The organism is Pseudomonas sp. CFBP 8772 (genome assembly GCF_014841665.1).
GTDB classification, from domain to species: Bacteria; Pseudomonadota; Gammaproteobacteria; order Pseudomonadales; family Pseudomonadaceae; genus Aquipseudomonas; species Aquipseudomonas graminis_B.
Map to the genome: position 1 here is coordinate 461374 of NZ_JACYUI010000001.1, position 399220 is coordinate 860593.

The 399220-nt window shown below is 61.4% G+C and carries 320 protein-coding genes, 2 tRNA genes, 16 pseudogenes and 1 riboswitch (1 of these 339 cut by a window edge); of the genes and pseudogenes, 146 read left to right on the plus strand and 192 right to left on the minus strand.

The window, feature by feature from the left end; genetic code table 11:
- Both IFT99_RS02025 and IFT99_RS02030 read left to right on the plus strand, forming a co-directional pair.
- A protein-coding gene (locus IFT99_RS02025) for an EAL domain-containing protein (RefSeq protein WP_192130247.1) crosses the window boundary here: on the plus strand, window positions 1–189 show its 3' portion. The gene continues 1356 nt to the left of window position 1, outside the view; only the last 189 of its 1545 coding nucleotides appear in the window; its start codon lies beyond the left edge, outside the window; the stop codon is at window positions 187–189.
- A 142-nt stretch (window positions 190–331) separates the two neighbouring features.
- Window positions 332–1093: a carbon-nitrogen hydrolase family protein gene (locus tag IFT99_RS02030; RefSeq protein WP_192130248.1), complete on the plus strand. Its 762-nt coding sequence runs from the start codon at window positions 332–334 to the stop codon at window positions 1091–1093.
- A 91-nt stretch (window positions 1094–1184) separates the two neighbouring features.
- On the opposite strand, the gene IFT99_RS02035 is transcribed toward IFT99_RS02030, so the two are convergent.
- The 7 genes from IFT99_RS02035 to IFT99_RS02065 form a co-directional block, all read right to left on the minus strand.
- On the minus strand, window positions 1185–1451 hold the full coding sequence (locus tag IFT99_RS02035; RefSeq protein ID WP_065988488.1) for a hypothetical protein: 267 nt from the start codon (window positions 1449–1451) through the stop codon (window positions 1185–1187).
- Between the two features lie 361 nt (window positions 1452–1812).
- On the minus strand, window positions 1813–2127 hold the full coding sequence (locus IFT99_RS02040; RefSeq protein WP_065988487.1) for a hypothetical protein: 315 nt from the start codon (window positions 2125–2127) through the stop codon (window positions 1813–1815).
- A 78-nt stretch (window positions 2128–2205) separates the two neighbouring features.
- Window positions 2206–3690, minus strand: coding sequence for a DUF2723 domain-containing protein (locus IFT99_RS02045; protein WP_192130249.1), 1485 nt, complete (start codon window positions 3688–3690; stop codon window positions 2206–2208).
- Between the two features lie 38 nt (window positions 3691–3728).
- Window positions 3729–4715, minus strand: coding sequence for a lysylphosphatidylglycerol synthase transmembrane domain-containing protein (locus IFT99_RS02050; protein WP_192130250.1), 987 nt, complete (start codon window positions 4713–4715; stop codon window positions 3729–3731).
- Window positions 4712–5452 (minus strand): SDR family oxidoreductase, encoded by a 741-nt coding sequence (locus tag IFT99_RS02055; RefSeq protein WP_192130511.1) that lies wholly within the window; start codon window positions 5450–5452, stop codon window positions 4712–4714. Before IFT99_RS02055 ends, IFT99_RS02050 begins: the two co-directional genes overlap by 4 nt.
- A gap of 8 nt (window positions 5453–5460) precedes the next feature.
- Window positions 5461–6777, minus strand: a complete 1317-nt coding sequence (locus IFT99_RS02060) for an FAD-binding oxidoreductase (RefSeq protein WP_192130251.1) — start codon at window positions 6775–6777, stop codon at window positions 5461–5463.
- A complete protein-coding gene (locus IFT99_RS02065; RefSeq protein ID WP_192130252.1) occupies window positions 6774–8225 on the minus strand; it encodes a UbiA family prenyltransferase in 1452 nt (483 codons plus the stop codon). Before IFT99_RS02065 ends, IFT99_RS02060 begins: the two co-directional genes overlap by 4 nt.
- Before the next feature lie 352 nt (window positions 8226–8577).
- On the opposite strand from IFT99_RS02065, the gene norR reads away from it, so the two are divergent.
- Window positions 8578–10155, plus strand: coding sequence for a nitric oxide reductase transcriptional regulator NorR (norR, locus tag IFT99_RS02070; protein WP_446731112.1), 1578 nt, complete (start codon window positions 8578–8580; stop codon window positions 10153–10155).
- A gap of 1021 nt (window positions 10156–11176) precedes the next feature.
- On the opposite strand, the gene IFT99_RS02075 is transcribed toward norR, so the two are convergent.
- The gene (locus IFT99_RS02075; RefSeq protein WP_192130254.1) at window positions 11177–12610 is read right to left on the minus strand and encodes an MFS transporter; all 1434 of its coding nucleotides are present in this window, start codon (window positions 12608–12610) and stop codon (window positions 11177–11179) included.
- A 114-nt stretch (window positions 12611–12724) separates the two neighbouring features.
- Here IFT99_RS02075 and IFT99_RS02080 point away from each other — a divergent pair, with 114 nt between their 5' ends.
- Complete coding sequence (locus IFT99_RS02080) at window positions 12725–14044, plus strand: Nramp family divalent metal transporter (protein WP_065988766.1); 1320 nt, start codon at window positions 12725–12727, stop codon at window positions 14042–14044.
- Window positions 14045–14073: 29 nt separating this feature from the next.
- Here the strand turns inward: IFT99_RS02080 and IFT99_RS02085 are convergent, their stop codons facing one another.
- The 3 genes from IFT99_RS02085 to IFT99_RS02090 form a co-directional block, all read right to left on the minus strand.
- Window positions 14074–14532 carry a DUF2214 family protein gene (locus IFT99_RS02085; RefSeq protein ID WP_192130255.1) on the minus strand — a complete coding sequence of 153 codons (459 nt, stop codon included), beginning with the start codon at window positions 14530–14532 and terminating at the stop codon, window positions 14074–14076.
- Between the two features lie 123 nt (window positions 14533–14655).
- Window positions 14656–14787 carry a hypothetical protein gene (locus tag IFT99_RS26430; RefSeq protein ID WP_274605101.1) on the minus strand — a complete coding sequence of 44 codons (132 nt, stop codon included), beginning with the start codon at window positions 14785–14787 and terminating at the stop codon, window positions 14656–14658.
- Window positions 14788–14901: 114 nt separating this feature from the next.
- The gene (locus tag IFT99_RS02090; RefSeq protein ID WP_192130256.1) at window positions 14902–16020 is read right to left on the minus strand and encodes a GNAT family N-acetyltransferase/peptidase C39 family protein; all 1119 of its coding nucleotides are present in this window, start codon (window positions 16018–16020) and stop codon (window positions 14902–14904) included.
- An 89-nt stretch (window positions 16021–16109) separates the two neighbouring features.
- On the opposite strand from IFT99_RS02090, the gene IFT99_RS02095 reads away from it, so the two are divergent.
- Entirely contained in the window at window positions 16110–17693 is a 1584-nt protein-coding gene (locus IFT99_RS02095; RefSeq protein WP_192130257.1) for a RimK family protein, read from the plus strand.
- A 4-nt stretch (window positions 17694–17697) separates the two neighbouring features.
- Window positions 17698–18630 carry a magnesium transporter CorA family protein gene (locus IFT99_RS02100; protein ID WP_192130258.1) on the plus strand — a complete coding sequence of 311 codons (933 nt, stop codon included), beginning with the start codon at window positions 17698–17700 and terminating at the stop codon, window positions 18628–18630.
- Between the two features lie 44 nt (window positions 18631–18674).
- Here IFT99_RS02100 and pbpG read toward each other — a convergent pair whose 3' ends face one another.
- From pbpG to IFT99_RS02115, 3 genes are all read right to left on the minus strand, one after another.
- The gene (gene pbpG, locus IFT99_RS02105) at window positions 18675–19610 is read right to left on the minus strand and encodes a D-alanyl-D-alanine endopeptidase (protein WP_065988771.1); all 936 of its coding nucleotides are present in this window, start codon (window positions 19608–19610) and stop codon (window positions 18675–18677) included.
- A 337-nt stretch (window positions 19611–19947) separates the two neighbouring features.
- Window positions 19948–20130 (minus strand): hypothetical protein, encoded by a 183-nt coding sequence (locus tag IFT99_RS02110; protein ID WP_065988772.1) that lies wholly within the window; start codon window positions 20128–20130, stop codon window positions 19948–19950.
- A gap of 238 nt (window positions 20131–20368) precedes the next feature.
- Window positions 20369–20719: a hypothetical protein gene (locus IFT99_RS02115; protein WP_065988773.1), complete on the minus strand. Its 351-nt coding sequence runs from the start codon at window positions 20717–20719 to the stop codon at window positions 20369–20371.
- 227 nt (window positions 20720–20946) lie between these two features.
- On the opposite strand from IFT99_RS02115, the gene IFT99_RS02120 reads away from it, so the two are divergent.
- Window positions 20947–21759 carry a shikimate 5-dehydrogenase gene (locus IFT99_RS02120; protein ID WP_192130259.1) on the plus strand — a complete coding sequence of 271 codons (813 nt, stop codon included), beginning with the start codon at window positions 20947–20949 and terminating at the stop codon, window positions 21757–21759.
- Window positions 21760–21764: 5 nt separating this feature from the next.
- Here IFT99_RS02120 and IFT99_RS02125 read toward each other — a convergent pair whose 3' ends face one another.
- Window positions 21765–22442, minus strand: a complete 678-nt coding sequence (locus IFT99_RS02125; RefSeq protein ID WP_192130260.1) for a YceH family protein — start codon at window positions 22440–22442, stop codon at window positions 21765–21767.
- A 108-nt stretch (window positions 22443–22550) separates the two neighbouring features.
- Here IFT99_RS02125 and IFT99_RS02130 point away from each other — a divergent pair, with 108 nt between their 5' ends.
- Together IFT99_RS02130 and IFT99_RS02135 are read left to right on the plus strand one after the other, a co-directional pair.
- Window positions 22551–23060, plus strand: a complete 510-nt coding sequence (locus IFT99_RS02130) for a DUF1993 domain-containing protein (RefSeq protein ID WP_192130261.1) — start codon at window positions 22551–22553, stop codon at window positions 23058–23060.
- 189 nt (window positions 23061–23249) lie between these two features.
- Complete coding sequence (locus IFT99_RS02135; RefSeq protein WP_192130262.1) at window positions 23250–24407, plus strand: MFS transporter; 1158 nt, start codon at window positions 23250–23252, stop codon at window positions 24405–24407.
- Here IFT99_RS02135 and nhaR read toward each other — a convergent pair.
- Window positions 24404–25300, minus strand: coding sequence for a transcriptional activator NhaR (nhaR, locus tag IFT99_RS02140; protein ID WP_192130263.1), 897 nt, complete (start codon window positions 25298–25300; stop codon window positions 24404–24406). The two genes, IFT99_RS02135 and nhaR, sit on opposite strands and share 4 nt — an antisense overlap.
- 117 nt (window positions 25301–25417) lie before the next feature.
- On the opposite strand from nhaR, the gene IFT99_RS02145 reads away from it, so the two are divergent.
- Window positions 25418–26182, plus strand: coding sequence for a TerC family protein (locus IFT99_RS02145; protein WP_065988779.1), 765 nt, complete (start codon window positions 25418–25420; stop codon window positions 26180–26182).
- A 105-nt stretch (window positions 26183–26287) separates the two neighbouring features.
- Here IFT99_RS02145 and IFT99_RS02150 read toward each other — a convergent pair whose 3' ends face one another.
- Window positions 26288–26464, minus strand: a complete 177-nt coding sequence (locus tag IFT99_RS02150; protein ID WP_167355791.1) for a hypothetical protein — start codon at window positions 26462–26464, stop codon at window positions 26288–26290.
- A 226-nt stretch (window positions 26465–26690) separates the two neighbouring features.
- On the opposite strand from IFT99_RS02150, the gene IFT99_RS02155 reads away from it, so the two are divergent.
- Window positions 26691–27392 (plus strand): peptidase C39 family protein, encoded by a 702-nt coding sequence (locus IFT99_RS02155; protein WP_197985818.1) that lies wholly within the window; start codon window positions 26691–26693, stop codon window positions 27390–27392.
- A 25-nt stretch (window positions 27393–27417) separates the two neighbouring features.
- On the opposite strand, the gene IFT99_RS02160 is transcribed toward IFT99_RS02155, so the two are convergent.
- A complete protein-coding gene (locus tag IFT99_RS02160; RefSeq protein WP_192130265.1) occupies window positions 27418–28701 on the minus strand; it encodes an NAD(P)/FAD-dependent oxidoreductase in 1284 nt (427 codons plus the stop codon).
- A 247-nt stretch (window positions 28702–28948) separates the two neighbouring features.
- Here IFT99_RS02160 and IFT99_RS02165 point away from each other — a divergent pair.
- Window positions 28949–29025 (plus strand) — tRNA-Val (locus tag IFT99_RS02165).
- 112 nt (window positions 29026–29137) lie between these two features.
- Here the strand turns inward: IFT99_RS02165 and IFT99_RS02170 are convergent.
- Together IFT99_RS02170 and IFT99_RS02175 are read right to left on the minus strand one after the other, a co-directional pair.
- A complete protein-coding gene (locus IFT99_RS02170) occupies window positions 29138–29359 on the minus strand; it encodes a hypothetical protein (RefSeq protein ID WP_197985819.1) in 222 nt (73 codons plus the stop codon).
- Between the two features lie 175 nt (window positions 29360–29534).
- On the minus strand, window positions 29535–29858 hold the full coding sequence (locus IFT99_RS02175; protein WP_192130267.1) for a hypothetical protein: 324 nt from the start codon (window positions 29856–29858) through the stop codon (window positions 29535–29537).
- 312 nt (window positions 29859–30170) lie between these two features.
- Here IFT99_RS02175 and IFT99_RS02180 point away from each other — a divergent pair.
- From IFT99_RS02180 to IFT99_RS02190, 3 genes are all read left to right on the plus strand, one after another.
- Window positions 30171–30247: transfer RNA gene (locus tag IFT99_RS02180), tRNA-Val, on the plus strand.
- 253 nt (window positions 30248–30500) lie between these two features.
- On the plus strand, window positions 30501–31058 hold the full coding sequence (locus tag IFT99_RS02185; RefSeq protein ID WP_192130268.1) for a DUF4174 domain-containing protein: 558 nt from the start codon (window positions 30501–30503) through the stop codon (window positions 31056–31058).
- A gap of 93 nt (window positions 31059–31151) precedes the next feature.
- Window positions 31152–31496 carry a hypothetical protein gene (locus tag IFT99_RS02190; protein ID WP_065988783.1) on the plus strand — a complete coding sequence of 115 codons (345 nt, stop codon included), beginning with the start codon at window positions 31152–31154 and terminating at the stop codon, window positions 31494–31496.
- A gap of 126 nt (window positions 31497–31622) precedes the next feature.
- Here IFT99_RS02190 and IFT99_RS02195 read toward each other — a convergent pair whose 3' ends face one another.
- From IFT99_RS02195 to IFT99_RS02205, 3 genes are all read right to left on the minus strand, one after another.
- Window positions 31623–32255: a DUF5666 domain-containing protein gene (locus IFT99_RS02195; RefSeq protein WP_192130269.1), complete on the minus strand. Its 633-nt coding sequence runs from the start codon at window positions 32253–32255 to the stop codon at window positions 31623–31625.
- 227 nt (window positions 32256–32482) lie between these two features.
- Window positions 32483–33949 (minus strand): D-alanyl-D-alanine carboxypeptidase/D-alanyl-D-alanine endopeptidase, encoded by a 1467-nt coding sequence (gene dacB / locus IFT99_RS02200; protein ID WP_065988786.1) that lies wholly within the window; start codon window positions 33947–33949, stop codon window positions 32483–32485.
- A 377-nt stretch (window positions 33950–34326) separates the two neighbouring features.
- Window positions 34327–34671 carry a YggL family protein gene (locus IFT99_RS02205; RefSeq protein WP_065988787.1) on the minus strand — a complete coding sequence of 115 codons (345 nt, stop codon included), beginning with the start codon at window positions 34669–34671 and terminating at the stop codon, window positions 34327–34329.
- 444 nt (window positions 34672–35115) lie between these two features.
- Here IFT99_RS02205 and IFT99_RS02210 point away from each other — a divergent pair, with 444 nt between their 5' ends.
- Complete coding sequence (locus IFT99_RS02210; protein WP_244656861.1) at window positions 35116–39792, plus strand: RHS repeat-associated core domain-containing protein; 4677 nt, start codon at window positions 35116–35118, stop codon at window positions 39790–39792.
- On the plus strand, window positions 39789–40208 hold the full coding sequence (locus IFT99_RS02215) for a hypothetical protein (protein WP_244656862.1): 420 nt from the start codon (window positions 39789–39791) through the stop codon (window positions 40206–40208). Before IFT99_RS02210 ends, IFT99_RS02215 begins: the two co-directional genes overlap by 4 nt.
- Window positions 40209–40666: 458 nt before the next feature.
- Here IFT99_RS02215 and IFT99_RS02220 read toward each other — a convergent pair whose 3' ends face one another.
- Window positions 40667–41827: a cysteine desulfurase family protein gene (locus IFT99_RS02220; RefSeq protein ID WP_192130270.1), complete on the minus strand. Its 1161-nt coding sequence runs from the start codon at window positions 41825–41827 to the stop codon at window positions 40667–40669.
- A 206-nt stretch (window positions 41828–42033) separates the two neighbouring features.
- On the opposite strand from IFT99_RS02220, the gene IFT99_RS02225 reads away from it, so the two are divergent.
- Window positions 42034–42495, plus strand: coding sequence for an Lrp/AsnC family transcriptional regulator (locus tag IFT99_RS02225; RefSeq protein ID WP_192130271.1), 462 nt, complete (start codon window positions 42034–42036; stop codon window positions 42493–42495).
- A gap of 96 nt (window positions 42496–42591) precedes the next feature.
- On the opposite strand, the gene pcsA is transcribed toward IFT99_RS02225, so the two are convergent.
- The gene (pcsA, locus tag IFT99_RS02230) at window positions 42592–43311 is read right to left on the minus strand and encodes a phosphatidylcholine synthase (RefSeq protein WP_065988791.1); all 720 of its coding nucleotides are present in this window, start codon (window positions 43309–43311) and stop codon (window positions 42592–42594) included.
- Between the two features lie 285 nt (window positions 43312–43596).
- Here pcsA and IFT99_RS02235 point away from each other — a divergent pair, with 285 nt between their 5' ends.
- The gene (locus IFT99_RS02235; protein ID WP_192130272.1) at window positions 43597–43926 is read left to right on the plus strand and encodes a hypothetical protein; all 330 of its coding nucleotides are present in this window, start codon (window positions 43597–43599) and stop codon (window positions 43924–43926) included.
- A 54-nt stretch (window positions 43927–43980) separates the two neighbouring features.
- On the opposite strand, the gene IFT99_RS02240 is transcribed toward IFT99_RS02235, so the two are convergent.
- Complete coding sequence (locus IFT99_RS02240; RefSeq protein ID WP_192130273.1) at window positions 43981–45975, minus strand: peptidase U32 family protein; 1995 nt, start codon at window positions 45973–45975, stop codon at window positions 43981–43983.
- Between the two features lie 122 nt (window positions 45976–46097).
- Window positions 46098–46478 carry a RidA family protein gene (locus IFT99_RS02245; protein WP_192130274.1) on the minus strand — a complete coding sequence of 127 codons (381 nt, stop codon included), beginning with the start codon at window positions 46476–46478 and terminating at the stop codon, window positions 46098–46100.
- Window positions 46479–46922: 444 nt separating this feature from the next.
- On the opposite strand from IFT99_RS02245, the gene IFT99_RS02250 reads away from it, so the two are divergent.
- Window positions 46923–47780, plus strand: a complete 858-nt coding sequence (locus IFT99_RS02250) for an SDR family oxidoreductase (protein WP_192130275.1) — start codon at window positions 46923–46925, stop codon at window positions 47778–47780.
- 82 nt (window positions 47781–47862) lie between these two features.
- Here IFT99_RS02250 and IFT99_RS02255 read toward each other — a convergent pair whose 3' ends face one another.
- The 13 genes and pseudogenes from IFT99_RS02255 to IFT99_RS02310 all read right to left on the minus strand — a co-directional run bounded on the left by IFT99_RS02255 (window position 47863) and on the right by IFT99_RS02310 (window position 67384).
- On the minus strand, window positions 47863–48081 hold the full coding sequence (locus tag IFT99_RS02255) for a PLD nuclease N-terminal domain-containing protein (RefSeq protein ID WP_192130276.1): 219 nt from the start codon (window positions 48079–48081) through the stop codon (window positions 47863–47865).
- Window positions 48082–48106: 25 nt separating this feature from the next.
- On the minus strand, window positions 48107–49354 hold the full coding sequence (locus IFT99_RS02260) for a zinc-dependent alcohol dehydrogenase (protein ID WP_192130277.1): 1248 nt from the start codon (window positions 49352–49354) through the stop codon (window positions 48107–48109).
- Window positions 49355–49599: 245 nt separating this feature from the next.
- Window positions 49600–52284, minus strand: coding sequence for a DNA ligase D (gene ligD / locus IFT99_RS02265; RefSeq protein ID WP_192130278.1), 2685 nt, complete (start codon window positions 52282–52284; stop codon window positions 49600–49602).
- 458 nt (window positions 52285–52742) lie between these two features.
- A complete protein-coding gene (locus IFT99_RS02270; RefSeq protein WP_065988799.1) occupies window positions 52743–52985 on the minus strand; it encodes a hypothetical protein in 243 nt (80 codons plus the stop codon).
- Between the two features lie 135 nt (window positions 52986–53120).
- A complete protein-coding gene (locus IFT99_RS02275; protein ID WP_192130279.1) occupies window positions 53121–53636 on the minus strand; it encodes a DUF4142 domain-containing protein in 516 nt (171 codons plus the stop codon).
- A 144-nt stretch (window positions 53637–53780) separates the two neighbouring features.
- On the minus strand, window positions 53781–54092 hold the full coding sequence (locus tag IFT99_RS02280) for a hypothetical protein (RefSeq protein WP_192130280.1): 312 nt from the start codon (window positions 54090–54092) through the stop codon (window positions 53781–53783).
- A complete protein-coding gene (locus IFT99_RS02285; protein WP_192130513.1) occupies window positions 54089–55039 on the minus strand; it encodes a methyltransferase in 951 nt (316 codons plus the stop codon). Before IFT99_RS02285 ends, IFT99_RS02280 begins: the two co-directional genes overlap by 4 nt.
- Before the next feature lie 47 nt (window positions 55040–55086).
- Window positions 55087–56442 (minus strand): iron-containing redox enzyme family protein, encoded by a 1356-nt coding sequence (locus tag IFT99_RS02290; RefSeq protein WP_192130281.1) that lies wholly within the window; start codon window positions 56440–56442, stop codon window positions 55087–55089.
- Between the two features lie 826 nt (window positions 56443–57268).
- The gene (locus tag IFT99_RS02295; RefSeq protein WP_192130282.1) at window positions 57269–62884 is read right to left on the minus strand and encodes a putative Ig domain-containing protein; all 5616 of its coding nucleotides are present in this window, start codon (window positions 62882–62884) and stop codon (window positions 57269–57271) included.
- Window positions 62885–63299: 415 nt separating this feature from the next.
- Window positions 63300–64511, minus strand: a complete 1212-nt coding sequence (locus tag IFT99_RS02300; RefSeq protein ID WP_192130283.1) for a GGDEF domain-containing protein — start codon at window positions 64509–64511, stop codon at window positions 63300–63302.
- A gap of 137 nt (window positions 64512–64648) precedes the next feature.
- Window positions 64649–65488: a methyl-accepting chemotaxis protein gene (locus tag IFT99_RS26615; protein WP_410929048.1), complete on the minus strand. Its 840-nt coding sequence runs from the start codon at window positions 65486–65488 to the stop codon at window positions 64649–64651.
- Window positions 65489–65503: 15 nt separating this feature from the next.
- Window positions 65504–66538 (minus strand): annotated as a pseudogene (locus IFT99_RS26620) (HAMP domain-containing protein); the annotation flags it as partial.
- Between the two features lie 333 nt (window positions 66539–66871).
- Window positions 66872–67384 carry an acyloxyacyl hydrolase gene (locus IFT99_RS02310; protein ID WP_065989064.1) on the minus strand — a complete coding sequence of 171 codons (513 nt, stop codon included), beginning with the start codon at window positions 67382–67384 and terminating at the stop codon, window positions 66872–66874.
- A 300-nt stretch (window positions 67385–67684) separates the two neighbouring features.
- Between IFT99_RS02310 and IFT99_RS02315 the strand changes: the two genes are divergently transcribed.
- Window positions 67685–68110: a VOC family protein gene (locus IFT99_RS02315; protein ID WP_192130285.1), complete on the plus strand. Its 426-nt coding sequence runs from the start codon at window positions 67685–67687 to the stop codon at window positions 68108–68110.
- 17 nt (window positions 68111–68127) lie between these two features.
- On the opposite strand, the gene IFT99_RS02320 is transcribed toward IFT99_RS02315, so the two are convergent.
- Together IFT99_RS02320 and IFT99_RS02325 are read right to left on the minus strand one after the other, a co-directional pair.
- The gene (locus tag IFT99_RS02320) at window positions 68128–69006 is read right to left on the minus strand and encodes a LysR family transcriptional regulator (protein ID WP_192130286.1); all 879 of its coding nucleotides are present in this window, start codon (window positions 69004–69006) and stop codon (window positions 68128–68130) included.
- A gap of 130 nt (window positions 69007–69136) precedes the next feature.
- Complete coding sequence (locus IFT99_RS02325; protein ID WP_065988808.1) at window positions 69137–70228, minus strand: NADH:flavin oxidoreductase/NADH oxidase; 1092 nt, start codon at window positions 70226–70228, stop codon at window positions 69137–69139.
- Window positions 70229–70313: 85 nt separating this feature from the next.
- On the opposite strand from IFT99_RS02325, the gene IFT99_RS02330 reads away from it, so the two are divergent.
- Window positions 70314–70613 carry an ArsR/SmtB family transcription factor gene (locus IFT99_RS02330; protein ID WP_065989065.1) on the plus strand — a complete coding sequence of 100 codons (300 nt, stop codon included), beginning with the start codon at window positions 70314–70316 and terminating at the stop codon, window positions 70611–70613.
- A gap of 99 nt (window positions 70614–70712) precedes the next feature.
- Here IFT99_RS02330 and IFT99_RS02335 read toward each other — a convergent pair whose 3' ends face one another.
- Window positions 70713–71738, minus strand: coding sequence for a YrzE family protein (locus IFT99_RS02335; protein WP_065988809.1), 1026 nt, complete (start codon window positions 71736–71738; stop codon window positions 70713–70715).
- 263 nt (window positions 71739–72001) lie between these two features.
- Here IFT99_RS02335 and IFT99_RS02340 point away from each other — a divergent pair, with 263 nt between their 5' ends.
- Window positions 72002–73054 (plus strand): GGDEF domain-containing protein, encoded by a 1053-nt coding sequence (locus IFT99_RS02340; protein ID WP_192130287.1) that lies wholly within the window; start codon window positions 72002–72004, stop codon window positions 73052–73054.
- Window positions 73055–73376: 322 nt separating this feature from the next.
- Here the strand turns inward: IFT99_RS02340 and IFT99_RS02345 are convergent, their stop codons facing one another.
- Window positions 73377–74369, minus strand: coding sequence for a GntR family transcriptional regulator (locus IFT99_RS02345; protein ID WP_432213748.1), 993 nt, complete (start codon window positions 74367–74369; stop codon window positions 73377–73379).
- Window positions 74370–74710: 341 nt separating this feature from the next.
- Here IFT99_RS02345 and IFT99_RS02350 point away from each other — a divergent pair, with 341 nt between their 5' ends.
- From IFT99_RS02350 to IFT99_RS02390, 9 genes are all read left to right on the plus strand, one after another.
- Window positions 74711–76123, plus strand: a complete 1413-nt coding sequence (locus tag IFT99_RS02350; protein WP_192130288.1) for an amidase — start codon at window positions 74711–74713, stop codon at window positions 76121–76123.
- Window positions 76123–77004: a polysaccharide deacetylase family protein gene (locus IFT99_RS02355; protein WP_065988813.1), complete on the plus strand. Its 882-nt coding sequence runs from the start codon at window positions 76123–76125 to the stop codon at window positions 77002–77004. The genes IFT99_RS02350 and IFT99_RS02355 overlap by 1 nt, the downstream gene beginning before the upstream one ends.
- A 27-nt stretch (window positions 77005–77031) precedes the next feature.
- Window positions 77032–78372, plus strand: a complete 1341-nt coding sequence (locus IFT99_RS02360; protein WP_065988814.1) for an MFS transporter — start codon at window positions 77032–77034, stop codon at window positions 78370–78372.
- 38 nt (window positions 78373–78410) lie between these two features.
- Window positions 78411–79172, plus strand: a complete 762-nt coding sequence (locus IFT99_RS02365; RefSeq protein ID WP_192130289.1) for an SDR family NAD(P)-dependent oxidoreductase — start codon at window positions 78411–78413, stop codon at window positions 79170–79172.
- 60 nt (window positions 79173–79232) lie between these two features.
- The gene (locus tag IFT99_RS02370) at window positions 79233–79979 is read left to right on the plus strand and encodes an SDR family NAD(P)-dependent oxidoreductase (protein WP_192130290.1); all 747 of its coding nucleotides are present in this window, start codon (window positions 79233–79235) and stop codon (window positions 79977–79979) included.
- A 67-nt stretch (window positions 79980–80046) separates the two neighbouring features.
- Window positions 80047–80346 carry a hypothetical protein gene (locus IFT99_RS02375; protein WP_065989066.1) on the plus strand — a complete coding sequence of 100 codons (300 nt, stop codon included), beginning with the start codon at window positions 80047–80049 and terminating at the stop codon, window positions 80344–80346.
- Entirely contained in the window at window positions 80343–81347 is a 1005-nt protein-coding gene (locus IFT99_RS02380) for a CobW family GTP-binding protein (RefSeq protein WP_192130291.1), read from the plus strand. The genes IFT99_RS02375 and IFT99_RS02380 overlap by 4 nt, the downstream gene beginning before the upstream one ends.
- Entirely contained in the window at window positions 81344–82537 is a 1194-nt protein-coding gene (locus tag IFT99_RS02385) for an ABC transporter substrate-binding protein (RefSeq protein ID WP_192130292.1), read from the plus strand. The genes IFT99_RS02380 and IFT99_RS02385 overlap by 4 nt, the downstream gene beginning before the upstream one ends.
- A 179-nt stretch (window positions 82538–82716) precedes the next feature.
- On the plus strand, window positions 82717–87942 hold the full coding sequence (locus IFT99_RS02390) for a DUF4011 domain-containing protein (RefSeq protein ID WP_192130293.1): 5226 nt from the start codon (window positions 82717–82719) through the stop codon (window positions 87940–87942).
- Window positions 87943–87972: 30 nt separating this feature from the next.
- Here IFT99_RS02390 and IFT99_RS02395 read toward each other — a convergent pair whose 3' ends face one another.
- On the minus strand, window positions 87973–90459 hold the full coding sequence (locus IFT99_RS02395) for a hybrid sensor histidine kinase/response regulator (protein WP_192130514.1): 2487 nt from the start codon (window positions 90457–90459) through the stop codon (window positions 87973–87975).
- A gap of 452 nt (window positions 90460–90911) precedes the next feature.
- On the opposite strand from IFT99_RS02395, the gene copM reads away from it, so the two are divergent.
- Window positions 90912–91253 carry a CopM family metallochaperone gene (gene copM, locus IFT99_RS02400; RefSeq protein WP_065988821.1) on the plus strand — a complete coding sequence of 114 codons (342 nt, stop codon included), beginning with the start codon at window positions 90912–90914 and terminating at the stop codon, window positions 91251–91253.
- An 87-nt stretch (window positions 91254–91340) separates the two neighbouring features.
- Here copM and IFT99_RS02405 read toward each other — a convergent pair whose 3' ends face one another.
- The 3 genes from IFT99_RS02405 to IFT99_RS02415 all read right to left on the minus strand — a co-directional run bounded on the left by IFT99_RS02405 (window position 91341) and on the right by IFT99_RS02415 (window position 93223).
- Complete coding sequence (locus IFT99_RS02405; RefSeq protein WP_192130294.1) at window positions 91341–91775, minus strand: GNAT family acetyltransferase; 435 nt, start codon at window positions 91773–91775, stop codon at window positions 91341–91343.
- A 60-nt stretch (window positions 91776–91835) separates the two neighbouring features.
- A complete protein-coding gene (locus IFT99_RS02410; RefSeq protein ID WP_192130295.1) occupies window positions 91836–92465 on the minus strand; it encodes a LysE family translocator in 630 nt (209 codons plus the stop codon).
- A gap of 95 nt (window positions 92466–92560) precedes the next feature.
- Window positions 92561–93223 carry an NADPH-dependent F420 reductase gene (locus IFT99_RS02415; protein WP_192130296.1) on the minus strand — a complete coding sequence of 221 codons (663 nt, stop codon included), beginning with the start codon at window positions 93221–93223 and terminating at the stop codon, window positions 92561–92563.
- A 103-nt stretch (window positions 93224–93326) separates the two neighbouring features.
- On the opposite strand from IFT99_RS02415, the gene IFT99_RS02420 reads away from it, so the two are divergent.
- Window positions 93327–94214, plus strand: a complete 888-nt coding sequence (locus IFT99_RS02420) for a LysR family transcriptional regulator (RefSeq protein ID WP_065988825.1) — start codon at window positions 93327–93329, stop codon at window positions 94212–94214.
- A 52-nt stretch (window positions 94215–94266) separates the two neighbouring features.
- On the opposite strand, the gene IFT99_RS02425 is transcribed toward IFT99_RS02420, so the two are convergent.
- Window positions 94267–94641 carry a hypothetical protein gene (locus tag IFT99_RS02425; protein ID WP_244656863.1) on the minus strand — a complete coding sequence of 125 codons (375 nt, stop codon included), beginning with the start codon at window positions 94639–94641 and terminating at the stop codon, window positions 94267–94269.
- Between the two features lie 149 nt (window positions 94642–94790).
- On the opposite strand from IFT99_RS02425, the gene IFT99_RS02430 reads away from it, so the two are divergent.
- Complete coding sequence (locus tag IFT99_RS02430; RefSeq protein ID WP_192130297.1) at window positions 94791–95201, plus strand: MerR family transcriptional regulator; 411 nt, start codon at window positions 94791–94793, stop codon at window positions 95199–95201.
- Between the two features lie 8 nt (window positions 95202–95209).
- Here the strand turns inward: IFT99_RS02430 and IFT99_RS02435 are convergent, their stop codons facing one another.
- Window positions 95210–96388, minus strand: coding sequence for an MFS transporter (locus tag IFT99_RS02435; RefSeq protein WP_192130298.1), 1179 nt, complete (start codon window positions 96386–96388; stop codon window positions 95210–95212).
- 398 nt (window positions 96389–96786) lie between these two features.
- On the opposite strand from IFT99_RS02435, the gene IFT99_RS02440 reads away from it, so the two are divergent.
- Window positions 96787–97101: an RcnB family protein gene (locus IFT99_RS02440; RefSeq protein WP_192130299.1), complete on the plus strand. Its 315-nt coding sequence runs from the start codon at window positions 96787–96789 to the stop codon at window positions 97099–97101.
- Between the two features lie 133 nt (window positions 97102–97234).
- Here the strand turns inward: IFT99_RS02440 and IFT99_RS02445 are convergent, their stop codons facing one another.
- Window positions 97235–97714 carry a DinB family protein gene (locus tag IFT99_RS02445; protein ID WP_244656864.1) on the minus strand — a complete coding sequence of 160 codons (480 nt, stop codon included), beginning with the start codon at window positions 97712–97714 and terminating at the stop codon, window positions 97235–97237.
- A gap of 93 nt (window positions 97715–97807) precedes the next feature.
- A complete protein-coding gene (locus IFT99_RS02450) occupies window positions 97808–98713 on the minus strand; it encodes an AraC family transcriptional regulator (RefSeq protein WP_065988830.1) in 906 nt (301 codons plus the stop codon).
- A 100-nt stretch (window positions 98714–98813) separates the two neighbouring features.
- On the opposite strand from IFT99_RS02450, the gene IFT99_RS02455 reads away from it, so the two are divergent.
- From IFT99_RS02455 to IFT99_RS02495, 9 genes are all read left to right on the plus strand, one after another.
- Window positions 98814–99560 carry an SDR family oxidoreductase gene (locus IFT99_RS02455; RefSeq protein WP_065988831.1) on the plus strand — a complete coding sequence of 249 codons (747 nt, stop codon included), beginning with the start codon at window positions 98814–98816 and terminating at the stop codon, window positions 99558–99560.
- 151 nt (window positions 99561–99711) lie between these two features.
- On the plus strand, window positions 99712–102294 hold the full coding sequence (locus IFT99_RS26435; protein WP_192130300.1) for a M10 family metallopeptidase C-terminal domain-containing protein: 2583 nt from the start codon (window positions 99712–99714) through the stop codon (window positions 102292–102294).
- Between the two features lie 280 nt (window positions 102295–102574).
- Window positions 102575–103606, plus strand: a complete 1032-nt coding sequence (locus tag IFT99_RS02465) for a LacI family DNA-binding transcriptional regulator (RefSeq protein ID WP_192130301.1) — start codon at window positions 102575–102577, stop codon at window positions 103604–103606.
- Window positions 103590–104594 carry an ABC transporter substrate-binding protein gene (locus tag IFT99_RS02470; RefSeq protein WP_192130302.1) on the plus strand — a complete coding sequence of 335 codons (1005 nt, stop codon included), beginning with the start codon at window positions 103590–103592 and terminating at the stop codon, window positions 104592–104594. The genes IFT99_RS02465 and IFT99_RS02470 overlap by 17 nt, the downstream gene beginning before the upstream one ends.
- 48 nt (window positions 104595–104642) lie before the next feature.
- Window positions 104643–105464, plus strand: coding sequence for an ABC transporter permease (locus tag IFT99_RS02475; RefSeq protein WP_197985849.1), 822 nt, complete (start codon window positions 104643–104645; stop codon window positions 105462–105464).
- The gene (locus IFT99_RS02480; protein ID WP_065988836.1) at window positions 105461–106255 is read left to right on the plus strand and encodes an ABC transporter permease; all 795 of its coding nucleotides are present in this window, start codon (window positions 105461–105463) and stop codon (window positions 106253–106255) included. Before IFT99_RS02475 ends, IFT99_RS02480 begins: the two co-directional genes overlap by 4 nt.
- Window positions 106252–107283: an ABC transporter ATP-binding protein gene (locus IFT99_RS02485; RefSeq protein WP_192130304.1), complete on the plus strand. Its 1032-nt coding sequence runs from the start codon at window positions 106252–106254 to the stop codon at window positions 107281–107283. The genes IFT99_RS02480 and IFT99_RS02485 overlap by 4 nt, the downstream gene beginning before the upstream one ends.
- A gap of 22 nt (window positions 107284–107305) precedes the next feature.
- Entirely contained in the window at window positions 107306–108139 is an 834-nt protein-coding gene (locus IFT99_RS02490) for a phosphodiesterase (RefSeq protein WP_192130305.1), read from the plus strand.
- 213 nt (window positions 108140–108352) lie between these two features.
- Window positions 108353–109507, plus strand: a complete 1155-nt coding sequence (locus IFT99_RS02495) for an ATP-binding protein (protein WP_192130306.1) — start codon at window positions 108353–108355, stop codon at window positions 109505–109507.
- Window positions 109508–109528: 21 nt separating this feature from the next.
- On the opposite strand, the gene IFT99_RS02500 is transcribed toward IFT99_RS02495, so the two are convergent.
- The 27 genes from IFT99_RS02500 to IFT99_RS02630 all read right to left on the minus strand — a co-directional run bounded on the left by IFT99_RS02500 (window position 109529) and on the right by IFT99_RS02630 (window position 143778).
- Window positions 109529–109768 carry a hypothetical protein gene (locus tag IFT99_RS02500; RefSeq protein WP_065988840.1) on the minus strand — a complete coding sequence of 80 codons (240 nt, stop codon included), beginning with the start codon at window positions 109766–109768 and terminating at the stop codon, window positions 109529–109531.
- 94 nt (window positions 109769–109862) lie between these two features.
- On the minus strand, window positions 109863–112781 hold the full coding sequence (locus tag IFT99_RS02505; RefSeq protein WP_192130307.1) for a GGDEF and EAL domain-containing protein: 2919 nt from the start codon (window positions 112779–112781) through the stop codon (window positions 109863–109865).
- A gap of 31 nt (window positions 112782–112812) precedes the next feature.
- Window positions 112813–113664 carry a phosphate/phosphite/phosphonate ABC transporter substrate-binding protein gene (locus IFT99_RS02510; protein ID WP_065988842.1) on the minus strand — a complete coding sequence of 284 codons (852 nt, stop codon included), beginning with the start codon at window positions 113662–113664 and terminating at the stop codon, window positions 112813–112815.
- A 335-nt stretch (window positions 113665–113999) separates the two neighbouring features.
- On the minus strand, window positions 114000–114833 hold the full coding sequence (locus tag IFT99_RS02515; protein ID WP_192130308.1) for a Brp/Blh family beta-carotene 15,15'-dioxygenase: 834 nt from the start codon (window positions 114831–114833) through the stop codon (window positions 114000–114002).
- A gap of 26 nt (window positions 114834–114859) precedes the next feature.
- Window positions 114860–115552, minus strand: coding sequence for a bacteriorhodopsin (locus IFT99_RS02520; RefSeq protein WP_192130309.1), 693 nt, complete (start codon window positions 115550–115552; stop codon window positions 114860–114862).
- A gap of 158 nt (window positions 115553–115710) precedes the next feature.
- On the minus strand, window positions 115711–115914 hold the full coding sequence (locus IFT99_RS02525) for a DUF1289 domain-containing protein (protein WP_192130310.1): 204 nt from the start codon (window positions 115912–115914) through the stop codon (window positions 115711–115713).
- 6 nt (window positions 115915–115920) lie between these two features.
- Window positions 115921–116274: a hypothetical protein gene (locus IFT99_RS02530; RefSeq protein WP_192130311.1), complete on the minus strand. Its 354-nt coding sequence runs from the start codon at window positions 116272–116274 to the stop codon at window positions 115921–115923.
- Window positions 116275–116309: 35 nt separating this feature from the next.
- Window positions 116310–117251, minus strand: coding sequence for a CDF family Co(II)/Ni(II) efflux transporter DmeF (gene dmeF / locus IFT99_RS02535; RefSeq protein WP_192130312.1), 942 nt, complete (start codon window positions 117249–117251; stop codon window positions 116310–116312).
- Between the two features lie 20 nt (window positions 117252–117271).
- Window positions 117272–117547 (minus strand): metal/formaldehyde-sensitive transcriptional repressor, encoded by a 276-nt coding sequence (locus tag IFT99_RS02540; protein ID WP_192130313.1) that lies wholly within the window; start codon window positions 117545–117547, stop codon window positions 117272–117274.
- Window positions 117548–117635: 88 nt separating this feature from the next.
- Window positions 117636–118397, minus strand: a complete 762-nt coding sequence (locus tag IFT99_RS02545; RefSeq protein ID WP_192130314.1) for a YoaK family protein — start codon at window positions 118395–118397, stop codon at window positions 117636–117638.
- A 95-nt stretch (window positions 118398–118492) separates the two neighbouring features.
- Window positions 118493–119215, minus strand: coding sequence for a Crp/Fnr family transcriptional regulator (locus IFT99_RS02550; RefSeq protein ID WP_192130315.1), 723 nt, complete (start codon window positions 119213–119215; stop codon window positions 118493–118495).
- Window positions 119216–119279: 64 nt separating this feature from the next.
- The gene (locus tag IFT99_RS02555) at window positions 119280–127925 is read right to left on the minus strand and encodes a GH36-type glycosyl hydrolase domain-containing protein (RefSeq protein ID WP_192130316.1); all 8646 of its coding nucleotides are present in this window, start codon (window positions 127923–127925) and stop codon (window positions 119280–119282) included.
- A 127-nt stretch (window positions 127926–128052) separates the two neighbouring features.
- Entirely contained in the window at window positions 128053–129429 is a 1377-nt protein-coding gene (locus IFT99_RS02560; RefSeq protein ID WP_192130317.1) for an ATP-binding protein, read from the minus strand.
- The gene (locus tag IFT99_RS02565) at window positions 129426–130088 is read right to left on the minus strand and encodes a response regulator (RefSeq protein ID WP_192130318.1); all 663 of its coding nucleotides are present in this window, start codon (window positions 130086–130088) and stop codon (window positions 129426–129428) included. The genes IFT99_RS02560 and IFT99_RS02565 overlap by 4 nt, the downstream gene beginning before the upstream one ends.
- Window positions 130089–130098: 10 nt before the next feature.
- Window positions 130099–130740: a tetratricopeptide repeat protein gene (locus IFT99_RS02570; RefSeq protein WP_192130319.1), complete on the minus strand. Its 642-nt coding sequence runs from the start codon at window positions 130738–130740 to the stop codon at window positions 130099–130101.
- A complete protein-coding gene (locus IFT99_RS02575) occupies window positions 130737–131546 on the minus strand; it encodes an SDR family oxidoreductase (protein WP_192130320.1) in 810 nt (269 codons plus the stop codon). Before IFT99_RS02575 ends, IFT99_RS02570 begins: the two co-directional genes overlap by 4 nt.
- Window positions 131533–132222 (minus strand): TenA family transcriptional regulator, encoded by a 690-nt coding sequence (locus IFT99_RS02580; RefSeq protein WP_192130321.1) that lies wholly within the window; start codon window positions 132220–132222, stop codon window positions 131533–131535. Before IFT99_RS02580 ends, IFT99_RS02575 begins: the two co-directional genes overlap by 14 nt.
- Complete coding sequence (locus IFT99_RS02585; RefSeq protein WP_192130322.1) at window positions 132219–133700, minus strand: AMP-binding protein; 1482 nt, start codon at window positions 133698–133700, stop codon at window positions 132219–132221. The genes IFT99_RS02580 and IFT99_RS02585 overlap by 4 nt, the downstream gene beginning before the upstream one ends.
- Window positions 133690–134412, minus strand: a complete 723-nt coding sequence (locus IFT99_RS02590) for a thermostable hemolysin (RefSeq protein WP_192130323.1) — start codon at window positions 134410–134412, stop codon at window positions 133690–133692. The genes IFT99_RS02585 and IFT99_RS02590 overlap by 11 nt, the downstream gene beginning before the upstream one ends.
- 263 nt (window positions 134413–134675) lie before the next feature.
- On the minus strand, window positions 134676–136418 hold the full coding sequence (locus IFT99_RS02595) for a dipeptide ABC transporter ATP-binding protein (RefSeq protein WP_192130324.1): 1743 nt from the start codon (window positions 136416–136418) through the stop codon (window positions 134676–134678).
- A complete protein-coding gene (locus IFT99_RS02600) occupies window positions 136415–137362 on the minus strand; it encodes an acetamidase/formamidase family protein (RefSeq protein WP_192130325.1) in 948 nt (315 codons plus the stop codon). Before IFT99_RS02600 ends, IFT99_RS02595 begins: the two co-directional genes overlap by 4 nt.
- Window positions 137363–137440: 78 nt before the next feature.
- Window positions 137441–139048, minus strand: coding sequence for an ABC transporter substrate-binding protein (locus tag IFT99_RS02605; RefSeq protein ID WP_192130326.1), 1608 nt, complete (start codon window positions 139046–139048; stop codon window positions 137441–137443).
- 26 nt (window positions 139049–139074) lie between these two features.
- Window positions 139075–140001, minus strand: a complete 927-nt coding sequence (locus IFT99_RS02610; protein ID WP_065988863.1) for an ABC transporter permease — start codon at window positions 139999–140001, stop codon at window positions 139075–139077.
- Window positions 140001–140849 carry an ABC transporter permease gene (locus IFT99_RS02615; protein WP_192130327.1) on the minus strand — a complete coding sequence of 283 codons (849 nt, stop codon included), beginning with the start codon at window positions 140847–140849 and terminating at the stop codon, window positions 140001–140003. The genes IFT99_RS02610 and IFT99_RS02615 overlap by 1 nt, the downstream gene beginning before the upstream one ends.
- Window positions 140846–141430, minus strand: a complete 585-nt coding sequence (locus tag IFT99_RS02620) for an ANTAR domain-containing response regulator (protein WP_065988865.1) — start codon at window positions 141428–141430, stop codon at window positions 140846–140848. Before IFT99_RS02620 ends, IFT99_RS02615 begins: the two co-directional genes overlap by 4 nt.
- Entirely contained in the window at window positions 141427–142587 is a 1161-nt protein-coding gene (locus IFT99_RS02625) for a transporter substrate-binding protein (RefSeq protein WP_192130328.1), read from the minus strand. Before IFT99_RS02625 ends, IFT99_RS02620 begins: the two co-directional genes overlap by 4 nt.
- A gap of 294 nt (window positions 142588–142881) precedes the next feature.
- Window positions 142882–143778, minus strand: coding sequence for a LysR family transcriptional regulator (locus tag IFT99_RS02630; protein ID WP_192130515.1), 897 nt, complete (start codon window positions 143776–143778; stop codon window positions 142882–142884).
- Window positions 143779–143895: 117 nt separating this feature from the next.
- On the opposite strand from IFT99_RS02630, the gene IFT99_RS02635 reads away from it, so the two are divergent.
- Window positions 143896–145386, plus strand: a complete 1491-nt coding sequence (locus IFT99_RS02635; RefSeq protein ID WP_192130329.1) for an MmgE/PrpD family protein — start codon at window positions 143896–143898, stop codon at window positions 145384–145386.
- A gap of 84 nt (window positions 145387–145470) precedes the next feature.
- On the opposite strand, the gene tcuC (IFT99_RS02640) is transcribed toward IFT99_RS02635, so the two are convergent.
- From tcuC (IFT99_RS02640) to tcuA, 3 genes are all read right to left on the minus strand, one after another.
- Window positions 145471–146775 carry an MFS transporter gene (gene tcuC, locus IFT99_RS02640; RefSeq protein ID WP_065988868.1) on the minus strand — a complete coding sequence of 435 codons (1305 nt, stop codon included), beginning with the start codon at window positions 146773–146775 and terminating at the stop codon, window positions 145471–145473.
- 62 nt (window positions 146776–146837) lie between these two features.
- The gene (gene tcuB, locus IFT99_RS02645; protein WP_192130330.1) at window positions 146838–147995 is read right to left on the minus strand and encodes a tricarballylate utilization 4Fe-4S protein TcuB; all 1158 of its coding nucleotides are present in this window, start codon (window positions 147993–147995) and stop codon (window positions 146838–146840) included.
- Window positions 147982–149436 (minus strand): FAD-dependent tricarballylate dehydrogenase TcuA, encoded by a 1455-nt coding sequence (tcuA, locus tag IFT99_RS02650; RefSeq protein ID WP_192130516.1) that lies wholly within the window; start codon window positions 149434–149436, stop codon window positions 147982–147984. Before tcuA ends, tcuB begins: the two co-directional genes overlap by 14 nt.
- Window positions 149437–149630: 194 nt before the next feature.
- Here tcuA and IFT99_RS02655 point away from each other — a divergent pair, with 194 nt between their 5' ends.
- Window positions 149631–150551, plus strand: coding sequence for a LysR substrate-binding domain-containing protein (locus IFT99_RS02655; protein WP_192130331.1), 921 nt, complete (start codon window positions 149631–149633; stop codon window positions 150549–150551).
- A 146-nt stretch (window positions 150552–150697) separates the two neighbouring features.
- On the opposite strand, the gene IFT99_RS02660 is transcribed toward IFT99_RS02655, so the two are convergent.
- Window positions 150698–150853: a hypothetical protein gene (locus tag IFT99_RS02660; RefSeq protein ID WP_167355792.1), complete on the minus strand. Its 156-nt coding sequence runs from the start codon at window positions 150851–150853 to the stop codon at window positions 150698–150700.
- A 97-nt stretch (window positions 150854–150950) separates the two neighbouring features.
- On the opposite strand from IFT99_RS02660, the gene gcvA reads away from it, so the two are divergent.
- Together gcvA and IFT99_RS02670 are read left to right on the plus strand one after the other, a co-directional pair.
- A complete protein-coding gene (gene gcvA / locus IFT99_RS02665) occupies window positions 150951–151856 on the plus strand; it encodes a transcriptional regulator GcvA (protein WP_192130332.1) in 906 nt (301 codons plus the stop codon).
- 77 nt (window positions 151857–151933) lie between these two features.
- The gene (locus IFT99_RS02670) at window positions 151934–152761 is read left to right on the plus strand and encodes a DMT family transporter (RefSeq protein ID WP_192130333.1); all 828 of its coding nucleotides are present in this window, start codon (window positions 151934–151936) and stop codon (window positions 152759–152761) included.
- Window positions 152762–152772: 11 nt separating this feature from the next.
- Here IFT99_RS02670 and IFT99_RS02675 read toward each other — a convergent pair whose 3' ends face one another.
- Window positions 152773–153054, minus strand: a complete 282-nt coding sequence (locus IFT99_RS02675) for a hypothetical protein (protein ID WP_192130334.1) — start codon at window positions 153052–153054, stop codon at window positions 152773–152775.
- 177 nt (window positions 153055–153231) lie between these two features.
- Complete coding sequence (locus IFT99_RS02680) at window positions 153232–153750, minus strand: Hcp family type VI secretion system effector (RefSeq protein ID WP_192130335.1); 519 nt, start codon at window positions 153748–153750, stop codon at window positions 153232–153234.
- Between the two features lie 680 nt (window positions 153751–154430).
- Between IFT99_RS02680 and tssA (IFT99_RS02685) the strand changes: the two genes are divergently transcribed.
- The 17 genes from tssA (IFT99_RS02685) to IFT99_RS02765 all read left to right on the plus strand — a co-directional run bounded on the left by tssA (IFT99_RS02685) (window position 154431) and on the right by IFT99_RS02765 (window position 176832).
- Window positions 154431–155987 carry a type VI secretion system protein TssA gene (gene tssA / locus IFT99_RS02685; RefSeq protein ID WP_192130336.1) on the plus strand — a complete coding sequence of 519 codons (1557 nt, stop codon included), beginning with the start codon at window positions 154431–154433 and terminating at the stop codon, window positions 155985–155987.
- Between the two features lie 32 nt (window positions 155988–156019).
- Entirely contained in the window at window positions 156020–156523 is a 504-nt protein-coding gene (gene tssB, locus IFT99_RS02690; RefSeq protein WP_192130337.1) for a type VI secretion system contractile sheath small subunit, read from the plus strand.
- 25 nt (window positions 156524–156548) lie between these two features.
- Window positions 156549–158024 carry a type VI secretion system contractile sheath large subunit gene (gene tssC, locus IFT99_RS02695; RefSeq protein ID WP_065988878.1) on the plus strand — a complete coding sequence of 492 codons (1476 nt, stop codon included), beginning with the start codon at window positions 156549–156551 and terminating at the stop codon, window positions 158022–158024.
- Between the two features lie 13 nt (window positions 158025–158037).
- Window positions 158038–158457, plus strand: coding sequence for a type VI secretion system baseplate subunit TssE (tssE, locus tag IFT99_RS02700; protein WP_065988879.1), 420 nt, complete (start codon window positions 158038–158040; stop codon window positions 158455–158457).
- Between the two features lie 107 nt (window positions 158458–158564).
- A complete protein-coding gene (tssF, locus tag IFT99_RS02705) occupies window positions 158565–160352 on the plus strand; it encodes a type VI secretion system baseplate subunit TssF (protein WP_192130338.1) in 1788 nt (595 codons plus the stop codon).
- A complete protein-coding gene (tssG, locus tag IFT99_RS02710) occupies window positions 160316–161338 on the plus strand; it encodes a type VI secretion system baseplate subunit TssG (RefSeq protein ID WP_065988881.1) in 1023 nt (340 codons plus the stop codon). Before tssF (IFT99_RS02705) ends, tssG (IFT99_RS02710) begins: the two co-directional genes overlap by 37 nt.
- Window positions 161335–163914, plus strand: a complete 2580-nt coding sequence (tssH, locus tag IFT99_RS02715; protein WP_192130339.1) for a type VI secretion system ATPase TssH — start codon at window positions 161335–161337, stop codon at window positions 163912–163914. Before tssG (IFT99_RS02710) ends, tssH (IFT99_RS02715) begins: the two co-directional genes overlap by 4 nt.
- A gap of 10 nt (window positions 163915–163924) precedes the next feature.
- Window positions 163925–165442, plus strand: coding sequence for a sigma-54 interaction domain-containing protein (locus tag IFT99_RS02720; RefSeq protein ID WP_192130340.1), 1518 nt, complete (start codon window positions 163925–163927; stop codon window positions 165440–165442).
- Between the two features lie 78 nt (window positions 165443–165520).
- Complete coding sequence (locus IFT99_RS02725) at window positions 165521–165661, plus strand: type VI secretion protein (protein WP_065988884.1); 141 nt, start codon at window positions 165521–165523, stop codon at window positions 165659–165661.
- A gap of 17 nt (window positions 165662–165678) precedes the next feature.
- The gene (gene tagH, locus IFT99_RS02730) at window positions 165679–166878 is read left to right on the plus strand and encodes a type VI secretion system-associated FHA domain protein TagH (RefSeq protein ID WP_192130341.1); all 1200 of its coding nucleotides are present in this window, start codon (window positions 165679–165681) and stop codon (window positions 166876–166878) included.
- Window positions 166879–166883: 5 nt separating this feature from the next.
- Window positions 166884–167390 (plus strand): type VI secretion system lipoprotein TssJ, encoded by a 507-nt coding sequence (gene tssJ, locus IFT99_RS02735; RefSeq protein WP_192130342.1) that lies wholly within the window; start codon window positions 166884–166886, stop codon window positions 167388–167390.
- Window positions 167387–168718 carry a type VI secretion system baseplate subunit TssK gene (gene tssK / locus IFT99_RS02740; RefSeq protein WP_192130343.1) on the plus strand — a complete coding sequence of 444 codons (1332 nt, stop codon included), beginning with the start codon at window positions 167387–167389 and terminating at the stop codon, window positions 168716–168718. The genes tssJ (IFT99_RS02735) and tssK (IFT99_RS02740) overlap by 4 nt, the downstream gene beginning before the upstream one ends.
- A gap of 5 nt (window positions 168719–168723) precedes the next feature.
- On the plus strand, window positions 168724–169605 hold the full coding sequence (gene icmH / locus IFT99_RS02745; protein ID WP_192130344.1) for a type IVB secretion system protein IcmH/DotU: 882 nt from the start codon (window positions 168724–168726) through the stop codon (window positions 169603–169605).
- A 13-nt stretch (window positions 169606–169618) separates the two neighbouring features.
- Window positions 169619–173146 carry a type VI secretion system membrane subunit TssM gene (tssM, locus tag IFT99_RS02750; protein WP_192130345.1) on the plus strand — a complete coding sequence of 1176 codons (3528 nt, stop codon included), beginning with the start codon at window positions 169619–169621 and terminating at the stop codon, window positions 173144–173146.
- Window positions 173146–173874, plus strand: a complete 729-nt coding sequence (locus IFT99_RS02755; protein ID WP_192130346.1) for a PP2C family protein-serine/threonine phosphatase — start codon at window positions 173146–173148, stop codon at window positions 173872–173874. Before tssM (IFT99_RS02750) ends, IFT99_RS02755 begins: the two co-directional genes overlap by 1 nt.
- Window positions 173871–174893 (plus strand): serine/threonine-protein kinase, encoded by a 1023-nt coding sequence (locus tag IFT99_RS02760; RefSeq protein WP_192130347.1) that lies wholly within the window; start codon window positions 173871–173873, stop codon window positions 174891–174893. Before IFT99_RS02755 ends, IFT99_RS02760 begins: the two co-directional genes overlap by 4 nt.
- Window positions 174894–175473: 580 nt before the next feature.
- Complete coding sequence (locus IFT99_RS02765; RefSeq protein WP_213016663.1) at window positions 175474–176832, plus strand: MFS transporter; 1359 nt, start codon at window positions 175474–175476, stop codon at window positions 176830–176832.
- 74 nt (window positions 176833–176906) lie between these two features.
- Here IFT99_RS02765 and IFT99_RS02770 read toward each other — a convergent pair whose 3' ends face one another.
- Window positions 176907–179336: a DUF3772 domain-containing protein gene (locus IFT99_RS02770; RefSeq protein ID WP_192130348.1), complete on the minus strand. Its 2430-nt coding sequence runs from the start codon at window positions 179334–179336 to the stop codon at window positions 176907–176909.
- Between the two features lie 454 nt (window positions 179337–179790).
- Here IFT99_RS02770 and IFT99_RS02775 point away from each other — a divergent pair, with 454 nt between their 5' ends.
- Window positions 179791–180735, plus strand: a complete 945-nt coding sequence (locus tag IFT99_RS02775) for a DNA/RNA non-specific endonuclease (RefSeq protein WP_192130349.1) — start codon at window positions 179791–179793, stop codon at window positions 180733–180735.
- Window positions 180736–180834: 99 nt separating this feature from the next.
- Here IFT99_RS02775 and IFT99_RS02780 read toward each other — a convergent pair whose 3' ends face one another.
- Both IFT99_RS02780 and IFT99_RS02785 read right to left on the minus strand, forming a co-directional pair.
- On the minus strand, window positions 180835–182433 hold the full coding sequence (locus IFT99_RS02780; RefSeq protein WP_192130350.1) for a J domain-containing protein: 1599 nt from the start codon (window positions 182431–182433) through the stop codon (window positions 180835–180837).
- A 3-nt stretch (window positions 182434–182436) separates the two neighbouring features.
- The gene (locus IFT99_RS02785) at window positions 182437–184134 is read right to left on the minus strand and encodes a molecular chaperone HscC (protein WP_192130351.1); all 1698 of its coding nucleotides are present in this window, start codon (window positions 184132–184134) and stop codon (window positions 182437–182439) included.
- 329 nt (window positions 184135–184463) lie between these two features.
- Between IFT99_RS02785 and IFT99_RS02790 the strand changes: the two genes are divergently transcribed.
- The 5 genes from IFT99_RS02790 to IFT99_RS02810 all read left to right on the plus strand — a co-directional run bounded on the left by IFT99_RS02790 (window position 184464) and on the right by IFT99_RS02810 (window position 192135).
- Window positions 184464–185372, plus strand: coding sequence for a hypothetical protein (locus IFT99_RS02790; protein WP_192130352.1), 909 nt, complete (start codon window positions 184464–184466; stop codon window positions 185370–185372).
- A gap of 130 nt (window positions 185373–185502) precedes the next feature.
- Entirely contained in the window at window positions 185503–186204 is a 702-nt protein-coding gene (locus IFT99_RS02795; RefSeq protein ID WP_192130353.1) for a DUF3053 domain-containing protein, read from the plus strand.
- Between the two features lie 157 nt (window positions 186205–186361).
- Window positions 186362–188548 (plus strand): M48 family metalloprotease, encoded by a 2187-nt coding sequence (locus tag IFT99_RS02800; protein WP_192130518.1) that lies wholly within the window; start codon window positions 186362–186364, stop codon window positions 188546–188548.
- 321 nt (window positions 188549–188869) lie between these two features.
- Window positions 188870–190618, plus strand: a complete 1749-nt coding sequence (locus IFT99_RS02805; protein ID WP_244656867.1) for a right-handed parallel beta-helix repeat-containing protein — start codon at window positions 188870–188872, stop codon at window positions 190616–190618.
- 275 nt (window positions 190619–190893) lie between these two features.
- Entirely contained in the window at window positions 190894–192135 is a 1242-nt protein-coding gene (locus tag IFT99_RS02810; RefSeq protein WP_192130354.1) for a DUF1835 domain-containing protein, read from the plus strand.
- On the opposite strand, the gene IFT99_RS02815 is transcribed toward IFT99_RS02810, so the two are convergent.
- The 3 genes and pseudogenes from IFT99_RS02815 to IFT99_RS02825 form a co-directional block, all read right to left on the minus strand.
- Window positions 192136–192597, minus strand: a complete 462-nt coding sequence (locus tag IFT99_RS02815) for a GNAT family N-acetyltransferase (RefSeq protein WP_192130355.1) — start codon at window positions 192595–192597, stop codon at window positions 192136–192138. It abuts the gene before it with no gap.
- A gap of 76 nt (window positions 192598–192673) precedes the next feature.
- Window positions 192674–193225 (minus strand): annotated as a pseudogene (locus IFT99_RS02820) (Fic family protein); the annotation flags it as partial.
- A gap of 125 nt (window positions 193226–193350) precedes the next feature.
- Window positions 193351–194247, minus strand: a complete 897-nt coding sequence (locus tag IFT99_RS02825) for an AraC family transcriptional regulator (RefSeq protein WP_192130356.1) — start codon at window positions 194245–194247, stop codon at window positions 193351–193353.
- 138 nt (window positions 194248–194385) lie between these two features.
- On the opposite strand from IFT99_RS02825, the gene IFT99_RS02830 reads away from it, so the two are divergent.
- The 3 genes from IFT99_RS02830 to IFT99_RS02840 are packed head-to-tail and all read left to right on the plus strand — an operon-like array spanning window position 194386 to window position 196533.
- Window positions 194386–195129: an SDR family NAD(P)-dependent oxidoreductase gene (locus IFT99_RS02830; protein ID WP_192130357.1), complete on the plus strand. Its 744-nt coding sequence runs from the start codon at window positions 194386–194388 to the stop codon at window positions 195127–195129.
- A gap of 19 nt (window positions 195130–195148) precedes the next feature.
- Window positions 195149–195550 carry a VOC family protein gene (locus IFT99_RS02835; protein ID WP_192130358.1) on the plus strand — a complete coding sequence of 134 codons (402 nt, stop codon included), beginning with the start codon at window positions 195149–195151 and terminating at the stop codon, window positions 195548–195550.
- Entirely contained in the window at window positions 195547–196533 is a 987-nt protein-coding gene (locus tag IFT99_RS02840; protein WP_192130359.1) for a saccharopine dehydrogenase family protein, read from the plus strand. Before IFT99_RS02835 ends, IFT99_RS02840 begins: the two co-directional genes overlap by 4 nt.
- A gap of 6 nt (window positions 196534–196539) precedes the next feature.
- Here the strand turns inward: IFT99_RS02840 and IFT99_RS02845 are convergent, their stop codons facing one another.
- Window positions 196540–197445, minus strand: coding sequence for an AraC family transcriptional regulator (locus IFT99_RS02845; RefSeq protein WP_192130360.1), 906 nt, complete (start codon window positions 197443–197445; stop codon window positions 196540–196542).
- Between the two features lie 215 nt (window positions 197446–197660).
- On the opposite strand from IFT99_RS02845, the gene IFT99_RS02850 reads away from it, so the two are divergent.
- Entirely contained in the window at window positions 197661–198410 is a 750-nt protein-coding gene (locus IFT99_RS02850; RefSeq protein WP_192130361.1) for a glucose 1-dehydrogenase, read from the plus strand.
- A 52-nt stretch (window positions 198411–198462) separates the two neighbouring features.
- Here the strand turns inward: IFT99_RS02850 and mntP are convergent, their stop codons facing one another.
- Both mntP and IFT99_RS02860 read right to left on the minus strand, forming a co-directional pair.
- Window positions 198463–199029 (minus strand): manganese efflux pump MntP, encoded by a 567-nt coding sequence (mntP, locus tag IFT99_RS02855; protein WP_065988908.1) that lies wholly within the window; start codon window positions 199027–199029, stop codon window positions 198463–198465.
- 12 nt (window positions 199030–199041) lie between these two features.
- A riboswitch (yybP-ykoY riboswitch) is annotated at window positions 199042–199203 on the minus strand.
- 64 nt (window positions 199204–199267) lie between these two features.
- The gene (locus IFT99_RS02860; RefSeq protein ID WP_192130362.1) at window positions 199268–200587 is read right to left on the minus strand and encodes an ATP-binding protein; all 1320 of its coding nucleotides are present in this window, start codon (window positions 200585–200587) and stop codon (window positions 199268–199270) included.
- Window positions 200588–200597: 10 nt separating this feature from the next.
- Here IFT99_RS02860 and IFT99_RS02865 point away from each other — a divergent pair, with 10 nt between their 5' ends.
- Entirely contained in the window at window positions 200598–200831 is a 234-nt protein-coding gene (locus IFT99_RS02865; RefSeq protein WP_192130363.1) for a hypothetical protein, read from the plus strand.
- 53 nt (window positions 200832–200884) lie between these two features.
- On the opposite strand, the gene IFT99_RS02870 is transcribed toward IFT99_RS02865, so the two are convergent.
- Window positions 200885–202957 (minus strand): calcium-binding protein, encoded by a 2073-nt coding sequence (locus IFT99_RS02870; RefSeq protein ID WP_192130364.1) that lies wholly within the window; start codon window positions 202955–202957, stop codon window positions 200885–200887.
- A 390-nt stretch (window positions 202958–203347) separates the two neighbouring features.
- Here IFT99_RS02870 and IFT99_RS02875 point away from each other — a divergent pair, with 390 nt between their 5' ends.
- From IFT99_RS02875 to IFT99_RS02890, 4 genes are read left to right on the plus strand one after another with little or no spacing between them, the layout of a single operon-like run.
- Window positions 203348–204388 (plus strand): NAD-dependent epimerase/dehydratase family protein, encoded by a 1041-nt coding sequence (locus IFT99_RS02875; protein ID WP_192130365.1) that lies wholly within the window; start codon window positions 203348–203350, stop codon window positions 204386–204388.
- Window positions 204388–205146, plus strand: coding sequence for a glycosyltransferase family 2 protein (locus IFT99_RS02880; protein ID WP_192130366.1), 759 nt, complete (start codon window positions 204388–204390; stop codon window positions 205144–205146). Before IFT99_RS02875 ends, IFT99_RS02880 begins: the two co-directional genes overlap by 1 nt.
- Window positions 205143–205421, plus strand: a complete 279-nt coding sequence (locus IFT99_RS02885; RefSeq protein ID WP_065988912.1) for a lipid-A-disaccharide synthase N-terminal domain-containing protein — start codon at window positions 205143–205145, stop codon at window positions 205419–205421. Before IFT99_RS02880 ends, IFT99_RS02885 begins: the two co-directional genes overlap by 4 nt.
- A gap of 3 nt (window positions 205422–205424) precedes the next feature.
- Window positions 205425–206945 (plus strand): glycosyltransferase family 39 protein, encoded by a 1521-nt coding sequence (locus IFT99_RS02890; protein ID WP_192130367.1) that lies wholly within the window; start codon window positions 205425–205427, stop codon window positions 206943–206945.
- 57 nt (window positions 206946–207002) lie between these two features.
- Here the strand turns inward: IFT99_RS02890 and IFT99_RS02895 are convergent, their stop codons facing one another.
- Window positions 207003–207893 carry an SDR family oxidoreductase gene (locus tag IFT99_RS02895; RefSeq protein WP_192130368.1) on the minus strand — a complete coding sequence of 297 codons (891 nt, stop codon included), beginning with the start codon at window positions 207891–207893 and terminating at the stop codon, window positions 207003–207005.
- Window positions 207894–207992: 99 nt separating this feature from the next.
- Between IFT99_RS02895 and IFT99_RS02900 the strand changes: the two genes are divergently transcribed.
- Window positions 207993–208886, plus strand: coding sequence for a helix-turn-helix transcriptional regulator (locus tag IFT99_RS02900; RefSeq protein WP_192130369.1), 894 nt, complete (start codon window positions 207993–207995; stop codon window positions 208884–208886).
- 639 nt (window positions 208887–209525) lie between these two features.
- On the opposite strand, the gene IFT99_RS02905 is transcribed toward IFT99_RS02900, so the two are convergent.
- A complete protein-coding gene (locus IFT99_RS02905) occupies window positions 209526–209726 on the minus strand; it encodes a DUF2986 domain-containing protein (RefSeq protein ID WP_065988916.1) in 201 nt (66 codons plus the stop codon).
- A 163-nt stretch (window positions 209727–209889) separates the two neighbouring features.
- Here IFT99_RS02905 and IFT99_RS02910 point away from each other — a divergent pair, with 163 nt between their 5' ends.
- Together IFT99_RS02910 and IFT99_RS02915 are read left to right on the plus strand one after the other, a co-directional pair.
- The gene (locus IFT99_RS02910) at window positions 209890–210516 is read left to right on the plus strand and encodes a pyridoxamine 5'-phosphate oxidase family protein (RefSeq protein ID WP_192130370.1); all 627 of its coding nucleotides are present in this window, start codon (window positions 209890–209892) and stop codon (window positions 210514–210516) included.
- A gap of 108 nt (window positions 210517–210624) precedes the next feature.
- A pseudogene (locus tag IFT99_RS02915) lies at window positions 210625–211149 on the plus strand (LysR family transcriptional regulator); the annotation flags it as partial.
- 2 nt (window positions 211150–211151) lie between these two features.
- Here the strand turns inward: IFT99_RS02915 and IFT99_RS02920 are convergent.
- The 10 genes and pseudogenes from IFT99_RS02920 to IFT99_RS02965 form a co-directional block, all read right to left on the minus strand.
- Window positions 211152–211682 (minus strand): annotated as a pseudogene (locus tag IFT99_RS02920) (substrate-binding domain-containing protein); the annotation flags it as partial.
- A gap of 41 nt (window positions 211683–211723) precedes the next feature.
- Window positions 211724–213022, minus strand: coding sequence for an MFS transporter (gene tcuC / locus IFT99_RS02925; RefSeq protein WP_192130372.1), 1299 nt, complete (start codon window positions 213020–213022; stop codon window positions 211724–211726).
- Window positions 213023–213213: 191 nt separating this feature from the next.
- Complete coding sequence (locus IFT99_RS02930; RefSeq protein ID WP_192130373.1) at window positions 213214–214089, minus strand: EthD domain-containing protein; 876 nt, start codon at window positions 214087–214089, stop codon at window positions 213214–213216.
- A 73-nt stretch (window positions 214090–214162) separates the two neighbouring features.
- A complete protein-coding gene (locus IFT99_RS02935; RefSeq protein ID WP_192130374.1) occupies window positions 214163–214411 on the minus strand; it encodes a hypothetical protein in 249 nt (82 codons plus the stop codon).
- A 32-nt stretch (window positions 214412–214443) separates the two neighbouring features.
- Window positions 214444–215238, minus strand: coding sequence for an NYN domain-containing protein (locus IFT99_RS02940; protein WP_065988923.1), 795 nt, complete (start codon window positions 215236–215238; stop codon window positions 214444–214446).
- Window positions 215239–215357: 119 nt separating this feature from the next.
- Window positions 215358–216287, minus strand: coding sequence for a 2-hydroxyacid dehydrogenase (locus IFT99_RS02945; protein WP_192130375.1), 930 nt, complete (start codon window positions 216285–216287; stop codon window positions 215358–215360).
- Window positions 216268–217920 (minus strand): annotated as a pseudogene (locus IFT99_RS26535) (MFS transporter). Before IFT99_RS26535 ends, IFT99_RS02945 begins: the two are co-directional and overlap by 20 nt.
- Window positions 217921–217967: 47 nt before the next feature.
- Window positions 217968–218417, minus strand: a complete 450-nt coding sequence (locus IFT99_RS02955; protein WP_192130376.1) for a DCC1-like thiol-disulfide oxidoreductase family protein — start codon at window positions 218415–218417, stop codon at window positions 217968–217970.
- Entirely contained in the window at window positions 218414–219409 is a 996-nt protein-coding gene (locus tag IFT99_RS02960; RefSeq protein WP_192130377.1) for an aldo/keto reductase, read from the minus strand. The genes IFT99_RS02955 and IFT99_RS02960 overlap by 4 nt, the downstream gene beginning before the upstream one ends.
- 66 nt (window positions 219410–219475) lie before the next feature.
- Window positions 219476–221122 (minus strand): methyl-accepting chemotaxis protein, encoded by a 1647-nt coding sequence (locus IFT99_RS02965; protein WP_410933785.1) that lies wholly within the window; start codon window positions 221120–221122, stop codon window positions 219476–219478.
- A 944-nt stretch (window positions 221123–222066) separates the two neighbouring features.
- Here IFT99_RS02965 and IFT99_RS02970 point away from each other — a divergent pair.
- From IFT99_RS02970 to IFT99_RS02990, 5 genes are all read left to right on the plus strand, one after another.
- Window positions 222067–222978, plus strand: a complete 912-nt coding sequence (locus IFT99_RS02970) for a LysR family transcriptional regulator (RefSeq protein WP_192130379.1) — start codon at window positions 222067–222069, stop codon at window positions 222976–222978.
- A gap of 106 nt (window positions 222979–223084) precedes the next feature.
- Entirely contained in the window at window positions 223085–224278 is a 1194-nt protein-coding gene (locus IFT99_RS02975; RefSeq protein ID WP_065988930.1) for a CaiB/BaiF CoA transferase family protein, read from the plus strand.
- The gene (locus tag IFT99_RS02980; RefSeq protein ID WP_192130380.1) at window positions 224275–225213 is read left to right on the plus strand and encodes a hydroxymethylglutaryl-CoA lyase; all 939 of its coding nucleotides are present in this window, start codon (window positions 224275–224277) and stop codon (window positions 225211–225213) included. The genes IFT99_RS02975 and IFT99_RS02980 overlap by 4 nt, the downstream gene beginning before the upstream one ends.
- 108 nt (window positions 225214–225321) lie before the next feature.
- Window positions 225322–226659, plus strand: coding sequence for an MFS transporter (locus IFT99_RS02985; protein WP_192130381.1), 1338 nt, complete (start codon window positions 225322–225324; stop codon window positions 226657–226659).
- 57 nt (window positions 226660–226716) lie between these two features.
- Entirely contained in the window at window positions 226717–227097 is a 381-nt protein-coding gene (locus IFT99_RS02990) for a VOC family protein (RefSeq protein ID WP_192130382.1), read from the plus strand.
- Window positions 227098–227192: 95 nt separating this feature from the next.
- Here IFT99_RS02990 and tssA (IFT99_RS02995) read toward each other — a convergent pair whose 3' ends face one another.
- From tssA (IFT99_RS02995) to IFT99_RS03065, 15 genes are all read right to left on the minus strand, one after another.
- Window positions 227193–228293 carry a type VI secretion system protein TssA gene (gene tssA / locus IFT99_RS02995; protein WP_065988934.1) on the minus strand — a complete coding sequence of 367 codons (1101 nt, stop codon included), beginning with the start codon at window positions 228291–228293 and terminating at the stop codon, window positions 227193–227195.
- A gap of 101 nt (window positions 228294–228394) precedes the next feature.
- On the minus strand, window positions 228395–228913 hold the full coding sequence (locus IFT99_RS03000) for an Hcp family type VI secretion system effector (protein WP_065988935.1): 519 nt from the start codon (window positions 228911–228913) through the stop codon (window positions 228395–228397).
- Between the two features lie 159 nt (window positions 228914–229072).
- Window positions 229073–231568 carry a type VI secretion system membrane subunit TssM gene (tssM, locus tag IFT99_RS03005; RefSeq protein ID WP_192130383.1) on the minus strand — a complete coding sequence of 832 codons (2496 nt, stop codon included), beginning with the start codon at window positions 231566–231568 and terminating at the stop codon, window positions 229073–229075.
- Complete coding sequence (gene tagF / locus IFT99_RS03010; RefSeq protein ID WP_065988937.1) at window positions 231565–232491, minus strand: type VI secretion system-associated protein TagF; 927 nt, start codon at window positions 232489–232491, stop codon at window positions 231565–231567. The genes tssM (IFT99_RS03005) and tagF overlap by 4 nt, the downstream gene beginning before the upstream one ends.
- A 79-nt stretch (window positions 232492–232570) precedes the next feature.
- Window positions 232571–236509, minus strand: a complete 3939-nt coding sequence (locus tag IFT99_RS03015) for a type VI secretion protein IcmF/TssM N-terminal domain-containing protein (RefSeq protein ID WP_192130384.1) — start codon at window positions 236507–236509, stop codon at window positions 232571–232573.
- A 30-nt stretch (window positions 236510–236539) separates the two neighbouring features.
- A complete protein-coding gene (gene icmH, locus IFT99_RS03020; protein WP_192130385.1) occupies window positions 236540–237337 on the minus strand; it encodes a type IVB secretion system protein IcmH/DotU in 798 nt (265 codons plus the stop codon).
- A complete protein-coding gene (gene tssK, locus IFT99_RS03025) occupies window positions 237334–238677 on the minus strand; it encodes a type VI secretion system baseplate subunit TssK (protein ID WP_192130386.1) in 1344 nt (447 codons plus the stop codon). The genes icmH (IFT99_RS03020) and tssK (IFT99_RS03025) overlap by 4 nt, the downstream gene beginning before the upstream one ends.
- Complete coding sequence (gene tssJ / locus IFT99_RS03030) at window positions 238670–239368, minus strand: type VI secretion system lipoprotein TssJ (protein ID WP_446731113.1); 699 nt, start codon at window positions 239366–239368, stop codon at window positions 238670–238672. Before tssJ (IFT99_RS03030) ends, tssK (IFT99_RS03025) begins: the two co-directional genes overlap by 8 nt.
- A gap of 128 nt (window positions 239369–239496) precedes the next feature.
- On the minus strand, window positions 239497–242094 hold the full coding sequence (gene tssH, locus IFT99_RS03035; protein WP_192130387.1) for a type VI secretion system ATPase TssH: 2598 nt from the start codon (window positions 242092–242094) through the stop codon (window positions 239497–239499).
- Window positions 242091–243161 carry a type VI secretion system baseplate subunit TssG gene (tssG, locus tag IFT99_RS03040; protein ID WP_192130388.1) on the minus strand — a complete coding sequence of 357 codons (1071 nt, stop codon included), beginning with the start codon at window positions 243159–243161 and terminating at the stop codon, window positions 242091–242093. Before tssG (IFT99_RS03040) ends, tssH (IFT99_RS03035) begins: the two co-directional genes overlap by 4 nt.
- A complete protein-coding gene (tssF, locus tag IFT99_RS03045; RefSeq protein WP_065988944.1) occupies window positions 243125–244957 on the minus strand; it encodes a type VI secretion system baseplate subunit TssF in 1833 nt (610 codons plus the stop codon). Before tssF (IFT99_RS03045) ends, tssG (IFT99_RS03040) begins: the two co-directional genes overlap by 37 nt.
- Window positions 244957–245439, minus strand: coding sequence for a type VI secretion system baseplate subunit TssE (gene tssE / locus IFT99_RS03050; RefSeq protein WP_065988945.1), 483 nt, complete (start codon window positions 245437–245439; stop codon window positions 244957–244959). The genes tssF (IFT99_RS03045) and tssE (IFT99_RS03050) overlap by 1 nt, the downstream gene beginning before the upstream one ends.
- Before the next feature lie 27 nt (window positions 245440–245466).
- Window positions 245467–246969 carry a type VI secretion system contractile sheath large subunit gene (gene tssC / locus IFT99_RS03055; RefSeq protein ID WP_065988946.1) on the minus strand — a complete coding sequence of 501 codons (1503 nt, stop codon included), beginning with the start codon at window positions 246967–246969 and terminating at the stop codon, window positions 245467–245469.
- A gap of 14 nt (window positions 246970–246983) precedes the next feature.
- A complete protein-coding gene (gene tssB / locus IFT99_RS03060; RefSeq protein WP_062387737.1) occupies window positions 246984–247517 on the minus strand; it encodes a type VI secretion system contractile sheath small subunit in 534 nt (177 codons plus the stop codon).
- A gap of 69 nt (window positions 247518–247586) precedes the next feature.
- On the minus strand, window positions 247587–248336 hold the full coding sequence (locus IFT99_RS03065) for a hypothetical protein (protein ID WP_065988947.1): 750 nt from the start codon (window positions 248334–248336) through the stop codon (window positions 247587–247589).
- A 645-nt stretch (window positions 248337–248981) separates the two neighbouring features.
- Between IFT99_RS03065 and IFT99_RS03070 the strand changes: the two genes are divergently transcribed.
- Window positions 248982–249518, plus strand: a complete 537-nt coding sequence (locus tag IFT99_RS03070; protein ID WP_206758793.1) for a hypothetical protein — start codon at window positions 248982–248984, stop codon at window positions 249516–249518.
- Between the two features lie 55 nt (window positions 249519–249573).
- Here IFT99_RS03070 and IFT99_RS03075 read toward each other — a convergent pair whose 3' ends face one another.
- From IFT99_RS03075 to IFT99_RS03085, 3 genes and pseudogenes are all read right to left on the minus strand, one after another.
- Window positions 249574–250134 (minus strand): HD domain-containing protein, encoded by a 561-nt coding sequence (locus IFT99_RS03075; protein WP_192130390.1) that lies wholly within the window; start codon window positions 250132–250134, stop codon window positions 249574–249576.
- A 5-nt stretch (window positions 250135–250139) separates the two neighbouring features.
- Window positions 250140–250477: pseudogene (locus IFT99_RS03080) on the minus strand (immunity protein Tsi6 family protein).
- Between the two features lie 32 nt (window positions 250478–250509).
- Window positions 250510–250773, minus strand: coding sequence for a hypothetical protein (locus IFT99_RS03085; RefSeq protein ID WP_192130391.1), 264 nt, complete (start codon window positions 250771–250773; stop codon window positions 250510–250512).
- 199 nt (window positions 250774–250972) lie between these two features.
- On the opposite strand from IFT99_RS03085, the gene IFT99_RS03090 reads away from it, so the two are divergent.
- The 3 genes from IFT99_RS03090 to IFT99_RS03100 all read left to right on the plus strand — a co-directional run bounded on the left by IFT99_RS03090 (window position 250973) and on the right by IFT99_RS03100 (window position 254027).
- Window positions 250973–251701: a hypothetical protein gene (locus tag IFT99_RS03090; protein ID WP_192130392.1), complete on the plus strand. Its 729-nt coding sequence runs from the start codon at window positions 250973–250975 to the stop codon at window positions 251699–251701.
- Window positions 251702–252319: 618 nt separating this feature from the next.
- Entirely contained in the window at window positions 252320–252988 is a 669-nt protein-coding gene (locus tag IFT99_RS03095) for a hypothetical protein (RefSeq protein WP_192130393.1), read from the plus strand.
- A gap of 307 nt (window positions 252989–253295) precedes the next feature.
- Window positions 253296–254027, plus strand: a complete 732-nt coding sequence (locus tag IFT99_RS03100) for a hypothetical protein (RefSeq protein ID WP_197985823.1) — start codon at window positions 253296–253298, stop codon at window positions 254025–254027.
- Between the two features lie 311 nt (window positions 254028–254338).
- Here IFT99_RS03100 and IFT99_RS03105 read toward each other — a convergent pair whose 3' ends face one another.
- The 6 genes and pseudogenes from IFT99_RS03105 to IFT99_RS26215 form a co-directional block, all read right to left on the minus strand.
- Complete coding sequence (locus tag IFT99_RS03105) at window positions 254339–254512, minus strand: hypothetical protein (protein ID WP_206758794.1); 174 nt, start codon at window positions 254510–254512, stop codon at window positions 254339–254341.
- A 91-nt stretch (window positions 254513–254603) separates the two neighbouring features.
- Window positions 254604–255527 carry a hypothetical protein gene (locus IFT99_RS03110; protein WP_192130394.1) on the minus strand — a complete coding sequence of 308 codons (924 nt, stop codon included), beginning with the start codon at window positions 255525–255527 and terminating at the stop codon, window positions 254604–254606.
- Between the two features lie 214 nt (window positions 255528–255741).
- A complete protein-coding gene (locus IFT99_RS26625; protein ID WP_446731111.1) occupies window positions 255742–256017 on the minus strand; it encodes a DUF6966 domain-containing protein in 276 nt (91 codons plus the stop codon).
- 55 nt (window positions 256018–256072) lie between these two features.
- Entirely contained in the window at window positions 256073–256474 is a 402-nt protein-coding gene (locus tag IFT99_RS03115; RefSeq protein WP_197985825.1) for a hypothetical protein, read from the minus strand.
- Window positions 256475–256671: 197 nt separating this feature from the next.
- Window positions 256672–256767: pseudogene (locus IFT99_RS26630) on the minus strand (hypothetical protein); the annotation flags it as partial.
- 76 nt (window positions 256768–256843) lie between these two features.
- Window positions 256844–257106, minus strand: a pseudogene (locus IFT99_RS26215) (hypothetical protein); the annotation flags it as partial.
- A 911-nt stretch (window positions 257107–258017) separates the two neighbouring features.
- Between IFT99_RS26215 and IFT99_RS03130 the strand changes: the two are divergent.
- The 21 genes and pseudogenes from IFT99_RS03130 to IFT99_RS26635 all read left to right on the plus strand — a co-directional run.
- Entirely contained in the window at window positions 258018–259028 is a 1011-nt protein-coding gene (locus IFT99_RS03130) for a hypothetical protein (protein WP_192130396.1), read from the plus strand.
- Window positions 259025–259756, plus strand: a complete 732-nt coding sequence (locus IFT99_RS03135) for a hypothetical protein (protein ID WP_192130397.1) — start codon at window positions 259025–259027, stop codon at window positions 259754–259756. Before IFT99_RS03130 ends, IFT99_RS03135 begins: the two co-directional genes overlap by 4 nt.
- A gap of 70 nt (window positions 259757–259826) precedes the next feature.
- Window positions 259827–261674 (plus strand): type VI secretion system tip protein TssI/VgrG, encoded by a 1848-nt coding sequence (tssI, locus tag IFT99_RS03140; RefSeq protein WP_192130398.1) that lies wholly within the window; start codon window positions 259827–259829, stop codon window positions 261672–261674.
- A gap of 32 nt (window positions 261675–261706) precedes the next feature.
- Window positions 261707–262276, plus strand: a complete 570-nt coding sequence (locus IFT99_RS03145) for a hypothetical protein (RefSeq protein WP_244656871.1) — start codon at window positions 261707–261709, stop codon at window positions 262274–262276.
- A 35-nt stretch (window positions 262277–262311) separates the two neighbouring features.
- Window positions 262312–262779 (plus strand): DcrB-related protein, encoded by a 468-nt coding sequence (locus IFT99_RS03150; RefSeq protein WP_133770207.1) that lies wholly within the window; start codon window positions 262312–262314, stop codon window positions 262777–262779.
- 2 nt (window positions 262780–262781) lie between these two features.
- A complete protein-coding gene (locus IFT99_RS03155) occupies window positions 262782–267017 on the plus strand; it encodes an RHS repeat-associated core domain-containing protein (protein ID WP_192130400.1) in 4236 nt (1411 codons plus the stop codon).
- Window positions 267018–267031: 14 nt separating this feature from the next.
- Window positions 267032–267439: an NTF2 fold immunity protein gene (locus tag IFT99_RS03160; protein WP_192130401.1), complete on the plus strand. Its 408-nt coding sequence runs from the start codon at window positions 267032–267034 to the stop codon at window positions 267437–267439.
- Window positions 267440–267575: 136 nt separating this feature from the next.
- Window positions 267576–270283 (plus strand): annotated as a pseudogene (locus IFT99_RS03165) (RHS repeat-associated core domain-containing protein); the annotation flags it as partial.
- A 419-nt stretch (window positions 270284–270702) separates the two neighbouring features.
- Window positions 270703–271146 carry an Imm26 family immunity protein gene (locus IFT99_RS03170; protein ID WP_141695175.1) on the plus strand — a complete coding sequence of 148 codons (444 nt, stop codon included), beginning with the start codon at window positions 270703–270705 and terminating at the stop codon, window positions 271144–271146.
- A 112-nt stretch (window positions 271147–271258) separates the two neighbouring features.
- Window positions 271259–275074, plus strand: a pseudogene (locus IFT99_RS03175) (RHS repeat-associated core domain-containing protein); the annotation flags it as partial.
- A gap of 16 nt (window positions 275075–275090) precedes the next feature.
- Entirely contained in the window at window positions 275091–275435 is a 345-nt protein-coding gene (locus IFT99_RS03180; protein ID WP_192130404.1) for a hypothetical protein, read from the plus strand.
- A gap of 117 nt (window positions 275436–275552) precedes the next feature.
- A pseudogene (locus IFT99_RS03185) lies at window positions 275553–276072 on the plus strand (type IV secretion protein Rhs); the annotation flags it as partial.
- Window positions 276073–276097: 25 nt separating this feature from the next.
- The gene (locus IFT99_RS03190) at window positions 276098–276697 is read left to right on the plus strand and encodes a hypothetical protein (protein WP_192130405.1); all 600 of its coding nucleotides are present in this window, start codon (window positions 276098–276100) and stop codon (window positions 276695–276697) included.
- A 300-nt stretch (window positions 276698–276997) separates the two neighbouring features.
- Window positions 276998–279299, plus strand: a pseudogene (locus IFT99_RS26220) (RHS repeat-associated core domain-containing protein); the annotation flags it as partial.
- Window positions 279300–279718: 419 nt separating this feature from the next.
- On the plus strand, window positions 279719–279991 hold the full coding sequence (locus tag IFT99_RS03205; protein WP_192130407.1) for a hypothetical protein: 273 nt from the start codon (window positions 279719–279721) through the stop codon (window positions 279989–279991).
- A gap of 274 nt (window positions 279992–280265) precedes the next feature.
- Window positions 280266–281365: pseudogene (locus tag IFT99_RS03210) on the plus strand (DUF6531 domain-containing protein); the annotation flags it as partial.
- Window positions 281366–281479: 114 nt separating this feature from the next.
- Window positions 281480–281833, plus strand: coding sequence for an SMI1/KNR4 family protein (locus IFT99_RS03215; RefSeq protein ID WP_192130408.1), 354 nt, complete (start codon window positions 281480–281482; stop codon window positions 281831–281833).
- Window positions 281834–281903: 70 nt separating this feature from the next.
- Window positions 281904–282206, plus strand: a complete 303-nt coding sequence (locus tag IFT99_RS03220; RefSeq protein ID WP_192130409.1) for a hypothetical protein — start codon at window positions 281904–281906, stop codon at window positions 282204–282206.
- An 89-nt stretch (window positions 282207–282295) separates the two neighbouring features.
- A complete protein-coding gene (locus IFT99_RS03225; protein WP_192130410.1) occupies window positions 282296–282982 on the plus strand; it encodes a hypothetical protein in 687 nt (228 codons plus the stop codon).
- A 563-nt stretch (window positions 282983–283545) separates the two neighbouring features.
- Entirely contained in the window at window positions 283546–283821 is a 276-nt protein-coding gene (locus IFT99_RS26225; protein WP_244656872.1) for a hypothetical protein, read from the plus strand.
- A 53-nt stretch (window positions 283822–283874) separates the two neighbouring features.
- Window positions 283875–284126 (plus strand): annotated as a pseudogene (locus tag IFT99_RS26635) (hypothetical protein); the annotation flags it as partial.
- 1 nt (window position 284127) lies between these two features.
- On the opposite strand, the gene IFT99_RS03240 reads toward IFT99_RS26635, so the two are convergent.
- Together IFT99_RS03240 and IFT99_RS03245 are read right to left on the minus strand one after the other, a co-directional pair.
- Window positions 284128–284613 (minus strand): GNAT family N-acetyltransferase, encoded by a 486-nt coding sequence (locus tag IFT99_RS03240; protein ID WP_192130412.1) that lies wholly within the window; start codon window positions 284611–284613, stop codon window positions 284128–284130.
- Between the two features lie 17 nt (window positions 284614–284630).
- Complete coding sequence (locus IFT99_RS03245; protein ID WP_192130413.1) at window positions 284631–285551, minus strand: LysR substrate-binding domain-containing protein; 921 nt, start codon at window positions 285549–285551, stop codon at window positions 284631–284633.
- A gap of 130 nt (window positions 285552–285681) precedes the next feature.
- Between IFT99_RS03245 and IFT99_RS03250 the strand changes: the two genes are divergently transcribed.
- Window positions 285682–286071 (plus strand): RidA family protein, encoded by a 390-nt coding sequence (locus IFT99_RS03250; RefSeq protein ID WP_192130414.1) that lies wholly within the window; start codon window positions 285682–285684, stop codon window positions 286069–286071.
- 120 nt (window positions 286072–286191) lie between these two features.
- Window positions 286192–286887 carry a tRNA (adenine(22)-N(1))-methyltransferase gene (locus IFT99_RS03255; protein ID WP_192130415.1) on the plus strand — a complete coding sequence of 232 codons (696 nt, stop codon included), beginning with the start codon at window positions 286192–286194 and terminating at the stop codon, window positions 286885–286887.
- Between the two features lie 67 nt (window positions 286888–286954).
- On the opposite strand, the gene IFT99_RS03260 is transcribed toward IFT99_RS03255, so the two are convergent.
- On the minus strand, window positions 286955–288376 hold the full coding sequence (locus IFT99_RS03260; RefSeq protein ID WP_065988991.1) for a sugar porter family MFS transporter: 1422 nt from the start codon (window positions 288374–288376) through the stop codon (window positions 286955–286957).
- A 109-nt stretch (window positions 288377–288485) separates the two neighbouring features.
- Entirely contained in the window at window positions 288486–291179 is a 2694-nt protein-coding gene (locus IFT99_RS03265; protein ID WP_192130416.1) for an ATP-binding protein, read from the minus strand.
- Between the two features lie 293 nt (window positions 291180–291472).
- Between IFT99_RS03265 and IFT99_RS03270 the strand changes: the two genes are divergently transcribed.
- On the plus strand, window positions 291473–294376 hold the full coding sequence (locus tag IFT99_RS03270; RefSeq protein WP_342214596.1) for a chemotaxis protein CheB: 2904 nt from the start codon (window positions 291473–291475) through the stop codon (window positions 294374–294376).
- A gap of 14 nt (window positions 294377–294390) precedes the next feature.
- A complete protein-coding gene (locus IFT99_RS03275) occupies window positions 294391–296646 on the plus strand; it encodes a putative bifunctional diguanylate cyclase/phosphodiesterase (protein ID WP_192130418.1) in 2256 nt (751 codons plus the stop codon).
- Here IFT99_RS03275 and IFT99_RS03280 read toward each other — a convergent pair.
- Complete coding sequence (locus tag IFT99_RS03280) at window positions 296599–297441, minus strand: phosphatase PAP2 family protein (protein WP_192130419.1); 843 nt, start codon at window positions 297439–297441, stop codon at window positions 296599–296601. The two genes, IFT99_RS03275 and IFT99_RS03280, sit on opposite strands and share 48 nt — an antisense overlap.
- A gap of 301 nt (window positions 297442–297742) precedes the next feature.
- On the opposite strand from IFT99_RS03280, the gene pmrG reads away from it, so the two are divergent.
- Window positions 297743–298486, plus strand: a complete 744-nt coding sequence (gene pmrG / locus IFT99_RS03285; protein ID WP_244656873.1) for a lipopolysaccharide core heptose(II)-phosphate phosphatase PmrG — start codon at window positions 297743–297745, stop codon at window positions 298484–298486.
- A gap of 13 nt (window positions 298487–298499) precedes the next feature.
- Here pmrG and IFT99_RS03290 read toward each other — a convergent pair whose 3' ends face one another.
- The 9 genes and pseudogenes from IFT99_RS03290 to arnB form a co-directional block, all read right to left on the minus strand.
- Window positions 298500–298793 carry a winged helix-turn-helix domain-containing protein gene (locus tag IFT99_RS03290; RefSeq protein ID WP_192130420.1) on the minus strand — a complete coding sequence of 98 codons (294 nt, stop codon included), beginning with the start codon at window positions 298791–298793 and terminating at the stop codon, window positions 298500–298502.
- 738 nt (window positions 298794–299531) lie between these two features.
- Window positions 299532–300926 carry a UDP-glucose dehydrogenase family protein gene (locus tag IFT99_RS03295; RefSeq protein WP_192130421.1) on the minus strand — a complete coding sequence of 465 codons (1395 nt, stop codon included), beginning with the start codon at window positions 300924–300926 and terminating at the stop codon, window positions 299532–299534.
- Window positions 300904–301309, minus strand: a pseudogene (arnF, locus tag IFT99_RS03300) (4-amino-4-deoxy-L-arabinose-phosphoundecaprenol flippase subunit ArnF). The gene IFT99_RS03295 and the pseudogene arnF overlap by 23 nt, the downstream one beginning before the upstream one ends.
- A gap of 53 nt (window positions 301310–301362) precedes the next feature.
- The gene (locus tag IFT99_RS03305) at window positions 301363–301707 is read right to left on the minus strand and encodes an EamA family transporter (RefSeq protein ID WP_065989001.1); all 345 of its coding nucleotides are present in this window, start codon (window positions 301705–301707) and stop codon (window positions 301363–301365) included.
- Window positions 301704–303356, minus strand: a complete 1653-nt coding sequence (arnT, locus tag IFT99_RS03310) for a lipid IV(A) 4-amino-4-deoxy-L-arabinosyltransferase (RefSeq protein ID WP_192130422.1) — start codon at window positions 303354–303356, stop codon at window positions 301704–301706. The genes IFT99_RS03305 and arnT overlap by 4 nt, the downstream gene beginning before the upstream one ends.
- Window positions 303353–304234: a 4-deoxy-4-formamido-L-arabinose-phosphoundecaprenol deformylase gene (gene arnD, locus IFT99_RS03315; protein ID WP_192130423.1), complete on the minus strand. Its 882-nt coding sequence runs from the start codon at window positions 304232–304234 to the stop codon at window positions 303353–303355. The genes arnT and arnD overlap by 4 nt, the downstream gene beginning before the upstream one ends.
- Window positions 304234–306246, minus strand: coding sequence for a bifunctional UDP-4-amino-4-deoxy-L-arabinose formyltransferase/UDP-glucuronic acid oxidase ArnA (gene arnA / locus IFT99_RS03320; protein WP_192130424.1), 2013 nt, complete (start codon window positions 306244–306246; stop codon window positions 304234–304236). The genes arnD and arnA overlap by 1 nt, the downstream gene beginning before the upstream one ends.
- On the minus strand, window positions 306243–307256 hold the full coding sequence (gene arnC / locus IFT99_RS03325) for an undecaprenyl-phosphate 4-deoxy-4-formamido-L-arabinose transferase (protein ID WP_192130425.1): 1014 nt from the start codon (window positions 307254–307256) through the stop codon (window positions 306243–306245). The genes arnA and arnC overlap by 4 nt, the downstream gene beginning before the upstream one ends.
- The gene (gene arnB / locus IFT99_RS03330; protein ID WP_192130426.1) at window positions 307253–308401 is read right to left on the minus strand and encodes a UDP-4-amino-4-deoxy-L-arabinose aminotransferase; all 1149 of its coding nucleotides are present in this window, start codon (window positions 308399–308401) and stop codon (window positions 307253–307255) included. Before arnB ends, arnC begins: the two co-directional genes overlap by 4 nt.
- A gap of 513 nt (window positions 308402–308914) precedes the next feature.
- Here arnB and IFT99_RS26440 point away from each other — a divergent pair.
- Together IFT99_RS26440 and IFT99_RS03335 are read left to right on the plus strand one after the other, a co-directional pair.
- On the plus strand, window positions 308915–309037 hold the full coding sequence (locus tag IFT99_RS26440; RefSeq protein ID WP_274605102.1) for a hypothetical protein: 123 nt from the start codon (window positions 308915–308917) through the stop codon (window positions 309035–309037).
- Window positions 309038–309876: 839 nt separating this feature from the next.
- Window positions 309877–310764: a LysR family transcriptional regulator gene (locus IFT99_RS03335; RefSeq protein ID WP_192130524.1), complete on the plus strand. Its 888-nt coding sequence runs from the start codon at window positions 309877–309879 to the stop codon at window positions 310762–310764.
- Here IFT99_RS03335 and IFT99_RS03340 read toward each other — a convergent pair.
- The 15 genes and pseudogenes from IFT99_RS03340 to IFT99_RS03410 form a co-directional block, all read right to left on the minus strand.
- Window positions 310754–311986, minus strand: a complete 1233-nt coding sequence (locus IFT99_RS03340; protein ID WP_192130427.1) for an MFS transporter — start codon at window positions 311984–311986, stop codon at window positions 310754–310756. The genes IFT99_RS03335 and IFT99_RS03340 overlap by 11 nt on opposite strands.
- Window positions 311987–312131: 145 nt before the next feature.
- A complete protein-coding gene (locus IFT99_RS03345; protein ID WP_192130428.1) occupies window positions 312132–312947 on the minus strand; it encodes a DUF1206 domain-containing protein in 816 nt (271 codons plus the stop codon).
- 243 nt (window positions 312948–313190) lie between these two features.
- On the minus strand, window positions 313191–314165 hold the full coding sequence (locus IFT99_RS03350) for an alpha/beta hydrolase (protein ID WP_192130429.1): 975 nt from the start codon (window positions 314163–314165) through the stop codon (window positions 313191–313193).
- A 186-nt stretch (window positions 314166–314351) separates the two neighbouring features.
- Window positions 314352–316688 (minus strand): type II secretion system secretin GspD, encoded by a 2337-nt coding sequence (gene gspD / locus IFT99_RS03355; RefSeq protein WP_192130430.1) that lies wholly within the window; start codon window positions 316686–316688, stop codon window positions 314352–314354.
- Window positions 316685–317200 (minus strand): general secretion pathway protein GspN, encoded by a 516-nt coding sequence (locus IFT99_RS03360; protein ID WP_192130431.1) that lies wholly within the window; start codon window positions 317198–317200, stop codon window positions 316685–316687. The genes gspD and IFT99_RS03360 overlap by 4 nt, the downstream gene beginning before the upstream one ends.
- Before the next feature lie 134 nt (window positions 317201–317334).
- Window positions 317335–317925: pseudogene (gene gspM, locus IFT99_RS03365) on the minus strand (type II secretion system protein GspM); the annotation flags it as partial.
- Entirely contained in the window at window positions 317915–318946 is a 1032-nt protein-coding gene (locus IFT99_RS03370; protein ID WP_192130433.1) for a PilN domain-containing protein, read from the minus strand. The pseudogene gspM and the gene IFT99_RS03370, both read right to left, overlap by 11 nt.
- A complete protein-coding gene (locus IFT99_RS03375) occupies window positions 318943–319671 on the minus strand; it encodes a type II secretion system protein GspK (RefSeq protein ID WP_065989014.1) in 729 nt (242 codons plus the stop codon). The genes IFT99_RS03370 and IFT99_RS03375 overlap by 4 nt, the downstream gene beginning before the upstream one ends.
- Window positions 319668–320279, minus strand: coding sequence for a prepilin-type N-terminal cleavage/methylation domain-containing protein (locus tag IFT99_RS03380; RefSeq protein WP_192130434.1), 612 nt, complete (start codon window positions 320277–320279; stop codon window positions 319668–319670). Before IFT99_RS03380 ends, IFT99_RS03375 begins: the two co-directional genes overlap by 4 nt.
- 11 nt (window positions 320280–320290) lie before the next feature.
- The gene (locus tag IFT99_RS03385) at window positions 320291–320659 is read right to left on the minus strand and encodes a type II secretion system protein (RefSeq protein WP_192130435.1); all 369 of its coding nucleotides are present in this window, start codon (window positions 320657–320659) and stop codon (window positions 320291–320293) included.
- Complete coding sequence (locus tag IFT99_RS03390) at window positions 320656–321093, minus strand: GspH/FimT family pseudopilin (protein ID WP_192130436.1); 438 nt, start codon at window positions 321091–321093, stop codon at window positions 320656–320658. The genes IFT99_RS03385 and IFT99_RS03390 overlap by 4 nt, the downstream gene beginning before the upstream one ends.
- 1 nt (window position 321094) lies before the next feature.
- On the minus strand, window positions 321095–321520 hold the full coding sequence (gene gspG / locus IFT99_RS03395) for a type II secretion system major pseudopilin GspG (protein WP_065989019.1): 426 nt from the start codon (window positions 321518–321520) through the stop codon (window positions 321095–321097).
- 10 nt (window positions 321521–321530) lie between these two features.
- Window positions 321531–322733 (minus strand): type II secretion system inner membrane protein GspF, encoded by a 1203-nt coding sequence (gene gspF, locus IFT99_RS03400; protein ID WP_192130437.1) that lies wholly within the window; start codon window positions 322731–322733, stop codon window positions 321531–321533.
- A gap of 2 nt (window positions 322734–322735) precedes the next feature.
- Entirely contained in the window at window positions 322736–324454 is a 1719-nt protein-coding gene (gspE, locus tag IFT99_RS03405) for a type II secretion system ATPase GspE (protein WP_192130525.1), read from the minus strand.
- A 110-nt stretch (window positions 324455–324564) separates the two neighbouring features.
- Window positions 324565–324792: a hypothetical protein gene (locus tag IFT99_RS03410; RefSeq protein ID WP_192130438.1), complete on the minus strand. Its 228-nt coding sequence runs from the start codon at window positions 324790–324792 to the stop codon at window positions 324565–324567.
- A gap of 470 nt (window positions 324793–325262) precedes the next feature.
- Here IFT99_RS03410 and IFT99_RS03415 point away from each other — a divergent pair, with 470 nt between their 5' ends.
- On the plus strand, window positions 325263–328004 hold the full coding sequence (locus IFT99_RS03415) for a beta-glucosidase (protein WP_192130439.1): 2742 nt from the start codon (window positions 325263–325265) through the stop codon (window positions 328002–328004).
- Window positions 328005–328148: 144 nt separating this feature from the next.
- Here the strand turns inward: IFT99_RS03415 and IFT99_RS03420 are convergent, their stop codons facing one another.
- The gene (locus tag IFT99_RS03420) at window positions 328149–328775 is read right to left on the minus strand and encodes a TetR/AcrR family transcriptional regulator (protein ID WP_192130440.1); all 627 of its coding nucleotides are present in this window, start codon (window positions 328773–328775) and stop codon (window positions 328149–328151) included.
- Window positions 328776–329064: 289 nt separating this feature from the next.
- Between IFT99_RS03420 and IFT99_RS03425 the strand changes: the two genes are divergently transcribed.
- On the plus strand, window positions 329065–329286 hold the full coding sequence (locus tag IFT99_RS03425) for a hypothetical protein (protein WP_192130441.1): 222 nt from the start codon (window positions 329065–329067) through the stop codon (window positions 329284–329286).
- A 47-nt stretch (window positions 329287–329333) separates the two neighbouring features.
- On the opposite strand, the gene IFT99_RS03430 is transcribed toward IFT99_RS03425, so the two are convergent.
- The 6 genes from IFT99_RS03430 to IFT99_RS03455 form a co-directional block, all read right to left on the minus strand.
- Window positions 329334–329474 (minus strand): DUF2256 domain-containing protein, encoded by a 141-nt coding sequence (locus IFT99_RS03430; protein ID WP_065989039.1) that lies wholly within the window; start codon window positions 329472–329474, stop codon window positions 329334–329336.
- Window positions 329471–331009 carry a cryptochrome/photolyase family protein gene (locus IFT99_RS03435; protein WP_192130442.1) on the minus strand — a complete coding sequence of 513 codons (1539 nt, stop codon included), beginning with the start codon at window positions 331007–331009 and terminating at the stop codon, window positions 329471–329473. The genes IFT99_RS03430 and IFT99_RS03435 overlap by 4 nt, the downstream gene beginning before the upstream one ends.
- A 186-nt stretch (window positions 331010–331195) precedes the next feature.
- Complete coding sequence (locus IFT99_RS03440; RefSeq protein WP_065989052.1) at window positions 331196–331501, minus strand: protealysin inhibitor emfourin; 306 nt, start codon at window positions 331499–331501, stop codon at window positions 331196–331198.
- Between the two features lie 25 nt (window positions 331502–331526).
- Window positions 331527–332591, minus strand: a complete 1065-nt coding sequence (locus IFT99_RS03445; protein ID WP_192130443.1) for a M4 family metallopeptidase — start codon at window positions 332589–332591, stop codon at window positions 331527–331529.
- 973 nt (window positions 332592–333564) lie between these two features.
- Window positions 333565–334311, minus strand: a complete 747-nt coding sequence (locus IFT99_RS03450) for a response regulator transcription factor (protein ID WP_192130444.1) — start codon at window positions 334309–334311, stop codon at window positions 333565–333567.
- Entirely contained in the window at window positions 334296–335594 is a 1299-nt protein-coding gene (locus IFT99_RS03455) for a GAF domain-containing sensor histidine kinase (protein ID WP_192130445.1), read from the minus strand. Before IFT99_RS03455 ends, IFT99_RS03450 begins: the two co-directional genes overlap by 16 nt.
- A gap of 327 nt (window positions 335595–335921) precedes the next feature.
- On the opposite strand from IFT99_RS03455, the gene IFT99_RS03460 reads away from it, so the two are divergent.
- The 5 genes from IFT99_RS03460 to IFT99_RS03480 all read left to right on the plus strand — a co-directional run bounded on the left by IFT99_RS03460 (window position 335922) and on the right by IFT99_RS03480 (window position 341294).
- Window positions 335922–336896, plus strand: a complete 975-nt coding sequence (locus tag IFT99_RS03460; RefSeq protein WP_244656875.1) for an ABC transporter substrate-binding protein — start codon at window positions 335922–335924, stop codon at window positions 336894–336896.
- 73 nt (window positions 336897–336969) lie between these two features.
- Window positions 336970–338427: a sugar ABC transporter ATP-binding protein gene (locus IFT99_RS03465; RefSeq protein WP_192130447.1), complete on the plus strand. Its 1458-nt coding sequence runs from the start codon at window positions 336970–336972 to the stop codon at window positions 338425–338427.
- The gene (locus IFT99_RS03470) at window positions 338424–339413 is read left to right on the plus strand and encodes an ABC transporter permease (protein ID WP_192130448.1); all 990 of its coding nucleotides are present in this window, start codon (window positions 338424–338426) and stop codon (window positions 339411–339413) included. Before IFT99_RS03465 ends, IFT99_RS03470 begins: the two co-directional genes overlap by 4 nt.
- Window positions 339410–340366 carry an ABC transporter permease gene (locus IFT99_RS03475; RefSeq protein WP_192130449.1) on the plus strand — a complete coding sequence of 319 codons (957 nt, stop codon included), beginning with the start codon at window positions 339410–339412 and terminating at the stop codon, window positions 340364–340366. The genes IFT99_RS03470 and IFT99_RS03475 overlap by 4 nt, the downstream gene beginning before the upstream one ends.
- Window positions 340367–340382: 16 nt before the next feature.
- The gene (locus tag IFT99_RS03480) at window positions 340383–341294 is read left to right on the plus strand and encodes an SMP-30/gluconolactonase/LRE family protein (protein ID WP_342214599.1); all 912 of its coding nucleotides are present in this window, start codon (window positions 340383–340385) and stop codon (window positions 341292–341294) included.
- Window positions 341295–341341: 47 nt separating this feature from the next.
- Here the strand turns inward: IFT99_RS03480 and IFT99_RS03485 are convergent, their stop codons facing one another.
- On the minus strand, window positions 341342–343366 hold the full coding sequence (locus IFT99_RS03485; protein ID WP_192130451.1) for a methyl-accepting chemotaxis protein: 2025 nt from the start codon (window positions 343364–343366) through the stop codon (window positions 341342–341344).
- A 370-nt stretch (window positions 343367–343736) separates the two neighbouring features.
- Between IFT99_RS03485 and IFT99_RS03490 the strand changes: the two genes are divergently transcribed.
- The gene (locus IFT99_RS03490; RefSeq protein WP_192130452.1) at window positions 343737–345545 is read left to right on the plus strand and encodes a sensor domain-containing diguanylate cyclase; all 1809 of its coding nucleotides are present in this window, start codon (window positions 343737–343739) and stop codon (window positions 345543–345545) included.
- Between the two features lie 308 nt (window positions 345546–345853).
- Here the strand turns inward: IFT99_RS03490 and gloA are convergent, their stop codons facing one another.
- On the minus strand, window positions 345854–346384 hold the full coding sequence (gene gloA, locus IFT99_RS03495) for a lactoylglutathione lyase (protein WP_065990298.1): 531 nt from the start codon (window positions 346382–346384) through the stop codon (window positions 345854–345856).
- A 200-nt stretch (window positions 346385–346584) separates the two neighbouring features.
- On the opposite strand from gloA, the gene IFT99_RS03500 reads away from it, so the two are divergent.
- Window positions 346585–347088: a DUF4946 domain-containing protein gene (locus IFT99_RS03500; protein WP_244656890.1), complete on the plus strand. Its 504-nt coding sequence runs from the start codon at window positions 346585–346587 to the stop codon at window positions 347086–347088.
- Window positions 347089–347594: 506 nt separating this feature from the next.
- On the opposite strand, the gene IFT99_RS03505 is transcribed toward IFT99_RS03500, so the two are convergent.
- The 6 genes from IFT99_RS03505 to mexE all read right to left on the minus strand — a co-directional run bounded on the left by IFT99_RS03505 (window position 347595) and on the right by mexE (window position 356427).
- A complete protein-coding gene (locus IFT99_RS03505) occupies window positions 347595–347960 on the minus strand; it encodes a histone-like nucleoid-structuring protein, MvaT/MvaU family (protein WP_065990300.1) in 366 nt (121 codons plus the stop codon).
- A 422-nt stretch (window positions 347961–348382) separates the two neighbouring features.
- Window positions 348383–349084, minus strand: coding sequence for a haloacid dehalogenase type II (locus IFT99_RS03510; protein WP_192130454.1), 702 nt, complete (start codon window positions 349082–349084; stop codon window positions 348383–348385).
- Window positions 349085–349271: 187 nt separating this feature from the next.
- Entirely contained in the window at window positions 349272–350369 is a 1098-nt protein-coding gene (locus tag IFT99_RS03515) for a tetratricopeptide repeat protein (RefSeq protein ID WP_192130455.1), read from the minus strand.
- A gap of 215 nt (window positions 350370–350584) precedes the next feature.
- Window positions 350585–351982, minus strand: a complete 1398-nt coding sequence (locus IFT99_RS03520) for an efflux transporter outer membrane subunit (RefSeq protein WP_192130456.1) — start codon at window positions 351980–351982, stop codon at window positions 350585–350587.
- Entirely contained in the window at window positions 351982–355173 is a 3192-nt protein-coding gene (locus IFT99_RS03525) for an efflux RND transporter permease subunit (RefSeq protein ID WP_065990308.1), read from the minus strand. The genes IFT99_RS03520 and IFT99_RS03525 overlap by 1 nt, the downstream gene beginning before the upstream one ends.
- A gap of 12 nt (window positions 355174–355185) precedes the next feature.
- On the minus strand, window positions 355186–356427 hold the full coding sequence (gene mexE / locus IFT99_RS03530; protein ID WP_192130457.1) for a multidrug efflux RND transporter periplasmic adaptor subunit MexE: 1242 nt from the start codon (window positions 356425–356427) through the stop codon (window positions 355186–355188).
- 661 nt (window positions 356428–357088) lie between these two features.
- On the opposite strand from mexE, the gene IFT99_RS03535 reads away from it, so the two are divergent.
- The 4 genes from IFT99_RS03535 (at window position 357089) to IFT99_RS03550 (ending at window position 362054) form a co-directional block, all read left to right on the plus strand.
- A complete protein-coding gene (locus IFT99_RS03535; protein ID WP_192130526.1) occupies window positions 357089–357970 on the plus strand; it encodes an alpha/beta fold hydrolase in 882 nt (293 codons plus the stop codon).
- Between the two features lie 141 nt (window positions 357971–358111).
- Window positions 358112–358621, plus strand: coding sequence for a sigma-70 family RNA polymerase sigma factor (locus IFT99_RS03540; protein WP_192130458.1), 510 nt, complete (start codon window positions 358112–358114; stop codon window positions 358619–358621).
- Window positions 358618–359583, plus strand: coding sequence for a FecR domain-containing protein (locus IFT99_RS03545; protein WP_192130459.1), 966 nt, complete (start codon window positions 358618–358620; stop codon window positions 359581–359583). The genes IFT99_RS03540 and IFT99_RS03545 overlap by 4 nt, the downstream gene beginning before the upstream one ends.
- 68 nt (window positions 359584–359651) lie before the next feature.
- Window positions 359652–362054, plus strand: coding sequence for a TonB-dependent receptor (locus tag IFT99_RS03550; protein WP_192130460.1), 2403 nt, complete (start codon window positions 359652–359654; stop codon window positions 362052–362054).
- Between the two features lie 201 nt (window positions 362055–362255).
- On the opposite strand, the gene IFT99_RS03555 is transcribed toward IFT99_RS03550, so the two are convergent.
- From IFT99_RS03555 to IFT99_RS03590, 8 genes are all read right to left on the minus strand, one after another.
- Window positions 362256–362891, minus strand: a complete 636-nt coding sequence (locus tag IFT99_RS03555) for a TetR/AcrR family transcriptional regulator (protein WP_192130461.1) — start codon at window positions 362889–362891, stop codon at window positions 362256–362258.
- A 46-nt stretch (window positions 362892–362937) separates the two neighbouring features.
- Window positions 362938–363648, minus strand: a complete 711-nt coding sequence (locus tag IFT99_RS03560) for an SDR family oxidoreductase (protein ID WP_192130462.1) — start codon at window positions 363646–363648, stop codon at window positions 362938–362940.
- Window positions 363635–363955, minus strand: coding sequence for a Dabb family protein (locus tag IFT99_RS03565; RefSeq protein ID WP_192130463.1), 321 nt, complete (start codon window positions 363953–363955; stop codon window positions 363635–363637). Before IFT99_RS03565 ends, IFT99_RS03560 begins: the two co-directional genes overlap by 14 nt.
- Window positions 363948–364820: a sugar transporter gene (locus IFT99_RS03570; RefSeq protein ID WP_192130464.1), complete on the minus strand. Its 873-nt coding sequence runs from the start codon at window positions 364818–364820 to the stop codon at window positions 363948–363950. The genes IFT99_RS03565 and IFT99_RS03570 overlap by 8 nt, the downstream gene beginning before the upstream one ends.
- Window positions 364821–364829: 9 nt before the next feature.
- Complete coding sequence (locus tag IFT99_RS03575; protein ID WP_192130465.1) at window positions 364830–366533, minus strand: thiamine pyrophosphate-binding protein; 1704 nt, start codon at window positions 366531–366533, stop codon at window positions 364830–364832.
- The gene (locus IFT99_RS03580; protein WP_342214600.1) at window positions 366530–367573 is read right to left on the minus strand and encodes an enolase C-terminal domain-like protein; all 1044 of its coding nucleotides are present in this window, start codon (window positions 367571–367573) and stop codon (window positions 366530–366532) included. The genes IFT99_RS03575 and IFT99_RS03580 overlap by 4 nt, the downstream gene beginning before the upstream one ends.
- 136 nt (window positions 367574–367709) lie before the next feature.
- Window positions 367710–368588: an alpha/beta hydrolase gene (locus tag IFT99_RS03585; RefSeq protein ID WP_192130467.1), complete on the minus strand. Its 879-nt coding sequence runs from the start codon at window positions 368586–368588 to the stop codon at window positions 367710–367712.
- Window positions 368589–368603: 15 nt separating this feature from the next.
- A complete protein-coding gene (locus tag IFT99_RS03590; protein WP_192130468.1) occupies window positions 368604–370259 on the minus strand; it encodes a GH3 family domain-containing protein in 1656 nt (551 codons plus the stop codon).
- A 314-nt stretch (window positions 370260–370573) separates the two neighbouring features.
- Between IFT99_RS03590 and IFT99_RS03595 the strand changes: the two genes are divergently transcribed.
- The 5 genes from IFT99_RS03595 to IFT99_RS03615 are packed head-to-tail and all read left to right on the plus strand — an operon-like array spanning window position 370574 to window position 375461.
- On the plus strand, window positions 370574–371560 hold the full coding sequence (locus IFT99_RS03595) for an aldo/keto reductase (RefSeq protein WP_192130469.1): 987 nt from the start codon (window positions 370574–370576) through the stop codon (window positions 371558–371560).
- Between the two features lie 21 nt (window positions 371561–371581).
- Window positions 371582–372757, plus strand: a complete 1176-nt coding sequence (locus IFT99_RS03600) for a hypothetical protein (protein WP_192130470.1) — start codon at window positions 371582–371584, stop codon at window positions 372755–372757.
- A gap of 9 nt (window positions 372758–372766) precedes the next feature.
- A complete protein-coding gene (locus tag IFT99_RS03605) occupies window positions 372767–374146 on the plus strand; it encodes an MFS transporter (RefSeq protein WP_192130471.1) in 1380 nt (459 codons plus the stop codon).
- Between the two features lie 40 nt (window positions 374147–374186).
- On the plus strand, window positions 374187–375017 hold the full coding sequence (locus tag IFT99_RS03610; RefSeq protein WP_192130472.1) for a phytanoyl-CoA dioxygenase family protein: 831 nt from the start codon (window positions 374187–374189) through the stop codon (window positions 375015–375017).
- Between the two features lie 60 nt (window positions 375018–375077).
- A complete protein-coding gene (locus IFT99_RS03615; RefSeq protein ID WP_192130473.1) occupies window positions 375078–375461 on the plus strand; it encodes a 5-carboxymethyl-2-hydroxymuconate Delta-isomerase in 384 nt (127 codons plus the stop codon).
- A gap of 107 nt (window positions 375462–375568) precedes the next feature.
- Here the strand turns inward: IFT99_RS03615 and IFT99_RS03620 are convergent, their stop codons facing one another.
- Both IFT99_RS03620 and IFT99_RS03625 read right to left on the minus strand, forming a co-directional pair.
- Window positions 375569–375808 (minus strand): hypothetical protein, encoded by a 240-nt coding sequence (locus IFT99_RS03620; protein WP_192130474.1) that lies wholly within the window; start codon window positions 375806–375808, stop codon window positions 375569–375571.
- A gap of 317 nt (window positions 375809–376125) precedes the next feature.
- Entirely contained in the window at window positions 376126–377040 is a 915-nt protein-coding gene (locus tag IFT99_RS03625; protein WP_065990323.1) for a LysR family transcriptional regulator, read from the minus strand.
- Window positions 377041–377514: 474 nt separating this feature from the next.
- On the opposite strand from IFT99_RS03625, the gene IFT99_RS03630 reads away from it, so the two are divergent.
- The 5 genes from IFT99_RS03630 (at window position 377515) to pgm (ending at window position 386854) form a co-directional block, all read left to right on the plus strand.
- Window positions 377515–378537, plus strand: a complete 1023-nt coding sequence (locus IFT99_RS03630; protein WP_192130475.1) for a zinc-dependent alcohol dehydrogenase family protein — start codon at window positions 377515–377517, stop codon at window positions 378535–378537.
- 528 nt (window positions 378538–379065) lie between these two features.
- The gene (locus IFT99_RS03635; protein WP_192130476.1) at window positions 379066–380568 is read left to right on the plus strand and encodes a hypothetical protein; all 1503 of its coding nucleotides are present in this window, start codon (window positions 379066–379068) and stop codon (window positions 380566–380568) included.
- Window positions 380569–380670: 102 nt separating this feature from the next.
- A complete protein-coding gene (locus IFT99_RS03640; RefSeq protein WP_192130477.1) occupies window positions 380671–382068 on the plus strand; it encodes an aminotransferase class I/II-fold pyridoxal phosphate-dependent enzyme in 1398 nt (465 codons plus the stop codon).
- 697 nt (window positions 382069–382765) lie between these two features.
- Window positions 382766–385036, plus strand: a complete 2271-nt coding sequence (locus IFT99_RS03645; protein WP_446731114.1) for an ATP-dependent DNA helicase — start codon at window positions 382766–382768, stop codon at window positions 385034–385036.
- Window positions 385037–385210: 174 nt separating this feature from the next.
- Window positions 385211–386854 (plus strand): phosphoglucomutase (alpha-D-glucose-1,6-bisphosphate-dependent), encoded by a 1644-nt coding sequence (pgm, locus tag IFT99_RS03650; RefSeq protein WP_192130478.1) that lies wholly within the window; start codon window positions 385211–385213, stop codon window positions 386852–386854.
- A gap of 903 nt (window positions 386855–387757) precedes the next feature.
- On the opposite strand, the gene IFT99_RS03655 is transcribed toward pgm, so the two are convergent.
- On the minus strand, window positions 387758–388453 hold the full coding sequence (locus IFT99_RS03655; protein ID WP_065990336.1) for a pirin family protein: 696 nt from the start codon (window positions 388451–388453) through the stop codon (window positions 387758–387760).
- A gap of 372 nt (window positions 388454–388825) precedes the next feature.
- Here IFT99_RS03655 and IFT99_RS03660 point away from each other — a divergent pair, with 372 nt between their 5' ends.
- Window positions 388826–391267: a UvrD-helicase domain-containing protein gene (locus IFT99_RS03660; protein WP_244656891.1), complete on the plus strand. Its 2442-nt coding sequence runs from the start codon at window positions 388826–388828 to the stop codon at window positions 391265–391267.
- A gap of 18 nt (window positions 391268–391285) precedes the next feature.
- On the opposite strand, the gene IFT99_RS03665 is transcribed toward IFT99_RS03660, so the two are convergent.
- The gene (locus IFT99_RS03665; protein ID WP_197985828.1) at window positions 391286–391549 is read right to left on the minus strand and encodes a DUF1652 domain-containing protein; all 264 of its coding nucleotides are present in this window, start codon (window positions 391547–391549) and stop codon (window positions 391286–391288) included.
- Window positions 391550–391957: 408 nt separating this feature from the next.
- On the opposite strand from IFT99_RS03665, the gene IFT99_RS03670 reads away from it, so the two are divergent.
- The gene (locus IFT99_RS03670) at window positions 391958–393583 is read left to right on the plus strand and encodes a methyl-accepting chemotaxis protein (RefSeq protein WP_192130480.1); all 1626 of its coding nucleotides are present in this window, start codon (window positions 391958–391960) and stop codon (window positions 393581–393583) included.
- Between the two features lie 111 nt (window positions 393584–393694).
- Here the strand turns inward: IFT99_RS03670 and IFT99_RS03675 are convergent, their stop codons facing one another.
- From IFT99_RS03675 to IFT99_RS03695, 5 genes are all read right to left on the minus strand, one after another.
- Entirely contained in the window at window positions 393695–394675 is a 981-nt protein-coding gene (locus tag IFT99_RS03675; RefSeq protein ID WP_192130481.1) for a 2-hydroxyacid dehydrogenase, read from the minus strand.
- Window positions 394676–394689: 14 nt separating this feature from the next.
- Window positions 394690–396006 (minus strand): MFS transporter, encoded by a 1317-nt coding sequence (locus tag IFT99_RS03680; protein WP_192130482.1) that lies wholly within the window; start codon window positions 396004–396006, stop codon window positions 394690–394692.
- A gap of 70 nt (window positions 396007–396076) precedes the next feature.
- On the minus strand, window positions 396077–397042 hold the full coding sequence (locus IFT99_RS03685; protein WP_192130483.1) for a sugar kinase: 966 nt from the start codon (window positions 397040–397042) through the stop codon (window positions 396077–396079).
- A complete protein-coding gene (locus tag IFT99_RS03690; RefSeq protein ID WP_192130484.1) occupies window positions 397035–397856 on the minus strand; it encodes a sugar phosphate isomerase/epimerase family protein in 822 nt (273 codons plus the stop codon). The genes IFT99_RS03685 and IFT99_RS03690 overlap by 8 nt, the downstream gene beginning before the upstream one ends.
- A gap of 105 nt (window positions 397857–397961) precedes the next feature.
- A complete protein-coding gene (locus IFT99_RS03695) occupies window positions 397962–398945 on the minus strand; it encodes a LacI family DNA-binding transcriptional regulator (protein ID WP_192130529.1) in 984 nt (327 codons plus the stop codon).
- Between the last annotated feature and the right edge of the window lie 275 nt (window positions 398946–399220).

The following is a 399220-nucleotide window of genomic DNA, read 5'->3' on the forward strand; positions in this document are numbered from 1 at the left end:
GTGGTGACGCATATTATTGCCATGGCTAAAACGCTGGGTCTGGAAATTGTTGCCGAGGGCATCGAGAGCCCCCATCAGGCAGATTACCTGCGACTGTATAAGGTGGATTACGCCCAGGGCTGGTTATATTCGAAAGCATTGCCCTCTCAGGATTTTCTAAACTTTGTTAATACCCAGAAAAACCGCTAGGAGGTCTCCGCGATGTCAGACGGGTCGAGGAGCTGTGCAGCGTGAAGAATACGCGGCGCGTGCCTGACCGCTTGCCGCCGCCGCAACCTCAGTTGATCGAAGCATTCGTCACTCCCTCGCTGTCTGAAAAAAACGAGTTCCTATGACAAACCTCGTGATATGTGCTGCTCAATACTGCTCGGTCGCCGGTGACATCAACGTCAACATCGACCGGCATCTTCACACCATGCGCCGCGCGGTCGAACATGGCGTTCAGTTTCTGCTGTTCCCCGAGTTGTCCTTGACCGGCTACGAGCCGTTCCTCGCGCGCGAACTCGCTCAGACACCTGACGCCGAGTGTTTGCAACCGCTGCGTGAGCTCGCGTCGCAGTCAGGGATGACCACCGTGGTGGGGCTGCCACTGCGTCAACCCGGCAGCGAAATCATCCTGATTGGCGCACTGGTGATGGCCGCCGATGGATCGCAGTCGGTCTACACCAAGCAGCATCTTCATCCGGGAGAAGAGGCGGTTTTCAGTGGCGGGGAGGGCGGTGCGCTGGTGGATATCGGCGCCGAGCGCATTGCGCTGTCGGTCTGTGCGGATTTTACCCACGCCGGCCACGCCCAGGCAGCGGCGCAAGTTGGCGCCAGTCTGTACGCCAGCAGCGTCTTGATCAGCGAAGAAGGCTATGCGCGAGACGCTGAATTGCTGCAGAGCTACGCCTGTGCGCATTCGATGGGCGTGTTGATGGCCAACCATGGCGGACCGTCGGGAGGCTGGGCCTGCGCGGGACGCAGCGCATTTTGGTCACCCGCAGGTGAGCGGGTGGTAAGCGCGACGGGTACGGGCGACTGCCTGGTGATTGCCCGTCGGCATGAAGGCGTGTGGGAGGGCGAGGTTGTCGAGCGACCGACTCTGTCTTGAATCAGTTCTGCTGACGAGCCAGCGTCGGGCAATTACAAGTAGCAGGGCACCTTGGCGGTGCCCGCTGCGCTGAGTTTCTGCTCAACAGGGATCAATGCACCGCCCACGAACGGGGCGCCGGGGTGTGGCTGAATTTGGAGATGCCTTTGACCCAGAACCGTCGATGGGCCGTCTGGTCCGGCGGCAGCAACGGCTGGCTCGACCATTGATGATGACGTTTGGCTTCGTCGCGATACGCTTTCCACTCCATGGCCTCGGCGGTGTCCTGCGCGGCGCGTTCGTCATCGAACCAGCCCAAAACAGATACTTCACCTTGATCGCGGCCATGCTCTACCAGCAGAAAAATGTTTGTGTACATGCTTTTGCCTTTCACTGATCGGGTCCAACCCGCTATTGGGGCTCTACAAATAGCGTATCGACAGCGACGGCGGAAAATTTAGGCCCGTGTTTCTCCTCGGGTTTTGCAATGAAAAGTCATACGCTTTCCCGGCTAAAGCAGTCCTGCGGAATGCCGCAATTCCATCGGATGACCGGCTTCAGCCGGGAAGAGGCCGGGAGGTCCACCCTTGATAACACTTGGGCAGTGGCGTGAGAAGGTCGGCCTTTCCCGGGAATGAAACCAGAAACGAAAAAAGGGCCGAATCATATTCGGCCCTTCATCGTATTCAGTGCTGCCTCGGCGCTACGTTCGCTCAGAGGCACACGGTCAGCACAGCGATTTACTTGCTGCCGCTGGAACCGCTCGCGCCACCACCGGTACCGCCGCCGCTGCCGCCCATGCCGCTGCCATTGGTCATGCCGCCGCCGTCAGCGTCACCACGGTTGGTGCCGTTGGTGCTGCCCATGCCTTTGGTCCCTGGGGTCGACGTGCCTGGGGAGCTGCCGTCGTTGTTTTGACCGCTGGTAGAGGTGCTTGGCTTCGGACCGTTCTTGTCGATCGGATCGGTTGGGCCGGTGGAACCAGCGAACGCGGAGCCAGTAGCAACAGCCATCAGGCCAGCGAGTGTCAGGGCAGTCAATTTAGTCTTGATCATGATGTGAATCCCTTTGTTGTCATGGATACCTATTGGTCAACCCGCCAACGCAAGAGGTGCATTCGATCCGACGGACGGTCATCCGCCTCTCAGTGGATTCACTAGCACGCTTGGGCTGCTTTGCCCCTCCGCTTTTTTCGCGCGCAATTCGTACCCCACCGCCAACGTCTGCAGATCAAAGCGATCCGAGATGCTCGAGCAGTAACTGGTCCGCGCCAGGAAGGCACCGGGGCCGTTCAAGTAAGACTCGATGTTTTTTGCGCCTTCGCACAGCGCCACGGTTCGCCCTTTGAGCAGGCCGCTGGCTTGCGCCGAACGCAATGCGCCGTTGGGCGTCCAGTCCGCAACAATCAGCGCGCCTAGGGGAGCTGATTGTTCGTAACTGTCCACGAACGCCTCCGCCGAACGATCGCGCAGGTACGGCGCCATGAAGTAATGGATATCGTCACGGAAAGGCAGCGCTTCCTTGTGGGTGGGCAGCGCAACGACACCGCTGGCGTAAATCGCGTACACCGTCAGAAGGGTCACCGGGCCGCTGAGGGGCAGGGCATAGGCGACAACGGCGGCATTGTGCCGCGCCAGCCACGCCTGCACATGGATCACGCCGATGATGCTCAACAACACCGCGCCCGGCAGAAAAAACGTAAAGCGGTCGGTGACGTTGTACGACACTGCGAAGAGGAAGTTCAGCACCGCCGCGCACCACAGCAGCCGCAGCCGCCGGCTTTTCGGGAACAGCACCAGCGCCACCAGTTGCGGGCCGAGCAGGGACAGCATCAGCAGCACCACCGAGTTCTTCTCGTGCCACATGTCGTCGAAGCGAAACAGCGAACCCTGCCAGCTCTGTTCCGTGGTCTTGTCGGGGATGCCAATCAGGTAACGGTGGCCGATGTCGATCAGGCTCAAGCCGTTTTGCAGCTCCTGCAAAATACCGGGGATCGCCACCGCAAAGCCCAGCACAAACCCCGGGATCGTCAACAGCACCCGCGCCCGGTGCTGCCAGACCAGTTGCACGTAGAGCGGGAACAGCACGATGAACGTCAGTTGGTGAATGGCGGCGGCGAGGCCGGTGAGGATGCCGATGACGAACAGCGCGGTGAGCAGGCCCAAGCGCGATTTATCGCGAAAATGCACCATGTAGGCCAGGGTTACCAGCAGCGTGTGCAGCAGATAAACCTCGGCTTTGGTCGAGACCCAGAACACGCAATGGCACAACACCGCCGCGGCAATCGCCAGCAAGGCCTGCTGCGATGTCGCGCCGACGCCTTTGGCCAGACGAAAGATCGCCCAGCCCAGCGGGATCAACAGCATCGAGTTCATGAAACTCAGCACCAGCGGGCCGAAGTGAGCGAACAGCGCCGTGGTCACGAACAGGTACAATGGGTGATCCAGCGGGCCGAGGGTGTCGCTGAAATAGCGACCCTCCGAGGCGTCTGCGATGAAGATGCCGTTGTCCATCCATTGAATCGGGCCGCTGGAGGCCAGAAAGCTCCAGACCACGGCGGCCACCGCCAACAACAGGGGAATGCCGAATAACGCTCGATAACGTACTGCTGCCACCATGACTTGCACTCCTGTCCCTTTAATCCCGTCGAAAAGCGTTATTGAACCGGTTGAGCCTGAGGCGTTGCAGCCTCGCTTTTGAGCCTGATCAGCATCACCGCGCCGATGGCCACGGCGAACCACAGCGTGGCCAGACGAATCAGCACGGTGGCGGCCACGGCGTCGGCGCTGTCCATGCCTTTCCAGACCAGCAGGCCGACCATCACCGCCTCCGCGCCGCCCAGTCCACCAGGCATGAAACTCACTGCGCCGGCCAGCATTGCCAGGGCGTAGACAAACACCGCGAACGTCAGCGGGATATCCGCGCCCATCCATTTCAGAATCCAGTCGAACGCCAGGGCTTCGGCGCTCCAGGCGACCACGCTCAATGCGGTCAGCCCGAGCATCAGACGCAGGCGATGGCATTGCTGCGCATGCACCAGCACTTGCAGCAGATGGCGCAGCAGCCCGAGCACCTTGCCGCCACCTACAGGCACCTTGTCGGTGATCCGCTCAAGCAGGCGACGTTGCGACAGCACCACCAGCCCGACCGCCACCAGCGCCACGCCGACCACGATCATCGGCCATGCCTGGGGGTACAGCGACAGGCCGAACAGGGTCAGCAAGACCACCGCGAACAGGTCCGACAGCCGCTCGCTGAAAAACGCCGCGAAACTCTGCGGGTAGGGCACGCCCCAGCGTTTCAGCAGCACGCCGCGCAACGCTTCTCCGGCCTTGCCTGGCGTGGTGGTCAGGGCAAAGCCAGCCAGATAAATGTTCAGGCTCGGCCGCCACGGCATGGGATGGCCGAGCACTTTCAGGTAGGTCTGCCAACGCACAAAACGCAGGCCGTAGTTGACCGATGACATGAGCAGCGCGATGACAATGCCCACCAGCCCGACCTCGCTCACCGCAGCGCCCACTGCCTGCCAGCCGCCCCACAGCGAAAAGCCGAGATAGCCCAACGCCGAGCCGACCACCGACAGCACCACCGCGCGGTAGCGCCAGCCGGACAGGTGCGAAGTCTCGGGCACCGCTTCGCTCATAGATTCAGCCTCTTGAACACCGGCTGCGGGATCGAACGAATGACCAGCATGATCAGCGCCCAGAAACCCGGTGCGTAGAGCGTCGGCACCTTGTTGGCGATGCCTTTGACGATGCGCTGGGCGACCTGCGCCGGTTGTGCCAGCAGGGCCGCCGGCAACGACAGCCCCTGGGTCATCGGCGTGTCGACAAAGCCCGGTTTGATGGTGGTGACGTGCACGCCGACTTTGAACAGCCGCGCCTGCAAGCCTTCGCAGTAGGTCGACACCGCCGCCTTGGCGCTGCCGTAGAGGTAATTGGAAGGGCGACCCCGGTCAGCCGCTACCGAAGAAATGATCGCCAGACTGCCGCAGCGCTGGGTTTCGAACTGCATCGCCAGCACCGTGAGCAGGGCGATCACCGAGGTGCAGTTGTTGGCGAATTCCTTCAGCGCCAGGTGCACGTCGCGCTCACAGGCCTTCTGATCGGGCAGCGTGCCGTGGGCGATCAGGGCGATGTCGATCTGTCCCAGCGCAGTCAGACAGCGGCCCATCATCAGCGGATGCGCCTCGATGTCGTTGGCGTCCATCTCGTGCAGCGTGACTTGGGTCGCTCCGCGCGCCTTGAGGTCGGCGGCGGTCTGCTGCAGCTTCTCGACGTTGCGCGCCACCAGGAAAAAATCGCTGCCTTCCGTGGCCCACAACCGTGCGCACGCGCTGGCGATGGCGGAGGTGGCGCCGATGATCAGGACTTTCTTCACTGCAGTTTTCATAGGATCACACGGCTCCAGAAACGGGACATCAAAGAGGGATCGCGCAGCGCTTCCAACTGCTCCCAGGCGGGGTAGGCCCGCCGGAAATCGGCACCGCTCATGTGGGCGTCCTTGGCCGGGTACAAGCGCCCGCCAGCGGCGCGAACAATGTCGTCCAGACGCGGGAACAACACGTTCTCCAGCGCCTCGCTCTGGGCAAAATCCAGCGCCAGGGAGGTGCCTTCCAGGGGGAACGACAGCAGCCCCGGCGAGGCTATATCGCCACAGCGCTTGAGCACGGCAAGGAACGACCCCTGGCCGGCGTCGGCAATGGTGCGCAGCAGTTCGCCCATGGCCGCTTCGGCATTCGCCGCAGGCACGACGCACTGGTATTGCTGAAACCCCCGGCGGCCATAAATCCGGTTCCAGTGCAGGATCCGGTCGAGGGGGTAGAAGAACGGTTCGTAGGCGCTGCGGCCCTGCTTGCGCTGGCTGGGGTGCAGACGCCAGTAGAGGTTGTTGAAGGCGCTGAGGGACACTTTGTTGATCAGCGACACCGGCGGCGTCAGCGGCACGCTGAGCTTTTTGCGCTGACCGGCGTCGAGGGAGCCGTACTGCGCGTGATCGCCGACGATGAACACCCCGCGTCCGGTCTCGGCGCCCTTGGCCAGGCAGTCGACCCAGGCAACGCTGTACTCATGACGCGCGTCCAGCTCGGCCGACAGCGCAAAAAACTCGGCCAGATTGGCGAAGCGCACCGTGGTGGTGTCGATCTGGCTGGCGCGGATCGGCATCAACTGGATCTGCGCCCAGTGAATGACCCCGGTCAGGCCGAGCCCGCCGATGCTCGCGGCGAACAGGGCTGAATGATCTTCAGGCGAGCAGATCACCTCCGGCTCGCCGTGGCGCAACAGGCCGAAGCTCAGCAGGTGGCGGCCAAAGGTGCCGCGCACATGATGGTTTTTGCCGTGAACGTCATTGGCGATGGCGCCGCCGAGGGTGGCGAACTGAGTCCCGGGCGTCACTGGCAAAAACCAGCCTTGGGGGATGGCCACGGCCAGCACTTCGGCCAGGGTGATGCCAGCCTCGGCCTTGATCACGCCGGTGCTCCAATCGGCTTCGATCAGCCGGTCCAGCGAGCGCATGTGCAGCACCTCATCGCTGGCCGCCAGGCAACTGTCGCCGTAACTGCGGCCGTTGCCGTAGGGCAGGCTGCTGCGGTGGGCGCCGATCACGCGGTCCATCTGCGCAGGCAATTCGTCGAGCCACACACAGCCATGACCGCGTTGCGGACGACGGGGGAAACGTCCCCAGGAATACAACGGCGTGCTCATGCGGCGATCCAGAACATCATCAGAAACGCCGCGCCGATCAGCTGACTGGTGCGGTCGCGGATGGCGAACACCACCGGGTCTTCGTTCATCTGCCCGCGATGGGTCAGCATCCACACCCGCGTCACCCAGAACAGCAGCAGCGGGCAGGCCAGCCAGATGATGTGCGGGGTGACGTACAGCTCAGTGGTTTTCGCGTCCTGGATGTACAACGCCAGGACCATCACCGCGAGGTAACCCGACGAGGCTCCCAGTGAGGCGATCATGTCCAGGTCGCCGGGGTGGTAACCGCGACCCCTCGCCAACGTGTTGATCTCCCGGGCGCGGGCATCGCGCAGCTCGGCGTAACGCTTGACCATGGCCAGGCTGAGGAAAATGAACATCGAGAACGCGAGGATCCAGAACGTCAGAGTGAGGCTGAACGCCGCGACGCCGGCGATGATTCGCGCGGTGTAGAGCATCGCCAGGGCGATCACGTCCCAGGCCATCAGGCGTTTGAGTCTCAGCGAGTAGGTCAGGGTCAGGCCGTAGTAGGCGGCCATCACCGCTGAAAACTGCCACGGCAACAGCAGCATCGCGGCGCCGAAGGCCATCGCCAGCAGCGCCGGCACCATCACCAGGCCGGTCTTGATCGACAGGCGGCCACTGGCGAACGGTCGGTTGCATTTGCTTTTGTGATGGCGGTCGTCGCACAGGTCCAGCAGGTCATTGAGGATGTAGACGCTGGAGGCGCACAGGCCGAAACAAAGGAACGCGATGACGCCGTCGCGCATCAACTCGAACTGCGCCAAGCGATGGGACGCCAACAGCGGCACGAAGATCAGCGCGTTTTTCAACCACTGGTGCAAGCGCAGGGCCTTGCGCCAGTCCCGCAGGCCCGGCGAGTTGCTGCGGATAGTCGGCTCGACGCTGACTTGTGCTTTTACTTGGGCTTCCACGCCTCTGTCGGGATTGACCACATAGGCCTGGCGGGACACATCCCATATGGGCAAGTCATCTTTCGAGTTGCCGATGTAATCGAATCCGCCCTCGCCGAAGTGCGCAACTAACAGGTCACGTTTGTTGTGGCCGGACAAGTTGCGGTGGGTATTGGACGCCAGCACCAGATCGAATAATTGCAAGTGTTCGGCGACTCGCTCGGCGAGGCTTACATGACTCGCCGTGGCCAGTACCACCATGCGGCCGGTGTCTCGTTCGCGCTGGATCATTTCGATGATCTGCGGATCGTAAGGCAGCACGGAGACGTCTATTTCGGTGCTCAGCGCCAGGCCTTCTTTCAGCGCGGCTTTGCCTTTGAACAGCCAGCCCAGCATTTTCAGGGTTTTCAGCGGCTGGCCGCGAATGAACGCCATGGCCGTCTCCATGAGCAAATCCGAGCGCAATAACGTGCCGTCGAGATCAACTACCAAGGGAGGGTAAGTTTCAAGAACTCGTCCCTGAATTCTGGCCATAGTGAGTGCTCCTGTGGGGTCGGCTGACTATAAACAAAATCGGATGTTCACAACTTCATTTAAATTAAAGGGCCCCGGGCGTGACGTCGGCGAGGTGGCGTCAGAATTAAGTAGCGAGTTTTTGAGAAAAGTGAGCGCGGCAGTTTTTCATTTATTACACAAGCGCTGCCGGAGAATTGGCGACCAACTAATGACTTCTCGGCAATGACGGTTTAGTGCCGTGTTTAATACGGCGATTCACGGCTATGTGTGTGTAGCGTGCTTCCTGCAGACCGGCGGGAGCTGCGTTGGCGACGGCGCTGTCGTTTCGACTGGCATCGCAGTCATAATGACTCGCCACTGCCCCCTTCCCATGCCGTTGCCGGGAGTTCTCATGACCCATCCTTTGCTGCTGGCGCTCACTCCGCTGGTCGCCGACCTGTCCCGGGACCTGCCGGACGATGAGCGCTACCGACGCCTGCTGCGGTCACTGCGCCAGCTGTTCCCGTGTGACGCCGTGGCGTTGCTCAAGCTGGAGGATGAGGCGCTGGTGCCTTTGTCGGTCGAGGGACTGAGTCCGGATACCCTGGGGCGACGGTTCCGACTGGGGGAGCACCCGCGGCTGGACATCATTCTGCAAAACCGCGAACCGACCCGCTTCTCCACCGACTGCGATCTGCCGGACCCTTACGACGGGCTGGTTGAAGGCGTGCACGGCGACCTGGAAGTGCACGATTGCCTCGGTTGTCCACTGTACGTGCAGAACACGCTGTGGGGGGTGATGACCCTGGATTCCCTGGATCCTGCACGCTTTGGCCAGGCCGATCTGGGCAATCTCCAGGCGTTTGCCAGCCTGGCGGCGGCAACGGTGATGGCCAGCGAACGGATCAGCCAACTGGCCCGTGGCTTTGAGGATCAGCGCCAGTTGGCCGAGGTGTACAAACGCGCCGCAGGCGGACGCGGGCCTCGGGAGCTGATCGGTCAAAGCCCGGTGCACAAGCGTTTGCAGCAGGAAATCCAGCTGGTGGGCAACAGCCCGCTGACGGTGTTGATCACGGGCGAAACCGGCGTCGGCAAGGAGTTGGTCGCGGAGGCCATTCACCTTCAGTCGCCGCGGGCGGCGAAGCCACTGATCAGCCTTAACTGCGCCGCGCTGCCCGAACTGTTGGTGGAGAGCGAGCTGTTCGGCCATGTGAAAGGCGCGTTCTCCGGAGCGGTCAGCGGACGCAGCGGCAAGTTCGAGCTGGCCCATGGCGGTTCGTTGTTCCTCGACGAGGTCGGCGAGCTGCCGCTGCCGGTGCAGTCGAAGTTGCTGCGGGTGTTGCAGAGCGGCCAGTTGCAGCGCGTCGGGTCCGATCAGGAGCATCGCGTGGACGTGCGCATCATCGCCGCGACCAACCGTGATCTGGCAGAAGAAGTGCGCGCCGGGCGCTTCCGCGCGGATCTCTATCACCGCCTGAGCGTTTACCCGTTGGTGGTGCCGCCGTTGCGCGAACGGGGGCGCGATGTGTTGTTGCTGGCGGGGTATTTCCTCGAGGAGAACCGGGCGCGGATGGGGCTGCGCAGTCTGCGCATGAGCCCGGAAGCGCAGGCGGCGCTGTTGGCGTATGCATGGCCGGGGAACGTGCGGGAGCTGGAGCATCTGATCAGCCGCGCGGTGCTCAAGGCGCTGTCGGTGCAGAGTGAGCGGCCGCGGATTTTGACGATCGAGGCGGATGTGTTGGGGCTTGAGGAGGTGCGGGTGGTTGCGCCTGCTTCGTTGGACGTATCCGTCGGCACGGCGGTGATTCGGCCGGGGGAGGGGTTGAAGGGGGCGGTGGACGGGTTTCAGAAGCGGTTGATCGGCGAGGCGCTGGAGCGGCATCAGGGCAAATGGGCGGATGTGGCGCGGGAGCTGGACGTTGATCGGGCGAATTTGAGTCGGCTGGCCAGGCGATTGGGGATTCGGTAGGTTTTTTCAGATCAAGATACTTCAGGTCAAGAGCGTCTGCCTGGGGGCAGACTGTTTCGCCTTCGGCGAGTTACTTGGAAAAGCACCCCCCTCTCGGTTTTAAAGAGCAGCCAAGGGTGCTTGCTCCTGGTTGGGCCCTTCCTTCGTCAGGGTTCCCTCACTCCGGTCCCGCTCCGTGGGCCCGCGCCGAACGGACATCCATGTCCTGACGGCGCTCTCGCCGCATCCATGCGGCTCGGCCCACTGCGCAAGACCTGCGTTCAGCCTGCACCCAAGTCGCGATTGGCGGTGACTGAACTTCTTGTGTTTGAAGATCAAGATCAAGATCAAGATCAAAGGCAGAGGCAGAGGCAGATCAAAAGCTTCCCGGCTAAAGCCGGTCCCACTGACTGTACCCAGCTCACACTGTAGGAGCCGGCTTGCTGGCGAATGTATTCTGTCAGTCGATGTCTTCATACCTGACCCACCGCGCTCGCCAGCAAGCCGGCTCCTACAGAAAAAATGCGTTCTATTTCTGATCGTTCCCACGCTCCGCGTGGTAACGCCGCCCCGGACGCTCTGCGTCCCGCAGACGACGCACATTTAGGCCGGACAAGTGACGCAGAGCGTCACGGGATGCATTCCCACGCGGAGCGGGGGAACGATCGGCTGACACACCGCGCGCTGTTAGTAGGACCGGCTTCAGCCGGGAAGCCTTTGATCTGCTTGTGATCTGCTTTTGATCTTCATACGCAAAAAGTCCGGTCACCGCCAATCGCGACTTGGGTGCAGGCTGAACGCAGGTCTCGCGGAGTGGGCCGAGCCGCATGGATGCGGCGAGAGCTGCCCCCCGCCATGGATGGCGGATGGCAGCGGGCCCACGGAGCGGGACCGGAGTGAAGGAACCCGACGAAGTCGGGCCCAACCAGGAGCAAGCACCCTTGGTTACTTGGGGTGCTTTTCCAAGTAACTCGCCGAAGGCGAAACGTCTGCCCTTAGGCAGACGCTCTTGATCTTGGCTGCTGTAAAAAGGACTCCGCTACTAATGAGCAATATCTTCGAGCGCCAGATTCCGCGTCTTCGGCCCAAACCCCCCGATCGTGATGATCACAATCAACATACTCATCACAATGAACGTCAGCACCCCCGGCGTGCCGAAATGGTCCAGAAACAACCCGATCAACAAACTGCTGAACACCGTCGACAGACGACTGAACGAATAACAAAACCCCACCGCCCGGGCGCGGATATTGGTCGGGAACAACTCGCTCTGGTACGAGTGATAACTGAAACTCAACCACGCATTGCAAAACGTAATCATCACCCCGCAAAAAATCAGCCCCACGGCCGTCGTCTGCTGCGCGAACAGCGTGCCGAAAATCATCGAGCCCAGCGCCGAGCCGACAATCTGCCACTTATTCTCGAAACGATTGGCGAACTTCACAAACAACAACGGCCCGAGGGGATAGGCGAGGGTGATCACGAAGGCATACGCCAGACTGTGGGTCACGCTCACGCCCTGACCCGACAGCAACGCAGGCAGCCAGTTACCGAAACCGAAAAAGCCGATCGCCTGGAACACATGAAAGACAATCAGCATCAGCGCACGGCGGCGATACGGCGGTTGCCAGATGTCAGCGAAACGGCCTTTGCCTTCGACCGCTACATTGTGGGTTTCCGGTTCGTCCAGCGCCTGACCTTGATCCTTCACGCAGCGGGCTTCGAGGTCATCCATGATCTTTTCGGCTTCGCTGAAACGGCCGTGTTGCGCCAGCCAGCGCGGCGATTCCGGCAGGCGCGAGCGCAGCCACCAGATGAACAGCGCAAACACTGCACTGGCCAACACCACCCAGCGCCAGCCGGCGATACCGAACGGGTCTTGCGGCACCAGCCACCAGGACATCAATGCCACCGACGGCACCGACAGGAACTGCACGAAAAACGCGAAGGCAAACGCCGAGCTGCGCATGCGCTTGGGCACCAGTTCCGACAGGTACGCGTCGATGGTCACCAGCTCGATGCCCAGGCCGATGCCCACCAGAAAGCGCATGCAGATGATGCCCAGTGCCGAGGTCTGAATGCCCATCAGCACCGTGGCGACGGTGTACCAGATCAGCGCGAAGGTGAAGATTGCGCGGCGGCCGTAGCGGTCGGCGATCGGGCTCAGCAGGCTGGCACCGAGGAACAGTCCCAGAAAGGTGGCCGAGGCAAACGCCGCCTGATCGGAAAAGCCAAACACGCCCTGGGCCCCGGTGGCGAACAGCCCGTCGCGAATCAGACCCGGGCTGATATAGGCGGTCTGAAACAAATCGTAGAGCTCGAAGAAACCGCCAATGGACAACAGCGCCACCAGCTTCCAGATCGTGGCGACGGCGGGCAGTCGGTCGATGCGCGCGGAAATCCGCGCAGCACGTATCGGGTCGACGCCGTCACGGGTCGAATGGGTGTTGTCAGGGCTATCGGGCACGGCATGCATTATTGTTTTTTCCGGATCGGTGAGACGCAGCATGTTAGTGCCCCAGAGATTCAAGACAAAACATTTCTGCACGTTTAAGCTCCGGGACTGACTGCCACCACGTTTCGGATTCCTGTGAAGTACAAACTCCCGACCACGGCCACCGCGCCATTCTGCCCGTCGGCGACCACCGACAGCGTCGCCATACCCGCCAATGCGTCTTTCCTGCGCAAGCTGATGCTGTTCGTCGGCCCCGGCCTGTTGATTTCCATCGGCTACATGGACCCCGGCAACTGGGCCACCGCCATCGAAGCCGGCTCGCGCTTCGGTTATTCGCTGTTGTTCGTGGTGGTGCTGGCCAGTCTGTCGGGCATGGTGCTGCAGAACCTGTGTTCGCGACTGGGCATCGCCACCGGCCGCGATCTGGCGCAGCTGTCGTCCGAGCACTACAGCCGCCGGGTCGGCATGGGCCAGTGGGTTCTCGCCGAGCTGTCGATCCTTGCGACCGATCTGGCGGAAGTGCTGGGTGCTGCGCTGGCGTTTCACTTGCTGCTGGGGGTGTCGATCACCACGGGCGTGGCGCTGACGGCGTTTGATACGGTCATCGTGCTGGCCTTGCAGGGCGCCAATTTCCGGCGTCTCGAAGCCATCGTGCTGGGGCTGATCGCGACCATCGCAACGTGTTTCTTTATCGAACTGGTGCTGATCAAGCCGTTCTGGCCGGACGTCGTCGCAGGGCTCAAGCCGTCGTGGGAGATGCTGAGTAATCAGGAACCGCTGTACATCGCCATCGGCATTCTCGGTGCGACCGTGATGCCCCATAACCTGTACCTGCATTCATCGGTGGTGCAGACCCGGGTCAACGGCACGTCGGTGGAAAGCAAGGCCAGCGCCATTCGTTACGCCCGGGTCGACACCATCGCCTCCCTGAGCCTGGCGCTGGTGATCAACGCGGCCATTCTGATTCTGGCGGCTGCCGCGTTCCACGGCACCGGCCACACCGACATTGTGGAAATCCAGGACGCCTACCACTTGCTTGATCCGCTGGTGGGCGGCGCGGTCGCCAGCGTGCTGTTCGGCGTCGCGCTGCTGGCGGCAGGGCAGAGCTCAACGTTCACCGGCACCATCGCCGGCCAAGTGGTGCTGGAAGGGTTTCTCAAAGCGAAGATCCCGTGCTGGCAACGCCGTCTGGCCACCCGTGGCCTGGCGCTGATTCCGGCGTTCATTGGGGTGATCTGGTTCGGCGACGGCGCGGTGGGCAAGATGCTGGTGCTCAGCCAGGTCGTCCTCAGCCTGCAATTGCCCTTCGCGCTGTGGCCGCTGATCCGCTTCACCAGCGACAAACAATTGATGGGCCCGTTCGCCAACAGTCGCCTGACCAAAACCCTGGCCTGGGGCCTGTTCGGATTGATTTCGGGCGCGAACCTGACCCTCATGTATTTCTGGGTGGTCTGACAGACAGAGGTCAGGGGATCGCCCCGGCCTCAACTCAGCAATATCCCCCGCGCCATGCCCGTGGCGGCGATGACGATGATGACCATCAGCAACGCCTCCATGTGGCTGATCCGGGCGAAACGGCGCGACAGGGACGTATCAATGGGCTGGTTCTTTTTGAATGCGATGCGCCATTTGATCAACGCGAACATCGGCACCACTTCTAGCGCGAGCATGGCCACGAACGCCGCCATTTTCAGGTGAAACAGTGGCTGATGCAGGTAATAGTACGAGCCTTTTTCCAGCCCGCCGAACGCCCGAAATGCCCCGCTGACCAGCAGAACCCCTGCTGAGACGCCCCAGATATTGTCGACCACGAACACATCCCTGAACGATCTCGGATCGTCCGTGCGCAGCCGCCGCAACGCCCGTCCCCTCGCCAGCACCGCCGCTATCGCAAAACCGAACGCCAGCAGGTGCAACGCAGCCAGTACCCATTTGATGAGCATGTTTGAACTCCCCCGAGCGATGTGCGAAGCAAGCGTCACCTGCACAAGCGTAGCGGGTCGTTGGCGTTACGCCTTGACCGATCAAGTGGGGCAAGAAAAATAATCCGTCGGGGGCGCCGTCGCTCATTTCTGCAGATGGCGTCGTTTTTCCAGGCGTGGCTTGCGACGCGGATGAACGAAATCAAAGTAAAACGCCGAAAGTCCAAATACCGCTATCACCGAAACAATCACCAGACCGATCACCGAGTTATCCATCACGCCTATTCCACCCATCGCCTAAAGGCCGAACGCCTATTCATTCCGTTTGCCGGTGCTACTGCAATCAATACGACGGGATCTTTACGCGAACGACGTCTTGACTGACGCCGTTTATATAGGCGCGTACCGCTGGGAATAAAGAACAACCGCCGCGCGAAGTTTGTCGGCACCAAAACAACACATGCCGGCGAACTCTTTATGACTGACCGGCATGTATTGGCAGTCCATGGCCTGACGCTGTTGGCTGTGATCAATGTCGGGGTCGTGCAAGTAAACGAAATCGTCATCGCACCCCGTGACCAGCACCCAGTGCGGCGCCTTGGAACGGGTCAACCGATAGCTGCTGATCAGCACCAGCGCCAGACCGTGGTCCTGTTGCAGTTGCCAGAGATTGAGCGGCGCACTGCCCAGTTGACGAACTGCGCTTTCAGCCAGCTCGCGGCTGAATTCCTCATGCACCAGGCGCATGACTTCGCGCTTTTCTTCGCTGCGCACACCGGCGAGAAACAACGGCCCGCGCACCGACACCTGCAGGCCGACCTCGAATCCACGGCGCAACGCCGCCAGCGCCAGACCCTGGGGGCTGCAACCGCCATGGCCGGAGGTCATGAACACCGTGGTCGCCTCGCGCCAGATCTGCAGTTCCTCGTGACGCTGCATGGCGCGCGGCGGTTGCAGGGCTTTCATGGCCATCAGCAGGCACGCCGGACCGCAGCTGAAGTCCAGCGTTTGCGGGTAGTAGGGCACGTGGCGAGTGACGCCGGTGGCGTGTTCGCGGATGCGTTTTTCGTAGCGCAATGCCGGGGCGTGGTCTTCGTAGTAGTCGTCGATGCGGTCGAACAGCCGATAGCCGTTGCGCTCGTAAAGACGAACCGCCGGGGCGTTGTCCGGCCGGACTTCGAGCCGCAAATAGGCACACTCACGCTCAAGGGCATGCTGTTCAGCCTGGGCCAACAGGTGCTTCCCGAGGCCCTGCCCCCGGGCATCGTCGCTGATCGCCAGGGAGTAAAGCCGGCCCAGAGACGTGCCGCGATGAAACAGCACCAGCGCATAACCGGCCAGCCGTTGTTCGGGGTGATCACCCAGCGCCACGATCAATCGCGCGTTGGCCCGCGTGACCATCCAGTGAAAGCTGCGCGCATTCAGGCGGTCGGATTCAAAGCACTGGTTTTCCAGCACCAGCAGTTCGTCCACATCGGCCGGCTGGGCGAGGCGATATATAAAGTTCATGTCAGGCACCGTAAAGAGTGAGTAACGAAACGGGACATTTCTACAAAGCCATGTTTTATAGAAAGGACTGTTTCCCGAAGGATCAACTCATGAATGCGGTGCCGGTGAAGACCGACGAAGTATCAGCACAACCTCAGCGTTCGGCAACTTTAAATGTCAATCCGCTGAAACCTGTTTCAACCCGAAGCCAACTGTTGATTGTGGTGGAGCGGCTCGAAGACTGGTCGTCTTACTTGCCCAGCGAACACTTGATCAGCGCCCAGGACTATCTTGAAAACCCGCCTCAGAACAATGCCGGCCAGCGGGTGCAGGTGATTAACCTGTGCCGCAGCTATCGCTACCTCGGCCACGGTTATTACTGCTCGCTGCTGGCCGAAGCCCGGGGTCACCACGTGATTCCATCGGTGAAAACCATCAGCGAGCTGACCCGCAAATCCCTCTACGGCCTGGCGCTGGATGACCTCGACAAGCGCCTCGAACACGCGCTGCGTGACCATCCGTACGACGAAACCGAAGGCTTCACCCTGAGCCTGTATTTCGGTCAGACCGATCTCGCGCCGTTGCAGGATCTCGCCCGTCAGCTGTTCGAGGCGTTTCCGGCGCCGATCCTGCTGGTGGAGTTTCGCAAGCGCGACAACTGGCACATCGTCGGCATCAAGACCGGCGCCTTGACCCGCCTGCGCGATCATCAGCAGGACCAGTTCGCCCAGTCCCTGAACAGTTTCAGCCGCAAGATCTGGCGCCAGCCGCGGTCACGTCGCACCTACCGCTACGACCTGGCGATTCTGCATGACCCGCAGGAAGCGCTGCCGCCGTCGAACCGCAAGGCGCTGGACAACTTCATCCGCGTCGGCCAGCAACTGGGCGTGGACGTCGAGCTGATCGAGAAGAAGGACTACTCACGGCTGGCCGAATACGACGCGCTGCTGATCCGCGAGACCACCAGCGTCGACAACCACACCTACCGCTTCGCCAAGAAGGCCGAGAGCGAAGGGCTGGTGGTGATGGATGACCCGGCGTCAATCCTGCGCTGCACCAACAAGGTCTACCTGACCGACCTGCTCAAGAGCCACAAGCTGGGCATGCCGGCCACGGAAATCCTCTACAAGGAGCGACCGGATGATTTGGAGCACGTCGCGGCACGACTGGGCTTTCCCTTGGTGCTGAAAATACCCGACGGCTGCTTTTCCAAGGGCGTGATCAAAGTGCAGGACGCGAAGCAGTTGCAGGATGCGGCGCGGGAGCTGTTCGAGCACTCGGTGCTGCTGCTGGCCCAGGAATACCTCTACACCGAATACGACTGGCGCATTGGCGTGCTCAATCGCAAGCCAGTGTTCGCCTGCCAGTACTTCATGTCCAAGGGCCACTGGCAGATTTACAACCACAAGGCCATCGACGCGGAGATCAACGGCGAGTGCCGCACCCTGGCCGTTCATGATGCGCCGCGCGCCGTGGTGGACCTCGCGGTAAAGACTGCCAACCTGATCGGCGATGGGCTGTATGGCGTCGACTTGAAGCAATCCGGCGACCGCGTGGTGGTGATCGAAGTCAACGACAACCCCAACCTCGACGCCGGCATCGAAGACGCCTGGCTGCAGGACGATCTGTACGCGCTGGTGCTGGAGGAGTTCATTCGCCGGCTCGACATCAAACGTCGCGGTCTGGCGGGTTAGGGCGGTGGTCAAGGGTCACCGCCTTGAGGCGGGCCGGTTACGGGAATGCGCCGAAGCCGATGCGAGTGTGCTGTGGTTCAGCGATCCGGACGCAGCGGAAAAGACCCTGCTGCTGGAGCGCTTCAATCTGGACGACCACGCCCTGGCCTCGGCGCTCGACCCCGACGAGGTGTCGCGCATCGAATTTCACCCGGACGCGCTGTTCATGATCTGGAAGCGGCCGGAGAACTACTCGGGCAAGGACACCTTTTCCTTCGACGTGTCGTCGTTCGGGGTGCTGCTCAGCCCCCATCACATGGTCCTGATCTGCGCAGACAACAAGCAGATCAGCGACCTGGGACTGCACCGGCCCATGCACACGTTGCTCGACGTGCTGCTGGAGGTGCTGTTCCACAACATCCATCATTATCTGGGTCACCTCAAAGTGATCAAGATGATCGCCCGGGAACTGCAACAGCAGTTCAATGCCTCGATGGACAGCCGCCATCTGGTGCAGATGTTCAACCTGAGCGAAAGCCTGGTCTATTACATCAACGCCATCGACAGCAACGGCTCGGTGCTGACGCGCCTGCGCAATCATGCGCACAAACATCAGTTTTCCGGCGACAGCCTGGCGCTGATCGAAGACATGATCATCGAGAACGAGCAGTGCCATAAACAGGCGAACATCTATTCCACGGTATTCGCCAGCCTGATGGACGCGCGGGGCAATCTGGTCAACAACAACACCAACAATCTGTTGCGCAAGCTGACGTTGATCAACGTGGTGTTCTTGCCGTTGAATCTGGTGGCGGGGATTGGCGGGATGTCGGAATTCAGCATGATGACCACGCCCGTCCCGTGGTGGGTCAGTTACCCGGCATTGCTGGTCGGCATGGCCGGACTGGGCGTGGGGATGGTGGTGATACTCAAGCGCATGGCGCGGGCGAGTCAGTGATCAGTGGGAGCCCGGCGGGTTCCCACTGAACGTGGCGGGAGGTGTTATTCCGACGCCTGCAAACCTTTCTGCCTCAGCACCTGATTCTTTTCTTTCTTGTACTGCAGGGCGACTTCCGGCGCCGGACCGCTTTTGCCGGTCTCCATCCACAAGCGCATGCGGCTGGCATCGGCGAAGTGGGTGTATTTGCCGAAGGCATCGAGAATCACCACCGACACCGGACGATTGGCCATGCTGGTCAACAGCACCAGGCAGTGGCCGGCCTGGTTGGTGAAGCCGGTCTTGGTCAGCTTGATGTCCCAGTTGGATTTACGCACCAGGTGGTCGGTGTTGCTGAAGCCGAGGATGTAATTCGGCTTGCGGAAGGTCACTGTTTTCTCAGGCGTGGTGCTCAGCTCGCGCAGCATCGGGTAGTTGCGTGCGGCGAGGGCCAGCTTGGTCAGATCCCGCGCGGTGGAAACGTTGTAGACCGACAGGCCGGTGGGCTCCATGTACACGGTGTGGTTCATGCCGAGCGCCTTGGCCTTGGCATTCATCGCCCGGATGAAGGCCGGGTAGCCGCCCGGGTAGCTGTGGGCCAGGCTCGCCGCGGCGCGGTTTTCCGACGACATCAGGGTGATCAGCATCATGTCGTGGCGGTTCAGCTCACTGCCCAGCTTGACCCGGGAGAACACGCCTTTCATTTCGGCGGTCTGGGAGATGTCGACCTTGATCATCTCGTCCATGGGCAGCTTGGCGTCGAGGGTGACCATCGCGGTCATCAGCTTGGTCACCGAGGCGATCGGCACGACGATGTCGGGGTTGCTCGCGTACAGCACCTGACCCGTTTGCAGGTCGGTAATCATGGCGCTGCCGGAAGCCAGATGCAGATTGGCCGGATCGCGATTGAAGGTCGGTGATTCTTTGGCCAGTGTGACGGTGGAAAGTGCGCAGCCTGTAAGTGCAAATAATAGGCCGATGACGGTTGGGCGGATTTTCAAGAGCAACGCTCACTTAATGATGGAAATAGCGTGGAACGTCGGACTTTCTTCAAGGACGACAACACGTTCGGCGCATTTTAGGAGCAAGTTTCTGAAGTTGTCGATGGGCTGGCGCGGGGTTTCGTTAATAAACCGCTGTTGTATAGCTCAGGTTCAGGTGGCGGATCCAAAAAGCCTGTATTTAAAAGGGTCGAATTGCTGTTTATGGCACGCCTGACGGTCATGGCCGCGCATCAAAACCGGATTGGCGCGCAAAAAAAAGCCCGCGTCATTAAAGAGGCAGGCTAAAGGGGTGTGCGGAGCAACGCACGATTCGCAGGGATAAGGGAACAGGGTTTCAGCTGTTGAGCGGGGGGTGTTCAAGCTGCTGCGACAGCGCTTGCGCGGCCGGCAGTGAAGGTAAAGGGCCGCTGACGGGTTCGCCGTCGTGCATCAAGTACCAGCACGCCAGCAGACCGCGCTCACGAAGCTGGGCGGGTACTGCGCTGCCGACAACCGACATGATTTGTACCTTGGTCATAGGGGCCTCCATCAATCTATGGCGCCACTGTACGGCGCGACCGGTTGATCCAGAAATCAACGCGCTCGATAGTCGTCATTGATGAGCGGGTAGGGGCGGTGATGGAACAGGTCTCTAGACCGCACTTGCATCCGGTATAAGCGCCCGGACACAAAAACCCCGCCGGAGGGGCGGGGTCAGTGTTACGTGAGGCTGGGGCTGCTAACACCACAGCCCTCAGGCCAGGAGCAAACCGCTGTTACCAGCGACCGCCACCGTGGTAGTAGCCCGGCGGAGGGCCGTAATAACGTGGCGGGCCGTAGTAACGCGGGGCGTAGACGACCGGGCGTTCAACGACATAAGCCGGCTGGTAGTAAACCGGCGGCGGTGGCGGTGGCGCGTAATAAACCGGCGCCGGGGCCGAGTAGTACACAGGAGCGGGCGACGCATAAACCGGACCGGACGCCACTGCCGCGCCGACGACACCGCCGACGACCGCGCCGATCACGGCTGCTCCACCCCAGCCCGGGCCGCCGCCATGGGCTTCAGCCTGGCCTGCCAGGGCGAGGGCGCCTAACAACAGGGCAACTTTGGGGATCTGACGAATCATGACTGTTCCTCGGTGTTCAGTCCCGTTGTCGCGAGCCTGCGTTACGCTCAGGCACTGCCACGGGATAACTTCTCAGACAACGGTTCAGGAAATATCTGCGAGGCCGTTGCGTAAATTTTGTGTAAGGTATTCGACAACTTTAATAACAACAGCTGTGCCCATTCCGGCTAAGCGTTGCGATTCTACGCCTTTCCCCAGGCGTCTTCTAATACCACTCGGGAGATTTCATGTTGGTCACTGCCAGTAAGGAAACGCGGTTGTGCATGTCCCTGGCCGGACGTCCGGGCAACTTCGGCGTGCGCTTCCATAACCACCTCTATCAACAGTTGGGCTTGAACTTCTATTACAAGGCTTTCTCGCCGACCGACCTGTCCGCCGCCATCGCCGGCATGCGTTCACTGGGCATTCGCGGGTGCGGCGTGTCGATGCCTTTTAAAGAAGCGTCTCTTGAGCTGGTCGATGAACTGGACGCGTCCGCCGCCGCCATTCAATCCATCAACACCATCGTTAATACCGATGGCCACTTGAAAGCGTACAACACCGATTACATTGCCATCGCCCAACTGGTGGACACCCATGAAGTGCCGCGCACGCGATTTGCGCTGCGTGGCAGTGGCGGCATGGCCAAGGCCGTCGCCTGTGCCCTGCGCGACGCCGGTTTCACCGACGGGCTGATCGTGGCGCGCAACGAGCAGGCGGGCAGGGCGCTCGCGCAGACGTGCGGCTTTGCGTGGCAAGCCGAACTGGGCAGTGAACGCCCGCCGCTGCTGGTCAACGTCACCCCGCTGGGTATGGCCGGTGATCAGGCCGAGGCGCTGGCTTTTGAGGTGTCCGCCCTCGAACACGCCGACACAGCGTTTGATGTCGTCGCCACGCCGGCGCGTACGCCGTTCATCGTCGAGGCCGAGCGGCTCGGCAAACGCCTGATCACCGGCGACCAGGTCGCGGCAATCCAGGCCCTGGAGCAGTTCATTCTTTACACCGGTGTGACGCCAACCCAGGAGCAGTATCAGGCAGCCGCCGCTTTCGCGCGGGGCTAGCGCGCCTACCCCTCCAGCAACGCCAGCCGTTCTTCCAGCGCAGCGATACGGGCTTCGAGGGTTTCGACGCGCTCGGCCAGCGCCGAACTGCCCGGGCTGCCTGAACTGCTGCGCTCGGTCGGGTGTGCCCGGGCGGCGAGGACTGTCTCCCTGTCAGCCGGATCGCCCAGTGCGTGCAGGTAGCGGTCTTCGCGCTGGCCTGCCTGTTTCGGGATCAACACCGCCAGCCCACGGCCTATGAGCCGGTCAAGCTGATGCACCACCGCGTCGGCGTCTTCGAAGTCGTGCATGCGGTTGCTGCGGGTCAGCAGCTCGTTGACGGTTTGCGGGCCACGCAGCAACAGCAGGCCGGTGAGGATGAGTTGCGCCGGCACCAGCTCCAGCGTCTTGTCGACGCGCTGTTCCCAGCGGTCCGCCCGGCTGCCCATGACCAGGCGCGTCAGTTGCAGGCTTTCCAGCGCGCGCAGGCTTTGGCCGACCTGGCCGGGCGTCAGGTTCATCACCGGCTCGCGACTGGTCTTCTGGTTACAGGCCAGCACCAGGGCGTTGAGGGTCAGGGGGTAAGTCTCGGGATGGCTGGCCTGCTTCTCGATCAGACAGCCCAGAATGCGCACTTCGGTGCTGCTCAGCTGCAGCGCATCCGCGGCTTCAACGGTGTTTTCGGAATCCAGCTCGTCAGACATGACCCATTCCCCAAGCGTTGAAAAGGCTATGAGGGTAGGGGCTGGATGAGGTAAAAGACAAGCCGCGTTCGCGTCCGCCTCCGTGCGACTCATTTCCCAGGAACTGCCATGACCCTTTCTCTTTACGCCGCTTCGATTCCTGTCTTCAAGCAAATGCTGACTGCCCTCAGTGCCGTTCTGGCCAAAGGCGAAGCCCACGCCGCCGCCAAGAACATCCAGCCGGATGCCCTGCTGCAGGCCCGTCTGTTCCCCGACATGTTCCCGCTGGTGCGTCAGGTGCAGATCGCCGTTGATTTCGCCAAAGGCGCCGGCGCACGGCTGGCAGGCCTTGAGCCGCCGAAGTACGAAGACACCGAAACCACCTTTGCCGACCTGCAAGCGCTGCTGACCAAAGTGCTGGCGTTCCTCGACACGATCAAGGCCGAACAGGTCGATGGCAACGAAGCGCGCGAAATCGTGCTGCGCCCGGGCACCGAAAAAGAAAAGCGTCTGGACACCCAGACCTACCTGCTGCATTACTCGCTGCCGCAGTTCTTCTTCCACGTCACCACCGCTTATGACCTGCTGCGCCACAACGGCGTGGAAGTCGGCAAGCGCGACTACATGGGCGCTTACTGATCGGTCAGATTGCCTGACGCGATCACAGCCTGATTGCATCGCTGCCCGGCGCTAACCGGGCAGCGACACTTGTTTCGTCCGGCGTCTGCCGGCCAGACGCACGGCTCTGATACCCTCCGCATCCTGATTCACGCCACATCCGATCGACCGCTCCGCAAGGACTGGTCGTTTTGTCGTTCTGGAGATTTCATGTTTTTCCCCATCTACCTGCTGTCGGCCGCCGGCTTTACCGTGCTGACCACAGAGTTCGTCATCGTCGGTCTGCTGCCCGCGATCGCCCGCGACCTGGCCGTCACCATCCCCCAGGCCGGCTTGCTGGTCACGCTGTTCGCCTTCACGGTGGCCTGCTTCGGGCCGTTCCTGACCGCGTATTTCTCGCGCTTCGAGCGCAAGCGCCTGTTCATTTCGGTGCTGATCATGTTTGGCGTCTCAAACGTTGTTGCAGCGCTGGCCCCCAACATCTGGGTGATGGCCGCCGCGCGGCTGATCCCGGCCCTCGGGCTGCCGGTGTTCTGGGCCCTGGCCAGCGAAACCGCCGTGGACATCGTCGGACCAAAGCATGCCGGGCGCGCGATTGCCAAGATCGGCTTCGGCATCGTCTGCGCCACGGTGTTCGGCATCCCCGTCGGCACCTTGATCTCGGACGCCATCGGCTGGCGCAGCGCCTTCGCCGTCCTCGCGGTGATGGCGTTCGCCAAGGCGTTGCTGCTGTTCATTTACCTGCCCCGCAGCGTGCACAAGGATCAGGCCTCCTTCCGCAGCCAGTTCCGGATTCTGCGCAGTCCTTTGATGCAAGGCCACGTGCTGCTGTCGGTGCTGGTTTTCAGCGGCATGTTCACCGCGTACACCTACCTCGCGGACATGCTCGAGCGACTCGCCGGGTTCAACGGCACCGTGGTCGGCTGGTGCCTGATGGGCTTCGGCGCGGTGGGCTTGCTGGGTAATTCCCTGGGCGGGCGCCTGGTGGACCGCCATCCGCTGATCGCCAGCCTGACCTTCTGCACCTTCATGATCGGCGGCATGGTCATGGTGGTGCCGAGCATGCATTCGCTGCCTGCGCTGGCCCTGGCGCTGGCCGTGTGGGGCGCGACCCAGGCGGCGCTGTTTCTGGTCAGCCATGTGCGGCTGATGAAAGCCGCCCCACAGGCCCCGGCCTTCGCCGCCTCGTTGAACATCGCGGGGGCCAACCTGGGCATCGGCATTGGCGCGATCATCGGCGGACGGGTGATCGATCACCTGGGCCTCGGCAGCCTGGGCTTCGCGGCGGCCGGCATCATCCTGCTGTCGATTCTGCTGGCCTTGCTGCTGATGACAGTCCGCCCAAACCCGGCGACCTGCGACGCCTAGTCCGGGAACAACTGGCGGCGTGCGCCTTCAGTGATCGCCACAATGCCGGGATGCTTGACCTTGCGCTCCACCGAGATCGCGTAGAACGACTCGGTCACGGCGTCGGTGTCACCGATCAGCTCGACGTCATATTGCTCGATCACCTCACCGGCGATCACGCTCGGCGCAATGAAAATCCCGCTGCCGGACTTGCCGAAGGCCTTCATCAGGGCGCTGTCGTCGAACTCGCCGACGATCTTCGGCTGGATATTCTGCTCGGCGAACCAGCGCATCAGCCGGCTGCGTACCACCGTTTGCTGGCCCGGAACCAGCAGCGGCGCGCCTTGCATGCCGTGGGGGAAGTGCTTGCCGTACAGGGCGGCGAGGGCGCGGGTGGCGAAAAAACTCACGCCGCATTCGCCGAGCTTCTGGCTATAGCCTTTAATGTCCAGATGAGAAGGCATGGGGCTGTCGGAAATGACCAGGTCCAGGCGCTGAATCGCGAGGTCCGCCAGCAAGCGTTCGAGCTGGTCTTCCCGGCAACTGATGCGCACGAGTTCGTTGAGCGCCATGCTCGGCGCGATGAGACGATAGACGATGGACTTGGGCACGACATCGGCGACGCCGACGCGAAAGAGGATTTGCTGCTCGTCGGGCTGGGCGCTCAGAACGGCTTCGAGTTCCCCACCCAGCTGGAACATCTGTTCGGCATAGGGCAGGGCAACGCGACCGGTTTCGGTCAGCTCCAGTTGACGGCCCACGCGCTTGAACAGCTCGACGCCGTAGGTCTGCTCCAGCAGGCTGATCTGCCCGCTGATGGTCTGGGGCGTGAGGTTCAATTGCTCGCAGGCGCGGACAATACTGCCGGTCTTGGCCACGACCCAGAAATAGTGCAGCTGTCGGTAATTGAGCATGGGCGCTGTCACTTCGGAAAAACCGAAGTATACGCCTGAAAAATACGAATTTTGCTGAAGTGTTTCCGTCCCTAGAATGCTGCCCTATCCCCTGAACTGATCCTGGACACTCGCTATATGGAATATCTTCTGGAACTGGCTGCAAGCCCAACGGCATGGATCGCTCTGGCGACACTGGTCGTCATGGAAATCGTGCTCGGTATCGACAACCTCATTTTTATCTCGATTCTCACCAACAAGCTGCCGGTTCATCAGCGTACCAAGGCGCGCCGGATCGGTATCAGCATGGCGTTGATCCTGCGCCTGGGCCTGCTGACCACCGTGGCCTGGATTGTCCAGCTGACCGCGCCTGTGGTCGAAGTGTTCGGGCAGACCTTCTCCTGGAAGGACATGATCCTGATCGCCGGTGGCCTCTTCCTGGTCTGGAAGGCAACCACCGAGATCCACCACAGCGTCGACATAAAGAGCGAAGCCGAAAAAGCCGCTTCCAGCGCCGTCACGCTGGGCATGGCTGCCGCGATCGGTCAGATCCTGATGCTCGACCTGGTGTTTTCCATCGACAGTATCGTCACCGCCGTTGGCATGACCGAGCACTTGCCGATCATGGTGATCGCCGTGATCGCCGCCGTGGTTGTGATGCTGGTGGCGTCGGAGCCCCTCGCCAAGTTCATCAACGACAACCCGACCGTGGTCATGCTGGCGCTGGGCTTCCTGATCATGATCGGCATGACGCTGATCGCCGAAGGCTTCGGCGCCCACGTTCCGAAAGGCTACGTGTACACCGCGATGGCGTTCTCGGCCCTGATTGAAGTGCTGAACATGCTGGTTCGTCGGTCCCGCCAGCGCCGACTGGACGCCGAAGCCCAAGCTCAGAAGGTCTGACGCCTGGACGGCTCCGCCTGGCTATCGAGGGCGGGGCCGTAAAAAAGTAGGCCAATAAAACCGACCGTTTTCGTCTGTCCTTTCCGCGTTCACGTCGTCACATCGTCAGTGCGCCGTGACAGGACGGATTTTGCGTTGTGCACGCTCTACGGATTTCGCGGCTTCGGTTTCCCGATAATGCGGATGATGGCGACGCGAGATGCGCATCACCCCCCACAACATGGCAGCCGCAACGGCCAGCCAGGCAGCGATCAACATCACAATGGTCATTCCGAGGCTCATGGCTTCCTCCGGCTCTTCTCTTCGTCTCTTAGTTACCGACAGTCTAGTCTCGCTGTTGTTGCCAAAAATTGACCGGTGGTAGGAATTGCATGACCGATTCGTTCTATCCACTCGCGTTGACAGCGCTTCGGGCTATACCACAATCGGTGGCGGCTCTATCATCCGCGTTCCGGCCGGATCTCGGGATCCGTTGCCATCAGTCAAGTGAGTGAAGAACGTGCGGGCATTGACGCGATTGGATAGCGTTGCAAGTCGACGCAAATGGCTGGCGCTTGCCGCCGTGCTGGTCTTGGCAGGCTGCTCGAACGCCCACAACTGGAAGCCCGGCTACCCGCCGATGTACAAGGCACTGCCCGACCGAGTGGAAATCAACGCGGTGCCGTCGTTCCGGGGCAAGGATTACCAGAGCGGACCGTTCGCGCTGGCCAGCATGCTGACCGTGCATGGCGTCCAGACCACGCCGGGCCTGCTGGAAAAGCCGCTGCAGCTGCCGGGCGCCGAAGACAAGCTCGACCGCAGCATGCTGAATCTGGCCCGCGAATACGGCTTTGTGGTGTATCCCGTCGACCATGGTCTCCCGGACCTGCTGGCCCAGGTGTCGGCGGGGTATCCAGTCATGGTGCGGTTTTCGGACGGCTCCCTGTTGTGGAAAGAGCAGCGCTACGGGGTGCTGGTCGGGTTCGATCAGAACAAGCGCACGGTGCTGATCTATACCGGGCCGGGGCGCGTGACGACGAGCTTCGATTCGTTTACCTCGGACTGGAACGACGCCGGCAACTGGGCCGTGCTGATCCAGAGCCCGCGTCAGGTGCCAGTGCCGGTCGACCGTGAACGCTGGCTGAAAGCCGCCAATGATCTGGCCCAGGCCGGGCAAGAACAGGCGGCGGGCGAGGCGGTCAAGGCGCTGAACAATCCGGCCGCCCGTTAACGGTTGGCCGTTCATCACCTCTGGTTCAGAACCCCAGCTTGTCCCGCAGGCTGTAATACCAGGCACCCAATGCCGTCAGCGGCGTGCGCAAGAGTTGCCCGCCCGGGAACGGGTAGTGGGGCAGGCCGGCGAAGGCGTCGAATCGTTCCGCCTGTCCGCGCAGGGCTTCGGCCAGCACTTTGCCGGCCAGATGGGTGTAGGTCACGCCGTGGCCGCTGCATCCCTGGGAGTAATAGATGTTGTCCCCCAGCCGGCCCACCTGGGGCAACCGCGACAAGGTCAGCAGGAAGTTTCCGGTCCAGGCGTAATCGATCTTCACGTCCTTCAGTTGCGGAAAGGCTTTGAGCATCTTCGGCCGGATGATGGCTTCGATGTTGGCCGGATCGCGCGCGCCGTACACCACGCCGCCGCCGAAGATCAGACGCTTGTCGCCAGACAGCCGGTAGTAATCGAGCAGGTAGTTGCAGTCCTCGACGCAGTAATCCTGAGGCAGCAACGTGCTTGCCAGTTGCTCGCTCAGCGGCTCGGTGGTGATGACCTGTGTGCCGCAGGGCATCGACTTGGCGGCCAGTTCCGGGACCAGATTGCCCAGATAGGCATTGCCCGCGACGATGACGAACTTCGCCCGAACCTTGCCCTCGGCGGTGTGCACCACCGGGCTGGCGCCGCGATCGATGCGCGTTGCCGCCGACTGTTCGTAAATGACCCCGCCCAGGGACTCGACCGCCGCCGCTTCGCCCAGCGCCAGGTTCAGCGGGTGGATGTGACCGCCGCTCAGGTCGAGCATGCCGCCGATGTACTGGTCGCACGCCACCACTTCACGGATGCGGCGCTGGTCCATCAGCTCCAGCTGCGTATGGCCGTAGCGTTCCCAGAGGCGTTTTTGTGATTCCAGATGGCCCATCTGCTTGGGCGTGATCGCCGCGAAGACACCGCCGTCTTTGAGGTCGCACTGGATCTGGTATTTGGCGATGCGGTCGCGGATGATCTGCGCGCCCTCGAAGGCCATGTGGCCGAGCAGTTGCGCTTCCTTCGGTCCGACAGACTTTTCGATGGTGTCGATGTCACGGCTGTAACTGTTGACGATTTGCCCGCCATTACGCCCCGAGGCGCCGAAGCCGACCTTGGCGGCTTCCAGCACAGTGACGTTGAAGCCGTGTTCCAGGAGAAATAGCGCGCTCGAAAGGCCGGTGTAGCCTGCGCCGATGATGACCACGTCGGTTTCGACGTCCCCTTGCAGCCGTGGCCGCACCGGAACGGGGTTGGCGGAAGCGGCGTAGTAGGAATGTGGGTATGGCGTGTTCGTCATCCTGTAACCCCTGTTTTATATTTTTTACGAATGGGCGGATCGTACCTGAGATGAAATTGGGCGGCCAGCCACCGCCGCAGCTTTGCGGTGTTGACGAGACGCTGGCAAGGCAATAGCCATTGAGGCACAGGCGCACCCACTCGGACCTATTGGAGTGTGCCGGCGCAAATAGCTCGGACATTCATAGGCTTAGGGCTGAATCGAAGTTGACAGCGATGCGAATCTCGGTAGAATGCCGCCCCACAGCAGGCACGTAGCTCAGTTGGTTAGAGCACCACCTTGACATGGTGGGGGTCGTTGGTTCGAGTCCAATCGCGCCTACCAAACAAATCCGCTCTGCTGGGCGGTGAAAAAAAAGGGTGGCCCGAGAGGGTCACCCTTTTTTTGTGCTCGAATCCGAATGACGTCAGGCGTGCGGTCCTTTATGGCTGACCGGTCACTCGTCCTTGGCGCGGGTAATGCGGCCCGCCCTGATCTCGTCCACATAGGCGCGCAGCCGGTCAGCATCCTTGTACTGCTGATTCATCAAGTGCAGCACGGCGACTACGTCCACATCGTTGACACGTTCGGCCAACCGGCTGATTTCGCCAGCGGTGCTTTCCAGATTGGCCGCGATGCCGCTCAGGTCACGCTTGAGTTCCAGCGCTGATTTTTTCATGCCCACGGTGCCGCTCTCCACTGTTGATGACCGCCGGGCCCGCGCCTCTGATTCAGGCGCGGCGGCGACGCACTATATCAAAGCACGATGGCCTTCCACGACCACCAGGCACGAAAAGGGCGCTGTTCAAGCGCCCTTGGATGCCTCGTGTCACGGCTCATGCGTGGGTGATGCTTCAGCCGCCTGCGCCGCCCGCGCTCGACGAACCCGAGCCCTTGCTGCCGCCGCCCGTCGTGGTATCGCCACCGGGCAAATCCGCATCGTCTTTGTTGCTGGTGCCATTGCTCATTGACGTGCCGCCACCAATGCTGATGCCCTTTTTGTTTTGCGCGTCCACATCAGCACCCTGGCGAGCCGGGTCGCTGCCTTGTACGCGCGGATCGATGCCCGTCTGCGAAGGCGGCGGACCCATGTCCGGCGATGTCGCGCCAGCCAGCGCGGCAAGGGAGGTGCAGGACAGCGCGCAGCCCAGCGTAAATGCAGCAAGTGATCTGTTCATCAGGTGATCTCCGTGTCTTGGTTCCTTGTGCTCATTTGGCATCTGAACCTTGTCCGAAGTGCCATCACGGCGACAGGCGGCATGTTGGTGGGGGCGTCATTGGCGGGATGCGCTCATTCGATCTAGCCGGGTGGCGAAGATCAGCCTGTGTGTCAGGGGATTGACCTCCGGGTCTGGCTGATCGACAGGGGCCGTGTCAGTTCAATCCGTCCGTGTCGATGTGCCGGGGAAATAATTTGCATATTCATAGGCTTACTGGGCGAAAAAGACGTTGACAGCTATTTGAATATCCGTAGAATGCCGACCCACAGCAGGCACGTAGCTCAGTTGGTTAGAGCACCACCTTGACATGGTGGGGGTCGTTGGTTCGAGTCCAATCGCGCCTACCAAACAAATCCGCTCTGCTGGGCGGTAACAGAAAAGGGCGAATCGAAAGATTCGCCCTTTTTTATTGCCTGAAACTTTTATGTCATGCCTGCCTTGCCTGATTCAGCCATAGCCCCTATGGCCGGACGCTTCAGCCCGATTTGACGCTTACGTACATGCCGATCCGCGAAAAAATCCGTTTTTTTTCCCGCTACCGTCTGGACCTTTTCCCATGATGCGCGATCATCAGTGCATGGAAATCCAGAGGAGGTGTGTATGTTTAGCCGGTCGTTGACCCTTGCCGTTTTGTTCGCCCTGTCGAGCCCCTTGCTGGCTGCCGACGGTGATGGCCCACTGTCTCAGGAGCGCGGCAAGAACCGTCCATTGATCGTCATCGCATCGAGTTCGGTTGATCCGACGCTGGTGAGTCTGAAGAAAAGTCTGGATGAGAGCGCCAACAAGGAGGGTTTCGCCAAGCGTGACATGGTCCTTTACACCATCATTAACATGGTCGGTCAGCGTGGCGGCAAAGAGCTCGATGCCCAGACCACCATGGCGCTGGTTCGCGAGCTCAAGCTTGGCGCTCAGACAGACAAGCAGGCTCAGGTGATCCTGGTGGGCAAGGACGGTGAGAAGAAAATGATCCACAACGGCCCCATCGATCCCAAGGAGATTTTCAGCACCATCGACCAGATGCCGATGGCTGAGAAAGAGGCGGCCGCCGCTGCGGCTCCTGCGCCGGTCGCCGAGCCGAAGGCCGCAACGCCGTCGGGCAAGCCGGCCAAGCCTGGCAAGGCCGCGCCCGCTGCACCGCCTGCCGGGCTGGATGATTAACCGCTCAGACGCCATACCCATGGGGCTCGCTTGGCGTTGCTGGTAACATCGCTCCTTTTTCACCGAAAGGGACGTTTGATGAGTGGGACTGGCATGAAACATTGGGCGGGCGCTGTGGCATTGATCATGCTGTCTGGCTGCATGAGCTTGAATCAGACGCGCTCGGCAGGGCCGGCGCAGGTTTACACCAGTCAGAAGCCTGCGGTTGCCGTTGCCGAGTGCATCAAGGTCACCTGGGCCAATGTCCAGCTGTTCGGTGATGTAGCGGACGTGTTCATGGCCAAAGGGGATCCTGGCGCGTTCACGGTCTACACCACCGAAGGCGAGTATTTCGCTGATGTGGCGGGCAAGGCGGGCATGACCAACGTCAACTTCTACGCCAAGCCGGGCGCCAAAGTGGTTGAGCAGCGTGGCGCGGTGCTCGCAACCTGCCTCTGAATCGAGCCTGCATTCACTGACCTGCGCGTGCTGACCGGTTCTATCATGTCCCGTCGTCGCGCAGGCTTTGAGCAACACAGACGATTCACCCTGGCCGCTTTACCTCGGCTTTTGACATCGCCTGCTTCACATCGGCGGAGTCACGCCATTTTCCCCGGCAGAAATCGACAGCGCGGTCAGCGTGTTGGCCGCGCCTTTCTGCGCTTGCAGCACCACCTTCACGCCGGGCTTGAGCAAGCTGCGATCGCCGGGCACCAGGTTGACGATCGGCACGTCGTCAGGGATGACGATCTTCTTTTGCCCGCCCTTGTAGTTCACCGTGATGGTGCGTCCGGTGCTGGCGACCAGATCGCCAACCGATCCGTTGGTCATGGTGCTGTCCGGCGTCAGGTCAAAAGCCCGATGGCCATCTCCCGTGCCCGCCATGGCTGGCGGAAACACATGCACCTCGAGCGCCTTTAGCGAACCGTCCGGCAACGGCACCGCCGCGGAGCCGATGTAGCTGCCCGGTTTGATTTCCGACACTTGCGCCAGGGTCACGCCACGAATCTGTGTATCAGGGGTCAACGCAACCTGCAGGTCCTCTCCGCGATTGCTGTGGATTTTCAGCGAATCGCCTTCGATCGCAGTGATGGCGCCGCGCACGCGGGTGGGTTTGCCGTCTTCGGCGTGGGCGGGCAGCGCTGCCGACAGCAGTGCGCCGAGCAATCCGGACAGGAGAAGGGCGTGGCGGAGGGGCTGGGTTCTGGACGTCTTCATTGGCAGCGCGAATCCTGTGATGGGCTGAGCACTGAGCATAGCGGTAGTGCCCGTCCAAGTGCATGACATCGGCGTCAGCAAGCGGGGCCTGGCAACGGCGCATCCGGTGGACCTGCGAAAGCAGATGCTCGGTTTGCCGGAGTTGGCGTAGGGCGGGGGGGGCAGGAAGGTTGCGGCCAGGCTGTGCGTCGGTCGTCGAACGACTTCGCACAGCCCGGCGCGGGAGATTACTGCTGAAGGGAAATCGACGTGCTCGCGAGTTTCGGCTGGTTGTACAGGCTGACCAGCACTTCATCCAGTACCGAAGACGCACCCCACGGACGCGGATCGTTCAGGATTGCCACGACGACCCAGGTGTTGCCGTTGCTGTCGCGGCTGAATCCGGAGATCGCTCTAACGGTATTTAATGTCCCTGTTTTGATATGGGCTTCACCGCGCAGGGCCGTGCGTTTCAGGCGTTTACGCATGGTGCCGTCCATCCCTGCCAGCGGCAGCGAGCTCATGAATTCGGCTTGAAACGGGCTGTTCCACGCTGCCTGGAGCATCTGCGCCATTTCCCGCGCGCTGACCCGTTCGGCGCGGGACAGGCCTGAACCGTTCTCCATCACCAGGTGCGTTGCGATGATGCCTTTCTTGGCCAGCCACTGGCGCACCACACGCTGCGCGGCCTTGGCATCGTCACCGTCGGCTTCATTGCGGAACTCAGCGCCCAGACTGAGGAACAGCTGCTGGGCCATGGTGTTGTTACTGAATTTATTGATATCGCGGATGATCTCCGCCAGATCTGGCGAGAACGCCCTGGCCAGCAGCTTGGCGCTGCCTGGCGTCACGTCCAGACGGTCCTTGCCGAGAATGGTCCCGCCCAGTTCCTGCCAGATGGCACGCACGGCGCCCGCGGTATAGGTCGGGTGGTCGAGCAGCGACAGATACGTCTGGGAATTGCAGCCGTCGCCCAATTGGCCGGATACGGTTACGGTGATCCCGCCATCGGCTTCCGGCACCGGGTTGTACAGCACGTCGCCGGTGCATTTGCTGGAGGACAGCGCCTTGACCTGATTGTTGATGTGGATGGCGGCGATGGGCGGCTCCACCGAGACCAGAATCTTGCCCCCGTCGTTGCGGGTGACGAAACGCAGGGCCTTGAGGTTGACCATCAAGGAGTCGGGACGCACCAGGAACGGCTTGTTCTTGTCGTTGCCATCGTCGTCGAACACTGGCAGCTGCGGTTGCACGAAATGGCTGCGATCCAGGACCAGATCACCGGTCACTTGCTGCACGCCGTTGGCCCGCAAATCGCGCATCAGCAGCCACAGGCGTTCCATGTTCAGCTTGGGATCTCCGCCGCCCTTGAGGTACAGGTTGCCGCGCAGAACGCCATTGCTGAGGGTGCCGTCGGTGTAGAACTCGGTTTTCCACTGATGGGTCGGGCCGAGCATTTCCAGCGCGGCGTAAGTGGTCACCAGCTTCATGGTCGAGGCCGGATTGACCGACACATCGGCGTTGAAAACAGTCGGGGTGCCGGGGCCGCTGACCGGGAGCATCACCAGCGACAGCGCATCGTTCTGCAGCTTGCTGGCTTTGAGTGCTTCTTGAACCTTGGGGGGCAGGGCGGTGTTGATGGGAGCGGCGGCGATGGAGAATGAGAGGGGCAAAAGCAGGGTGGCGATAAACAGCGGACGCAAAGACTTGATCATTCAATAAACCCTACTGCAGCAAACACGGAGATGAAGAGGGGGTGAATTCCCTCGCACTGTGAACGAACCGCCAGAAAATGCCCGATGGCAGGGCGTGACACTGGCCTTTCGGTAAAGCGGCATTATGCCCCAAGCTTTCGTGACTTGCGCCGGGGTACAGCCGTCAAACCGCGCTATTTTTTGCGCTTGCCCATTTAAAGTCACGTTAAACCGTGAATTTCTCTGCCTGTGTCTGGTTGGGCTTTGCACCTGGCAGTGCGATGGGCGATAGCTGGACACGTTTTCTGGCTCGTGAATGCTTGAATCCCGGACACAAAAAAGCCATCCCGAGGGATGGCTTTTTCGGTAACAGCTCGGCGGGAAGGCCCGCCCGCTGATCAGACAGCCGCGTTGATCGGCTTTTCCGGGTACCAGGCGTCCTGCAGAGGGCTGACTTCAACTTCAGTCAGCTCGCTGCGGCCTTTGAGCCAGGCTTCGACAGCTGCGCGCTGTTCTTCGCTGACCGAACCACGGTTGGCCAGGCAGACCAGGCCAAAGTCGTCGCCGCCGACATAGTCCAGACCGTTAGCGTCCATGGCTTCTGTCAGGAAAGCGTCGAGGAAAGCATCAATGGCCTCGTCATCCAGGTCCTCTTTGAAGCCCAGCTTCAGTTCGAAGCCCAATTCCTGGAACTCGTCGACACAGAGTTTTTTGCGCAGACGACGGGAGCGGTTAGTGGCCATGAAGCGTTCCTCTTAAGTAATTTCGGGGCGCAGTCTATCAGCTTCGTCCTGATGGCGCCTGCTTGATGCTGATCAGGGATTTTCGGATTTCTGACCGTGCCTGGGGTTGGGGAGGGGCTCGCGCCGAGAGCTTTGGGATGACTCTTAGCCATGATGCGCAAAAAGTTGCGCACTCGTTTGTTGGAAATGGGGTGATTGGTGGGTTGGAGGCCACGTCGTTCGTGGTGTACAGACGAGTGCGCAAGAAGTTGCACAGGGGTGCGCAACTTCTTGCGCACTTGTTCTTTGTTTTCGGGTTGAGCGTTCACTTAAACCTACCGTTATTTCTCTTAAACTGTTGATTTTGTTTGGCTAATTTATAGCTGGCATAGCCCTTGATATCTCCGTCGCCCCCGGATTGGCATTCACGCCTTTTCGGATGGTTTTTGAGCACGGAGAGCATCCTTGGCGACCCCCTTAAATCTGCCCGTTGGTGGTGAGAAACGCGAACCTGAAGTGGCGGTTGTGCCGCTTGATCTGATTCAGCTTGAGGACGTTGGGGCTGGCGCGGCCAATGTCGATGCCTGGCTGCAGGACATCAGCGGCGGGGTTGTTTCGCTTGAGCGGATCAAGAGCGCTGCCGGTTTTCTACCGGTGGTGGGCAACATCATGGCGCTGGTTGATGCGCTGAATGACATCGTTCGGCTGGCGACGAGTGAGACGCGCGATCCGCTGGATTGGGTGAGTCTGGGCATCAATCTGATTGGCGTCTTGCCGACGCCGCCGACCATGGCGGCAGCGCGAATGAGCCTGCGGCCGACGCTGTTTCTGGTGCGTCAGGAGATGCTTCAGGCGGGCAAGTTGGTGCTTGGGGATTCGCTGATTGAGGTGCTGATTGGGCATCTCAATGCGGACATCGTTGGGACGCTTGATGACTTCGTGACTCAGGCGCAGGGCAAGCTTCCCGGGATTCTCGACGCTGCGGGGAAACTGGGCGAAGGCGTGTTGAACGAGATCGCCAAGGGCCTGGAGAGCGTGATCAACGGCGATCTCGATGCCGAGGGCAATCTGCTTGAGGCGGTGGAGCTGATCAGCGAGGGGCGCCAGCAGTGGGACTACGATCCCAAAGGCGCGATTTCCAATATCTTCATCGCGGTTGCCGACGTTTACATCGCTGCCGGCCAACACATCGTCAACGGCACCGTCGAACATCTTGTGCCTGAGGTGCTGAAAGACCCGGTACGCAGGCAGGCCAAAGCGCTGCGTGCCATGGGCTCGGAGCTTCGGACCCAGATTAATGGTCTGGCGGATCCTGGGGTCCAGAACTCGATTGGGGCGTTGCTGCAGACTTTGGCGGGTGCAGTGGTCTCCTGGCGGGCGCGCAACGGGCATGGGCAGTCTTTCAACATCAAGCCGGGGATGGTTAATCAGGCCAAGCGCCGGGCCGGCGAAGGCAAGCTCGAAGTTGTTCAGCACGAGAGGCCTGCCAAGGGTCGGCCCAACGAACAGAAGAATTGCGCCTGTGCGTCGACGATCAAGAGCATCAGCTTTGCGATGGGTTCGGAGTCGGTCAGTCATACCGATTTCAGCCTGCCAGGGCCGTTTCCGATTGAGTGGACGCGGACCTATTGCTCCAGTCTGGATGCCTACGATGAGGGCGTTATCGGCGCACGCTGGATCACGCCGTTTACCACGCGGTTTGATTGTGTGGGTGATGGTTTGGTTTTCCATGACTTCGACGGTCGCAGCCATGAATTTCCTCTTCCCAAGGTCAAGCTGTTTCACTTCAACGCCATTGAAAACCTGACCGTCGTTCGCCTCAGCAAGGACCGGTTGGTGCTGATGCGTGGCCTGGAACACAGGGAAACCTATGTTCGACGGGGTGGTCGTTTTGTTCTGATCAACAAGGTTTTGCCCAACGACGCTGGGGTGATGCTGCATTACGAGCATCGGCACGGTGGGGGATTGGTGCTTTCCGAGTTGGTGGCTTACTCGGAGAAAGATGTAAACAAAGTCCATCTTCGCCTTGGCACTTTGATTGATGATCAAGGGCGTCTGACGGGCCTTTGGGAAATACGTGATGGCGAAGTCAAACGTCAACTGTGCGCGTATCAATACGACGTTTCTGGCGATCTCACTTTAGCGCAGGACGAAAACGGTTCGGCCTGGCACTACCAGTATCAAAACCACCTGATTACTCGTTATACCGACCGCACCAATCGCGGTTTGAACTTGCAATGGCAAGGCACGGGGGCCGACGCCAAGGCCATTCGTGAATGGGCCGATGACGGCAGCTTTGATACTCGGCTGACGTGGGATGAAAACATCCGTCTGACCTACGTCACGGATGCTTTGGGCCACGAAACCCGGCACTACTACGACAGCCTTGGCTACACCTATCGCATTTGCCATGCGGACGGGCGTTCGGAATGGTTCTTCCGTGATGCTGCAAAAAACATCATTCGCCACGTCCATACCGATGGCAGTACAGACCGCTATCGCTACGACAAGCTGAGTAATCTGACCGAGCACACCCGCGCTGATCACAGCGTCATGAATTACGCGTACGACGATAAAAGCCACCTGATCAAGATCAGCGATGGCGAGGGCGGTTTGTGGACACGGGACTACGACTTTCGCGGGAATCTGGTTGAGGCGATCGACCCGCTAGAGAACACAACCGAATACACCTACAACTCGTTTGGTCTTCCTACTGCGATCAAGGACGCCAACGGCAATACAAAAGCGTTGGCCTATAACGACGCCGGACAACTCGTTAAGTACACCGACTGCTCGGGCAAGGTCAGTGTTTGGGAGTACGACGAACGCGGCCAAATGGTTCGCTTCACTGACCCGGCCGGGCACAGGACCACGTACGAATACAAAGCGGGTCAGCTTGTCCTGATCAAGCACCCGGACAAAACCGAAGAACGCTTTAGCCGCGACGCCGAAGGTCGGCTGCTCGCCCACTCCGACGGCCTGGAACGCTGCACCACCTGGCGTTACACCGCTGCAGGATTTATCGCCGAACGCGTCGACGCAGCCGAGCAAACCTTGCGTTACCGCTGGGACAAACTGGGGCGCCTCGTGGCGCTGGAAAACGAAAACGAACGCCGCGCTCACTTTCACTACGATCCAGTGGGCAGGCTGCTGGAAGAGAGCGGTTTCGACGGTCGCTCGACCCGCTATCAGTACGATCCCCAAACGGGGCGTCTGGCCGAAACCATCAATGGCCAGCGCTCGATCGCACTGACCTTCGACCCCATGGGCCGTTTGACAGAGCGCTGCGCCACGCTGGGAGAGCAATCCCAAAGCGAAACCTTCGCCTATGACGGCAATGGCCATCTGGTCATGGCGACCAACGCCATCAGCAAACTGCAATGGTTTCACGACCCGGCTGGCAACCTGCTGCGCGAGCATCAGCATTACTCGAATCTGGAAAAACCACTGGTTGCCGTCTGGCAGCACGAGTACGACGCGCTCAACAACCGCGTTGCCACCATTCGCCCGGACGGCAACCGCGTCAGTTGGCTCACCTATGGCAGCGGCCATCTGCTCGGCCTCAAGCTCGACGAGCACGAACTGCTCAGTTACGAGCGTGACGACCTGCATCGCGAAGTCGCCCGCCACCAGGACAACCAACTCCTGCAAACCCAAAGCTGGGGCCCGGCGGGACGCCTACAAGAACAATTACTGGGCCGAGCAGACGACAAATCCACCGTCATCAAACGCACCTACAGCTACGACGCTGCCGGGCAGCTCACCGACATCAACGACAGCCGCCGTGGCCCGCTTTCGTATCGTTACGACCCCGTCAATCGGCTGCTCAGCGCAACCAGCCGCTTGGGCGTGGAAACCTTCGCCTTCGACCCCGCGAGCAACCTGCTCGACGACAGCGCAGCACCCGTCCGCCGCCCGTTAGATCCGGAGCCTGTCCGCTACAAGCTGATCGACAACCTGCTGCGCGACTACGCCGGCAACCACTACGAATACGACGAACGTGGCAACCAGACCGAGCGCTGGACCAACGGCTTGCGCAGCGAACTGCACTGGGACCTCTTCGATCGCCTGGTGCACTTCTGCGATCCGCGCCTCACCGTAGACTTCGGCTACGACCCTCTCGGACGTCGCCTCTACAAATTCTCCAAAGCCCACTACCGACCGCGCCCCGAAGCCGGCACCGGCTGGAACGAAAACGAACACGCCAGTAAAGAGCGCGAGCTCGGCTGCGGCTTCACCCTGTACGGCTGGGACGGCGACACCCTCGCCTGGGAAAGCAGCCCGCCGCCATACGCCGGCGCCCTCGGCCGCACCGTCCACTACATCCATGAACCGGGCACTTTCGTCCCGGTGGCCCAGGCCATCCGCCACGAAACCATCCGCCTCGTAAGCCAACCCACTTACGAAGGGCGCTACAACTTCAAAGAAGACCCGCTCTGGAACTACAAACCGGTGGCGCTGCCGATTGATGCGTTGGCCTGGTACCAATGCGACCACCTCGGCACGCCCCAGGAAATCACCGACCAAAACGGCAATACCGCCTGGAGCGCCCAATACAAAGCGTGGGGCGAAGCACAGGAAAACCGTTCGGAGTTCGCCCAACAAGTCGGCCTGACCAACCCGATCCGCTTCCAAGGCCAATACCACGACCACGAAACCGGCCTGCACTACAACCGGCATCGATACTATGATCCAAGGGTCGGGCGGTTCATTAGCGAGGACCCGATTGGGTATCTAGGTGGACTGAACATCTACCAATACGGGCCGAACTCAATCAGCTGGGTCGATCCGTTAGGGCTGGCAAGTTCGGCCGTTGGACCGGGGCGAAAGCCTAAGTCTGATAAGCCTAACCAAAACTGTAAACGCGCATGCAGAAAAAAATGGGAGGTAAATCGGTACGACAGGGTTTGCGAGGGTAATGTCCCTGGCGTGGGTTATGCGAAATACTACCTAGATCCTAAAAAACAGCAGTGGTGGTCAGTAGATAAGACAGGCCATGGTGAAAGTGCTTGGAAAGTCTACGACGAATCTGGCGAGTGGCTCGCGGACACTGACATTTACGGAGACCATATGAACAAGCATAAAAGTGGGGTCGGAAAGAATATTAGTTTTAAATCTTTGAAGTGTAAGGATGAAAAATGATTACATCTGCTGAGGAGTTTATTGCTTTACGGAGTAGCTCCATCAAAAGTGAATACGATAGAGCTGCAACTGAGGAGGCCCCGATTTCGGTATGGCGAGATGTAATAAAAAGATACCCGAATTACAGAAGATGGGTTTCGCATAATAAAAATGTACCATTAGAGATCCTAGAAGAGCTATGCCAGTTTGATAGCACCGTCCGGCAGTTCGTTGCAGCAAAAAGAAAGCTGTCACCGGCGCTCTTCGAAGTTCTATCTAGGGATGAGAGCTACGTTGTACGCATCGCAGTGGCCGCCAACAAAAAAGCACCAATTACAATATTGGAAAGACTACTTAATGATCAAAACAAGCATGTTGCTCGCGCAGCAGAATACAACCTTGAAGAGACTAAAAATAAAAATAGACGTAGGGAGTAATGCTCTTTGGGTTCTTTCGTATTAAGGCGGGCTGCCTACGATAGCTTATTGGGACGGACCCCTTGAACTAGTGAAAGTCATATTGACATCCGTAACCCCATCGATTTACCCACAGTTCGAGGGAGGCCGCACGGCTCATGAGTCACGAATATAGATTGGTTTTTCCTAATGTTCTTACCGCCCGCTGCCTTATGAGCGATCTGAGGGCGAGTGAGTATTGCGTCCGAGCAGATCAAGAGTTTGTTTACTTGAAAGATTGCATCTCCGAGACCGAGGCGAATTACGATGCACGCTTAAGCTATTATGACCAAAATTCACTGTGGCTTGAGGGGTTAAAGGGGACGGAGACCTTTTGAACCTTTAACCCCTTCCGCTATCGGGGACAGATTAATTTACGGTGAAGCGCTGTAAATAAATCAGTCCCCTTATAATCGTCCCCTTACGATCAACCCACTTTCCTACCAAAACGTCTTAGCCGGCGCAGTCAACTTCCCGGCAATCACTGCAATCGCCTTCTCCACATCACCCACCTTGGTATACCGCCCCAGGCTTAACCGCAAGCTGCTCCCGGCCTGGGCTTTACTCAGCCCCAACGCCAGCAACACGTGAGAAACGCTGCTGCTCGCGGAGTTACACGCCGAGGTCGAAGAAACGGCCAGTTCGCTGGCAAGACTGGCAACGTTAAACCCCGGGCTGTCGATGCAGACGTTGAGCGTATGGGGAACGCGTTGTTGGGGATCGCCGTTCAGGCTCACGCCGTCCAAGCCGAGCAGGCCTTCGCGCAGTTGCGCGGACAACGCAGCGATGCGCGCGACTTCTTCGTCCATTTCGGCGCTGGCCAGTGCGTACGCCGCGCCCATGCCGACGATCTGGTGGGTGGCGAGGGTGCCGGAGCGGTAACCCTGTTCGTGGCCGCCGCCGTGCATCTGTGCTTCGAGCAGCGATCGCGCGCGGTCGCCGACGTAGAGTGCGCCGATGCCTTTCGGGCCGTAGGTTTTGTGCGCGGAGAAGGACATCAGGTCCACCGGCAATGCGCTCAGGTCGATCGCCAGTTTGCCAGCGCCCTGGGCGGCGTCGACGTGGAAGAGGGCGCCGTGTTCACGCACGATTTGGCCGATGGCCGAGATATCGGTGACGGTGCCCAGTTCGTTGTTGACCAGCATCAGCGACACCAACAGCGTGTCATCTCGCAGTGCGTGGCGCACGGCGTCGGGGTGAATCAGGCCGCGGCTGTCGGGTTCGAGCCAGGTCACCGGGCAACCGGCTTGCTCAAGCTGGCGAACGGTGTCGATGACGGCTTTGTGTTCGATGGTGCTGGTGATGAGGTGACGGCGGGCGCCATTGTTGAGGTTGAGCGCGATGCCCTTGATCGCCAGGTTGTTGGACTCTGTCGCGCCTGAGGTCCAGACCAGGTCATCGGCACTGCAACCCACCAGTTCTGCAACCTGACGGCGCGCCAACTCCACGGACTGCCGGGCCTGATTGCCGTAGGCGTGGGAGCTGGAGGCCGGGTTGCCGAAGGTACCTTCGCGGCCGAGGCAGGTGACCATGGCCTGGATGACGCGGTCATCGACCGGGGTGGTGGCGGCGTAATCGAAATAACAAGGGAGTGTTTTCATGGGGTGTTCTGCGCTGTCCGTCGTGCCGAAAATACTACTAGCGTCAGGGTGAAAAAAAATTGATTCCTCAACGGAGATTTGCCCTCGGATTAGAATGAATTTCCATCAAAGGCTCATTAAAGGGAATATCATTTTATCAGCTGGCCTTTCTGGCCTATCCTTATCGCTTCCCGGCATATGAATTTACCGAGGCCACCGCGCGTTCCATGGACAAATTCGACCAGGCCATCCTGAGCATTCTGCAGAACGACTGCACCCGCCCGATTGCAGAAATCGCCGACAGCGTCGGCCTCGGCAGCACCGCATGCTGGCGTCGCGTACAAAAGCTCGAAGAGCAGGGCATGATTCGCGGGCGAGTCGCGCTGCTTGACCCGGCGCAGTTGAACGTCGCGGTAACGGTGTTCGCCGCCATTCGAACCAATCAGCACAACGCCCAGTGGCTGGGTCGTTTCCATGATCTGATCGCCACGCTGCCCGAAGTGGTGGAGTGCTATCGCATGGCGGGCGATACAGACTACATGCTGCGGATCGTGGTGCCGGACATCGCTGGCTACGATGCCGTTTACAAAAAGCTGATCCAGTTGTCGGGCATCACTGACATGAGTTCCAGCTTCGCCATGGAGCAGATCAAGTCCACGACACAGCTGCCGTTGAGCTACACCCTGTAAACCCGCATCAGCACGCTTCATCCAAATCCTGCGCAAAAAAAACAGCCCTCCGAAGAGGGCTGCTTTTTTATGCGTCGAAGAAAGTCGTCTGTTGAATCAGACGCGGGCTTTGTCGATCCATTCCATGGACGTGCGCCAGATGCAGATCCCCAGGAAGTACGCTGACATGGCCAACCACACGAACAGGGCCACCGATCCGTTGTACGGATGATTCATCACCAGCAGGAAGCTGCAGAAGAACCACACGGCAGTGACTGCGATGTTCAGGGGCATGAAGCGGCGGACGCGGAACGGGTGCAGGAACTTCATGCGCGTCACCGTCAGCAGCGCCAGGCAGATCACCGTGATGAAAGTCAGCCATGGCGCCGGAGAAAGGATGTAGACGCACAGGGCGACGACGTTCCAGGCGGCGGGGAAGCCCTGAAAGTAGTTGTCCTTGCTTTTCATTTCGACGTTGCAGAAACAGAACAGCGACGACACCAGGATGATCGAGGTGGTCAGCAGCAGAGTGTATTCCGGCAGCGGGATGTAGCGGTAGATGAACAGGGCGGGAATGAACACGTAGGTCAGGTAATCGATCACCAGGTCGAGCACCGAGCCGTCGAAGTGCGGCAGGACCGACTGCACGTTCAGCTTGCGCGCCAGGGAGCCGTCTACGCCATCGACGATCAGGGCGAAGCCCAGCCAGAGCAGGCACGCCTTGGGTTGGTTGTCGAACAGAGCAATGGTCGCGAGAAAGGCGAGCACCACGCCCGTGGCGGTAAAACCATGGGCGCCCCAGGCCTTGAGCCAGGCGATGCGTTGAATCGGAATCATGGACGGTCCTTCTGGAAATAAGCGGGTTCGGTCGGGGACAACAACGGTGACGGAACCAGAGGTGCATCTATCGACCGGGGATCGGTCGATAAGGTTCATACGTAACCCCTACACGGTAGCAGGCGGCGCAGGCTTTCGTTACTCAAATGTGACGCCGTGCCGTGGAGCGCAGGGGTGCAGGTGTCATTGGTCGGCTGACAAACAAAAAAGGCAATATGCTGGCCCCGATGGGCGCCGTACCTCGTCAGAATCCACGCCTGATCAGTCACTTAGGCAAGGAATGGCATGTCATTTCTCAAGACTCTACTGACCTTCTGCGTGCTCATAACGGTGACTTCCCAGGCCTTCGCGCGCAGTCCAAACAAGAACGAACGCGACCTCTGCACCTGGGGCGCGGGGATGGCCGGTACCGCTCAACAATACAAACTGTCCGGCCTGACGCTGTACGGCGCCCGCAAGAAGATGCAGGCCCAGCATTTCGCCCAGCAATGGATGCGCATGAGTGCCCTGGGCATTACCGAGCAGACTTACGACAGCCCTTCGAGGCTGCGGCCGGAAAGCGTCAAACAGGTGTATTACGAAGGCTGCATCAAGCACGAAGTCGCACGGCGCTGACTGACCGCGCTGCAGCCCCGAGGTGCAGCGCGAGCAATCAACGCGATAGCAGGATCAGTGCGCCCCGCGCGGGATGGTCTTCAGCAGATCAGCCGGGCTGATATGCCCCACCACCTGCACGCCGCTGCCCGGCTGGGGCAGGCCCAGAATATGGCCTTTGATCTTGCCGATCACGTGCATCTCGCACGGCTTGCAATCGAACTTCAACGTCAGCACCTCATCGCCATGGACCAGTTGCATCGGCGCGACCTTGGTGCGCACGCCGGTCACACCCTTGGCCTGCTTGGGGCACAGGTTGAAGGAGAAGCGCAGGCAGTGTTTGGTAATCATCACCGGCACTTCGCCTTTCTCTTCATGGGCCTCGTACGCGGCGTCGATCAACTGCACGCCGTGACGGTGATAGAAGTGCCGCGCCTTCTCGTTGTAAACGTTGGCCAGGAACGACAGGTGCGCCTCGGGGTAAACCGGCGGCGGCGACGTTTCCGGCTTGCGGGCACCGCGCGGGTGCGCCTGGATGCGAGCGGCGGTCAAGGTCTCGATGACTTCACGGCGCAACGCTTTGAGTTGCGAGTTCGGAATGAAGAACGCTTGCGGCGCGTCCAGCTCAATGGCAGTCGCGTGGTATTCGGTGGTGCCGAGCTGGCCGAGCAGATCGTGGAGCTGCTCCAGCGCCTGCTCCGGTTTATTGGCGACGCCAAACGGGCCGTTCAGCTCGACGCGAGCGCTGATGCCTTCCTCGCTGGTGGCGACCAGTTCCAGACGCTCTTCACGCAGGCGCGCCACCCATGACAGGCCGATGCGGCGTTCGGCCGAGGTCTTCTGCAAAGCCTGTTGCCAGTTGTGATCGAGGTTGCGACTGAGCGGATGGTTGGGCCGCAGTTGCAGGCCTTTCGGCATCTCGTTCGGCTCGACGCGGTAGCGGTAGCGCTTCTCGCCGTCTTCTTCGAACTCACCTTTTGGCTCGGCGATGTTGGCGCGGAAACCCACCACTTCGCGCTTGACCAGCACATTGAGGCCGTCACCGTTGGACAGCGGCTCATGGGTCACCACCTGCAAGTCACGCTTGCCGACTTTCTCGACCACGCCGACCAGCAGGCCGGTGAAGGTCGGCGAATCGAACGCGCCGATGTCGACCTTGCGGTCGGTGACGAAATAGTCGGTGCTGCCCCGGTGGAAAGTCTTGTCCGGGTCCGGCAGGAAGAAGTGCGCGGTGCGGCCGCTGGAGGCGCGGGCCAGGTCCGGACGGTCTTCGAGGATCTCGTCCATACGCTGACGGTAGTAGGCCGTGATGTTCTTCACATAGCCCATGTCCTTGTAGCGCCCTTCGATCTTGAACGAACGCACGCCGGCATCCACCAGTGCGCGCAGGTTGGCGCTCTGGTTGTTGTCTTTCATCGACAGCAGGTGCTTCTCGTAGGCAACCACGCGGCCCTGATCGTCTTTCAGCGTGTAGGGCAGACGGCAGGCCTGGGAGCAGTCGCCACGGTTGGCACTGCGCCCGGTGTGTGCGTGGGAAATATTGCACTGACCGGAGAAAGCTACGCACAGCGCGCCGTGAATGAAGAATTCGATGGCGGCATCGGTTTCGTCGGCGATGGCGCGGATTTCCTGGAGGTTCAGCTCACGGGCCAGCACCAGCTGCGAGAAACCGGCCTGATCGAGAAAGCGTGCCCGCTCCATGGTGCGGATGTCGGTCTGGGTGCTGGCGTGCAGCTCGATGGGCGGAATGTCCAGCTCCATCACGCCGAGGTCCTGCACGATCAGCGCGTCGACGCCAGCGTCGTAGAGCTGATGGATCAGCTTGCGCGCCGGCTCCAGCTCGTTGTCGTGAAGGATGGTGTTGATGGTGGTGAAGACGCGGGCGTGGTAGCGGCGGGCGAATTCGACCAGTTGGGCGATTTCGCTGACGTCGTTGGCCGCGTTGTGGCGCGCGCCGAAGCTCGGGCCGCCAATGTAGATCGCGTCAGCGCCATGCAGAATGGCCTCGCGGGCAATGGCCACGTCGCGGGCAGGGCTGAGCAATTCCAGGTGATGTTTGGGCAGAGACATATTTTTTTAGTCGGCACGGTCACGGTCAAGGCGCGCATTGTAGCGGCGAAACGCCTGACCGGCACCCGTCTGCTGCCCGATGGCGCCCGCCCGTGGGCTGGGGGCGCCGGAAACCCGCGTGATCAGGCCTTGGCGGCCATCGCCGTGACTTCCACGCGCATGCCTTCGACGGCCAACGCGGCGACGCCCACTGCGGCGCGCACAGGCCAGGGTTTGGCGAAAAAGCGTGTGTAGACTTCGTTGAATGCGGCCCGATCGGCCATGTCGGTGAGGTAGATGGTCAGGTGGAGCACGCGGTCCATGGAACTGCCGGCCCGCTCCAGTGCCCCTTTCAACGCCTGCAACGTGCATTCGCTCTGCTCGACGATACCGCCCAGTTCCAGGCTGCCGTCGGCCCGGGTGGGGATCTGCGTGGAAACCAGCAGACCGCCGAAACCGGCGACGTCCGAGGAGATGGAATCGGCGTCAGGATCCGGCGTGAAGGTGATGTCGTGGTTGGCCATGGGCGTTCTCTTCTACGAGTGTGTGGATGACCGGCCAGGAACGGCCGACGGCCATGATGTCCGACTCGGAAGGGAAAAGGGAGGCTTGACAGCGCGGTGGCCGGCCGAGTGAGCAGGGGTCCGATCAGAAAATTCGTGCCAATGCGCCTGGGGCTGTCCACAAAAAGCGAGCCGCCGTCACGTTATCTCTGACGTGAAGGCGGCTCCGGGGGGGTTGTCAAATCGGCGGATTCAACGTCATTGAAACTAGCAGTGAGGTTAACCGTTAGCTAGCTATCATTTCGCAATACAGTGTTTCCGTTGCGGGAACAATCAACCCCGGCGCTGGAGCATCTGGCGAATCGTCGAGCAGGGCCGCTGCAAAAAAACTCCGAACTCGTCCCCGGTCGTTCAGTCCACTTTTAACGCTGACCGTTTGGGTTGGAACATTTCAAGGAGAGCCCCATGACTGATTACCCGAAACCGCCGTTCAAGCCTCAACAGCAGCCTGTTCCTGGCGATCAGAGCCGAATGGACCCCTACCCGGACTGCGGCGAGACCCGCTACAAGGGCTCGGGCCGCATGAGCAACAAGATTGCGCTGATCACCGGCGGCGACAGCGGCATTGGCCGTGCAGTCGCTATCGCCTACGCCCGTGAAGGCGCTGACGTGGCGATTTCGTACCTCGATGAACACGAAGATGCCAAGGAAACCGCACGCTGGGTGGAGGAGGCGGGCCGTCAGTGCCTGCTGCTGCCGGGCGATCTGGCCGAGAAGGCGCAGTGCCTGGCCATCGTCGATGAAACGGTGAGGAAGTTCGGCCGCATCGACGTGCTGGTCAATAACGCCGCGTTCCAGATGTCCCACGCATCTCTTGAGGAAATCTCCGACGAGGAATGGGTGAAAACCTTCGATATCAACGTCACCGCGATGTTTCGCATCTGCAAGGCGGCGGTGCCCCACATGGCTGCGGGCAGTTCGATCATCAACACCAGTTCGGTCAATTCCGATTCGCCTAAGCCAACGCTGCTGCCGTACGCGGCCACCAAGGGCGCCATCGCCAACTTCACCGCTGGCCTGGCGCAGTTGCTCGGTGAGCGCGGCATTCGCGTGAACAGCGTCGCGCCCGGCCCGATCTGGACGCCGCTGATTGTGTCGACCATGACCGACGAAGACGTGAAAAGCTTCGGCGAGGAAACGCCACTTGGCCGTCCGGGTCAGCCGGTGGAGGTCGCACCGATCTACGTACTGCTGGGCTCCGACGAAGGCAGTTACATTTCGGGCACACGTTATGGGGTGACCGGCGGCAAGCCGATCCTGTAACTGATCATGGATGGACTGCTGCGTCGCGCCCAGGACTCGCGCCTGCTCGCCGCGCAGCAAAAGAGGCAGCCCTCACAGCGCTTCAGCCCCTGCGGCGTACCCTGGACGTGGGGGATTTGGCGATGCCTCGTGGCCCGGCGATGCCCCAGATAGCAACGCCGACCACTGGGAAGATGAAGATCAGCACCACCCAGCCAATTTTGGTCCAGGGCGATTCGGGGCCGCGCCAGACACTGGCGATGGCCCACACGTCGATCAGAAGGATGAAGACCACCAGGGCGGCCGAGAACACCGTGTCCATTTCATTGTCCTCGGTCCGCGCGGGATCACATGGCGGGGATGCCGGTAACCGTTGCAGTACCCGTTTCAGTTTCGGTCACGGATGCAGCCAAAGGGATTTCCGGGCTGCCGGGGGTCAGGATGACCTTGCGGCAGTCTTCCTGTTTCTTGTCGAAAATCTTGTAGCCTTCAGCGGCCTGCTCCAGAGACATGCGGTGGCTGATGATCGCTTCGGGCGCGAGACGGCCGGCTTCAATGTGTTCCAGCAATTCCGGCAGGTAGCGCTGCACGTGGGTCTGGCCCATTTTGAAGGTCAGGCCCTTGTCGAACGCATCGCCGAACAGGAAGCCGTGGATGAAACCGGCGTACACACCCGGCACGCTGACCACGCCGCCACGGCGCACGGCAGCAATGCACTGGCGCAGCGCCTTACCGCTGCTGCCTTCGATTTTCAGGTTGGTCAGAATGGTTTCGGTGGTGCTGCCCTTGGCTTCGAAACCCACCGCATCGACCACGCCGTCCACACCGCGCATGCCCTTGGTCTGACGAATGATGGTATCGGCCGGGTCGTCGTCTTCATCGAAGTTGATCGGGATCACGCCGTAGGTGGCCTGGGCGTACGCCAGTCGGTAAGCGTGATGGTCCACCATGAAGATCTGATCGGCGCCGAGCATCCGGGCCACGGCCGCAGCCATCAGCCCCACAGGACCCGCGCCGTAGATGGCGATACTCGAACCCTGACCGATGCCGGTGTTCAGGACCGCCTGGTAACCGGTGGGCAGGATGTCGGAGAGGAACAGCACCTTTTCGTCCGACAGCGTGCCAGGGACCTTGAACGGCCCGGTGTTGGCTTTCGGCACGCGCACGTATTCGGCCTGGCCGCCAGGGATGCCGCCGTACAAGTGGCTGAAGCCGAACAGCGCAGCCCCCGGTGGAATGGCCTTCTTGTTGATGATCGCGCCGCGACCGGTGTTGGTGGTTTCGCAGGCGGCGTACAGGTCCATGTTGCAGAAGAAGCATTCGCCGCAGGCAATGACGAAGGGGATCACCACTCGGTCGCCGCGCTGCACGGCGGTCACGGCTGAACCGGTGTCTTCGACGATGCCCATGAATTCGTGGCCGAAGATATCGCCGTGTTCGACGGTGGGGATTTTGCCGCGGTAGAGGTGCAGGTCGGAGCCGCAGATTGCGGTGGCGGTCACGCGCAGGATGATGTCGTCAGCCTGTTCGATGACCGGATCGGGGACGGTGTCGACTTTCACGTCATGGGCGCCGTGGTAGGTGAGTGCTCTCATTGTGGTTTTTCTCCGCGATTTATTAGGGGCAACTAAGTAGCGGAGCAGACAGCGAGGGGTTTAGTTCAGGACTTTGCAGCGGTGGGGGATTAGCGGTGCGTTTGGTGCCGGTTGGACCGGCTTCAGCCGGGAAGGGGCCTGTGTAGACACCATCATCTTTGCAGTGTGGCTGCCGACCCTTTCCCGGCTGAAGCCGGTCCTACTACGTCATCGCGGTCCTACAGGAAGCCCGCGTCGCAGATGGGTTATTTAAGCCCGACCCGCTTGCGCATGTCGGGGGTGATGGTCTGGCGTGTTTTGCCCAGGTCCGCCCACGGGTCGCTGTCCAGTTCGGCGAGACGTTCGTGGACGGTGTTAATGTCCCAGGCGTTGGCGCCTTTGATCTCCAGCAGTTCTTCGCGATAGATCGGCACCGACACCGGCAGGCCCTCCCGGGTGCGCACCGAGTACGCGCAAATCGTGGTGGCGCCGAGCCCGTTGCGCAGGTAGTCGATGAAGATCTTGCCAATGCGGTTCTTCGGCCCGGCCACCGCCGAAAACCGCTCCGGCAGCAGCCTGGCGATGTGCTTGACGATGGCATGACTGAAATCCTTCACGGCGTCCCAGTCCGCTTTCGGTGTCAACGGCACGACCACATGAATCCCCTTGCCGCCGCTGGTTTTCAGGAACGATTTGAGCCCCAGTTCATCCAGCACAGCGAGGGTCAGTTGCGTGGCTTCCACCATGGTTTTCCAGGGCAGCGCCGGATCGGGGTCGAGGTCAAGTATGAAGCGGTCCGGCCGCTCAAGGTTCTTGGCGACGGCGTTCCACGTGTGCAGCTCCATGGCACTCATCTGCACCGCACCGATCAGTGCTTCGATGTTGTTGATCAGCATCACCGGATGGCCGGTGTATTCCTTGCCCATGGTCTCGATGCCGGGGATGGCGAGGCGGTCGGCGTTTTTCTGAAAGAACAGCTCGCCGCCGATGCCCTCCGGTGCCCGCACCAGCGCCACCGGGCGTTGGGACAGTTGCGGCAGCAGCCATTCGGAAATGCGGATGTAGTAATCGGCGAGGTCGCGCTTGGTCGCGCCGCTGGTGGGATCGATCACCCGCTCGGGGTGGGTCAGGCGAATCTTGCCTGTTCGGGTGTCGGCGGCGTCGGACTCACGCGGACCTTCTTCGGCGTTGACAGGTTTGGATGCCTTCGCACGCTTACGCGGGGTCGCAGGTTTTGGCGTGTCTTCTGATCGCGCTTCTGGCACGTCTGACGCCTGCCCGGGCTTCGACGTTTGATCGGTTGATGGCGCCGGCGCCGGTAGCTCCTCGGTGATCGACTCCGCAGGCTTGTCGGTGCGCAGGCCATGGAAAACAGCGTGCCGGACCGATCCGTCTTTGGTGATCTCGGCAAACGCCACTTCGGCCAGCAGCACTGGTTTGAGCCAGTGCACGCCCTTGGCTTCAAAGCCGGTGGGCGGATTGACCACCGCAGCCTTCTTGCCGTGGAGCGGCGTGAGTTGGTCGTAGATCGTGCCCAATGTCGCTTCATTGAAACCGGTCCCGACCTTGCCTGCGTACCTCAACTCGCCACTGTCGGCATCGTGCAAACCCAAGAGCAATGCGCCGAATTTGCTGCGCGCGCCCTTGGGATCGGTGTAGCCCACGACGACGAATTCCTGGCGACGCTTGCACTTGAGCTTGATCCAATCACCGCTGCGGCGTGACAGGTAAGGGCTGCCGGCGCGCTTGCCGATCAGGCCTTCCATTTTCATCTGGCAGGCGCTGTTGAGCAGGACTTCCGGCACTTCGGCGAAGTCTTCGGAGTACCTGAGCACCTCGTCGTCGGTCCGTTCGAGCACCTTGGACAGCGCGGCGCGACGCTGTTCCAGCGGCACTTCGCGCAGGTCCATGCCGTTGAGAAAGGGCATGTCGAACAGGTAATAAATAATCTTGCCGCTGCGACCGGCCTCGAAGGCGTTCTGCAAGGCCTGGAAGTCGGGCACGCCTTCGTCGTTGGCGACGACCATCTCGCCGTCGAGCCAGGCCGATTCAAGGCCCAGTCCGGCGATGGCGTCGGCCTGGTGCGGCAGTTTGTGCGTCCAGTCATGGCCATTGCGGGTGAACAGCTGCACGTTGCCCTCGGCGACTCGCGCCATGACCCGGTAGCCATCGAACTTGATCTCGTAGCGCCAGTCGCCCTCAGGCGCGGACTCCACCAGCGTGGCCAGTTCGGGCTTGATGAGATCCGGGATATCACCAGGTTCGGCGCCGACCAGTTGCGCCTTGGCGGATTTCTTCCGGGGGGCGGGGACTTTCTCTACCGCTTTGGGCTTGTCAGGCTTTGACGTTGCCGCCGTTTTGCTCCCGCGTTTTTTAGGGATCAGGGTGCGCTCGCTGAGCACGCTGTCGGGCAGTTCCCTGACGACGTCGTAATCGCTTTCCGGGCGGGCAAATTCGTCCAGGTGCTTGATCAGGAACCACTGCTCCTGCTTGCCGGGAATGTGCGTCTTTACCAGATTCCACACGCCGCCGAGCTTCTCGCCCTGCAGTTCAAATTTGAGTTTGCCCTTGGCGTAGGCCTCGGCAGGGTCGGTGAGGGGTGTCCACACGCCGCGGTCCCAGACGATGACGTCGCCGGCACCGTAATGCCCTTCGGGGATGCTGCCCTCGAAGGTGGCGTATTCGACCGGGTGATCTTCAACGTGCACCGCCAGGCGCTTGGCTGCCGGGTCCAGCGAGGGGCCCTTGGGCACGGCCCAGCTTTTCAGCGTGCCATCGATTTCGAGGCGGAAGTCGTAATGCAGGCGGGAGGCGTCATGCTTCTGGATGCAGAACTGCAGGGCATGGGCTGCTTTTTTGCTCGAAGCGCGTTTTTTCTTGGCGCTGCCTGACGGCTCGGGCGTCGCGTCGAAATCGCGCTTGCGGTTGTATTCGTCCAGTCCGGCACTCATGGAAATCCCTCACCCTGCAGCCTGTGTCTGTTAACGCAGAGTTCGCGGCGGGGGCGGAGTTCCGGTATCGGTTCGATCCTCTCCTGACACCCGCAACAATGGGGGGGCCTGAACGGGCCCATTCCCGGCTGAAGCCGGTCCTACGCGTGCAGCGCGGTCTGATAGTAGGACCGGCTTTAGCCGGGAAGGCGTCAAGTGGCACTGCAAATATCGGCGCCTGAACGGGCCAGTTCCCGGCTGAAGCCGGTCCTACGTGTGCAGCGCGGTCTGATAGTAGGACCGGCTTTAGCCGGGAAGGCGTCAAGTGGCCCGTACAATATCCGCGCCTGAACGGGCCAATTCCCGGCTGAAGCCGGTCCTACGGGTGCAGCGCGGCCTGATAGTGGGACCGGCTTTAGCCGGGAAGGCGTCGGCCAAGACACTGCAAAATCGACGGCCTGGCATAGAGCGTAGACGCGCTATACAGCCCCACGCTGCTCAGTCGCTTCCGCCAGCATCGCCAGGGTCTGTTCCATGTCCACGATAGACGCTTCCAGCGTAGCAAAGCATTGAGCGATGCTCTGTTTATCGTCCACCGTCTGGTGGCCGGTCAGCTCGGTGACTTCGGCCAGTTCAAGCCGGAACAGTTCGTTAACGCTGCCGCGAAGTTCGTCCAGTTGATTGAGGACAACAGCCATTTGATTGCGGGTCGCATTGCTCATGTCGGGCCTCACGTTATAGGGGGGCAGGCGCGGATTGCTTGATCACACACTGACAGACATGAAAAAGGCAGGGTGTCTAAACCCTGCCTCCTTCAACTAAAGGTTCGAATCAGCCCGTGACAGGCGTCCTCCGAATTATTTAGCCGCGTCACCGCCGTGTGCTTTGGCCAAGGCCTTGGCGTGGGTCAGGTGCTCTTCCAGCTTCGGCAACGTAGCGGTCGCGAACGCTTTCAGATCAGCGTCTTTGCCTTCAGCGGCTTCTTTCTTGAACAGCTCGATGGTTTGTTCATGGGCGACAACCTGGTTGTTCGCATACGCCTGATCAAACGACTTCGAACTGCGCAGCTCAAGAATCATCGCCTTGGCTTTGTCCAAGAGCATGGCGTCATTAGACACTTCCAGCTTCTTGGTGTCCGCAATGCCTTTCAGTTTGGTGTTGGCGGCCGTGTGATCTTTGACCATCATTTCCGCGAAGGCTTTCACATCAGCGGAAGTGCCTTTCTCCAGCGCGAGTTTACCGGCTTCAACTTCTGCCACACCTTTGGCGGATGCATCTTCCACGAAGTCGTCGTTGTCTTGGGCTGCAAAAGCGCCTTGGCTACCGATAGCCATCAACAATGCGAGTGCGGAAGTCTGAATAAGATTTGCCATAGTGAAGTTCCTCTTCTGTCCTTGACGTGGCTTGAGTGCCAGCAACTAATCCGACGCACTGATCACATTAATCGTTCAGAGCATTTCATAACCAGCTGCTGTCAGGTCGCCTGTGGAACGCCTCAAACCGTCCGCAACTCTGTGTCAGAACGATTCAAACCATTCCCGATAAGGCGTATTCACAGCCTTGAAGCGATTGAAGTCCGCCGCACCGTCCGACCACCAGACCGGACCGCGCTCGCCCAGTGCAATCTTCGCCGCATTGACCGAAGCGCGAGCCCCCTGGAGCGCGGCAGCGTCATCGGCGCGTTTGGCGGCTTTGACGGCCTGCCGCGCCTTCATCAGCGCATTGACCCACCGCTGGCGCTCTTCTTCGCCGAGGGCCGGGTTGCTGCAGCGCCACAGTTGGCCCTTAACGACGAAATAGCGACCGTCCGGCGTCGTTGGGTATTTCACTGAATCCGCGTCACCGTCAGCACCACGGCAGCGATGCGGTCAGCTTCCTGGTACGTGTCGGTTTCCAGCTCTTCACCGAACACGTCAGGGTCCATCTCGCGATAGGACCAGGCGAGATCAGGACGATCAACGAGTGCGCGCGCCTGTTCGAGTAACAGATCAACGCCGTCGACCGAGGGCGCGCCGGTGTACAGCAATACGCTGCCGTCCGGCGCCAGTCGCTCAATGGCTTGCGCCAGGATGCGCACGGACAGCTCGGAGCCCAGTTGTTCGCCACCGTGGCGGTAAGCGCGTTCCTGGATGTCCTTCATGTACGGCGGGTTGGCGACGATCAAGTCGAACTCCCCGGTAGTGCCCGCCAGGATGTCGCTGTGGTAGGCGACCACGTTATCCGCCTTGGCCAGCGACGCGTTGACGGCAGTGAACCGCAGGGCAGTGGGGTTAATGTCAACCGCCAGCACACTCGCATCCCGTCGGGCACGGCCGATGAGGATCGCGCCGACGCCACTGCCACAGCCGATGTCGACGGCGGTACGAATCGGGTGGGTCGAGGTGCGCAGGTGTTCTTCAATGGCCTGGGCAAAGCGATAGGTGTCGGGGCCGAAGAACACCGAGTCGTGAGCCACGGTGGGGAAGGCGGAGTGGACGAGCAGCAAGTCATCAAGGCTCGACCAACGCACTTCACTGACCCACATGCCGGCATGGGCCCGCAGCACACCCGCGGCAAGCAGCGCTTCGACTTCGGCTTCGTCCAGCAACCCGCCTTCGAACGGGCGGCTCCAGCCGAAGACGTCGCGCAGGCTGCGGGCCTCGCGGTTCTGTTCACGGGCGTTGACCCGTTGATGGGTCAGCGGCGTGACCGTGGTGAAACGATAGCCGCCGTCCTGCAGACGCTGTCCCAGTTGGAGCAGCGCGAGGTCGTGGCTTGCGTCGGTCATTTCCGGCATGTCCGGCGCGGGCTGATCAAGGTTCGGTTCAAGCAGTGTCTGCTGGTTCATTGCGTCAGGCTTCCTTGCGCCAACTGGCGAGCATAGATTCGAGTGGCCGCCAGACCTTCAGGCGTTGAATGGGAATCGGGGGCGATCAGCTGGACCAGTCGCTCGAGCGGCAGAGACGGGGTATTGCGCGGCTGGCTGATGTCGGCCGCGGACACCGGGCGACGGCGAAAGCGCGCGCGAAACGGATTGCTCTGCTCGGAGGCCTGCCAGTCACCGGCGATCCAGTCTTTCAGTAGCTGCATTTCATAGCCGCTGAACACACCGAACATCACGGCGCCGGGACCGTCGATCAGTTGCCAGAAGCGGCTGTCCTGCGGGTCTTGATTGCGCTTGATCCAGCCACGGTCCTCCAGCGCACCCAACAGCTGGCGACTCTGGCCAGGGGTGGCGAGCCAGTCGTTGATGGTCCGGCCTTCAAGGCGGCAGTAATCGGAATGCATATGCTGGCCGAAGGTGCTTTTGGTCTCCAGCATCAAGACCACTTCTTCTTCCAGATCGAACGCGCGGACGATGTCGGTCGAACCAATGCCCAGATCGTTGAGCAGGTAACCTGCGCGCAGACGCTGGAGGAACTCATCCTTGCTGGCGTCGTTCGGCAACAGATCCAGCACGGCCTGCACCGCCTTATGGGCGTGGCCGGAGCTGGCGTTGTCGATGGTCACGTGCAAGGTGAAGTAATACGGGTCGATACCCAGTTCACTCAGCTCGAAGGCAGTAATCAGCAGGTGCAGCGGCAGTTGTTCGTAGCCCAGGTTATAGCCCAACACTTCCGGCAGGAATTCGTCGCTCAAATGGCCGAGCCCCAGTTGAATGGCGCCTTGCAGATAGAGCGCATCGTCCAGTGGCGCGATGGGCGCGCAATCGTGTTCGGTGAGCAAATTGCGGTACAGCACGACGTGATTCAGCGCAGGCTCGCCGTCGCCCAGCTCTTCAAGGTAGGTGCGGATCAAGCCGTGATAGCGCCAGTCGTTGGCGTGCTTCACCGTGCCGTACAGCCAGGCGCCATCTACCAGCTTGCTCGGCGCAACACTTTGCAGAAAGAACAGCGCGTGAGCTCTGTTGGTGAAGAACTTCCTGGGCCCGCCGGCGCGGCGTTCCTCGAGATAGACGCCATACTGCTCGGCCACGGAATGGCTGTTACTGGCCACCCATGCCGACAGATCGTTGAGGTCAGCAGGCAGGTTTGACGGCAGCGTAGTTGCCTTCTCCAGTTGCTCCTGGAGGAAGTCGCGAACGTTGTCCCGCTCGCTGTCCACCTGTCCGCGCAGCAGGCGGGCGTACAGCGAATGGTGGGCGCCGTTGGATAGGTGCGCCGTGGCAGAACGCTCGGACAGTAGCTGTAAAGAGGTCATGGGTAGCCTGCTGACTTTTCTTGATATGTAGGTCAGAGGGAGGCAGTTCGCGAAAATTCCATCGAGTTGCAGGGCAGTCGATGATCGACAGCTGTCGGGGATGAACGGCGCGTAGTTCGATTCAATCGACGCCGCGTGGCCTGAAAATCGTACAGCGTGACCCGACCGCCGGGAGGGCAGCGGCCACAACAAGCCGGCTCCAACGGGGTTTGCGTCTGCCGCTGATGTCTACAATGGATCGTTGTAATCGTCTGCTTTTGGTGGGAGCGGCTTCAGCCGGGAAGAGGCCATTGAGTACGCACCGGATCTTGCGGTGAGGCATCTGACGTCTTCCCGGCTAAAGCCGGTCCTAAGAGGGATATGCGGTCGCGCCGTCCGGGTTTCAGTCGGTCACATTGGAGGTACGCGATGCTTTTAGTGGGACCGGCTTCAGCCGGGAAGAGGCCATTGAGTACGCAGCGGATCTTGCGTTGAGGCACTTGACGCCTTCCCGGCTGAAGCCAGTCCTACGGGGGGTATGCGGTCGCGCCGTCCGAGGTTCAGTCAGTCACATCGCATGCACGCGATGCTTTCAGTGGGACCGGCTTCAGCCGGGAATAGGCCATTGAGTACGCAGCGGATCTTGCGTTGAGGCACCTGACGCCTTCCCGGCTAAAGCCGGTCCTACGAGGGATATGCGGTCGCGCTGTCCGGGGCTCAGTCGGTCACATTGGAGGCACGCGATGCTTTTAGTGGGACCGGCTTCAGCCGGGAAGGAGCCGGTAGGTGAGCGATCCATAAAAAAACGGCCTCCATTGCGGAGGCCGTTTTTGTGTTACGCGATCAATCAGGCAACGAGGTCAGTGACGTGCAGCTCCTTGACGCCGACCAACTGGATTTCGAAATCCGGGGTCGCGTCGGCGTTGATGCTGCCGTAGAGAATCCCGTCAGCGAAGCGGATTTGCCCGGTCGCGTCGTTGCTGTCAAAGGCGTTGCTGCCGATGAAAGTAAACGCGTCGATACCCGGGGTCTGCGGGTTGGCGTCCAGGGCGCTGAAATCGAGCAGGTCGCCTTCGGCGCTCTTGAAGCCGTTGATCACGTCGCGCAACGCCCCGACGCCCATGTCGGCGATGGAGTCGAACACGTAGGTGTCCGACCCGGTGCCGCCGGTGAGCGTGTCAGTGCCAGCGCCGCCGATCAAACGGTCATTGCCCGAACCGCCGATCAGCGTGTCGTTGCCGGCACCGCCGTTGAGCACGTTGGCGCCGCTGTTGCCGGTCAGGCTGTCGTCGAAGGCGCTGCCGATCAGGTTTTCGACGCTCTTCAGCGTGTCGAGGCCTGAGCCGCCGGTGTTCTGCTGGGCCGAGGTCGACAGGGTGGCGGTGATGCCGGCCTGCGCGCCGTAGTAGGACACCGTGTCGTTGCCGCCGCGCCCGTCCAGCACATTATCGCCGCTGCCGGCGAACAGCACGTTGTCCAGGGCGTTACCGATGCCGTTGGCCGCGTCAATTCTGTCGATGTACAGGTTTTCGACGTTATTGCCCAAGGTGAACGTCGCCAGGGTGCTGTGCACACTGTCGACGCCGCCGGAGATGCGATCGGCGTTGCTTTCGATCACGCTGTCGCCGCTGTCGTCGACGTAGTACGTGTCGTTGCCGTTGCCGCCGCTCATGCTGTCGGCACCGCCTGCGCCGTCGATCACGTTGGCTGCCGCGTTGCCGGTGATGAAGTTGCGAAGCTCGTTGCCGTTGCCGTCGATGGCCGAAACGCCGGTGAGCACCAGGTTTTCCAGATTCGCGCCGAGGGTCCAGCTGACCGACGCCTGCACGGTGTCGATCTGCGACGGCGAGTCGCTGCTTTCGGTGATGCTGTCGAAGGCGTTGTCGACGATGTAAATGTCATTGCCGTCGCCGCCCGTCATGCTGTCGGCGCCAAGGTCGCCGTCCAGCGTGTCATTGCCGGCCGAGCCCACCAGGGTGTCGTCCTGGTCGGTGCCGAAGATCAGGCCGCCTTCGTTCTGCGCGCCGTCGAAGATGGCCTGCACGCTGTTGTTGTCGCTCGGGTCGCCTTTGAAGCCCAGGTCGTCGGCGATGTAGTCGGCCAGACGCTGACCGACGATCTCGGCAGACTCTTCGTGCAAGTGCCAGACGTCATCGGGATAGACCAGCGGGTCGACCTCGTGGCGCAGGGGCAGATCGGTGTAGTCCACCGCAATCTTCACGTCGTCACGCTGGGCGGCAATCGCTTCCTGGGTGGCACGGACATAGCCGACGCCTTCGACGATGCCGGCGATCTTCTCTTCCGAGAAACCGCGGGCGCGGGCCGCGTCCTGGTCGTAGTGGCCGGTTTCCATCATGTAGACGTTGAAGTTGCCGAACTGTGCGTGCAGGTAATCGAACACCGACAAAGTCGCGGCCTTGTACGCCGCCGCGGCGGCCTCTTTGTCCGAGGCGCGGGCGATTTCCTGCGCTGCTTCTTCGCCCTGGCCCCAGATGATGCCCATGGTCACGTTGTCGACCGCTTTCAGCTCGGTGAGCTGGTCGTTCAACAGGGCCACGGCGCGCAACAAGGCAGGGCCCGGCTGGTCGGTGTCGGTCAGCCACCAGCACAGTTTCAGTTCGTCGGCGCTGAGGGTCGACATGCCGTTGACGGTGCTGCCGCCCACCGCGATGTCGATGCCATTGCCGTCGGCGTCGTTGAACTGGCTGCGCACGTCGTAGGTGGTGTACTTGCTCAGGCCGTCGACCAGCATGGTGGTGCCGGACTGGCTGTCGTCTTCGGTCATGCGCAGCAGACGTGCGTTGGACTGGCCCAGGGTCGGCAGGAACAGGATGTCCTGGTCGGCCCGGGAGCCGAACACGAAATCGTCCGCCGTGAGGGTGTTCACGTAGTTGCCGCTCAAGGCGATCTCGAAGCGGTGACCGTCGGCGTCAGGGACGCTGGACTTGATGTAGGTCTTGTCGCCGGCAGCGTTCAGGCTCAGGTACAGGGTGCCGTTGCTGCCGTCGCCCAGGCCGAGGAAGCCCAGGGCGGAGACGTCGATCTTGTCCACGCCGTGGGTGAAATCGTAAACCGTGTCGGTGGCGGTGACGCCGCCGGTGTTGTAGTCGCGGTAGCTGTCCTGGACGCTGGTGTAGCGGAAGGTGTCGGCACCGTCGCCGCCGTACAGCGAGTCGCGACCTGCACCGCCGTCGATGATGTCCGGTCCTGCGCCGGCGCGAATGGTGTCGTTGCCGCCCAGCCCGAGGATCAGGTCGGCGCCTGCGGTGCCGGCGATCGCTTCGCCATTGTCGGTGCCGGTGATGGTGCTGGCCGGCGCATCGGCCACGGCGAGGGCAAAGCTGTCACTGACGGACGCGCCCGACGGATCAGTCGCCTTGATCAGCAGGGTGTAGTTGCCTGAGGCAGTGCTGGTGGGCGTGCCGCTGAAGGTCAGGCGGGTGCTGTCGAAGCTGAGCCAGTCCGGGAGGGCGTTGCCATCGGCCAGGGTCGCGGTGTAGGTCAGCGTGTCGTTGTTGCCGTCGGAGAAGCTGTTACTGGTGACCGCGTAGGTGAACGGCGAGTTTTCCGTCGCGTTCTGGTCCAGCAACGGAATCACCACCACCGGCGCCACGTTGACGGGCACGTTCTGGCTGGCGAAGACAAAGTGACTGGCGTTGAGGCTGCCGGCCAGATTACCCGCCAGGGACAGTTCGAAACGGTTGCCGCTGGCGTCCGCCACGTTGTCCTTGACGTACGTGCGGTTGGTGCTGGCGTTGTAGGTCACTTGCAGCGTGCCGTTGAGGCCGTTGCCCAGGCCGCTGTAGCCAAGGGCCGAGACGTCGATCTTATCGGCGGCGGCATCGAAATCGAGGATCTGGTCACTGGCGCTGGTGGTCGCCGTGCGGTAGCTGTCCTGGGTCGACGTGAAGCGGAACACGTCCGCGCCCGCGCCGCCGGTGAGTTTGTCGGCACCGGCGCCACCGATGAGCACGTCGTTGCCGTCGCCACCATTCAGGGTGTCGTTGCCCGCGCCGCCGAAGAGCTGATCGTTGCCGGTGGTGCCGGTCAGGGTGTCGTTGCCCGGCGTGCCGTTGATCTCGCCCGGCGTGACTGGCACGTCCTGCACGGCGAGGGTGAAGCTGTCGCTGACCGTGGCGTTGCTGGTGTCGCTCGCGGTGATCTTGATCGCGTAGGTGCCCGACGCGGTGTTGCCCGGCGTGCCGCTGAAGGTGCGGGTCACGGCGTCGAAGGTCAGCCAGGCGGGCAGGGCGGTGCCGTCGGCCAGGGTGGCGGTGTAGCTGAGGTTGTCGTTGTCCGGATCGGTGAAGCTGGTGCCCGGCACGACGTAACTGAACGGCGTGTTCTCGGTGGCGTTCTGATCCAGCAGCGGGTTGGCCACCACGGGGGCCTGATTCACGGTAGGTGCGGTGGCGAACACGAAGTTGGCGCTGGTCAGTTTGTCGAGGTAGTTGCCCACGAGCGCGACTTCGAAGCGGTTGCCTTCGGCGTCGGCGTTCAGCGATTTGATGTAGGTCTTGTCGCCGGCGTCGTTGAGCACCGCGTAGACGGTGTTGTTCATGCCGTCGGCAAGGCCCGTAAAGCCCAGCTTGGAGAGGTCGATCTTGTCGGCGGTGACGTCGAAATCAGTGATTACGTCGCCCAGATTCGCGCCGCCGGCGTTGTAGTTGCGGTAGCTGTCGGTGCGGCTGGAGAACACAAAGGTGTCAGCGCCGGCGCCACCACTGAGGGTGTCTTGCCCGGCGCCGCCGTCGAGACGATCGTCACCGCCGCCGCCCGCCAGGCTGTCATTGCCGGCGAGGCCCAACAGTGTGTCGGCCCCGTCAGTGCCCTGCAGCGAATCGTTGGCCTCGGTGCCGGTGAGGGTGCGATTGAAGATGAAGTTGTCCGCGGTCAGCGCGCTGACCAGATTGCCGGCCAGGATCAGTTCGAAGCGATTGCCACTGGCGTCGGCGTCGTAGTCCTTGATGTAGGTGCGGTCGTTGCTGGCGCTGTAACTCACCTGCAGGGTGCCGCCACGGCCATTGCCCAGTCCGGTGAAGCCAAGGCCGGCGAGGTCGATCTTGTCCTGGGTCGGGTCGAAGTCGGTGATGGTGTCGTCGAAGCTGGTGGTCGCGGTGCGGTAGCTGTCGGATTCGCTGGTGAAGCGGAAGATGTCCGCGCCTGCGCCGCCGGTGAGCTTGTCGACCCCGGCACCGCCGATGAGGATGTCGCTGCCGCCACCGCCGTTGACGGTGTCATTGCCTGCGCCGGCGTAGAAGATCTCGTTGGCGTCGCTGCCCAGCAGGGTGTCGTTGCCGTCGGTGCCTTGCACGGCCACAACGGGCACGGTGGCGCTGACGTAGCTGCCATCGCCGTACAGCAGGGTGTCGCCCTTGGTGGTGTGGCTGATGGTGTTGCCGATGATAGCGTTGCGGTCGGTGCCGTCTTCGTTGCGCTCGCCCACGCCATAGGTGGACAGCGCGCTGCCGGTGATGGTGTTGCCCTGAACGGTGTTGTCGCTGCCGTTGAAATACTTGCCGGAAACGCCGTTGCTGTCGTCGTAGGACTGAATGATGATTTCCGGTACGCCGCCGCCCAGGGAGTTGTTGCTCAAGGTGTTGTTGATCACGTCGACGTTGCTGCTGCCGTAGATGCGCACGCCGGCGCTGGCGTTGTCGTGGATGTCGACGCCGGTCATGGTGACTTCGCTGGAGAGCTTGATCAGCACGCCTTCGGCACCGTTGTTGTAGACCTCACCGCCGGTGATGGTGATGTTGTTCGGCGAAGGGATGTTCTCGCTGCCGCGCTGCACGACGATGCCGCCACCGCCGTTGCCATAGGCGACGTTGTTGCTGAGGGTGAAGTCGTGGCTGCTGGTGACCACGTTGAAGCCGTGACGATCGTTGTCGTAGGCGATGTTGTTTTCGAAGGTGCTGTCGCTCAGGAAGTCAGCGACGAAGCCGTCCAGACCGTTGCCATGGGACACGCTGTTCTTGATGACCATGTTCACGGTCTGTTCGTGGGGGTCGAAGCCGTAACCGGAACAGTCCTTGATCTCCACGCCGTCGAGGGTGACGTTGGAGTCGTAGCCTTCCTTGCCGGGAATGAAACCGTTGAACCAGCCATCGACCTTGCCGGTGGTGTTGTCGCGGTTGCCGTCGATGGTGAGGTTGCTCAGCCCGAAGTCGTGGGTTTCTTCGCCGTAGGCGGAGCGGATAACGCCGGTGATTTTCGTGTCGGAGCCGTCCGCGACCTTGATGTTCGAGACGCCCATGCCGTCGCCGTACATGTAGACGTTGCTCTTGAGCATGAGGCAGCCGTCAGACGGTTCCTCACCGCCCGACACGATGTAGGTCCCGGGGGGTACATAGACTTGTCCTCCGCCAGCCGCCGCAGCTGCATCAATCGCTTGTTGGATGGCCGCGGTGTCGTCAGAGACGCCATCTCCTTTGGCGCCAAAATTTTGGACGTTATAAATCATGTACTTATCTCCGGTCACAGGCTGAGGTCACGCTGCGTGCCAATTTCCAATCGGCACTGCAGCAGGTATGACCTAACTGAACGGAAAAGTTGTCGCCGTATGTCGGGAAACCGTCGTTTTGTGACGGCCGGCACATTTGGGCGGTTTTACGCGTCACCTAATTGACGTTTTGGGGGCTGTGCTTTTTTGGCACTTGTGGGGCGGGGGGTTGCTGCGAACGATGGGTATCGTTGGGTAGGAATGCAGGTCAATTGGTAGGACCGGCTTTAGCCGGGAAGAGGCCTGCGTGTACACCATCAATTTTGCGGTGTGGCATCTAACGCTTTCCCGGCTAAAGCCGGTCCTACAGGGGGTTGGCGGTCATTCAGGGGGATCGCGGTCGATTGAAAGGAACGCGGTCGATTGGTAGAGCTCGTTAGGCCACTTCGGCCGGGGCGCAACGCAGGCAGTCGCGGCCTTCACCCTTGGCGACATAGAGGGCCTTGTCGGCCATGGCGATGAGCACTTCGGCGCTGGTCTGGGGTGCGTTGGCGATGGCGACGCCCAGACTGATGGTGACTCTGGCGCCATCGCCCAGCACCGGGTGTGGCACATTCAGCGCGGCGACCGCCGAGCGCAGGTTTTCCGCCAGCGCCCTGGCCTGGGCCGGGTGGGCGTGGGTCATGAGCACCAGGATTTCCTCGCCGCCGAAGCGGAAGGTCAGGGCGTTGGCTTTCTGCGCAGTGCGCTGAATCACGCCACTGAGCAGCCGCAGGCAGGTATCGCCCTGCATATGCCCATAATTATCGTTGTAGGATTTGAAGTGATCGATGTCCAGCAGGATCACCGCGACGTTCATGGGCGTCTGCGCCGCACGGCTCCACAACGAGGCCAGCACCTCGCCCTGAAAGCGCCGGTTGAACAATTGCGTCAGTGAATCGATGCGCGCCAGTTCCACCAACTGCGCTCGCAGCAACTGCCCGCGCAACGCAAACAGATAACTCAACCGGCTGCCGTGTTCCAGAAACCACGACGCCATCATCAGCAACGCCGCGGTGGAGAAGAACAACAGCGCATTGGCCTGCCAGATCTGGAAGTCAGCGAAGTCAGCCAGGTAGGTTGTTACCAGCTGGATGACCAGCATGCACGCCATGGCCACCGCTGCGCAGCGCACCGGCACCTGCTGGATCACCGTGCAATACACCATGATCAGCAGCATCCCCAGTTGATAGTGCAGGCGGAACGGACTTTCGCTGTAGATCATCGCAATGAGCGGCATCACCGAACACGTCACGGTGCCGATGGCTGCCGTCGCTTCCACGATGCGCCGGGTGCTGGCACGCCGCGCGATGACCAGCAGAATCATAAAGATCGGCGTCATCAGGCAGACACGGCCCAGCGCCACGTAGGTAAACATATCGTTCAGGCTCAGCCAGTCGCTGACCATGAACAGGTTGTAGATGAGGATGCCGCCAATGCCCACGGCGGACAGAAACTGGCGGCGTTGCTCAAGCGTTTCGGCCTCGTAACGACGCTCCAGCTCGGTGCTGAAACGCAGGCTGCGAAAGCGCGACGCGATGGTGCGATCGACCTCGGCAAGAAGTTGCGCGTCATGGGGGCCAGGTCGATCGAGGACAAAGGAAAGCATGTTGCACCAAAGGGCTGGGTTACCGGACTAAGACATCACTGGTGATGTCTTAGTGCCATCATTTCGTCGGAGCGCTGATTTCGCAAGGGCTGACCGATCAAGCGTCAGGTTTGCGACGAACAGCGCTGCGCCTTGCCTCAGATACGGAAACTGCCCACCAGCTGCGTCAAGCGCGCCGACTGACGTTCCAGGTCGGAACAGGCGCGTAGCGTGGCTTGCAGGTTTTCCACGCCTTCCTGGTTCAGCGTGTTGATCTCGGTGATGTCGACGTTGATCGCTTCGACCACCGAGGTCTGTTCCTCGGTGGCGGTGGCGACCGACTGGTTCATCGCGTCGATCTCGCCGATCCGCACCGTCACGCTTTCCAGGCTGGTGCCGGCCTGGTTGGCGATGCTCACGCTTTCGTGGCTCTCGCGCTGGCTGTCATTCATGATTGCCACCGCTTCACGGGCGCCGTGTTGCAGCTCCTCGATCATTTTCTGCACCTGACTGGCCGACTCCTGGGTGCGATGCGCCAGGCTGCGGACCTCGTCAGCCACCACGGCAAACCCGCGCCCGGCTTCCCCGGCGCGCGCGGCTTCGATGGCAGCGTTGAGCGCCAGCAGGTTGGTTTGCTGGGAGATGCCGGTGATGACTTCGAGGATCTGCCCGATGTTGGCGGTCTTGGTGTTGAGCTGTTCGATCTGCTCGCTGGCGCCGCTGATGCGCGTCGACAACCGGTTCATCGCCTCAATGTTCTGACCGACCACGGCCTGACCGTTGGACGCCATGTTGCGGGCGTCGCTGGAATGGCCCGAGGCCATGGCGGCGTTCTGCGCGATTTCCTGCGCGGCAGCGCCCAGTTCGTTGATGGCCGCCGCTACACTGCTGGTGCGGTTGGCCTGCTGGTCGGAGTTGAGCATCGAGGAGTTCGACGCGCTCACCACCCGCAACGCGACTTCGTTGAGCTGCACGGTGGAGGAGGCCACTTCGCGCATCGAGTCATGGATCCGCTCCACGAACAGGTTGAAGCCGTTGCCCAGGTAGCCGAATTCGTCCTGGCTGAGGACCTCCAGACGTTTGGTCAGATCGCCTTCGCCCGCGGCGATGTCGTGCATGGCGCGGCCCATGGTGTTCAATGGACGCATCAGCACGCTGAGCAGCACGCCCAGCAGCAGAATGATCAGCACCACGGCGATGATCGTGGCGATGATCGCCGAGTTACGGAAATCGCCCAGTGCGGCGTAGGCCTGAGCCTTGTCCACCGAGATGCCGACGTACCAGTTGACCGACGGCAGACCATTGACGTGGACGAAGGTGAGGATTTCCGTCTTGCCGTCGTGCTCGCTTTCGCTGATGTCCTGGGACAGGCGCGGTGTGTCGTTCGGGTACACCTCGGCCAGGGTCTTCATGACCAGCGAGGTGTCCGGATGCACGAGGATGCGGCCGTTGGCGTCGACCAGAAACGCATGGCCGTCGTTCTGCAGGCGCAGCGCGCTGATCATCTTCACCAGCACTTCCAGGCTCAGGTCGCCGCCCGCGACGCCGGCCACGCCGGAGGGGCCTTTGACCGGCGTGGCGATCGTCACGATCAGGCCTTTGGTGACCGCGTCCAGGTACGGCTCGGTCAAGGTGGTTTTGCCGGCCTTCAGCGCGTCGGTGTACCAGGGGCGGGTGCGCGGATCGTAATCGCCGGGCATGTCGTCGGGCGGTTGCGTCACGAACGAGCCATCGGCCCTGCCCAGATAGATGCTCATGAACGTCGAGATCAGCGTCGGCTGGCCGAGCAGGCGGTTGAACACCTCAGGGGACGGCGACACGGCGGCGCCCTCGGCGACGTTTTCCACCAGCAGGATGCGTCCCGACATCCAGTTCTGGATATTACCGGCCGTACTCTCGCCCGTCTGATTCAGACTTTCCCTTAACTGATCCCGAATGGCCGTCCGTTGCAGATAATCGTTGTAGAGGGTGAACAAGGTAAATGCGGCGATCACCACCAGCGAGGCCGCCAGTAGAATCTTGTGGCTGAATTTCAGGGATTTTGTCATGCCGTAGAGCCTTCAAGCGATTGCAGGGAAAGGATTGCAGTCTGTCTGCCGGTCTATCGGCGAGCGGCGCCATAGATGAATGGCTTGCGGGTTAAAACAGGCCTCTGCCTCGCTGGAATCTGACAATCGGTCGTGTGATACCGATGGCGTGTCATGAAAGGGTGGTAGGCGAAAGGTGTGTAAAGCGAGGAGGCAGGCAAGGGGAGCTGGGCAGAGACCCAAAATATGGGGCTGCAAAAGCAGCCCTCTGGCGTCCGCCCGGCGTTAGCTCAAGGGTCAGGCACGCCCCTTGCAGCTTGCCGCTGGAACCTCAGCCCCATGGAACTTCAGCCCTCAAAGCGCCTGACTGTAAACCAGCGCGTAGGACTCGATCCCGTCATTGGGCTCTTTGATCCCCGCGTTCGAATAGTGTGTCACGCGCACACCCACGCGCTGGGCGTCGCCGAACTTCAGGCCGGCGCCGAGGCGGTCTTCAAAGTTGAACGCCGAGCCAAACGTCTGATCGCCCGCGGACGCGCCGGTAAACAGCGAAACGCCCACGCCCGCTTCGATAAACGGTTTGACCGGGCCGCCGCCGAACTCATAAACGAACACCGGGGCAAACGACGCCGAATGGCGCGCGCCGGCCTGTTTGCCCGCTTCCCAGTAGGTGTAGCCCAGATCCCAATAGCCGGTCAGTTTGCCGGTGGAGCTTTCCAGCCATGCCTTGTCCCAGTCGAAACCCAGAGCAACGCGGCCGGTCAAGCCACCCTGGCTGGTGGCACCCAGTGCCCCGGAGATTTGCGTGGCATCAGCATGGGTGGCGAAAGAGGACAGACAAAGGGCTGCGAGCAGTAGCTTTTTCATGGTGGAGGTAGCCAAGAAGGTCAGTGGAACCGGGGGGGATAAATCACCCGAACGGATGTAGGGCATAATGCCACTACTAAAGTTCCATTGGCACTGCGAAAAATTACTTTGCCGTGTGGCGTTTTTGCACGCCCAGCTGCCTTACCCCGCTGCCGAGCCTTTGGACATTTCAACGCTGCCGTTGAATAGAAGGCGTGATTGATCGAAATAGTTGAGGCTCAGCAGAAGAGATATCTGCTTTCGCAGCGGTCGATCACGGTCAACAATCCGTTCCTATCATTCCCGTCCCAAGGATCGACCATGAGCCTCTCGCCATTTCACCTCGCTATTCCTGTTTATGACCTCGCCGCCGCGCGGCACTTCTACGGCGACGTTTTCGGTCTTTCCGAAGGCCGCTCCAGCGAGCAGTGGGTCGATTTCGATTTCTACGGCCATCAACTGGTCATCCATGAGCACCCGAAAACCACTTCCCAGGAATCCGTGCATTCCAACGCCGTGGACGGTCACGACGTGCCGGTTCCGCATTTCGGCATCATCCTGCACTGGGCGGAATGGGAAGCACTGGCGGAGCGGCTGCGCGTCCGCGAAACCCGGTTTGTGATCGAGCCCTATATCCGTTTTCAGGGCCAAGTCGGCGAGCAGGCGACCATGTTTCTGTTCGACCCGTGCGGCAACGCCCTGGAATTCAAGGCCTTCAAAGACATGAGTCAACTCTTCGCCAAATAGCCGTCTGCAGATGGCCCTCAGCGCGCCGGCTGATTCAGCGTGTCGATGACGCAACGGCGAAACAGGTCCAGCAGTGGCGTGTGCCGCTGCAGGTATTTGCTCACCAGCACGATCTCGCGGAAGAAGGTCATCTCGCCCAGATCAATGATCCGCACGTCCTGCGCATGCTCCAGCCACAACCCGGCCATGGGCACCAGCGCTACGCCGAGCCCGGCGCGGACCATTTTGACGATGGCGTCCAGCTCGTCGAGCTCCAGGGTTTGCCGCACCTCGAGCTTGCGCTCGCGCAGAAACTGCGTCACCCGGCGCCCGCCGAACGAGCGTTGATCGTAGCGAATGAAGGGGTGGTCGCTGAGAATCTGCCGTGGGTCGTCGCCTTGCATGTTCGCCGGCGTGATCAGCACGAACGGCTCCTTGGCGATGACTTCCGCGTGCAGCTCCTTGGGCAGCGCGAACGGCGGTTTGATCATGATCGCCAGGTCGAGCTCGCCGGCGTCCACCTGGCTGAGCAGGTTCAGTGACACCCCCGGAACCAGACTGGCTTCGATAAAAGGCGCCTTGCTGCGCAGTGCCACCAGGGCTTGGGGCAAGATGCCGGTCTGTGCGGTGCTGATGGCGCCGATGCGCAGCGCGCCACGAAAATCGTTGGCGCTGTCGGGGCTGCCCATGCGCCCGAACAACTGCAGCATTTCTTCAGCCAGTGCGACGGCGCGCTGCCCGGCAGCGTTGAGGGTGGCGGCGCGGCCGGTGCGGTCGAACAGGGTCACGCCGAGGGTGTCTTCGAGGTTTTTGATCTGCGCACTCACCGCCGATTGCGTCAGCCCGACCTCACGTCCGGCCGCCGCAAAGGTGCCTCGCCGCGCGACGCAGACAAAGGTTTTCAACTCTCTGATCATCGTCAGGTCCTGGGATGGGAATTCAAATCGGGCAGGGCGCATGGGCAGCCGGCCGGCAGCGGATAGTAACCAGTGCCGTCGGCAAATAAAAATGCCGCCTCAAGGGGCGGCATTCTGTATCGCGTGACGCTTAGCGGTAGCGTTCAAGCCAGTGCGCGTAAGGCGCAGGCAGGGTCCACGACGCTTTGTCGACGCCCAGCTCTTTGGCGGCGAAATACGCCCAATGCGGGTCCGCCAGGTGCGCACGGCCGATCGAGACCAGGTCCAGCTGACCATTCTGCACGGCGGCCTGGGCCAGTTTTGGATCGCCAAAACCCCATGCCGACGTCACCGGGATATCGGCTTCGCGGCGCACACGTTCGGCGATCGGGCCCATAAAGGCCGGGCCCCACGGGATGTTGGTTTCCGGGATGGTGAAACCGACACTGACGCTCAGCAGGTCGAGACCGCCGGCCTTGAAGCGGCGCGCCAGTTCGATGGATTCGCTGAGGGTCTGCTCGTCACGGCCGTCGTACTCGATCACACCGAAGCGCGCGGTCAGGGGCAGGTTTTCCGGCCAGACTTCACGGACGGCAGCGAGGGTTTCCAGCAGGAAGCGGCTGCGGTTGTCGAAGCTGCCACCGTAGGCGTCAGTGCGCTGGTTGGAGTGTTCGGAGAAGAAGCTCTGGCCCAGGTAACCGTGGGCGAAGTGCAGTTCGATCCACTCGAAGCCTGCTTCACGGGCGCGGCGCGCGGCGTCGACGAAGTCCTGCTTGACCCGGGCGATGTCGTCGAGGGTCATTTCCTGCGGGACTTTCGGCAGGTTGGCGCCGAAAGCGATAGCCGAGGGCGCGATGGTCTGCCAGCCACGGGTGTCATCGGCGGCCATGTGGTCGTCGCCTTCCCATGGACGGTTGGCACTGGCCTTGCGACCGGCGTGGGCGATCTGGATGCCGGGGATGGAGCCGGCGGCCTTGATCGCTTGCACGGCAGGGATGAATGCCTGGGCGTGCTCGTCGCTCCAGATACCGGCGCAGCCCGGGGTGATGCGGCCTTCAGGGGAGACGGCTGTGGCTTCGACGACCACCAGACCGGCACCGCCGCGGGCCATGCTCGCGAGGTGAACGTGATGCCAGTCGTTGATGACGCCGTTGTCTGCCACGTACTGGCACATTGGAGGAATGGCGATGCGGTTACGCAGGGTTACGTCCTTCAGCGTGAAGGGTTCGAACAATGCCGACATGGAAATACTCCTGATGATTGAATTCGCTTGTTCGATAGTATTCGAAATATGGCGGAGGATGAAACCCCCCGCTATGATGGGCGGCATGCGCGCCTTCAAACATCCGTTACCGACCGAACTCACACTTGAGCGTTTGCTTTACGCATTAAGTGACCCCGTGCGCCTCGAAATCGTTCGCTGTCTTTCCTCGGTGTCCGAGGCCACCTGTGGCGAACTCGACGGCGGGCGGCCCAAGTCCAGCATGTCCCATCACTTCCGCGTGCTGCGGGATGCAGGCCTGGTGCACACCCGCAATATCGGCACCACCCACATGAATTCCCTGCGCGCTGACGAGCTGGATGCACGGTTTCCGGGATTGTTGCGAAGCATCCTGGCTCAGGATTGAGCGCGGTGGTTTTCAGATGTACGGCGGGGAGGTTGACCTGAAACAAAAATGGCCCGATCACAGGATCGGGCCATTTTTTTTTTGCGCCATCCGCGACGCTTAGACAGCGCCGACGATCTTCGCAGCCGGTTGGGTACGACGACCCATTGCACCAGCGCCTGCCGCGACAAGGGCCGACACCACGAGGGTGATCAGCAGGATCCAGGCGGCGCGGGAAATGTTTTTCGCCGCCACGTCGGCCGCTTCACGGGCTTTCTGTTCTGCCTGAGCTTTCAGCTCCTGGTACTTGGCGTACGCCTGACGGTAGCTGGCCTGGGCCTGATCAACGATCTGGTTGGCTTCGGCGTCGGTCTTGTTGCCGCGGGCCTTGATCAGGTTGACGAACGCCTGACGGTCAGCCGCATCCCACGCCTGGTCGCCCTTGGCTTTCAGGCGGTCCAGCAAACCGCTCAGTTGCTGGTCGGCCTGTTGTGGGGCTTCAGCACTGCGCTGGGCGGTGTTTTTAGCGTCTTCCTGGGTCGTGGCGACGTCTTGCTTGACCTTGTTCGGGTCCAGTTCCGGCTTGCCGGTCTGGCGCATGGCCTGTTCGATTTCACCCTGGATATCATCCAGATTGAAGTCAATGCCCTGGGCCCGCAGTTGCTCCTGAATCTTGCCGCCCACAGCCGGGGCCACTTGTGCGATGCCGCTGCCCACTGCCGACAGGCCGCTGCCTGCCAGGTTCAGACCGCCCCGCACGACGCCGGTCACGGCGCTGGACACCAGGTAAACGCTGATCAGCGAAACACTGGCCCAGACCAGAATGCCGTGGAAGGCGCCTTCGCGATGGGCCAACCGGCCGGCGGCCCAGCCACCGATGAACAGGGAAATGACCATACTGACACCCAGCCAGATGCCAGTGCCTTTGCCCATGCCCGCCAGCGGGTCGGCTTCCTGCAGCGGATCAATGCTGGCGCTGCCTATGGCGGTGCCCAGCAGGCTGAGCATCAGCGAGACCACCAGTGCGAGTACCACACCGGCCAGAATGGCGCCCCAGGAAATACGTTTGAGCAAGGGAGCAACAGCGGTGCCCCGGTAGACAGGATCATCGTAGCCAGCGGGCGTTACTCGGTCATCGCGAATCATAGTGGCAGTTCCTTTGGTCATTGGCAGAACGCAAGAGTCCTTGCGCGTAATTCAATGACACTCGGGCTTTTTAATTAGTTTTATGCAGGCGAAAAATAAAATGCTGGCAAAATGCCTAAACTTTAAAAATTCCGGAAATTCAAAGGCCTGCAAGCAGACTAAATTGGAATTAGTGCTATTCGGAATCGCGATATCGCGTCACCCCGCACACTGTCCTTAGCAACCGACCATGCCACCGTACTTATTTTTTCCGAGACATCCTGATGAATACCCTCACCGCCGATGACCGCACTCAGGTCACTCGGGAAGCCACCGTCGAATACTGGAAACACATCATCCCGATCGTGCAGATCGCTTTCGCGCTCCACGTGCTCCTGCTCGGTCTGTTTTTGATTGTGGATTTGCCCGTGATGTGGGTCACCAATGCAGTGAGCGTCGCGGCGTACATCGCCTGTCTGCTGGCGATCAAACGTCGCCTGTATCGATGCGCCGGCATGCTGATCTGCCTCGAAATCATCGCCCATGCGGCCATCGCCACCTGGGTTCTGGGCTGGGACAGCAACTTCCATCTGTACGTCTTCTGCATCGTGCCGATCATCGCCTTCGGCTTTCATTCTTCGCCGGCACGCCGCGGCTGTCTGAGCGCTGCCGTGCTAATTGTCACGGTGGGCGGGTACCTCATGCGCAACAAAGTGCCGGTGATCAGCGTCAGCGAACACGCCCAGGACCTGTTCGGCGCCGCCAACGCATTGACCGCCACAGCGTTGTTGCTTCACGCCACGGCGCTGTCGGTGCGTTTCAACCTGTCCATGCACATGAACCTCTATCACTCCGCCCACCGCGACAGCCTGACCAACCTCTACACCCGGCGGCGCGTGCTGCAGCGCTTGCGTCAGTTGGGCGGGGGCCGCCGCGAGATACCCACGGCGCTGGTGCTGATCGACATCGATCATTTCAAGCAGATCAACGACCAGCACGGTCACGACCTGGGCGATGTGGTGCTGCAACAGGTGGCCGACGTCATCGCCCGATGCGTGCGCACCACCGACATCGCCGCGCGCTGGGGCGGCGAGGAGTTTCTGGTGTTGATGCCCAACACCCCCTTCGAGGATGCGCGGCTGATCGCCGAGCGGATACTGACGCACATTCGCGAGGAGGCCGGGGAGATCAGACAGATGAGCCTGACCCTCAGCGCGACCCTTGCGGTGGCCATCTTGAAAGACGGCGAGACGTTCCGGGATGCGCTGAATCGGGCGGATCAACGTTTGTATGAGGGCAAGGAGGAGGGGCGCAATCGGGTGATGCGGGCGGAGTGAGTGCGGTGTTGCCTCGGACGCTTTCCCGGCTAAAGCCGGTCCTACGAATGCGCGCGGTGTAGCGGCTGCTTTTGATTTCAGTGGGACCGGCTTCAGCCGGGAAGAGGCCGGTGCGTGCGCTAACAATTCTGCGGTGTTACACCTGACGCCTTCCCGGCTGAAGCCGGTCCTACGAATGCGCGCGGTGTGGCGGCTGCTTTTGATTTCAGTGGGACCGGCTTCAGCCGGGAAGAGGCCGGTGCGTACGCTAACAATTCTGCGGTATTGCCTCTGACGCTTTCCCGGCTAAAGCCGGTCCTACTCCGCGCATGCCCGCTCTTCATCAACTGAGTCGGGTCAAGTATTCCGGGACCGGCTGCTCAGGCAGCACGGACAGGACTTTCAGCCGCTGCAGCATCCGTTGGCTGGCGCGGTTGAGGTGTTCCTTGAGGTTCAGCGCGGCGGCATCGAAGGCGCCGTGCAGCAGCAATTCCAGGATCAGACGGTGTTCGGCCAGCATCGCGTCGTCAGGGCCGATACCCAATTGGCTATAGAAAATCCGGCTGATGATCATCGGGCTCTGGCCCTGGCGGATCAACGTCGCGATCTTGCGGTTGGTGATGCCGGCCAGGCAGTGGTGATGCAGGTCCTCCTCCAATCGCTCGATGTCCGCCAGGCTGCACTGCGGGTTATTCTGCGCCGCTTCGACCCGCGCAAGCATGGCGACCAGGTCGTCGCGGCTCAGTCCCGGTGCGGTCTGGCGCAACGCTTCAGGCTCCAGGCAGGCGCGCAGCTCGTAGTCTTCGGTCACCTCCCGAGCCGTAAGCGGCCCGGCCAGCCATTGGGAGTAGGGTTCTTTCTCTACCAGCCCCCGATCACGCAGACGCATCAGCGCCTCGCGCACCACGGCCCGGCTCACGCCATAGTGTTCGGCGGCAATCTGCTCGTCGAGCCGGTAATGACCGAACGCGATACAGGTCGAGAGCGCCGCGCCGATTTCCTCGTAAATCCGTTCCCCCAGCGGGCGGGTGTCGACCAGTTCTTCACTGCTGTCCAGACCCAATTGGTGGTGGGTCAGGGCCAGTCGTAGCGGCTCCACGTGGGTGCCGTCGGGATTGACCAGATAACCGCGTCCGTTGAATCGGCTGATCAGGCCTTCTTCATGGAGCAGGTCCAGCGCCCGGCGCACCGGCACCCGGCTGGTGCCGAACAGCTCTGCCAGCGGCGCTTCGAGCAGCACCAAGCCTTCAGCCACGTCACCGTTGACGATGGCATCGCGCAGGACCTGCCGGATCGTGGCGTAGCGGGACGGGGTGCGGGAATCCTCGACGGACATCGATTTCATACACTTCTCGAGAGGCGGGCGGCGATTCTCGCACAAGACAGGTTGTCACTGCGGGTCACGTCAGAACGCACAGTATTGGAGCCGTTGTTACTTTTTTGCACTAAAACGTACCTTTTCGTAAATATCCATTATTTAGGCCGCTCATCACCTCACGCTCGTAAACCCGCACCTTCGGTCAGCTTCAAAAGCCTGGCAACGTATCTAGCGCGGCCGTCCTGGCCCGAAGGCTTGTCCATCGGGTCGCTCCAGATATCAGCGTACGCCCACTCTGGCACGCTTTCTGCCTTTGCTAAATGTACATTTTCCGAATATGTACATTAAAGGTAGATGAAATGTCCGACGCTCGCCTCCCGGATCCGTCACTCGCCGACGCACTGGCCATGGCACAAGATTTCGCCAGTGGCCGAAGCGACCCGGTGCAGGCCCTGGACGCGGTACTGAACCAGGCCGCTGCAGTCGATGACGTGTTTATTTCTTTCTCCACCCACCGGGCGCGTCGCGAAGCTCAAGCCTCGGCGGCGCGCTGGAAGGCCGGGCAACCCGCGAGCGTGCTGGACGGTGTGCCCATCGCCTGGAAAGACCTGTTTGACGTGGCCGGCAGCCCGACCACTGCAGGCGCGGCGGTGCGCCGTGATGTCGCGCCGGCGCTGCTGGACGCGCAGACCGTCGGCCTGCTGTCACGGGCCGGGATGGTCAGCGTCGGGAAGACCAACCTCAGTGAATTCGCCTACTCGGGCCTGGGCCTGAACCCCCATTTCGGCACGCCGCACAATCCGCTCGGGCATGACCAGCCGCGTATTCCGGGCGGCTCCTCGTCCGGCTCGGCGGTGGCGGTGGCGGCGGGCATCGTCCCCATCGCCATGGGCACCGACACCGCCGGCTCGATCCGCATCCCTGCCGCCTTCAACGGCCTGGTGGGTTTTCGCAGCAGTTGCCGGCGCTACAGCCGCGATGGCGTTTTTCCCCTTGCTCACACCCTCGACAGCCTCGGCCCGCTGACCCGCAGCGTGCGCGACGCCGTGGCCATCGACGACATCCTGCGGGGTCGCACGAAATCGACCTCTTTGCTGCCACGCCCGTTGGCCGGCCAGCGGTTTTGGGTCGATCAGGCTGTCCTTGAGGATGATCGCATCGAGCCCGCGGTACGTGACAATTTGCTGCGCGGTGTGAGTGCGGTGCAGGCCCAGGGCGCATTGATTGAGGTGCGTCCGTCGCCTGCCTTTCAGACCACGCTTGATCTGATCCAGCAGCAAGGCTGGCTCGGCGCGGCAGAAGCGTTCGCCCTGCATCAGGCCTTGCTCGACAGCGACGCGGCCGCGCAACTCGACCCTCGCGTACGACGCCGTCTTGAAGCGGCGCGGGCGTTCCCGGCCAGCCACTTGATCAACCTCTACAACGCCCGCGAGCGCCTTCAGCAACAGATGAGCGACGAACTCGATGGCGCCTTTCTGATCACCCCGAGCGTGGCCCATGTGGCGCCGCCGCTTGCGCCATTGCTCAGCGACGATGACCTGTTCATCCGCACCAATCTGGCCACGTTGCGCCTGACCATGCCGGGCAGTTTGCTGGACATGCCGGGCGTGTCGCTGCCCAGCGGCTGCGACGCGCTCGGCCTGCCTACGGGCCTGTTGATCAGCGCGCCGTGTGGCGAAGATTCACGTTTATTACGCGCAGCGCTGGCCGTTGAGGCCGCGTTGCGCACGTCCCGAAACGAAGGATCCGATAACTCCGCTGGAGAACGATGATGGCTAAAGAAATTCTGTGCGCCTTCGGTGTCGACGTCGACGCCGTGGCAGGCTGGTTGGGTTCCTACGGTGGCGAAGATTCGCCTGACGATATTTCCCGTGGCCTGTTCGCGGGTGAGGTGGGTGCGCCGCGGCTGCTCAAACTGTTCGAGCGCTACGGCCTGCGCACCACCTGGTTCGTCCCCGGTCACTCGATGGAGACGTTTCCCGAGCAGATGAAGGCCGTGTTCGACGCCGGTCACGAGATCGGTGTGCACGGCTACAGCCACGAAAACCCGATCGCCATGACCCCCGAGCAGGAAGAAATCGTCCTCGACAAGTCCATCGAGCTGATCACCCAAATGACCGGCAAGCGCCCGACCGGCTACGTCGCCCCTTGGTGGGAGTTCAGCAAGGTCACCAACGAGTTGCTGCTCAAGAAGGGCATCAAGTACGACCACAGCCTGATGCACAACGACTTCCATCCGTACTACGTCCGCGTGGGCGACAGCTGGACCAAGATCGATTACACCCAGCACCCCGACACCTGGATGAAACCGCTGGTGCGCGGTCAGGAAACCGACCTGGTGGAGATTCCGGCCAACTGGTACCTCGATGACCTGCCGCCGATGATGTTCATCAAAAAGGCGCCCAACAGCCACGGCTTCGTCAACCCGCGCCATCTGGAAGAGATGTGGCGCGATCAGTTCGACTGGGTCTACCGCGAGCACGAGCACGCCGTGTTCACCATGACCATCCACCCGGACGTCTCCGGTCGTCCGCAAGTGCTGCTCATGCTGGAGCGTCTGATCGAGCACATCCAGAGCCATGCCGGCGTCAAGTTTGTCACGTTCGACGAAATCGCCGATGACTTCGTCCGCCGTAACCCTCGCCACAGCTGATTGGCCCTTCATTCCGAGGCGTGACCCATGTCCATCTACAACAAGCTTGATCTGACCGGCTGGAAACCCCAGCAACTGACTTCCGAGCAAGTGCGCTACGCCACCTGGATCGCTTTTTTCGCGTGGGTCTTTGCGGTGTACGACTTCATCCTGTTCGGCACCTTGCTGCCGGAAATCGGTCGGCACTTTCAGTGGGGCGAAGCGGAACAGGCGGAAATCGCCACCTGGGCTGCGGTCGGCACGGCGGTCATCGCCCTGGCCATCGGGCCGTTGGTGGACCGTCTCGGTCGACGCATGGGCATCATTTTCACGGTCACCGGTTCCGCGATCTGCTCGGCGCTGACGGCGCTGGGCGGGTCATGGGGCAAGTCGCCGCTGATCCTGATCCGCTCCCTGAGCGGGCTGGGGTACGCCGAAGAAACCGTTAACGCCACGTACCTCAGCGAAATCTATGCGGCCTCCGAGGACCCGCGCCTGGCCAAACGCCGTGGCTTCATCTACAGCCTGGTGCAGGGCGGCTGGCCGGTCGGCGCATTGATTGCCGCAGGCCTGACCGCGGTGCTGCTGCCGATCATCGGCTGGCAGGGCTGCTTCGTCTTTGCCGCGATCCCGGCGCTGGTCATCGCGTTCATGGCACGCAAGCTCAAGGAAAGCCCGCAGTTCCAGATTCACCAGCGCATCACCCAACTGCGCAAGGCCGGCGACGCTGAGCAGGCCAGGCAAGTGGCGATGACCTACGGCGTGGACTACGAAGAGCATCGCACGGCTGGCATCGGTGCAGCGTTTCGTGGCACCTCGCGGCGCGCCACGCTGGTGATCGGCGCAGCGATCCTGCTCAACTGGGCGGCGATTCAAGTGTTCAGCGTGTTGGGCACTTCCGTGATCGTCAGCGTGCACCACATCTCCTTCGAGAATTCGCTGATCATCCTGGTGCTGTCGAACCTGGTCGGCTATTGCGGCTACCTGAGCCACGGTTGGATGGGCGACAAGATCGGCCGACGCAACGTCATCGGCCTGGGCTGGATGCTCGGTGGTCTGTCGTTCACCGGCATGCTCTTCGGCCCCAGCAACATGCCCACGGTGGTCGGCCTGTACAGCCTCGGGCTGTTCTTCCTGATCGGTCCGTATTCTGCGGCCCTGTTTTTCATCAGCGAAAGCTTCCCGACCAGCATCCGCGCCACCGGTGGCGCGATCATCCACGCGATGGGCCCGATTGGCGCGGTGGTCGCAGGGTTCGGCGCGACCACGGTGCTGAGTGCCGGCGGCGACTGGCAGACATCGGCGCTGTATTTCGGTGCCGTGCCGTGCTTCTTGTCCGGTGTACTGATGTTCGCCGCCCGCCATGTGCGCCCCGAATCCGTCCAATAGCAACAGTCCAATAGCAACCGTCCAATAAGGAGCTGAACATGACTCGCACCGTAGCGTTGATTACCGGGGCCGCCAGCGGGATCGGCCAGGCCCTGGCGGTGGCGTTCGCGCACAAGGGCGTTGCCGTGGTGGGCGGCTATTATCCGGCCGACCCCCATGACCCCGAGATCACGGCGCGGCTGGTCGCCGACGCCGGCGGCGAATGCCTGATGGCGGAGCTGGACGTCACCCGGACGGCCTCGGTTGACGCCTTGGCCGAGCAGGCCATCAGCCGGTTTGGCCGCATCGATTACGCCGTCGCCAATGCCGGCCTGCTGCGCCGCGCACCGTTGCTGGAGATGACCGACGAGCGCTGGAACGAGATGCTCGATGTCGACCTCACCGGCGTGATGCGCACTTTCCGCGCGGCGGCCCGGCACATGGGCGAGGGCGGCTCCCTGGTCGCCATTTCGTCGATTGCCGGGGGCGTCTATGGCTGGCAGGACCACTCGCACTACGCCGCGGCCAAAGCCGGTGTGCCAGGGTTGTGCCGCTCGCTGGCGGTGGAGCTGGCGCCCCGGGGGATTCGCTGCAACGCCGTGATCCCCGGGTTGATCGAGACACCGCAATCGCTGGACAGCAAAAACTCACTCGGACCGGAAGGCCTCGCCAAGGCGGCCCGTGCCATCCCGCTGGGCCGTGTCGGCCGGGCCGATGAAGTCGCCTCGCTGGTGCGCTTCCTGTGCAGCGACGAGTCCAGCTATCTCACCGGACAAAGCATCGTCATCGATGGCGGCCTGACCGTGCGTTGGCCGGAGTAGGGCGTAGCGCCGATCCGCTATTGATTGCGCCACAAGCCGCAGACTGAAAGAGGAAGCACCATGCAACTGGTCAATAAACGCGCGGTGATTACCGGCGCAGGCAGCGGCATCGGCGCCGCCATCGCCCGGGCGTATGCCGAGCAGGGCGCGCGGCTGGTCCTGGCCGATCGCGACGCCGTCACCCTGGCTAACACCGCCCAGCACTGCCGCGAGTTGGGCGTCGAGGTGGTCGAAAGCGTCGCCGATGTCGGCACCGTCGAGGGCGCGCAGGCCGGCGTCGACGCCTGCGTTCAGCACTTTGGCGGCATCGATATTCTGGTCAACAACGCCGGCATGCTCACCCAGGCCCGCTGTGTCGACCTGACCCTGGACATGTGGAATGACATGCTGCGGGTCGACCTCACCAGCGTGTTCATCGCCAGTCAGCGCGCCTTGCCGCATATGCTGGCGCAGCGCTGGGGACGCATCATCAACGTCGCGTCACAGCTGGGCATCAAGGGCGGCGCCGAGCTGACCCATTACGCGGCGGCCAAGGCCGGGGTGATCGGCTTCAGCAAATCCCTCGCCCTGGAAGTGGCCAAGGACAACGTGCTGGTCAACGCCGTTGCGCCGGGCCCGATCGAAACGCCGCTGGTGGCCGGGATCAGCAGCGCCTGGAAAACCGCCAAGGCGGCGGAGCTGCCCCTGGGGCGCTTTGGTCTGGCGGAAGAAGTGGCGCCCGTCGCCGTGCTGCTGGCCAGCGAGCCGGGAGGCAATCTGTTCGTCGGCCAGACCCTGGGGCCGAACTCCGGCGATGTGATGCCCTGATGTCCAGGCGAGAAGAACAGAGCAGCCGCGAATAGCTCATCACCAAATAAAGCAGGAGCGAATGACCATGTGTGGACTCTGCGGCTTGCTGGGCGAAGACGTGCACTGGAGCGACCCCCTCGGCGACGAATTGCCCCGTCGCCGCGAACGCCTGCGCCGGATCGCCGCGATCAACAAGGTGGTGGCGCCGTTTCGTCTGAAGGTCGAGGACTTTCAGGGCGTCTCCTACCTGCTGCTCGGCGCCACCGGCAAGCAGGAACTGGCCAGCGGTCTCGACCAACTGTGGCAACGGGCCGAGCAGTTGATCGGCCGCCCGCTGGACCCCCTGGATGAACGACTGCTGGACCACCTGGAGCAGCACCCATGAGCATCGCCCTGAACGTCATCACCGGTTTTCTCGGCAGCGGCAAGACCACCTTGCTCAAGCGCCTGCTGCAGGGCGAAACCCTCGGCGACACGGCGCTGTTGATCAATGAGTTCGGCGATGTCGGCATCGATCACCTGCTGGTGGAAGGGGTCGCGCCGGACACCGTCCTGCTGCCCAGCGGCTGCGTCTGTTGCTCCATTCGCGGCGAATTGCGCGATGCCCTGACCGACTTGCTCCAGCGCCGGGCAAAAGGTGAAGTGCCCGCGTTCCGACGCATCCTGCTGGAGACCACGGGCCTGGCCGATCCCGCGCCCATTCTCGCCACCATCAACAATGACCCGCACCTGCGCGGGCGGGTGCACATCGGTCTGGTGGTGACCGTGGTCGATGCCAGCCATGCCGCGCTGCAGGAACGCCTGCACCCGGAATGGATGGCCCAAGTCGCCGCCGCCGACCGACTGCTGATCAGCAAGGCCGACCTCGCCGATGACGATGCGCTGCGATCGCTGCAGCGGCGTTTGCAGTCGATCAACCCCGCGCCGGTGCTGACCACGGATGCCATTCAGAGTGGCGATCAACTGCTGCTCGGTGACGGGCTGCACAGCAGTGATCCCGCGCAGGAAGTCGCGCGCTGGCACCTGATGGCCGTGCGCTCGACACCCGCCCGCCATGGCGAAGCGCAGGTCTGCTGCCTGACCTTCGAACGTCCGTTGGACTGGGTCGCTTTCGGGGTCTGGCTGTCCATGCTGCTAAGATGCCACGGCGAACGAATCCTGCGCGTCAAAGGACTGCTTAACGTGAACAACAGCCACGCCCCCGTCGTCATTCATGGTGTGCAGCATTGCCTGCATGCGCCGGTGCACCTGCCGCAATGGCCCGGCGACGACCGTCGTTCGCGATTGGTGTTTATCGTGCGCGGGCTGGACACCGCGCTGCTGCGCCGCTCCTTCGAGGCGTTCACCGACCGCCTGGCGCCGGCACCCCGGGAAGCGCTGGCATGACGGTGACGCTGCGGGTCCTGGGCACCTCGGTGACGCTGCTTGAATCCCTGCGCGTGCGCGCCGAAGAGGACCTGGGCATCAAGCTGGTGTATCAGGTGCATGACGTGCAGACCGCCCAGCGCATCGCGGTCATGCAGCCCGACAGCTACGACCTCTATGACCAGTGGTTCCACAACGTGGATTTCGTCTGGCCCGCCCGCGCCATCCAGCCCATCGACACCCGCCGTGTCGCTTTGTGGCACGAGATCAATGACTTGCCCAAGCGCGGCAGGCTGTCGGCCAGTGACCGGCTCGGCAGCGGCAGCGTGCCCAGCGAGCGCCTGTTCGTGCAGCACGACGGCAGCCTCGGCAGCGCGGTAAGTGAGCGGATCAGCATGTTGCCACTGACCCACAACGCCGACAGTTTCGCCTATCGCCCCGAGCGCCTTCCCGCCGGTTTCAGTTCGGCGGACGAGAGCTGGGGCTGGCTGGTTGATCCGGCGTGGTGTGGACGGGTGGCGCTGCAAAGCGACGCGGCCATTGGCGCGCTCGACGCTGCACTGGCGGTGCAAGGCGCCGGGCTGGCGCAGTTCAACGACATCGGCAACCTGAGCATCGAAGAGATCGACGTGCTGGCCGACATCCTCGTGCGCAAGCAGGGGCAGGGCATGTTCGGCGCGTTCTGGTCTGACGATGAAGAAGCGGCGGAGCTGATGTTGCACCCGACCATCGATATCCAGAGCCTGTGGTCGCCGACCCTGGTGCGCTTGCATCGCGCCGGCGTGAAATACCGGGTCGCCGTCCCGCGTGAGGGCTATCGCGGCTGGTTCGGCGGGTTGTCCCTGTCGCGCCATGCCAAGGGCGCGGTACTCGACGCGGCCTATGCGTATCTGAACTGGTGGCTGTCCGGCTGGCCCGGCGCGGTCATGGCCCGCCAGGGTTATTACATCGGCAATCCGGCCCGCAGCCGCGAACACATGAGCGCGGCCGAGTGGGATTACTGGTACGCCGGGCTGCCCGCCCGGGAACAGCTGATGGGCAGCGACGGCTTGCCGCTGATCGACATCGGCGAAGTGCGCGATGGCGGCTCTTACGAGCAGCGCATGGGCCACATTGCGGTGTGGAATGCCGTGATGGATGAACACAACTACCTGGTGCGCCGCTGGGGGGACATCTCCCGGGCCGGCAGCAAAGGCACGCGCAGGCAGTGAAGCCCTGGCGCGGGCCGTAAGCCGGGGCGTTGCGGACCGCTGCGCTGGCGCCCCTGCAAAATGCCCGGCTGGCTGATTAGCCGATAAACACGTTCACAACCATCGATTACTCATGGACTATAGGCGCCATTTGGCGGCCTCTACAGGAGGCCAGCGCTCGTAGCTTCAGGATCCCGTGAATGAACATCAAGATTGAAGCGCTGATCGCCCGCAAGATCGGCTTCGCCTCCCACCAGAATGCCGTTCCCCTCGTGCGCGAATTGAGCCTCTGGAACCAGGAAGAAACCACCCTTGAAAACCTGGTACTGACCTTAAGCACTGACCCGGACTTCGTTGAAAGCCGAAGCTGGAATATTGACCGCATCGATCCCGGTGATCGCCTCAGCGTCTCTGATCGCGACATCAAGCTGAACGCCGGTTACCTGTCCGGCCTGACGGAAAGCCTGAACGCCGACGTGGTCATGCGCGTGTCCCAGGGCGAGACGGTGCTCGTCGAGCAGCGCTTCCCCACCGAACTGCTCGCCCGCACCGAATGGGGCGGGTTGAGCGCGATGCCGGAGTTGCTCGCCGCGTTCTGCATGCCCAACGACCCCGCAGTGGACCGGGTGCTCAAAGCCGCCTCGCAGGTCTTGCGCCGCGCCGGCAAGAAAGACGGCATCGACGGCTACGAAAGCAAATCCCGCACTCGCACCTGGGAGCTGGCTTCCGCCATCTGGTCGGGGGTGTGCAGCTTCCAACTGAGCTATGCGCTGCCGCCCGCCAGTTTCGAGCAGCAGGGCCAGAAAATCCGACCGCCGAGTGTGGTGCTGGAAAACGGCGTGGCGACGTGCCTGGATACCGCACTGTTGTTCGCGGCCGCGCTGGAGCAGGCCGGGTTGAATGCGTTGCTGGTCATGACCAAGGGGCACGCGTTCGCCGGTGTCTGGTTGCAGCCGCAGGAATTTTCCCAGTTGCTGACCGATGAAGCGTCGGCCGTGCGCAAGCGTCTCGATTTGAAAGAAATGCTGGTGTTCGAGACGACCCTGGCGACCCAGGCGCCGGCGCCGAGTTTTTCCCGTGCGGTGGCTGCCGCCGAACGGGAGCTCGACGATGAGCAGTTCATCATGGCTGTGGATGTGCACCGCGCCCGGATGCAGAAGATTCGCCCGATGGCGCTGGTGTCAGCTGTCCCGGTCGATGGGGCCGACGATGCACCGCCCGTGATTGAGGGGCTGGAGGAAGCGCCGTCGCTGCCAGGGTTCGATGTCGAGATCAATGAAGACGCCTCGGGCCCGGCCGGGAAGCTGACGCTGTGGCAACGCAAACTGCTCGACCTGACCACGCGCAATCGTCTGCTGCATTTGCCGGACAGCGCCAAAGGCGTGCGTCTGCTGTGCCCCGACCCTGCGGCCCTCGAAGACCTGCTCTCCAGCGGTCAGCGCATCCGCGTGGTGGCCGTCCCTGACCTGAAAAGCGGCGGCCGCGATGAGACCCTGTATGAACAGCAGAACAACGAAAGCCTGGTCGACGAAGTGGCCCGTCAGGCACTGGCGCGCGGCGAAGTCCTGGCCAGTCTGGAGAAGGTCAAGCTGGAAGCCACGCTGATCGACCTGTTTCGCAAGGCCCGCAGCGATCTGGAGGAAGGCGGGGCCAACACGCTGTTCCTGGCCATCGGCTTCCTGAAGTGGAAGAAAAGCGCCGACGACCCGAAAACCTATTCCGCGCCGCTGATTCTGTTGCCGGTCAAACTCGAGCGTAAAAGCGCCTTGTCCGGCGTCACCCTGAGCCTGCTCGACGAAGAGCCGCGTTTCAACCTGACCTTGCTTGAGCTGCTGCGCCACGATTTCGAGCTGTTGATCCCCGGGCTGGACGGTGAGCTGCCCAGCGATGGCAGCGGCATTGATGTGGCCGGCATCTGGAACAGCGTGCGCCGGGCCGTGCGCGATATTCCCGGATTCGAGGTGAGCACCGAACTGGTGATGGGCACCTTCTCGTTCGCCAAATACCTGATGTGGAAAGACCTGAACGCCAACGCGGCGCAGCTGCTGCAAAGCCCTCTGGTCAAGCATCTGCTGGACCCCGACACGGCGGGAGAAGGCTTTTCCGGTTCGGCCGAATTCCCCCGGCCCGAGCGTCTGGATGCGACCGTGACGCCGGCGCAGCTGTTCGCACCCTTGCCGGCCGATTCGTCGCAAGTGGCAGCGGTGGTGGCATCGGCCAGCACCCATAGCTTTGTCATGGACGGTCCGCCCGGCACCGGTAAATCCCAGACCATCGCCAACATGATTGCCCACAACCTGGCCCTCGGTCGGCGGGTGCTGTTCGTGGCGGAGAAACGCGCGGCCCTTGACGTGGTGTTTAGGCGCCTGGCGGAAAAGGGCCTCGGCGAGTTCTGTCTGGAGCTGCATTCCAGCAAGGCGTCGAAGGTTGAAGTGCTCAAGCAGCTGGACCGCGCCTGGGACGTGAGTGAAGCGTTGAGCGCCGAGGAATGGGAGCGTGAAGCCGCGCGGTTGCAGGCCCTGCGCTCACGGCTCAATCAACTGGTCGACGTGCTGCACCGACGCTGGGATAACGGCCTGACCCTGCACCAGTCCATCGGCCGGGTGGTTCGCGATCACAGCCCGCAGACGCCAAGGCTGGCCTGGGAAACGGGCACGGAACACGATGGGGCCGAGTACGCCGGGTTGCTGGATCTCGCCCGTCGCCTGGGACTCAATGGCAGTGCCGCCCGCGACCTGTCAGGTAAGTTTGGCGCCCTGGCGCAGACCCAATGGTCGAACGCCTGGCAGGCACAGATTGCCGGTGCCGCACGGGAAGTGCCCCCGTCCCTCGATGAATTGAACGCCGCCAGTGAGCGGCTGCTGGCACTGACCCACGTGCCGTTGCCGGTGGCTGAAGTGGCTCAGGTCCAGCAGCTGCATGATCTTGTCGCCCTGATCCTTGAATCCCATGGCCTGAACCTGTCGTTTGCCTTTGCACCCGACGCTGCCGCGCGTATCGAAGCCGCCCGGCGCAGTTGCCAGTTGCTCGAGAGCTATCGGGAGCTTGAAGAGACCCTGTCACTGGATTACGCCGATGAAGCGTGCCGCCGTGTGCCGGTCGCGCAACTGCGCGGTGAGTGGCACGACGCCGAGGGCAAGTTCTGGTTCCTGGGGACGCTGGCCCAGAAAAAGGTGGCGAAGAAACTTGCCTCGCTCGGTGGCGCGGCGGGCCTGCCGGACACCGTCGGCGACCTCGCTATTTTTGAACGCCTGCACGCCCAGCTGCTGGAAATGGACGCGTTGGCCAGCGACATGCAATCGATCCCTGGCTGGCAAGGGCTGAAGAGCGACCCGGTGCGCACGCTGCAGGCCGTGACCCTGGCCGAGGGGTTGCGCGGCAGGCTGATCGGGATGGCCGAATCACCCGAACACCTGGTTGCCTTGCGCGGCGCCGTGGCGCGTCTGGTGATCGACGCGAACGACATGCTGGCGCCGAATGGCCAACTCGCTACCGCGGTATCGACCTTGCAGCAGGGGTTGTCCCGCGTTGAGGCGGCCGTGCGTTTGTTCGCCGCGCTGGCGTGCACAAGCACTCAAACGTCCCTGAGCGTGGCGACACTTCGGGCGACGTCACTTGCCATCCAGCAGCAGGAAGAGCAGCTCAAGGCGTGGTGCGACTGGTGCCGGGTGCGCGAACAGGCGGCCGAGGCCGGCCTGGCCAATCTTGCCAAGGAACTGGAAGTCGGCAGTCTGTTGCCGTCTGCCACCGAGGAGACCTTCGTCACGGCCTATGCCCATTGGTTCGCCACCCAGGGCATCGACGGCGAACCGTTGCTGCGCAATTTCGTCGCGGCCGAGCACATGAGTGACATCAGCACCTTCGTGCGCCTGGACGACGAGCTGGCGAAACTGACCGTGCGCTATATCCGCGCCAAACTCTGCGGATTGATTCCGTCCAAGAACGACATTCCCAAAAGCAGCGGCTTTGCCATTCTCAAACACGAGCTGCAGAAGTCGCGCCGGCACAAACCGGTCCGGCAGCTGGCGATCGAGATGGGCGATGCGCTGAATTGCCTGGCCCCTTGCATGCTCATGAGCCCGTTGTCGATCGCGCAGTTCCTGCCCGCCGATCAGCCGCCGTTCGACCTGGTGATCTTCGACGAGGCGTCGCAAATCGCGCCGTGGGACGCCATTGGTTCGATTGCCCGGGGCAAGCAGGTGATCATCGCCGGTGACCCCCGGCAGATGCCGCCCACCAACTTCTTCAACCGTGGCCCGAACGCCGGTGACGACGACACCGCCGAAGACATGGAAAGCATTCTCGACGAATGCCTGGGGGCAGGGGTGCCGAGTCACAGTCTGAGCTGGCACTACCGCAGTCGCCATGAAAGCCTGATTGCCTTCTCCAATCACCGTTATTACGACAGCAACCTGATCACCTTCCCGGCCGCGGAAACCCGCGCCAGTGCGGTCGAGTGGCGCAAGGTCGAGGGCGTCTACGCGAAAGGCAAGGGGCGTTACAACCAGGCCGAAGCCCAAGCCATCGTCGATGAAACCGTCAAGCGCCTCACCGACCCCGGGTTTGTGGCGGCGGGGTATTCCATCGGCATCATCACCCTCAACTCCGATCAGCAGAAGCTGATCAACGACCTGCTGGACGCGGCCCGCAAGCAATACCCGCAGATCGAGCCGTTCTTCCAGGACACCCAGACCGAGCCGGTGGTGGTCAAAAACCTAGAAACGGTCCAGGGCGACGAGCGTGACCTGATCATGCTCGGCATTGGTTATGGCCCCACCGAACCCGGTGCGCCGGTGATGTCGATGAACTTCGGGCCGCTCAACAAGGACGGCGGCTGGCGCCGGCTCAACGTTGCCATCACCCGGTCCCGGCGGGAAATGCTGGTGTTCACCTCGTTCGATCCGTCGATGATCGACCTCAATCGGACCAACGCGCGGGCCGTGCGGGATTTGAAGCACTTCATCGAGTTCGCTCAACGTGGGCCGAAAGCGCTGGCCGAGGCGATACAAGGCTCGGTCGGCGGCTATGACTCGCCGTTCGAGGAGGCGGTCGCCCAAGGGCTGCGGCGTCTGGGCTGGCAGGTCGTACCGCAGATCGGCGTGTCACGTTTCCGCATCGATCTGGGCATCGTTCACCCTGATCGTCCGGGCGACTACCTGGCGGGTGTTGAGTGCGACGGTGCCACCTATCACAGCGCGGCCACTGCCCGGGACCGGGACAAAGTGCGCGGGGCGATTCTCACCGGACTGGGCTGGAACCTGCTGCGGCTGTGGTCCACCGACTGGTGGGTGGATAAACACGGGGCGTTGCAAGAACTGCACGTCGCGCTGAACGATCTGCTGGATCAATCACGACGGGACAGCGCGGCCGAACGGGTTGATGAAGCCGTCGCTGCGCCGGCAGTGGCCGACAAGGACCCGGTGTAAGGGGCCTGATCGGCGCGTGCGGAGTGAGGGTTACATCGGCGTGTTCATCAGTTCGCGCACGCGAGCGGCCAGGGTTTCAATGGCGAAGGGCTTGGTCAGCACATGCATGCCAGGCTCAAGCTGGTTGGCGCCGATGGCCGCGCTTTCCGCGTAGCCGGTGATGAACAGCGTTTTGAGTCCCGGACGGAGTTCGCGCGCGGCGTCGGCCATCTGGCGTCCGTTCATCCCGCCGGGCAAACCCACATCGGTGACGAGCATGTCGACGCGCACGTCCGAGCGAAGCAGCGTCAGTCCGCTGGCACTGTCCGCCGCCTCCATGACGGAATAGCCCAGCTCGCCCAGCACCTCTGTCACCAGCATGCGCACCGTGGGTTCATCGTCCACAACCAGAATCGTCTCGCCAACGCCAGCCGTCTGGGTGGCGGCATTCGGGATGTGCGCTTCATGGGCGCCGGGATTCCCGTGGTGGCGGGGCAGGTAGATGCACAGCGTGGTGCCTTGCCCGACCACAGAGGCGATGCGAACCTGCCCCCCGGATTGCTTGGCGAAACCGTAAATCATCGAGAGGCCCAGTCCCGTGCCCTGGCCGATGGGTTTGGTGGTGAAGAAAGGGTCGAATGCTTTCGCCACGACGTTGGCCGGCATGCCGGTCCCGGTGTCTGTGACGCTGAGGGTCAGGTATTCGCCCTCGGAGACCTCCAGCAGCGGCGCTTCGGCGGAGCCCACGACCTGCCAGCGGGTTTCGATGGTGATGCTGCCACCGTCCTGCATGGCATCCCGCGAGTTGATGCACAGATTCAGCAGCGCATTTTCCAGCTGGCTCGCGTCGACCAAGGCCACGCAGCTGTCCGGCGAGCCGACGGTCTGCACGGTGATGCTGGGGCCCACGGTGCGCTGAATCAGCTCGGTCATGCCTTCGACGAGGCTGTTGATCTCGGTAGGGCGGGGATCGAGTGTTTGCCGGCGGGAGAACGCCAGCAGTCGGTGGGTCAGGGCGGCAGCCCGCTTGGTGGCGCCTTGCGCCGTGGTCAGGTAACGGTCGACATCCGTCAGACGACCCTGGGCAAACCGTGCGCTCAACAATTCCAGCGAGCCGGAGATGCCCGCGAGCAAGTTGTTGAAGTCATGGGCAAGCCCGCCCGTGAGTTGACCCACTGCTTCCATTTTCTGCGACTGACGAAGTTTCTCTTCGGCCTGCATCAAGGCTGCGGTGCGTTCAGCCACGCGCTGTTCAAGGGTGTCGTTGAGGGTGCGCAGGGCAGCGATCGCCAGGTCGCGCTGGGCTTCCACCGAACGCCGCTCTTCCACATCGATCAAGACGCCCGGAAAACTGAGGGGGAGACCGTCCTCGCTGAAGTTGACGCGCCCGTTGGCCTCGATCCAGTAGTATTTGCCGTCCGCCCGACGCACCCGGTATTGATGGGCGTAGGCACCGCCGCGACCCAGCGCTTCGTTGATCGCTGTCATGAGCCCCGCCCGGTCTTCGGGATGGACGGTTGCCACCACCTGCTCCAGGCTAAGCCCTTCGTGGCCCAGCATCGGATCGAGTCCAAAGGCCCGGGCGAAGGCTTCGTCCACGGTGAAACTGTCGTTGGGCAGGTCCCAGTGCCACGTGCCGAAAATCGCCCCGGCCTCAAGCGCCAGCTGCACGCGCTCGACGTTGGCGCGGGCGATGGCTTCGCTCTGGCGCAAACGTTCCTCGGCATCCCGCCGCCCCGTCACGTCATTGAAGATGATCGCGATCTGACATTCGGCGGGATCGCCGACGGGCACGGCGCGCACGTCAAACCAGCGCTGAAAGGCTTTGGCATAGCTTTCGAAGGTGGCCGGTACACGGGTCTTGGCCACCCGCCCATAGGTGTCGAACCAGAATTGCTCCAGATCCGGGGCAAATTCTCTGACCCATTTGCCCCGCAGGTTGACGCCAGCCTCACGTTCAAATGCCGGGTTGGCTTCAACAAAGCGATAGTCGACCGGATAGTCATTGGCATCGAACTTGACCTGAACGATGGCGAAGGCGGCATCGACCGTCTCCAGAATGGTCCTGAACCGTTCCTCGCTCTGACGCAGGGCCGCTTCGGTGTCGCGGATGGGCGTAAGGTCGAGCATTGCGCCGATCATGCGCACCGCCTGGCCTTGAGCATCCCGGATGACGTGCCCGCGGTCGAGGACCTGGGCGTAAGTGCCGTCCACCCTTTGAAACCGGTACTCTTCGCTCCAGCCTGTCAGCCTGCCGTCTATCACGTCGTGGATCGAGGTGACGATGCGCTGCCTGTCATCGGCGTGAATCTGTGCCATCCACCAGTCGCCGGTCATGGCGATGGTGGCGAGCGGATGCCCGTAGACCCGTTCCAGGGCGTCGTTCCACAGGACGTGGTTGTCTTTCAGGTCCCAGTCCCAGATGGCATCGTTGGTGGCCTTTACCGCGAGGCGGTACCGGGTCTGAGCCTCTTCGATCGCTTGCTCGGCCACGCCGTCGACTGCGGGCTCAACCGCAGTGTCGATCGAGCCCGCCATCGCATTCTGTCGAATGCCGGTGCACAGGCTTTCCAGCCTGAGGGCTTCACTTTTCTTCAATGCCGAACGCAACTGGATGACTTCAGCCTCAAGGGCTTCCCGGGTCAAATGCTTCAAGTGTCCACCTGTAAACGTAACGTTATGACCTGAGACCGGGGGGCGCCATCGGCCCTCCGGGACTGCATCAGCCGGTTGATCCAGCAGTATCGGCGGCCAGCGTTTTACGCTGCATGCTGGCAGAATGCAATTCGGCTTCAGAAAGGACTCGCGCAGAAAGACAAAGGTTCCAGCCACAGGGGTGATTTGCCAGGCCCGACGGGGCGTCTGTTCCGTTGGTTTTGGCGGTGTTGATCGAGCCTGCGGCGATGGGCTGCTCAATGCCCTTGACCTTGCCGCAGTGGAAAGGTCTAGCGTGACCGCTTCGTCTCAACTCTCATCCAGGATGCTTCGTCATGAAAAAGATTGCCGCCGTTGTCAGCGTGATTGCTCTGCTTGCCGTAACCGCCGTCAGGGCCGATCAGGCGGAGGACGTCAAACAGATGCATGAGGCCTACCAGCAATCGATGGGCGCCATGAAGGACGACATGCATCACGGGATGATGAGCGACGATCCTGACGTTGCCTTCGCGGCGGGCATGCTGCCTCACCACGAAGGCGCAGTGGAGATGGCGAAGATCGAGCTCAAATACGGCAAGGATCCCGAGATGCTGGAACTGGCGCGCAAGATTGTGGCGGCGCAGGCGGCGGAAATCGCGCAGATGAAGGCCTGGCTGAAAGCGCATCCGGCCAAGTAAAGCGGCAAAACCCTGCGCCCCTGATCAGGGGCGCTGATGTCCGCCCATGCGGCGTGGCAGGGCAACGCAGGCGCTGCTGCGTGCGCATCAATTCGTGATGTTCGAGTCGATTTTCTTGCCCATGCTGATGCGCGGTTCGGTTGAGTAACCCACAGACTCATAGAACGCCTCGACGCTGGCATTGGCGCTGACGATCTGCAGGTTGATTTTCATGCACCCCCGCAATGTCAGGGCGTGCTCGGCATGACGAACCAACTGCACGCCCACGCCTTTTCTGCGATGTGAGGGGTGCACCGCCACCGCATACAGCCATCCGCGGTGCCCGTCGTACCCGGCCAGAACAGTACCCACCACCTCATTGTCCGTCAGGGCAACAAAGAACAGACCGTCCGCAACGGCCAGCTTTTTGTCGATGGCGAGGCCGGGCGTGTTATGGGCGGTTTCGTAGCCGAATACAGCGTTCCAGAGTTCGATCACGGCCTGGCGATGCAGCGCGTCGGAGTAGTCGGTAATGCCAGCCATGGTCAGGCTCCTTATTCAGCGGTAGTGGGCGAAGGGATTTTCTGCGCCTGCACTCGCGACTTATCGTCCCGAGACCAGTGCCAGCCGACAGGCCAGCCCCAAAAAAACCGCACCCAGCACCTGATTCAGCCGCTTGGCGATACGGACATTGGTCGCCAGCTTGTGCCCGATCCGACTGGCCAGGAGGATGACTGCGCCGTTCACCAGTAAACCGATGACATTCAAAACCGTGGCGAATATCAGCATCTGCACGACCAGCGAGGCTTTCGTTGGATCAACGAACTGCGGAAATAACGCCAAGACGAACAGTGCCATTTTCGGGTTGAGCAGATTGGTCACCAATCCCTGCCGGAAAATACTCAGAAGCGGCGTGGGCGCAAGGTCAGCATCAGCATGCAGCGGCGACGGGGCGCTGAACGCTTTCCAGGCGAGAAAAACCAGATAGGCAGCCCCCGCGAACCGCACCGCGTCGTAAGCGGCGGGCACATTGATCAACAATTGCGACAGCCCGAGTGCGGCAGCCAGCGCGTGACAATAGGTGCCCACCTGAATGCCCACCAGTGAAACGAAACCTGATGCTATGCCCTGGCTCATGCTCCGCGATGCAATCAACAGCATGTCCGGGCCCGGTGTCAGCGTGAGCGCCAAGCAGGCGCCAGCGAAAAGCAGTAATACCGAGAGATCAATCATCACGTCCCTTCCCGAGGTCATGTAAACGGCTAGTGCAGGCACGCATGTTACCGGACGGTGGCGCTTCTCTGGAGGGCTTTGCGGGATGACGTCATTCAGTGGCGCCACGACCCATGGGGTAATTCAATGCGCCTTTCTGCCTTGGCCAGCGCGGCCTTCAGCGCCTCCTTGCTTAACGGAATGCAGTAAGCGGGCTTGGCCCGTTCGAATCGCCAGCTCTCGTCAAGGTTGCCGGCGTCGACCGCGTCAAATCCCACCTCGTCCAGTAGCTGTATGGCCAGCGCTTTCGCCGCAGGGTCATCTGCGGCGACCGGCAGTGCGCGTCGGTCGTGCGCTTTAACTGGGCGAGCATCGCGCATCAGGTCATCGGCCAGGATCGCATTGAACACCTTCACCACATGGGCGCGAGGCAGATGCTCGGCGAGCAGCCGGCTGGTGGTGGTTTCGAACCTGTCCAGCGCCGGGATGGGGCCATCCTGGTCGGGATAGTAGTTGTTGGCATCCAGCACCGTTTTACCCGCAAGCCATTCGGCGGGCAGGGTTGGGTAGTGCTTGAAGGGAATCGCCACGAGAACAACATCGCCAAAGCGTGTTGCATCTTGGATGGTGCCAATTCGAGCCTGCGGGATCTCGGTGGCCACATTTTCCAGGGTTTCAGGCCCACGCGAATTGCTGATCATGACTTCATGGCCAGCCGTGATGAACAACTGCGCCACTGCGCGCCCGATGAAGCCTGCCCCGATGATGCCGATGCGCATGTGATAACTCCGATGATGTGCTGGAAGCGGCCATGATGATTGCGAACCAGCGGCAGATAAATAATCATCAGCCGCTTAGTCTCGCTACCAGGAGTGTTGAATCATGGACCGTCTCAGCAGCATGGAAGCCTTCGTCACGGCAGCGGAGTGCGGGTCTTACGCCAAAGCGGCCGAGCGAATGGGGCTGTCGCCGCAGATGGTGGCCAAACATGTCGCTGCGCTAGAGCATCGGCTCGGCGCGCGGTTGCTGAACCGCACCACTCGACGCCAGAGTCTGACCGAACTGGGCCAGGCGTATCTGGAGCGTTGCAAACACATTCTCAGTGAAGCGAGAGCGGCGGATTCCCTTGGCGAGATGATGAATGACACCCCGCGCGGCAAGTTGAAAATCAGCGCGCCCATCACCTTCGGCTCCTCTCGCCTGATGCCCTTCGTCACGACATTCCTGCGGCTGCACCCCGAGATTGAAATCGATCTGCAGTTGACCGATCGCTTCGTTGATCTGGTGGAGGAGGGGTTTGACATCGCATTCAGGATCGGCCCGGTGGAGGTGTCCAGCCTGACCGCCCGGCCGTTGGCGCCGTATCAACTGGTGGCCTGCGCGGCGCCTGGCTATCTGGCAGAACGCGGTGTGCCGCAACGTCCGCAGGACCTGAGCCAGCATGAGTGCCTGGGCTACGCCTGGTGGTCGCAGCCGACTGACCGCGAGTGGGTGTTCTGCAAGGGCTCGACGGTGGCGCGGGTTCAGGTGGCCAGCCGATTGAGGGTCAACGAGAGCCGCGCGCTGCTCTCGGCCGCGCTGGACGGCTTCGGCATCGTGCTCGGCCCGCTGATATTCCTGGAGCCTGCCTTGCGCAGTGGCGAGCTGGTGCGAGTATTGCCTGACTATGAGGCGCCGAGCCGGCCCCTGCATATGCTGTACACCGGGAGCCGGCAGCGAACGGCCAAGCTGCGCCGGTTTATTGATGCGGCACTGCTGCGGTTCGGTTGAGCGCTTCGTGCAGGTGGGCGCCGCGCTTGGTTCGAGGACGCAGCTATTCCGTTTAGTGCCCCCCGGACGACGCTGGCGCCTGTTTCTCCCTCTGGCTGGCTTGTCCTGAATGCCAGACCGGCCAGACCTGTGCAACAACAAACAGCACCTCGAAAACCGTAAACCCGAGAATCAGAAAACTCGCTCCCTGAGCGACTGCATAAAGCTGCCAGATCGCGAACAGCGTTCTCGCCAGTGCGTCGTATAACCCGATGCGGCGGCTCGGTTGCGCGAGGCGCCACAACGACCAGACCACCACCACGCTGCCAAGCAGGTTGGCGAACAGCATCCCGCTGACGTCCAGCACAGGCACGGGCCGCTCCAGTGCCAGAGCGGCCGAAAGCGCGGCAAAGGCGCTGAACACCCATGTTGCAGTCCAGGGCGTCATGAAGCCTGCCGTCATTATCAAGTCGTAAACGGCGCTGCCTCTGACAAGGTGCCTGTTGGTCTTTGCGTTGATCATGATCATCCCTCAGAGTTGAGCCCGCAGGCTAAAGCCTGGTCTTGGGTCCAGAGTCAACGTGAGCATTGAACGTTATGAAAATAGGTGAAGTGGCACTGCACGCTGGCGTGTCTGTGGACGCGTTGCGGTTTTATGAGGAGAAAGGCCTGATCAAACCCCGGCGCAGTGCCAATGGCTACCGGCATTATCCGCAGGAGACCCTGCAGCTGGTGGGGTACATCAAGCTGGCGCAGCAGCTGGGGTTTTCGCTGAAGGAGATCGGCGAAAACCTGCCGTTGCTGTGGAACAGCGAGCAGGTCTCCAGCGACCTGCTCGCTCGATTATTCAGCGAGAAAATCGCGTTGCTGGACGAGCGCATCGGGCAGATGCACGCGCTGCGCAATCTGCTGGCCGAGCGGGCCGGGCAGGTCTGTCCGCTGTTGGGCAATGGCGCCGCTGACTCGCCCGGAAGGGCGCATCACCAGGCAATGCCCGGCCGTCCCTAACGCCGCTTTCAGTCGCACAGCGCCTGGCTGCGACGCATCGCTATCGGCCGCACCAGGCTCAGCAATCCTGCCAGGGCCATGGCCGCACCGACCCAGAGCGGCGAGCGCAAACCCAGGCCTGCGTCGATCGTCACACCGCCCGCCCAGCTACCGAACGCCAGTCCGGCGGTGATGACCGAGGTGTGCATGATGTTCACCAGCGCGCCGGGCTCGGCCGCTTTCATGACGCGCGCCACCATCGCAGGATTCAGTGCCACACCGGTCAGTCCGAGGGCAAGGAAGCACATCAGGTTGAGCCACAGATGATCCCCGGCCAGGGCGAAGCCCGATAACGCCAGCACCATGATTGCCAAGCCCCAGCCGACGATCGCCATCATGTAGCGGTCCGCCAGCCGGCCCACCACCCAGTTGCCCAGCACGTTCGCGACGCCGTACAGCGCCAGCAGCGGTGCGACGAATTTCGGCGCGACGCCGACTTCCTGAATCAAAATGGGCGTGCAATAGCTGAAGGCGGCAAAGGTCGCGCCGATGATCAACCCGCTGGTGACGTACGCCGCCCAGAGGGGCGGGTTCTTCATGTCGGCGACTTGTTGGCGCAGTGGCGGTTCGCTGCCGTTGGCGCTCGCCGGCAGGCGCTTGCTCGCCAGCACCGTGCACAGCATCGCCAGCACCACCACCAGCCAGGCGCTCGCACGCCAGCCAAAGTGTTGCTCGACCCATGTAGTCAGCGGCACGCCTACGACCGGGGACAGCATCAGCCCGGCAAGGACCACCGACACCGCCCGACCGCGACGTTCCGGCGTCACGAGGCCTGCGCACACCGTCATGCACAAACCGATGCAGACGGCACTGGAGATGCCCATGACCACGCGAGCAGCAGCGAGCACCAGATAACTTTGCGCGGCCGCTGCGACTGCGCCGGCGACCACATAACAGACGAGCAGCGCGATCAAAGAGCGTTTGTTGCTGACGCCTTTTGACAGCAGCAGGACGGTCACAAGCGGGCCGCCGATCGCCATGCCCAAGGCGTAAAAGGCGATCAGGTTGCCGACCTGGGCGAGACTGACCGAGAACGCGTCGGCCAGTGCCGGCATCATGCCGGCGACCATGAACTCGGCCGTCACCAGCGAGAAAATCGTCAGGCCCAGAAGGTAGACGGTGGAGGGGAGCTTGCTGCGGCTGGACATGGGTTTCCCGAGGGGTAAAGAAGGCCGGCTACCCTAGGGATTGAGACGGGGCAGGTCAACAGGCAATCAAGTCACTGTCCCTGGAAAATTGGGGCTGTTGCATCATCCCGAGGCCCGCGCTTGCATCGCCAGCCATTCGTCCCGCGTCAATTCCCAGAACGTGGAAGCAATTGCTGTATCAGGCAACCCCCTGGCTCCAAACCGAGCCCGTCGTGCATCCGGTTGAGACCGGTACATCGCTCTAGGGCACCTGCCAGTGAGGCTGCGCAGGCTGGTGATGCGGATCTGAACCTCCGTGATCCGATCGAACTCCTGCGAATCAGCCCCGGTCAGAGCATGACGGATGCACCGTCACCCCTTATTCAATCAGCGGCACTCGTTTGCCAAAGGATCTGATCATGATCGGAAAGAAATACCTCCCTCATCTGCTGTTCACCGCGGTATGCGCCGTCAGCAGCTTTTCGTACGCTGCCGAACAGCCAAGCGTGACGATGGATCGGCCGGGAGCAGGGGTCAAGGAAATCAAGGAAGGCGATAACGCCCCTGACCAGTACCAACGTCCGAGCCTCGCCGTTAAAGACTGGCGCGCACGCCACCTGACTGCACCGGACAAGAACCAGCAGTGGGTGGAAATCAAGGACAAATACGCGTTGATTGACATCCCTACCGGGACGATCAAACAGATGGTGCCGAAGGCCAAGGGGCACAAGTAACGCCGTTGGTTGAGACCCCATTTCTCAGTCAACGAATGAAGGCGTGACGTCTGACGCCTTCCCGGCTAAAGCCGGTCCTACAGTGGGCTCACCGCTAGCCTGACTAGATGTGTGTGGTCTGGTAGGACCGGCTTTAGCCGGGAAGAGGCCTGTCGGCGGCCCTTAAGGGCAAATCCCCATCCAGATAAAATTCATCCAGTTGTGGCGGTGATATGCGGGTACCGGACAGCATGGCGTGAACCTGTCCACGGTGGTGAATCTGATGCTGGAATAAGTGCAGCAGCAAGCGATCCACCCGTTCAGGAATAATGCCTGCTGCCCGCACCACGCGCGCTCGACTGCTCAAGACGTCCTCACTCAAGCCTTCGCAATAGGTGACAAGTCGGGCGTCGGCCCCGGATTGGAGCTGGACCAGTTGCTGAATCGACATATTCTCGGGCAGGTTCTGTCGTTGGCCCTTCAGATCAAACGTCAGTGCCGCCAGGTAAAACTGATCGACATCAAGAATGTGCCGCAATGTCAGCTCGATCGAGGGAAAAAACCTGTTCGCGGCGCCAGGTATGCTTCGTCGCTTAAGCCAAGGCATGCCGAGAGCAAGCGCCGGTTCGACCATTGATTATTGTGTGCCTGCGCCAGATAGCTGTTCATCCGAGGGCCCCGTGTAGATGGCTGGAACGACAATCGTATTGAATGTGCGGGCGGTCAGTCACCCACCGTCTCCTTCCCGCGAGTACCGACCCGGCGCGCGCCCGGTGTAGCGGTTGAATGCCACGCTGAACGCGCTCACCGAGCCGTAACCCACGCGCTGTGCAATCCCGGCAATGTCCTCCACGCGCTCACGCAGCAGCTTTTTTGCCAGCGCCATTCTCCACGCCAACAGATACGCCATGGGTGGCATGCCCAATGCGTTCTGAAAACGCTCGAAGAACGTCGAACGCGACAGGGCGGCTTCCCTCGCCAGTTGTTCCACGGTCCACGGGCGGCCCGGATGCCCGTGCATTTGCCGCAATGCCACCGCGAGGCGTTCGTCGCCCAGTCCGCGTAATAATCCGGGTGGCGCCGCTTCGGTGGCGGTGCAACGCAGCGCCTCTATAAACAGCACTTCCAGCAAATGGGCGAGGATCACGTCCCTTGCTGGCCGCTGAGCCCGGGCTTCCCCGGTCACCAAGCCAACCAGCGTCGCCAGTCGGGGCTCGCCGCGCACGTGGATCAGTTGCGGGAGCAGCGAGACCAATAAAGCAGCGTCCGGCGATCCGAAGGTGCAGTGACCTACCAACAACTGAACGTCGACGGGCACATCGGGCGGGCCGACACGAATGTCCCGTGGACGGACCTCGACGGGAACCCGTTCAGCGTCACCCTCCAGAACGGGCTGAAGGCTCATCATCTCGAAATCGTAAGCCGCCGGGATCAGCACAAAGTCGCCTGCCTGCAGGGTCATCGGCAACTGCCCGGCCACCGAAAGCCTCGACTCCCCTTGTAAAATCGCGCAGTAAAAAGGCTGGCCGTGTACGGAGCGCTGCACCCGCCAGGCGCCGGCGCCGTTGACGATTTTGGACAGTGAAGCGCTGGGTTGCAGCAGGGTGACCACTTCAGCGAGCGGATCGAGCATTCCGGACTCCTGCAAAAGAATAGCGGATGGGCGATGATATTCAGTCCGGTTACCACAGCTTATCGTTGCGTCACTGTCAATCACGCGATGGATACACACCATGAAAACCATTCTGATCACCGGCTGCTCTTCGGGCTTCGGCCTGACTACCGCCCAATATTTTATCGACCGAAACTGGAAAGTTATCGCGACCATGCGCACGCCGGATGCAGCGCTTTTCAAAACGTCCGAACATCTGCGCGTGCTCGCGGTGGACGTCACCGACCCAGACAGCATCCAGAACGCGATCGACGTTGCCGGGCCGATTGATGTTCTGGTCAACAACGCCGGCATCGGACTGCTGGGCGCCCTCGAAGGCTGCTCGATGCAGAAGATCCGCAGCATCTTCGACACCAACACCTTCGGCACCATGGCGATGACTCAGGCCGTACTGCCGCAGTTCCGCCAGTGCAGCGCCGGGGTCGTCATCAACGTCACCTCCAGCGTGACGATCAAATCACTGCCATTGCTCAGCATCTACACGGCGAGCAAGGCGGCGGTAAATGCGTTCACCGAATCCCTGGCGCTGGAACTTGAGCCGTTCAACATTCGCGTCAACCTGGTACTGCCGGGGCGCGCACCGGGGACCGACTTCGGCAAAAACGCACAGCCCCGCATGCAGGGCAGCATTCCGGACGCGTATGCCGATCTGGCTCAACGCGTGTTTAGCGAGTGGTCGCAATCGACACTGGTGACCGAGGCCCAGGATGTCGCCGAAGCCATCTGGGGGGCGGCGAACGACCCTGGTTCGCCGATGCGCATCGCGGCGGGCGCGGATGCGGTCGCCTTGATGGGGGAGGCGGACTGACGATCCGCTGTTATCCCGGATCATGCTGCCCATCCGACGAAAGCCCCTTCAAGGGAACTAACAATCAGGAACTCCACCGGTCCAAGCTGTTCCCCGAGCCGGTTGTGACAACCGGCTCACAGGTCGTCAGTTTTCCAGGCAGGAGCAGCGCATGAGCATCACCCCCACTTTTGATATCCGCAATTATGGCGCCAAGGGCGATGCCACTACTGACGATACCGTCGCCATCCAGAAGGCAATTGATGCCGCAAGCGCCGCGGGTGGGGGCAAGGTTTACATTCCTGGCGGCACCTGGCGGGTGTCGGACAGCGACGGTTCGGGTAACGCGCTCGCGCTGAAAAGCAAAGTCACCCTCACCGGTGAGGGTGCCGGTGACAGCGTGCTCCAGTTGGCCGATGGCACCGGTTCGAACACCACGTCTATGCTGGGCGTGGTGGCAGGCAGCACCGTGCGAGACGCCACCGTCAGCAATCTTACGCTGGATGGCAATCAGGCCAACGGCGGTGGGCAGGTCAGTGGCTGGTCCCAGTCGGGGGCCAACAGTACCAACCTGCTGATCGACGGCGTCACCGCGACGAACTTCAGCGGCAGTGGCTTCGACCTGACCGGCGCGTCGGTGCATCTGACAGTGCGCAACAGCACGGCCTCAGACAACGCCTTCGATGGGTTTGCAGTGGGAGGTTCGCTGCCCGCACTGACCTTTCAGGACAACCGCGCGCTGGATAACGGCGCCAACGGCATCAATGTCGGCCTGGGCGGCGTAGCGGTTTCGCTGACCGACAACCAGGTGTCCGGCAACGCTGGCGACGGGATTTACGTCCATGAAGAAAGTGGCGTCGACACCGGCTTTTTCAGCGTCATCGGTGGCGACGCTTCCGGCAACGGCGGCGATGGCGTGCACATGCGCGGCATCGAATACGGCGGCGTGTATCGCCTCGACATCCACGGCAACGGCGGCTCGGGTGTCAATCTGCAAGGCACGACCCACATCGAGGTGTCCAACAACGTCATCCACACCAATGCGCAAGGCAATGACGTGCCGGAAGTGGCCATCCGCAACCTGGGCAGCGATAACGGCACGCAGAATTTCGTCTACGACAACCTGATCACCGGCGGCGCCGGATCGACCTGGGGCGTGGCCGAGGTGCCGTCGGACGTGGCAAGCGTCGAAGGCAGCGTGATCTTCGGCAACGTCATCAACGGCACTCAAGCCGGCGACATCAGCGCGGCGGGCAACGCAAGCCAGGTCTACAACAACAGCGATGTGCTGATCGTGCGCGGCAGTGCGGGCGCCGACACGCTGATCGGCAGCCGCTCGGACGAACTCATCAGTGGCGGGGCAGGGCGCGATCGCATCGATGGCGGCGCCGGTGATGATGTCATTCAGGGCGGTGCAGGCGCGGACCGCCTCAGCGGCGGAACGGGCAGCGACGTGTTTCGCTTTACCTCGGTCAGCGACAGCTACCGCACGGCCACCACGTCCTTCACCGATCGCATCACCGATTTCAACGACACCAGCGACCGTCTCGACCTGACCCTGCTGGGATTGTCCGGCCTGGGCAATGGTCACGACGGCACGCTGAAAGCGACCTATAACGCTGGCACCAACATCACCTACCTCGCCAGCCTGGACGCCGATGCCGCCGGCAACCGTTTTCAACTGGCACTGGACGGCAACCACCTGAGCTCCCTGAGCGCGGCGAACTTCTTTTCGTCGATCACCGGCACGGCCAGTGACGACAAGCTGCTGGGGACCGCTGCCGACGACGTGCTGCTCGGCGGTGCAGGGCGCGATACGTTGTCCGGTGACGGCGGCGCGGATCGTCTGATCGGCGGCAGCGGCGGCGACACGCTGACCGGTGGCGCAGGCGCAGATACCTTCGTCTACACCCGCGTCAGCGACAGCCTGCGCAACGATGCCAGCGGCAGCTACGCGCAACGCGACCTGATCACTAATTTCAACAGCAACGGCCATGATCGCCTGGATCTCACCGCCTTGAATTACAAAGGCCTGGGCAACGGCTACGACGGCACGCTGAAAGTGGTGCTGAACCTCGCCGGCGATCAAACGGCATTGAAGTCGCTGGAGCCGGACGCCGACGGCAACCGCTTCGAAATCCTGCTCAGCGGCAATCACCTCTATGACCTGACCGCCAGCAACGTGCTGTTCGCCAACCCCGATGACACGCGCACCGATTCGTCCCAGCCGCTGACCTCGGTGAACGCCACCGGCACGGCCGGCGCCGATACGCTGTATGGCGACTGGGGCAACGACACCTTGTCTGGCCTGGCGGGCGACGACGTGCTGGCCGGCAGCGTCGGCGATGATGTACTGGTTGGCGGTGCCGGCAGCGACAAGCTCACCGGCGGATCGGGCGAGGACACCTTCCGCTTTGATCACATCAGCGACAGCTACGTCGGGGCGGCGGACCTGATCACTGATTTCACCACTGGCCACGACACGCTGGATGTTTCGGCGCTTGGCTTTACCGGCCTGGGCGACGGGCGTAACGACACTCTGCAGGTCAGTTACAACGCCAACAGCGACCGCACCTACGTTCGCAGCAACGAAGCGGACAGCGCTGGCCAGAAATTCCAGGTCACCCTGGCGGGGGATTACAGCCACAGTCTGAAGGCCGAGGACTTTGCCTTCAGCGCCGCCGTTAATGCGGCTGAGATCAAGGTGGTGGGCGTGGCGGCGCCGATGGACCATGTGGTGCTGTCCGACGCCTGATCGCCTTCAATGCATGCGGTCTCTCAGGCTGCACGCGATCTCATTGCAGGACCGGCTTTAGCCGGGAAGAGGTCAGTCCGCACACCCTCACATTTGCGGTGTGACACCTGACGCCTTCCCGGCCAAAGCCGGTCCTACAGTGGGTTGAGCCAGTCCGACTTCCGCCTGGCAGTCAGTCCTGCCTCACCCAATGACTCCAATCTGTCACATCCTCGCCCCTGAAATGCCACATTGACACCTTAATGTCCTCGCCAATGAGATCGATCTCAAGCGAGTGATCATGAGTGACCTGAAAGACGTCGCACGGGTGGCCGGGGTTTCCAGAGCGACCGCCGCCCGCTGTTTCGCCTCCCCCGAAGTGGTACGCCCGACAACCCGTGACCAGGTATTCGCCGCCGCGCGAGAACTGGGTTTTCGGCCCAATCTGCTCGGCCGTCAGTTGCGCCTTCAAACCACCCAGCTCATTGGCGTCGTCGTGCCGAGCCTGCTCAACCCGGTGTTCGCCGAACAGTTTCAAGCCATGGAGCGCGCCGCGCGGTTGCGGGGCTACAACCTGCTGCTGGCGACCACCGACTACAGCGCCGAGCGGGAAAGCGCGGTGGTTGAAGAGCTGCTGCGCCAACGGGTCGACGGCCTGGTCTTGACGGTCACCGACGCCCACAGCAACCGCGTGCTGCAAAGCCTCAGCACCGAAGACACGCCCTTTGTTCTCGCCTATCACCAGCCCGGCAGCACCGAATACAGCGCCGTCTCGGTGGACAACCGTGCCGGCATGGCCCTGGCCACGCGCTATCTGCTGGAGGCCGGTCATCGACGCATCGGCATGGTCGCGGGGCCGACGCTGCAGTCCGACCGGGCGCGGCAGCGCTACGCCGGCTACTGCGACGCAATGGCTGAACACGGCCTGGCCGCCATGCCCATCATCGAAATGCCCAGCCACACCCAGGCCGACTTCAGCGCGCTCGCGCCATTGTTGCTCGGCCCTGACGCGCCGACTGCGCTGGTCTGCTCCAACGATTTGCTGGCGATCAGCCTGATCGCCGAACTGCGCCGCCACGGATGGGCGGTCCCTCAGCAGCTGTCGATCATCGGGTTCGACGGCATCGACATCGGCACTCAGATGCACCCGACCCTGTGCAGCGTGGTCCAGCCCATCGCCGCGCTGGCGACCACCGTCATCGATCAATTGCTGGCGCAGATTGCCGGCGCCGCCCCGACTTCCCATTGCCTGCCGTGCCACATCCGGCCTGGCGAAAGTACTCAACCCTACAATCAGCCCTACGAGGAGACGCTCCATGATCCGCTTCAGTAAAACCCTGGCGGCACTGCTGCTGTGTGGCGTGGCCAGCCTGGCCCAGGCTGCCGAAACCGCGATTTGCTACAACTGCCCGCCAGAGTGGGCGGATTGGGGCACCCAGCTCAAGGCGATCGCTGACAGCACCGGCGTGCAAGTGCCGCTGGACAACAAGAACTCCGGCCAGTCCCTGGCGCAATTGGTGGCCGAGAAAGCCGCGCCGGTGGCGGACGTCGTGTATTACGGCGTGACCTTCGGTTTGCAGGCGCAGAAGGCTGGCGTCGTCGGCACCTACAAACCTAAAGGCTGGGAGCAGATTCCCGCAGGCCTGAAGGACCCGGAAGGCCACTGGTTCGCGATCCACTCCGGCACCCTCGGCATCATGGTCAACGTCGATGCACTGGGCGGCTTACCGGTCCCGCAGAGCTGGGCTGATCTGCTCAAACCCGAATACAAAGGCATGGTCGGTTACCTGGATCCGTCCAGCGCGTTCGTTGGCTACGTGTCGGCCGTGGCGATCAATCAGGCCATGGGCGGCACCCTGGACAACTTCGCGCCGGCCATCGACTATTTCCAGAAACTGGCGAAGAACGCGCCGATCGTGCCCAAGCAAACCGCCTACGCCCGAGTGCTTTCAGGCGAGCTGCCGATCCTGGTGGACTACGATTTCAACGCCTACCGCGCCCGCTACAAGGACAAGGCCAATGTCGCCTTCGTCATCCCCAAGGAAGGCAGCATCAGCGTGCCCTACGTGATGAGCTTGGTCGCCAATGCCCCCCATCAGGCCAACGCCGAGAAGGTGCTGGATTTCGTGCTCTCGGAGCAGGGCCAGGCGCTGTGGGCCAAGGCCTATCTGCGCCCGGTTCGCGCCATGAAAATGCCAGCCGACGTGGCCGCGCAATTCCTGCCTGACAGCGATTACGCCCGCGCCGGTGTGGTGGATTACCAGCACATGGCCGACGTGCAGGAAGCCTTTTCGGCGCGTTACCTGAGCGAGGTCAAGTAAGTGAGCAGCACGGTGTCGAAGGCGCAGAACGTGGCTGCGGGTGGGTTGTTGAAACGGCGTCTGCGCCCGACGGCCGCTTGGGCCCTCGCACCCGCCGCGGCGGTACTGGCGGCGTTCTGGCTGCTGCCATTGGCGCACCTGATAGTGCTCGGCGGACAGCAACGGGACGGCGCCGGCAGCGGTTACTGGCAAGTGCTCAGCAGCCCGCAGTATCTGGGCAGCCTGGCGCAAACCTGTGTGCTGGCTGCTGTGGTAACCCTCGCCGCGCTGCTGGTCGGCGGCATCACCGGCGTGTTTCTCGCCCGTCAGCGTTTTTTCGGTCGCACCACACTGGTGGCGCTGCTGACCTTTCCGCTGGCGTTTCCTGGCGTGGTGGTGGGCTTTCTGGTGATTCTGCTGGCAGGGCGGCAGGGGCTGTTCGCCATGCTCGGCCTGAAGCTGGCGGGTGAGCGCTGGGTGTTCGCCTATTCCCTGGCGGGGCTGTTCCTCGGCTACCTGTATTTCTCGATTCCCCGAGTGATCCTCACGATTATGGCCGCCTGCGAAAGCCTCGACCGCAGCCTGGAAGAGGCCGCCCACTCCCTCGGCGCCGGGCACTGGCGCGTGGTGTGTGACGTGATCATTCCAGGGCTCGCGCCAGCGCTGGTGTCCTGCGGTGCGATCTGCTTTGCCACGTCCATGGGCGCCTTCGGTACCGCCTTCACCCTCGGCACCCAGCTGAACGTCACCCCGGTGGCGATCTACAACGTGTTCACCAACTACGCCAACTTCACTGTCGCGGCGGCGCTGTCGGTGGTGCTCGGCGCGCTGACCTGGGCGGTGTTGCTGCTCGCGCGGCGCATGGTCAAGCAATCGAGGACGGTCCTGTGAAGCGCTCTTCGCTGTTCATCGCGCAGCTGCTGTTCACGCTGCTGGTCTGCGCCTTCATGTTGGTACCGGTGCTGATGTCCTTGGTGGCCGGGCTCACCCGCAATTACTTTCAGGGCGTGTCCAGCGGACTGACCTTCGACTGGATCGCGCAAGTCTGGCAGGCCTATTCGCCGACGGTGTGGCTGTCCCTGCAACTGGCGGTGGCGTGTGCGGTGTGCGTCTGCGTGATCGGCGTCCCGGCGGCCTATGCGCTGGTGCGGATGAACAACCGCTTCAGTCGCGCCTTCGAGGAATTGATGGTCTTGCCGGTGGCGATGCCCGGCCTGGCCAGCGCCCTGGCCCTGCTGCTGACCTACGGCCAGTTCGGCAGTTTTCGCAGCAGTTGGCTGTTCATCCTCGTCGGCCATGTGCTGTTCACGTTGCCGTTTCTGGTGCGGCCAGTGATGGCGGTGATGCAGCGTCAGCACCTGCCGACGCTGGAGGAGGCCGCCGCCAGTCTCGGTGCCGGGCCGTTGCGACGGTTTTTCAGCGTGGTGGTGCCCAACTGCCGGGCGGGGATTCTCGCCGGCGTGCTGATGGTGGTGACGCTGTCCCTGGGCGAATTCAACCTGACGTGGATGCTGCACACGCCCATGACCAAAACCCTGCCGGTCGGTCTTGCGGACAGTTACGCCTCGGCGCGGCTGGAAGTCGCCAGCGCCTACACCCTCATATTTCTGCTGATGATCGTGCCGCTGCTGGTGGCGTTGCAGGCCATCAGCGCGCGCCTTTCCCGTGGAGAGCAAAGATGACTGGAACCACGCTGCGCCTGATCGGCTGCCGCAAGGCTTTCGCCGACGGCACTGTTGCCGTTCACGACCTCAACCTGACCATCGAGGCGGGGGAGACCCTGGCGATCCTCGGCCCGTCCGGTTGCGGTAAAACCACCACCCTGCGGATGATTGCCGGGCTGGAGCGGCCGGACGTAGGCCAGGTGTTGTTCGGTGATCAGGACGTCACCCGTCTGCCCATCGAGCGTCGCGACGTCGGCATGGTCTTTCAAAATTACGCGCTGTTCCCCAACCTCACCGTGGAAGGCAACATCGCTTATGGCCTGAAGGTGCGCGGCATGTCTGTTGCCGAGCGCAACAAACGCTGCGCCGAACTGCTGGAACTGGTCGGCCTGCAAGAGCACGCCAAACGCGGCATTCATGAGCTGTCCGGCGGACAGCGTCAGCGGGTGGCGTTGGCCCGCGCGCTGGCGCCACGGCCGAAAGTCCTGCTGCTCGACGAACCCCTCGCGGCACTGGACGCGCAACTGCGTGAACGCCTGCGGAGCGAACTCGATCAGCTGTTGCGCAGCCTCGGCATCACCTCAGTGTTCGTCACCCACGATCAGGGCGAAGCCATGGCCTTGGGCGACCGGATTCTGGTCATGCAGCAAGGGCGCATCGCCCAGCTCGGCACGCCGCGTGAAATCTATCAGCAGCCTGCCAATCCTTTCGTGGCCGGTTTTGTCGGCAACCTCAATGCCTTTTCGGTGGCAGGCCGTACCGTCAACGGCCTGAAAGTCAGCGGCGGCGAGCTGCCCTGGGCTGAGGCGAGTGAGCCATCCACGGTGTATTGCCGGCCTGAGCATCTGCGGGTGGTGACGCGCGAAGGGCACCTGCACGGGCGTTTGCTGGGACAGTTTTTTCAGGGCGCGCAAAGCCGCTTGCTGATTGAGGTCGGCGCCGCGCAACCGCTGCTGGTCGACAGCGCCGACAGCGTTATTCATGCGCCGGGCGATCTCATTGCCCTGGCCATCGAGCCGCAGGCGCTGTTCGCCCTGCACCCGTGATCCTTGTTTAAGTGAGTTGAATGTGAACGCCCCGTTTCTCATCGCGCAGATCAGCGATCTGCACCTTAAAGCCGGCAACAAGCTGACCTATGGCGTGGTCGACACCCTCGGCGCCTTGCGTCGCGCGGTCGATCATCTGAACGCCAGCACGCCGCGGCCGGACATCGTGGTGATCAGTGGCGACCTGGTGGACTTCGGTCGGCCGGATGAATACGCCGTCCTGCACCCCGAGCTGGCGCGCCTGAGCATGCCGTATTACCTGGTGCCCGGTAATCACGACGTCCGCGAGCACCTGCTGGCCGAATTTGCCGATCACGTTTACCTGCCGCTCTGTCCCCAGTCGCCCCTGGATTGGGTCGTCGAGGAGCACCCGGTGCGTCTGATCGGACTGGACTCGACGATCCCCGGTGCCCACGGCGGCCAAGTGCTGGACAGCCAGATGGCCTGGCTGGATGACGTGCTCGGCCGGCGCCCGGAGGTGCCGACCCTGGTGATCATGCACCACCCGCCGTTTGTCACCGGCATCGGCCACATGGAGCGCGAGGCGTTCATTAACGGGGCGGCGCTTGAGCAGGTCATCACACGGCACCCGCAAGTCGAACGGGTGCTGTGCGGTCATTTGCATCGGCCGATGCAACGGCGCTTCGGCGGCAGCATCAGTTGCACCTGCCCGGGCACCTCGCACCAGATCGTGCTCGACCTGCGCGACGACGCCCCGGCGCATTTCAACCTCGAGCCGGCGGGCTATCTGCTGCATCGCTGGGAAGCGCAGCAGGGCCTGGTCACCCACAACGGCGTGTTCGGTGATTACCCGGGGCCGTACCCGTTTTACGACGCTCAGGGGTTGATCGATTAGGCACGCCCCATCTCGGTGGACTGTCCTTACGCTTTGGCCTGGCGGCGCCCGAATGTTCTGCGGGCGCTGATGGTTGGCGTACGACTGAAGTGGGTTACCTATAATCAGTCTATAGTCGTTCTATAATCGCCTATAAACGTAGATTTCACCCATATCTATAATTGGTCTATAGTCACTCTATAATTGCCTATAGAGCTGTGCAGAGATCTACAAATGCCTGAAATCCTCTACCACCGTCCCGAGCTGGCCACCCGGCTCTCCAAGCTGATCATGCAGGTGTCGGTGGGCAGTTCCGCCAGCTCCGGCGTCTTCCTGGCAGCGCCACGGCGTACCGGCAAATCCACCTTCGCACGTGAAGACCTGCGGCCTGCGCTGGAAAAAGCGGGGGCGATTGTGTTGTATGCCGACCTCTGGCAAGACCTCACCAAAGACCCAGGTCTGGTCATCGTGGAAGCGATCCGCGAAGCGGTAGGTCGCAGCGACGGTTTCATCACACGGCTGGCCAAGGCGTCCGGCGTGGAGAAGGTCGTTGCCGGCGGCTTGAACTTCAGCGTGGATAAAATCGGGCTTGGCAGGGACATCGACCTCACCACGGCGCTGGTGGCGCTCTCCGACGAATCAAAGAAGCTCATCGTGCTGATGATCGATGAAGCGCAACACGCGATCACTACCGAGGCGGGTGTGGCGGCGCTGTTCGCACTCAAGGCGGCGAGGGACGAACTCAACAGCTCCCGGCACCATGGCCTCCGTATCGTTTGCACCGGCTCGAACAGGGACAAGCTGGCCATGCTGCGCAACAGCAAGGATCAGGCGTTCTTCGGCGCGTCGATGGTGCCTTTCCCGACGCTCGATCAGAACTACATCGACTGGCTGTGCGCCAATATCGACCTGCCATCTCCGCTCGATCCGGCAGAAGTGTTCCAGCTGTTCAAAGAAAGTGGCTATCGGCCCGAATTGCTTGGCGCAGCAGCCGATGCTATTCGCTTCGACTTTTTCATCGACCCTGAAAATGTACCTGAGCGTTTTGCCGAGCTGGTCCGGGCGCAGGCGGATGAGCTGAACGCGAACCTCAAGAAGGTGATCCACAGCCTGACCCCGATCCAGTCGGCCGTCATTCGCGTCATGGGCAGCATGGGCGATAACTTCGCCCCGTTCGAGGCGCCCACCATGGCGTTGTACGCCACAGCGATGAAGCAGTCAGGCGTTGCCGAAAGTGCCATCAAGGTTGAGGTGCCGGGGGTGCAACAAGCGCTCATTGCCTTGCAGGAAAAGAACCTGGTCTGGAAGGCGTCCCGGGGCGTTTACGCGGTGGATGAGCACGTGATCGTTGATCTGCTCCGTGCCGACGGGCTGCTGGACGGCTTGTAGCGTCGCGGCAGCCCGCAACCGTCACCTCTTAAGGGCTATCGCCTCTTGGACAAGGCACTCAAGGGCAAATTGCTCGGTGTAGGTCATCTGAATCGGCGTGGTCTCGCCCTTGACGGTCCTTTCGCCATCCAGGATGTAGCGGATGCGCTTGTCAGTCACACCGATACGCTTTGCGATCCACGAAGGTGTTTGGCCAATCCGCGAGATCAGCTTGTCAGCGTATTCGGTGGAGGGATTATAGAGTTCTGCGTTGGGTGTCATGTGACGTCCAGGTAGAAGTCGGGCGGGGTGCCCGAGGAGATTGCCACACAGTGTGTCAATAACTGGAGAGTGTGGCGACCTCAATATCACGGGTTTACGCAACATCAGGCTCGGCAAATCTTATGTCCAGCGTACGTGACGACTTGATCATCGCAGCGCACTCATCCCTCGGTACGGGTCTGCTGAAAAGATAACCCTGTATCTGATCGCAGCCATGTTTCACCAGCAGCTCCAGTTGCTCGAATGTTTCGACCCCTTCGGCAATGACCTTCAAGTCCAGCTCATGCGCCAATACGATGACCGCTCGGGTAATCGCCTCGTCTTCATGATTGCTCATGATGTCTTTAATGAACATTCTGTCTATTTTGAGGATGTCGATAGGGAATCGCTTCAAGTAGGCCAGGCTGGAATAACCCGTTCCGAAATCGTCGACCGAAAGGCCTATCCCGTATGACTTGATGTCTCGAAGTATTTCAACCGCCGACTCGGGTTCAATCATCAACACCGACTCAGTGAGCTCGAACTCTAAAAGAGTAGGGTTGATACCGTATTCTTCCAGGATATGTTTGACGATGTTGGCCAGGCCTTTTACCTGAAGCTGCCTGGCGGACAGGTTGATGGCGATGGGTACCAGTCTGATATGACTGTCTTCCCAGCTTTTCAACGTCTCACAGACTTTCCGGATGACCCATTCGCCCACCGGAATGATCAGGCCGGTCTCCTCAAGCATGGGAATAAAATCAGCGGGAGACACCAGGCCGAGCGAGGGATGATTCCACCTTAACAAAGCCTCCAGGCCACTGATGCTGCCATCTGCGAGGCTGACCTTTGGCTGGAAATGCAGAATAAATTCATCGCGTTCCAGCGCACCCCGTAAGAGTGTTTCAGTCTGCAGGCGTTTAACGGCACTTTCGTTCATCTCGGCGTTATAAAACTTGAAATTATTACGCCCACTTTTTTTCGCATGGTACATGGCGGTATCCGCATTCTTGAGGATGACGCCGGCGTCATCTCCGTCAAACGGATAATTGGCGATGCCCACGCTTGCTGAAACAAATATGTCCTGGCCGCGAAGGTTGAACGGCTTCTCCATTGCGTCAACAACATGGGCCGCCAGGGATTTGATGAAACTTGCCGAGTAGACAGTGTGTGTGACCACAATCGAGAACTCATCCCCGCCCAGTCGCGCAACCATGCTGTTCTCATCGATGTACTCTTCCAGACGTCGACTCGCCTGGATAAGCAACTCATCGCCCACGGAATGCCCCATGGTGTCGTTCACGGTTTTGAATCTGTCGAGATCGATAAAGATGACGCTTATTGCAGATGGCGCGGAGGCTGTGCGGCTGATTGCAGCGTGCAGGTAATTATTGAGAAACCAGCGATTGGGCAAGGTGGTGAGCGAATCATTCTCGGCAAGATGGGTGAGTTTTTTCTTCGCGTCATCCCTTTCAAGCGCGGCTGCCAACAGGTTTGCCAATGTCTGGATGTAGCTAACATCTTCACGGGTAAACACGTAGTCAGTGGTGGCATACACCCCAAGAACGCCCTTGAAAACGTCCCTGCACGATATATCAACTTCCAGGGTGCTTCTGATGCCATGGGTTTCCACTGTGTCATCAGTCAACAGCTTGTAGGTGTCATCAGCTCCATCGGAAATGATGGCAAGCTCAGTCGAAGCGCCCATACGGGTGGACACCTCGCTTGCGTAGCTGCGGCGGATGTCATCGTGGGTCAGGCCAATCTCAGCGCTGAGGATCACCCCGTGACTCACTTGGTCAACGACTGATAGCGCTGCCTTGCTCATTTTTAAACCTTGCGCCGCCGTTAGCGCGGCCAGTTGACCCAGGGCTCTGACGTTTTCCTCGGTCAATGCCTGCTGGCCAAACAAGGCGATCAGGTTTTGCCTTCTGGAGTTATCCAGAATGGCGACCTCGAACTCTTTTCGGTCGGTGATATCGATGTCGATGCAGATATATTTTTCAACGCCGCCCCTGTCATCGAGGATCGGGATGATGGTGCGTTGATGCCATTTATCTGTCCCGGCACGACCTGAAAGCCTGACCTCACCGTTCCACACTTCACGTTCAGGTGTCCATTGCCACGGCTGAGTGGCGCAATTCATGCCGTTCCAGACTTCATCGATCGTCAACGCCAGAAGCTCAGCGCGAGAACGCTGGGCGCTCGACACGAATCGTTCGTTAACATAGGTAATACGGCCGGAGGGTGAAAATTCGCAAACGATCGAAACCTCATCCAGGGCATTCTTATGCTGCACCAATGTGTTCATCAACGATTCAATGCGCTGACCAAAGTGGTTGCGCATACTGGCTGCCGTACGGTTTACCGCCTTTATGGCCTCCTGTATTTCCACGGGCGCATCGGCCACCAACATCGCTTCTGCTGCCACCGCACCCGAAGCGATTTCCGCTTCATAAGAGTGAAGTTTGTCCAGGTGTGCGAGCGACCGTTTGATCATGAACCCCATCAACAGCAAACTGGTCAGCAGAAAAAGCACTGCCAGTACGGTCGCCTGCACCACCAACGTACACAGTTCAGCCGCTATTTTCTCGGCATTGAAAGACAGGCGCATCACGCCATAATCTTTGCCCCCGATCGTTATCGGACGGTTGACATCGAATAACCGTGCAGCCACCTCGGATTCTATCCACGCAGGGGCTCTTCCAGCAGGCGCCTTGGGTGCCTGCAGACGAATGACGCCACCTGACAGGTCAATAAACATGGCCGACTTGAACGGTGAGCGAGACAGGGTTTTTTCGAGGGTCCTTTTGATGGTGTCGTAATCGCCGATGATGACACTTTCTTCAACGGCCTGTGCCGCCACCTCTATCAGCATGTTAGCGCTGTCTTGTATCTCTTCAATGTGCTGGAGCATCTGGTTTTTATAAAAAAGACCCAGCCCGGTTGTCAGAAATACTACGATCAAAAAGGACAGCATCGCCAATATGCGCGACGTCAGTGATCTGGGCATCAGGCTTTTAAAGAAATTCATTAACAGCCTCTCCCGCTAGGTGTGAGATTGATTACTTATGGTTTGCTGGAGCGCTGTTATAAAAATCACGATAGGACGCATAATCCGCTTCCGTCGCAGGAATAAACTTGATCGGTTCAGGTGCATGGACGAGCTCAGTCGCGTCATGAAGAATTTTGCTGCCTTCACTATCATATTGCATATTAAAAAATGCATCGGCGACCGCCGTCAGTTCTTTTTGAGACACTCTGGGGGAGGCCATGAGGGCTAAATCGTTGAACAAGGACGAGTTCCACAGTACGCGGAACGACTTGCCTTCTCTTTCGGTGTAGCCGCTGACCAGCTGTGAATTAACCCCCATTGCCTGGGCCTTGCCACTGATCAGCTGGCTGAACGCACCATCCATGTTTCCTGCAAACACCGTAGACGTATTTATCCCTTTCTTTACCAATTCGGCGCTGGTGACTTTATAAGCGATGAACGCTTCGGGTCCCGGGTACACGACTTCCTGGCCTTCCAGTTCAGCAAGGCTATGGATGGGGGAATCGGCAGGTACCACGATTTGCCCTTCCAGGGGAGGGGCGTCACGGCGACCAAACACCTTCCAACCCATTTTGTCGCGCTCTGGACTGAAAAGATGGTTGGTAAAAGCGAAATCAACTTCTTGTGCGAGCACATAACTGGTGGTGTCGGAGGAGGTACGCCCTAATTTCAGGGTCAGGTTCACGCCGCTTTTGTCGGACACGTACCGAATGATCGGGTTCCAGAAACTGGCTGAGAGATTAAGGTTGTATTGATTGACCGGCGAAAAATTGTAGACTTTAACGTCTTCGGCACTCGCCACATTTGACAACCCAAAAGACAGCGCAATAATAAAAGCTTTGCAGGTTAGGCGTAACGTCACGTGTTCACTCCAGCAGTAGACTAGCTTCTGACCCAACGGTGATTAAAGTTAAATCAAACTCATCAATCCAATATAATCGGCCGGGCGCGGGGGATCTTAAGCACCCTTTGCTTAAATAATTAGTTAAGTCTATTGGATCCACTAATCCGCCCGCATTGGTCCCTGTGATAAGGCCGTTACCCCATACTCGTTTGGATGAGGGAGGTGATTGGAGGAAGAGCCGTTATTCCGACAGTGGATGCATTCCTGATGGTGACGCGTCTGGCCCGCTCCGGCATTCGTCCTGGTGGAAGCAAGGCGACCTGAGTGGGTCAAAGAGTTAGTGTGCGGGTCAGTTACCGCTCAACCACTCGCGCTTCCGAGGGTGGCTGGCCGTCTATACCCGCCGCTCTACCCACTGGCAGAAAACGCGGCAATACGATCATGTGCGGTACTGCAAAGGCCGTTAATACAGCGAACAGCGCGCGGATTCCGGTGCCTTCCTGCAGCAGGAAGACAAGACCTCCAACCAAGATGAACAGAGCAGCGCCCAGGCATATTGGCCAAGTGAGGCGCAGGTAGGCAGACAGGTGAGGCGCGCCCAACAGACGCTGGCGAACCTGGGTCTGAGGCGCGGCGTGCAAGCTATAAAATCCAACAGCGAAGCCGACAAGGGGTGGTAACAGCACCACGGCAAACAGCGTGGCCGCTAACCACAGGCTGCGTTGGCGCCAGGAGGCCAGCAGCAATACCGGTAGCGCGATGACGCCGATTGTGGCGAGCAACCACGTCAGCCGTTCCGCCAGTCCATGGGGTTCGCCCGAGCCGATGGTTAACGCGAGCAACCGGGCGACCTCTGTCCCATGCACCACTGCCGGACCGCCAATGATGAAGAGCCCCAACGCCAGCGATGTCAGCCGCTCGTGGAACAATTCATCTTCATGGAAAAAATGCCAGGCCGACAGCAGCAGAAACAACAGGAGTGCTGTCGCACTTGCCAGCTGCCAGCAGAGTAGACAGCCAAGGGCTGTCGCCAGGTAGGAAAAGAGGAAAGCGGGGCGTCGTGCCGTTGCCACCAGATGCATATCGCTTACCCCGTGGAGAAGCCCCAGGCCCAACCCTACCGCCAGCGCAAACGTCATCTGCGTCGCTGCCCCGGCCAGGCTGGCAATCACGGCGGTCGACAGCATGACTAGCCAGCCCGTCCTGTTCACTCTCAGGCGCCTGACTTCGCCAGAGCGGCGTGCAACTTGCGCTCGGAGGTGAAGGCGTACACGACCTTGGCCAGAACATCGAGTACCAGGAAGATCCAGATGGCTGCGGCATCGCTTACCATCCATATCCCCTCTGGCCCGATGGCGAAAACAACCGGGTAGATCAACCAGAGCACAGTGAGAAAACCGATATTTTTACGGTACGCCGCACCAATGGCCGGATGCTGCCCGGCGATATTCGCCAGTGGCTTCCACAGCAGATAAAGCACACCGACAAAAGCCGCGCACGACCAGGCAAAAAATACCCATTTCAAAGTGCCGTAAGGCGCCAACGAGGCGATCAGACCGGCCACTATCATCATCACATCCAGGGTCACGATAGACGCCACGAAGCCGGCTTGGCCTTCCTGCTCACGGGCGCCCAGATACGCCGAACTGACGACCCCGGCCAGGAGCAGAGGCGTGGTTAAGGCCCAGTCGACGTAGCGAGCGAGATAGGTAACGCTGTCGTCCGGTTTGATCAGGTTACCCACGCCCAGGTACATGCAGAGGTAGGCCGTTGCCGCAATGAACGGGACGGCGGAGTGGACCAGTGTGTGGCCGCGCAGTGGGCCGCTGTGAGCGCCTTTGGCATAGATGGCCAACGAGGCAAGCGACATGATGACGAAGCCCAGGAGCAGAGGTATTGGGGTCATTGGGGTGTCCAGATAGTCTATGAGATCCGCTTGGCGACGCCATCTCCCAATCAGAGAAGGTTTTGCCGAGCGCTGCAGTCAGATAGAGAAGTCACGGACTAAAATGGTTCAAGATGTTTCTCGGGTGCTCAAACATTCGGCTGAATGTGCCTTCACCGTTAACACTCACCGCCATGCTTGGCTTTCTGCTCCTTGCGAAATTGCTTCAAACGCATACTCGCCCTTTGCACCGCCGCCATTTTTTCAGGCCGCCTCATGCGTTTCCACTTTCTGATGTCGTCCTTCGTCCGGCCACAACTCACACACAGATCACCCCTGAGCTGGCACACCGCGATGCATGGGTTTTCAATTTCTTTGGCCATCGTCAGTCACCCTTGACCAAGTCGCTTTTGCCAGTTGCCCTCATGAGCGCGCTGGCATTCCTCTTCGGAGTCAAGGCGAACATTGCGATCCGAGAGTTTCAGGTCGATGCAGGCTTCATTCAACGCAATGGCCGTCAGCTCAAAAATGCGCGCCTTCGCTTCAAGCTGAGCGCGCTGTTTGTCCGCCCGCGTTTCGAACACCCAGATCACCTTCAGGGTGTCAGCCAACGCGTTCAGGTCAGCCGTGTGGGTCAGCCAGGCGAAGCCTTTGATTTCACTTTTTGCTGTCTCGCACGCTTCGGTCAGCGTGGCGATTAACCGGCGTTCGATTCGCGCCAGTTCACGTTTGCCGGGTGGCATGGCAATTTCCTCTGGGGCAGGGCAGAAGCGCTCAATCAGGCCGGTCGAAATTCGACCGTCAGGTGCCTGATTTCATGGACCGGCTGGAGACGTTCACGGATGGTGTCGGCGTCCGCAGTGGCGGCGCCAAGGACGCTGACGATGGCCGCATGGGCTTGGGGGCCGACCCGCCAGACGTGCAAGTCGGTGATGGTGGCGTCTCCCGGTTCTTCAACCAACTGGCGGATCTCCTCGGCAACGTGTGCGTCAGTCTGATCGAGCAATACGCCTGCGGTGACGCCCATCAAAGTCCAGGCCCACCGCGCGATAACGAGGGCGCCAACGATGCCCATGGCCGGGTCCAGCCATACCCAGCCCAGATAACGACCGGCGAGCAATGCAGCGATGGCCAGCACCGAGGTCAGCGCGTCCGCGAGGACGTGGACGTACGCCGATTTCAAATTGTTGTCGTTGCCATGAGGGGCATGGGGATGGCCGTGATCATTATGGTCATGATCGTGCTCATGATCGTGTCCATGGCTGTGCCCGTGGCCCAGCAACAGGGCGCTGACGATGTTGACGATCAACCCGGCAATCGCGATGAGGGTAGCGGTGCCAAACTGAACATCGGTGGGCTGCAAGAGGCGCATGACGGATTCAACGCCGATCCCCAGGGAAACCATGCCGAGAATAAGTGCCGACGCGAAGCCGCCCAGATCCCCTACCTTTCCTGTGCCGAAACTGAAGCGCTGGCTGGAAGCGTTGCGTTTGGCGTAAGCATAGGCGGCCGCGGCGATGCCCAATGCACCGGCATGCGTCGCCATGTGAAAACCATCGGCCAGCAGCGCCATCGAGCCGGTGACATACCCGGCGGTGATTTCACCGACCATCATCACCACCGTCAGCGCCACCACCCACAGCGTACGCCTGGTGTTCTCATCGTGCGCCGAGCCCAGGAAGACGTGGTCGTGCAGGTAGTTGATGTTCGGACTTTGCATAAGCGGGCGCCTGGATGTGTTCACTTGGAATAACGACGAATGGCTTCAAGCAGCTCTTCGACACCTTGGTTGCGCTCGGCTTCGCTGAGACCCGGATCCGCCACGTGTGCGCGCGCGTGGTCTTCAATGATCTCCTCCATCAGGCCGTTGATGGCCCCGCGAGTGGCGGCGACAAGGTGCAGCGTCTTGGCGCAGTCGAGGTCCGACTCCAACGCTCGTTCGACGGCCTGGAGTTGTCCGGCGATGCGTTTGACACGCTTGAGAAGATCGTTTTTGTTGGCTGCGACATGGCCCATCGGATACACCCCTGGCTAGACGGGATGCAGCATAGGGGTACCCCCTATACCTATGCAAGGGTTGGCTCGGACACGGATCAACGATGGATCACCCCCGACACGCACGCCGGAAATAGCGCCGCACATCGTCCAGGGCAGGCACGACCGCCAGCATGCCGAGGACCAGCGAAAGCGGTACGGTCGCGGTGTACCCCACGTGTTTGAACCCGTACGCACCCACCACACCGCCGGTGAAAAAGCTCAATGCCAGAGCAGTCAACAGTTTCAGCCGCCCGCGGTTCGCGACCACTCGCGGTTGCCCGGGCGGTGTAGCGCCGTTCCAGTAGACGAGCTTGCCGAGTTCAATACCGATGTCGGTGACGATGCCGGTGATGTGCGTGGTTCTGATTTCAGCCTTGGAAACCTTGGTGATCAAGGCGTTTTGCAGGCCCATGATGAAACACAGCAGCATGACCGTGAGGGACACGACCAATCCGTCCACGGCCGCCAGCCTGGGGCCCAGAAAGCCGAAGCAGAGTAGTAAAAACGCCTCGAACAACAGGGGCAAGGCGAACGCGCTGTGCAGGCGTCTGCGGCGGGAATAATTGACCATGATGGCCGAACAGGCGGCGCCTGCCATGAAAGACAAGAGGGCGCTGCCCCCGCGCAGCAGCAGGTCGTACGCACCCAGCACCGCGTTATCGGCCATGGACGAAACGATGCCGGTCATGTGCGAGGTGTACTGCTGAACCGCCAGAAAGCCCCCGGCGTTGATGGCGCCGGCCACAAAGGCCAGGACAAACCCGAGGTGGCGGTTAGCGTCCGGTGTGCGTCTTCGGCCGGTCAGGCTGCGGATGTATCTGATCGCCATCAAAGGGTCCCGTGGCTGCTGAAGTTCCTGACGCCGTTTTCATCCGATCCGTGCAATCACCGCCTTGAGCCTTCAAGACCCTGATAATGACCTGATCACTCACGTCGTCGGGTATAGCTCAGCAAGCGGTCGGACTCGGCCTTCACCACTGAATAGCATTCGCAGCTCAACCGTTCCAGTCGCGGGCGGTCAAGGACCTTGATCTGGCCCCGAGTGTATTCGATCACGCCTTGGCGCTGCAGCTTGCCCGCCGCTTCGGTCACGCCTTCTCTGCGCACACCGAGCATGTTGGCCATCAGTTCCTGGGTCATGGTCAGCTGATTGCCTTGCAGTCGATCCAGCGACAACAGCAACCAGCGGCACAATTGCTGGTCGATCGAATGGTGACGATTGCACAGACCGGTCTGTGACATTTGCGCAATCAGGGCCTGGGTGTAGCGCAGCATGAGCAGCAACAGCTCGCCGTGACGATCGAATTCTTCCTTGAGTTTATGGCCGGGCAGGCGGAAGGCGCCTCCGGCACTCTGCACCACCGCGCGGCTGGACGTGCTCTCGCCACCCATGAACACGGCAATGCCGACAAGCCCTTCGTTGCCGACCACGGCGATCTCTGCGGAGGCGCCGCTTTCGGTAACCTGCAGCAGGGACACGATCGAGTCGGTGGGAAAGTACACCTGACGCAAAATGTCCCCGGGCTCATACAGCACCTCACCCAATACCAATTGCACCCACTCCATGTGCGGCGCCAGACGCACGAGTTCTTCATCGGCCAGCGCAGCAAGCAGGTGGTTGTCGACGGGCTGCGGCGCGGTGTACATGGTGGAGCTCCAGGAGTGGGGACGACCAACGGAGAGTACTCCAGTGCAGCGCCGGCGCTGGAGGTCAATCATCGGCCGCTTTCGCGTAATCCACCGGCTTGGGGGCTGCCGGCTGCGAACCGCCGCACTGGATGCGAACCCAGCGCTCCACGCCATCGTCCACCAGCGTCAGTGTCATTCCGTCCACCGGCGTGCCATCCAGCGTCATCGAGCTGCCGGCCGTCTCGCCACGGACCACCTCGAAGTGGTACTGCGTCCCTGCAAAGCGGTAACTCAGGTTGAACCCCGGCCAGTCCTCCGGCATCAACGGGTTCAGCTGCAGCAGGTTGCCGCTGCGCTGAAGCCCCAGCAGTGACTCGACGCCCAACCGGTACATCCAGCCAGCGGAGCCGGTGTACCAGGTCCAGCCGCCGCGCCCCGCATGGGGTGCAGTGCCGTAGACATCAGCCGCCATCACATAGGGTTCGACTTTATACGTGTCGATCCTGGGGCTGTTGAGGGGGGCGGCCGGGTTGATCATGTGCAGCAATTGCCAGGCCTTGGCCGTGTCGCCCAAGTGCGCGAACGCCATCGCCGCCCAGACCGCCGCATGGGTGTACTGCCCACCGTTTTCGCGCACGCCCGGCACATATCCCTTGATGTAGCCCGGGTCTTGCAGACCCTTGTCGAACGGCGGATCGAGCAGCAGGACCGCACGGATATCCGGCTTGACCAGGTACTGATCCACCGCTTGCATCGCCCGTTGCTGCCGGGCGGGTGATCCGGCGCCGGACAACACCGACCAACTCTGGGCGATGGAGTCCAGCCGACACTCATCGTTGACTGATGAGCCCAGAGGTTGCCCGTCGTCAAACCAGCCGCGGCGATACCACGCGCCATCCCAGGCAGACGCTTCCAGGTTGTCGCGCAGCTGTTTCGCCTGTTCACCGCAACGTGCAGCGAATTCGCTGTCGCCGTGGCGTTCGGCGACCCGCGCAAAGCGCTCAAGCACATGGCACCCGAAGAAGCCCAGCCAGACGCTTTCACCCCGGCCGAGATAGCCCACGCGGTTCATGCCGTCGTTCCAGTCGCCACTGCCCATCAGCGGCAGACCGTGTTCGCCACGGCTCAGGCTGTGCTCGATGGCGCGGACACAGTGCCGATACAGCGGCTCCTGCAAGGGAGAGAGACCGGGCAGGTCGTAATAGGATTCTTCCCCCGGCCCCAGCGCGCGCCCTTCGAGGTAGCCGGCGGGTTCGTCCAGCACGGACAGATCACCGGTGACCTCGACGTAGCGGCTGGTGGCGGCGACGAGCCACAGGAAATCGTCGGAGCAGGCCGTGCGCACGCCTCGATTGAGGGGAGGGTGCCACCAGTGCTGAACATCGCCCTCGGCGTATTGATGATTGGCGCACAGCAACAGATGCGTCCGCGCAGCCGCCGGATCGGCATGAATCATCGCCATGCTGTCTTGCAACTGATCGCGAAAGCCGATGGCGCCACCCGACTGGTAATAACCGCTGCGGGCGAGAAACCGGCAGGCGATCACCTGGTACATCAACCAGCCGTTGAGCATCACGTCCAGGGCCGGTACCGGGGTCTTCACCTGAACCACCGAGAGCACCGAACGCCAGTGGTCTTTGACTTTCTGCAACTGCTCCGCCGCCATCTGCACGCCTTTGTAGCGTTGCGCCAACTGGGTGGCTGCCTGGGGATTTTTCTCCGCACCCAGGCGCAAAATGACTTCGGTGCCTTGCCCGTGTGCTAGCGCCAACGTCACTTGTATCGCAGCGCACGGGTCCAGACCGCCACCGGTTTTTCCCGACAGCCCCTTGTGCCGCATCGCGGCGGGCGACCGCAGGCTGCCGCAACGTCCGATGAATTCGGTACGGTCCGCCGTGACACTGTGATCGACGGTGTCGGTGTCGAAAAACGCCACGCGCTCGCTGAATTCCACCGACCAGGCGTTGCGCGCAAACAGTGCGCCGCTGGCAGGGTCCGAATGGGTGACCACGTGCATGGCTGATTTGCTGCGCAGATCGCCCAGCACCCACTCCACATAGCCGGTCACCGTCAGGTTGCGCTCTCGCCCCGAGACATTGCGCAGCACCAGCCTGGAGAACTTGATCGGTGCATCCAGCGCCACGTAAACCCAGAGCTCGCTGTGGATGCCGTCTTCCTCGTGCTCGAACACGGTGTAACCAAAGCCGTGGCGGGTTCGGTAAGCGCCAGTGCCCGAAGCGGGTTGCGGGGTGGCCGACCAGAAGTGGCCGGTGTCTTCATCGCGCAGGTAAATGACCTCGCCGACGGGGTCGCTCACCGGGTCGTTGTGCCAGGGGGTCAAACGGTATTCGTGGGCATTTTCAGCCCAGGTGTAAGCACTGCCGGACTCCGAGACCACCGTGCCCATCTGGGCATTGGCGATTACGTTGCCCCAAGGGGCGGGTGTGGGATGGGAGGCCGGGGCGTTGATGATGTACTCATCACCGTCCTGGCTGAACGCACCGTAAGCGTTGCTCAGTGGCAGCGAAACGGGCAACGGCGCAAGGGCCTGTAATGGCGCTGGCACATGAACCACGGTAGCGACAAACGGCGCGTGCACCCGGACGACGCGGCGGCGGTGAACCTGTTCGGCCAGGTTCCCCAGGCCTTCGGAAAACACCAGCCGCGCGGCCGACAGGATCAGCGTGCGGTCTTCGTTGGACATCTGCTGTGCCATACGCACGAATATGCCGCCCGGCCGATCCACCAGCGTCGCTTCGCTGCCGGAAGTGACCAGTCCCATGATCGCGTCCTGCAGTTGCTGGCGATAACCCACCTGATCTTCGTTCCAGATGAGGAGGTCCGTCAGCAGGCCTTTCTGACGCCAGTAGGCGTGGGCCTGAATCATCTTCTGGACCAGCTCGATGTTCTCAAGGCTTCTGACCTGCAACAGCACGATGGGAAGGTCGCCTGAAATCGACTGCCCCCACAGGCCCTGCTGATTGCGCAGGTTGGCCGCCAGCACGGTGCTGTCGGCGCGCAAGCCTGCGTTGGCGTAAATCAGGGAAGAGGCCATCTGTTCAAACAAACGGGCGTCGGCGGGGGAAACGTTGAGCTGACGCAGCAGCACCTGGCTGTGGGTCCACGACAAATCGAAGACCCGGTCCGCCAGGTGTCGGTCCCGGTATTTGTTGATCAGCGAGAGGCAGTCTTCGCGGCTGTCCGCCACGCCCGTGACCAGATCGATGGTGCCTTGCTGCCCGGGCTGCAGGGTAATCCGGCAACGGATGGCGACAATCGGGTCCAGGACCGGGCCGGCGCTGCCTGACAGTTGCTCGCAGTCCGGGTCCAGCGCGGCCGGCGACTGGGTGCTGCGGCCTCGGCCAATGAAGCGGGCGCGGTCGGTCTCGTAGGAGATGGCCTGGATATCAACGCCATGGGCCGCCAGCAGGTGGCACATCCACGGCGTGTGTTCATCGCTGGCCCGCGGGCGACGGCTGCAGACGATGGCTTGCAGCGGCAGCAGCAATTCGGTCTGCACGAATAACTTGCTGAACGCCGGGTGCATGGCGTCCGTTTCCGGCGAGGCCAGCACCACTTCCGCGTAGGTGGTGATCTCCAGCGTCTTCGCAGACTCCCCGCGGTTGGTCACGTGCAGGCGCCGCAGTTCGATGTTGTCTTCAGGGGAGACGACGATTTCCATGTGGGTGTCGAAACCCAGTTCCCGGGTGCGAAACTCGGCGCGGGCATCGCTGAAAATAGCCTCGTGGCTCTCGGCCCGGTGCAAGGTCGGCTGAAAGGCACTGGACCAGACGGCGCCCGTGGCTACGTCTCTCAGGTAACAGAACATGCCCCAGTTGTCCCGGGTCGCATCTTCATGCCAGCGGGTGGCGGCCATGTTGTCGAGGCGGCTGTACCCGCCGCCGGCGCTGCTGAGCATGACGTGGTACCGGCCGTTGGAGAGCAATTGCACCGCCGGGCGCTTATGCCCCGGGTTGGCAAACACCCTCAGGTCGTTCTCCTGCCCGGCGCCGGTATCACTGGCGGCGGGCTGCTGGGCGGTTTGCAGGTAAGGCGCGGCCACTTTCGGCACCCGCTCTTGCAACAGCAGCAGGGCCGATTGCAGGGCCGGGTCCGACTCAAACCGCCGTTGCATCGGCTGGTTGAGCAGCACGCTGGTCAAGGCCAGCAGGCTCATCCCCTGATGATGCGCCATGAAGGACTGCACCCAGGCGTAACGCTGGCCCCGCGGCAGACGCGCTTCGGTGTAATCGACGGCCTCGTAGAATCCGTAGCGCCCGGAGGCGCCTTTGCGGGCCAGACGCTGCAGGTTTTTGCAGGCCGCGTCGGCGTCCACCATCAAGGCCAGGACGCTGGCGTAAGGCGCGACAACCACATCGTCGCCCAGGCCGCGCTTGAGGCCGAGGGCCTGAACGCCGAACGCCCGGTACTGATAATTAAAGTGCGCATCCAGCGTGTAATAGCCCGATTCCGACACCCCCCACGGGATGCCCAGACGTTTGCCGTGTTCGATTTGCACGGCCACCGCCGCCCGGCAGGTCTGGTCAAGCAGGCTGCCGTCGTAGTTGGGCATGACCAGCATGGGCATCAGGTATTCGAACATCGAGCCGGACCAGGACATCAAGGTCGGTACGCCGGCGGAGTCACCGAGCAGTCGCCCGAGGGTGAACCACGCCCGTTGGGGAATCTGCCCCTGGGCTATCACCACGAAGTTGGTCAGGCGCACTTCTGACGCCAGCAGGTCGTAATAACCGGTGTCCAGGCGACGCTCGTCGGCGTTGTAGCCGATCACGAACAAGTCGCGCTTGTTGTCATAGAGCAGGGAGAAGTCCATCTGCGCCAGATCGCTCGTCAGCAGAATCAGGCGATCGATCCGGGCGATAGCGTCGAGGGCCGTTCTGCGCACTGCTGCTATGCGCGGGTGATCCTCCGCAGCCCAGTCAGCTTCGTCCAGCCGGGACAGCGCCCGCAGTGTGCGGCGACGGGGTTGGCGGCCGGCCAAGGGCGGCGGCAGTCGATAACGTTCGAGGGCCGCGAGCCAGTCATCACACTGCGCGAGCAAGGCGTTTTGCCAATACACGCTGTCTTCGCTGCCACCGGCTGCCATGGCTGCAACCCGGGCACGGACGGTCTGTAACGCCGTCAACAGCGCACCGGTGTCATCGGTTCCGGCGGGCTCGTCGAGCAGGGGATAGAGCGCGGTCAACGTGCCAACGGTGTCCGTCGTTTCAAGCAGCGTGTCCAGCGTGATGCGCAGGCCCTTGAGCATGGCGGCATCGAACACCGCAGCGTCGGGCAGCTGGATCAAGCCGGCGCGCAGGGTCAGCAGGTGCCCGGCCAGGTTGCCGCTGTCAACGGTGGAGATGTACTGAGGGCGCAGGGGCTTGAGTGTCTGCGTGTCATACCAGTTGTAGAAATGTCGTTGGTACCGCTCCAGGCTGTCCATGGTGTCCAGCGATGCGGACAAGCGCTGCAGCAGTCGGTCGGTGCTGAGGTAACCGAAGTCGTGGGCGGCCAGATGCGCGAGCAGCGCCATGCCCATGTTGGTCGGCGAGGTCCGGTGGGCGATTACCGATTTCGGCTCCTCCTGAACATTGTCAGGGGGCAGCCAGTTGTCCTGGGGCCCGACGAAGTCATCGAAGAACGCCCACGTCCGCCGCGAGAGCACCTGCAGGAAGCGCAGTGCGTCCACCGAGGGCTCGAACACGGCATTTTCCGGCATCGCGCTCAGGCGCCAGGCGATCCAGGGGCCGGCAGCCCAGGCGAGCAGGAACGGCATGGCAATCAGCAGAGCCAGCGGGTCATTCATCAAACCGGCCAACCCGCAGAGGGCGAGGGCAGGGCCTGCCCACATTTCGCGGTAGAGCCCCGGCAGCGGGTTCTGCGTGTTGCGCTCCACTTCCCGGGAGGGTTGCCACTGCAATAACAGGCGACGGCTGAACAGGATGCGCCAGAGCGAACGGGCAATGGCGCCCACGCTGTAATACATCTCGAACGGCAACCATGCGACGGTGGCAGCGATCTGGGCGAGGTCCTGCCCCAGACTCCTGCACAGCGCGGCCAGGTATTGCCGGTAAGGCACGTTCAACGGCGGTTGCAACCCGTCGGTCAGGGTCCTGAGCAACGGTTGCATGACCAACAAGCCGACCACCGCCAAGGTCCAGGCCAGCGGTTCACTGCTGGCGAACCAGCCCCAGGCCAGCATCAGCAACACTGCCGCCGGCTCAAGGCTGCGGCGCAGATTGTCAAGAATCTTCCAGCGGGCCATGACATCGAGACGGTTGCGTGCCCATTGGCCGCGGGTGTTCAGGGTCCAGGGCAGAATCCAGGGGATCAGCTGCCAGTCGCCGCGAATCCAGCGATGGCGTCGCTTGACGTCCACGCTGTAGCGAGACGGGTATTGCTCGTACAACTGCACATCGCTGAGCAGGCCTGACCGGGCGTAGCAACCCTCGATCAAATCGTGACTGAGGACCTGGTTGTCCGGCAGACAGCCCTCCAGCGCACTGGTGAACGCGTCGACATCGTAGATGCCCTTGCCGATGAAAGAGCCTTGTTTGAACAGGTCCTGGTAAATGTCCGAGACCGCCCGGGTGTAGGGATCGACGCCGCCGCCACTGCCAAACAGGCGCGAATAGATCGAGCGGGGGGTGCTGGTCAGGCTGATGCCGACCTGGGGTTGCAACAGCGCGTAGCCGGAAATGACACGCTCACGTCGCGCGTCGAACACCGGGCGGTTCAGCGGGTGCATCATGGCGGCCACGCACTGGCGCGCAACCTCTCCCGGCAGGAGCGTGTCGGTATCAAGGGTCAGCACATAACGCACCGCGCCAAGGGCAGAGGCGTCGCCCACGATGGTGGTAAAACGGTTGTCGTCCGCACCCCGCAGCCAGGCGTTGAGGTCAGTCAGCTTGCCGCGTTTGCGCTCGTGGCCCATCCAGGCGCGTTCACTGGCGTTCCAGCGGCGCGGGCGGTGAAACAGGAAGAACCGCGCGGGCAGTTCGTCCGCGTACTTGCCGTTGAGTCGGTTGATCGCCGCCGCAGCATAGTCGAGCAGGTCTGCATCCGCTGCCTGCACTTCGGCCGGCGCATCGAGAAAGTCGGTCAGCAGCGCGAAGAAAAGATTGCTGTCGCGATTGGCGAGGAACCTGACTTCCAGGCCCTCTACCAGGTCGTCGACGTCCGCGCGCGAACCGATCAGCGTGGGAATGGCGACCAGCGTGCGCGCTTCATCGGGAATCCCGTTGGCGTAATCCATCTTCGGCAGCATGGCGGGCAGCAGACTGAAGGTGACCAGCCAGTTGATGAGGCTGAAGGCCAGGCGACTGGTCATGACCAGGCAGGGCACTGCCAGTGCGATGAGCGCGAGATCAGGCAGCCCGTCCCGGTGTGCCGAAGACAGCAGCGGCAGCGCAAAAATAATGGTCAGGGCACCGGCAGGTGCCAGGTAAAACGTCAGCGGTGAGCTTTGCAGCAGGCGTTTCCAGCGTTCGTGAAAGGGCACACGGGCGCCCAGCTTTTGCTCGAGCACCCCAATGCCGGGGCCGACCAGGAAATACCCGATATGGCGGGCGAGATCGTCTCCGGCTGACGCGTCCCGGTGTTCTCGGGACAGCGCCACAACGGTCTGCGCGACGGACATTTCAGTGCGTCCACTGCGCCTGGCCAGCCGTTCGATGACGTGGCGATAGCTGTCGCGGGTGGCGAAGTCCATGCGCGGATAGACCTCGGCCGGGTCCTGTTGAAGGGTCTGCTCGACATGGCTCATCCCTTCGACGAACTCACGCCAGGGGGTCGCTGAGAGCAGGCGCAGGCTGGCGATGCTGTTGCTGATGGACATCTGATCCGCCGACTGCTGCTGCGCATCGAATTGTACCTGCCGCTCGATGCTCGAACCGGTCTCGGCGAGCAACTGCTCGATCCAGTTGAGCGGCAGCGCCAGGGCAGCGCTCTGACCCTGCAACCGACGGGCGAACTCGGCAACGAAAGCAGCGGTCGTGGGCGGGGACGAATGGGCCATGTCAGCGACAGTCAGCACCACGCTTTTCACGTCGTGCTCGGACACCTCGATGAGCCGCTCGGCCCAGTCATCAGCCAGGTTGCGATCGTCCCAGTTTGCCATGACCCGGGAGGCCACCCGCCGCAGGTTCTCGATCAACGCCAGGCGCAGCATGATCGGGATAGCCCACAACTCGCCCAGCGCCAACGGCATGACCGTCTGGTACGACACCACGAAGCGCGTAAGGCTCAGTTCGTCAAAGCGGCCATCACCGTGGGAAATGGTCTCCAGGGCAATGTCGTACACCCTCGGCAAACCGCTGGAGGGCCCATTGCTCAGGCGCGGCAACTCACGGCTGTAACCCTGGGGCAGGTGCGACCTGGCTGTGCGGATGTGATCTTCAATCAGGAAAAAATTATCGAGCAGCCACTCGGCGGCGGGGGTGATCCGGCGGTCGGAGGCCTGGGCCTCAGTCAACGCGCTGCAGCTTTCCTTGAGCAATGCCTCGTTGTCATCCAGCCTGCCCAGCAGGAAGTCCCGCGTGGTCACTGCACCGAGCTGATGCTGAGTGGCCAGGTCTATGCCGTGGCTGGCCATCTGGTCGGCGTTGAAGAGTTCGGCGCGCAGCAGTCGCTCGTAGGCGAACGCCAGCTTCGGGTGGGCCCCGGCGCGACCCGCCAGCCTGACCCGTGAGATCGCCTGTTTGGTGCGTGTCCATGTGCTCGTCATTAGTTTCCCTGAAATGACTTGCACTCCGGCGGACGCAGCGTTTTGGGCGGTGTGCGCAGCGGAGCGCCGGCACTGATGTGCCCTGGTGAACGATGCGTTCAGACCACGACAGTGTGAGTACGCTTTCTCAGGGCTGTCTGTTCGCTGGCGCACATAGCGTCGCGCGCAAGCCTTTCCCGGCGCGGTTCTCCATGATGATTTCCCCGCCCAGGCGCCGCGCAATGGTTTGCACGATGGTCAGGCCCAGGCCGACGCCCTGATCATTGCCGCGGCTGTAAAAGCGTTCGAACAGGCGCTCCCGCTCGGCTTCGTCGATGCCAGGCCCCTCGTCGGCAACGCTGAGCCGGAAAGCGCCATCGCCGAAGCCCAGGGTCACACTCACCTGACCCCCTGCAGGCGAGAAATTGACGGCATTGGTCAACAGGTTTTGCAGCGCGATGTCGATGGCAGCGAAATCGGTCGTCACCTCACGGGACGGCTCAGCGCATTCGAACACCAGTTCCAGCCCTCGGCTCAATACCCACGGCGTCATCTGCACCAGGCTGTCGCGCACGGCAGCGACCACGTCAGCGCTGCGCGTCGGCACGGGCCCCGCGCCGGGCTCCAGTCGTGCGATGGTCAGCAGCTGATTGACCAGGCGTGTCGTCCGATCAACGCCCACGATCAGGTAGCTCAGGGACTCATTGCGCTGCGCGTCGTCGCGCGCTTCGAGGACGTTCTGTGCATGCACCCGCAGCACCGCCAGCGGCGTGCGCATTTCATGGGCGGCGTCGGCGATGAAGCGTCGTTCACGGCTCAGCACATCCTGAATCTGTCCGAGCAATCGGTTCAGGGCCGCTTGCATGGGTTCCAGCTCGCTGGGCAGGGGCGCCAGTTGCAAGGGTTCGAGGGAGCCCGGATGACGACCGCGCAGGGTGGCGGCCAGATCGGCCAGCGGCTTGAGGCCCCAGCCAATGGCCAGCCAGATCGCGCCCATCAGCAGCAGGCTGCCGATCAGATTGGGGATCACCGTGTGGCGAACGATGCGGTTGACCAGGTCCGAGCGCACGTCGTCGCGCTCGCCAACCCAGATCACCAGGTCGTGTTGCTCGTCCCTGAGCACGAAGGTGCGCCATTCATGTTTGCCCAGATCATTGATGTCGCTGAAGCCGGTGTATTGAGGCGCATGGGTCAGGGTCGGTGCGCTGGGGGTGTGCACCAGCAACCGGCCTTGAAGGTCCCAGACCTGAAAGGCGATTTTGCTCTCGTAGGGGTGGCCGTCGACTCGCGGTTCGGCCTGAGCCAGGGCCTGATTGAACGCCTGGTACAACTGCGCATGCTCCTGCCGCGCCAGGGGCATGCGCATCACGCCCTGCAGCAACCGGGCGTTGGTGGCGAGCTGGGCATCGTAGACTTCGGCGATTTCGTGGTTGCTGTCATGGAGGTTGACCAGGGTCAGGATCAGCAGGCCGATCAGCACCAGTCCAAGGATCAGGGTCAGCGTGCGGCGGCGGATCGACGTCACGGGCGATCCTCCACCAGGTAGCCGACGCCGCGTACGGTGCGGATCAGCTCGCTGGAAAACTTCTTGCGCAGGTGATGGATGTGCACTTCGAGGGTGTTGCTCTCTGCTTCTTCGTTCCAGCCGTACAGCAACTGCATCAAGCGTTCGCGGGTCATCACCCGGCCCGGTGGCGAGAGCAGTTCGTACAACAGCTGGTATTCCTTGGGGGTGAGGGCGACGAGATCATCCTTGTAACTGACTTGCTGGGTGGTCGGGTCCAGGCGGATGCCCGCGTGCTCGATCGTGACCCGCGCGCGCCCGGCACTGCGCCGCAACAGCGCCCGCAGGCGGGCCTTGAGTTCGGACAGGTCAAAGGGCTTTATCAGGTAATCGTCGGCCCCTGCGTCGAGGCCGGCAATGCGGTCTTCGGTGGCGTCCCGTGCGGTCAGGATCAGCACCGGCAGCGCCGAGCCACTTTCACGCAGGCGCCTCAGCACCGCCAGGCCGTCCAGCCTGGGCAATCCGAGATCGAGAATGGCCAGATCGAAGACCTCGCTCAACAAGGCATGGAGGGCGCTGGCGCCATCTTTCACCCAGTCCACCGTGTAGCCTTCGCGACTCAACGCCTGATGAATGCCCTCGCCGAGGGCGACATCGTCTTCAACCAGCAGCAAACGCATGAATGCTCCGTCATTTCAGTTTCTTGTTTACGTCCACCAGCAATAGCTGGATATCTTTACGGCGTCCACTGTCCGCCACTTCGCGCCCGGGCCGGGGCGCGGCGAGCAAGGCTTTTTCCAGCGCGTCCTTCGCTTGGGCATAGTGACCCTGGCGGTAGAGATGATCGCCCCAGAAGTACAGCGGATCGATGCCGTCGGGATTGAGCTTGAGCGCCTGCTCCAGCAGTGCTTGGGCCTTATCCGGGTCGCCGAACCCGATGGGCCACCCGGGCACTCGATCGTACAGCGCAGCCAGGCTGGCGTAGGCGGAGCCTTGCAAGGCATTGGGGTCCAGCGTCATGGCTTTCTCGAAGTCGGCTTTGGCCGTTTTGACTTTGCTCAGGGCACCCAGTCCGCCCTGGGCACCGGCCCAACTGCTGGTGACAATGCCCGACCATATCCAGGCCTCGGCGACGGCGGGACGCTGCTGGGTGAAAGCGGCGGACGTGGCGGCCAACTGTTCAAATGCCGCGACGCGCTGGTCTTCCGGCAACTGGTATTGAATCCGTGCCCACTCCTGCTGGATCCCGGTCAGGCGTTGCTGGTCCGGTGCATCCAGTGCCCATACCGGGAGGGCGAGGGTGGCGAGCAGTACGACGAGTAGAAGTTTCATGGCTTGGTGCTCTTTTCGTGAGTGGCGCTGCTGAAGCGGCGAATGAGTGGCAGGTGTTTGCGCAGCCCGCGGTCCACCACGGCAGGCAGCAGACTGTTGAGGCGGACGAAGAACTGTTCAGGCCAGCCCATGTAAAGCTCGCGCTGATTGCCGACAATGGCGCGAACAACCGCGGCGGCGACTGTCTGCGGATCGTCCTCGGTGGTTTTCAGGGCGGAGTTGAGGGCGCGCGCTGCGGGACTGTTCATCGTTGTGCGGGTAGCGCGGGGCGCGACGTACAGCACGCCCACCCGCGTATCCGCCAGCTCACGGCGCAGCGCTTCGGAGAACCCCCGCAGCGCAAACTTGCTCGCGCAATACGTGGCGTAACCGGCATAGCCGATCGAGCCATAGGTGGAGCCGACGTTCACCACCATGGCGCGGCTGGCCTGGCGCAGCAGCGGCAACAGCAGGCTGGTGAGCTGGATTGGCGCGTTCAGGTTGATGTCGAGCATCGAATCGATCTCGTGCCCTGGCAGCTGTTCCAGCATGGCGAAATGATTGATGCCGGCGGCGTTGACCAGCAGGTTCACCCCGTTCATCGCTTGCGCCGTCATCAACACGTGCTGACGACCTTCGGCGGTGGTCAGATCGGCCTTCACCCAGTGCAGTAGATGCGGATACTGCTGTTGCAACGGCAACAGCGGCTCCTGATGGCGGCAGACGGCGAGCACTTCGGCGCCATGGCTGCACAGCGCCTGAGCAATGGCCATGCCGATGCCGCCGCTGGCGCCGGTCAGCACCACGCGCGCTTCAGACAGCCGCATGGTCGAGCTCCTTCAAAGGTTCGGCCTGGGCGAGGGGTAACTGACGAAACATGTCGGTGTACAGGCCGTAGACCACTTTCGAGGCCTTGATCACGGCCGCCTGATCCTCCGGATCGTCAAGGCGGTCCATCAGCGTGCGATAGGTTTCCATGTGGCCGACATCGAGGCTGCCATGGGAACTCAGGTAACTGAACGCAGTGGCCGGCAGTGCCAGGCGCTGCTGAATGATGCCGGCGGCATGGGTCGCCAGGGCGATGCTGGTGCCTTCCAGCACGTTGACCATGCCGAACAGTCCCACCGGGTTGCCCCGGGCGATGAGGTCGTAGAGGTAGGCGACCATCAGCTCGATGGGCAGACCGGGCGTGCCGTCGCGCACGGCATCGGCATCGCCACCGCAGGCGCGCAGGTCGTTGAGGATCCACTGCTCGTGGCCGTATTCGTCCTCGATGTACTCGCACACCGCGCCCCGCAGCCATTCCAGCCGGGAAGGCAGCCGCGCGCCACAGGCCATCATCAATGGCACGGTATGCCGCACGTGGTAGTAGGCCTGGGTCAGGAAAGCGCGATAGCTCTCCAGCGAGACTTCACCGTGCAGCGCCTGATGAATGACGGGCAGGTTGAACAGGGTCTCGCGCTCGGTGCGGGTGGCGTCTTGCAGCGCTTGGAAAAAACTCATGATTGAAGGTCCTTTGCTCGCGTGGGCTCGGTGAAAAGATGTCGGTAGTTCGCCAGAATGGCGTCGCGCCGGGGTCGGCCGTTGGCGGTGGCCATGCCATTGGCGGCGGTGAAGGGCTGATCGAGACGGGTCCAGCTGTGGACGCGTGCGTAGTCCGGCAGTGCCTGGTTGGCCTGCTCGACAGCTTGTTTGATCTGCAGGTCGGTGGTGTCGGGGCGCAGCGGCCACAGCAACGCATGATTGCGTGACAGGGCTTCGCCGTAGACAAACGCCTGGGCGATCCGACCGCGTTGGGTCAGCTCCGCCTCGACCCACCCAGGGTTGACGTTGCGACCGTAGCTGGTCACGAACTGATGCTTCTTGCGGCCGTGAAGGTAGAGGTAACCGTTGGCGTCAAACTCACCAAGATCACCGCTCGGCCACCACTCCGGTGTGGGTTCTGCCTCGCCGAGATAGCCCAGCATCCGCGACCCGCGAATCAGGACCTCGCCGTCTTCGGCCAGGCGTATCTGCACATGGGGCAGGGGTCTGCCAACGCTGCCGGGATGGTGGGCGTCCGGGCGGTTGAGGGCCACGACCGACGCGCACTCCGACAGGCCGTAGCCTTCGTACACCGGAATGCCAAGGGCTTCGGCGCGCAGCAACAGTTCGTGGGTGACTTTGGCGCCGCCCACCGCGATGAAACGCAGCGCTGCCGGGTTGAACGCGCGCATTTCGCAAGCGATGACCAGCAGCAACAACAGCTGCGGGACAAGGATCATGCTGTGGGGCTGTCGCACCGCCAGCGTCGACAGCAGACGCGGCAATTCCACACCGCTGGCCCCTTGAATGCCCAGGGTTCGCTGGCTTGGCAGGCTCAGCATCGCCCCGGCGTAAAGCGCGGCATAGCAGCCGACGTTTTCCAGCAGAATGGCCAGAGGCAAGAGTGAAAGGTGGTGGGCGGGCTGGCGAGACTCGCTGGCGCGCTGCACCTCCATGGCCACCGTCAGCACGCTGGTGGCGTCCAGGCAGACGCCTTTGGGGGTGCCGGTCGTGCCAGAGGTAAACGTGAGCTTTGCCGTGCCCTCGGGCAGGGGCGACGGCTGACGGTTCGTGCGCAGCCAGAACCCCTCCTCATGACGCAATGCCGAGGAGGCGAGTTCACTGGCGTACTCGTCGTCAGCAATGACCACGTCAGCCTGGCTCTGCTCCAGGCAATGACGGCGCTGGGCTGCGCTGAAGAACGGCGGCAGCGTCACACAGGCCAGTCCTGCGAACAGAATCGCCAGGTCCCAGATCAACAGGTCCGGGCCATTCTCCAGGGCGAGGGCCACGACCCTTGCGTCCAGGTCCTTGAGCCTCTCCTGGCGCAGATTGATTTCGGCGTCCAGCTCGGCATAACTCAGTTTCAGGTCGTCGCCCCACAGCGCACACGCATCGGGCTGCCCGGCGGCGAGATCAGCGATGCGTTGGCGGAATCTGCTCAGTTCAGGCGACATGGCAGCTGTCCTCCAGGGTCAGGGGCAACCCGAAGCGTTCAAACACGCCGCTGCTGCTCAAGTGCAGGAACCCGGAGCGGATGTCGCCGACGTGCACGCTGGGTTGAGAGTCGTAGTAATTGCCCCAGGCGTGCCGGTCTTCGCCCAGGCGCAGAGGGTCGGCGAGGCACAGTGTAAGGGGGCGCAGGCCGAGGCGATTGAAGCTGTTCACCAGTCCGGCGTTGCCGGTGAACGCCACCCATTCCAGGCCGCTCATGGCGAGCAGCCAGGTCACGGCGATGATGCTCAGCCGCGCGCTGCCCAGGTTGCTGGCGGCGAGGTTGCCCACTTCGACGATGCCCTGACGGTCCACGGCCCTGCCGGCACTGGCTTCGATCATCTGCTCGACAGGCTGATCCAGATAGTTCTCCAGGAACAGTGCGCCGGAGGTGGCTACACGCACGCCGGCCACGGCGCAGAGCGTGCCGGTGTTGTCGTGGAGTCCGAACAACTCCGGCATGAAGCTACGGATCTCGGCGTTGTGCGCCTGGCGGAAGCGATGCTGGATGAACGTCTCGTAGGCGTCGCGCAGTGGCTCCTGAGACAGCGCACGATTGAGCGAGAGGGCCGGTGATTGCGCCGTGCCGAATCCCATAGGCAGGAAATCCAGAGGCAGCGCGCTGGACGGCATTGAGTTCGGTGGTAATCGGTTATTCCAGTCCAGACCCTGCATGGGTGTGGCTCCTCCCCAGTGGTGATGGGGTGGAGTATCGGGGTCGATTCTTAACGAAGTCTGAAGGTGAGAAATTTGCCTGGCCTGGCTTTCCTGCTGATCTTTGCGACGTCTTCAGACTGCCTTAAGGCAGGGGCCTCAAGGTTCGCGGCATCAAGAAACATTCCCCCCACTCAGCGAGCGCCCCGGCATGGTCCGCGACAACACCCTGGGCCGCATGCTGCCGTGGTCGGCTGAAAAGCGTTAAGCGGTCACTGCCATCATCACTCCACCGCGACCCAGTGATCCGCCGCCACCGCCGAAAACCGTTGCACCGGCGCGACAAAATCCGCTGCCTTGATCGGGTCTGGCCGTTCCAGCTCTTTGAGGAGGCTCTTGAAATCCCGGCGCCGGCCGACTTCCGGTACCGGCACTGCGGCGAGCAGGCGGCGGGTGTAAGGGTGTTGCGGGTTGTGCAGCACCTGGTCGCGGGCGCCGATTTCGACGATGCGGCCGCCGTACATCACCGCCACGCGGTGGCAGATGCGTTCGACCACGGCCATGTCGTGGGAGATGAACAGGTAGCTCAGCCCATGCTCGGCGCGCAGCCGTTCCAGCAGCGCCAGCACTTGCGCCTGAACCGACACGTCCAGCGCCGACACCGATTCGTCCGCGATGATGACTTTGGGGTTCAGCGCCAGTGCCCGGGCGATGCAGATGCGCTGGCGTTGGCCACCGGAAAACTGATGGGGATAGCGTTGAAGGGCGTCCCGTGGCAGATCGACCTGCTGCAGCAATTGCGCCACACGCTCGCGCCGCCGGGGTTCGGGCATCTTGTCGTGAATCAGCAGCGGCTCGCCCACCAGATCGAAGACGGTCTTGCGCGGATTCAATGCCGCGTACGGGTCCTGAAACACCATCTGCACGTCGCGGCGCACCCGCTGCAATGCGTCACCCTGTAAACCGTTGAGTTCCTGCCCCAGCAATTTCACGCTGCCCTGATAGCTGAGCATGTTCATCAAGGCCTTGCCGGTGGTGGACTTGCCGCAGCCGCTTTCGCCCACCAGCCCCAGGGTTTCCCCCTGACGCAGCTCGAAACTCACGCCCTCGACGGCATGCACCGTGCGCGGCGCTTCGAACCAGCCGTGGCGCAAGGGGAAGCGCACGCTGAGGTCCTGAACCGCGAGCACCACTGGTTGCTCGGTCAACACCTCGGGTGGCGGCGCGCTGCCCAGTACCGGCACCGCGGCCAGCAATTTGCGCGTGTAGGGCGCTTGCGCGTCGGTGAAAACCTGATGCAGGGAGCCGTGCTCTTCCATGCGGCCCTGATTCATCACCACCACTTCATCGGCCATCTCGGCGACCACGCCCATGTCGTGGGTAATGAGTAGAAGGCTGGTCGCGAACTGCTGCTGCAACTCGCGCATCAGCTCAAGAATCTGCGCCTGAATGGTCACATCCAGTGCGGTGGTCGGCTCGTCGGCGATGAGGATTTCCGGCTGGCAGAGCATCGCCATGGCGATCATCACCCGCTGGCGCATTCCGCCGGATAACTCATGGGGGTACTGGGTCAGGCGCTTGTCGACCTGGGGCATGCGCACGGCGTCAAGCATGGCCCGGCAGCGCTGGTGAATCTCACTGCGACTCAACGCCTCATGCCGGCGCAGGGTTTCCGCCAGTTGCTGGCCGACGGTCAGCAGCGGGTTCAACGACGTCATCGGCTCCTGAAAAATCATGCCGATGCGCTTGCCACGCAGGCTTTGCAGGTCCCGTTCCGGCAGGCTCAGCAGGTCGCGGTTGTCGAACAGGATCGCGCCACCGGGAACGCTGGCCGCCTTGGGCAGCAGCCCCATGATCGCCAGGGACGACAGCGATTTGCCGCTGCCCGATTCACCGGCGATACACAGAGTGCGACGCGGGTACAGGGCGAAACTCAACTCATCGACCACCCGCCGCCGTGACGCGCCGCCGCCGACGTCGATGCTCAGCCGCTCCACCGACAGACTCGGCTGATCGTCTGGCTTCACTGGAACACCACTTTCGGAAAGTAGAACGACACCACCCAGTTCGGCAGGTCGACGATTTCGCTGATGCGCAGATCGCCGCACACCGAGCACAGCATGTACGCCTGTTCCGCCGGCATGCGGTGCTCGCGGCACAACCAGTCGATGGTGTTGGCCACGGCTTGGCGGGCGGCCTGCATCAGGTCCGGGCCGATGCCGGTGAAGGCTTCGTAGCCGGCGCTGTCCAGGTGGCTGGTCACCGGTCCCGGCGTGCTGAAACGCGGCGTGGCCAAGGGCGTTTGCTTGATCAGGTCGAGCGTGACCACCACGTCCATGGCGCTCTCGATGGCGGTGCCGCAGACCTCGCCATCGCCTTGGGCCGCGTGGGTATCACCGATGGAAAACAACGCGCCGGCGACTTCCACCGGGAGGTACAAGATGCTCCCTGCCGCCAGGTCGCGGATGTCCAGATTGCCGCCGACCCGACGCGGCGGCACGATGGAATGCAGCCCGGCTTCGGCCGGCGCCACGCCCACCGTCCCGGCGAACGGCTTGAGCGGCACCTTGGCGAAATCACCAAAGGCGGCGGGGGCGAGGGTCTGCGTGTCGTAGTGCCAGAGCGCCAACGCCGGCGCCTGAAACTGATCGGCAAGGAGGCCGAAGCCGGGGATGTTGGCGGTCCAGCCGAAGCCACCGGGCTTGAAGCTGTCCAGGGTGATTTTCAGGATGTCGCCAGGCTCGGCACCCTCGACGTAGATCGGACCGGTGACCGGGTTGATCTGGTCGAATGGCATCACGCTGACGTCGGCCACTTGCGATTGCGCAGTGAAATAGCCGTTGGACGAATCCCGGCAGTTCATCTGCAAGGTGGTGCCGGGCGCCACGCGCTCGACGGGGGTGAAACTGTGGTCCCAGCCGAAGTGGCTGTTGACGCTGTGAATGGTCTTGACCAGGCAGTTCTGGCACATGGGTGCGGTCCTCGTGGCTAAGGGGGCAGGCGCAATGGCCTGTTCCAGCGAGATTGCCGGGGGACAGGCCAAGGGAAATCACTTCACCCAGATGGAGTCATAGTTGACCGGCACGTGGACCGGATCGACGTACAGCGCGTCGTCGCCGCCCATGCGCTTGGAACGCACGGTAAAGCGTTGCTCGTTGAAGATCGGCACCCACGGCGCGTCGGCCATGGCGTCGGTGAAGATCTTCTTCCACGCCTCGGTGCGTTCGGCCTGTTGTTCCGGACGGGCCATGGCATCGGCTTTGGCGGCGCGTTCATCCAGCGCCTTGTTGCAGTACAACGACCAGTTCCAGCCGCCTTCGACCGCGCCGGTGCAACCGAGAATCGGGCCGTAGAAGTTCGACGGATCCGGGAAGTCGGCGATCCAGGCCATGCCGCCTGACCACACCATCGGCGCCTGATCCTTGGAGCTGCCGGCGGCAATCACGTTGGCCTGGGCCAGGGACTTGATCTGCACGCGGATGCCGACCTTGGCCAGGTCTTGCTGGATCGACTGGGCGATGCGCGGTTGCGGGTCGGTGTTCATCACGTACAGCTCGGTGTCGAAACCTTTGGCCAGACCGGCGTCGGCCAGCAGTTTTTTCGCGCCTTCGACGTCGTAGGGCAGGCCCTTGTATTGGGTGTCATAACCGGGCATCGCCGGCGGCAACGGTTGGTTCGCCGGTACCGCACGACCATTGATGATGCGCACGATGCGTTCCTTGCTGATGGCCATGTTGATGGCTTGGCGCACCTTGAGGTTGTCGAACGGCGGCAGGGTGGTTTTCAGCGTCACGTAGCCGGTCTGCAACTGGTTGCCGGTGACCAGCAACTGCCTGGACGCCGGGTCGTTCTTGAACTGCAGGAATTGCGCAGGTGGCACGCCGTCGCCGGCAATGTCCACTTCGCCCTTGTTCAGGCGCAGCAGCGCGACCGTCGGATCCTGGCCGATCTCGAAGGTGATCTTGTCGACATAGGGCAGGCCCTTCTGGAAGTAATTGGGGTTCTTCACCAGTTCCAGTTTCTGCCCCAGTTTCCACTCGGCCAGGCTGAACGCGCCGCTGCCCACCGGGTGCTTGCCGAAGTCGGCGCCCCATTGCTCCACTGCTTCCTTGGGCACGACCGAGGCGAAGTTGATCGCCATGATGTGCAGGAAGGTGGCGTTCGGTGCGCTCAGCGTGATGGTCAGGTGCTGGTCGTCGACCACCTTGATGCCGCTGAGGGTCGTGCTTTTGCCGCCGGTCACGTCGTCGTAACCGACAATGGAGCTGAAGAAACCGGCGCCCGGGCTCTGGGTTTTCGGGTTGACGGTGCGCTCCAGGGAGTACTTCACGTCATTGGCGACCAGATCACGGCCGTTCTGGAATTTCACGCCCTTGACCAGGGTGAAGCTGTACACCAGCCCGTCCGGGGAAATGCTGTAGTCCTCGGCCAGGCTTTTCACCAGTTCGGTGGTGCCGGGCTTGTAGTCCATCAGGCGGCCGAACAGGCTTTTGATCATCGACCAGTTCTGCCAGTCGTAGCCGATGGCCGGGTCCAGGGTCGCCACATCGTTCTGGTAGGTGACCACCACATCGCCGCCGCTTTTCGGCGTGTCGGCCCACAGTGGCGTGGTAAACAGCGTGGCCGCCACGGCCAGGGTCAGCGCGTTGATTTTCATTGTTGTGCCCCGTTGTGTTGATGGATTCAGTGCTGCTTGATATCGATGCGCGGGTCCACCAGCGGGATCACCAGATCCGCCAGCAGGTTGCCCAGCACGATGGCCACCGCCGACAGCGTGGTGACGCCGACGATGACCGGGATGTCGACTTGCTGGATCGACTGCCAGGCGAGCTGACCGATGCCCGGCCAGCCGAACACCGACTCGACCACCACCAGCCCGCCCATGAACACGCCGATGTCGATGCCGATCATCGGGATCACCGGCACGATCGCGTTGGGCAGCACGTGCACGAACACGATCCGCGCCCGGCTCAGGCCCTTGGCCCGTGCCGTGCGGATGAAATCCTGATGCAGCACTTCGATCATCGAAGAGCGGACCATGCGTGAATACCAGCCACTGCCGAGCAGCCCGAGTGTCAGCGCCGGCAACATCAAATGGCTGGCGCCGCCATAGCCCCCCAGCGGGAACCAGCCCAGTTGCACGGCGAAGAAGTACAGAAACAGCATCGCGGCGATGAATTGCGGCGCCGACACGCCGACGAAGGAAAACGCCATCAGCAGCTTGTCGGCGAAGCTGTCGCGCTTGAGCGCCGCGAGCATGCCCAGGCTGATGCCGATCAACAGCTCGAAACCGATCCCGGCTGCCATGAGTTCCAGAGACGGGCGCAGTCGCGCGCCGATCAGTTCGCTGACGGCGGTGCGCTGGATGTACGAGCGGCCAAGGTCGCCGTGGAGCAGGTTGCCGAGATAACTCAGGTATTGCTGATAGAAGGGCAGGTCCAGGCCCAGTTGCGCCCGAATCGCCGCGACCACTTCAGGGGTCGCGCTGCGCCCGGCGATTTGCCGCGCAGGGTCGGCAGGCAGCAGGAACAGCAACAGGTAGGTGATGAAGGTCACGCCGAGCAGAATCAGCAGCGCGTAGCCGACCCGGCGGCAGATAAACGGCAGCATCAGCGACGCCCCTTGAGTGTGGGGTCGAGTTCGTCGCGCAGGGCGTCGCCGACCAGGTTGAACGCCAGGGACAGCAGGATGATCGCGGCGCCGGGAATGAACACCAGCCACGGGGCCGAGGTGAAGTACGTCTGGCTCTCGAAAATGATGTTGCCCCAGCTCGGCGTCGGTGGCTGCACGCCCACGCCCAGATACGACAAGGTGGCTTCCAGCAAAACGGTGGTGGAAATCCCCAGCGTCGCCCACACCAGAATGGTTGGCAGCAGATGGGGCAACAGGTGCGAGAACAGAATGCGCAGGGAACTGGCGCCGAGGGTGCGCTCCACGGCAACGAAGTCCCGCGCACTGAGCGCCACGGTTTCGGCGTAGATGACCCGGGCGATCTGCACCCAGTTGACCATCGCAATGACCATGGCCACGATCCACACGCTGGGCTGGAAAATCGCCGACAGGGCAATCGCCAGCAGCAGCGCAGGGAAGGCCATCATCAAGTCGGTCAGGCGCATCAACACGCTGCCGAGCCAGCCGCGCACAAAGCCTGCGGTCAGGCCCACCAGCGTACCGATCAGCACCGCCAGCCCGTTGGCCAGCACACCGATGAACAGCGAGGTGCGCGCGCCGAAGATCAACCGCGACAGCAGGTCACGGCCAAGCAGGTCGGTGCCCATCCAGTACGGCGTGGCCGGGGCCATCGGTGCGCCTTCCATCGTCAGCCCCTCGACGAATTGCTCGTCCGGGTCGAAGGGGCTTAGCCACGGGGCCAGCGCCGCGAGCAGCACCGCGGTGACGATAAACAACAGCGAAACCGCCACGGCCGGCCGACGCAGCAGGGCTTTGAGGGTGTTCATGCGCGGTCCTCGTCCCGCGCCGCGAGCAGTTCCACACACAGTGCTTCGATCGGACGATTGAGCTGCATCGACAGACTGCGCAAGCGCTCGTACGCCGTCGCCTCGTTGATGCGCTGGGTCACCATCAAGCGCGCCAGGGCCTGGGCCATGAGCGGACGCAGCGCCAGGCGCTGTTGCAGCTCGTTGAGTTGTTCGGCATCGGCGCGCTGACGGTCGCGCAATCCCACCGCCATCATCAACGTGGTGTAGACCGAGCCCTGGCTGATGGGCTTGTTCAGCAACGCCGTCGCGCCGAGCTGCAGTGCCCGCTGGATCTGCGACAGGGTTTCGTGAGCCGTCAGCGCGACGATGGGAATGCTGGCCGCGTTCAGGGCCTGAACGGCGAGTGGGCTGGCGAAATGTTCGATCTCAAGGATCGCCGCGAAACAGCCCCGGGTGTCACAGGGCGCGTCGTGCTCGAGCACCTGCGAGTGAATCCCCAGGCGTTGCAGGCTTTTGCCCAGATTGCCCTGACTGCGTTCATCGCAGTCGATCAGCAGCAAGTGGCCCTGGTCGAAAGCAGGAAAGGCGCGTGTGTTCATTTGACGATCCTCAAGCGCGGCGCCGGGATGGCGTGTCGGTCGACCACGTCGGCGTGTACATCCGTAACAGTGAGATAGGGGTCGGCGGCGATCGCATGAGGCGCCGACTGCACCACATGAAAGCGCCCATCGCGCAGTTCAGCGATATGACTGGCCAGCGCGCTGTGATGATTGCGCGCCGACAGGCTGACGGTGCCCAGCACGCTGGCGACCGGGTGCCCGTAAAGGTGCTCGCAAATCGCTTTTGGCGATGCATCTTCGCTGGCGTGCAAGGCGTCGGCGAACACCCTCAGCGCCGTGTAGGCGCTGGTGTAGTAATGCGAACAGGTGCGCGGACCATGACGCTGCTGCCCCTCGCAAAACGCCGGATTCAGGGTTTCGAAAAACGGCCCGCACGACAGCAGGCGCAGCGCCCGCATCGGGCCGACCGCCTCGAGTTCCGCTTCGGTCAGGTTGCAGCTGAGCACCGGCAGGCGCAGGCCATGGTGCTCGGATGCCTGGTCCAGTTGCTGCAGAAAAGCGTAGGACGACTCACCCACCAGGTTGTTCAGCACGAACGCCGGCGGGTCCTGAATCAGCCCGTCGATCAGCGTGTCGAAGCCGGTCGAGCCCAAGTGCCAGTACTTTTCCCCGAGCACGTCGGCCCCGTTGGTTTCCAGCACTTCCCGGGCAATGCGGTTGCTCTCCCAGCCCCAGACGTAGTTCGAGCCCAGCAAAAATGCCCGCCGTCCAATCTGGCTCAAGGCGTAGCGCAGCAGCGGCAGCAGCGTCTGGTTAGGGCATCCGCCGAGGTACAAGACGTTCTCGCTGCTTTCGTAACCTTCGTAGGGGCTCGAATACCAGAGCAGCGCGCCGTGCTGGTCCAGGTCCGGGATGATTTCCTTGCGGCTCGCCGACAGCGTGGTGCCGAAAATGTGCCGGACCCCCGCACTCAGCAACTGCGCGATGCCGCGGCGGTAGCCCGCCGGGTCGCCTTGGGGGTCGATGCAGATCGCCTCCAGTCGCACGCTGCGGCGGGCGTCGGCGTTGACTTCGGCAAGCGCGTCCTGCAACCCGAGCAAGGCACTGCGGCCCATGCGCCGGTAGGTGCCTTCGGTCGAGAGCAGAAAGCCAACGTGAACGGTGGGGCGCAGGTCGGGAGTCAAAAGGTTCGGCATGAACAGCATCCATAAAAAAAGCCCGATCAACCCGGTGGGGGTCGATCAGGCTTCGATACCTGGCGCATTCGAGGCGCGTATGTGGACGAGACTTAAGGACCGGGGTCCGGCTTGCCGTTTGCGTTGAGCATGAAATAAGCGTGCCAAGTGAAAATTCACCGGGTTGACGGCCTTCGCTGGCGTTGGTCTGCACGGCATGGCTCCGCAGTGGGGCGCTCGGTCATGAAGCGCTTCAAAGCAGGGCGCAGGGTTATAGCCCAACCCCCAGCGTCCAGGCCCTCGTCGACCGTGAGTTCACTGCGCCAAGGCGGCGGCTGCAATCATCTGGTAAGCGCGCTCGGCCGCGGGTGAGAGAATTCTGTCTCTGCGCCTGATCAGCCCGATGGTGCGATTGACCACTGGCCTTGTCAGCGCAACGGTGCATAACTCGGTATGGGCAAGGTGCGCAGGGATCGCCAGTTGCGGAACTGCGGCGACCCCCAGCCCGGCAGCAACCATGTCCACCACCGTGCGCACATGCCTGGCTTCACAGAGCGGCTCCGGAAGTTCCGGTACGCCCGCCAGCGCGAGGTCAAGCAGGAGCCGATTTCCGCTGGCTTTGGTGACGGCAATGTAATCGTGGCGATTGAGGTCCGCCCAGGTGACGGATGCCCGGGTGGCGAGGGGATGGTCGCGGCGGCAGATCATCACGAATCGTTCTTTGAAGATCGGCGTGAATTGCAGGTTGGCCTCCTGCGCGCCGATGTAGTTCACACCGAAATCGGCTTCATTGCGCACCACAGTAGACAGCACGTCACTCGCGCCGTCGTCCAGCACTCGAACCAGAATGCGCGGATACAGCTGCTGAAATGCCTTCAACGTGCCCAGCAGGCAATGGTTCAGCGCTGTGGGCACGCAGGCGATGGTCACCTCGCCGCGCATCCTGCCGCTGCCCTCGCTTATCCCCAGCATTGACTCCTCGAACGTGTGCACCACCAGCCGCGCCTTGCGCGAGAACTCGCGTCCGGTTGCGGTCAGTTCAACGCGTCGGGTGGTCCGTTCCAGCAAACGGACGCCCAGGTTGGCCTCCAGTTTTGAAATGCGCCGGGATAACGCTGGCTGGGAGAGGTGCAGTTCTTTCGCAGCGGCACTGAAGCTGCCCAGTTCGGCAACCGCCACCAGCGCACGTAAATCGCCCATCTCCACATTCATGTTGGCCATGTATAAGTTCCCATTATTATTGCAATTAACTTGGGGTGGGTTGTACGCCATGATGACCCGGTGCGCACTCGCACGTGCATCCACATAATCATAAGCACAGGATCACCCATGAACCCTTTTAACCGCCGCACCCTGTTGAAGGCTGGCGCCGTTGCCTCTGTCGCCAGCGCTGCACCGGGCTTTGTCTTCGCCGCCCAGCCTGCCGCCGCTGTCTCAAACGCCTCCATCGCCGCTAAAACGAATGAGCCGTCGGATGGGGAGGGCGTGACCCGCCTGCTGGCGGCTTTTCTGGTCAAAGCGCAGTACACAGATCTGCCGGAGAACGTCCGGAAAGAAGGGTGCCGCACCCTGCTGAACTGGGTCGGCGTGGCGGTGGGCGGGTCTCATCACGAAACCGTGGAACGCGCCATTGCGGCGCTCAAGCCTTTCTCGGGCGCGGCTCAGGCCGGTCTGCTCGGTCGCACCGAGCGCTTCGACATCATGAACGCCGCCTTCCTGAACGGCGTAGCAAGCCACATCTTCGATTTCGATGACACCCATCTCAAAACCATCATCCATCCGGCGGGCCCAGTGGTCTCGGCGATCCTTGCGCTGTCGGAATACCGCCCGGTTTCGGGCACCGAGTTTCTCAATGCATTGATACTCGGCGTTGAAACCGAATGCCGCATTGGCAATTCCGTTTACCCAAACCACTACGATGTCGGCTGGCATATCACTGGCACAGCGGGGGTATTCGGTGCTGCCGCGGCGGCGGGCAAGCTGCTTGGGCTCACTGAGCAGCAAATGGTCTGGGCGCTCGGCCTCGCCGCATCACAACCGGTAGGGCTGCGGGAGTCCTTCGGCTCCATGAACAAAAGCTTCAATCCAGGTCGCGCGGCCAGTAACGGCTTGTTCGCAGCCCTGCTGGCGGCGCAGAACTTCACCAGTTCGGACGGGATGATCGAGGCCAAACGCGGTTGGGCGCACACCATCAGCACCAAGCAGGACTTCAGCCAGATCACTGAAGGGCTCGGCACCCACTACGAGGCGGCGCTCAACACCTATAAACCGTTTGCGTGCGGGATCGTGATTCATCCGGCCCTCGATGCGGCCATCCAGTTGCGCAATCAGTACACGCTGACCGCCGACCAGATCGCCAGGGTCGAATTGAAAGTCCACCCGCTGGTCATCGAACTCACCGGCAAGAAGACGCCGAAAATCGGCCTTGAAGGCAAGTTCAGCATCTATCACTCCGTTGCGGTGGCCATCATTCAGGGCGCGGCCGGGGAGCGGCAGTACAGTGATCAGGCAGTGCTCGACCCGGCGGTGATCACCCTGCGGGAAAAGGTCGTGGCGACGGTGGATCCGGCGATCAGGCCGGAGCAGGTCGACATGACCATCACGCTCAACGACGGGCGGACCCTGCACAAATTCATCGAACATGCACTCGGCAGCGTCGAGGTCCCCATGTCCGATCAGCAGCTTGAGGCGAAATTCCTCGACCTGGCCAAAGGCATATTGCCGGACAGCCAGGCTCGGAAGCTGATGCGTACCTGTTGGGATGTGGAAAAGTTGGCCTCAGCGGCAGACATCAGCAAAGCCGCGGTATCTGCAGCCTGACAGCGTTGATCGTCAACAGCCCAAGGGAGGGCGACGGTGGCTCGGGACGTTTTGCCTGACACTGTCGCCCATCGCCTCAGCGAATCACGGCGCCGCCGCAACGACCTGCGCGCGCTGGCGATACAAGACCAGCGTCGCACCGAATCCGCAGATCGCCGCAAACATCAGCCAGAACGCCGGCGAAGCTTTGTCCCCCGTCGCCTGCACCAGAAAGGTCGACATCGCCGGGGTGAAGCCGCCGAACACCGCCGTTGCCAGGCTGAAGGCCAGCGAGAACCCCACCACGCGCACTTCCTGGGGCATGACCTCGGTCAGCGCTGCGACCATCGCGCCGTTGTACATGCCGAAGAAGAACGAGAAATACAGCAAGACTGCCAGCAGCCGCTCGAAGCTTGCCGCTTCCGCCAGCCAGTGCATCGCCGGGTAGGCCGTGAGGATGCACAGCAGCGAAATGCCCAGCAACAGGGGCCGACGCCCGATGCGGTCAGACAATGCGCCACCGATGGGCAGCCAGATGAAATTGCTCAGCCCGACAAACAGCGTCACCACCAGACTGTCAGTGGTGCTCAGGTGCAGCACGGTTCGGCCGAAGGTCGGGGTGTACACGGTGATCAGGTAAAACGTCGTGGTGGTCATCGACGCCAGCAACCCGCCGGCCAGCACCGTGCGCCAGTTTTCGCGCATCGAACGAAACACTTCGCGGGTGCTGGGATGGTGCAAACGGCGCTTGAACGCTTCGGTCTCTTCAAGGGAGCGACGGATCACGAAGATGAACGGGATGATCACGCAGCCGATGAAGAACGGAATGCGCCAGCCCCACGCGGCGATCTCACTGGCCTGCATATACGTGCTGATGCCGTAGCCCAGCGCGGCGGCGAGGATGATTGCGATCTGCTGACTGGCGGACTGCCAACTGGTGTAGAAGCCGGTGCGGCCCGGGGTCGCGATTTCGGCGAGGTACACCGACACGCCACCCAGCTCAGCCCCCGCCGAAAAGCCCTGCAGCAACCGTCCGAGCAGCACCAGGACCGGTGCAGCGACGCCGATGGTGGCGTAACCCGGCACCAGCGCGATCAGCACCGTGCCGCAGGCCATAATTGCCAGCGTCACGATCAGGCCTTTGCGCCGACCCACTTTGTCGATGTACGCACCCAGCACGATCGCGCCGAGCGGACGCATCAGAAAGCCGGAGCCGAACACGGCGAAGGTCATCATCAGCGAGGCGAACTCGCTGCTGGCCGGGAAGAAGGTCTGGGAGATGTAGGTGGCGTAGAACCCGAACAGAAAGAAGTCGAACTGTTCGAGAAAGTTGCCGCTGGTGACGCGGATGATGGCGCCGACTTTCGCGGCGCGCGACCGCGTGGCTTCGGGGGTGGGGGTGCTGTTCATGGCTAATCAGGACTCTTTGTTTTTATGGAGTGGGCAACGTGTGTGCATCGGTGTTGCGGGCTTCAGTCACTGCCCGCGTTGATCGGATTCTGCTGACGTTTTTCGATGGAGTACTTGAGCAACGCGGCGCTGCGAAAGATGCCGTGGGCGAACTTGCTATAGGGCATGGTCAGGAAGAAGGCCATGACCAGTCCCAGATGGATGGCCAGCAACAGGCCCAATGCGCTGCTTTCGCGGAACGCCAGCAGGGCCAGACCGCTGCCGCTCACCAGCAGCAAGAGGGCGATGAAGCCGCGGTCCATGGGCTTCTGCTTTTCATCACCCTGGTCCGGGTTGCGCCGCAGGTTCATCCACAGCAGCCCGGCCGGGCCCACCAGCAGGCCGATGCCACCAACCACCCCGAGCATCACCGGCAGGCTGAAAATCGGGTAGGGCGCCGACCAGTCGAGCAAGTAGTGATACAGCGTCGCCGTTCCGGTGGCGGCGAAGCACAGCATGAATCCGTAAAAGGTGAAGTGGTGAAAACGCCGGCGCCACAAGGTGAATTTATCGTCAGCGCTGGTGCAGCCTTCGCCGTGACCGCCGTCCAGGTACTTGAGCTGGGCGACGTTGGCCGTCGCTTCCAATGCAGCGCTGGCTTTCAATGGCAGCGTCGACTGCACGGGCGACACATTGCGCCAGAATCGCCCCACGCCGATGCTCAGCGCCAGCACGGCAAAGCCGAACACCGCGCCGAACATCAGGGCCAGGGTGTTGTGCGGGAAGATCCCGTAGAAGTTGCCGCCCGGCATGGCGGTGAACAGGTTGCCCATGACCATCAGCGTCAGGCACAGGAAAAACGCCAGACCGGCCCCTGACGCCAGCGCCAGGGTCAAGCCATTGCGCTGGTACAACGTGCCCAGCGCCTTGGGCCAGGCGTATTCGGCGTAGGTGTCCAGACGCACCTTGGCCATGGCCTTGGGCACATTGATCGCGAATTCGTGGGGCGCCGCGTACTGACAGGCCGACAGGCAGGCGCCGCAGTTGTGACACAGGTTCGCCAGATAATGAATGTCGGCCTGATTGAATTCGAGGCGACGGGTCATGGCCGGGAATACCGCACAGAAACCTTCGCAGTAGCGGCAGGCGTTGCAGATGGTCATCTGCCGCTCGACTTCGCTCTCCTGCAGGTTGAGGACCGGGATCAAGGCGCTCGGCGCCTGTGGATCAAACAGTTGCATGTCGGAGTTCCGATTTCGCTGAAGAGGGACCGAAGCCCGCTGAGGCGGCTGCCTGCACGCCGGCGATACGGCCGAACGCAGTGCCGATGGCCATGCCGATGCCCGCCGTGTAACCCTTGCCCAATACGTTGCCGGCCATCATCTCGCCAGCGACGAACAGGTTGGGGCTGGGCTTGCCCTGAAAGTGCACGGCGGCGGTGTCGTCGGTGGCCAGCCCGAGGTAGGTAAAGGTCACCCCCGGCTTGAGCGGGTAGGCGTAAAACGGCGGCTTGACCAGCGGCCGGGCCCAATGGGTCTTGGCCGGCGTCAGGCCTTCGGTGTGGCAGTCATCCAGGGCGGTGTGATCGAAGGTGCCGACCTGACAGGCCCGGTTGTAGTCCTCGACGGTCTTGACGAAGGTCGCTTCCGGCAGATTCAGCAGCCCCGCCAGCGCTTCCAGGGTGTCGGCCTTGGTGCCCGGAAAAACCGGCGGCATGAAGCGGCCGACGGCTTGCTGGTCGATGATCGAGAACGCTTGTTGATTCGGCTGACCGGCCACCAGACGTCCCCAGATCGCATAGCGCTTGGGCCAGAAATCTTCGCCTTCGTCGTAGAAACGTTCACCGTCGCGGTTGACCACCACGCCCAGAGACACACAGTCGATCCGCGTGCAGATGCCGCCGTCGTAGAGCGGGGCGCGGGCGTCGATGGCCACCATGTGTGCCTGGGTCGGGTCGCCGATGATGTCGGCGCCGAGGTCCTGCATGCGCCGTAGCAAAACGCCGGTGTTGAAGCGCGTGCCGCGAATCAGGAAGTTGTCCGACGGCCATTCTCCGCGCGCGTTCTGGCCCCAGGCTTCGCGCAGCCACTCACGGTTGGATTCGAAACCGCCCGCCGCCATGACACAGGACCGCGCCTCGATGCGCTCAGCGGGGAGCAACTGCCCATCCACCTCCCGCTCACCGACGTGAGCGGCGACGAACGCGCCGTCCTTCATCTCGATGTCAGTGACTTGGGCGTCGTAGCGAATCTGGATGCCCAGACGTTCGGCGCTGCGGAAATAAGCGTTGATCAGGGCTTTGCCCCCGCCCATGAAAAACGCGTTGGTGCGCGCCACGTGCAAGGCGCCCGACAAGGGTGGCTGGAAGTGCACGCCGTGGGAGCGCATCCAGTCGCGGCAGGTGGCGGAGGCCCGAATGGCGATGCGCGCCAGCTTTTCATCGGTCAGGCCGCCGGTCACCTTGAGCAGGTCTTGCCAGTATTCCTCTTCCGGGTAGGTGTCGATCAGCACATCCTGCGGCGCATCGTGCATGCAGCGCAGGTTGCGGGTGTGCTGCGAATTACCGCCGCGCCAGACTTTCGGCGAGCCTTCCAGCAACATCACGCTGGCACCGGCTTCCCGGGCCATCAACGCGGCGCACAAGGCCGCGTTACCGCCGCCGATCACCAGAACATCAACCATCATCACTCCTCGTCACGCCAGCGCTGGACAGAGTGCAACTGGCGGTGATGAACAGTAGGGACAGGCGCCGCTGGCCGAAAGGCGGGTTAAGGCGAGGGGGCTTTAGTTTTAGTAAAGGGTTAGGCTGCTCGGAATACGTATCCTTTGACGGCTGACTTTCCGCAGCTTGCGTCATAGCTCAACGAGGAGCCCCTGTGGAACTGCGCCAACTTCGCTATTTCGTCAAAGTCGTCGAGATGACCAGCCTGGGGCGCGCCGCCCTGGAACTGAATGTCGGCACGTCCGCCTTGAGCCAGCAGATGAGCAAGCTCGAAGACGAGTTGGCCACGCGCCTGCTCAATCGCACCTCCACCGGCGTCAGCCCGACAGCGGCGGGCCTGGCGTTTCTGCACCATGCGCAACTGACCCTGCGCCAGGCCGACGCCGCCGTGCAGGCCGCGCAACGGGGGCGGATGCGCGGCTACGTCAGCGTTGGCCTGCCACCGACCACGGCCAGCGTCCTGGCGTTGCCGCTGATCGAAGCGATGCGCGCGCGTTATCCGGACATCCAGCTGCACCTGGTGGAGATGCTCTCCGGCTACCTCGCCAGCCAGCTCAGCGCGCGACAGCTGGACCTCGCCGTGGTGTTCCAGGCCGACATCGCCCGGCGCTGGACCATGATTCCGCTGCTCGACGAAGCCGTAACCCTGCTGCACGCCCCGGGCTTCCCCGGCATTCCCCCTGGCGACACCCTCAGCCTCGCGCAGATCGGCGACATTCCTCTGGTGCTGCCGAGCAGCGGCCACGGCCTGCGCGCCACCCTCGCGAACGCTTTCGAAGCGGCCGGCATGCCGTTGAACGTGGTGATGGAGATCGACGGGCTGGCGACCTTGATGGACGCGGTGCGCCACGGCGTCGCCGCCACCCTTCAGCCCGGAGCCGCGGCGGCACGCTTTGCCGGGTCGGGATTGTGTGTGGTGCAGATTCACGAGAAGCACCTGATGCGCCGCAACACCCTGGCCAGTTTGCCGGACGACGAGCTTTCGCCTGCGGCGCTGGCGGTCCGGGTGGTGATTCGGGATGTGGTGAGGGAGTTGGTGGAGAAGCGCGAGTGGCCCGGGGCGACCTTGCTTTGAGTCGCGGCCACCTGCGGCGGTCCATCTACAGGCTTCCCGGCTAAAGCCGGTCCTGCACCTGGTTTTTCACCCACTGTCGCTGACTGAGCGCACTGCTTCAATATCGATGACTGATGAGCGTCCGGCCTTCTTCGGCAGGCACCACTTTAACGCTGGCGGCCTTCCCGAAAAGCAAGCTCCGGCGCGGTCATGGGCTTGGCGGTTTCGCGCCAGAAGAACTTGAAAGTGGCCTGAGCGTTGGTGACTGCCGCCTTGAGTTCGTCGCTCTCGCCTTTCACGCTGTAGATGATCTGCCCGGTCATAAGTAAGTCGTTCCCTCTGTCGATCTGAATAATGTTCTACCATGAGTCGTCATTCATGGTGTGAGCCGCTGCGTTCACGCCCGCGAGGCCCGATGAAATGAGAGACCTGCCACCCACCGCCACCTTGCGCGCCTTCGAAGTCGCCACCCGTCACGGGACGTTTACCTCCGCCTCCGAGGAGCTGCACGTTACCCAAAGTGCCGTGAGTCACCAATTAAAAAATCTCGAAGACATCTGGGGCGTGCAGCTGTTTCAGCGTGGCAAGACGTTGAGCCTGACGCCGGCCGGTGCAGCGCTGGCGCCCATCGTGCGGACTTTTTTCATGAACCTGGAGGCGACGCTTGCGGACCTCCGGGAAGAGAACGGCCGGGTCAGGCTCAAGGTCAGCACGACCTATTCCTACGCGCTGAAATGGCTGTTGCCGCGCCTGCCCAATCTGTCCCAGCTGCACCCGGAAATCCTCGTCACGCTGGACAGCACAGACACCGCGATCAACTTTGCCAGCGGCGAGGCCGACGTGGCGATCCGCCTGGGCGGCGGCAACTACCCCGCGCTGCACTCGGAATTCATGTTCAGGGAGCACATCTTCCCGGTGGCGAGCCCCGACTTGCTCAAGCGCTTCGGCATGCCTCGGGAGCCGGCCGAGCTGTTGCGCTATCCGCTGTTGGCCCGGGACGGTTCCGACCTGGTGCCCAAATGGGAGGTGTGGTTTCAGAACATCGGCCTGGGCGTCACCTCGCTGAAGGAGAGCGTGCGTTTTCCCGACACCAACATGACCGTGGAGGCGGCCTTGTTAGGGCAGGGCATCGCTCTTGTTCGAAGTGGCCACGTGGAGAAAGAGCTGCGCGACGGCAGTTTGATCAGGTTGTTCGACGTACCGTTTCCCTCGCCGGTGGCCTATTACTTTGTCTGCCCGAAGGGAGTCGAAGCGCAGCCCCATGTGGCAAGTTTTCGCGACTGGTTGATCAGGGAATCGACTGCAGCCGGGCTTAGTTATGGCTGAGGCATGAGCAATTGCTCATGATTCGATGAGCAGACTTCGCTTCCGTTTTGTGGGTCAGCCTGACTAAGATCCGCCCCATGCCGACCCATATCATTCTGTTAATCCTCTTCGCCGCTCTGCTGCACGCCAGCTGGAACGCGTTGCTGCGCGGCGGCAACGACAAGCTCTGGTCAATGACCATCATGTGCGTGGCGGTGGCCATCGTCAGCCTGGCCGGGGCACTGTTCATGGACGCCCCGGCGCCGGAGAGCTGGCCTTACGCGGTGCTCTCTGCGCTGCTGCATGTCGGCTATAACCTGTTTCTGGTGCGCACCTACCGCAGCGGCGACCTCGGGCAAACCTACCCGATCTCCCGGGGCTCATCTCCGGTGCTGATTACGCTGTGTGCTTCGCTATTTGCGGGGGAGGTGATCGAGACCGGCGCGATGATCGGCATTGCACTGGTGTCAGCGGGGATTATTTCTCTGGCGTTCAAAGGCCGGAAACTGGACACGGCCAGCCTCCCGTATGCGTTGGGCACCGGCTGTTTCATTGCGGCCTATAGCGTAACGGACGGCATTGGCGGGCGTCTGTCCGGCGCGCCGATGGCGTACACCGTGTGGATGTGCGCCCTGTGGGGTGTGCTGATGCCGATCACTTACATCGGTCTGCGGGGCGCACGCAGTCTGCTGACGGTCCGGCCCGGTTTGGTCGCCTCGTTGGGCGGAGGCGTGGTGTCGCTGCTTGCTTACGGCATCGTCATCTATGCGATGACTCTTGCGCCGATGGGGGCCGTGTCGGCACTGCGCGAAACCAGCGTGCTCTTTGCCGCATTGCTCGGGTATCTGTTTTTGGGCGAGTCGCTGACCGTGCGCAAGATCCTCGCGTGCGTGGTCATTGCGGCCGGCACGATCATCGTTGGCTGAGCCGTGCAGGCTCACTTGCGCAGCTTCGGTTTCACCGCCTTCAACCGCGCAATGGCCAGGTTGTGCAGGAATTGGCGTACGGCGTCGTGGTGCTCGACGCTGACGTGATAGCTGTCCAGCAGTCCCAACAAATACCCCTCGGCCATGGCGTGATAACGGGACACGCTTTCGCGGGTGTCACTGGTGTTTAGCCTGGCAATCAGCTCGTCGATCCGGGCGCGGTGCTCCTCTGAGAACCAGTCCTGCTGAGGGGCCGAGCCCGTATCGTCGGTCAGGGGCGTGTGCAGATTCATGGGGCCTCCAGGCGAGCACATCGGTCGCGGGCTGACAGGGCGCGGGACGGATGTGCAGCCGATCCCGCGAACATGGGGTTGGACAGCGCATCTGCCGCAAAATCCGCTAGCCCGCGCCGCGAAGGCTCGGAAATCCCGGCCAGTCTTACCGGCCGGGATTTTGAGGGTCAGCCGGACTCAGCCAGCCACCGGCGAGCGCCAGTCATCGGAGCCCGACGTGCCGCAGACTTCGTGGGTCCAGGTGATCTTGCGGTAGGTAAACTCCACGTCTTCCAGATGGGTGAAGTGAGCGTTCGACGGGTCCTGGCAGTTGTGCATGTAGTCTTTGATGTCGACGATAATCGCATCCTCGAGTTTAGTGGTGTAGTAATGCTCCTGTGTCCCGGCTGCCGAGGTGCGATACCACTGGATAGTGATCTCGGTCAGGCGTTCGCCCGACGTCAAGGCTGCCAGCAACAGCGGTGAAGACTTGTCGAACACCTTGGTGATCTTGACCGGCTTGTGAACACGCTGACCGGTCGGCTGACCCGACTGCGGGTCGCGGGGGATGATCATTTCATGTTGAAACCCTTGCACCATGACCTGATCTTCGTGACCTTCCTGAAACGTGTTGCCGACCGAGTCTGCGGTGAAAGCGCCCGCGGTGATCAGGCCCTGCTTGGTGCCTGTGACGGACATGTACGCTGGTGTTGCCATGAAGATGCTCCTTGCCTCATAAATTAAAGTGCCCAACAGCCAGTTCGCCTGGTGGACAGTGGTATCAGTTCAAGCTTCGTGCCATGTAAGAAGTCATCCCTGTAAAACATGGGTTTGATGGGGGTTAAACGGTTCTTTGCCGGTTGAGGAGAAAGTTTTCTGCCGTGATGTGCGCAAGAAGTTGCACAGCGCTGCGCAACTTCTTGCGCATTCGGCTACAGAGGTCGGGATATAAGGGCTGCAAGTTATCGCTCAGCGATTTTTCGTTCAGGCAGTGCGCAACTTCTTGCGCATGGAGGCCCAGTGATAGTGCTTGTTGCGAGTGAGTGCAGGCAGCTGAGTAAGAATGATCCAGCCAGGCATGGGGGGCTGCATGATCTCCAGGCTCCGGTTCTGACCTCTGAACCCTATGTTTTCCGCCGTTCGATCATCGATAAAAAAGATTTATGAAAGAAGTCTCTCTGAATCCCCGGTATTCAGAGAAACTTCCTACAAGGCTAGTGGAAATATCGCGTTTATAGAAAGCTTGATAGTGTAATTACCGCTGAGTACTATTCGCGGCCTCTGATGGGTAGACGTTTTGTTACATGTCGGTTGCCCACTTCGCTTGTATTTTAATTTCGTCAGGCTCGCCGATTTAAGTGTCTGTCGTTGGCGCGTTTTTACGCTGAAGATCTCGAATGTCTTATTCAAGTCCACTGTCTGAATATTATCTTGAAGCTGCCCAAGCCTGCATATCCACTGTGAGCTTCGCGGGTGAAGACATTCGTTTTTCAAACGAATACGAGGCGTTGGAAAACGAGGTTAATAAAGCTCGGTCCATGCATGAAACGGCCCAGATCGACTGGCTGAACGTGCGTGAACAAAGTGAAAACCTGCTTCGCACCCAATCCAAAGATTTGCGCGTCGGGGCTTGGCTGACGTGGGCCCTGTATCAGCGTGAATCTTTCCAGGGGCTGTTGGCAGGACTTGGGCTTCTTCACCATCTTTGCGTACGCCACTGGGATGAAGTTCATCCCGTCAAGGCCCGCACCCGTTCCGCAGCCATCGGTTGGCTGCTCCCCCGTCTTGAGCAAGTGCTGTTTGATGACGTCGCTATCAAAGAGCAGTCGCCGCTGTTCAGTCGCCTCGTCGAGATGCTCGAAGACCTTGATGCGGTGTTCACGCAGCACATGGGCGACGATGCACCCTTGCTCTTGCCGGTGTCCCGGCGTTTGAAAAACATGGCCCGGCACACGGTTCACAACCTGCCTGACGCCAGGATTGCCGGAGGCGCTGATGCGCCAGTCAAGCCGTCTGCCACTCCGCCGCTCCCCTCAACTGCGCTGATCGACAGCGAGAAAGACGCGCAAAAGTCCCTGCGGTTTCAGCAGGATAGCGGGCGCTCATTGTGTGCCTGGTGGCTCAAGCAGAAAGCCAGCGATCTGCGTGCATTGCGTTTGAACCGGACATTGCTGTGGTTGCCGATCGAGGCATTGCCGGAGCGCAACTCAGAGCACATCACCGCGCTGCGCGGGCTCCCGGCAGACAAGCTCAAATGTTATCGAGACCGATACGATCAGGGCAGCTACGCCGATCTGATTATCGAGCTGGAGGCGAGTCTGGCAAAGGCGCCGTTCTGGTTCGATGGCCAGCGAATGGTCTGGGAGTGCCTGCACGCGCTGAAAGCCGAGGTGGCAATGCGTGAGGTAGAAATCCAGTTCGCGCTGTTGATTCAGCGGCTCCCCGGGGTCATCGAGCTTCGTTTCCACGACGGCACCCCGTATGCGGACCCTGCGACTCGCGCCTGGATTGGCGCCAGCGTCACACCTCGCCTGCAGGCTGCCAGCGCGCCTCGCAGCGTCGACACCACAGATAACCAGCCGGTCTGGGAAGACGCCCTGGAGTGTGCGGTCTCGGTGCTGCGCGATGACGGCATCAGGGCCGCTGTCCAGCGCCTGAAGCAGGGCCTGCACAGCGCCCGGGGCGAGCGTGCACGATTTTTCTGGCAATTCGCCCTGGCCCGGTTGTGCTTCACCGCCAGGAAATACGAACTCGCCAAGACCCAGCTCGAAACCCTCGACCAAACCCTGCAGGACTCAGGCATCAATGCCTGGGAGCCTGATCTTGCGCTGCAGGTGCTGCATCTCTTGCACAGCTGTTTCGAATTGCTGCCCCAGGGTCATGGCGCCCGGGAACGCAAGGAAGAGGTTTATCGCAGGCTGTGCCACCTCGACCTCGAAGTCGTACTTGAATAGGCCCCAGGGCCCTAATTACCAGGAGAACGGCCATGGCCAAAGAAGGATCGGTAGCCCCCAAAGAACGTATCAACGTCACGTTCAAGCCCGCCACGGGGGGGGCGCAGGAAGAGATCGAGCTGCCTTTGAAGCTGCTCGCAATCGGTGATTACACCTTGCGAAAAGACGAGCGAAAAGTCGAAGAGCGCAAGCCCATCAGTATCGACAAGATGACCTTTGACGAGGTGCTGGCGAAGCAGGTCCTGAGCCTCACGCTGAGCGTGCCCAACCGTCTCCAAGCGGAGGAAGGGAATGAGGAGTTGGCGGTGCAACTGCACGTCAAGTCGATGAAGGACTTCAATCCGGCCTCGCTGGTCGACCAAGTGCCGGAACTGAAAAAACTCATGGAACTGCGCGACGCCCTGGTGGCGCTCAAAGGACCGCTGGGGAACGCGCCCGCTTTTCGCAAAGCCATTGAAGGCGTACTCGCCAACGACGAGTCCCGCGGTCGCGTGCTGGGCGAGCTGGGTTTGAACGCCGCCGCCCAGGACACCTGAGTCCATCTGCCAAGGAGCCAACATCATGAGTACTACACCAGCGCAGCAGCAGGGCAAAGAACCCGGCGAGTTCAGCATTCTCGACAGCATCATTGCCGAAACTCGCCTGCCTCGGGATGAGGATGCCTATGGCATCGCCAAGCGCGGCGTGTCGGCGTTTATCGAGGAACTGCTCAAACCCCAAAATGCGGGTGAGCCGGTCAAGAAGGCAATGGTTGACCGCATGATTGCCGAGATCGACGCCAAGCTGGGGCGTCAGATGGACGAGATTTTGCACCACCCGGACTTCCAGTCTCTGGAGTCGTCCTGGCGTGGTTTGCAGTTGCTGGTCGAGCGGACCGACTTTCGCGAGAACATCAAGATTGAAATCCTCAACGTGTCCAAAGAGGACTTGCTGGAAGATTTCGAAGATTCCCCCGAGGTCATGCAAGCCGGTCTCTACAAGCATATCTACACCGCCGAGTACGGTCAGTTCGGTGGGCAGCCTGTGGGAGCGATCATCGCCAACTACTTCATGTCCCCCAGCGCCCCGGACGTGAAGCTGATGCAGTACGTTTCCAGCGTGGCCTGCATGTCCCACGCGCCATTTATCGCCGCCGCCGGCCCCAGGTTCTTTGGCCTGGAAAGCTTCACCGGCCTGCCAGACCTGAAAGATCTGAAGGATCATTTCGAGGGCCCGCAGTTCGCCAAATGGCAGAGCTTCCGTCAGTCGGAAGACGCCCGCTACGTGGGGCTGACGGTGCCGCGCTTCCTGCTGCGCAACCCGTACGACCCGCAGGAGAATCCGGTCAAGTCGTTCGTCTACAAGGAAACCGTTGCCAACAGCCATGAGCACTACCTGTGGGGCAACACGGCGTACGCCTTCGGTACGAAGCTGACGGACAGCTTCGCGAAATTCCGCTGGTGCCCGAACATCATCGGCCCACAGAGCGGTGGCGCAGTCGAAGATTTACCGCTGCACCACTTCGAAAGCATGGGTGAAATCGAAACCAAGATCCCTACCGAAGTACTGGTCAGCGATCGGCGTGAATACGAGTTGGCGGAGGAGGGCTTTATCTCCCTGACCATGCGCAAGGGCTCGGACAACGCGGCGTTCTTCTCCGCCAGCTCGGTTCAAAAACCCAAGTTTTTCGGCACCAGCGCGGAGGGCAAGGCAGCGGAGCTGAACTACAAACTCGGCACCCAGCTGCCGTACATGATGATCGTCAACCGTCTTGCTCACTATCTGAAAGTCCTGCAACGCGAGCAGCTGGGTTCCTGGAAAGAACGCACTGACCTCGAACTGGAACTGAACAAGTGGATTCGCCAGTACGTTGCCGACCAGGAGAATCCGAGCGCTGAAGTCCGTGGTCGGCGTCCCCTGCGTGCCGCGCAGATCATCGTCAGTGACGTGGAGGGTGAGCCCGGCTGGTATCGGGTCAGCCTGAACGTGCGCCCGCATTTCAAATACATGGGCGCCGATTTCACCCTGTCGCTGGTGGGCAAGCTGGACAAAGAGTGAAAGGGGTCGACGCATGACTGGCTACGGCAGCCTTTTTGAACGCCTGGGTGGCGACGCCGACAAGCGCGTTGGCTGGAGCCGCGAAGACGCTGCGACGGCATCGGTGGCTGCCCATCTGGCCAAGATGCTCAGCACCCGTGCGGGCAGCGTTCAGACGCTTATCGACTACGGGCTGCCGGATCTCAACGACATGCGTTTGAGCCTTCATGACGCGTTGACCAACGCGCGGCTCGCTATTGAGGTTTTCATCGAAACCTACGAGCCACGCTTGAGCAGCGTCCAGGTCATCGCGCTGCCCCACGAAAACGATCAGCTTCGGCTCGCCTTTCGTATCGAGGGGCTGCTGGAGGTTGAGGGTTTCAAGCGTCAGGTCACTTTCGCCGCCTGCCTGGAGGGCGGCGGTCAGGTACAGGTCAACCACAGAAAAGCCTGATGTCAGGACACGCTGCATGTGACTGCACCCGATGACGGAAGGCACCAGCAGGCGGTTTTCCGCAACGACCACCCTTGAACCAAACAGCTGCGCTCGAAGGTAAAACCATGTCCTTTAACCACTACTACCAAAGCGAGCTCACCGCGCTTCGCCAGCTAGGTCGTCTGTTTGCCGAGCGCAGCCCGGCGTTGGCGCCTTTTCTGGGGCAGGCCGGACGGGATCCTGACGTAGAGCGGCTGCTGGAAGGCTTCGCGTTCCTGACCGGACGCCTGCGACAGAAGCTCGATGACGAGCTGCCCGAGCTCAGTCATTCGCTGATGCAACTGCTGTGGCCCAACTACATGCAGCCGCTGCCTGCCTTCAGCATTCTGCAATTTGACCCGCTGAAGCTGGCAGGGCCTGCGCTGAGGGTGGAGCGGGATACGCCGGTGGACAGCGTGCCGATCGATGGCGTGCAGTGTCGCTTCCGCACCTGCTACCCGACCGATGTCCAGGCGCTCGATCTGGTCGCACTGACGTACTCGGTCAAGGGCGAGGGCTCACTGTTGAGTTTGCGGCTGGAGATCAGCGGCGAAGGCCATTTTGGTGAGTTGCAATTGAGCCGTTTGCGCCTGCATTTTGCCGGCGAGCGTTACATCAGCCAGATGCTTTATCTGAGCCTTCTGCGCAATCTCGAGAGGATCGAGCTGGTGCCGTTGGACGGGGACGGCAAGCCCATCCAGGGCGTCAACGGCCTGCCCATGTCATTCAGCATCCCTGGCGACCGTATCCAGCCCGTGGGATTTGCCGAAGACGAAGCGCTGATCCCGTATCCGCTGAATACCTTCCGCGGTTACCGCTATCTGCAGGAGTACTTCGCTTTCCAGGACAAGTTTTTGTTTGTGGACGTGAATGGTCTGGACCTGCTCGCTGCATTGCCGGAAGAAACGCTCAAACGCCTACGCGGGCTTGAATTGCGTTTCGACATTCGCAAGAGCGGTGTGCAGCGCCTGCGACCGACGCTGGACAACGTCAAGCTCCATTGCACGCCCATCGTGAACCTGTTCAAACATGACGCCACGCCGATCCGCCTCGATGGCAGACAGGACGAGTACCTGCTGATGCCGGCGCTCTATAGCCCGGAAAATTGCGGCGTGTTTTCGGTCGAATCGGTGATCGGCTGGAGGCCCGGTGGCTTGGGTTACGAAACCTACGTGCCTTTCGAGTCCTTTGAGCATGACCCCAGTTTCGATGTGCCGAACCGCCGTCCGCACTACAGCATTCGCCAGCGTTCATCGTCGCTGCACGATGGGCTCGACACCTACCTGAGCTTCGGCATCCGTCACACCGAAGCCTCTGAAACACTGTCGATCGAGATGACGTGCACCCATCAGAACCTGCCGCGCAAGCTCAAGCTGGGTGACATTTGCATCGCCTGCGAACAGACACCGGAAGGTCTGACCTTCCGCAATATCACCCCGGCCACGCCCAGTTATGCGCCGCCGCTGAACCGCGACTTCCTGTGGAAGCTGATCAGCAACATGTCGCTTAACTACCTGTCCCTGGCGGACGTCAACGCCTTGAAGGTGATCCTCGAAACCTACGACTTGCCGCGCTATTACGACCCGCACGCAGAAAAGGTCAGTAAGCGCCTGCTGGGCGGGCTCAAGTCGATCCGGCACCAGCATGTCGACCGGCTGCACAAAGGGCTGCCGGTACGCGGGTTGCGCACCGAGCTGACCATCGACCCGCACGGCTATATCGGCGAGGGCGACGTGTTCGTGTTCGCCTCCGTTCTTAATGAGTTTTTTGCGCTTTACGCCAGCCTCAATTCGTATCACGAGCTGCGCGTGAAAAGCACACAGGGAGAGGTGTACCAATGGACACCCCGTATGGGCCTGCAGCCCCTGCTTTGAGCGGGCTGACCCAAGGCATACGCGAATATTCGCTGTTTCAGGCCGTCTTGCTGGTCATCGACCGGCTGCGCATGGCGCACCCGCATTTGAGCGATGACGACCTGTATGACCAGCTGGAATTCCAGGCCAACCCGAGCCTTGGCTTTCCGGGCAGTGATGTGGACCGCGTGGAGTTTTTTGAAGCGTCCGGGCTGATGCGTGCACGCCTGCGCTTCAACCTGCCGGGACTTGTCGGGTCCGGATCGCCTTTGCCTGCGTTTTATAGCGAGCAGGCATTGGGCGACAGCGAGGAAGGCAACCCGACCCGCCAGTTCCTGGACCTGTTTCACCACCGCCTGCATCGGCTGATGCTGCCGATCTGGAAGAAATACCGCTACCGCGCCTGTTTTGAAAGCGGCGCGATCGATCCGTTTTCGTCGCAGTTGTTCGCGCTCATCGGACTGGGCAGCGAGGAGATTCGACAGGCGCGGGAGCTGAACTGGAAGCGACTGCTGCCCTACCTGGGTTTGCTCAGCCTGCGCGCGCATTCGGCAGCGCTGATCGAGGCGGTGCTGCGGTACTACTTCAAACACGCAGCACTGACGATTGAACAATGCATGGAGCGTCGCGTGGACATTCTCCAAGAGCAGCGCAACAGCCTTGGCCGAGCCAACAGCCAGCTCGGCGAGGACCTGGTGCTTGGCGAACACGTCCGCGACCGCAGTGGCAAATTCCGCATTCATGTTCGAGAGCTTGGCTGGCAGCGTTTCCACGAGTTCCTGCCCATCGGCGCGGGTTACCAACCGCTGTGCGCATTGGTGCGATTCACGCTGCGTGACCCGCTTGATTACGACGTTCGCCTGGCGCTGCGTCAGGAAGAAATTCGCGAACTGCGCCTGGCCGGACAGAACGCGTGTCGCCTGGGATGGACCAGTTGGCTGGGCCGCGACCGCGCGGACGGCGTGGTCACCCTGGGCAGCCAATCATTAAGGACAGCCGAACGATGAGTAACATCAACCTGCAACAACTTATTCAGGCGCTCGACGCCGAAAGCCGTCGCGACCTGGAGCACGCCGCCGAGCGCTGCGTGGGACGCGGCGGTAGCAAGGTGCTTGTCGAGGACCTGTTGCTGTGCTTGCTGGAGCGCCCACAGGGCCTGCTGTCCCGCGCGCTGCAGGATGCCGGTGTGGACGCGGGTGAACTTGGCGCCGCGTTGCAGATGCGGATGGAACACAGTGCGTCCCGCAGCCCGGTATTTGCCCCGGAACTGGTGCAGTGGCTGCAGGATGCGCTGCTGGTCGCCAACCTTGAATTGGGCCAGACCCAGGTTGAACAAGGGGCGCTGATCCTTGCGTTACTGCGCAACCACATGCGTTACGCGGGCAGCCGCTATCAGGCATTGCTCGCCCGACTGAACATCGAGCGGTTGAAAGCATTCGCCTTGTCACAGAAGGTGCATTCCGACACCGGCAACCGCGATGCGGCCGGCGAGTCACTGCTGACCCGCTTTACCCATAACCTCACCCAACAGGCCCGAGACGGCAAGCTCGACCCGGTGCTGTGCCGTGACGACGCCATTCGGCAAATGGTGGATATTCTCGCCCGTCGGCGGAAAAACAACCCGATCGTGGTGGGTGATGCCGGTGTCGGCAAGACGGCAATCGTTGAAGGGCTGGCGTCGCGTATCGTCGCCGGGGAAGTGCCGCAGGCAATACAGGACGTTGAGCTGCTGTCGCTGGACATGGGGCTGTTGCAGGCCGGCGCCAGCGTCAAAGGGGAGTTCGAACGTCGCCTCAAGGGCGTGATCGACGAGGTCAAGGCGTCGCCCAAACCGATCATATTGTTTATCGACGAGGCCCATACCCTGATCGGGGCCGGGGGGGAGGCGGGTGGCTCCGATGCGGCCAACCTGCTCAAGCCGGCCCTGGCGCGTGGCGAATTGCGCACCATCGCTGCGACGACCTGGACCGAATACAAAAAATACATCGAGAAAGACCCGGCGCTGGCCCGCCGCTTCCAGCCGGTGCGGTTGCACGAACCGACCATCAATGAAGCAGTGACCATCCTGCGTGGCCTTGCTCACGTTTACGAGCGGAGCCACGGCATCTATCTGCGGGACGACGCAGTGGTCGCCGCCGCTGAGTTGTCTGCCCGCTATCTCGCCGGCCGCCAATTGCCGGACAAGGCCGTCGATGTGCTCGACACGGCGTGCGCACGCGTTCGCATCAGCCTTGCCGCCGCCCCCCAACGTCTTGAGCGTTTGCGCAACGAGCTGGCTGAAGGCAGCCGCCAGCGTCAGGCGCTGCGTCGTGACGCCGAAGCCGGTTTGCTCATTGATCATCCGGCACTGGATGCACTGGAAAACCGTTTGCGCGCTGCGGATGAAGAACGCCTTGCGCTCGAGTCACTCTGGCTTGAACAGAAGGGATTGGCCGAGCGCCTGCTGGAGCTGCGTCAGCGAATGGCGCAGGCGGTTGATGTCGATGAACCGCACACTGTCGAAGACCTGCAAGCCGCACGCGATGAGATTCACCTCGCCCTGACTCAGGCCCAGGCCCGGGAGCGGCTGGTGAGCTTCGAAGTCTGCCCGCGGCTTGTCGCCGAAGTGATCAGTGCCTGGACCGGCGTGCCCCTGGCGCAGTTGGCGCGGGAGCACAATGCCAAAATAGCCAGCTTTTCAAGGGACTTGAGCGCCCGCATTCGCGGTCAGGAGCATGCGGTGCACGCCCTTGATCGTTCGATGCGGGCCACTGCAGCCGGTCTTAACAAACCTGACGCACCCGTGGGCGTGTTCCTGTTGGTCGGGCCGAGCGGTGTGGGCAAGACTGAAACCGCGCTGGCGCTCGCTGACTTGCTGTACGGCGGCGAGCGGTTCATCACCACCATCAACATGGCCGAGTTCCAGGAGAAGCACACCGTCTCGCGTCTGATTGGTGCGCCGCCGGGCTACGTGGGTTACGGCGAGGGCGGCATGCTCACCGAAGCGGTGCGGCAGAGACCGTATTCCGTGGTCCTGCTCGATGAAGTCGAAAAAGCCGATCCGGACGTGTTGAATCTGTTCTATCAGATCTTTGACAAGGGCGTGGCCAACGACGGGGAAGGGCGGGAGATCAATTTCCGCAACACGCTGATCCTGATGACCTCGAACTTGGGAAGCGACCTCATCAGTGACCTCTGTGCCGACGGCGCGCGTCCCGCTGCGCAGGTGCTTGAGGACACTATCCGTCCGGTGCTCGCGAGTCACTTCAAGCCGGCGCTGCTGGCCCGCATGCGCGTCGTCCCCTATTACCCCGTGAGCGGGTCAGTGCTGCACGAACTGATCGAGGTCAAACTGGGACGCCTGGGCGAGCGTCTGAATCGCCGTCAGCTGGCGTTCACCTTTTCCGAGGCGCTGGTCGATCATCTGGTGGAGCGCTGCAGCCAAAGTGACAGCGGCGCACGTCTGATCGACCACTTGCTGGAGCTTCACGTACTGCCCCAGGTGGCTGACCGGTTGCTCGATGCGATGGCGGCAGGTCAACGTCTCACGTCCGTGCACGCAACCGTCGATCACGAAGCCGCCGTGACCTGCGAGTTTGCCTGAGGTGGGCGCGATGTTCATTCAGGTCCCGCAGCCGCTGGCCTACGCCGAAGCGTTGCTGGAGCAATTCGCCCGGCTCGCCTGCGCCAGCGACGATGCGGCGCTGCTGGGCGGTTTCGCGCTGGGGCTCGCCGAGTTGAGCGGGTGCGAGCTGACACAGCTTTATCTGCTGGACGCGGGTCATACGGGTCTGGGGATGACCGCCGAGTGCCTTGAGGGCAGCTTGCAACCCCGCGAGGGACAAAGCCTGCCCGCCGATTACAACGATGAGCAGCTGCTGCAGTTTGCGCTGTGCCAAAACCGCGTTGTGTGCCTTGCCGATTTGCCGGGCAGCCTGCATGAAACCAGGTTCCTGCCGACCAGAGCCGTCCCCTGGCAGTCGCTGCTGTGTGTGCCCATCGTCAGTGATAAGCAGAAGGTGGAAGGCTTGCTCGTCTGCGCGAGCACTCGACACCTCGAGCTGCACGCTTTTGCCGACTCCCTCGGCCGACTGGGCACGTTCGTGCTGCGCCAATTGCACCTGCTTCAGCGCTTGAAACGCCGTACCGATGACCCACGACCCGTGCCCGTCAATGTGCCCAGCATCAGCGCCTATGGATTGATCGGCAAAAGCGCGCCCCTGCGCCAGACCTGTTCGATGATCAGTAAAGTCCTGCACAGCCCGTATACCGTTTTGCTGTGCGGAGAAACGGGCACCGGCAAGGAGGTGGTGGCACGTGCCATCCACGACCATGGTCCGCGTCGCTCTCAGGCTTTTATTGTGCAGAACTGCGCGGCACTGCCCGAAGGCCTGCTGGAAAGCGAGTTGTTCGGCTACAGCAAAGGGGCGTTCACCGGTGCCCTGCGTAATCGCGCCGGGCTGTTCGACGCTGCCAACGGCGGGACCCTGTTGCTCGATGAGGTCGGCGACATGCCATTGTCGCTGCAGGCCAAGCTGCTGCGGGTGCTGCAGGAGGGCGAGATACGCCCGCTGGGCTGCAACGATACGCACAAGATAGACGTGCGCATCCTTGCAGCGACCCACCGGGATTTATCGGTCATGGTCAGGGAAGGCACGTTTCGCGAAGATCTCTACTACCGTCTCTCGCAATTCCCCATCGAGTTGCCCGCCCTGCGTCAGCGCGGCGATGACATCGTCGATCTCGCCCGACATTTTGCCGACAAGGCTTGCGCATTTCTGCAACGGGATGCACTGCGCTGGTCGGACGCCGCGCTCGATTATCTTTCTGGCTATGCCTTCCCTGGCAACGTTCGCGAACTCAAGGGGCTGGTTGAACGTGCCGTTCTGCTGTGTGAAGGCGACGAATTGCTCGCCGAGCATTTCACCCTCCGCGCGCAGGCCGCCCCTGATGATGCCCGCCTGAATCTGCGCGAACGTCTTGAGCAGGTCGAACGTGGCTTGCTGCTCGATTGCCTGCGTAAAAACGCGGGGAATCAGACCCTGTCCGCCCGCGAGCTTGGCCTGCCCAGGCGCACGCTGCTGTACCGCCTTGGCCGCCTCAATATCAATCCGGGCGAAGTCAATGCGTAGCCCCGAACCATTTCTTTCCCACTTGCTTTCCCTCGCGCCGACCGTCGTCGCCTGGTGCTCACCCCTGGAGACCCTCTGATGTTTGCTCATCACCGGAACGCTGTTCTGCTCACCCTTGTTCTCCTCTGTGGCCTCTCGGGTTGCAGCGGGAATTACACGTTCAACGACAACAGCTATCGCCCGCTGGGTGATCCGCAGGCGGCCAACCGCAATTACTGACCGCCAGGAGAATCACCATGGAACTGGTTTTCGAGATGCTCAGCGCCCGGCAGTTTGTGCCTGCAGAGCAGTGCCAAAAAACCTTCAGGCAGGCGGGCGGCGTGATCGGACGGGGCGAGGACTGCGACTGGGTCATTCCTGACCGCAATCGGCACGTGTCCCACCACCACATCCTGATCAGCTACCGCGATGGCCGCTTTTATCTCACCGACACCAGCAGCAATGGCGTGCTGAGCGGGGAGAGCAGGACAAGGCTGCCCAAGGGACAGGCCGTGCTCATCGAGCATGGGAGTCTGTATGTGCTGGGCGATTTCGAACTGCGTGCCCGGCTCACACGGGACCCGGCCTCATTCGACGGTGACGTGGGTCGTATTTATGCGGCCGGCAGCATCATCCCGGACGACTCGTTTCTGGACCTCGACCCGCTGAATGCGCTCGATCGGCAGGAGCGCGTCCACTCAGACATCGACGAACTCATTTCGCCAGGTGGCGCCATCAAGGACGGTCAACAGCGTGCGGACTATGCCCGGGTGGACATGGAAAGCCTGCGCGTGCCAGAGCTGGTCGAAGATCCCGCGGCACAGCCACCACCGGCGCCTGCAGTGAGTGAAGTCGAGCGCCAGACCGATGACTTCTGGACCCGGTTTGCCGAAGCGCTGGGCATCGAATTCGACGACTTTGATCAGGATGCCCGGGAAATGCTGGCGCTCAATGCCGGCCGTTTGCTCAGGCAATGCATTGGCGGTCTGCAGCAGAACCTGCACACCCGCAGCGAGCTGAAAAACGAGTTGCGCCTGTCCCAGACAACCGTGCAGGGCGCTCAGCGGAATCCGCTGAAGTCGGCGGTTGATGCTGAAGAAGCACTGTCGGCGTTGTTGCGCCCTGGCAAGCCCGGGCAACTGCCTGCCGAGCTGGCAATAAACCGGGCATTCCATGACGTGCAGGCGCACCAGGTGGCCTTGCTGGCCGCCAGTCGCGCAGCAGCCCGCGCCACGCTGGAACATTTTTCACCCGAGCAACTCGCCCTGCGATTCGAGCGCGATAACCCGCCACTGCTCGTGACCTCCGGCAGTCGCTGGAGAGCCTTCGGCCGCTACCACCAGGCGTTGCGCCAGGACAATGACTGGAGTGAACGCTTGCTGGCGCGGGACTTCGCCCAAGCCTATGAAGAGCAAATTCGTCTGATTTCCACCCTCCACACAGATCATCAGGGATGAAGCGCATGTTTCGCCGTTCAACTGTCTTCCTACGTACGCTGACTGCGTTGATTGCTCTGCTCATGCTGGCAGGTTGCTCGACGCTGTCGCCGTATTCACACCTGACCAAACTCAACCTCAGGCTCACGGCCAGCGATCAGCTGAATCCCGATCTGAACGGCCGGCCGTCACCCGTTGTGGTCCGGCTGTACGAGCTTGAGCATGCAGTGGCCTTCGAGAACGCTGACTTTTTCAGCCTGTATGAGCGGGCCAAAGAGTCCTTGGCGCCGGACCTGGTCGCCACCGAGGAGCTTGAGCTGCGCCCGGGCGAAACGGTCGAGCTCAAGCTCAGTGTGCACAAGGGCAGTCGCTACGTCGGCGTTGTGGCGGCGTACCGCGACCTGTCACAAGCGTCGTGGCGCTCCACGCTTTACCTCGCGCCGCAAGCCGCCACCGACGTCGATCTGACCCTCGATGAAAACGGCATTCGGCCTTCCCATGAAACGCTCGCCGAGGCGGTTGACCAGCCATGAATACTCACAAAGTCATCTGGCAGGAGGGCATGCTGCTGCGTCCGCAGCACTTCCAGCACAACGACCGGTACTACGACCACCAGTTGAAAGTCCGCACTCGCTTGATGGGTGGCTATGCCTGGGGATTCTTGACGCTGGAGATCGACCTGCAGTTTCTCAACATGGGCAAACTGGTCATCAGCCAGGCGTCGGGCATTCTCCCTGACGGCAGTGTGTTCGAGTTGGGCGGCAACACCCAGTCGTTGGCCCTCGACATACCGCCCAATACCGGCAACACGCCTGTTTACCTGGCGTTGCCGTTGATCACCGGCAATCACGTGGAGGCGCGGCGTCCGGAGCAGTCCGATGTGCTGGCGCGTTACACCGCGTACGAAGCGCAAGTCGCCGATTCCAATGCAGGTGATGACGCGGCGTGTCAGGTCAGCTGCGGTCGGCCCGACTTCAGATTGCTGCTGGGCGAACAGCAGAGCGACCACGCGTACGTCAAGCTGAAGATCTGCGATGTGCTCGACACCACCCCTGACGGTGTGGTCAGCCTCGCCCCGGATTTCGTTCCGACCTACCTTCAGTCCCATTCCTCCAGCTATCTGCTGTCGTGCCTGAAGGAAGTCATCAGCATGCTCAGTCACCGGGGCGACAGCATCGCCGAGCGCATCCGCGCCAGCGGCACGGTCGCCGGCGCCGAAGTGGGCGACTTCATGATGCTTCAGCTGATCAATCGCGCCGAACTGCTGCTGCGTCACTACCTGGGTCTGGAGCACGTGCATCCGGAAGCACTCTACCGCGTGTTGCTGACCCTGCTGGGCGATCTGGCGACCTTCTCGAGCGACAGCAAGCGGCCGCGTCTGGACAGTCGCTATCGGCACAGCGATCAAGGGGAAAGCTTCCGCAAATTGATGGAAGCGCTTCGGCAGATGCTGTCGATGGTGCTGGAGCAGCACGCGATCGAACTGGTGCTGCAGCCGCGTCAATACGGCATCACGGTATCGCCGCTGCACGATCGCACGCTGCTGGGTTCGGCCTCCTTTGTGTTGGCGGCGAGTGCCCATTGCGACTCCGAGGAACTGCGCCACCGTCTGCCGGCGCATTTCAAGGTTGCACCGGTGGAGCGTATCCGCCAGTTGGTGAACCTGCACCTGCCCGGCATCAAGCTCACCCCGTTGCCGGTGGCGCCACGGCAAATTGCGTTTCATTCGAACAAAACCTACTTCCTCCTCGAACTCAGCTCCGAAGACCTGGCGCAGCTGGAGCGCTCCGGCGGTTTCGCGTTCCATGTGTCCGGTGAGTTCGCCGAGCTGGAGCTTAAATTCTGGGCCATCAGGAACTGACCGTCATGATCAGGGATAACGATTACCGCCAGGACCACAAAACCGTGCTGGTCAGCCGACAGGGTCATGGCCCCGCATCGGCGCCGATCACGGATTCCACGCCGCCGCCTCGCTTCGAGCAACTGGAAGAACGCATGATTTACGCCGCGCACCTGCGTCCGGCGCAGACGTTCAATGTCGGCGTGAACCCGCTCGTGGCCGCTGCATCGGAGCTGTTGTCCGAGGTGGTACGGCTCAAGCGCGGGGACCTCCCGCAAGACATGGGCGCGCTCCATGAGCATCTGACCCGCGTGATGAAGTCCTTTGAAGCGCGCGCGCTGCACAACGGCGCCGAGACCAGTCAGGTCGCGGGTGCCCGTTATGTGCTCTGTACTGCGCTGGATGAGGCCGTGGTCACGAGTGGCTGGGGCAACGAAAGCGAGTGGTCGCAGATGAGCCTGCTGAGCAGGTTTCACCAGGAAACCTTCGGCGGCGAAAAATTCTTCCAGTTGCTGGATCGACTCTCGAAGAACCCGGTGAAGCATCTGCCGATGCTGGAGCTGATGTACCTCTGCCTGTCGCTGGGCTTCGAGGGCCGCTACCGGGTGCAGACCCGTGGCGTGCAGGAACTCGAGAACATCCGCGACGCGGTCTACCGGCAAATTCGTCAGCTGCGCGGTGATGCGCCTCGCGAGCTGTCGCCCCATTGGGAAGGCCTGAGCAACCAGCGCCACGACCTGGTGCGCATCGTGCCCAGCGGGATGGTCGTGGGCTTCACCCTGGTCTGTCTGATTGTGATGTATTCGGGCTTTGCCTGGGTGCTCGGCGAGCACCGGAACGCCGTCCTGCAACCTTATCAGCTGTTTGATCAGCCTGCCGTTCAGCCGCAATCGCAGCCGCAGCCGTAAACAGAGACGTGTAATGAAAAACCTTTTCAAGAAAACCGGCGCGCTTTTGCGTCAGACGTGGGTGTGGACGCTCCTGCTGCTATTACTCGTGGCGCTCACGGTCTGGTTCGTCGGGCCGGCCCTCGCGGTTGACGATCGAAAGTTCTGGGAGAGTTCAACCTCTCGGCTGTTGACCATCAGTTCGCTGTGCCTGCTCTGGGGCCTTGCCATGGTCTATGTCAGCTGGCGTGCCGGAGAGCGCAAGAAAGCGGTGGAGGACAGTGAGGACGGTCAGGCGCGCATGCTGCGCGACGATCAGATCGACGAGGAGCAGGCTGAACTGACGACGCGGTTCAAGGACGCGCTGAAAACACTGAAGACCTCAGACCTGTATCGCGGCCGCAGTGAACACTGGCGCACCGAGCTGCCGTGGTACCTGCTGATCGGCCCCGAGGGCGCCGGCAAAACCAGCCTGCTGGACTTTTCAGGGCTCGAGTTTCCGCTCGACAAGGCCGAGCGCACACTCGCCCGTGACCCTCGAGGCACTCGCCACTGTGACTGGTATTTTGCCAACAATGCCGTGCTCGTCGACACCGCTGGCCGTTACCTGACCCAACCCGGCACTGACATCGACCGCAGCGCCTGGTGCACGCTGCTTGACCTGCTGCGCCGATATCGCCGCAACCGCCCTCTGAACGGCGTACTCGTCACACTCCCTGTCGACACGCTGCTCCACGACAGCGACCCTGAACTCGAAATCCTCGCACGGCAGGTGCGTACGCGTTTGCAGGAGGTGCATCAGAAGCTGCACGCCGAGGTGCCGGTCTACCTCGTGCTGAGCAAGGCCGACAGTCTTCCGGGGTTCGACGCGTTTTTCGATCAATTGACCCGCGAGGAAAGTGATCAGGTCCTCGGTACGACCTTCCGAAAAGGGCAGAGCGGCACTGACGCCGAGGTGTTGCGCGATGAATTCGGCGAACTGCTGGTTCGGCTCAACAGTCAGGTGATCACCCGCATCCATCAAGAGCGCGATCCCTCGCGCCGTGGCGGCATTCTCGACTTCCCCCATCAACTCAGTCGAATCGGCGAGCGCGTGTGCGTGTTTGTGGAACTGGCCTTCACTGGCAATCGCTATCAGTCAGCCAGCCAGTTGCGGGGCTTCTACCTCACCAGCGCGCCCGGCTTTGAGCAGGACATGCACGCGCCTGCGGTCGGCAGGGGGGTGAGTCCGGGGATCAGCACGGGATCGCTGCCGACTCTGGGCAGTGGGCGCTCGCGTTTCATCAACCACCTGCTCAGCAGGGTGATCTTCCCGGAGGCGGACCTTGCCGGCCTGGACACCCGCGAGCGCAGCCGTATCCACTGGGCCCAGCGCGCACTATATGCAGGGGCGCTGGCGTCACTCGCGCTGTTCGGCAGCCTCTGGGCCGTGAGTTTTTCCAGCAACTATGAACGGCTCGACAGTGTGAGTGCCCTGGCTCGAACCTGGGCCGAACAGCGGTCGGCGCACACGGTCCAGGCTGACCTTGTCGCAGTGCTCAAAGTGCTGGACACCCGTTACGCGGCGACCCAAGTTTTCCCAGGCAAAGGGGACGTCGGTTACCAGGCGCGTGGCGGCCTTTATCAAGGCGAAGCGGTCAATCCGGTTGTGGAAGGCGCTTACGAGCGCGAGCTGGAGCGTCTGCTCCTGCCTCAGGTGGCGATGATGCTGGAGGGGCAGATTGCCGCCAACCTTGAGAATCGTGAGGGTCTGCTCAAAAGCCTGCGTGCCTATTTGATGCTCGGCATGAAAGACCGGCGTGATGCGACGTGGCTCAGGGAGCGGGTAGCCGCTGACGGGTCCGAGCTGTACCCCGGCAATGTCGCGGTGCAAGACGGTCTGAACAGCCACTTCGAACGGTTGCTGAAGCTGCCTTTCGTCCATGCCCTCAATGATCAACGCGTATCGCAGGCACGGCAGGTCCTGCGCGGAGAGTCCCTGGCGAACGTTGTCTACCGGATCCTGCGCGAGCAGGCCGGTACCTTGCCGGATTACAGTTTCGACCAGCACCTCGGGCCGCAGGCGGCGCTGTTCGTCGGCGCCGATTATGTGATTCCGGGGTTCTACACCCGACAGGGCTACGAGCAGTACTTTTCGGTGCACGGCTCCCGGGTGGTGGCCGATATCCTGCGGGACAACTGGGTGCTGGGTGAAGGCGCCGGCCTCAGTGGCATGGACATGCGGCGTCTGATGGTGGAGCTCGAACAGCTCTATTTCCGCGATTACGCCGATTACTGGGGCGAAGCGGTCAGCGCGGTCGAGCTGCCCGGACCCTACGATTTCGCCGACAGTGCCGAGCAACTGGCGGGCCTGACGTCGGCCCATTCGCCAGTGATCAACCTGCTCAGGGAAGTCCGCGAAAACACACGCTTCACCCCGGTTGCCGAGGCCCTGACAAACGCCATCGATGTTGCCACGCAGGTGGCGGACAAAGGGGGCAAAGCCGGCAAACTGGCGGTGGCTGCGTCCAGCAAGGCTTCTGAAACCTTGAGTGCCTCCGTCCCGGATACCGCGCGCAAATCCCTGCAAACGCGCTTTGATCCGTTGCACCGCTTGCTCGACGAAAAGGACGGGCCGACGGCTGATCTGGTGCCCGTTCTGGCAGTGCTCAACGAGCTGCAAATGCAGATGGCCAGTCTGGGCAGGGCCAGCTCGCCGGAGCAGGCGGCATTCGACATGGCCAAGTCACGCATGGGCGGGCAGCGTGATGCGCTGGGCACCTTGCGTGCGGCATCCAGTCGGCTGCCGCGTCCGGTGGGCGCGTGGTTCAGCACCTTGGCCGAGGACTCATGGCGGCTGGTGCTTCGCGACGCGTATCAACACGTGAACCAGCACTACCAGAGTGAGGTGTACAGCTTTTACGCCAAGGCGATCAGCAAGCGTTATCCGTTCAACGCCAACAGTGCCAGTGATGTCGCACTCGGTGATTTTCGCGAGTTCTTCAAGGTACAGGGCGTCGCAGACCGCTTCTTCGACGGTTTTCTGCGGCCGTTCGTGAGTGGCGAGAAGGGCAGTTACCGTCTGCGCAGTATCGACGGGCAAAGCCTGCCAATCTCCCGTGCGTATCTCGAGCAGATGGGCGCGGCCCGGGTCATCCGGCAGGGGTTCTTTGCGGACAACCCGGCCGAGCCACAGCTGCAGTTCAAACTTGAGCCCCATACCCTGGACTCTTCTGTCAGCCGTTCCGAATTCAAGCTGGGCGACAAGACCCTCGAGTACCGCCACGGCCCGATTGTCCCGGTGTCATTTCAGTGGCCCACCGATGCCCAGGCCGGTCGAACCAGCCTGGTGCTCGACAGAATGGTGGGCCGCCCATTGGGTATCGAAGAAAGCTCGGGACCGTGGTCATTGTTCCGTTTGCTGGATTCGATGCAGCGGGAGGAACTCAGCGGTCGAGACGTCCTGGTATTGAAGGCCGACGTAGGGGGGCTGCGTGCCAGCTACCTGCTGACCAGCCAGCGCTCGCCAAACCCGTTCGACATGGCCGTGCTGCGTAGCTTCCGCATGCCGGCACAACTCTGATGGCGGCCGCCGGCCATTGGCGCAGCGCTGCCCGGACCCACGCCGGCAAGGTCCGGGAACGTAACGAAGATGCGTTTCTGGAGTGTCCCGAGCAGGGGCTGTGGGTGGTCGCCGATGGCATGGGCGGCCACCAGGGCGGCGACATCGCCAGCCAGATGATCGTCGCCAGTCTGGCGGAGCTGCCGCTGCACGGAAACTTCGATGACAGGCTTATCGGCGTCAGACATTGCCTGCACTGGCTGAACCGGCGGCTGGGTCAGGAGCTGACCGTTAATGCAGGCCGACAGGACAGCATCATTGGCAGCACGGTGGTCGCACTGCTCGTGGAGGAAAACCGGGCGGCCTGCGTCTGGGCCGGGGACAGCCGCTGCTATTTGTGGCGCGGTCAGCGGCTGTATCAGCTGTCCCGGGACCATTCGCTGCAACAGCAACTGATCGATGAACGACAGATGAACGCTCGACAGGCCCGGGCCCACCCTGGCGGGCACGCCTTGACCCGAGCGGTGGGCGCTGCCGAACACCTGACACTTGAGGTGCTGGAGCTTGAGGTGTTTGCCGGCGATGCGTTCTTGCTGTGCAGCGACGGTTTGTATCAGGGCTTGAGCAGCGATGCATTGGGCCACGCGTTGAGTCTGGCTCTGCCGGCAATGGCACTCAAGCGCCTGTTCGATGACGCGCTGCGGGGTGCCGCCCGAGATAACCTGACGGCTGTGGTGATCCGCGGATGACCGATCCTCTGCAAACAGATCCCGATGGACAAGCGCTCGTTACTCCCCCCGACGATGACCCGCCCAGCGATCTCACCTACTACGCCTTCGCTCAGTCGAAAAATCGTGAACCCGCTCGCCTGTCGGCCCCATCGGCCTTCAACACAATGCCCGACGTTCTCGCAGGCCGTTACTGCATTGAACGACTGCTTGGCGCCGGCGGCATGGGAGCCGTCTACCGCGCCCGCGATTTGCTCGCCGAGCAGTACGGCGATCCCGACCCGTATGTCGCGCTCAAGGTCCTCAACCAGGACTTCGCCGAATCGCCCGATGCCGGCGCCGTGCTCTACAGCGAGTTTTGCCTGACCCGCTACCTGCGGCATGACAGCGTGCTGCGTGTGCACGGATTTCACGTCGACACCGCCTGCGAGCGTGCCTTCATCACGATGGAACTGATGCGAGGTCTGACGCTGGACAAACTTCTTTGCGAGCGGCCTCTGGGGCTGCCGTGGCAAGAACTGCGGCAGATCGTGCTGCCGTTGCTGGACGCCCTGGCTTACGCCCACGGCTGCGGTGTTATTCACGGGGATGTGAAACCGAGCAACGTCATGCTCAGCGAGAACGGCGTGCGCCTGTTCGACTTCGGCCTTGGCAGGGCCGAGGAGGGCGTACTGCCCGGCCTGCCACACCTGAGCCGCGAGCGCTTCAACGCCTGGACTCCGGGCTACGCCGCACCTGAACTGCTTGAACACCGGCAGCTGTCGGCAAGCGCTGACATCTACGCGGTGGCGTGTGTGATCTACGAGCTGGCAAGCGGCAAACATCCCTTTCGCCACCTGCCCTCGACCCAGGCACGGGATGAACACCTCCACGTCGGCTTGCAGGCGCCAGCCCGTCTACCAAAACGTTGCTGGCCTGCCTTGCGAACCGCCCTCGCTTTTGACACCGGGGCCCGCGCGATAACGGCCGGGCAAATGCGTGACGCTTTCACCGGTTCCCCGTCCTGGCCGTGGTACAGGAAGATCCGCCCATCCTGGTGACGCCATCACGTGCGCGGTGCGAGATCCAACGCCTTCCCGGCTAAAGCCGGTCCCACTAACAGCGCACGCGATGTGTCGGAGGGCGCGCGCCCTCATATTGTGGGACCGGCTTCAGCCGGGAGTGGGCTGGTTTGAACGCTCTCAATTTCGCGGTGGGGCACCTTCGGTAAAGCACTTCTCCACTGATCAGATCAAAACCCGCCGAGAATGCCGAAATAGAGCCCTTTCCACAAAAATAGCAGATTATTTTCATGAATAAACCGCAACCCCTGACCGCCCGGTCCTGCTGCCCCTCAGGCGATACAACCGGGCATGTTGTCGCACCCAGGCCCCTGTCACGCGGTTGAGCTTAATCGTTTCATCTGTCATAAAAGAGGGGCTACGGGCTCGAAAATCTAGAAAAACATAGATTAATGGGTCGACGATAGCGGCTTTCACGTCCGACCCCCGCGCGCTACCCATAAGCCAGTTTTGCTCGCTGCCCGAAGCGGAAATCTGTGCACCCCACCTGCCTTCCAACCTCATCGAGGCCATTCATTCGGCGCGCCCAAGCGTCATGCATCAAAAAAGGAACGGAAAATTGAGCGATCAATCCACTCCGAACACTCCACTCTCACGATTCTGCGACAAAGTGGGTATTCCCTATCCCATGTTCTGGGGCTTTGTCGGCCTGCTGATCTTCATGATCGGCGATGGCGTTGAACTCGGCTACCTCTCGCCCTTCCTCAGTGATCGCGGCATGCCCGATGACGAAATCGCCATGATCTTCACCACCTACGGCATCACGGTCGGCATTTCATCGTGGCTCGCCGGTGCGCTTTCCAACCTCTGGGGCCCGAAACGGGTGATGTTCCTGGGGCTGATCATCTGGAGCGTGTTTGAAGTGCTCTTCCTGATCTACGGTCTGCAGGAGTTGAGCTACTCGATGATTCTGCTGACCTACGGTCTGCGCGGCTTCGGTTATCCGCTGTTCGCTTACGGCTTTCTGGTCTGGATCGCCGCTTCCACACCATCCCGCAAAATGGGCATGGCCGTGGGTTGGTTCTGGGTCGCTTACGCTGCAGGCTTGCCGATGCTCGGCTCTCTGGTGGCGAGCGCCGCGATCCCGCTGATCGGCGCGCTGCAAACCTTCTGGTTGTCCTTTGCCCTGGTGGTCATCGGCGGTGCGATTGGTTTGATCGGGATGCGCGAAGCCCACGGCATACGTCGACTCGCCCCCGAGGGGGAGCGGCCGATGGTGTCGATGGCCAAGAACATCACCATCATGTGGACGCGTCCGAAAGTGTCACTGGCCGCCCTTGTCCGGGTGATCAACACCTCGTCGATGTTCGGTTTTCTGGTGGTCATGCCCGGCTTCTTCATGCACACCGTGGGCTTCACCCTGGAAGAGTGGCTGCGCCTGCTGACCATCGTCTTTGTGTTCAACATCATCGGCAATCTGAGCTCCAGCGTGATCAGCACGAAGATCGGCTATCGCAATACGATCCTGTGGTTTGGCGCAGTGGGCAGCACGATCAGCACGCCGTTGTTCTTCTTCATGCCACAAGCGTTTCCCCACGACTTCCTGATCGCTTCCATCTTCGGCGCGTTCTACGGCCTGACGTTGGCGTGTTTTGTGCCGCTGTCGGCGCTTGCACCGGCGTTGGCGCCTAATAACAAGGCCGCTGCGTTGTCGGTGCTGAGCCTGGGTGCAGGTGCATCGACATGGGTAGGCCCGGCGGTGGTCGCGATTTTCAATGAGAGTTACGGCATTGAAGGCGTGGTCTGGGCATTCTGCGGCTTATACGCGCTGAGCGCCGTGATGACCGCATTCCTGAAAGATCCGGAGCCTGTGCATGACCCGATCCTGATCAAGATCAAGCGCCGCATCAAAGTGTTCGCGCCGCGTCTGGATTATCGGTGGGCCCATGCGGAAGACCCGAACAAAGACGTGAGCTGATTCCGGTGGGCGCGCCGCGCGTCAGTCATGAAGTGCTCGACTGACGCGCCGCGCACCTCAGCGCGGCAGACGAATCAATCGACGACTGCCGGCGGCTGCTCCTTGCTTAGGCCGTCATTGATCAACACCATGCTCTGCGGTGCAGACAGCGCAATGCCCATCTCCCGCAAGCGGCCCAGCACGGTAAACAACAGGTCGCTACGCGCACCGCCCACCGAACGCGGGCTGTTGACGAAACCGCTCGCGCTGATGATCAGGCCCGTGTTGGTCAAGTCTTTGAAGGTGACCGACGGCGCTGGTGTATCGAGTATGGCTTCGTGCTCGGTGAAAGCCTGCAACAGCAATTCGCGGATCTGCAAGACATCCGTTTCCAGCGGCAGCGTCAGGGAAATCCCGACCACGCCCAATGCATTGCCCATGGTCACGTTGCGCACGTTCTGGGTAATGAACTGTGAGTTCGGCACGATCACCGTGGAGCGGTCGGACATCTGGATTTCGGTGGCACGCACGTTGATCCGGCGGATATCGCCCTCGACCCCCGCCAGGCTCACCCAGTCTCCGACCTTGACTGGCCGCTCGGTCAGCAGAATCAAGCCCGAGATGAAGTTCTGCACGATGGCCTGCAGACCAAAACCGATCCCCACCGACAGCGCACTCACGACCCACGTCAGGTTCGTCAGGCTGATGTGCAGGGTGGACATCACCACTGCAATCACCAGCACAAAGCCGATATAGCCGATCAGGGTCACCAGGGAGGCCTGCATGCCGGCGTCCATGTTGGTTTCCGGCAGCAGGCGTTCGCCGAACCAGTCCTTGAGCACGCGCACGCCAAACAGGCCGGCGACCAGGCAGCCCAGTGCCATGAGAATGTCGCTTGGGACGATGTTCAGGGCGCCCAGGGATTTGTCGGTGACTTCCATGCGGGTGAAGCTTTCGAGCAGCTCACCGGGACTTGAGCCCGACGGCAGGAAGGCCAGCAGCACCGCGGCCAGCAACAGCAAACTCCGGCCAACGCCCGCCAGAACGGTGCTCGCCTGGGCCTGATGGCGAGGGGACAGGCCAAGTGCCGAACCCAGCGCCATGCCGCCGGGTTGCTTGGGCGACAGCAGGGTTTCGCAGACGTCGCCGAAGAACGCCACCAGCAGGTAGGCGGTTGACGCCACCACGCTCATCCACAACAGCTTGACGGCGAGGAAGTAGGCCAGGGTCAGGTAGCCGCTCAGCAGCGCCAGCAGGCTCAAGCCGACCCAGACGGCGACCACGAAGGGAATCAACCCGGCGAGGCCGCCCGGACGTTCGATGGCACACCGGCGACGGGTGCGGCGGTAGCGCACCAGGCCGAAGAAAAACACCAGCGAAACGGCCAGTGCGGTCAGGCCGTTGACCGCCACGGTCAGCGCGAGGCTGCTGGCAATGACACTGTTGATGCGTTCCTGGGTGCCGATGATCATCAATGCCAGGGCCAGCACGGCCGGGAAACGGCCCATGGCGGTGGCGATTTCGTCAGGAATGTTGGGCAGGCGCCACGAGGGGTGCGGCAGCATCAACAACGCGCGGCCCAGGCCGACGATGAAGGCGCAGAAGGTGATCAGCGTTTGCAGTTGGTCGAGCAGGTTGACCACGTCGTTGCTGAGCACCGCATTACTGACGATGCCCCACCGCAGCAAGGACGTAGCGGCGGTGATGGTCACCACTGTCGACAGCCCGACCGCCAGTGCCAGGGCGCTGCGGCGCAGACGGCCTTCGGGCAGCCAGCGCACCATCAGGCGGATCAGCAGGCTCTCCAGCAGGCGGCGCACCACCACCCAGATCAACAGCGCGCCAATCACCACGCTGGCAAACAGCAGGCGGTTGCCGGGCGCCAGGGCGCTGGTGAAGACGCTGCGGACGTCGTCCAGCAGGCCGTTCATGCGCCTCAGATCGTCATCGGTCGGGCGAATCAGGGTCGACCAGAATGCCGAACTGAGGGGGCTTGCCGTGCGGGTGCTGATCTGCGAATCGAACAGGCTGCGGCGCAGGCTGAAGATCTGTGTGGCGAGGTCCCGTGCCGACTGACTCAAGGTATTGGTCTGCCGCTCGTCGCTGACCAGCGCGTTTTTCTGGGCGGTCAAGGTCTTGCGCTGGCTGGTCAGGGTGGGCGCTTCGTCCGGTTGCACCGGGCCGAGGATATTCAGCTGATCGTTGAGGTGCTCAATGTCGACCGCCTGCTTGGCGATCAGGTCATCGGCTTGCTTCTGCACCTGCAGCGCGGCCTGACGCAGGCTCGAAAGCAAATCGTCATTGGCGCTGACGGTGACTTTTTGCCGGATCTGGTCGAGCTGCTCGCTCAGGTCATCCAGGCTCGGGGCCTCGGCTTCCGGCGTCACATTGGCTTGGCTGGCGGGCTGTGTTGTGGCTTGCGGCGCGACCTGCGCCGCCGCAGCCTGTGCGAAAGCTGGCACGGTGATGCACAGCAGCAGCGCGAGCACCCCGGCGTAGAAACGGTTCAACGTGGCGTGTTGCATTCGGGTTCCTTTGGGGCGTTAACCGGTTTTACGATCTGATCGTCTGGCGCAGGCCTTGAACGGCAGGCAGGGGCTCTCGACACGTTCGTGCGCGCGGGGGCGGATCATAGCAAGTATTGGGTCAGGACGGCTCGGCCCACTGCGCGAGACCTGCGTTCGGCCTGCACCCACGTCGCGTTTGGCGGTGTCTGGGATTTTTGCGTAGGAAAATCAAAAGCAGATCAAAAGCTTCCCGGCTAAAGCCGGTCCCACAGACAGAGCCGGTCCCACTGGATTCACCCGCGGCTGTTAGTGGGACCGGCTTCAGCCGGGAAGTGGCCCTTTCAAGTACCACGGCTAACCGATACCCACCGCCCCTTCAGGTCATGTGATATTCACACTGTGCGGTACATGATCGTGTGCGTTGTATCAACAAGGCCCGCCGATTGGGCCTCATCAATCAAGAGGTAGCAGGATGCCGACACATAACGCTCAGGTGAATCTCGCCCATCGCCCCCGTCTTGCTGATCTTCAGCCCATCACGGCCGGCCCGTCATCCCATGCCACCGCGCTGCGATCAAGCCCTCAGGGGCGGGTCACGCCGGCGTCGCAACTGGAAGGCCGATCAGGCTACAGCGATGAATTTCTCGGGGAGTTCGTGGTGCCGTGGCCAACGGTATCCATGCCTGACGATGTCTACCCCCTGGGAAACCCGGGCAATCGTCTGGATTACACCCACTTCTCCATCAGCATGTCGCGCAGCCGGCGCATCGCGCTGTACGTCGGCGTGAACATCGAGGGGGGCAGCAGCGTCGAGATCGTGCGGAGTCAGGACGCCTGGGCCTACGACGGCCGGCTGCCGGTCGAGGCGCAGATTGGCGACGATCTGTACCGCGACAACCTGCTGGATCGCGGCCATCTGGTTCGCAGGCAGGACCCCAACTGGGGCGCCGAGGCGCAGACCGCCAATCAGGACACCTTCCATTTCACCAACTGCTCGCCGCAGATGTCTGCCTTCAACCAGAAAACCTGGCTGGAGCTCGAAGACTTCATCCTGGAAAACACCCGCCGCTGGAAGGAGCGCGCCACGGTTTTCACCGGACCGGTCCTGCGCAGTGACGACCCGCTGTACCGGGGCGTGCAAATTCCCAGAGCCTTCTGGAAAGTCGTCGCGTTCCTCGGCGATGACGGCACACCTTCGGCCAGCGCGTACCTGATCGACCAGACCCGCGAGCTGGGCAAGCTGGAACTGGTCTTTGGTGCACTGAGGACCTATCGACGCAGCGTCGTGCAGATCGAGCAATTGACTGGCATCAGCTTCGGTGAGCTGGCGCGATATGACGGGTTTTCCAATGAAGAGCAGCTCACCGGCACCCGCATCGAGGCACTGATCCAGCGGCCGGAGGACATTCGGCTCTAGGTTGATGCTGCGGCTTTACTGGCCACAGGGCCTCGGGCCTTTGCGCCGAGGCCTTTCGGCGCAAAGGCCAGCCGGGCGACCTGGCGCGGCGCCCGGCTCTCAGGCGCCTTGGGTCAACAGCGTGCCGGGCATGTTCTGTTGCACATACAGGATCAGACCCACCATGAAGAGGCAGAACAGCCACTGCAGCACACTGATCCCGGCGATCCGGTAGATCGCCTGCAAGGGCCGGCGCCAGCGGTATTGGCGATCCACCGGCGCCGCGCGTCCAGGTTGCAGTTTGCCGATCAGGCCGGTGACCACAAAGGTGACCACGCCCAGCAGTCCCAGCCATTTCCAGAGAATGAAGGCCACGGCCAGCATGGGTACGCTGTTGCGGATCACCAGATGCCGCCGATCCCGCGTCAGTTGGTGGCGTGCGCACCAGGCGCTGACGCTTTGATCAAGGTCGTAGAAGGATTCCGTGAAGGTGACCCAATGCTCAAGCAACCATTTGCCCATATACGCGCTGAGCGCCCCAAGCAATATCAGGATCGGCGACATGATCACCATGACCGGGAGCTCGGCGGGGTGCAGGCCATTCATGCCGAGGGCGAGGGTAATTGTCATGGCGGCGCAGGCCCGCTTCATGACGTGCTGAGGACGTTCGTGCCCTACCAGTGCTTTCCAGAACCACGGATTGTGGTCCGGGAACCGCTTTGGCCAGTCGGGAAACCGCGTGATGAACGCCTCGGATAATTGTTCGCAAGCCTGCCAGTCAGCCTCGGTGAATGTCGCGGCGCGCGCCTGAAGGCGTTCCGCAGACGAACCGGTCAGGAACAGCGCAGCCGCATTGGCAGAGGGGGCCGGATGCTGCTCGCCCAGACGCGCCAGCGCCCGCAGTTCGCCGAGCCATTTCTTCTCTTCATTGCGGGTGAGCAGGGTGTGCCATTGCTCATCGACGACGGGAACAACCGCTGATTCGGTGTCCCAGCCGAACAGCTGCCGGACCCTTTCAAACAACCCCGGCGACCAGTTTCCGTGGTTGAAAAACAGGTCCAGCACCTGCACGTGAAGCGTCTGACGGCGGGCTAAATCGCCCAGCCAGCCTTGTCGACAGTGGTGCTCGAGGCAGTCAATGAAGCGGGTTTCCTCGCCGGCGGCCATGTACTGCTCCAGCCTGTGGTACAGCCCCAGGGAGAGCAAATGGCCCAGCCGCTCCTGATCGGATTGCCGAGGACGAACCTGCTGCCAGGGGGTCAGCCACTGGCGGGTTTCCAGGCCCCATCGCAAGAGGTTCGGGCTGGCGTCTGGCGCTTGCACGCAACGCACGAACAGCAAGGCTTCGACGGTCGCTTCGATGCCTTTTGCGACGGCTTCAGTCCAGCAGTGGTCAACGGCATCGTCGTCGAAATGTTCGAGCAGCTCGGCGGCCTGCTCCTGAGCGGAACGCACCACTGGCCGAGTGACCGGCGCAGGCCTTTGCACCAGAGGCGCTGCCGAAGCCTGTACAAACGAAGCGTCACCACCAACGCCATCGTCGCCCTCGCGGGCCAGCTGCAACGCGCGTTCGTAGGCTTCACGCAGTTGCTGAAACGCGATGGGGTCTTCGTCCGGGCGTGTGACCTTCAGCAGTCTGGCGTACTGGCGTTTGACGCTGCGCTCATCGGAGCGGGCAGGGAGGTCGAGAATTGTCCAGCAATCGAACGTCGCGTCCATGGGTCAGTGCCACCCGCCGCGTTCCAGCTGTTTGAGCCGCTCGTTCAGCTCCGTGCGCGTCTGCCGGATGAGGCGTTCGTCCTGACTGTCGAGGGCACGCTGGAACACGCTTGCCCAGTCACCGATCAGTTCGCGGCGGTCGCCCAGGCTCTCCTGGTAGAGATGCTCCAGGCGCGCAACCAGCAGCGTGTTGACCTGCTGATCGCGCGGATGAATCTTGAGCGCGGCCAGGGCTTGCAGGCGCTCGGCGATTTCTTCAGGGCTGAGCACGCCGGGGTTGTTTTCGATGACCAGTGCGAACGCCTCGCCCGTGCTGGGGAGGGTGACCTGACATTCGAGAATGCCGTTGTTGTCGTACGTAAAGCGCACGTCGAGACTGACGTTGCCTTCATTGTGCGGGGGGAGGGGAATCGCCAGTTCGCCCAGGGGAATGTTGTCGCGCACCAGGCGACTTTCGCCCTGGAAGATGCTCACCGTCACGCCGGTTTGCCCCGCTTCGGCGGAGTAAACGGTCTTGACCCGGCTGACCGGTACGGTGGTGTTGCGCTCGATGATCGGCAAATAGTGCCCATGCTCTCGGTGCCGGCCGACCCGTTCTGCGACCTCGATACCCAGGGTGTAGGAGCAGACGTCGGTCAGCACCACTTCTTCGAGGGCGGCATTCCGGGATTTCAGCGCCGCCTGAATCGCCGCGCCGTGGGCCACGGCTTCATCCGGGTTGAGCTGGATGGAGGGGAAGCGCCCGAACATGCCCGCCGCCAGTTTGCGCACCAGCGGCATACGCGTGGTACCGCCGACCAACAGGATTTCGTCCAGATCGCCGACCAGCAGCCTGGCATCGCGCATCGCGCGTTCCACCGGATTGCGCAGCCGTTCGAGCAACGGCGCATACAGCGCGGCCATGTCCTCCTGGGTGAAGGTCTGCTGCCACTGCCGGCCGTCCACGCGCAGCACGAACGCGTCACTGCGCGCCTGACCCAGGGCAATGCGCAGGCGTTGGGCTTCGCGGTGCAGCGCGTGAGCGATCGATTCGGGGGCGGGAAAGCCTGGCTGGTCGGCTTGGGTGCGAACGAAAGCCTCGGCCAGCAGCCGGTCGAAATCTTCGCCACCGAGGAAGTTGTCACCGGCACTGGCGCGCACTTCCATCACCCCCTCGAACAGCTCGAGGATCGACACGTCAAACGTGCCGCCCCCCAGGTCGAACACCAGAAACGAGCATTCGTTTCCGTGTTGCGGCAGTCCGAATGCCAGCGCGGCAGCGGTGGGTTCGTTGATCAGCTTGTCGACCTTGAGGCCGGCCAGCTCCCCTGCGATTCGCGTGGCTTTGCGCTGGGCGTCGCTGAAGTAGGCCGGGACGCTGATGACCGCCTCGGCAACGGTTTCGCCATAGGCACGCTCGACGTCTTCCTTGAGGCTGCGGAGCACCAGCGCGGAAAGCTCTTCGGGACGAAAGGCGTGATCGCCCAGGTTGATCGTGTGGGCGCTGCCCATGTGGCGTTTGAACAGCGCAGTGGTCACGCAAGGGTGGGTGTGCAGGCGTTCGCGAGCGGCTTGCCCGACCAGAATCCGACCCTCATCGTCCAGTCCGACCACGGACGGGGTGAGCACCTCGCCCAGGGCGTTCGGCACCAGTAGGCTGGCATCGTCTTTCCAGACCGCGATCAGGCTGTTGGTCGTGCCAAGGTCAATCCCGACAATCATGGGCGAAACCCTGTGTGCGTTTCATCGTTCATAAGCGGTGTCTTCCCTGAGCCTGGAGGTTGGGTGCGCAGATTCGAGAATGATCGGCGGGAGGGGTTCAAGCCTCCCTGCGCCTTGTGTGCGCCTTCACTGCGCGGACGGCGTAACATGCCGCAAAATTACAAAATAATGGGATCCAAAGGGAATTTATTTCTGCTTAAGCTATCTAGCATGACGGTTACAGACGGTTTCATTTGCGCCAGCCTCGTTCATTCGGCGCCAGTCAACCCACCGCCAAGCCACCTCGGACGGCGCTGATCCATATTTTCTGACAGGGACGCACACTCGCCATGCAAACAGCCTCCACTGCGGCACCCGCCACTGGCGAGCGCGTCGCCAGCTTCAGCTATGGCAAAGGCTTTCTGGTTTTTATACTGATCTTCGGTATGGTCCTGCTGGGCCTGGCCGGGTTTGTTCTGTACCTTGGCACGATCCTGCCCCACAGCGCTGCCGGCCCTGTCGAACTGAACACTTCCCGTGGCACCCCCCTGAACGTCTCCAGCCCCGCCATGATGATTTATGCCACCAGCGCTTTCCTGGCCGTGCTCGGGCTGATCGTACTGGGGCTTTATGGGTGGCAGAACAAGCAGCGCCAGACGCGTTATGAGCTGTATGAACACGGCGTTGCGCACACGACCCGGGGCGCCCGCACCTACGTGCCGTTCGCCGAGATTCAGGACCTTTACCTGTTCAGTTCGGGGCAGGTGGCCTACACCGGGTTGATCACCAATCTGGCGTTCCGTCGCACTGCCAGCGAACCCTTCCACCGGGTGCTGCCCTCGTTGAAGGGCTTCTACACCTTCATGGAAACCTTCCGCGAGCTGTACCTCAACGCGCGTCAGCCCGTGGTCCTCGATACCCTGCACGCCGGTGGCAGCGTTACCTTCAACTGCCTCAACGGCGCCCAGGTCTGGCGCAAGCGCATGGGCGGCGATTTCCTCAACGTCGACACCCAGCCGATCGTGGTCTCCCGCGACGCCGTGCTGATTCAGAACAGCGTGGTGCCGATGTCCGCGCTGCGCAGCATGGATCACAGCCGCTGGAACGAGACCATCGAGATTCGGGATGCGGCGGGCAAGGTCGTGCTGTCGACCCTGGCGACCGGCATCCTCAGCCATGATCTGTTTCTCAGCACCCTTGGGCTGCTCATGGAAACACCGGCGAATGATCGGCCAGCCACTGCGCCGACGTTTGCCTGAACGCTGCTCAACCGACCGCGTCTTCGCTCACGGCTGTTCAGGGGTTGCCCCGGGCCTCTAAGCGTCGACATTCACAGCCTTCGGCAGGCCCCTCTGCCGCGGGCGTATCACTTCTGGAGATTCTCCGACCATGACCGTCTCACTCACCCGCCACTGGTTACTCGCCCTCGCACTGCCTCTGCTACTGACCGCCTGTGGCAGCAGCGAACCTGACCAGCGTGCCGCGTTCAAGCAGTTCCTGCAGACCCGGATCATCGACAAGCCCGGCGTGCACGTGCCCAAGCTGACCCCGGATGAATCGAAATCGTTCGGCGATTACAGCCAGCACTATGCCGTGATCACCGACTTCAACAGCGGGATGGACGCGAGCATCAAACCCCTGAACGGCTTCGTGCAGAAAGGCGCGTTCCGTTCATTGAGCGACGTGATCGAGCGCCGTGACGATATCAAGACTGCGCAAACCGGCTTGAATGACCTGGTCGTGCAGCTCAAGCAAGAGTTGGCAAAAGCCGATGCCGCCCATGCCCAGCTCAAGCAGCCTGACGATCTGAAGACGGTGTATGACAGCGCCTATGACCGCACCGTGACCCTACCGGCCAACACGCTCCTGACCGTCATGCCGCAAGTCAACGGCACCATTGATTCGGGCCTGAAAGTGGCTGACTACGTCGACGCCCACAAAGCGCAGATCCAGATCAATGGCTCCGTGGTTCAAGTGACGGACCCCAAGGTGCAGACTGAGTTGAACACGTTGCTGCAGGACCTGAATGCCAAAGCCAGGGTGGTTCAGGAAGCGCAGGTGCGCATGCAAACGGTGTTGCTGGGTCGCTGATCCAGACGCCGATGGCTGCGTGGCTCACCGCGTTGAGCCACAGCGTCGAAGGCGTCGCTTTTGACACGCACGCAACGGTCATCTGACCGTTGCTCAAGGAAGCAGGCGCGCGCCAGGGAGGGCACTCGGCGGCGCAGAAGAGGGCCGTCCGATGGACATCAAAAAGCTGAAGCTGATTGCCGTACTGGTTTTGTTTCCCCTTGGGTTGAATCTGGTTGGGGTCTGGGAGCTGCAACGCAGCACCGACGACCACGCCGAATACGCGGCCTACCAGGCCGACCTTGCCGAATTTCGTCCAGAGCTCCAGGCCATCGCCGACAACAGCGGCTCGCGACCCGTTATGGTCGATGTGGGCGACGGCGAGAAAATGGAAGTGAAAATGGCGCTGTCCCGCGTCACTGAGATGCAGGACGAGCTGGACACCTTGCTGCCGTTGACCAATGTCATGGCGTGGGTGGCAAAGGGCACCATTACCCTCGGTTTACTGGCGGCTCTGGTGGGCGGGCTCGGCTTGCTCGCCCTTAACTGGGCAGGCCGGCGCGCCATGCATTCGCGGGAGCAACTGCTGCACAGCTTCACCCGTGTGACCAAACTGCTGCCCTACGTTCTGGTCGGCCACGTGGTGGTGATGGGGGCAGCGATTGCCGCCATCGTCGCGTTCGAGGCGCTGGGCGCGTGGCACGCCGGGCGGCTGTCGGCCGGCGAAATGAAGTTCATGTTCTTCGGCATGGTGCTCGTCGCAGGCTGCCTGTATTCCATCTGGCAGATGGGCACGCAACTGCGCGTCATGCTCAACATGTTCCAGCCCACGCCGATGGACGTGATGGGCGAGGCGGTCACCGTCGAGCAGGCGCCGGTGCTCTGGGCTTACGTGAAGGATCTGGCCCTGAAACTGGGCGCATTGCCGCCCGATCACATCGTGCTGGGCATGGCCGCCGGCTTTTACGTCACCTCCGGCGACATCGCCCTCGCGCCGGCCAACATCACCTTGACGGGCCGCACCCTGCATGTGCCGCTGGCCTATCTCGGCATCCTGGATGAAGCCGAAACCACCGCGGTGATCGGCCACGAGCTGGGGCATTTTGCAGGCGCGGATACCGAGTTCAGTATGCGTTTCGTGCCGATCTACCACGGCATCGAGCGCAGCCTGGTGGTGATCGGGCAGACCTTGGTCGACAGTGAATGGCTGCAGCGCGCGACCCTGCACCCGGCGTTCATGCTGGGCGCCTACTTCATGGAAAGTTTCGACCACGCGGTGATGCACTGGAGCCGTGTGCGTGAGCTGGAAGCCGACGCCGCCGGTGCGCAGCTGGCGGGCAATCTGGCGGCCGCGTCGGCGCTGGTGCGCATTTCCGCCATCGACCCGATGCTGCAAGAGCGCCTGGTCGCCCACATCACCCAGGCAACCCGGCCGACGTCCGAGCACGTGCCGGTCAGTGATCTGCCGACCACGGTTCTGCGCGAAATCGCGGCCTTGCCCCTGACCTTGCCGGAAGAGGAAATGGCCACGCAGCTGCCGCATCCGTCAGACACCCATCCTTCGAATGGCGAGCGCGTGGCGTCTCTCAAGGTGTCGATCGACGATGCCGTGCGCAGTGGCACGCGGCCGCTGGATGCAACGCAAGCCTGTGCGGCGATGGATCGCTACTTCGCCCAGCCCGACGTGTTGCGCGCTCGCCTGACGGACGATTATCTGAGCCATCACGTCCAGCAGGACGCCGTCCTCGTCGAGACATTGCGCACCCACGCCGGCAACGTCACCGGGGACGTTGCGCTGCACGAAGGCGCGCGCTTGCGGGGGCAAATCCTGATCGGGTTCAGTGGCCTGCTGGCCGTGGCGGGGCTGATCCTGCTGCTGGCACCGATGCTGTTTCCAGGCGCCGCGGGACGTGATCCGCAGCCATTTTTCGTCGGTGCCGGCATCGCTCTGTTCATCATGCTGTGCATGTTGCCCTTTGGCGTGCGCCTGTTCAGACGTGCGCATAAAACCGCGCTGCTGCTGACGCCGGATCACTTCGTGTTCGCCAACCTCAAGGCGCCGCTGCCGATTCGCGACATCGCCGACTTCAACCTGCAGGTGGGGAATGTCGTCATGCTGACGATCCTGCTCGAAGACAACGCACCCCTGCCGGAGCTGACCTCCCGGTCGTTCTTCGCACCGGATGTGGCGCTGAACAAGAAGAAACGGTGGCTGATGTTGCCGATGAGCAAATTCTGCCGCGATGACAAAGAGCTCAAGCTCCCCGAGCTCGCCGAACTGATCGGGAACTACGTCAACGCCGGCGCCGCGCGGCACTTGCTGCAGCAGCGGTTTGAGCAGGAAGAGGAATCGAAGGCTGGGTAGATGAGGCCAGGTTGGAGCGAAATTCGGATACACCGGGATTTTGAATAGTAGGACCGGCTTTAGCCGGGAAGAGGCCGGTTTGACTACTGCACATGTCGCGGTGTGAAGCCTGACGCCTTCCCGGCTAAAGCCGGTCCTATGAAACGCACGCGACCCGGGGACCTGCTTTAGTCGCGCAGACTTCGATCCGATACCTGCGCTGAACGGGGAAAGACTGAGGACGGGATTCCCCACCGCCCGTCACCTATCCCGTCAGATGACCCAGCTTTCACACAGCATGCCCATACTGCTCCCGTCTCTTTATTCGAAACGGAGCATGTTATGACACTGCAATTCAATGTCCGGGATTTTGGCGCAGTCGGTGATGGGCATACGTCCGACACCGCGGCCATTCAAGCCGCCATCGATGCGGCGGCGAAGGCCGGCGGCGGCGATGTGTATATTCCTGCCGGCACCTGGACCCTGACCCCGGGCGGAAAGCCTGCCGACGGCGCGCTGATGCTAAAAAGCAATGTGTTCATCAAGGGCGAGGGCATGGGCGTCACGGTGCTCAAGCTGGCCGATGGCACCGACCAGGCTGTCACCGGCATCATCCGCTCGGCGAGCGGCGAGGCAACCCACGATTTCGGCGTCAGCAACCTCACCCTCGACGGCAACCGCGATGCCACCAGCGGCAAGGTGGATGGCTGGTACAACGGCTTTCTGCCGGGCCAGCCGGGTCAGGACTCCAATGTCACGCTGTCCGGCGTCGAGATCCGCGATTGCTCGGGCTACGGCTTCGACCCCCACGAGCGCACGGCGAACATGCTCATCGAAAACAGCGTGTCCCACGGCAATGGGCTGGACGGGTTCGTCGCCGACTACCTGATCGACAGCACGTTTCGCAACAACCTGGCCTACGACAATGACCGTCACGGTTTCAACATCGTCACCACCACCCACGATCTGGCGCTGCTGAACAACGTCTCCCACGACAATGGCGGGGGCGGCATCGTCGTCCAGCGCGGCAGCGAAAACATCCCCTCGCCGTATCACATCACCATCGAAGGTGGCGAGGTGTACGGCAATGCGGCTGAAGGCGTGTTGGTGAAACTGTCCAACGGCGTTGATATCAGCGGCGTGGACATTCACCACAACGGCACCTCCGGCGTGCGTGTCTACGGCAGCACGGACGTTGAGGTTCGCGGCAATCTGATTCACGAGAACGCACAGAAAGCCGGCATCCCTGAAGTGCTGATCCAGCCGTTCGACGACCGCGGCGGCGTCTCCGGGAAGCTTCATCCGTCTGACCACAACACCTTCGCGGGCAACATCATTACCGGCGGCGACAAAAGCACCTTCGGGGTGGCAGAGGAGAGCGGGCAGTCCGGCAGCAACTCGGTGTACGGCAACACCTTCGCGCACCTGCAGGACACCGTATCGCTGCAGGGCGCGGGTGACCACGTCGGGACCAACCCCGTGCTGAATGCCATCGACGGCGGCAATGGCGGCGATGCCATCGTCGGAACCGCGAAGGCCGACTCGATCAACGGCAAGGACGGGGCAGATACCCTGAATGGCGGATCCGGCGCGGACCTGCTCTGGGGCGGCGCTGGCCATGACCGGTTGCTGGGCGGCAGCGGCAACGACACCCTGATCGGCGGCGCCGATGCCGACGTGCTGTTTGGCGGCGCAGGCTCGGACCTGTTCCGGTTTGCCTCGGTGTCCGACAGCTACAGAACGGCGACTGCCAGCCATGCAGACCGCATCGGCGACTTCGATGCCGCCCATGACACCATCGATGTCTCGGGCTTGGGCTTCACCGGATTTGGCGACGGCCACGACGGCACCCTGAAGTTCACCACCAACGCCGAGCACACCCGGGTCTACCTGAAAGACCTGGACGCCGACGTGCAAGGGCATCGCTTCGAACTGATTCTGGACGGTGATTTCAAGGCCGCTCTTCCTTCAAAATCCATGGTATTTGCCGACGCCCCGACGTCGCTGGCCAGTACATCAACCCCAGCGGATGCCGTGTCGGTGGAGCTGGTAGGCGTGGCTCAGGATCATCCGGAGATTGCCCTCGTGTGACTTAACGGCAGGCCCGTCTTGCCCCTGCGCGCTGGCACGGGGAGTGGACCGAGGTAGGCCCGCGCCGTGAGGTCATACTCACGGCGTGATCCCATACAACTCCCGCCCCCATTTCCGCCCCCACCTTTGCATCCTGCCGGCCTTCCGGCTAAAGTCCGCCTTCGGGCGTCTGCTGCGCCTGCGGTCCGCGCGAAGGGGTTTCCCAAGGCAAGCGTTGCACACTCATTCATTCCAGCTCCCGGCTTGTCGGCGGACCGAGCCCCAAAGGAGTTGGCATGCCTGCCACACATGCGTCCCGTCAACACGGTCTGCTCGATGTACCTGCGCTGCGTAAGCACGCAAAACGTCTTCTCAAAGCCCTGAACACCCACGAAGCGGATGACGCCCGGGCGCAATTGCGCGCGATGGGCCTGCCGGGCCCGGCCTATCGGCTCGCCGACACCCAATGGCTGGTGGCCCGGGAGGCAGGGTTCGCCAGTTGGCCCAAATTGATCGCCCATGCCGATGCCGTCGGATTTGCCGCCCGCCATCCGGATTTTGCGGCGACGGGTGAAGCACAGGTTCAGCACTGGCGCTGCGGCAACGACATCGAGCGCAGCCTGCGCGTTGCCGGCTTCGCAGGTGCGTTCCAGATGTTCGACGACCCCATGGTCATGGGACCGGTACCGGCGCTGCCTGACGACGACTATTGGGCGGTGAGGGCAGTCTTTGCCCAGCAGGCCTTCGGCTTGTCGGCCCGTGATGCTCAGCAACGGCAGGCGACTCAGCGCGGGGCTTTGGCACGCCTGAATGCCGACAGTGAACTGGTCCTGTGGTGCGAAGCCGATGCCTACGATCAGCTGTTTCTGGTTCGGCTGCTGGCGAGTTTGCCCTGCGTCCCGCGCAGGCTGGAGCTGATCGAGATCAACCGCGTGCCCGGCGTCGAGCGATTCATTGGCATCGGGCAACTGGCCCCGGACGTGCTCGCCTGGCTCTGGCCCCAGCGGCGCGCCATCGGTGAAGACGCGCTGGCACTGGCGCGGCAGGTATGGGCGGCCTACACCGCAGCGGACCCGATTCGCTGGGCCGAGCTTGCGGCACAGCACCATTCGGCGCTGCCGCTGCTCGGTCCCGCGCTGGCAAGACAACTGCAGGAACTGCCCGGCGCAGAGGATGGCTTGAGCCTGACCCAGCGGCTGACCCTGCGCATTCTCGCGGAGAAAGGCGAGATGCCGGCGGGGAAGGTGTTCGGTCATTTGATGCTGACCTATGAGCCGCTGCCGTATCTGGGCGACATGATGTTCAACGCGCTGCTGAGACCGCTCATCGACGCACCGCACCCGCTGCTGCACGAACAATCGGGCAGCGAATGGCCCAAGCGACTCGTCCGGCTGACGGCCCTGGGTGAGCGCGTCGTGCGCGGGGAAGTGAACTGGCTTGATCTTGAGCCCGCAGAGCGGTGGGTCGGCGGTGTGCAGATTATTGCGGACCGCTTGCCCTGGGTGGTCAGCCCCGAAGGGCGGGTGTGGCGTCGCTGACTAGGCCAGAGGCGTCAGCGCCTTCTCCATGATGATCGTCCGCTCTTCGCCGTGGTATTCATCCCGAACGGTCGAGTAGCCCAGGGACTGGTAGAAGCCCTCGGCCGTGATGGAGGAGGGCACGCGTAACCGACGGATGCCGTGGGAGATGGCGGCTGATTCAACGGCCGCCATCAAGGCGCGCCCGGCGCCCTGGCCCTGGTGTGTCGGGGCGACGAACACGCTGCGAACCGTGGCTTGATCGAGGCTCGCCGTGGCAATAACTTCTTTGTCGAGGGTCGCCACGTACACCTGCCGCTGCACCAGCAAGCGCAGGATCGCCGGCGGCGAAAAACTCAGCGTCACCTGGGCGATCACGGCGGCGGAATAATCCTGGCGATTGGACTCGCGCAGGGCGGCCACGATGACGCGGCTGATCGCGGTGGCGTCATTATCCGTTGCCTTGCGGATATGGCAGTTCATGTGGCTGTGGTCCTTGTGTCCGCGCGCGGTTATCTGAATACCGGGTGAGCAGCACACACCGATAATCCCCTTTCATTTACTGGTCGTTTTCATCTTGTGGCCGTTGCTGCGCCTGCTGATCAAGCAGCATTTGTGTGACCTGCTCAATGTAGTCGAACACCTCAGGCTGGACCGAGTATTGGTACTGCTTGCGACGGTTGTTGGAAACTTTCCCGTTATTCGTCAGGCACATCATCACGAGGTTGGCCAAGTCGCTGCCGCGCACGTCGTAGACCTCATTTACCGTCCGCACGACCCTGTCATAGTTTTCAAGAAAGATTGTCTCTTCCCGAAGTTCCACTTCTAACGCACGCTTCGCCATTTCCAGAGTGAACCGTACCGCTGAAGTGCCATCCCAGAAGCGATAGATCGAGGGATCACCCGTGAATTCGAACGAGTACTGACCCTGATCAATCCACCGGACATCCCAGAAATCACGCGCCGGGCGAGAGAACGACTGCAACGTCTCCAGATACAGGCGCTCCTCGCGTTTCATGGCCACAGATACCGGCAGCAGCAAACCATTTTCCAGCGCGCCGGCGCGGCACAGAGTGTGGTGGATCAAAAAACGGGAGAGGCGACCATTGCCGTATTCATAGCGCAATTCCTTGATTCACGACGATCCCATGCAGTTTTTCTTCAGTGCACTCAGAAAATCTTCAGTTCGACCAATTATCCTGATTTTTTCTTAACTTGATGCATCCCGTCTTACTCCTAGGACCGCGCGACCACCCCCGTAGCCCTGAGAATCCTGCCGGCATCCCGGGCGGGAGGGAGCCCGAACACCCGGGCGTAATCACGACTGAACTGGGTGGCGCTCTCGTAGCCGACCTCGAACGCGGCTGCCATGACGCTCCTGGCATGGGCAACCATCAGCGTTCTGGCCTGCAACAGGCGAACCCGCTTCTGGTACTGCAAAGGGCTCAGGTGAGTGACCGCCTTGAAATGCCGATGGAACGCCGAGACGCTCATCGAAGCGCGCTCGGCCAGGCGCTCCACGCCCAGGGGTTGAGCGAAGTCACGACGGATCCACTGGATCGCCATGTTGACCCGGGCCATGGCGCTGTCCGGCGCGGCGATTTCGCGCAACATCCAGCCAAGGGGGCCCTGGAGCACGCGGAAAATAATTTCCCGTTCATAGACCGGGGCGAGGGCGGCGATCGCTTCGGGGTCGCCCATCAGTCGCAGCATTCGCACCCAGGCATCCATCAGTTCATCTGTCATCAATGCGACGGAAAACCCCGAATCCTGTTCAGCGCGGCTGGCAGGTTTGGGCAGGTCGGCGAACAGCGTCGCCAGCACCGCCGGGTCCAGCGTCAGGCTGACTGCCAGATAAGGCTCGCCTGCAGGCGCCGGGTGCACCGAACCCACCGCAGGCAGATCGATGGACATGACGAAGTAGGTCGCCGGGTCGTAGCTGAGGGTCAGGTCCCCCACGGTCATGCTTTTGCTGCCCTGCAGAATCACGTTGATCATCGGGTCATACACCGCCGCGAGCAGGTGCTCGGGGATTTTGCCCTGCACCATGGCTACCCGGGGGATGCCCGTTTCGGTGCGACGGTTTTCAGCACCGGCAGCAAGCAATCGGAGTTCATTCAGTTGTTTTTCCATGGGCAGCATGTTGAGGGCTGAGCGTCATGCCGCGCAAGGGAAAAGCAGAAACGGGCAGGTTCCGAGCAGGAACGGACACGTCCTCGGTCTCTGTGATGAGTACTGTGGAGCCACGTTTGAATCACAGAGGAACACGACATGGGCGTTATCGTTATCACAGGCGGCAGCCGCGGGATCGGTGCCAGTGCGGCCGAACACGCGGCGAAACGGGGTATGGGTGTCATCCTGACGTACAACGCCAACCCTCAGGCGGCGGCTTTGGTCGTCGAGCGCATTGCACAGGCCGGTGGGAAGGCCGTTGCGCTGAAACTCGACGTGTCCGACGTCGGCAGCTTCGAGGCGTTTCGCGAATCCGTGGTCACGGCACTTCGCGAAACCTGGGCGACCGCCACGTTGAGTGGCCTGGTCAACAACGCCGGCTATGGCCTGTTCAACCCCTTGGCAACGGTCAGCGAAGCGCAGTTCGACGGTCTGTTCAACGTGCACCTCAAAGGCCCGTTTTTTCTGACTCAGGCGCTGCTGCCGTTACTCGCGGACAACGCCAGCATCGTCAATCTCACCAGCGCCACGACACGAGTGGCCACGGCCGGCGTTGCTCCCTACGCCGCGTTCAAGGGTGGCCTTGAAGTGCTGACCCGCTACATGGCCAAAGAATTTGCCGACCGGCGAATACGCGCCAATGCGGTATCACCGGGCGCCATCCGCACAGAGCTGGGCGGCGGCCTCAACGATGCGTTCGAAGCGATGCTGGCGGCGCAGACCGCGCTCGGCAGAGTGGGCGAACCGGAAGACGTCGGCCGAGTGATTGCCATGTTGCTGTCCGACGAAAGCGGCTGGATCAATGCCCAGACCCTTGAAGTCGCCGGCGGCTACAACATCTGACCACGGGAGGATTTCGAGAATGCTGGATCATATTTTTCTGTCAGTGAGCGACGTCCCACGTGCCGTCCGCTTCTATGAGCAGGTGCTCGCACCTCTGGGCGTCACGGCACGGCTGGACTACGACGGCAAGGACGGTCCGCCGGGACATCCTGACCTGAAAGGCTTCGGCGCCAACGGTCGGGTGTTTTTCTGGCTGCGCGAGGGAGTAGTCGAAGGACGTGCTGTCCATGTCGGCTTCGTCGCCAACAGCAAGGCCGAAGTGGATGCCGCTTACGCCGCCGCCATGGATCACGGAGCCGTGGACAATGGCGCGCCCGGCGCACGCTTGCACTACGACCCTGATTACTACGCCGCCAATGTGCTGGACCCGGACGGCTACAGCCTGGAATTCGTCTGCAAAAAATGGCAGCACGCCCAATGAGCCCGCTGCTGATCTACGGCGCCACGGGCTACACCGGGCGCATGGCAGCAGAACGCGCCAAAGCCCAGGGGCTGGTGTTCGAAATCGCCGGGCGTAATCGTCAGCGTCTCGAAGCACTGTCTGCGCAGCTGCAAGTGCCTTATCGGGTGTTCGATGCCGACGCGAATGCCGCCGCTTCGTTGTCGGGGATCTCTGTGCTGCTCAACTTTGCCGGTCCGTTTGCGCACACCGCCGAGCCTTTGATGCGCGCCTGCATCCACGCCGGCGTGGACTATCTGGACATCACCGCCGAAATCAACGTGTACCGATTGGCCGAACGATTGGGCGCTGAAGCCTTTGCACAGGGCGTCATGTTGCTGCCGGGCGTTGGCTGGGACGTCGTGCCTACCGACGCGCTGGCACTGCATGTCGCCAGGCGCGTTGATCAACCGCGTTCGCTGCGCATCGCGCTGCAAGTGCCGGGGTCGATGTCTCGGGGCTCGGCCAAGAGCGTCAGCGAAATCATCGGCGCCGGTGTGCTCGCCAGGGTGGCGGGTGAGCTTGTCGCGACACCTGATGCACCGCCGCGTCAGTTTGATTTCGGCCAGGGACCGCTGCTCTGTGTGCCGCTCTCGTTCGGGGATCTCGTGACCGCGTGGCATGCAACCGCCATTCCCGACATCAGGATGTATGTCCACCTCTCGGGCGAAGCGTTTCCAGAGGGCGACCTCTCACTGCTTCCCGATGGCCCCGACGCTGCAGCGCGTGATGCCCATAGGGCCCGAGCGGCGGTTGAGATCACCGGGGCAGATGGCTCGATCGCGCGGTCGGTCATCGAAACCGTGAACGGCTACACCTACACACCACTCGCTGCGGTTGAAGCTGCCCGCCGTGTGTTGGGCGGTGAGCGGCGGCGGGGGTTCACAGCCCCGTCGCAGTTGTTCGGCGGCGGGTTTGCGCTGAGCATCGCGGGCACGGTCATCACCGACCTGCCAGCCAGGTAGTTCCGGTCAGGGGGCTGCCGGTGGGGCGGTGGTCTCGCCGCTTGGGGCGAGGGGCGACTTGAACCGCGCGGCGTCCCGCAGGGGAGGCAGGCCGAACAGCCGGGCGTATTCGCGATTGAATTGCGAAGCGCTTTCGTAGCCGACCTTGTAAGCGATGGACGTGGCGTCCAGCGAATCGAACAGCAGCAACCACCGGGCGCGTAACAGGCGCAGGCGTTTTTGATACTGAATGGGTGTCATGGCTGTGACCGACTTGAAATGCCGATAAAAGGCAGCAACGCTCATCTCGGACATCAGTGCGAGGGGCTCGACGCGGAAAGGCTCGGTGTAATGCTCGCGAATCCACTGCGTCACACGGCGGATCTGTGTCATCCGGCCATCCGGGCGCGCCATGTCACGAAGGATGCCGCCCAGTGGCCCCTGCAAGGCACGATACAAAATCTCGCGTTCGATCATCGGGGCGAGGACTCCAGCGTCATGGGGACGATCGACCAGCCGCATCATCCGCACCCAAGCGTCCAGCATCTCATCCGACGTGCACACGGCCTGAAAGCACGCGCTTTGTGCTGCCCCTGGTGCCGTGTTCACCTCCATCAGCAGCGTCGCAATCACATCCAGATCAAGGGTCAGGCTGACCGCCAGATAGGGTTGATCGGCCGCTGCGGCGTGAATCTGGCCCGTGGCGGGCACGTCGACCGGCACCAGAAAATAATGGCCTGCGGTGTAGCGAAAAACCTCATCGCCTATCGACAGGCTTTTTGTGCCCTGGAGTACCAGGTGCAGCATCGGCTGGTAGACCTGATCTGCGCAGGCCTCGGCGCAGACCATTGCAACGCGGGGCAGACCGGTGTCCGTCCAGGTGTTTTGGGCGCTCATCACGATGCGGCGCAGTTCTGCGATTGGATTTTCCATACCCCACCGTGGGCTACACCGCGGTGCCTGGCAAGCCATTTGAGAAGATCAGGCAAGGATGTGCGAACAACCGGCAAACGCTAGCCCGGTGGTTGGCCGAACACTGGGGGCACGCGGCTCGTTCCAGGTCCGGAGCTCACGACCGGTGCTCACGACCGATGCTCACCACGGACAGTAACGACGCTCAACAACACCTCATTTCAAAAGGTCACGGTATGAAACTCAACGGAAAAATCGCGGTAGTCACGGGTGCCTCGAAAGGTATCGGCGCCGGAATCGCCAAGGCGCTGGCCGCCCAGGGCGCAACGGTCATTATCAACTATGCCTCCAGCAGGGCCGACGCCGAGGCGGTGGTCACTCACATCACCGCCCAGGGCGGCTCCGCCGTCGCCGTGCAAGCGGACATGAGTCAGGGGGCTGAGGTCACGCGCCTGTTCGACACGGTTCGCGAGCAGTACGGGACGCTGGATGTGCTGGTCAATAACGCAGGGGTGGCAGTGTTTCAGATGATTGACGACCTCACCGAAGAAGCCTTCCACACACAATTCAACCTGAACGTCCTCGGCTACCTGCTTGCGGTGCGAGAAGCAGTCAAGCTGATGGCGCCTGGGGCAAGCATTATCAACATCAGCTCGATCCTGAGCACCGACCCCTACCTGGCCTCCAGTGTCTACTCGGCCACCAAGGGCGCGGTCGACACCTTGAGCTTTGCGCTGGCCAGGGAACTGGGGCCGCGGGGCATCCGGGTCAATTCGATCCTGCCGGGCCACACCAACACACCCGCAACGGCCGGCCACTTTGCGGGCGAGCTGGGAGAGAAAATACTGGCGGGCACACCTCTGGGGCGTTTTGGAGAGCCAGAGGACATTGCCCCTCTGGCCGTGTTTCTGGCTTCCGGCGATTCCCATTGGGTCACCGGCGAATCCATCAGGGCATCCGGCGGGGTGCGCGGCGTGGGATATTGAACCATTGGCTTGACGGCTGAAGCGCACGGTTCATGTGCGCTCATATCGTCGTTTACGCCGCCGACAAATGCTCGTAAAGAATCGTCGCGCCGACCAGCATCAGCACAATGCCGCCGATGATTTCAGCGCGTTTGCCCACCACCGTGCCCAGCACGCGGCCCAGCATCACGCCGAGGGTGACCATGACCGTTGTCGCGACACCGATGGCGGCGGCGGCCACCAGGATATTCACGTTGACGAACGCCAGGCCAACGCCCACGGCCAGCGCATCGATGCTGGTGGCGAAGGCCGTCACGGCCAATATCAGGAAGGAGTGCTGGTTGGGCTTTTCTTCTTCGGCTTCTTCGTGCTTGAGGCCGTTGTAGATCATGTGCACGCCGAGCACCAAGAGGAGCGTGAAGGCAATCCAGTGATCCCAGTTCTCGACATAGGACGTGGCCGCCTGGCCGATCAGCCAGCCGATCAAGGGCGTAATGCCTTCAATCACACCGAAGATAATGCCGGTGCGCAGCGCTTCTATCAAACGAGGCTTGTGCAGGCTCGCGCCTTTACCGATGGCCGCTGCGAAAGCGTCCGTGGACATGGCCAAAGCAAGAAGGATGAGGGAAATCGGGTTCACGGTTATGTTCCAGTCGGGCTGTGAGTCAACGACGCAACCACACGCCCGACTTTAGGCATGGATGCATCGTTGGTCTCGCCAACCCGAAGGTGTTCGTGCCACGGCAGGCCGCCGAGAATGTTGACACGAACGCTCTGTGACAATGAGTCCAGAGCAGGCTACTCCCCAACAAGGGCCGCCACTATACCGCGTGAATGTGAAAGAAATGTCGACGCGTGACGTTCAGTTCAGCGAATCATCAGACGGCTTGAACCGCTTCCGACGTCGCAATACAGCCCAGGATTCTCAGATACAGACTCACCGTCGTACCCGCTCCGGGAGCCGTTTCGATGCGCGCGTCACCGCCCGACTTGATCGCAAAATCCTTTGCCTGCGCCAACCCCAGCCCCGTGCCCTGGCCGGTCGCCTTGGTCGTGAAAAGAGGCTCGAACACGCGGCCTGCTATTTCAGGGGCCATGCCGGGACCGTTGTCCCGTACGCTCACGACCAGGTAGTCGCCCTGTTGCAGCGATAAATCATCCTCCACATGCACCCAGCGCGTGGACAGATGCACCTGACCGCTACCCTTCAGGGCATCACGTGCATTGGCCAGCAGGTTCATGACGACCGCATGGAGTTGAGCTTCCAGACAGAGAACGCCCCAGCCCCATTCGGCGAGATCGAACGTGAGGTCGATGGTTTCGCTCATCGAATGACGCATCAGCGACTGCGCACCGTGAAGGCGAGCGGTCACATCGATGCAGATCAGTTCAGGCCCGTCACCGCGCACGCTGGTCATCAAATAGCCGATCAACTGCCGACCTTGCTCAACGGCTTGCAGTCCGGTTTCGGCGAAGCGCTCCACGTCCACTGGCCGTCGGGAGCGCAGGCGGATCAATTGAAACGCAGCGCTCACGCTCTGCAGCAAATTATTGAAGTCATGGGCGATGCTCGCCGTCAGCATTCCCAGAGATGAAATGCCCCTCGCGTTATCCAGCAGCGGGGTGACTTCGTTCTGGTTCTGCTCGGCGTGTTTGAATTGGTCCTGAAGTTGCGTCAGTTGCTTCGCCCGTTGCGTGCCCAGCCAGCGGGCCTCGAGCAAGGCAGCGGCCTGCCGGGCCAGTGCCTGCAAGGCAAGGGAATGGCGTTCGCTCAGTTGCCGGGGTTGTGTGTCGATCACGCAGACAGTGCCCAGCGCCGCGCCGCTGTCCGTGACAATGGGCGCACCGGCGTAGAAACGAATATAGGGAGGACCGAGCACCAGCGGGCTGGAAGCGAAGCGAGGGTCAACGGCCGCATCTTCGACGACCAGCACCTGCGCGGGGTCCAGGATCGCGTGGCCGCAGAACGCCAGATCCCGGTGGGTTTCCTGCACCTCAAGGCCGATGCAGGCTTTGAACCACTGACGATCCCGATCGACCAGCGACACCAGCGCAATGGGCGCCTCGCACAAAGTGGTCGCCAATAGAACGATGTCGTCGAATGCCTTCTCGTTGGCACTGTCCAGCACGTCCAGGTGTTCGAGCGAGAGGACACGCTCTTCCTCGTTGAAAGGAAAGGGGGCGGGATGGTGGGCCATCGATAAACCGGTGCTGGAAAATGTAGTCCGGCATCATGCGCTGTGCCCCGTGCTACCGCAAGGGCGGAGGCCTGTTGATGCCGAACTGGGGAAAGAAAACGACGCGCTGTCTGCTGTGCAACTCGTCGAGGCCTCGAAAGCGATCGACGCCTACGGCGCGCTGTTGGACGAGTCAGCCAAGGCGGCACCGATGCGGATCTTGAGGTCCTATAACGAGTTGGTCGATGCAGGTCACCGGCTCTAAGCGTTGAAAGAGGGGAACGCGCATCAGCCGTTCCCCTCGATGCACCCAGCCTGTCAGCCGAGGGCAACCTCGCTGGTCATGCCCACCAGGGTCACTTCCTCGGCCTGCGCAAAGATCATTTCAGTATTGCCCAGGTCCTGGGTCCAGTCGCCGGTGAGGGCGATTTCGAACCGATGGCCCTGAGCGTCCGCTTCCACATCCTTCAGGTAGGTGCGGTCCAGATCGTGGTTATAGACCATCTTCAGCGTCGTCCCGGTGCCGTCTCCGAAACCCGTGTAGCCCAATGCCGACACGTCGATTTTGTCGTTGTTGTTGGCGAACCGGTCAATCAGGTCCACGAAGCTCTGGGTGTCGGTGCGGTAGCTGTCAGTGGCTGCCGTGTAACGGAACACGTCAGCGTCATTGATGCCGTTGCGGCCGTAGACCGAAAGGTTCGGGTCGTCGCCGCCGCTCAACAGGTCGGCACCCGCGCCGCCGATAATCACATCCGAGCCTCTGCCACCATCGATGCGGTCGTTACCGGCCAGGCCGTAGATGACCTCCGACATGGCGCTCCCCGTGATCACGTCCCTTCCAGCCGTTCCTTCGACGGTGGGGGCGGTGAACACCAGATTGGTGCTGTTCAATTGCCCTGTCAGGTTGCCTTCGAACGCCAGTTCAAAGCGCTGCCCGTCAGCGTTGGCATCGAAACTTTTCAGGTAGGTGCGGGTGCCCTCAGCGTTGGCCTGGATGGCCAGCGTGCCATTGTGGCCGTCGCCAATGCCGGTGAAGCCCAATGCAATCAGGTCTACACGGTCCTGGGAAGCGTCGAAGTCCAGAATCCGGTCACTACCGGTTTCCGTAGCGGTACGGTAGCTGTCGCTGATCTGGCTGAAGCGGAAAATGTCTGCGCCGGTCCCGCCTGCCAGCACGTCACGGCCACCCCCGCCTTGCAGCAGATCGTCACCGCCCAGACCGCGGATGATCTCGGCCGTGTCGTTGCCAAGCAAGTGATTGGCCTCGCTGGAGCCATCCACATGGAATTGACCGTCCTGGCTGCCAAAGGTGGTGTCCAGGCTGCCATCGGCGTTCAGTCGAGTGATGACGTCGCCGGCGATCAGGATTTTGCCATCGGGCTGAACAACCACAGAGTGGGCATAGTTCTTCTCGCCTTGAGGCACCCGAATCGTGAGTTTGCCATCGTCGCTAAAGGAAGTGTCGAAGGAACCATCGGCATTCAGCCGCAGTACGTTGAAGGCGGTGTTGTCATTGCTCTCGCCGGCAATGATGATCTTGCCATCGGCTTGCACGGTTATCGCAGAACGGTAGTCCAGCCCCAGCGCGGTATCGAAGTACACCACGCCGTCCACGCCAAACGCGGTATCCAGGTTGCCGTCGGCTGCAAGTCGCTGAACGGCATAAACCGGATCGCCCGGGTCGTGGGGGCCGTCGGAACCCACGTACAGCCAACTGCCGAGCAATACGCTGCCGTCGGGCTGCACAACGGTGGCGATATTGCCGGTGCCGTAACGTCCGGCAGGGTTGAGGATAAGCGCGCCTTCGGTACCGAAATCCTCTGCCGGAGCCCCGCTGCTGTCCAGCTTGAACACCACTGCTTGCGAGGTGCCGCGAGCGCTGACGTACACCGAACCGTCGGCTGTGGCGTAAATCGCCATTCCATCGGTGCTGATCGGTACATCAAGTGCTGCGGCGCCGCCTTTGCCGAACGTGGTGTCCAGGGTGCCATCCACGTTGAAGCGTTCGACTTTCAAACCGCCAGGCCCGGGCTGCGCCGACAGGACTTTGCCGTCGGCCTGGACCGCCATCACGTAGTAAGCCTCGTCTTCCGGATCCAGGCTGGCGGGCACGAGGGCAATCCCGTCCTGGCCGAAACTGTTGTCCAGGCTGCCGTCGCTGTTGAGGCGCACCGACGTGAAGCTGCCTCGCGTGCCGTAGCTTTCATCGCCGGGCGAGCCCGGATAACCAATGGCGGTCTGGAAGCTTTCGCCGCCGACGATGATCTTGCCGTCAGGCTGGAGAATGACGCTCCAGGTTTGATCGCCCCCCGTGGAGGGGTCCACCTGCACGGTCCCCGGGCCGGTTCTTACGGTGTAATCGATGGTGGGCTTGCGGTCGGTTGAAGCCATGACATTGTCCTTTTGACATGGAACTTGATGGGAATAACGCTCTCGAGTTGACCGTGTGGGCGTCAATAAATGCGATCGAGGCTGCCTGTCGGCGACAAAAACCGTCAGGGCTGCGCTAGAGCCGGTGGCCCAACGGCTCTGGGCTTCGCTCGGTCAACGTCTCGATCGCATCACGCGATGTGCCGCTCACCCCATTCACATTGCTTAAATATTGCTGTGACACAGTTTCATGTCGCTTGATCAAGCATCCGACAGCGTCAGACAGCCATCCCGGTGATTACGGGCGGTGGGCTGGCTCTGTAAAAGGACTCATGAAATGAATGTCACGGTCTCACGCGCAGGATACGCAACACTTACCCAGGCTCGATGCCGCCGCTGGGCGACAGCGCAATGACGGTTCTGATCACAGGGGTGGCTGGTTTTATCGGCTTTCACATGGCCAGAAAACTGTGCCGCCAGGGCGTTCACGTGGTGGGCATCGACAACCTCAACGATTACTACAGCGTTGACCTCAAGCGTGCCCGGCTCGCACAGCTTGAACACCTCCCAGGCTTTCACTTTCAGCAAATCGACATCATCGACCAAGGCGCATTGCGTGGCCTTTTCAGCGCGTACGGCTTCAGCGAGGTGATTCATCTTGCGGCGCAGGCGGGGGTTCGCTATTCCATCGACAACCCGGCCGTGTACGCCGATGCCAACCTGGTCGGGTTTCTCAATGTCCTTGAAGCCTGCCGGGCCTACCCGGTAAAGCACCTCGTTTATGCGTCGAGCAGCTCGGTGTACGGCGCCAACACCAAGATGCCGTTCGCGGTGGGAGACGCGGTTGAGCAGCCCGTTTCCCTGTATGCCGCGACCAAGCGCGCCAACGAGCTCATGGCCTACAGCTATTCCCATCTGTACCGGATTCCGGCGACAGGCCTGCGGTTTTTTACCGCCTACGGCCCTTGGGGGCGGCCGGACATGGCGCTGTTCAAATTCACCCAGGCCGTCCTCAATGGCGACCCCATCGATATTTATAACGACGGCGAGATGGCGCGGGATTTCACCTACATCGACGACATCACGGAGTCGATGAGCCGGCTGCTGCCCAGACCGCCGCCGCTCGTTGACGGTGTCGCGCCGTGTCAGCTGTTCAACATCGGGCGAGGCGCGCCGGTGAAGCTTCTGGACTTCATTCACTGCCTGGAGTCGGCGCTGGGGATTCAGGCCAAGCGCAACTATCTACCGCTTCAGCCGGGCGACGTGTTGCAGACCTGGGCCGATGTGTCCGGCCTGGCGAAATGGATCGACTTCAGCCCCCAGGTCGGGGTGGAGCAGGGCGTCGCCGAATTCGTGCGCTGGTATTGCGATTTCTACCCCGGCAAACAGGGCCAACCGGCCAGACAGGCACAACCGGCCAGACAATCAAAACAAGCGACGCGGTGGGCGTGATGAGTGAGTCGGTGTTCGTGTCGGTGTTGATCCCGGCAAAAAATGAGGCGCAGAACCTGCCTTCATTGCTCAATGAAGTACGCGCCGCGCTGGCCGGGGAGCGCTATGAGGTGTGGGTGGTCGACGACGGCAGCACCGACGACACGCTGCGTGTGCTGCAGCAGATCAAGGCCGAAGGCTTCGAACCCCTTCGGATCCTGCACCACGATGTTTCCCTCGGGCAGAGCACGTCGATCTGGCATGCCGCCCACGCCGCCCGCGGTGAGTGGCTGGCAACGCTGGACGGCGACGGCCAGAACGACCCTGCCGATTTGCCCGGCATGCTGGCGCTGGTGCGCGATGCAGGGCAGGGCAATGACCAGAACCCACTTGAGCCACTGACCTTGGTGGCCGGGCACCGCGTCAACCGGCGAGACACTGCGAGCAAGCGCTGGGCGTCCCGTTTCGCCAATGCCTTGCGCAGCCGGCTGCTCAGGGACGCCACGCCGGACACAGGCTGCGGGCTGAAGCTGATCCATCGAGAGGCGTTTCTGCGACTGCCTTATTTCGATCACATGCACCGCTTCATCCCCGCGTTGATCCAGCGCCATCATGGCCGAATGATCGTTCATCCGGTTCACCACCGGCACCGACAGGCCGGCGTTTCCAACTACGGCAATCTGGACCGGGCGCTGGTCGGCATCCTCGACCTGTTCGGCGTCTGGTGGCTGGTGCGCCGCACGCGACTCAATACCCGGCCCGAGGAGATGAACGGATGAATTTCACCCGCGAAGCGCTTTGGCTCACGGTGGGCTTTCTCGGCCAGGCGGTCTTCACCGGCCGTTTCGTCTTGCAGTGGCTGTACAGCGAAATCAAGAAACGCAGCGTGATTCCGGTGGGCTTCTGGTACCTGAGCATGCTTGGCAGCGCATTGCTGCTGATCTACGCCATCTACCGGGAAGACCCGGTGTTCATCATCGGCCAGTCATTTGGCTTCGTGGTTTACCTGCGCAACCTGCAGCTGATTGCCAAACACAAAGATCTGAAGGAATAGCCGGTGGGCCGTGTTCATTCTCCCGCGTGGCAATGCCTGGCACTCGTGGTGCTGTCGCTGCTGCTGGTCGGCGCCGGCTTTGGCATCAGGCAGCCACTGAATGTCGACGAAGAACGTTTTCTGGGCGTCGCACTGGAAATGCTGCACAGCGGCAGTTGGCTGATTCCCCATCGGGCCGGCGAAATCTATGGCGACAAGCCGCCGTTGTTCATGTGGACGGTGGCGTTCTTCACCTGGCTGACCGGTTCGCCGTCGCTGGCACTCTTCATCCCGGGCCTGCTCTCGGCGGCCACCGCCACGGCGGTGTTGTACGACTTGGGCCGGCGCCTCTGGTGCCGCAGGGTGGGGCGCATTGCCGCGCTACTGTTTCTGGCGACTTACCAGACCTACAGCATCCTGCGCACCGGCCAGATCGACAGCTTCCTGTGCCTGTGGGTCGCGCTGGGCTTCTACGGCATGGTTCGGCACCTTCTGCTGGGGCCGGCGTGGGGCTGGTTCTACCTGGGGTGTCTGGCGATGGGCCTGGGGATCATCAGCAAGGGGGTCGGTTTTCTGCCGGCGCTGATGCTGGTCCCCTACGGCTACGCCGTGCGCAAGCGATGGCCGGGTGTGGCCGTCATGCCGGGGCAGGGGCTTCGCTGGGCGACCGGTTTTCTGCTGGTGCTGGCCGGGTGTGCGGTCTGGGTTGTCCCGCTGCTTGCCACGGTCTGGCTCAAGGGTGGCGCTGACGAAGTGGCGTACCTGAAGGAGATCCTGTTTCACCAGACCGGTGGCCGCTACGCGTCGGCGTGGGATCACCGCGAACCGTTCTGGTATTTCCTGACCGTCATCCCGCAGTACTGGCTGCCGTTGGTGCTGGCGTTGCCGTGGCTGGTGCCCGCCTGGCGTCGCCAACTGCAAAAGCACGACGCGCGGATACTACTCTTGCTGGGCTGGGTGGTCCTGGTGGTGCTGTTTTTCTGCCTGAGCACCGGCAAGCGCAAAATCTACATCTTCCCGGCGTTACCCGGCCTGGTGCTGGCCGCAGCGCCGCTGATTCCGTGGCTGCTGCGACGCTGGTTTGGCGATCGCCCGAAAGCCCGCGCCGTGTTTGGCGTGGCGGTGGTGACCTGGTTTTGCCTGTGGTTCGCCCGTGGCTTCGTCGAGCCATACACCGACGGGCCTAATCCCCACAAGGCCCTCATGGTCGAAGCGGACCGGCTGACTGACGGCGCCGAACTGGTGTTGGTCGGCTGGCGAGAAGGGCATTGGCTGTTCGCGCGCCAGCCGTTGGTGCACTTCGGGTTCGCCGATCAATCCGCCGTCGAGCACGCGGCGCTCTGGCTGCGCACGCATCCATCCGCCTTTGCCCTGGTGCCCGCCGCCGAGGTTGAGCGCTGTTTTGTAGCGGCCAAGGCTCGCCAGTTGGGATCAACGTCGAGGGCCGAATGGTTGATCGTCGGGCCCGACGCGGATGATGGTCGCTGCCAGCCGCCGGCGCCTGTTCGCGCTTATCGCTTCTCCTGGGGTTCTGACGCGTTGTAGGCCCGTTGCGCGCACGGTCCTTTCGTTAGACGCGGCAGCTCTGTCTCCACGAATCATTCACCGCTGCTGAAAACACCCTTTGAGATCCTCGATCAGCCCCGGCCCGGTCGGCACCCAGTCCAACCGTTCGCGGGTTTTGTTGCTATGGCTCGCCATGTCTCGCCCGACAAAGCTCGACAGCCAGCCGAACCTTGCCATCGCCTCGTCCGCCGGCACCGACGCAACGGGCAGGCCAAGGCCTTCGCCCAGGGTTTGGGCAATGAGGCGGAATGGGATGTGGCTTTCGGCGGTTGCATGATAGCGAGCGCCGGGCTGGTATTTTTCCAGCGCGAGACGATACAGCTGGGCAGTGTCTGAAATGTGCGCGGCGGACCAGTGATTCAGACCTTCATCGACGTAAGCCGAGACGCCTGTCTGCCGCGCGCGTCTGATGAGTTCGGTGGCCAGGCCCTGTTTGGCCGTGTCGTGGATTTGCGACAGGCGCATCACCACGACGTTGAGGCCGCGTTGTAACAGCGCCTCTGCGGCCAGTTCCGAGGCGGCCCGGGGGTTGGGATGCTCGGGATTGAAATGATCCTCATCGGCAGGCGCGCCCGGTGCCGACGAGCCCATCGGCGTCGCCGAAGTGATCAGCAGCGGGCGTTGCGAGCCGTTCAGCGCCTCGCCCAGCGCGGCAATGGCACAGGCGTCTTTCTGGCAGTTGTCAATGAAGTGGGCGAAGTCGTGATCGAACGCGGTGTGAATGACCGCGTCGCACAGATCAGCGCCCCGTCTGAGGCTGGCGAGGTCTTCAAGGGTGCTGCGACAGGGTTCGGCACCGATGGCCCGCAGTGCGTCGGCGCCGGCCTGGGAACGCGTCATCCCCATCACCTGATGACCTGCGGTGAGTAATTCCCGAGCAACCCGGGAACCGATAAAACCTGTGGAGCCGGTAAGAAATACGCGCATTGCTGAAAACTCCTTTTGCTGAAGCCGGCAGGATGCGCGTAACGTTTATCCGCTTAAAAGACGTGACGTTATCAGGGTATACGAACTAACAGGATCATCATGGCCAACCCGTCTGTTCATTTGCTGGGCACGTATCTGAAGGATTGCCGGGCGCGTCTGGATCCGGCCAGTTTCGGTTTTTCCGGCCGACGACGTACACCGGGTTTGCGCCGGGAAGAAGTCGCGCAGCGCGCCAATATCAGCGCGACCTGGTACACGTGGCTGGAGCAGGGGCGGGGCGGTGCACCCTCGGCCCAAGTGCTGAACCGGATTGCCGAAAGTCTGTTGATGACCGCACCCGAGCGCGAGCACGTGTTCATGCTCGCCTTCGGCCATCCGCCGGAAGTGGTCTACAGCGCGCCTGACGGGGTGACGCCGCGCCTGCAACGCGTCCTCGATACCCTGGCGTTCAGCCCCGCGTTTATCAAGACGGCGACGTGGGACGTGCTGGCTTGGAACACCGCAGCGGCGGCGGTCTTCACCGACTACAGCCTGCTGCCGGTTGGGCAGCGGAACATCTTGCGCCTGATGTTCTGCAACCCGCACGCCCAGGCCCGGCAGGCAGACTGGAACGCTGTCGCGCGTTTCATCGTCGCGGCGTTTCGGGCGGACGCGACCCGCGCCGGTGCTGCTTCCGAGGTCACCCAGTTGGCTGAAGAACTGTGCACCCTGAGCCCCGAGTTTGCGGCGCTGTGGCAGGACAACGACGTGAGGCTTCAGGGCGAAGGCACCAAGCGCCTGCGCCACGATCCCCACGGAGTCATTGAGCTGGAATACTCCAATTTTGCGGTGGACGGACGACTGGACCTGTCGATGATCGTGTATAGCCCGGTCACCGCCGCCGATGCCGATCGTGTACGGGCGGTGATCGAAGACGCTGCCCGGCTAAAGCCGGCGTTTTCCGTGGCACCGGCTTTAGCCGGGAAGGCGTCGGCAATCACGCTGCAAAATTGATGGCGTACGCACTGGCCTCTTCCCGGCTGAAGCCGGTCCTACTGACACCGCGCGCTTTCCGTGGGACCGGCTTTAGCCGGGAAAGCGTCGGCAGTCGCACTGCAAAATTGATGGCGTACGCACTGGCCTCTTCCCGGCTGAAGCCGGTCCTACTATGAAACCGCGTGCTCCCTGTAGGACCGGCTTTAGCCGGGAAGGCGTCGGCAGTCGCACTGCAAAATTGATGGCGTACGCACTGGCCTCTTCCTGGCTGAAGCCGGTCCCACTGACACCGTGCGCTTTCCGTGGGACCGGCTTTAGCCGGGAAAGCGTCGGCAGTCGCACTGCAAAATTGATGGCGTACGCACTGGCCGCTTCCCGGCTGAAGCCGGTCCTACTATGAAACCGCGTGCTCCCTGTAGGACCGGCTTTAGCCGGGAAAGCGTCGGCAGTCGCACTGCAAAATTGATGGCGTACGCACTGGCCTCTTCCCGGCTGAAGCCGGTGCCACTGACACCGCGCCCCCGTAGGACCGGCTTTAGCCGGGAAGGCGTCGGCAATCACGCTGCAAAATTGAGGGCGTCGCCGCTGGCCTCTTCCCGGCTGAAGCCGGTCCTACAAGGGGAAGGCGTCGGCAGTGGCGCTGCAAACTGAGGGCGTTCAAACCGGCTCGGAAGGGCTGGCCGCTCCAGGCGCGGATTCGGTCGTGGGATCTGAAGCGGCTTCAGCATTCGCCTCCGCCGCCAGCTTCAACCGGTCGGCCTTGCTGATGTATATGTCTTTGTTCTTCGGCGCCAGTTTGGCACTTGCCTTTTTTGCGTTGGCTTTGAGTATCTGGTTGAGTTTCTTGCGACGGTTCATGCCTGTTTACCCGGTGTGCAGATGCTGGACGGTGAAAGGCAGGCAGTGAATCAGATCGCCGGTCAATCTGCCACACGCGTCTGGCACTATTGCCCCGAACGGGCATGAAACGTCACAGCATGCTGAACCTGTCCAGCCACGAAGAAATTGTAGAGAGCCCACAATGGACCTTGAAGACAGCTCATACCTGACCACCGTACAGGCACTGGAAGCGGTGTATGGCCCGATCGCGCCGCCGTCCCTGGTCAAGGAAGTCGACCACATCCACCCGGTCTACCGGCCGTTCATCGAAGCGGCGTCCTTCGTGATCCTCGCCTCGTCGGGTGCAGGCGGCCTGGATGCTTCGCCGCGGGGCGATCAGCCGGGCTTCGTACACATCGAAGACAGCAAAACGCTGTATCTGCCGGACCGGCGCGGCAACAACCGCATCGACACCCTGCGCAACATCGTCGAAGACCCGCGCGTTGCACTGCTGTTTCTCGTCCCGGGCGTCGGCGAAACCCTGCGCGTCAACGGCACGGCGCAGATCTCCATCTCGCCGGAGCTGCTGGAGCGTTTTGCCGTGGACGGGAAGCCGCCGAAATCGGTGCTGCGCATCACCGTCACTAGCGTCTATTTCCAGTGCAGCCGAGCGGTGATCAGGGCAGGGCTGTGGGATGCCTCAAAGCAGGTGCCGCGCAGCGCGTTGCCGACAGCGGGGCAGATTCTCAAAGAGGTGTCCCAGGCGGCCATCGACGGCGAGGCGTATGACAAGGCGCTGCCGGGCCGGATCGCCGACACGCTTTACTAAGTCACTGCGTCGATCCCGGGGCGAGCCGCACGACTTGCCCCGGGATAGCTCGCCGACAGGTTCCGCTTTACCATTGATGCCCGTCTACGATCAAAGCGACGACATGCCGTGAACATCCACTTCGACCTCAATGACCTCCAGGCTTTTCGCGCGGTGGTTGAAAAGCAGGGCTTTCGCCGGGCGGCCGAGTCCATCCGCATCACCCAGTCGGCGCTGAGCCGTCGCATCGAAAAGCTTGAGTCCGCCCTGGGGGTCAAACTGTTTGAGCGGACCACGCGAAAGGTCTCGCTGACCAACGTCGGGCGGGCGTTCTTGCCACAGGTCGAACGGCTACTGGATGACCTGGACCTGGCCCTGCTCAGCATCGGCGATGGCGGCGCCAACCGCAGGGGCACCCTGACCGTGGCCTGCGTGCCGTCTGCGGCGTACTACTTCCTGCCCCATGCGATCCGCAGCTTTCACGCGCAATACCCGCTGATCAACATCAGACTGATCGACGTGTCGGCCAATGAAGTGAGCGCGGCGGTGGCGTCCGGCGAAGCCGATTTCGGGGTGAGTTTCACCGGCAACCTGGCGCCGGAAATCGAGTTCAGTCCGCTGCTCGAAGAGCACTACGTCGTTGCCTGCCGCCGCGGCTGGTAGTCACCCTTGGCCACAACGGAGGCCACCGGAATGCGCTCGATCATCTTGCTTTTGGGCGCCATCTGCGGCTGAACGCCGAGCTTCATGAAGAGCTCTTTCTCGATGTAGACGCCGCTTGCGCTGTCTGAATAAGCCACTGACTTGGCCGCCAGCAAGGTCTGTTTCAGCTCGGCATCGGTGCCGATGGCCGGTTTGTCGGCGCCGGCCTTCACCACCATGCCGATGCGCGAGTCCGCCAGTTCCACACGCGAGCCGGCGTCGACCTTGCCCTGTTTGATCAAGTCATCCAGGGCGTAGCCCACCATGATCACCACATCCGCGTGCTCGCCGCGACTCAACCGGTTGGGGATGGCTTCCGCCGCTTTACCCATCGACGGGCCGAGCACGGTTTTCAGCGTATTGCCGCTGTGTTCGGCGTACTCCGGCCCGAGGTGCTGATAGGCCGCAGTAAAGCCGCCCGAGGTCATGACGGTCAGCTCTTCGGCGTGCGCAAGATTGCCGTAGGCGCAGCTGGTCAGCGCCATAACGCAGAGGGGTTTAAGTAAAGAATTCATGACAGGGTCCTTCAAGCAGTGGCGAGTGACTGAGTGGCGAGACGGCGGTACAGCACCAGCGTCGCGGTAAAGGCGCACAGGGCGGCGAAGATCATCCAGTAAGCCGGCGCTGCCTTGTCCCCGGTCAGGTGAATGAGCCAGGTCGAAACCGCCGGCGTGAAGCCACCGAAGATCGCTGTCGCCAGGCTGTAGGCGAGGGAGAAACCCGCGACGCGCACCTCGACGGGCATCATTTCGGTGAGCGCCGGAATCATCGCGCCGTTGTAAATACCGTAGAGAAACGAGAACCACAGCAGCACTTCGAGCATGTGGGCAAAGGTCGGCGCCTGGGCCAGGAATGACAGCGCCGGATACGCCGTGACCAGCGTCAGCAATGACATCGCCAGCAGCAGCGGCTTGCGTCCCAGTCGGTCACTCAGGGCGCCGCCGATGGGCAGCCAGAAGAAGTTCGAGACCCCCACCAGCAGGGTCACGATCAGGGCGTCACTGGTGCTGAGCTGCAGCACCGAGCGGCCGAAGGTCGGTGCGTACACGGTGATCATGTAAAAGGCGGTGGTCGTCATTGCCACCATCAGCATGCCAAGGATCACCACACTGGCGTTGCCGAGGAGGGTGGCGAACACCTCCTTCATCGTCGGGCGGTGTTTGCGCGTGGTGAATTCTGCGGTTTCTTCAAGGATGCGGCGCAGCAGGAAAATGAACGGAATGATCAGGCAGCCGACGGCAAACGGAATGCGCCAGCCCCAAGCCGACAGTTCGGCCGGGGCAAGCCATTGATTGAGCCCGTAACCCAGGGCGGCTGCGACGACGATGGCCACCTGCTGACTGGCCGATTGCCAACTGGCGTAGAAACCCTTGCGCCCCGGCGTTGCCATTTCGGCGAGGTAGACGGACACGCCGCCCATCTCTGCGCCGGCGGAGAATCCCTGCAGCAGCCGTCCGAGCAAGACCAGCGCCGGTGCCCAGAGGCCGATCGTGGCATAACCCGGCACCAGGACAATCAGCAACGTGCCGCTGGCCATGATCGCCAGCGTCACGATCAGGCCGCGACGGCGGCCGACATCATCGATGTACGCGCCCAGCAGCACGGCGCCCAGGGGTCGCATCAGGAAGCCTGCACCGAACACAGCGAAGGTCATCATCAACGAGGCGAATTCGTTGCTGGCGGGGAAGAAGGCGGAGGCGATCTGGGTGGCGTAGAAGCCGAAGAGGAAGAAGTCGAACTGTTCAAGAAAGTTTCCGGAGGTGACCCGGAAGACCATTCCTGCCCTGGACTTCCCGGAGGAGGTCTGGCTTGGCGGCTGATGCATGTTGTTCTCCAGCGTTTTTTTTGAGTTTGTAAGCGCTTGTAACTGGAGATTCTGTGGCAATTTTCAGACGACGATAATCGTTATTTTTTCATCCTTTGATGCATGAATCAGATCAATGGAAAGGCCTTGGCGTTTCCCGACAGGCCATGGAAACGTCGGCAGCCGTGAGCCACGGCCGCCGACAGGAACCGCTAGCTGGCTTGGGTGCCTTTCAGCATCAGTTCTTTAACATCGGGCTGAACCTGATTCACCGCGCCCAGATACTCGATCAACTCGGCTGCCCGACTGCCGCGCAATCCGGCGGTGGTCAGCGACTTGTCGCGCACGTAGGTGTAGAGCCCGGAGACGGCGAACGTCTTGAGCTGGGCGATGTGCTTCGACTGTTCAGGCAGGGTGTTCTGGAACACGTCGCTCTGGAAGAAACGACGACGCGCCAGTGGCGAGGTGAACGCGATTTCCAGCACGGCCAATTCGGCACGCGCCGGGTTGGCGAAGTGCGCGACGTTGGGCGCAGGTGGGTGCTGGCCGTCGTTTTCGAAGGGGTCGCACAGGTGCAGACAAACCTTGACCACGTCGTCGGCCGCCGCCAGCAGCGGCCCCAGGTCTGACTTCAGGTACGCGTGCAGCTGCGCCAGGGTCTCCCGCGGGCTGAAGTGGATGTGAATCCGGTCAAAGGTGTCGGTGCCGTTGAACCGCTCATCCGCCAGCGCGTTGGTCAGGGTCAGCGAGCCGTCAGGCAGGGCGTAGGCCAGGGTTTCGTCGAACATGTTCTGCTCGTCCGAGAACAGAATCGGGCTGGCCTCCTGAAACTGCTTCTGGTCAGCAGCGGACTCAAAACCGATCTCCACGCCACCGTCCAGTTCGTAATCCTGAATCTCACTGATGCCATCGGCCAGCGGCCACAGGTGCGCATCCTGCTGCCGGGAAAAGTGGTGCTGGATGTACAAGCCAAGGCCCGGAAGCCGCGAGCACAGCGGGCCGTGGACGTCGCGCCAGTAATGAGCGAATACGTCGTGGGGCACGCGCTCTCGGCGTTTGACGGTTGTGTAGCTGTTGATCTCGATCATGGGGCACCTGTCAGTCGGGAAATGTTCAGTCGTAGTGATCGGATGCAGGTGCCGCCGCAGGGTTCAACGCGTTTTACCGGACGTCATCGCTCGCCGCCTGGGTGACGCGAATGTCCGTCAGCCCGAGCTGGCTGGCCTGTTCGATGATTTCATCCGGTTCGGCATCGGCATTGGGCATGATCAGGCTGTTTTCGCTGTCGCCGAAATGCAGCTCAAGCAGGTGCATCGCGGCGTCGGACGCTGACAAGGCTGGTTGATTCAGCTCGAAGCGATGGGTGCGGGGTTGGTCTTTGAAGCGATAGTCAACTGAGAAAACGGGCATGGAGGGCTCCATAAATGAAACAGGCTGATGGGTTATTTACCGTTTTGTCTGTGCCGGACGTACATCACCGCCGTGCCACTGGACGCGGGTCTGGCCTGCAGCTCGAAGGCTTGCGGGTAGCCCTTGATCAGGTCGCTGAGCTTTCTGTACCCATGGGTGCGCGGGTCGAATTCCGGTCGCAGCTTGGTGATGTTGGTGCCCAGGGCGCCTAGCTGCACCCAGCCGTCTTCGTCGGCAATGTCGTCGAGGATTTTCGCGATGAAACTGATGGGCGCTTTGGGACGCTTCTGGGTGTCCGCGGCCGCGGGTTTTGCCACGTCCGACTGCGCGGGCGCGTCGAGCGGCTGCTCTGTGCTGGCGGCAGCGATCACCTCTTCGCGGAGCAGTTCGATGTAGATGAATTTGTCGCAGGCCGCCACGAACGGCCGGGGCGTTTTCTCTTCTCCGAAGCCAATCACGGTCAGGCCTTCTTCGCGCAGTCGCGAGGCCAGGCGGGTGAAGTCGCTGTCGCTGGAGACCAGGCAAAAGCCGTCGAAGCGCCGCGTGTACAGCAGGTCCATGGCGTCGATGATCAGCGAGCTGTCGGTGGCGTTCTTGCCTTTGGTGTACGCGAATTGCTGGATGGGCTGGATCGAGTGATCCAGCAGGACCTTCTTCCAGCCGCCGAGCTGCGGCCCGGTCCAGTCGCCGTAGATGCGCTTGACGCTGGCGACGCCATATTTGGCGATTTCTTCGAACAGACCTTCGACGATGGCGGCGGGGGCGTTGTCCGCATCAATGAGAACGGCGAGGTGCTTTTGTGCGTGGCTGGAGGGGTGCGTGGCCATGGATCTTCCTTGGCAGGGGAAAGCCACACCATACCTCCAAACCCTCACTGCCAACAGGCAACGAATTCCGTCTTCTGCGACTCGGTTCTTTCATTCAGCCAGGCGCAGGCAGCATCGGCTTATTCCGGCACGGGCGTGGGCAAGTCTGCGCCGCTGTGCCAGGCGTGGAGGTTGGCCATGATCAGATCGGACATCGCCTGCCGGGTGTCCCACGTGGCGCTGGCCATGTGCGGGGTGAGCAAGGCGTTGTCCAGATCCACAAGCGCAGCGATGGGGTGCGGCTCGTCTTCGTAGACGTCCAGCGCCGCGCCGGCCAGACGACCCTCGGCGAGGACCCGGGCGAGGGCGGTTTCATCTACCACGCTGCCACGGCCGACGTTGATCAGATAGCCCTTGGGACCCAGCGCCTCCAGCACTTTGGCGTCCACCAGATGATGGGTGCTGGCGCCGCCGCCGACCGCGACGACGAGAAAATCCACCGCAGCGGCCAGTTCGAGGGCTGACGGGTAGTACGTGAACCCGACGTCCTGAGGCCGCCGCCCGGTGTAGGCGATCGACATATCGAAGCCTTGGGCGCGGCGGGCGATGGCGGCGCCGATGCGACCGAGGCCAATGATGCCCAGGCGTGCCCGACTGACTTTGCGGCTGAAGGCGATGGGGCCATTTGCCCAGGCGCCCGAGCGGGTAAAACGGTCGGCCACCCGCAGGTTGCGGGCGATGCCCAGCATCAAGGCCATGGCGAAATCGGCGACGTCTTCGGTGAGCACGTCGGGGGTGTGGGTGACGCGGATGCCACGCTCCCGCGCTGCCGCCACATCAACGCCGTCGTAGCCCACGCCAAACACAACGATGACTTCCAGCGCAGGGAGGCTGTCGATCAACTGACGGCTGACCGTGGATTCGCCATTGGCGACCATGGCGCGGATGTCGGCGGTCGATTCGCCGACGCCGGTGCCGTTTTGATCGGCGTCCACCACGTCGTAGGTCGCGTTCAGCGCGTCATCGAGCATGGCCGGCAAGCGGGCGATTTTAAGGAGCCTTGGCTTCATTTAAACCTCTTGGGACAGGAGCAGCAGCGGGGGGAGTTGCGCGGGCGGTGACAGGTGCGGCACGGGGCGAACGGGCCAGGAACAGTCCCAGCACACCGCCGGCCAACAAGGCTGCAGAGACCAGCAGCAGGGCGTAGTCGTAGCTTTGCGTGGCGTCCTTTATCCAGCCCATGACGGGCGGCAGGCCAAGGCCGGCGATGTTGGCGATGGAGTTGATCAGTGCGATGGACGCCGCGGCCGCAGCGCCCGACAGGTATTCGGTGGTGGTCGCCCAGAACACCGGCGTGGCGGCCCAGTTCAGACCGACCGCCAGCACCAGCAAGGCGTACGCCAGCCAAGGGTTGCTGGTCCACACCGCCAGCGCCAGCAGCACCCCGGCGGCCATCAGCGGCAGCGCCAAGTGCCAGCCGCGCTCGCCCTTGCGGTCGGAATGGGTGCCATTGAAGTACATGAACACGCAGGCGAACAGGAAGGGCAGCGCGGACATGACGCTGACGGTGAACGATTCCTGGCCGGACACCGATTTGACGATCAGCGGCAGGAACAGCGTGATGCCGATGGTGCCGAACGCCTGCAACAGCCAGAACAGGCTCAGCAGCCAGACCTGACGGCTGCGGAATGCGGTCTGCCAGGCGGCGTGGTGGGAGATCGGCGAGTTCGCTTGCTCGGCCGCGATGGTGCGGCTCAGCCAGTCTTTCTGATCGGCGTGCAGCCAGTGGGTGGTCTGCGGCGAGTCCGGCAGGTAGCGCAGCACGACAATCCCGAGGATCACCGCCGGCAGGCCCTCCAGCAGAAACAGCCAGCGCCAGCCGCTGACGCCGAAATACCCGTCCAGGTGCAGAAACGCGCCCGACAGCGGCAGGCCGATCACCGACGCCAGCGCGGCGCCAATGTAGAAGAACGACATGGCTTTGGCCCGATCGGTCTTCGGGTACCACTGCGACAGGTAGTAAATGATCCCCGGCGTGAAACCGGCCTCCGCGGCGCCCAGCAACAGGCGCATGCCCTACAGCTGATTGGCGCTCTGCACAAACGCCATGCCCGCCGCGACGATGCCCCAGGTGATCATGATCCGCGCAATCCAGCGCCGCGCGCCGACCCGCGTGAGGATGACGCTGCTGGGGACTTCAAGAAGGATGTACGTCAGAAAGAACAGGCCTACGCCGATGCCATACATGCGAGCGGTCAGGCCCAGCTCGGCATTCATCTGCAACGCGGCGACGGAAATGTTCGACTTGTCGATGTACGCGACCATGTACAGCAGCATCAGGAAGGGGATCAACTTGAGGTTGAGGCGCTTCATGGTGCTGGCGTGCAGGCCCGAATCCAGAGATGGCGTGGGCATGGGACTTTCTGTTGTTTTTATAGTGGCTATGAGGAGCGAAGAGGTTTCACCATAGACGACATATTCTGAGATCTCAATATGTGATTGTCTGTCCCATATAGTGGAACTTTTCCGAGTGAGACTGACTAGAGCTCTAGAGCCATGCCCAAGACGTGTGGGGGTGAGCTTACTCACGAAGGGGCCGGGACATTTGGCGACTTTCTCTGCGGACTGAAGACAGCCTTCGCGAGCAAGCTCGCTCCTACGGGATCGCGGAACGGCCTGAGATTCGAGCCATGCGCAAGACATGTGGGAGTGAGCTTGCTCACGAAGACGGCATTTCAGCCGCTGAAGAGTTAGCGGTCGTTGAGGGCGTTCTGGCTCAAGAAACGGCCGGGATGATCCGCGGCAGGCAAGCGACAGGCGTCATAACGGCCAAACAGTTTGTAGCGGTTCAGCGCGATCTTGTCGTACAGCCAGTCCCGCAAAACCCTTGGGAAAACCCGCGCGATGAGCAGCCAGTTCCATCGGGCGGGGAGGTGGGCGAGGATCTTGAACATTGCGTCCGAGCGGACGTAAAAACGGTCATTCTCCACCAGCACGATGGTGTTGAACTGATCCTGGGGCAACCCCGCCCATTTCAGCAGCGCCTGACCCTCGGGCGACTGCACCGCCGCGAGCGTCAGCCGCTGCTCGTGGTCCTGGCTGATGATGAAGGTCGCCCAGCCATTGCACAGCTTGCAGGTGCCGTCGAACAGCACGACGGCCCGGCCGGTGGCAAGCCCGGAATTGCCGTTGGGCTTCACGCGAAGCCTGTGACAGCGTGGGGAACGTAGGGCGCTTCAAGGCGTTTTACCTCATCATCGCTGAGCACCAGATCCAGCGCCGCGATCGCATCGTCCAGATGGTGCGGCTTGGAGGCGCCGACGATCGGTGCCGACACGCCACGCTGGGCCAACACCCACGCCAACGCGACTTGCGCCATGGGCACGCCGCGCTCGCCGGCAATCTGCTCGACCACATCAATGACGCGGCCATCTTCGGCTTCCGTTGCCTCGTAAAACGACTGGCCGGAGATGTCGGTCTTGGTGCGTTCAGTCTGCTGGCCGTGGGGCCGGGTGAGCCTGCCGCGGGCCATCGGGCTCCACGGCATCAGGCCGACGCCCTGATCCAGGCACAGCGGAATCATCTCGCGCTGTTCTTCGCGATACACCAGATTCAGGTAGTTCTGCATCGACACAAAGCGGCTCCAGCCGTGGGCCTTCGCCACCTGCTGAGCCTTGGCGAACTGCCAGGCGAACATCGACGACGCGCCGATGTAACGCGTCTTGCCGGCCCGCACCACGTCATTCAGCGCTTCCATGGTTTCTTCGATGGGGGTGTGATAATCCCAGCGATGAATCTGGTACAGGTCGACGTAGTCGGTGCCCAGCCGCGTCAGGCTGGCGTCGATGTTGGCCATGATGGCTTTCCTCGACAGTCCCTGTTCGTTGGGCCGCTTGGAGCCTTCCCACATGTTGGCCGGAAAAAACACCTTGGTCGCGATGACGGTTTCTTCGCGACGGGTGAATTCTTTCAACAGCTTGCCGACGATGACTTCCGAGGTGCCTGCCGAATAGCTGTTGGCCGTGTCGAAGAAGTTGATGCCTTGCTCGACCGCGTGCTTGATGATCGGCCGGCTGGCGTTCTCATCCAGCGTCCACGGGTGCGTGCCGGCGTCTGGCTCGCCAAACGTCATGCACCCCAGGCACAGCCTCGACACGTCCAGTCCCGTGGAACCCAGCTTCACAAACTTCATGCTTTACCTCCGAAATCGTCTGATGCCGCAAACAGGCGGCTCAGTGGTGCGATTCCGTCGGTGCCATTAAGTTCTGAATTGCATCACCAGACCGTTCAGGCCCACCGCCAGTTGCGACAGCTCGTTGCTCGCCGCCGAGGTCTGGTGGGCGCCGGCAGACGTCTGCAGCGACAGGTCGCGGATGCTGGTCAGGTTGCGATCGACTTCCCGCGCGACCTGGGCCTGTTGTTCGGTGGCCGTCGCAATGCTGACGTTGCGCTCATTGATCAACACGATGGCGGTTTTGATGTCGGCGAGGGCACGACCGGCGGCACCGGCGACGTCCAGGCTGACCCGGGCGCGCTCGCTGCTCTGACCCATGGCGGTGACCGCCTTGTGGGTGCCGCCCTGAATCGAGTCGATCATCTTTTCGATCTCGGCGGTGGATTGCTGGGTGCGGTGCGCCAGGGCGCGGACTTCATCCGCTACCACCGCGAAACCACGTCCTGCTTCGCCTGCACGGGCGGCTTCGATGGCCGCGTTGAGGGCGAGCAGGTTGGTCTGATCGGCGATGCCGCGAATCACGTCCAGCACGCCGCTGATGTTCTGCACCTGGCCGGCCAGCCCATTGATCTCGTCCGCGGTGCTGCCGACCGAGTCGTGCAGCGCGTTGATCGCCGAAATGGTTTCGTTGACCCGCAGGCGGCCCTGTTCCGCCGAGTCGCTGGAATCCCGCGCGGCTGTCGAGGCCAGGGAGGCGTTGTGGGCGACTTCTTCCACCGCCGCGCTCATCTGATTGATGGCCGTGGCGGCCTGATTGATTTCGTCGTTCTGACGCTGAACCCCGCGCAGGGATTCTTCGGTCACCGCGGTCATTTCTTCCGAGGTCGACGCCAGCTGATTGGACGAGTGGCCCAGCTCCGAAAGCGTGTGGCGCAGGTTCTGCTGCATCACCGACAGTGCTTGCAGCAGGCGGCCCGGCTCGTCGGAACCGTCCACTTGAATCGGCTTGCTCAGGTCATTGGCAGCGATGTTTTCCGCGACGGCCAGGGCTTTGGCGATCGGCGCGACCAGGCTGCGGGTGAACAGTGCCGCCAGAGCAAGGGTGGCGACCAGCGCGACCACGATGGCGGCGATGATGACCTCGCGGGCCTGGGCGTAACTTTCATTTGCCGCGACATTTGAGTCCTGCATTTTCTGGTTGCCGAGGTCGGCGATGGTCGCGATGTCCTTGGCGAGTGCGTCTGCCGCGCGGGTCTGTTCACCGGACGGCTCGGTCAGCGAGGCGACAACGTCATCACGCTTCTGCGCCACGGCGTCGAGAAAACGCGCGTGCACGGCGAGGTAGGCCTGCATGTCGCGCTCCATCTGCGCGTAGGCACTCAAACCACGCTCACTGATCAAGAGGGTTTTCAGGCGTTTGGTATCGCGCTCGAGGTCAGCGCGGCCCTGGCTGACGCGTTTCATGGCCGAGTCGGTGCTGGCGGCGCTCTGCGCAGCGCGCAGGCTGGTGTTGCCGAGGCGGATGGTCAGCAGATCATTTTTGATATCGGCGATGGCGAGGAGGGTGGGGAGTACGTTGTCCTGCAGTGCGTCCCGGGCATCTTTGAGCTTGGACGATTGCATCAGTGAGAACAGTCCGACGGCGGAGATCAACACGGCGAAAAAGCCGAAGCAGATCAGGGAGCGGGGAGCGATGTTGAGGCGTCTGAGGTTCATGTCGGGGCTGTCCATAAAAATAGAAATCACCGGTATATCGACCTGAATCGGTTCAGCTTGATAGTGGATTACTACTGGCACACCACGGATCCCTGGTAGGACTGGCTTTAGCCGCGAAGGCGTCGGACGTCACACCGCAAAATGGATGGCGAACGTGCTGGCCTCTTCCCGGCTAAAGCCAGTCCCACTGACCTACTACGGATCCCTGGTAGGACCGGCTTTAGCCGGGAAGGCGTCGGACGTCACACTGCAAAATGCATGGCGAACGTGCTGGCCACTTCCCGGCTAAAGCCAGTCCCACTGACATACCACGGATCCCTGGTAGGACCGGCTTTACCCGGGAAGGCGTCGGATGTCACACCGCAAAATGGATGTCGAACACGCTGGCCTCTTCCCGGCTAAGGCCAGTCCCACTGACACACCACGGATCCTTGGTAGGACCGGCTTTAGCCGGGAAGGCGTCGGACGTCACACCGCAAAATGGATGGCGAACGTGCTGGCCACTTCCCGGCTGAAGCCAGTCCCACTGACACACCACGGATCCCTGGTAGGACCGGCTTTAGCCGGAAAGGCGTCGGACGTCACACCGCAAAATGGATGGCGAACACGCTGGCCTCTTCCCGGCTAAAGCCAGTCCCACTGACATACCACGGATCCCCGGTAGGACTGGCTTCAGCCGGGAAAGGCGTCGGACGTCACACCGCAAAATGGATGGCGAACACGCTGGCCTCTTCCCGGCTGAAGCCAGTCCTACAGACACACTGCGGATCCCTGGTAGGACCGGCTTTAGTCGGGAAGGCGTAGGACGTCACACTGCAAAATGCATGGCGAACGTGCTGGCCTATTCCCGGCTGAAGCCAGTCCTACAGACGACGCGCGCATCCAGTAGCACCGGCTTCAGCCATGCCCGCTCGCCAACCCGTGTATTCTTTCGGCCGGACCTTGATCGAGTACGTCCCATGCTGCACAAAAACCTCATCCGTCGTCTCGACCTGATCACCCTGAAGCTATTCGTGGCGGTGTACGAAGAAGGCACGCTGACCCGGGCGGCGGCGCGCGAGGCGATTGCCGTGTCGGCCGCCAGCAAGCGGCTGATGGAGCTGGAAGAAGTGCTCGGCATCGGCCTGTTCCTGCGCAATGCCAAGGGCATGCTGTTGACGGCCGCCGGCGAGACGATGCTGCACCACGCCCGGCGCATGCTCTCCGATCTGGAAAAGATGGGCCTTGAACTCGACGAGCACCTCCAGGGCATGCGCGGTTATGTGCGCATGCTGGCCAACCTCTCGGCCATCATTCAGTTCTTGCCGGAAGACCTGCACGCCTTTGTCGCCAGCCATGAGCTGGTCAAAGTCGATCTTGAAGAGCGGCCCAGCAACGGCGTCGTGCAGGGACTGGTCGACGGTGTCGCGGACATCGGCATCTGCTCTGAAGACACCGATGTTCAGGGGCTCCACAGCGCACCCTATCGCCGCGACGAACTGGTCGTCGTGATGCGTGACGATCACCCGCTCGCCGGGCTGCAGCAGGTGGCCTTCGAAGACACCCTCGGCAGCGACTACATCGGTCTGCACGCCGCCAGCTCCATCAACATGCGCACCCAGAACGCTGCGCGCGCCCACGGCCGACCGCTGCGGGTGCGCATCCATGTGCCGGGCTTCGACGCCATGTGCCGGATGGTCCAGGCCGACATGGGCATCGGCGTGCTGCCCCGCAAGGCGTTCGACCTGCTCGGCCCGTCCCTGGGCCTCAAGGCCGTGGGCCTGAGCGATGCCTGGGCCCGGCGCACACTGATTCTGGTGGTCCGCGACACCGCGGCGCTGTCGCCGGTCAGCCAGTTGCTGTTCGAGCACCTGCACAGCCAGGACCGCTAAGCCTTCGCGTTTCGCGAACGGCCGTTGCCAACTGACGGTTGGATTTGCTGAACCGCGTTCCTCTAGTCTGGGCGACAAATTCCAAGAAAGACTCGAGGTAACCGCTATGACAGGCCCCCTTCAAGGCGTGCGCGTCATTGAAATTGGCACGCTGATCGCTGCTCCCTTCGCCGCCCGCCTGCTGGGCGAGTTCGGTGCCGAAGTGATCAAAATCGAATCCATGGGGCAGGGCGATCCGCTTCGTAAATGGCGAAAGCTGCACGAAGGCACTTCGCTGTGGTGGTACCTGCAGTCGCGCAACAAGAAATCCCTTTCGCTGAACCTCAAATCGCCCGAAGGCATCGACATCGTCAAGCGGCTGGCTGAAAGCGCGGACGTGTTGATCGAAAACCTGCGGCCCGGCGCGCTGGAAAAACTGGGGCTGGGCTGGGACGTGCTCCACGCGTTGAACCCCAAACTCACCCTCGTGCGCATTTCCGGCTACGGTCAGTCCGGGCCCTACCGCGATCGCCCCGGCTTCGGCGCCATCGGCGAAGCCATGGGCGGCATCCGCTACACCACCGGCACCCCCGGGTCGCCGCCGGCGCGGGTCGGGGTCAGTTTGGGCGATTCGCTGGCCTCGATGCACGCGGTGATGGGCGCGCTGATGTCGCTGTTGCGGGTCAAGACCGGCCAGGGCGACGGCCAGGTGGTCGATGTGTCCCTGGCCGAAAGCGTGTTCAACGTCATGGAAAGCCTGGTGCCGGAATACGACATGCTCGGCCACGTCCGTGAACGCAGTGGCGGCGCGCTGCCGGGCATTGCACCGTCCAACACCTACCCGACCGCCGACGGCGCCTACGTGGTCATCGCCGGCAACAGCGACCCGATCTTCAAACGCCTGATGCAGACCATTGGCCGCGCCGATCTGGCCGAGGCCCCCGAGTTCGCCCACAACGACGGCCGCGCCGCCCAGAGCGACAGGCTCGATGGGGCGATCAGCGCGTGGTCGTCGGCCTTGCCCATTGACGCGGTGCTCAAGGCGCTGGAGCAGGCGGAGGTGCCGGCGGGACGGATCTATAACGTCGCGGACATCGTCGCCGACCCGCATTACCAGGCGCGCGGGATGATTCTCGACGCCGATCTGCCCGGCGGGGCCACGGTGAAGATGCCAGGCATCGTGCCGAAACTCTCGGAAACCCCAGGCTCGGTGAACTGGCAAGGCCCCGCGCTCGGGCAGCACACCGACAGCGTGCTCGGCGAGCTGGGCATCAGCGCCGCCGACATTGCCCAGCTCAAGCACAGCGGGGTGGTGCAATGATCACCGACTTCTCCCAGCGCCTGATCGTGCAGGAAGTGTCGCCGCGCGACGGTTTGCAGATCGAGCCGACGTGGGTGGACACCGCTGACAAGATCGCCTTGATCGACCAACTTTCTCTCGCCGGTTTCAGCCGCATCGAAGCCGGTTCCTTTGTTTCCCCCAAAGCCATTCCTGCCTTGCGTGACGGGGATGAGGTGTTCCGTGGCATCCGGCGCCAGCCCTGCGTGACCTACGTCGCCTTGATTCCCAACCTGCGCGGTGCCCAGCGGGCCCTCGACGCAGGTGCCGATGAGCTGAATCTGGTGATGTCCGCCAGCCAGACCCACAACCGGGCGAACATGCGTATGGGCTGCGAACAGTCCCTGGCGGCCTTTGCCGACGTGGTCTCGCTGGCGTCGGGCACTGGCCTGAGCCTGAACGGCTCCATCGCCACCACGTTCGGTTGCCCGTTCGAGGGCCGCATTGATGAAGACCGGGTGCTGGAAATTGTCGACGCCTATCTGGCGTTGGGCATGCACGGCATCTCCCTGGCCGACACCACCGGCATGGCCAACCCCCGTCAGGTGTTTGCGCTGGTGCAGCGGGTGCTGAGCCGTGTCCCGGCATCGGCGCTCACGCTGCATTTTCACAACACTCGCGGGCTGGGGCTGAGCAATGTGCTGGCGGCTTACGAAGCGGGGGCGCGGCGGTTTGATGCATCGCTGGGCGGGCTCGGTGGCTGCCCGTTTGCACCGGGCGCCTCGGGCAATATCTGCACCGAGGACCTGGTGAATCTGTGCGATGAAATGGGCATCGAGACGGGCATCGATTTGCCACATCTGCTCACGCTGTCCCGCCGTTTACCGGCCCTGCTGGGCCATGAAATGCCGGGGCAGGTCGCCAAGGCCGGACGCAACCGTGATCTGCACCCGGCGCCGGAAAACCTGCCCGGTTAGCGCGCCACCCGTACCGGTTTCCCCGACAAACGCGCACGCTCCGCTGCGTGCGCGTCCAGACAACAAAAACAATAGGGCTCTCTCAGAGAGTCGATCTGGAGTATCGCAATGACCGTCTCTGTTCTGACCCCGAACAGCAGCCTCGCCGAGGTTGTGAGTGCCGAAAAGGCATTGATCCGCAAAGTCGCGTGGCGCCTGATGCCGTTGATCATGGTCTGCTACCTGTTCGCATTTTTTGATCGCATCAACATCAGCTTCGCCAAGTTCCAGCTGCAAACCGATTTGAGCCTGAGCGACACCGCGTACGGGCTGGGTGCGAGCCTGTTCGTGATCGGCTACGTGCTGTTCGAAGTGCCGAGCAACATCATGCTTTACAAGGTCGGGGCGCGGCGCTGGATTGCCCGCATCATGATGTCGTGGGGCATCGCCACGGCGCTGATGGTCTTCGTCACCGCCGAATGGCAGTTCTATGTGCTGCGTTTCATCATCGGCGCCATGGAAGCGGGTTTCGCACCGGGGGTGCTGTTTTACCTGACGCTGTGGTTCCCGCAGACCTACCGGGGACGCATCACGTCAATTCTGTTCCTGGCCTCGGCGTTCGCCGGGCTGCTGGGCGCACCGGTCTCGGGGCTGGTGCTCGGTCATATGGACGGCGTGATGCAGTTGCGCGGCTGGCACTGGCTGTTCCTGCTCGGCGGGCTGCCGTGCATTGCCCTGGGTTTTGCGGTGCTGAAGCTGCTCAAGGACCGTGTCGCGGACGCGCACTGGCTGACCGACGCCGAGAAGACGTATCTGTCGAGTCGCATCGCGCAGCATGAGCCGAACAAGCACGGCGGCTCGCTGCTGACCGCGCTGAAAATGCCGGGCTTCCTGATGCTCGGGCTGATTTATTTCCTGATTCAGGTGGCGTCCTATGGCCTGAACTTCTGGGCGCCGCAGCTGATTCGCAGCGCGGGCGTCGAAAGCCCGGTGATCATCGGGCTGCTCACGGCCATCCCGTACATCTTCGGCGCCATCAGCATGATCGTGGTCGGACGCCTGTCGGACGCCAGCGGTGAACGCCGCAAATTCGTCTGCGGGCTGATGGTGCTTGGGGCCATCGGCTTCTTTAGCGCCGGTTTCTTTGCCCAGCACACCAGCCTGTTGATCGTCTCCCTGGCCATGCTCGGCGGCGGGATTGTCGCCGCCATTCCGGCCTTCTGGACCCTGCCGCCCAAGCTGTTGGCGGGCGCAGGTGCCGGCGCGGCGGGCGGCATTGCGCTGATCAACACCCTGGGGCAGTTCGGCGGCATCGTCAGCCCGGTGATGGTCGGCGGGATCAAGGACCTCACCGGCACCACGACGCCTGCGCTCTACGTCATCGGCGTCAGCAGCCTGATCGCGGCGAGCCTGTTAATGTGGGCATTGCCGCAGAAGCTGAGAACGCTGGACAAGAACGACCACTGAGGTCGGTGCCGAAAGACTGCCTGACGGTCGACCTCATTAGCCCACGGAGCGCACGCAATGATTGATCACCTCGACCATCTGGTTCTGACCACTGTGGACGTGGAGGCCTGCAAGGATTTCTACGTCCGCGTCATGGGCATGCAGCTGGAAACCTTCGGCAGCGGCCGCCTGGCGTTCCGCTTTGGCAACCAGAAGATCAACGTTCACGAGCGCGGTCACGAGTTCGAACCCAAGGCCCACCTGCCGGTGCCCGGCGCGCTGGACCTGTGCTTCATCGCCAGCCAGGGCCTCGACGCGGTGATTGCGCACCTGCAGGCGCAGCAGTGGCCCATCGTCGAAGGGCCGGTTCAGCGCACCGGCGCGACAGGGCCGATTCGCTCGGTTTACGTGCGTGATCCCGATCTCAACTTGATCGAGATTTCCGAATTGATGGGCTGACAGTGCTGTTCGCTCTCTCAGGATCCGCGTCTGCCTGTAACCACTGCGGCGAAGTCAGTTTTGAGGAGGGCGCGGTTGCCCGTCAGGGTTTTGTGTCAGCCCTTCGGCTCTTTCGTGCCCAGCACGTCGCGGATGCTGTCGACCACGTTGCTGTCCTTGATGACGTCGCTGAGCCAGCCTTCCAGGGGCATGTTGCCCCATTTGATCGCGCGTTCGATCAGGTACGGCACCGGGCTTTGCGGCTCGGTCTGTTTGAAGAACTGGGCGACGCCGGCGAGCATCGTAAAGGCTTCGTCGCGGGTAAGCGGCGTGGTGCGCAAGGGCGCTGACGCGGTGTCTTTCACGGTGATGGTCATGGCAGGCCCCGCAGCGGGTTGATCGGCCGGTTCGGCGACAGGCTCGGCGGTCGGTTGGGCAGGCGCGGGATTGATTTCCACGCCGCGGTCCTTGAGCAGTTTTTCAGCCAGTTGCGCGGCGCGGGAAAGGATCTCGCTCAGGCCGGCAAAGCTCGGTGCTTCGCTGCCGAACAGGCGATCGGCTGTGTCCTGCAATTGCCGGCAGGCCTGCAGGCTGTCGGTGATTTCCGAGGCCTTGCGCAGGAAGTGCTCGGTGTCGGTCAGCACCACGGAACGCTGAAAGATCTCCGCGTTGATCTTGCCTTCGTCCAGCGCGATGCGCATGGCCTGCGGGTTTTGCAGCGCCAGGTTCTCGATGTGCCGGGACTCGTCGTAGCGCAGCAGGCCGAACTGATCGCCCTGGGTGATCGGCAGTCCCCCCACAACATCGGCCAGGGTGGTCTTCAGCCAGGCCAGGCGGGCGGCGCGCTCTTCCAGGCCTTCGTCCAGCGCCGGGAACAGGTCATCCCAGAAGCGTTCGAGAATCCGCTCGGCCAGGGTCAGGCCGAAGGTGATGCCGACGAAGTGGTATTTGTGCGCCAGGGCTTCACTGAGCCAGGCGACCAGCATCAGGTCCTTGCTCTGCTGAGCAAGGCCTTGTGCAGCCAGGGTGATCGTCAGGTCCCAATCCGAGGATTTCAGATCGGTCTGCCAGTCACCCTGGGTCAAGTAATCAGGGTCCGCTCGACGAGCTTCCTTGACGTTGTCGAACAGCGTGGAAAAGCTCAGGTCTTCGCCGCTTCCTCCATTGATCGGCGCTGTCAGTTCGGTCAGTGAAAGGTCGTTGAGAAATTCAGACATGGTCAACTCGGGATAAGAAAAAAGAACACCGCGTCGATCCAGCCGACGCGGTGTTGAATACGGTCCGCTGCCCCAGGCAACGGACCGCTGTGACTACTCGATCAAGCGAAAACCTTGTTGGCCGTACGGTCCCAACCGCCGGTGACGTTACCGCCACCCTGGCCATCGGCACGGCTTTGTTGGGTGTAGGTGGTTTTGATGCGAGCGAAGTTGAAGCTGATTTCTTCGATCGGCAGGTCGCTGACGGCTTTGTCTTCGCCATCCTGACTGCCACCGGCAACGGCCTTGACCGACGACACTACAACCTCTTCCAGGTTGATGGTCAGGTAGGTCAGCTTGTCGCCGCCCGCACGGTTGACGTTCAGCTGGATCTTGGCGATGTGAGTGCCTTTGCAGCACGCTTCGAACAGCTTCGCAGAGGCCTTGTCGACCGCTTTGCGGATGCTGAAATCGCTCAGTGCAACGCGCTCGGAGGACGCACCGCCCGAAGAGCTGGCAGTCGCCGACGTCGCTTGGGTGGCGCCGTACTCGTAGCCGAGTACTTCAATCCAGTCCTTGTGCTTGTCATCCAGAACTTCGCCTGGAATGCCGTCGATCTGAATATATGCGTCAAATGCCATTTCTTGATTCTCCTTTCTTGCAGGTTGGGGCCAGCCGTCCAGCGGCCGGATCACGCCCCTTGATTTGACCCCTTTGAAGATTCAAAAGGATCGGTTGCCGCTGCCCGGGCCTTCATACAACAGGCCCGGGCGCCGGGTTCTTCAGGTGCCTGCGCGCAATCAGTTGAGCGCACGCACCTCGATTTCTACGCGTCGGTTCGGCTCCAGGCACTGGATCAACTGCGCACGCGGCTGCTGCATGTCGCACTTGACCAGCGGCTTCTCGCTGCCTTCGCCGACGGCTTCCACCAGCTCGGCGGGCACGCCCTTGCCGACCAGGTAGGTCTTGATGGTTTGCGCCCGCTGCCTGGACACCTGCAGATTGCCCTGTCGGTCGCCGAGCTGGTCGGCGTGACCGGCGATGACGATCTTGCCGATGTTCGGCGTGCTCAGCAGCTTGCCGGCAATGGCGCTCAGCTGACTCTGGCCCTCGGTTTTCAGGCTCTGGAAATCGGCACGGCCGAAGGCGAACAGGGTGTCCGATTCCAGGGTGATGGTCTCGATGGAGCGCAGCGATTGCGAGAGCAGGCTGTTGATGTAATTGCGCGAGCTGGAGGTCAGGAACGCGTTGTCGAGAATTCTCGGCACGTCGGGTTCGTGGATCTGGTCGCTGTAGAAGTTGACCTGGCGGCTGGCGAGCTCGTAGTCCGTGCCCGAGTTCGTCGCAGCGCCCGTCGCGCCGATGGTTTTGCCGGTCTGTTTGGCGATGGCCGGGTACCAGTAGTCCGGGATCTTCGCCTTGAGGAAGGCCGGGTCGGCTTTCTCTCGCTGGGAGCGCGAGAGCTGAACGTAGGTCTCCAGGGTGGCCTTGCCGAAGTCGGCGATCGACTGCGCGCGGTTGTCGTTGGGCAGGGCGCGCGGCTCGACGCTGTCAACGCCGGTCACCGGCATCAGGTCCTTGGCGTTGCGCTGATAGACCTTGATCGTGGTCAGCAGGTACAGCGAGCGGGTGAGGTTGTCGGCGGTCGGCTTGAGCATGACCGTTTCCAGCCGGTTGAAGTAACGCGCGCGCACCAGCGGCTCGACGTTATAGCCCTGATAAAGGCCCAGACGCAGGCGCAGCGGCACGCCCTGATCGTGGTGCCTGGCGTAGTAATCGGCGGTCTGGAGGCGCAGACGGTCCAGGGTTTGCCAGTCGGTGTACTGCGCCGGCGTCCGATCGTCCTGGGCCGCAGCGGCGGTCAGTTCAGACGACAGCGTCTGTATCTCGCTTTTGTTGTTCCAGTACGACCAGCCCCACGCGCCGCACAGCAGCAGCGCAATCAGGCTGGCGCCGCCGACCCACGCGGCCTTGCGACGGCGTTCGCGAACATTGCTGGTGTACAGCGCGACCAGATGCTGGTCGGGAATGATCACCTTGCGGAACAGGCTGTTGATGAACAGCGGCTGCGGCTGGGCGTGGCCGCTGGCAGCGGACTGCTCGGCCTCCAGGGAGAAGCGCTCGCTGACCTGACGGGTGTGGCCGCCCAACTCGGGCGCATCGGCATCCAGCGCGCTGGTGAAGTAGAAGCCGCGCAGCAGCTCGGCATGCTGGTACGGATTGGCGCGCAGCAGGGCGTCGACGAACAGTTGCAGCCGAGGCTTGAGCGCGGCGAGTTCCAGCGGGAACCGATACACCGCCGAATCCCGGCGGGTGATCTGAATGTCCTGCAACACCAGTTGCTGGCTGGCAACTTCTTTCCAGTAGTTGACCAGTTCGTCCATGGCCACGCCGAAACGCTGGGCCCAGTCGGTTTTTTCATAGTCTTTGTGGGTGAAGGTCTTGCCCATCACTTCGCCACGGGCCACCTCGTCGAGCTGGCGATAAAACGGCGCGAAGCCCGGCACCAGGTCGCATTTGGTAAAGACCAGGTAAATCGGCAGGCGCACTTCCAGCAGCGAATAGGTTTCCTGAAGGCGTTCACGCAGGCGCTTGGCCAGACGTTCCTGATCTTCCAGCGAGGCCTGGAGGATGTCGTGGATGCTCACCGTCACGATCAGCCCGTTGAGCGGACGACGCTGGCGGTGCTGGCGCAGCAGCTGCAGGAAACCGCGCCATTTCCCGGCTTCTTCCTGATCGGTCATGTAGCGCCCGGCGGTGTCCAGCAGCACCGCTTCGGAACTGAAGAACCAGTCGCAATTGCGCGTGCCGCCCAGCCCGGCGACCCGAACGCCTTCTCGCTCGGCGTACGGGAAGTTCAGGCCGGATTGATAAAGCATGGTGCTCTTGCCGGCGGCGGGCTGACCGACCACCAGATACCACGGCAGGGCGTACAGCGCGTCCTTGGCACGGGTGCCGTTGGGGGTGTTGCTGCGCAGGCGATCGATGCTTTGCAGCAGGCGTTCGCGTAGCAGACTGACCTCTTCACGGTCCGCCGGGCTTGCGTTCAACACCGCTTGATCGGCGTCGTCGCGCAGCACGCCTTCGAGGTTGTGCTGCCGCGAGTTGCTCCTGTAGAGATACAGCACGTAGCCGATCGAGAGCAGCAGAAAGACAGCGATGCCGGTCAGCAGGCTGCCCAGGGAACTGAAGTCCAGCGCGCGGCCCAGCCCCCAGACAATGAAGATCGTCAGGAAGAAACAGATCCCCAGAATGTAGGGTTGGTAGCGCAGCAGGTAATACTTGAGCTTGTTCATACGGACTTCACATCCAGCGCGTCGACACAACGGTCGATGACGTCAAAAAGGGGGCGATCGGTGTCAGGAAACTCAGGCGGCCGGTGGTGTTCGTCGAATGCCGCGAAGTCCGCCAGTACGTCGTAATGCTCAGGCCGCTCGGTCGGGTCGGCCAGCACCGTGTACAGGCCGGTGTTGCTGCGGGACGGGAAGCACAACAGTTTGGGCCGCATAAAGTCGTCGGCCAGCACGCTGACCTGGGGCGACACACGGCCGGTTTTCATCCGCGTCAGCCAGTCGATCCAGAGGTCCGCTGTCGGGTTTTTCAAGCCGCGTTCAGCGGGCAGCGGCAGGCTGATGCCCAGCGCTTGAGCGTGGTTCAGCGGGCGGCGCAATGCATTCAATCGGGTCAGTACGGCGTTGGTGACGAACTCCGGGTAGGCCTGTTCCAGCGCCGTGGCGATGTCCCGCAGGTTGAAGTTGCGCAGGAACTTCTCGTGCACTTGGCGGAACAACGCGAAGTCCTGACCCTGCAACGGGCGCAGGGCCTTGATCCGTTCGAACAGCACCGCCGCCTGCTCGCCCTGGGCACCGAGGTGCAGCAACGGTTTGATCTGCGCGCAGAACAACTCGCTCAAGGTGAACGGGTTGACCAGCGGCTCGCCATCGCCTGCCTTCACGGTCTGGAAGATGAACAGCGGGTAGCGCCGCTGGCTGGAGTCCATCGAACTGACCAGACCGCCCAGCAGCCAGTTGCCCGAGCGCGCGCGGTACGAGAAGAAGCACACCGGCAGGCGATCGAATCGCGCCTGCCAGTCGTCCTCCGCATGAATCGCCGCGAGCGACGCCTGCAGCCAGCCGTCGAATTCACACACGTCATCCGCGGCGCCGTGCAGGCTGATGAAGTCCGCGCTCGACGGCAGCTTGCCGAAGCAGCCGATCATCGACGGCGCTCCCGACCGTTCACCAGCCCGCCCTCAACCCCGCCTTCAGGGCCGCGTTCAACCACCCGCGCAACCCTCATCACTTGGCCGATCCTTCCGCCACGAACTTGGACGGCGAGTTCAGCGCGCTCAGGGATTTGACGTTGGCCAGGTCGGTCAGCTTGACGCCGCCGTAGTTGCGCACCGCGAGGCTGACCTGACCATTGGCGGTGTTCCAGCTGAAGCGTTGCTGGATGCCGTCGAGGTCATCAACCCGCGCGCTGTCGTTCATGCGCAACAGGCCCCAGCGACCGGGGTAGTCGAACACGGTGATGCGTTCGCCAGTCAGCGTCACCACGTCAAGACGTGCGCCCGGTGCGGTGGTGGTGCCCGGCCAGGAGAAACGGCTCCAGCTGGTTTTGCCGTTGCGGTAATGCTGCACCTGACCGTCGAGGGTGAAGATGATGTCGGTGAAGAACCCCGACGGCTCCAGCATGATTTCGAAGCCGTTTTCCTTGTCCGACAGGCTGGCGATGACTTGGCCCAGGGAGCTGGCCTTGTCGATGCTGGTGACCATGTTCGGGTTCACCAACGGTGCGGCCTTGGCGCCGCTGCTCATGCCCAGGCCTTCACCGCCGGACAGGTTACCGATTTCGTTGCGCTTGAAGTTCGGCAGCAGGCCGGACTCGGGGTCGACGAAACGCTGCAGGTCTTTTACCGACGCTTCGTTGCGGCTGCCGGCGGCGATCGGATAACGGTGCGCCATGACTTGCTCCCACGGCTTGGCGATCTGCTGTGCCCAGGCCTTGGCGATCTGCTGGCCGGCCGGGTCGCGCAGGGTTTCCCAGGCGAACTGGATCGGCAGGCTGAACAGGCCCTGCAGCGATTCCGACAGGCTGCCCCGGCTGGTGTCCACCGTGGTCTCGACGTAGTTGCGCACGTTGGTGACTTCGCTCGGCTGACCTTCGAGGGTTTCGCTGATCAGTTGCTTGCTGCTCTTGCCGACGTCCTGGGAGCGCTGAATGTTGTTCATCCGCACTTTCAGTTTGCGCAGCGCCGCCAGGTAGCGATCCATGATGGTGCTGTCGGCGCCTTCGGCGTTCTGCGTCGCGAAGACCCGCGACACCGGCTCGAAGCGCTGGGCCAGGCTGCCGTCGTCCACCGCCGGCAGCGGCGAGAGCATGGCGGCGGTCGGCACTTGAGGGCCGCTGACCAGGCCGGTGACTTTGCTCCAGAAATCATCGGGCTTCGGCGTGCCGGCCTGTTGATTGACCTGGGGCGCGGGCACGTCCCACTGGGTGTTGTCGTTGACCCCGGACAGCAGGATTTTCACCGGCGAGTTCTGCACGTCGCTCAACAACGACAGCTGTTGCGTGGCGTTGGCCATGTCGGTGAAGTGGCGCACGCCAACGCTGCTCAGCAAGGTGTACCAGGACTGCGCGTAGTCACGCTTGTAGCGGGCCATGAACTCGCGCATGAAGTTGGCTTTCTGAATGATGCTATCGCCGCCGTCGCCGTCCAGAACCCAGTCGGACTCGTTGCGCAGGTTGCTCGACATCAGCTTGATCAGCTCGGGTTTGACGAAACCGTCCCAGCCCTGGCGGGTGAAGATCGCCGGCACCGCTTCGCTGCCGTAGAGCAACTGTCGGCCGGGCAATGGCACCAGCTCGTTGAGGCCCACGGCCGGGAACTGGCGACTGGCTTCCAATTGCAGGCGCAGGTATTCACGGTCCACCAGCGAGCTGGAAATCATGAACGACTTGAGGCTCTTGCGGGTTTCTTCGACCAGTTGATCGTTGCGGGGCAGGGCAGGGGCCTGTCCGGTCTTGAGTAACTGCACGTACATCGGCACGTTGTCGGCGATGACCTCATCGCTGACCGGGCTGTCTGCCGAAGCGGTGTTGCTCCAGGCGACGGGCAAGGCGGCGCTGACGAATTCCGGGTCCGAGTGGACACTCGGTTGGGTCAGCATCAGGTACAGCTTGAGCGAGTTGTAGGACTCGATGATCGAGGCGACTTGCTGCTCATCCAGGCGGCCAAGCATTTCTTCGGACAACGACAGCCCGCCGGTGGTGGCCGACAGTTCTGCTGCGTCACTGGCCGTGGCCGGGTTGCGCAGATCGGCAAGCGCCGCCTCGCGGGTCTTGGTCACGTTGCTGCGCACGGCGCCTTTCAGACGACTGCCGACATCACCGACGCTGCGCGGAATGCTGCTCAAGCTGGGTTTGCCGGTGTTGGCGGCAAAACTGCGCACGCCGCGATCGGCCAGCTTCTGGCCCTTATCGTTTTTGCTGCCCGGCTTGCCACCTGATTTGCTGGCCGTGGCAGCGAGTTCGTTCTGAGGGTCCACGGATTTGGTGAACTCATTGAACGCGCGCATCTGCATTTGCAGCTTCAGCGCCACCGGCTCAAGGGCCTGGCTGCGCAGTTGTTGGAGATAGGCCGTTTGCGCGGCGGCAAAGATCTCGTCACCGCGGTACAGGCCGGCACTCAGTTGCAGCGGCACGCCTTTGGCGCGGTGTTTTTCGATCAGCGCCAGCTCATTGCGCAGCAGCTCCAGGCCTTCGCCTGCCGCCATGCGCTGGGCACGATCGGGGGCATCGCTCAGCTCGGTCAGCTTGTCTTGCAGGGCACCGATCCATTCGCGGTTGTGCTGAAACGACAGCGCTTGCCAGCCGATGAAACCCAGGCCGGCGAGGACCGCAGCGGCGAGGACCACCGGGGTCATTGACGTGTCGCGGCCATCGCGGGACTGGTACGAGGTCAGCGCGCGATCGGGGAAGATCACCCGGCGGAAGGTGTCGGTGATGAAGTAGCTGCGGTCGCCGGTCTTCCTGCCGCCCGCTTGCGCCAGATGGGCGCCTTCGTGTGCCGGCTGCAGGGCAAAGGCCTCGGCCAGATCGTCGTCGAACACCTGGCTCAGCTGCTGAGCGGTCTGCAACGCGCTGGTGAAATACAGGCCGCGCAGCAGCAACGGGCTGCCGTGGCTGGCCGGCTGGGTGAAGTGTTCGAGGAACGGCACCAGCACGCCCGACAGATCGGCGAAGTAATTGGGGAAGTTGAGCAACGCGCTGTTGGCGTCGGAACCGAGCCTGATCATCTGCGCATCGACGTGACGCTGCACGCCGTTGTGCAGATTCTTCAGCTTGCCGTCGAGGACCGTCTTCAAGCCCTGGCTGCGGATTTCCGACAGCGCAAACGTCATGCCCAGCGGTTGCTGACGCTCGTTCAGGTCCAGGCCGTCGAAAGCCTGATTAAAGCCCGGCAACTGGTCGGTCTTGCTCAGCATCAGGTAGATCGGCGGGTGGGCGTCAAGGCTGCGGCTGTATTCCTCGATCCGCGCGACCAGCTGGATCGCCATTTCCGCACGTTCATGGGCCGTTGCCGCCAGCAGTTCAGGCAGGCTGACCACCAGCACCAGACCATTGATGGCGGTTTTCTTGCGCTGCTTTTTCAGCAGTTGCAGGAATGCGGTGAATTCGCTCGCCGACTGGTCGTCGTTCAGGTAACGGCCGGCCGTGTCGATCAGCACCGCTTCAGGGCTGAAGTACCAGTCGCAGTGGCGGGTGCCGCTTTCGCCACTGCTCTGGCCTCCGGCGGTGGTGGCCGACAGCCCCGAGCGGGTCAGCAGCGACGTCTTGCCGGCCGCTGACTGACCGATCACCAGGTACCACGGCAGCTCATACAGTGCCGACGAACCGCCGCCGCCTGCCGAGCGATCGGCGCGGAGCATGGTGATCGCGTGCTTGAGGCGGTCGCGCAGTACCTGCTGGTCGCGGAAATCGCCGTCGGCCGGCAATGAGCGGTCGACTTCATGGTGCACCAGACGCTCGAGATTGCGCTCCGCCGACATGCGCCGCAGCTGGCGCAATACGCCCACGAAGACGTAGAACGCGCTGACCACCAGCATGACTTGAAGCAGGTATTCCCGCGACCATTGGCTGCGCGCCGCAACGACCACGCACGCAACGAGACTCGCCAGCCACAGCGCGATGAGGATGAACCAGAAACTTTTTAGAGCGCGAAGTAGTGTTTTCATGTCTTCCTGACTCGCTTACCCGAGCAGTGCTCAGGCACTGAACAATTGGCTGATGTGTTCGGACAATAAGGCGACGTCCTTGCCCAGCAGCCAGTCCAGCGTCAGGTAAACCGCCAGACAGACCAGCGCGATTAACGCCAGGTAGACCCACACCGGCACCTCGTGGCGCAGCATCTGCGAGACCTGATCCGGCAGTGCCCAGTCCGGCGACAGCGCTTTGGGCGTCCTGCGATAACGGGCGATGTCCTGGCCGAGGGTGTTGGCCAGATAGCGCAGTTGATCCTTGCCTTCACCGACGCTGAATTTGCCTTCGAACCCCAGGGCCAGGCACAGGTGATACACCTCCAGCACGTCGAGGTTGCGCTTGACGTCGGCGCGCAGGGTTTCGATCTTGTCGAAGAAACCTTCGCCGGCCAGGTGCACCCCGAAGTGGCGGAACTGCAGCGGCGACACTTCGATGTGCCGGCGCAGTACGTTGACTTTCTCGGCCGGCGCCGCCAGCGCAGCATGGGCTGAAGTGGGCGAAGCCTCGGCGTTTGCCACGACCGGCGCCTCGGGCATTTTGGCCCGCAGCACGCTTTCGTCGAGAAACGCGCACAACGCGTATTGCGTGTCCTTGACCTGCTCGACGCTGTAATTGGAGGCGCGGGCTTCTCGCTCCAGGGTCGCGAAGAAACTGTCGACGCTCTCCTCGAACGCGCGGACCGAGGTCACTTGACGGCCACGACGCAGGATCAGCGCCATGCTGATGAAGTCCTGCACGAGGTCTTTGAGGGTCGGTTTTGGCTGGTCGGCGGCCATGGCGCCTTGCATTACGGCTTCGCTCATTTGAGTACTGCCATCAGTTCAAGCTTGAGGTTGGTGAAAGCGCTGGGTGCGTAGAACGAGATCGCCTGGGCGCTCATCATGCGTTCGTAGACCCGGCCATGGGGTTCGATCGAGAAGTAGTGGTTGTCCAGACGCACTGGAATGGCGTTGGGCAGCCGTGTCGAATGGTTGAGCGTGGCGCCGGGCATGGCGCTGTTGACCACCACTTCGATGTCTTCCGGGGAGCCGACCTTGACCGCCCGTGGCACCAGTTCCAGCAGGCTGGAGCCGGGCATGTCGGCGTGCACGGAAATATAGAAATCGGCATCGACCAGTCGTGGGTCGTGCAGCTGACCCTGCCAGTACGAGGGCTTGGTCTGGGTCAGGTTGATGACGATGCACTGGTTCGGGATCACGTTGTCCAGCAGCGTGCGGATCATCTGGTCCAGCGTGACCAGCGACGCCGCCGGGTCGTGATGGTTGTACTCGGGGATGTCGTTGAGCTCGACGTCCAGCGAGAAGGTCAGCAAACCACCGGCCAGTTCTGCCAGGAACAGGTACAGACGCTCCGGGTGCAGGCGCGGGTGGGCCAGCAAGTGCGCCAGATTCGGGTACGCGCGGTTGACCGTGTTGAGCAACCAGAACAGCGTGACGTCGCTGGAACCGAACTCGGCGATCTGATCAGCACGTTCCCGGCGGCGGCCGGAGAGCGCCTTGCTCTTCGAGTGCAGGGCGCCGAGCAGACGCTTGCCCAGGCCGATCAGGGTTTCGTGGGTGCCCAGGTGCAAGGTCGGATGCACGAAGTGGGTGTCGAGACTGAAACCGCCGATGTTGTTGCGCGACAGCCGCGCGATCGGGCAATAGCTGTAGCCGTCCAGCGTGTCGCCATCGATCAGCATGACCACGTTCAGGCGCAGGCTGGTGATCTCGTTTTCCAGATCGCCTTCGTTGAGGTCGGGCAGGGTGTCGAACTGCTTGCGATATCGGCGCGCGCTTTTCTGCTCCTGGCCGTCTTCAACGTAATTGAGGCCGAACGGCTCAGGCAGTTTCAGGGCGGCGTAGACCTTGAAGTCATTGCCTTTGAGCAACTCGCGCAAATCCCGCGCCGCCGGCAGCGGATCGTGGCCCGGCGCATCGAACAGGCTGCCGTCCGGAAACACCAGCTTCAGCCGCTTGAATTGCAGCGAACCGCTGGCCAGCGCTTCTTCGTCGATCTGCATGACCTGCACACCCCAATGAAAGGGCGTGGCGCGCAGCGTCGATTCGCTCAACTGGTGCTGGTGGAATTCATCCTGGTACTGGAAGTGCTGTGGCAGAAGAAACATGCCTTCGGACCACATCACGCGGCTCTGCTTACTCATGAACGCCTTCCACTAATGAATCGAATTTTGATTGCGCGCCTTTCTGAGCGGAGTCGACCGCCGTGTCCTGGGCCTTTTGCACCGCCGCGTCCTGCACCTGTTGAGTCAGGGACGGATTGACTGCATTGGCGGCGGGCGCAGCCGTGGGCATGACGTTGCTTTTGGCGAACTGCGCTTCGGTCTGCGGCTTGTTCAGCACGTCATTGCCGCGCACCGCCAGCACGTGGTTGTTGTCGACCAGCACGCGCAGGCCGTCCGAGGAAAACCAGATGCCGTCCTTGCGCAGGGAGTTGGCATCGAAGGCGACTTTCCAGTGGCTCTTCTCGTCGGAGCGGAAGAACGCGGCGATGCCGACATAACCAGTGGCCGTGTTCAGCGGCCACTGGTCGATCTGGCCCATGCCCGGCAGCAGGGTGATTTCCTGGCTGTCGATGAGCGTGTTGCCAAGGGCCTGCTGCGGGTTGTCCCACAGCGAATCGGCGTCGATGGACGCAAAACGCTCCAGCGCCGTGAGCTGATAGACCCGCAGCACGACGGACAGCGGGCGGCCGCTTTCATCGGGGTTGAGCTGGTTACCGCCGTCGGCCGTCAGAATGACTTTTTCCTTGTCGCCGAACAGCATGTCACCGGCCCAGGTGTCATCGACGCGCTTGCTGGCGCGGTCGGTGATGCCGCAGGCGGTGAGCGCCATCAGGACGGTCAAAAGGGTCACGCGGGTGGCCCAGCTGGCCCCGGCGTAAAGACGTTCCCTGTTCTGCATATTCATGACTGCATACCTATGAATGCTCGATCAATCCAGCCAACTCCCTTCCAACCCAATCAAAGCAAGCGGTAGGCGAAACCGCCGTCGCTGCCCAGTTCGATGTGCAGGCTCTGAATCGGTTTGTCCTGGGCCATGCGTTCCAGCACGTGCTGGGAGAGTTCCGGCATGAGGGTCTTGGACAGAATGTTGTCGATGTTGCGTGCGCCGCTGTCGACCTCGGTGCAGCGCGCCGCGATGGCCTTGACCAGCGCCTCGTCGTAACCGAGCACGGCTTGATGATTGCGCTCGAAACGCTTGCGAATACGCTCCAGCTTCAGGGCAACGATGCGCTCCAGAATCTCGTCCTGGACCGGGTAGTACGGCACGATGGTCAACCGCCCGAGGAAGGCGGGCTTGAACACCTGGTTCAGCTCGTCGCGCAGGTCCTCGACGATCTCGTCCGGGGTCGGCTGCTCGGTGGTGTTCAGGCAGCGCTGCATGATGCGATCGGTACCGGTGTTGGAGGTGAGGATGATCACCGTGTTACGGAAGTTGATCTCGCGACCTTCGCCGTCATCGAGCACGCCTTTGTCGAATACCTGGAAGAACAGCTCAAGCACGTCCGGGTGGGCTTTTTCCACTTCGTCCAGCAACACCACGCTGTAGGGTTTGCGCCGCACCGCTTCGGTCAGCACGCCGCCTTCGCCGTAACCGACATAACCGGGAGGGGAACCCTTGAGGCTGGAAACGGTGTGGGCTTCCTGGTACTCGGACATATTGATAGTGATGACGTTACGCTCACCGCCGTACAGTGTGTCGGCCAGCGCCAGAGCGGTTTCGGTCTTGCCGACGCCGCTCGGGCCCAGCAGCAGGAACACGCCGATGGGCTTGTTCGGGTCTTCCATGCGCGCGCGGGAGATCTTGATGCGTTTGCCGATCTCCGCCAGGGCGTGATCCTGACCCAATACGCGCTCCCCCAGCAGTGCCGGCAGGCGCTGAACGGTGTCGATTTCGTTGCGCAGCATCTTGCCCAGCGGGATGCCGGTCCAGCCGGAAATCACCTCGCCGATGGTGCCGCCGTCGACCAGTGCGTGGACCAATGGCTGCTCGCCCTGAACGTCTGACAGCTCGGCACGGACGGCGGAAATCTCGCTGACATCAGGGGCCTCGACGCTGCCCAGGTCCGCGAGTTTTTTCACCAGATCCAGCTCACGCTGCCACTGCTGCTCCAGGGTTTCCCGAGTGTTCTGAACGCTCTGCAATTCCTCGTTCAGCGCAGCCAGACGGCGTGAGTGGTCGCTGCCTTTGGCGGCTTCCTGCTCCAGCACGGCGATCTCGGCCTGAACGTTGTCGATCTGGCGCTTGCAGTCTTCCAGCGGGCCGGGCTGTGCCGACTGCGCGAGGGCCACGCGAGCACAGGCGGTGTCGAGAACGCTGACGGCTTTGTCCGGCAACTGACGCCCGGTGATGTAGCGGTTGGACAGGCGCACGGCCTGCACCAATGCTTCGTCCATCACCGTGACCTTGTGGTGCTCCTGCATTTTGCCGAGCAGGCCACGGAGCATGTAGATGGCTTTGTCTTCGTCCGGCTCCTCGACCTTGACCACCTGGAAGCGGCGGGCGAGGGCGGCGTCTTTCTCGAAGTACTTTTTGTATTCAGCCCAAGTGGTCGCCGCGATGGTGCGCAGCTCGCCCCGGGCCAGCGCCGGCTTCAGCAGGTTCGCGGCATCGTTCTGCCCGGCCTGGCCACCGGAGCCGATCAGGGTGTGGGCTTCGTCGATGAACAGAATGATCGGGTGCAGGCTGCGCTTGGTTTCTTCGATAACCGACTTCAGGCGATTTTCGAACTCGCCCTTGACCCCGGCGCCTGCTTGCAACAGGCCCAGATCGAGGGTGTGAATCGCCACGTCTTTGAGCACCGATGGCACGTCGCCCTGGACGATGCGCAATGCCAGGCCTTCGACCACGGCGGTTTTACCGACGCCGGCTTCACCGGTGAGGATCGGATTGTTCTGCCGGCGACGGGTCAGAATGTCGACCATCTGCCGCACTTCGAACTCGCGGCCCAGCACCGGATCGATGCGGCCGTCGCGGGCGCTCTGGGTCAGGTTGATGGTGTATTGATCCAGCCCCGGCGTTTTGCCGTTGCCCTGAACGGTGCGGCCATTGGCGGCTTTCGGGCTTTCCAGCGGACTGGCCAGACCCGATTCCGGGCTGCCTTCCACCAGCGCCGCGAGGTTGACCCGCAGGTCGTCGGCGTTGATTTTTTCCAGCTCTGGCGCGGAGGCCACGACCACACGGTGCAGCTCGTCATCGTCCAGCAACGCCTGAATCAGGTAACCGGTGCGGATCTGGCTCTGGCCAAACTCGATGGACGCCAGGACCCAGGCCTGCTCGATCATCCGCGTGATGTGCGGCGACAACGCCGGCGTGCGCGTGTTGCCTTTCTTGAAGGTGCCGAGGGCGGTGACCAACTGCGCCTGCAAGCGCTCGGGGACCACGTCGTAGTGACGAAGGATCGCTGGCAAGTCGTTGTCGTTGTTTTCCAGCAACTGCAGCAGCAAGTGCTCGACTTCAACGTCGTAATGGTTTTCTGACAAGCACAGGGCGGCAGCGCCTTCTGTGGCTGTGCGACTGGTTTCGTTCAGTTTGGCGAACAGCGACTTCAGGTTCACAGTGAGACCCCATCAAAAGGAATATGGAAAAGAGCACAACGGGCCGGCTCGACATCGGCGCCCGGACGTTTCAACCAGCCCAGCCACCCCAGCGCGACGTTGCCCTGACGGCCGATCTTCGCCAGTGGCACCGCCTCGCGCTTGAGCGTCGGCGCGATCTGGAAATCCAGGTGCGCGCCGATGTAAAAACGCACCAACTCCACCAGCTTCTGGTAGTCCTCGGTGCCGGGCTGAAAACGCTGGTAATCGGCCAGCGCCAACGGGCCGATGTCGAGGCGTACGGTGGACTGGTAATCCCAGACCCGGTTGCCGACCACCGCGCTCTGCCCGAGGGCGGCGTTCTTGCGGCCCAGCTGCGTGCATTGGCTGACGTCGAGCTTCAGCCAGCGCCCGGCGAATTGCCGGACCTTGAACGGCAGCGAGAAGTAAAAGCTCAGCATCACTTGCAGGTTCAGGGCGTTGCGCGGCTTCTGCGCGAACATCCCCGAGAAATAGCTGAACAGCTCACGACGCAGGGGCGAGCCTTCAGGGGCGAACTTTTGCTTCTGCGCCTGCGGGCCTAGGCCCACCAGATGAAGCAGGTAGCGATCGAAGTCCGACGTGCCGTTGCGCTCGTACTCGATGTAAAACTTGTACTTCTGCCAGGCCTCGTAGAACAGCGTGGTCATGCGATGGGAAAACACGTCAAGAAACGCGTGGGCGGCGTCGTCCCGGTACTGAATATGGCGTTCCAGCAACAGCTCGGTGTACGGGCGCGGCAATACGCCGGACGGCCCGACCAGACCCATGAACGTCACCTGCACTTCGGTCAGCGGCAGCCCGGCCGCAGACACCTTGCCCTCGCGCTCAAACTTCAGGTCGCTGACTTCGCTCGCCGGAAAATTCAGCGACAGCTGCGAGCGAAAGCGCAACGGGTCTTCATGGGGCCGCGTCTGCAGGTCCATTCGCCCGTTCCTGCTGTAGTGCAGGCGGAGCAAACGCACCAACTGAAAGAATTCGAATCGGTGCGGCTCAGCCCGTGCCTGGTCGATCAGACCAGGGGTTGATCGCCGGTTCGCGGGGGCCATTGGACCACTCTCTTTTCGCGCTGCAAGGTGCGCAGGGTTAATTGGGTAAAGCTGTTGATCGAGCAGTACTGGCCGAAGAAATGGTCGAGCACCATGCCGAACAGAAACACGCCGCTGCCGGTGTATTGGCTTTCATCGAATTTGAGGGTGATGCCCACGCCGCGCACGAAGTTCGGACGCGGGTGGCCGATCCGCGCGACCACCGGCTCGCTGCTCACCGAGACAATGCCGTTGATCTGCTTACGGATCGCCGAGGTGTTGCGGTAGTTGTAGAGCGACAGCAATTCCAGCAGCACGTCGCGGCCTTTGCTCACCAGCGACATGTGGTTCAGCGACAGGTGCGAGACCAGGCGCCAGATGACCCCGTTGCCCAGTGGCACGCGCACCGATGCGGTCGGTTTGCGCAGGCAGCGGATGTCGTCAATGACCGAGCCTGCCGGGACACTGAAGTCCCCGCGCGCGCCGCCGAAGGGCAGCAGTGAAGGCAGGTCGCGGTTGCTGCAGGTCAGGCGGATACTCAAGGTATCGCTGGCCGAGTTGATCAGCTCCAGGTCCCGGTCAACCACCCGAATGAACATGTCGGTGCCGTCCCGTTGCCGGCTCTGGGAGGGGCGTCGGCGGGCGATCCAGAAGCTGTTGCCCGGCCCCTGATCGGCGCGCGGCTCGAAGAACGGATGGCAGCTGGTGACCTGCTCCAGCCCGCCGACTTTCTTGACCCGGCGCACCTTGTCGATGGACACCACCTCGGCCGTGTTTTGCATGCGCACGTCCGGAATGATGGCGTATTCATGCTGAGCATGGGTCAGGGTGATTGGCTCGGCCTGCTGGCGGAACAGGTTGATGATCGGCGTGCAGTTGAGCTTGAAGTTGGCGCGGCCGATGTTCTGCGTCAGGCGCGCCAGGCGGTCGTGCAGGTCGTAGTCGGAGAAGTAGAAATTGATCTCGACTTTGCCCAGCGCCTTGCCCGCCAGAATGCGACCGAAACCGGACAGGTCGAAGAACATGAACTTGTCCGGGAAGGTGAAATATTCGTGCAGCAGCCGGTAGCCGAGAAACGAACGCTCCGAGTAGTCCACCAGCCCCTCATCCAGACCGTAGCCGACCGCCTTCAGCGCGTTAGCCGGCAGGGCCACTTCGCGCATACGGCCTTCGTCTTCGAAGGTCAGCGTGGCCTTGGCCAGGTTGTTGAAGAGCAATTCGTACAGCTGCAGCATCAGTGTGCTTTCGCCGTCGAGGAAGAAGCGCAGCGAGTCCAGCTCCATCTGCCCGAACAGCACGTCGGAGGTCGCCGTCAGGCCGATGCGCAGACGCGCCACCAGATCAGCACTGTGGCCGTTGAACGCCGAGCGTTCCATTTCGACAAACGAAGCCTGCTGCACGCTGATCGGCCACAGGTCGACCGGGTAGCACGTACGGAACTTGCACACCACGCTGTCGATGGGCGTGGCGTGGATCTCGGTGTGACGCGCAACGCGATAGGCCTCGGTGACCTTCTCGTTCTTGCCCAGGGTGAACTCGACGATGGACATCGACGGGGTAGGGCGCAGGTAGTGCGGGTACAGCACCTCAAGGAACGACTCGACGATTTCCGGAAACTCGTCATCGAGCTTCTTGTGCACCCGCGCCGCGAGAAACGAAAACGCCTCGATCAAGCGCTCGGTATGAGGGTCCTCGCAGTTATCGCCCTCGATGAGCAACCGCGAGGCGATTTTCGGGTACTGGCTCGCGAACTCCTGGCCCAGAAAGCGCAGGTGCGACAGTTCCTTTTCGTAATAGGGGAGCAGGTCGTCGAGCATCAGTTGAGGTTCTGTACTGTGTATTCCTGGGTATTGACCTGCAACACCGCGTCAAATGAAACCTGACGGGAGATGTCTTGCAGGCGCAGTACGGCGTCCACGCGAAAGGTCAGCATGCGTTGGCCGGTTTGTTGTGCGAGCAGTTGTACCTTGACGCTGCGAAAGCGCCGGTCGCCGTCGGAAATCGCCTTCTCCAGCTGCTGCTGAATCAGGTAACGGTCCTGGGGGTCGAGCACGCTTTTGCTGGTGAAATCGGGCATGCCGTAATCGAGGATCGTGCCGGGCAGTTGCGGGAAACCGGCGAGCTCGCCAGCCACCAGGGACTGACGGGTGTTCACCAGGATCTCCAGGTCACGCACGATGCTGGCCTTGTAATCGGCCAGCGAACACAAGCGTTGCGCCGAGGCTTCAACGGACTGGTGCGGACGGTCGTCCAGCAACCGGTCCAGCAGTGACGGCAACAACTTGTGTTGGCTACTCATGTTGCCTCCCTGGCAGACCCGGACCGGTTAACCGCGTGTGGATTGCGGCAGTTCTGCGACCAGTCGCAGCGACGCCGTCAGTTCATCCAGTTGGTAGTGCGGACGCAGGTACGTCACCGCTTTGTATACGCCCGGCTTGCCCGGCACTTCGAAGACTTCGGCGCGGGCTTCACGCAGCGGGAACTTGGCCTTGGCTTCCTGGCTGGCGGTGTCGTCGAGCAGCACGTAGCTGGACAGCCACTTGTTGAGGAACATCTCGACGTCTTTGCGTGAAGCAAAGCTGCCGACCTTGTCGCGCATGATCGCTTTCATGTAGTGAGCGATGCGCGAGGTGGCGAAGATGTACTGCAACTGCGCCGAAAGACGGGCGTTGGCGTTGGCAATGTCGGTGTTGTACTGCTTCTGTTTCTGGGTCGACTGGGTGCCGAAGAACGCCGCGTAGTCGGTGCCCTTGCAGTGCACCAGCGGGATGAAACCGAGGTCGGAGAGTTCTTTCTCGCGGCGGTCGGTGATCGCGATTTCAGTCGGGCACTTGAGGGCGATTTCGCCGTCATCGGTCTTGAACGTGTGGGTCGGCAGACCTTCCACCAGACCGCCGCCTTCAACACCACGAATCGCCACGCACCAGCCGTAGCGGGAGAACGCGTCAGTCACGCGGGTGCCGAGTGCGTAGGCAGCGTTCATCCACAGGTATTTGTTGTGGTCGCGGCCATCGACGCTTTCGACGAAGTTGAATTCTTCGACCGGCGTGGTATCCGGGCCATACGGCAGCCGACCCAGCACGTGGGGCAGGGTCAGGCCGACGTAGCGGGAGTCTTCGGAGTTACGGAAGGATTTCCACTTGGCGTATTCGACGGTGTCGAAGATCTTCGCCAGGTCGCGCGGGCCGGACATGTCGGTGAACGAGTCCCAGCCGAACAGCTCGGGGGACGCGGCCGAAATGAACGGCGCGTGGGCAGCGGCGGCGACGTGGGAGATCTCTTCGAGCAGGTACATGTCTTCCGGGTTACGGTTGAACTCGTAATCACCCAGCAGCATGCCGAACGGAGCGCCACCGAAGGTGCCGTACTCTTCTTCGTAGATCTTCTTGAACAGCGCGCTCTGGTCGAATTCCGACGAGGCCTTGAGGTCACGGACCAGGTCTTTCTTCGAGGCGTTGAGCAGGTGAATCTTCAGCGTGGTGCTGGTCTCGGTCTGGTCGACCTGGTATTTCAGGCCACGCCAGGAAGCTTCCAATTGCTGAAATTCGCGAGCGTGCATGATCTCGTTCATCTGCTCGGAGAGCATTGAATCGATCTCGGCGATGCGCGCATCGAGCACGGCGATCAGGTCCTTGCTCGGCGTCATTTCGCCTTCCAGCACCTGACCCACCAGCTCGCCGATCAGATCACGGGTGCGGGTGCGTTCGGTTTCGGAGCGGGCGACACGGCTTTCGGAAATGATGCTGTCGAGCAGCGAGGACTGCGGGGCGAAGTTTTCCACTTCAACCAGATCAGTGTCCTGCTGGGCCACGGTTTGTTTGTCGTTCATGGTCGTGCTCCTGCTTACTCTTTGGCGTCGGTGGCGGGAACGGCGGCTTCACGACCGAATTCCTTGCCCAGCGTTTTCAGCTTCTCGGTGTTCTGCAACACGTCCATCAACAGCTCTTCCAGCTTGTCGTTGCCGCCCATCTTGTTGCGCAGGTCGGCGAGCTTGTTGCGCACCTCCAGCAGCTTGCGCAGAGGCTCGACTTGCTTGACGACGTTCTGCGGCTCGAAGTCTTCGAGGGCGTTGAAGTTGAGCTCGACGCCCAGCTGCGTGCCGTTCTTGGCCAGCGTGTTATCGACGCGATAGGCCAGGCGCGGCTTGATGCCTTTGAGCACGCCATTGAAGTTGTCGCGGTCAATGAAGATGAATTTGCGATCCTTGAGCTTGGGCAGCGGCTCAAGGGGGTTGCCGGAAAAATCGCCCAGCACGCCGACGACAAAGGGCAGCTCTTTCTTTTCCTGAGCATCGCCGATGTCGACGTCGTAGGTGATGTGGACCCGAGGGGCGCGAACGCGGTCGAGTTTGTGCTGGGTACTTTCCTTCTTCGCCATCGTGTTCTCCTGTGCGAGCAACTCGCTGCAAGTCATTTTGCGTGTCGGCTCGACGTTGAGCCGAGTGCTTTACAGTCCTTCGATCGTCATCAGCAGGCGCTGACGAATCTCATCTTTCATGTCCATGATGCTGTCCTGGCCCACCAGTTCTTCAAAACTGGCATTCCCGGCAATCTGCGTGCTGCTGCGAATGACCGAGTCGTCCGGCAGCGTCGAGCGCACCGGTGAGCTGATCACGCAGAACGGCAGGTCGCCAAAATCCTTCAGTCGCTCAAAACTCACCGGAAAACGCAGGCCGTCGAACAGACGCCCCAGCCCCGGTGATTTGCTCACGCAGTAAAACAGCACCAGGTAGTGCACGACGAAGCGGTACAACTCGGCGCTGCTGCGATTGGGGTCTTTGATGACGCTGCGAAAGCGCGCCAGGTCAAAGGAGTTGAAACCGATCACCCAGCGGGTCGGGCTGGTGATGCGGATGGTCTGACCGCTGTCGGCCAGGACCTTGTCGTATTCCAGCGGAAACAGCTCGGGCGTGGTGCTGATCAGGTTCAGCGGCACTTCCATCTCATTGACCAACTGGAACGGAGACGCCGAACCAATCCTGTCGTACAGCTCTTTGAGTTCCTTGAAGTGATGCTGCGTCTCCCGGCCGCTACTGCGCTGGGCACCCTGCAGGTACTCACCGAACAGATTCTGAGGGCGAATCAACAGCGCCAGCGTGGCCAGGTAATCGGACGCCTGTGCTTTGAGCACGTCGGAAATAGCCCGGGTCTGGCTGCGCAGCTTTATGAGTGCTTCTACGTCAAACGTTTGAGTCATGGGTACATCGTCCCTGAACCTTTCTCAACAATGCGGCGAATGCGACGAGACAGCGTGAAGAGATACGCGTTGCCCGGCTGGCACACCTTCTCGAGAAGCAGTCCGGATGAACGTCATCCCGAAAACTCGCTGCGAAGATTAGACGCGTGAAACGTGGCCGAACACCGATAGCTAGTAGCCAGCAGTGTCAGCTCAGGCAGTTAATTGTGTGGGAAAGTTCCTACAGACGCGAAGTTTTTCTCAGATTTGATACAGGCCGCAATGATGCTTTATGGCCACTACGGGCGCTGCGGTGGGCTTGGAAATGGCTCCAGGCCTTATGGTTAAAGGGCTGCAGGGATTTATTGGATCCCTTTGGCGCGTGTAAAGAAAAGGGCGGAAAGGTGAACCGGTTCACCTACTGATCTGAACTAAGCGGGCAACTAAGGAAAACCGATGCAAAAGAGCTTTGCTGGAGCGGTGACGAATCTGTGGTTTTTTGTGCGGCGTCTGGATTTTCTCGGGCGCGGGGTGGTGTAGTTTGCCGGGGCGTGGCTTGGGTCGATGGCTTGGGTTGAGCGTCGTTGGTGTGGAAGGGATGTATCAAGGGAGCGGGTGATGGGAGTGCGAGGTTGGTTGAGGGCAGTGCTGGGGCGCGAGGGGCGGGTGGAGAAGAGCGTGCCGAGTTCGAATTCGGCGTCAGCTTCTGTCGGCGGCGAGGAGCGGGGGCAGGAGGAGCCGTCGTCGCGGGTGCAGCAACTTCTCAGCGGGTTGCCGGTTTGTCAGGCGCCTGGTGCGTTCGCGCCGCCGCCGCCCGTTTGTCCTTCGGTCTGGGAAAGAGATAAGGCATTACTCGCCCGGTATCACGCCTATGTGGACGACGCCGAGAAGATTGGCTGGCGAGCGCTGCCAGACGCTTCTCGGGAAGAGGGACGTCAGCTTGCAGCGCAATGGCGGTCCAGGGCGATCGACCTTTCCAACGCCAAAGCCACCGAGCAATGTGACGGAATTTACTGGTACTTCCAGAGCGCAGCCATCGCTTCACTTTATGCGGACGGGCCGGAATCGGAAGCCTTTGCCCGCTACAGGAGGGACGCGGAATCGTATCGGGGATGGAGCAGGGTGGGCGGTCAGGTGCAGTTGTTTGATGAGTATGTGACCGTGATTGCGTCTGGCGCACAGCTGAGGCAGGGCGCCGAGTGAAGGGCTGACTGGTTGACTGTTTCCCGCGGGAGTGAGCTTGCTCACGAAGACGGCATCAGATGTGTTTGCGCGGCTCATCAACGTACAAGGATTTGTAGCGCGCCATGGCGTCCGTCAGCCGGCGATTCAGGTAATCATTGGTATGCCCAAGCGCTGCCAGGATCTGCGCAGATTCCTCGTAATAAGACGCGCGCTTTTCCAGCGACCACGTCGAGGGCGCGGATTGGAGATTGGTGATCCGGTCGCACAACTTGATCGCTGCCGCTTCCCGGGAATGCGCGGCGATCGCCTGGAAATAGCGCTCGTCCGAGAACGGCACGATCAGGTTCTTGCTCAGGCAGGCGACAGTCGATGCGACAACGGCGCCGAACACTTCAGCCAATGCCTCCTCCGAGATCGCGGTGTCCTCGATCACGTCATGCAGAAGCGCGGCAGGCATGGCGATGGCCAGATCACCGATGTCACTTACCCGGTCCGCAAAAATCAGCTCGTTGGCGACCATCGCAACATGGGTGGTGTACGGCAGATTCGACCCCTTCATCATCTGCCCGACGTGGGCGTGGGAAGCGAACAGCCAGGCTTTGTTGTAGAGATGCTGCAGGTCGGTGGACGTCAATCAATTCACTCCTGAGATGGGGGAGATGGGCGGTGAAGGCTTTCCAGGGGTTGGCCGTCGGGGAGCTTGATTTTTAAACCACGACCGATCTGGATGCCGATGTAGTAAGCGATGCCGAGTGCATGGGCAAGCTCCGGATCCGTCTCCTCGAACTCCTTCCCGTCCCACGCGCCAATGGTCAATTTGTGCAGACGGCTCTTGTCTTTTTCGACGCCAGCAAGATGTTTCTGATGAAATCGAGTTGGATCAGCGAGCTTGCGTAAAGGGGGAACGCTGGACACGATGCCTCCCTCAGGCGGGTGATCGCAATGGCTTCGTCGATGTAGTCGATGGCTTTTTTCAACTGCTCGTTTCCCTCAGTTGCGGCGGCGTTTGCTAGATCGCGCTGCCTCGGTTCCAGCCTGGCTTTTGCATCAGTAATTCGTCCAGCTCTTGCCGGCGGCAGCGGTTGACGAATTCAAGCGCTGAGGCGAGGTTGTGCTGGAAGCGTTCGAACATGTGCGCGTCAATTGCGTAATATTCTTCGTAGTCCGCTAAGCCGCTGCTTACGGGGAATGATACGTAGAACTGGCCTGAGGTTTCCTCGATGCCTAGTGAGAATCTCTCTTCTCGGTTTGCGTAAGTGTCGATGAATGTCATCGTTCGTAGGGCTCCAGTTTGCTTGCTAAAGCAGCTTTAGCGCTGCCTCATTTTGCAATATCTCGTAAAGCTCGCTGCGCAAAGCTTTACACAGGTCGGTTGTCGTTGAGCAAGGCGGTGCGAATGAGGTCGAGTTTTTGTCTGGTCAACCGTCAGTGATCGACGATGAATGTATGTGCTTATGGGCTAGGGAACGGTAATGATTGATGAGCATAATCTCAAGAAGGTCAGTTGGACATTGCTAACATTCCTTTTATCCATGATGGCCCTAGGTCCATCAAATCTTGAATATTTCTGGCATCTGTATCTCGTGGTGGCGCTGCTGGCGATTCTGTGGACTCTCTACCTGGTTTATTTTTGTGAAAGATTTACCGCTTACATGATTTCGCTGGTCGTGGCGTTTTTAGGCGCGTTTTGTTTACCAGTCTGCTCGGTCGCGTATCTCGCTGCAGGAAGCATCTGGGGCAAAGAGGGGCTTCTGCCCTTATTGCTAGGGTGCGCCCCGGTTGGTATCACGCTGCTGATCTACTATGTACTGGCCAAAGGCAGACCATCCTTTCATCCGTTCGAATATAACGGGCTAAAAGTCCAGCCGAGGTATCAGGATAGGCAGCGATCAACTGCCTCGTATAATCCCGTGTTAGTTGCCGGAGCTACAACCTTGGCGGCAAGTATCACTATAAATTCACTCGGCCATTTAACTGCTGCAATGGTCGCTATGGTTGGATTGCAGGCGTTTTGCATCGCCGCGTTGTTTCACGCTCGGCACATCATCAGGGGGCTACGTGCGCTCCGCCTTCAAGAACAATCAATGCCTACGCCCTACACGTTCATGCAAATTGACCAAATCCGCGAAGCGCGGAGGCGTTGGTATTTGAGCAGATGGTTCACGTCGATCGCGTCTTGGAGGGCGTCGAAGGATGACTGATTGCTCAATGATTCGTCTCAACTTGGTTTGGTGGGTATCTCGCGTCGCTGATTTGTGAACGGTTATGGCGACGGAAACGGCGCGTGTGGGTTGACGTCATCCGATAGCCCGGCGGGATGGAACCGGAAGGCAGTTGCAGGGCAGAAGCCAGTGCCCATTCGCCGATGGGTGCGCGTCTAACACATTTCGACAATCCAGAGACCGTTTGGCTGCGCAGTCTTCCTGCAACGAGGCGGACTGCTGGAACTCCCAAGCACGATACTCAACGCTGCGCAAAATCGACTCACCGGGTTGACAGCGAGATGCTCAAAAGTGTCTCCTTTCTCGCGGTGACGCCTGTAACGATTCTGAGACTGTGACCTCCTTCGCAGTTTATGCGCTGCGAAGATATGAGAGGTCCGACTTCCTGAATACTTTTCGCAGCCGGTTGCAAGGCTTGGAATTCAACTACGGGGACAGTTGCCGCCGATTGCAATTTTTTTGTTCGAAAAGCTATCGCTCGCTACAAGCGTTGATAGAGCGACCGGGAATTCATCATTAATGTGCGGATTGGAGTTATCTGGTTCAATGAACACGATGTATGATCCAGACCCGCGTACAATCAAACGAGGTCCCCTATTGACCTTTCTGTTTGTCGTGGGCGCAGGTGCGTTTGGGCCTGCTAACTTTCCTGAATGCACTTGGCTATATTTCGGTTTCGTGGCCTTATTCTTTTTATATATTCTCTATATGATTTACTGGTGTGAAAGTTTCACCTCTTTCACGCTCGGCATGTTTTCGTCATTTGTATTCTCATTTGGCGTCGCTGCGGCGGGTCTAGCCCATGTCGCGCTTGTCGTAGATTTGCACGCTTCGAGATCCCAGGCTGCCGTTGCAAATATAGGGCTCGTGGCGTTGATGGGATTGATCTACGCATTTGTCTATTTTTCTCCTCGTAAGAGTTTTCCTTTTCAACCCGATGGGAACAAGGTTTCACGTGTCGCTATGCGAAGCAGTCATTACAGTCCCGGCCTCATTGCAGGTGTTGGTACTGTGGTATCAGCTCTTTTGATCAACTCTGTGTCATCACTGACGTCTAGCGCCGTCGCTGTGTTGGGCGTCTTTTTTTGCTGCGTTGCCCTCATGCTTTATGAACGTGATGCGATTAGCGGCCTGCGCACCCTCCGTTCTCGGGAGAAGTCCATGCCTGCTCCATTCACCTTCAAGCGAATCGACGAGATCCGTAAAGCCCGCAGCCGTTGGTGGATCAGTAGATTGTTCAAGTGGATTGGTTCCCGGCACCAGTGACCAGCTGCATGATTAAAGGTAATTCTGCGCACGCTGAATTGTCTCTTCGCGTATTCACCCAAGGGGTAAAGGAGATTTACATGATCATGCACCTCGCATCGTTTCTCGCGCCGCAGAACGTACAGCTGATCGCGTCCAGGCTCTGCCAATCCGAAACCGCCGAGTTGCGCGCTGTCGACAGACGCAGGATCTCTAGCCAATCAAAGTCTGTGCTTGAGGGTATGGGTTGGGTTGGAATATTTATTGATCCATGGGTTGAGGCAAACCGATAAAGAATGCGTTGAAGCGTTGAAAGGGATACTGGCTGATGATTTTGGACTCCGATTATCTCAAGCACGGTGCTTGGGTCTCGTTTATCGCACTTGTCTTTTCCATGGCTATCGGGCTCTCTGCGGTTCCGCTCTTCTGGCCAGCCTATATTCTGGTTTTTCTCTTGAAACTTAGCTGGTTTCTCTACCTGATCTATTTTTGTGAGAGGTTTACATTTTATTTGTGGTCAGTCCTAGCCAGTGTGCTGAGCTTCTTGATCATACTAGCAGGCAGTGCCGCTTGCGCTTCCGCTGCCGACGTGTGGGGCCCGGCAAGTGCCGAGGCATTCATTGCAGGATTGTTACCCGTGGCTTTAGTATTTTTTACTTATTTTATAATTGCGCGCACAAAACCGTCGTTTCATCCGTTTGAATACAGTGGAAACAAGGTAAAGGTAGTGCCGAGAATTAGTCAGAGTAAGTCAGCAAGGTATCCGGCTGCGTTGTTGGCTGGTGCCTCCACATTAGTCGCGAGTATCTTCGTCAAAATCTTTGGGGTACCCGCAGCGGGAGTTGTTGGTGCGGTAGTCCTGACGACCTGCGCTTTAGTGATTCTTTACCACCTGCGTCATTCAGTTAGAGCGTTGCGCACCTTAAGCATCAAAGAAAAATCCTCATCAGCGCCCTACACGTTTATGGAAATCGACGAAATTCGCCAAGCACGCAATCGCTGGTGGATCAGTAGATTGGCTAGATTGGTTCGGTCTTGCAGAAAATCACAGGATGATTGAAGACCAAGTCAGCTTGGTGTAATGGGTTGTTAGGCGTCACTGATTCAGAAGCTGGTTAAGCGACGGAGCCAGCACGATGTTGATTGACGTCATTCACTAGGAATTTGTTTCGGCAGGACAGGGCGCGAGGCCAGTTGCGTAGCAGAAGGGGTTTATGTGATTCACCTCATCTATCGATGGGCATGGGTCAAAGGCGCCGTTTCGACTTACCGGAGCAACCTTTATATGGAGGACGGCGACACATACACAACCTACCGTGTGAGCCTTGAACAAGTCGAAACCCGACCGCCCTTGCCGAGCGGTCGGTGAGCTTATTTCAATAAGGCGATCACTGCGCAGGCAAGCATGATCAACAGCGCCGGCCACTGCATCGGTATGAAAAAGAAGTGGTGGCGAACACCATCGGGGTGAAGCTCGCGATTCAACACAAAGCCCAGGACAACGTTGATGGCTGAACCAATACCCAACCCCATCAAGAGTTGCATGAGTGATGTATTTCCGGCCATAACCACATCATTAACATCAACATCGCTAATGGTGTGAACAACGTCATCCAGCCTGCGCCGCGATAGATCATCATCGGACGTTCATCTCAAAAACATTAGCGGCTGGCTTGCGTGCCTGCTCTTCAACCGCCAATACGACATCGAGCGTGCTGAGGAACAGGTCATGGCTCAGGATGCCGGTGGCGATGGTTGACAATACGGGCTTGCCGTTCTCGTCCTTGATCACTACGTTTTCGGTCCAGGCGTTGAGGTCTACCGTGCGCAGTGACGACACCGGCATTCTGTTGCCTTGGTACTCGAAGAAGTCCCGGCTCAGAAGAATTGGCGCCGTGGTCACTTTAAGGAAGTTGCCCGTTACTCGCTTGCCCCAGACCTGCTTTGAACTGATGCAGTTGAAGGTGACCGACTGGCCCGCCTCCAGCGCTTCCGCCACTGCCGGCAGCCGCGCCCGTACGTGTAAGGCTCGGACCAGCTCCTGAAATGCCTGGAAGTCTTTCAACGTATCGATAACCCGATGGAAGGGCTCTGAGGCATTACGACGATAGGCCAGGTTTGTGATCAGACCGGTCAATACAGTTTGCCCGGAGCTGAACAGGTACAGGTCCTCTATCTCGGCAAACGCCGTGTAGACGCGCTGGTCTTTAGTGATCCGCACGATGCCATTCCCATAAACTTCGTAATGGGTATTACGCAGCTTCTTCTGCCAAGCGGTGGTAGCCAATAGGCACAGCCCGATAATGACCAACAAGCCTATGGTGAAACTAAACACTACGTGTTTGCCTGTGAAATTGAGGGTCATGCCGCGGGACGTGTGAAGCGTGACCGGGCCGTTATGGCCCATCGGCACAATCGTGCTCAGATAAAAGACGAACGCGGCGAGGCCCAAAAACACAACGGCCAATATCAGGCCGAAAATCAAAAAGGCCTTGCCCTGGCGGAACGTTGCGATTAGCTCACCGATGTCGGAAGAAGTGTGGGAGTTGTTTGGTTGCATGAGTGTTTGCGTCCTTGTCTTTGAATGGGTGCGCGGCCTTAGGCGCGGGGCAGGGTAGGTGGTGCTTTTTCTAGAGAGTGGAGCGGTGTAGCTGGATTCATGGCATACCCGGCGTGATTACTGTCAACGCTCCCTGTGCCCGTACTGCTTTTTTGAGCTGCCCCCAACCTTGCCGCTGGGCGGCGGATGCGACAGCGATGGGGTATAGGGATCGCTAGTGTTGCATGCAGAGCTCATATAACCGGGTGCGTAATTCGGCAAACTCATTGTTCTCGTCGATCAAGGGCTGGTCGTCATAGTACAAAACGATGTCAGTCAGGGACCCCATTCCTCCATACAATCCGATTATCTGTGAGAGGGCGAAGTCGTAGCCGTGGGGTAGATCTGCTCGATACTGATCGAGACGCTCAGCCCATTCGTATTTATTCCCGGCGCGTAGTAACGCGGACATGCGGATCATCGTCGCGCTTATCGAAATGCTCTTTGTCATCCCAGAGGCCCTGAGCCGATTACGCGAGCTCAACTCAACTACCGGGGATTACAGGCTACGTTTCCCGGCAAGTCCCTGGTCCGAAGGTGATTTGAGTAATAGGCTCGGCCTGGCTGCTGGAGTAGCTGTAAGTGATCTTGTTTCCCAGCTCTAGCATAAGCAAATAGGCAGTCTGGCTGCACAGCGCCTTCTGGATCTGTTGAGTCAGGTAACTCTCGTAGTACACCCGTTCACCTGGGCGATTTGCATAAACAGAAAGCGTGATCTTGTAGAGCACGGTGTGATCGGCATAGCTGATATTGTCGATGCGGGTCATAGGGTCGAGCATGATGGGAAGCTGTTTCTGTTGCTCGGCAATCACGGCTTCAAGTGCTTGCTCACTGTCCTGAGCGTAGGTCGGTGTTATGCAGCAGAAGGCTATCGCTGAGGCAATCAAGCATCGGATTAAGCGGCTCAAAATAACGTTCCTTGTTGTCGTTTACACGATTGGTGATTCAGGTGTAAATCTTTCTGCATGGAGGTCTGTATTGTGAATCAAGCACCGGATGACTCGTGGCTCATAACGGCGATTACTGTGAACCATTCCGCGTGCCGTTGACTTACTTACCTCGATCCTACTCAGCTTTAGTCATCTCCTCACCATACCGAAGAGCGTCATTGAAAAAGACGGTTCTCGTGCGGAACGGGCTCGCGGCTGTCCTGCTCTCCATAGAACCGCACAAATACCTGCTGGGAAGCGTGGTCCCATCGGTAAGTGACGTCCTAGAATGGGTAATCTACGTAAACATCTTCCTTTGCAAATCGTTCCCCCTTAGTGATGCCCATTGAGGTTGATCGACGCCCCCCTGAGGGGGAGGTCGCTCTGCATGGTCGGGTAGGTGAGGGCCATTGCATGCCGAACGTGATCGATACGGGCTCCACCCATGTAGCCGTAAGCCTGGCTGCCGCTGCTGACTCGGCGGCTCATACCGTCCCAACCGTCGTTCGCGCTCTGCAAGGCGCTGCTGACGCCTTGGTTGAGGGATTGAATTGGTCGTCGAGGTTTCGCTCGATGTCGTCCCAGCTTGGCACGTTGGCTAATAGGTCCATTTGCACATCGCAGTCCATGAGGGGGAAGCGCTGTACAGCGTCCCCATTAGCGTGTCTGATGCGGCTGACCGTTATGGCTAGCAAGTCGCCAGCAGTAGACGTCAAGTCCGCTATCGACCGCTAACGTATGATTTAATTTCCGGCGATGCGCATTTTTCTCAGGTTTTTTACACTCAGCAATGATGGCAGAGCACCGTCTCTCAACCAGCTGATGCCTATAGCCCCCGGCCAGCGCCTGTGATTACGGGCACTTCAACACATTTGCCCGCCCTTTGAGAAATTTCAAACGGGATCCACCATGATACGCGACGCTCCGCAAAATCGATTCACCGGGTTGACAGCGGGATGCGCATAAGTGTCTCCTTTGCCGCTGTGAAACATGTGTAATGATTCTGAGAATGTGATGTCGTTCGCGATTTACTGTGCCTGGTGGCACTTTCGCATTGCGGCGCGGTGGCAGTGTCCAGCAATAGAATGCTTACCCGGAATCAGATGGCGTTGCTAACCGCTTGTGCACTTAAGCGCGGACGCAACCGTCGATTTCGAGACTGTTGTTTTAAAGAAGCGTCTGTAGCTCGGGTCCTACGTGATTGTAGGAATGACCCCACGGCCGATGGCGAACCCGCCCGGTGGCGCGTCATCAACCCGTTAGCGACGATGCAACAAGGGCTCCGGCCCCCTTGTCGGCTCGTAACCTGTTGTTGCTGAGCATGGCGGTAGCGTTCTACCCCTGCTTGTAAGGAGATTTTGATAATGATGGATCTTGCAACCCTACAACCGCCCCGGAACAGGCCTCCGTTAAGAGCGGCATGCGTAGCCAGAACGCATCGAAAAGGCAGTACGGGAGGATCACGACGGCGTGTAACGCCGGTTTTTTTGTTTCCGATCGAGCCGCCGGTGAGGAATCACGCATGAGCAATTTCCTGACGCCTCCAACGTCAGCCACTCTGCGATGCGACCGCAGGCAGCCTGGGTTGCTTGGAGGCGGCCAGCAAGGGTTCGCAGGCGAAACGGCAATGAGTTTTTACATGCGTCCCCCCAATCTCGCCGGCCAGTACGCAGTGGAAGCTTATACCGCCGCCTTACTACTGGTAAGCCAGCTTTCATCGCCCGATGAAGATATAAGTTCCGAAGAAGCCGAGACCTCTGCTCTTTTGCTCAGAGAATTGTTGAATGAACTGGAGAGTGCGAAGGATGTCTCGGTTGACGCACTCCGAGCCTTGCAAAAAACAGCTCAGGAAATCCCAACCATCGGGCCGTTGATGTTTTCTCCTGGGAATATTCCAGGAACAATTGCAAGTGCCTCTGGACTTGTAATGGCGGCAGCAAAGACGAAGAAATTATCAGATGTGCTTGACCTCACCTCAGCTCAGCGCACGAAACTTCGCAGGTGGGCGAACCGTAAGGGCGGTCCCAAGCTGAATGAAGCTGGCAAAGTTCTAAAGGGTCGTATAAAGGTAATTCGCAAGGCCGGGCAGTTGGTATTAGAGATACCACTCACCCTTGACTCCAAGGACTATAAGATTTTTGGGGAGATCGGTAAATCAAAGGTGAGTATTCCTGCGGGCGCCGCGCGTAGTAGCCTCAACAAAAGTCTTCATCTACATGGTGATGCTGCAAGAGGACCGCTAAAGCTCGCTACGAGCGGTACTGTTGGGTTCGCGCTAGCGGTCGGGCCGCAAGCGTATCTCGACTGGACTAGTTCTACTACCAAGCAAGAGTTCTATAAAAAGTCAGCGCAAAGTCAGCCCACTAATGTAGTTTCATTTGTGGCAGGTGCCATTGTCACGACTCTGTTAGGGTTCGCGGGTGCGCCTCTTGTGGTAGTAATAGCTGTCGGGTGGGGTGTCGGTCTCTATGCCCAGTATGCAATGTCAAAATATGGCTGGGATAAAGAAGCTGAGGATTACTTTCTAAAATGAGTACCATATTCAATCCCGATGCGCGCACTGTTAAGCAAATTTCGGCAACCTTTTTTATCGTCGTCGCTTTGCTTTTTATCATTGGAGTATATCGTTTTGCTGTAGATGGTTGGGTTTACGGACTGCTGTCCATGGCTTTTTTAGCTTATGCGTTGTACCTGAGATGTTGGTGTGAGAGTTATACGGCATTCGCACTAAGCTATTTTACGCTTATGATTTTTCTGCTGGCACTCGCACCGGCGTGGGTGAGTTATACGGTGGTTACGGATGACTTGGGTCGCTCCTACATTGAAGGAGGCATCGTCGCCTTGTTGTTGTTTGGTTTCATCGAAATGCTGTACGTTGTAATTTACGTAACCCCCGCTAGGCAGTTTCCATTCGACGTGGTTGGCAACAAGGTCACGTCGGCTGCGTCCAATTCCTCCAGTTTAAAAGGTGGGGTGATTGCAGGTCTTGGAACTGTGGTCGCAGGTGCAGTGATAAAATCATTCACCCCATTCACTACAAGCATCCTGATCATTTTGATCTTCTTATTTGCAAGCGTCGCGATGCTGATCCACGCTCGCGACCGGATCAGAGGAATGCGCACGCTCCGCATCCGAGAAAAGACAATGCCCACGCCTTACACATTCATGCAAATTGACGAGATTCGCCAAGCGCGTAGTCGCTGGTGGATCAGCAGATTTTTCAAGTGGGTAGGGTCCCGGCGCAAGTCCCCGAGTGTTTGATTGACGCTGATTCTGGCGCGCAGGTTTAACCCCTGATCGCGTGTTAACGGTTTAAGGAGTAGTTGAAACGATGGACCTCTCGTCACTGTTTACTGCACAGAACAGGCGCCTGTTCAAGCTGACCATGGCCCTCAAGGGTGGCCAGGAGTTGCTGCTGGAGTCCTTTGCTGGGAGCGAAGGGCTGTCGATGGATTTCGGCTTCCAGCTCGAACTCATTTCCGACGACGCCAGTGTCAAACTCAAGTCGGCGATTGGCCAGGCTGCCACCATCGAGATCGAGCTTGCCACGGGCGGCAGCCGATATATAAATGGTCACGTATTGAGCTTTGGCAACAACGGCAGTGATGGGGGGATGTCGCGATATTCTGCGTACGTGGGATCGTGGCTGAGCCTGATTGCGCAACGCTACGATTCGCAGATCTATCAGGACCAGACAGTAGAGCAGGTAATCCGAAAGGTCTTCAGTCGCTATGAGGGGCTGGCGAAATACGAGTTCCGCGTCAGTCGCACGCTCAAGCCCCATAGCTACATTACTCAATATCGCGAGAGCGACAGTCACTTCGTCATGCGGCTGCTTGAGCAAGAAGGGCTGTTCTTCTACTTTGAGCATACCGCTGACAGCCATACCCTCATCATCATGGACGATTCCGGTTCTCTGACGCCGCTCCCCGAACAGCCGCAAGTGCGCTTCCATACCGCTTCAGTCACGGAAACATCTGACTCTGTAACCGAATGGAGCTCTGCCCGCGAGTTCCAGGCTGCGAAGATCTCAGTGCAGACCTTTGACTACCGCCAACCGGGAAATCGTATTCCCGTCACCATGAGCAGTCTCAATCAGCAAGGCGATGTTCCTTCGTACGAAATCTTCGATTACATGGGGCAGTACACCCATGGCACGCATGAAGACGGTGAACTGCTTGTGCGCAATCGCATTGAAGCGCTGGAGCTCAAGGGCAAAACATTCGTGGGCACCAGTAACTGTCGCGCGATGCGACCTGGGTTCACCTTCGAGTTGACCCAACATTACGAACACGATGCGGGGTCAGCAGAGGACAGACAGTTCCTCCTGATGAGCATTAATCACCGTGGCAGCAATAATTACACCACGGGTGGTCAGGCTGGGTATGCCAATAAGTTTTGGTGCGGACGGAAAAAGATCAAGTTCCGACCGCAGATGGAGCTACTCAAACCTGCGATTTCCGGCCCTCAAACCGCCATCATCGTCGGCCCGCCCGGCGAAGAGATCTACACCGACGAGCTTGGCCGAGTTAAGGTGCAATTCCACTGGGACCGCTACGGTCAATTCGATGACAAAAGCTCCTGCTGGGTCCGCGTTGCGCAGTCCGGCGCCAGTGGCGGCTTCGGCAGCATTCAGATTCCGCGTGTGGGCGATGAAGTCGTAGTGGTTTTCCTGGACGGCAACCCCGACCGCCCGCTGATCATGGGCAGCGTCTATAACAGCAAGAACACCCCGCCATGGTCGTTGCCGGCGAACAAGACGCAGAGTGGTTTTCTGACGCGCTCGACCAAGGGCCATGGCGGTACGGCGAACTTCTTCCGTTTCGAGGACAAGTCCGGCGCGGAACAGATCATCATGCACGCCGAACGCAACATGGACACTGAGATCGAGCTGGATGAGACCCATAAAGTAGGTGGCAATCGCGAGATCGCCGTCAATGGCACTCACACAGAAGTGATCAAGAAAGACACGGTGATGAATGTTCAGGAAGGCTCGTTGACGATTCAGGTCGACAAGCAATTCGTTCAGATCAGTGCGCAAACGCACATCATCCTTCAGGTGGGATCCAGCAGCATCAAGATCACAGATGGGCGTATCGAGATCACCAGCGATTCGGTCGATATTTTCGGAAAGAACGACACCTTCGTTCACGGCAAACGGGTCGATATCAACAAATGAGAAACTCGTCGTTTCCAGGCACCCGTACCAGCATGTACGACCGCATTTCGGAGAAGCGCCTGGCAGCCGAGGCGCTTGCTCGCGAGGAAGCCGAGCAGGCTGCAGCTGTGGCGGCCATTGCGATCACACATGAGCCCGCGCCTGTGTTGCCGCTGCAACCCTCACGCAATGAGGTGAAGATTGCCGGGCTGGCCCTGTTGATGCCACAACTCCTGGCATTTCGGGATCTCGACATGACGCTTGAGCGGGAAGGCCACCCGGTCACGTTCAGCGCGAAACGTCGGCCTGCGCCGGAGGGTTTGACGCTGGAGCGATCTACCGAGCTCTACGTTGACAATCTGCGTAAGCACCACAGCGACGTCACTGTCGTCCGCCAGAATGATTGCCTGTTGGCGGGTAGCCCCGCAGTGTCACTGGACTACGCGTTCAAGGTAGGCCAGGAACGTCGGCACGGTCGAGCAACCAGCGCAATCATTGCGCCCGCCAATGGTAACGAGCGTCAGTGGTTCAGCGTGTCGACGGTGATCAATCCCGACCAACCCGCATTTGCCAACTGGCTGATCGAGTTCGACGAAATGCTGGGCAGCATCGCCGCCTGCTGAAATCTTTTTCTTATTACTTATGGAACACGCCTCCAATGGACTATCAGCTTCAGGAAGGATCGATCGTATTGCCGGAAGGCTTTCAGGACCGCACGGTAAACATGTTCGTGCTTGGCACTACGATTCCCGCGCCGCTGAACGTCACCGTCTCCCGTGACAACATGCTCCCTGCGGAAGACCTGAATACCTACATCGATCGTCAGATCAAACTGATTGCTTCAAAACTGCGCGGCTACACCTCTCTGGGAAAGAAGCCCGCCACGTTGTCGGCGCAACAGCCGTTGGCCGGTATCCAGATCGATGGGTACTACATGGATGGCGGTCGACCTTATTACCAGCGTCAGGCCGGATTTGAAATTCAGCCAGGTAGGATTCTGGTGTTTTCCACCACCAGCCAGACAGATTTCAGCGCCGCACAAACTGAAAGCTGGCTGCAACTGCTCGCCAGTTTCCAACCCCGCCAGACCCAGGATTCCCCTGCTGAAAACGCCGAGCAGGAATAACCATGTTCGAAGCCGCTCGATGGAACGACGAAATTGAACACACCGGCGCACTGGCCGGGTTTCTGGCAGGCGCGGTCGTCGGTTTGGCGATTGCCGCTTATGCCGCCACCATGGTGTGCTCGGGAGGCACCGCTGCTTTCCTGATGCCCATCGCACTGGGGCTTCTCGCAAGCGCGCTGCCTGCCTTGGGGGAATATTTCGGCAAGATGTTCAGCTCGCCGGCCGGGGAGATTCAGCTCCCCGGCTGCTCGACCGATGTGTTCGTCAACAACCGCAATGCCGCGCATGTGGAACTCAGCCTCGGCCGGTGCGAAAAACATCCGGCGCCGGTGCAGGTCGCCGAGGGCTCATCCAACGTCTTCATCAACAGCGTGGCGGCTGCGCGAAAGGATGACAGGCTGACCTGTGGTGCACGGATTTCAGGCGGCTCGGACGATGTGTTCATCGGCGGCGGCACGGTTCAATACCTTCACATCGACGACGAAATTCCGGGTTGGCTTCGCGTCGTTGTCGACGTGCTGATGATCGTGGCGTCGATGGGTAAAGCGTTGGTTTCAGTCGCCAAGCTAGGGCTGACGCAAGGGTTGAAGGCCGCAGGGCCGTGCGCACTGCGCTTCGGCGCTACCGTTGCCGCCAGCTACCTCACGGGCACCTACATCATTGGCCCGGCAGTCGGGAAAGTCCTGGGCGGGATGATCGGCAATCCCGTTGATCTCACAACAGGCCGCAAACTGTTGCTGGATTCAGGCGAGACCGATTTCGTGCTGCCCGGCCTGATGCCGATTGAGTGGTCCCGCTTTTACGCCAGCGACCTGACCGTCGACAGCGTGTTGGGTCAGGGCTGGGTCTTGCCCTGGGAGCAGAGCCTGCGCCGCAGCGGAAGCTTCGTTTACCTTACCGACAACCAGGGCCGCAGCTTGCCCTTTGTCGATGTCGAACCCGGCGAGCGCATCTACAACCCCTACGAGCAGATTCATCTGGTCCGCACCCAAGGCGGGCACTACCTGCTGCAAACCCTGGACAACGTCTTTTTCTACTTCGGCGAAGTGCCGGACGACAACACCTCCGTGCCCTTGCAGCGTCTGGAAAATGCCCTTGGTCATTACCTGCATTTCACCCGCACGGTCGACGGCACGCTCACCGACATCAGCGCGCCGGGCGGCGTGCGGATTCACCTGCATTACGACAACCCGCTGGGTCGCCTGAGCGACGTCAAACGCATCGTCGACAACGTGGCCGTGGAAACCCTCGTCCAGTACCGCTACGACGACAACGGTCAGCTCATCGAAGTGATCAATCGCAATGGCGATTGCATGCGCCGGTTCAGCTACGCCGAAGGCGTGATGGTCAGCCACAGCAACGCATTGGGTTTGAGCTGCAATTACCGCTGGGAAACCATCGATGGCCAGCCCCGGGTGGTCGAGCACTGGACCAGTGATGGCGAACACTTTCATTTTCGCTACGACTTCAAGAACAGAACGTCCTGGGCCGTCGACGTCCTCGGCCGCGAGCTCGAAGTGCAGTACAACGAGGACAAACGGGTCATTGCCAGCCGCGACTTTGGCGGCGAACGTTACGGCATCGATCTGGATGAAGCGGGCAACACGACCGGCATCAGCTTGCCGGACGGGAATCGTCTGACGTTCAAGTACGACGATTTTTCGCGCCTGATCGAAGAGACTGACCCGCTAGGTCGAAGCATCACCTACAGCTACCACCTCAGTACCACCTTGATCACCGAAACCGCCTTTCCGGACGGCAGCGTCTGGAAAGCCCGGTATGACGACAAGGGCAACCTGATCGCTGAAATCGACCCGCTGGGCCACAAGACTGAATACCTCAACAGCGAAGAGGGTCTGCCGCACACCATCATCGATGCGACCTACAAGTCGAAATACCTGTGGTGGAATGGCTTGGCGCAGGTCGAGCGGTTTCAGGACTGCTCGGGCAAAAGCACGTTTTATAGTTATGACGATCGGTCTCATCTGATCGCTGTCACTGATGCGCTGAATCAGACCACACGACTTGAGCGCAAACCCGATGGCGAAGTGGTACGCATCGAGCACCCTGATGGAACGTCCGAATCGTTTACCTACAACGCCCTCGGCCAGGTGCTGACGCACACCGATGGCAAGGGCCAGACCACACGCTTGCTCCGTACGGCGCGCGGTCTGCCAAGCAGCCGGCAGGACGCGAAGGGTCAGCGGATTCGCTACGAGTACGACAAAGCGATACGGCTGACGGCACTGGTCAACGAAAACAACGCGGCTTATGAGTTTGCTTACGACGCGTCTGATCGGCTGATCGAAGAGAAACGCATCGACAACCTGACACGTCGATTCACCTACAACGTGGGTGGGCATCTGACGCGGTTGGATGAAATCGGCTACGGCGACAGGGCGGAGCGGCCGCAGCGCAGCACGGAGTTTGAACGGGATGTGATTGGCCGCTTGCTGGCCAAGGTCAATCAGGATGCGCGTCAGGATTACGGTTATGACGAAGGTGATCGGCTGCTATCGATTACGCGATCGCCTACCTCGGTTGGTAAGAAACTTGGCATCGGCGAAGAGAAACTGGAATTTGCCTACGACATACTGGGCCGATTGATTAAGGAGACCACACCGCAAGGTGCGCTGGCCTACGAATACGATCCGCTTAGCAACCTAACCACGCTGACGTTGCCGACGGGTCAGCACCTGAATCATCTGTATTACGGAAGCGGGCATCTCCATCAACTGAACCTCGACGGTCTGCTCATCAGCGACATGGAGCGCGACGATCTGCATCGCGAGGTCTATCGGTCTCAAGGCAAACTTACGAGCTGCTTTGGTTACGATGCGATGGGCCGCAAGAGCTGGCAGTTTGCTTCGACTATCCCGGCTGAAAAGCTGTCGCAGATCCAGAATCCGGGGATCAACACTTCGTTGCTGGTGAGCCATGCATACAACCCGATTCATCGGCGTTATGAGTACGACCCTGCGGGAGAGCTTACCCGTACGCTGGACAAACTGCGCGGTGAGATCAAGTACGAATATGAAGCCAACGGCCAACTGCACAGCCGTGACACCGGTCGCTTGGTGGATAGCGAAGAATTCAGGTACGACGCTGCGGCCAACCGTCTGAACTTCAACACCAGCCAGTTTGATCAGGTGAAAGACAACCGCATCAAGCAATGGCGCGATCAGGAATATACCTATGACGCCTGGGGCAACCTGATTGAAAAACGGTCGGGTTTGAGCAAGCTGCAGACGTTTACATACGACTGTGAAAACCGGCTGGTGCGTGCTGAGACGATGGTCAACAGCCAGGTGCACAGCGTTGGCACGTATCGGTATGACAGCCTGGGCCGTCGAGTCGGGAAGACGTCTGAGATTGAAGGGCAAACCGAGCACAAGCAGTTCCTCTGGCAAGGCCTGCGGATGCTGCGCGAGGAAACCCCGGCGCAGAGTAGCCTCTATATTTACGAGCCGGGCAGCTACGCGCCGCTAGCACGAGTCGATCAAGCCGAAGGTGAGCCAGAGCAGAAGCTTTACTACTTCCACACCGACCAGATAGGTACACCGCTTGAGATGACGGATGTCGATGGCCAGATCGTTTGGCAGGCGACTTACAAGGCTTGGGGTGAAGTCGAATCGTTGGCCGTGAGTGAAATTGAGCAGAATCTGCGGTTTCAGGGTCAGTACTTTGACGAAGAAACGGGGCTGCACTACAACACGTTTCGATACTACGATCCTGAGGTTGGGCGGTTTCTAACCCAAGATCCGATTGGTCTGTCGGGTGGCGAGAATCTTTATGCCTATGCTCCCAACACCAATGGTTGGGTGGATCCGCTCGGTTGGTGTGTAACCCCAACGGTGACGAGAGGGGCAGCAGGCCAGCCAATTCGTGCGACGGCGACTATCACATCGAAAGATTTGAGGACAGGTACGCCTACAAATGCAACATCCCGGGCCTGGGCAAGGATGCTTGGAAAGTCGGACGACGACGCAGGTCATATAATCGGAAAATTGTTAGGTGGATCAGGCGGGAAAGATGGTGTGTTTCCACAGCTTGCCAATATTAACAGGGGTCAGTTTAGGGAGTTCGAGAAAGCACTTGCGAATTACGTAAAAGACAATGGCTCTGTTGATGTAGATATTGTATTCAAGTACGCTGCCAACTCAACCCGGCCTGATCGCATTATTTATAATGTGTTGCAGAACGGCGAGCGAGTCATGAAGGGGCGCTTCTTCAATTAAACTGGATAGATAGCATGGCGAACAGTGCGAAAGACCGATTAATATGCTTTATGGCTGAAATGAACGAGTGGGAGACAGAGTTTTGCGCAGCTCAAGATGCAGCTGATGAAGAGGATCTGGATATCATTCCTATAAAAGAAGATTATAAGAAGAAGCTAGAAGCCATCTTGGATGAGTATTCATTGAGTCATGGCTCAAATAGAGACCGTTTAATCGATCTCGGCGCTACAGTGCCAGCTACTTATCAGCCTACGGATGATCACATAGAAGCCGACCCAACTGATGCCATATTCATGGTGCAGCAATCTAATGGATTTAGAAGTAAGTTCCGATTTTTCATGGTTGAACGTGACGGTACCTGGTTCATTGACCGGAAGGAGCGAGCGGAGGGGAAAGATAAATGGGTGAGGTCAAGCTTGTGAAACCAAGTTTGTTCTTTTGAAATTGCTGCTATGTATTCAAGACTCAAGCTATTAAAGCTCAATAGCTTGATTTCTACGCTTAAGACTCATCAATGATGAGGCTTAAGCACCCTATCACTGGGTCCATTCCGCGCGCACGCTCTTCGACATTAACGCCCGGGCGGCGTGCGGATTCACCTGCATTACGACAACCCGCTTGGTCGCCTGAGCGACGTCAAACGCATCGTCGACAACCTGGCCGTCGAAACCCTCGTCCAGTACCGCTACGACGACAACGGTCAGCTCATCGAAGTGATCAATCGCAATGGCGATTGCATGCGCCGGTTCAGCTACGCCGACGGCGTGATGGCCAGTCACAGCAACGCATTGGGCCTGAGCTGCAACTACCGCTGGGAAACCATCGACGGCCAGCCGCGGGTCGTCGAGCACTGGACCAGCGATGGCGAACACTTTCATTTTCGCTACGACTTCAAGAACAGAACGTCCTGGGCGGTCGACGTCCTCGGGCGCGAACTCGAAGTGCGCTACAACGAGGACAAACGGGTCATCGCCAGCCGGGACTTCGGCGGCGAGCGCTACGGCATCGATCTGGATGAAGCGGGCAATACGACCGGCATCAGTCTGCCGGACGGGAATCGCCTGACATTCAAGTACGATGACTTCTCGCGCCTGATCGAAGAGACCGACCCGCTCGGTCGAAGCATCACCTACAGCTACCACCTCAGTACCACCTTGATCACCGAAACGGCCTTCCCGGACGGCAGCGTCTGGAAAGCCCGGTACGACGACAAAGGCAACCTGATCGCTGAAGTCGATCCACTCGGCCACAAGACCGAGTACCTCAACAGCGAAGATGGTCTGCCGCACACCATTATTGACGCGACCTACAAGTCGAAATACCTGTGGTGGAATGGCTTGGCGCAGGTCGAGCGGTTTCAGGATTGCTCTGGAAAAAGTACGTTCTACACCTACGATGATCGCGCCCATTTGATCGCTGTCACTGATGCGCTGAATCAGACCACACGCCTTGAGCGCAAACCCGACGGCGAAGTGGTGCGCATCGAGCATCCGGATGGCACAGCCGAGTCGTTTACCTACAACGCCCTCGGCCAAGTGCTATTGCACACCGACGGCAAGGGCCAGACTACAAGGCTGTTGCGCACTGCACGCGGGCTCCCTTCTAGCCGACAGGATGCGAAGGGCCAGCGCATTCGCTACGAGTACGACAAAGCGATTCGGCTGACGGCACTGGTCAACGAAAACAACGCGGCTTATGAGTTTGCTTACGATGCTTCGGATCGACTGATCGAAGAAAAGCGCATCGACAATCTGACGCGCAGATTCAACTACAACCTGGGCGGGCATCTGACGCGAGTTGATGAAATCGGCTACGGCGAACGGGCAGAGCGGCCGCAACGCAGCACTGAATTCGAGCGTGATGTGATTGGCCGCCTGCTGGCCAAGGTCACTCAGGATGCGCGGCAGGATTATGGTTACGACGAAGGCGATCGGCTGCTGTCGATTGCGCGATTGCCTACCTCGGTTGGTAAGAAACTTGGCATCGGCGAGGAAAAGCTGGAGTTTGAGTACGACGTACTTGGCCGCCTGATCAAAGAGACCACACCGCAAGGCGCGCTCTCTTACGAATACGATCCGCTAAGCAACCTGACCACGTTGACATTGCCCACGGGCCAGCACCTGAATCACTTGTATTACGGCAGTGGCCACCTGCACCAACTCAACCTTGATGGAATGCTCATCAGCGACATGGAGCGCGATGACCTCCATCGCGAGGTTTACCGATCTCAGGGCAAGCTCACCAGTTGCTTCGGCTATGACCCGATGGGTCGCAAGAGTTGGCAGTTTGCCTCGGCGTTGCCTGCGGACAAGTTGTCGCAGATCCAGAACCCGGGTATCAACACCTCGTTGCTGGTGGATCATGCATACAACCCGATTCATCGGCGCTATGAATACGACCCGGCGGGAGAGCTAGTTCGGACGCTGGACAAACTGCGCGGTGAGATCAAGTACGAATATGAAGCGAATGGCCAACTGCATAGTCGAGACACCGGCCGCTTGGTAGATAGCGAAGAATTCAGGTACGACGCTGCGGCCAACCGTATGAACTTCAACACCAGCCAGTTCGATCAGGTAAAGGACAACCGCATCAAGCAATGGCGCGACCAGGAATATGCCTACGACGCCTGGGGCAACCTCATTGAAAAGCGGGTAGGGCTGGGCAAGCTTCAGACGTTTACGTATGACTGCGAAAACCGGCTGGTGCGTGCTGAGACGATGGTCAACAGCCAGGTGCACAGCGTTGGCACGTATCGGTATGACAGCCTGGGCCGTCGAGTCGGGAAGACGTCTGAGATTGAAGGGCAAACCGAGCACAAGCAATTCCTCTGGCAAGGCCTGCGGATGCTGCGCGAGGAAACCCCGGCGCAGAGTAGCCTCTATATTTACGAACCTGGAAGCTACGCGCCGCTAGCACGGGTCGACCAGAGTGAAGGTGAGGATCAGCGAAAGCTTTACTACTTCCACACCGACCAGATAGGCACACCGCTTGAGATGACGGATGTCGATGGTCAGATCGTTTGGCAAGCGACGTACAAGGCGTGGGGTGAGATCGAGTCGCTGGCGGTGAGCGAGGTTAAGCAGAATCTGCGGTTCCAGGGTCAGTACTCCGACGACGAAACAGGGCTGCACTACAACACGTTTAGATACTACGATCCGGAAATTGGACGGTTCCTGACTCAGGATCCAGTTGGCATTGCAGGTGGCTGGAATCTTTATCAGTATGCAAGCAATACGATTGGATGGGTCGATCCGTTGGGCCTTACTCCTTGTATGGGGACACCATCACAGCGTAGTGCAGGCGGTACTGGTGCGAAGTACGATCCTGTCAAAGGGCAAGGGCTTTATGTGCTTGCTGATAATGGTGTAATAAAATACGTTGGTCGCGGTGATGCCGCATCTCGTTTGGGTGTACATGCGGTGACAGATGGTAAGGCTCATTTGGAGCAATATGTTATTTTTAATAATAATTTGACAAAGGCAGAGGCTAAATTTCTTGAGCAAAAAATCATGGACCTCAACGGCGGGGCTAAGTCTACTAACGCAGTAACAAATCTACTTAATAAAATTAGGTCCTATAGCCCGACTAACCCAAATTCAGGAACGTATGATGTCGCAGGGCATAGCTCCGGCTGGGGCAGTAACGTGCTATCTGATGCATTGATAAAAATGAAGGGGCTGGGATTGTGAGTTCTAAACAGAAAGTGAATAGTGGTGATTATTTCACCATACCAATGACTGACGGGCGACAAGCCGTCTGCCAGGCGATATGGATAGGAAAAGATAGTTCAGGGCAAACGTTTAAAAAAGTATTTGCGTTTTGCGTTTTGTCTGTAGGCGACGAAAAAGGTATTCCTGATGAAGTAAGTTACTTAAGCTTTCAAAACCACAGGGGTACGTTTGAGGTGATTTTTACTGCCGTAGATAAACTTCTTTCTGGGGAGTGGCCTGTGATTGGAAGAGGCCCGATAAAAGATGAGAAAATGGTGAATTTTGAGTTCAATATGGCCGGGGATCTGTATCTTTGTGGTGAGCCGGTGAGAGTGCTGGCGATTGATGAGTATAAAGATTACTTGTCTATGGCTATTTCTGGGTATGTCTTGGTTGAGAGATATTTAAATCAGCACTAGTAGTCGAAGGGTCGAGAGGCTGATTATAAAGTAAGGTACGTAAAGCTCGGTTTTACCGAGGTTATTAGGCAAGAATAAATACTCGTCATACCACGATGGCATGCTGGGCCGCGGTGCCAGGATTTCAGGCGGCTCGGGCGATGTGTTCATCGGGGGCGGCACGGTTCAATACCTGCACATCGACGATGAAATTCCGGGTTGGCCTCGCGTCGTGGTCGACGTGCTGATGATCGTCGCATCGATGGGTAAAGCGCTGGTATCAGTCGCCAAGCTGGGGCTGACGCAAGGGTTGAAGGCCGCAGGGCCGTGCGCACTGCGCTTCGGCGCTACCGTTGCCGCCAGCTACCTCACGGGCACCTACATCATTGGCCCGGCAGTCGGGAAAGTCCTGGGTGGGATGATCGGCAATCCCGTCGATCTCACGACCGGCCGCAAACTGTTGCTGGACTCGGGCGAAACCGATTTCGTGCTGCCCGGCCTGATGCCGATTGAATGGTCCCGCTTCTATGCCAGCGACCTGACCGTCGACAGCGTATTGGGCCAGGGCTGGGTCTTGCCCTGGGAGCAAAGCCTGCGCCGCAGCGGAAGCTTTGTGTACCTCACCGACAACCAGGGCCGTAGCGTGCCCTTTGTCGATATTGAGCCCGGCGAACGCATCTACAACCCCTACGAGCAGATCCATCTGGTACGCACCCAAGGCGGCCACTATCTGCTGCAAACCTTGGACAACGTCTTTTTCTACTTCGGCGAAGTGCCGGACGACAACACCTCCGTGCCCTTGCAGCGTCTGGAAAATGCGCTCGGGCATTACCTGCATTTCACCCGCACGGTCGAAGGAACGCTCACCGACATCAGCGCGCCCGGCGGCGTGCGGATCCCCCTGCATTACGACAACCCGCTTGGGCGCCTGAGCGACGTCAAACGCATCGTCGACAACCTGGCCGTGGAAACCCTCGTCCAGTACCGCTACGACGACAACGGTCAGCTCATCGAGGTGATCAATCGCAATGGCGATTGCATGCGCCGGTTCAGCTACGCCGAAGGCGTGATGGTCAGCCACAGCAACGCACTGGGCCTGAGCTGTAACTACCGTTGGGAAACTATCGACGGCCAGCCGCGCGTGGTTGAACACTGGACCAGTGACGGCGAACACTTTCATTTCCGTTACGACTTTCAAAATCGTATTTCTTGGGCCGTCGACGTCCTCGGCCGCGAGCTGGAAGTGCAATACAACGAGGACAAACGGGTCATCGCCAGTCGGGACTTTGGCGGCGAACGTTACGGCATCGATCTGGATGATGCGGGCAACACGACCGGCATCAGCTTGCCGGACGGGAATCGTCTGACGTTCAAGTACGATGATTTCTCCCGTCTGATCGAAGAGACCGACCCGCTCGGTCGAAGCATCACTTACACCTATCACCTCAGTACTACTTTGATCACGGAAACCGCCTTTCCGGACGGCAGCGTCTGGAAAGCCCGTTATGACGACAAGGGCAATCTGATCGCTGAAATTGATCCGCTGGGCCAGAAGACCGAGTACCTCAACAGCGAAGATGGCCTGCCGCACACCATTATTGACGCGACCTACAAGTCGAAATACCTGTGGTGGAATGGCTTGGCGCAGGTTGAGCGGTTTCAGGATTGTTCGGGCAAAAGCACCTTCTACACCTACGATGATCGATCTCATCTGATTGCCGTCACCGATGCGTTGAATCAGACGACACGGCTAGAGCGCAAACCCGACGGAGAAGTGGTGCGCATCGAGCACCCGGATGGAACGTCCGAATCATTTACCTACAACGCATTGGGTCAGGTGCTCACGCACACCGATGGCAAGGGCCAGACCACAAGGCTGTTGCGTACGGCACGAGGTCTGCCAAGCAGCCGGCAAGACGCCAAAGGTCAGCGCATTCGCTATGAGTATGATAAAGCGATTCGGCTGACTGCACTGGTCAACGAAAACAATGCGGCTTATGAGTTTGCCTACGATGCGTCTGATCGCCTGATCGAAGAGAAACGCATCGATAACCTGACCCGCAGATTCAACTACAACCTGGGTGGGCATCTGACGCGGGTTGATGAAATCGGCTACGGGGACAGGGCAGAGCGACCGCAACGCAGCACGGAATTTGAGCGTGATGTGATTGGTCGGTTGCTGGCGAAGGTCAACCAGGATGCTCGGCAGGATTACGGGTATGACGAGAGCGATCGGCTGCTGTCGATAGCGCGATTACCTACAGCGATTGGTAAAAAGCTCGGCATCGGCGAAGAAAAGCTGGAGTTTGCCTACGACATACTGGGCCGCCTGACCAAAGAGACCACAGCGCAAGGTGCGCTTGCCTACGAGTACGATCCGCTCAGCAACCTGACCACGCTGACATTGCCGACTGGCCAGCACCTGAATCACCTGTACTACGGCAGTGGCCACCTGCATCAGCTTAACCTTGATGGGATGCTCATCAGCGACATGGAGCGCGATGACCTGCATCGCGAGGTGTATCGGTCCCAAGGCAAGCTGACCAGTTGCTTTGGCTATGACGCGATGGGCCGCAAGAGCTGGCAGTTCGCATCAACCATTCCGGCTGAAAAGCTGTCGCAGATCCAGAACCCAGGCATCAACACCTCGTTGCTGGTCGATCATGCGTACAACCCGATTCATCGACGGTATGAGTACGATCCAGCGGGAGAACTGACCCGCACGCTCGACAAACTGCGTGGCGAGATTAAGTACGAGTATGAAGCCAACGGGCAGCTGCACAGTCGCGACACCGGTCGCTTGGTTGATAGCGAAGAGTTCCGCTACGACGCTGCCGCCAACCGCCTGAACTTCAACACCAGCCAGTTTGATCAGGTCAAAGACAACCACATCAAGCGATGGCGCGATCAGGAATATACCTATGACGCGTGGGGCAACCTGATTGAAAAGCGGGCAGGGCTGGGCAAGCTTCAGACGTTTACGTATGACTGCGAAAACCGGCTGGTGCGTGCTGAGACGATGGTCAACAGCCAGGTGCACAGCGTTGGCACGTATCGGTATGACAGCCTGGGCCGTCGAGTCGGGAAGACGTCTGAGATTGAAGGGCAAACCGAGCACAAGCAATTCCTCTGGCAAGGCCTGCGGATGCTGCGCGAGGAAACCCCGGCGCAGAGTAGCCTCTATATTTACGAACCTGGTAGCTACGCGCCACTTGCCCGGGTTGACCAGAGCGAAGGTGAAGACGGGCGAAAGCTTTACTACTTCCACACCGACCAGATCGGTACGCCGCTTGAGATGACGGATTTCGATGGCCAGATCGTTTGGCAGGCGACGTACAAGTCATGGGGTGAGATCGAGTCGCTTACCGTAAACGAAGTCGAGCAGAACCTACGTTTCCAAGGTCAATACTTCGACGATGAGACCGGGCTGCATTACAACACTTTCAGGTACTACGATCCGGAGGTGGGTCGGTTTGTAACGCAGGACCCGATTGGGCTGCTGGGCGGAAATAATCTTTATAAATACGCGTCAAATCCATTGGTCTGGCTAGATCCGCTGGGCCTTGCAAGTGTCAACAACCCAGGTGTTTATGACGTTCTTGCAGAATCCCGGTTGCCCGCCGATATGTATCGGATGAGTGATGGGAAGCACTTTCAGGAAGCTAATCGGCAGCTGTATTACAGAATGAAAAACGAGCCGCAGTTGAAGGCCACACTAGAAACCAGGTATCCCGGTATTAGTGAAGCAGTGTCACCGGGTAAGCGCGGTGCTTTTCCAAGAAAGGCGCCGACTGGTCCTGGGTGGGAGACAACGTGGCATCACCATGAAAAAGTCGGCGGTCTATTACAATTGGTGGATGGCCCAGACCATAACTCTAGACATTTGGACTATCATCCTAAAGGTCATGGAGGAAGGAAAACGTGGGGCGGTGGCTCAAGTTGCAGGTAAATAACGGAGCAAGTAAATGAGATCATATAATTCGCTAGGTCAAATGATTGCCGATCTCCCCAACTTGGATTCGGGGGAATGGATATATGCGAACACAGAATCTTGGGGGAGAGAGCCTGAGGATACCAAGTTCTATTACATCCCATGGGATTATCTTCAAAGTCTAGATGATGACCAGATATATTTAGATGATGAGGATATGGAGATGCCGCTGCAGGTCGAGGGCTTTGGTTTGCGCAGCTGGATGCTAGTGAGCTCCCTCTCCTATATATTGGCTAATAAAGTAGCGGGAGGGCATGACACTGGTTGGTTCGTTGATGAAATAAATTATTATCGGGAGAACGACACGTTCAGGACATAGGTCGGCTTCGGAGGCACCTCATTAGGGCTGCGGCTATTTCATGAATGGTGAAAACGATTGATCGGAATAGCGCATTCGAACGTACTGCGACAATCCGCTATGAGGTTAAATTTACCCGTCAATGCTCTCGTGCGATACCTCTATGAGACAGCAGCCAACTCACCGAAGTGGTCAATCAAAACCGCGACTCAATACGCCGTTTCGGTTACGTCGAAGGCAAAATAATCAGGCACAGTAATGCCTTGAGTTTGAACTATCCTCGTTGCGACTTCGCGCAGCGGACCTCTTGAGATGTCGAAGCGCTGGCCCCTAAACTGGAGGTGCATTACAAAGAGGACCGTCCTGTCATAGCCAGCCGCGATTATGGCGGCGATCGCTACGCCATGGACCTGGACCTGACCGGCATCACGCTACCCGATGGCAATAAGCTCGCGTTCAAGTACGACGACTTCTCCCGCCTGATCGAAGAGACCGATCCGCTGGGCCGCAAGATCCGCTATAAACACCACCTCGGTACGAGGTTGGTGACCGAAGCGAGTTATCCTGACGGCAGCGTCTGGAAAGCCCGCTACGACGACAAGGCAACCTGCTAGCTGAAGTCGATGCACTCGGCCACAAAACCGAGTACCTCAACAGCTAGTGTTTTGAAGTATCGGTGATTTATGAACAAAGAAGAGCGGGTTTATTTCGAAAGCGAACTTTTGGCAAGCCTTAAAAGCCTCAAGTGGCCTGGATTGACGCTTACGGCTGTGAAAAAGGGATTGAAAATTCGGCTTGGCAAAGAGTTAGTTGCTCAGTTTGACTTTCAATATTTGGTTAAGGCTCAAGCGTATACTCTAATTGGTCGTGTCTTCGGCGGGCCAATTTTCGAGTGCTGTTCAAAGATTATTCCTCCTTATAAAAGTAATTTGGGAAGCGATGCTTGTTTTTCGTTTACAACGTCTGGACGGCAGGACAAAAAGTTCAGCACAAACGTGTATGGAACCATCAGTGCTCCAAAAGTTGAGGAGGTCGGGGCGGTGTGCACACATATTCGGTGCGCGCTTGAAAACCACTATCTTCCCTTGGTTGCAGGATGCATATTGCCTAGTCAGCGCACCATTGAGGATGTGTTGGCATCTCCTACAGACTACGCATACCCCGCACTTTTTATTCGATGTGCGATTGCTCTCAAGCCAGAAATTATCAGCAAGGAAGAGCTCAAAGAAGTTAAATCCAATAAGAAAATTATAAAAAATAAGGATTTTGATCTAGGGCTTTGAAGTGTCTTGGAAGATTTAAATGCTGGGTAAAAACTTGGGTCTCGGTATTGGCGCTTGATAATACTTCAGCTCTAGTTTGCTAAAGGCTTGTTTGAATTATTTAACGGTCTAGGTTGACAGTGACTGGAGAGTTGTTCCAACCACTGTCTTGGCCGCTGACTAAAACCTCAAAAACCTTAGGCTTGCAGATAGGGTTCAGTTGGCCTCTATGCGTACCCAAACGACTAATACAAAACGGTTAGCGGGACCGCACTGGTCAACTAAAATAACGCTGCTTACTAAGACGAGTACCGCTTTGCCATCGCCAGCCGCGATTACGGCGGTGAGCGCTACGCCATGGACCTGGACGAATTCAGTAACCTGACCGGCATTACGCTACCCGATGGCAATAAGCTGGCGTTCAAGTACGACGACTTCTCTCGCCTGATCGAAGAGACCGATCCGCTGGGCCGCAAGATCCGCTACAAACACCACCTTGGTACGAGGTTGGTGACCGAAGCGACTTATCCTGATGGCAGCGTCTGGAAAGCCCGATACGACGATAAAGGCAACCTGATCGCCGAAGTCGATGCACTCGGCCACAAAACCGAGTACCTCAACAGCGACGATGGCCTGCCGCACACCATCATCGATGCCACGCACAAATCCAAATACCTGTGGTGGAACGAGCTCGCGCAGGTCGAGCGCTTTCAGGATTGCTCGGGCAAAAACACCTTCTACACCTACGATGATCGGTCTCATCTGGTCGCCGTCACCGACGCTTTGAATCAGACGACAAGACTTGAGCGCAAGCCTGACGGCGAAGTTGTACGCATCGAGCACCCGGACGGCACCGCTGAGTCGTTTACCTACAACGCTCTTGGCCAGATACTGACGCACACCGACGGCAAGGGCCAGATTACGCGTCTGCTTCGCACGGCGCGCGGACTGCCTGCCAGCCGTCAGGACGCCAAGGGCCAGCGCATCAGCTACGAGTACGACAAGGCGATTCGTCTGACCGCACTGGTCAACGAAAACAATGCTGCGTACCGATTTGCCTACGATGCATCGGATCGGCTGATCGAAGAGAAACGCATCGATAACCTGACGCGGCGGTTCAGCTACAACTTGGGCGGACATCTGACGCGGGTTGATGAAGTCGGCTACGGCGAACGGGCAGAGCGGCCGCAACGCAGTACGGAGTTTAAGCGTGATGTGATTGGACGGTTGCTGGCGAAGGTCAATCAGGATGCGCGGCAGGATTACATCTACGATGACGCGGATCGTTTGCTCAGCATCCATCGCCTGCCTTCAAGCATCGGCAAAAAGCTGGGCGTTGCAGAAGAGAAACTCGACTTCAGCTATGACCTGTTAGGTCGTTTGATCAAAGAGACCACGCCGCAAGGGGCGCTGGCCTACGAATACGATCCGCTCAGCAACGTGACCACGCTGACGTTGCCGACAGGCCAACACCTCAATCATCTGTACTAAGGCAGCGGCCACCTGCACCAGCTCAACCTTGATGGAATGCTGATCAGCGACATGGAGCGAGATGACCTGCATCGCGAGGTCTATCGATCACAGGGCAAGCTGACCAGCTGTTTTGGTTATGACGCCATGGGCCGCAAGTCATGGCAGTTCGCATCAACCATTCCGGCTGAAAAGCTGTCGCAGATCCAGAACCCGGGGATCAACACCTCGTTGCTGGTGGATCATGCTTATAACCCTATTCACCGGCTTTATGAATACGACTCGGCGGGTGAACTAGTCCGCACGCTGGACAAACTGCGCGGTGAGATCAAGTACGAATACGAACCGAACGGCCAATTGCACAGCCGTAACACTGGCAAACTCGTCGATAGCGAAGAGTTCCGGTATGACGCTGCAGCCAACCGGCTGAACTTCAACACCAGCCAATTCGATCAGGTCAAAGACAACCGCATCAAGCAATGGCGTGATCAGGAATATACCTACGACGCGTGGGGCAATCTGATTGAAAAACGTGTAGGGCTGGGCAAGCTGCAGACCTTTACCTACGACTGCGAAAACCGGCTTGTGCGTGCGGAAACGATGGTCAACAGCCAGGTGCACAGCGTTGGCTCGTACCCGGTACGACAGTCTGGGTCGCCGGATTGGCAAGACGTCCGAGATCGAGGGGCGAACAGAGCACAAGCAGTTCCTCTGGCAAGGCCTGCGTATGCTGCGTGAGGAAACGCCTGGGCGTAGCAGCCTCTACATTTACGAGCCTGGTAGCTACGCGCCGCTAGCCCGGGTTGACCAAAGCGAAGCCGAGGCAGCGCAGAAGCTTTACTACTTCCACACCGATCAGATCGGCACGCCGCTTGAGTTGACGGACGTCGACGGCCAGATCGTTTGGCAGGCGACGTACAAGGCGTGGGGCGAAGTTGAATCGTTGGCGGTCAGCGAGGTCGAGCAGAATCTGCGGTTTCAGGGTCAATACTTCGACGACGAGACCGGGCTGCATTACAACACTTTCAGGTACTACGATCCGGAGGTGGGTCGGTTCATAACGCAGGATCCGATTGGGCTGGCGGGGGGGCGTAATCTATATGGTTATAGCGTTAATCCAGTCGTATGGGGGGACCCGCTGGGCTTAAGCTGTGAAGGTTTGAGTGGTAAGTACACTCCTACCGAAAAAGCAAACTTACCGAGCTGGGTGGCGGAGTCTTTTACGGACGGTAAGTATCAAACGGTAGTTACTACTAAAGATATTTATGTGTACCGCGTGTATGGTGGTAACGCTAAGTCGGGAGGGGCATTCGTTTCTACTTCCCCCGCATCTTCGAGGATTCAAGCAAAAATCGACAATGCGTTATTGCCCGAGTGGAAAAACACTCGTGAATTTGAAGCAATGATACTGATACCAAAGGGTACCACTCTTAATATTGGCTCGGTTGCTCCTCAAATGACTAAATCTGGCACGATTTTCAAAGGTGGTGCAGATCAGATTCTGATGCCGCAAAATTGGCCCAGCTCTTGGATCGTGGGTGTTAGAGATGTTGGCTCTTTGTGAGGCCTTTCATGAGTAAAGATGAACTAGCTGCGCTGATTGTGGAAATAATTGAGGAACTAAAAAATATCGAATCCTTTCGTTGTGAGACTTCGTTGGGATCGATAATTGTAAGTTACGAAAAAAATCTCGATTCTTTAATGCATGGAAAAAGTCTAACCGATTTGATAGGGGGTTCTCCGCGTGCGTATCTTGAGATTTACAGCGACTATGAAAATCCAGTGCTGGGAAAAATGGATCTGGCGCAAAAGGAATTGCAGAAAATTATTGGTAAGAAGCCCTAAGCTCGGTTCGCTAGGTGGAGTGGAAGCGTGAACGGGGTCGAGTGTCACATAAAGCGAAACCCTCGCACGTTAGGTTGACGCTCGATAATTGTAATAAATCCTCCTCTTCGCTAACGGTTGTTTTTGCAGGTACCAGCTCATCGCCACTCCCAATGCGAGCGTTTGCACGCACCGGTATGACGGCCTGGAGTCCAGAGTTGTAAAGACGTCTGAGTTTTAAGAGCAAGCTGAGCGCAAGCATTTCTTTTACAAGGCCTGCACATGCCGCGTAGGCTATGCCAGCGACCTGACGGTCGACAGCGTGCTTGGCCAGGGTTGGGTCTTGCCGTGGGAGCAGAGCCTGCGCCGCAGCGGAAGCTTCGTTTACCTCACCGACAACCAGGGCCGCAGCGTGCCCTTTGTCGACATCGAGCCCGGCGAGCGCATCTACAGCCCCTACGAGCAGATTCATCTGGTCCGCACCCTGGGCGGCCACTACCTGCTGCAAACGCTCGACAACGTGTTTTTCTACTTCGGCGAAGTGCCGGACGAAAACACTTCGGTGCCGTTGCAGCGTCTTGAAAATGCCCCGGGCATTACCTGCATTTCACGCGTACGGTCGAAGGCACGCTTACCGACATCAGCGCGCCGGGCGGCGTGCGGATTCACCTGCATTACGACAACCCGCTTGGACGCCTGAGCGACGTCAAACGCATCGTCGACAACCTGGCCGTTGAAACCCTCGTCCAGTACCGCTACGACGACAACGGCCAACTCATCGAAGTGATCAATCGCAATGGCGATTGCATGCGCCGGTTCAGCTACGCCGAAGGCGTGATGGTCAGCCACAGCAATGCCTTAGGTTTGAGCTGCAACTACCGCTGGGAAACCATCGACGGCCAGCCGCGGGTGGTTGAGCATTGGACCAGTGACGGCGAACACTTTCATTTTCGTTATGACTTCAAGAACAGAACGTCCTGGGCCGTCGACGTGCTCGGCCGCGAGCTCGAAGTGCAGTACAACGAGGACAAACGGGTCATCGCCAGCCGCGACTTCGGCGGTGAGCGTTACGGTATCGACCTCGATGAAGCGGGCAATACGACCGCCATCAGCCTGCCCGACGGGAATCGTCTGACGTTCAAGTACGATGATTTTTCGCGCCTGGTCGAAGAGACAGACCCGCTCGGTCGAAGCATTACCTACAGCTATCACCTCAGTACCACCTTGATCACCGAAACCGCCTTCCCGGACGGCAGCGTCTGGAAAGCCCGTTACGACGATAAGGGCAATTTGACCGCTGAAGTCGATCCACTCGGCCACAAGACCGAGTACCTCAACAGCGAAGATGGTCTGTCGCACACCATCATCGACGCGACCTACAAATCGAAATATCTCTGATGGAAAAGAACTGGAGGAAGCGGATAAGTATTTTGATGTTTTTCGAGCGAAAAATATAGAAAATCGTTTTTTTGATATCTAATTGCTAACTCCCGAATGAGGGCTTTGAATATGGGCGAAAGTCAGTTGCTGAAAAAACTCAAAGAAATTGAAGTTGGTCTTGGGGGTAAGCTTGCCGAAAATTATAAAAAGTTCTCTGCTGAAGTGATACAGGGGGATGATGTTTATGAGCTGAAGCTTGTGTCAGGAGGTCAGGTATATCTTTATGGTTGTGCAGAGTTGCTTGAAAGAAATGCAGCGTATGAAGTGCAGTTCTATGAGTCTGGCTATTTTCTAATCGGCCAGGATGGAGATTTAGGATATTTTTTAAGTTTAAAAGGAGAGGATGAAGTCTATAGCTTGGATTTGGGAGCTTTAGGGTCGTTAACTATGAATAAGGAAGCTGATAGTATTTATGGGTTGTAAATATTAGCGCCAGCAATTTGATCGGCACTAAACCGACCAATTACTGGTCAACGATGCGGTATAAAATTGATTGAGCTACAACGTCAACATTCTGATGTTGACCGATGGCGCCAAGGGTCTGGTAGGCATCTACAAGATTGGCATTATAGGTTTGAAAGTCGCCATTCTCTGCACTCCCTTCGTGGTTGGTGACGCCATCATGCGTTTCGCAATTTTGTCGATAGCCCCCAAAGTCACTGGCGGCCTGCTCGGCAATCCTGTCCGAATGACTACCGGACGTAAGCTTCTGCTGGAACAGCGTCCGCAGATCCTCAACCGCGTCGACAACAGTCTGCTGGTCGAACACGCCCAAAACTCGCACCCTCAGCAGTAGACTGCAGGCTTGAGGTGCCGGGCTCGGTTCGTAATTAGTGAGTGAATGGGCCGACCAGTGACGCTCAAATAAGCAGTAGGGAATTACTGATGTTTGACACAGATCCACACCGTTTCATGTCCATCATCTTCAGCACCTGGCTGTTGTTCACGATGCAAGCGGTGTTTTCTGCAGGTATTTTGCCCAGCCTTTTATTGTTCCCCATGTGTGCGGCGGTGGTGTGGCTGAGTTGGTGGTGTTTCGATTGCGCTTACCGCACCGAAAAATTCACCCGATATGCCAATCTCAGGCTTTTTCTGAATCTCGGCTTCGCCCCAGGTTTTACATTTCTTCTGGTATTGATCGCAGCGTATAAACAGTTGAACTTAGGACCCGTCACATCACTTTCGTTGGCATGCATTCCACTGCTCATCGCATTCGCCATTTACCTAGCGCTGTATAGGTGGAGAAGCCGAACGACGGTACTGGTTGCCCGGGGAAATCGGGTCGAGGTGACCGCACCTCCTTTCCGAAACCAGTCGCTGCAGGGCGGAATAGGGGCGGCACTGTCGAGCATGATCTACCCTATGGTCCATTCCTACGACTCTCCCGCTTTATTGCTTGCCTGTGTATTTTTCGCGATCTCGGTTTTCATGCTCTTTTATCATCGGGTCAGTATTTCGTCTCTTCGCCGTTTGAAAGAGCAGGAAATCAAGGAGCGGGTGAGCTACACATTCATGGAGGTGGAGAGGATACGCGCACGGCGTGCTGCCTCATTCATAGGCCGCTGGTCATGATGGCTCTGTGTATCCGCATCGAAGAAAAAAATCATCGGAGTGGGTGTGGGAAGATTAGCCCGCCGCGCGATGAGCGATATGTACACACACCGCTACCACATGCAAGGAGCTAGCGTCTAAATGTCCACTATCTACGATCCTGACGCACGAACCGTTAACGCCCTGACACGGACGCTTTTCATAGTTGCCATTGGCTTGGGTGTCGTTGGTCTCTGGCGCTCAGCCACAGACGGATGGGTGTACGAGCTGCTGTTTTTCTTGCTCTCAGGTTATACGCTGTACATGAGATATTGGTGTGAGCGTTATACGACATTCGCCCTGAGTTACTTCACTCTGATGATTTTTCTCTTGGCCCTTGCCCCGCGTGGGTCAGTTACACCGTGGTCACGGATGACTTGGGAGGTTCTCCGACTGAGGGACGTAGAACCGCCGGGTTGATATTGGGTTTCATCGCGACGCTGTATGCTGGCCTTTATCTAACGCCTCCTCGAGGGTTCGCGTTCGACGTATCTGGTAACAGGGTTTCATTTTCCGTATCTTCCACATCCGCGGGAGCGGAAGGGTTGATTGCCGGTGTTGGGACCTTGGCCGCCTGTGCAGTGATTAAATCAGTCACTCCGTTCACCACGGGCATTTTGATCATTCTGATTTTCCTGTTTGCCACCGTTTGCATGCTGATCCACGCTCGCGACCGTATCAGGGGGTTACGCACACTGCGCAAGAGAGAAAAGAGCAAGCTCACGCCTTACACGTTCATGCAGATTGATGAAATAGGCGAAGCACGCAGCCGCTGGTGGCTGGGCAGGCTTTTGAACTGGCTTGCTTCCCTGCGCCATTAGTCAGGAGTCTGCCTGGCCAGTCTCACTTGATCTCCAATGGGCGTCGGAACCCCCGCAGCGGCAGCTTCGTTTACCTCACCGACAATCAGGGCCGCAGCGTGCCCTTTGTCGACATCGAGCCCGGGGAGCGCATTTACAACCCCTACGAGCAGATTCATCTGGTTCGCACCCTGGGCGGCCACTACCTGCTGCAAACCCTGGACAACGTGTTTTTCTACTTCGGCGAAGTGCCGGACGACAACACCTCGATGCCGTTGCAGCGTCTGGAAAATGCCCTTGGTCATTACCTGCATTTCACCCGAACGCTCATGTCAACCGCATCCCCATCTCAAACGCCCGTGTCTCGAACCCGAGCTCTTCATACAACCGCCGCGCATGGGTATTAAAGCCCCACACCGACAGGCGAATGTCCTTCGCGCCGCGCTCCTGCGCCCACCCTTGCACTCGCTCAATAAGCCCACGCCCCAAGCCTTTCCCCCAGTAAACCTGGGCCACGCACACCGAGCCAATGCGTGCAAACGCCATCGGCTGCAGCAATGGCCCACCCGCTGAAAACATCCCTGCGCTGACAAACCCCGCCGCCCGATCCCCGACAAACGCCAGGAAAATAACCTGCTCTGGATTGTTCAGAAACCCGCTCCAGTGAGGGGCATCGCGCAGGTAATCCCGGGTTTCAGCCGCATAAATATCAGGACGTTCTGCATGGTGAATGGCGTTGAGCAACTGCCCCAGCTCGCAGATCACTGCCACGTCCTCAACCGTCGCCTCTCGGTAGCTGATCACTTCGTCCATCGCACCTTCATCCTTGTTTAATCGTGAGATCGGCTGTTGTACCCGTCGCCCATCAACTCCACAACCCAGTCGATGAACACCCGCAGCTTGATGCTGATGTGTCGGTTGGGCGGGAAGGCCACGTACATCGGCATCGACTCCAGCTGCCAGTCCTCGAACAACGCCACCAGCTCACCGCTGAGCACCGACGGCTGGGCCATGTACTGCGGCAGCCAGAGGGCACCCATGCCGGCAAGGCCTGCCGCGAGGTACGCATTGCCGTCGTCCACCGTGAGCAGGTAGCGGCTTTGCACCTGAACCCTTTCGCCGTCCCGTTGCAGCACCATCGGGAACAGCTGCCCGGTGCGCGCCCAGCGATAACCGACGATGCGGTGTTGCGAGTCCTCGAGCTCACGGGGGTGATCCGGGGTGCCCGCGCGCTGCAGATACGCCGGCGACGCGTAGACGCCCAGCTTCAGGTCGGTGATGTGCCGGGCCATCAGCGATTGGTCGGTCAGCTCGCCGCCGCGCACCACGCAGTCGACGTTCTCGCCGATGAGGTCGATCATCCGGTCGCTCACGCCGAGGTCGATCTGGATGTCGGGGTAGCGGGCGTTGAAGTCCGGCAGCGCCGGGATCAGCACCATGCGCGCGAACGGACTGGGCACGTCCACACGCAAACGCCCTCGTGGCGCGGCGGAGGCAGCGGACAGACCGGTTTCGGCGTCGTCCAGATCAGCCAGCACGCGCAGCGCACGTTCGTAGAACACCGCGCCGTCGGCCGTGACATTGACCTTGCGCGTGGTGCGGTTGAGCAGCTTGACCCGCAGCCGCGCTTCGAGCTGCTGCACCAATTGCGTCACCGTGGTCTTGCTCATGTGCAAGGTACCGGCGGCCTTGGTGAAGCTGCCGGTTTCCACGACTCGAACGAACGCCTGCATCGCGTCGAAACGGTCCATCGCGCCACCTGATTGTTTGGGGAAAGCAAACAGTCTTGATCAACGCTGCTGGTTTATCCAGCGAATCCGCGGCCCTACAGTCTGCCCACCGAAACCACGGAGCCTCCCGCTCCGCTGAAGGAGAAAGCCCATGACTGTTCGTGACGTTGTATTCCCCCCTGGCCGCCGCGCGCTGTACGAGCGCAATCGCTACTCGCCGGCAATCAAATCCGCCGGCTTGCTGTTTGTCTCGGGGCAGGTCGGCAGCCGCGAAGATGGCTCGCCCGAACCCGATCTGCGCGCCCAGGTCCGCCTGGCCTTCACTCACCTCAATGCCATTCTCAACGCCGCCGGCTGCACCTTCGATGACGTGATTGACGTCACCGTGTTCATGGTCGATCCGCAGTCGACCTTCGAAACCGCCTGGGAAGTGGTGCCGGAGTTCTGGGGCGAGGCGCCGCATCCGACCATTACGGCCGTGGGCGTGACCTGGCTGTATGGCTTCGATTTCGAGATCAAGGTCATCGCCAAGCTGCCTTAGTACCCGACGCTCAATCCGGCGGCCACGCCTCAACGCAGTTGAAATCCGCATCACAGCCCGACAGACTCACGCCCCGTTTCGGCAGGTCGTGCCGGGGCGCAGCGAGAAGGGGCGGCAACGTTGAACGAACACACATTGTCCAGGCGCCTGGAGCGAGTGGCGGCGCTGGTGCCTGCCGACGCGCGACTGGCCGACATCGGCTCCGATCACGCCTACCTGCCGGTGGCCTTAATGCGCCGAGGGCTCATCGCGATGGCCGTGGCGGGGGAGGTGGCGACGACGCCGTTCAGCGCCGCGCAACGGACGGTGCGCGAGAACGGTTTCGAGGCGCACATTCGCGTGCGTCTGGCTGACGGCCTTGCAGCGATTGAAGCGGACGACGGCATCACTGCGATCAGCCTCTGCGGCATGGGGGGCGAGACGATTCGAGACATTTTTGAGGCCGGCAAAGCGCGGCTCAACGGAAGTGAGCGGCTGATTCTGCAACCCAACGGCGGCGAGCCTGAGCTGCGCCAGTGGCTGATGGACAACGGTTATCGCATCGTCCACGAGGACGTGCTGCGGGAGAACCGCTTCGACTACGAAATCATCGTCGCCGAACCCAGCGGACCGGTGGTCTACAGCCCTGAAGCCCTATACTTCGGCCCGCTGTTGATGCTCGAACGCAGCCCGGCGTTCATCGACAAATGGCAGCGGCGGCTGCGTAACAAGCAACGCAGCCTGGTCAGCTTGCAGCGGGCGCGGCAGGGAGTCTCGGAACACACGTTGCACGACACCGCGCAGCAAGTGCGCTGGATCACCGAATTGCTCGGCTGACCCTGCGCAGTCCCAGCCCCTTGGTTTCAAAGACCCGGACGCAAGGCCCGGGATCTGAAACCTCGCATCAAAGCTCCTTCTTCATGTGCTTTTCGATCTGCTCCAGGGACTTGCCCTTGGTTTCCGGCAGGCACAGGAAGACGAAGATAAGCGAGCCGATGTTGATCGCCGCAAACACGAAGAAGGTCGGGTTGCCGATCGTGTCCACCGCGATCGGGAAGAGGAACGCGACCGTGGCGTTGAATAGCCACTGCATCGACACTGCGGTGCCAGTCAGCAGCCCGCGCACCTGCATCGGGAACAGCTCGGACATCAGCAGCCAGTAGACCGGCGAGATGCACATCTGCATGAACAGCAGGAACACCAGAATGCACGCCAGCGCGGCATAGCTCTGGGTCAGGTTCTGCGGCATGAACATCAGCACGCAACCCAGCGCCGCCTGCATCATGATCACGATGACCAGACCGGTCATCAGCAGGTGACGACGCCCGTAACGGCCGATGGCCCAGATCCCCAGCAGCGTGGCGATGACCGACACGATGCCGTTGCCGATGGTCGCGGTCAGTGCAGCGTTGGTGCCCATGCCGGTGTGTTTGAGGATGATCGGCGTGTAATACATGAACGCGTTGACGCCGGTGAACTGCGCGGTAAAGCCCAGCCCGACACCGATCAGCAACAGCTTCAACACCCACGGCTGACGCAGCAGATCGCGAGCGGCGACGCGCTTGTGGGCTTCTTTTTCCTGGGCTTTCATTTCCTCGACTTCGCGCTTGGCGGCGTCTTTGGTGTCACGCAGTTGTTCGAGCACGTCTTGCGCTTCATCGAAGCGGCCTTTGGAGGCCAGCCAGCGCGGCGACGGCGGCACGAAGAACGTACCGATCAGCAGCAACACGCCCGGGACCATCGCGATGGCCAGCATGTAGCGCCAGATACCGGGGGTGTGCAGCAACGCCGCGAGCACGGCGCTGAGCACGTAGGCCAGCAACTGGCCGCTGACGATCATCAGCTCGTTGCGGCTGACCAGTCGGGCGCGACGAGAAGGCCCTGCGATCTCGGCGATGAACACCGGCACCGTCGCCGAGCCCCCGCCAACCGCGATACCCAGCAGAAAACGCGCGGCGACCATGAACGGCACCGAGGGCGCCGTGGCCGTGCCGAGTGCACCGACGATGAACAACAGCGACAGCATGCGCAGGGTCACGCGTCGGCCAAAACGGTCGGAGAGGTAGCCGCTGGCCAGTGAGCCGAAGGCGGCGCCGACGATCAGCGACGCGGTAATCAGCCCTTCGCTGACCGGGTTCAGGCCAAGACCGCCCTGATCGAGGGGCAAGGTCATGAAGGGCAGAGCGCCCGCGATGATGCCCGTGTCGTAACCGAAAGCGAGTGCGCCCATGGTGGCGACAAGGACCGAGATGAAAATCAGACGACGCGGCGACGTGCGCTGCTCGTCTGGTTGGCCTATGGCGGCGGATGGGGTGCTGGAAGACATGGAAACCTAAACCTCTCGTGGAACGGGCCTTATGCCGGTTCGCTGACGTCGTGGTTAGGGGCATGCCGGCCCTGTGAGTTCCATGGGTCGGTGTAAAAAAGCTGACTGATCAGTCATCCACCCCGCGGCCGTCGCGCTCCGCAGGGGGCGAGGCGGGTGACGCCGTGAGTATGTCGCTGACCTTCCGCGTGAAGCTGTCCATGCCGAAAGGCTTGAGCAGCACGGCCATTCCGGCTTCGAGCTGGTCACCGCCCACCGCCGAATTTTCCGCGTAGCCGGTGACAAACAGCACATTCAGCGAAGGCAGCAGCGCACGGGCGGTATCGGCGACCTGCCGGCCATTCATGCCGCCGGGCAGCCCGACATCGGTCACCAGCAGATCGATCGAGGTCATCGACCGCAGCATCTGCAAGCCCGACGGTCCGTCCATGGCTTCGGTGACGGCATAACCGCGCTCGCGCAGGGCGTCGCACATCAGCATCCGCACGTGGGGTTCGTCGTCAATCACCAGAACGGATTCGCCACTGCTGCGGTTCTGGGGTGCGCTGCGGGCTTGGGCCAAATGGCTGTCTCCCAGGTAACGCGGCAAATACAGCGAAACCGTCGTGCCTGCGCCGTGGGTGGAACGCGCCTGAATCGTCCCGCCGGACTGGTGCACGAAGCCGTGAATCATTGACAGCCCCAGGCCCGTGCCCTGGCCGATGGGTTTGGTGGTGAAGAACGGGTCGAAAATCCGATCGAGAATCTCCGGGGCGATCCCCATGCCGGTGTCGCTGACACTGATTTCCACGAAGTCGCCTTCGGGCAGCTGCGCGGCCACTCCCGCGGCGCTGTCTGAGGAGACGTTGCGGGTCTGCACCGTGAGTTCGCCGCCTTCCGGCATGGCGTCGCGGGCGTTGAGTGTGAGGTTGACCAGCGCGCTTTCCAGCTGCGGCGCGTCGATCTTGCTCAGCCACAGGTCACCGCTGGCGATCGTCCGCGTGCCGATGGAGGGGCCGAGGGTCGAAGAGATCAGCTGACCCATCCCCGCCACCAGGCGGTTGACGTCGGTCGGCTTGGGGTCGAGTGTCTGGCGACGGGAAAACGCCAGCAGCCGCTGGGTGAGCTGGGCGGCGCGATTGGCCGAGTCATGGGCCGCGCTGACGTAGCGGTCCAGGCCGTCCACCCGGCCGTTGGAGATGCGCCGCTCGATCATTTCCAGGCTGCCGAGGATCCCGGCGAGCAAGTTGTTGAAGTCGTGGGCGATGCCGCCGGTGAGCTGGCCCACGGCTTCCATCTTCTGCGCCTGGCGCAGGGCCGAGTGGGCTTCAGACAATTCCCGGGTACGGGCCAGCACCCGCTGTTCGAGGGTTTCGTTGGCGCTGTGCACCTGCTGGAACAGCGTCGCGTTATCGATGGCGATGGCGGCCTGAGCGGCGAGCGCCGACATCAGTGCTTCGTGACGCGCGCTGAACTGCGCCGGCTCCGAGTGGCCGTAGAACAGTCCGCCGAGCACCTCCCCCGAGCGCGACACCACCGAGACTGCCAGGTAGCTGCGCACCGGCGCATGGCCGGCCGGCAAGCCGAAATGCGGCGTGATGCCGCCATAGCGTGGGTCCGGCAAAATGTCGTCGGAGCGCATCACGCCCTCGGTGAGGAACGCCGGCGCGAACACCGGGCTCGCCCGCGGGCCTGGCAACCGGGCCAATTCCGTGGGCGGCGCGCCAGACAGCGTAAAGAGATCGAAGTGATCGCCCGCAACGTTGTGAAAGTAGCCGCCGATGTGTGCGCCGGTCATCTCTCGTCCGGCATCGGTCACGGTCTGTACCAGTCGTTTTAGGTCCAGGTCGAGGGCCAGCTCGGCGTTCACCCGATTCAGTGTCTCCAGCGTGCGGGTTTCCTCGCGCAGTGCCGCTTCACTGGCCTCAAGCGCCGCCCGGGAGATATGCGCCTCGGTGACGTCGTGGCCTTCGCAGAAAATACCCGTCACCTGGCCGGCATCATCGAGCAGCGGCTCATAGATAAAATCCAGGTAGCGCACTTCGCACGGGGCGTCCGGGTGACTGAGCTGGATCGGGGTGTGTTGCTGAACCAGGCGCTCGCCGGTGCGGTAGACCCCGTCGAGCCACTCATAAAAGCCCTGGCCTGCGAGCTCCGGGAATGCCTCGTAGATGGTTTTGCCGACGTAATCGCGCTCGCCGAACAGCCGCGTGTAGGACTGGTTGACGAATTCGAAGCGGTGCTCGGGGCCATGGAGCACCGTGATGAAGCCGGGCGCCTGCTCGAACATCTTGCGTTGACGGACGAGTTGGTCCGTACGGCGACGCTCGGCGAGAATCCGGTCAGTGACCTCGTGGCCCTGATTGAGGATGCCCGCGATGCGCCCGTTTTCCCCGCGGATCGGCGTGAAACTGTAGTTCCACCACGTCTCCACCAGGCTCCCGCCACGCTCCATCATCAACCGCTGGTCGAACGCCGAAAAGCCCTCGGCATCCCGGACGGCGGCTTCGAGCTGCGGCCCGACGACGTCCCAGATAATCGGCCAGACCTCCCGCGCCGGGTGGCCCAGTACCGCCGGGTGACGATCCGCCGGGATCGGTGCCCAGGCGTCGTTGTACAGCAGGCAGAAGTCTTTGCCCCAATAGATCGCGGTCGGGAAGCTGGAGTGCAGGCAGATGCTGATGGCCGAGCGCAGAGACTGCGGCCACGCTGCCGGATCCCCCAGTGACGTCGACGCCCAGTCGAAATCCCGGATCAATCGCCCCATCTCACCCCCGCCCAGCAGGAAATCCAGCGGGCCAATTTGTACGTTGTCCGACTTCATGGGCGACATCTCGACACAGTGGTTCAGAGAAAGGGATGGACTGGGGGCGCGGGAAGATATTTCCGCTTCTGGATGAACGGCATTGACGCGCGACGCTGTGACCCGGCATACGTAGAGTATGGCACAGCGCTATCAGGGACAGGCCGGGCGTCAGTGTGACATTAATGCAGGCGCCTGTCTGGCGTGTCGACCCGTCGGGGCGACTCATCGGCGAGGCCTGGCGGCCTATCCGCCATTGCCCGGCCGGCCGGCAGCGGGCATCATCCGCGTCCATTTGCCACATGAGGGATCCCGTGTCCGACATCGCGCAGCACCCCCGCCCCCAGGGCCGACTGCTCGTCGGCCTTGGCGCGTCCGCGGGCGGTCTGGAAGTGCTGCAGCGCTTCCTGAGCCTGATGCCGAGCGATTCGGGCATGAGCTTTCTGGTGATCCAGCACCTTGCACCGACCACGCCCAGCCTGCTCACCGAAATCCTCGCCCGCTCGACTGGCATGAGGGTCGTCGAGGCCAGCCATGGCGCGCCGCTCGACGCCGACACCGTGTATGTGATCCCGCCGCACTATGGCTTGAGCGTGACGGCCGACGCGCTGGTCCTGACCCGCTACGAGGGCGAGCGCGGTCACCCTCTGCCCATCGACGCCTGCTTCGCCTCAATGGCCGAGCACCATGGGACGAGGGCGGTCGGCGTGATTCTGTCCGGTACCGGTGCGGACGGCACCGCCGGCTGCCGGGCGATCCTCGATCACGGCGGCAGAACCCTGGTGCAGTGGCCGGAGGAGGCGACCTACAGCGGCATGCCCGACAGCGCGATCCAGGCGGGCAACGCCAGTCATGTGATGAGCGTCGAGCAAATGCCCGGCGTACTGACCGGCGGCACGGATCCGGACGGCCCGGCACCGTCGACGATGCAGGGCGACGCCATCGAGCAGATTCTGCTGCACCTGCGCACCATGACCGGCCACGACTTCACCCAGTACAAGAAGAGCACCATCGCGCGGCGCATCGAGCGACGGCTGCAGATCATGAACCTCGCCAGTCAGGTCGACTACCTGAGGCTGCTGCAGGGCTCGGCGGAGGAATGCAAGTCGCTGTTCAGCGAATTGCTGATCAACGTCACCCAGTTCTTTCGTGACCCGGCCGCGTTCACGGTCATGCAGCGGCAGATCCTCCAGCCGATGATCGACGCCAAGGCTGGCGATGAGCCGCTGCGGGTGTGGATTGCCGGTTGCGCCACGGGTGAAGAGGCCTACTCGGTGGCCATCGTTCTGTACGAGCTCCTGCATCCGCAGGGTCAGGCTGCCGGGGTGGCGCCGGGGATTCAGGTGTTCGCCACCGACTTGGACGCCGATGCCATCAGCATCGCCCGCGCCGGGTTCTACCCGCTTTCCGTCGCCCGTGACGTCGGCGCCGAGCGCCTGGAGCGCTATTTCAGTCGCGTCGAAGGCGGTTACCGGGTGAAGAAGGAAATCCGCGAGATGATCGTGTTCGCGGTGCAGAACGTGATCAAGGATCCGCCCTTCACCCGTATCGATCTGCTGTGCTGCCGCAACCTGATGATCTACCTGGGGCATGCGCTGCAGAACCGCCTGATCCCGACCTTTCATTACGCGCTCAAGCCTGACGGCGTGCTGTTTCTCTCGCCTTCCGAGAGCATCGGCGGGCATGCCACACTGTTCACGCCGTTGCAGCGCAAATGGAAGTTCTACCGGGCCGTGAAGACCCGAACCCCTAAATCCATGCCGATGGACAGCACGCTGTCGTGGCTGCCCAGCCCCATCAGCCGACCCCCGGACCGCCCCGCGACCATGACCAAGGAAACCAACATTGCCGAACTGACCCGTCGGGCGCTGCTGCAGGACTTTGGCCCTGCCTCGGTGGTCACTGATCTGACCGGCAACATTCTGTATGTCCACGGCGACACCGGCCGCTACCTGCGCCCTGCGCCGGGGCAACCCAGCCTGAACGTCGTCGAAATGGCCCGCGAAGGCCTGCAGCTGGACCTGCGCAGTGCGGTGCAGCGTGCCGCCCTCAGCGCCGAGCCGACTGCCACCCGGCCGCTGCCGGTCAGCGGTGACGGCGCGACGCGCTGGGTCAGCCTCAGCGTGCGCCGGATGGGCAACACGGCTCAGGGCGAGCAGATGCTCCTGATCACGTTCCAGGAACCGGCCAGCGGCGCGGACATTCTGCCCGACGCGGTACCGGATACCGCCGCACATCTGGCGCCCGATCGGGTCAGGCTGCTGGAGCACGACCTGGCGTACACGCGGGAGAACCTGCAGGCGACCATTGATGAGTTGCAGCACCTGAACGAGGAGCTGGGCGCGGCCAACGAAGAGATGCAATCGACCAACGAAGAATTGCAGTCGTCCAACGAGGAGCTGGAAACCTCCCGTGAAGAGCTGCAATCGGTCAACGAGGAGCTGGTCACGGTCAATGCCGAGCTGCAAACGAAGATCGAACAGCTCGGCGACATGCAAAATGACATGAAGAACCTCCTCGACAGCATCAATATCGGGACTATATTTCTTGACACAAAGCTGATCATTCGCCGCTTCACGCGCGACGCCGTGAAGATCTACCGCCTGATCCCCAAGGATGTGGGGCGGCCACTGGCCGATATCTCTTCGTACATTCACTCCATGGACCTGCTGGTCCCCGCACAGGAGGTGCTCGACATGTTGATCCCGCAAGAGATCGAACTGTGCACTGTGTCGGGCAACTGGTTCCTGGCGCGGCTGGCACCGTACCGCACGCTGGACAACGTCATTGACGGCGTGGTCATGACCTTTCACGACATCAACAGCCGCATCGCCAACCAGAAGGCCGTGCAGGCGGCGCGCGAGTTGGCCGAAGCCATCGTCGACACGGTCATCGAGCCGCTGCTGGTGCTGGACGAAGACCTGTGCGTCGTGTCCGCCAGTCGGTCCTACTACCGCACCTTTCCGACGACCGAGCCGCTGACCACCGGTCGCACACTCTTTGAACTCAACAACCGCCTGTGGGACATCCCGGCGCTGCGGCAAAAGCTCGGCACCCTGCTGGAGAACGACACCAGTTTCGACGGCTTCGTCGTGGAACATGAGCTGACCGATGCAGGCCCGCGGGCGATCACCCTTAACGCCCGTCGGGTGGTGGGAGACGCGACGCGGCCGCACCTGATTCTTCTGGCGATGCAGCCTGACACTTCACACGCCTGAGGTGCGGGACGACCATGAAAACCCCGCCTTTCGAGCCCCATATCGTTCATCCGGCGAACCCTCCCGACATTCCGGACCCGGACGACAACGCCCGGCTGCTGCATGACCTGCAATTGCACCAGGCCGAGTTGCAGATGCAGAACGAGGAACTGCGCGTTGCCCAGTCCGCCCTCGAGGCCTCCCGCGACCTCTACCTGGATTTGTACGAAAACGCGCCGGTGGGTTACCTCACGCTGACGCGCCAAGGGATTATTGAAGCCGTCAACCGCACCGGCGAGACGCTGCTGACCTACCCGCGCCACCGCCTGTTGCAACGGCGCTTTGCCGGCCGCGTCGTCAGCCGGGACCGCGACCACTGGCAGCAGGTATTCGCCCGAGTCTGTCGCACAGGGCAAGCGGAGGAGTGCGATCTCAGCCTGGAGCGCACCGACGGCACGCACTGGCAGGCCCGGCTGAACTGCGTGCGCCACGGCGGCGAGACGAGCGGCATCCGTGTGACCCTGACCGACCTCACCGCGCGCCGGCAGATCGAACATCGCCTCAACCTCGCTGCCAGCGTATTCACCCACGCGCGCGAGGGCATCATGATCACTGACCCGACCGGCGCGATCATCGAGGTCAACGACGCGTTCACCACCATCACCGGCTATGAACGCGATGAGTCGACGGGCAAGAACCCGCGCTTTCTTGCCTCCGGCATGACCCCGCGTGCCGAGTACGTCAGCCTCTGGCGCAGCCTGCTGACCGAGCATTACTGGCAGGGCGACTTGTGGAACCGCCGGCGCGACGGCTCGGCCTATGCCGCGCGACAGACCATTACCGCCATCGTCGACGCCCATGGCGTTACCCAGCATTACGTCTCGCTGTTCACCGACGTCACCGAACTGCACAGCTACCAGCGGCAGCTGGAATACGTGGCCCACTACGACCCGCTGACCCACTTGCCCAACCGCGTTCTGCTTGCCTCGCGCATGCAACAGGCGATGGCCGATGCCTTGGGCAACGGCACCCGGCTGGCATTGGGTTACCTGGACCTGGACGGCTTCAAGGCGATCAATGACCTGCACGGCCATGACGTGGGGGACCGGGTACTGTCCAGCGTGTCCCGGCGCATGCAGAACGTCCTGAACGAGGCCTGCACGCTGGCGCGTCTGGGGGGAGACGAATTTGTGGCGCTGATCGTCGATCTTGACCAGCTCTGCGACAGCGCGCCGATCCTTGCACGTCTGCTCACGGCCGCCAGCGAGGTGGTGCAGGTGGGCGCGCTGAACCTGACGCTGTCGGCGAGCATCGGCGTCAGTTACTACCCGCAGGATAACGAGATCAGCGCCGATCAACTGCTGCGCCAGGCCGATCAGGCGATGTACCAGGCGAAACTCGAGGGCAAGAACCGTTTCCACGTGTTCGATGCGCAGCATGACCAGGAGATGCGTGGGCACAACGCGCGTCTGGACCGTATCGATCAGGCCATTCGCGAGGGGGAACTGCGCCTGTATTTTCAGCCCAAGGTCAACCTGCGCACAGGCGCGGTCGTCGGTGCGGAAGCCCTGCTGCGCTGGGAGCATCCGGAGCGCGGATTGCTGTTGCCGGGCAGTTTTCTGCCGCTGATCGAAAGCAGCTCACTGGCGGAGGTGGTGGGTGAGTGGGTGCTCGAAAGTGCCTTGAGCCAGATCGAGCGCTGGCAACGGGAAGGGCTGCATCTGGCGGTGAGTATCAATGTCGGCGCACGGCAACTTCAGCACCCTGATTTTGTGGCGAACCTGACCGAGCGACTCGCAGCACACCCTGATGTCGGGCCGGAAATGCTGATGATCGAGATCCTCGAAACCAGCGCGCTGGAAGACGTCGAAGGGGTCTCGCGCACGCTGCGTGCGTGCGAGCAACTGGGCGTGCGCTTTGCCCTGGACGATTTCGGCACAGGGTATTCGTCCCTCAGCTACTTGAAGCGCTTGCCGGTGGCGCAACTGAAGATCGATCAGACGTTCATTCACGGCATGCTCGACGCCCCCGGCGATATCTCGATCCTGCAGGCGATTCTGGGGCTGGCCAGCGCGTTCGGTCGCGAAGTCATCGCCGAGGGCGTCAACAGCCCCGCCCAGGCGTCACGCCTGTTGCAGCTCGGTTGTGAGATCGGCCAGGGTTTCGGCATCGCCGAGCCAATGCCGGCGACGCTGATTCGCGGCTGGATCGACGCCTGGATGGCTGACCCGCTCATGCCACATTTACAGGTCGGTGACTCCGTTGGGCCCGGACACCGACCGCTTCCGTAGCGCGGGACTGGCCTCCTCGACGGGCCCAGGGGCAAGCTGTCGCCAGCCATAGAAGGCGAGGGCAGTGAGCAGCGCACCGATCCACACGATCACCCCGGCCCAGAACGTGTGCGACATGAAATGCCAGCCTTGCAGGACGCGCGTGGTGCCGTAGATCGCCCCCAGAATCATCGAGGCATACAGGATCGCGCGGGCGTGGCGCCATTGATACCGGCGCGCGACGAAGTACAGCGCGACCATGGTGAAGCCGCCGGAGGCATGCCCACCCGGCCAGCAGCGACCGGCGCCGGCTTCATGGAACAGGCTGAAATTCTCGAACCACTCCTTCTTCTCCATCGTCCCGCCGTACAGCGTCGTTTCGACCGGGCAGTAGATGCTGGTGTGGCTTTTGAAGAAGTGGATCATGCCGGTGGTCACGGCGAACGAGACAACGATGAACAGGAAGTCCCGCCGGTGGCGGGCGGTGAAGCGCAGCAGCGGGGCGATGCGCAACCTCTCCAGCGACCTGATAAGCCGGTCGTGTCGCCCCGGTTTCAACAGCGGCCAGAGAAATGACAGGAGCGAGCCGATGATCGCGGCTTCCCCCGTGAGGTCGGGAATGATCCGCGGCCAGCGGTGGGTCAGGTTTTCAAACAGGCGATTGTGGCCAAACGGGAATTCGTGGTTCGGGTCATACAGCCAGTTGCTGATGACCTCGTCCAGCGAAGTCAGGTCGAAGACCACGAATATCCCTAGGGCAATGGCGATCGGTAAACCCAGGTTCCAGGCATAAAATCGTGGTCGTTGGTTTCGCACGCTGAGTGTCCCGATAAGTGGGGTTCATAACTTCGCCGGGAAATAAGTCGGCGCTGACGGAAGTTACGGGTGACCGGGTCAGCTCGCGGTGAAGACGATGTGAAAACGGCGTTCATATATACGGCGTGCTGAGGGTTTTAATCACAAGATGACGCTGTGGGTATGAAACGTCGTACCCCATGATCGTTTAGTCGCGTGTCTTGTTCTCCTGTTGAAAGTGGTCACGCTTGATCATCACTGTATTTTTCACGAGCCCTTAACCAAATAACCATGCATCGCTGTTTACGCTTGTTGCCATTCAATGCCGCAGATTTCCATCTGCCATGGACTGAACAGTCGGAGCAACACGATGCGCGAACACGTTAATGTATCGCCCGAACTGATAGCGGGTAAGTTATTCAACAGCGCCAGTAAATTCCGTGTACTGCTGACCGCCTCGGGTATCGTCGTGTCGCTGCTGCTGTTAACGGGGTATACCTGTTGGCCCCGTTCGCCGATTGACCTCGTCAGGGGGCAAAACATGAGCAGGGCGGGTCTTTACGAGAGCTGGAAGAAAGGCGAAGTGGTGGTGCTGGTGCGACACGGGGAGCGCTGCGATCGGTCGGATAATGAGTGCCTGGGTCCAAAGGACGGCATCACCCGCAACGGCAGCCAAGTGTCTGCCCAGGTGGGACGTTCGCTCGGTCAGTTGGGGTTAGCGCAGACCGATATCCTCGCCAGCCCGTCCAGACGCACGGCGCAGACCGCCCAATCCCTGTTTGGCCATCCGGTGGCGTCCCAGGACTGGTTGGTTGATTGCGAGAACATGAACCTCGGCCGGGTCATGGCGCACAAGGCGATCAACCGGAATCTGGTCCTGGTGACCCACAGCGAATGCATCGGTCAGCTGGAAAGTCAGCAGGGTTATCCCAGTGCCGAAACCAGCGAATACGACGGGGCGGTATTTATCTCGCTGGACAAGCGCAACAGGCCAGTGATCAGGGGCATTATCAATCCGCAAGACTGGAAGCAACTGGAGAGGGAGGGGGTGACTGAAACAACATAAGGTATAGAGTGGCTTACTTGCACAGTTGATAACCGACGCCATACACCGTATGAACCAACGGATAGGCAAAACCGTCATCGACAACTTTTCTGATTTGATGGACGCGGGTGCCGAGGCCGGTGCTCTTGTCAGTACCTTGTTCGCCCCAGAGCATTTTGGCGATCTCTTCCTTGCTGACAATAGCGGGACTTCTTAGCATCAGCAGCGCCAGTATGTCGATGTTGGTCGGGTTAAGTTTCAAGTGTTTGTCGGCGCGTAAGGCCCTGTATTTTCCGGTGTCCAGCACCAGATCTTCAACAACCAGCATAGTAATGATTCCACCCTCGCAACAGTGACGGGATAGTAGGGCCGCGATTGTCAAAAATTGGTTTGAGGGGTGTGAAGAACTCGTGGGGCTGGCGCCGGGCCCTTATTGTGGGACAGGCTGCAGCCGGGAAGGCGTCAGGCGTCACACTGCGGATCTTGTGGCGCACAAAAAGGCCTCTTCCCGGCTGAAGCCGGTCCTACTAAAAAGCATCGACTGCATCCAGCGGGTCCGGCGCCGAACCCAATTGTGGGACCGGCTTTAGCCGGGAAGGCGTCAGGCGTCACACCGCAGATCTTGTGGCGCACAAAAAGGCCTCTTCCCGGCTGAAGCCGGTCCCACTAAAAGCATCGACTGCATCCAGCGGATCCGGCGCCGATCCCAATTGTGGGACCGGCTTTAGCCGGGAAGGCGTCAGGCGTCACACCGCGAAATCGATGTCGTACACACTGGCCTCTTCCCGGCTGAAGCCGGTCCTACTAAAAAGCATCGACTGCATCCAGCGGGTCCAGCGCCGATCCCACTCTAGGCATCGCGTGCATCCAGCGGGTCCAGCGCCGATCCCAATTGTGGGACCGGCTTTAGCCGGGAAGGCGTCAGGCGTCACACCGCAGATCTTGTGGCGCACAAAAAGGCCTCTTCCCGGCTGAAGCCGGTCCTACTAAGAGCATCGCGTGCATTCCGCGGGTCCGGCGCCGGACACCATTGTGGGACCGGCTTTAGCCGGGAAGGCGTCGGCTGCTACACCATCGAACCACCTGCCACACTTTTGTACGGCATCCACTGCTTTTGCGGGATCGGCAGTTCGCAGGATTCCCCGCGCCCGATCGGGAAGTAGTGAAACCCGCTCTGGGCCAGGCGTTCGGTGTCGTACAGGTTGCGGCCGTCGAAGATCACCGGCGCGGCGAGGCGTTGCTGGATCAACTCGAAATCCGGGGCCTTGAACTGCTGCCACTCGGTGCAAACGATCAACGCATCGGCATCGTTCAGCGTGGATTCCGGCGTGCCCATCAAAATCAGATCCCTGCGGTGGCCGTAAATCCGTTGCGTCTCCTGCATGGCCTCGGGGTCGAACGCGCGCACGGTGGCGCCGGCGTCCCACAACGCTTCCATCAGCACGCGACTGGGCGCGTCGCGCATGTCGTCGGTGTTTGGCTTGAACGCCAGGCCCCACAGCGCGAACGTCTTGCCGCGCAGATCGCCTTCGTAAAAGGCGTTCACCCGCTCGAACAGCTTGTTCTTCTGCCGCTCGTTGATCGCCTCGACCACCGCCAACAGGTCGTTGGAGCAATGGGCTTCCCGGGCGCTGTGGATCAGCGCGCGAATGTCCTTGCCGAAGCACGAGCCGCCGTAACCGCAGCCGGGGTAGATGAAGTCGTAGCCGATCCGCGAATCCGCGCCGATGCCCAGCCGGACGGATTCAACGTCCGCGCCCAGGTGTTCGGCCAGTTCGGCGATCTGGTTGATGAAGCTGATCTTGGTCGCCAGCATGCAATTGGCCGCGTACTTGGTCAGCTCGGCGCTGCGCAGGTCCATGAACATGATCCGGTCGTGGTTGCGGTTGAACGGCGCGTACAGCTCGCGCATGACTTTGCGCACGGCATCGCTGTCGCAGCCGATGACGATGCGGTCCGGGCGCCGGCAGTCGTTGACCGCCGAACCCTCTTTGAGAAACTCCGGATTGGAGACGATATCGAACTGCAGCAAGCGACCGGCCTGGCGCAGCGCCTTGTCGATATGACCGCGCAATGCGTCGCCACTGCCCACCGGCACTGTTGACTTCTCGACGATGATCAGCGGCTCCGAGCGGTACGTCGCGATGGCATCACCGACGGCGAAAAAACCCGTCAGGTCTGCCGAGCCGTCATCGCGGGACGGCGTGCCGACGGCGATAAACAGCACCTCGGCGTGCTCGACCGCGCGTTGCGTGTCGGTGGTGAACTGCAGGCGTTTGTTCTCCAGGTTCTCGCGCACCAGGCCGGCCAGCCCCGGTTCGAAAATATGCACCTGACCCTGCCGCAACTGCTCGACCTTGGCCTGGTCGATGTCTATGCAGACCACGTCGTGGCCCACTTCAGCAAGCACGGTGGCTTGCACCAGCCCGACATACCCGCTACCGAAAACGCTGATTCTCATGAAGAAAAGCCCTGTGGAGGAGTGCTGGAAATGCGCCGAAGGTTGATGGTCAGCACGCCCATCACGATCAGGATGACGCCCAAAGTTTTCGATACCGTGAACGTCTCATGGAAAAATGGCAGCGCCGCGGCGAGGGCATACACCAGCCCGTAGCTGACGCTGAGCAGGGAATAGGCGCGACTCAGCGGAAGGTCGCGCAGCGCCAGCAGCCAGGCGAGCATCGACAGCCCATAGGCAATGATCGCGGCGCCGATCACCAGCACGGCGAAAGGGCTCAGTTGTGTCAGCCCGCGCAAACCCGGCCAGGCATCAGGGGAGGGCAGACGGCTCATGCCCCAGCGCATGCCCAGCTGCGCCGAACTCACCAGCGCCACGCTGCCCATCGCCCACGCGGTCGCCCCGCGCTGCCTGCCCGATTGGCAAAGACTTGACCGGCTCATGCCTGACGCCCCAGCAGCACGACGCCCGCCAGAATCAACGCGACGCCCAACCAGTGCACGGCGTCGATGGATTCCTTGAAAACGAACCGGCTGGCGAGGGTGATCAGCACCACATTCAGCCCCAGCATCGGGTAAGCGATGCCGACTTCCAGGCGTTGCAACACCAGCAGCCAGCCGACGAGGCCCAGTCCCAGACAGCCCACGGCCAGCCACAACCAGAACGAGCGCGCGGCCGCGAGCACGCCGGGGAACGTGCCGCCCCAGCGCTCCACCGCGCACTTCTGCGCGACCTGGCCCAGGCAGGTCAGCCCGCAGGTGCCCAACAACAGCAGCCAGGTCATGGCGCTGACTTCCCGTAAATGAGGATGATCAGATTGCCTTCGTCATAGCGCTCGGCGTCCTTGGGCAGCAACTCAAGCTCGCGCAGCTCCTCGTCACTTCTGCCACGCATGACCACCCCGACCTGACCCTCGCGGCGGGCTTGGGTCATCCACTCATCAATCCCCTTAAGGGTGACTTCGCGCCCTATGACGTCGGGATAGCCCAGACCGTAATCCAGTTCGTTCCAGGTGTTGAAAAACGACACGTCGGTTCTGTTAAGCCGCCACGCCAGTGCCGACGCAGCGCCCAGATCATTGCTCAGCAAGTGCGTGCTCGCTGCCAGTTGCGCTTGATGGGCAAGCACAAACTGGTCAGGCGTCTTGTTATGCACCACGTCATAGGGAAGGGCCGCGGGCAGCAACGCCACCAGCAGCCAGCTGCCCAGCGCCGGTGCGGCCCAATACTTCATCGGGCGCAGGCCTTGCAGCGCATTGCTCGCGCACCAGCCGATCAACACGATGATCGCCAGCAGCAGGTTCAGCGGTTCGTGGACGTACACCGGCTGTTGGAGTTGCAGCCAGAGCAGCACGCCCAACCCGATCAAGCCGGCGGCCCCATTCAGCCAGCCGTTGACGCGCAACGCGGTGAGTTGACCTTGCTTGAGGCGTTCGATCAGCCCATCGGCCATCAACAGCGCCACCGGCAGCAGGCACGGCAGAATGTACGTCGGCAGCTTGCCGTTGCTGACGCTGAGAAACGCCAGCGGCACCAGCAGCCACAGCAGCAGAAAGCCGATGTCGGGTCGACGCCTGCGCTGCCAGGCCTGGCGGAATGTGACCGGCAGCAACGCAGCCCACGGCAGGCACGACACCACCAGCAGTGGCAGGTAAAACCACCAGGGTTCGGCGTGCTGGGCATCGGCTCCGGCAAAGCGTCGCACATGCTCATGCCAGAAGAAGAATCGCCAGAAGTCCGGTTCCTCAACATGCACCGAGAGCACCCACGGCAGGCTCACGACGATGGCGATCAACACCGCCAGCGGCCCATAGCGAAGCAGCTCGCCAAGGCGCCGCTGCCAGAGCATGTAGGGCAGGGTGATCATCACCGGCAGTGCCCAGGCCAGAAAACCCTTGGTCATGAAGCCGATGCTGCAGGCCAGACCGATCAACGTCCAGGCGCCGAGTCGCGCACGCCCGCTGCGGTGAACGGCGCACCAGAACCCGACCAGCGTCAGGTTGGACCACAGGGTGAACTGAGGATCGAGGTTGGCATAACCAGCTTGCCCGGCAATAAAGGCGAAACTCATGAACAGCAGCGCACTGGCGAAACTCTTGCGCGGGTCGTTCCACATCCGCGCGGCGAGCCAGTAAGCAAGCACCACGCTCAGGCCACTGCTCAGCGCTGACACGATGCGCACGCCAAACAGGTTTTCACCAAAGATGGCCTGGCCGACGGCGATCAGCCAATAGCCCGCAGCGGGTTTCTCGAAATAGCGCAGGCCCATGAAATGGGGCGCGGCCCAGTGACCGCTGTGCAGCATTTCCTGGCTGATCTGGGCGTAGCGGGTCTCATCGGGAATCCACAACCCGTGGGACCCCAGCGGCAGCAGATAGAACGCGACGACGGCCAGCACCAGCAGGGCGATGTTGCGATGTTCGGCTTTGATCATCGCTGCACCCCCAGCCAGCCTTCGCGACCGCGCAGCGCCCCGCGGACCAATTGGCCCGCGGGCAAGTGATCCAGTCTGTCCGGCAACAGCGCGCCGAGGGGCTGAAAGTCGACGCCATGGTTTTTCGCCTCGCTCAACAGCGCGCGGAATCCTGGGGCCATGACGATGCCTTCGACCTCGGCGTGGACGGTGTAGACGTTCAGCTTCCAGGCCGCAAACCGCCCGAGGATGTCGTCGTTGAAGGCCTGGGCGTCGAGTTGCGGCGAAATCAGTTCGTCGTAAGTCGGCAGGTCCACCGGAATCTGCGGTGTGCCCGGCGCGCCATCGGCCAGAAGCGGACGGAATATCGAGGTGCCCCGACAGTCGCTGTTGTAGCGAAAACCGAATGCCTCTTTCGCCTGCACCACCCGCTCATCGGCGCGCCAGCCGGCGGCGGCGGAGCAGGTCACCGGGTGGCCGAGAATATCGCTGAGAACGTCAACGCCGCGCTGGATCTGATCGGCCAGCTCGGCCTCGCTCCAGCGCCCGGCATTGGCCTGCCAGCCGTGGTGATCCCAGGCATGCAATCCCACTTCATGACCGGCGTCCCGGGCACGGCGCATCAGCGGCCCGAGGTCGCGACCGATGGGTTTGCCGGGCCACGCGGTGCCTGCCAGCAGAATGTCCCAGCCGTACAGACTGGCCGCCCGGGAGCGCAGCATTTTCCAGAGGAACTGCGGCCGCGCGAGACGCCACAGATGGCGCCCCATGTTGTCCGGGCCGACGCTGAAGAAAAACGTCGCCTTGACCTGCGCTTCGTCGAGCAGGTCCAGCAGTCGCGGCACGCCGTCGCGGGTGCCTCGCCAGGTGTCGACGTCGATGCGCAGACCGGCCTTCATCAGCTGCGTGCGCCGGTGCTGACAGTCGGTTCGGCCTTCTCGGCCATGGCTTCCCGGAGGAAGAAGTCCAGGGTCTTGCCGATGGTTTCGCTCAGCTCGATGGTCGGTGTCCAGGCGATCAGCCGCTGGGCGTTGTCGATGCTAGGCTTGCGGTGGCTGACGTCCTGATAGCCCTTGCCGTAGAACGACTGGCTCTCGACCTCACGGAAACCGGCAAACGGCGGGAAGTTGTCGCGCAGCGGATGGGCCTCGAACTGACGCAGCAACTCGGCGCCCAGCTGACGAATGCTGGCTTCGTTGTCGGGGTTGCCGATGTTGATGATCTGGCCGTTGCAGAGCCCGCCCTTGTTTTCGATGATCCGCGCCAGGGCTTCGATGCCGTCGACGACATCGGTGAAGCAGCGCTTTTGCGCGCCGCCGTCCACCAGCCGGATCGGTGTGCCCTCGACCAGGTGCAGAATCAGCTGGGTAATGGCCCGAGAGCTGCCGATGCGCGCGGAGTCCAGGCGGTCCAGCCGTGGCCCCATCCAGTTGAACGGGCGAAACAGGGTGAACTGCAAACCTTTCTGCCCGTAGGCCCAGATCACCCTGTCGAGCAACTGCTTGGACACCGAGTAGATCCAGCGCTGCTTGTTGATCGGGCCGACCACCAGATTCGAGGTGTCCTCGTCAAAGCTGGCGTCCTGGCACATGCCATACACCTCCGAGGTCGACGGGAAGATGACCCGTTTGTTGTACTTGACGCAGTAGCGGACGATTTTCAGGTTCTCTTCGAAATCCAGCTCGAACACCCGCAGCGGGTTGCGCGTGTATTCGATGGGCGTGGCGATGGCCACCAGCGGCAGCACCACGTCGCACTTCTTGATGTGGTACTCGATCCACTCGGAGTGGATGCTGATGTCGCCTTCGATGAAGTGGAAGTTCGGCCTGGCGCGCAGGCGTTCGATGGCATCCGAGCCGATGTCCATGCCATAGATTTCATAGCGGTCGTCTTGCAGCAAACGTTCGGACAAGTGATTGCCGATGAAGCCGTTGACCCCGAGGATCAGCACGCGGGTGCGTCGGACCGGGCGGCGCGGGTCCATGCCCTGCAAGCGCGAGCCCTCCACCAGACCGAACTCACGGGCCAGTTGCGCGCCGCTCAGGTACAGGCCGTTGTCGCCACGCTGGCCGGCGTTGATCACCAGCGAGCCTTCGCCGCAGGCAATGCGCAACGGCTCGCAACCGAGCACCGTGCCGGGTGCTTCGCCGGTATAGCCGGTCTCTGCGCGGGCGGCCCAGACAATCAGTTTGTGCTCACCCACCGGGCAGAAAGCGCCAGGGTAGGGCTGGGTCACCGCGCGGACCAGATTGCCCAGCCGGGTGGCCGGCAGCGACCAGTCGATCAGACCGTCGGCAGCGCTGCGCCGGCCGTAACAGGTGGCGGCGGATTCATCCTGGGGTGTGCCCGGCAACCGGCCCTGGGCGAGCAATGGCAGGGTGTCCGAGAGCAGGTCTGCGGCGGTTTCACGTAACTTGCCGTGCAGGGTCAGGGCCGTTTCAGTCGGACTGATCGAGATCCGCTGCTGGGCGAAGATGGGCCCTGCGTCGGCGCGTTTGACCATCTGGTGCAAAGTCACGCCCGTCTCGCTTTCGCCGTTCACCAGCACCCAGTTGGCCGGCGCCCGGCCACGGTATTTGGGCAGCAGTGAGCCGTGCAGGTTGAACGCGCCGTCTTTCGCGCAGGCCAGCAACGGTTCGCCGAGCAGCTGGCGGTAGTAGAAGGAGAAGATGAAATCGGGTTCGAGCCGGGTGATGCGCTCAACCCACAGCGGGTGATTGGGATCTTCCGGCGCGTACACGGCGACCCCGTGCAGCGCGCACAGTTGCGCCACCGAGCCGAAGAAGGTGGTTTCCTTGGGGTCATCCGCGTGGGTGAACACCGCTGCGATGTCATACCCGGCGGCGAGCAGGGCCTGCAGGCCAACGCAGCCAATATCGTGGTAAGCAAAAACAACCGCTTTCTTGTTCATGGTGCGACCTTGTGGGCATCAGCAGAGGGGGAGGAGTTGACCGGGTAGGCGCTGGAAACAGCGGTGCGGCGCACGACCTTTTCAATGAAGAAACGCGGCCGTGCGCGCACGTCGCTGTACATGCGTCCGAGGTATTCTCCGAGCAGGCCCATGCCGATGAACTGGCCGCCGGTGAACACGAACAGCACCGCAAACAGGACAAAGGTGCCGTGCCCGGCCCAGGGCGCGCCGAAGATCAGCCGCAGGACCACCAGCGCCAAGGCGAACAGCACGCCGAGTATCGCCATGCCGAAACCGACGATGCTCAGCAGCCGCAGGGGCGTGGTGGTCATGCAGGTGATCAGGTCGAACATCAGGTTGATCAGGCGCATGGGGCTGTACTTGGAATCGCCGTGTTCGCGTTCGGCGTGCTCGACCCGAATTTCCGTGGTGTGCCGAGCGAAGCTGTTGGCCAGGATCGGGATGAAGGTGCTGCGCTCGCGGCAGGCGAGCATGGCGTCGACGATGCTGCGCCGGTACGCGCGGAGCATGCAGCCGTAGTCATTCATCGCCACGCCGGTGGAGCGCTGCACGGCGAGGTTGATGAGTTTCGACGGCCAGCGCCGCCAGGCGGAATCCTGCCGCTGGTTGCGCACCGTGCCGACCACGTCGTAACCCTGTTCGGCGAGGCGCACCAGGCGCGGAATCTCTTCCGGCGGGTTCTGCAGGTCAGCGTCCAGGGTGATGACCACGTCGCCCTTGCACTGCTCGAAGCCGGCCATGATCGCCGCGTGCTGGCCGTAATTGCGGTTGAGAATGACCGCCACGACGGGGCTGCCTGGTCGCTCGGCGGCCTGTTGAAGCAGCTCGGCCGAGGCGTCGCGGCTGCCGTCGTCCACCAGCACGATTTCGAAAGCGTGACCGATCAGGGCGCAGGCGGCCTCGGTGCGGCGCAGTAATTCGGGCAGGCTTCGTTCCTCGTTGTAGACCGGGATGACGATGGACACATAGCGGACGGGATAGGCTTTCAAGGGCGCGCTTCCACGATGGATTCAATGGCCCCGACCACCCGCTCGACATCGTCGCGGGTCATGTCCGGGAACAGCGGGATCGAACACAGCCGCGACGAATTCCACTCGGTGTTCGGCAGGTGCACGTTCGGGAAACGCTGTCGGTAATAGCGGTGCAGGTGCGTGGCGATGAAGTGAATGCCGGTGCCGATGCGCTGCTCTTGCAGGGCTTTCATGAACCCGTCGCGGTCCAGGCCGCAGCGCTCGGGGTCGATGCGCAGGATGAACAGGTGCCAGGCGTGCTGTTGCGGGTACACGGGTTGCGCCAGTGGCATGACCGGGCTGCTTGCCAGGCGGTCCAGGTAGTGGCTGGCCAGCCGGCGGCGTTGCTCGTTGATGTGATCCAGCCGGTGCAATTGCACGAGGGCGATGCTGGCGTTGATGTCCGCCAGGTTGTATTTGAAGCCCGGCTCGATGACTTCAGCCTGGGGTTTGCGGCCCAGGGTCAGGCGGTCGTAGGCATCGACGCCGAGGCCGTGGAATTTCAGCTGGCGCACGCGATCGGCCAGCACGGCATCGTCGGTGACGACCATCGCGCCCTCTGCGCAGGTCATGTTTTTGATGGCATGGAAGGAAAAGATCGCCGTGCCGCGGCTGCCTACCGGCATGCCCTTGTAGCCCGTGCCCGCCGCGTGGGCGGCGTCTTCGATGACCGCGATGCCGTGGCGCTCCGCCAGCGCGTAAATCGGGTCGAGGTCGCAGGCGGCGCCGGCGTAATGCACCGGCACAATGGCTTTGGTGCGCGGGGTGATGGCCTGTTCGATCAAATCGGCGTCGGTCATCAGCGTGTCCCGGTCAACGTCGACAAACACCGGGGTGGCGCCCAGCAGGCAGATCATGTTGGCCGTCGAGACCCAGGTCTGCGAAGGCGTGATCACTTCATCGCCGGGGCCGACGCCCAGGGCGAGCAAGGCGATGTGCATGGCACCTGTTGCGGAGGAAACAGCGATGGCATGCCGGGCACCGACCCGCTCGGCGAACTGCGCTTCGAGCTGCTGGCATTCGGGGCCCGTGGTGATCCAGCCGGAGCGCAGCACGCGGGTTACGGCCGCTACTTCTTCATCGCCGATACTGGGGCGGGAAAAAGGAAGAAAAGCCTCATTCATAATGAAAACGTCCCACTGAAGTTCAAGTTTTGAACACACCCGTCCGCTGGCGCTAACATGCACCGCCTGGGAAGTTATTTAAAACACGTGCAGGTATTCATAACGGTGCCGTTGGGCATCGTGTCATTTATGTAACTGAGTCATCAGATGATGAGATCTGATTACGTTGTTCCGGTATCACCTGATCTGGAGATTAATCTCACACCTATGAAAATAACGTTCGTGACACGTAACATTTCCGTGTGTTCGTCAGGCAGTGATAGCCAATGGATACTGGGCTATCAGCTGGATATGACGGTTGTTCGAGTATTGCCGTGGTTAGAAGCGTCATGTTTAAACATCTGACTGTTATTTCGTGCTCAGACAGCTTGGGTTCAGCATGCCGGCAGTTATCGGTAGGGTGTTATAAGCAGCCGAACTGCGGATCTGCTTTAATTCCTCCGTTGAACTTTTTTGACAGGCTGGGTGGCCGTTTTCATAAGTTAGCGCCCGGATACTTAATCGGAGCTGAACATGAAACATGCTTTGGCGAGGCTGCAGCTCACCCCACTGGATGCACGTGATGCTTTTAGCGGGACCGGCTTCAGCCGGGAAGAGGCCACCGCATTCACCCTCACTTTGCAGCGCGACATCTGACGCCTTCCCGGCTAAAGCCGGTCCCACAACGGTGTTCCGCAGCCGGTCCCCTCGGCGCATGGAATCTGTAATGGAACTGACCGGACACACGCAATGCTGTTGGTAGGACCGGCTTCAGCCGGGAAGAGGCCATCGCATTCAACCTCAGTTCCGCATTGCGCCATCCGACGCCTTCCCGGCTAAAGCCGGTCCCACAATGGTGTTCCGCAGCCAGTCCCCTCGGCGCATGGAATCTGTAATGGAACTGAATGGACACACGCAATGCTGTTCGTAGGACCGGCTTCAGCCGGGAAGAGGCCACCGCATTCACCCTCAGTTCCGCAGTGCGATATCCGACGCCTTCCCGGCTAAAGCCGGTCCCACAACGGTGTTCCGCAGCCGGTCCCCTCGGCGCATCGAATCTGTAATGGAACTGACTGGACACACGCAATGCTGTTGGTAGGACCGGCTTCAGCCGGGAAGAGGCCATCGCATTCAACCTCAGTTCCGCATTGCGCCATCCGACGCCTTCCCGGCTAAAGCCGGTCCCACAACGGTGTTCCGCAGCCGGTCCCCTCGGCGCATCGAATCTGTAATGGAACTGACTGGACACACGCAATGCTGTTCGTAGGACCGGCTTCAGCCGGGAAGAGGCCATCGCATTCACCCTCAGTTCCGCAGTGCGCCATCCGACGCCTTCCCGGCTAAAGCCGCCCCTGCAGTCGAGGTCACAACCCGCCCCACGGTCGTGATCATCGCCGGTCCCGCAATCCGGTCTGGAGTCAGCCCCACAGTCAGTGCTACAACCCGTCTCACCCAACGATGCATCACTTTCATCCATCCAAGAGCACACACCCATGATGGACAGTCTCAGCGGCATCACGGCGTTCATCACCGTGGCCGAAACCCGCAGCTTCACCGAAGCGGGGCGTCTGCTGGAAATCTCGTCGTCCGCCGTGGGCAAGAGCGTGGCGCGCATGGAGGAGCGCCTCGGCGTGCGGCTGTTCCATCGCAGCACCCGCAGCGTCACTCTGACCACCGAAGGCGAGCTGTTTCTCGATCGCTGCAAGCGCATCGTCAGCGAGGTCGAAGCGGCCGAACTGGAACTGCATGAGCTGTCCGCCACCCCACGCGGCAAAGTGCGCATCAGCGTGCCGATTCAGAACGTACTGATCATGCCGGTGCTGGCCGGGTTCATGCGCGCCTACCCGGACATCGAGCTGGAAGTGGACATGTCCGACCGTATGGTGGACGTGATCGAGGAAGGTTTCGATGCCGTGATCCGCACCGGTGCGCCCCAGGACTCGCGGCTGACCGCGCGCAAGCTCGGCGGCTTCCAGTTGCAACTGGTGGCATCGCCCGCGTACCTGAAGCGCTGCGGTGAGCCGGCGCACCCCGACGAGCTGATTCACCACACCTGCCTGCTGCACAAGTTTCCGGCCACCGGGATGATCGAGCGCTGGCCGTTGCGCGTCGGCGACACGCACATTCAGCCGAACCTTTCGCGGGCATTGACCTGCACGACGACGGACCCGCTGGCGCATCTGGCGATCGATGGCGTCGGGATTGCCTGCCTGCCGGATTTTTCCATCCGCGCGCCGCTGGCCGACGGCAGGCTGAAGGTGGTGCTCGGGGATTACACCGACCACACCGGCAACCTGTGGATGCTCTGGCCTGCGTCGAAGCAGACCGCCCCTCGGCTGCGGGTGTTGATCGACTATTTCAAGGACAACATTCTCAAGGGCTGACCCAGCGCTGCAACGCTTGAGCGATAGGCGCCCGGGCGACACCGAAGCTGAGCATCACCGCCAGGCCCAGCAGCCCCAAACCCGCGCCCAGCCACAGCGCCGCCGACACGCCCTGGTGATCGACCATCAGCCCGCCGAACAGCGAGCCCGAGGCGATCGCCACCTGAAACATGGTCACCAGCATCGCCGAACTGGCTTCCGGCAACTGCGGCGAGGTCAGTTGCATCCAGCTGCTGACGCCCAGCGGAATCGCGCCATAGGCCACCCCCCACACCAGCACCGCCAGCATCACGCCGACGCCTTGCAAATGCGGCAACGCCAGTTGCGCCAGCACCATCAGCACAATCACGGCGCCCAGCGACGCGCGCAAATGCGTGGTGAGGGTCCCGGCCATGGCGAAGTTCGCCAGCATGCCCACCAGCCCGAAACCCAGTAGCACCCCAGTAATCGCGTTGGGCGAGAACCCGGCGTACTGGCCGAGAAACGGCGCGACGTAGGTGTAGCCGGTGAAGTGCGCGGCGACCACCGTTCCGAGCAAAAGCATGCTGCGGCGCGCTGTGCCCCGGGACAGAAATGCCCGCAGCGCACGGGCTTTGAGTCCTTCGCTGGAAGGCAGCGAGGGCAGGGTGATGGCCTGCGCTGCCAGAGCGATCAGGCCCAATCCGGCGGTGACGACGAAGGACATGCGCCATGAAAAGACCGTGCTGACGAAGGTCCCGAACGGCACCCCGAACACCGTGGCCAGGGTGATACCGGCGAAGATCAGCGCCGTGGCTTTAGCCGCCCTCGACTCGCTGACCAGACGCCCGGCCGCCGCAATCGCCACGGCCCAGAAGCCTCCGAGGGAAATCCCTAATAGCCCGCGACCCAGCAGCATGATCGGCAGCGACGGTGACACCGCGCAGATCAGGTTCGACAGCACCAGTAGCAGGCTGAGGAACAGCAACAGAAGCCGGCGGTTCATGCGCCCGGCACCCAGGATGATCGCCGGCGCGGAGATCGCCGCGACGATGCCCGGTACGGCGACCATCAGCCCCGCCACCCCATCGGTGACGTGAAGGCTTTCGGCGATCTGCGGCAGAACGCCCACCGGCAGGTATTCGGCAGTCACAAAGGCAAACGCGCCCAAGGCCACGGAATACACCGACAGCCACTCGCGCCAGGAGGGGGACGCCGAGGACATGGGCGTCACGTGGGTCGAAACAACGGGCAAGTCGTGCATGGGGAAAGCTCCACCGTAATGAGTGGAGCCATGCTAGGGAGCGAGGGCGCGGGGAAAAACAGCCTGGGGTTCCGATCACTGTGGATCGATGACTCCGCAATCAGTCAATCTGCAGGTGCTCTGAACCGCCTGATCCCGCGGAGGCTCAGGCCTGGGCCATGCCGGGCACGTCCATGTTGATCCGGCGCCAGGCGGCTTCGGCAAAGCTGTACGCCGAAAACGCGATCAGGCCCAGCGCCATGACCATCAACACCACGCCGCCTGCCGGCAGGTTTTGCAGCGCGTTGAGCGCATCTTTCAGCCCGGGCGGGTGCATCGCCTGATAGCTCGAGCCGCTGATGGCCAGCAGCACGCCGATTTCGACGAACGCCACGCCGCGCGCGATCAGGCCGAAGCGGGACACCGGGGTCACGTATTTCATGACGTCATCGTCGGCCTCGAAATACTTCTCGAAGGACGCTTTCCAGCCCTTGAAGAAATGCGCAATGCCGACGCCGAACGGCACCAGCGCAACCAGGTAGACGACCAGATTGGAGTGTTTCCACGACAGCAGGTAAGCCAGCAGGTCTTCGGTTTGACCTCCGCCACCACCGCCGGAGCTGCGCAGGCCGTCGATCAACAGGCCCAGGGCAAAGAACGCCAGCGCACCGTTGACCAGACCGCCGGCGAGCAGGCCGCCGCGAATGACCAGGCCCTTGAACTCCCTGCCGTGATGGTCGACGTCGCGAGTGGCTTGCAACACCCGCCAGGCCGCGAATGCCAGCAGACCTGCCACCACCAGCCCGACCAGAAAGTGACCGAAGGGCTGGCTGAACAGGGCTTCGAGGCTGCTGTGGCTGTCCTTGGGGCGTGACGAATCGCGGGCGGCGAGCAAGGCGAAAATGCCGATGATCAGGTACATAACGCCGCGTGCGGCATATCCCGCTCGTGCGAGCAGGACCAGGGTGTGATGCGGGGACATCGAAGGTTCTCCGGGAAAGCGATTGATCAGCAGACCCGAGACGGCACGAGGGGTTCGATCGGGTTTAGCGGGAGGGCCCTGCGATTGCTTTTGGTGGGACCGGCTTCAGCCGGGAAGAGGCCGGTATGAACACCCTCAAATTGGCGGTGTGGCTGCTGATGCCTTCCCGGCTAAAGCCGGTCCCACAATTCTGCGTCACGGCCAGGTCCCGCTAGAAAGCGGCGCGCAGTCAGTCGAATTCGGTCAACCCGCCGTAGATTGAATGCGCTGACGAATCCAGGCGCGGCTATGCTCCAGCACACGGTCGGCCATCAGGGTGGGGAAGTGGATGAAGCCATGGGGCGCTTCCGGCAGCAGGTGCACTTCGACCCCTGCGGTCTTGCCCCAGCGATCCGCCAGTTGCAGGGTGTCATCGCGCAGCGGGTCCAACTCGCCGACCCACATCAACGCGGGCGGGAAACCGGAGAAATCCCCATACAACGGCGACAACGGCGGCGCCTGACGCTGGACGTCGCTGATGTCGGGCGTGAGCATGCGCAGGGCCTCGACCATTCCCGGGCCGTCCAGCACCAGCGTATCGGGGCCTGCCGTGCGCACGCTCGGCGTACCGGTCAGGTCGTAGACGCCGTAGTAGAGCAGGGCGCCGCACACGCGCTTGAACAACTCGGGCCAGGCCTTGAGCTGCAGCAGCGTCGTCCCGGCCAGATGCCCGCCCGCCGATTCGCCGACGACGATCACCGGCAGCCCGGCGAATTCCGGGCAGCCATCACCCAGCAACCAACGCGCGGCGACGAGGCAATCCTCCATCAGCCCTTCCACCGGCGTTGAGCCAGCGAGCCGATAGTCAACCGAGACCACCGCCACTTCGCACGCCCGCACCATCGCCATATTGAGGTCGTCATTCATCTGCGCATTGCCGATGACCCAGCCGCCACCATGAATGTCCAGCACCACACCTTTGGCCTTGCCCCTGGGCCGAATGATCCGCACCGGCAAGCGATGACCGTCGACACTCGCCGTGGTGGTTTCAGCGTGCAAGCCATGGCGGGCCAGCTTGGCCGCGCCATTGAGCTGGCCAACGCGCAACAGTGATTGGATCAAAAGGGGCGTGAAGCGATTGCGGATACGAAACCGCGGCAGCCAGGCCAGCTTCTTGTTGAACCGCCGCGCCTGCGCCAGTTCGTCGTCGTGAAAATGCAAACCGTCGTTGCTGTCCAATTGCGTGCGCTCTCTCGGGCTCAAACCCGCCAGTCATGGGTACTGTCTTGGTCTTCGCCCGAGGCCGAGAGTTTCACGCGCGGGAGTAAAGCAATCTCAGGCCCCCGAGGCAGAAGCGACGGCGCCAAGGTGCCCTCGGTGGATTTGATCGGATCGTGCCCACGCGGAGCGCGGGAACGATCAAAACTACCGAGTACTCATCGGCGGCGTCGGCTTGATCAACTGCAGTTGCTGACGATAATCATCGGTCACTTGCCGCGCCTGGCTGTTGCTGGTGATGACTCGTGGGGTGATCAGCACGACCAGCTCGGTGCGTTTCTTGCTCTTGACGGTGTTGCCGAACAGCCAGCGCAGGCCGGGGATGCTGCCCAGGTACGGCACGGCAGACACGGTGTCGGCGTTGTCCTGTTTGATCAGGCCGCCAAGCAACACGGTCTGACCACTCTGCACCGCCACCTGGGTCGACACCGAACGCGTCGAGATCCGTGGGTTGCCGTTGGCGTCAGTGGCCGTGTCGTTGGCGTCGCTGACCTGCTGCTGAATGTCCATGTACACCAGACCGCCCGGATTGATGCGCGGCACGACGTCGAGGATGACCCCGGTCTGCACGTATTCAACGCTGCTCAGGGTGGCGGTGGTGGTCGAGGTGTTGACCGTGGTCTGGCTGATCGGGATGTTGTCACCAACCTGAATCTGCGCCTGCTGGTTGTTCATCACCACCAGCGAAGGCGCCGACAGCACTTGCGTGCGGCCACTCTGTTCCAGCGCGTGAAGGGCGATCTGCAGGTTGTTGCTGACGAAGGAATAGAACAGCGAATCGGTGGCACCGAGCCCGGCACCGCCGCCGCCCAGAGCGCCCTGACTGCCGGCGGTGTTCGCGACAGTAGTGCTGGCGGAATTGCCGGCCAGACGACCGAGGTACCACTGCACGCCGAGGTCCAGCTCGCCGGTCAGGTTCACTTCCAGAATCCGCGTTTCGATCTGCACCTGCATCGGCGCGTTGTCCAGTCGCTTGATGGCCGACTCGATCTCGGCCCACTGGGCCGGACGCGTGCGGATCAGCAACTGGTTACTGCTCTGCTGCGCGGTGATGCGCGTGCTGTCGTCCAGGCGCTTGCTGGCGCCCGAGTCACTCGAGGCGGCGTCCGAACTGTCGCTCTGTCCGCTGCTGTCGGCGCTGTCCTCGGAGGTTTCGCCGTCCTGCTCTTCTTCACCTTGCTGAGTGCCGTTCTGCAAACCGCCATTGGCGCCACCCATGCCCGAGCCCAGGCCACCGCCCATCCCGGAGCTGCCATTCAGGCCCTGACCACTGCCGCTCAATCCGCCGCTGCTGCCGGTGCCACTGCCGTTGAGCGAGGACAGCGAACGGGTGCGCAGGCCCGGCGCGACCTTGGCCGCGCTGTCGTCCTTGATCTGGCCGTTGCCGTAAATCTGCCGCAGGTATTTGGCCAGGTCCGTGGCTTTCATGTTGCGCACGTCGTAGACGTACATCTGCGGCTCGTTGCCACCGCCTTCGTCGATGGTGTGAATCCAGTCGCCGACTTCGCTCAGGTAACGCGGCTGGGAAGAAATCGCCACCACCGAGTTGGTCCGCTCGATGGGCAGAAACTTGACCATGCCGGCCAACGGCATGCCGCTGTCCGGGCCGAACATCTTCTGCAGCTCCGGCATCAGTTCGCTGACGCTGGCGCGCTGCAAGCCATACACGGCGATGGACATGCCCTTGAGCCAGTCGACGTCGAAGGTGTCGATGGTGTCCTGATAGTTGGCCAGTTCATCCGGCGTACCGGCGAGGCTCAATACGTTGCGCGCCGGATCGACCAGCAAGAACGCGTTGTCACGGGCAAAGGGTTTGAGCAGCTTCTGCATCTCGGTGGCCGAGATAAAGTGCAGCGGGAACAACCGCGCCGACAGCCCGGTAGCCGGGCGCGCCACCGGCATCTCGGGCACCAGCTTGCCGGCCACGGCCTGGTTGGCCGGGAGGATCACGTAACGGTCGCCCTGGCGGATCATTGCGTTGTCGGTCCACGACAGCAGCGTTTCGAGAATCGACAGCGCCTGCTGCTTGTTCACCGGTTGCGAGGTGGAGAAGCTGACGTCGCCTTTCACGCCCTGATTGATGCTGTAGTTCTCGTGCAGCAAATCGCCGAGAACGGTGTTGATCACCGCTTCGATGGGCTGATTGGCGAAGTTGAACGTGATGTCGCCGGCCGGCGCGGCCGCGCCTTTCGCACCCGCGCCGGTCTGCGCCGGGCCGGCACCGCGCACGAACGTCTGGTTGCCACGAATGATCTGCTGGCGCGCGGGCGCAGGCCTGGCGCCAGGATTGTTCGGGCTCGGCGCTTCGACCGGATCGCTGACCGGGCCTCGCTGCGAGCCGGTGCCATTGAGTGCTTCCTGCATCAGGGCCGGATCATTTTCAAAACGTTCCGGAGTGGACGCGCATCCGGCCAGGGCCACGGCGGTGGCCAGGCACAACAACGGGCTGCGCAGACGGGAAAACTCAGGGGTGCGATTGTTCATGGTGTGGGTACGTTTGGAAGAGTAATAGGGGGGACTTTCGACGGCGGCGGAAGGCGCAGCAGGGGCAGTCGCAGTTCGCGGGTCTGGCCCTGATGGCTGAAAGTGGCGTGTTGCGGCGTGACCGAATCCAGGGTCCAGCCATTGTCCAGCGTGCTGCCGACGGCCAGCTTGAGGCGGCGCTTCTGCGGCAGTTGCAGCAGCACCCACTGTGAAGCGCCATCGATGATCACGCCGCTCAGGCTGATGCCGTCCAGGGACGAGGCCCGGGATTTGCCGGTAACCAGATCAGGCTTGCGGTCCGGGCTGAACATCGACTGCTGCCAGGTCAGCGTGAGCGCCTGAGCCGGCAGCGAGGGCAACGCCGCGGGCCCGGCGGTTGGTGCCGCTTCACGGGCTTCGCCGGCCGGCAACCAGTCGATCTCCTGACCGGCGCCCATGCTCAGGCTGACGGCAACGGCGGCGAGGGCGACCGTGACAGCGCCGAGCGCGAGGGTAAGGGAGTCGAACTTCATGCGTCAGGCTCCTCGGACGGTGTCAGTGGTTGGGGTTGATCATCCAGATCGGCCTGCTCGGCGGGATCAGGCTGCTGCCGGGCGTCGGTCTCTGGCTCGGCGGCGGGGGCTTTGGACGGCAGCGCCTTGTGCGGCGCGGCCTGTTGCAGATACCCGCGCAACAGCATATGCACCTGCAAGCGGCCGGCGCCGCCACTGGCCGGTGCCGAGGTGGCCCGGCGAATGCTCAGGTTGTCGATGAACAGAAACGGCTGGCCGTATTCCAGCTCGTGGAGCAAACCCACCAGCGGCTCCATGGCGCAGTCGAGGGTCAGGCTGACTTTGACCTGACGATAGGGCTCGGCACTGTCGCGCTCGGGGGTGATCGGCATGCGTTGGGTTACCTGGCAGCCGGGGCCCTGATCGGCGTGGGCCTTGACCAGATCGAGGCTGCGTTGCATCAGGTCGGCGGCCACGGCGCTGGGGTCTTCGCCGGGCAACAGACTGCTGCGGCTCGACGGGTCGCGGCGGGCGGCCTGCAACTGCTGCTCAAGGCTGCCGCGTTGAGCGAGTGCGCCGGCATAGCGTTGCTCTTGATGGCGCAGGGTCTCGGCCAGTTCCTGAAGGTCGCTCAACGGATCAAGAAACCAGCTCTGCACCAGCAGCCACCAGGCCGCCCACAGCACCAGAGCCAGGGCGATCAGCGCGGCACCGCGACGTTCGCGCGGGGTCAGTTCACGGCGCATCGGCGGCCTCCTTGGGCAGCTGGGCGCGCAGGGAAAAGCGCTCTTTGCCGGTCTGCGCATCGGGCTGAATGATCCCCTGGAACTGCGCGTCGGTCAGGGTGCGGCAGTCTTTCATGCGGCTGATGAGGGCACTGGCCTTGGCGCTCTGGCCGGTGATCGACACGCTGCCGCCGTCGGAAATCTCCAACTGCTCGACCCACGTGTCAGCGCCCAGGCAACCGGTGAGGTCGGCGAGCACGCTGGAGGTGGTGGGTTGCGCGGCCTTTTGCTGGGCCAGGTAGCGTGCGGCGCCTTGGGTGTTGATCAATTCGCGGCGCAGGTTCTGTACGGCTTGCACCTGGCTGTGTTGCTCGTCGACGTGCTGTTGCATCGCTTCGACTTGCACCGTACGCGCATCCAGCCAGAGCACCATGCAGGTCAGCAGCAAGGCGCCACAGACCACGGCAAGGAAGCGCGGCAGGCGTGCGGAACCTGCGGTCGCTGGCTTCAGCTCGGCCGGCAGCAGATCGACATTCAGCCGTTCGCCCTTGGCGTTGCGCGCATCCACGGCATAGAGCGACAGGCCACGGTCCTTGCAGCTGTCGATGATCGGCTGCAAACGCTCGCGCAGCACCGCCACCAGCAGCACCTGCGCCAGGGTTTTGCCTTTGCTGGTGACGCGGGCGACGTAATGCATCTGCTCGCGGGGGTAGGGCGTGTACTTGTCCAGCTCGAAGCCGACCACGCTGTGCAGATCCCGCAGCGCCGCCAGCGGCAGTTGCAACGGTTGCGCCAGCACCATGCCGGCGGGGAGCATCAGGATCAGCCGCTCCCCGCTCTCGTGGGCAATGTGCTCGGGCAGGGGCCAGTCGATCAGCCGCTCCCGCACCTGGGGCATCAGCCGCGCGCGGACGCTGGCGGGCAGCATCGCCTGCAACTCGTCCAGCCACGCCTGCCACAGGTGCTGCGCCGGGCTGTCACGCCACTGACTGCGCACCCGGGCCTGCAAGGGCGCCAGTTGCTGTAAAAGTGATTGCTTCATTCTTGCCAACGCAGAACGCGATACGGTCGCGCTCCCTCCTTCGATGGGTTCAATAACAACGTGACGTTGAGCGTCGTGGTGTAACCGCCGGGCAATGTCGCCTGGCTTCGAATACTGATGACCGGTCCTGCGTCTTCGGTTGCGGGCCCGGCCTGGGGCAGCCCCAGCGCTTGCCGCAGCCAGGGCGACGTCATGCGCGGATCCGGCGCGCTCAGGCCGCTCCATAACGTGACATGCGGGCTGGCGCACTGGTACAGCGGCTGGCCGATGCCCGGCAGTTCGCGCACTTCCTCGACCATCCGCAGCGGCGCCCGGCCACCGCCACGACGCTGTTCCAGGCCCTGCGCCACTTGCCGCGCCAGATCCGGATTCGCGCCGCACGCCACCAGCAGGCGGGTAAAGGATTCCGCCGGTGCCGCGTTGAGGTCGAGCTTGCCGGTCTCGCTGCCCAGGCTCACCGCCAGCGCGGCGTCATCGAAACGCAATTCATGGGGCTGGTTGTCGGCTTTCCAGTGCCGCACCGGGTCGCGGTCCAGCTGCGCCAGCACCGCCATACCGATCCCGGCTTCAGCGGCGAGCACCCCTTGGGTGTGCTGGCGTTGCCACAGGGCCTGGCGGTTCTGCAAATGCACCCAGCCGAGCAAACCGGCCAGCAGGGTACTGAGCAGCGCCAGCACCCACAACACCAGCAGCAATGCGACGCCTTTTTGCCGACGTTCATTCATAGCGTGTGCGCCTCGCCGGACAGGTCCAGGCGCAGGTTGATGCTCTGTAATGGCCACGGCACGGGGCCGCCCAGTTGCGCGTCGATGCGCACGCTGATCGGCAGGCGCCCCGGCCAAGGCCAGTGATCCAGCCATGCAGTCGATTCACCGGTGGGCGACACGCCGCGATAACTCAGTTGCAGCGAGCGCACGTCGTGCAACAGCACTTGGGGCTCTTCGGCCGGCAGCAAGGCCTGGCCGCGCAACCGCTCCAGACTGATCTGCAAACGCTGACCGGCCACCAGCGTCACGCTGTGCCGGTACAAACCGCCGCCGAGTGTGGCGGGCAGCGGCCCATAGAAACGCATGGCCTGGGCATCGCCCTCGAACACCGGCGCCTGGCCGGGCTCGGACCCGCCGGCCGCCAGTGGCAGCGCCTGGCCGATGGCGTGGCGCAAGAAATTCTGTGTCGAACGTATTTCATCGAGCCGCGTGCTGTAGCGCTCGGCCTTGGCCATGGCGCGGTTGGCCCCGGTGATCGCCGCGCCGACCATGGTCAGCAGCACGCCGAGCAGGCTCAACACCACCAGCACTTCGAGCAAGGTGAAACCTTGGCATTGGCGCGTCATTGAACGGCGCCTCATTGCCCGGCACCTGAGTCTGAGCTGCGCACTTGCAGGCTGCTGTAATGGGCGCGCCGCGCGCCGTCGCTCACCTCAAGGTCCAGGCGCCAGGCCGTCGCCGGTGCATTGCCGCGGGGCAGCGCGCTGACCTCCATCTGCCAGGTCACGCCGCTCCACTTGCCTTCGGTCCGACCCGGCTGCAAGCGACCGGCGCTGGCTTCATCCATCAACGAACGCGCGGCCAGACTCAGCCGATCACTGCGCTGGGCCTGCTGCAAAGCCCGCGCGCTCTGCCCGAACGCCACCACCAGCACGCTGCTGCACACCGCCAGCACCGCCAGGGCAGCGAGCATCTCCAGCAATGTGAAACCGCGCTGACGCGTCAATTGAGCGTGCGCAACTGAACGTTGCCGGTCAGCCAGTTGATGTCCACGCGCCAGTGTTTGTCGCCCCGGGCCAGCAGCAGATGGCCGCCGCTGGAACCGCCGTCGGGATAGAACTCGAACGCCGGGCCCAGGCCGTCGGCGGTCTGCAATTGCACGCGCATGTCGTCGGGCAGTTGCACCGGCTTCAGGTGCGGGCCCTGAAGGCGTCCGTGGCGCAGGTCAAAGCGTGTCTGCGCCGGTTGCCCGCTGACGATCGCCTGCACCCGCGCCGCGCGCAGGGATTGCACCACTTCGCTCAACGCCCGACGCTCACCGGCCGCGTGCAAGCCCCGACCCACGCCAAAGCTCACCAGGCCGACGCTGATGCCGATCAGAACGATCACCACCAGCAATTCGAACAGGGTGAAGCCGCGGGCGCGGGGCAGGGCGCGCATGTTATTCCCAGTTACCGATGTCGGCCTTGTAGCCGTCACCGCCAGGCTGGCCGTCCTGACCGAAGAAGATCAGGTCAAAGCTGCCGTGCTCGCCCGGGTAGCGGTAGCCGAACGCGTGGCCGAAGGGATCTTTCAGGTCCGAAGGCTTGGCGTACGGGCCGGCCCAGCCAGTGGCGTTGGCCGGCTTGGTCACCAGTTGCTGCAGATTGGCCGGCGGCGTGCCGACGTCCAGGCCGTAGCTTTCGACCTTCATGCCGAGGCTGGCGAGTTGCGCCTTGCCTGCGCCGTACTTGCCCTTGTCGACGTTGCCGCCGACCTGACGCACGACGATGGTGGCGACAATGCCCAGCAGCACGATCACGGCGAGCATTTCCAGCAGGGTGAAACCGCCCTGGCGACGGCCTTGGGCAGCGTTGAATCGGGACATGTGTATTTCCTCAAATGTTACTGGTAAGGCTCATCAGCGGCAGCATGATGGCGAGCATGATCACCGCCACCATCACCGCCATGACAACGGTCAGGCTCGGCACCAGCGCCGCGAGCAGACGGTCGATGCCGCGCTTGGCTTCGACGTCGAACACGTCGGCAACCTTGAGCAGCATGCCGTCGAGGTTGCCGGCCTGTTCGCCGACTTCGATCATCTGCAGGGCCAGTTCCGGCAGCAGCGGTTGCTCGCCGAATGCCTGGGCCAGCGTGCCGCCACCCTTGACCCACTCGGTGGCCTGCTCGACCTGGGCGCGCAGGGCGTAGTTGCCGCACACCTGACGGACGATGGTCATCGCCTGCAACAGCGCGACGCCATTGCTCAGCAGCGTGCCGAGGGTGCGCGCCAGACGCGCGGCTTCGATCCGCTGCAACAGCGGGCCGATGACTTTTATAAACAGCAGGCGCCGGTCATGACGCTGGCGCCTTTGCGGATCGCGACGCAGCACCGCGACGGTCCAGATCAGGCCGACGATCGCACCGAGCAGCAGCAACCCGTAAGCGCTGAGGAACTCCCCCAGCCACAGGATCGCCTGGGTTATGAAGGGAATCGGCACGCCCAAGTCACGAAAGATCGGCACGAACTGCGGCACCACGTAGGCCAGCAGCAGGGCCAGCGAACCGAGCACGCCGACCACCAGAAAGATCGGGTAGATCAGCGCATTGATGACTTCGCCGCGCAGCATCTGGCTGCGCTCCAGGTACTCGCTGAGTTGACGCAGGGTGTTTTCCAGAGAGCCGCCGGCTTCGCCTGCGCGGACCATGCTGATGTACAGGCTGGAAAACTGGCCGTGCTCTTCTTCCAGCGCCTGGCTCAAGGGTTTACCGGCCTTGACCTGTTCGCGAATGCGTTCGAGCAGCGCCTGACGCTTGGGCTCGTGGGTCTGCTTGAGGAGGATGGTCAGGGCGCGTTCCAGCGGCTGGCCGGCGCCGAGCAGGGTAGCCAGTTGCTGGGTGAAACTCACCAGCGCCGCGCCGTTCATGGCGCCCCGGCGCATGGCCGCACGCAGGCCGCTGTTGGTACTGGCCTCAAGGCTGAGCAGCAACAGGCCGCGTTTGTGCAGGACGGCTGTTGCCGCGGTCTGATCGGCGGCTTCGAGGGTGCCGTGTTGGGCGACGCCGTCGGCATCCAGGGCGCGGTATTTGAAATGGGCCATGGTCAGTCGCCACGCGTAACGCGCAGCACCTCTTCAAGGGAGGTCACGCCGGCCACCGCCTGGCGCAGGCCTTCTTCATACAGGGTGCGCAGGCCACCACGGCGGGCCGCCTGTTCCAGCGTCGAGGCATCGGCCTGACGCATCAGCAGGCCGCGCAGTTCTTCGTTCATCACCAGCAATTCGGTGATGGCGCTGCGGCCGTGATAACCGCCGCCGGGCAATTCGCTCGCGGGGCGATACAGGGTGATGGGACGCTGATCGGTGAAGCGGTCCAGGCCGTGCTCGGCGACCAGTTCCGGCGGTGCTTCGAAGGCGATGCGCGTGAGCGGATCGAGCCTGCGCACCAGCCGCTGGGCCAGAATGCCTTTGACGGTGGAGGCGATCAGGTAGCTTTCGACGCCCATGTCCAGCAGCCGCGTGATACTCGCCGCCGCACTGTTGGTGTGCAGGGTCGAGAGCACGAGGTGACCGGTCAGGGACGATTGAATGGCGATGCGGCAGGTTTCCAGGTCACGCATCTCGCCGATCATGATCACGTCCGGGTCTTGCCGGACGATTGAGCGCAGGGCGCCGGCGAAGTCCAGACCGATGGCCGGCTTGACCTGAATCTGGTTGATGCCCTCGAGCTGATACTCGACCGGGTCTTCCACGGTGATGATCTTGCGCTCGGCGGTGTTGAGCCGTGACAGCGCGGTGTACAGCGTGGTGGTCTTGCCGGAACCGGTGGGGCCGGTGACCAGCAGAATGCCGTGGGGGTTTTCCAGCACGTCGAGGAAGTTCTGCAGGCGCTCGCCGTCCATGCCCAGGCTGGGGAAGTCGAAGCTGACGGTCTGCCGATCCAGCAAACGCATCACCACCGACTCGCCGAAACTGGTGGGCACCGTGCTCACCCGCAAATCCAGCTCTTTACCCTGGATGCGCAGCATGATCCGGCCGTCCTGGGGAAGGCGCCGCTCGGCAATGTCCAGCCGCGCCATGATCTTCAGTCGCGAAATAATGGCAGCTGAAGAACTGGAGGGCGGTGCTTCCGCTTCGTGGAGCACGCCGTCGATGCGATAGCGCACTTTCAGCTGGCTCTCGAAGGGCTCGATATGAATGTCGGAAGCGCGTTGCTCGACGGCCCGCTGCAGGATCAGGTTGACCAGCCGAATCACCGGCGCCTCGGACGCGAGGTCCTTGAGGTGCTCGATGTCTTCTTTGGCGCCGTCGTGCTCGTCGAGGGTTTCGATCAGCGAGCCCATGGCTGAGCGGCCCTGGCCGTAATAACGCTCGATCAGCCCGTCGACCTCGCTGCCGGCGCCGACCGACACGTACACCGGCGCCTGACAGGCGTAGGCCACGGCGTCCAGCCCATAGGCATTGCCCGGGTTGGCGGCCAGCACGTGCACGCCATCGGCGTGGACGCCGATGGGCAGCAGGCGATAGTGGCGCAGAAAGCGTTCGCTCAACTCTGGCAACGGCTCGCCGGACAGCGTCACGTTTTCCGCCAGCAGCAGCGGCGCCTGCAGCGTTGAGGCCCACGCCTTGGCCAGGTCCAGTTCGGACACCAGCCCTAAGCGGGTCAGCAATTCGGTCAGCGAACTGCCTTCCGACTCTTGGGCCAGTCGCTGTGCCCGTTCCAGATCACCTGTCTTGAGCCCGGCATTGGCCAACAGCCAGGCACACAGCGCTTCGGCCGAGTGCGCGGTGAGTTGCTGGCTATTGATAGGGGACAGAGGAATGGACACAGCACCGGTTCAAATAAGAGAGGCCTCTGACGAGACCTCGGGGGGGATCAATTACATAACGTGCTTAACAGTATGCTGCTTAACAGCAACTGAACGGCAGTGCGTTAGTTTGTCGCAGATGAAGTTTTAGCGGACGGACGGCCACGCTTGTTTTCATCAGCCTGATTCTGTTTGGTGGCTTTTTTCACGGCTTTTGCATCTTGCGTCTGGGTCATGACGGTAGAATCTGCTGCGCCGGAGATAGTTTCCTGAGTGTCGGAATCAGCGGCCATAGTTGCAGTTGCGAACGACAGGGTCAGTGCAGCGATGGCGCCCAGTACTGGCAGTTTCATGTGTTGTTTCTCCAATGTTTGTCATGTGTTTGAAATGATCGAAACGCTGGCTCGCAGCGCAGGTTCATCACTCGCTCGGGGAGCGAACCCCAGCATTTACGGGGTTTCAGGGGGTGAGCGGTGAAAATTGCTAAACCTACAGACCTGTAGGTTTAGCAAGAGTTCAGATGATGTATCAAAAAATGTCGAGTTTGTTCGAGATTGATTATTTTGTTTGACATCAATTGAAAACAATTGCCTTAATTTAAACGTCTCGGGCAATGCTCGTGCAGTTGGGTGGCTCATCGCCATTAACATAAGTTACAGAAGATCATATTGCCCCTACTCATCGTCCTGTTATAACGCCACTTTCCGTTCGCCGATGTTCTTTCGAGAAATATCGGTATAGGCAGCTTATTGCCTGAAAACAAAGGCTTTTGGCGTGTCAACTGCGACAAATGAGCGCGGGTGGTACTTGGAGAGCGTCCCCTATGCGAAACCGTAAAACTTTCGGTGCCCACTCGGCACTGGCTTTGTTGAGCCTGGCCATCTGCCACGCCAACGCAGCCGATACCACCACCCAAGAGCAACTCGCTGCCAAGGAACTGCGCGCGGACAAAGCCGCAGAAAAAACCCTGGCGAAGATGACTCAGGAAGAAAAGCTGGCCTACATCGGCGGCATCGGCGGCTGGGACGTCAAACCGCTCAGCCAGTACGGCGTGCCACAGATCCACGGCGCTGACGGCGGCGCAGGCATCCGTTACACCAGCGAAGGCAACGATCCGGGCGTGGTCTATCCGTCCGGCCCGAACCTGGCGTCCACCTTCAATCCGCGCCGCGCCATCGATTTCGGCCGCGCCCTGGGCTACGACACCGCCAGCGGCGGCTACCAGTTCGTCACCGGCCCGGGCATGAACCTGTACCGCATGCCGTGGAGCGGCCGTGCCTTCGAATACCTCTCCGGTGAAGACCCGTTCCTCGGCGCCAGCCTGGGTCCTGCGGTGATCAACGGTATCCAGCAGCGTCGCGTTTGGGCGGAAGCCAAGCACTACGCCGGTAACGACCAGGAAACCAACCGCTTCATCCTGAATCAGGTCATGCCTGAGCGCGTCCTGCGCGAGATGACCCTGCCGCCGTTCGAATCCGCCACCAAGAACAGCACCGTGGCGATGATGATGTGCTCGTTCCAGAAAGTGAACGGCGAGTACGCATGCGAGAACAAGCACCTGATCGCCGACATCCTGAAAAAGGAATGGGGCTTCAAGGGTCTGGTACAGAGTGACTACAACGCCGTCGTCCACGGTCTGCCAGCGGCACAAGCCGGCACCGACCTGGACATGATGGGCGGCCAGATGAACAGCAAGGTGCTCAAGCCTTACCTGGACAGTGGCGAGCTGGACATGGCGACCATCGACGACAAGGTCCGCCGCATCCTGAAGAACATCTACCTGTACCAGTTCGACAAGTTCGCACCGCTGACCACGCACAACATGAACAGCGCTACCAGCAACAAGGTCGCGCTGAACATCGCTCGCGAAGGTATCGTGCTGCTGAAAAACCAGGGCGACGTGCTGCCGCTGGACAAGAACAAGGTCAAGCGCATCGCCGTCGTTGGCGACCTGGCCAAGTACGCGCCGCCGACCGGTTTCGGCAGTGCTCACGTTGACGCCACCCGTTACATCAGCGAGCTGAGCGGTCTGCGCCAGATCGCACCGGGTGCTCAGGTGGAGTTCCTCGACAGCCTGTCCCTCGACCCGACAGCGATGCACTGGACCACCACCGACAGCAAAGGCAACAGCGTTGCGGGCATGAAGACCGAGTACTTCAACAACGCCACCTGGTCCGGCGATCCTTCGGCCACCCAGATCGACACCTACGTCAACCTGGACTGGTCCACCGACAGCGTGCCGAGCAACGGCGACACCGCCAACACCTCGATTCGCTGGAGCGGTCAGGTCACCCCGACCATCAGCGGCGACCAGGTCTTCAAAATCCGTGCCGACGGCGCTGTGCGTCTGTGGGTCAACGGCGAGAAGGTCATCGACAACGGCGACGGTGAGAACATCACCAACAAGAGCATTCCGCCGACCATCCCCGTTTCCGGCAAGATCAAGCTGGAAGCCGGCAAGGCCTACGACGTGAAGCTTGAGTACTCGCGCCGTGACGGCTACCTGTCGACCATGGGCGGCCTGGTGGGCGTGCAGATGTCGACCGCTTCGCTGACCGCACCTTCAGACCTGTCGCAATACGACGCGGTCGTGGTTGCCGTCGGTAACAGCGCTGAATACGAAGGTGAAGGTTTCGACCACAGCTTCGATCTGCCTGAATACCAGAACGAACTGATCCAGAACATCGCCAAGGCCAACCCGAACACCGTGGTGACCATGCACGGCGGCACCGCGCTGAAAATGAGCGACTGGATCGACCAGGTTCCGGCTGCGTTGCACGCGTTCTACCCAGGTCAGAACGGTGGTCAGGCCCTGGCCGAGATCCTGTTCGGCAAGGTCAACCCGTCGGGCAAGCTGCCGATCAGTATCGAGCGCAACATCGAAGACAATCCGCTGTATAAGGATTTCCCGGCCTTCGATAACACACGCACCAAGGTCAAGGAAATCACCTACGCCCACGATCTGACCATGCTCGGTTACCGTGGCTACGACAAGACCAACACCAAACCGCTGTTCGCGTTCGGTCACGGCCTGTCGTACACCCAGTTCACCTACAACAACATCTCGGTCACCCCGGGCGTTGCAGTGGGCAACACGCCGATCAAGGTCTCGTTCGACCTGACCAACAGCGGCAAGCGTGCCGGTTCCGAAGTCGCCGAGCTGTACGTCGGCCAGCAGAACCCGACCGTCGAGCGCGCCGTCAAAGAGCTGAAAGGCTACAAGAAGGTCTTCCTGCAGCCGGGCGAAACCCGTCACGTCACCATCGAACTCAACGATCGTTCGCTGGCGTACTTCGACGAGGCAAGCAAGCAGTGGGTGATCGATGCCGACACCTTCAACATCAGCCTGGGCGCGGCCTCGGACGACATCCGTCTGAACGCCAAGCTGGTCAACTCGTTCCGCCAGCAACTGTCGACCACCACCAGCAACCCGCTGCCACGTTCGGCGCTGAACTCGGTCAAAGTGACCCTGCCAGCGGTGAAGACCGGCGGTGTGCTTGATCAGGCCGAAGGCACCGACGCAGCCGATGGCAACAGCGACTACGACGGCAACACCGAGTACTGAGTGATCACAACGGGAAAGGGCTGAAACACTGGCCGGTGTCGGGATCTGATCCCGGTGCTGGCTGAGGCCTGAACCCGCGTGGCAACTTGAGCTCGAGTGACAGAGAGTGAGGCGATCCGGCCAGCCCGGATCGCCTCATTTTTTTTAGGCGCGGATAGCGCGCTCGACCTGGGCCATGTAACTGTCGAAACGCTGCACCAGATCCACTTTGTCCGGGAAGCGCAGCCACTGCAGCTGCAACCCGTCCATCATCGCCAGTATCTGGTGGATGAGCGCATCCAGGTCCACATCCCCACGCACCTCGCCGGTGGCCACCAGATGGTCGAGCCGTGCCCGCATACGCCCGTGAATCTTCACGTAGCGAGACTGAAACCACTCCCACCCCGGATGACTCTCCACCAGGCTTTCGGCATTGAGCATGCTGAACGCGCGAATCACGCCGGGCGCCGTCGCGCTGGAACGGTTGATCTGCCGAAGGCCGCTGACGAAGCCCTGCAGCGTCGGCTCGCTGTGCAGGCTGCTGATCACCTTGTGGTTGACCTCGTCGCGGCGCGCGAGCACGCCCATCAGCAAGGCGACCTTGTTCGGAAAGTGGTGCAGCACGCCCGCCACCGAGATGCCGGCGATGTCGGCGATGCGGGCAATGGAGGAACCGGTGTAGCCCTCCAGCGAAAACAGTTGCAGCGCGGCGTCGAGAAGTTCTTCGCGGCGCTTTTCACCCTTGGGTGCGCGACGGGTGCGGGGGAGTGTGTCTGACGTATTTCCTGTCATCGGGTTTACCTGGCGTCTCCATGATTTGCAGGTGTCTGGGCGATTCAGCAGGCCTTTCCCGTCGCCGGATTGCGAGGCGCAAAAGGCAAAACGGGCGCGGCACGTCGTCGCGGCGGCTGAAACGGCACGCTCTGTTTAAGGGCGCGACCGGATTTTGGCAAGCGAAAACTGATATTCAGGACTGTCGCCGAGCGGGCACCACCGTTCGGGTGAGGCCCTTCCAGAAAGTGGGAACTCCCGTCGCGCGTGCCTCTCCTTTGAAGTAACTGACCCACAAGGAGGATCCACTGTGAACGAACAAGCCAATCCCGGAATCGCCTATCTGATCGAATGTGCCCAGGAGACGACGATCGATTCGCGGCTGTTTGCCATTTACGAAGCCCTGGCCGAAGCGGGCGGGCTCGTTCCCCAGGAATACTTGATCAAGGTGGCACGCGAGACCACGGCCGGCCCCAAGCAGCAATTGTTGATCAGGCTGATCGGCCGAGCCAGTCGCGCACAGGTCCACTGATCAGGCGGGGCACCCCAGGTGGGCCCTCTGACGCCGATTGAACCCTTTCACGACTCGGAGCGCTTGCCCCGCCGGCAGCGCTCCGAGCAGTAACGCACCTCATCCCAGCAGCGCGCCCATTTTTTCCGCCAGGTGAACGGCAGTCCGCAGACCACGCAGGTTTTCACGGGCAGCTCGCTCTTCTTCAAATCGCCTCTCCGGCGTCGAGTTTGCCCAGCAGCGACTCGCCCCTTTGCCACAGCGCGTCCTGCTTCGCCTCAGTCATCCGATCAAGATTTTTGTAGACCATGCCCATGCGTTGATTGGCACGCAGCAGGTTGCTGTGGCGCATCACGAAATGCCAGTACAGCGAATTGAACGGGCAAGCGTCTTCCGTGGTGCTTTCCTTGACCTTGTAGGCGCAGGTGCCGCAGTAGTCGGACATGCGCTTGATGTACTGGCCGCTGGCGCAATAGGGCTTGGAACCGAGGTAGCCGCCATCGGCGTGCATGACCATGCCGAGGGTGTTGGGCAGCTCCACCCATTCGAAAGCGTCCATGTAGATCGCCAGGTACCACTCGCAGATTTGCGTGGGCGCGATGCCGGCCAGCAGGGCGAAGTTGCCGGTGACCATCAGCCGCTGAATGTGATGGGCGTAGGCGTGTTCAAGACTCTGGCCGATGGCCTGGCTCATGCAGTTCATTTTGGTCTGGCCGGTCCAGTAGAACTCTGGCAGCGCGCGGGTGTTGCCGAATGCGTTGCCGTCGGCGTAGTCCGGCATCTTCAGCCAGTAGACGCCGCGCACGTATTCCCGCCAGCCGATCAGTTGGCGGATGAAACCCTCGGCGGCGTTCAGCGCGACGCCGCCCGACCAGTACGCCGACTCCACGTCGCTGCATACCTGGCGCAGGTCGAGCAAGCCGATGTTCAGCGCCGCGCTGATGCGCGCGTGGAACAGGAAAGGCTCGTCGATGGCCATGGCGTCCTGATAGTCGCCAAACGCAGCCAATCCGTAATCGAGGAAGTACTGCCACAGGGCCTGGGCGTCGGTGTGGGTCACCGGGTAGTCGAAATTGTCCAGCGAGCCGTAGTGGCCGGAGAACCGTTCACCCACCAGTTCCAGCACGTCGCGGGTGATGGCGTCCGGGGCGAAACGCGCGGGATAGGGCGCGGCGACCTTCTTCGGCAGCGCCTTGCGGTTTTCGGCGTCGAAGTTCCAGGCACCGCCCACCGGCGTGCCGTCGCTGTTGAGCAGCAGCCGCTGCTTGCGGCGCATTTCGCGGTAGAAGAACTCCATGCGCAGCTGAACCTTGCCGCTGGCCCATTGGGCGAACGCTTCGCGTGAGCACAGAAAGCGCGTGTCGCTGTGCCAGACCAGCGGCAGGCCGCATGCTCTGGCCGAGTGCTCCAGACGCCAGTCACCGCACTCGGTGACGTGGACTTCCTCGGCCTGCAACGACGCGTGCCAGCGCTGCAATTCGGTCGGCACCGAGCCTGTGTTCAGCGCATCGTCCAGCGTCACGTACTGGACGATGATGCCGCGCTCCTGCAGCGCCTGGGCGAAATGGCGCATGGCGCTGAAGATCAGTGCGATTTTCTGCGGGTGATGGGGGACATGGGTGGCTTCTTCCATGACCTCGACCATCAGCACGGCATCGCGTGCGGGGTCCAGTTCGGCGAGGGAAGCCAGGTCGAACGACAACTGGTCGCCGAGGACCAGGCACAGACGGCGGACAGGCATCATGGGCAGGTCTCGGGTGACAAGGACGGTTTGCCGGGCATCGGCTTTGCCTGGGTGTGAGCGGCAGGGGGCGAGTGAAGGTCGGGCAAGGGATTCCTGAATGGCGGCAAGTGATGGCAGGGAAGGGAGTGAAGCGCCGAGCAGAGCGTTCTGCCCGGCGCGCAGTCAGGGGTCCAGGCGGTCAGGGGGCTATCCGGACACGTGGCGCCTGACGCACTGCATCAGGCCTTGCAACGGACCGGACTCCACCGGCGCGGGGACGCAGACGGTGCGCTCCCGGTCGCCTTCGCTGATGGTCAGCGTGTAATGCTGCATGCCGCGCAACGCACGGGCCGGGCGCCGACCTTCCGGCAACGCGAAGAACTCGGACGCGTCGACCAACTGCCGCAGCTCTCGCTGGTCGGGTTCGGGCAGGGCGTCCACTTCAATGGTGTTGGGCTTGTTCAGCCCGGGAAAAAAAGCGACCCCGCCGCTTTCGCTGAATGAGATACGCATGTGGGTGGTTCCTCGTCATGGCGGATCATTGCGCGTTAATGCCCACGGCCGCCCAGCCTTCTTGTACCGCGATTTGGGCCGCTTCGCCTACACCGTACAGCCGGCCGGCAACGTCATGGGTGATCCGCGCAAACCGCACGAAGCCGGCATTTGGGCGCAGACGTGAATCGCGCAGCGCGTCATACCAGATGCGCCCGGCCTTTTCCCAGGCATGACCGCCGATGCGCGTCGCCACTTGATAGAACGCGTGGTTGGGAATGCCCGAGTTGATGTGCACGCCACCGTTGTCGTCGTAGGTGTGGACGAAGTCGTCCATGTGGCCCGGTTGCGGGTCCTTGCCCAGCACGGCGTCATCGAACGCGGTGCCGGGGGCTTTCATCGAGCGCAGGGCGGTGCCGGTGATCTGGTCGGTGAACAGCCCTTCACCGATCAGCCAGCTGGCTTGTTTGGCGGTTTGTTTCAGGGCGTACTGCTTGATCAGCGAGCCGAATACGTCAGACATGGACTCGTTCAGCGCGCCGGCCTGGTTGAAGTAGACGAGCCCGGCTTCGTCTTCGGTGACGCCGTGGGCCAGTTCGTGGCCGATCACGTCGAGGGCGATGGTGAAGCGGTTGAACAGTGACTGGTCGCCGTCGCCGAAGACCATCTGCGCGGAGTTCCAGAAGGCGTTGTTGTAGCCCTTGCCGAAGTGCACGGTGGCGTCGAGGGCCATGCCGGCGTCGTCGATGGAGTTGCGGTCGAAGACGTCGAAGAAGAAGTCGAAGGTGGCGCCGAGGCCGTCGTAGGCTTCGTCGACGGCGATGTCGCCGCTGACGGGCTGGCCTTCGCCGCGTACGAGGGTGCCGGGCAGGGTTTCGCCGCCGTCGGCGGTGTAGACGGAGCGTCGTTTGCCGGTGGGGGCTACGGCGGCCAGGTGAACGAGGCGTCGATCGGGTTGTGCGCTGAGGCGCAGGGAGCGGAAGGTGTTGTCTTTGGCGCGCGTGCGCAGGGCCGCTTCGCGCTGGGCTTTGTTGCCGTTGCGGGCTATCTGGTCGAGCAGGTAGGGCGGGATGAGGCAAAGAATGGGGTTACGCGTGTGGTTCCTGCACATGGGCAATGCTCCTGAGTGACATCGTTCAGTTGAGCGAGGCGTCGCGGTCTCGCTTTAATCGACAAGCGCGGTTGATCTTGCGTTCCCCGAGGTCAAGAGCGTCTGCCTGGGGGCAGACTGTTTCGCCTTCGGCGAGTTACTTGGAAAAGCACCCCAAGTAACCAAGGGTGCCTGCTCCTGGTTTGGCCCTTCCTTCGTCAGGGTTCCTTCACTCCGGTCTCGCTCCGTGGGCCCGCCGCCATCCGCCATCCATGGCGGGGGGCGGCTCTCGCGGCATCCATGCCGCTCGGCCCACTCCGCGAGACCTGCGTTCAGCCTGCACCCAAGTCGCGATTGGCGGTGACTGGACTTTTTGCGTATGAAGATCAAAGGCGCCTCTAAAGCAGATCAAAAGCTTCCCGGCTAAAGCCGGTCCTACAGTCGGCGCCCATCCCTCTGGGTGTATGCGATTGCTTAGTAGGACCGGCTTTAGCCGGGAAGAGGCCAGCTCAGGCGCCGACATGATCGTTCCCACGCTCCGCGTGGTAACGCAGCCCAGGACGCTCCGCGTCCCGAAGACGACGCTCATTCAGGCCGGGGGAGGTGACGCGGAGCGTCACAGGATGCATTCCCACGCGGAGCATGGGAACGATCACGCGAGAGCACGCGGTCCAATCGTAGGACCGGCTTCAGCCGGGAAGCCTTTGATCTGCTTTTGATCTTCTCCGCGGTAGTTCAAGCACCGCAAAACGCGACTTTGGTGCAGGCTGACCGGAGTGAAGGAACCCTGACGAAGGAAGGGCCCAACCGAGAGCAAGCACCCTTGGTTACTTGGGGTGCTTTTCCAAGTAACTCGCCGAAGGCGAAACAGTCTGCCCCCAGGCAGACGCCCTTGATCTTCTCTCAGCCGCACCGCGCACTCCGGGGACAGATTAATTTACGGTGAAGCGCTGTAAATAAATCAGTCCCCTCCAAACCGGTCCCCTCCAAACCGTCAATCCCTTCCAACCCGATGCCGTGCCGGGTTCTTCAGCCACAGTTGCAGTTCGGCCTCGGCCTGTTCCAGCGCGGTGCGGTTGAGCAGGCGGCGGAGCAGGGCGACGTTCACGGCGCGGGCGCGGAGGTTGAAGGCGGTGCTGCGCTCACCCGCCGCATCGGGCTGATAGACGCCGAGCTTTTCGTACAGCTGCTGCAGCCGGTTCTGCACGCTGCGCAGCGACAGGTTGCGGCGGGTGGCGATGGTGCGGTCGGTCAGGCCGAGGGCGATGTCTTGCAGCACCTCGTATTCGCCATCACTCAGCCCGGACAACTGATCGTGGGCCTTGAGCTGCACGCCGCGAATCTCGCGGTCGATCACGCACTGCTGCTCGATGAACAATCCCCGCAACGCCAGACGCAAGCGTTCTTCCGAAGCGGTCTTGAGGATGTAACCGTAGGCCGCGCCCTGGGGCACGATCCGCGCGATACCCCGCACGTAGGCCTCGTCGGAGTAATTCGACCAGAACAGAATCGACGTGTCCGGCTGCTGCCGCCAAATGGTCTTGGCCGCTTCGACGCCGGTGCGGCAGGGCATCTGCAGGTCCATCACCACCGCGTCCACCGGGCTCTGACTAAACATTTGCTCGCCGATCCGGCCGTCTTCGGCCTCCAGCAAGCGCGTGCATTCCGGCAGGGCCACTTCGATCACTTCGCGCAGGAACGCCCGGTGCACCGGGTCGTCTTCAATCAGCAGGACTTGCATGGCGTCTCCGTTAAAAACGCAGGCGCGCAAACAGCTGCCGCCTCATCAACGATGGCGAGATCAGCCAGCGGCAGGCACACCCTTACCCGGGTGCCTCGCCCGTCGGGCCCGCGTTCGATAAACAACTGCGCCGCCATCAGTTGCGCGCGCACCTGCATGTTCTGAATGCCGCCGCTGTTGAAACCATTGCCCACGTCCAACCCAAGGCCGTCATCGTCAATCGTCAGTTGCAACAGACCGCCTGTGTGGCTGATGTGGATGACGATACTGTCCGGCATCGCGTGCCTGATCGCGTTGTTCACCGCTTCCTGAATGATGCGGAACACCGCGACTTTCACCGACTCGGGCAAGCGGTCGCCCATGCCGTCGGTGCTGTCCTGCAGGCGCGTTTCGATGCTCAGGCCGCTGTCGCGCACGCTGCGCCGCAACAGGTCTTCAACGCCTTCTTCAAAGCCGAACAGCTGCAGCACCGTCGGCTTGACCGCATCAATGAGCTGTCGCAGCTCCTGCATGCTGTCCTTGAGGGCCCGGGCAATCCCGCGCAAGTCCTCGCCCGGCACGCTGGGCAGGGTTTGCAGGCGGGCAATGCGCCGGTGCAGGCGGGTCATGTCGGCGAGGGTCTGGTCATGCAAGTCCATGCCCACCCGCTGCCGTTCGCGCTCCAGCTCTTCGGTCAGACGCAGCGCGCCCTGGCGCAGACCTTCCTCCCGCGCACGCACTTGGGCTTCGGCGATTGCCAGTTGCTTGGCCTGCTCGGTCTGGCGCAGGGCGTACACGTAGGAGGCCAGGAGATCGGCGACGTGCTGGGTGTGGCGCACGTCGTCCAGGGTGTAGAAATGCTCGGTGTGTTTCGAGCAGCTCAGCGCGCCGATGATTTCGCCCCGCGCGCGCAGAGGCACGTGCAAGCGGCTGCGCAGGCGGGCGTCGAAAATCGGGTGGTTGACGGCGCCGGGGAAGGCGAAGCGTGCGTCGTTCATGGCGTCGTGGGTCAACAGAAACGCCTGCTCGCCCAACAGCACGGCGCGGATCGGGCTGGTGTGCACCGGCATCGGCTGGGCGACATCGCCCCACAGGGTGTGCACGCCGCTTTCATAGGTGATGTGCTCGCGGCCGTCGAGCACGAACAGGCACACGTCGAGGTGGTCGTGGGGCAGAATCGGGCTGATTTCCCGGGAGACGGCGTCGATCATCGACTGGAAATCCAGCTGGCCGGCGAGGGCGCGGGAAATACCGAGAAAATGATGCAGCACGTCTTCGGCAAGGGTGTGCGGTCGCTGTGCCATGGGCTCCAACCTGTTTTTATTGTCTGGATAGAACACTTTTTGTAAACGAACAGGGATGCAGTCCGGGCATTATGGCCCCTGTGCAGCAAAAAGAACGCTGGATCCTGCAGGTCGCTTGCGGGATCCCGCATCAGGTCTGCACGATTGACCACTGACGCTCTTCACCGGCCAGTGCAGACTCGCCGCGTACTGTTCGTAATAAGGTGCGACCGACGCCGTCGGCCACCCTGCAGCCCCCATAAAAATAACAAGGGTTCAACTATGAAAAGTCGTCGTCATCCGCTACGCCGTTCATTGCTGTGTGCCGCACTGGCTGTGGCGCCCCTGATGGCTCTGCCCGTCGCCTCCCACGCCGATACGGCCGACAAGAAGATCGCGCTCTCCAACAATTACGCCGGCAACTCCTGGCGCCAACTGATGCTCGCCAGCTGGCAGCAGACCACCGACAAAGCCGTCAAGGATGGCCTGATCGCGTCGGCTGACAGTTTCACCACGGCGGAAAACCAGGCCACCGAGCAGGCCGCGCAAATCCAGAACCTGATCCTTCAGGGTTATGACGCCATCGTGATCAATGCCTCGTCGCCAACCGCCCTCAACGGCGCGGTGAAGCAGGCCTGTGACGCCGGGATCATTGTCGTGTCCTTCGACGGCACCGTTTCCGAACCCTGCGCGTACCGCATCTCCATGGACTTCAAGCAGACCGGCATCGAGCAGATGGACTACCTCGCCGGGCGCTTCCCTCAGGGCGCCAATGTGCTGGAAGTGCGCGGGCTGGCCGGCGTGTCGGTGGACGAGCGCATTCACTCCGGCATCACCGCCGGCGCGCAGAAGCACCCGAACCTGAAAGTGGTCGGCGAAGTGAACGGCAACTGGTCACCGACCGTCGCGCAGAAAGCCGTTTCCGGCGTGCTGCCCAGCCTGCCGAAAGTCGACGCCGTGGTGACCCAGGGCGGCGAAGGCGTCGGCATTGCCCAGGCCTTTGTCGCGGCAGGCCGTCCGTTGCCGGCGATCATCTTCGGCAACCGCGAAGAAGAGCTGAGCTGGTGGAAAAAGCAAAGCGATGCCCAGGGCTATCAGAGCTTCTCCATCAGCAGCGGACCGAGTATTTCCAGCCTGGCGTTCTATGTCGCGCAGCAGCTGCTCGACGGCAAGCAGATGCCCCATGACCTATTGTCGCCTGCGGTCACCGTCACTCAGCAGACCCTCGACGCCAGCCTGAAGGACCTGCCCAAGGGCGGGATCGTCAGCGAGACCTACAGCGTCGACGACGTCGCCAGGCTCAAGCCCGCCGCTTCCCTGTGAGCTTTCCCCTGTGAGCCTGTCCATGTAAGCAAAGCAGGCCGCGCTGCCTGCGGCCCGCCAAGGAATTCCGACCATGAACGCAAATGGACCTGTGCGGGTGGCCTTCGCGGGCGCCGGCAAATCGTTCGGCGCCGTGCGCGCCCTGAGTGACGTCGACCTGAGCGTGCGCGCCGGCGAATGCCTGGGCCTGATCGGCCATAACGGCGCGGGCAAGTCGACCCTGATGCAAGTGCTCGCCGGTACCCTGGCCGCCGACTGCGGGCAGCTGTTGATCGAAGGTCGCGACCTGCGCGAAGGCTATTCGGTGCAAGTGGCGCGGCAGCACGGCATTCGCTGCGTGTTTCAGGAGCTGTCGCTGTGCCCGAACCTCAACGTGGCTGAGAACACCCGGCTGATGTCACCGGCCCTGCGCGGCTTCGGCTGGCGTCGTCGGGCCGGTGCGCTGATCGAAGCGATGCTGGAGCAGATTTTCCCCGGCCACGGCATCGAAGCCGATGACATCGTCGCTGACCTGTCCATCGGCAAGCGGCAGATGGTGGAAATCGCCCGGGCGTTCATCAATGTCGATGAGCGCCTCGATCTGATCATCCTCGACGAACCCACCTCATCCCTCGACGCCCGTGTCGCCGAACAGCTGTTGCGCCATGTGCGGCGGTTCGTCGAGGGCGGCGGCAGCATCGTGCTGATCAGCCACATCCTCGGCGAAATGCTCGGCACCTGTGACCGCATTGCGGTGATGCGTGACGGCAGAATCGTCGAAACCCGTGCGGCCCGAGACTTCACCCACGATTCGCTGGTGGAAGTCATGGGCGGCACGGCCCGCGAACAGCAGCAGGCAGTACAAGCTTTCGCCTCCCGCCGTGAGCAGGGCAGCCCCCGCGTGCAACAGCGCCCGGCGCGTCAGGCCGATGGCCGCTCGGTGCAGGCGTTTGCCGGCGAGATCGTCGGGCTGTCCGGGCTGGCCGGGCATGGCCAGAGCCAGTTACTGACCCAGGTGCTGCGCGACTGCGTCAAGCACGGTACCGGCGCCAGTTTCGTCGCCGGCGACCGCCAGACCGACGGCGTGTTTGCGCTGTGGTCCATCGGCGAAAACATCACCATCGGCTCACTCAACCAGCTCAAGCGCGGCGTGCTGCTGAACCCTGACGCCGAGCAAGCGATGGCCGATGACTGGATGAAGCGCATGGGCATCCGTACCCCTGACATGCGCCATCCGATCCTGTCGCTGTCCGGCGGTAACCAGCAAAAGGCGTTGTTTGCCCGGGCCCTGGCGTCCGACAGCCAGATCATTCTGATGGACGACCCCATGCGCGGCGTCGACGTCGGCACCAAGCGCGAGGTGTATTCGATTCTGATGGAGGAGGCGGCCCGCGGCCGCACGTTCATTTGGTACACCACCGAGCTGGAAGAGCTGACCTATTGCGATCACGTGTATGTCTTCCGCGACGGCCAGGCCGTGCTCGACATGCCGCGCAGTGAATTGAGCGAGGAGCGCATCCTGCGCAGCTCCTTCGCCGAGGAAACCCCATGAATGCCTCGTTGAATTCCGTTGCCCGCGCCCCCGTCGCGACGCGCAACAACGCCGCGCGCCGTGCCCGCATGCTCCGCGCCGCCTTGCCGGCGGTGTCGCTGGTGGTGTTGCTGGCGACCATCTTCATCATGCAGCCCCGGGCCATGAGCTACATGGGCCTGAACCTGATGCTCAACCTGGCGGTGCCGATCGCCTTGGCAACCATCGCGCAGATGCTGATCATCAGCGTCAACGACCTTGATCTGTCCATGGGCAGTTTCATCAGCTTCGTCGCCTGCGTGGCGGTGACGCTGCTCGATCAGCACCCGTTCCTCGGCTGGCTGGCGCTGGCCGGGTGCGTGGGCGTGTACGCCTTGCTCGGCGCGCTGATCCACAGCCGCAACCTGCCGTCGATTGTCGTCACCCTGGGCATGTCGTTCATCTGGGTCGGCGGCGCGATTCTGCTGCTGCCGTCACCCGGCGGCACGGCGCCGCAATGGCTGCAGGCGCTGGTGCGGATCAAGCCGCCGCTGATTCCGCTAGCGATCATCGTCTGCATTGTGCTCGGGCTGGCGATGCACTTTTTCCTGATGCGCTCCACGGTCGGTGTGGTGCTGCGCGGCGCCGGCGGCAATCCGCTGGCGATCGCCAAGGCCGGCTGGTCGCTGCTTCGCATCAAAGTCGCGATGTACGCCATGGCCGGGGGCTTCGGCGTGCTGTCGGGTCTGTTTCTGGTGGGGTTGACCACGTCGGCCGACGCCAACGTCGCGCTGCGTTACACCCTGTTGTCCATCGCCGGGGTGATCCTCGGCGGCGGCGAGTTCGTCGGCGGCCGCGTGTCGCCCATGGGCGCGGTGCTCGGTGCGCTGACCCTGGTGCTGGCCGGTTCGCTGCTCTCGTTCATCCGCATCTCGCCTGACTGGCAGATCGGCGCCCAGGGCGCGATTCTGATTTTCGTGCTGGCGCTGCGTGCGGCGGTCAATCGTCTGGAGGTACGTCCGCTATGAGCACTTCATCCCTTGCAGCGCTGCGCGGCAAGCCGTGGCTCTGGTCATTTCTCGCGGCGTTATTGATCTGGGTGGCGACCCTGGTGTTCACCGGCGGGCAGGGCGCAGGCGCTTTGCTGTCTGGCGCGCTGGCGTTCTCGACGTTCTTCGCAATTGTCGGCATCGGCCAGATGTTCGTCATCAGCACCGGGCCGGGCAACATCGACCTGTCGATCCCGGCCAACATCGCCCTCAGCGGCGCGCTGGGCATGAAACTGATGGACGGCCAGGACGCCAACATCTGGCTGGGCGTGATCGGCGTGCTGGGCATCGGCGTGCTGGTGGGTTGCGGCAATTTCGCGCTGATCCGCCTGCTGCGCATTCCGCCGATCATCGCGACCCTGTCGGCGAGTTTCATCCTGCAATCTCTGGCCATTGCCTATGGCCGCAGCGTGCGGGTGCCGCCGCCGGAAGGGTTCTACATCTTCGCCACGGGCCGCGTGTTCGGCGTGCCGTATCTCGCCATTGTGGTGATCGCCGTGGCGGTGCTCATGGGGTACGTGCTGACCCGCACCCGTTACGGCCGTTCGGTGCTGGCCATCGGGCAGAACGCCCGCGCCGCTGAACTGGCGGGGATTCGGGTCGGCCGCATGCGCTTCGCCACCTACGTGCTCTGCGCGGTGTTCGGCAGCTTGTGCGGCCTGACCCTGGCCGGGTTTTCCGGGGGCGCGTCGCTGGGCATGGGCGAGGAATACCTGCTGGCGTCCATCGCCGTGGTGGTGATCGGCGGGACCTCGGTGGCCGGCGGGTTTTCCAACGTGCCGGGCATCTGGGGCGCGTCGCTGTTTCTCTACCTGCTGGTGAGCATGCTCAACACCTTCGGCGCCAGTGCCGGGGTGCGGCTGATCCTCACCGGCCTGATCATCATTGCGGTGATTACCGCTGTCAGCGGACGCAAAAATGCCCGCGCCTGAATTAAGGATCGACCCCGTGTCCGACGACCTCTACGAATGCCATGACAAGCGTTTCCATCGCCTGATTCTGCCCAACACCCAGCTCGAACGCCTGTACGACCAATGCCGCTGGGCCGAAGGGCCGGTGTGGTTCAACGACGGCGGGTACTTGCTGTGGAGCGACATCCCCAACCAGCGCATGCTGCGCTGGACCCCGGAGCAGGGGGTGTCGACCTTCCGCACCCCGTCGAACTTTGCCAACGGCAACACCCGCGACCTGCTGGGGCGGCTGATTACCTGCGAGCACGGCACCCGTAGCGTCACCCGCACCGAACCGGACGGGTCGATCACGGTGCTGGCCGAGCGATTCGAAGGTAAGCGTCTGAACTCGCCGAATGACGTGGTGGTGCATCGCGATGGCGCGGTGTGGTTCACCGATCCCAGCTACGGCATCCTCACCGATTACGAGGGCTATCAGGCCGACGAAGAGCAACCGGGCCGCCATGTGTATCGCATCGACCCGGACAGCGGCGAGATCGCCTGCATGGCCAATGATTTCGTGCAGCCCAACGGCCTGGCCTTCTCCCCGGACGGGCAGACCCTGTACATCGCCGATTCCGGTCGCTCCCACGACCCCGATGGCCCCCACCACATCCGCGCGTTCGAGGTGATCAATGGGCGCGAGCTGGGGCAGTCGAGGGTTTTTGCGGTGATTGAGCCGGGCGTGCCGGACGGCATGCGCGTGGATGTGCTGGGCAATGTCTGGACCAGTGCCGGCGACGGCGTTCAGTGCTTCGCCGCCGACGGGACGTTACTGGGCAAGATCCGCCTGCCGGAGAAGGTCGCCAACCTGACCTTCGGCGGCCCGCGCCGTAACCGCCTGTTCATCACCGCCAATACGTCGTTGTATTCGGTGTACGTAGCGGTGGCGGGGGCCCAGATGCCTTGAGCGATGACAGGGCAAGGCGCGCGGGATTTACGCCGCGCGCCCAGTTCTCAGAGCTTGAAACGGCCAACCACGGTGCGCAGTTCGCCGGCCAGCAGCGACAGTTCGTCCGCCGTTACCGCGTTGTCCTCGATGCCTTCCATCAACACAAAAGTGCCGTTGCGGATCTCGGTGACGTTGCGGTTGATGTCTTCCGACACGGCGTGCTGCTGCACCGCAGCGCTGGCAATCTGGGTGTTCATGCCGACGATCGACTCGACGCCTTCGTTGATCGCGTTCAGGCTTGAGGACGTCTGATCGGCCGAGCTCAGGCAATCCTGCGCCCGGTCCTTGCCCGCTTTCATCTGGTCCACGGCCGCGTTGGTCGCCAGTTGCAGCTGTTGGATGATCCGCTGGATTTCCGCGGTGGAGTTCTGAGTGCGGGAAGCCAGGGTTCTCACTTCATCCGCGACCACGGCAAAGCCACGGCCCTGCTCACCGGCGCGGGCGGCTTCGATGGCGGCGTTGAGGGCAAGCAGGTTGGTCTGGTCGGCGATGTTGCGGATCACTTCAATGACCCCGCCGATCTCCTGGCTGTGCAGCGCGAGGGCCGCGACCTTTTGCGCACTGAGGTCGACTTCGCCGGCCAGTGCTTCGATGGTCTGGCGGGTCTGCTGCATGACGCCCAGGCCTTTGCCGGATGCCTGGCTGGCCTGTTCCGCTGCACGCGCCGCGCCTTCGGTGTTCTGGGCGACGTCGGCGACACTGGCGGTCATTTCGTTGATGGCGGTGGCAACCTGTTCGGTTTCGCCTTGTTGGGCGTTCATCGACACTTTGGCGCGGTCGATGGACGCACTCAGGCGGGTCGCGGCGTCGGACACCGAGCGCGAACTGCGCTCGACCTGGGCAAGGGATTCACCAAACGCCTGGACCATGTGATTCAAGCCGGTGCCGATGTCGGCCATTTCGTCTTTGCCCGCCACGTTGACACGGGCGGTGAGGTCGCCCTGGGCGATACGACGGGTGGCGCTCAACATGGCTTCCATGGCTTGGCGCATCGCGCTATAGATACCGCTGAACGCATAAATCAGCAGCAGACCGGCGATGGCGAACATCGCCAGCATGGCGGTGCGTTCGGCCGACTTGTCGTGAACCCGTTGTTCCAGCACCGCCGACAGCGCTGCCTGCAAGGCGTCCTGCGCCTTATACAGCTCGGCCACCACGGCGTTGCCTTTGGTCGGCAGGCCCTGCATCCCGGTGATGGTGTTCTGTGGTGAGGTGATCAAGGTTTGCAGGTCACTGCGAAAGCTGTCCAGGCTGGACAGCCCGCTGCTGACGGGGGACTGGATGCGATCGGCGAGGGCTGTTTCCTTACGGCGCAGCAGGTTGAGGCTCTGCAGCAGCTCCTGGCGAATCTGGGTTTCTTGCTTGAGCAGCGATTTGATCGTGCCACGGGTGGCGTCGGTCAGCGGTTGCCCTTCATGCAGACCACTGGCCAGACCGCGCAACTGGCCGACGACGTTGATCTGGCGTGGCAGTCGCAGGGTGCTCTGATCGATCAGGAACAGCGAGGCGTAGTCTTCGTCCAGCACCATCCCGGAGGTGGCGGAGATGAAGTAGATGAAGTTCAGCGTCTGGGTCATCTGATCGCTCCATGCATCGAACAGGGTCGCTTGATCGGCACCGGCTTTAGTCTGGCTGATCAGCCCTTCTGCGCCGGAGCGCAGGCGCTGCACGCGGTCGGCTGTTTCCAGCTCGACGGTGAACTGGCGGTCCGTGGCTTCCAGCTTGGTGTAGGCATCCAGGAGTTTGGTCTGATTGGCGGCGAGGTCAGCCTGGGCTGTCTCATCCCCGCTGAGCAGGCGGTTGGTCAATGCCCGCTGCAGCATCGACAGGCGCAGTACGGGGGTGACGTCCATCAGGTAACGCTGGCCGACTTCTTCGGAGTGGATGTTATCAATGCTGGCGTTGAGCTGATGCAGCAGGCGCGCGCCCAACAGCCCCAGTGGGAGCAAAACGATGATGGCGAGCAGTGCGAATTTGGCAGGAAAGCGCAGTCGGTTGGTCAGGTACACGGCAGGGGAAAGAATATTCATACTGTTCTCAAAGCCCCGAAGCGGGGCGATTGGGTTGTTGTCGGTGAGAACGGTCCTTTTTCTCGGGTCGGAGTGCGGTGACGACATCTCTGGGAGGAGAAGGCGCTATGGCTGATTGCGCCTCGCTCCAGTCCATCTGTCGGCCGGTATCGTATTAACTTTATAAAAACTTATACAACAATATATATTTGTACAGCTTTGGAACTGAACCGATTAAGTGATGTCTTTGTGATATCAGTCTTTCTCAGCTCAGCCGAACTCTGTTTTGCCCCTGATCGTCGGTCATTGACCACCCGTCATGATCCTGAGCGGGCAATGATGGCCATGAGATATCATCTAACCCGTATTTTTAGAACGGAGGGCGCACGCCATGAACTGTTCGCTGGAAATTGAGCAGAAGCGCCTGTCCGCGGTTCACGCTTTGCAATGGCTCGAAACCGCTCACAGCGAGGATTTCGACCGCCTGTGCCGCTTGGCTGCCGCGCACTTTCGCGTGCCGACGGTGCTGGTGTCCCTGGTGGAAAAAGATCGGCAGTGGTTTCCGGGCCGTGTGGGGTTCGACGCGAGTCAAACGCCCATAGAGCAGTCATTCTGCCGCTACACCATCCAGAACGCCGAAGTCATGGTGGTCAATGACGCTCGCCTGGATCCGCGCTTTGTCGACAACGCGCTGGTCACCCAGCCTGATGGCATCCGTTTCTACGCCGGGGCCCCGTTGTGTAATCACCACGGTGATGTGCTCGGCAGCTTTTGCCTGATCGACACTGTCCCGCGCACGCTGCAGCCCGACGAAGTGGCTGTCCTCGAAGATTTTGCGCAACTGGTCATGGGCCAGGTCGAACAGTGCCAGGCGATGCGCTACCGCCACCCGGTCAGCCGCCTGCCGAATTTGCAGCAGTTCTTGCTGGACACCCAGGACGTTGCGGTCACCGGGAGTCAGGTGCGGCTGATGGTGGTGATCCGCACCCAGCCGATGGCGAGCGCTGCGGATGTCAGCGTGAACAGCAATCTGGATGCACAACAGACGCGCCGCGATATGGCCAACTGCCTGCGTCGCCGTCTGGATGGGATTGCCGAGCTGTACCACGTCAGCGACCTGGATTTCTGCCTGCAGATGAGCTGCGAGCGCTCTCGCCGGGATGACCTGGTTCGCATGCTGTTGGCGGTGATCACCGAGCCTTTCACCCATCAGCAGGTGGCCGTGGGGCTGGCGTGCTGTGACGATGGTCAGAACTCCGCCGCTGCGCTCATGGGCAAAGCGACCCACGCGGCGGGCAGGGCCGTCTATCGGCAGGTGCCGTGGGCGGCGTATGACGAGGCGGAGGATTGCGCCCAGCGTCGCGCCTTGACCCTGCTCAATGAACTCGCCGAGGCGCTGGTCAGTGGCGACATCTTTCTGGAGTACCAGCCACGTTTCAGCTTGCAGGATGGCCGCCTGCTCAGCGTCGAGGCGCTGATTCGCTGGACCCATCCGATGCTCGGCAAGATCGGGCCGGATGAGTTCATTCCGTTGATCGAGGGCGCCGGCAGGATCAGCACCGTGACCCGCTGGGTCATCGACCGTGCGCTGACCGACCTCAGCGGCTGGATCGACGACGAAGTGCGGCTGTCGCTCAACCTGTCGCCGCTGGACTTCTCCGACCTGGACATCGCCTTGACGTTGCAGAGCGCCTGCGACAAACACGGCGTTGCACCCGCACGGCTGGAAGTCGAGATCACCGAAGGCGAGTGGATTCGTGCCGACAAACGCGTCATCGCGCAGCTCACCCGCATTCGCGAGCTGGGCGTTGACGTGGCCATCGACGATTTCGGCGCGGGCTACAGCAACTTTGCCTATCTGCACGAGATCCCGGCCAATATCCTCAAGCTGGACAAATCCCTGGTGACGGACCTGGAGAGCAACCCGCGCAACCGCATCATCGCCCGGTCCGTGCTGCACCTGGCCAGTGAACTGGGTTATCGCACCGTCGCGGAAGGCGTCGAAACCTTTCGCTGCATGAGCCTGGTCCGTGATTTCGGCTGCGAAGAAGCCCAGGGCTATTTCCTGAGCCGGCCGCTGAAGCTGCAACAGCTTAAGCAGCAGTGCCAGAACATTGCGCTGACGTTTACCCCTGAACCGTCGAACGCGCAGATTTATGCGGATCTGGGTGATACGGATCAGGTGATAGAAGCGGCGTGACGCTGGCCGGGTTTCCATTGCAGGACCGGTTTTAGCTGGGAAGAGGCCAGCGTGAACACCCTCAATTTTGCGGTGTGACGCCTGACGCCTTCCCGGCTAAAGCCGGTCCTACGGTCGAGGTCGCAGCCAATAGAGCTGGATGCACGCGATGCGTTTAGTGGGGCCGGCTTCAGCCGGGAAGAGGCCAGCGTGAACACCCTCAATTTTGCGGCGTGACGCCTGACGCCTTCCCGGCTAAAGCCGGTCCTACGGTCGGCGTCAACGCCAGTCCTGTCCCTATCAAGGCCGGTCCCACTGATCGAGCGTGATTACTCGCCCGTTACCGGCGTTGGCTGGATGATTTCGACCCAGTAGCCATCCGGGTCCTTGATGAAGGCCAGGCTTTTCATGCGGCCGTCGGTCAGGCGTTTCTGGAAGTCCACGCCCAGTTCTTCGAAGCGCGCACAGGCGGCGTGTATGTCCGGCACCGAGATGCAGATATGACCGAAGCCGCGCGGGTCGGTGTTGCCGTTGTGATAGGAAAACTCAGGGTCTTTCTCGGTGCCGTGGTTGTGGGTCAGCTCGAGGACACCGGGAATGCCTTTCATCCAGACGTTACGCTCGGCGTCGTCCTGCGGGATCTGTGCTTTGTCGACCAGCGCCAGGAAGTACAGGCTGAATTCGGCTTCCGCGAAGTGGCGCTTTTCCACCAGGCTGAAGCCCAGCACGCGGGTATAGAAGTCCAGGGAAGCGGTGGCGTCCTTGACCCGCAACATGGTGTGGTTGAACACGAATTGTGCGGTCGAGGCGTCCGGGGTGGCCGTGACGCCGGGGAAAGTGTTCAGGTCGTGCAGACTCATGGTTGTCTCCGGGTTAACGCTAAAATGTTGCGTAATGATACGGGCTCATGGCTGACGCGCCAAACCGAAGGCGCATAAAGCGCGGCTTCCGGCTTGTAGACACTGCATGACCGGCCCACACTTTGCGGCTCGACCTTCAGGTACCGCCCATGCATCTCTTATTGCGCTCATGCGCCCGCGTTGCTTTCTGTTTCGTGCTGATGATTCCCGGCGTCGCGTCTTCAGCTGGCGCCATGATCATCTGGCCCGAAGGCTGGGACGTTGAAGCCTTGCCCCAGCCGCCGGCGAGCGAAGGCCAGCCCGCCGTGCAACTACGACAGCGTGCGGTCAAAAACGATCAGAACGGTGATCCGGCCATGGTCGTGGAGCTGACCCAGACGCAGCTGCAGCCCGGCCATTCGGTCAACGTACAGGGCGTGCTGCTGGCCATGCGCAAGGCGGTTCAGGTCAATTTTGCCCGCGGCGGTTTTCAGAGTGTCTGCACGCGGATGAAGGACAGCACGCTGAGCGACATTCCAGCCATGGAAACCACGTGCACCATCACCCAGAACGGCAATCACGTCATGACCCAGACGCTGGTGGCGGCGGCCAATCCCGAGTTGGCGTGGTCGTTGTCGTATGCCGGCTCGGCGGAAGGCTACGCGGCCCATAAAGAGGAGGTGTTGCAGATCAGGAATGGTCTGCGGCTGGGAGCGGCGCCGTAGATCGAGGCGGGGTCTGGACAAATCGCGGGCATAAAGAAGCCCGCCGAAGCGGGCATTGGGGCGCTAATCCTTTAGCAGCCTCTATCCTCTACAAACCGGTGTGAAAAAAATGTGAAGCTCACGAGCCATTCAGCTGCAGAGGGAAAATTCATCTGTGGCTGTATGAAGGCTCATGGCCAGCTTTAACACTCACTCAGTGCTGTTTGACGGGATTAATAACGCTTAAGAGACTCAACGGTTGAGCATGCTATAAGCCTGCCGAGTATTGAAAGCGATATATGCCATTAATACGAATCTGTTCAGCTAATTGTCAGGTTCAATATTCAACACCCGTCCCGCACTCGCACGCATTATTTAAAATACGCAGGGCGCGGGTCGCGATCATTTGCGTTTAAAGCACTTGTTTCATGTCCTTTTCCCTGCACTTGCAGAGAAGCCCCGCGGGCAGAGCTTCCTCTCGATGTTGCAGATCAATCTTGCAGGCCAGTGTTCTAGGGAGCAGGGGATTAGCGGCCGCGCAACCAGGAGTCAACGGATTCAGCGCCGTATTGTAATTTCCAGTTTTTCAAACCGCGATGGTTGCCGCCCTTGGTCTCGATGACTTCGCCGGTGTGGGGATTCTGATAGACCTTGACCACCCGCGGACGACGGCGTTTCGGGGCCGCTGGCGTGGCATTGGACGCCCCAGTGTGAGGGTCGAGAATGGCGATGATGTCCCGCAAGGTCTTGTCGTACGTGCTCATCAGGGCCTGGAGCTGCTGCTCGAACTCGATTTCCTTCTTCAATCCGACGTCGTTCTTCAGATACTCCAGCTGGGCCAGCTGCTCCTGAAGGGCTTTTTCTGCTGCGCGAAATTCGGCAAGTCTGGACAAAATGATACTCCGGCAATTAATGGCTGTTGTCAGCTCAATGCAAGCAACAATGCAAGCAGCACGACGCGCATCCGGGTCTGCTGCTTTAGTTTTCACCACTTTCTACCGTGTCCCTGGCATCAGGATCAGCCGTCGACATTAACTTCATGGGAATGAACGTTGGTCTCGCGACGGGGTAGTTCAGTTGTGGCGCGAGTAAATAATGCACGTTTTTTACGCGTTGTAAAATAGCGGATGACTGATTGTTAAGTGAAACATCCGGGCGACGATAAGCGGGTCTGACAAAAAAACAATAATGGGCGCTAAACGTTGTAAGTAATTTCTTATACTTTAGCGCCATTGGAAACTGTGCCATCTCAAACGCGGCGGCAAACAGCCGCGTACCTGCACAGAGCAACCCACGTCAGCCAGTGGGCCTCGGGCTACGCCGGCCCGCCCCAACGTTGAATGATCTGCTCGGCCAGGTCGCCCAACTCGGGGGCCATCAGGTCGGGAAGCGGCATTTCATCTATCAGGAGCGGTGCGTTGTACGGCCGGGTCAGCAGGGCGCCAAGGCAGCCTGCCGCCTGGGCGCCCGCCGTGTCCCAAAAATGACACGCCACCACAAGCAGGTCAGCCAGTTCGACATTCAGCTCCCGGGAAACCATCTGGTAGGTCTGCGCAGCAGGCTTGAATTTTTTAACGGTCTCTACGCTGAAGCTGCGCTCGAAGAATGTCGCTAACCCGGCGCGCTCAAGGGCCGAAGGGGATGCACCGCTGGCCGAGTTACTCAGCGTCACCAGCCGAAAGCCGGCGTCACGCAAGCCGTTGAGTGCCGGCAGCACATCAGGGTGTGCTGGCATGTTACCCATCCGTGCCTGCAAGTCATCGATATCACTGGCGGCCAAAGCGACCTGATGGACAGACGCGAGCATGCGCAGCGTGCCTGCGGCCAGTTTGCCAAACGGGGTGTAACGGCCGCACAGGGTCATCGTTTGCGAATAGAGGATCAGGTTGGCGAACCACTCGCGCAACAGGGCTCTATCACCGAACACCCGCTCAAACAGCGGCTCAAGGGTGGTGATGTCGAGTAAGGTTTCGTTCACGTCGAAAACGATGATCGGCGTTGGTTTCTGCACTGCCATGATGGGGATTCTCTTCTGAGTAGTGCACGCTGCTGCAAGCACGCGTTCGTCGCTTGAAGCCCTGACGTGCCGGATCACGGACAAGGTTAACCCGATCAAGCCGGGGCGACGCACTCATCAATATGAATCGTTTCCTGGATGGGATGGACAGCGTACTTCCGTCTGTCGGGGGGCGCGTAACGAAGTCCTAAAGCCCCTGCTGCAGGGCAGGATCATCGGCGTTGAGCTGCTCCAGTTCAGCCAGCAGCACCTGAACTTTCTGTAGCTGCCCGGCCTCCGTCCAGTAACGAATCAGCAGAATCCTCGCGCGGCGATCGGCGGGTGCGCGCTGCAGAATGTCTTCCAGCTGCCGCTGCGCCGCTTCGAGCTGATCAAGATCGTGAAGCGCCACGGCGAGGTCATAACGGTAACCGGTGTTATCCGGTTCCAGCTCAATGGCCCGGGTCAGCGGAAGCAGCGCGTACTCATTCTGTTTATGCCGCAGCAGCCATTGGCCGAGTGCGTGTTGCGCCAGGGCCGACTGGGGCTGTTTTTCCAGCCACTGGGCGAGCAACTGGCGTGAACGATCGGCCTGACCCTGACGGTCGAGCACCTGCACCAGTGCCAGCCCCGCCTCCAGGTTGTCCGGTTCCAGCTTTGCGGCCAGTTCCAGCGCCTCGATCGCCTTTTGCGGGGTGCCGTTGTTGAGGTACAGCTGGGCGAGCGCGAGCTGACGTTGCCCGCTTGGCGGTTCGGCGCTCAGTGCCTGCTCATACTGTTGAGCGGCTTCCTGCAGCGCGCCGTAATACAGGCCCAGCTCATCCGGGCTCAGCGGTAGCAAGGCGCGCACCGCGCTGAAGCGCACCTGATCATCGGCATCGTCCAGCAGGGGGCCGATCAGCGTGGTGCGTTGATCTTCCGGCAGCATGGCGGTCACCGTCTGAATGGCCGCCTGTTGAACCAGCGCAGCGGGGCGCTTGAGATCGCCGCGCAGAATTTTCATCGCCTGGGTGCTGGGGTAATTCACCAGTTCGGCGAGCAGGCCGGCGCGGCGAATGTCCGACAGGTCGGTGCGGGTGAATTGCTGATACAGCACGCGCGCGGCGCCGGGCTTGCCGCCGTGGGCCTGCTCCAGTGCTTCGGCATAGCTGTGATTGACCTGGGGGGCGGCCGGCGGCGCGTGCCAGTTTCGCACCAGCATCGCCATGGCGATGATCAGCAGCAACAGCGCCAGCGCAATTGCCACCTGCCAGCGACGTCGAGCCTTGAGCTGGGCAGGTGTGCGCCGGGAAGACGACTCAGACATATCGGTTTCCGTGTGTGCGTGTGCAGCAGCTTCGGGGAGAGACCGCCGAGTGTCAAACCCTGTGGGGAAGGGTGCCTTCCTCGCGCGCTCGTGCGGTGTTTATCCACGGTCCAGAAAAAAGCCCCGAACCTGGTGGGTCCGGGGCCTTCGAGAGCGGCAGATCAGCGCTGCAGATCTGCTGCCGGTTGAGCGATCCCGCCGTTCATCCCGTGACCTCAGGCGTTCGGCTGCCAGCCACCGCCGAGAGCCTTGTAGATGGCCACGATGCCGCGATACAGATCGATTTCGGCCAGGGCCTGGCTGTCTTCGGCGGCCAGACGCTCACGTTCGGCGTCCAGCAGCACGAGGAAATCAGCGGTGCCTTCCCGGTACTGGATGTTCGCCAGATTGGCCGCCGATCGGCTGGCTTCACTCTGCCGCACCAGCGACACCAGACGCTGCTGACGCTTGTCGTAGTCGCTGAACGCGTTTTCGGTTTCTTCCAGGGCCAGCAGCACTTGCTGCTCGTAATTGGCCAGCGCGCCTTCGGCATCGGCATTGGCGCCGCGAATCCGCGCCCTCACGCTGCCTAAGTCAAACGCCGCCCAGGTGATGCTTGGGCCAAGGCCCCACGCTTGTGCTGCGCCGGAACCAATCTGCGAACCGCGGCTGGCCGTGAAGCCGAGGAAACCGCTGAGGCTGACCCGTGGGAACAGGTCGGCGGTCTGCACGCCGATCCGCGCGGTTTGCGCCGCCAGTTGCCGTTCGGCACTGCGCACGTCCGGACGGTTTTCCAGCAGCTTGGTCGGGTCACCGATCGGCAGGGCCTTGGAGATCGCCGGCAGTTTGGCAGGGGCCAGCGTGACGGTCATGGCGTCCGGCCGTTCGCCGAGGAGGGTGGCGATGCGGTTGCGTTCGCGCACCTGTTCCGCCTGAAGCTGCGGAATGGTCGCTTCCACTGCCGCCAGGCGCGCGTCGGAACGCACCACGTCGAGCTCGTTGCCCACGCCTTCATCTCGCAGTTGGGCAGTCACGCGGCGGGATTCCTGCTGGTTTTTCAGGTTGTCCCGGGCGATGTTCTCGCGCAGTTGGGCGCCACGCAGTTGGCCGTAGGCGTCGACCAGCTCGGCAATCATCGTCACCTGCAGCTGGTAGAGGTTTGCTTCGGCAGCCTGCTGGTCGGCATCGCTGGCTTCCAGCTCGCGCTGGATACGGCCGAACAGGTCCAGTTCCCAGGCCATGTCCAGGCCCAGGTCGTAACGTTCCTGATTGATGCGCTGTTCAGTCTGCCCGGGCACCTGACCGCGGCCGACCTGGCTGCTCGCGCGGCTGGTCACCACCGGCATGGCGTCGTTGCTGATGTCGTCACGAATCGCACGGGACGCCTTCAGACGGGCGAAGGCGACGCGCAACTCGCGGTTGCCCTGCAGCGATTCGGCGACCAGCTTGTTCAGCGTCGGGTCGTCGAACTGCTGCCACCAGATGGTCTCGATGTGGCTGCGGTCATAGGCCCGCTGGGTGGCGGCCTGGATGTTGGCCGCCGCGGTGTCCGGCTTCTTGTAGTCCGGGCCGACGGCGCAGGCCGCCAGCGCCAGCACCAACAGGCTCGGCAGGAAGAGTTTTGCAGCCTTCATCAATGAGCCTCCGGGGCGGTGGTCTGAATGCGTTGTGCCTTGGCCGCCTTGCGCGCCTCTTTGCGTCCAACGTAGTTACGGATCAGTACATAGAAGACCGGCGTCAACAGCAGACCGAAGAAGGTCACACCGAGCATCCCGGAGAACACCGCCACGCCCATGGCATGACGCATCTCGGCACCGGCGCCGCTGGACAGCACCAGCGGCACCACACCCATGATGAACGCGAAGGAGGTCATCAGGATCGGCCGCAGACGCAGGCGGCAGGCTTCAAGCACAGCCTCCAGCGGGGTCTTGCCCTTGTCCTGCTCATCCTTGGCGAACTCGACGATCAGAATCGCGTTCTTGCACGCCAGGCCCACCAGTACGATCAGGCCGATCTGGGTGAAGATGTTGTTGTCGCTCCCGGCAATGATCACACCGGCAATGGCCGACAGCAGGGTCATCGGTACGATCAGGATCACCGCCAGCGGCAGGCTCCAGCTTTCATACAGTGCGGCCAGTACCAGGAACGCCAGCAGCACGCAGAGCGGGAAGACCAACAACGCCGTGTTGCCCGACAGGATCTGTTGGTAGGTCAGGTCGGTCCACTCGTAGGTCATGCCGTTGGGCAGTTCTTCCTTGAGCAGTTTTTCCATCGCCACCTGCGCCTGACCCGAGCTGAAACCCGGACCGGCTGCGCCGTTGATCTCGGCGGTGATGAAGCCGTTGTAGTGCATGACGCGGTCCGGGCCCGAGGTGTTGGTGACTTTCAACAGTGTCGCCAACGGGATCATCTCGCCACGGTTGTTGCGCACTTTCAGCTGACCGATCTGTTCAGCGTCCTGACGGAACTGCTGCTCAGCCTGCACGTTGACCTGATAGGTCCGGCCGAAACGGTTGAAGTCGTTGGCGTACAGCGAACCCAGGTAGACCTGCAGGGTGTCGAAGATGTCGCTGATCGGCACGCCGAGGGTCTTGGCCTTCTCGCGGTCGATGGCGGCATCGACCTGGGGCACGTTCACCGTGTAGCTGGTGAACAGCGCCGCCAGTTCCGGCACGCTGCGGCTCTTGCCGATGATGTTCATCGTCTCTTTGTACAGCTCGTCGTAACCCAGGTTGCCACGGTCTTCGATCTGCAGGCGGAAACCGCCGATCGTGCCCAGGCCTTGTACCGGCGGCGGCGGGAAGATCGCCATGTAGGCTTCCTGAATCCCCGCATATTTGCCGTTGAGGGCGCCCGCGATGGCACCGGCCGACTGGTCGGCTGCCGTGCGATCTTCGAACGGTTTGAGCGTGACGAACACGATGCCGGAGTTCGGGCTGTTGGTGAAACCGTTGATGGACAAGCCCGGGAAGGCCACGGCGCTTTCAACGCCCGGTTGCTTCAGCGCGATGTCGGACATGCGCTTGATCACGTCTTCGGTGCGGTCCAGGCTCGCGGCGTCCGGCAATTGCGCGAAGGCGACCAGGTACTGTTTATCCTGGGCCGGCACGAAACCGGTCGGCGTGGTGGAGAAACCCAGCCAGGTCATGACGATCAGGCCGGCATACACCACCAGTGCCACGCCGCTGACGCGGATCACCCGACCCACCGTGCTCACGTAGCCGTTACTGGCCTTGACGAAGAAACGGTTGAACGGCCGGAACAGCCAGGCGCCGAACAGCTTGTCGAGGAAGCGCGAGAAGCCATCCTTCGGTGCATCGTGAGCGCGCAGCAGCACGGCGGCCAGGGCAGGTGACAGGGTCAGGGAGTTGAAGGCCGAGATCACCGTCGAGATGGCAATCGTCAGCGCAAACTGTTTATAGAATTGCCCGGTCAGCCCGGAGATGAACGCCGCCGGAATGAACACCGCACACAGCACCAGGGCCGTGGCGATGATCGGGCCGGTCACTTCACGCATGGCGATCTGTGTGGCCTCCATCGGTTCATGACCCAGCTCGATGTTCCGCTCGACGTTCTCCACCACCACGATGGCGTCGTCCACGACGATACCGATCGCCAGTACCAGCCCGAACAGCGACAGCGCGTTGAGGGAGAAGCCGAACAGGTGCATGACCGCGAAGGTACCGATCAGCGACACCGGCACGGCGGCCAGCGGGATGATCGAAGCGCGCCAGGTCTGCAGGAACAGAATCACCACGAGTACGACGAGGATCAGCGCTTCAAACAGCGTGTGAACCACCGCCTCGATGGAGCCGCGCACGAAGATCGTTGGGTCATAGACGATGCTGTAGTCCATGCCTTCCGGGAAGTTTTTCTTCAGCTGTTCCATCTCGCCGCGCACTTCGTTGGAAATGTCGATGGCGTTGGAGCCCGGGCGCTGGAAGATCGGGATCGCCACCGCCGGCTGGTTGTTCAGCAACGAACGCAAGGCATACTGGCTGGAGCCCAGTTCGACGCGAGCGATATCTTTGACCCGGGTGATTTCGCCGTTGTCGCCGGCGCGCACGATGATGTTCTCGAACTCTTCCTCAGAAACCAGACGGCCCTGGGTGTTGATCGACATCTGGAAGCTGGTGGCGCTCGGGGAGGGCGGTGCGCCCAGTTGACCGGCGGCCACCTGGCGGTTCTGCTCGCGGATGGCGTTAACCACATCGGTCGCGGTGATATTGCGCGAAGCGGTTTTGTTCGGGTCGAGCCAGACACGCAGCGAGTAGTCGCCCATGCCGAACAGCTGCACGTCGCCGACACCGTTCAGGCGCGCCAGCTCGTCCTTGATGTTGAGGACCGCGTAGTTGGACAGGTACAGCATGTCGTAACGCTGATCCGGCGAGGTCAAGTGGACCACCATCGTCAGGTCAGGCGAGGCCTTGTCGACCGTAATACCGATGCGTGTCACTTCTTCCGGCAGCTTCGGCTCGGTCCGGGTGACCCGGTTCTGCACCTGCACTTGCGCGGTGTCGAGGTTGGTCCCCAGCGCAAAGGTGATGGTCAGGGTCAGCTTGCCGTCGGCCGTGGCCTGGGAGGACATGTAAAGCATGTTCTCGACGCCGGTGATCGCCTGTTCCAGTGGCGCGGCGACGGTTTCGCCGATCACTTTCGGGTTGGCGCCGGGGAAGTTGGCGCGCACGACAACGGTCGGCGGCACGACTTCCGGGTATTCACTGATCGGCAGCTGGAACAGCGAGATCGCGCCGGCGATCAGGATCAGCAGCGAGAGCACCGCTGCGAAGATCGGCCGCGTGATAAAGAACTTGGAGAAATTCATCGTGTGTGTTCCTTAACCGCGTGGCGTGGCGGAAGCAGCCACCTTGGCGTCCAGCTTGGGCTGGGCCTTGGGTGCGTTGCTGGCTTCGAGCGCCTGGCGTTGTTGTTGCAGTGCAGTGAGTGTTTCGTCGCTGGCCATCGGCGTGTCCTGGGGGTCAACCGGTGAACCCGGACGCACGCGCTGCAGGCCGGTGACGACGATGCGGTCGTCTTTGCTCAGACCGCTGCGCACGATGCGCAAGCCTTCAAGCTTCGGCCCCAGATCAACGCTGCGGTAGATCGCCTTGTTGTCCTTGTCGACCACCAGCACGAATTTCTTGCCCAGGTCGGTGCCGACCGCTTCGTCCTTGATCAGCATGGCCGAATAGGTGCCGCTGCCGACCAGCTTCAGGCGTGCGTACAGCCCCGGGGTGTATTCGCCCTTGCTGTTGTCGAACACGGCCCGGCCACGGATGGTGCCGGTGCGCGGATTGACCTGGTTGTCGACGAAGTTCATCTGACCCAGGTGCGGGTTTTCCGCTTCGTTGGACAGGCCCATGTACACCGGCGTCGTTGCGCCGCGCTTGCCGTCGCGGGCCAGCTGGTTGTATTTGAGGAACACGCGCTCGTCGGCGTCGAAGTAGGCGTAGACCTTGTCGGTCGAGACCAGGCTGGTGAGGATGGTCTGATCGGCGGTCACGATGTTGCCGGCGGTGATTTCCGCACGGCTGACGCGGCCGGTGATGGGTGCCGTAACGCGGGTGAAACTCAGGTTCAGGCGCGCCAGATCAAGCTGTGCCTGGATGGCGGCAACGGCAGCTTTGGATTCCTGGGCGGTGGTGGTGCGTGAGTCGGCGAGTTCGGCGGAGATCGCATTGTTGGTGCGCAGACGTTCGCCACGCTGGGCTTCATTGGTGCTGCGCTGGGCAGCGGCCTTGGACTGCTGCAGTTGCGCTTCCAGACGATGCACTTCCGCTTCGAACGGGCGGGGGTCGATCTGGAACAGCAGGTCGCCTTTCTTGACCAACGCGCCATCAGTGAAGTCAACCGAATCGATCTGGCCGGAAACACGCGGACGAACCTGAACGGTCTCCGGCGCTTCCAGGCGGGCGGTGACTTCGTCCCACTCGTTGACCGGTTGCTCGATCACCTTGGCCACGTTGACTTTCGCCGCCGCCGGCGCAACCGTCGCTTCAGGCGTCCGGCCGCACGCGCTGATGACCACAAGGGTCAACGCGGCGAGGGGATAGCGCAAAGGAGTTAAAGACTGAAGCATGGGAGAATCCGCCGATGTTATTGAGATGGGCGGATAATGTTCTCGGGGGTGTTATTGCACGAATCGAATGACACGAAGGTAACTATCAGTGGTAATGATGTTCGGCGTCATAAAAGGTCTGCAATTGATAGGCTGCACCGCCCCGAAGCGTCTTTCTATACCTCCGTTATTAGAGGGCTCTTGGCGTTGATCCACCCTAATCCCCAATGAATTTCCAAGCCGGTCGTACCGGGATGCACGGTGCTTTTAGTGGGACCGGCTTCAGCCGGGAAGAGACCGGCATCAACACCACATTTGCAGCGGGACCACTGATGCATTCCCGGCTAACCCCGGTCCTACTGAATGCACGCGGGCTCTGAGCGGGTCCGAGTTTGCTATCGCTGCTCATATGAGGCCTGGCAACGTTGCAAAAACCGCAATGGTGAGTTGAGTTTTCTGGTGATTCACGACGGTCACTGCCGCCAATAGGCTTCAGCATGAATTCACTCATGCAGGTCTCCCAATGACTACCATCGATTCGGCCACCTCCTCGAACATCAAGCCTGGCGTCAGTCGCCGCGGCATCTTGCAAGCGTCTGCGGTGGGAGCAGCGTCCGCGGTCGCTGCTTCATTCGTGGGTGCTGCATCCGCCAGCTCACTCCCATCCGCTCAGCAGGGCAGCATCGAGGTCGATGGTGCATTCGATGTCAGGTTCCACACGCAAAAGGTCGGCAACGTCGAGGTGTTCTACCGCGAAGTCGGCGCCAAAGACGCTCCTGTGCTTTTGCTGCTCCACGGCTTCCCGAGCGCAAGCCACATGTTCCGCACCCTGATGCCGCTGCTGGCCAGCCAGTACCGCCTGATCGCGCCGGATTTGCCCGGTTTCGGCAACACCCAAGCGCCGCCGCGGGGCCAGTTCGATTACACCTTCGACAACCTCTACAAGGTGGTCGAAGGGTTCACCGAGGCGCTGGGGCTGACTCAATACGCGCTGTACCTGTTCGACTACGGGGCGCCCACCGGCCTGCGCCTCGCCGCCGCCAACCCGGAAAAGGTGACGGCCATCATCAGCCAGAACGGCAATGCCTACCTTGAAGGCTTCAGCGATCAGTGGGATCCGTGGCAAGCCTATTGGCGTGATCCTTCGGCGGCCAACCGCGAAGCCTGTCGCCCGTCGCTGTCGCCGAAAACCATTCGTGATTGGCAATACGGCACCGGTGCCGATCCCCAGAAGCTCTCGCCCGACGGCTACAACCTGGACATTTTTTACATGGCCCGGCCCGGCGCGGAGGACATCCAGCTGGACCTGATTCTCGACTACCGCACCAACGTCGCCGCCTATCCCGCGTTCCAGGCGTATCTGCGCACGCACCAACCGCCGTTGCTCGCCGTATGGGGCGAGCACGACCCGGCCTTCATCCCGCCGGGTGCGCTGGCGTTTCGCAAGGACATCCCGAACGCCGAGGTGCATCTTCTAGACGCCGGACACTTTGCGCTCGAAACCCATGCGCCCGAGATTGCGCAGCACATTCGGGAATTCCTGGCGCGCAAGCTGAAGGCGTGAGAACGCCCGTGTTTCGGCGTCATCTAGCGGTGATGCGCTGAGGCGCTAGTTCGGGCCTTTTAATAAAAGAGCATGGACTCGGCATAGCGCACTGATTAGAATCATTCGCATTTGGCGCATCCATCGCTCAAGGCTCCTGTCATGATTGACACAGCGACGCTCCCTCCGCAGACCCTGCATTCCCTGTACCGCGACCATCACGGCTGGCTTGAAAACTGGCTGCGCAAGCGAATGGGCAATGCCTGGGATGCGGCGGACCTGAGTCAGGACACCTTTTTACGGGTGCTGTCCAGCTCGCAACAGATCGCCGATATGCGGGAACCACGGGCATTTTTGCTGACCGTGGGCAAGCGCCTGCTCAGCAATTTCTACACGCGGCGCAGTCTTGAGCAGGCCTATCTGGAGGCGTTGGCCCGGTTGCCTGAGGACAGCGTGCCGTCTCCCGAACAGCGCTGGCTGCTGCTGGAAACCCTGCAAGCACTCGACGAGTTGCTGGACGGTCTGCCGGCGGCGGTACGTCGGGCATTTCTCTGGAGTCAGCTCGAAGGCCTGGGCTACCGCGACATTGCGCAGCGCCTTGAAGTGTCGGAGCGCACCGTCAAACGCTACATGGCGCAAGCCTATGAGCACTGCCTGCTGGTGGATTGGTGATTCGGTCGTCACCTTCGAACGAAGAGCGCGAGGTGATTCGCAGCGCTGCACGATGGCTGGCGCTGCTCGAGTCCGGCAGTGCCAGTGAAGAAGATCACCTCATGCTGCAGCGCTGGCGCGACAGTGCGGTCGACAACGAGCGCGCCTGGCAAAAGGCTCAGCAACTGCGACAGCGTTTTTCGGCCTTGCCGGCCAATCTGGCAATGGCGACGCTGGACCGTCCCGACCCGGCTCGACGTGCCGCGCTGAAAAGGGCATTGGGCGTTGTCGCACTGGCTCCGGCGGTATGGCTGCTGGCGCGTCAGTTACCGCTGGAGGTCTGGCGCGCCGACCTGCACACCGCCATTGGTGAACACCAGCGACTGACACTGGCCGATGGCAGTGTCCTGCAGCTGAACACCGACAGCGCCGTCAACGTCGATCTCGGTGCCCGGCAGATCACGCTGATACGCGGGGAAATCGCACTCAACGTGCCGGGTAGCGCGCCGTTGTCCATCGACGGTCCCTACGGTCGTGTCAGGGTCAGTCAGGGTGAGGTCTGCGTGCGTCTTGACCCGAACGACTGCCGGGTCTCGGTGGTCCGCGGTTCGGTGCAGGTCCATCCGTTGCAAGGCCCTGCGCTGGTTTTGCAGGCGCAACAGCAGATCAGCCTGCGCACAGACGGCGCAGGGCCGGTCACCGCGTTCGACGCCATGCTGCCCGGCTGGCGAGACGGCGTGCTGACTGCGCAGAATCAGCCGTTGGGTGATTTTCTGCGAGAGCTCGGTCGATACCGCCCCGGCCTGCTGCGTTGGGAGCCCGAGCTTGAAGCATTACGGGTCACCGGCAGTTTCAAGCTCGATAACACTGACCGGGTTCTGTCGCTGCTGGCAGCCAGTCTGCCGGTAGACATTCATATGCGCACCCGCTACTGGGTCACCCTGGCCCCCCGAAAAAACACACCCGCAAAAAATAGTGCGTGAAGCCTGTCCCTTTTTTTCGTCCCGCCGGTCATTCCAGGTAGTGAAAAAAATGACGAGAGCTTTCCTTTATGTCCTCAGTGTCTCCCCACCGTTTGCGCCCGCTGTTGCATTTCAGTCTGTTGCTGACCCTGAATTCCAGTCCTCTGTTCATCTCGACCAGCTGGGCCGACACCGCGAACAGGCGCGCCTACGGAGTCCCTGCTGGCACGCTGAGTGCCGCGCTCACCCGGTTTGCCGGACAGGCCGGCGTCAACCTGTCGGTAGACCCTGCGCTGGTGAACGGACGTAACAGCGCCGGGCTGTCGGGCGACTTCGCAGTCGAAGAAGGCTTCACGCGACTGTTGCACGGCACTGGCCTGCAACTGGTGTCCGTCGGCGATCAGGCGTACACGCTGATTCCTGCCGTTCAAAGCAAGAGCCTGCAACTGGCGCCGACGTCGATTGTCGGCGACGTAGGCTCCACAGACGGTCAGGAATATGCAGGCGGTCAGGTGGCGCGCAAAGGCTCGCAAGGCATGCTCGGCTCGCGGGATTTCATGGAAACGCCGTTCAGCATGACCACTTACACCCAGGAGGCGGTGAAAAACCAACAGGCCCGCACGTTGGGCGACCTGATTGCCAGTGATCCGTCGGTGCGCTCCACCAACCCGGCGGGCGGACGGTACGAACAGTTCACCATTCGTGGTCTCAGCCTGTTCAACAGTGACGTTTCCTACAACGGTCTTTACGGCATCCTGCCCACCTACACCATCGACATGGAGATGGCCGAGCGGGTCGACATCCTTAAAGGCCCCAGCCAGATGATCAACGGCATCTCGCCCCGTGGCAGCGTCGGCGGGGGCATCAACGTGGTGCCGAAACGGGCAACCGACAAACCCATCACCGAATTCACTACCCGCTATGCCTCCAAGGGACAGGTCGGTGGCGCTGTGGACGTGGCTCGCCGGTTCGGTGAGGACGACAGGTTCGGCATCCGCTTCAACGGCGTGAAGCAATCTGGCGATACCGAGTGGGATCACCAGAGCGTCGACCGCGAGATGGCGGTGCTGGGGCTGGACTTCCGGGGCGAGCGCTTGCGCCTGTCGACCGATATCGGTCACACCGAACGTGACACCGACGCACCCCAGGAGCGCGTGCAGGTCGGTGCCAATGCCAAAGTGCCCAACGCCAGCGATGTGCGCGACAACTATGCGCAGGCCTGGAGCAAGGCGCGCACCCGTGACACCTTCGGGGCGGTGAATGCCGAGTACGACGTCAATGATTCGGTCATGCTCTACGGCGGCGTCGGTGCGCGCAAAAGCAACCATGAGTTCCTGCGCCACGCGGTGTCGGTGACCAACAATGCGGGTGACTTCAGCGTGCAGCCCCGCGACTTTACCCGTGACGAAAATGTCCGGACGGCCAACGCCGGGGTGCGCAACTGGTTCCACACCGGTCCGGTCAGCCACGAGGTCAATCTGGCTGCCAGCTATTTCTACATGGACTTCGAGAACGGCGGCGCGCGCTATGCGTCCTCGCCCAGCAACCTGTACGACCCGGTCGAGACGCCGACTCCCGTCAACCCGACTCGATCCGACGCCAAGGTCTATACCGAAAACCGTTTCAGCGGCCTGGCCTTGACCGACACACTGGGTTTTTTCGATGACCGCCTGCTGCTGACACTCGGTGCCCGCTGGCAGCGGGTCAAGGTTGATGACTGGACTGACAACGTCAAGGGCGACACCGCCTACGACGAGGAGAGGGTCTCGCCGTCAGGTGGCATTCTGTACAAGGTGACTGATGACTTTTCGGTGTACGCCAACTACATGGAAGGCCTGAGCCAGGGCAAAATCGCGCCGTCTACCTCGATTAATGAGGACGAGATATTCCCGCCGTTCGTCAGTCGTCAGGTCGAAGTCGGTGCCAAGTATGACCTGGGATCGTATTCGTTCACCGCCAGTGTGTTCCGTATCAAGCAGCCGGCTTACGAGACCAACGCCACGTCGCGGGTCTTCGGCCCCAATGGCAAACGTCAGAATGACGGTGTCGAGCTGACGATGTTCGGCGAACCCCTCAAGGGCTTCCGCCTGCTGGGCGGGGTGATGTACATCGACAGCGAACTCACCCACACCGTCAACGGTCAGTTCGATGGCAACCGGGCACCTGCCACGCCCGAATACAACGTCAACCTGAGTGCCGAGTGGGACGTGCCGCAGGTCAAGGGCCTGACCCTGACCGGACGGGGGATTTACACCAGTTCGCAGTATCTGGACCAGGCCAACAACAAAAGCATCGATTCGTCCGAGCGGTTCGATGTAGGTGCGCGTTATGCCTTCAAAGTCGACCAGAAGGACATCACGCTGCGCGCCAATGTCGAAAACGTCATGGACAAGCGTTACTGGGCCTCCGCCGGCGCCTCGGATGACAGCGAGCCCGGCTTGACACTGGCGACCCCCAGGACCTACCTGCTGTCCGCGACCATCGGTTTTTGAATGCAGTTGACTGCCCCGATCAACGCTGGACGATGACGAGGCTCGCGCCATGCCTCGCCATCAACTGTTCGAAGCACCGAAATGGCATCGGAAACAGCCGACCCTGACCCGCTCTAAGCCGCAAATGCTGCCCGGCTGAAGCCGGTCCTGCGGAACGGCACGAAACCAAGTAAAGCCGGGCCGCTGCAGCGGATCAGCGGATCAGCGGATCTGCTTGCCCACGTTAAAACGCAGCAACATCAGCGCTGCGTCGCACGCGTCACCGGCGAAGCGATGCTCGCCAAAGGCCTGGGCATTTACCGTCGCACCATCGAGCAGCATCAACAAGTAGGTGGCCAGGGTCTTGGCGGTCTCGGGCGTGTGGTACCGAGCCATTTCGTTCTCGACCAGCCCAAGCAACTGGCGCTTGTAATCGAGGGCAATCCCACGAATGTCCGAATGTTCCGGAAACTCCGCCACGGCACGGCCGAACAGGCAGCCGGCGAAGCTGGTCGAGCAGAACCACTGGCCCCGCCAGTCGAAGATCGAAATGATTTTCTCGTCCAGGCTGGGCTTATCATCCATACGCGCCTTGAGCTGCCCGATCAGATACTCGGAACGCTGCCTCAACACAGTTTTGACCAAGTCTTCCTTGCCGTTGAAGTTGCGATACATCGTCATCCTTGCGACGCCGGAAGCCTCGATGATCCAGTCAACGCCCACGGGGTGAAAACCGTACTGCGAAAATAGGGCAGTGGCAGTGTCCACGACATGCTGCTTCTTCGATACAGACAACTCAGAACTCCAGAGTCGGGAAAGTGTGAGGGGCGAAAGCCGTAACATTTTGATGTAGACCATTCTATATCAGTGACTGTTCGACGCTCCGCCCCCTGATTTCAAATTATCAGGTGAACGTCACCGTGTCCCCGCCGTCAACGGCCAATACTGTGCCGCTGATCATCGGGTTGCTGGCCAGAAGAAGCGCCGCCGAAGCGATGTCTTCAGGCTGCGCAATACGCTTGACGGGGAGAGACTGACTGCGCTGGCGCATTTTTTGTACCAGTGCCTCGGGATGCATGCCCGTGTCCACAAACCCTGGCGACAGCACATTCACCCGAACCGGCGACAGCTCGCTGGCCAGTCCGCGTGCGAAACCCTCGACACAGGCGTTAACTGCGCTGATCAGGGCGGTCTGAGGACCGGCGCGCTGGGCGAACCGGCCCGAGACCAACGTCAGGGACCCGCCGTCTTCGAACTGGGCAAGTCGGGCAATGTGGTAGGCCGCCCAGAATTTGCTGTCGAAGATCCGTTGCGCGTCTTCCAGAGCAACCGTTTGCAGAGGGCCGAACGTCAGCGATGCGGCCGTGACCACTATGTGATTCCAGCGGGTGGAGCTGGCGAAGAAATGCTCCAGTTCTGAACGCTGCGTGATATCGAGCTGGGCGACGGCAACGTCCGGGCCGATGTCCCGCGCCGCCTGATCCAGGCCCGCCAGGCTGCGCGCGGCGAGGGTCACGGTCGCACCTTGCCGGTGGAACAATTTGGCGATGGCAAAACCGATACCGGCGGAACCACCGATGACCAGAACCCGGGTGTTGTGCTCAAACGTGGTCATGATGACCCTCCTTCTGCTGCGATGGCTCGGTGTGCGGGTAATCGAAAATCAGCATCTCGGTCAGTGCGCGTAATCTGGGGCGAAAGGCGGCGTGCAAAGGGTGTTCTCGCCAGCCAGGGAGTACCGAGTCGTCGGTAAACGTCAGGATGAAACCCTGATCGAAGCCCAGTGAGCGGTCACCGCTATCGAAAATGACTTCGACCGATACCAGGCCCGGGACACGTCCGGGGAAACCGTGCAGTTCTTGCAGCAACGCTGACAAGGCGGCGGGGTCCTGGGTTTTCAACAACACGATGCGCTTAAGCATGGGCGTTCTCCCATTCGATCAGGTTGCTCAGCCGGGGGCCGCTCTCGAAATCACACACCACCGTGTCGCCGTGGCTGAGCTGGATACCTGCGTCGGCGCTGTTGCGATCTGCGCCCATATAGAGATAGATCAGCGTGCCCGGCAGGCGCAGTGGAGGGTGCTGCCACAAGGTCTCGAAGAGGTCACTCGCCTGATAGCACAGGCACGACAGCCCCGTACTGAAACGCTGCTCCCAGTGCAGGTCGCCCGCCCGATAGATGGATGTTCGGCCCTGGACCAGCTGTGGCAGTGGCTGCTGGAAGAATTGGTGAGAAATGGCACTGGGCTGGAGCTTGGCGTACGCCAGATAGTTGCGCCTGGACTTGGCAAGTGCGATGTCGGTCAGGTCGTTGCCAAAGGTGTAGCCGATGTAGTCCGGCTGTCCGTTCTCCGCCACCAGAAACAGCGCCACGACTTCGGCTTCTTCACACGCCGACAGCGCACCGGGACTCATGCGCAGTACGTCGCCACTGCGTTTGAGGGTGTTGGCAAAGCCCTTGATAAAGAAAGCCGGCCGCTCGTCCTGCGCCGGTTGCTCCGCGACCTTGCTCTGGTGGGTAAGGCCGAAGCCGCACACCATCCCTTGGCGCGGGTCCGGCGGCAGCAGACATGGGAGCAACTCGAAGCCTGACAGGTCTTCCACTGTCAACGGCTGGATGGCGCGGGCGCGCAGGTATTCCAGCGGTCCGCCGGGATGCTGGCCCGCTGGCGTGTCTCGAAGAAGATGGTACAAGCTGTTGAGTGGATACAGCGTGTACTGCCCGCTGGTGGAGGGACTGGTCACGTAACGCTGCCCGTCCCGTTCGCATTCGAAGATGATCGACATTGGAAGCTCCTAAAGCGTCTTGATTTCAAGCAGGGCGGGTTTGCCGTGAGTTTCCATATAGGCCAGGCACTCCACGATCTTTTCCTGGATGGCCTCCGGAGTGTCGGCACTGCCCGGGCAATACAGGTCAAAAGTTTTGGCCAGCGCGACGAAATCCACCTCGTTGTCATGGAAACTGGTACCCAGGCCGGAGAGGTCACTGGGTCGCTGACGCAAATCGGCGATGCGTTCAGCGTGCTGTTTGGAGTTGAGGTAGAGGCGGTTGTTGATGACCAGTACCAGCAGCGGAATGTCATAGGCTGACAGGGTCCATAACGCGCTGGGTGTATAGAGCAGGTCGCCATCCGATTGCAGGTTGACGCACAGATTGCCGCTGCCTTTATGGGCGAGGGCTGCGCCAATAGCGGCGCCCAGCCCATAACCCAGGCCGGCCCCGCCGCTCATGCCGATGTAGGCCGCACTGCGCTCGATGGGCCAGAGTTGGCGAACCAGCGTGTCGATGGTCACGCTGCCGGTATTGGTCAGCACCCAGGGGTGGTGGCCGATGGCTTCATGAATGGCGACCAGCGCCTGGGCAATTGTCAGCCCGTCGGCGGGCTGATTGACCTGTGCCAGCAGCGCCTGACCACGTGCCTGCTTGTGTGCAGTGATGCGCTGGATGCGTTCGGCAGCCCCGGTCTGCCCGGGAGATTCAGCCACAGCCTGGGCAATGCGCGTGATCGACGCGGCGACGTTGGCATGCAGCGACAGGTCTGCACTGATCAGTTTCTGGCTGTCGGCCACCCAACTGCTGATCAGCAGGGAGTGGGTGCCCAGGGTCGCGATGTACAGCCCGGGGTGCGGCGCCACGCCAGAATTGGCCAGCAGGCCATAGAGGTCCTGGACTTCCAGCGCCAGCAGAAAATCGCACCCGTGCATGACCTCGGCGTCGTGGTCCTGGAACACCAGCGGATGGGTATTGGGCACGTTGTAGCGGCCATTGCGCGTAATGATCGCTGCACCCACGGCGGTGGCGATCCCCAACAACTGCTCGGCCTGATCATCGGTCAGTCCGGCGTAATCAATGGCAATGACAGGGCGTTGCGCGGCCGTCAGCCGGTCGATCAATTCGGCCAGTTGCTGACCGTCCAACGCCGGTAAGCGCTCCTTGCGCACTGGGCCTGCGGGTAGAGAAAACCCGTCCGCCAGAGTCTCCTCCTGAACCGCGCTGTCGATGGCGATATAGCAGGGGGCATAGGGTTCGGCGGCACAGAGTTTCAGCGCGCGCTGGACCGATTCGAGGGTGGCGCCCTGAGAAATCGGCATGTCCGTCCACTTGGTGTAGCCCGAGAGCAGTTTATCGATGCCTTGAGAGGTGTGTATCCAGTCGATCCAGGGACGACGCAGCGCAGCGTCGAGCGGGCCATTGCCGCCCAGAACCAGCAGCGGAACCCGGTCGCACCAGGCATTGAAAATGGCCATGCTCGCGTGCTGTAAACCAATGTTGGCATGCACCAGCACCACCATGTGCTTGCCGCTGGCCTTGTAATATCCGTGGGCCATTGCCACGGAGATTTCCTCGTGGCAGCACATCAGGATGGCCGGGACTGCGGGGTCCGGGTGATGCACAAGGGAGTCATGAATGCCGCGAAACGAGGCGCCGGGGTTGAAGCAAACGTACTCAATGTCCTGACTGATCAGCAGGTCGACAAGCAAATCGGAAAAATACTTCATCGCGCACGCTCCATGTGAAGGGGATTGTTGAGAGGTGAGGCATCATCGGTTGCACAGTGAAAGGGCAATACGTGCGGGGTCAGCGCGCAACCGAGGCCATGTTGCGTGGGTACGGGCAAGTGAATGGCGTTTTGCTGTCGATCAATCACCGGCATGGGCTCCATCATGGTGACGTCAAAGAACCGGTCATGCTGGCCTGCCTCCACACCCAGGAACCCGTCGTAAACCGACAGCAGGGCACGATGCGCGGCGATCAACGGCCCCACCTCGGCAACCTGAACGCCCAGGTAAACCGGGAGGCCCCAGCGAAAACATTGCTCGATCATCTTCGCCGTGGCGAGTAAGCCGCCGCATTTGGCGATGCGCAGGTTCACCGCATCCAGCGCCTCGCATTGCCAGGCCCGCTCAAGGGTGGAGGGTGAGGTGACCGATTCGTCGAGCATGATCGCAACGTTATGCGTGAGGCGGGCCCGCCGGTATTCCTCCAGGCTGCCCTGGGGCAGCGGCTCCTCGAATAGCGCCACATCCAGTTCACGAAACTGCGCAGCGCTGCTGTGCAACTGTTCCGGCGACCAGCTCATGTTCGGGTCGACATATAACGCCAGCGTCGGCTCCAGCGTCCTGATGGCTTCCAGGCGTTGACGATTGGCGTGCGGGTCGCTGGCGAGCTTGAGCTTGAGCGAGTGCCGGGGTTTGCGTTGCTCGAGGAATGCCTGAACCGGTTGTGACAGGTCGAGCACCTGGGTGATGTTGACCGCGGCGGGCAGGGCGCGGTGCGCCGGGGCGTCTGGCCCGATGATGCGCTGCAGGTACGCGGACAACGGCAGTTGCGCCTGCCGGGCCAGGCTATCCAGCGCTGCCATTTCCACCAGACACCGTGTGTTGTTGCCCACGCCGCCCTCGGGTAAGGACGATAGGCCCTGCTCATAGAGCGTGCGTCCGCGATCAACCGGGTCCTCGCTGGCCAATGCTCGCGCCAGAGTGTCGAAGTCAATGCTGCGCAGCTCACCGAGTACTGACTCGCAAGTTTCGTCCGTCACGTAACGGCGCGGTGCGCACTCGCCGATCCCGGTGTAGGGGCCACGTGCCCAGCGCAGTAGAACGCTATCGGAGGTTTGCCGTCGGTGAGCCCCGTGAATGAACGGGCTGGCCATGGGCTGGCGGACAAGGAAAACCTCAGGCCGCGTCATAAGCAAGGCGTCCGTTGGCTTTGACGAAGTCGGCGGTGAACTGCACGATCTGACCCATGGCAGAGGTGAAGAACAGATAGTGCTTGTCCTGGTTGACCAGCAAGGTTGAGCCGTTGGTGCACAGGCGCTGGAAATGCCGTACAGAGGCGTTCACATCCACCAGAGGGTCTTTGTCGCCGCAAATGAACAGGCTGGGTGCATCAATCGGCTGGGCATCGGCAGCCAGATAAATCTTCTCCAGTGCCAGCAGTTTTTTGCGTTCGCGATGCTGCAGGTGAGTGGTGGCCAGGGTGTCGTTGCGGATGAACTCGATCAGGTGCGGGTTGGCCGTGAAGTCTTCGGCATTCAGGCCCGCGTGCCACAGGCTCTGCCTGTCGTCCAGGTCGATGTCCGCGCGCTCATGCTCGCTCAGGCGGTCATGCATCTTGCCCAGCCATGCCGAGCAGATGACGAGGTTGTCGTAGGGGAGCTCGCCGTAAGCGCAGCTCGCAATGGCTGCCAGCACCGACCCGCCCAGGCAATGCCCGAAGAGCGATAACGGAATATCGTCGGGCACTTCGCGGCGAATGTGATCAATGGCTGCCCGCGCGTCCTCGTGCAGCGTGCGAACGTCCGGGAACTGATGTTTCTGCCCGCTGCTGATGCCGCAGCCTTCTCGGTCCAGTGCATAGAACGCAATGCCCAGATTGGCAAACGCGTTGCCCACCGACCACAGCCAGCCGGCGTGGCTTTGCAGCCCATGGAAATACAGGATGGCACCCTGCGGCCGTTGAGGACGCCACGCGTGCAAGGCGATCCTGCGCCCTGCCTGCGCCATGTAATGAACTTCTCGGGCGATGATGTGCTGAAAAAGATGCATGTTCATGAATGCCTCTCAAGGTCAGAAATGCTGGATGCCCAGCAGGGACAGGTCCGGTTGGAACGGCTTGTACTTGATCTGAAGCGTTTTCCGGGCTGCCTTCTGCTGCTCGATGGCCATGGAGATGGCATTGCCAGGAACGGTGATGACCTTGATTTGCCCCAGCCGCTTGCTGGTGCGTTTGGACTCATACTCGATGTTGATCGCCTGCAGATGGCGGTCCAGTAATTGGCTCAGAGTCTCCGACTCGCCGCAGAGCGAGCCTGCTGCCTCGATGGCGACGGCGTAGTAGGGCGTTTCGCGCCAGACCGGGGCGCATAAATACAGCCCGGCATTGGGGATCCCGCACATCTGTACGGCTTCATGCAATTGGGTTTCGGTGATTTTCTCGCCGGTGAAGGAATGCATGACACCGTTGCGCCGGCTGAAACTGATGCGGGGCACGCCATGGTAGTAACCATGCACGCGATAGATATCCCCGGTGTACAACCGGACCATTCCGTTGGCCTGCCACATCACCAGGTGGTACTCGTCCCCTTCCTTTAACTGGTCGAGCGCAACGGTTTCCGGCTGTAGGCGGTCGCGGATCAGCGCGTCCATGTCGACTGAAGCGGGGATGAACTCGAAGAAAGCCTGATCGACCGCCAGCGGCTGGCTGTCCTGATCGTCGTCTACTGGCAGGGTCACCACGCCTTCGGTCCCGCATGACATGAAGGGCAGCACCTTCGCCTGACCCATGATCCGCTCCAACTGCGGTTTGTAGAGCTTGGCCGAGGCGGCCGTCCAGCAACTGAAGCGCTCGAGGCCGGGCCACACATCGGTCAGCGAAACGCCGTCAGATGCCAGCACTTGTTCCAGCCTGCGAGCCGCCACAGGGTCGGCCGGGCGCAGATGGCTGCCGGTACACGCGCCGTTATGCACGTCGCGCAGCAGGCGCTCGCGGTTTTCCAGCAGGCAGTGATGCAAGGAGAGCAGGGTGCTGGGGTTGATGGAGGTGAGCAGCCTTACATCCTGGCCCAGCGTCCATAAAAGCCGCGCATACATCTTCTGCTCATGGCTGGCATCCAGCGTCGGGCTGAACCAGGGGGCGTCGTACCAGGGAGGGTTCCAGTCCCCGCTGCCGACCTGCGGATGTCGGTTGCTGATGGCTTGATAGGGCAGCCCCTCGACGTATTCGGTACTCGGATCGCGAACGGTCTGCGTATCCAGCGTGGCCCACGGATTGGCGTGCAGGGCGGGGTAGTCGTCGGCGAAGAACCCCCACATCGCCTGGATGGCGGGTACCCGGTATTGATGGATCCAGTGCAGCGTATAGGGAATGCGCTTCGAATCGCCGGTGGTTCCGCTGGTTTTGAGCCACCGCACCACCGGGCTGCAACTGAGTATTCCGCCTTTTTGCTGGCCTTCTCGTATCAGGATTTCCTTGAACCCGTCATAGGTCATGACCGGAATATTGGTGCGAGTGATCCTGCCGTTGGAGTGACTTACCTGAAAGCCGTTCTCTTTCCAGAACAGCGACTTGTGGCAAACATGAACGACGTCCTCCAGCACGTGCTCTTGTGCTCTGAGAGGGTTGTCGAGCCTTTCCAGATAGTTCGCCCGTGCCTGAGCGCATTCCGCTTTGAAGCCTGGCACCCTGCGCTGCCACCGGTCGATCCAAGAGTCCATCTTGCCCATGCGTTCGTCCTCGATCTCGTGGATGGAAAGAGAGACTGGTATGTCTCTGTTGACAGTATTTAGCGGTTCGAATTTTATGTGTCAAGGTGTTTCCAGTTATTGGATCCAGTGAATTGGTTCTGAAAGACGCTCGTGGCCAGCATCTCGAAACGTGTGTAAGTTGCTGAAAAAATGGCTAATAAAAGGAGGATGGGTAGCATCACGTCCGCCTGTTCCGGATCATCAAAACAAAATAAATTGCAACAAAGTGTTGACGGGAGGGCGCGAATTTGAAAATTATGTAGAACGACTAGTATCACAAGGAGGGCGATTCCATGGTTTCCAAGATCACGCTGGGCACGCAGGGTTTACGCGTAGGCCGTATAGGATTGGGCTGCATGGGAATGAGCCAGTGGTATGGCGCGACGGATGACACCGAATCGGTGCGCACACTGCACCGTGCGCTGGAACTGGGAGTGGACTTCTTCGATTCCGCCGAAGCCTATGGGCCTTTCACCAATGAGCGGCTGTTGCAACGCGCGTTTGCCGGGCGGCGAGAGGAGGTGGTAATCGCGACGAAGTTCGGTTTCCGCATCGTCGACGACCAGATCGTCGGTGTGGACAGCTCAACGCGCAATCTGCAAAAAGTCGTCGATGAGTCGCTCCAGCGGCTGGGCACGGATTACATCGACGTGCTGTATCAGCATCGGCTAGACCCATCGATACCGATTGAGGACGTGGTGGGCGCGATGGGGCGGTTTGTCGAGCAGGGCAAGGTGAAATACCTGGGCCTTTGCGAAGTGGGCAAGCGCACCATCGAGCGTGCCCATGCGACTCATCCGATCTCGGTGATTCAGGGTGAATACTCGCTCTGGGAGCGCAACGTCGAGGAGGAGATCCTGCCGCTGCTGGAAAACCTGGGCATTGGCTACGTAGCGTTTTGCCCCTTGGGCCGTGGCTTTTTGACCGGCAAAGCTGCCAGCGCTACACATTACGATGCCAGCGATTTCCGTCAGCAGGACCCGCGTTTTCGAGAAGAGAATTTCGCCGCCAATACCTTTCTGACCGATTCGATTCAGGCGCTGGCTGGGTCTTGGTCGATGACCCCCGCGCAGCTCGCGCTCGCCTGGCTGCTGACTCGTAGCCCGCACATGGCGGTAATCCCCGGCACCAAGCGCGTCAGTTACCTGGAGGAAAACGTTGCCGCCGATGCCGTCGAGCTAACCGGCGAGCAATTGCAGGCGGTGGAGACATTGCTGGGGCAGTGGGCTGTCGCCGGTGCGCGATATGAACAGCGAATGATGCAGTTCATCGACCGATAGGCACTGCCAGGGAGGCCGGGTATGCAACCGTATCGCTTGCTGGATGAAACCGAACAGCGTTTTCATCAGAACTTTTTGCACCGCAATGGCAACACCCAAGTGACCTCATTGCTGACGGTGCCCGGTTGTGTCAGCGCTGTGCAAGCACGCAAGGCGTTTGCACAGCTGATCGCCGACTACCCGTTTCTGCGCCAGAAAATCGTCCCCATCAGCAGTCAACGATATGGCTTCGTGCAGGTTGAAGACCACGTGCACGCAACACTCTGTGCAACGCAACCACCGTTGTGCGCCGACGCATTGCTCAAGCTTGAGCTGAACTGTTTGCTGGGCGACCAGGAGGGCTGGCGCGCATTGGTCGTTCCTGATCCTGCGGTCAACAGGACGCATATTCTCCTGACACGTAACCATGCCATTTCGGATGGCTACAGCACCGCCAGGCTGGTCAACAGCCTGACCCTCTATCTCGGCTCGACGCCGTCCGGCGCCGATGACTTGCAGCCGGGCGCTTTTCATCTGCGCCTGCATCATTGGCGTGAGTCCCCCATTGAGACGGGCAAGGCCAGCTACGCCGATTTCCTCCGCTTGCAGGTCAGTGCTGACGCCGCACAGCGCATCGGCCAACTGCGCGAGACATCGGGTTTCACGAGCAATGCTATCTGGGGTGGGGTATTTGCCTACAGCTACCTGCGGCACACCGGCGTGCCCGCGCTGGATTTGTTTACGGCGTATTCCCTGCGTGATCCGAGCGGCCACGCCGAGCCTTTGAGCAAGGCCTGCCTGATCGACGTGCGCAAGGCTACGTTCAGCGCCGAACCCCTCGATTTGATGGGGTGCATCGAGCGCTACGGGTGGGTGGTTAGCCAGGACAAGGCTCAGCTCCGTGCAAAGGTGGCGACCCCGGTGCGCCACGTCGACGTAGCAGACAATCCGACGCGGCCAGCGCTGGCATTCACTAACACCGGGCTGCTGGACCGCTTTCTGACGCCCCCGACCGGCCGCGTCCTGGGGTTCTCCACCCTCGTCAACCGTTCCGGCGGCAACTATGAGTTCGTCCTGCACCTGGGCAGGTTCAACGGCACGTGGCACGCAGCGCTTGCCTTCAGTTCCCTGAAGGTCCATCGCGCGGCGGCATGCGCCTTCAAATCGCAGATCGAGGCGGCGCTTTGCGCATTGCCCGCGGCATTCAATCTTCCATGAGGCGTTGACATGAATAACTCCGGCAATAAAAAACTCACGCTGCTCGCCACGTGCCTGGGCTTCGTCGTGGTGCTGCTCGATGTGAGCGTGGTGAACGTGGCGCTGGAAAGCTTCAAGACCGAGTTCGCCACGGATGTACTGCAACTGCAGTGGATCGTGAACGCTTACACCTTGCTGTTCGCCTCGTTTCTGCTCACGGGCGGCGCACTCGGTGATCGGTTTGGCCACAAAAAAGTGTTTTTGTCGGGGTATGCGGTGTTCACCCTGGCCTCACTGGGCTGTGGCGTGGCGAACACGTTACCTATGCTGATAGGTTTCCGCGCGCTGCAAGGCATCGGTGCCGCATTGCTGGTGCCGACGTCGCTGGCGCTGGTACGTCTGGCCTACGACGTCCCCGCCGAGCGCAGCAAAGCAATTGCGCTCTGGGCCGGTGTTGCAGGGATCGCCCTGGCCGCCGGGCCGGTGGTGGGCGGTCTGCTGATCGGCATGTTCGGCTGGCGCAGCATCTTTTTCATCAACCTGCCCATCGGACTGATCGGGATTGTGTTGTGCCTGGCCAACGCGCCCACTATTGCCGCCAACCACAAAGGCGGGTTCGACCTCTGGGGACAACTGCTGGCGCTGTTCACTCTCGCTAACCTGACGTACGCGGTGATCGAACTGGGCCGGGCGCGCGGTGTTGACGAGCGCGTTATCGTTCACGCCCTGTGCTTTGTGGCCGGGGTGATCGGGTTTATCTGGGTGGAGTCGCGCTCGGCACGTCCCATGGTGCCGCTTTCGGTCTTCAGCAATCCCGCATTCAGCCTGGCCTCGATCCTGGGGGTGATTGTGAACTTCGTGTTCTACGGGTTGATTTTCGTTTTCAGTATTTTTCTGCAGCAGGTCAACCACTACACGGTGATCAACACCGGTCTGGCCTTCCTTCCGATGACAGGCGTGCTGTTTTTCGGCAATCAGCTCGCAGCCCGGTGGCTGCCCAAATTGGGTGAACGGCGCCTGCTCGCGCTGGGCCTGGCCATTGCATTGCTGGGGGTCGTCTCTTTGTTGCCCTTCGTAGGGGGCGCGCCCTACGCGGATATCGCGTTGCAGATGTTCATTATCGGCTTCGGCATATCGCTGACGGTTCCCACGCTCACCGCGACGGCCGTCAACCACGTCAGCGGTGACAAATCCGGAGTTGCCTCGGCCCTCGTCAACGCCTCGCGCCAGGTCGGTGGTCTGGTGGGCGTGGCGGTCTTTAGTCTGATGATCAACGTGGCCGACGCCTCACAGTTCGGCCACGGATTCGCCCAGGTTATCGCCTTGTCCTCGCTGCTGTTGGCGACGGGCTGGGTGTTGACGCTCCTGTTGCTGCGCAAGCAACCATTGGCCGTGCAATCGGCGACCTGAAGCAGTGCTCGATAACCCCTGAAAGCTATGGAGAGTGAACATGCAAGCAGTCATGAATACTGAGTCAAATCCAGGCTATGCGCCGGTCCAGCTAAGCGCCCAGCAAGTTCTGGATTTCCGGGCGAATGGATGGATGAAGCTTGAAAACGTGATCTCGGCTGAAACGGTGCAGATGCTGCTGACGGAAGCCAAGACAAGGATGGGTGAGGTTGCACGCACCGTTGACCGCAACGACCCGGGCAAGCAGATCGAGAATGCCTACCGCTGGTATGCGCGCTGGGATGAAGTATCAAGCACCTGTCCGCAGATCAAGGCCCTCAGTCATTCCCCTCAGTTGGCCAGCATTGCGTCACAGCTGGTGGGGGAGGAGGTGCGTTTCTATTCGGATCACGTATTCGCCAAGAACCCTGAATCGGAAGCGGGGGGCGATACCCCCTGGCACCAGGACTTTCCTCATCACCCGCTGGACCGCCAGGGCGCGTTGAACATCTGGATCGCGCTGGTCGATCTCACCCCTGAGATGGGCACCATGCAGTTTCTCAACCGCAGCCATCGGGCGGGGATGCTCGGCCGGTACTTCAACCGCAGCGACGATGTGACGCTGATCGACGAGCATCCGTGGGTGCTGGATGAATTTGAAATGTCGCCGCCCATCTCCCTTAAAGCGGGTGATGCCACGGTGCATGACATGAACGTCATTCACGCCGCCCCCGCCAACAGCTCGAACACGCCGCGCTGGGTGTATTCGACCCTCTGGCTGCCTGTTTCGGCGCGCTACACCGGGGCGTCCAATCACCGAACCGACCCCCTCGGACTGACGCTCGACATGCCCATGGAACATCCTAAGTTCCCCGTCATTCCAACCCGCTGAAACGCACCTCGCCGGCCGGCAATTGCCGGTCGGCGTTCGGTTGCACTTGAGGAGCTGAACATGCCACAGGTTTATCTGGAATATTCCGCGGGAATTGGCGAGGACGTCGATTTCAAGGGTGCCTGCCAACGGCTTCATAATGCCCTCGTCGAGGCATCCGGCCTGCGGCTGGACTTGGTCAAGACGCGCCTCATTCGATACGACGGCTACTTCATCGGCAATTGCGATGAGCGCCAGGAGTTCATACACCTGAACGTCTCGACGGTGTCCGGCAAGGCCGGAGATGATGAAAAACGGCATGCGATCAGCAGTGCGCTGCTCGCCGTACTCGCCGACGTCTTCGAGCCGTTGATGCAGCAGCACAAGGTTGATCTGTCCGTACAGATCACTGAAGTACCGGCCAGTGGTTACGTGCGCAAGCGATCAGCGACGCTGGCGCCGTGATCCGGTGCGCGTAAGCAGCCATTCAGTGGTGTGTGGAAGTTGCCGTCGGCGCACTGAGCCCGCGCATCAGCATGTCAGGCGGTTTACGCCCCATCAAGACGCATCCTTTATGCGGGAGATTTCAAGCTCAAACCAGTTTTTTTCCAAATCGCCAGTGGCTGCCAGGAAGGAAGACTTTTGACGTTGATCAGGAAGGGGGGGAGATCGAAAAAACCGCTACCCCTTGGCACTTCCAGTTTTAGGCGATAAATCGGCATCGATTCAAAAAAGTTGTGAAGCTGCAAATGCTGTTGGCCCTTCCCTTTTTGCCAAGCTAGTGAACGCCTGAAAGGAGTTTCCATATTCAAAAGAGGATCGTGCTGCCCCTGATTGTCGAGCCAATCTGCATCGATAAGATCAAATGCAAGCAGCAGATGTTTTTACGATTCATCGGCCTCAATATGATCAAGTCGGGCATAGTCCCGCAGCAGATTATGCTCTCTAGGGTGCTCGTCACGACGGAAGGGGGCATGATAAAGGGGCTCATCGGAGGACTGGAGCGAAGAGTACCGAATCAGCGTCAACATTTGCGCCTCTGCACGTCTAATATTTTCACATGACTGGATAGCTACCATGAGCTGTTCTACCTGTTTCCCCCGTTCCAGCTGAGTTGTTTACTACGCGCCTAGAGACTATCCGGATCCCCAAAAAACATCTGAATCCGCGACCGCAACCATCTCTCCCCCGGATCATTGTCCTGCGACCCGCGCCAGGCCATGTGCAGCTCGAACGTACGCGATTCGATCGGCAACTCTTCCGAGCGCACACCCCCTGCAGCCGTCAACACGGCGGCGGCGTAGTCCGGCACAGTCGCCACAATGTCGGTCCCGGCAATCAGCGTCGCCAGCCCGTTGAACTGCGGAACCGCCAGCACGACGTGGCGTTTGCGGCCGATTTTTTCCAGGTGTTCGTCGATGAACCCGCCCAGGTCGCCGGCAAACGACACCAGTGCGTGAGGGCGGGCGCAGAAGTCGTCCAGGGTGATCGGCCCCGGCATGGTGTCGGCCCGCAGCAGTTTGGGTTTGCTGCGGCGCAGCACTTTGCGCTTGGCGTTGGCGGGGAGGTCGTCGGTGTAGCTGACGCCGATGGAGATTTCGCCGGAGGACAGCAGTGCGGGCATCAGGATGTAGTTGGTGCGACGCACCACCAGCACGATGCCCGGGGCCTCCGAGCGCAGGCGCTTGAGCAGTGAGGGCAGCAGGGCGAACTCGACTTCATCGGACAGGCCGATGCGGAACACGGCGGTGCTGGTGGCCGGGTCGAAGTCGGCGGCGCGGCTGACGGCGGTGGAAATGGAGTCCAGGGCAGGGGACAGCAGACCAAATATCTCGATGGCCCGCGCGGTGGGTTCCATGCTGCGGCCGGTGCGCACGAACAGCGGATCGTCGAACAGCCCGCGCAACCGCGACAACGCCGCACTGATCGCCGGCTGACCGAGGAACAGCTTCTCGGCCGCGCGGGTGACGCTGCGTTCATGCATCAGTGTTTCGAAAACGATGAGCAGATTGAGGTCGACGCGACGCAGGTCGTTGCGATTCATGACGGGGGTCTCGGGGACATGGGTCGATACAGGTTCAAAACAGCAGCGGCGGCCCAGACGCACACCACGTGTTCAACTCAGGCAGGGATATTACGGGTAAATACCGGTTGTCTGCATCGTTGAATTTTCCGGCGTGTCTGGAAATGCGCTTCGTGCGCTGCCGCTGATAGTCGCCGATGAAACCTTGACGGGCAGAAACACACCAATCCCTATGTACTGGCCCTTTGTAATCTGCGTCGATGCAGCCAGCGTGGCGTCCGGGATTCATCGATATTGGGCCGCCGGGTTGCAATGTCGCGGTGAGCACCCAACAATGTGCGCCCTGCAGGCCCGGGACGGCTGCTACAGATTCGGCGACCGCTTGCCCCATCAGAATCGACAGCAGGCATGTTGACTATTAATAGCCACTGATAGTGTTACCGGCGGCGTCCGGATAGAGTTCAGGGCATCAAGGTTCATAAGGCGAGGTTCGAAATGTCCCGCACGATCCGTTTTCATCAGTTCGGTCCGGCCGAGGTGCTCAAAGTAGAAGAGCTGCCGGTCGCGTTGCCTGCACCCGGTGAGGTGCAAGTGCGCGTCCAGGCGATCGGCGTCACCTGGTACGACGTGCTGTGGCGACAAAATCTGGCTTCATCCCAGGCTCGCCTGCCGGCCGGTCTGGGTTCCGAAATGGCGGGCGTCATTACTGCCATCGGCGATGGCGTGACCGACCTGAAAGTGGGCGACAAGGTGGCCAGCTTCCCTTCGGCTGACGTCAATGTGTACCCGGTCTATGGCGAGCTGATCCTGTTGCCGCGCACTTCCGTGACCCATTACCCGGACGTGTTGACGCCCAATCAGGCGGCCGTTCACTACACGCCGATGCTGGTGGCGTACTTTGCGTTCGTTGAACTGGCACGGGCCAAACCCGGGCAAACGGCGCTGGTGACCGATGCCAGCCATTGCGCGGGGCCTGCGTTCCTGCAGCTGGGCAAGGCGCTCGGCGTCAAGGTGATCGCGGCGACCAAGACCGACGCGTGCCGCGAATACCTGCTGAAAATGGGCGCGGACAAGGTCATCGTTACCGAAGAAGAGGATTTGCTTCTGACGATCAACCGCTACACCGACAACCGCGGCGTGGACATTGTCCTCGACGGGTTGGGTGGTCCGCAGATGTCGATCCTGGGTGATGTGCTGGCGCCACGTGGCAGCCTGATTCTCTATGGCCTGCAAGGCGGCAACCAGACGCCGTTCCCGGCGTGTGCAGCGTTTCAGAAGAACATTCAGTTCTTTGTGCACTGCGTGGGCAACTTCACCGGCAAGCCGGAGTTGGGCATCAAGCAGGACGAAGAGGCGATCAAGCGGGCGTTGCGCGACATCAACCAGATGACGGCGGATGGCATGCTGGTGCCGCAGATCACCAAAGTGTTTCCCTTCGATCAACTGGTCGAAGCCCACCGTTTGATGGACGGTTGCCCGGTAGGCGGTCGTGTGGTGGTTGAGGTCGATCCATCCTGAGTGCAGACCATCGCGCTCATTGAATGCTCGACGCTTTTGATCCGGCGTCGGGATTGAGGTGCCGGAGACCGATTTGAAGGTATCCGCCCTGTCAGTCATGGGTCATGTGGTATCACTCAAGCCTTCCCGAATCTTCTGGAAGGCTTTTTGTTTATGGAGTGTTTAATATATTGATCAACGCGCGTCATGCGTGGCGTTGACAAGTATTTTAAATGCAGTCGAATCAATACATTGCCCGTTTTACTAAACACAGTTTTAAACAGTCCTGTTTAATTCCGATTCGGATTTGCCGAAAGGAGAACATTCACGTGTCGGCAGTGACTGGCTTGTAATTGTTCTGTAGGCGTCGATAATAGTTTCAATAATTAAATGCTCAAGGAACGAGTCGATGCCTATTGACCTGCCGCCCTCTGCTTTGCCTGGTAATCGGTCCGCCGCGGCCATAACGGTTGGGCCAGCCTCCTGCAGGGATATCAAGCTTCTTATGGCCAACAGTGTCGCCAGGCAGATCAGTCGGGTAGTGAAGCCATGAGTTCAATGCACGAACAAGCCATGAACTATGTCTATCAGCAAGTGCTGCAGCGTCTTTCAGGTTATTTGAATCGCAACGAACGAACAGCGCTGCAGTTGTTGATCCAGCGTTTGATTGTCGCCGCAGGCGGAATTGACAGGATTGGCGGCTATAAAGTGTTGGTGGCATTTAGCGGCGGCAAAGACAGCGCCTATACCGTGGCCATGTTGCGTGCTGCGCAACTGACCATCGCCGCACGCGGGCCGGCAACGTTCAGGCTGCGGGTGGCCAACATGCGTCATGCGGGCATTACCTCGGCGGTAATGGGCAACATCGACCGCTGCTATTCGGCGCTGTTTCTGCACGACGACCCGAGGGTCGAGCTGCTGGTGATCGATCATCAGTACGTGCAGATCTTCGAGCCCGATTTGCCCTTTTCGACGGCGGGTCGTGAACAGAATCGCTCCGACCTGCTGCTGGGCGGCCACCTGACCGCTGGCGATGCGCGAACCACCTTCTGCAACAGCTGTTATCTGGGCATGGCGGATTTCATGGTCCGCGCTGCCAGCTGGGGTGACGGCGTCCACGCGGTAATCAGCGGCGACTCGCTCAAGGAGCAGAAACAGTACGCGACCTGGATCATGCGTCTGGCGCGCCATGGCGGTCGAAAAGTCGACCCCTGGCACACCTTGGGTTTCAGCGGAGCATTGAGCGTCATCGACAGGGTCGGGCGCGCCTATTACGAGGAACTGTACGGCGAGGCGGCAGACGGGACGGGCTACGGCCGGCCACCGGTATACCCGCACCGCAACATCGCCCCGACGTTGCTGACTGCCGCGGACCTCATCGGCTTTCGAACGGAGGAACACTGGGGGCTGCTCACTGACTTTCTGGGCTTCCGCTTTGATGACCTGGCGTTCAGCTTCAGCGAATCGGACTGCGCCAACCCGCTGCTGATGGCCCACCTGCGCGGGCTAAAGGCCGAATTCATTGAGGGGAGGGCGTACAGCGAGGGCATCGCCGAGTACCTGCAGCTGGCGGGTGCCATGATGCGCCGCAAACGCATGCCCGCTCGATTGATCGCCCAGGCGCTGGCCGCCTACGACAGCCCGGAAAAAATCGACGACCGCCGTCAGCTGGCCGAAGGCTACGGTCAGGAGGCATTTGGCCTGGGCGAGACACAGTGGGTGTGCCTGCTGTTCTCACCCTTCGTCGACGCCGGCGCCCGGCTCGAGGATTTCCTGCGTCGCTATCACCCCGGCATGCTGGTAGGGCTCAGCGATCTGCACAAGACCCTCGCCGGTGAGATCGTCCCGGACCTGGTGCCGCACTGGCTGGTGGAAGTCAGCGGCCTCAGTCTGAAGGGGCTGCAATCGCTGTACGCCAAGCGCCACGTGGACTTCAACGACGACCACTCGATCATCGCCCGGGTACGCGCCAGCGACCCTGACAAACGCCGGGTGGCGACGGTCGATCCGCACACCGGCGCCCGGACCACGGAACTGATTTCGGGGCGCTGAAGGCTGCTCCGTGAACTGATGCGAAGTGATGCGACGAGCCTCGGGCGGTCGACGGGGTTCTTTCTCAATGACCCTGCGCCTGACGCATGGATGGGGTGTTCGATGAATCACAACAAGACCGACTTTGCCTACCAGAGGGTGTACCGCTACCTGCTCAGGCTGACCAACGAAATGTCGTCCGGGCCGGCTGTACGTCTGCCTTCGTTGCGGCTGCTGGCGCGAAGGCTGCGCGTTTCGATTTCCACGGTGCAGAACGCCTACAGCCTGCTCGAAAAGGAAGGACGAATCTGTTCCGTGCCCAAGTCCGGCTATTTCGCGCTGCCCAATCCCAGTAACGATATGCCGCTGGAAGGCGGTGACGTGTTCACGCGTTTCCATGCCAGCGCCCGGCGCCCGGACATGTTCGTCTTCGGCGCCGATGAGCCGACGCTGTTGGTGTCCCTTCACGGCGCGCTGCTGAGCGTTGAGCGCGACCTCATGCGTCACTACCCTTGCCAGCCCGACCCGCGTTTTCAGCCCTTCGGCGATGTCGAGCTGCGCACGGCCCTGGCGGGCCACTACACCTCTTCCACCGAGCATTGCTGGCACCCGGACAACGTGTTCATCGGGCCGGACAAGACCGGCGTTCTGAAGACGGTCATTGAAGCGTTGCAACTGCGTGATTGTGCCGTGCTGGTGGAGTCGCCGTGCGGCTGGAGCATTCTGCGCACACTGCAGGCGTACGGGATTCGGGTGATTGAAGTCTGCACCGACGCGCAAGGGGGCATCGACGTCGATGAGCTGGGTGCGCTGATCCAGCAGGAAGGCGTGAAGATGGCGATTGTGTCGTCGCGGATGGACCCGGTTCGCGGGCAATTGATGCCTTTCGCCCAGCGTGCGCGGATGGCGGAGGTGTTGAACCTGCAGGGATTGTGGGTGCTGGAGAACGATACCCATGGCGGCTTGTGTTTCGAGGAGGGCCGTTCGCCGTTTCGGGATTTGATTGATCCGCAGCGGCTGCTGGTGCTGGGGGCGTTCGACAAGATGATCGGACTCGAGGCGCCGTTCGGGTATCTGTTGAGTCGGCATTCGCGGGCGCTGTTGCATCAGCAGTGGGTGTTGCGTTCGTTCCGTTTGCCGCCGGTTCGGCAGAAGGCGATTGCGCGGTTGTACGCGTCGGGGCAGCTGGATCGACACATGGGTGAGTTGCGGGGTTGTCTTGAGCGGCGGGTTGGTGAGTTGGCGAGTGGGGTGGAGCAGTATCTGGGGGATGAGGTGGCGTTTGTGCGTCCTCGGGGTGGGGCGTCGATCTGGCTGGAGAGTGTGCATCGGGTGGATACAGCGCGGGTGTTCAATCGGTTGCTGGAGCAGCGGATCGTGGTAGCGCCGGGGGAGTTGTTCAGTGTGCGGGGGTTGCATCAGCAGTGTGTGCGGGTCAGCGCGACGGTGGATTGGGATCAGAATATTGAGTCGATGCTGGTGATTATTCGTAATGCGCTGGTGCAAGAGCGGATGGGATAGGTCCCTTTCAGATCAAGATCAAGATCTAGATCAAGATCAAGGTCTTTAAGATCAAGAGCGTCTGCCTGGGGGCAGACTGTTTCGCCTTCGGCGAGTTACTTGGAAAAGCACCCCAAGTAACCAAGGGTGCTTGCTCTCGGTTTGGCCCGACTTCGTCGGGTTCCTTCACTCCGGTCTCGCTCCGTGGGCCCGCTGCCATCCGCCATCCATGGCGGGGGGCAGCTCTCGCGGCATCCATGCCGCTCGGCCCACTCCGCGAGACCTGCGTTCAGCCTGCACCCAAGTCGCGATGGGTGTCGTTTGGGCGTTTTGCGTAGGAAGATCAAGATCAAAAGCGCTGCGCAGATCAAGAGTTTCCCGGCTGAAGCCGGTCCTACGGTCGAGGTCGCCGCAAATCCCACTGTACGCATGCGATGCCTTTGTAGGACTGGCTTTAGCCGGGAAGAGGCCGGTTCATACAGCATCGATTTTGATCCTGAAACCGGCTTGGTTGATCGTTCCCACGCTCTGCGTGGGAATGTATCCCCTGGCGCTCTGCGCTGAAATCTGTCCGCCAATCCATTTCCGTTTGCCTCGACCGCATTGAGCTGTTATCTGTACGTCCGTCCAGTGTTCCGATCGACGGCCAGCCTTTTCAGTGACTTCCATTTCCAGCATTTCCCCCGATACCCGCGCAGTTTCTGTCGAGCCTGTGGCGGTGGCGGCTGTCGATCCGGAATCGGGGTATCGGGTCGCAGTGCGGGAGTTGTGTGAGTTTACGGCGAAGGCGGGGGATCTGGATTTGCGGTTTACGCCGTCGCCCACGGCGCAGGAGGGGATTGCCGGGCATCGGACGGTGGCGGCGCGGCGTGGGCCGCAGTATCAGACCGAAGTGGCGTTGAGCGGGGTGTTTCATGAGCTGAAGATTCGGGGCAGGGCGGATGGTTACGACGCTGCGCTGAACCAGCTCGAGGAGATCAAGACCTATCGCGGCGACCTGAGCAGCATGCCCGCCAACCATCGGCAGCTGCACTGGGCCCAGGCGAAGGTGTACGGCTGGCTGCTTTGCCAGCAACTGCAGTTGGCCGAGGTCAATCTGGCGCTGGTGTACTTCAACATCATCAGTGAGCAGGAAACCCTCATTCAGCAGCGTTTCACGGCGGCCGAGTTGCAGGCGTTTTTCGAAGCTCAGGCTGGAATCTTTCTGCAGTGGGCGCGGCAGGAGCTGGCCCACCGCGATGCCCGCGACCATGGGCTCAGCGCTCTGAAGTTTCCCCACGCCGATTTCCGTACCGGGCAGCGGGCGTTGGCCGAGTCGGTGTACAAGGCGGTGAGCACCGGGCGCTGTTTGATGGCCCAGGCGCCCACCGGCATTGGCAAGACCATCGGCACGGTGTTTCCGATGCTCAAGGCCGCGCCGACGCGCAAGCTGGACAAGGTGTTTTTCCTGACCGCCAAGACCCCGGGCCGCAAGCTGGCGCTGGATGCGCTGAGCGTGATTGGCCGAAGTGCGCCGGAGCTGAACCTGCGGGTGCTGGAAATGGTCGCGCGGGACAAGGCCTGCGAATACCCGGACAAGGCGTGCAACAGGGATTCATGCCCTCTCGCCAAAGGTTTTTACGACCGACTGCCGGCGGCGCGGAGCGAGGCGATGATCAAGCCGTGGCTCGATCAGGCAGGCGTGCGTGAGGTTGCGCTGGGCCATCAGGTTTGCCCGTATTACCTGAGCCAGGAGCTGGCGCGCTGGTCGGACGTGGTGATCGCCGACTACAACTACTATTTCGACCTCAGCGGCATGCTGTTCGGGCTCAGTCAGTTCAATCAGTGGCGGGTCGCGGTGCTGGTGGACGAGGCCCACAACATGGTCGAGCGGGCGCGGTCGATGTACAGCGCGACCCTGGATCAGCACAGCATGAATCAGGTGCGGCAGAGCGCGCCGGAGCCGGTGAAAAAAGCCCTGCAGCGGCTCAATCGTGACTGGAACGCCCTGCACAAAGAGCAAGTCGCGCCGTACCAGGCCTACGCCGCCACACCGGCCAAGTTTCTGAACAGCCTCAATCTGTGCATCACGGCGTTCGGCGACTACTTCAACGAGCACCCCCACGCGGCCAACGGCGAGTTGCAGAGCTTTTATTTCGAGGCGATCCAGTTCGGTCGTATTGCCGAGCTGTTCGACGAGCACTTCCTGTTCGACATCAGCAAGCGTGAGCTGGGCAGCAAATCGCTGTCCCGGCTGTGCCTGCGCAACGTTGTGCCGGCCGGTTTCGTGCGTCCGCGCCTGACCGCTGCGATCAGCGCGGTGCTGTTCTCCGCGACCCTTAATCCACGGCATTTCTACCGTGACTTGCTGGGCCTGCCCGACACCACGGCGTGGGTCGACGTCGAGTCGCCGTTTCAGCGCTCGCAGCTGGACGTGGAAATCGTCAGCCGCATTTCGACCCGCTACACCCATCGGCAGGCCTCGCTGGCGCCTATCGTCGAGCTGATGGCGCGGCAGTTCGAGGCGCGGCCGGGCAATTATCTGGCGTTTTTCAGCAGCTTCGATTACCTCCAGCAAGTCGCCGAGCTGATGGAACGCAGCCACCCTGATGTGCCGGTGTGGAAACAGTCCCGGGGTATGGCCGAGGCGGAACGGCAGGCCTTTCTCGAGCGCTTTACGCCAGCCAGTCAGGGCATCGGTTTTGCGGTGCTGGGCGGCGCGTTCGGCGAGGGCATCGACCTGCCGGGGGCGCGGTTGATCGGCGCGTTCATTGCCACCTTGGGCCTGGCGCAGATCAACCCGGTCAACGAGCAACTCAAGCAGCGGATGAGTCTGTTGTTTGGCGCCGGTTACGACTACACCTATCTCTACCCCGGCATGCAGAAAGTGGTACAGGCCGCCGGCCGGGTGATTCGGGGTCTGGACGATCGCGGCGTGGTGGTGCTGATCGACGATCGCTTCGCCGAGCGCAAGATTCAGCAGCTGTTGCCGGCGTGGTGGCAACTCTGATCAGCGTCTGTTAATTGTCTCAGGACGTTACGGATCAATAGCCGAGCGCCACGGTCCAACTGCCAGTAAACTGCCGCGCTAATGGCGTTTCAGGCGGCGGTTAAGGTTGCTTTCCGCCTCGTCGGGACCTTTTCTTTTTGTCATTTCCCTATTTTTCATCCACGGAGGTTTCGCATGAGTATCAGTCCATTCGCGGGCAAATTGGCGCCTGCAGAATTGCTGGTCGATCTTCCTCGTCTGGTGACGGCCTATTACACCGGCCAGCCCGATGCGTCGGTGGCGACCCAGCGTGTTGCCTTCGGTACCTCCGGGCACCGCGGCAGCTCTTTCGAATTGAGCTTCAACGAGTGGCACGTGCTGGCCATCAGTCAGGCGATCTGCCTGTACCGCAAGGCTAACGGCATTGATGGCCCACTGTTCCTCGGCGCCGACACCCACGCCCTGTCGACCCCGGCGGCCGCTTCGGCGTTGGAAGTGCTGGCGGCCAACGGTGTCAACGTGATGATTTCCGAGGGCGACGAATACACCCCGACGCCGGCGATTTCCCACGCCATCATCTGCTACAACCGCGGGCGCACGACCGGTCTGGCCGACGGCATCGTCATCACCCCTTCGCACAACCCGCCGGAAAGCGGCGGCTTCAAGTACAACCCCACCAACGGCGGCCCGGCTGACTCGCACATCACCAAGTGGATCGAGAACAAAGCCAACGAATTGCTGGCCGAGCGCATCGTCAACGTCCAGCGCATCACCCACGAAAAAGCCCTGCGCGCCGACACCACCCATCGCCACGACTACATCAACACCTACGTGGCTGACCTGAAAAACGTCATCGACATGGACGCCATTCGTGGCGCCAACCTGCACTTGGGCGTTGATCCCCTGGGTGGCGCGGGCGTGCGTTACTGGTCGGCGATCGGTGAGCATTACGGCCTGAATCTGGACGTGGTGAACAAATTCGTTGATCCGACCTTCCGCTTCATGAGCGTGGACTGGGACGGCAAGATCCGCATGGACCCTTCGTCCAATTTCGCTATGCAAAGCCTGATCGGCCTGAAGGACCGCTTCCAGGTGGCCTTCGCCTGCGACCCGGACCATGACCGCCACGGCATCGTGACGCCGACCGGTGGCTTGCTGGCGCCGAACAATTACCTGGCGGTGTCCATCGATTACCTGTTCCAGAACCGTCCCGATTGGCGCGAAGACGCGGCCGTCGGCAAGACCGTGGTCAGCAGCGGGATGATTGATCGCGTGACCCAGCGTCTGGGCCGCCGCCTGTATGAAGTGCCTGTGGGCTTCAAGTTCTTTGCCGAAGGTTTGTACGAGGGTTCGCTGGGCTTTGGCGGTGAAGAAAGCGCCGGTGCGTCGTTCCTGCGCCGCGACGGGACGGTCTGGACGACGGACAAGGACGGTTTGATTCCGGCATTGCTGGCCGCGGAAATCCGCGCGCGCAAAGGGCGCGATCCGAGCGAGATGTACAAGGCGTTGACCGATGAGTTGGGCGAGCCGGTCTCGACCCGCGTTGAGGCGAAGGCGAACTTCGAGCAGAAGGCGCTGTTGAGCAAGCTGTCGCCGGAGCAGGTGACATCGACGGAGCTGGCGGGGGAGAAGATCGAAAGCATCCTGAGCAAGGCGCCGGGCAATGATCAGGCGATCGGTGGCCTGAAGGTCATTACCGAGAATGGCTGGTTTGCTGCGCGGCCGTCGGGGACTGAGGATATTTACAAGATCTATGCCGAGAGCTTCAAGGGCGAGGATCACCTCAAGCGTCTGGTGGCTGAGGCGCAAGTGCTCGTTGACGGCGCTATAGCGCCTTGAAAGTGTGTAGGGGACTGATTTATTTACAGCGCTCCACCGTAAATTAATCTGTCCCCGGTTAAACCTGCGCTGTGGCGTACGAAGATCAAGAGCGTCTGCCTAAGGGCAGACGTTTCGCCTTCGGCGAGTTACTTGATAAAGCCCCAAGTAACCAAGGGCTAGTGCTCCCGGTTGGGCTCCTCCTTCGTCGGAGTTCCCTCACTCCGACGACGCTCCGTGGGGCCGCGCCGAACGGACATCCATGTCCTGACGGCGCTCTCGCGGCATCCATGCCGCTCGGCCCACTGCGCGCCGTCTGCGTTCGGCCTGCACCCAAGTCGCGATTTGTGGTGTTTGAGCCATCGCGGAAGAAGATCAAATCAAGATCAAGTGCAGATCAAAAGCTTCCCGGCTAAAGCCGGTCCTACAGTCCGCGCCAACTCAATCGATTGCACGCGTTGCTTTGTTGATCGTGCCCACGCTCCGCGTTGGCATGCATCTCGGGACGCTCCGCGTCCATTCCCGGCTAAAGCCGGTCCCACTGAATGCACGCGGTGTCCTGTAGGACCGGCTTCAGCCGGGAAGCTTTTGACCTGCATCTGCCCTTGATCTGCTCTTGATCTTCTTACACAAAAATCCCAAACACCGCCAATCGCGACTTTGGTGCAGGCTGAACGGAGGTCTCGCGGAGTGGGCCGAGCGGCATGGATGCCGCGAGAGCCGCCCCCCGCCATGGATGGCGGATGGCGGCGGGCCCACGGAGCGAGACCGGAGTGAGGGAACCCCGAGGAACGAGGGGCCCAACCAGGAGCAAGCACCCTTGGTTACTTGGGGTGCTTTTCCAAGTAACTCGCCGAAGGCGAAACGTCTGCCCCTAGGCAGACGCCCTTGATCTTAAAGACCTTGATCTTGATCTACCGCTTTTCAAGCCACATCCACGAGGACGATTTCGCTGTCTTCGAGGGCCGTCACCCGCAACACACGCTCATCCTCAACCGCCACACCATCTCGCGCTTCGGCACGAAGGCCGTTGACCTCAATAATACCCGTCGCAGGCACCAGATAAGCCCGGCGGCCAGCATCCAGCACATACTCAGCCGACTCCCCGGCCTTCAGATTCGCCGCCACCAACCGGGCATTGGCCCGAATCCGCAGCTCGATATCATCATCCGCCTTGCCGCTCGCCAGCGTCACAAAACCTTCGCGATCGCCTTTCGGGAATGGCTTGGCGCCCCAGGACGGCGGAGCACCGACCTCGTCCGGCATGATCCAGATCTGGAAAATCCGCGTCTCCTTCGACTCCAGATTGTATTCACTGTGCGCCACCCCCGTGCCGGCACTCATCACCTGCACATCACCCGCTTCGGTACGGCCACGGTTGCCCAGGCTGTCCTCGTGAGTAATGGCGCCCTCACGCACATACGTGATGATCTCCATGTCCCGGTGCGGGTGACGCGGGAAGCCCGTGCCGGCTTCGATCACATCATCGTTCCACACCCGCAGCTGGCCCCAGTTCATGCGGCTCTCGTCGTAGTAACTGGCGAACGAAAAATGGTGATGGGCGTTCAGCCAGCCGTGGTCGGCGCCGCCAAGGGATTTGAAAGGTCGAAGTTGCAGCATGATCACTTCCTCCGTAGCAGGGCCGGGCCTGTGGCAGGGCGCCGCTGGTGATGACTTGTCAGTCGATGGGGCCATGATCTATCAGCTAATTATCGATAAAAAGCGTAAGTTCTGCATGAATGCAATCGGTTAATTAGATATTTGGCCGTTCTTACACGCTATAAACCCGCTGCCCTTTATCGGCTAACTCCCTGACGGCAAAGCATTTCACTGGTTCTGAAAGACGAATGGGGCGACCATAGGCGCCCTGTCGATAACCCGATACCCGGAGCCCGCGTGCCGCACGATTTTTCCGCCGAGCTACCCAACGAGCCCAACTCACTGCCGCCTGACCTCAACACCCCCGAACGCCTGCCGTTCTTCAAACGGCTCATGGCCCGCCTGATGGGCGGCGGCCTTTCGCGCATGCAGGCGCAGCACTTGCCGTCGTGGCACCAGGGCCACGCCGATGGCTACCTCAACGGCCATGCCGAGGGCATGAACGAGGGTTACGCCGAGGGGCATCTGGATGGCATCGAAGAAGGCCGGCAGGTGCTGGTGATTCGCGACACCCGGCCCCTTGAGCACCGCGGTCCGCGAGTTGACGATCACCTGTTCGACGACTGGCGCCTGCCACTGACCAACGAGTTGAAAAAGCGCATCAAAGCTGACGTCGCCGAGAAGCTGCCCGCTCACGCGCAACCGACCGCCGCCCAGTGGAAGATGATTTTCAGCGACACGCCGTCGACCTACGTGATTGCCGGTGCCGGGGCAGGCAAATCGACCTCGCTGGTGTTGCGCGTGCTGCTGCTCAATCACTACCTGGGCTTCGAGCTGGACGCCATGACCGTGGTCACCTTCACCCGCGAGTCGCGCAAGGATTTCATCCACAAACTCATCGAGATCATGGCGCTGTGGGGCCATGACCTGAGCCTGCGTCAGGCCCGCGAGGTGGTGCGCACGTTCCATTCGCGCATCCTGCCGCTGGTGCGCAGCCTGCCGGGTTTCGAGCAGTTGCAGGCCTTCGAGAACCTCAGCAGCCAGTCCGGCCAGCTCTTCGACGACAGCGCCGACAGCAACCCATTCGACCTGCGTATTAATGACGCCCAGCGCCAGCAGTTGAACCTGTGTTACCGCGATCTGTACGCCGCCAATTCACGCTTTCGTGACGTCATGGCGCCCCTGTACCGGCAGTCCCTGCAACTCAAGGAGCTGGACCGCGATCACCCGGACGTGCAGAAGCGCATCACCGTGATGGGCCTGTCGTCCAAGCGCGACGAGGAACTGTGCGACGTCATCGAAGACCTGTGGATTCGCGCTGGCGCCTGGCCGATTCAGGGCGTCGAGCCGATGCGCCAGACCGTCGAAGTCAGCGGCCTGACCTTTCACGTCCACGGTTATGCCGCCGAGCTGGATGCCTGGATCGTCCTTGGCTTCGACCCCAGCGAAGACCAGCACCTGCGCCGCCCGGACGCCAAGCTGCCGGTGTGGGCCGAGTGGGTGATCAAGCGCACGCTGTTTCAGGCGTTTTGCCGCAAGCCGGTCATCTGGCTGGAAAACTACCAGGCCTCGCGGGGCATGATGCAGTCGTTGTCCGGCGCGGCCGTGGCGGGGCCGGGCTTCGATTACAAGGTCAAAGGCGAGCTGAGCGCGGCGCCGCTGCTGGACTGTTTTGTCGCCGCTGCCAGCTTCATCGAGAACCTCGGGCTGGACGTGCCGGACGCCGTGGCGCAGATGAGCTTCTCGGATCAGGACCCCGACCGGTTTTTCTTCGAGGCGCTCAGCCTGTTCTGGAAGGCCTTCGAGAATCACCTGCTGGATCAATCGCCGCCGGTAATGACCTACAACCGGATGTTCTCGCTGTTCGGTGAAAACTCGCCCGAAAACCTCAAGCTGGTCAGCGACGCGGGGCTGCGACCGCTGTCGCATTTGATGATCGATGAGTTCCAGGATGTCTCGCCGCAGATCGTCTCGTGGATCCGCGCCAGCCTGCGCGAGATCCGCAGTCGTGGCCCGGCGCTGCATGTCGGGCGTGGCGCCCAGCGTTCATCGCTGCTGTGCGTGGGCGATGACTGGCAATCGATCTACGGCTGGCGCGGCAGTTCGCCGAAATTCTTCATGGAGTTTGCCAAGGAGTTTTCCTCCCCCGCGACCACCAAGGTCATGCTCAGCGACAACTTCCGCAGCCACCAGCACATCATCGACGCGGCTGAACACATCGTACGCGCCGCACCGGCCATCAGCGGCAAGAAGGCCCGCGCCAGCGGCGCCGAGCAGGCGCTGCTGCCGGTGACCGTACTGGACCGCGACGATGACCGGCTGCTCGCCAGCCTGACGGAACATTACAATGCCGGCGACTCGGTGCTGCTGCTGTACCGCAAAGGCAGTGAACGCAGCCGCTTGCCGGAAGCTTTGCAGGCCCTCGCCGATGCCGATTACCGGTTGCCGCCCCAGGAACGTCGCCTGAAGCAACTGACCTACCACAGCGCCAAGGGCTTGCAGGCCGACGCCGTGTTTCTGCTCGGCGATTGTCAGCATCTGACGCAGTCGCCGTACAAGAATCAGGTCTATCAGCTGGCGGGTCTGGGCCGGGAAGGGGATCTGGAAGCGTTCGACAACGCGCAGAAAGATGAAGTGTTGCGTCTGGCCTATGTCGCCATCACCCGCGCGGTTCGTCACTGCTACTGGTTTATCGACGCCGCGGGTAACGACGATGCAAACATCCCGCGCGCGTCGGCGCGGGTTGCAGGGGACAAGCCGTTTTTCGATGATCGCCGAGGCGCTGCTTCACTCAGCACTTCGTTGAGCACGTCACTCGGCACTTCAGTCGAATAGAGCATGACGCCCAGGCCTTCAGGCCCGATTGAGGTACAGCGAGCGTCTCGGAATGAAGGTTTCGATCTCCACTTCGATGGCCTCGATGATGCGCTCGACATCCGTCGCATTCATCACGGTGGCGCAGGGGATGGCGGCGATGGCGATCACCGTCTCGCCGCTGGCCCTGTCGAACAGGCGGGCCACCATACTGCCGGGTGCATCCATGTTGGCTTCGAAGCCCACCGGATGAAAATGCCAGCGCATCAGCTGGCAGGCGTTCGGGAACGTGACTTTGTTCATGGACCCACCTCGTTCAATCGAGCACTTCACAAGCTCCGCAGGGTAGGAAAACGGCAGGTCTGTCCAGGCTTCGGTAGCGATCGACACGTCGCTTGGCCAAGCCCGGCACCCAGACCAAGGGTCAGGTAAAGGTAGCACCGCGTTTAGACCGTGTCGGTAAATAAATCCCGGCCGATGGGAAATTTCATCTTTAGTTGATCTTTGTCATGTGACGCTTATATCCAGGCGCATGTTTAAACAAAGGCTGAATCGTTATAGCTATCTAAAAACTCTCGTACAAAGTTGGCTACCATAAATATATCTCTCTAAACGTTTAAAGCCTTCGCATGAAAGTTAAGGGGCTGCCGATAACAGGACGAGTGACAATAAAAGACGCCATGCAGTATCAGCCTTCCAGAGAGATCATCCATGTCGATAAGAAACATGAACATTGCGCCTCGCGCATTCCTGGGATTCGCTTTCATTGCCGCGCTGGTCATTGGCTTGAGCGTTTTCTCGGTCCACCGGATGGCGCAGATTCGCCAGGCCACCATTGACATGGAGTCCAACCAACTGCCGAGTATCGGCCATTTAACCGGGATGCTGGAGAACAGCCTGCGCTTGCGCATCACCTCGTTTCGCACGCTGGTCAACCGGGAACCGGCGTCGCTGCGTGAAACCGATGCACGGATCGCTGAACTGATCGGTAAGTTGCAGGCTGCCAAAAAAGCCTACGCCGCACTGCCGGCCGAGGCGGATGAGCTGGCGCTTTACAACCAGTTTGAAGCCACGCTGGCGACGTTCCTTGGCATTCAGGCCAACGTGCTGGATTTGTCCCATCAAGACAAGGTTGATGACATGCGCGCGTTGATCAACACCCGCATGAAGGAAGCCACTGATCTCATGGGTGCGCAGATCAATCAGTTGATCGCCATCAACACGAAGAGCGCCACGGAAGCGGGAGAGATTTCCAGACAGGAATATGAAAGCGCCAACCTGAGCATGATTGCGGTGTCAGCGGTCGCCGTCCTGCTCACCATCCTGTTGGCGTGGGTGCTCACCCGAAGTATCGTCAACCCGATGAGCCGAGCGGTTCGTGCCGCAGAAGAAATTTCATCGGGCGATCTGACCCGGTCCATCGAAGTCGACGGCAAGGACGAAGCGACCCTGCTGTTGCGCGCCCTGGCAACGATGCAGCGCAATCTGCGCCAGACCATCGAGCTGATTTCCGGCTCGTCCACGCAACTGGCCTCGGCGGCCGAGGAACTGAGCGCGGTGACAGAAGAGTCCTCGCGCGGTTTGCAACAGCAGAACAACGAGATCGAGCAGGCGGCAACGGCGGTCAACGAGATGACGGCCGCCGTCGAGGAGGTCGCGCGCAACGCGGTGTCGACGTCCGAAGCGTCACAGCAGTCCAACCAGACCGCGCGTCAGGGCCGTGAACGGGTCATCGAGACGGTTAGGTCAATTCAGGATATGGCCCAGCAGATCCAGGCCACTTCCGGGCTGGTCGAAGGCCTGGCTGCCCAGGGGCGTGACATCGGCAAGGTGCTGGACGTGATTCGCTCGATTGCCGAGCAGACCAACCTGCTGGCCCTCAACGCGGCCATCGAGGCCGCGCGTGCGGGGGAGGCGGGTCGCGGGTTTGCCGTGGTCGCCGACGAAGTCCGCGCGCTGGCCCACCGCACCGCGCAATCGACCACGGAAATCGAACAGATGGTCGCCGGCATTCAGACCCGCACCGGCGACGCCGTGCAATCCATGTCGCGCAACACCGAGAGCACCCGCACCACGCTCAGCCTGGCCAGTTCGGCAGGTGATGCACTTGAGCTGATCACCGAAGCCATTGCGCAGATCAATGAACGCAACCTGGTGATCGCCAGCGCCTCGGAAGAACAGGCGCAGGTGTCGAGGGAAGTCGACCGCAATCTGGTCAACATCCGCGACCTCGCCGCGCAGACGGCGGCCGGCGCGAACCAGACCAGCGCGGCCAGCCATGAACTGTCACGACTGGCGGTGGACCTGAAAGCAATGGTGGCGAAGTTTGTGGTCTAAGCGGCTGATTTGGTGAGGGTCACAGGTCTCAAGGACTGGCGGAATCGAGTGGGAGCGAGCTTGCTCGACGGGCTGAGTTCGCGAGCATTACCTGATCCCACCGGGTAGATGTCAGCCATGCCACGCAGCAGGATTGACCAGATCCTTCGGTCGCTCGCCTGCCAGGGCCGCCAGCAGGTTGTCCACGGCACAGCGGGCCATGGCCTCGCGGGTTTCGTGGGTCGCCGAGCCCATGTGGGGGGTTGCCACCACGTTGTCCATCCTCAGTAGCGGCGAGTCCGGGCTCACGGGCTCCTGTTCAAAGACGTCCAGACCTGCCGCGCGGATCTGGCCGTTGTGCAGCGCGGCAATCAGCGCCGGCTCCTCCACCACTTTGCCCCGGGCGATGTTGATGAAGATCGTCTCCGGGCGCATCTGCGCAAATTGTTCCGTGCCAATCAGTCCCTCGGTTTCAGCGGTCAGCGGCACGGTCAGGCAGACAAAATCAGCTTCGCGCAACAGGTCCTCCAGGCTGCGATAGCGGGCCTCAAAGCGCGCTTCCACCGCCGGCTTCGGTGAGTGGCTGTGATAGATCACCGGCATCGCGAAACCGAAATGACCCCGTTGCGCGACCGCTTCGCCAATCCGGCCCATACCGATGATCCCCAACGTCTTGCCATGCACATCGGAACCAAAATGCTTCGGCCCGATGTTCTGCTTCCACTGGCCATCGCGAACCATATTCGCCAGCTCCACCACCCGACGGGCCGTGGCCATGATCAGCGCGAAACCGGTGTCGGCGGTGGTTTCGGTCAGCACATCCGGCGTGTTGGTGAGCAGAATGCCGCGCCGGGTCAGGTACTCGATATCGTAATTGTCGACGCCCACCGAGACGCTGGACACCGCCTTGAGCTTCGGCGCCAGGTCCAGCAGCTCGGCATCCAGCCTCACGCTCGCGCCCAGCAGGGCATCGGCGCGGGGCAGGGCGTCGCGCAGGCGGGCCAGGCCGTCGCTGGATTTCGGATCGTCGATCAGCGTGACCTCGGCCTGGGCTTGCAGGCGCTCCATCAAAGGCGCCGAGAGTTTTTTGTACAGCACAACATGGTGAGTCATCGAAGGGCTCCGGATCAGGAATGGGCAGGCGCGGGACCAACGCCGGGCTTGTCGCTCAGCGGGCGGGGCTTGCTGTCCGGCTTGAGCAGCAGCGTCAGCACCACCGACACCAGCAGCGCGCCGCTCATGAACAGGTACGACGCGCTCAAGGTGCCGGTGACGCCGTTGAGGTAGCCGACGAGGTAGGAACCGGCGAAGGAACCCAGCGCGCCGAGGCTGTTGATCAAGGCCATGGCGCCGCCCGCGACGTTGGCCGGGAGGATTTCCGGGACGATGGCGAAGAACGGACCGTAGGGCGCGTACATGCAGGCACCGGCAATGACCAGCAGCGAGTACGACCACCAGAAATGCTCGGTGCCCAGCGCATACGAGCCGTAGAACGCAACGGCGGCCAGCAGCAGCGGCGGCCAGACAAACGCTTTGCGCTTCTGGGTTTTATCGGACGCCCACGACACCAGCACCATGCCGATCACCGCCGCCAGATACGGCAAGGCAGAAAGCCAGCCGGCTTCAACCATGTCCATCTGCATGCCTTTCTTGATGATCGTCGGCAGCCACAGCACGAAGCCATAAACGCCGATGCTCCAGCAGAAATACTGCGCGGCCAGCAGCAGCACGCGTGGCGAGCGGAAGGCTTCGGCGTAGTTTTTTACTGGCTTGATGCCGACCTGTTCGGCGTCGAGGCGCGCTTGCAGTTCGGTCTTTTCTTCAGCGGTCAGCCACTTGGCCTGGGCCGGACGCTCGTCCACCAGACGCCACCAGATAAACGCCCAGATCAACGCCGGCAGGCCTTCAACGATGAACATCCAGCGCCAGCTGAAGTGCGCCACCAGATAGCCGGACACCACCGACATCCACAGCATCGTCACCGGGTTGCCGAGAATCAGCACGGTGTTGGCCCGCGAGCGTTCGGCCTTGGTGAACCAGTAGCAGAGGTAGACCAGCATCGCCGGCATGACGGCCGCTTCGACCACACCGAGCATGAAGCGGATGCCGATCAGCATGTAGGCGTTGGAGACGATGCCGGTCAGGGTGGCCAGGCCGCCCCACAGAATCAGGCTGACGAAGATGAGTTTCTTGACGCTTTTCTTCTGCGCATAGATGGCGCCGGGCACCTGGAAGAAGAAGTAACCGAGGAAAAACAACGCACCCAGCAGGGACGACATGCCCGGCGTGATGTGCAGGTCTTCGGCCATCCCCGAAGCAGCGGCAAAGCCATAGTTGGCGCGGTCCAGGTACGCCAGGCTGTAGGTGATGAAGACGATGGGCATGATCAATAGCCAGCGACGTTTGAGGCCGGCGTGTTTCACGGATTCGAGCAGCTTGTCCATTTCAGGCTCCCTGAGCATGTTGTTTTTGTCGCAGCAGGTGATGAAGATTCGGTGTGTGTAAACGCGAGGGTCAGGCGCTCTGTCGTCGCGCGCCTGCCGAGACGTTGGCCGCATCGAGGGCGGCGCGGGAGGGCAGGCCTTCCATGTCGCCACGGCTTTGCACGGCCTGGCTGCCGACCCAGTTGCCCCGGGCAGTGGCCTGTTCGAAGCCGAGGTTTTCCAGCAGCGCGCTGATCACGCCGACGGCAAAACCGTCGCCTGCGCCCACGGTGTCGACCACCTTTGGCACCGGCACGCCGGGCAGGAACGCCTCATTGAGTTGGGTTCGGTAATACGCACCCTTGGCGCCGAGTTTGATGATCACCGCCTCGACGCCCATGTCCAGGTAGAAACGGGCGATGTCCGCCGGGGTGTCGAAACCGGTGAGCAATTCACCCTCGGCCAGCCCCGGCATGACCCAGTGCGCGTGGCTGGCAAGGTGGTTGACTTCGCGGATCATCGTCGCCTGGCTCGACCACAGCGAAGGCCGCAGATTGGGGTCGAACGACACGCTGCGGCCGGCCTCGCGCATTTGCGTCATCAGCACGTGGGAAAGCTCCCGACAGGTGTCGGACAGCGCCGCCGGGATGCCCGTGGCGTGCAGATGCCGGGCCTTGAGCAGCTCGGGGACGATGTCGTTGACCGACAAATGGCTGGCCGCCGAGCCGCGACGGAAGTACTCGACCACAGGGTCGGCGCCTTCCAGCTCCAGGGATTTGAACTGAAAGCCGGTGGGGTGCGCGGCGTCCACGGTGACGTGGCCGCAATCGACGCCTTCCTGTTGCAGGCTGTCGGTGACGAAGCGGCCCATGGAATCGTTGCCGACCCGGCTTAGCCACGCCACTTTGAAGCCCAGTCGGGACAGCCCGATCGCCACATTGCTGTCGGCGCCGGCGATGCGTTTCTCGAAGTGGCGAACCTGCGCCAAGTCACCGGTTTGCTCGGCCACCAGCATGGTCATGGTCTCACCGAACGAGAGAATATCGATCTCAGACATGGCTCAGCGCCTCCGTTTCCTTCGCGTTGGAGTGAGTGGGCTGCGACTGGCCAAGGCGGGCGAGCAGGGCAACCTGTTCGCGTGTCACCTGCAGCAGGTCATCGCCTTGCAGCGGGTATTCGACGGCGCGGGGCAGGTTTACCGGCATGTGCTGGATGAGCTGTTCCCACTCTTGCAGATCGGCCGGCGCTGGCGGTACGGCGATGAGCTTGGCTGCCCCGTTCCGGGTGATTGCCTTGCAGTGCAGGTACTCGACGTAACGCCCCAGCTGCTGTGCGGCGTCGCGGGCGGACTGTTCCTGCCAGCGCCAGTTGCCGATGTCGAAGGTCATGCCGATGGGCATTTGCAGCGCGGTGAGCTGCGCGAAGAACCGAACGAAGGGCTCGATGCGGCCACCTTGCTCGGTCTGATCGTTTTCCACCAGCAAGTGAACGTCATAGGGTGCAAGACGATCGGCCAGCGCCGCCACGTCGCAGTGCTCGCCAAAATGCCCCAGCGATACTTTGAGCCAGAACGCACCGCACGCCGTGGCGCGTTCGAGGGTCGGGATGAGTTCTTGGTTCGGCTGACTGTCGCCTTCGAGCCACAGCTCAAGGGGAGCGGAGTACAGGCATTCCAGGCCTTGAGTCTGGATGGCGCGGGCGAGGGCAGGGAGGTCTTGGTCGTCGACGCTGGGGCTGAACAGCTCTTCCCGCAGCTCGATGCGCGTGACGCCAGCGTTGACCAGCAACGGGATGAAACTGGCCTGGCCTTGGCCGCGTACATGATCGGCACCGAAGGCGCCGAGGCTGATGGCAACGGATGGTAGGGTCATTATTATTGTCCTCTGAAACCGGTTACATTTTTGTTCGAACGAGCGAACCGAGTAAAAGTTCGCGTCGGCGTGCAGGGGTTGACCTGCGGTATCTGTTTGGGTCGGTCAGGTCTGTCGTCGGGTCGAGCCGCGGGCGATCAACTGTGCAGGGAAGTCGTACAGCCGCACCGGCTCCTGGTCGCCACGCAGTCGGTTCAGCAGGCACTCGAAGGCGGTAATGCCCATTTCGTGGGTGGGCTGCGCCAGGGAGGTGATGCCGCTGCCGACGAGTGGGTACCAGTCCAGCTCGTCGAGTGCGATCACGCCGATGTCGTTGAACAGGTGGCAGCCCAGCTCATGCAACTGGCGGGTGGTGATCAAAGTGGCGACGCCGTTGGCAGTGAACAGGGCCTTGGGGCCGGGGCCTTGCTGCGCGAGGAAGTCGCGCAACCGGTCGCGCAGTGGTTCGCCGGTTTCGCAGACCTGTCCACGCATGCCGGCGCGCTGAGTGGTTTGGTGTTTGAAGGCGTCGACCCGCTCGATCCGCGAACTGGTGCCGTCCTGGGGTTCGGTGACCATGAGTACGTCGCGGTATCCGGCGTCATGCAGATGATCCAGCGCTTGCCGGACTGCCGCGACGTTGTCGAGGCCGACGAGATCGCTGTGCAGTTCATCGACTTTGCGGTCCACCAGCACCATCGGCAGTTCGCGGTGCAGTTCGCGCAGTTCGTCGAGGTGATGGCCGAGGGTGTTCACGATCAGGCCTTCGATATTGTAGGAGCGCAGTGCCGCGAGGTGCAGGCGTTCCTGTTCGTCGTCGCGGTCGGTGTTGCACACGACGAGGCTGTAGCCGTGCTTGCGGCAGGCGGTTTCGACGCCGTGCATGACGGCGATGGAGTAGGGGTTGCGGATGTCGGCGACGAGCATGCCGATCAGGCGGGTGCGGCCGCGTTTGAGGCCGCGGGCCATTTGGTTGGGGCGATAGCCGAGGGTGTCGATGGCCTGTTCGATGCGTTTGGCGATGGCGTCGGACAGCAGTTGGCGGTCATCGCCGATGAAGCGCGAGACGCTGGCCTTGGAGACGCCGGCGAGGTCGGCGACGTCGTTCATGGTGACGCGGGTGCGCGTCGGGGTAGAGATGCTGTTCACGGCCTGGACCTTATTGGATTTATCAGCAGGCTTAATGGGGAGAGCTCTTTGGCTCTGAAACCGGTTTCAGGAGACACCAGATTCGGGGTTGGCGTCAATACGCTGTTAAAGGCATCTGCCTAACGGCAGATCGTTTCGCCTTCGGCGACTTACTTTTGAAAAGCCCTCCATGTCAGGATAGTTGTCGCCTCTTCATAGCTGGAGGGCGTAGGACTATCAAATGAAACAACGTCGCT

Excerpts from the sequence above, each read along its gene's own strand:
- IFT99_RS26615 (WP_410929048.1), bottom strand. The coding sequence starts at position 65,488 with ATGCGCGAAGTGGCCTCCTCCACCGTGCAGCTCAACGAAGTCGCGTTG.
- IFT99_RS02295 (WP_192130282.1), bottom strand. The coding sequence starts at position 62,884 with ATGATTTATAACGTCCAAAATTTTGGCGCCAAAGGAGATGGCGTCTCT.
- IFT99_RS02175 (WP_192130267.1), bottom strand. The coding sequence starts at position 29,858 with ATGAACAGATCACTTGCTGCATTTACGCTGGGCTGCGCGCTGTCCTGC.
- IFT99_RS03155 (WP_192130400.1), top strand. The coding sequence starts at position 262,782 with ATGTTCGAAGCCGCTCGATGGAACGACGAAATTGAACACACCGGCGCA.
- IFT99_RS03340 (WP_192130427.1), bottom strand. The coding sequence starts at position 311,986 with ATGCACGACTTGCCCGTTGTTTCGACCCACGTGACGCCCATGTCCTCG.
- IFT99_RS02555 (WP_192130316.1), bottom strand. The coding sequence starts at position 127,925 with ATGACGAGCACATGGACACGCACCAAACAGGCGATCTCACGGGTCAGG.
- IFT99_RS03415 (WP_192130439.1), top strand. The coding sequence starts at position 325,263 with ATGCGAAACCGTAAAACTTTCGGTGCCCACTCGGCACTGGCTTTGTTG.
- IFT99_RS02860 (WP_192130362.1), bottom strand. The coding sequence starts at position 200,587 with ATGGCCCACCATCCCGCCCCCTTTCCTTTCAACGAGGAAGAGCGTGTC.
- IFT99_RS02530 (WP_192130311.1), bottom strand. The coding sequence starts at position 116,274 with ATGCCACCCGGCAAACGTGAACTGGCGCGAATCGAACGCCGGTTAATC.
- tcuC (WP_065988868.1), bottom strand. The coding sequence starts at position 146,775 with ATGAACAGCACCCCCACCCCCGAAGCCACGCGGTCGCGCGCCGCGAAA.
- IFT99_RS03150 (WP_133770207.1), top strand. The coding sequence starts at position 262,312 with ATGGACTATCAGCTTCAGGAAGGATCGATCGTATTGCCGGAAGGCTTT.
- IFT99_RS02385 (WP_192130292.1), top strand. The coding sequence starts at position 81,344 with ATGACGGTGACGCTGCGGGTCCTGGGCACCTCGGTGACGCTGCTTGAA.
- IFT99_RS02145 (WP_065988779.1), top strand. The coding sequence starts at position 25,418 with ATGGAATATCTTCTGGAACTGGCTGCAAGCCCAACGGCATGGATCGCT.
- IFT99_RS02660 (WP_167355792.1), bottom strand. The coding sequence starts at position 150,853 with ATGACCGGGCAGATCATCTACAGCGTGAAAGGCGAGAGCGACGAACTC.
- IFT99_RS03085 (WP_192130391.1), bottom strand. The coding sequence starts at position 250,773 with ATGACATTCATCGACACTTACGCAAACCGAGAAGAGAGATTCTCACTA.
- IFT99_RS02425 (WP_244656863.1), bottom strand. The coding sequence starts at position 94,641 with ATGACGCCCTGGACTGCAACATGGGTGTTCAGCGCCTTTGCCGCGCTT.
- tssF (WP_065988944.1), bottom strand. The coding sequence starts at position 244,957 with ATGCTCGACGACCTGCTCCCCTATTACGAAAAGGAACTGTCGCACCTG.
- IFT99_RS02340 (WP_192130287.1), top strand. The coding sequence starts at position 72,002 with ATGAATACCCTCACCGCCGATGACCGCACTCAGGTCACTCGGGAAGCC.
- IFT99_RS02095 (WP_192130257.1), top strand. The coding sequence starts at position 16,110 with ATGAATGCGGTGCCGGTGAAGACCGACGAAGTATCAGCACAACCTCAG.
- IFT99_RS03665 (WP_197985828.1), bottom strand. The coding sequence starts at position 391,549 with ATGAACAAAGTCACGTTCCCGAACGCCTGCCAGCTGATGCGCTGGCAT.
- tssJ (WP_446731113.1), bottom strand. The coding sequence starts at position 239,368 with ATGGCGCTCACCGCCTGCGGCATCACCGACCGCGCCAGCAAGCGCGTC.
- IFT99_RS02635 (WP_192130329.1), top strand. The coding sequence starts at position 143,896 with ATGAACCCTTTTAACCGCCGCACCCTGTTGAAGGCTGGCGCCGTTGCC.
- IFT99_RS02260 (WP_192130277.1), bottom strand. The coding sequence starts at position 49,354 with ATGAGAGCACTCACCTACCACGGCGCCCATGACGTGAAAGTCGACACC.
- IFT99_RS02935 (WP_192130374.1), bottom strand. The coding sequence starts at position 214,411 with ATGCCCGTTTTCTCAGTTGACTATCGCTTCAAAGACCAACCCCGCACC.
- IFT99_RS03525 (WP_065990308.1), bottom strand. The coding sequence starts at position 355,173 with ATGAATTTCTCCAAGTTCTTTATCACGCGGCCGATCTTCGCAGCGGTG.
- IFT99_RS02135 (WP_192130262.1), top strand. The coding sequence starts at position 23,250 with ATGTTTTTCCCCATCTACCTGCTGTCGGCCGCCGGCTTTACCGTGCTG.
- IFT99_RS03360 (WP_192130431.1), bottom strand. The coding sequence starts at position 317,200 with ATGAAGTTCGACTCCCTTACCCTCGCGCTCGGCGCTGTCACGGTCGCC.
- IFT99_RS02585 (WP_192130322.1), bottom strand. The coding sequence starts at position 133,700 with ATGTCGCCTGAACTGAGCAGATTCCGCCAACGCATCGCTGATCTCGCC.
- IFT99_RS03100 (WP_197985823.1), top strand. The coding sequence starts at position 253,296 with ATGATTTTGGACTCCGATTATCTCAAGCACGGTGCTTGGGTCTCGTTT.
- IFT99_RS03375 (WP_065989014.1), bottom strand. The coding sequence starts at position 319,671 with ATGAATGAACGTCGGCAAAAAGGCGTCGCATTGCTGCTGGTGTTGTGG.
- IFT99_RS03550 (WP_192130460.1), top strand. The coding sequence starts at position 359,652 with ATGTCCTCAGTGTCTCCCCACCGTTTGCGCCCGCTGTTGCATTTCAGT.
- IFT99_RS02515 (WP_192130308.1), bottom strand. The coding sequence starts at position 114,833 with ATGCTGTCGACCGCCGTGATTGCCAGCCTGGCCGGGGCAGCGACGCAG.
- IFT99_RS03690 (WP_192130484.1), bottom strand. The coding sequence starts at position 397,856 with ATGACCCTACCATCCGTTGCCATCAGCCTCGGCGCCTTCGGTGCCGAT.
- IFT99_RS02845 (WP_192130360.1), bottom strand. The coding sequence starts at position 197,445 with ATGGAAAATCCAATCGCAGAACTGCGCCGCATCGTGATGAGCGCCCAA.
- tssF (WP_192130338.1), top strand. The coding sequence starts at position 158,565 with ATGTCCTTTAACCACTACTACCAAAGCGAGCTCACCGCGCTTCGCCAG.
- IFT99_RS03555 (WP_192130461.1), bottom strand. The coding sequence starts at position 362,891 with ATGGTCTACATCAAAATGTTACGGCTTTCGCCCCTCACACTTTCCCGA.
- IFT99_RS03160 (WP_192130401.1), top strand. The coding sequence starts at position 267,032 with ATGGCGAACAGTGCGAAAGACCGATTAATATGCTTTATGGCTGAAATG.
- IFT99_RS03205 (WP_192130407.1), top strand. The coding sequence starts at position 279,719 with ATGAGTAAAGATGAACTAGCTGCGCTGATTGTGGAAATAATTGAGGAA.
- IFT99_RS02270 (WP_065988799.1), bottom strand. The coding sequence starts at position 52,985 with ATGAGCAATGCGACCCGCAATCAAATGGCTGTTGTCCTCAATCAACTG.
- gspF (WP_192130437.1), bottom strand. The coding sequence starts at position 322,733 with ATGGCCCATTTCAAATACCGCGCCCTGGATGCCGACGGCGTCGCCCAA.
- IFT99_RS02760 (WP_192130347.1), top strand. The coding sequence starts at position 173,871 with ATGACCGATCCTCTGCAAACAGATCCCGATGGACAAGCGCTCGTTACT.
- IFT99_RS02360 (WP_065988814.1), top strand. The coding sequence starts at position 77,032 with ATGTCCATCTACAACAAGCTTGATCTGACCGGCTGGAAACCCCAGCAA.
- tssM (WP_192130345.1), top strand. The coding sequence starts at position 169,619 with ATGAAAAACCTTTTCAAGAAAACCGGCGCGCTTTTGCGTCAGACGTGG.
- tssA (WP_192130336.1), top strand. The coding sequence starts at position 154,431 with ATGTCTTATTCAAGTCCACTGTCTGAATATTATCTTGAAGCTGCCCAA.
- IFT99_RS02895 (WP_192130368.1), bottom strand. The coding sequence starts at position 207,893 with ATGCGCGTATTTCTTACCGGCTCCACAGGTTTTATCGGTTCCCGGGTT.
- IFT99_RS03470 (WP_192130448.1), top strand. The coding sequence starts at position 338,424 with ATGAATGCCTCGTTGAATTCCGTTGCCCGCGCCCCCGTCGCGACGCGC.
- IFT99_RS02675 (WP_192130334.1), bottom strand. The coding sequence starts at position 153,054 with ATGAATCTGCACACGCCCCTGACCGACGATACGGGCTCGGCCCCTCAG.
- tssC (WP_065988946.1), bottom strand. The coding sequence starts at position 246,969 with ATGAACGACAAACAAACCGTGGCCCAGCAGGACACTGATCTGGTTGAA.
- IFT99_RS03605 (WP_192130471.1), top strand. The coding sequence starts at position 372,767 with ATGAATAACTCCGGCAATAAAAAACTCACGCTGCTCGCCACGTGCCTG.
- IFT99_RS03290 (WP_192130420.1), bottom strand. The coding sequence starts at position 298,793 with ATGCTGGTTGTTGAAGATCTGGTGCTGGACACCGGAAAATACAGGGCC.
- IFT99_RS02540 (WP_192130313.1), bottom strand. The coding sequence starts at position 117,547 with ATGGGCCATGTCGCAGCCAACAAAAACGATCTTCTCAAGCGTGTCAAA.
- IFT99_RS02330 (WP_065989065.1), top strand. The coding sequence starts at position 70,314 with ATGCGCGCCTTCAAACATCCGTTACCGACCGAACTCACACTTGAGCGT.
- IFT99_RS02790 (WP_192130352.1), top strand. The coding sequence starts at position 184,464 with ATGCAAACAGCCTCCACTGCGGCACCCGCCACTGGCGAGCGCGTCGCC.
- IFT99_RS02090 (WP_192130256.1), bottom strand. The coding sequence starts at position 16,020 with ATGAACTTTATATATCGCCTCGCCCAGCCGGCCGATGTGGACGAACTG.
- IFT99_RS02815 (WP_192130355.1), bottom strand. The coding sequence starts at position 192,597 with ATGAACTGCCATATCCGCAAGGCAACGGATAATGACGCCACCGCGATC.
- gcvA (WP_192130332.1), top strand. The coding sequence starts at position 150,951 with ATGAGAGACCTGCCACCCACCGCCACCTTGCGCGCCTTCGAAGTCGCC.
- IFT99_RS02395 (WP_192130514.1), bottom strand. The coding sequence starts at position 90,459 with ATGGCGGGCTCGATCGACACTGCGGTTGAGCCCGCAGTCGACGGCGTG.
- IFT99_RS02970 (WP_192130379.1), top strand. The coding sequence starts at position 222,067 with ATGCTGCACAAAAACCTCATCCGTCGTCTCGACCTGATCACCCTGAAG.
- IFT99_RS02990 (WP_192130382.1), top strand. The coding sequence starts at position 226,717 with ATGATTGATCACCTCGACCATCTGGTTCTGACCACTGTGGACGTGGAG.
- mexE (WP_192130457.1), bottom strand. The coding sequence starts at position 356,427 with ATGCTTCAGTCTTTAACTCCTTTGCGCTATCCCCTCGCCGCGTTGACC.
- IFT99_RS03370 (WP_192130433.1), bottom strand. The coding sequence starts at position 318,946 with ATGAAGCAATCACTTTTACAGCAACTGGCGCCCTTGCAGGCCCGGGTG.
- IFT99_RS03380 (WP_192130434.1), bottom strand. The coding sequence starts at position 320,279 with ATGACGCGCCAATGCCAAGGTTTCACCTTGCTCGAAGTGCTGGTGGTG.
- IFT99_RS02110 (WP_065988772.1), bottom strand. The coding sequence starts at position 20,130 with ATGACCAAGGTACAAATCATGTCGGTTGTCGGCAGCGCAGTACCCGCC.
- IFT99_RS03485 (WP_192130451.1), bottom strand. The coding sequence starts at position 343,366 with ATGAATATTCTTTCCCCTGCCGTGTACCTGACCAACCGACTGCGCTTT.
- IFT99_RS02545 (WP_192130314.1), bottom strand. The coding sequence starts at position 118,397 with ATGGCGATCAGATACATCCGCAGCCTGACCGGCCGAAGACGCACACCG.
- IFT99_RS02975 (WP_065988930.1), top strand. The coding sequence starts at position 223,085 with ATGACAGGCCCCCTTCAAGGCGTGCGCGTCATTGAAATTGGCACGCTG.
- IFT99_RS03015 (WP_192130384.1), bottom strand. The coding sequence starts at position 236,509 with ATGAAAACACTACTTCGCGCTCTAAAAAGTTTCTGGTTCATCCTCATC.
- IFT99_RS03295 (WP_192130421.1), bottom strand. The coding sequence starts at position 300,926 with ATGAGAATCAGCGTTTTCGGTAGCGGGTATGTCGGGCTGGTGCAAGCC.
- IFT99_RS02470 (WP_192130302.1), top strand. The coding sequence starts at position 103,590 with ATGATCCGCTTCAGTAAAACCCTGGCGGCACTGCTGCTGTGTGGCGTG.
- tssE (WP_065988945.1), bottom strand. The coding sequence starts at position 245,439 with ATGAGTAGCCAACACAAGTTGTTGCCGTCACTGCTGGACCGGTTGCTG.
- IFT99_RS02050 (WP_192130250.1), bottom strand. The coding sequence starts at position 4,715 with ATGAGCGAAGCGGTGCCCGAGACTTCGCACCTGTCCGGCTGGCGCTAC.
- IFT99_RS02775 (WP_192130349.1), top strand. The coding sequence starts at position 179,791 with ATGCCGACACATAACGCTCAGGTGAATCTCGCCCATCGCCCCCGTCTT.
- IFT99_RS03615 (WP_192130473.1), top strand. The coding sequence starts at position 375,078 with ATGCCACAGGTTTATCTGGAATATTCCGCGGGAATTGGCGAGGACGTC.
- IFT99_RS02465 (WP_192130301.1), top strand. The coding sequence starts at position 102,575 with ATGAGTGACCTGAAAGACGTCGCACGGGTGGCCGGGGTTTCCAGAGCG.
- IFT99_RS02315 (WP_192130285.1), top strand. The coding sequence starts at position 67,685 with ATGAGCCTCTCGCCATTTCACCTCGCTATTCCTGTTTATGACCTCGCC.
- pcsA (WP_065988791.1), bottom strand. The coding sequence starts at position 43,311 with ATGATTCCGATTCAACGCATCGCCTGGCTCAAGGCCTGGGGCGCCCAT.
- tssE (WP_065988879.1), top strand. The coding sequence starts at position 158,038 with ATGACTGGCTACGGCAGCCTTTTTGAACGCCTGGGTGGCGACGCCGAC.
- IFT99_RS02420 (WP_065988825.1), top strand. The coding sequence starts at position 93,327 with ATGGACCGTCTCAGCAGCATGGAAGCCTTCGTCACGGCAGCGGAGTGC.
- IFT99_RS02220 (WP_192130270.1), bottom strand. The coding sequence starts at position 41,827 with ATGAAAACACTCCCTTGTTATTTCGATTACGCCGCCACCACCCCGGTC.
- IFT99_RS03245 (WP_192130413.1), bottom strand. The coding sequence starts at position 285,551 with ATGGACCGTTTCGACGCGATGCAGGCGTTCGTTCGAGTCGTGGAAACC.
- IFT99_RS02630 (WP_192130515.1), bottom strand. The coding sequence starts at position 143,778 with ATGAATGTGGAGATGGGCGATTTACGTGCGCTGGTGGCGGTTGCCGAA.
- IFT99_RS02930 (WP_192130373.1), bottom strand. The coding sequence starts at position 214,089 with ATGATCGAGATCAACAGCTACACAACCGTCAAACGCCGAGAGCGCGTG.
- IFT99_RS02310 (WP_065989064.1), bottom strand. The coding sequence starts at position 67,384 with ATGAAAAAGCTACTGCTCGCAGCCCTTTGTCTGTCCTCTTTCGCCACC.
- IFT99_RS02345 (WP_432213748.1), bottom strand. The coding sequence starts at position 74,369 with ATGTCCGTCGAGGATTCCCGCACCCCGTCCCGCTACGCCACGATCCGG.
- IFT99_RS02455 (WP_065988831.1), top strand. The coding sequence starts at position 98,814 with ATGAAAACCATTCTGATCACCGGCTGCTCTTCGGGCTTCGGCCTGACT.
- IFT99_RS02225 (WP_192130271.1), top strand. The coding sequence starts at position 42,034 with ATGGACAAATTCGACCAGGCCATCCTGAGCATTCTGCAGAACGACTGC.
- IFT99_RS02290 (WP_192130281.1), bottom strand. The coding sequence starts at position 56,442 with ATGACCTCTTTACAGCTACTGTCCGAGCGTTCTGCCACGGCGCACCTA.
- tcuC (WP_192130372.1), bottom strand. The coding sequence starts at position 213,022 with ATGCATCAGCCGCCAAGCCAGACCTCCTCCGGGAAGTCCAGGGCAGGA.
- IFT99_RS03560 (WP_192130462.1), bottom strand. The coding sequence starts at position 363,648 with ATGACCACGTTTGAGCACAACACCCGGGTTCTGGTCATCGGTGGTTCC.
- tcuA (WP_192130516.1), bottom strand. The coding sequence starts at position 149,436 with ATGGTTGATGTTCTGGTGATCGGCGGCGGTAACGCGGCCTTGTGCGCC.
- IFT99_RS02985 (WP_192130381.1), top strand. The coding sequence starts at position 225,322 with ATGACCGTCTCTGTTCTGACCCCGAACAGCAGCCTCGCCGAGGTTGTG.
- IFT99_RS03275 (WP_192130418.1), top strand. The coding sequence starts at position 294,391 with ATGAAAACCCCGCCTTTCGAGCCCCATATCGTTCATCCGGCGAACCCT.
- IFT99_RS02870 (WP_192130364.1), bottom strand. The coding sequence starts at position 202,957 with ATGGCTTCAACCGACCGCAAGCCCACCATCGATTACACCGTAAGAACC.
- IFT99_RS02670 (WP_192130333.1), top strand. The coding sequence starts at position 151,934 with ATGCCGACCCATATCATTCTGTTAATCCTCTTCGCCGCTCTGCTGCAC.
- IFT99_RS02035 (WP_065988488.1), bottom strand. The coding sequence starts at position 1,451 with ATGTACACAAACATTTTTCTGCTGGTAGAGCATGGCCGCGATCAAGGT.
- IFT99_RS02565 (WP_192130318.1), bottom strand. The coding sequence starts at position 130,088 with ATGCGTTTGCTGCTGGTTGAAGACGATGTCGCCCTCGGCGAGGGCATT.
- IFT99_RS02880 (WP_192130366.1), top strand. The coding sequence starts at position 204,388 with ATGAGTGAGTCGGTGTTCGTGTCGGTGTTGATCCCGGCAAAAAATGAG.
- IFT99_RS02755 (WP_192130346.1), top strand. The coding sequence starts at position 173,146 with ATGGCGGCCGCCGGCCATTGGCGCAGCGCTGCCCGGACCCACGCCGGC.
- arnA (WP_192130424.1), bottom strand. The coding sequence starts at position 306,246 with ATGAACAAGAAAGCGGTTGTTTTTGCTTACCACGATATTGGCTGCGTT.
- tssH (WP_192130339.1), top strand. The coding sequence starts at position 161,335 with ATGAGTAACATCAACCTGCAACAACTTATTCAGGCGCTCGACGCCGAA.
- IFT99_RS02410 (WP_192130295.1), bottom strand. The coding sequence starts at position 92,465 with ATGATTGATCTCTCGGTATTACTGCTTTTCGCTGGCGCCTGCTTGGCG.
- IFT99_RS03585 (WP_192130467.1), bottom strand. The coding sequence starts at position 368,588 with ATGAACATGCATCTTTTTCAGCACATCATCGCCCGAGAAGTTCATTAC.
- IFT99_RS03455 (WP_192130445.1), bottom strand. The coding sequence starts at position 335,594 with ATGGCACAGCGACCGCACACCCTTGCCGAAGACGTGCTGCATCATTTT.
- IFT99_RS02150 (WP_167355791.1), bottom strand. The coding sequence starts at position 26,464 with ATGAGCCTCGGAATGACCATTGTGATGTTGATCGCTGCCTGGCTGGCC.
- IFT99_RS03190 (WP_192130405.1), top strand. The coding sequence starts at position 276,098 with ATGAACAAAGAAGAGCGGGTTTATTTCGAAAGCGAACTTTTGGCAAGC.
- IFT99_RS03250 (WP_192130414.1), top strand. The coding sequence starts at position 285,682 with ATGACTGTTCGTGACGTTGTATTCCCCCCTGGCCGCCGCGCGCTGTAC.
- IFT99_RS03335 (WP_192130524.1), top strand. The coding sequence starts at position 309,877 with ATGGACAGTCTCAGCGGCATCACGGCGTTCATCACCGTGGCCGAAACC.
- IFT99_RS03490 (WP_192130452.1), top strand. The coding sequence starts at position 343,737 with ATGAACTGTTCGCTGGAAATTGAGCAGAAGCGCCTGTCCGCGGTTCAC.
- IFT99_RS03135 (WP_192130397.1), top strand. The coding sequence starts at position 259,025 with ATGAGTACCATATTCAATCCCGATGCGCGCACTGTTAAGCAAATTTCG.
- IFT99_RS03670 (WP_192130480.1), top strand. The coding sequence starts at position 391,958 with ATGTCGATAAGAAACATGAACATTGCGCCTCGCGCATTCCTGGGATTC.
- IFT99_RS02120 (WP_192130259.1), top strand. The coding sequence starts at position 20,947 with ATGTTGGTCACTGCCAGTAAGGAAACGCGGTTGTGCATGTCCCTGGCC.
- IFT99_RS03420 (WP_192130440.1), bottom strand. The coding sequence starts at position 328,775 with ATGACAGGAAATACGTCAGACACACTCCCCCGCACCCGTCGCGCACCC.
- IFT99_RS03570 (WP_192130464.1), bottom strand. The coding sequence starts at position 364,820 with ATGTCGATCATCTTCGAATGCGAACGGGACGGGCAGCGTTACGTGACC.
- nhaR (WP_192130263.1), bottom strand. The coding sequence starts at position 25,300 with ATGCTCAATTACCGACAGCTGCACTATTTCTGGGTCGTGGCCAAGACC.
- IFT99_RS03105 (WP_206758794.1), bottom strand. The coding sequence starts at position 254,512 with ATGCAACTCTTGATGGGGTTGGGTATTGGTTCAGCCATCAACGTTGTC.
- tcuB (WP_192130330.1), bottom strand. The coding sequence starts at position 147,995 with ATGCAACTGTTTGATCCACAGGCGCCGAGCGCCTTGATCCCGGTCCTC.
- IFT99_RS02520 (WP_192130309.1), bottom strand. The coding sequence starts at position 115,552 with ATGACCCCAATACCTCTGCTCCTGGGCTTCGTCATCATGTCGCTTGCC.
- tssK (WP_192130343.1), top strand. The coding sequence starts at position 167,387 with ATGAATACTCACAAAGTCATCTGGCAGGAGGGCATGCTGCTGCGTCCG.
- tssK (WP_192130386.1), bottom strand. The coding sequence starts at position 238,677 with ATGAGTAAGCAGAGCCGCGTGATGTGGTCCGAAGGCATGTTTCTTCTG.
- IFT99_RS02945 (WP_192130375.1), bottom strand. The coding sequence starts at position 216,287 with ATGAAGCCAAGGCTCCTTAAAATCGCCCGCTTGCCGGCCATGCTCGAT.
- tssG (WP_192130388.1), bottom strand. The coding sequence starts at position 243,161 with ATGGCCCCCGCGAACCGGCGATCAACCCCTGGTCTGATCGACCAGGCA.
- IFT99_RS02390 (WP_192130293.1), top strand. The coding sequence starts at position 82,717 with ATGAACATCAAGATTGAAGCGCTGATCGCCCGCAAGATCGGCTTCGCC.
- IFT99_RS03660 (WP_244656891.1), top strand. The coding sequence starts at position 388,826 with ATGGCCCGCCTGATGGGCGGCGGCCTTTCGCGCATGCAGGCGCAGCAC.
- IFT99_RS03575 (WP_192130465.1), bottom strand. The coding sequence starts at position 366,533 with ATGAAGTATTTTTCCGATTTGCTTGTCGACCTGCTGATCAGTCAGGAC.
- IFT99_RS02045 (WP_192130249.1), bottom strand. The coding sequence starts at position 3,690 with ATGGTGGCAGCAGTACGTTATCGAGCGTTATTCGGCATTCCCCTGTTG.
- IFT99_RS02910 (WP_192130370.1), top strand. The coding sequence starts at position 209,890 with ATGGACCTTGAAGACAGCTCATACCTGACCACCGTACAGGCACTGGAA.
- IFT99_RS03465 (WP_192130447.1), top strand. The coding sequence starts at position 336,970 with ATGAACGCAAATGGACCTGTGCGGGTGGCCTTCGCGGGCGCCGGCAAA.
- arnB (WP_192130426.1), bottom strand. The coding sequence starts at position 308,401 with ATGAATGAGGCTTTTCTTCCTTTTTCCCGCCCCAGTATCGGCGATGAA.
- IFT99_RS02335 (WP_065988809.1), bottom strand. The coding sequence starts at position 71,738 with ATGATTCGCGATGACCGAGTAACGCCCGCTGGCTACGATGATCCTGTC.
- IFT99_RS02240 (WP_192130273.1), bottom strand. The coding sequence starts at position 45,975 with ATGTCTCTGCCCAAACATCACCTGGAATTGCTCAGCCCTGCCCGCGAC.
- IFT99_RS03630 (WP_192130475.1), top strand. The coding sequence starts at position 377,515 with ATGTCCCGCACGATCCGTTTTCATCAGTTCGGTCCGGCCGAGGTGCTC.
- IFT99_RS02325 (WP_065988808.1), bottom strand. The coding sequence starts at position 70,228 with ATGTCGGCATTGTTCGAACCCTTCACGCTGAAGGACGTAACCCTGCGT.
- IFT99_RS02125 (WP_192130260.1), bottom strand. The coding sequence starts at position 22,442 with ATGTCTGACGAGCTGGATTCCGAAAACACCGTTGAAGCCGCGGATGCG.
- IFT99_RS02415 (WP_192130296.1), bottom strand. The coding sequence starts at position 93,223 with ATGCGCATCGGCATCATCGGGGCAGGCTTCATCGGGCGCGCAGTGGCG.
- IFT99_RS02115 (WP_065988773.1), bottom strand. The coding sequence starts at position 20,719 with ATGATTCGTCAGATCCCCAAAGTTGCCCTGTTGTTAGGCGCCCTCGCC.
- icmH (WP_192130344.1), top strand. The coding sequence starts at position 168,724 with ATGATCAGGGATAACGATTACCGCCAGGACCACAAAACCGTGCTGGTC.
- IFT99_RS03540 (WP_192130458.1), top strand. The coding sequence starts at position 358,112 with ATGATTGACACAGCGACGCTCCCTCCGCAGACCCTGCATTCCCTGTAC.
- IFT99_RS03565 (WP_192130463.1), bottom strand. The coding sequence starts at position 363,955 with ATGCTTAAGCGCATCGTGTTGTTGAAAACCCAGGACCCCGCCGCCTTG.
- IFT99_RS02720 (WP_192130340.1), top strand. The coding sequence starts at position 163,925 with ATGTTCATTCAGGTCCCGCAGCCGCTGGCCTACGCCGAAGCGTTGCTG.
- IFT99_RS03685 (WP_192130483.1), bottom strand. The coding sequence starts at position 397,042 with ATGTCTGAGATCGATATTCTCTCGTTCGGTGAGACCATGACCATGCTG.
- IFT99_RS02430 (WP_192130297.1), top strand. The coding sequence starts at position 94,791 with ATGAAAATAGGTGAAGTGGCACTGCACGCTGGCGTGTCTGTGGACGCG.
- IFT99_RS02830 (WP_192130357.1), top strand. The coding sequence starts at position 194,386 with ATGGGCGTTATCGTTATCACAGGCGGCAGCCGCGGGATCGGTGCCAGT.
- IFT99_RS02365 (WP_192130289.1), top strand. The coding sequence starts at position 78,411 with ATGACTCGCACCGTAGCGTTGATTACCGGGGCCGCCAGCGGGATCGGC.
- gspG (WP_065989019.1), bottom strand. The coding sequence starts at position 321,520 with ATGTCCCGATTCAACGCTGCCCAAGGCCGTCGCCAGGGCGGTTTCACC.
- IFT99_RS02570 (WP_192130319.1), bottom strand. The coding sequence starts at position 130,740 with ATGAAACTTCTACTCGTCGTACTGCTCGCCACCCTCGCCCTCCCGGTA.
- tssJ (WP_192130342.1), top strand. The coding sequence starts at position 166,884 with ATGTTTCGCCGTTCAACTGTCTTCCTACGTACGCTGACTGCGTTGATT.
- IFT99_RS02850 (WP_192130361.1), top strand. The coding sequence starts at position 197,661 with ATGAAACTCAACGGAAAAATCGCGGTAGTCACGGGTGCCTCGAAAGGT.
- gloA (WP_065990298.1), bottom strand. The coding sequence starts at position 346,384 with ATGAGTCTGCACGACCTGAACACTTTCCCCGGCGTCACGGCCACCCCG.
- IFT99_RS02160 (WP_192130265.1), bottom strand. The coding sequence starts at position 28,701 with ATGACGAACACGCCATACCCACATTCCTACTACGCCGCTTCCGCCAAC.
- IFT99_RS02215 (WP_244656862.1), top strand. The coding sequence starts at position 39,789 with ATGATTACATCTGCTGAGGAGTTTATTGCTTTACGGAGTAGCTCCATC.
- IFT99_RS03600 (WP_192130470.1), top strand. The coding sequence starts at position 371,582 with ATGCAACCGTATCGCTTGCTGGATGAAACCGAACAGCGTTTTCATCAG.
- IFT99_RS03145 (WP_244656871.1), top strand. The coding sequence starts at position 261,707 with ATGTACGACCGCATTTCGGAGAAGCGCCTGGCAGCCGAGGCGCTTGCT.
- IFT99_RS03065 (WP_065988947.1), bottom strand. The coding sequence starts at position 248,336 with ATGACTCAAACGTTTGACGTAGAAGCACTCATAAAGCTGCGCAGCCAG.
- IFT99_RS03675 (WP_192130481.1), bottom strand. The coding sequence starts at position 394,675 with ATGACTCACCATGTTGTGCTGTACAAAAAACTCTCGGCGCCTTTGATG.
- IFT99_RS02525 (WP_192130310.1), bottom strand. The coding sequence starts at position 115,914 with ATGGCCAAAGAAATTGAAAACCCATGCATCGCGGTGTGCCAGCTCAGG.
- IFT99_RS03520 (WP_192130456.1), bottom strand. The coding sequence starts at position 351,982 with ATGAAGGCTGCAAAACTCTTCCTGCCGAGCCTGTTGGTGCTGGCGCTG.
- IFT99_RS03635 (WP_192130476.1), top strand. The coding sequence starts at position 379,066 with ATGAGTTCAATGCACGAACAAGCCATGAACTATGTCTATCAGCAAGTG.
- tssB (WP_192130337.1), top strand. The coding sequence starts at position 156,020 with ATGGCCAAAGAAGGATCGGTAGCCCCCAAAGAACGTATCAACGTCACG.
- IFT99_RS02905 (WP_065988916.1), bottom strand. The coding sequence starts at position 209,726 with ATGAACCGTCGCAAGAAACTCAACCAGATACTCAAAGCCAACGCAAAA.
- IFT99_RS02580 (WP_192130321.1), bottom strand. The coding sequence starts at position 132,222 with ATGAGTTTTTTCCAAGCGCTGCAAGACGCCACCCGCACCGAGCGCGAG.
- IFT99_RS03435 (WP_192130442.1), bottom strand. The coding sequence starts at position 331,009 with ATGATGCCTGTCCGCCGTCTGTGCCTGGTCCTCGGCGACCAGTTGTCG.
- tagH (WP_192130341.1), top strand. The coding sequence starts at position 165,679 with ATGGAACTGGTTTTCGAGATGCTCAGCGCCCGGCAGTTTGTGCCTGCA.
- IFT99_RS03215 (WP_192130408.1), top strand. The coding sequence starts at position 281,480 with ATGGGCGAAAGTCAGTTGCTGAAAAAACTCAAAGAAATTGAAGTTGGT.
- IFT99_RS02245 (WP_192130274.1), bottom strand. The coding sequence starts at position 46,478 with ATGGCCAACCACGACATCACCTTCACGCCGGATCCTGACGCCGATTCC.
- IFT99_RS02940 (WP_065988923.1), bottom strand. The coding sequence starts at position 215,238 with ATGGCCACGCACCCCTCCAGCCACGCACAAAAGCACCTCGCCGTTCTC.
- IFT99_RS02375 (WP_065989066.1), top strand. The coding sequence starts at position 80,047 with ATGTGTGGACTCTGCGGCTTGCTGGGCGAAGACGTGCACTGGAGCGAC.
- IFT99_RS02370 (WP_192130290.1), top strand. The coding sequence starts at position 79,233 with ATGCAACTGGTCAATAAACGCGCGGTGATTACCGGCGCAGGCAGCGGC.
- IFT99_RS02185 (WP_192130268.1), top strand. The coding sequence starts at position 30,501 with ATGTTTAGCCGGTCGTTGACCCTTGCCGTTTTGTTCGCCCTGTCGAGC.
- tagF (WP_065988937.1), bottom strand. The coding sequence starts at position 232,491 with ATGATCGGCTGCTTCGGCAAGCTGCCGTCGAGCGCGGACTTCATCAGC.
- IFT99_RS03390 (WP_192130436.1), bottom strand. The coding sequence starts at position 321,093 with ATGCGCGCCCTGCCCCGCGCCCGCGGCTTCACCCTGTTCGAATTGCTG.
- gspD (WP_192130430.1), bottom strand. The coding sequence starts at position 316,688 with ATGAACAATCGCACCCCTGAGTTTTCCCGTCTGCGCAGCCCGTTGTTG.
- tssB (WP_062387737.1), bottom strand. The coding sequence starts at position 247,517 with ATGGCGAAGAAGGAAAGTACCCAGCACAAACTCGACCGCGTTCGCGCC.
- IFT99_RS02060 (WP_192130251.1), bottom strand. The coding sequence starts at position 6,777 with ATGAGCACGCCGTTGTATTCCTGGGGACGTTTCCCCCGTCGTCCGCAA.
- IFT99_RS02590 (WP_192130323.1), bottom strand. The coding sequence starts at position 134,412 with ATGCAGGGTCTGGACTGGAATAACCGATTACCACCGAACTCAATGCCG.
- IFT99_RS02355 (WP_065988813.1), top strand. The coding sequence starts at position 76,123 with ATGGCTAAAGAAATTCTGTGCGCCTTCGGTGTCGACGTCGACGCCGTG.
- IFT99_RS03460 (WP_244656875.1), top strand. The coding sequence starts at position 335,922 with ATGGCTCTGCCCGTCGCCTCCCACGCCGATACGGCCGACAAGAAGATC.
- IFT99_RS02205 (WP_065988787.1), bottom strand. The coding sequence starts at position 34,671 with ATGGCCACTAACCGCTCCCGTCGTCTGCGCAAAAAACTCTGTGTCGAC.
- copM (WP_065988821.1), top strand. The coding sequence starts at position 90,912 with ATGAAAAAGATTGCCGCCGTTGTCAGCGTGATTGCTCTGCTTGCCGTA.
- arnT (WP_192130422.1), bottom strand. The coding sequence starts at position 303,356 with ATGATCAAAGCCGAACATCGCAACATCGCCCTGCTGGTGCTGGCCGTC.
- IFT99_RS02810 (WP_192130354.1), top strand. The coding sequence starts at position 190,894 with ATGCCTGCCACACATGCGTCCCGTCAACACGGTCTGCTCGATGTACCT.
- IFT99_RS02835 (WP_192130358.1), top strand. The coding sequence starts at position 195,149 with ATGCTGGATCATATTTTTCTGTCAGTGAGCGACGTCCCACGTGCCGTC.
- IFT99_RS02885 (WP_065988912.1), top strand. The coding sequence starts at position 205,143 with ATGAATTTCACCCGCGAAGCGCTTTGGCTCACGGTGGGCTTTCTCGGC.
- IFT99_RS02825 (WP_192130356.1), bottom strand. The coding sequence starts at position 194,247 with ATGGAAAAACAACTGAATGAACTCCGATTGCTTGCTGCCGGTGCTGAA.
- IFT99_RS02130 (WP_192130261.1), top strand. The coding sequence starts at position 22,551 with ATGACCCTTTCTCTTTACGCCGCTTCGATTCCTGTCTTCAAGCAAATG.
- norR (WP_446731112.1), top strand. The coding sequence starts at position 8,578 with ATGCCGTTGCCGGGAGTTCTCATGACCCATCCTTTGCTGCTGGCGCTC.
- IFT99_RS03265 (WP_192130416.1), bottom strand. The coding sequence starts at position 291,179 with ATGAAGTCGGACAACGTACAAATTGGCCCGCTGGATTTCCTGCTGGGC.
- IFT99_RS03610 (WP_192130472.1), top strand. The coding sequence starts at position 374,187 with ATGCAAGCAGTCATGAATACTGAGTCAAATCCAGGCTATGCGCCGGTC.
- IFT99_RS02030 (WP_192130248.1), top strand. The coding sequence starts at position 332 with ATGACAAACCTCGTGATATGTGCTGCTCAATACTGCTCGGTCGCCGGT.
- dacB (WP_065988786.1), bottom strand. The coding sequence starts at position 33,949 with ATGATCAAGTCTTTGCGTCCGCTGTTTATCGCCACCCTGCTTTTGCCC.
- IFT99_RS03445 (WP_192130443.1), bottom strand. The coding sequence starts at position 332,591 with ATGTGCAGGAACCACACGCGTAACCCCATTCTTTGCCTCATCCCGCCC.
- IFT99_RS02620 (WP_065988865.1), bottom strand. The coding sequence starts at position 141,430 with ATGAACACACGCGCCTTTCCTGCTTTCGACCAGGGCCACTTGCTGCTG.
- IFT99_RS03305 (WP_065989001.1), bottom strand. The coding sequence starts at position 301,707 with ATGACCTGGCTGCTGTTGTTGGGCACCTGCGGGCTGACCTGCCTGGGC.
- IFT99_RS02435 (WP_192130298.1), bottom strand. The coding sequence starts at position 96,388 with ATGTCCAGCCGCAGCAAGCTCCCCTCCACCGTCTACCTTCTGGGCCTG.
- IFT99_RS03130 (WP_192130396.1), top strand. The coding sequence starts at position 258,018 with ATGAGCAATTTCCTGACGCCTCCAACGTCAGCCACTCTGCGATGCGAC.
- pgm (WP_192130478.1), top strand. The coding sequence starts at position 385,211 with ATGAGTATCAGTCCATTCGCGGGCAAATTGGCGCCTGCAGAATTGCTG.
- IFT99_RS02075 (WP_192130254.1), bottom strand. The coding sequence starts at position 12,610 with ATGCATGCCGTGCCCGATAGCCCTGACAACACCCATTCGACCCGTGAC.
- icmH (WP_192130385.1), bottom strand. The coding sequence starts at position 237,337 with ATGAGCGAAGCCGTAATGCAAGGCGCCATGGCCGCCGACCAGCCAAAA.
- IFT99_RS02275 (WP_192130279.1), bottom strand. The coding sequence starts at position 53,636 with ATGGCAAATCTTATTCAGACTTCCGCACTCGCATTGTTGATGGCTATC.
- IFT99_RS02450 (WP_065988830.1), bottom strand. The coding sequence starts at position 98,713 with ATGCTCGATCCGCTCGCTGAAGTGGTCACCCTGCTGCAACCCAGCGCT.
- IFT99_RS02445 (WP_244656864.1), bottom strand. The coding sequence starts at position 97,714 with ATGGTCGAACCGGCGCTTGCTCTCGGCATGCCTTGGCTTAAGCGACGA.
- tssG (WP_065988881.1), top strand. The coding sequence starts at position 160,316 with ATGGACACCCCGTATGGGCCTGCAGCCCCTGCTTTGAGCGGGCTGACC.
- IFT99_RS02770 (WP_192130348.1), bottom strand. The coding sequence starts at position 179,336 with ATGCAACACGCCACGTTGAACCGTTTCTACGCCGGGGTGCTCGCGCTG.
- IFT99_RS02900 (WP_192130369.1), top strand. The coding sequence starts at position 207,993 with ATGGCCAACCCGTCTGTTCATTTGCTGGGCACGTATCTGAAGGATTGC.
- IFT99_RS03090 (WP_192130392.1), top strand. The coding sequence starts at position 250,973 with ATGATTGATGAGCATAATCTCAAGAAGGTCAGTTGGACATTGCTAACA.
- IFT99_RS03515 (WP_192130455.1), bottom strand. The coding sequence starts at position 350,369 with ATGTCTGAGTCGTCTTCCCGGCGCACACCTGCCCAGCTCAAGGCTCGA.
- IFT99_RS26430 (WP_274605101.1), bottom strand. The coding sequence starts at position 14,787 with ATGGATAACTCGGTGATCGGTCTGGTGATTGTTTCGGTGATAGCGGTA.
- tssM (WP_192130383.1), bottom strand. The coding sequence starts at position 231,568 with ATGAACAAGCTCAAGTATTACCTGCTGCGCTACCAACCCTACATTCTG.
- IFT99_RS02600 (WP_192130325.1), bottom strand. The coding sequence starts at position 137,362 with ATGTGCCAGAACTGCCTGGTCAAGACCATTCACAGCGTCAACAGCCAC.
- IFT99_RS02405 (WP_192130294.1), bottom strand. The coding sequence starts at position 91,775 with ATGGCTGGCATTACCGACTACTCCGACGCGCTGCATCGCCAGGCCGTG.
- IFT99_RS02250 (WP_192130275.1), top strand. The coding sequence starts at position 46,923 with ATGACTGATTACCCGAAACCGCCGTTCAAGCCTCAACAGCAGCCTGTT.
- IFT99_RS02625 (WP_192130328.1), bottom strand. The coding sequence starts at position 142,587 with ATGCCGAACCTTTTGACTCCCGACCTGCGCCCCACCGTTCACGTTGGC.
- IFT99_RS02440 (WP_192130299.1), top strand. The coding sequence starts at position 96,787 with ATGATCGGAAAGAAATACCTCCCTCATCTGCTGTTCACCGCGGTATGC.
- IFT99_RS02085 (WP_192130255.1), bottom strand. The coding sequence starts at position 14,532 with ATGCTCATCAAATGGGTACTGGCTGCGTTGCACCTGCTGGCGTTCGGT.
- pmrG (WP_244656873.1), top strand. The coding sequence starts at position 297,743 with ATGCCGCAGATTTCCATCTGCCATGGACTGAACAGTCGGAGCAACACG.
- IFT99_RS26440 (WP_274605102.1), top strand. The coding sequence starts at position 308,915 with ATGAAACATGCTTTGGCGAGGCTGCAGCTCACCCCACTGGATGCACGT.
- IFT99_RS03180 (WP_192130404.1), top strand. The coding sequence starts at position 275,091 with ATGAGATCATATAATTCGCTAGGTCAAATGATTGCCGATCTCCCCAAC.
- IFT99_RS02300 (WP_192130283.1), bottom strand. The coding sequence starts at position 64,511 with ATGCTTTCCTTTGTCCTCGATCGACCTGGCCCCCATGACGCGCAACTT.
- IFT99_RS03225 (WP_192130410.1), top strand. The coding sequence starts at position 282,296 with ATGTTTGACACAGATCCACACCGTTTCATGTCCATCATCTTCAGCACC.
- IFT99_RS03595 (WP_192130469.1), top strand. The coding sequence starts at position 370,574 with ATGGTTTCCAAGATCACGCTGGGCACGCAGGGTTTACGCGTAGGCCGT.
- IFT99_RS02960 (WP_192130377.1), bottom strand. The coding sequence starts at position 219,409 with ATGAAGTTTGTGAAGCTGGGTTCCACGGGACTGGACGTGTCGAGGCTG.
- IFT99_RS02505 (WP_192130307.1), bottom strand. The coding sequence starts at position 112,781 with ATGAATTTCTTTAAAAGCCTGATGCCCAGATCACTGACGTCGCGCATA.
- IFT99_RS03590 (WP_192130468.1), bottom strand. The coding sequence starts at position 370,259 with ATGGGCAAGATGGACTCTTGGATCGACCGGTGGCAGCGCAGGGTGCCA.
- IFT99_RS02725 (WP_065988884.1), top strand. The coding sequence starts at position 165,521 with ATGTTTGCTCATCACCGGAACGCTGTTCTGCTCACCCTTGTTCTCCTC.
- IFT99_RS02500 (WP_065988840.1), bottom strand. The coding sequence starts at position 109,768 with ATGACACCCAACGCAGAACTCTATAATCCCTCCACCGAATACGCTGAC.
- ligD (WP_192130278.1), bottom strand. The coding sequence starts at position 52,284 with ATGAGTGCCGGACTGGACGAATACAACCGCAAGCGCGATTTCGACGCG.
- IFT99_RS03345 (WP_192130428.1), bottom strand. The coding sequence starts at position 312,947 with ATGTCCCCGCATCACACCCTGGTCCTGCTCGCACGAGCGGGATATGCC.
- IFT99_RS02195 (WP_192130269.1), bottom strand. The coding sequence starts at position 32,255 with ATGAAGACGTCCAGAACCCAGCCCCTCCGCCACGCCCTTCTCCTGTCC.
- IFT99_RS02840 (WP_192130359.1), top strand. The coding sequence starts at position 195,547 with ATGAGCCCGCTGCTGATCTACGGCGCCACGGGCTACACCGGGCGCATG.
- IFT99_RS02575 (WP_192130320.1), bottom strand. The coding sequence starts at position 131,546 with ATGCGGCTGTCTGAAGCGCGCGTGGTGCTGACCGGCGCCAGCGGCGGC.
- IFT99_RS02255 (WP_192130276.1), bottom strand. The coding sequence starts at position 48,081 with ATGGACACGGTGTTCTCGGCCGCCCTGGTGGTCTTCATCCTTCTGATC.
- tssI (WP_192130398.1), top strand. The coding sequence starts at position 259,827 with ATGGACCTCTCGTCACTGTTTACTGCACAGAACAGGCGCCTGTTCAAG.
- IFT99_RS02380 (WP_192130291.1), top strand. The coding sequence starts at position 80,343 with ATGAGCATCGCCCTGAACGTCATCACCGGTTTTCTCGGCAGCGGCAAG.
- IFT99_RS03240 (WP_192130412.1), bottom strand. The coding sequence starts at position 284,613 with ATGGACGAAGTGATCAGCTACCGAGAGGCGACGGTTGAGGACGTGGCA.
- IFT99_RS02965 (WP_410933785.1), bottom strand. The coding sequence starts at position 221,122 with ATGGACAGCCCCGACATGAACCTCAGACGCCTCAACATCGCTCCCCGC.
- IFT99_RS02605 (WP_192130326.1), bottom strand. The coding sequence starts at position 139,048 with ATGAAAATCAACGCGCTGACCCTGGCCGTGGCGGCCACGCTGTTTACC.
- IFT99_RS02610 (WP_065988863.1), bottom strand. The coding sequence starts at position 140,001 with ATGCTGCCGTTTATCTGCCGCCGGGTCGGCTACGCGCTGCTGATTCTG.
- IFT99_RS02495 (WP_192130306.1), top strand. The coding sequence starts at position 108,353 with ATGCCTGAAATCCTCTACCACCGTCCCGAGCTGGCCACCCGGCTCTCC.
- IFT99_RS03110 (WP_192130394.1), bottom strand. The coding sequence starts at position 255,527 with ATGCAACCAAACAACTCCCACACTTCTTCCGACATCGGTGAGCTAATC.
- IFT99_RS03440 (WP_065989052.1), bottom strand. The coding sequence starts at position 331,501 with ATGCGTATCTCATTCAGCGAAAGCGGCGGGGTCGCTTTTTTTCCCGGG.
- IFT99_RS03680 (WP_192130482.1), bottom strand. The coding sequence starts at position 396,006 with ATGGACAAGCTGCTCGAATCCGTGAAACACGCCGGCCTCAAACGTCGC.
- IFT99_RS02785 (WP_192130351.1), bottom strand. The coding sequence starts at position 184,134 with ATGATTGTCGGGATTGACCTTGGCACGACCAACAGCCTGATCGCGGTC.
- IFT99_RS02350 (WP_192130288.1), top strand. The coding sequence starts at position 74,711 with ATGTCCGACGCTCGCCTCCCGGATCCGTCACTCGCCGACGCACTGGCC.
- IFT99_RS02805 (WP_244656867.1), top strand. The coding sequence starts at position 188,870 with ATGACACTGCAATTCAATGTCCGGGATTTTGGCGCAGTCGGTGATGGG.
- IFT99_RS03260 (WP_065988991.1), bottom strand. The coding sequence starts at position 288,376 with ATGTCTTCCAGCACCCCATCCGCCGCCATAGGCCAACCAGACGAGCAG.
- IFT99_RS02065 (WP_192130252.1), bottom strand. The coding sequence starts at position 8,225 with ATGGCCAGAATTCAGGGACGAGTTCTTGAAACTTACCCTCCCTTGGTA.
- IFT99_RS03655 (WP_065990336.1), bottom strand. The coding sequence starts at position 388,453 with ATGCTGCAACTTCGACCTTTCAAATCCCTTGGCGGCGCCGACCACGGC.
- IFT99_RS03450 (WP_192130444.1), bottom strand. The coding sequence starts at position 334,311 with ATGCAAGTCCTGCTGATTGAAGACGACCCGGTGCACCGGGCGTTCCTG.
- tssC (WP_065988878.1), top strand. The coding sequence starts at position 156,549 with ATGAGTACTACACCAGCGCAGCAGCAGGGCAAAGAACCCGGCGAGTTC.
- IFT99_RS03475 (WP_192130449.1), top strand. The coding sequence starts at position 339,410 with ATGAGCACTTCATCCCTTGCAGCGCTGCGCGGCAAGCCGTGGCTCTGG.
- IFT99_RS02040 (WP_065988487.1), bottom strand. The coding sequence starts at position 2,127 with ATGATCAAGACTAAATTGACTGCCCTGACACTCGCTGGCCTGATGGCT.
- IFT99_RS02550 (WP_192130315.1), bottom strand. The coding sequence starts at position 119,215 with ATGTACACCGCGCCGCAGCCCGTCGACAACCACCTGCTTGCTGCGCTG.
- IFT99_RS02875 (WP_192130365.1), top strand. The coding sequence starts at position 203,348 with ATGACGGTTCTGATCACAGGGGTGGCTGGTTTTATCGGCTTTCACATG.
- IFT99_RS02285 (WP_192130513.1), bottom strand. The coding sequence starts at position 55,039 with ATGCCGGAAATGACCGACGCAAGCCACGACCTCGCGCTGCTCCAACTG.
- IFT99_RS03500 (WP_244656890.1), top strand. The coding sequence starts at position 346,585 with ATGATTCCCGGCGTCGCGTCTTCAGCTGGCGCCATGATCATCTGGCCC.
- IFT99_RS03640 (WP_192130477.1), top strand. The coding sequence starts at position 380,671 with ATGAATCACAACAAGACCGACTTTGCCTACCAGAGGGTGTACCGCTAC.
- IFT99_RS02235 (WP_192130272.1), top strand. The coding sequence starts at position 43,597 with ATGTCATTTCTCAAGACTCTACTGACCTTCTGCGTGCTCATAACGGTG.
- dmeF (WP_192130312.1), bottom strand. The coding sequence starts at position 117,251 with ATGCAAAGTCCGAACATCAACTACCTGCACGACCACGTCTTCCTGGGC.
- tssA (WP_065988934.1), bottom strand. The coding sequence starts at position 228,293 with ATGTCTGAATTTCTCAACGACCTTTCACTGACCGAACTGACAGCGCCG.
- IFT99_RS02780 (WP_192130350.1), bottom strand. The coding sequence starts at position 182,433 with ATGGACGCGACGTTCGATTGCTGGACAATTCTCGACCTCCCTGCCCGC.
- IFT99_RS02615 (WP_192130327.1), bottom strand. The coding sequence starts at position 140,849 with ATGAACACCCTCAAAGCCCTGCTGCGTCGGCCGGCCGTGGCGGTTTCG.
- IFT99_RS02190 (WP_065988783.1), top strand. The coding sequence starts at position 31,152 with ATGAAACATTGGGCGGGCGCTGTGGCATTGATCATGCTGTCTGGCTGC.
- IFT99_RS03695 (WP_192130529.1), bottom strand. The coding sequence starts at position 398,945 with ATGAACGACGTCGCCGACCTCGCCGGCGTCTCCAAGGCCAGCGTCTCG.
- IFT99_RS03410 (WP_192130438.1), bottom strand. The coding sequence starts at position 324,792 with ATGAAACTGCCAGTACTGGGCGCCATCGCTGCACTGACCCTGTCGTTC.
- arnD (WP_192130423.1), bottom strand. The coding sequence starts at position 304,234 with ATGAAGGCCGGTCTGCGCATCGACGTCGACACCTGGCGAGGCACCCGC.
- IFT99_RS03625 (WP_065990323.1), bottom strand. The coding sequence starts at position 377,040 with ATGAATCGCAACGACCTGCGTCGCGTCGACCTCAATCTGCTCATCGTT.
- IFT99_RS26435 (WP_192130300.1), top strand. The coding sequence starts at position 99,712 with ATGAGCATCACCCCCACTTTTGATATCCGCAATTATGGCGCCAAGGGC.
- IFT99_RS02795 (WP_192130353.1), top strand. The coding sequence starts at position 185,503 with ATGACCGTCTCACTCACCCGCCACTGGTTACTCGCCCTCGCACTGCCT.
- IFT99_RS02320 (WP_192130286.1), bottom strand. The coding sequence starts at position 69,006 with ATGATCAGAGAGTTGAAAACCTTTGTCTGCGTCGCGCGGCGAGGCACC.
- IFT99_RS02170 (WP_197985819.1), bottom strand. The coding sequence starts at position 29,359 with ATGAAAAAATCAGCGCTGGAACTCAAGCGTGACCTGAGCGGCATCGCG.
- IFT99_RS26625 (WP_446731111.1), bottom strand. The coding sequence starts at position 256,017 with ATGACAAAGAGCATTTCGATAAGCGCGACGATGATCCGCATGTCCGCG.
- IFT99_RS02485 (WP_192130304.1), top strand. The coding sequence starts at position 106,252 with ATGACTGGAACCACGCTGCGCCTGATCGGCTGCCGCAAGGCTTTCGCC.
- IFT99_RS03000 (WP_065988935.1), bottom strand. The coding sequence starts at position 228,913 with ATGGCATTTGACGCATATATTCAGATCGACGGCATTCCAGGCGAAGTT.
- IFT99_RS02980 (WP_192130380.1), top strand. The coding sequence starts at position 224,275 with ATGATCACCGACTTCTCCCAGCGCCTGATCGTGCAGGAAGTGTCGCCG.
- IFT99_RS02680 (WP_192130335.1), bottom strand. The coding sequence starts at position 153,750 with ATGGCAACACCAGCGTACATGTCCGTCACAGGCACCAAGCAGGGCCTG.
- IFT99_RS03510 (WP_192130454.1), bottom strand. The coding sequence starts at position 349,084 with ATGGCAGTGCAGAAACCAACGCCGATCATCGTTTTCGACGTGAACGAA.